Origin of the sequence: Brevibacterium sp. GP-SGM9 (assembly GCF_047300845.1) — a bacterium.
In the GTDB taxonomy this organism is placed as follows: Bacteria; Actinomycetota; Actinomycetes; order Actinomycetales; family Brevibacteriaceae; genus Brevibacterium.
In genome coordinates this window covers 3,518,145-3,979,517 of the sequence record NZ_CP178563.1, presented here as the reverse complement: position 1 = coordinate 3,979,517, position 461,373 = coordinate 3,518,145, and the positions used below count along the sequence as shown (strand labels likewise).

The 461,373-nt window shown below is 65.3% G+C and carries 405 protein-coding genes, 6 tRNA genes, 1 other RNA gene, 2 pseudogenes and 1 other annotated feature (2 of these 415 running past the window's edge); of the genes and pseudogenes, 153 read left to right on the top strand and 261 right to left on the bottom strand.

What is annotated here, in order from left to right; all coding sequences use genetic code 11:
• The 5 genes from ACH82I_RS17805 to ACH82I_RS17785 form a co-directional block, all read right to left on the bottom strand.
• Positions 1–1,390, bottom strand: partial view of an N-acyl-D-amino-acid deacylase family protein gene (locus ACH82I_RS17805; protein WP_413334551.1) — the 5' portion only. It extends 230 nt beyond the left edge of the window; the window shows 1,390 of its 1,620 coding nt (coding positions 1–1,390); the start codon lies at positions 1,388–1,390; the stop codon falls past the left edge of the window.
• Between the two features lie 3 nt (positions 1,391–1,393).
• Positions 1,394–2,839: a Na+/H+ antiporter NhaC family protein gene (locus ACH82I_RS17800; protein ID WP_413334550.1), complete on the bottom strand. Its 1,446-nt coding sequence runs from the start codon at positions 2,837–2,839 to the stop codon at positions 1,394–1,396.
• A gap of 47 nt (positions 2,840–2,886) precedes the next feature.
• A complete protein-coding gene (locus tag ACH82I_RS17795; RefSeq protein ID WP_413334548.1) occupies positions 2,887–4,257 on the bottom strand; it encodes a diaminopimelate decarboxylase in 1,371 nt (456 codons plus the stop codon).
• A 45-nt stretch (positions 4,258–4,302) separates the two neighbouring features.
• Complete coding sequence (locus ACH82I_RS17790; RefSeq protein WP_413334546.1) at positions 4,303–4,755, bottom strand: IS3 family transposase; 453 nt, start codon at positions 4,753–4,755, stop codon at positions 4,303–4,305.
• Positions 4,753–4,881, bottom strand: a sequence feature (AL1L pseudoknot). Its footprint overlaps the gene before it by 3 nt.
• Positions 4,842–5,147, bottom strand: coding sequence for a transposase (locus ACH82I_RS17785; protein WP_413334544.1), 306 nt, complete (start codon positions 5,145–5,147; stop codon positions 4,842–4,844). It overlaps the preceding feature by 40 nt.
• On the opposite strand from ACH82I_RS17785, the gene ACH82I_RS17780 reads away from it, so the two are divergent.
• Positions 5,097–5,543 (top strand): putative glycolipid-binding domain-containing protein, encoded by a 447-nt coding sequence (locus ACH82I_RS17780; protein ID WP_413334542.1) that lies wholly within the window; start codon positions 5,097–5,099, stop codon positions 5,541–5,543. The genes ACH82I_RS17785 and ACH82I_RS17780 overlap by 51 nt on opposite strands.
• Before the next feature lie 49 nt (positions 5,544–5,592).
• On the opposite strand, the gene ACH82I_RS17775 is transcribed toward ACH82I_RS17780, so the two are convergent.
• Both ACH82I_RS17775 and ACH82I_RS17770 read right to left on the bottom strand, forming a co-directional pair.
• Positions 5,593–6,222: a LysE family translocator gene (locus ACH82I_RS17775; protein ID WP_413334540.1), complete on the bottom strand. Its 630-nt coding sequence runs from the start codon at positions 6,220–6,222 to the stop codon at positions 5,593–5,595.
• Positions 6,223–6,227: 5 nt separating this feature from the next.
• The gene (locus ACH82I_RS17770; RefSeq protein WP_413334538.1) at positions 6,228–6,800 is read right to left on the bottom strand and encodes a CGNR zinc finger domain-containing protein; all 573 of its coding nucleotides are present in this window, start codon (positions 6,798–6,800) and stop codon (positions 6,228–6,230) included.
• A 212-nt stretch (positions 6,801–7,012) separates the two neighbouring features.
• Here ACH82I_RS17770 and ACH82I_RS17765 point away from each other — a divergent pair, with 212 nt between their 5' ends.
• Positions 7,013–7,501, top strand: a complete 489-nt coding sequence (locus tag ACH82I_RS17765; protein ID WP_413334536.1) for an alpha/beta fold hydrolase — start codon at positions 7,013–7,015, stop codon at positions 7,499–7,501.
• Positions 7,502–7,591: 90 nt separating this feature from the next.
• A complete protein-coding gene (locus ACH82I_RS17760; protein ID WP_413334535.1) occupies positions 7,592–7,924 on the top strand; it encodes a hypothetical protein in 333 nt (110 codons plus the stop codon).
• 655 nt (positions 7,925–8,579) lie between these two features.
• Here the strand turns inward: ACH82I_RS17760 and ACH82I_RS17755 are convergent.
• From ACH82I_RS17755 to ACH82I_RS17735, 5 genes are all read right to left on the bottom strand, one after another.
• Positions 8,580–11,759 (bottom strand): type I restriction endonuclease subunit R, encoded by a 3,180-nt coding sequence (locus tag ACH82I_RS17755; protein WP_413334533.1) that lies wholly within the window; start codon positions 11,757–11,759, stop codon positions 8,580–8,582.
• Positions 11,760–11,764: 5 nt separating this feature from the next.
• Positions 11,765–12,790, bottom strand: coding sequence for a restriction endonuclease subunit S (locus ACH82I_RS17750; RefSeq protein ID WP_413334531.1), 1,026 nt, complete (start codon positions 12,788–12,790; stop codon positions 11,765–11,767).
• Between the two features lie 215 nt (positions 12,791–13,005).
• Positions 13,006–15,009, bottom strand: a complete 2,004-nt coding sequence (locus ACH82I_RS17745) for a type I restriction-modification system subunit M (protein ID WP_413336782.1) — start codon at positions 15,007–15,009, stop codon at positions 13,006–13,008.
• A gap of 197 nt (positions 15,010–15,206) precedes the next feature.
• The gene (gene nhaC / locus ACH82I_RS17740; protein ID WP_413334529.1) at positions 15,207–16,634 is read right to left on the bottom strand and encodes a Na+/H+ antiporter NhaC; all 1,428 of its coding nucleotides are present in this window, start codon (positions 16,632–16,634) and stop codon (positions 15,207–15,209) included.
• Between the two features lie 54 nt (positions 16,635–16,688).
• A complete protein-coding gene (locus ACH82I_RS17735) occupies positions 16,689–17,711 on the bottom strand; it encodes an MBL fold metallo-hydrolase (RefSeq protein ID WP_413334527.1) in 1,023 nt (340 codons plus the stop codon).
• A gap of 110 nt (positions 17,712–17,821) precedes the next feature.
• On the opposite strand from ACH82I_RS17735, the gene ACH82I_RS17730 reads away from it, so the two are divergent.
• Both ACH82I_RS17730 and ACH82I_RS17725 read left to right on the top strand, forming a co-directional pair.
• Complete coding sequence (locus ACH82I_RS17730) at positions 17,822–18,745, top strand: LysR family transcriptional regulator (RefSeq protein WP_413334525.1); 924 nt, start codon at positions 17,822–17,824, stop codon at positions 18,743–18,745.
• Between the two features lie 493 nt (positions 18,746–19,238).
• A complete protein-coding gene (locus ACH82I_RS17725; protein WP_413334523.1) occupies positions 19,239–19,712 on the top strand; it encodes a helicase associated domain-containing protein in 474 nt (157 codons plus the stop codon).
• Between the two features lie 109 nt (positions 19,713–19,821).
• Here the strand turns inward: ACH82I_RS17725 and ACH82I_RS17720 are convergent, their stop codons facing one another.
• Genes ACH82I_RS17720 through ACH82I_RS17705 form a run of 4 tightly spaced genes read right to left on the bottom strand, consistent with a single transcriptional unit; the run spans position 19,822 to position 23,926 of the window.
• Positions 19,822–21,126 carry an MFS transporter gene (locus ACH82I_RS17720; protein ID WP_413334521.1) on the bottom strand — a complete coding sequence of 435 codons (1,305 nt, stop codon included), beginning with the start codon at positions 21,124–21,126 and terminating at the stop codon, positions 19,822–19,824.
• 10 nt (positions 21,127–21,136) lie between these two features.
• Positions 21,137–22,309, bottom strand: a complete 1,173-nt coding sequence (gene dgoD, locus ACH82I_RS17715; RefSeq protein ID WP_413336781.1) for a galactonate dehydratase — start codon at positions 22,307–22,309, stop codon at positions 21,137–21,139.
• 29 nt (positions 22,310–22,338) lie between these two features.
• Positions 22,339–22,953, bottom strand: a complete 615-nt coding sequence (locus ACH82I_RS17710) for a 2-dehydro-3-deoxy-6-phosphogalactonate aldolase (RefSeq protein WP_413334519.1) — start codon at positions 22,951–22,953, stop codon at positions 22,339–22,341.
• Entirely contained in the window at positions 22,946–23,926 is a 981-nt protein-coding gene (locus ACH82I_RS17705; protein WP_413334517.1) for a 2-dehydro-3-deoxygalactonokinase, read from the bottom strand. Before ACH82I_RS17705 ends, ACH82I_RS17710 begins: the two co-directional genes overlap by 8 nt.
• Before the next feature lie 76 nt (positions 23,927–24,002).
• On the opposite strand from ACH82I_RS17705, the gene ACH82I_RS17700 reads away from it, so the two are divergent.
• Positions 24,003–24,779 (top strand): IclR family transcriptional regulator, encoded by a 777-nt coding sequence (locus ACH82I_RS17700; RefSeq protein ID WP_413334516.1) that lies wholly within the window; start codon positions 24,003–24,005, stop codon positions 24,777–24,779.
• 245 nt (positions 24,780–25,024) lie between these two features.
• Positions 25,025–27,460: a DUF262 domain-containing protein gene (locus ACH82I_RS17695; RefSeq protein ID WP_413334514.1), complete on the top strand. Its 2,436-nt coding sequence runs from the start codon at positions 25,025–25,027 to the stop codon at positions 27,458–27,460.
• Positions 27,461–27,637: 177 nt separating this feature from the next.
• On the opposite strand, the gene ACH82I_RS17690 is transcribed toward ACH82I_RS17695, so the two are convergent.
• Both ACH82I_RS17690 and ACH82I_RS17685 read right to left on the bottom strand, forming a co-directional pair.
• Entirely contained in the window at positions 27,638–29,980 is a 2,343-nt protein-coding gene (locus tag ACH82I_RS17690; protein ID WP_413334512.1) for a hypothetical protein, read from the bottom strand.
• 129 nt (positions 29,981–30,109) lie between these two features.
• Positions 30,110–30,601, bottom strand: a complete 492-nt coding sequence (locus ACH82I_RS17685; protein ID WP_413334510.1) for a DUF6363 domain-containing protein — start codon at positions 30,599–30,601, stop codon at positions 30,110–30,112.
• Between the two features lie 549 nt (positions 30,602–31,150).
• Between ACH82I_RS17685 and ACH82I_RS17680 the strand changes: the two genes are divergently transcribed.
• Positions 31,151–36,598, top strand: a complete 5,448-nt coding sequence (locus ACH82I_RS17680) for a DUF3320 domain-containing protein (protein ID WP_413334508.1) — start codon at positions 31,151–31,153, stop codon at positions 36,596–36,598.
• Positions 36,599–36,894: 296 nt separating this feature from the next.
• Here the strand turns inward: ACH82I_RS17680 and ACH82I_RS17675 are convergent, their stop codons facing one another.
• Positions 36,895–37,509, bottom strand: a complete 615-nt coding sequence (locus ACH82I_RS17675; protein ID WP_413334506.1) for a hypothetical protein — start codon at positions 37,507–37,509, stop codon at positions 36,895–36,897.
• A gap of 889 nt (positions 37,510–38,398) precedes the next feature.
• Between ACH82I_RS17675 and ACH82I_RS17670 the strand changes: the two genes are divergently transcribed.
• On the top strand, positions 38,399–38,632 hold the full coding sequence (locus ACH82I_RS17670) for a DUF6994 family protein (protein WP_413336780.1): 234 nt from the start codon (positions 38,399–38,401) through the stop codon (positions 38,630–38,632).
• A gap of 261 nt (positions 38,633–38,893) precedes the next feature.
• Here ACH82I_RS17670 and ACH82I_RS17665 read toward each other — a convergent pair whose 3' ends face one another.
• The gene (locus ACH82I_RS17665) at positions 38,894–39,805 is read right to left on the bottom strand and encodes a patatin-like phospholipase family protein (RefSeq protein WP_413334504.1); all 912 of its coding nucleotides are present in this window, start codon (positions 39,803–39,805) and stop codon (positions 38,894–38,896) included.
• A 162-nt stretch (positions 39,806–39,967) separates the two neighbouring features.
• Between ACH82I_RS17665 and ACH82I_RS17660 the strand changes: the two genes are divergently transcribed.
• Positions 39,968–40,837, top strand: coding sequence for a hypothetical protein (locus ACH82I_RS17660; RefSeq protein WP_413334502.1), 870 nt, complete (start codon positions 39,968–39,970; stop codon positions 40,835–40,837).
• Between the two features lie 29 nt (positions 40,838–40,866).
• Here the strand turns inward: ACH82I_RS17660 and ACH82I_RS17655 are convergent, their stop codons facing one another.
• Positions 40,867–42,882 carry an ABC1 kinase family protein gene (locus ACH82I_RS17655; protein ID WP_413334500.1) on the bottom strand — a complete coding sequence of 672 codons (2,016 nt, stop codon included), beginning with the start codon at positions 42,880–42,882 and terminating at the stop codon, positions 40,867–40,869.
• A gap of 1,877 nt (positions 42,883–44,759) precedes the next feature.
• On the opposite strand from ACH82I_RS17655, the gene ACH82I_RS17650 reads away from it, so the two are divergent.
• Positions 44,760–46,607, top strand: a complete 1,848-nt coding sequence (locus ACH82I_RS17650) for a P-loop NTPase fold protein (RefSeq protein WP_413334498.1) — start codon at positions 44,760–44,762, stop codon at positions 46,605–46,607.
• A gap of 70 nt (positions 46,608–46,677) precedes the next feature.
• Here ACH82I_RS17650 and dctP read toward each other — a convergent pair whose 3' ends face one another.
• Together dctP and ACH82I_RS17640 are read right to left on the bottom strand one after the other, a co-directional pair.
• The gene (gene dctP / locus ACH82I_RS17645) at positions 46,678–47,958 is read right to left on the bottom strand and encodes a TRAP transporter substrate-binding protein DctP (RefSeq protein ID WP_413334496.1); all 1,281 of its coding nucleotides are present in this window, start codon (positions 47,956–47,958) and stop codon (positions 46,678–46,680) included.
• 140 nt (positions 47,959–48,098) lie between these two features.
• Positions 48,099–48,566: a DUF6194 family protein gene (locus ACH82I_RS17640; RefSeq protein ID WP_413334494.1), complete on the bottom strand. Its 468-nt coding sequence runs from the start codon at positions 48,564–48,566 to the stop codon at positions 48,099–48,101.
• Between the two features lie 43 nt (positions 48,567–48,609).
• On the opposite strand from ACH82I_RS17640, the gene ACH82I_RS17635 reads away from it, so the two are divergent.
• Positions 48,610–49,368 (top strand): MerR family transcriptional regulator, encoded by a 759-nt coding sequence (locus tag ACH82I_RS17635; RefSeq protein ID WP_413336779.1) that lies wholly within the window; start codon positions 48,610–48,612, stop codon positions 49,366–49,368.
• A gap of 6 nt (positions 49,369–49,374) precedes the next feature.
• Here ACH82I_RS17635 and ACH82I_RS17630 read toward each other — a convergent pair whose 3' ends face one another.
• From ACH82I_RS17630 to ACH82I_RS17620, 3 genes are read right to left on the bottom strand one after another with little or no spacing between them, the layout of a single operon-like run.
• The gene (locus ACH82I_RS17630; RefSeq protein ID WP_413334492.1) at positions 49,375–50,907 is read right to left on the bottom strand and encodes a TRAP transporter large permease; all 1,533 of its coding nucleotides are present in this window, start codon (positions 50,905–50,907) and stop codon (positions 49,375–49,377) included.
• A 20-nt stretch (positions 50,908–50,927) separates the two neighbouring features.
• Entirely contained in the window at positions 50,928–51,464 is a 537-nt protein-coding gene (locus ACH82I_RS17625) for a TRAP transporter small permease (protein ID WP_413334490.1), read from the bottom strand.
• A gap of 14 nt (positions 51,465–51,478) precedes the next feature.
• Complete coding sequence (locus ACH82I_RS17620) at positions 51,479–52,486, bottom strand: LysR family transcriptional regulator (protein WP_413334488.1); 1,008 nt, start codon at positions 52,484–52,486, stop codon at positions 51,479–51,481.
• 102 nt (positions 52,487–52,588) lie between these two features.
• On the opposite strand from ACH82I_RS17620, the gene ACH82I_RS17615 reads away from it, so the two are divergent.
• Entirely contained in the window at positions 52,589–53,299 is a 711-nt protein-coding gene (locus tag ACH82I_RS17615; protein ID WP_413334486.1) for an aspartate/glutamate racemase family protein, read from the top strand.
• A gap of 212 nt (positions 53,300–53,511) precedes the next feature.
• Here the strand turns inward: ACH82I_RS17615 and ACH82I_RS17610 are convergent, their stop codons facing one another.
• The 4 genes from ACH82I_RS17610 to pheS all read right to left on the bottom strand — a co-directional run bounded on the left by ACH82I_RS17610 (position 53,512) and on the right by pheS (position 59,605).
• Complete coding sequence (locus tag ACH82I_RS17610; RefSeq protein WP_413334484.1) at positions 53,512–54,486, bottom strand: hypothetical protein; 975 nt, start codon at positions 54,484–54,486, stop codon at positions 53,512–53,514.
• Between the two features lie 573 nt (positions 54,487–55,059).
• Positions 55,060–55,941 carry an SDR family NAD(P)-dependent oxidoreductase gene (locus tag ACH82I_RS17605; RefSeq protein WP_413334482.1) on the bottom strand — a complete coding sequence of 294 codons (882 nt, stop codon included), beginning with the start codon at positions 55,939–55,941 and terminating at the stop codon, positions 55,060–55,062.
• A 42-nt stretch (positions 55,942–55,983) separates the two neighbouring features.
• Positions 55,984–58,560, bottom strand: coding sequence for a phenylalanine--tRNA ligase subunit beta (pheT, locus tag ACH82I_RS17600; RefSeq protein ID WP_413334480.1), 2,577 nt, complete (start codon positions 58,558–58,560; stop codon positions 55,984–55,986).
• Between the two features lies 1 nt (position 58,561).
• Positions 58,562–59,605, bottom strand: a complete 1,044-nt coding sequence (gene pheS, locus ACH82I_RS17595) for a phenylalanine--tRNA ligase subunit alpha (protein ID WP_413334478.1) — start codon at positions 59,603–59,605, stop codon at positions 58,562–58,564.
• A gap of 209 nt (positions 59,606–59,814) precedes the next feature.
• Here pheS and ACH82I_RS17590 point away from each other — a divergent pair, with 209 nt between their 5' ends.
• On the top strand, positions 59,815–61,446 hold the full coding sequence (locus tag ACH82I_RS17590) for an acetolactate synthase large subunit (protein WP_413334476.1): 1,632 nt from the start codon (positions 59,815–59,817) through the stop codon (positions 61,444–61,446).
• A 24-nt stretch (positions 61,447–61,470) separates the two neighbouring features.
• Here ACH82I_RS17590 and ACH82I_RS17585 read toward each other — a convergent pair whose 3' ends face one another.
• Positions 61,471–62,196 (bottom strand): DUF429 domain-containing protein, encoded by a 726-nt coding sequence (locus ACH82I_RS17585; RefSeq protein WP_413334475.1) that lies wholly within the window; start codon positions 62,194–62,196, stop codon positions 61,471–61,473.
• A gap of 44 nt (positions 62,197–62,240) precedes the next feature.
• A complete protein-coding gene (locus tag ACH82I_RS17580; RefSeq protein WP_413334473.1) occupies positions 62,241–62,900 on the bottom strand; it encodes a pentapeptide repeat-containing protein in 660 nt (219 codons plus the stop codon).
• 161 nt (positions 62,901–63,061) lie between these two features.
• Between ACH82I_RS17580 and ACH82I_RS17575 the strand changes: the two genes are divergently transcribed.
• Entirely contained in the window at positions 63,062–63,478 is a 417-nt protein-coding gene (locus ACH82I_RS17575; protein WP_413334471.1) for a VOC family protein, read from the top strand.
• Between the two features lie 15 nt (positions 63,479–63,493).
• Here ACH82I_RS17575 and ACH82I_RS17570 read toward each other — a convergent pair whose 3' ends face one another.
• The 5 genes from ACH82I_RS17570 to infC form a co-directional block, all read right to left on the bottom strand.
• Complete coding sequence (locus ACH82I_RS17570; protein WP_413334469.1) at positions 63,494–63,760, bottom strand: hypothetical protein; 267 nt, start codon at positions 63,758–63,760, stop codon at positions 63,494–63,496.
• Between the two features lie 203 nt (positions 63,761–63,963).
• On the bottom strand, positions 63,964–64,785 hold the full coding sequence (locus ACH82I_RS17565; protein ID WP_413334467.1) for a TrmH family RNA methyltransferase: 822 nt from the start codon (positions 64,783–64,785) through the stop codon (positions 63,964–63,966).
• Positions 64,786–64,900: 115 nt separating this feature from the next.
• A complete protein-coding gene (gene rplT, locus ACH82I_RS17560; RefSeq protein WP_230745153.1) occupies positions 64,901–65,290 on the bottom strand; it encodes a 50S ribosomal protein L20 in 390 nt (129 codons plus the stop codon).
• Positions 65,291–65,399: 109 nt separating this feature from the next.
• Positions 65,400–65,606: a 50S ribosomal protein L35 gene (rpmI, locus tag ACH82I_RS17555; protein WP_230745152.1), complete on the bottom strand. Its 207-nt coding sequence runs from the start codon at positions 65,604–65,606 to the stop codon at positions 65,400–65,402.
• Between the two features lie 96 nt (positions 65,607–65,702).
• Positions 65,703–66,395: a translation initiation factor IF-3 gene (gene infC / locus ACH82I_RS17550; RefSeq protein ID WP_230745151.1), complete on the bottom strand. Its 693-nt coding sequence runs from the start codon at positions 66,393–66,395 to the stop codon at positions 65,703–65,705.
• Between the two features lie 254 nt (positions 66,396–66,649).
• Between infC and ACH82I_RS17545 the strand changes: the two genes are divergently transcribed.
• The gene (locus ACH82I_RS17545; RefSeq protein WP_413334465.1) at positions 66,650–67,021 is read left to right on the top strand and encodes a DUF1844 domain-containing protein; all 372 of its coding nucleotides are present in this window, start codon (positions 66,650–66,652) and stop codon (positions 67,019–67,021) included.
• Positions 67,022–67,121: 100 nt separating this feature from the next.
• On the opposite strand, the gene ACH82I_RS17540 is transcribed toward ACH82I_RS17545, so the two are convergent.
• Complete coding sequence (locus ACH82I_RS17540; protein ID WP_413334463.1) at positions 67,122–67,796, bottom strand: TetR/AcrR family transcriptional regulator; 675 nt, start codon at positions 67,794–67,796, stop codon at positions 67,122–67,124.
• 171 nt (positions 67,797–67,967) lie between these two features.
• Here ACH82I_RS17540 and ACH82I_RS17535 point away from each other — a divergent pair, with 171 nt between their 5' ends.
• Positions 67,968–68,918 carry an NAD-dependent epimerase/dehydratase family protein gene (locus ACH82I_RS17535; RefSeq protein WP_413334461.1) on the top strand — a complete coding sequence of 317 codons (951 nt, stop codon included), beginning with the start codon at positions 67,968–67,970 and terminating at the stop codon, positions 68,916–68,918.
• Between the two features lie 114 nt (positions 68,919–69,032).
• Here the strand turns inward: ACH82I_RS17535 and ACH82I_RS17530 are convergent, their stop codons facing one another.
• The 9 genes from ACH82I_RS17530 to ACH82I_RS17490 all read right to left on the bottom strand — a co-directional run bounded on the left by ACH82I_RS17530 (position 69,033) and on the right by ACH82I_RS17490 (position 77,275).
• Positions 69,033–70,667, bottom strand: coding sequence for an AbgT family transporter (locus ACH82I_RS17530; RefSeq protein WP_413334459.1), 1,635 nt, complete (start codon positions 70,665–70,667; stop codon positions 69,033–69,035).
• A 116-nt stretch (positions 70,668–70,783) separates the two neighbouring features.
• A complete protein-coding gene (locus ACH82I_RS17525) occupies positions 70,784–72,154 on the bottom strand; it encodes an amidohydrolase (protein ID WP_413334457.1) in 1,371 nt (456 codons plus the stop codon).
• Positions 72,155–72,207: 53 nt separating this feature from the next.
• Positions 72,208–73,005: an SseB family protein gene (locus ACH82I_RS17520; RefSeq protein ID WP_413334456.1), complete on the bottom strand. Its 798-nt coding sequence runs from the start codon at positions 73,003–73,005 to the stop codon at positions 72,208–72,210.
• A gap of 4 nt (positions 73,006–73,009) precedes the next feature.
• Positions 73,010–73,747, bottom strand: coding sequence for a bifunctional 1-(5-phosphoribosyl)-5-((5-phosphoribosylamino)methylideneamino)imidazole-4-carboxamide isomerase/phosphoribosylanthranilate isomerase PriA (gene priA / locus ACH82I_RS17515; protein ID WP_413334454.1), 738 nt, complete (start codon positions 73,745–73,747; stop codon positions 73,010–73,012).
• Positions 73,748–73,758: 11 nt separating this feature from the next.
• Positions 73,759–74,385 carry an imidazole glycerol phosphate synthase subunit HisH gene (gene hisH, locus ACH82I_RS17510; protein ID WP_413334452.1) on the bottom strand — a complete coding sequence of 209 codons (627 nt, stop codon included), beginning with the start codon at positions 74,383–74,385 and terminating at the stop codon, positions 73,759–73,761.
• On the bottom strand, positions 74,382–74,984 hold the full coding sequence (locus ACH82I_RS17505; RefSeq protein WP_413334450.1) for a hypothetical protein: 603 nt from the start codon (positions 74,982–74,984) through the stop codon (positions 74,382–74,384). Before ACH82I_RS17505 ends, hisH begins: the two co-directional genes overlap by 4 nt.
• Entirely contained in the window at positions 74,981–75,577 is a 597-nt protein-coding gene (hisB, locus tag ACH82I_RS17500; RefSeq protein WP_413334448.1) for an imidazoleglycerol-phosphate dehydratase HisB, read from the bottom strand. The genes ACH82I_RS17505 and hisB overlap by 4 nt, the downstream gene beginning before the upstream one ends.
• Positions 75,578–75,630: 53 nt before the next feature.
• Complete coding sequence (locus ACH82I_RS17495; protein WP_413334446.1) at positions 75,631–76,785, bottom strand: histidinol-phosphate transaminase; 1,155 nt, start codon at positions 76,783–76,785, stop codon at positions 75,631–75,633.
• Between the two features lie 151 nt (positions 76,786–76,936).
• On the bottom strand, positions 76,937–77,275 hold the full coding sequence (locus tag ACH82I_RS17490) for a LysM peptidoglycan-binding domain-containing protein (RefSeq protein WP_413334444.1): 339 nt from the start codon (positions 77,273–77,275) through the stop codon (positions 76,937–76,939).
• Between the two features lie 234 nt (positions 77,276–77,509).
• Here ACH82I_RS17490 and lexA point away from each other — a divergent pair, with 234 nt between their 5' ends.
• Positions 77,510–78,265, top strand: a complete 756-nt coding sequence (lexA, locus tag ACH82I_RS17485; RefSeq protein WP_230745138.1) for a transcriptional repressor LexA — start codon at positions 77,510–77,512, stop codon at positions 78,263–78,265.
• 61 nt (positions 78,266–78,326) lie between these two features.
• On the opposite strand, the gene ACH82I_RS17480 is transcribed toward lexA, so the two are convergent.
• Together ACH82I_RS17480 and hflX are read right to left on the bottom strand one after the other, a co-directional pair.
• The gene (locus tag ACH82I_RS17480; RefSeq protein WP_413334442.1) at positions 78,327–80,291 is read right to left on the bottom strand and encodes an ATP-dependent DNA helicase; all 1,965 of its coding nucleotides are present in this window, start codon (positions 80,289–80,291) and stop codon (positions 78,327–78,329) included.
• On the bottom strand, positions 80,288–81,763 hold the full coding sequence (gene hflX / locus ACH82I_RS17475) for a GTPase HflX (RefSeq protein ID WP_413334440.1): 1,476 nt from the start codon (positions 81,761–81,763) through the stop codon (positions 80,288–80,290). The genes ACH82I_RS17480 and hflX overlap by 4 nt, the downstream gene beginning before the upstream one ends.
• Before the next feature lie 108 nt (positions 81,764–81,871).
• Here hflX and ACH82I_RS17470 point away from each other — a divergent pair, with 108 nt between their 5' ends.
• On the top strand, positions 81,872–82,486 hold the full coding sequence (locus ACH82I_RS17470; RefSeq protein ID WP_413334438.1) for a class I SAM-dependent methyltransferase: 615 nt from the start codon (positions 81,872–81,874) through the stop codon (positions 82,484–82,486).
• 10 nt (positions 82,487–82,496) lie between these two features.
• Here the strand turns inward: ACH82I_RS17470 and dapF are convergent, their stop codons facing one another.
• The 15 genes from dapF to ACH82I_RS17395 all read right to left on the bottom strand — a co-directional run bounded on the left by dapF (position 82,497) and on the right by ACH82I_RS17395 (position 96,783).
• On the bottom strand, positions 82,497–83,486 hold the full coding sequence (gene dapF / locus ACH82I_RS17465; protein WP_413334436.1) for a diaminopimelate epimerase: 990 nt from the start codon (positions 83,484–83,486) through the stop codon (positions 82,497–82,499).
• Positions 83,487–83,580: 94 nt separating this feature from the next.
• Positions 83,581–84,546, bottom strand: a complete 966-nt coding sequence (gene miaA / locus ACH82I_RS17460) for a tRNA (adenosine(37)-N6)-dimethylallyltransferase MiaA (protein ID WP_413336778.1) — start codon at positions 84,544–84,546, stop codon at positions 83,581–83,583.
• A 46-nt stretch (positions 84,547–84,592) separates the two neighbouring features.
• Positions 84,593–85,237, bottom strand: coding sequence for a hypothetical protein (locus ACH82I_RS17455; protein WP_413334435.1), 645 nt, complete (start codon positions 85,235–85,237; stop codon positions 84,593–84,595).
• A 1-nt stretch (position 85,238) separates the two neighbouring features.
• A complete protein-coding gene (gene miaB, locus ACH82I_RS17450) occupies positions 85,239–86,735 on the bottom strand; it encodes a tRNA (N6-isopentenyl adenosine(37)-C2)-methylthiotransferase MiaB (protein WP_413334433.1) in 1,497 nt (498 codons plus the stop codon).
• 38 nt (positions 86,736–86,773) lie between these two features.
• Complete coding sequence (locus ACH82I_RS17445; protein WP_413334431.1) at positions 86,774–87,658, bottom strand: regulatory protein RecX; 885 nt, start codon at positions 87,656–87,658, stop codon at positions 86,774–86,776.
• A gap of 55 nt (positions 87,659–87,713) precedes the next feature.
• A complete protein-coding gene (gene recA, locus ACH82I_RS17440) occupies positions 87,714–88,811 on the bottom strand; it encodes a recombinase RecA (RefSeq protein ID WP_413334429.1) in 1,098 nt (365 codons plus the stop codon).
• Between the two features lie 228 nt (positions 88,812–89,039).
• Positions 89,040–89,447, bottom strand: a complete 408-nt coding sequence (locus ACH82I_RS17435; RefSeq protein WP_413334428.1) for a VOC family protein — start codon at positions 89,445–89,447, stop codon at positions 89,040–89,042.
• Positions 89,448–89,540: 93 nt separating this feature from the next.
• Entirely contained in the window at positions 89,541–89,768 is a 228-nt protein-coding gene (locus ACH82I_RS17430; RefSeq protein WP_413334426.1) for a DUF3046 domain-containing protein, read from the bottom strand.
• Entirely contained in the window at positions 89,768–90,094 is a 327-nt protein-coding gene (locus ACH82I_RS17425; protein ID WP_230745126.1) for a helix-turn-helix domain-containing protein, read from the bottom strand. The genes ACH82I_RS17430 and ACH82I_RS17425 overlap by 1 nt, the downstream gene beginning before the upstream one ends.
• 177 nt (positions 90,095–90,271) lie before the next feature.
• Positions 90,272–90,793, bottom strand: a complete 522-nt coding sequence (locus ACH82I_RS17420; protein ID WP_413334424.1) for a CinA family protein — start codon at positions 90,791–90,793, stop codon at positions 90,272–90,274.
• Complete coding sequence (gene pgsA / locus ACH82I_RS17415; protein WP_230745124.1) at positions 90,786–91,439, bottom strand: CDP-diacylglycerol--glycerol-3-phosphate 3-phosphatidyltransferase; 654 nt, start codon at positions 91,437–91,439, stop codon at positions 90,786–90,788. Before pgsA ends, ACH82I_RS17420 begins: the two co-directional genes overlap by 8 nt.
• Positions 91,440–91,560: 121 nt before the next feature.
• Positions 91,561–94,332 (bottom strand): DNA translocase FtsK, encoded by a 2,772-nt coding sequence (locus tag ACH82I_RS17410; protein ID WP_413334423.1) that lies wholly within the window; start codon positions 94,330–94,332, stop codon positions 91,561–91,563.
• A 393-nt stretch (positions 94,333–94,725) separates the two neighbouring features.
• Positions 94,726–95,523 carry a class I SAM-dependent methyltransferase gene (locus ACH82I_RS17405; protein WP_413334421.1) on the bottom strand — a complete coding sequence of 266 codons (798 nt, stop codon included), beginning with the start codon at positions 95,521–95,523 and terminating at the stop codon, positions 94,726–94,728.
• Entirely contained in the window at positions 95,465–96,100 is a 636-nt protein-coding gene (locus ACH82I_RS17400) for a hypothetical protein (protein WP_413334419.1), read from the bottom strand. Before ACH82I_RS17400 ends, ACH82I_RS17405 begins: the two co-directional genes overlap by 59 nt.
• Positions 96,097–96,783, bottom strand: coding sequence for an ArsR/SmtB family transcription factor (locus ACH82I_RS17395; RefSeq protein WP_413334417.1), 687 nt, complete (start codon positions 96,781–96,783; stop codon positions 96,097–96,099). Before ACH82I_RS17395 ends, ACH82I_RS17400 begins: the two co-directional genes overlap by 4 nt.
• A 165-nt stretch (positions 96,784–96,948) precedes the next feature.
• Between ACH82I_RS17395 and ACH82I_RS17390 the strand changes: the two genes are divergently transcribed.
• On the top strand, positions 96,949–98,292 hold the full coding sequence (locus tag ACH82I_RS17390; protein WP_413334415.1) for an MFS transporter: 1,344 nt from the start codon (positions 96,949–96,951) through the stop codon (positions 98,290–98,292).
• A gap of 11 nt (positions 98,293–98,303) precedes the next feature.
• Here ACH82I_RS17390 and ACH82I_RS17385 read toward each other — a convergent pair whose 3' ends face one another.
• Both ACH82I_RS17385 and ACH82I_RS17380 read right to left on the bottom strand, forming a co-directional pair.
• On the bottom strand, positions 98,304–98,966 hold the full coding sequence (locus tag ACH82I_RS17385; protein ID WP_413334414.1) for a response regulator: 663 nt from the start codon (positions 98,964–98,966) through the stop codon (positions 98,304–98,306).
• The gene (locus tag ACH82I_RS17380) at positions 98,963–100,816 is read right to left on the bottom strand and encodes an ATP-binding protein (RefSeq protein ID WP_413334412.1); all 1,854 of its coding nucleotides are present in this window, start codon (positions 100,814–100,816) and stop codon (positions 98,963–98,965) included. Before ACH82I_RS17380 ends, ACH82I_RS17385 begins: the two co-directional genes overlap by 4 nt.
• A 152-nt stretch (positions 100,817–100,968) precedes the next feature.
• On the opposite strand from ACH82I_RS17380, the gene ACH82I_RS17375 reads away from it, so the two are divergent.
• Both ACH82I_RS17375 and ACH82I_RS17370 read left to right on the top strand, forming a co-directional pair.
• Entirely contained in the window at positions 100,969–102,471 is a 1,503-nt protein-coding gene (locus ACH82I_RS17375) for a CitMHS family transporter (protein ID WP_413334410.1), read from the top strand.
• 49 nt (positions 102,472–102,520) lie between these two features.
• On the top strand, positions 102,521–102,982 hold the full coding sequence (locus ACH82I_RS17370; protein WP_413334408.1) for a universal stress protein: 462 nt from the start codon (positions 102,521–102,523) through the stop codon (positions 102,980–102,982).
• 103 nt (positions 102,983–103,085) lie between these two features.
• On the opposite strand, the gene ACH82I_RS17365 is transcribed toward ACH82I_RS17370, so the two are convergent.
• Both ACH82I_RS17365 and aceB read right to left on the bottom strand, forming a co-directional pair.
• Complete coding sequence (locus ACH82I_RS17365; RefSeq protein WP_413334406.1) at positions 103,086–104,246, bottom strand: FAD-binding oxidoreductase; 1,161 nt, start codon at positions 104,244–104,246, stop codon at positions 103,086–103,088.
• Positions 104,247–104,439: 193 nt separating this feature from the next.
• The gene (aceB, locus tag ACH82I_RS17360) at positions 104,440–106,044 is read right to left on the bottom strand and encodes a malate synthase A (protein ID WP_413334404.1); all 1,605 of its coding nucleotides are present in this window, start codon (positions 106,042–106,044) and stop codon (positions 104,440–104,442) included.
• 347 nt (positions 106,045–106,391) lie between these two features.
• Between aceB and ACH82I_RS17355 the strand changes: the two genes are divergently transcribed.
• Positions 106,392–108,215: an L-lactate permease gene (locus tag ACH82I_RS17355; RefSeq protein WP_413334403.1), complete on the top strand. Its 1,824-nt coding sequence runs from the start codon at positions 106,392–106,394 to the stop codon at positions 108,213–108,215.
• Between the two features lie 286 nt (positions 108,216–108,501).
• Here ACH82I_RS17355 and ACH82I_RS17350 read toward each other — a convergent pair whose 3' ends face one another.
• On the bottom strand, positions 108,502–110,148 hold the full coding sequence (locus ACH82I_RS17350) for a ribonuclease J (RefSeq protein WP_230745195.1): 1,647 nt from the start codon (positions 110,146–110,148) through the stop codon (positions 108,502–108,504).
• 34 nt (positions 110,149–110,182) lie between these two features.
• Positions 110,183–111,106: a 4-hydroxy-tetrahydrodipicolinate synthase gene (gene dapA, locus ACH82I_RS17345; protein WP_413334401.1), complete on the bottom strand. Its 924-nt coding sequence runs from the start codon at positions 111,104–111,106 to the stop codon at positions 110,183–110,185.
• A 178-nt stretch (positions 111,107–111,284) separates the two neighbouring features.
• Here dapA and ACH82I_RS17340 point away from each other — a divergent pair, with 178 nt between their 5' ends.
• Positions 111,285–112,604 (top strand): ATP-binding protein, encoded by a 1,320-nt coding sequence (locus tag ACH82I_RS17340; protein ID WP_413334399.1) that lies wholly within the window; start codon positions 111,285–111,287, stop codon positions 112,602–112,604.
• 139 nt (positions 112,605–112,743) lie between these two features.
• Here ACH82I_RS17340 and ACH82I_RS17335 read toward each other — a convergent pair whose 3' ends face one another.
• From ACH82I_RS17335 to ACH82I_RS17315, 5 genes are all read right to left on the bottom strand, one after another.
• Positions 112,744–113,424 carry a VOC family protein gene (locus tag ACH82I_RS17335; RefSeq protein WP_413334397.1) on the bottom strand — a complete coding sequence of 227 codons (681 nt, stop codon included), beginning with the start codon at positions 113,422–113,424 and terminating at the stop codon, positions 112,744–112,746.
• Positions 113,421–114,062: a TetR/AcrR family transcriptional regulator gene (locus tag ACH82I_RS17330; protein WP_413334395.1), complete on the bottom strand. Its 642-nt coding sequence runs from the start codon at positions 114,060–114,062 to the stop codon at positions 113,421–113,423. The genes ACH82I_RS17335 and ACH82I_RS17330 overlap by 4 nt, the downstream gene beginning before the upstream one ends.
• On the bottom strand, positions 114,059–116,059 hold the full coding sequence (locus ACH82I_RS17325) for an FAD-dependent oxidoreductase (RefSeq protein WP_413334393.1): 2,001 nt from the start codon (positions 116,057–116,059) through the stop codon (positions 114,059–114,061). Before ACH82I_RS17325 ends, ACH82I_RS17330 begins: the two co-directional genes overlap by 4 nt.
• 166 nt (positions 116,060–116,225) lie before the next feature.
• A complete protein-coding gene (locus ACH82I_RS17320; protein WP_413334391.1) occupies positions 116,226–117,002 on the bottom strand; it encodes a class I SAM-dependent methyltransferase in 777 nt (258 codons plus the stop codon).
• Between the two features lie 48 nt (positions 117,003–117,050).
• Positions 117,051–117,917, bottom strand: coding sequence for a neutral zinc metallopeptidase (locus tag ACH82I_RS17315; RefSeq protein ID WP_230745107.1), 867 nt, complete (start codon positions 117,915–117,917; stop codon positions 117,051–117,053).
• A 68-nt stretch (positions 117,918–117,985) separates the two neighbouring features.
• Here ACH82I_RS17315 and ACH82I_RS17310 point away from each other — a divergent pair, with 68 nt between their 5' ends.
• Entirely contained in the window at positions 117,986–119,305 is a 1,320-nt protein-coding gene (locus ACH82I_RS17310; RefSeq protein WP_413334389.1) for a heparan-alpha-glucosaminide N-acetyltransferase domain-containing protein, read from the top strand.
• Here the strand turns inward: ACH82I_RS17310 and ACH82I_RS17305 are convergent.
• From ACH82I_RS17305 to rimP, 17 genes are all read right to left on the bottom strand, one after another.
• Positions 119,268–119,726: a tetratricopeptide repeat protein gene (locus tag ACH82I_RS17305; protein WP_230745105.1), complete on the bottom strand. Its 459-nt coding sequence runs from the start codon at positions 119,724–119,726 to the stop codon at positions 119,268–119,270. The two genes, ACH82I_RS17310 and ACH82I_RS17305, sit on opposite strands and share 38 nt — an antisense overlap.
• Positions 119,726–120,472, bottom strand: a complete 747-nt coding sequence (dapB, locus tag ACH82I_RS17300) for a 4-hydroxy-tetrahydrodipicolinate reductase (protein ID WP_413334387.1) — start codon at positions 120,470–120,472, stop codon at positions 119,726–119,728. Before dapB ends, ACH82I_RS17305 begins: the two co-directional genes overlap by 1 nt.
• A 74-nt stretch (positions 120,473–120,546) precedes the next feature.
• Positions 120,547–120,891 (bottom strand): hypothetical protein, encoded by a 345-nt coding sequence (locus ACH82I_RS17295; protein WP_413334385.1) that lies wholly within the window; start codon positions 120,889–120,891, stop codon positions 120,547–120,549.
• A 108-nt stretch (positions 120,892–120,999) separates the two neighbouring features.
• Positions 121,000–121,626 (bottom strand): superoxide dismutase, encoded by a 627-nt coding sequence (locus ACH82I_RS17290; RefSeq protein WP_230745102.1) that lies wholly within the window; start codon positions 121,624–121,626, stop codon positions 121,000–121,002.
• A 149-nt stretch (positions 121,627–121,775) separates the two neighbouring features.
• The gene (locus ACH82I_RS17285; RefSeq protein WP_413334383.1) at positions 121,776–123,083 is read right to left on the bottom strand and encodes a M16 family metallopeptidase; all 1,308 of its coding nucleotides are present in this window, start codon (positions 123,081–123,083) and stop codon (positions 121,776–121,778) included.
• Positions 123,084–123,151: 68 nt separating this feature from the next.
• Positions 123,152–125,374: a polyribonucleotide nucleotidyltransferase gene (locus tag ACH82I_RS17280; protein ID WP_413334381.1), complete on the bottom strand. Its 2,223-nt coding sequence runs from the start codon at positions 125,372–125,374 to the stop codon at positions 123,152–123,154.
• 365 nt (positions 125,375–125,739) lie between these two features.
• Positions 125,740–126,009: a 30S ribosomal protein S15 gene (gene rpsO, locus ACH82I_RS17275; RefSeq protein ID WP_230745099.1), complete on the bottom strand. Its 270-nt coding sequence runs from the start codon at positions 126,007–126,009 to the stop codon at positions 125,740–125,742.
• A gap of 92 nt (positions 126,010–126,101) precedes the next feature.
• Complete coding sequence (locus tag ACH82I_RS17270; protein ID WP_413334379.1) at positions 126,102–127,040, bottom strand: bifunctional riboflavin kinase/FAD synthetase; 939 nt, start codon at positions 127,038–127,040, stop codon at positions 126,102–126,104.
• A 70-nt stretch (positions 127,041–127,110) separates the two neighbouring features.
• Positions 127,111–127,482 carry a hypothetical protein gene (locus ACH82I_RS17265; protein WP_413334377.1) on the bottom strand — a complete coding sequence of 124 codons (372 nt, stop codon included), beginning with the start codon at positions 127,480–127,482 and terminating at the stop codon, positions 127,111–127,113.
• Between the two features lie 165 nt (positions 127,483–127,647).
• Positions 127,648–128,301 carry a hypothetical protein gene (locus ACH82I_RS17260; RefSeq protein WP_413334375.1) on the bottom strand — a complete coding sequence of 218 codons (654 nt, stop codon included), beginning with the start codon at positions 128,299–128,301 and terminating at the stop codon, positions 127,648–127,650.
• Between the two features lie 79 nt (positions 128,302–128,380).
• On the bottom strand, positions 128,381–129,385 hold the full coding sequence (gene truB, locus ACH82I_RS17255) for a tRNA pseudouridine(55) synthase TruB (RefSeq protein WP_413334374.1): 1,005 nt from the start codon (positions 129,383–129,385) through the stop codon (positions 128,381–128,383).
• A gap of 13 nt (positions 129,386–129,398) precedes the next feature.
• Positions 129,399–130,160, bottom strand: a complete 762-nt coding sequence (locus ACH82I_RS17250) for a ligand-binding protein SH3 (protein WP_230745094.1) — start codon at positions 130,158–130,160, stop codon at positions 129,399–129,401.
• A 267-nt stretch (positions 130,161–130,427) separates the two neighbouring features.
• A complete protein-coding gene (rbfA, locus tag ACH82I_RS17245) occupies positions 130,428–130,859 on the bottom strand; it encodes a 30S ribosome-binding factor RbfA (protein WP_230745093.1) in 432 nt (143 codons plus the stop codon).
• 182 nt (positions 130,860–131,041) lie between these two features.
• Positions 131,042–133,990: a translation initiation factor IF-2 gene (infB, locus tag ACH82I_RS17240; RefSeq protein ID WP_413334371.1), complete on the bottom strand. Its 2,949-nt coding sequence runs from the start codon at positions 133,988–133,990 to the stop codon at positions 131,042–131,044.
• A gap of 133 nt (positions 133,991–134,123) precedes the next feature.
• Positions 134,124–134,399, bottom strand: a complete 276-nt coding sequence (locus ACH82I_RS17235; protein WP_413334370.1) for a YlxR family protein — start codon at positions 134,397–134,399, stop codon at positions 134,124–134,126.
• Between the two features lie 82 nt (positions 134,400–134,481).
• Complete coding sequence (gene nusA / locus ACH82I_RS17230) at positions 134,482–135,444, bottom strand: transcription termination factor NusA (protein ID WP_230745091.1); 963 nt, start codon at positions 135,442–135,444, stop codon at positions 134,482–134,484.
• A 114-nt stretch (positions 135,445–135,558) separates the two neighbouring features.
• The gene (gene rimP, locus ACH82I_RS17225) at positions 135,559–136,023 is read right to left on the bottom strand and encodes a ribosome maturation factor RimP (protein WP_413334368.1); all 465 of its coding nucleotides are present in this window, start codon (positions 136,021–136,023) and stop codon (positions 135,559–135,561) included.
• A 303-nt stretch (positions 136,024–136,326) separates the two neighbouring features.
• Between rimP and ACH82I_RS17220 the strand changes: the two genes are divergently transcribed.
• A complete protein-coding gene (locus ACH82I_RS17220; protein ID WP_413334366.1) occupies positions 136,327–137,301 on the top strand; it encodes a hypothetical protein in 975 nt (324 codons plus the stop codon).
• A complete protein-coding gene (locus ACH82I_RS17215) occupies positions 137,298–138,317 on the top strand; it encodes an aminoglycoside phosphotransferase family protein (RefSeq protein WP_413334364.1) in 1,020 nt (339 codons plus the stop codon). Before ACH82I_RS17220 ends, ACH82I_RS17215 begins: the two co-directional genes overlap by 4 nt.
• A 79-nt stretch (positions 138,318–138,396) precedes the next feature.
• On the opposite strand, the gene ACH82I_RS17210 is transcribed toward ACH82I_RS17215, so the two are convergent.
• Together ACH82I_RS17210 and ACH82I_RS17205 are read right to left on the bottom strand one after the other, a co-directional pair.
• Positions 138,397–139,206: a TSUP family transporter gene (locus tag ACH82I_RS17210; protein ID WP_230745087.1), complete on the bottom strand. Its 810-nt coding sequence runs from the start codon at positions 139,204–139,206 to the stop codon at positions 138,397–138,399.
• 10 nt (positions 139,207–139,216) lie between these two features.
• Complete coding sequence (locus tag ACH82I_RS17205; protein WP_413334362.1) at positions 139,217–141,121, bottom strand: proline--tRNA ligase; 1,905 nt, start codon at positions 141,119–141,121, stop codon at positions 139,217–139,219.
• Positions 141,122–141,361: 240 nt separating this feature from the next.
• On the opposite strand from ACH82I_RS17205, the gene ACH82I_RS17200 reads away from it, so the two are divergent.
• Entirely contained in the window at positions 141,362–142,186 is an 825-nt protein-coding gene (locus ACH82I_RS17200; protein ID WP_230745085.1) for an NUDIX hydrolase, read from the top strand.
• Entirely contained in the window at positions 142,183–142,605 is a 423-nt protein-coding gene (locus tag ACH82I_RS17195; RefSeq protein ID WP_330166655.1) for an RNA-binding S4 domain-containing protein, read from the top strand. Before ACH82I_RS17200 ends, ACH82I_RS17195 begins: the two co-directional genes overlap by 4 nt.
• Before the next feature lie 233 nt (positions 142,606–142,838).
• Here ACH82I_RS17195 and ACH82I_RS17190 read toward each other — a convergent pair whose 3' ends face one another.
• Positions 142,839–143,699 (bottom strand): GNAT family N-acetyltransferase, encoded by an 861-nt coding sequence (locus ACH82I_RS17190; protein ID WP_413334359.1) that lies wholly within the window; start codon positions 143,697–143,699, stop codon positions 142,839–142,841.
• A 216-nt stretch (positions 143,700–143,915) separates the two neighbouring features.
• Between ACH82I_RS17190 and ACH82I_RS17185 the strand changes: the two genes are divergently transcribed.
• Positions 143,916–145,358 (top strand): serine hydrolase domain-containing protein, encoded by a 1,443-nt coding sequence (locus tag ACH82I_RS17185; RefSeq protein ID WP_413334357.1) that lies wholly within the window; start codon positions 143,916–143,918, stop codon positions 145,356–145,358.
• Between the two features lie 93 nt (positions 145,359–145,451).
• Here ACH82I_RS17185 and ACH82I_RS17180 read toward each other — a convergent pair whose 3' ends face one another.
• Both ACH82I_RS17180 and dxr read right to left on the bottom strand, forming a co-directional pair.
• On the bottom strand, positions 145,452–146,915 hold the full coding sequence (locus tag ACH82I_RS17180) for a M50 family metallopeptidase (RefSeq protein WP_284934617.1): 1,464 nt from the start codon (positions 146,913–146,915) through the stop codon (positions 145,452–145,454).
• Position 146,916: 1 nt separating this feature from the next.
• The gene (dxr, locus tag ACH82I_RS17175; RefSeq protein ID WP_413334355.1) at positions 146,917–148,143 is read right to left on the bottom strand and encodes a 1-deoxy-D-xylulose-5-phosphate reductoisomerase; all 1,227 of its coding nucleotides are present in this window, start codon (positions 148,141–148,143) and stop codon (positions 146,917–146,919) included.
• A gap of 105 nt (positions 148,144–148,248) precedes the next feature.
• On the opposite strand from dxr, the gene ACH82I_RS17170 reads away from it, so the two are divergent.
• Positions 148,249–149,448 (top strand): acyl-CoA dehydrogenase family protein, encoded by a 1,200-nt coding sequence (locus ACH82I_RS17170; protein WP_230745081.1) that lies wholly within the window; start codon positions 148,249–148,251, stop codon positions 149,446–149,448.
• 147 nt (positions 149,449–149,595) lie between these two features.
• On the opposite strand, the gene ACH82I_RS17165 is transcribed toward ACH82I_RS17170, so the two are convergent.
• The 9 genes from ACH82I_RS17165 to rpsB form a co-directional block, all read right to left on the bottom strand.
• Entirely contained in the window at positions 149,596–150,351 is a 756-nt protein-coding gene (locus ACH82I_RS17165) for a N5-glutamine methyltransferase family protein (RefSeq protein WP_413334352.1), read from the bottom strand.
• Positions 150,352–150,382: 31 nt separating this feature from the next.
• Entirely contained in the window at positions 150,383–151,093 is a 711-nt protein-coding gene (locus ACH82I_RS17160; protein WP_230745079.1) for a hypothetical protein, read from the bottom strand.
• Positions 151,086–151,646, bottom strand: coding sequence for a DivIVA domain-containing protein (locus ACH82I_RS17155; RefSeq protein WP_230745078.1), 561 nt, complete (start codon positions 151,644–151,646; stop codon positions 151,086–151,088). The genes ACH82I_RS17160 and ACH82I_RS17155 overlap by 8 nt, the downstream gene beginning before the upstream one ends.
• 83 nt (positions 151,647–151,729) lie before the next feature.
• Positions 151,730–153,028 (bottom strand): 23S rRNA (adenine(2503)-C(2))-methyltransferase RlmN, encoded by a 1,299-nt coding sequence (gene rlmN, locus ACH82I_RS17150; protein WP_230745191.1) that lies wholly within the window; start codon positions 153,026–153,028, stop codon positions 151,730–151,732.
• Positions 153,029–153,151: 123 nt separating this feature from the next.
• Entirely contained in the window at positions 153,152–154,171 is a 1,020-nt protein-coding gene (locus ACH82I_RS17145; protein WP_230745077.1) for a phosphatidate cytidylyltransferase, read from the bottom strand.
• Complete coding sequence (gene frr, locus ACH82I_RS17140; RefSeq protein ID WP_230745076.1) at positions 154,171–154,728, bottom strand: ribosome recycling factor; 558 nt, start codon at positions 154,726–154,728, stop codon at positions 154,171–154,173. The genes ACH82I_RS17145 and frr overlap by 1 nt, the downstream gene beginning before the upstream one ends.
• Before the next feature lie 145 nt (positions 154,729–154,873).
• Positions 154,874–155,626, bottom strand: coding sequence for a UMP kinase (gene pyrH / locus ACH82I_RS17135; protein ID WP_230745075.1), 753 nt, complete (start codon positions 155,624–155,626; stop codon positions 154,874–154,876).
• 217 nt (positions 155,627–155,843) lie between these two features.
• A complete protein-coding gene (gene tsf / locus ACH82I_RS17130; protein WP_413334349.1) occupies positions 155,844–156,671 on the bottom strand; it encodes a translation elongation factor Ts in 828 nt (275 codons plus the stop codon).
• 33 nt (positions 156,672–156,704) lie between these two features.
• Entirely contained in the window at positions 156,705–157,637 is a 933-nt protein-coding gene (rpsB, locus tag ACH82I_RS17125) for a 30S ribosomal protein S2 (RefSeq protein WP_413334347.1), read from the bottom strand.
• A gap of 845 nt (positions 157,638–158,482) precedes the next feature.
• Between rpsB and ACH82I_RS17120 the strand changes: the two genes are divergently transcribed.
• Positions 158,483–159,325 carry a D-alanyl-D-alanine carboxypeptidase family protein gene (locus tag ACH82I_RS17120; RefSeq protein WP_413334345.1) on the top strand — a complete coding sequence of 281 codons (843 nt, stop codon included), beginning with the start codon at positions 158,483–158,485 and terminating at the stop codon, positions 159,323–159,325.
• 122 nt (positions 159,326–159,447) lie between these two features.
• Here ACH82I_RS17120 and ACH82I_RS17115 read toward each other — a convergent pair whose 3' ends face one another.
• The 18 genes from ACH82I_RS17115 to smc all read right to left on the bottom strand — a co-directional run bounded on the left by ACH82I_RS17115 (position 159,448) and on the right by smc (position 178,229).
• Positions 159,448–160,473, bottom strand: coding sequence for a tyrosine recombinase XerC (locus tag ACH82I_RS17115; protein WP_413334343.1), 1,026 nt, complete (start codon positions 160,471–160,473; stop codon positions 159,448–159,450).
• A 28-nt stretch (positions 160,474–160,501) separates the two neighbouring features.
• Positions 160,502–161,857, bottom strand: coding sequence for a DNA-processing protein DprA (dprA, locus tag ACH82I_RS17110; RefSeq protein WP_413334341.1), 1,356 nt, complete (start codon positions 161,855–161,857; stop codon positions 160,502–160,504).
• A complete protein-coding gene (locus ACH82I_RS17105; protein WP_413334339.1) occupies positions 161,854–163,404 on the bottom strand; it encodes a YifB family Mg chelatase-like AAA ATPase in 1,551 nt (516 codons plus the stop codon). The genes dprA and ACH82I_RS17105 overlap by 4 nt, the downstream gene beginning before the upstream one ends.
• Positions 163,401–163,799 carry a YraN family protein gene (locus tag ACH82I_RS17100; protein WP_413334338.1) on the bottom strand — a complete coding sequence of 133 codons (399 nt, stop codon included), beginning with the start codon at positions 163,797–163,799 and terminating at the stop codon, positions 163,401–163,403. Before ACH82I_RS17100 ends, ACH82I_RS17105 begins: the two co-directional genes overlap by 4 nt.
• A gap of 211 nt (positions 163,800–164,010) precedes the next feature.
• Entirely contained in the window at positions 164,011–164,328 is a 318-nt protein-coding gene (locus ACH82I_RS17095; RefSeq protein WP_230745066.1) for a DUF2469 domain-containing protein, read from the bottom strand.
• Entirely contained in the window at positions 164,325–165,056 is a 732-nt protein-coding gene (locus tag ACH82I_RS17090; protein ID WP_413334336.1) for a ribonuclease HII, read from the bottom strand. The genes ACH82I_RS17095 and ACH82I_RS17090 overlap by 4 nt, the downstream gene beginning before the upstream one ends.
• Positions 165,056–165,760: a signal peptidase I gene (lepB, locus tag ACH82I_RS17085; protein WP_230745064.1), complete on the bottom strand. Its 705-nt coding sequence runs from the start codon at positions 165,758–165,760 to the stop codon at positions 165,056–165,058. The genes ACH82I_RS17090 and lepB (ACH82I_RS17085) overlap by 1 nt, the downstream gene beginning before the upstream one ends.
• A gap of 131 nt (positions 165,761–165,891) precedes the next feature.
• Entirely contained in the window at positions 165,892–166,515 is a 624-nt protein-coding gene (lepB, locus tag ACH82I_RS17080; protein WP_230745063.1) for a signal peptidase I, read from the bottom strand.
• A 33-nt stretch (positions 166,516–166,548) separates the two neighbouring features.
• Complete coding sequence (gene rplS, locus ACH82I_RS17075; protein ID WP_230745062.1) at positions 166,549–166,890, bottom strand: 50S ribosomal protein L19; 342 nt, start codon at positions 166,888–166,890, stop codon at positions 166,549–166,551.
• A 175-nt stretch (positions 166,891–167,065) separates the two neighbouring features.
• The gene (gene trmD / locus ACH82I_RS17070; protein ID WP_230745190.1) at positions 167,066–167,827 is read right to left on the bottom strand and encodes a tRNA (guanosine(37)-N1)-methyltransferase TrmD; all 762 of its coding nucleotides are present in this window, start codon (positions 167,825–167,827) and stop codon (positions 167,066–167,068) included.
• A gap of 77 nt (positions 167,828–167,904) precedes the next feature.
• Positions 167,905–168,405, bottom strand: coding sequence for a ribosome maturation factor RimM (gene rimM, locus ACH82I_RS17065; protein WP_230745061.1), 501 nt, complete (start codon positions 168,403–168,405; stop codon positions 167,905–167,907).
• Between the two features lie 157 nt (positions 168,406–168,562).
• Positions 168,563–168,793, bottom strand: a complete 231-nt coding sequence (locus ACH82I_RS17060) for an RNA-binding protein (protein WP_230745060.1) — start codon at positions 168,791–168,793, stop codon at positions 168,563–168,565.
• Position 168,794: 1 nt separating this feature from the next.
• Positions 168,795–169,238: a 30S ribosomal protein S16 gene (rpsP, locus tag ACH82I_RS17055; RefSeq protein ID WP_230745059.1), complete on the bottom strand. Its 444-nt coding sequence runs from the start codon at positions 169,236–169,238 to the stop codon at positions 168,795–168,797.
• A 252-nt stretch (positions 169,239–169,490) separates the two neighbouring features.
• Positions 169,491–171,098, bottom strand: coding sequence for a signal recognition particle protein (gene ffh / locus ACH82I_RS17050; protein WP_413334333.1), 1,608 nt, complete (start codon positions 171,096–171,098; stop codon positions 169,491–169,493).
• Between the two features lie 278 nt (positions 171,099–171,376).
• Positions 171,377–172,597 (bottom strand): ammonium transporter, encoded by a 1,221-nt coding sequence (locus ACH82I_RS17045; RefSeq protein WP_413334331.1) that lies wholly within the window; start codon positions 172,595–172,597, stop codon positions 171,377–171,379.
• A 185-nt stretch (positions 172,598–172,782) separates the two neighbouring features.
• Positions 172,783–173,925 (bottom strand): signal recognition particle-docking protein FtsY, encoded by a 1,143-nt coding sequence (gene ftsY, locus ACH82I_RS17040; RefSeq protein WP_413334329.1) that lies wholly within the window; start codon positions 173,923–173,925, stop codon positions 172,783–172,785.
• A 149-nt stretch (positions 173,926–174,074) separates the two neighbouring features.
• Positions 174,075–174,476, bottom strand: a complete 402-nt coding sequence (locus ACH82I_RS17035; protein ID WP_413334327.1) for a hypothetical protein — start codon at positions 174,474–174,476, stop codon at positions 174,075–174,077.
• Between the two features lie 195 nt (positions 174,477–174,671).
• The gene (gene smc, locus ACH82I_RS17030) at positions 174,672–178,229 is read right to left on the bottom strand and encodes a chromosome segregation protein SMC (RefSeq protein ID WP_413334325.1); all 3,558 of its coding nucleotides are present in this window, start codon (positions 178,227–178,229) and stop codon (positions 174,672–174,674) included.
• A gap of 134 nt (positions 178,230–178,363) precedes the next feature.
• Between smc and ACH82I_RS17025 the strand changes: the two genes are divergently transcribed.
• From ACH82I_RS17025 to ACH82I_RS17010, 4 genes and pseudogenes are all read left to right on the top strand, one after another.
• Positions 178,364–178,436 (top strand) — tRNA-Asn (locus ACH82I_RS17025).
• Between the two features lie 177 nt (positions 178,437–178,613).
• Positions 178,614–180,482, top strand: a complete 1,869-nt coding sequence (locus ACH82I_RS17020) for a BCCT family transporter (protein WP_413334323.1) — start codon at positions 178,614–178,616, stop codon at positions 180,480–180,482.
• A 116-nt stretch (positions 180,483–180,598) separates the two neighbouring features.
• Entirely contained in the window at positions 180,599–181,084 is a 486-nt protein-coding gene (locus ACH82I_RS17015; protein ID WP_413334322.1) for a hypothetical protein, read from the top strand.
• Positions 181,085–181,126: 42 nt separating this feature from the next.
• Positions 181,127–182,184 (top strand): annotated as a pseudogene (locus tag ACH82I_RS17010) (Abi family protein).
• 69 nt (positions 182,185–182,253) lie between these two features.
• Here ACH82I_RS17010 and mutM read toward each other — a convergent pair.
• The 7 genes from mutM to ACH82I_RS16975 form a co-directional block, all read right to left on the bottom strand.
• Entirely contained in the window at positions 182,254–183,219 is a 966-nt protein-coding gene (mutM, locus tag ACH82I_RS17005; RefSeq protein ID WP_413334320.1) for a bifunctional DNA-formamidopyrimidine glycosylase/DNA-(apurinic or apyrimidinic site) lyase, read from the bottom strand.
• 22 nt (positions 183,220–183,241) lie between these two features.
• Positions 183,242–183,946 (bottom strand): ribonuclease III, encoded by a 705-nt coding sequence (gene rnc / locus ACH82I_RS17000; RefSeq protein ID WP_413334318.1) that lies wholly within the window; start codon positions 183,944–183,946, stop codon positions 183,242–183,244.
• Between the two features lie 4 nt (positions 183,947–183,950).
• Positions 183,951–184,154, bottom strand: coding sequence for a 50S ribosomal protein L32 (gene rpmF, locus ACH82I_RS16995; protein WP_230745049.1), 204 nt, complete (start codon positions 184,152–184,154; stop codon positions 183,951–183,953).
• A 2-nt stretch (positions 184,155–184,156) separates the two neighbouring features.
• Positions 184,157–184,675, bottom strand: coding sequence for a YceD family protein (locus tag ACH82I_RS16990; protein ID WP_413334316.1), 519 nt, complete (start codon positions 184,673–184,675; stop codon positions 184,157–184,159).
• Positions 184,676–184,862: 187 nt separating this feature from the next.
• The gene (locus ACH82I_RS16985; RefSeq protein WP_230745047.1) at positions 184,863–186,050 is read right to left on the bottom strand and encodes an MFS transporter; all 1,188 of its coding nucleotides are present in this window, start codon (positions 186,048–186,050) and stop codon (positions 184,863–184,865) included.
• The gene (gene coaD, locus ACH82I_RS16980; RefSeq protein ID WP_230745046.1) at positions 186,047–186,535 is read right to left on the bottom strand and encodes a pantetheine-phosphate adenylyltransferase; all 489 of its coding nucleotides are present in this window, start codon (positions 186,533–186,535) and stop codon (positions 186,047–186,049) included. The genes ACH82I_RS16985 and coaD overlap by 4 nt, the downstream gene beginning before the upstream one ends.
• A complete protein-coding gene (locus ACH82I_RS16975) occupies positions 186,532–187,293 on the bottom strand; it encodes a GntR family transcriptional regulator (RefSeq protein WP_413334314.1) in 762 nt (253 codons plus the stop codon). Before ACH82I_RS16975 ends, coaD begins: the two co-directional genes overlap by 4 nt.
• A gap of 116 nt (positions 187,294–187,409) precedes the next feature.
• Between ACH82I_RS16975 and ehuB the strand changes: the two genes are divergently transcribed.
• The 4 genes from ehuB to ACH82I_RS16955 all read left to right on the top strand — a co-directional run bounded on the left by ehuB (position 187,410) and on the right by ACH82I_RS16955 (position 190,634).
• Positions 187,410–188,291, top strand: a complete 882-nt coding sequence (gene ehuB / locus ACH82I_RS16970) for an ectoine/hydroxyectoine ABC transporter substrate-binding protein EhuB (protein WP_413334312.1) — start codon at positions 187,410–187,412, stop codon at positions 188,289–188,291.
• A gap of 42 nt (positions 188,292–188,333) precedes the next feature.
• Positions 188,334–189,125: an ectoine/hydroxyectoine ABC transporter permease subunit EhuC gene (gene ehuC, locus ACH82I_RS16965; protein ID WP_413334311.1), complete on the top strand. Its 792-nt coding sequence runs from the start codon at positions 188,334–188,336 to the stop codon at positions 189,123–189,125.
• Complete coding sequence (gene ehuD / locus ACH82I_RS16960; RefSeq protein WP_413334309.1) at positions 189,122–189,781, top strand: ectoine/hydroxyectoine ABC transporter permease subunit EhuD; 660 nt, start codon at positions 189,122–189,124, stop codon at positions 189,779–189,781. The genes ehuC and ehuD overlap by 4 nt, the downstream gene beginning before the upstream one ends.
• 115 nt (positions 189,782–189,896) lie before the next feature.
• On the top strand, positions 189,897–190,634 hold the full coding sequence (locus ACH82I_RS16955) for an amino acid ABC transporter ATP-binding protein (protein WP_413336777.1): 738 nt from the start codon (positions 189,897–189,899) through the stop codon (positions 190,632–190,634).
• Positions 190,635–190,670: 36 nt separating this feature from the next.
• On the opposite strand, the gene rsmD is transcribed toward ACH82I_RS16955, so the two are convergent.
• From rsmD to thiL, 4 genes are read right to left on the bottom strand one after another with little or no spacing between them, the layout of a single operon-like run.
• Positions 190,671–191,276, bottom strand: a complete 606-nt coding sequence (gene rsmD, locus ACH82I_RS16950; protein ID WP_230745041.1) for a 16S rRNA (guanine(966)-N(2))-methyltransferase RsmD — start codon at positions 191,274–191,276, stop codon at positions 190,671–190,673.
• Positions 191,277–191,282: 6 nt separating this feature from the next.
• The gene (locus ACH82I_RS16945) at positions 191,283–193,430 is read right to left on the bottom strand and encodes an ATP-dependent DNA helicase RecG (RefSeq protein WP_413334307.1); all 2,148 of its coding nucleotides are present in this window, start codon (positions 193,428–193,430) and stop codon (positions 191,283–191,285) included.
• Complete coding sequence (locus ACH82I_RS16940) at positions 193,427–195,079, bottom strand: DAK2 domain-containing protein (RefSeq protein WP_413334305.1); 1,653 nt, start codon at positions 195,077–195,079, stop codon at positions 193,427–193,429. Before ACH82I_RS16940 ends, ACH82I_RS16945 begins: the two co-directional genes overlap by 4 nt.
• Before the next feature lies 1 nt (position 195,080).
• Positions 195,081–196,124 carry a thiamine-phosphate kinase gene (thiL, locus tag ACH82I_RS16935; RefSeq protein WP_413334303.1) on the bottom strand — a complete coding sequence of 348 codons (1,044 nt, stop codon included), beginning with the start codon at positions 196,122–196,124 and terminating at the stop codon, positions 195,081–195,083.
• A gap of 32 nt (positions 196,125–196,156) precedes the next feature.
• Between thiL and ACH82I_RS16930 the strand changes: the two genes are divergently transcribed.
• On the top strand, positions 196,157–196,666 hold the full coding sequence (locus tag ACH82I_RS16930) for a DUF3515 domain-containing protein (RefSeq protein ID WP_413334301.1): 510 nt from the start codon (positions 196,157–196,159) through the stop codon (positions 196,664–196,666).
• A gap of 60 nt (positions 196,667–196,726) precedes the next feature.
• On the opposite strand, the gene ACH82I_RS16925 is transcribed toward ACH82I_RS16930, so the two are convergent.
• Complete coding sequence (locus ACH82I_RS16925; RefSeq protein WP_413334299.1) at positions 196,727–197,719, bottom strand: helix-turn-helix transcriptional regulator; 993 nt, start codon at positions 197,717–197,719, stop codon at positions 196,727–196,729.
• Positions 197,720–197,822: 103 nt separating this feature from the next.
• Here ACH82I_RS16925 and ACH82I_RS16920 point away from each other — a divergent pair, with 103 nt between their 5' ends.
• The gene (locus tag ACH82I_RS16920; RefSeq protein ID WP_413334298.1) at positions 197,823–198,221 is read left to right on the top strand and encodes a VOC family protein; all 399 of its coding nucleotides are present in this window, start codon (positions 197,823–197,825) and stop codon (positions 198,219–198,221) included.
• Between the two features lie 85 nt (positions 198,222–198,306).
• Here the strand turns inward: ACH82I_RS16920 and ACH82I_RS16915 are convergent, their stop codons facing one another.
• The 7 genes from ACH82I_RS16915 to leuC form a co-directional block, all read right to left on the bottom strand.
• The gene (locus ACH82I_RS16915) at positions 198,307–199,422 is read right to left on the bottom strand and encodes a D-alanine--D-alanine ligase family protein (RefSeq protein WP_413334296.1); all 1,116 of its coding nucleotides are present in this window, start codon (positions 199,420–199,422) and stop codon (positions 198,307–198,309) included.
• Between the two features lie 57 nt (positions 199,423–199,479).
• Positions 199,480–200,013, bottom strand: coding sequence for a YbhB/YbcL family Raf kinase inhibitor-like protein (locus tag ACH82I_RS16910; RefSeq protein ID WP_230745033.1), 534 nt, complete (start codon positions 200,011–200,013; stop codon positions 199,480–199,482).
• A 9-nt stretch (positions 200,014–200,022) separates the two neighbouring features.
• Positions 200,023–201,036 (bottom strand): NAD(P)H-dependent glycerol-3-phosphate dehydrogenase, encoded by a 1,014-nt coding sequence (locus ACH82I_RS16905; protein ID WP_413334294.1) that lies wholly within the window; start codon positions 201,034–201,036, stop codon positions 200,023–200,025.
• A complete protein-coding gene (locus ACH82I_RS16900) occupies positions 201,033–201,824 on the bottom strand; it encodes a lysophospholipid acyltransferase family protein (protein WP_413334292.1) in 792 nt (263 codons plus the stop codon). The genes ACH82I_RS16905 and ACH82I_RS16900 overlap by 4 nt, the downstream gene beginning before the upstream one ends.
• Positions 201,821–203,137, bottom strand: a complete 1,317-nt coding sequence (gene murA, locus ACH82I_RS16895; protein WP_413334290.1) for a UDP-N-acetylglucosamine 1-carboxyvinyltransferase — start codon at positions 203,135–203,137, stop codon at positions 201,821–201,823. The genes ACH82I_RS16900 and murA overlap by 4 nt, the downstream gene beginning before the upstream one ends.
• Positions 203,138–203,346: 209 nt before the next feature.
• Positions 203,347–203,946 carry a 3-isopropylmalate dehydratase small subunit gene (leuD, locus tag ACH82I_RS16890; protein WP_413334288.1) on the bottom strand — a complete coding sequence of 200 codons (600 nt, stop codon included), beginning with the start codon at positions 203,944–203,946 and terminating at the stop codon, positions 203,347–203,349.
• 10 nt (positions 203,947–203,956) lie between these two features.
• A complete protein-coding gene (leuC, locus tag ACH82I_RS16885; protein ID WP_413334286.1) occupies positions 203,957–205,441 on the bottom strand; it encodes a 3-isopropylmalate dehydratase large subunit in 1,485 nt (494 codons plus the stop codon).
• A gap of 196 nt (positions 205,442–205,637) precedes the next feature.
• On the opposite strand from leuC, the gene ACH82I_RS16880 reads away from it, so the two are divergent.
• The 6 genes from ACH82I_RS16880 (at position 205,638) to ACH82I_RS16855 (ending at position 212,063) form a co-directional block, all read left to right on the top strand.
• A complete protein-coding gene (locus tag ACH82I_RS16880) occupies positions 205,638–206,354 on the top strand; it encodes an IclR family transcriptional regulator (RefSeq protein WP_230745027.1) in 717 nt (238 codons plus the stop codon).
• Positions 206,355–206,382: 28 nt separating this feature from the next.
• A complete protein-coding gene (locus ACH82I_RS16875) occupies positions 206,383–207,141 on the top strand; it encodes a DeoR/GlpR family DNA-binding transcription regulator (protein WP_413334284.1) in 759 nt (252 codons plus the stop codon).
• A gap of 165 nt (positions 207,142–207,306) precedes the next feature.
• Positions 207,307–208,398, top strand: a complete 1,092-nt coding sequence (locus ACH82I_RS16870) for an ABC transporter substrate-binding protein (RefSeq protein WP_413334282.1) — start codon at positions 207,307–207,309, stop codon at positions 208,396–208,398.
• 1 nt (position 208,399) lies between these two features.
• Positions 208,400–209,980 (top strand): sugar ABC transporter ATP-binding protein, encoded by a 1,581-nt coding sequence (locus tag ACH82I_RS16865; protein ID WP_413334280.1) that lies wholly within the window; start codon positions 208,400–208,402, stop codon positions 209,978–209,980.
• Positions 209,977–210,945, top strand: a complete 969-nt coding sequence (locus ACH82I_RS16860; RefSeq protein WP_413334278.1) for an ABC transporter permease — start codon at positions 209,977–209,979, stop codon at positions 210,943–210,945. The genes ACH82I_RS16865 and ACH82I_RS16860 overlap by 4 nt, the downstream gene beginning before the upstream one ends.
• Positions 210,942–212,063, top strand: coding sequence for an ABC transporter permease (locus ACH82I_RS16855; RefSeq protein ID WP_413334276.1), 1,122 nt, complete (start codon positions 210,942–210,944; stop codon positions 212,061–212,063). The genes ACH82I_RS16860 and ACH82I_RS16855 overlap by 4 nt, the downstream gene beginning before the upstream one ends.
• On the opposite strand, the gene galK is transcribed toward ACH82I_RS16855, so the two are convergent.
• Both galK and galT read right to left on the bottom strand, forming a co-directional pair.
• Positions 212,051–213,298: a galactokinase gene (gene galK, locus ACH82I_RS16850; protein WP_413334274.1), complete on the bottom strand. Its 1,248-nt coding sequence runs from the start codon at positions 213,296–213,298 to the stop codon at positions 212,051–212,053. The two genes, ACH82I_RS16855 and galK, sit on opposite strands and share 13 nt — an antisense overlap.
• Positions 213,295–214,554 carry a galactose-1-phosphate uridylyltransferase gene (gene galT, locus ACH82I_RS16845; protein WP_413334272.1) on the bottom strand — a complete coding sequence of 420 codons (1,260 nt, stop codon included), beginning with the start codon at positions 214,552–214,554 and terminating at the stop codon, positions 213,295–213,297. Before galT ends, galK begins: the two co-directional genes overlap by 4 nt.
• 118 nt (positions 214,555–214,672) lie before the next feature.
• Here galT and ACH82I_RS16840 point away from each other — a divergent pair, with 118 nt between their 5' ends.
• Both ACH82I_RS16840 and ACH82I_RS16835 read left to right on the top strand, forming a co-directional pair.
• Positions 214,673–215,707 carry an aldose 1-epimerase family protein gene (locus ACH82I_RS16840; protein WP_413334270.1) on the top strand — a complete coding sequence of 345 codons (1,035 nt, stop codon included), beginning with the start codon at positions 214,673–214,675 and terminating at the stop codon, positions 215,705–215,707.
• Between the two features lie 115 nt (positions 215,708–215,822).
• On the top strand, positions 215,823–216,572 hold the full coding sequence (locus ACH82I_RS16835; RefSeq protein WP_413334268.1) for a DUF4282 domain-containing protein: 750 nt from the start codon (positions 215,823–215,825) through the stop codon (positions 216,570–216,572).
• A 239-nt stretch (positions 216,573–216,811) separates the two neighbouring features.
• On the opposite strand, the gene ACH82I_RS16830 is transcribed toward ACH82I_RS16835, so the two are convergent.
• The 5 genes from ACH82I_RS16830 to ACH82I_RS16810 all read right to left on the bottom strand — a co-directional run bounded on the left by ACH82I_RS16830 (position 216,812) and on the right by ACH82I_RS16810 (position 220,997).
• Positions 216,812–216,884, bottom strand: a tRNA-Glu gene (locus ACH82I_RS16830).
• A 37-nt stretch (positions 216,885–216,921) separates the two neighbouring features.
• Positions 216,922–216,993, bottom strand: a tRNA-Gln gene (locus ACH82I_RS16825).
• Between the two features lie 201 nt (positions 216,994–217,194).
• A complete protein-coding gene (locus tag ACH82I_RS16820) occupies positions 217,195–218,580 on the bottom strand; it encodes an alpha/beta fold hydrolase (RefSeq protein WP_413334266.1) in 1,386 nt (461 codons plus the stop codon).
• Positions 218,577–220,043, bottom strand: a complete 1,467-nt coding sequence (gltX, locus tag ACH82I_RS16815; RefSeq protein ID WP_413334264.1) for a glutamate--tRNA ligase — start codon at positions 220,041–220,043, stop codon at positions 218,577–218,579. Before gltX ends, ACH82I_RS16820 begins: the two co-directional genes overlap by 4 nt.
• Positions 220,044–220,190: 147 nt before the next feature.
• Positions 220,191–220,997 carry a fumarylacetoacetate hydrolase family protein gene (locus ACH82I_RS16810; protein ID WP_230745016.1) on the bottom strand — a complete coding sequence of 269 codons (807 nt, stop codon included), beginning with the start codon at positions 220,995–220,997 and terminating at the stop codon, positions 220,191–220,193.
• 73 nt (positions 220,998–221,070) lie between these two features.
• On the opposite strand from ACH82I_RS16810, the gene ACH82I_RS16805 reads away from it, so the two are divergent.
• The 3 genes from ACH82I_RS16805 (at position 221,071) to ACH82I_RS16795 (ending at position 225,933) form a co-directional block, all read left to right on the top strand.
• Positions 221,071–223,869: an ATP-dependent RNA helicase gene (locus ACH82I_RS16805; RefSeq protein ID WP_413334262.1), complete on the top strand. Its 2,799-nt coding sequence runs from the start codon at positions 221,071–221,073 to the stop codon at positions 223,867–223,869.
• Entirely contained in the window at positions 223,866–224,786 is a 921-nt protein-coding gene (locus tag ACH82I_RS16800; RefSeq protein ID WP_413334260.1) for a 3-methyladenine DNA glycosylase, read from the top strand. Before ACH82I_RS16805 ends, ACH82I_RS16800 begins: the two co-directional genes overlap by 4 nt.
• Before the next feature lie 64 nt (positions 224,787–224,850).
• Positions 224,851–225,933: a zinc-binding dehydrogenase gene (locus tag ACH82I_RS16795; protein WP_413334258.1), complete on the top strand. Its 1,083-nt coding sequence runs from the start codon at positions 224,851–224,853 to the stop codon at positions 225,931–225,933.
• Positions 225,934–225,945: 12 nt separating this feature from the next.
• Here the strand turns inward: ACH82I_RS16795 and ACH82I_RS16790 are convergent, their stop codons facing one another.
• The 6 genes from ACH82I_RS16790 to ACH82I_RS16765 all read right to left on the bottom strand — a co-directional run bounded on the left by ACH82I_RS16790 (position 225,946) and on the right by ACH82I_RS16765 (position 232,084).
• Entirely contained in the window at positions 225,946–226,377 is a 432-nt protein-coding gene (locus tag ACH82I_RS16790) for an HIT family protein (RefSeq protein ID WP_413334256.1), read from the bottom strand.
• 7 nt (positions 226,378–226,384) lie between these two features.
• Entirely contained in the window at positions 226,385–226,963 is a 579-nt protein-coding gene (locus ACH82I_RS16785) for a CG0192-related protein (RefSeq protein ID WP_413334254.1), read from the bottom strand.
• A gap of 93 nt (positions 226,964–227,056) precedes the next feature.
• Entirely contained in the window at positions 227,057–227,842 is a 786-nt protein-coding gene (thyX, locus tag ACH82I_RS16780; protein WP_413334252.1) for an FAD-dependent thymidylate synthase, read from the bottom strand.
• A 41-nt stretch (positions 227,843–227,883) separates the two neighbouring features.
• Positions 227,884–228,741: a Type 1 glutamine amidotransferase-like domain-containing protein gene (locus ACH82I_RS16775; protein ID WP_413334250.1), complete on the bottom strand. Its 858-nt coding sequence runs from the start codon at positions 228,739–228,741 to the stop codon at positions 227,884–227,886.
• Positions 228,738–229,817 carry a biotin/lipoate A/B protein ligase family protein gene (locus ACH82I_RS16770; protein ID WP_413334248.1) on the bottom strand — a complete coding sequence of 360 codons (1,080 nt, stop codon included), beginning with the start codon at positions 229,815–229,817 and terminating at the stop codon, positions 228,738–228,740. Before ACH82I_RS16770 ends, ACH82I_RS16775 begins: the two co-directional genes overlap by 4 nt.
• Before the next feature lie 116 nt (positions 229,818–229,933).
• On the bottom strand, positions 229,934–232,084 hold the full coding sequence (locus ACH82I_RS16765) for a prolyl oligopeptidase family serine peptidase (protein ID WP_413334246.1): 2,151 nt from the start codon (positions 232,082–232,084) through the stop codon (positions 229,934–229,936).
• A 129-nt stretch (positions 232,085–232,213) separates the two neighbouring features.
• Between ACH82I_RS16765 and ACH82I_RS16760 the strand changes: the two genes are divergently transcribed.
• Entirely contained in the window at positions 232,214–233,011 is a 798-nt protein-coding gene (locus tag ACH82I_RS16760) for a siderophore-interacting protein (RefSeq protein ID WP_413334244.1), read from the top strand.
• Between the two features lie 67 nt (positions 233,012–233,078).
• Here ACH82I_RS16760 and ACH82I_RS16755 read toward each other — a convergent pair whose 3' ends face one another.
• From ACH82I_RS16755 to ACH82I_RS16735, 5 genes are all read right to left on the bottom strand, one after another.
• Positions 233,079–233,366: a hypothetical protein gene (locus ACH82I_RS16755; protein ID WP_413334242.1), complete on the bottom strand. Its 288-nt coding sequence runs from the start codon at positions 233,364–233,366 to the stop codon at positions 233,079–233,081.
• A 216-nt stretch (positions 233,367–233,582) separates the two neighbouring features.
• On the bottom strand, positions 233,583–235,229 hold the full coding sequence (locus tag ACH82I_RS16750; protein WP_413334240.1) for a DUF222 domain-containing protein: 1,647 nt from the start codon (positions 235,227–235,229) through the stop codon (positions 233,583–233,585).
• Between the two features lie 166 nt (positions 235,230–235,395).
• A complete protein-coding gene (locus tag ACH82I_RS16745; protein ID WP_413334238.1) occupies positions 235,396–236,883 on the bottom strand; it encodes an MFS transporter in 1,488 nt (495 codons plus the stop codon).
• A gap of 231 nt (positions 236,884–237,114) precedes the next feature.
• On the bottom strand, positions 237,115–238,206 hold the full coding sequence (locus ACH82I_RS16740) for a branched-chain amino acid aminotransferase (protein ID WP_413334237.1): 1,092 nt from the start codon (positions 238,204–238,206) through the stop codon (positions 237,115–237,117).
• Between the two features lie 273 nt (positions 238,207–238,479).
• A complete protein-coding gene (locus ACH82I_RS16735) occupies positions 238,480–239,517 on the bottom strand; it encodes a 3-isopropylmalate dehydrogenase (RefSeq protein WP_413334235.1) in 1,038 nt (345 codons plus the stop codon).
• Positions 239,518–239,807: 290 nt separating this feature from the next.
• On the opposite strand from ACH82I_RS16735, the gene ACH82I_RS16730 reads away from it, so the two are divergent.
• On the top strand, positions 239,808–240,659 hold the full coding sequence (locus ACH82I_RS16730) for an HpcH/HpaI aldolase/citrate lyase family protein (RefSeq protein WP_230745000.1): 852 nt from the start codon (positions 239,808–239,810) through the stop codon (positions 240,657–240,659).
• On the top strand, positions 240,656–241,480 hold the full coding sequence (locus tag ACH82I_RS16725) for a phosphatase PAP2 family protein (RefSeq protein ID WP_413334233.1): 825 nt from the start codon (positions 240,656–240,658) through the stop codon (positions 241,478–241,480). Before ACH82I_RS16730 ends, ACH82I_RS16725 begins: the two co-directional genes overlap by 4 nt.
• 111 nt (positions 241,481–241,591) lie before the next feature.
• Here the strand turns inward: ACH82I_RS16725 and serA are convergent, their stop codons facing one another.
• From serA to ACH82I_RS16700, 5 genes are all read right to left on the bottom strand, one after another.
• Positions 241,592–243,184: a phosphoglycerate dehydrogenase gene (gene serA, locus ACH82I_RS16720; protein WP_230744998.1), complete on the bottom strand. Its 1,593-nt coding sequence runs from the start codon at positions 243,182–243,184 to the stop codon at positions 241,592–241,594.
• A gap of 132 nt (positions 243,185–243,316) precedes the next feature.
• Positions 243,317–244,609 (bottom strand): GNAT family N-acetyltransferase, encoded by a 1,293-nt coding sequence (locus tag ACH82I_RS16715; protein ID WP_413334230.1) that lies wholly within the window; start codon positions 244,607–244,609, stop codon positions 243,317–243,319.
• 180 nt (positions 244,610–244,789) lie between these two features.
• Positions 244,790–245,821, bottom strand: coding sequence for a ketol-acid reductoisomerase (gene ilvC / locus ACH82I_RS16710; protein ID WP_413334229.1), 1,032 nt, complete (start codon positions 245,819–245,821; stop codon positions 244,790–244,792).
• Between the two features lie 149 nt (positions 245,822–245,970).
• Positions 245,971–246,483, bottom strand: a complete 513-nt coding sequence (gene ilvN, locus ACH82I_RS16705; protein ID WP_413334228.1) for an acetolactate synthase small subunit — start codon at positions 246,481–246,483, stop codon at positions 245,971–245,973.
• Positions 246,480–248,417, bottom strand: a complete 1,938-nt coding sequence (locus ACH82I_RS16700) for an acetolactate synthase large subunit (RefSeq protein ID WP_413334226.1) — start codon at positions 248,415–248,417, stop codon at positions 246,480–246,482. The genes ilvN and ACH82I_RS16700 overlap by 4 nt, the downstream gene beginning before the upstream one ends.
• Before the next feature lie 395 nt (positions 248,418–248,812).
• Here ACH82I_RS16700 and ACH82I_RS16695 point away from each other — a divergent pair, with 395 nt between their 5' ends.
• The 3 genes from ACH82I_RS16695 to ACH82I_RS16685 all read left to right on the top strand — a co-directional run bounded on the left by ACH82I_RS16695 (position 248,813) and on the right by ACH82I_RS16685 (position 253,074).
• Positions 248,813–250,711, top strand: coding sequence for an ABC transporter ATP-binding protein (locus ACH82I_RS16695; protein ID WP_413334224.1), 1,899 nt, complete (start codon positions 248,813–248,815; stop codon positions 250,709–250,711).
• Positions 250,708–252,516, top strand: coding sequence for an ABC transporter ATP-binding protein (locus ACH82I_RS16690; protein WP_413334222.1), 1,809 nt, complete (start codon positions 250,708–250,710; stop codon positions 252,514–252,516). Before ACH82I_RS16695 ends, ACH82I_RS16690 begins: the two co-directional genes overlap by 4 nt.
• A 69-nt stretch (positions 252,517–252,585) precedes the next feature.
• Positions 252,586–253,074, top strand: coding sequence for a hypothetical protein (locus ACH82I_RS16685; RefSeq protein ID WP_413334221.1), 489 nt, complete (start codon positions 252,586–252,588; stop codon positions 253,072–253,074).
• Here the strand turns inward: ACH82I_RS16685 and ACH82I_RS16680 are convergent.
• Positions 253,061–253,636 carry a protein-L-isoaspartate O-methyltransferase family protein gene (locus ACH82I_RS16680; RefSeq protein ID WP_413334219.1) on the bottom strand — a complete coding sequence of 192 codons (576 nt, stop codon included), beginning with the start codon at positions 253,634–253,636 and terminating at the stop codon, positions 253,061–253,063. The two genes, ACH82I_RS16685 and ACH82I_RS16680, sit on opposite strands and share 14 nt — an antisense overlap.
• 121 nt (positions 253,637–253,757) lie before the next feature.
• Between ACH82I_RS16680 and ACH82I_RS16675 the strand changes: the two genes are divergently transcribed.
• Both ACH82I_RS16675 and ACH82I_RS16670 read left to right on the top strand, forming a co-directional pair.
• Positions 253,758–254,276, top strand: a complete 519-nt coding sequence (locus tag ACH82I_RS16675) for an adenine phosphoribosyltransferase (RefSeq protein WP_413334218.1) — start codon at positions 253,758–253,760, stop codon at positions 254,274–254,276.
• Between the two features lie 208 nt (positions 254,277–254,484).
• Positions 254,485–255,306, top strand: a complete 822-nt coding sequence (locus tag ACH82I_RS16670; RefSeq protein ID WP_230744989.1) for an aldo/keto reductase — start codon at positions 254,485–254,487, stop codon at positions 255,304–255,306.
• A gap of 86 nt (positions 255,307–255,392) precedes the next feature.
• Here the strand turns inward: ACH82I_RS16670 and ACH82I_RS16665 are convergent, their stop codons facing one another.
• Entirely contained in the window at positions 255,393–256,334 is a 942-nt protein-coding gene (locus tag ACH82I_RS16665) for a D-2-hydroxyacid dehydrogenase family protein (RefSeq protein WP_413334217.1), read from the bottom strand.
• A 101-nt stretch (positions 256,335–256,435) separates the two neighbouring features.
• On the opposite strand from ACH82I_RS16665, the gene ACH82I_RS16660 reads away from it, so the two are divergent.
• On the top strand, positions 256,436–257,920 hold the full coding sequence (locus ACH82I_RS16660) for a hypothetical protein (protein ID WP_413334216.1): 1,485 nt from the start codon (positions 256,436–256,438) through the stop codon (positions 257,918–257,920).
• 188 nt (positions 257,921–258,108) lie between these two features.
• Here ACH82I_RS16660 and ilvD read toward each other — a convergent pair whose 3' ends face one another.
• The 7 genes from ilvD to cysK all read right to left on the bottom strand — a co-directional run bounded on the left by ilvD (position 258,109) and on the right by cysK (position 265,305).
• Entirely contained in the window at positions 258,109–259,821 is a 1,713-nt protein-coding gene (gene ilvD / locus ACH82I_RS16655) for a dihydroxy-acid dehydratase (protein WP_413334214.1), read from the bottom strand.
• A gap of 131 nt (positions 259,822–259,952) precedes the next feature.
• Positions 259,953–260,894, bottom strand: a complete 942-nt coding sequence (locus ACH82I_RS16650) for a 2-hydroxyacid dehydrogenase (protein ID WP_413334213.1) — start codon at positions 260,892–260,894, stop codon at positions 259,953–259,955.
• A 111-nt stretch (positions 260,895–261,005) separates the two neighbouring features.
• Complete coding sequence (locus tag ACH82I_RS16645; RefSeq protein ID WP_230744984.1) at positions 261,006–261,470, bottom strand: MarR family winged helix-turn-helix transcriptional regulator; 465 nt, start codon at positions 261,468–261,470, stop codon at positions 261,006–261,008.
• Positions 261,471–261,472: 2 nt separating this feature from the next.
• Positions 261,473–262,180 carry an NAD(P)H-dependent oxidoreductase gene (locus ACH82I_RS16640; protein WP_413334212.1) on the bottom strand — a complete coding sequence of 236 codons (708 nt, stop codon included), beginning with the start codon at positions 262,178–262,180 and terminating at the stop codon, positions 261,473–261,475.
• Positions 262,177–263,355, bottom strand: a complete 1,179-nt coding sequence (locus tag ACH82I_RS16635) for an LLM class flavin-dependent oxidoreductase (protein WP_413334211.1) — start codon at positions 263,353–263,355, stop codon at positions 262,177–262,179. Before ACH82I_RS16635 ends, ACH82I_RS16640 begins: the two co-directional genes overlap by 4 nt.
• A gap of 140 nt (positions 263,356–263,495) precedes the next feature.
• Positions 263,496–264,167, bottom strand: coding sequence for a serine O-acetyltransferase EpsC (gene epsC / locus ACH82I_RS16630; protein WP_413334210.1), 672 nt, complete (start codon positions 264,165–264,167; stop codon positions 263,496–263,498).
• A 211-nt stretch (positions 264,168–264,378) separates the two neighbouring features.
• Positions 264,379–265,305: a cysteine synthase A gene (cysK, locus tag ACH82I_RS16625; protein WP_230744980.1), complete on the bottom strand. Its 927-nt coding sequence runs from the start codon at positions 265,303–265,305 to the stop codon at positions 264,379–264,381.
• Between the two features lie 445 nt (positions 265,306–265,750).
• Between cysK and def the strand changes: the two genes are divergently transcribed.
• Positions 265,751–266,323, top strand: a complete 573-nt coding sequence (gene def, locus ACH82I_RS16620; RefSeq protein ID WP_413334209.1) for a peptide deformylase — start codon at positions 265,751–265,753, stop codon at positions 266,321–266,323.
• A 63-nt stretch (positions 266,324–266,386) separates the two neighbouring features.
• Here def and ACH82I_RS16615 read toward each other — a convergent pair whose 3' ends face one another.
• The 10 genes from ACH82I_RS16615 to ACH82I_RS16570 form a co-directional block, all read right to left on the bottom strand.
• Positions 266,387–267,433, bottom strand: a complete 1,047-nt coding sequence (locus tag ACH82I_RS16615) for a hypothetical protein (protein WP_413334208.1) — start codon at positions 267,431–267,433, stop codon at positions 266,387–266,389.
• A 169-nt stretch (positions 267,434–267,602) separates the two neighbouring features.
• Positions 267,603–269,084 (bottom strand): Asp-tRNA(Asn)/Glu-tRNA(Gln) amidotransferase subunit GatB, encoded by a 1,482-nt coding sequence (gatB, locus tag ACH82I_RS16610; protein ID WP_413334206.1) that lies wholly within the window; start codon positions 269,082–269,084, stop codon positions 267,603–267,605.
• The gene (gene gatA, locus ACH82I_RS16605; RefSeq protein WP_413334204.1) at positions 269,081–270,580 is read right to left on the bottom strand and encodes an Asp-tRNA(Asn)/Glu-tRNA(Gln) amidotransferase subunit GatA; all 1,500 of its coding nucleotides are present in this window, start codon (positions 270,578–270,580) and stop codon (positions 269,081–269,083) included. Before gatA ends, gatB begins: the two co-directional genes overlap by 4 nt.
• Positions 270,580–270,885, bottom strand: a complete 306-nt coding sequence (gene gatC / locus ACH82I_RS16600) for an Asp-tRNA(Asn)/Glu-tRNA(Gln) amidotransferase subunit GatC (RefSeq protein ID WP_230744975.1) — start codon at positions 270,883–270,885, stop codon at positions 270,580–270,582. Before gatC ends, gatA begins: the two co-directional genes overlap by 1 nt.
• A gap of 201 nt (positions 270,886–271,086) precedes the next feature.
• Positions 271,087–271,629 carry a hypothetical protein gene (locus ACH82I_RS16595; RefSeq protein WP_413334202.1) on the bottom strand — a complete coding sequence of 181 codons (543 nt, stop codon included), beginning with the start codon at positions 271,627–271,629 and terminating at the stop codon, positions 271,087–271,089.
• Positions 271,630–271,747: 118 nt separating this feature from the next.
• Entirely contained in the window at positions 271,748–274,009 is a 2,262-nt protein-coding gene (gene ligA, locus ACH82I_RS16590; RefSeq protein WP_413334200.1) for an NAD-dependent DNA ligase LigA, read from the bottom strand.
• Complete coding sequence (locus tag ACH82I_RS16585) at positions 274,006–275,169, bottom strand: hypothetical protein (RefSeq protein ID WP_413334198.1); 1,164 nt, start codon at positions 275,167–275,169, stop codon at positions 274,006–274,008. Before ACH82I_RS16585 ends, ligA begins: the two co-directional genes overlap by 4 nt.
• Complete coding sequence (locus tag ACH82I_RS16580) at positions 275,162–277,159, bottom strand: prolyl oligopeptidase family serine peptidase (protein WP_413334197.1); 1,998 nt, start codon at positions 277,157–277,159, stop codon at positions 275,162–275,164. The genes ACH82I_RS16585 and ACH82I_RS16580 overlap by 8 nt, the downstream gene beginning before the upstream one ends.
• A gap of 168 nt (positions 277,160–277,327) precedes the next feature.
• Positions 277,328–278,521: a tRNA 2-thiouridine(34) synthase MnmA gene (gene mnmA / locus ACH82I_RS16575; RefSeq protein ID WP_413334195.1), complete on the bottom strand. Its 1,194-nt coding sequence runs from the start codon at positions 278,519–278,521 to the stop codon at positions 277,328–277,330.
• A complete protein-coding gene (locus ACH82I_RS16570) occupies positions 278,518–279,729 on the bottom strand; it encodes a cysteine desulfurase family protein (RefSeq protein WP_230744969.1) in 1,212 nt (403 codons plus the stop codon). The genes mnmA and ACH82I_RS16570 overlap by 4 nt, the downstream gene beginning before the upstream one ends.
• 124 nt (positions 279,730–279,853) lie before the next feature.
• On the opposite strand from ACH82I_RS16570, the gene ACH82I_RS16565 reads away from it, so the two are divergent.
• A complete protein-coding gene (locus ACH82I_RS16565) occupies positions 279,854–280,204 on the top strand; it encodes a hypothetical protein (RefSeq protein ID WP_230744968.1) in 351 nt (116 codons plus the stop codon).
• 62 nt (positions 280,205–280,266) lie between these two features.
• Positions 280,267–280,659, top strand: a complete 393-nt coding sequence (locus tag ACH82I_RS16560; RefSeq protein WP_230745186.1) for a hypothetical protein — start codon at positions 280,267–280,269, stop codon at positions 280,657–280,659.
• Positions 280,660–280,740: 81 nt separating this feature from the next.
• On the opposite strand, the gene ACH82I_RS16555 is transcribed toward ACH82I_RS16560, so the two are convergent.
• From ACH82I_RS16555 to ACH82I_RS16545, 3 genes are all read right to left on the bottom strand, one after another.
• Positions 280,741–282,348: a hypothetical protein gene (locus tag ACH82I_RS16555; RefSeq protein WP_413334193.1), complete on the bottom strand. Its 1,608-nt coding sequence runs from the start codon at positions 282,346–282,348 to the stop codon at positions 280,741–280,743.
• Between the two features lie 65 nt (positions 282,349–282,413).
• Entirely contained in the window at positions 282,414–283,373 is a 960-nt protein-coding gene (locus tag ACH82I_RS16550) for a co-chaperone YbbN (RefSeq protein ID WP_413336776.1), read from the bottom strand.
• Between the two features lie 60 nt (positions 283,374–283,433).
• Positions 283,434–285,026 carry a hypothetical protein gene (locus ACH82I_RS16545; protein ID WP_269067270.1) on the bottom strand — a complete coding sequence of 531 codons (1,593 nt, stop codon included), beginning with the start codon at positions 285,024–285,026 and terminating at the stop codon, positions 283,434–283,436.
• Between the two features lie 207 nt (positions 285,027–285,233).
• Between ACH82I_RS16545 and orn the strand changes: the two genes are divergently transcribed.
• A complete protein-coding gene (gene orn / locus ACH82I_RS16540; protein WP_284934613.1) occupies positions 285,234–285,839 on the top strand; it encodes an oligoribonuclease in 606 nt (201 codons plus the stop codon).
• 13 nt (positions 285,840–285,852) lie between these two features.
• On the opposite strand, the gene ACH82I_RS16535 is transcribed toward orn, so the two are convergent.
• The gene (locus ACH82I_RS16535; RefSeq protein ID WP_230744965.1) at positions 285,853–286,773 is read right to left on the bottom strand and encodes an SCO6745 family protein; all 921 of its coding nucleotides are present in this window, start codon (positions 286,771–286,773) and stop codon (positions 285,853–285,855) included.
• Positions 286,774–286,937: 164 nt separating this feature from the next.
• Here ACH82I_RS16535 and ACH82I_RS16530 point away from each other — a divergent pair, with 164 nt between their 5' ends.
• From ACH82I_RS16530 to ACH82I_RS16505, 6 genes are all read left to right on the top strand, one after another.
• The gene (locus ACH82I_RS16530; protein ID WP_413334191.1) at positions 286,938–287,666 is read left to right on the top strand and encodes a DUF2993 domain-containing protein; all 729 of its coding nucleotides are present in this window, start codon (positions 286,938–286,940) and stop codon (positions 287,664–287,666) included.
• Positions 287,667–287,746: 80 nt separating this feature from the next.
• On the top strand, positions 287,747–289,258 hold the full coding sequence (locus ACH82I_RS16525; protein ID WP_413334190.1) for a SulP family inorganic anion transporter: 1,512 nt from the start codon (positions 287,747–287,749) through the stop codon (positions 289,256–289,258).
• An 11-nt stretch (positions 289,259–289,269) separates the two neighbouring features.
• Positions 289,270–289,419 (top strand): hypothetical protein, encoded by a 150-nt coding sequence (locus ACH82I_RS16520; RefSeq protein ID WP_413334188.1) that lies wholly within the window; start codon positions 289,270–289,272, stop codon positions 289,417–289,419.
• Between the two features lie 143 nt (positions 289,420–289,562).
• On the top strand, positions 289,563–290,810 hold the full coding sequence (gene nhaA / locus ACH82I_RS16515; RefSeq protein ID WP_413334187.1) for a Na+/H+ antiporter NhaA: 1,248 nt from the start codon (positions 289,563–289,565) through the stop codon (positions 290,808–290,810).
• Positions 290,807–292,051, top strand: coding sequence for a M20 family metallo-hydrolase (locus ACH82I_RS16510; protein WP_413334185.1), 1,245 nt, complete (start codon positions 290,807–290,809; stop codon positions 292,049–292,051). Before nhaA ends, ACH82I_RS16510 begins: the two co-directional genes overlap by 4 nt.
• Before the next feature lie 64 nt (positions 292,052–292,115).
• Positions 292,116–292,439 (top strand): antitoxin, encoded by a 324-nt coding sequence (locus ACH82I_RS16505; RefSeq protein ID WP_413334183.1) that lies wholly within the window; start codon positions 292,116–292,118, stop codon positions 292,437–292,439.
• A gap of 27 nt (positions 292,440–292,466) precedes the next feature.
• Here ACH82I_RS16505 and ACH82I_RS16500 read toward each other — a convergent pair whose 3' ends face one another.
• Both ACH82I_RS16500 and ACH82I_RS16495 read right to left on the bottom strand, forming a co-directional pair.
• Positions 292,467–293,219, bottom strand: coding sequence for a hypothetical protein (locus ACH82I_RS16500; protein WP_413334181.1), 753 nt, complete (start codon positions 293,217–293,219; stop codon positions 292,467–292,469).
• Between the two features lie 17 nt (positions 293,220–293,236).
• The gene (locus tag ACH82I_RS16495) at positions 293,237–294,082 is read right to left on the bottom strand and encodes a hypothetical protein (RefSeq protein ID WP_413334179.1); all 846 of its coding nucleotides are present in this window, start codon (positions 294,080–294,082) and stop codon (positions 293,237–293,239) included.
• 295 nt (positions 294,083–294,377) lie between these two features.
• Between ACH82I_RS16495 and ACH82I_RS16490 the strand changes: the two genes are divergently transcribed.
• Together ACH82I_RS16490 and ACH82I_RS16485 are read left to right on the top strand one after the other, a co-directional pair.
• Positions 294,378–295,709: a glutaminase gene (locus ACH82I_RS16490; RefSeq protein WP_413334177.1), complete on the top strand. Its 1,332-nt coding sequence runs from the start codon at positions 294,378–294,380 to the stop codon at positions 295,707–295,709.
• A gap of 148 nt (positions 295,710–295,857) precedes the next feature.
• Positions 295,858–296,679: a siderophore-interacting protein gene (locus ACH82I_RS16485; RefSeq protein WP_413334175.1), complete on the top strand. Its 822-nt coding sequence runs from the start codon at positions 295,858–295,860 to the stop codon at positions 296,677–296,679.
• Between the two features lie 141 nt (positions 296,680–296,820).
• Here the strand turns inward: ACH82I_RS16485 and ACH82I_RS16480 are convergent, their stop codons facing one another.
• The 3 genes from ACH82I_RS16480 to ACH82I_RS16470 all read right to left on the bottom strand — a co-directional run bounded on the left by ACH82I_RS16480 (position 296,821) and on the right by ACH82I_RS16470 (position 300,972).
• On the bottom strand, positions 296,821–298,953 hold the full coding sequence (locus ACH82I_RS16480) for a choice-of-anchor I family protein (protein WP_413334173.1): 2,133 nt from the start codon (positions 298,951–298,953) through the stop codon (positions 296,821–296,823).
• 200 nt (positions 298,954–299,153) lie between these two features.
• Positions 299,154–300,077 carry a dihydrodipicolinate synthase family protein gene (locus ACH82I_RS16475; RefSeq protein ID WP_413334172.1) on the bottom strand — a complete coding sequence of 308 codons (924 nt, stop codon included), beginning with the start codon at positions 300,075–300,077 and terminating at the stop codon, positions 299,154–299,156.
• A 55-nt stretch (positions 300,078–300,132) separates the two neighbouring features.
• Entirely contained in the window at positions 300,133–300,972 is an 840-nt protein-coding gene (locus ACH82I_RS16470) for a ribokinase (protein ID WP_230744953.1), read from the bottom strand.
• A gap of 467 nt (positions 300,973–301,439) precedes the next feature.
• On the opposite strand from ACH82I_RS16470, the gene ACH82I_RS16465 reads away from it, so the two are divergent.
• The 7 genes from ACH82I_RS16465 to ACH82I_RS16435 all read left to right on the top strand — a co-directional run bounded on the left by ACH82I_RS16465 (position 301,440) and on the right by ACH82I_RS16435 (position 305,151).
• Positions 301,440–302,549: an FUSC family protein gene (locus ACH82I_RS16465; RefSeq protein WP_413334170.1), complete on the top strand. Its 1,110-nt coding sequence runs from the start codon at positions 301,440–301,442 to the stop codon at positions 302,547–302,549.
• A 320-nt stretch (positions 302,550–302,869) separates the two neighbouring features.
• Positions 302,870–303,313, top strand: coding sequence for an acetyltransferase (locus ACH82I_RS16460; protein WP_230744951.1), 444 nt, complete (start codon positions 302,870–302,872; stop codon positions 303,311–303,313).
• Positions 303,314–303,338: 25 nt separating this feature from the next.
• Entirely contained in the window at positions 303,339–303,569 is a 231-nt protein-coding gene (locus ACH82I_RS16455) for a transposase (protein WP_413334168.1), read from the top strand.
• A 270-nt stretch (positions 303,570–303,839) separates the two neighbouring features.
• On the top strand, positions 303,840–304,073 hold the full coding sequence (locus ACH82I_RS16450; RefSeq protein ID WP_230744950.1) for an SHOCT domain-containing protein: 234 nt from the start codon (positions 303,840–303,842) through the stop codon (positions 304,071–304,073).
• A 60-nt stretch (positions 304,074–304,133) separates the two neighbouring features.
• Positions 304,134–304,340 (top strand): hypothetical protein, encoded by a 207-nt coding sequence (locus ACH82I_RS16445; RefSeq protein ID WP_230744949.1) that lies wholly within the window; start codon positions 304,134–304,136, stop codon positions 304,338–304,340.
• A gap of 149 nt (positions 304,341–304,489) precedes the next feature.
• Positions 304,490–304,843 (top strand): hypothetical protein, encoded by a 354-nt coding sequence (locus ACH82I_RS16440; RefSeq protein ID WP_230744948.1) that lies wholly within the window; start codon positions 304,490–304,492, stop codon positions 304,841–304,843.
• Positions 304,844–304,881: 38 nt separating this feature from the next.
• Positions 304,882–305,151, top strand: coding sequence for a DUF3263 domain-containing protein (locus ACH82I_RS16435; RefSeq protein ID WP_413334165.1), 270 nt, complete (start codon positions 304,882–304,884; stop codon positions 305,149–305,151).
• 932 nt (positions 305,152–306,083) lie between these two features.
• Here ACH82I_RS16435 and ACH82I_RS16430 read toward each other — a convergent pair.
• The 3 genes from ACH82I_RS16430 to ACH82I_RS16420 form a co-directional block, all read right to left on the bottom strand.
• Positions 306,084–306,473 (bottom strand): hypothetical protein, encoded by a 390-nt coding sequence (locus ACH82I_RS16430; protein WP_230744946.1) that lies wholly within the window; start codon positions 306,471–306,473, stop codon positions 306,084–306,086.
• Positions 306,474–306,691: 218 nt separating this feature from the next.
• The gene (locus ACH82I_RS16425; protein ID WP_230744945.1) at positions 306,692–307,192 is read right to left on the bottom strand and encodes a hypothetical protein; all 501 of its coding nucleotides are present in this window, start codon (positions 307,190–307,192) and stop codon (positions 306,692–306,694) included.
• Positions 307,193–308,067: 875 nt separating this feature from the next.
• Positions 308,068–308,140 (bottom strand) — tRNA-His (locus ACH82I_RS16420).
• 224 nt (positions 308,141–308,364) lie between these two features.
• On the opposite strand from ACH82I_RS16420, the gene ACH82I_RS16415 reads away from it, so the two are divergent.
• The 6 genes from ACH82I_RS16415 to ACH82I_RS16390 all read left to right on the top strand — a co-directional run bounded on the left by ACH82I_RS16415 (position 308,365) and on the right by ACH82I_RS16390 (position 313,544).
• Complete coding sequence (locus tag ACH82I_RS16415) at positions 308,365–310,047, top strand: hypothetical protein (protein WP_413334164.1); 1,683 nt, start codon at positions 308,365–308,367, stop codon at positions 310,045–310,047.
• 829 nt (positions 310,048–310,876) lie between these two features.
• Positions 310,877–311,806, top strand: coding sequence for a hypothetical protein (locus tag ACH82I_RS16410; RefSeq protein WP_413334162.1), 930 nt, complete (start codon positions 310,877–310,879; stop codon positions 311,804–311,806).
• 42 nt (positions 311,807–311,848) lie between these two features.
• Positions 311,849–312,571, top strand: coding sequence for an ASCH domain-containing protein (locus tag ACH82I_RS16405; RefSeq protein ID WP_413334160.1), 723 nt, complete (start codon positions 311,849–311,851; stop codon positions 312,569–312,571).
• Between the two features lie 95 nt (positions 312,572–312,666).
• Complete coding sequence (locus ACH82I_RS16400) at positions 312,667–312,954, top strand: DUF3618 domain-containing protein (protein WP_230744941.1); 288 nt, start codon at positions 312,667–312,669, stop codon at positions 312,952–312,954.
• Positions 312,947–313,267 carry a GroES family chaperonin gene (locus ACH82I_RS16395; RefSeq protein WP_230744940.1) on the top strand — a complete coding sequence of 107 codons (321 nt, stop codon included), beginning with the start codon at positions 312,947–312,949 and terminating at the stop codon, positions 313,265–313,267. The genes ACH82I_RS16400 and ACH82I_RS16395 overlap by 8 nt, the downstream gene beginning before the upstream one ends.
• 204 nt (positions 313,268–313,471) lie before the next feature.
• Positions 313,472–313,544: transfer RNA gene (locus ACH82I_RS16390), tRNA-Lys, on the top strand.
• A gap of 210 nt (positions 313,545–313,754) precedes the next feature.
• Here the strand turns inward: ACH82I_RS16390 and ACH82I_RS16385 are convergent.
• Entirely contained in the window at positions 313,755–314,393 is a 639-nt protein-coding gene (locus ACH82I_RS16385; protein ID WP_413334157.1) for a GntR family transcriptional regulator, read from the bottom strand.
• Positions 314,394–314,592: 199 nt separating this feature from the next.
• Here ACH82I_RS16385 and ACH82I_RS16380 point away from each other — a divergent pair, with 199 nt between their 5' ends.
• The 9 genes from ACH82I_RS16380 (at position 314,593) to ACH82I_RS16340 (ending at position 322,887) form a co-directional block, all read left to right on the top strand.
• Complete coding sequence (locus tag ACH82I_RS16380) at positions 314,593–315,873, top strand: NRAMP family divalent metal transporter (protein ID WP_413334155.1); 1,281 nt, start codon at positions 314,593–314,595, stop codon at positions 315,871–315,873.
• A gap of 2 nt (positions 315,874–315,875) precedes the next feature.
• Positions 315,876–316,661 (top strand): LamB/YcsF family protein, encoded by a 786-nt coding sequence (locus ACH82I_RS16375; protein ID WP_413334154.1) that lies wholly within the window; start codon positions 315,876–315,878, stop codon positions 316,659–316,661.
• Positions 316,658–317,500 (top strand): putative hydro-lyase, encoded by an 843-nt coding sequence (locus ACH82I_RS16370; RefSeq protein ID WP_413334152.1) that lies wholly within the window; start codon positions 316,658–316,660, stop codon positions 317,498–317,500. Before ACH82I_RS16375 ends, ACH82I_RS16370 begins: the two co-directional genes overlap by 4 nt.
• Positions 317,497–319,134, top strand: coding sequence for a carboxyltransferase domain-containing protein (locus ACH82I_RS16365; protein WP_413334150.1), 1,638 nt, complete (start codon positions 317,497–317,499; stop codon positions 319,132–319,134). Before ACH82I_RS16370 ends, ACH82I_RS16365 begins: the two co-directional genes overlap by 4 nt.
• A gap of 3 nt (positions 319,135–319,137) precedes the next feature.
• Positions 319,138–320,871, top strand: a complete 1,734-nt coding sequence (locus tag ACH82I_RS16360) for an acetyl/propionyl/methylcrotonyl-CoA carboxylase subunit alpha (RefSeq protein ID WP_413334148.1) — start codon at positions 319,138–319,140, stop codon at positions 320,869–320,871.
• Between the two features lie 89 nt (positions 320,872–320,960).
• A complete protein-coding gene (gene bcp, locus ACH82I_RS16355) occupies positions 320,961–321,434 on the top strand; it encodes a thioredoxin-dependent thiol peroxidase (protein ID WP_413334146.1) in 474 nt (157 codons plus the stop codon).
• Between the two features lie 79 nt (positions 321,435–321,513).
• A tRNA-Leu gene (locus ACH82I_RS16350) sits at positions 321,514–321,595 on the top strand.
• 110 nt (positions 321,596–321,705) lie between these two features.
• Positions 321,706–322,164, top strand: coding sequence for an N-acetyltransferase family protein (locus tag ACH82I_RS16345; protein WP_413334144.1), 459 nt, complete (start codon positions 321,706–321,708; stop codon positions 322,162–322,164).
• Between the two features lie 18 nt (positions 322,165–322,182).
• Positions 322,183–322,887 (top strand): hypothetical protein, encoded by a 705-nt coding sequence (locus ACH82I_RS16340; protein ID WP_230744931.1) that lies wholly within the window; start codon positions 322,183–322,185, stop codon positions 322,885–322,887.
• Positions 322,888–322,896: 9 nt separating this feature from the next.
• Here the strand turns inward: ACH82I_RS16340 and ACH82I_RS16335 are convergent, their stop codons facing one another.
• The 3 genes from ACH82I_RS16335 to ACH82I_RS16325 form a co-directional block, all read right to left on the bottom strand.
• Positions 322,897–323,055, bottom strand: a complete 159-nt coding sequence (locus ACH82I_RS16335; protein WP_230744930.1) for a hypothetical protein — start codon at positions 323,053–323,055, stop codon at positions 322,897–322,899.
• Between the two features lie 600 nt (positions 323,056–323,655).
• Entirely contained in the window at positions 323,656–324,291 is a 636-nt protein-coding gene (locus ACH82I_RS16330; protein WP_230744929.1) for a maleylpyruvate isomerase family mycothiol-dependent enzyme, read from the bottom strand.
• The gene (locus ACH82I_RS16325) at positions 324,284–324,958 is read right to left on the bottom strand and encodes a TetR/AcrR family transcriptional regulator (protein ID WP_413334141.1); all 675 of its coding nucleotides are present in this window, start codon (positions 324,956–324,958) and stop codon (positions 324,284–324,286) included. Before ACH82I_RS16325 ends, ACH82I_RS16330 begins: the two co-directional genes overlap by 8 nt.
• Before the next feature lie 110 nt (positions 324,959–325,068).
• Between ACH82I_RS16325 and ACH82I_RS16320 the strand changes: the two genes are divergently transcribed.
• Both ACH82I_RS16320 and ACH82I_RS16315 read left to right on the top strand, forming a co-directional pair.
• Entirely contained in the window at positions 325,069–326,715 is a 1,647-nt protein-coding gene (locus tag ACH82I_RS16320; RefSeq protein WP_413334139.1) for an amidohydrolase, read from the top strand.
• 14 nt (positions 326,716–326,729) lie between these two features.
• Positions 326,730–328,097 carry an APC family permease gene (locus ACH82I_RS16315; RefSeq protein WP_413334137.1) on the top strand — a complete coding sequence of 456 codons (1,368 nt, stop codon included), beginning with the start codon at positions 326,730–326,732 and terminating at the stop codon, positions 328,095–328,097.
• A gap of 886 nt (positions 328,098–328,983) precedes the next feature.
• Here ACH82I_RS16315 and ACH82I_RS16310 read toward each other — a convergent pair.
• Entirely contained in the window at positions 328,984–329,193 is a 210-nt protein-coding gene (locus ACH82I_RS16310) for a hypothetical protein (protein WP_413334135.1), read from the bottom strand.
• A gap of 173 nt (positions 329,194–329,366) precedes the next feature.
• On the opposite strand from ACH82I_RS16310, the gene ACH82I_RS16305 reads away from it, so the two are divergent.
• The 5 genes from ACH82I_RS16305 to ACH82I_RS16285 all read left to right on the top strand — a co-directional run bounded on the left by ACH82I_RS16305 (position 329,367) and on the right by ACH82I_RS16285 (position 335,267).
• Positions 329,367–329,714, top strand: a complete 348-nt coding sequence (locus tag ACH82I_RS16305; protein ID WP_230744923.1) for a PadR family transcriptional regulator — start codon at positions 329,367–329,369, stop codon at positions 329,712–329,714.
• The gene (locus ACH82I_RS16300) at positions 329,711–330,679 is read left to right on the top strand and encodes an HAAS signaling domain-containing protein (protein WP_413334133.1); all 969 of its coding nucleotides are present in this window, start codon (positions 329,711–329,713) and stop codon (positions 330,677–330,679) included. Before ACH82I_RS16305 ends, ACH82I_RS16300 begins: the two co-directional genes overlap by 4 nt.
• A gap of 62 nt (positions 330,680–330,741) precedes the next feature.
• On the top strand, positions 330,742–333,276 hold the full coding sequence (locus ACH82I_RS16295) for an ABC transporter (RefSeq protein ID WP_413334131.1): 2,535 nt from the start codon (positions 330,742–330,744) through the stop codon (positions 333,274–333,276).
• An 81-nt stretch (positions 333,277–333,357) separates the two neighbouring features.
• Complete coding sequence (locus ACH82I_RS16290) at positions 333,358–334,596, top strand: sensor histidine kinase (RefSeq protein WP_413334129.1); 1,239 nt, start codon at positions 333,358–333,360, stop codon at positions 334,594–334,596.
• On the top strand, positions 334,593–335,267 hold the full coding sequence (locus ACH82I_RS16285; RefSeq protein WP_413334127.1) for a response regulator: 675 nt from the start codon (positions 334,593–334,595) through the stop codon (positions 335,265–335,267). Before ACH82I_RS16290 ends, ACH82I_RS16285 begins: the two co-directional genes overlap by 4 nt.
• 13 nt (positions 335,268–335,280) lie before the next feature.
• Here ACH82I_RS16285 and ACH82I_RS16280 read toward each other — a convergent pair whose 3' ends face one another.
• Positions 335,281–336,552 carry a class I SAM-dependent methyltransferase gene (locus ACH82I_RS16280; RefSeq protein ID WP_413334125.1) on the bottom strand — a complete coding sequence of 424 codons (1,272 nt, stop codon included), beginning with the start codon at positions 336,550–336,552 and terminating at the stop codon, positions 335,281–335,283.
• Between the two features lie 81 nt (positions 336,553–336,633).
• On the bottom strand, positions 336,634–338,004 hold the full coding sequence (locus tag ACH82I_RS16275) for an MFS transporter (RefSeq protein ID WP_230744916.1): 1,371 nt from the start codon (positions 338,002–338,004) through the stop codon (positions 336,634–336,636).
• 202 nt (positions 338,005–338,206) lie between these two features.
• Here ACH82I_RS16275 and ACH82I_RS16270 point away from each other — a divergent pair, with 202 nt between their 5' ends.
• Together ACH82I_RS16270 and ACH82I_RS16265 are read left to right on the top strand one after the other, a co-directional pair.
• Positions 338,207–338,614 carry a universal stress protein gene (locus tag ACH82I_RS16270; protein WP_230744915.1) on the top strand — a complete coding sequence of 136 codons (408 nt, stop codon included), beginning with the start codon at positions 338,207–338,209 and terminating at the stop codon, positions 338,612–338,614.
• Between the two features lie 330 nt (positions 338,615–338,944).
• Complete coding sequence (locus ACH82I_RS16265) at positions 338,945–340,114, top strand: RtcB family protein (RefSeq protein ID WP_413334122.1); 1,170 nt, start codon at positions 338,945–338,947, stop codon at positions 340,112–340,114.
• 61 nt (positions 340,115–340,175) lie between these two features.
• Here the strand turns inward: ACH82I_RS16265 and ACH82I_RS16260 are convergent, their stop codons facing one another.
• The 3 genes from ACH82I_RS16260 to sucC form a co-directional block, all read right to left on the bottom strand.
• On the bottom strand, positions 340,176–341,300 hold the full coding sequence (locus tag ACH82I_RS16260; protein ID WP_413334120.1) for a threonine aldolase family protein: 1,125 nt from the start codon (positions 341,298–341,300) through the stop codon (positions 340,176–340,178).
• A gap of 230 nt (positions 341,301–341,530) precedes the next feature.
• The gene (gene sucD, locus ACH82I_RS16255) at positions 341,531–342,427 is read right to left on the bottom strand and encodes a succinate--CoA ligase subunit alpha (protein ID WP_413334118.1); all 897 of its coding nucleotides are present in this window, start codon (positions 342,425–342,427) and stop codon (positions 341,531–341,533) included.
• A gap of 18 nt (positions 342,428–342,445) precedes the next feature.
• A complete protein-coding gene (gene sucC, locus ACH82I_RS16250) occupies positions 342,446–343,615 on the bottom strand; it encodes an ADP-forming succinate--CoA ligase subunit beta (protein ID WP_413334117.1) in 1,170 nt (389 codons plus the stop codon).
• A gap of 196 nt (positions 343,616–343,811) precedes the next feature.
• Here sucC and ACH82I_RS16245 point away from each other — a divergent pair, with 196 nt between their 5' ends.
• The 4 genes from ACH82I_RS16245 (at position 343,812) to ACH82I_RS16230 (ending at position 347,249) form a co-directional block, all read left to right on the top strand.
• A complete protein-coding gene (locus ACH82I_RS16245) occupies positions 343,812–344,306 on the top strand; it encodes a MarR family winged helix-turn-helix transcriptional regulator (protein WP_413334115.1) in 495 nt (164 codons plus the stop codon).
• Positions 344,307–344,388: 82 nt separating this feature from the next.
• Positions 344,389–345,090 carry a GNAT family N-acetyltransferase gene (locus ACH82I_RS16240; protein WP_413334113.1) on the top strand — a complete coding sequence of 234 codons (702 nt, stop codon included), beginning with the start codon at positions 344,389–344,391 and terminating at the stop codon, positions 345,088–345,090.
• A gap of 223 nt (positions 345,091–345,313) precedes the next feature.
• On the top strand, positions 345,314–346,027 hold the full coding sequence (locus ACH82I_RS16235; protein ID WP_413334112.1) for a hypothetical protein: 714 nt from the start codon (positions 345,314–345,316) through the stop codon (positions 346,025–346,027).
• 73 nt (positions 346,028–346,100) lie between these two features.
• On the top strand, positions 346,101–347,249 hold the full coding sequence (locus tag ACH82I_RS16230) for an FAD-dependent monooxygenase (protein ID WP_413334110.1): 1,149 nt from the start codon (positions 346,101–346,103) through the stop codon (positions 347,247–347,249).
• 42 nt (positions 347,250–347,291) lie between these two features.
• Here the strand turns inward: ACH82I_RS16230 and ACH82I_RS16225 are convergent, their stop codons facing one another.
• The 5 genes from ACH82I_RS16225 to ACH82I_RS16205 form a co-directional block, all read right to left on the bottom strand.
• Positions 347,292–347,810, bottom strand: a complete 519-nt coding sequence (locus tag ACH82I_RS16225) for a hypothetical protein (RefSeq protein ID WP_413334108.1) — start codon at positions 347,808–347,810, stop codon at positions 347,292–347,294.
• The gene (locus ACH82I_RS16220) at positions 347,807–348,910 is read right to left on the bottom strand and encodes an adenosine deaminase (protein ID WP_230745180.1); all 1,104 of its coding nucleotides are present in this window, start codon (positions 348,908–348,910) and stop codon (positions 347,807–347,809) included. Before ACH82I_RS16220 ends, ACH82I_RS16225 begins: the two co-directional genes overlap by 4 nt.
• Positions 348,911–348,975: 65 nt before the next feature.
• Positions 348,976–350,163: a BMP family ABC transporter substrate-binding protein gene (locus tag ACH82I_RS16215; protein ID WP_413334107.1), complete on the bottom strand. Its 1,188-nt coding sequence runs from the start codon at positions 350,161–350,163 to the stop codon at positions 348,976–348,978.
• A gap of 47 nt (positions 350,164–350,210) precedes the next feature.
• Positions 350,211–351,437: an amidohydrolase gene (locus ACH82I_RS16210; RefSeq protein ID WP_413334105.1), complete on the bottom strand. Its 1,227-nt coding sequence runs from the start codon at positions 351,435–351,437 to the stop codon at positions 350,211–350,213.
• Between the two features lie 126 nt (positions 351,438–351,563).
• Positions 351,564–352,673: a mannose-1-phosphate guanylyltransferase gene (locus tag ACH82I_RS16205; RefSeq protein WP_413334103.1), complete on the bottom strand. Its 1,110-nt coding sequence runs from the start codon at positions 352,671–352,673 to the stop codon at positions 351,564–351,566.
• Between the two features lie 367 nt (positions 352,674–353,040).
• Here ACH82I_RS16205 and sdhC point away from each other — a divergent pair, with 367 nt between their 5' ends.
• The 6 genes from sdhC (at position 353,041) to ACH82I_RS16175 (ending at position 358,442) form a co-directional block, all read left to right on the top strand.
• Positions 353,041–353,418, top strand: a complete 378-nt coding sequence (gene sdhC / locus ACH82I_RS16200) for a succinate dehydrogenase, cytochrome b556 subunit (protein WP_230744905.1) — start codon at positions 353,041–353,043, stop codon at positions 353,416–353,418.
• A gap of 1 nt (position 353,419) precedes the next feature.
• Positions 353,420–353,869 (top strand): succinate dehydrogenase hydrophobic membrane anchor subunit, encoded by a 450-nt coding sequence (locus ACH82I_RS16195; RefSeq protein ID WP_230744904.1) that lies wholly within the window; start codon positions 353,420–353,422, stop codon positions 353,867–353,869.
• Positions 353,870–353,879: 10 nt separating this feature from the next.
• Entirely contained in the window at positions 353,880–355,640 is a 1,761-nt protein-coding gene (gene sdhA / locus ACH82I_RS16190; RefSeq protein ID WP_413334100.1) for a succinate dehydrogenase flavoprotein subunit, read from the top strand.
• Positions 355,640–356,431: a succinate dehydrogenase iron-sulfur subunit gene (locus ACH82I_RS16185; protein ID WP_230744902.1), complete on the top strand. Its 792-nt coding sequence runs from the start codon at positions 355,640–355,642 to the stop codon at positions 356,429–356,431. The genes sdhA and ACH82I_RS16185 overlap by 1 nt, the downstream gene beginning before the upstream one ends.
• A 183-nt stretch (positions 356,432–356,614) precedes the next feature.
• Complete coding sequence (locus tag ACH82I_RS16180; RefSeq protein WP_413334099.1) at positions 356,615–357,913, top strand: D-alanyl-D-alanine carboxypeptidase family protein; 1,299 nt, start codon at positions 356,615–356,617, stop codon at positions 357,911–357,913.
• Positions 357,914–358,274: 361 nt separating this feature from the next.
• The gene (locus ACH82I_RS16175; protein WP_230744900.1) at positions 358,275–358,442 is read left to right on the top strand and encodes a hypothetical protein; all 168 of its coding nucleotides are present in this window, start codon (positions 358,275–358,277) and stop codon (positions 358,440–358,442) included.
• Between the two features lie 266 nt (positions 358,443–358,708).
• Here the strand turns inward: ACH82I_RS16175 and ACH82I_RS16170 are convergent, their stop codons facing one another.
• The 5 genes from ACH82I_RS16170 to nrdH form a co-directional block, all read right to left on the bottom strand.
• Positions 358,709–361,063: an FdhF/YdeP family oxidoreductase gene (locus ACH82I_RS16170; protein WP_413334098.1), complete on the bottom strand. Its 2,355-nt coding sequence runs from the start codon at positions 361,061–361,063 to the stop codon at positions 358,709–358,711.
• A 250-nt stretch (positions 361,064–361,313) separates the two neighbouring features.
• Positions 361,314–362,285, bottom strand: a complete 972-nt coding sequence (nrdF, locus tag ACH82I_RS16165) for a class 1b ribonucleoside-diphosphate reductase subunit beta (RefSeq protein WP_413334096.1) — start codon at positions 362,283–362,285, stop codon at positions 361,314–361,316.
• A 138-nt stretch (positions 362,286–362,423) separates the two neighbouring features.
• Entirely contained in the window at positions 362,424–364,550 is a 2,127-nt protein-coding gene (gene nrdE / locus ACH82I_RS16160; RefSeq protein ID WP_413336775.1) for a class 1b ribonucleoside-diphosphate reductase subunit alpha, read from the bottom strand.
• A 5-nt stretch (positions 364,551–364,555) separates the two neighbouring features.
• Entirely contained in the window at positions 364,556–364,969 is a 414-nt protein-coding gene (gene nrdI / locus ACH82I_RS16155) for a class Ib ribonucleoside-diphosphate reductase assembly flavoprotein NrdI (protein WP_413334094.1), read from the bottom strand.
• Between the two features lies 1 nt (position 364,970).
• Positions 364,971–365,219, bottom strand: a complete 249-nt coding sequence (nrdH, locus tag ACH82I_RS16150; protein WP_413334093.1) for a glutaredoxin-like protein NrdH — start codon at positions 365,217–365,219, stop codon at positions 364,971–364,973.
• Between the two features lie 574 nt (positions 365,220–365,793).
• Between nrdH and ACH82I_RS16145 the strand changes: the two genes are divergently transcribed.
• The 7 genes from ACH82I_RS16145 to ACH82I_RS16115 all read left to right on the top strand — a co-directional run bounded on the left by ACH82I_RS16145 (position 365,794) and on the right by ACH82I_RS16115 (position 372,350).
• Positions 365,794–366,789 (top strand): AAA family ATPase, encoded by a 996-nt coding sequence (locus ACH82I_RS16145; RefSeq protein WP_230744880.1) that lies wholly within the window; start codon positions 365,794–365,796, stop codon positions 366,787–366,789.
• Positions 366,790–366,801: 12 nt separating this feature from the next.
• On the top strand, positions 366,802–367,686 hold the full coding sequence (locus tag ACH82I_RS16140) for a DUF58 domain-containing protein (RefSeq protein WP_413334091.1): 885 nt from the start codon (positions 366,802–366,804) through the stop codon (positions 367,684–367,686).
• Positions 367,673–368,125: a hypothetical protein gene (locus ACH82I_RS16135; RefSeq protein WP_413334089.1), complete on the top strand. Its 453-nt coding sequence runs from the start codon at positions 367,673–367,675 to the stop codon at positions 368,123–368,125. Before ACH82I_RS16140 ends, ACH82I_RS16135 begins: the two co-directional genes overlap by 14 nt.
• A complete protein-coding gene (locus ACH82I_RS16130; protein WP_413334087.1) occupies positions 368,116–369,090 on the top strand; it encodes a vWA domain-containing protein in 975 nt (324 codons plus the stop codon). Before ACH82I_RS16135 ends, ACH82I_RS16130 begins: the two co-directional genes overlap by 10 nt.
• Positions 369,087–370,352 (top strand): vWA domain-containing protein, encoded by a 1,266-nt coding sequence (locus ACH82I_RS16125; RefSeq protein WP_413334086.1) that lies wholly within the window; start codon positions 369,087–369,089, stop codon positions 370,350–370,352. The genes ACH82I_RS16130 and ACH82I_RS16125 overlap by 4 nt, the downstream gene beginning before the upstream one ends.
• Positions 370,349–371,155 carry a hypothetical protein gene (locus ACH82I_RS16120; protein ID WP_413334084.1) on the top strand — a complete coding sequence of 269 codons (807 nt, stop codon included), beginning with the start codon at positions 370,349–370,351 and terminating at the stop codon, positions 371,153–371,155. The genes ACH82I_RS16125 and ACH82I_RS16120 overlap by 4 nt, the downstream gene beginning before the upstream one ends.
• 85 nt (positions 371,156–371,240) lie before the next feature.
• The gene (locus ACH82I_RS16115) at positions 371,241–372,350 is read left to right on the top strand and encodes a histidinol-phosphate transaminase (protein ID WP_413334082.1); all 1,110 of its coding nucleotides are present in this window, start codon (positions 371,241–371,243) and stop codon (positions 372,348–372,350) included.
• Between the two features lie 6 nt (positions 372,351–372,356).
• Here ACH82I_RS16115 and ACH82I_RS16110 read toward each other — a convergent pair whose 3' ends face one another.
• Positions 372,357–373,829: a PucR family transcriptional regulator gene (locus ACH82I_RS16110; RefSeq protein ID WP_413334080.1), complete on the bottom strand. Its 1,473-nt coding sequence runs from the start codon at positions 373,827–373,829 to the stop codon at positions 372,357–372,359.
• A 175-nt stretch (positions 373,830–374,004) separates the two neighbouring features.
• Between ACH82I_RS16110 and speB the strand changes: the two genes are divergently transcribed.
• From speB to ACH82I_RS16090, 4 genes are all read left to right on the top strand, one after another.
• Complete coding sequence (gene speB / locus ACH82I_RS16105) at positions 374,005–375,015, top strand: agmatinase (RefSeq protein WP_413334078.1); 1,011 nt, start codon at positions 374,005–374,007, stop codon at positions 375,013–375,015.
• 1 nt (position 375,016) lies between these two features.
• Positions 375,017–376,717, top strand: coding sequence for a thiamine pyrophosphate-binding protein (locus ACH82I_RS16100; protein WP_413334076.1), 1,701 nt, complete (start codon positions 375,017–375,019; stop codon positions 376,715–376,717).
• Positions 376,718–376,744: 27 nt separating this feature from the next.
• Complete coding sequence (locus tag ACH82I_RS16095) at positions 376,745–378,301, top strand: sodium:solute symporter (protein WP_413334074.1); 1,557 nt, start codon at positions 376,745–376,747, stop codon at positions 378,299–378,301.
• Positions 378,302–378,480: 179 nt separating this feature from the next.
• The gene (locus ACH82I_RS16090; protein WP_413334072.1) at positions 378,481–380,157 is read left to right on the top strand and encodes a thiamine pyrophosphate-binding protein; all 1,677 of its coding nucleotides are present in this window, start codon (positions 378,481–378,483) and stop codon (positions 380,155–380,157) included.
• 143 nt (positions 380,158–380,300) lie between these two features.
• Here ACH82I_RS16090 and ssrA read toward each other — a convergent pair.
• From ssrA to prfB, 6 genes are all read right to left on the bottom strand, one after another.
• Positions 380,301–380,678: a transfer-messenger RNA gene (gene ssrA / locus ACH82I_RS16085) on the bottom strand.
• Positions 380,679–380,838: 160 nt separating this feature from the next.
• Entirely contained in the window at positions 380,839–381,309 is a 471-nt protein-coding gene (smpB, locus tag ACH82I_RS16080) for an SsrA-binding protein SmpB (RefSeq protein ID WP_413334070.1), read from the bottom strand.
• Positions 381,310–381,555: 246 nt separating this feature from the next.
• Positions 381,556–382,785 (bottom strand): peptidoglycan DD-metalloendopeptidase family protein, encoded by a 1,230-nt coding sequence (locus tag ACH82I_RS16075; protein ID WP_413334068.1) that lies wholly within the window; start codon positions 382,783–382,785, stop codon positions 381,556–381,558.
• A 1-nt stretch (position 382,786) separates the two neighbouring features.
• Positions 382,787–383,701 (bottom strand): permease-like cell division protein FtsX, encoded by a 915-nt coding sequence (gene ftsX, locus ACH82I_RS16070; protein WP_413334066.1) that lies wholly within the window; start codon positions 383,699–383,701, stop codon positions 382,787–382,789.
• Positions 383,698–384,387 carry a cell division ATP-binding protein FtsE gene (ftsE, locus tag ACH82I_RS16065; RefSeq protein WP_413334064.1) on the bottom strand — a complete coding sequence of 230 codons (690 nt, stop codon included), beginning with the start codon at positions 384,385–384,387 and terminating at the stop codon, positions 383,698–383,700. Before ftsE ends, ftsX begins: the two co-directional genes overlap by 4 nt.
• 143 nt (positions 384,388–384,530) lie before the next feature.
• Positions 384,531–385,655, bottom strand: a complete 1,125-nt coding sequence (prfB, locus tag ACH82I_RS16060) for a peptide chain release factor 2 (RefSeq protein ID WP_413334062.1) — start codon at positions 385,653–385,655, stop codon at positions 384,531–384,533.
• A gap of 244 nt (positions 385,656–385,899) precedes the next feature.
• On the opposite strand from prfB, the gene ACH82I_RS16055 reads away from it, so the two are divergent.
• The 8 genes from ACH82I_RS16055 (at position 385,900) to ACH82I_RS16020 (ending at position 394,647) form a co-directional block, all read left to right on the top strand.
• Positions 385,900–387,123: a CpaF family protein gene (locus ACH82I_RS16055; RefSeq protein ID WP_413336774.1), complete on the top strand. Its 1,224-nt coding sequence runs from the start codon at positions 385,900–385,902 to the stop codon at positions 387,121–387,123.
• 13 nt (positions 387,124–387,136) lie between these two features.
• On the top strand, positions 387,137–388,099 hold the full coding sequence (locus ACH82I_RS16050; protein ID WP_413334060.1) for a type II secretion system F family protein: 963 nt from the start codon (positions 387,137–387,139) through the stop codon (positions 388,097–388,099).
• On the top strand, positions 388,096–389,034 hold the full coding sequence (locus tag ACH82I_RS16045; RefSeq protein ID WP_413334058.1) for a type II secretion system F family protein: 939 nt from the start codon (positions 388,096–388,098) through the stop codon (positions 389,032–389,034). The genes ACH82I_RS16050 and ACH82I_RS16045 overlap by 4 nt, the downstream gene beginning before the upstream one ends.
• Before the next feature lie 91 nt (positions 389,035–389,125).
• Positions 389,126–389,365: a hypothetical protein gene (locus ACH82I_RS16040; protein WP_413334057.1), complete on the top strand. Its 240-nt coding sequence runs from the start codon at positions 389,126–389,128 to the stop codon at positions 389,363–389,365.
• Positions 389,362–389,784, top strand: a complete 423-nt coding sequence (locus ACH82I_RS16035; protein WP_413334055.1) for a TadE/TadG family type IV pilus assembly protein — start codon at positions 389,362–389,364, stop codon at positions 389,782–389,784. The genes ACH82I_RS16040 and ACH82I_RS16035 overlap by 4 nt, the downstream gene beginning before the upstream one ends.
• Positions 389,777–390,289 carry a hypothetical protein gene (locus tag ACH82I_RS16030; protein WP_413334053.1) on the top strand — a complete coding sequence of 171 codons (513 nt, stop codon included), beginning with the start codon at positions 389,777–389,779 and terminating at the stop codon, positions 390,287–390,289. The genes ACH82I_RS16035 and ACH82I_RS16030 overlap by 8 nt, the downstream gene beginning before the upstream one ends.
• A gap of 34 nt (positions 390,290–390,323) precedes the next feature.
• Positions 390,324–390,788, top strand: a complete 465-nt coding sequence (locus ACH82I_RS16025) for a pilus assembly protein TadG-related protein (RefSeq protein ID WP_413334052.1) — start codon at positions 390,324–390,326, stop codon at positions 390,786–390,788.
• A gap of 211 nt (positions 390,789–390,999) precedes the next feature.
• Complete coding sequence (locus ACH82I_RS16020; protein ID WP_413334050.1) at positions 391,000–394,647, top strand: FtsK/SpoIIIE domain-containing protein; 3,648 nt, start codon at positions 391,000–391,002, stop codon at positions 394,645–394,647.
• 36 nt (positions 394,648–394,683) lie between these two features.
• Here the strand turns inward: ACH82I_RS16020 and ACH82I_RS16015 are convergent, their stop codons facing one another.
• On the bottom strand, positions 394,684–395,733 hold the full coding sequence (locus ACH82I_RS16015; RefSeq protein WP_413334049.1) for a GNAT family N-acetyltransferase: 1,050 nt from the start codon (positions 395,731–395,733) through the stop codon (positions 394,684–394,686).
• A gap of 45 nt (positions 395,734–395,778) precedes the next feature.
• Between ACH82I_RS16015 and ACH82I_RS16010 the strand changes: the two genes are divergently transcribed.
• Positions 395,779–396,588, top strand: coding sequence for a purine-nucleoside phosphorylase (locus ACH82I_RS16010; protein ID WP_413334047.1), 810 nt, complete (start codon positions 395,779–395,781; stop codon positions 396,586–396,588).
• 11 nt (positions 396,589–396,599) lie between these two features.
• Entirely contained in the window at positions 396,600–398,411 is a 1,812-nt protein-coding gene (locus ACH82I_RS16005; RefSeq protein WP_413334045.1) for a phospho-sugar mutase, read from the top strand.
• Positions 398,412–398,498: 87 nt separating this feature from the next.
• Here the strand turns inward: ACH82I_RS16005 and deoC are convergent, their stop codons facing one another.
• The 7 genes from deoC to ACH82I_RS15970 all read right to left on the bottom strand — a co-directional run bounded on the left by deoC (position 398,499) and on the right by ACH82I_RS15970 (position 406,455).
• Positions 398,499–399,152, bottom strand: a complete 654-nt coding sequence (gene deoC / locus ACH82I_RS16000; RefSeq protein WP_413334043.1) for a deoxyribose-phosphate aldolase — start codon at positions 399,150–399,152, stop codon at positions 398,499–398,501.
• Positions 399,153–399,262: 110 nt separating this feature from the next.
• Positions 399,263–400,552: a thymidine phosphorylase gene (locus tag ACH82I_RS15995; protein WP_413334041.1), complete on the bottom strand. Its 1,290-nt coding sequence runs from the start codon at positions 400,550–400,552 to the stop codon at positions 399,263–399,265.
• Between the two features lie 92 nt (positions 400,553–400,644).
• Positions 400,645–401,106: a cytidine deaminase gene (locus ACH82I_RS15990; RefSeq protein WP_413336773.1), complete on the bottom strand. Its 462-nt coding sequence runs from the start codon at positions 401,104–401,106 to the stop codon at positions 400,645–400,647.
• Positions 401,107–401,164: 58 nt separating this feature from the next.
• Positions 401,165–402,448 (bottom strand): ABC transporter permease, encoded by a 1,284-nt coding sequence (locus ACH82I_RS15985; protein WP_413334040.1) that lies wholly within the window; start codon positions 402,446–402,448, stop codon positions 401,165–401,167.
• Position 402,449: 1 nt separating this feature from the next.
• Entirely contained in the window at positions 402,450–403,682 is a 1,233-nt protein-coding gene (locus ACH82I_RS15980; protein WP_413334038.1) for an ABC transporter permease, read from the bottom strand.
• Complete coding sequence (locus tag ACH82I_RS15975; RefSeq protein WP_413334036.1) at positions 403,679–405,313, bottom strand: ABC transporter ATP-binding protein; 1,635 nt, start codon at positions 405,311–405,313, stop codon at positions 403,679–403,681. Before ACH82I_RS15975 ends, ACH82I_RS15980 begins: the two co-directional genes overlap by 4 nt.
• 74 nt (positions 405,314–405,387) lie before the next feature.
• Positions 405,388–406,455 carry a BMP family lipoprotein gene (locus tag ACH82I_RS15970; protein WP_230744845.1) on the bottom strand — a complete coding sequence of 356 codons (1,068 nt, stop codon included), beginning with the start codon at positions 406,453–406,455 and terminating at the stop codon, positions 405,388–405,390.
• Between the two features lie 331 nt (positions 406,456–406,786).
• Between ACH82I_RS15970 and ACH82I_RS15965 the strand changes: the two genes are divergently transcribed.
• The 4 genes from ACH82I_RS15965 to ACH82I_RS15950 all read left to right on the top strand — a co-directional run bounded on the left by ACH82I_RS15965 (position 406,787) and on the right by ACH82I_RS15950 (position 411,390).
• Entirely contained in the window at positions 406,787–408,661 is a 1,875-nt protein-coding gene (locus ACH82I_RS15965) for an ABC-F family ATP-binding cassette domain-containing protein (RefSeq protein WP_413334034.1), read from the top strand.
• The gene (locus ACH82I_RS15960; protein ID WP_413334032.1) at positions 408,661–409,005 is read left to right on the top strand and encodes a TraR/DksA family transcriptional regulator; all 345 of its coding nucleotides are present in this window, start codon (positions 408,661–408,663) and stop codon (positions 409,003–409,005) included. The genes ACH82I_RS15965 and ACH82I_RS15960 overlap by 1 nt, the downstream gene beginning before the upstream one ends.
• Before the next feature lie 165 nt (positions 409,006–409,170).
• A complete protein-coding gene (locus ACH82I_RS15955; protein ID WP_413334030.1) occupies positions 409,171–410,229 on the top strand; it encodes an acyltransferase family protein in 1,059 nt (352 codons plus the stop codon).
• Positions 410,230–410,340: 111 nt separating this feature from the next.
• Positions 410,341–411,390, top strand: coding sequence for a homocysteine S-methyltransferase family protein (locus ACH82I_RS15950; RefSeq protein WP_413334028.1), 1,050 nt, complete (start codon positions 410,341–410,343; stop codon positions 411,388–411,390).
• A 114-nt stretch (positions 411,391–411,504) separates the two neighbouring features.
• Here the strand turns inward: ACH82I_RS15950 and ACH82I_RS15945 are convergent, their stop codons facing one another.
• Together ACH82I_RS15945 and gndA are read right to left on the bottom strand one after the other, a co-directional pair.
• The gene (locus tag ACH82I_RS15945) at positions 411,505–412,647 is read right to left on the bottom strand and encodes an alanine--glyoxylate aminotransferase family protein (protein ID WP_413334026.1); all 1,143 of its coding nucleotides are present in this window, start codon (positions 412,645–412,647) and stop codon (positions 411,505–411,507) included.
• An 89-nt stretch (positions 412,648–412,736) separates the two neighbouring features.
• Positions 412,737–414,293, bottom strand: a complete 1,557-nt coding sequence (gene gndA, locus ACH82I_RS15940) for an NADP-dependent phosphogluconate dehydrogenase (RefSeq protein WP_413334024.1) — start codon at positions 414,291–414,293, stop codon at positions 412,737–412,739.
• Between the two features lie 125 nt (positions 414,294–414,418).
• Between gndA and ACH82I_RS15935 the strand changes: the two genes are divergently transcribed.
• Together ACH82I_RS15935 and ACH82I_RS15930 are read left to right on the top strand one after the other, a co-directional pair.
• Positions 414,419–414,934, top strand: coding sequence for a gluconokinase (locus ACH82I_RS15935; RefSeq protein WP_230744838.1), 516 nt, complete (start codon positions 414,419–414,421; stop codon positions 414,932–414,934).
• An 18-nt stretch (positions 414,935–414,952) separates the two neighbouring features.
• Positions 414,953–416,356, top strand: coding sequence for a GntP family permease (locus ACH82I_RS15930; RefSeq protein ID WP_230744837.1), 1,404 nt, complete (start codon positions 414,953–414,955; stop codon positions 416,354–416,356).
• 25 nt (positions 416,357–416,381) lie between these two features.
• Here ACH82I_RS15930 and ACH82I_RS15925 read toward each other — a convergent pair whose 3' ends face one another.
• From ACH82I_RS15925 to rsmA, 3 genes are read right to left on the bottom strand one after another with little or no spacing between them, the layout of a single operon-like run.
• The gene (locus ACH82I_RS15925) at positions 416,382–417,104 is read right to left on the bottom strand and encodes a FadR/GntR family transcriptional regulator (protein WP_230744836.1); all 723 of its coding nucleotides are present in this window, start codon (positions 417,102–417,104) and stop codon (positions 416,382–416,384) included.
• Positions 417,101–418,051, bottom strand: coding sequence for a 4-(cytidine 5'-diphospho)-2-C-methyl-D-erythritol kinase (locus ACH82I_RS15920; protein ID WP_230744835.1), 951 nt, complete (start codon positions 418,049–418,051; stop codon positions 417,101–417,103). Before ACH82I_RS15920 ends, ACH82I_RS15925 begins: the two co-directional genes overlap by 4 nt.
• Positions 418,048–419,004 carry a 16S rRNA (adenine(1518)-N(6)/adenine(1519)-N(6))-dimethyltransferase RsmA gene (gene rsmA, locus ACH82I_RS15915; protein ID WP_230744834.1) on the bottom strand — a complete coding sequence of 319 codons (957 nt, stop codon included), beginning with the start codon at positions 419,002–419,004 and terminating at the stop codon, positions 418,048–418,050. Before rsmA ends, ACH82I_RS15920 begins: the two co-directional genes overlap by 4 nt.
• Here rsmA and ACH82I_RS15910 point away from each other — a divergent pair.
• The 3 genes and pseudogenes from ACH82I_RS15910 to ACH82I_RS15900 form a co-directional block, all read left to right on the top strand.
• Positions 418,916–419,569: pseudogene (locus ACH82I_RS15910) on the top strand (class I SAM-dependent methyltransferase); the annotation flags it as partial. The gene rsmA and the pseudogene ACH82I_RS15910 sit on opposite strands and share 89 nt — an antisense overlap.
• Before the next feature lie 504 nt (positions 419,570–420,073).
• Positions 420,074–420,298, top strand: a complete 225-nt coding sequence (locus ACH82I_RS15905; RefSeq protein ID WP_413336772.1) for a THUMP-like domain-containing protein — start codon at positions 420,074–420,076, stop codon at positions 420,296–420,298.
• An 89-nt stretch (positions 420,299–420,387) separates the two neighbouring features.
• The gene (locus tag ACH82I_RS15900; protein ID WP_413334022.1) at positions 420,388–421,221 is read left to right on the top strand and encodes a sulfurtransferase; all 834 of its coding nucleotides are present in this window, start codon (positions 420,388–420,390) and stop codon (positions 421,219–421,221) included.
• 153 nt (positions 421,222–421,374) lie between these two features.
• Here the strand turns inward: ACH82I_RS15900 and ACH82I_RS15895 are convergent, their stop codons facing one another.
• The 5 genes from ACH82I_RS15895 to ACH82I_RS15875 all read right to left on the bottom strand — a co-directional run bounded on the left by ACH82I_RS15895 (position 421,375) and on the right by ACH82I_RS15875 (position 427,946).
• Positions 421,375–423,003 carry a glycoside hydrolase family 3 N-terminal domain-containing protein gene (locus ACH82I_RS15895; RefSeq protein WP_413334020.1) on the bottom strand — a complete coding sequence of 543 codons (1,629 nt, stop codon included), beginning with the start codon at positions 423,001–423,003 and terminating at the stop codon, positions 421,375–421,377.
• A 68-nt stretch (positions 423,004–423,071) separates the two neighbouring features.
• The gene (locus ACH82I_RS15890) at positions 423,072–424,604 is read right to left on the bottom strand and encodes a mannitol dehydrogenase family protein (protein WP_413334018.1); all 1,533 of its coding nucleotides are present in this window, start codon (positions 424,602–424,604) and stop codon (positions 423,072–423,074) included.
• Positions 424,601–425,536 (bottom strand): carbohydrate ABC transporter permease, encoded by a 936-nt coding sequence (locus ACH82I_RS15885; RefSeq protein ID WP_413334016.1) that lies wholly within the window; start codon positions 425,534–425,536, stop codon positions 424,601–424,603. The genes ACH82I_RS15890 and ACH82I_RS15885 overlap by 4 nt, the downstream gene beginning before the upstream one ends.
• Positions 425,533–426,483 (bottom strand): carbohydrate ABC transporter permease, encoded by a 951-nt coding sequence (locus tag ACH82I_RS15880; RefSeq protein ID WP_413334014.1) that lies wholly within the window; start codon positions 426,481–426,483, stop codon positions 425,533–425,535. The genes ACH82I_RS15885 and ACH82I_RS15880 overlap by 4 nt, the downstream gene beginning before the upstream one ends.
• A 104-nt stretch (positions 426,484–426,587) precedes the next feature.
• Positions 426,588–427,946 carry an ABC transporter substrate-binding protein gene (locus ACH82I_RS15875; RefSeq protein ID WP_230744827.1) on the bottom strand — a complete coding sequence of 453 codons (1,359 nt, stop codon included), beginning with the start codon at positions 427,944–427,946 and terminating at the stop codon, positions 426,588–426,590.
• 120 nt (positions 427,947–428,066) lie between these two features.
• Between ACH82I_RS15875 and ACH82I_RS15870 the strand changes: the two genes are divergently transcribed.
• Genes ACH82I_RS15870 through ACH82I_RS15855 form a run of 4 tightly spaced genes read left to right on the top strand, consistent with a single transcriptional unit; the run spans position 428,067 to position 433,025 of the window.
• Positions 428,067–429,125, top strand: coding sequence for a sugar-binding transcriptional regulator (locus ACH82I_RS15870; RefSeq protein ID WP_413334012.1), 1,059 nt, complete (start codon positions 428,067–428,069; stop codon positions 429,123–429,125).
• Positions 429,122–430,747: a xylulokinase gene (locus tag ACH82I_RS15865; RefSeq protein ID WP_413334010.1), complete on the top strand. Its 1,626-nt coding sequence runs from the start codon at positions 429,122–429,124 to the stop codon at positions 430,745–430,747. Before ACH82I_RS15870 ends, ACH82I_RS15865 begins: the two co-directional genes overlap by 4 nt.
• A gap of 8 nt (positions 430,748–430,755) precedes the next feature.
• Positions 430,756–431,853, top strand: coding sequence for an ABC transporter ATP-binding protein (locus ACH82I_RS15860; protein ID WP_413334008.1), 1,098 nt, complete (start codon positions 430,756–430,758; stop codon positions 431,851–431,853).
• Between the two features lie 44 nt (positions 431,854–431,897).
• Entirely contained in the window at positions 431,898–433,025 is a 1,128-nt protein-coding gene (locus ACH82I_RS15855; RefSeq protein WP_413334006.1) for a glutamate--cysteine ligase, read from the top strand.
• A gap of 94 nt (positions 433,026–433,119) precedes the next feature.
• Here the strand turns inward: ACH82I_RS15855 and ACH82I_RS15850 are convergent, their stop codons facing one another.
• The 9 genes from ACH82I_RS15850 to ACH82I_RS15810 all read right to left on the bottom strand — a co-directional run bounded on the left by ACH82I_RS15850 (position 433,120) and on the right by ACH82I_RS15810 (position 443,550).
• Entirely contained in the window at positions 433,120–433,674 is a 555-nt protein-coding gene (locus tag ACH82I_RS15850; protein WP_230744822.1) for an NUDIX domain-containing protein, read from the bottom strand.
• Positions 433,661–434,740 (bottom strand): tRNA (adenosine(37)-N6)-threonylcarbamoyltransferase complex transferase subunit TsaD, encoded by a 1,080-nt coding sequence (gene tsaD / locus ACH82I_RS15845; RefSeq protein ID WP_413334004.1) that lies wholly within the window; start codon positions 434,738–434,740, stop codon positions 433,661–433,663. Before tsaD ends, ACH82I_RS15850 begins: the two co-directional genes overlap by 14 nt.
• Complete coding sequence (locus ACH82I_RS15840) at positions 434,737–435,336, bottom strand: hypothetical protein (RefSeq protein ID WP_413334002.1); 600 nt, start codon at positions 435,334–435,336, stop codon at positions 434,737–434,739. Before ACH82I_RS15840 ends, tsaD begins: the two co-directional genes overlap by 4 nt.
• Complete coding sequence (locus tag ACH82I_RS15835) at positions 435,333–436,283, bottom strand: aldo/keto reductase (protein ID WP_230744819.1); 951 nt, start codon at positions 436,281–436,283, stop codon at positions 435,333–435,335. The genes ACH82I_RS15840 and ACH82I_RS15835 overlap by 4 nt, the downstream gene beginning before the upstream one ends.
• Before the next feature lie 97 nt (positions 436,284–436,380).
• A complete protein-coding gene (locus tag ACH82I_RS15830; protein WP_413334000.1) occupies positions 436,381–438,690 on the bottom strand; it encodes a hypothetical protein in 2,310 nt (769 codons plus the stop codon).
• Between the two features lie 47 nt (positions 438,691–438,737).
• Positions 438,738–440,249 carry a hypothetical protein gene (locus ACH82I_RS15825; protein ID WP_413333999.1) on the bottom strand — a complete coding sequence of 504 codons (1,512 nt, stop codon included), beginning with the start codon at positions 440,247–440,249 and terminating at the stop codon, positions 438,738–438,740.
• A 3-nt stretch (positions 440,250–440,252) separates the two neighbouring features.
• Positions 440,253–441,098, bottom strand: a complete 846-nt coding sequence (locus ACH82I_RS15820) for a heme ABC transporter ATP-binding protein (RefSeq protein WP_413333998.1) — start codon at positions 441,096–441,098, stop codon at positions 440,253–440,255.
• Positions 441,095–442,291 carry a FecCD family ABC transporter permease gene (locus ACH82I_RS15815; RefSeq protein WP_413333996.1) on the bottom strand — a complete coding sequence of 399 codons (1,197 nt, stop codon included), beginning with the start codon at positions 442,289–442,291 and terminating at the stop codon, positions 441,095–441,097. Before ACH82I_RS15815 ends, ACH82I_RS15820 begins: the two co-directional genes overlap by 4 nt.
• Complete coding sequence (locus ACH82I_RS15810; protein ID WP_413333994.1) at positions 442,288–443,550, bottom strand: heme/hemin ABC transporter substrate-binding protein; 1,263 nt, start codon at positions 443,548–443,550, stop codon at positions 442,288–442,290. The genes ACH82I_RS15815 and ACH82I_RS15810 overlap by 4 nt, the downstream gene beginning before the upstream one ends.
• A 211-nt stretch (positions 443,551–443,761) precedes the next feature.
• On the opposite strand from ACH82I_RS15810, the gene ACH82I_RS15805 reads away from it, so the two are divergent.
• Complete coding sequence (locus tag ACH82I_RS15805; protein ID WP_413333992.1) at positions 443,762–446,185, top strand: LPXTG cell wall anchor domain-containing protein; 2,424 nt, start codon at positions 443,762–443,764, stop codon at positions 446,183–446,185.
• Positions 446,186–446,324: 139 nt separating this feature from the next.
• The gene (locus ACH82I_RS15800) at positions 446,325–446,963 is read left to right on the top strand and encodes a heme oxygenase (biliverdin-producing) (RefSeq protein ID WP_413333991.1); all 639 of its coding nucleotides are present in this window, start codon (positions 446,325–446,327) and stop codon (positions 446,961–446,963) included.
• Positions 446,964–447,154: 191 nt separating this feature from the next.
• Here the strand turns inward: ACH82I_RS15800 and ACH82I_RS15795 are convergent, their stop codons facing one another.
• From ACH82I_RS15795 to glmS, 8 genes are all read right to left on the bottom strand, one after another.
• Complete coding sequence (locus ACH82I_RS15795) at positions 447,155–447,625, bottom strand: GNAT family N-acetyltransferase (RefSeq protein WP_413333989.1); 471 nt, start codon at positions 447,623–447,625, stop codon at positions 447,155–447,157.
• 13 nt (positions 447,626–447,638) lie between these two features.
• On the bottom strand, positions 447,639–448,367 hold the full coding sequence (tsaB, locus tag ACH82I_RS15790; RefSeq protein ID WP_413333987.1) for a tRNA (adenosine(37)-N6)-threonylcarbamoyltransferase complex dimerization subunit type 1 TsaB: 729 nt from the start codon (positions 448,365–448,367) through the stop codon (positions 447,639–447,641).
• Positions 448,364–449,023 carry a tRNA (adenosine(37)-N6)-threonylcarbamoyltransferase complex ATPase subunit type 1 TsaE gene (tsaE, locus tag ACH82I_RS15785; protein WP_413333985.1) on the bottom strand — a complete coding sequence of 220 codons (660 nt, stop codon included), beginning with the start codon at positions 449,021–449,023 and terminating at the stop codon, positions 448,364–448,366. Before tsaE ends, tsaB begins: the two co-directional genes overlap by 4 nt.
• Entirely contained in the window at positions 449,020–450,237 is a 1,218-nt protein-coding gene (gene alr / locus ACH82I_RS15780) for an alanine racemase (RefSeq protein WP_413333983.1), read from the bottom strand. The genes tsaE and alr overlap by 4 nt, the downstream gene beginning before the upstream one ends.
• Positions 450,234–451,877 carry a bifunctional ADP-dependent NAD(P)H-hydrate dehydratase/NAD(P)H-hydrate epimerase gene (locus ACH82I_RS15775; RefSeq protein WP_413333981.1) on the bottom strand — a complete coding sequence of 548 codons (1,644 nt, stop codon included), beginning with the start codon at positions 451,875–451,877 and terminating at the stop codon, positions 450,234–450,236. Before ACH82I_RS15775 ends, alr begins: the two co-directional genes overlap by 4 nt.
• Positions 451,878–451,928: 51 nt before the next feature.
• Positions 451,929–453,200 (bottom strand): M20 metallopeptidase family protein, encoded by a 1,272-nt coding sequence (locus ACH82I_RS15770; RefSeq protein WP_413333979.1) that lies wholly within the window; start codon positions 453,198–453,200, stop codon positions 451,929–451,931.
• A gap of 82 nt (positions 453,201–453,282) precedes the next feature.
• Entirely contained in the window at positions 453,283–453,723 is a 441-nt protein-coding gene (locus ACH82I_RS15765) for a holo-ACP synthase (protein ID WP_413333977.1), read from the bottom strand.
• An 8-nt stretch (positions 453,724–453,731) separates the two neighbouring features.
• Positions 453,732–455,606, bottom strand: a complete 1,875-nt coding sequence (glmS, locus tag ACH82I_RS15760; protein WP_413333975.1) for a glutamine--fructose-6-phosphate transaminase (isomerizing) — start codon at positions 455,604–455,606, stop codon at positions 453,732–453,734.
• A gap of 276 nt (positions 455,607–455,882) precedes the next feature.
• Here glmS and coaA point away from each other — a divergent pair, with 276 nt between their 5' ends.
• A complete protein-coding gene (gene coaA / locus ACH82I_RS15755) occupies positions 455,883–456,920 on the top strand; it encodes a type I pantothenate kinase (RefSeq protein WP_413333973.1) in 1,038 nt (345 codons plus the stop codon).
• Between the two features lie 8 nt (positions 456,921–456,928).
• Positions 456,929–458,260, top strand: coding sequence for an acyltransferase family protein (locus tag ACH82I_RS15750; protein ID WP_413333972.1), 1,332 nt, complete (start codon positions 456,929–456,931; stop codon positions 458,258–458,260).
• Between the two features lie 307 nt (positions 458,261–458,567).
• Here ACH82I_RS15750 and ACH82I_RS15745 read toward each other — a convergent pair whose 3' ends face one another.
• Positions 458,568–460,430: an ABC transporter ATP-binding protein gene (locus ACH82I_RS15745; RefSeq protein WP_413333970.1), complete on the bottom strand. Its 1,863-nt coding sequence runs from the start codon at positions 460,428–460,430 to the stop codon at positions 458,568–458,570.
• A 211-nt stretch (positions 460,431–460,641) separates the two neighbouring features.
• On the bottom strand, positions 460,642–461,373 hold the 3' portion of the coding sequence (locus ACH82I_RS15740) for a hypothetical protein (protein WP_413333968.1). It continues 12 nt past the right edge of the window; the window shows 732 of its 744 coding nt (coding positions 13–744); its start codon lies off the right edge, out of view; the stop codon is at positions 460,642–460,644.

Below are 461,373 nucleotides of genomic sequence, written 5' to 3'. Positions count from 1 at the left end.
TCATCTTTCGTACTGCTTCCTCGAGCGGAATAAGCCCGTCTTCGCGGACATACTTGCCCAGTACACGGACGAAGGTTCCAAACGACCTTGGGTGCGGCATTCCCTCGCCTTCGGGCCGTAGTATCCAGCCGTCGCTCGCGACAGAGACGAGTGGATGGGAAAGCACCCTCGCGACGTCCTCAGGATCCATCGCGTGGTTAACGATTCCAACGGAAGCTCCGTGCGCCGAGAGGACTCGCATCGCGGCTTCCTCAGCAGAGCAGCCTACTTTTCGCCCAATCTGGGCAATCGACTCTCCAATTGCCCACGTGTAGTCGTCCTCAGTATCACCCGCACCGAGAGCGGCGATCACGACGCCTTCCGGGTCGATATCTTTGCCGAACCTGGCTGCCATGTCTTTAGCAATCTTCGGACGCTGACCTGGATCGGCGAGTCGCGCAAGCAGCGCGTCCTGACCACCGTCCATGGCGTAACCCGGAAGTCTCGATGTCAGCCTTGTGCTCGATGCCGTGTAGGGGTAAACATCAGCTTTGACGTCGAGTCCACCCTCCCGCGCTTTTTCAATCCGTTCCAATGCAAGAGCCGGGGACCCATAGTTCTCTGGCCCCATCGCCTTGAGATGAGAGATCTCCAACCTGGCTCCGGCGACAGTGGCCGCGTCGATAGCCTCGTCCACTGCGGCGAGAAGACTATGAGATTCATTCCGCATATGAGTTGAGTAGAGCAAGTCGTTCTCTGCAGCTTCTGCTACCAGCGCCGCTACTTCGTCCGGCTGTGAATACATCCCCGGCGCGTAGATGAGTCCACTGGAGAAACCGTAGACTCCGGCTTCGGCAGCCGCAGCAACTTGGCTCCTCATCGCGTCTAGTTGTCGGGAGTCTGCTGCTGCATCAATGGGGCCCATGACATAAGAGCGAATGCTCGATAGCCCTACTTGAAGGGCGATATTGATACCCGGTGCGGCATCCTCCACCGCCTCGGAGAATCCACGTGCGCCAGTCCATTCGCCAGTGAACTCTGCGTCGAGGTGAGCGTTGTCTCGCTGTATCTGAGCAACTGACTTAGCTGGGAACGGCGAGGATCCACAGTTTCCGACGAGCGCGGTGGTCACGCCTTGGAGTAACTGTGTCTGAGCGGCTGGGTCCGCCATGACTGAGAAGTCGGCGTGGGAATGCAGATCGATGAAACCGGGAGCCAGTACCTGACCATGAGCATCAATCGTTAGACGGGCCCTGTCATCGTGTGCAGCATCCGCGTCGCGATTTGAGGCCGCTTCGAGGGTTTGGGAGATATGTGCGATGCGGCCGTCCCGGACCCCGACCTCGCCGTGGAAGCCGGGACTTCCTGTGCCGTCGATAATTTGAGCGTTGGTGATGAGGAGATCGAACACTGTTTACCTCGTTTCGAAGAAGAGGAAGAGGAAATACATGATGCAGGCGGGTACTAGGAGCATCCAACCAGTGATCAGCATGTTGCGCAGATTCGTTGACCGGGCTAGGCCCATGACGCCGATCATGTTTCCGTTGGGGAACGGCCCGTAGGTGTCAGCTTTAGAAGCAAAGAGAAGCACGATGACCCACGACCCGGCGCTCACACCAAGGGTAGCCCCGAGATCGCCGAAGACCTTATCAAGAAGTACGACTTGTGCTGCTGTCGCTCCGGGAACACCGACCCAGCCGAGGAGCGCGATGATGATGGTGAAGACCAATGGAGACGCGGATTCGAGCTGCGTGCCGAACAAGTCCATGACCACGTCGAATGGGGCCAACTTGTCGATGAGGATGAAGAGCGCCGCGAGCAGCCAGAAGAGGATGAAGATGCTGATGACTTGGGAGCAACCACGGTAGATCGTTGAAACGATGTCTTGAACGCGCATTCGGCTAGCTATAGCGGTCGCAACACCTAGTACCGGCAGGGCGAGCAACGGGAAGGTCGTTCCAGCAGAGGTGACGGCTGCGAAGACGACTGACACAGCCAGCAGTCCGAGGAATACGAAGGTAGGAACACGTGACCCAGTTGTCTCAGCAGATCTCGCATCGCCTACTTCTTCGGTGGAATAGAAGTCATCCTTTTTGCTGGTCCACCGCTGCATAAGCGCCACCACCGGTACGCCGACAACGAGGGAAAGTAGCGCGATGGGCCCTCCACCATAAAGCACGTACTGCGCATAGTTGACCTCAGCCGCTTCCATGATCGCGACGTTGGAGCCGGCAAAGGGAGCGAGCGCGAGCCCGGCGCAGCCACCGATGAACAGCATCGACGCTGTGGCTGATTTCGTATATCCGAGACGAGCAGTGATCGGAAGCAGGATCGGGGCGGCGATGGCAATGGCACCGGCCAGGGTGCCCAGTGCTGCAACGAGGATCAGGCAAGAGACCATCACTCCGAAGACCATCATGTTCTTGCCGCTTCGCCCGAAAACGTGCATGACGGTCGAGACAATGCTCTGGGCGACGCCAGTGACTTTGAGAATTTCGCCGACGCCTGCGCCGAGCATGATGATCAGACCAATGATCGTAATCTGGTCTGCCAACGATTCACCGAGCATCTCACCGATCTCGATGGCTCCCATTTTGGCGATGATGATTCCTGAGACCACCGCGACGACGGTGGCCACGACGATGTCCATTCCGAGGATCGCCAGCACCGCGTAGAGGACGATAGGGAGCAGGCCCCATAGAGTCGGGCCCTCCGATATGAACGCAGCAATAACGGCCAGAACGACGCCGGCGGTGGCGAGGATCCATATCAACCGTGATCGGCCAGGTGTCAGCGCAGTTTCATAGGCGTTGGCGGACTTCTCTTGGACTGGGGTTTCTGGAGCGGCTTCGTTGCTCACTGCATTCTCCTTGTTCAAATGTTCTGGGTCGGGTCCGTCGGAGAGCCTCAGGCCGAGGCTTCGGCCAGGACCTCATCCGTTGTCTGCCCTCGTCTGATTTGCACGTAGCACTGTTCATCGTCACCGAAGTACCCGTAGATAGGAGTTCGAGGAAGGAGGTTGTACGAGAAATGGTTGCTGAAGTAGTAGGCACCTGTCTCGGGCACAGCCACGATGTCTCCAGACTTCAGCAGCGGCAGCATCCTGTCTCGGGCCAATAGGTCGCCCGCGAAGCAGGCCGGGCCGGCAATATCGTGTGCGGCAGAGTCTCCTTGTAGCTTGGGCCGGCCTTCACTGTCGAAAGGCAAAATCCGCAAGGGCCAATCATCGGGCGCATAGGCGGTTCGCGTCGCAACTTGAACACCAGCATGTGTGACCGCGATCTTGCGATCGCCTGCAGTCTTCACGTACTCGACGCGAGTCACAATCGTCCCGGCCTTGGCGAGAAGAGCCCGACCGAATTCAGTCACAAGGTCGAAGTTGAAGAGCTCTGGGACCAAGGCTTCCAGCTCTTGACGGTAGTCAGCGAAAGAGGGGGTGATCGCGTCACCAGAGAAGTTGACAGCGAGCCCTCCACCAATATCGATGCGCGTGATCTGTTTGACCGTGCCCCGTTGGCGCGAGGATCGGTCATTGATCTCCTGAGCGAGTGCGACGACTTGAGATATCCCGTCTGCTGCGTGGCGGAGGGTCAGGCCCTGAGAACCTGAGTGCACGTGGATCTGCGACAACCACGGACGGTCCAGGTAGGCCTGAATAATCGCCGCCCTACTTCCTGGATCAGCGAGCCCAAACCCGAACTTCGAGGTTCTCGAGGCCGTGCTCAGAGCCTCGATTTCCCCGGAGCCAGTCTGCGGATTGATCCTCAGGCCGATTACCGACGTGCTTTTACGGCTCCCGGGGTCATCCAGGTCAGAGAGAATCTGGTCGACGCGGTCGAGTTCTTCGACATTGTCGATGTTCATCGATACACCGAGCTCAAGCGTTCGTTTCAACTCAGCGCGAGTCTTCGCGGGTGAGTCAAAGACGATTCTGGCCGGAGAGAACCCCGAGGTCAGGGCCAATTCGAGCTCGCCCTTGCTGGCAACTTCACAACCGGCCCCCATAGAGGCGTAGCGCTGGAGCAACGATTTGATCGGCGCTGCCTTGCAAGCGACCGCATGGAGAGTCATGCCGGATACATCGAACCCTGTATTGAGTTCAAGGAAGAGACGATCAAGAAGGTCGAGATCGATCAGGCCGATCAGCGGAACTTCGTCGTTCAGTTCAGGGAGGCCAGATCGAGTATCGTGCTGTGCAAGCGAGGCGATTGCCCGGTTCCGGCTGGATACGTGGTTGAGAGATTGCGCGGGAGCCGTTTCGATGTCAGTTGAGACCATAACCGCCATGCTACGTAAATCGCGCTTTGCAGAAGCCACAATGGTTCACAATGAATAGCGGCCTTCATTATGAGAATCACACACCAATGACTTCATTGACGCACCCACATCGAGGATGAATGTCGTGTACACCCAACCGGCAGTCGTCGATACATACGTGATGTCCGCGACCCACAAACAGTTCGGGCCACCAGCCTTGAACTCACGTTCAACGAGATCCTCCGGACATTCCTCAGCTCTTGCCGAGGCCGTCTTCGGACGCTTCCGCTTCCGGCGAACCCCGTCGATACCCAACTGGCACATCAACCGCTCCACCGTGCATCGGGCGATATTCCCGAACTGTTCGGCGTACTCACCGTTGATCGCCTTCCACATCTTACGCACTCCGTAACAGGAATAGTTCGCCTCATACACATCCTTGATCACGGCCATCAGTGCCTGGTCCCGACGGGCCCTAGCCGATGGTTTGCGCTTCTTAAACGCGTAATACGAGCTCACAGCAATTCGCGCGGCAGTCCCTGATAGGGCGCGCACGATTGGCTCGACTCCGAACTCGTGACGATTGTTGTCGATGAAGTCGACGACTACTTGGATGGGCGGTCGAGCTCCGCCGCGAAGAAAGCCGAGGCCTTCTTCAGAATCTCGTTGGCACGCCGGGCTTCAGCAAGCTCGGTCCTCAGCCGGCGGTTCTCAGCCTCGAGATCAACTGATTCGACAGGAGTAGCTCGGCCAGTGGCCTTGTGCTTGCGCACCCACACCCGCAATGTTTCCTTACTCAGCCCAAGCTGATTGGCGACGCGACTGATTGCTCCGTTCGCGGTCTCCGGGTCGGCTTGGGCATGGATGACGAGTTCAACGGCACGAGCCTTGAGCTCGTCGGTGTATTTCACTGGCAAGAGAGAATCTCCTTCTTCCAATCTCCCTGCCTCTATTATCCCCGGGGCGATTCAGACCTCCCGGCGCCGGGGGTAGCCGCGGATGCCGATCTTGGCGGGGCTGTCGATTGCGACCTCGGTCGGTGCCCACTGACGAACGTCATGCCCATTCGCCGCCTCGGGCTCCTGCGAAAAGAGGTACCGGACCCTCCTTTGGTCATGGCCTGGATCGACGTGCCCTCGCTTCGAGTGATCCGCAGCGACCAGGTCTACGGGTCGAGCCCGACTGCCGGGAAGGTGCGCTACACCAGTTACAGCAGAGACTTCAGCGCAGAGATCACGGTTGACTCCCACGGAATCGTCATCGACTATCCGGAACTGGCACTACGCTCCGACTTTAACTCGAATTGATCTGCTGATCCGCAGGCTTTGGTTTGAATCAATGGCAGAGTTAGCACTCTCATTGCACGAAGAGATCCACAACCACGAGTGTTGCCAGTGCGAAATAGACTCCGGCCGAAATGTAGTGCAGCACTCTCCCGCCCTTCGCACTGTCAGCAAACCGTGATTGGAACGAACCAGCGAACAGCCCGACGGCACCATAAAGAACGAATTCGATGAAGATGTCGATCACGCTTAACAGTGTCAACTGCAGAGTCGGGCTCGACGCTTCTCCGATGAACTGTGGTAACAGGGCGATGAAGAAGAGAAGCAGTTTCGGGTTTGTCAGGCTAACCAGCAGACCCCGAAGGTACCAACGATCAGGAGCTAGATTGCGCTGATTCCTGGTCGCGGTTCGCGCGGAGCGGAGTGCTCCGATGCCCAGCCAGACCAGATAGCCCGCGCCGAATATTTTGATGACCGTCAGGGCGAGGGCGCTCGAGGCGATTACGGTGCCCAATCCTGCTATGACGATGACCGCGTAGATTCCCATCCCCGAACAGATGCCCGCGATGGCTGACAGCGCTGCCCGTCGACCCCCTCCGAGGCCAACTGCGACCATGTAGGCCAGGTCTGGTCCGGGAGCGATGAGGATAAGTACGACGGCAATAACGAACCCTGGCACTACCGAGAGATCAAACGTCGTCATCACACTCAGCGCCGGGCCAATCCCGCGGCACTCATCCTGCGATGACGGTGACGGTCGACGCGGGCTCGATTGCCGCAGCCAGGACTGCACCACATTTGGTTCGGCCGGGCACGATGAAAGAGCTGACCGCATGATGGAGCTGGGCAGAGGGCGAGGTTGGCGAGATCCTCTCGCGCGAGGAGATCGACCACTGCGGCAGCAAGACGTCCGGCCAGTGCGTCGAACCCGCTCTCCGACGCGGACTGTAGGCGAGAGGTTCCAGCTGTCGGCCCAAGTAACCGGAGGGTGCCGCCGATTTCGATTGCCTCGTTGATGGTGGCAATGTCAGCCTGCGGAAACGTCCTGTCGTCGCAAGCGGCGTGCAAGAGCCGAAGGGCGCAATCGCGGAGGCTGCGCAGTTCCCGAAGGCCCTCTGATGTCAGGACAACGGTGGGCAAGTCAGCAGGTTCCGCTTCGTGCCAGTCGTGAAATTCTTCGACGGAACCAATGAGTTCGATAGTGCTGTTATCGACTACCTTGATCGTGTTGGCGAAATCGACGGCGAGATGGTCGCCCAGCCATGCCCAGGTCGTCTTCATACCCACAGACTGAAGGGTAATGCTATAGTTTGTCAAAAACCATTACATAAAGCTGTCGCGCCTTCGCCCTCACAGTGGCTACTGCTTGTTTCCGATGCGGTCAGATGTACCGCTCAATGCCGAATGGATTTGGAAGGCTTCTTGCAACAGGCGTGGCCGGTTGATCGGGGAATCGCACCTCTTCTCGCAAGCAATACTTTCGCCTCTTTCGCATGTACAACAGCGCTCGAGCAGGCTGGAGCGCTCATACTGGTGAGATGTTCGACAATTTCATCGACGAGATCGTTGTAATTAAGAAATGTGCGCTACGAGTTCGCCGCGCAGGTGAGGGCCCCGTAGCGTTGTTGCTCCATGGGCACCCACGTACGGGATCGACCTGGCATCGAGTCGCGCCCGAACTAGTCGCGGCTGGCTTCACGGTCGTTGTTCCGGACTTACCGGGTTATGGGCGCTCGATTGGCCCTACACCGACGAGAGATCACTCCGCCCACTCAAAACGAGAGATCGCTGGAATATTGGCAACGCTGATGCTCGAACTCGGGTACAAGCAGTACTCAGTTGTCGGACATGACCGCGGCAGCTACGTTGGACTGCGACTCGCTTTGGACTACGCGGATCAGGTCTCGAAGCTGGTGCTGATGGATTGCATCCCCATCAGCGAGCATTTGCTACGCGCGGATGCTCGATTCGCAACTCGGTAGTGGCACTGGTTCTTCTTCGCTCAACCCGAAACGCCCGAACGGGTCATCAATGCGGACCCAGAGGCTTGGTACACCGGCAATCCGGAGACTATGGGATATGAGAACCACGCTGAATGGCGCTTAGCGATGCGCGATCCAAATGTTGTGCGTGCCATGCTTGAAGACTACCGAGCGGGCATCACCATTGATCATGCCCATGAAGAGGCCGATAGAAGAGCTGGCCGTCGCTTGACGATGCCTTTGCTTCTTCTGTGGTCACTACGCGATGACCTGGAAGACCTTTACGGTGATCCGTTACTCATATGGAAGTCATGGGCCGAGGACGTCCGCGGATTCGGGATCGACTCGGGCCACCATATTGCAGAAGAGGCACCAAACGCGCTCGTCAACGCTCTCCTCCCATTCTTCACGGGCAGTCGATGATAGACACCGGGCGAATCGCAGTGGGCCACTGAAACCGACCGGCTTCTAAATCAAGCAATGGGCAATCCGGTTTTGCCTTTTCAAGCGATCTCCTAAGGTCCTCAATGTGGCTACGAGAACAACGCAATGTTCTCATTGACTGTTCCGGCAGGTGGGGCCAATTCAAACCGTCGTGGTGGGGCCGAATTAGGTTGACATAGCCAGCACAGCGTATATGGGTGCTAAGCATCCAGATCGACAAGAACCAGACTCGCTTGATCAGATCAACACGCTCCGCGAGAACTTGCTCATCCTGCGGTTCTGGATCGGTTTGCAGATCGGTGCGAAGCCCAAGTCGCTCACGGAAGCTCTCCCCCGGGACCCTCTTGCAACCGAGTTCGTGCTCTTGGACTGAGATCACACGCCGACTGCAGTCGGCAGATGTCGCGACCGTTCAACAATCGGGCCTCGTGCCGAACGTCGGACGCGAGGACCAGATCAGTGCGCAGACGAACTTGAACCGTTCACAAAACGGGACTGATGCTAGAACAGGTGACAATCGGGGTGTGGACGCCTGCGTTCCTTGATACGAACTCTCACGGCTTCTTACAAGACCGAGACGTGCCCCAGAGCCATACCGTAATGCTCGGCCGTATCAATCGGCCCGATCATGGCACTAGTCGTCATCCATTCGCAACCTGCGCGACTGGTAGAGGTACTGCCCAATCAGTCGAATGAACTCATCAGCGCGGTCACTCTCGCCGGTAAGCGCACCGGTGAGCTTGCCGAACGCTCCTTCGTTGAGGACCGCGGCGTCTGTAAGCGTCTCGCGCAGCTCGGGCGACGCCATGAACTGGTCGAGCGCGTTGTAGTCGATCTGATCAGCGATGCGCGGGTCTTCCTCGGCCATGCCGGCCGCGGCCCGGACGAAGCCTTCGATCTGGGGATCGGCGAACTCCGACCCGAACAACTCGTTGATCTTCGAGACTACCTCCGACAACAGCGCCTGCTGCGGATCCTGCCGCGACACGTGCGATCCGAGACCCGTGATTCCCTGAAGTCCGGGCGTCTTCTGATCACCGGATAGCGCGATGTCGGCGCTGCCCTGATCAATCTGTCTCACCCGACGCATCTCCAAGCCCGACACGTCCACGTCCGGCTCTTCCCCGTCGATCGTCAACAGGCGCATCAGCTGACGTAGGAATTCGGCGAGCTTCTCCAAGTCGCTCGTGCCATAGTCCACGACCTGCGACATGAAGTCATACAGCCTGACGTACGAGCCGCAGTCCTTCCGGAACGTGCGCAGTTCGTCGAGCGCTTCACTGTCTTCGTCGGCCTTCGCCTCGTTCCAGCGGGCGAAGAACTCGTCGCGCGCCGGAGTCACGGCTGCTGCCAGTGCGGCATGCGACTGCTTTCGCGCCCACCATGCTTCCGCGTAGCGCTCGACGTCGTTCGGCGTGTAGATCCGAGCCTGCGCGAGCTTGGTGGCTAGCTGATGTACGAGGTTCGGGTCGGTCTCCTTCTCCACGTGCGCCTCGAGGTAGTACGTCAGAAACGCCTCGAGGATGTCCTCGGGATCGTTGACGAAGTCGAGCACGAACGTACGGTCCTTCAACTCCCCCGACGGCGCACGATACGTGCGGTTCAGACGCGAAAGCGTCTGCACAGCATGCACGTCCGGCAACTTCTTGTCCACGTACATCGCACACAGCAACGGCTGATCGAAGCCGGTCTGGAACTTGTCGGCGACGATCATGAGCCGGTACTCAGGACGACCGAACTCACGGGCGAGGTCGGACCCGACACCAGGGTTCATCGACGCCTCGGTCGCGTCCTCGATGCCGTAGTCCTCGTCGCTCAATTTGCCGCTGAACGCGACGATCGACTGATATGCATACCCTTGCTGCTTGAGGTACTTGTCCGTCTCGAGCTTGTACCGCAGTGCGGCTTGGCGGGAGTCGGTGACGACCATCGCCTTCGCGTGCCCCTCCAGCAGATGCGCGACGTTGGCACGGAAGTGCTCGACGATGATCTCGACCTTCTGGCCGATGTTCGTCGGATGCAGTTTCGCGAACCGCATGATCTTCCGCGTCGCGGTCTTCGGATCCACGAGTGTGTCACCGTCTGGGCCGATCCCCGTTGCGATGCCGGCCTTGCCGTGCTGCTCGATCTCGAACGCCGTTTTGTACGTCTGGTAGCCGCGCAGGACGTCGAGGATGAAGTCCTCCTCGATCGCCTGCCGCATCGGGTACACGTCGAACGAGACCGGCAAGCCATCATCGCCCGCACGACCGAAGAGCTGCTTCGTCTTCGCCTTCGGCGTTGCTGTGAACGCCAACAAGGACACGTTCCTCGCCCGGGCGCGCGCAGCCGTCTCCGAAGCGATCTGAAGTTCACGGACCGCGTCAGCTTCGGCGAGCTGGTTGAGCACGTCCTGGCCATCGAGCTCGCCCTCATCATCAGCGACCTCACCGCCCTCGGTGAGCACCTTCTTCAGCTCCGCCGCAGTCTTGCCCGTTTGGGAGGTATGCGCCTCATCGACGATCACCGCGAAGTTCTTCGAACCGAGCTTCGTTTCCAACAGGTCCTTAACGAACGGGAACGTCTGAAGCGTGACGACGATGATCAGCGACGACCCGGTCAGCGCGTCAAGCAATGCCCGAGACTTCGAGCCACCGGACCGGCGCACGGCAGCCGAGTCGATCACCGCGACACTACCGCCAGTGTCGTCGACCTGCTCCACCGCCTGCTGCAGCTGCGCATCCAGCACTCGGCGGTCCGAGACGATGATGACCTTGTCGAACACCTTCTCATTCGACCGGTCATGCAGGCGCGCCAACTTATGCGCCGTCCATGCGATCGTGTTCGTCTTTCCTGACCCGGCCGAGTGCTCGATGAGGTATCGGCGGCCCGGACCTTCGTCGCTGATCGTGTCGACGAGCTTCCTCACCGCACGCCACTGGTGGTAGCGCGGGAACATCAGTGCTGTCGAGCGCGTGATCTTCCCTGTCGCCGGGTCCTCGTCCACATCAGACTTGAGGAACATCTGTGAGCCAAGGACGGAAAGGAAGTTTTCACGTTTCAGCACCTCCTCCCAGAGGTACGACGTGGCCGGCCCTGAAGGGTTGGCTGGGTTCCCCGCGGCACCGGTGTCGTCATGGCCACGGTTGAACGGCAGGAAGTACGTCTTCTCCCCCGCCAGCTTCGTCGTCATGTGCACCTGGTCGTCATCGACCGCAAAGTGCACCAGTGCGCGGGTACCGAACCCGAGCAGCGGCTGGCCGGCCGGGTCTCGGTCCTTGCGATACTGCGTGACTGCAGTGCGCCACTGCTGCTTGAAGAACGACTTCAATTCGCAGGTCGCCACCGGCAAGCCGTTGACGAAGAAGACGAGGTCGATCGACCTCTTGTCCTCGCGCTTGGGCGAGAAATACACCTGCCGGGCGACACGCAGACGCACCTTCTCATATTTCTCGGTCACGGTCTTGTTCAACGTCGTCGCCGGTTTGAACTGGCACATCCGGAAATGCGCTGTTGCCCCGCGCGTGTGCGAGAACTTCCGGCGCAGCACGTTGAGCGTGCCGCCTCCCGAACTCATCGGGGTATCCAGACGAGTGACGAGCGTCGACAGCAGTGCCTCGCGGTCATCCTGCTCGGCCCCCGTGCCGGCGCGTACGACCTTCGTGTACTCGTCGAGCTGGGTCTCGCTCAGCCACCAGAGCACGTCCTCGGGCCAGATCGCCCGCTCCGCGTCATAGCCCTCGTCGTTCGGGCTGTAGAGCCAGCCATGTTTACCAAGGTATTCGGCGATTTCGACCTCGAGCGCTTCCTCGCGAGTTGCGTCAGATATTGACATCGCCGTCATCCAGCCTTTCGTGCGGTACGGACATCGAACTGCCCAGTGACGGCAGCAGTGATCAGAGCCGAGCGGCGCTCCTTCGCAAGAGCGATGTGCTCCTCTGCCTTTGCGATGAGGATGTCGATGCGGGCGGTCTGTTCGTCGAGGTGAGCAGCGATCCGTATTTGCTCATCGAACCGAGGCACAGGAACCGGAAGCGAACGTATCGCCGAGACATTAATTCGTCTGAAGGTAGCGCCGATCATTGCTCCTTCGATTGCGTGCTCCACCTCTGCGCTCGTCAGTGCGTAACGCAGGAAGGTTGGGTCTATGTTCGCTTTGCGGCGAAGGAGGACGGTCTCCTGCCCAACCGCGAATTCGCGAGTTCCAGGCGCGACTTCCGCCACAAGACCAACAGACACATTCCGAATGAACAGGAGGTCACCGACACGGGGAGCTCGACCAGAGGTGCGGAGATGACTGTAGAACTTCTCAGTCGTGTGCTTGCAATTCGAGAGGTCGACGGTTGCTCCTTGGCACTCGCGGATGCTTGCAACCGGATACTGCTCGTCCTCGTCCACGAAGTCCGCAGTGACGTGGGCACAATCGATAGCGTCAACCACGCGTCGTAGTGGTATGCGCTCTGTCGTAGCGTGCGTCACCTGATGCGTCACCAACGAGGAGCGCCTCTCCCGCAACAGCCCGATTAATTCCTCCTGCTTCGTCACGAGCGCGTCGATCTGGGCTGTCTCTTGGTCCAGGTAGTCGGCAATGGCGCGCTGGTCTTCAAGCGGAGGAGTCGGAACTCCAACCTGCGAAATATCTCGGGCACTAAGATTCGAAAGCCCAGTCGTCGTCGTGGAAAGATAGACGAACTGATTCCTGACGAGCTCCAGATTCATCAGATACCAAAGGAAGCGAGGGAGCATTCGTGATCCGACCCGAAGCCTCTGCATGAAATTGCCAAAGCAAGCCTCAGTCGCTGCAATCTCTGTGTTCACAAGCGTAGTCTTACCAATGTGGGCAGAGCTACCACTTGTCTTCGTCACAAGGAGGTCATCCACAGCGAGTCTTGCTGCGGTCCGTTCATTAAAATTGAGCCCACGCACCGCTGGTGCCGACAATATCCACTGGCCGTCCACGGTCTGATCAGTTGATCGTAGGACAATCGAGTCATTTTCTCCGGTCGGTTCTCTCCCCCAAACGCCGCCGTCGTTTCGGCTTAACAAGAATCGAAGACGGACGATCGGGAACGCCACGGATTTCAAGCTTCTACCTCCCGCAGCAACCCCATAATCTCGCCGACAACGCGCTCGAGGTCGGCGTCGATCTCTTCGATCGCACGAGGGGGCACATACTCGTAGAAGTGGCGAGTGAATGGGATCTCGTATCCGGTCTTCGTCTTCTCCCAATTGATCCACGCATCAGCGACGTGCGGCTTCACTTCGGCGTCGAAGTACGCCTGCACGGTCTCCTCGCAAGCCTCGTGCGTCTTCGGGTGGTGTCCCCAGCCGAACGGGACACTTTCAGTATCGCGCAGGTCAGGATCCGGCTCGAGGTCGCCCTCGTTCTTCCCAGACGGCACGCGGCAGTAGTCAGCAGTATCGTCGTGGACGCCGATCGTTTGCCACAGCTTCTTGCGCTGCGCCGGCGTCAGTCGAACGCCGTGGTCGCCTAAGTGGAGGCCGAGCGCCTTGTCGAACTTCTCCCGGTTCAGGTACACCTCGTCGCCGAACGTTTCGAGCGCCGCGGTGAGGCCCTCGACCTTGGCCAGGGTCTTCTGCTCCGCCACGGCGCTGATCGCCTCTGGCGTGCACTGGAACCGCAGCTGCAACGGGCGCTCGACCGTGACAGTCCAGTACGCGAAGTCGCGCTTGTGGAACGTCTTCACCGGGACCTCGACGTCGTCCTCGCTCAAGGTGCCGGCGAAGGCACGAACGACGGCGTCGCGGTGCGCGTCAGGGATCTCCATCCTCTTCGACCCGATCGACTTGCGCAGCTTCGTGCCGAGCTTCGTCGCATCGATGAGCTGCACCGTGTCCCTGCGATCCTCCGGCTTCGCGTTCGAGAGGATCCACAGGTAGGTCGCGATGCCGGTGTTGTAGAACATGTCGTTCGGCAACGCCACGATCGCTTCGACGAGGTCATTCTCGAGCATGTAGCCGCGAATCTCGGAAGGACCTGAGCCTGCTCCGCCGTTGAACAGCGGCGAACCGTTCAAGACGATGCCGGCCTTACCGCCGCGCCCCGTCTCGTCGACGTCGCGCATCTTCGAGGCGACATGCAGGAGGAAGAGCATCGCCGCATCGCCCACGGCAGGAAGCCCTGGAGCGAAGCGTCCCTGTCCCCCGCGGGCATGCTCGGCCTTCACCTGCGACTCGACGGCCTTCCAGTCGGTGCCGAAAGGCGGGTTCGACAGGACGTAATCGAACTGGCGGTCCTCGAAGCGGTCGACGGTGAGCGTGTCGCCCTGACGCACGTTGGTCGGGTCCTGGCCGGTGATAAGCAGGTCGGCCTTGCAGATCGCGTAGGTGCGCTTGTTAATCTCCTGCCCGTACAGTGCCGTCGACGCGTCCGGGCTGAAGCTGCGCAGGTGCTCGTCGGCGACACTGAGCATGCCGCCGGTGCCGACAGTCGGGTCATAGATCGACCGGACAGTGCCGCGACCACGGAGCGCATCGGCGTCGTCGGCATAGAGGAGATCAACCAGGAGGCGGACGACGTCACGAGGCGTGTAGAACTGACCCGCGCCTTCGTTGGCCGACTCGGCAAAGCGGTAGATGAGGTTTTCGAACAGATCGCCCATATCGGCGTTGGATACCGCGCCCGGCGACAGGTCGATTCCCTCAAAGTGCCGGGTCACCTGCGACAGTCGTTCGCGGTTATCGAGCGTGCGGATGATGTTCTCGAAGTCGAAAGACTTGAACACATCGAGGTTCGCCGAGAACCCGCCGACGTAGTCGATCAGGTTCTCCGCGAGGTTGTCGGGATCTTCGAGAGCCTTCTTCAGCGTAAAGTCGCTTGTCGTCCAGAACGACAGACCCGGATTGTCAGCCGTCCGAGTCTTCAGCTTCAGATGCGTGCGTCGCTGCTGCTCACCCTCGTAGCGGGCAACGACCTCCGCCATCACCTCCCGATGCGGATCCATGACACACTCCAAGCGTCGCAGCACTGTGAAGGGAAGAATGACAGAGCCGTACTCGGACTCGGAGTACGGGCCGCGCAGAGTGTCTGCAACACTCCAGACGAAGCCTGACAGAGCTGACACGATCGAAATTTCTCCTGGTAGACGAGGCAAATTCGTGAGTTGGCTCAATACTACCGGCGAGGTAAGACACAACGACGGATTAGCTCAGCGATGGCCCTGCGGCAGGCTTCCGTTACCATCTCGACCATCTCGACACGGATGGGACTGTGAGGCTATGTCCAAGGACCAAGGCAACACTCACGACACGACGGCCGTTGTCATTCAGCCAGTTTCGACTCGTCGCTTTTCTGAGCGTGTTCTGTTGGATCCAGCCGTTTGATGCTGAACCCGGTGTAGCCGTAGATGATGTTGAGTAGCGGGACGATGAACGCGAACAAGATCCACGGAATGAAATCAGTAGGTGCAAGGCCGAACACTCCAGCGGCGAAAACCGCCGGGACACCCCACGGGACGAGATTGATTCCGACTGTACCTGCAGCCTCGACAGCTCGGGACAAGTTCAAAGGCGACAGGCCCATTCTCCTGTACGAATCTACGAAGCCTCGAGCCGGCAATATGATCGCAAGGAACTGCGCACCGCTGGAAAAGCCGACGAGGAATGTCGCCAGAATCGTTGATGCGATGAGCGACCCTGTTCGTTTGATACGACGAATGAGCGGGTTGATCAGAGCGGAGAAAATGCCCGTCCTATCGAGGATTCCACCCAACGCTGTTGCCACGATGACGAGACCCACAGTCTCGAGCATCGAGGTGATCCCACCGTTGCTCAGCAGGCTATCGATTGCCTCCTGCCCCGAGTCGGAGACGTAACCGGCGGTCGCTGCTTGCAAGGTCTCCCCGATAGCCCTTCCCTGGACTGTCACTGCTGCGATGGCCCCCATGAAAGCAATCAGCAGCAATGCAGGAACCGCGGGTACGCGCATGGCGATGAGCACCAGCGCCAACACCACAACGATGAGCAGCAATGGATGGATCGTGAACTGCTCCTGCAGACCGGACAATATGGCACTCGAGCCGCGGGCAGTTCCTTGTGTCGCTCCTCCGACGATGTTGAGACCGATGACCCAGTAGAGAACCGCACTGATCAGTAAGGCAGGAATCGTATCCCAAAGCATGTGACGGATGTGGTCGAACAGACTTTCCCCGACCATCGCCGGAGCCACATTCGTCGTATCCGACAACGGTGAGAGTTTGTCGCCGAAGAAGGCCCCTGAAATCACAGCACCTGCCACGATCGGCAGAGGCATGTTCATTCCCTCCCCAATCGCCATAAAGGCGAGTCCGATAGTGGCGATAGAGGTAAACGAGCTTCCCAGGATCAAAGAGACGAAGGCCGTGATGAGACAGACCAACGGAAGGAAGAGATTCGGATCGATGATGCTCAGACCGTAGAAGACCAGCGTGGGGATGATTCCTCCGCTGATCCACGTACCAATGATCATCCCGATGAGGATCAGAATGAATACGGCTGGCAGCGCTTTGCTGACGCCGTCAGCCAGCGACTGTTCAAGATCACGCCAGCTGTAGCCCAACATTTTGCCGATAATGGCAGCTACCGCGATACCCACGATGATCGGCACGAGCATGCCGATACCCCAGTACACGGTGGACATGAAGGCCATAAAGATCAGCGACAGCAGAGGGATGGTTGCGATGATGAAATTGGGTTTCTTAGGCGTGTACATCGTTGTCACTCCAGGAGGTAAGAGGTCTGGGGCAAGAGCCTGGTTTTCACGGGTTCATGCGCTCGGGCCAAGTGGAAGCACTTCGAGATCGTCCGGAACCAAGGGGGACAGCTGTGTCACCGAGTCCAATTGGCTTTTCAGCGAAGGCCCCGACGTGCCAGGAACGAGATGATGCAACGCCAGTTGTCTGACCTCGGCCGCCTCAGCGATCGCGACCGCGTCTGCGATCGAGGTGTGGGAACGTTCATGATGGCTCCGAATAGCTCGAGCGCGAGGACTCGTCGGATCAGGAAACTTCGCAGTCAACCATTCCAAGTCAATAGCCTCATGCAAGAGCAGGTCAGCACCCTGAGCAAGCGTGATCATATTCGTCGTAAAGGCCGTATCACCTGAAATCACCGCTGAACCTTCATCAGTGTCGAACCGATAGCCGAAAGCAGGTGCCATGGGCGGGTGTTCTACCAGAATCGCCGACACGCGAACTCTGCTGTCCTCATAGACGACAAATGGAGACATCTTGGGCGCAGGATTCGTGTTCGGCTCGAAACCCAGGCCCTCAGGCAAGACGATGTCCTCTGCTTGGAACATATCCAGGGGAGAAGGTCGAAGGCTATCGAGGATGCGCTCATTGAGGTCTGTGGCATTCGCTTCGACCAGCCGGGTCAGCGTTTCGGCCGTCCCGGGAGTCGGCGACTGCTCAGATATCGGACGCGGCGCGACTCTTGCATGCGGTGAGACCGTTGGCAAAACACCACGGTCTCCCGGCCCAATGAGGACGATCGGGTCTCGCTCGCTCTCGGTGATTTCGAATGTGCTGAACATGGCAATCGCCGCCAGGTCTGCAATATGGTCCGAATGCAGGTGGGTCAGGAAGATCCCCACGACGTTGTCGAGGCTGTATCCAGCTTCGACAAGTTGGCGGCCGGCTCCATAACCACAATCAATCAAGTACACAGCGTCGCCGATAACGAAAGCAGTCGAGATTCCCGCGCGTACACCCTGTCCTTGATAACGCCACCAACGTGGCCCGCCTGCGGTTCCCAACGTGATGATCTGCGGATTGTTTGCCTTAGTCATGGGTCGCCGTTGCTCCTCAAGCGTTTCGATAGGACATCTGGTTCCCAGTGTGGTGCACACCACCATTTTTGTAGAATCAATACTTATGAAGCAGTACATAGGCGGATTTGATGGGTGAGCTCACGCTGCGTCAACTCGAATATTTCATCGCGGTCGTCGACGCCGGATCGGTGACGGCAGCCTCGAAGAAGGTCAGCGTCACCCAGGCAACGGTGTCGATGGCGATCGCGCAGCTGGAAAGTCGTCTTGGCACGGATCTGCTCATCCGGCAACAGTCCAAAGGGGTTGTACCGACCCGCGCCGGAAGAGAGTTGTCAGCGCGTGCACGACATGTGCTTGCGATGACAGCCGAGATCACACAAGTGGCCGCAACCGGAACTTCAGAGATCTCGGGGGTGATCGAAATCGGGTGTGTGTCTTCCCTTTCCCCTCAAGTCGTGCCGCCACTAGCTGCGCACTTCGAAAGACACTACCCGCAAGTGACCTTCAATTATCGAGAAGGCTCCGCCGGAGACCTCCAGCAGGCGCTCATCGACGGCGCTCTCGACATGGCCTTCGTGTTCTCCCGGCAGACTCTCGAATCAGTCCGTTCCCACGACATCGCTGAAGCCATCTTAAAGATCATGCTTCCGGCCGGGCACCCTCTATGCGGTAGACAATCGATCTCATTCAGCGAAGTGGCGCAGGAGTCCGCAATTCTGATCGATCTGCCTCCCAGCCGTGACCGATCGATCGAGTTCATGCGAAATGCGGGAGTGGAACCCCGCGTCAGATGGACTAGCGAGAATCTGGCAACGGTGATGGCTCTGGTCGCGAACGGACTGGGATATTCTCTCCGCTACGCACTCCCCGGTGAGACCAGCGTGCCGGGTCCCGGTGTCATTGAGATTCCGGTCGCGGATACGGTACCGCGCAACGCGATTAGTGCTGTGGTACCGAGAGGAATCCACACACCGCGGCGCGTCGACGAAGCAATTCGATTCTTGAGCATCCACTTTTCTGAGGCTGCACAAGCAGACACTGATAGACACTGAGCATCAGACAGGCTTCCTTGGCGCTCATCGTGGCCGAACACAGGCGACCATACCTCAAAGCCAATGGCCACATCGTTCATCTCCGTCAGCCTCGCCGGCACCATCCTTCTAGCACGTTGCCTTTTCAGTTGAACAACTCCACTCGCCCCACGGTTATCCACCGTTTTCAACGGAACCCCACGGAAACTAGCGGCAACTAGACGAACTCTAGGAAGGCTGAGTTCCCTGGATTTTAGGGGCAGAAGCCACCCCACGGAAACTCACGAAAAGTATGACTCCACATCGATTCAGTGTGGGTTCGGGTCCGACGGAGAAGCTGTGCGTTTGCCACTCAGGTCAACGGAATCGCGATAGCAGCCGTTCACTAGCTTGCGTTTTCGGGTGTCCACCCACGACCAGAACGGTAGTGTAAGCCGCCATGGCTGAGAGACAGAACAAACCCCTACGAATAAATACAGATGTCGGATATCATCCGAGGATGGGTAGAGGACGAGTGGACTTCGAGCGGGGCATCACCCGGTTGGCGTCATACGCTCGCTATCACGGTCACGCCAACCCCAAGGCGGCCGAAATCTGGCTGGGGTGGAGAATCGGACTTTGGGTTTCGAACTTGCGAGTTAAGTATCGCTCCGGCCGGCTCACTGATGCCCAGATTGCTGCAGCCGAAGAAATTGGCGTGAGATTTACGCCGCCGTATCGCGATCCAAAGACGAAGCCTCTGACAAGGGCCGAAAAGCAAGAAGATAACTATCTCGAGCGATTGAGCTGGTTGAAAGACTACTATCTCCGGTATGGGCACATCAATGTCCCTCAACTTGAAGGAACAGACGATTGGCCAACTGCTGGGCGTTGGATTACTCGCCTACGCGGCTCCTACCGTCGCGGGACTTTGCCCCAGGCAGTCGTGCACGAAGCCGAACAAATGAGCATCCGCTGGAATCCGGGGCCTGGAAGGCGCAGCCAGTGATGTTCGCATAACCGGCTGGCCGGCCCCTTCCCCCGTCGCCATAGTTCCAAAGCCTCCGAACGACTCATATTTGATAGAACACGTTCAACTGTATGACTGGCGCTTGTCTTCACTCCTGCACACGTTCAACCTTGCCAACAAGGAACACATACGACAGCACGCCGACGATGGTGATCGCAGCCATGTAGACGAACGCCGGGGCGAAGTCGATGTCGGTGACAAGGAAGCCGATGACGATCGGGGTGGCGATCGAGGACAGGTTGCCGATGAAGTTGAACATACCGCCGGTCAGGCCCAGCAACCGCTCGGGTGCCAACGCCGACACGAGCGACCAGGTGATTGAGGCGAAGCCGTTGCCGAAGAAGGCGATCGACATGAACGTGATGACCAGCGCAGTCGAATCTGTGTAGTTGGCTCCGAGCATGAACACGGTCATCGCTAGGCCGATGATGATCGGGAGCTTCCGCGCGGTGCCCAGCGACAGGCCCTTCTTCACCATAAGGTCCGAGACCCATCCGGAGAGCAGCACACCGACGAGCGCGGCAATGAACGGCAGCGAGGCCATGAAGCCTGACTCGATGTAATCCATTCCGCGGTAGTCGACGAGGTAGGTCGGGAACCAGGTGAGGAAGAACCACAGGGTAGAAGTCAGGCAGAACTGGCCGAGGTAGATTCCCCACAGCTTCCGCCGGGTGAGTACGACCTTGATGTCGGACCACTTTAGCTTCGGCGTGGCCTCCTTCTTCATGCCCGTCTCGACATCGACCAGTCCCCCGCCTGAAGCAATGAGGTCGATCTCTGCCTGGTTGACACCCGCTTTGTCGCGCGGCTCGCGGTAGACGAACCACCAGATCGCGGCCCAGATGATTCCGACGACACCGGTGAGGATGAATACCCAGTGCCAGGTGAGGACCGTCTGCAGCCACGAAAGCACAGGGGTGAGCAGTGCGAGGCCGATGAACTGTCCCGAGGTGTAGAAGGCGATGACCCGTCCACGCTCACGCTCAGGGAACCAGGCCGTGGCCACCTTGTTGTTGATCGGGTACGCCGGTGCTTCGAATCCACCGACCATGAGCCGGAGGATGATGAGCGCGACGAACCCGCCGGACATTCCCATGAACAGAGTGGCCAGAGACCACAGGACGAGGCAGGAGGCGTAGAGCACTCGCGGCCGCACTCGGTCGACCAGCCATCCGCCAGGCAGCTGCATTGCGGCATAGGTCCAACCGAAGGCCGAAAGCAGAAGTCCCTGTTGCCCGGTGGTGAGATCGAATTCCTGGGACAGTGCTGGCATCGCGATGGACAGGTTGGCCCGGTCCATGTAGTTGATGACAACGGTAATGAAGAGCAGAACCGCGATGATGTAGCGGATTCGTGTGGGGCGTGTGGTGACTGCAGTGTCGAGTTTCGTCATTGATCTCTCCTCACCATTCCGCAAACGAGCCATCGGCATGACGCCAGATGGGATTGCGCCACCGGTGTCCTTCCGCCGCTCGTTCGATGACGTAGTCTTCGTTGACCTCGATGCCGAGCCCGGGTCCGGAAGGGATGTCGATCATGCCGTCGTCGTAGTTGAACACGGAAGGATCGGTGACGTAGTCGAGCAGATCGTTGCTCGTGTTGTAGTGAATGCCCAGGCTTTGTTCCTGGATGAAGGCGTTGTAGCTGCCGGCATCGACCTGCAGGCAGGAGGCGAGCGCGATCGGCCCCAAGGGGCAGTGCAGGGCGAGCGCCACATCGTAGGCTTCGGCCATCATCGCGATCTTCCGGGTCTCCGTGATTCCACCGGAGTGGGAGACATCGGGCTGGATGATGTCGACGGCACCGGAGGCGATCACTTCGCGGAAGTCCCACCGAGAGAACAGCCGCTCCCCCAGTGCGATCGGCGTCGGCGTGTTCGCCATGACCTCACGCAGAGAGCCGAAGTGTTCGGAGAGCACCGGTTCTTCTATGAAGAGCAGACGGTAAGGCTCAAGCTCTTTGATGAGCACCTTGGCCATCGGTTTGTGCACGCGACCGTGGAAGTCGACGCCGATGCCGAAGTCATCCCCAGTAGCTTCCCTGATCGCCTGCACGTTCTCGATGACCTGGTCGACCTTGGTGTACGAGTCGATGAACTGCAGTTCCTCGGTGGCGTTCATCTTCACCGCGGTGAATCCGCGGTTCTTCGTCTCCAGAGCGGCCGCTGCAGTGTCGCCGGGACGGTCGCCGCCGATCCACGAATACGTGCGGATTCGGTCCCGAACCTTCCCACCCAACAGCTGGTGCACCGGCTGGCCGAGCGCTTTGCCCTTGATGTCCCAGAGTGCCTGATCGATGCCGGAGATCGCGCTCATAAGGATCGGTCCACCGCGGTAGAAGCCGCCGCGGTACATGATCGTCCACAGGTCCTCGATGTTCGCGGGGTCCTTGCCGATGAGCAGGTCGGAGAGTTCGTCGACGGCTGCTGCCACCGTGGCGGCTTTGCCCTCGATGATCGGCTCACCCCATCCCACGATCCCTTCATCGGTTTCGATCTTGAGGAACAGCCACCGAGGCGGCACGGTGTACGTCGTCATCGACGTGATCTTCATTGGTCTGGCCTTTCGTTCGGTTATCGTCAGTGCCTTGGTGTTGCTGGGTTCAGTCAGTGGGCCTTGGCCCACGCCGAGGCGATCGCTTCGGCTCGGTCGTGCACGTCGTCGGGGCGGTCGCCTCGGCGATAGAGGGAGGAGCCGAGTCCCAAGCCGGCGGCTCCAGCTTGACGCCACTCGGCGGCATTGTCGGCACCCACTCCCCCGACGGGGAAGAGCTCAGTGCCAGTGGGCAGGACTTCACTCCACGCCTTGAGCCCACTGATGCCGACCGCGGTCGAGGGGAAGAGTTTGACCTTGGTGGCGCCGGCTTTGATCGCGGCGAAGGCCTCGGTCGGCGTTGCCGCGCCCGGGTACGGGGTGAGCCCCAGCTCGAGAGCGGTGGAGATGACGTCCCGGTCGGTATCGGGGGCGACGATGATGCGCGCACCGACCTGCTGGCACTCTCGGACCTGGTCGGCGGTGAGCACCGTACCGGCGCCGATCTGCACCTGGTCGCCGTATCGCTTCACGAGTGCCGTGATCGAGTCCAAGGGGTCCGGTGAGTTGAGTGGAACTTCGATGGCGGAGAATCCGGCTGCGACGATTCCTTCGGCGATGTCGAGGACTTCGTCGGAGCGGACTCCGCGGAGGATGGCGATGAGTCCGGTGGGGACATTGTCAGTCATGGGGGTTCTCCTTGGTCGGCACGAGGCCGGATTGTTCGGCGATGCGGTAGAGGCCGGTGGCAGCGGCGCACGGATCGGCTTGGACCGTCTGCTGACCCTGCTGGCGGAGGGCGCGTGTGTATCGCATCGTCAGATCTGGGGTTCCGCAGACGATGACCGGCGCAGCAGTCTCCGCGGTTGTCGCGAGCTGGCTGGCCACCTCGGCGCCGATTATCATTCCCGAGAGATAGTCATTGATGGCTGGCGCAGGCAGGCGCCCGTCGAGGGCCCAGGTACGTGCGGTGAAGATGGAGGAGGTGAGAGCGGCGGGGTCATCGGTTCCGACGTCCAATCCCCAGTCGAAGGCATCGGTGTGGAATTCGTCGGTGGGCGCGGCCAGTCGGCTGAGGATCGAGGACCTGGTCAGCAGGCCGAAGATCTCCCCGCTCATCGACGTGGAGAAATCGGTGACGCGTTGGCCGCTGCAGCTCACCCATTTGGTGTGGGTGCCGGGCAGGATCACGGTGGTCGGTTCGTTCTGCTCGGCGGTGAGGAGACCGAGCAGTTGGGTCTCTTCGCCGCGGATGACATCGGGGGCGGTCGCGTCTGTCGGTGGCTTCTGCAGTCCGGGGACGATGTGCAGATCGCCGATGTCCAGGGGAACCGTCGTCAGGTGCCCGCCCATGGTGCTGAGTTCGGTGGGCAGGTCGAGGTACCCCGCCTCGGCGACGCCTTGGGTCGAACCGATCATTCCGCAGGCGAGGATCGGGAGGGGGCCGTGGGCCATGAGCCAGTCGCCGATGGCGGCCTGGGCGATCCGGGAGAAGTCACCCCGGAGGTCGTCGGTGTCGGGGCCGACGGCCATGATTCCGTCGGAGCCGTTGCGGTCGGCGAGGATCGCGCCGTCGCTGCCAATGAGGAAGGCTCGAAGCGAGCTCGTCCCCCAGTCGAGGCCGATCATCTGCGGGGCCTCGGGTGTTGCTTGTTCAACCATAAGAGCCACTATGGGCAGGCATTCCACCATGCGCCACCATTGTCCCTATATGTGGGATTGATGCCATACTGGTGCGATGATCGACGACACCGAGGCTGCAACGCAGGACGCTGTCCCACAGGGCACTCAGACCCTGGCACGAGGTCTGCAGATCGTCAGCGCCGTCGCGCATGGCTCGACCTCGCTCAAGACCATTGTCGAGTCCACGGGCATCGGCCGTTCGAGTGCGCACAGAATGATCCAACTGCTCGTACAGATGGGGTATCTGCGTCACGGCTCACCGGGCGAGTTCCGTCTGGGGCCGACGCTCATTGAGTTTGGTTTCACCGCACTCAATCAGGATCCGCTGCCGGTGGTCGCCAGGGAGAGTCTCGAGGCGCTTGCCGAGCGGACTCAGGACACCATCCATCTTTCGGTCGAGGATGGCGAATCTGTGCTCTACCTGCACAAGATTCCCGGGACCCGCGGGGCTGAGATGCGCTCGCGCATCGGCCACCGCATGCCGATGTCACGTACCGGTGTCGGCAAGGCGCTGCTGCTGGGTCAGGACGACCGCTGGGAGCGTCTGTTCGTCGCGGAGAACCCCGGCGCTGATTCTGCTGCCTCGGAAGCATTCATCAAGCGGATGCAGGGGTATACACGTGAGGGGGCCTCGCTCGATCTCGAGGAGAATGAGCCGGGCATCCGATGTGTGGCCGCTCCGATCCGGGACGGCAGCGGGCAGATCGTCGCCGGCATCTCGCTCTCGGCCACGCGTCCCTATATGCCGAAGGATCGGATGCAGGCTCTGGTGCCGGTGATGAAGGCTGCGGCGAAGGAGATTTCGGTGAAGTTGGGATATCGGCAGGGGTAGAGCCGAACTAGACACTGTAGTTTTCCCTGGTAGAGGGGAAAGCGAGATAGTGAACAGAATGGGAATTTCGAGACCGGTAAAAGCAGAACATCGTTGGCGCTGAGAGCACCGATGGCGGCGAAGACATCGCGAATGACAACGGCAGTCTCGCAGGTGTCGACCTGAACGCGACATAAGGCGCAATTAGGCACGCATCCTATACGGTAGAGAAACTACCGATGACACATTCTGCGCCAAGGAGATCCGTGAAGGGCCAGCCCACTGAGATCTGGAAGATCTACAACAAGTCCAACTCGACTCTGGAAATACCGGTCTATCAACGCAACTACGACTGGGGAACCCAGCAGTGTGCTCGCCTTTTCGACGATCTGGAAAAATTGTCTTTGGCGGATCCCGTTCGCCATCCCAAACACTTCTTTGGCGCCGTGGTCGGCAAGTCCGAGGGCTCGTGGAAGTGGGTGGTCATCGACGGCCAACAGCGCCTCACTACGATCAGCCTGCTCATGCTTGCTCTCACCCATGCTGCCGCCGCCGAAGAGATCAATCCTGGTGACGACCCCGAACTGACTCGGAGACTCGTTGACGATTTCCTCCTCGTCGACGCCGACCCCAGAAATCTCAAGTTCAAGCTCAAACCAGTCAAGAATGACGCCGCAGCCTACAAGGCACTCTTCGGACAGAGCGACGACTTCATCGAGGCGTCGAACGTCACCGCCAACTACCGATACTTTCGCCGACGTCTAGGCGATACCCGTCTAGATGCGCAACAGATCTGGGACGCGATCTGCAGGCTGGAGGTCATGCACCTCGACCTCGAACCCCATGACGATCCACAGCGGATCTTCGAATCGCTGAATTCCACCGGACTCGATCTCAGTGAGGCCGACAAGATCCGCAATTTCGTTCTGATGAACCAGACGCTCGCAGAGCAGGAACGCCTGTACGAGGACCGTTGGAACCCAATCGAAGAGAACGTCGACTACAGAACTGACTGGTTCATCCGCTGGTATCTCACAGCCAAGACCAGCAAGACTCCTCGCGAATCCGATGTCTTCGAAGCGTTCAAACGCTTCACCGAACGAAGCAGAGAGAGCGTTCCGCAGATACTCGACGACATGCACGACTATTCACGGAACAGCCGAGCAATTACCCATGCCGCAACGGGATTCGCCGCGGTCGACCGTCGCCTGCGGCGAGCGAACCTCATCATCGGTGATGTCGTACACCCGTTCCTCATGCCGGTGATTGCCGATGCCAGGAAGGGAATCATCGACGACGAGGACCTCTGTTCAATTGTTCAGATCATCGAGTCCTATCTGTTCCGCCGGATCACCTGCGGTGTCGCAGCCAACGCTGTCAACAAAATCATGGCCACTGCCTACGCCGAGATTCGTAGGCTGCACAGCGACGGACGGTCATACTCTTCGCTGCTAACCTACGTTCTTCGCCGTCGCGACGGCGGGTCCGGCCGGTTCCCTGCCGATTCCGAGTTCCAGGAGTCCTTCGCCGCTCGAGATTCCTATCATCTTCGTCCGAGTTATCGACGCTACCTCTTCGACGTCCTGGAGAACGGCGACTCCATGGACACCCGAGACATCGCCCGCGGGCTCGAGTCCGGGGAGTTGTCCGTCGAACACGTCATGCCGCAGACCCTGACGCCGGCATGGGAGGACGAACTCGGTCCAGAGGCTGAGGCCGTCCATGATGTGTGGAAGAACCGGATCGGGAACCTCACCGTCACCGGGTACAACTCCGCATACTCCAACTCACCGTTCTCAAGGAAGAAAGAGATCGAGCACGGGTTCGACTCTTCCCCTTATCGACTCAACACCGATATGAAGTCCACCGATCGTTGGAATGAAGCTGCGATGCGCGTGAGATCGCAGCGTCTCGCCGAAGTAGCAATGAGCTACTGGGCGTTCGTCGAAACAGACTTCGTTCCGCCCGAGGTTGTCCGCCCGACGGAACCCATGGGCGAGGACACATCGTTTCGCGGCCGCGATGTGACTGCGTACGAATACGGTGATGCCAGCGAGACGGTCACGGATTGGGCGAACCTGACTCCCAAACTCCTCGCCGTCCTGCTTCAACTCCACCGTTCCGAACTGCTGGAGTTTGCGGCCGATGAGTCAATGCTGACGACGAGTCCAGCCGCCTTTGATTCCGTCCGCGGACTCCGAATCGTCGATCCCAGTCTCGGCGTGTGGGTGAGCAACAGTACCGACACGAAGATCGGCCTGTTCCGCCGCATCTTCGACCATCTCGATCTTGACACCGAGGACCTCATATTCACTCTCAGGCCGGACAGAACGCCTCATAGCAATGCCACCGTCGAGGTGGAGAAATCTGGACCCTATGCCTCGCTGACGAAATTTAAAGATGCCATCGATGAGGCAGCCGCGCTACAGGCAGACGAAAGCGATACCGTTGCCCTGCGCGAGGAGTTCGCCTCGGAGTTCGCTCCGTTCAGACGGGAAGCGTGGACGCACGATATCGGCAATCTGCCACTGCCTGCCTTTATCGCGACCCATCCGGCCGACACATTGAAGTCGGAGGAGGTGCTCGCGGTCATCACCGGACTGTTCGCTGCCGAACAGATGTTCGGACCAGGCGCGATCCACCGAGCAATCATAGATGGAACGCTGCAGTCGTGTCTCCGTCGTCTCAGTCAAACGACGTGACCGGACGGGCGAAGTAGCGCAGACCGCGGAACCGCTCGTCAGCGGCGAACTCGACGAACCACCGTCGGGCCCACGCGCGTCCCCGACAGATAGTTCACCGTGTTCGACGTTTAAAGGCCATCTAGCAGGACAGCCGTCCAGGAACCAGCCACACCTCACGAGCGCACTTTCTCCACCTCAGCTGAAGTGTCGCCCGGCCTCGTAGACCTTGACACTGCCGTCCGGGGTGCCTCTGAGCAGAAGGTAGATGTAATAGTCATCGCCATCGCCCATGTCCGGAGTCGTCACACCGCAGACCGTGTCTCCGGCCTCGATGTCGTCCTGCGCATACAGACCGGGCATCGACTTGCCGTTGACGAAGTAGTACTCCCCACCTCCGTAATCGGCATCCTCATAGGGCTGGACGAGCTCGCAGGTATCGACCTTCACCCCTTTGGCAAACTGCACGGACCGGACCGTCGGCGGGTTCGACGTCTGACCGTCGCCCAGGATGTCATCGAGCGACGACATCATCTCCGGCGTCGCCGAACGACCAGCCTCGGCGTCGTTTCCGGCAGCGACCGCCTCGGCGAATTCCTGCACCTGCGCCAACGACGGTGTTCGGACATCACCGGCGGGCACGTGAAACACGGTGTCTTGATGCGCGAAGGACTTCCCGTCCCAGCGGTAGAGGACATCAGCATTCGCGGACTTCTCACACGCCGTGCACCCGTCGTCACCGTAGACGCCGATGCCGCCGAGGTTGATCCCCAGATACTGCCCCATCGGACTCACCGAGTTGAAGTAGGGCTTGGGAACGTAACCGGAGATGTCTCTCGAGTTGCCGCGGTCCGCGGCCGAATACCAGAACTCGATCGAGTCGAGCAGGTTGAGATCCTCATCGTAGATTCCGATCGACGGATAGATATAGGTGCCGCCGCCATTGCAGCTGAATTCGACGGCGGTCACCGCCTTCTCCCCCATCCGAGACGTCGTGAACTTCTCCATGGCGATACCGGAATAGTGCCCGTCATCGGCGCTGGCCTCGCCGTCGGAGAATTCCACCTCGTGCTCGGGTTTGGGGTCCAAAGGACTGTCACCGAGGAAGTAGTCGTCGTAGGCGAGACCGAACTCCACGCATCCCGGTGGCGTCGAGAGCTTCGCGTTCTTGAACGCATCGGCACCCGGGAACTGTGCGATCGCCTCGCCACCGGTGCCGCCGTTGTAGCCGGGATCGGCCTTCACAGTGTCGACATCGCTGGAATCGGTGAAGTCGAAGACCTCGAGGACGCCGTCGGACATGCTCATGAGATGCGTCCCCGAGACGGTGAAACTGTCGAGATCGGCATCGACGCGCCACAGCTCCTGACCTGAGTCGATTGCCAGACCATGTACGCCCGCATCATCGGCGATGACGAGCACCTCGTCTTCGATCGTCCAGTTCGGACGCAGGCGAGGCTCGCCGAGGCTGGTCGACGTCGCCGCATTCTCGCCGAGTTCGGACTTCCACAGCACCGAGTCGGAGTCGACGGCGATGACCGCTGTGCCGTCGGAGACCACCCAGGGGCCGTCCTCACCCGCACCGACCATTCGCACCGTTGCCTCGGGATCGACGCTCACGTCCGGGTACGACTTACCGGATGACGAGCTCAGGGAACCGTCGTCGTTGACGGTGACCGGAACAGCCTCCGTTGCCGGATCGGTCACCTCGGCGGTGCTCGTGTCATCGGACGACTCGTCCGACTCCTTCGAATCCGAGTCGTCGCCCGGGCTGAGGGTGACTTCGCCGTCTTTCAATCCGATCGAGCGGTCTCCGCAGACCACGGAGTCGGTCGATCGCTCGCAGTCGATCGGGGTGCCATCAAGCTTCGGGCCGGAGCCCTCAGGGTCATCGCCGGCGGGATCGTCTGCGGTCGGCGCTTTCACGTCGGCGTGTGGGATCGGCGCCATCCAGGTCGGTTCCAACGTCTTCTCGTGGAGGGCCATGATCACCGACTGTCGGGGACCGACGACGCGGACGAGCTGCTGGTCGTCGTCTCCATCGGAACGCGTCGGCAGTTGAGTCAGCTGAGCGTTGCGGCCGACGTCAGCGAGGTCGACTGCCACTTTCTGGCTCGGGGCCTTGTCATAGTTTGAGCCGGCAAGGAAGCGTGCTGCGAAGAATCCGCCGCTGATCGCGAGGACGAGAACGAGGCCTGCGCCGATGCCCAGCATCCACTTTTTCTTGGTCTGGCTCCGGTTCTGTTGCGGCGCCGAGGAGCCCGCGGGCCCAGCCAGTGTATGGTGCTGGACCGAATTCTGTGCTGTGTTCTGATACCACCCGGAGTTCCAGCCTCGTCGTGCGAGCGCGTCCTGGACGGCTGGATGCTCATTGGTGGCCAGCCAGGCGAGCAGCTCCGGATCGGTGTTCGGATGGGCGGCGATGCCGGAGAGCAGGTCCGGTCTGGTTCCCGCGATCCTCCGCAGATCAGATGCGGTGGCATCGGCTGAACGAATGACGTCGATGTCGGGGTCCTTCCCAGGACCGAGATTCTCACCCATACAACAGATGTTATCAGCGAGTTTAAGAAGGAATTCCGGCTTTGTCGCACTTCTTCATCGACGGAATGGCGCCCTGAGGGCGAGGCTCAGTCGGGCCGACCCATCTGCCGACGCGAATGCCTTTCGCTTCTAGTTCTCGCTGACAAACTCTCGGATCTTCGGCAGCTCACGGCGGGACTGGGAGAGCCCCAGACGATGCGCCGCTGCGAGCCGGGAGAGGTTGCGGGTGCCGTTGTCGACCGGCATGCGTTCCGGGGCGAAGACGTGCGCCTTTCCTTCTGCTTCGAGGGCGAAGATACGCTCACGTGTCTCGTTGTAGCGCTTCCACCTCGTCAGCAGCGCCTCCCCCAGGGCCGGGTACCGGCGGAAGATGTTGCGGTAGACCGTGGGGAACCGTTGCGGCATCTTCTTACAGGAGCGCTCCTGAGTGAGGATGATGACGAATTTCTCAAAACCTTCGCGTTGCGCCTGGCTGAGCGCAATTCCTCCGTCCTCGCCCATCGCGCCGTCGACGTACACGTGCCCGTCGAGATGGATTCGAATACGGACTACAACTGTCCCCCGACCACGACCAGGAGTATCACCGGTCTTGTCACGGATCGGAGTGAGATCGGTGATCACGGCGACACACCTTTCGCCACGTCTCGGTTGCCGCCATACAGCTTCGTCGACGTCCATATCGGCCACGTAGTCGGATCGGGCAGGGCCGTCAATAGGCCCCGTTGGCCCTCAGTTAGAATCTTGTGGCCCTCAATTCGAATCTTGCCATTGGCGGCGTGATGCTTTCAGGCGCCAGTGGCTAGCCCGGCTCGTGAGATCTTCGCTCGGGCCAGTTCGACTGGCGTAGAACGATTTCCGTGTAGCGACGTGCACCAGGTTCTGCACCCTCACCTGTGAAGAGTTCGAAATCCCACCCGCATCAGCTCGCGCGCAACCTCACGATCAGCAGCGTTTACATCAACCAGTCACTCAATTTCAATGCGATTTATGGCTGTTGCATCAGACTCGCCAGTTGTCGTTCTGGATGAGTCGTCCCGGTTCAAGCAAGCAATTCAATGTATTGCACACTTGCAGGTATCTTGTACCTGGACGGCAGTGTTCAATGTGACAGCTGCTTTGAGCAATCAATAATGCCGAATCAGTTCGACACCGAAAGAAGCGACCGAAGATATGCAGAATGCAGATGCTGGCAACGCTCAGGCAGCGTTGAAAGTTTGGCGAGAAGGACTGGTCGGATTGACCGGCGGCAGTGCACTGGTGAAGTTCAAAGCGCCGAAATCGTCGTCTGTCCGCTTCACCGGGCCTGAGTCGGACAAAATCTTACAGCTGCTGAAATCCGGCTCCCAATTGACCATTGCTGGCATTGCAGACAACGAAGACGAAGTCGGAGCAGAAACCGACCCTCACGCAGATGTTGAACTGTCTTCTGCCGACCTGACCGTGCCACGACCACACAACGAAGTGCATTCCGTTGCCCGTAATCTCATGCGAAAGGCATCCGCCACCTTTCTGGACCGCGGACTCACCATCCTCTATGTGTCATTCGGCCTGCTCAAGTGGAGAGAATCCGATGGAGCTGAGATGACTTCGCCGCTGCTCCTGGTTCCAGTTGAGCTCAACGCGCACGGCCCAAAGAGCACCCCCCGCCTTTCCGGAAGCGAAGATGATTCGGTAATCAACCCAGCGCTCACGTTGAGGCTGGCCGAATTCGGAATCGCACTACCAACAGCAGAAGACCTCGAAGACAGCTCCGTCACGAAGGTCTTCGACTCAGTGCGCGACATTCTCGGCAAGTACAAAGACAGCCGCGAGTGGACCATCAGCGACGAAACGTACCTGGCAACGTATTCATTTCAGAAAGAAGCAATGTACAAAGACCTCAAGGACCATGAAGACATGGTCCTTGGACACCCCATCGTCACTGCGCTCGCCACGTCCGATCCGAGGCGCCAGACGACGGAGTTTCAGTTCGACCCCATCAGCCCTGACGACGACATCGACTCAAAGGTACCGCCAGAGGAGATTCCACTCGTGCTGGACGCGGACTCTTCCCAACGCGTAGCAATTGCAGCTGCGCTGAATGGGGAGTCCTTCGTCATGGATGGGCCACCTGGAACGGGCAAATCTCAGACCATCTCCAACATGATCGGGGCTCTACTTCATGCAAAGAAGAAGGTCCTCTTCGTTTCGGAGAAAATAGCAGCTCTCGAAGTTGTGCGGAACCGCCTCTCTGGAGCTGGACTTGGAGCCTACTTATTCGAGCTGCATTCGCATAACACTGCACGAAAAGAAGTTGCTCATGAATTGCTTTCGGCTCTAGACAATGTCGCCGTCCCACCCACTGCAATGCCCAGCATCACTCGGGCCAAGGCAAAAGACCGTCGAGAGAAACTGAACAACTACGCTTCAGCGATGAATGAGGTGAGAAGCCCTCTCAACATGACGCTCCATCACGTACTTGGCCTCTACTCGGACCTTCCAGCTTCAACATCAGCGCCTATCCCGGACCGAGACCTTCTCGATCTGACGGAACAACAGTATTCGGGCATCCAGGATTCAATTGCCCGTCTCCGGAGGTTTTGGCGTCCCGCGGCGGAAGGATCTACGTTCCTGTGGACAGATGTCATAGAAGACCGTTCACTCGACGTTCGTTTGCAACGAGCATTAGATGCGCTAAAGGAAATCGTCGCTCGTCGAGAGCCGAGTTCTCGCCTCTCGGTCGCGTTTTCAGCCGTAGCGTTATCGGACACTCCTCGACTGATTACGATTCTCAATCACATTCAGGAGCTACCTTCGACAACAGTTCACTACGACTGGCTGTCTGCGGCAGACCTCCAAAAAGTTGAGCAGACGAAGAACGAACTCGCTCAGCAACTCGCTGAGCTGCGCAGAGATGCGCAGAAAGTCCACGAACTGACTGGAGTCAGTTGGAGATCTCTACCTGCCCCAAATCAGTTGCCACCGAAGAGCACAGTTCCCGACAGTCTCGAAGCGCCCATCGAAGTCGGGCAGCTGTCGGCTGCGGACCTGTCGGGAACAGCCGCTCGATTCGCTCAACAGGTTAAGACCCTGGATCAGGCACGAAATGCGATGAATGCGTTGGCGCACACACTTGGATGGCGCAAGGTCGAAATGTTCTCCGATGTCGATACTCTCGAGCAACTCGTCCGACTGCGTGCACAAAACAGCGCACCTGCGCCACACTGGTTTTCGTCCGAAGCGCTGTCTGAGGCGAGAGCTACAGCCGATTCTTTGCGAAAAGACGTATTACACCTCAACGAAACTGAAGACAATGCACGAACTCTCTTCAAAGCCGAAGCGCTAACCGCACCATTGGACGAATTGCATGATCGTTTCACCAATCTGCATCAAGGATTGAGAAAGCTGTTTAAACAGTACCGTGTGGATAAGCGAACGGTGGCGGGCCTCCTCAATGACGCCTCATATCTGAAGGAGGGGATTCAGAATCTGTCCACCGCCCTCGATTGGAGCCGGCGGGTCGCTGAGTTCGATACCCATGCAGCCCTCCGGCAGCAGGTCCTAGGCAAACACTATGCAGGGCGAGATACAGATTTTAAAGAATTAGACAAAGCCCTCGACGTTGTTGAGGCTGCATTGAGCCTCTCTGTCGAACCGTTACCGCGATCAGTAATCCTCTACCTCACAGATCGTGGAGACAATTCGTCGCATCAGCTAATAGTTGAGGCAGCACAAGCCGAAATTGGCCAGTGGAGACAGCAGCTGGCACCGCCCCCTGCGCTCTCAGGTCGTTTGAGCCACCAAATCGGGCGGATTCAGGATGCAATCGACTGGCTGTCCGCCCATGTCGCCCCAATGCAGTGTGCCTCCGAGCGCATCAATGCCGTATTCGCAAAAACAGAACATGTGGAGCTGACGTCCGACCAAGCAGAGCAGATCATTGACCTGATTGGCTCGGTCTCTGACAGGAGTCAGAAGATTCTCGACCATTCGGAAACGTACCGGTCGGTCCTCGGAGATCTCTTCACTGGAGAATCCACGGACCTGAATGTATTAGAATCAGTGATCACGTGGACGAGCAAAATGCGCGACCTCACCGGGGCTCGATTGAACCAGTCCCAGATTGACGCAATCGCCGAACCAGTACCCGAGTCCGGGATAGAGGAAGCTTTCAACCAATGGATAGAGGCTCGTGACGACATCGTCAACGCGTTCGCTCCCCCACGCCGAAAAGAACTAACTGAAGAGCTCAATGAAGCTGTGTCTGCTGACCAATTGTTGCACGACTTCGTCTCCGATTCAGTTGGGCAACAGGAATGGTTTGGTTACAGACGCGCGTATGAGGAACTTTCTGAATATGGCCTAGCACCCGCGGTCGACTACTGCATTAAACATAGAGTCGGACGCGACCAAGCAGGAAACGTCATCAATCGATCGTTACTGAGGGGATGGTCTGACGCTGTCATTAATAGCGACGACCGGCTGCAGCCTCTCCTTGCCGATGAGCGTCAGGCTTTAGTCACGGAGTACCGCGAACTCGATCGCCAATTTTTCTCCGCAGCTATTTCAGAGATAATTGTGTCTGCCAACTCGCAACGGCCAACGAATACCGCCGTAGGAGAATCGTCGCTTATTCGCCGAGAAGGGAGCAAACAACGACGGCATCGTCCGGTCCGCGATTTGATCTCCGAGACGAGAAGCGTCACGCCGCGCATCAAACCAGTCTTCATGATGTCTCCGCTTGCGGTTTCTCAGTATCTACCACCAGAAGCTCTCTTCGACGTCGTCATCTTCGACGAAGCATCGCAAGTTACACCTGCCGACGCCATCAATTGCATCTATCGAGGCAAATCACTCATCCTTGCTGGCGACGACAAACAGCTTCCACCGACCTCGTTCTTTGAGCGGAACGTCGAAGAGGTTGATGACGGAGGAACCGATGTCAAGGACTTCCAGTCCGTATTGGAACTTGCAAAGGCCTCGGGCGCGTTCAACAACCTTGGGCTGTCTTGGCACTATCGATCACGCCATGAGGACCTCATTGCATTTTCGAACTACAAGTTCTACGACGGAAAGCTCGTTACGTTTCCCTCTGCCCAACAGAGCGGCAACCATGTCGGCGTTGAGCTCTTCAAAATCGACGGCCTCTACCGACGTGGCGGCGGGTCTGACAACCCGCTTGAAGCTACTGCAGTTGCCGAACGGGTCATTGAGCACTTCAGGAAGCGGCCGGACCTGTCATTGGGCGTAGTGACCTTTTCTGTCACTCAAGCAGATGCGGTCCAACGAGCAATCGACGAGATTCGCACGGCGAATCGCGATCTTGACCAGTACTTCGACGTTGATGATCGACTAGATGGCTTCTTCATCCGAGCTCTGGAACAAGTTCAGGGAGATGAACGCGATGTAATCATCTTCTCCATCGGATACGGCCCTGACGAAGCGGGTAAGGTCTCTACAAACTTCGGGGCTCTAAACAGGGATAAGGGATGGCGTCGGCTCAATGTTGGAATCACACGTGCGAGACAACGAGTAGAAATCGTCTCTTCCATATATGCCGGACAGATTCCACCCTCGACGAATGAGAACGTTGAGTACTTCCGCGCGTACTTAGAGTACGCGGAGAAGGGTCAGAAGACCCTGGCAATTCCGTATTCATCCACAGGGTTAAACCCGGAATCTCCTTTTGAGGAGTCCGTCCTTAAGACGATCCAGGGTTGGGGATATACTGTCGAACCACAGGTAGGGGCCGCAGGCTATCGGATTGACCTGGGCGTTCGGCATCCACAGTTTCCTGGGAGCTTTGCCCTAGCGGTCGAGTGCGACGGATATCAGTATCACTCTGCACCATCTGCGAGAGACCGTGATCGCTTACGCGACCAGATTCTGAGTGGCCTGGGCTGGACTATGCATCGGATTTGGGGAACTGCGTGGTACCGCGATCGGGCAGTTGAGGAAAGGCGACTGCGTCAGGCAATCGAAGCAGCCATCGAGCGCCCTGTCAACGGTGCTCGTATGCCACGCCCTTCGATAGACCGACCGGAAATCACCACCCAATACGTCCCCCTCAACCAAACCCCGCTTTGGGCAAAGGAATATGCAGTAGCGGTCAACCCCAAACTCAAACCATACTGGGCTGACCCTGGAGATCGAGACAGCCTCTACTACATGATCGACGACATCCACGAGCTCGCCAAGACCGAAGGACCGGTCCACCGCGAAATCGCCTTCGAACGGCTTCGAGACTGGTGGGGAGTCGGACGGATCGGTGCCAAGATCCGACGGAACATCGAAATGAGTGTAGAACTGTCAGACGTACGAGTTGACGGAGAATTTCTCATGCCACCCGAGAATTCGGGTATAGACGTGCGAACACCTGGCAATGGCGTCATCCGAAAAGTTGAGCAGATTCACCTTGATGAAATAGCGGTAGCTGTTCGCAGAATGCTTGATGATGCAGGGGCCCTCACTCGCGAGGAAGTATCGCTCGCTGTGTCCCGTCTATTCGGATGGACAAGAAGAGGCTCAAACGTGGAAGGAAGGATCTACGAAGCAGTTGAGCTGTTGGTCGCCTGTGAAAGCATTGCTGACTCAGGCAGAAAGTTGCATGCATTAGGAAACAATAGATCTCTTTCTTAAGACGTTGAGATCATTCACGATTCGCACCTCAATTACTTTACCAGATTTCATCGACACCAAAAGAACGAAAACCCACCACATCAGTCAAAGCAAATCTACAATAGAGCGAACTCTATCGCAATCGACCGCGACTAACCTAGAGTAATCTATATCGAATAGATCCATTTACTATATCGTATTTAGTAAATTATCCAGCTAATGGTATCGTTGCTCGGCGGCTGAAAATCGAATATGCCTGGAGACCTCTCGAACGCCATCAGTTTGGTGTGCGCCGCACAGTTGATCGCTCTCCATATTTACAAGATATCCAACAATTCAGCTTCCTTTAGCCTACTTTCAATCTTTTCCAGCCTAATGCTAGCGTACTCGATTTGTAAACTGGACTCGTAGTTCTCACCGAACAAGGACAACATTATTCTGGTTTCGCCCGAGTACCAAGTTGCATACATCGACAGATGCCCCTGCTGTACCGCCTTGCCCCAGTCATCGTACTCATCTTTCCAGAGTTCGTTGTTCCAGAACTCGTTTTCACTCTCGGGCCGACCGTATTTCTTAGAGAGCAGCTCACTCATTGCGTTATATTCCATGATAAACCTATTTTCATTAACCCATTCTTCGTTGATAATATATTTCGCTCTTACCAGAGAAGCATTGGCATAGATATAAACAATTTCGCAAGACAAGCCTCCCAGTCGGCCTCCTGTCCAATATAGGATTGTCTCGAGCTCCTCAGACGGAGGCGAATCCTCCCTGCGCTTCGCGACTTCAGGGCTCGTACCCCACTTGACTCCACGAAACCCATCTTCTCCACCACCAGTGTTGCGATCTTCCGAAAATCTCCATGTGCCAGCTTCGGATAGTTCGACGACCTGACCGTCTTCACGGATTGCCTTCATGGTGTTCTCCTCCATTGTGTTTTCTTACATCACGCCTAGAAAGGCGGTTCATCACATACATAGACTACCGAAAGTCAACCAGTCCTGGAAATGGCCGCTTCAAGCGGTCGGCACAGTATCACTTTGAAATATTGTAGCGGCATCTGCAGATAGAGTATACGTTCCACAGGTAGTCACTAATAGTCAACCAATCTGGTCGTCCCTGATTTTCTATTGCGCGTACCTCAGTAGTCGTTTCGTGATACCGATCCATAACCCGACAATACTCTGCAACGCACATGAGGGAAAACTTTCCCGACGGCGGTGAGAATTTGACTTGTCAGTGAGTGTATCGGCTGACCCCCTGGCTATGCCGTTACTTTTCCGCTGGCGCACCCTGGTGCTCATAATCCCTGTTTGAATGACTGAGCTAAGAATATGGGGCCCGGGCAAGGTCGTGCCAAACCCTACAAGGGTCTTGGAATCGAGCTGGAAGTCTTGATCCACGCTAGTAGGCATCAATTTCCATCTTGGGATGCCGTAGTGCGTTCAGTTGGGGGAGGCAGCCGTCTCGACGGCGATAGGTTCTGAGGCAGGCTCTGTTCGCGAGTACCTTGAGTGAGTTCTATGACTATGCGGATTAAGATTTCCTAGGCGTTCCAGAGTTCAGCCTACGCACGGAGGGATCCCGATTCCTTCAGCCTGTCTTCAAGCGTGTAGCAACGAGACTTCTGGAGTAGGAGGATGCTCGCTTGCCAGGATTTCATTTCATTTCCTCCGCGACGACTTACCATCGCCGTGACCAGGCCACGGGTTATTCGCTCCCTCTATCAACACAATTGCCGTCCGGCTCAACCTCCGAGTTAAGTCGGGAATCGCAAGTTCCAGCAGAGTCTGTTCCGCTTTACCTTAGTTATATTATCGGATAATCAATCTTTCTTCTAGGCAATCAAATAGCAGAGCCGCAACCAGCCGCAATGTGCGAGATGTTCACTATCGAATAGCCAGTCGCATCGACTTGCCGCTCGAATGCGTTCGCCGTCACCACCGAGGTGAAACCAACCTACTGGCTTCCGCACCCCAGAATTGCGCGATCCTCTCTACGTTCTCGGATCCCTTTTCTAACTACGTAGAACTCTTCCAACTCCATAGTCTGTGAGTTGACCGCAAAGCCATAATCTAGACCTTCCATCATTTTGACGACTATGCAACCTCCCAGATCTGAATACGGCTATTGATCTCCTCGCCTACTTACTAACAAACAACAAGTTGATCCAATCCAGGAATCATCGAATCCGCCAAAGCCCTGATCGGTGCAGTGCCAACTAACGATGTCAGTACGTCGGTCGACGACACAAATTGGGTGTTCTTCGTCGTCTCAAGACTCTTGATTGCGCGCTAAGTCGCACTTCGATCCCAATCACACCCCCAAAAACTCCCGGATCTTCGGCAGCTCACGACGGGACTGGGAGAGCCCCAAACGATGCGCAGCTGCCAGCCGCGAGAGATTGCGGGTGCCGTTGTCGACCGACATGCGTTCCGGGGCGAAGACGTGTGCCTTACCTTCTGCTTCGAGGGCGAAGATTCGTTCACGTGTCTCGTTGTAGCGCTTCCACCTCGTCAGCAGAGCCTCCCCCAGGGCCGGGTAACGGCGGAAGATGTTGCGGTAGACCGTGGGAAACCGCTGCGGCAGCTTCTTATTTGAGCGTTCCTGAGTAAGAACGATGACGAACTTCTCGAAGCCTTCGCGCTGCGCCTGGCTGAGCGCAATTCCCCCGTCCTCGCCCATTGCCCCGTCGACATAGACATGGCCGTCGAGATGGACCGGCGGCATGAGGCCCGGCATTGTCGACGATGCGCGGACGCGAACCATGAGGTCATCGATGTGCGGTGTGTCTGTGCGTGACCAGACAACCTCGTCGCCGGATTCTGCGTCGAAGGCGATGATCCGCATGTCCCCGGTACTCGATTGGAACGCCTCCCAATCGAACGGCAGCGCCTCCTCGGGGCCGCCCGCCTTCTGGTAGATGTACTCGGCATTGAACATGCCCTGCCCACGGGCAAAATAGCGCCATCCGCCGAACTGCTCATCGGCGGCGAAGTCGACGAATGACCGTCGGGCCCGACGCGCGTCCCCGGACAGATAGTTCACGGTGTTCGACGCCCCTGCACTGATGCCGGCCACCCAGTCGAAGTCCAGTCCGGCGCCGAGCAGCGTGACGACCATTCCGCTCGTCAGCGACGCGCGCATGCCGCCGCCTTCGAAGATCAGTGCGGTGTCGCTGATCCTTGTCGTCGCGGTTGTGCTCGTCGCCGGGTCTGGATCTGTCATGCTCGGCATCTTAGCGAGTGATCATCAACTTGGAGACAACGCGTGCTCCCCGATTGGGCTTCAGTCGAGTGGTGAAGGCGTGACTTGGGAGTGGCCGTGAGGAGGGTCGGACAGTGACCCTACCGGCAGGGCATCTTGCGAGGATTTTGTACACTGGCGGGGATGACTGATCACCTCTCCCGGTTCCGAGACGCCACGACCTACTCGGGTCGCGCGCTCGGGCACGACTATCAGGTCACCGTCCGTCATGCACCGTGGAGGACGAAGATCCTGGCACTGTCGATCGATGACGTCGAGCATATTCCGGCTCCGGCTGATTCGGATACTGCGTCAGCGCCCGTCGAAGCCGATGCCGACGGCTCTGGCGGAACTGAGACCGATGCCGGTGAGGAGAAGCCCGTCGAAGTGGGCGTGAGCGGATGGCTCGCGGTTCGCATCACCGTCAAGCGACCGAATGACGAGGGAGAGTTGGACGACAAAGAGGTCATCCATGTGAGCACCGCGGCCCTCGGCGGGGCCGGTGAGGTGGAGGTCCGCTCCGGGCTCACTATCGCACCGCTCCTCCCGGAACCTGGGAGTCGTTCAGAGGCTCGCGATCTCAAACGCTCGGCGAAGCCGAACACGTTCGCGATGATTGCAGGATTGACGACAGCGGCGCGGCTCATCGTTCCGCTACTTGGCCTTGGGGCTCTGTTCGCCTTCATCACCGAACCGATCAAGAAGTGGCTCTCACGGCTTCTCTCACCGATCCTCGACCCGTTCTTCGCCTGGCTGGGCCAGCTGCTGGAGCCGGTCGGTCGATTCCTGATGGTGATCGTCCGGTTCATCGGCCGGGTCATCGACTTTCTGTTCGGGTGGTTGCCGAGTCTCCATCTGCCCTTCGATGTCCCGGACTGGGTGTGGACCTCGGCGAGGATCGCACTGCTTGCCTTCGTCGCCTACTCGGTCAGCCGATCGAACCTCAAGCGCCGGCAGAAGCGGCTGGAAGAGGCACGGGCGGGGTCAGACAAGAAGAGCGAATCCTCGAGCTAGCGAGGCAGCCCCAGGAACGGCAGTTTCGATTACCCCAAACTGTCCCAGGTCATCCGCTGTCTCAACGCCGGTGCCAAGACAAGGGCGGCGATGACGCTACCGACGAGCAGCACCCAAGCACCGAAATAAGTGAAGAGTTTGAGCTCGGGCGCGAGAGGTGGACCGAAGTCCGCGGCCATGAGAATGACACCGCCGAGGATGAGCGCCGTGGACACGATCACCTGAATGAACTGCTCGACCGTAGAGACGAGCAGGTTCTTGATCATCGAAATGTTCAGCCCGCTGGTACCGACATCGAGCGTGCCGTCCTGAAGATGCCCCGCGATCCGAGAGAGCTGCCCTGGCAGCTCGGCGAGCTGCGGTGCCACCGCGGCGGCGTAGAGTGCCACTTCCTGCCGATTGACGCCCAGTCCCCCGACCTCGCGCAGCAAGTCACGTCCGTTCGAGGTCACCAGCGACAGCAGGTTCATCTCCGGATCGAGGCGCATGATCGAGCCCTCGAGTGTGCTGATTGCCCGGAAAGCCGTCGCTACCGAGGCCGGCATCGGGAAGCCGAAGTCGACGACGAAGTCGATGAGCTCGCCGAACAGTGCCGCCGAGGTCGATCCCGGCAGACCGTCGCCGTACTTGAGCATGATCTGCCCGATCTCACGTTGCAGCTCACGCAGGTTGACCTCACTTGGTGTGCCGAGGAGCTCGAGGATCGCGGCCGTCGCTGCCTGCGAGTTCTGCGAGTCGAAGGCCATGAGCAGCAGAGCGATCGCGCGGCGGTCGCGTTTGTCGATGCGGCCCACCGCGCCGAAGTCGACGAGACCGGCGCGACCCGCCTTCGAGATGACGATGTTGCCAGGGTGAAGGTCGGCGTGGAAGATTCCTTTGCCGAGCACCTGGCGGACGACCATGAGGAACAGGTCCTGGGCGATCTCCCCGCGAGCAATATCCGAGAGGTGTTCGACCACCTCGGCGGCGTGGGACAATGGGACGCCTTCGACGAGGTCCATGACGAGGACGAACTCGCCGGAGAGGCTCTTGTGCACGTGCGGAATATGGACGGTGGAGTCGGTCTTCGTCGTCGACCTGCCGGTCTCATCGGCGAGCCTGAGTGCTTCGATATGGGCGAGCTCACCGCGGTAGTCGAGTTCTCCCTGGAGGGAGTCGACAAAGCTGTGAGCGAGTTTGCCGATGCCGATCTTCTTCGCCCAGTCAGTGGTACGTTCGAGTCGCTCGGCGAGGGTGAGGACGATGTCGCAGTCGGCGCGGACCTGTTTGCGGATCTTCGGTCGCTGCACCTTCACCGCTACGACCTGACCTTCCCAGGTCACGGCACGGTGGACCTGGGCGACGGAGGCACCGGCGAAGGGAATTTCGTCGAACTCGGCGAACACCTCGGCGACGGGCTTGCCCCATTCGGACTCGAGCTGGTCCTTAACCTCAGCGAACGGGACCGGCTTCACCCCGGCTTGGAGGGTGGAGAACTCTTCGACGAACTCGTGCGGGATCATGTCACCGCGGGTGGCGATGAACTGGCCGAGCTTGATGAACGTGACTCCCGAGGCGGCCAGGGCGTCGCGGGTGGTCGCGGCGATCTCGCGCAGGGACACTCGCAGGGTCGGAATCCTCGGCTTGAGGTAGCGGGCGAGGCCGAATTTGATGAGGATCTTCTGGATCTGTGCGAGTCGATTGAGGCGGCGGTACCAGGTGGGGATCTTCGGCGCGTTGCGGATGAGCGAGCTGAGCGTCCCCGAGGGCATGATGAGTTCGATCGCGAGGAGGACGAACATCTGGATGACGATGAACCAGGCGAAGAGGAGTAGGAAGACCATGATCGCCGGGAAACTCATCGACAGGTTCGGGTATTGGTCGGACTCTGAGATGCCGAGCAGTTTGTAGGCCTGGAGGGTGATCGGCCAGATCGAGAGGCCCATGATCAGGGAGACGATGGTGTTGCGGGCGGCTCCGGTGCCGGTGAGCATCATCCGCCGAACGAGGAATCCGACGATGAGCGCGCTCAGGACGCCCAGCCCGATGGTGTAGAGGATCGTCACCCGTCAGCCCTTCTCTCGTTGACTAGATGCGCGCCTTCGTGACGCGTGTTCGGTACCGAATTCGGCGCCGTCACCAGCCTAGTAGATGCCCGGCAGGTCGGAGGTGGCTGTGAGTTGGGTGTTTGCGGTGCATTGAACAAGCAGGTTTCAATCTACGACTTCCGCCTGCCATCGTGCCGTCGATAACTAGTGGAAGCATGATGGAAGAAATTCTGATTCACATATTGCCGGAGGCACCAGAGCCCTATTGCACCGACGAGCAATCGAGCACAGCACCAGCATTGAGATTGAGGCCACGGCTGCCCTCGCTACAGGGATGGCGTCTGAATCCTCGTCTCTCCTCGACCTCATCTCGATAGAACCCAATGTTGCAGACGAGTTCGAGCCTGAGCGCCTAGGCGTGAACGCACGCACTGCCGCGTTCTGATTCAACAACTCCGCACCAAAGTCATATCTGCCCATATTCGGCCAGATCGACGAACACGCAATGAGTGAGACGCTGTTGTTGTGAACGACACGCCTGGTAGGTAGAACAATGGTCACATCATGACGACACTGTCCCCGCCCATAACAGGTCGAGACCGGTGGGGTTGGCTTCTGATCATCTTCGGCGCTTGGTTCGCAGCTTTCGCAGCTTTCGCCATCCTACGGCTGACGGCTTCCAGCACCGTCGTCGGAAACCCCTGCCAAGTCGCGCGCTTCGGCCGCTTTCCCGCGGAGAGACCAAGAATCGAGTTCCTCGGATACCTCATCGGAATACCCTCAACGATCGCCTGGTCGTCTTCGGCCGAATTGTGACAGCGCTCGTCGGCAGGACAAAGAACCTGAACCGGTGGTGGAGAGGAATATTGTCGTTGGGAATCTGCCTCCTCGTATAATCGATGATCGTCACGATAGTCATTCAGCTTCGCTAGGCCTTCGTGATGTCTGAATCGTTGAAGCCGTAGCCGGCAACGGATCGTCATGTACTCGACGCGACCCCATTTACGCTCATCCGCGTTCCATAAAACCGAGCGGAAAAGCCGTGTGGAGTTACCCCATCAAATGGTGTATCAGTTGGTTCAGCAGGGGGGGCGCAACTCCAGCTCGGCTGAAATGACCGAGTCTTTGCTCGCCTACTGCACACGAAGACACCAATAGAAGGACCAGTTGAATTCCTACGCTCCCCTCACCGCCAACTGCGCCGTACTGAGGTCCGGACCATCGGCCACACGCGACACGATTGTAGCCATTGAAACTAGATCCACAATTGTGTCTCTGTACACAGAGATCACCCCTAGGTCACCCCAACGAATACTCTCCCAAGCATGCCCATTTCATTCGTCACCTGGCGCAACCAGTGCCCAGATTCCGACCGATGATCGGCGCCCAAACCTGTGGGAACCTCGGCGCCCGCTTCAATCCGAATGATCTCATGGTCGACTGTACCGAGCTCTAGCAAACCCGAGTGCGATGGCGAATAACACCAACGCAGGTCGCCGCCCATTTGAGCAAGGCGGGACTCAGTCCCCACCTGTGTATCGTCCATCGAGCTGATCCTAGTCGACCTGCCTGCGCCTTCTATCGAGCCCGTCAGCCAGTGACGAGAAGGAGGAATTCAGTCCGGAATAGCGCAGATGCCCCGAGCATCAGTCGGCACGAGCAGGTACACCGGACGCTCTCAACCGGATACTGATGTAGCTGTACGGTTCGGCCTCTGGGTGCCGCGACCTCCCTCAAACGATCGGTCAAAGCACGTTCAAGCAAAAGAACTGGACGCAACTTTCTTACGATCCAATGCGTAGAGACATCGAGAGGCAGTACCGACTCTTCCCATTAGCCCAAATCATAATAGTGTGATACCCCCGTAGTCCCGATTTAACGGCTACACTTCTTCTATGCAGCCAAAACAGTCCTCTGGAAAAATATTCAACGGGCCGTACGGATACGTCGATTTGCCAGTCGATCCTCCGCACGAAGCAGATCGGCTCAATGTCAGCGCGTACTACGATGGCCTGACGGCTTTCATCGCAGGATGCCAGACTCCCATGACGATAGCGGTACAGGGAGACTGGGGCAGCGGGAAATCCACAACACTGAACTTCGTCAGCTCGTTGTTGCCGAATACCGTGCGTGTAATCGAATTCAATACTTGGCTATACTCTCAATTTGAGCTTGGAGACTCACTAGTCTTTTCGATGGCACACGAAATCCTTCGACCACTCTCGGCATCCTCGGACTCTGCCAAGAAACTGATGCGATTCGTATCCACGATGGGGGCGGGTCTCCTGAAAGGCGGGGCGGATCTGCTCGGATCCGCGACCGGAACCACCGCACTCACATCGGCGGTCGTCGAGTCCCTTAAAAATGCCACCTATTCCGACGACGCTCCCAACGTAATTGCGAAGCTGAAACAGATGCGGGATGATTTTGAAACGTCAATTGAGGAATACTGTAACGCAAATCATCTCGAAAGAGTAGTGATCCTGATAGACGATCTTGACCGGGTTGAACCGACTCGGGCGATTGAGATTCTAGAAAGCCTAAAACTGTTCTTCGAAGTCCCCAGATGCGTCTTTATTCTAGCGCTAGATTTTGATGTCGTCGTACGGGGAGTCGGTGAGCGCTATGGAAACGAGTTTAAGAAAAAGAAGGCCCGTCAGTATTTTGACAAAATTATACAGGTCCCCTTCTCAATGCCGGTCGCAGCATTCAAGATAAAAGAAATGCTCAATGAAGCATTGGCAAAATCAGGAATTGTCGATGACGACCCAACAGTTTTTGACCAGTATTTGACAATTGTGCACGAATCAGTCGGAACCAACCCTCGTTCCCTGAAACGGCTACTGAATTCATTCGAACTACTGCAACTGATACTCAGCTCCCAAGGCACTCCACTACTCAGCGCAGAAAGGCAATTGCCTCAGATAGTTTTCGCTCTGCTTTGTGCACAGGCCGCTTACCCTGAACTTCACCGCCAACTCATAGAAGGCCGAAGCAAAGAAGATCTGTTGGACGAGATATTGTCTAGCCATGGAGACGATAGCGAAGATGAGGCATTAGCACGAGATTTTGAGTTAGAGGATGTTGAACTACGCGCATTCCGCGATTTTCGGGAACGATTGGGCATCCTATCCAGTAATCAAGAAGGCCATCTGGATGTGACTCTCCTGCGCAGGGGTATCGAGCTCTCGCAAGTAACAGCATCAGGACCATCCAAGAGCGACGATACTCGGGATGATGCTAAGTCAATAGGAGCCCCTGAAGTCTTAGATACCGTTCGCGAAAAGAGCACTGAGAAGACGGCCGAGCTGATGAGTGCTGTTGCTAATGGAATGAATGCAAGGCTAAGAGGTCGCGAATTAAGCATGTTTGCACAAGAGGCCTCGAAAACTATTACATTGTACACGTCTAGCAACGCTGAAGAGATATCGAATTTAGGTCCTCGACTTCGACCGCGGTTCGCATCCATAGGATATAGCAGAAAAGGCTTGACTATCACCTTTGGACGCTCAGTCGGAGACCGGGAGGCGTCTTCTCGCCCATTTGGCTTGGAGTGGTCGGATTTGGTCAAAAATTTGGAGAAGAAATTCCCCAATTCAGGGGGTCCGTCTGGCGCGGTATTTCACGTTCGCGAATCCAGCTATCCGTTGTTTCTTTCTGACATATCTGAGGCCGACGGGATTGAAGAGATTTGCGATGTTCTGATCAAAGTGTACGACATAGTCAAATCGTATCGAGAATAAACTATTGCCCAACTTCTCACCAGACAAATTGGATTGAGCCATTAGATTAAAATAGGATGCTCTTGTCTCGTCACTCCGGCCGATGTTCAGCCATCACCTTTGCGAACAGCTCATCGCCAAGCTCGTCATACGACGTATCCTCCGGGTACCACTCGTCGAGTTCGGCGAAGTCGCCCTTGTCGTCATAGCCGAGTTCGGACACGGACTTCTGCCAATCGGTCCCGTCAGTGCTCAGCGTCGACGGAGCATCGGGCACTCCGGCCTTCTCCGCCGTTTCATCCGACAATGACTTCGCATATGTCGCCATCTGCTTCTGGACATCGTCGGCGAAGGGCTTAACCGAACCGTCGTTATCCTTCGCTTGCTCGACCGCCTGCGCCTTAGCACCGATGACGACCTCCATCATCGTGCTGAAGGTCGTGGACATCGAATCAAAGACGACCTGCTGATAGGCCAAAGGCAGCTCAGAGTACTTCTTGCCGGCCGTGATCGCTCCGGCGGAGCGCGCGATCCCCGCATCCGAGGCAACTCCGATATGAGGAGCAACCTCGAAGGTCCCGGCCTCGACGTTCGGCGCGAGCTGACCGAGATCGCAGTCGACGGTCTTACGCTGCAGAGCCTCATAGGTCTCCGGGAACGACAGCGACACCGGAGTCGCACCCAGATCGGTCACCTGCTTACCGGCGGCCGCTGAACCGACACGAACCTGCTTGCCCTTCCAATCCTCGAGCGAAGTCACCGGTTCGGAACACATCGTCGAATATCCACCGGCCGCGAGCATCGGGATCAGCGGGACGAGGTTCTTATCCTCGAACTCCGCAAGCACCTCGGGCGTCTCCCAGGCGGCCTGGACACCGGCCGCATTCGCCGCGAGATCGCTGGCCACCGGCGACGACGGCAGCGTCGACATCGACGTGCCGAGAGCGTCGAAGGCCGGGTACTCGGCCGGGGTGTACGACGGCAGAGTGAAGGCAAGATCGACGCGACCATCGGCCAACGCGTCGTCGACGTCGGCGTAGCTGGCGATCGCCTGACCCCAGACGATGTCGACGGTGATCTTCCCGCCCGACCGCTCCTCGATCGCCTTCTTCACATCGAGCCCGTTCGGGGCGAGGATCGACTTCTCCGACATCGCCGAGGGCTGGAACTTCAGTGTGACCGGGTCGAGGTCGGCCAGCGCCGCGTCGATGTCCTCCTGCGAGGCATCGTAGGCGAACCCGTCGCCGGAGGAGTCCTCTGACTGGGAGTCACTGCCGCCGACCGAACCGGCGCATCCGGCGAGCACAGCCAGAGACGCAACCATTGCCGTGACCGTGGCGGGGCGGACCGCCGCCGAGCGAATGCGTTGCATGGGACTCCTTTGAACGTCTGCTGTGAGCTTCCTTAGATCATAGATCCGAATTAGGTCACCCTCACCATGACTCCGATCACACCGCCCGTATCCCGCACGCGAACTGCTTCGGGACTGGGCTGATCGCCAGCGCGGCCGAGCTAGCCACCGCTGTGTCGGCGTTCGACCCGACGGCGGTCGGCCAGGTGCGCACCGCGGAGAGTCTCAAGTGCCTGGTCGAGAGTCCTAGCTCCGGGGTTGACGACACACACCCACCCGTACGCCCCGTAGAGCGGATGCGGATTGAACACGTCCTCCGCACCGAAGTCCACATCGGAGTCATCGACCTCCGCGGGATCGTGCCCGGTGAGCTCGGTGAGAACAGTCGGTCCGACATGGATGTTCAGACGCCACCGATCGGTACCGTCCAGACGGGAAGCCGTGTCATCCGGGTAGTCCTTGGTGACGATCGTTGCGTAGGGCTGACGGCGCGGCACCTGGCCGTCGGGCGCATAGTAGAAGAAATGATCGCCCCACGCGATCTCCGGATAGTCACTCCCCGGCTGCGGAGCCACCTCGAGGATCCCGTCAAAGGTTCGGACTTCTGAGAGAATCTGTTGAAGAGTCATGGTTCAAGTGTGACCTTGAAGTGCTTATGGAGAGTTGAGAGCAGTGACGAACGCCGATGAGCCTAACTCCCCGCACTACTCGACCAGTCGCCTCGCCGCCATCACCGGATACTCCGTGCAACAGGTCCGCGACCTCGAACACCTCGGCGTCCTCCCACCCGCAGCACGACAGCCCAACGGCTATCGCCAGTTCAACACTGTGCACGTGACTGCCCTGCGCGCGTACCGCCGACTCGCTGCCGCGGTCGGCCCTGTCATCGCCCGGGCGACCATGAGCGAGATGCCCGCCCTGCCGCACGACGAGGCGATCGCGAGAATCGTCGGGCTTCACACAGATCTCGTCCATGCCCGCAACCAGACCCTCGCGGCACTCCGTGCCCTGGAGAGCATCGTCGACGAAAGCGCCACCGAGGCGGCACCCGCACCCGAGGATTCGATGTCGATCACCGAACTGTCTGCCGCGCTCGGGGTACGCTCGTCCACCCTCCGCTTCTGGGAACAGGAAGGACTGGTCACACCCGAGCGTCCACACGGACTCACTGCGCGACGCTACCCACCCCGCGCCATCACGGAAGCTCGCATCGTCGTCGCCCTCCGCGCCGGGGGCTACCGCATCCCGGCGGTACGCACCGTCATGGAAACGCTGCAGACGATGCCTGGCACAAAGGACGCCCACGAGATCCTCAGGGGCCGCCTCGGCGCTATTGCCAAGCAATCCGAGGCACTGCTCCTGGCTGGGACCGATCTCGTCGAACTCCTCCGTCAATCGACGACCGAGAACACTCAGCCCGACACCGGCTAAGGCCCCTCAACCCCCGCCAGCGGAGCTGAGCAGATTCGGCAGCCACTCGGTCATCTCGGGCACGGCGATCATGAGGACGAGGAAGATCACGGCCACGGGCAGGAACCACAGCAGCGAGATGAAGATGTCGCGCAGGGTGACATGCACGCCGAGGTTGACGTCCTTGTCTTTGACGATGCTGTTGATGATGTAGGGGATGATGCCGACCGGCGGGGTAACCATGCTCAGTTCGCCGAGGAGGACGACGAAGACACCGAACCACAGGGCGCTCACGCCCATCGTCTCCAGCGTCGGCAGGAGGATCGGGATCGTCAGGAGCATCATCGACATGGTGTCGAAGAACATGCCCATGATGAGGTAGAGGACGATGAGCACGAGCAGGAACCCCACCGTGGACAGCCCCAGGTCGGTGATGATGCCGGTGAGCATCGGGGCCAGTCCGGTGATCGCCAGGAGGCTGGTGAGCATCTTCGCGCCGATCATGATGAAGAAGATCGCCGAGGTGGCCGACACCGTGGCCAGCGCCGAGTCCGCGACCTTGCGCCACGGTTGGTCCCCGCGCTTCTCCCATAGGCACAGCAGGACCGAGCACAGGGCGGCTGCGGCTCCCGCCTCGGTGGGGGTGAAGATTCCGGAGAACATGCCGCCGAAGAGGACGACGAGGATGATCGGGAAGCCCCAGATGTCAGCCAGCGATGACCACCGTTGCCCCCACGCGGGGGTGATTCGCTCTCCCCCGTCGACGCCGCGGCCGACGAGCTTCGGCACGAGGATGCCTAGTGCGAGCATGAAGATTGCGAAGCAGATGGCCAGGAGGATGCCGGGCACGGCTCCGGCCATGAGGGCGGGTCCCACGGGCACGGAGGCAATGCCGGCGTAGATGACCATGAGGATCGATGGTGGGATGAGGTTGCCGGTGAGGCCTGCGACCATCATCGTCCCGACGGCCATGCGTTTGTCGTAGCCGGCCTTGAGCATCTCGGGGATCCCGGCGCGGCCGAGGGCGTAGGTCATACCGATGGTCGATCCGGTCACGGCCGAGAGTCCGGCGCCGGCGAAGTTCGTGCCGATCCCGATGCCGCCGGGCAGCCAGGAGAACCAGTGGTCGGCGACCCGGTAGACCTTCGTCGAGAGTCCGGACCCAGTGAGCAGCATGCCCATGAAGATGAACATCGGCAGCACGCTGAACGTCCAGTCCGAGACGGCGCTGAAGGGTGCGGTCGAGAGGATGTTCATCATCGCCGGGATGCCGCTGACCGCGTAGACACCGATGATCGAGGGCACGGACAGGGCGATGGCCACGGGCACGGAGAGGAAGAGCAGCACGAGCATCATTCCGATGCACCAGGCTCCCCCGATAGCCGCACTCGGGCTGGTGAAGAGGCCGATGAGGCAGAGGGCGACGAGCCCGAAGCCGATACTCAGCCCGAGGTAGCCCGGTCGCTTCCGTCGGGATCCGGAGGGAAGCAGGGAGGGTGCTGCGCTGGTGTTGGCTTCCGGTGGCAGTCCGGCCGCGGTGGTGTCGGTATTCTCGTTCACTGGTTTTGTCCGCCGGCGGCTCAGTAGCTGCGTTCTTCGAGGTCGTGTTCGGCGGGCCGGCCGGTCACGAGGTCGAGATCAGATCTGCCGGTGCGGACGATGACGAAGGCGTCGAGGACGTAGAGCGCGGCCAGGAGGATGAAGATGATGGGCACGAGGAAGTAGACCGGCCAGGTGATGATGTCGGAGACGTCGGCGGTCTGTCCGATGGCCGCATACTCCAGGGCTTTGACGAGACCGAACCAGGCGAATCCGATGGAGACGAGCGCGCCCAGGAGGCAGGCGAAGACCGTGAACACCGAGGCGGTGGTGGAACGCATCCGTTCGGTGGCCATGGTGACCGTGATGTGTTCCTTCTGCAGCTGTGCGGCGGGGATGCCGAGCAGGGCCACGACGGGTAGGTACCAGTATTCGACGATCTCGTTGGTGCCGTAGATCGGGGCGTCGAAGAGGGAGCGCATGAGCGCGTGAGCGACGTTGTGGAGCATCATGATGATGATCGCTGCCGCGGTCGTGATCGTCAGGCACTTGCTGAGCACCTTGTTGAACGTCAGCACTGGGACCCTCATTGTCAGCGGGATTGGATTCTCTCATCGTCCACGGTACCGCCGCTTTGCCCGCTTGCCGGGGCGACGTCTGTGACTTCCACGACACGCAGGGCGTCGAGCAGGTCGGTGACCTCCGAGGTGGACATCAGACCTTCGGGGATCATCGCGGTGACTCTGCGCGCTCCGGCCTCATCGAGGATGATCGGGTCGATGCCGGCCACCTGTGAGTAGCGGCGAGCGCTGCGGGGCAGCAGTGCGACGCCGAGTCCGTTGGAAACCAAAGACTGGATGGCGCCGGGGTTGTCGGTGATGTGTCGGGTGCGGGGTTCGAAGCCGGTGCGCCGGCAGAGGCGTTCGGCCGTGGAGCGGCATCGCACGCAGCCCATGATCCAGGGGAGGTCGGCAACGTCGTTGAGCTGTCGAATCTGCCCAGCGCGGTTCCAGCGTTCCGGGACGAGCAGGTCGAGGTGGTCGGCGCCGAGGTCGACGGTGTCGTGGCCGGGCAGGCGCGGAGCCTCTTCGTCTTCGTGGTGGAAGAGAAAGGCCACGTCGATATCGCCGACCTCGAGCAGGGCCAGAGCTTCGGGCGGTTCGGCTTCGGTGACTTCATAGGAGTGGTGGTGGACGGTGTCGGCGCCCGGGGCCCCGGACGTGGATTCGAGGGTGCCGAGTGCCGCGGCGAGCGGTCCGACGACGAAGCTGGGGAATCCGGCGATGCGGACGTTGCGTCCGCCGAGTCCGAAGGCTTTGGCGAGGTCACCGCGCAGACCCGTCACCGAGGTGGCGATGTCGTTGGCGCGGATGCGGGTGAGTTGGCCGGCGGTGGTGAGGACGATGCCGCGTGGTGTGCGGTCGAAGAGGGTGACGCCGAGGTCTTTCTCGAGGGCGTTCATGTGTTGGGAGAGCGCCGGTTGTGACCAGCCGAGTACGCGTGCTGCTCCCCCGATGCTGCCGGCTTCCGCGATCGCGCCGAAGATAAGGAGGCGTTTCGGATCACCGGCGTCGAGAGCCTGTTCGAAGACGTTGGACATAAGTCCAGCTTATGCCAGAGCAGAGGGAACTGGGTCTACCGGGCGCTGTTGATTCGGACGAGACTGGAGACAGGATAAGGATACGCACTACCGAGGAGATGGATGATGCGCAGGATCGGCCTGTTGGGTGGAATGAGCTGGCACTCGAGCATTGAGTACTACACGAAGATCAACACCGCGGTGGCCGAGCGTCTCGGCGGGCATCATTCCGCGCAGATCCTTCTCGATTCCACGGACTTCTCGGACATTCGTGATTTCCAGCTCGTCGAGGATTGGGCTGGTGCCGATGCCTCGTTGGCTGCGACCGCGCAGCGTCTGCGTGATGGCGGCGCCGAGGCGGTCGCGATTGCCACGAACCTCATGCACAAGTGTGCCCCCGCGATTGAAGCCGAGGTTGACGTTCCGCTCATCCACATCGTCGATTCGATCGCGACGATGGCCAAGGATCGCGGGTATTCGACCTTGGCTGTCCTCGGCACGAAGTGGACGATGCTCGACGGCTTCTACACCGAGCGTCTTGAGGCGCAGGGCATCGCGACTCTGGTTCCCGATGAGGAGACGTGCCTCGAGGTCGACCAAATCATCTTCGATGAGCTCACCCAGGGCGTCTTCACCGATGCGTCTCGTGCCAGGTACGTGGAGATCATGAATGACCTCAAGTCTCGCGGCGCCGACGCCGTCGCACTGTCGTGCACGGAGATCGGGCTCCTTGTACCTCCGGAGACCGCTCCCCTGCCGGCCATCGACTCCGTTGATGCGCATGTCGCGGCGATCGTGGAGTGGATGATGGCAGAGGAACTCGCCTCCGTTTGACGCTCAGGTCGTCCGACCGATCTCCCTGGTCGCAGGCAAGGTCCCCACTGGAAGTATCGCGCGCTGAAGGTATGCACCGGGCTGTTCCGCTCGGTTGCCGTCATGGAATTTCCACGCCTTACCTGATCGTCACCGTGGTCTGGCGCGCCACCTCGCGCAGCAATCGGTCAACTGGCGGGTCACTGCGTCTCTCGGTTCTCCTATTCCCCGAGTCACTGTCGTATGAAGAGCAACTGCCTGAGGTCGCTTGCCGGTGCGGAACCGTTGTCGAGCGCTCTCGGTCGAACCAGCGGTGTCGCTTCGACTAAGCAATCCATGAGATCCCAGATGAGTTCGTGAGCGAAGATCAGAAGGGACTCGCCCGGATGAGTCCCGACGATTCGTTCACTGAGTGCTTTGCTTCGCGGATCGCAGAGTATTGCTTCTGCCAGTCGTTCGGCGATCAGCTTGCCGTGACGATGTAATTCGTCTGAGTCGTCTGAATGGATTACGGGGAGCACACCGTCAGCATTATGCGTTAATCTGCCAACGGCGCTCTCAGTCAAGAAGGAGCGCAACTCGAAGGCAATGCGAGCCGACCAGACCGAGACTAAAGTTCCCTCCGACCAGGGATGTTCGTTCACTCCAGCGGCATCGTCTCGACGAGGGTGGATTGCCCAGAAAGCCCCGTTCCAGAATGGACGCTCGAGACTCAACTTTGTGCTGGGTAGCTGATCGCGCAGCTGCTCCCAGACCAGACCATCGACCGCGTGACCAAATACGACCGCATAACCGTGGTGAGCATGGCCACGACGTGCCAGTTCAGCACACATTTCCTCTGAGTCGCGTCGAATGCTTTGGGTGACGTCGGCGGAGATCGCCCTGATGTCCCTCCGCAATTCGCCCATTACCTGTGGCCCGACCACGGGAAAGCTCGTGGTCAGACGGCCATCTTCCACCGTGAGCAGGCGATACGCTTTCATCAGCGCGAGTTGGCTCTCGTTCGGCTTCAACCCCAGCTCCATAAGCCGGTCCATGTCGATACCGCCCACAGCGTAGTAGAGGATCCGGCCATTATCGTCCATCGCCACGACCGGGTGAGGGCTGCTTCGTGCCCCAAGACAGAAGGCATGCAACGCCCATTCAGAGAGATCAGGAGGGGGTGCCGACACGGCATCTTCCTCGATGGTTCTGCCTTCCACATTCATAGCCCGACAGTACTTGAGTTGACTGATCTAGTCCTGACCCATCGTTCTGATGATTTCTCGCGATGATGCTCTGAATAGGCAATGCGCCTCTGACTCGGGAAAATAGTAGCGACGAAGGCACTTTATCCACGCGCAAGAGGGGCACCTCGCAAGTGAATGCGTCTCGTACCCTTAAACCTCTCTCCGACGAACCCAACCTTGGGTGCGTCGCCGGTCTGGCACCAGTGCTCGACTGGACCGACCAAGCCGGGTCGAGCCAGTCGCGATCCCCCGATGGGCGAGACGCAGCCGGAGGATGGGAATCTGTGGCTGGGCAATCGCCTCCGCACAAATGCCGAAACCGGCCTGCTTCTCCGCCGTGCCGGACCCCGGGGCGATGACGACACTGTCGCACGCTGACATTGAACTTCGCCCAATCATTGGGCACGAACGTCGGCGCACAGCCGTTCACCTCGGCGAAGAGATGGAAGAGGTTGAGCGTGAACGAATCCGCATTGTCGATGAGCCGGGTGCGAATCACACTGGCTTCCTCGTCAGCAGCGATGAACATGCGGGTGACCCCGCACCGGGAACTCAGCCCAGAACGAGCCGACGGGTCGAGTCCGACAGACCGGAAGCCGCCTCCACGAGCAGCGACGATTCCGAATCCTTACCGGCACGGACGTAGCGCCCGGTGTACGCATCGAGCGTGCCCGAGGCCAAGGCCAACGCCAGGTCGGTGACCTGCTCTGGACTTGTCCAATCGTTACCGGTGCGGAAGTCGTGGACCGGCATGGACTTCGTCATCGCGGTCTCGACGACGCCGGGAGCCATCTCGAAGATGCGCAGCCCTTTGTCATGCCCGAAGTGGACGACCGAGTCCGCGAGGCGGAACAGCGAGGCCTTCGACGCCGAGTACACGGCATAGGCGGGTGTCCCCTGCGCCCCCGACCCCGAGTTGAGGTCGATGATGCGGCTGGGACGACCGGTCGCCGAGGCTGCGGCGATGAGCACCGGGGCGAAGACGTTGAGCATAAGGACGACACCGAGGACATTGGCCCCGACGACCCCGGCCACGCTCTCCGGCTCGGCCTCCCACAGCGGGCCCTCGGTGGACTCGATGCGACCGGCATTGTTGATCAGCACCTGCAGACGACGACCGGTCTCGGACCCGAGCGCACTCACCGCCTCACTGAACGTCTTCACCGAGTCGACGTCATCGGTGCGCAGACCGAACCCGGTGACCGCTCCCCCGGTGGCGTCGTTGATCTCCGCGGCCGCAACCTCCGCCTTGTCCGCCGAGGTGGCGGTGACGACCACGTGATAGCCAGCCCGGGCGAACGCCTCGGAGAGATGCCGGCCGATGCCGCGAGCACCGCCGGTGATGACGGCGATCGTCTCGGCAGGGTTCGCATCGGCCTGCGTCTCCCCCGCGCCCGTGGGCAGGTGAGTTCCGTACGGCAGTTTCTCGGACATATCGTCCTCCTCAGAAGTTCGTCGGTTCGGCTGAGCGAGGTGTCAGCTGCGGACTTCGGCTCCATGACGCTCGGCGGCCAAAGCGGTCGCGGCCTCACGCATCGCCGAAGCCTCATCGGCCTTGAGCGTACGGTCCGGGGCACGGAACGTCAGGCGGAACGCCAGCGACTTCTTGCCCTCGGGCAGCTGGTCACCGGTGTAGAGGTCGAAGGTCTCGAGCAGTTCGAGCTCCTCGCCCGCACCCTCGCGCAGGGTCGCCGCGAGCGTCTGCGTGGGCAGCTCCGCATCGACGATGAGCGCGACGTCCTGGCGGGAGACTGGGTAGGTCGACAGTGCCCCGTCCCACGACCGCAGATCCGCCTGCGCGAGCAGGGCGTCGAGGTCGATCTCGAAGGCGACGGTGCGTGTCGGCAGGCCGAGGTTCTCGCACACCTTCGGGTGCAGCTCACCGGCATGACCGAGGATCTGACCGTCGGCGAGGACGAACTTCGCGGCCCGGCCGGGATGCCACGGGGCGATCTGATCGGCTTCGACGGTGACCTCAAGGCCATTGACGGTGGCGATTCGGCGGACCGTGTCGATGACGTCGGTGGCCTCGGCCTTGCGGCCCTTGCCCCAGACGCCGGTGAGTTCGGCATTGCCGGCGATGATGCCCGCGTAGCGGTACGTCTGAGCCGGCACCGAGGCGTAGATCGCCTCGAGCTCGGCATCACTCGGGTGGTAGCCGGGCAGATGCCGCGGACCGGGGCCTTCGGGCAGTCCCGCCGAGGTGGAGACGAGTCCCGCCTCGAACAGTGCGACATCTTTCGCCCCGCGGCCAAGGTTGCGCGCCACCAGGTCGACGAGGGTCGAGAGCAGGTTGGTGCGCATGAGCGGCAGGTCTTCGGACATCGGGTTGGCCAGGCGAATATGCGCACGGCGCACATCGTCGGCTTCGAGGCGCAGCTGATCGTCACGCTTATCAGAGGTGAACGGGTAGGACAGGACTTCGGTGAATCCGTCGGCGGCGAGCAGGTTCGAGACCCGGCGACGGGTCTTCTGCGCCACGGTCAGTCCCTTACCGGCACGGGCCGCGGGCTGGATCGACGGGATCCGGTCGTAGCCGCCGGTGCGGGCGACTTCCTCGATGAGATCGACGTCGTCGGTGATGTCCGTGCGCCAGCTGGGCACGGTCACGGACAGGGTCTCGTCGTAGACATTATCGACGGTGGCGCCGATGCCTTCGAGAAGCTCACGCACCTCGGCGGCGGAGTAGTCGACGCCGACGAGGGCACCGACACGGGAGACCTCGAGCTCGATGACCGTGGGCTCGGGAGCCTGACCGGTCTGTGTGGTCGCCGGGCTGAGGGTTCCACCGGCGAGTTCGACGAGCAGGTCGGCGCAGCGACGGGCGGCCACAGGTCCGAGCTTCGGATCGACGCCGCGTTCGAAACGACGGGACGCCTCGGAGGATAACTTGTGGCGACGCGAGGTCCGGGCGATCGAGATCGGATCGAAGTGAGCGGCCTCGATGACCACCTCGGTGGTCCCGGCATGCACCTCGACGGCGGCTCCGCCCATGACGCCGGCGAGACCAATGATCTTCCCGCCGCTCTCGCCACCGCGGTCGGTGATGAGGAGGTCTTCGGGACTGAGCTTGCGCTCGACGTCATCGAGGGTCGTGAACTTCTCCCCCACCTCGGCGCGACGAACGACGATCTCCGATCCGAGCAGAGCTGTGTCGTACGCGTGGAGGGGCTGGCCGAGTTCGAGCATGACGTAGTTGGTCACGTCGACGGTCAGGCTGATCGGGCGCATGCCGGCCTGCTGCAGTCGGCGCTGCATCCAGAACGGGGTGCTCGCGGTCGGGTCGATGCCGGTGACCTGAAGGGCGGTGAACTGATCACAGCCGACGACCCCGTCGATGGGGTTGGCGTCGTCGAAGACGACAGGGAACCCGTCATCGGTGGGGGCGTTCACCTCGGCGACGGCGGTCGATCCGATGTCGGTGAAGGACTGGTCCTTCATCTGTGCGTACTCGCGAGCGATGCCGCGCATGGACAGCTGGTAGCCGCGGTCGGGGGTGACGTTGACGTCGAGGGTGACCTGGTCGAGTCCGAGCAGGGCGATCGCATCGTCACCGGGTTCACCGCTCAGCCCGAGGTCGGTCAGCACGATGATGCCGTCGTGGTCCTCGCCGAGGCCGAGCTCCTTGGCCGAGCAGATCATGCCGTCGGACTTATGCCCGTAGGTCTTCCGCGCAGCGATCGCGAAGTCGCCGGGCAGGACGGCTCCGGGCAGGCAGGCGACGATGAGGTCGCCGGGTACGAAGTTGTGCGCTCCGCAGATGATGCCGCGGCTGGGCACCTCGGGACCGGGCTGCGGGTCTTTCGGGTCGTCGAGGTCCTCGTTGTGTTCGGGGCCGACGTCGACGCGGCACCAGTTGACGGTCTTGCCGTTCGAGTGCTCTTCCTTGACCAGTTCGAGCACGTGTCCGACGACGAGGGGCCCGGTGATCTCGGGACCGAAGAAGTCCTCTTCCTCGAGTCCGATCGCCGCGAATTCCGCGGCCAGGGCATGGGGATCCGTTGTGGCTGGGAGATCGACGTAGTCGGCCAGCCAGTTCAGTGGGACGCGCATATCAAGCCTTCATTCCGAAACGGGCCGAGAAGCGCACATCGCCTTCAACCATGTCATGCATATCGTTGATTCCCTCGCGCAGCATCAGGGTGCGCTCGATGCCCATACCGAAGGCGAAGCCTTGGTAGACATCGGGATCGATGCCGGCGGCGCGCAGCACATTGGGGTGGACCATGCCGCAGCCGCCCCATTCGATCCAGCCGGGACCGCCGACCTTGTTGGGGAACCAGAAGTCCATTTCCGCGCTCGGTTCGGTGAACGGGAAGTAGCTGGGGCGCAGGCGGGTCTTCGACTCGGGGCCGAACATTTCGCGGGCGAAGCCGTCGAGGGTGCCCTGCAGGTGGGCCATGTTCAGGCCCTTGTCGATGGCGATGCCTTCGATCTGGTGGAAGACCGGGGTGTGGGTGGCGTCGAGTTCGTCGGTGCGGAAGGTCTTGCCCGGGCACACGACGTAGAGCGGCACGCCTCGTTCGAGCAGTGAGCGTGACTGCACCGGTGAGGTGTGGGTGCGCAGGACGAGGCCGGCCTCCGGCGGGTCGACGAAGAAGGTGTCCTGCATCTGCCGGGCAGGATGGTCCGGGCCGAAGTTGAGCGCATCGAAGTTCAGCCACTCGGATTCGATCTCGGGGCCTTCAGCGACTTCCCAGCCGAGGCCGATGAAGTAGTCCGCAGCCTGTTCCTGGATGAGGCTCAGAGGATGGCGGGCACCGAGCTGGCGACGACCGGTGGGCAGTGTGACGTCGATGGACTCTTCGATGAGGACCGCGGCGTCGCGTTCGGCTTCCAACTCGCCGAGGCGGTCGTCGTGGGCCTTCTTGACCTGTCCCCTGGATTTGCCGACGATCTTGCCGGCGGCGGCCTTGTCGGCCTTGTCGAGTCCGCCGATGGCTCGGTTCGCCAGCGCCAGCGGCGACTTGTCACCGGTGTGGTCGATCTTCGCCTGCTTGAGGTCGTCGAGGGTGGTGGCGTCCGCGAAGGCTGTCAGGGCCGCGTCAACGGCCGCCTTCACGGCCGACTCGTCCAGAGGGTCGAGCTGGTCTGTCATCAATGTCCTTTGTGCGTGTCGTTCGGACTGATCGTCTTCTTAGTGTCAGTCTATCGTCTCCGCATTGTCGTTCTGCCGTGTGTCCGGTTGGCGATCCGGGTGCTTGGAGTCACCCGGAATCTGCGCCTACAACCGGGTCGATCGGCGGTCACCACGCTGGTGTGCGCTGGGTCATAGGGCACAGTTCTCAGGAGGAGTAGGGTCGAAGGATGACGACTCTCAAGGCTTCCGATGTCATGGTCCGGGCTCTCGAGAACGAGGGGGTCGAACGCATCTTCGGCATCCCCGGCGAGGAGAATCTCGATTTCATCGATTCGCTGCGCCAGTCCTCCATCGAACTCATCCTCACCCGTCACGAACAGGCCGCCGCGTTCATGGCCGCGACCTACGGGCGCCTGACGGGTAAGCCGGGCGTCGTGCTGACGACCCTCGGCCCCGGCGCCCTCAACCTGGCGACCGGGGCCGCATATGCGCATCTCGGCGGGATGCCGATGGTGATGATCACCGGGCAGAAGGGCATCCGCACCGCCGAGCAGGCCAGGTTCCAGATCGTCAACACAGTGGCCACGATGGGCCCTCTGACGAAGTCCACGCATCAGATCAGCTCGGCTGGCATGATCCCGACCTTGGTCAGGGAGGCGTTTCGTACCGCTGTGGATGAACGACCGGGTCCGGTCCACCTCGAATTGCCAGAGGACATCGCCAGCACCGAGGTGGAGGATTACAGCCTGATCTCCCCACATTCGACCAGACCGGCGATCGCCGCTGGCTCGGCCCTCGGTGCCGCTGCCGAGCTGATCCGCAATGCCGAACGCCCTCTACTCATGCTCGGCGCCGATGCCTCGCGATCCGACGCCGGCCAGCCGCTGGCCGACTTCGTTCCTCGCGTCGGCATTCCCTATGTCAACACTCAGATGGGCAAGGGCACCGTATCTGGGTCCATCGAACTCTATATGGGCACCGCGGCACTGACTCACCATGACTATGTACATGATGCGATCGAGAAGGCCGATGTCATCGTCACGATCGGCCACGATACGACCGAGAAGCCTCCGTTCACCATGGATGCCCACGGTCCCACCGTTGTTCACCTCGGCTACCGCGCGCCAGTGGTCGAGCAGGTCTACTTCCCGCAGGTCGAAGTGATCGGAGATCTCGGTCCGTCACTGAAGACTCTCGCTGACATGCTCGAGGGCCAGGTCCCCCACGCAGAGGCGCTGCTGCCGATGAGGCAAGGGATACTTGAGAAGCTCGACGAACGATCGACCGAGGATCGGTTCATCCCCCAACGCATTGTCCACGACGTGCGCAGCGTGATGCCGGTCGATGGGATCGTTGCCTTGGACAACGGCATGTACAAGATCTGGTTCGCTCGCAATTACCGGACGACACGAGCGAATACGCTGCTTCTGGACAATGCGTTGGCCACCATGGGTGCCGGGCTTCCATCGGCGATGGCGGCTCAGCTGACTCATCCCGACTCGCGGGTGATGGCCGTCGTCGGCGATGGCGGGTTCATGATGAACAGTCAGGAGCTCGAGACGGCCGTGCGGCTGGGCCTCGACCTCGTTGTGCTCATCCTCGAAGACAACGCCTACGGCATGATCCGGTGGAAGCAGGAATCCGATGGCATGGCCGACTTCGGGATGACCTTCACCAATCCGGACTTCGTAACCTACGCCCAGGCGTATGGGGCGACCGGGCGCAGAGTCGAGGATGTCGGGGATCTGCGCCCGACCTTGGAGGCCGCATTCGCCGCCGGTGGCGTGCAGATCGTTGTCGCACCGATCGACTACTCGGAGAACAAGCGTGTGCTCATTGACGAGTTGGGGCGGCGGTGAACTGTCGTCGTTCCTCTCGCCGGGTCACGTCTGCGGAATCCAAATCCATCCTTCGTGCCCGACTACTGAGCTCAGATCGTCCGGCGGCGGTACACAGCGACCGCAGAAGGCTTCATAAGCGATAAGTGCTGCGAGAACTGCATCGAGAGCGTTGTCGTCGTCGATGCAGTGGTCAGCGTGGCCATTCCACTCAAGCTTCGGAAACCTCATAGACAACGAGTCAACTAGCAGTGACCGGGCGTCCGCGTTCTTCGCGCCCTTATACCCACGATGTTGCAGGGCCCAGCATCGGAGAGCCGCTGCAGGATAGACCTCGACCAATGCCGCTGATCCATCACGAGGGACGGACCAACCTTTCGCGCGCAGATTTGCCTCGATTCCAGCCCAAAGGATGGCCGCATAAGCGATCCTCTCCGTGGCGACGCTCAATGGCCAGACTCCAGTTCGCTCATGGACGGCGATATCCGTCGCCCGCATCGTCAGGCTTCGTCGCCACTTCCTATCAGTCGTTTCAGGTGCCGCGAGAGTGTGTACAGCGTGGGTAGCAATCAGCTTGATGAAGAGCTCCGGCCAACCGAGAGGGACGTCGATGCCGATCTTTTCAGCGTCCACGAATGCACGGGTGATGACATCGTCATCGGCACCGACGTCAACGGGCTCGACGACGCATCTTCCTGCGGACTCTGAGATGAATGCGAGCCCGGTCCGATCAGCCTCCGCGGCCAGATCAATGCCGACAAACTTCCTCATGGCGTTCCTCTTGTTGTCCCTCGTGGCCAGGTACTTTCATCTGCTCACTCCACACTGATCCCGAGTTCTCGGGCGAAGAGTTCGGCGAAGAGCATCAGCTGCGTCTCGTCGATGGTGGCTCCGCGCAGCGAGTGCACTCCAGAGATCTTGTGCGGCTGGAGCCCGCGGATATCGACGTTGCCGAGCGTGGCCCCTTCGCATTGGAAGACGCCGACGGTGCTGCCGGGGAACGACACCCGGCTGACCTTCGCCCGGTCAAGGTCGATCTCGTCGATGACGCAGTCCCGGAACTCGACATCGGCGAGTTTGGCACCGCGGAGGTTGAGGTAGGAGATGCGACAGTTGTTGATGACCACCTTCTCCCACACGCTGTCGTGGACGACTCCAGCACCGATCCGCGTTCCGCTGATCTCGCTATGCAGGAGGTTACCTCGCGGCATCGTCCACGTGTCGGCCCGTGAGTCAGCGATCGTGGTTCCTGAGAACCGTGTGCCGGTGAGGTTGACCGGCGCTTCGGCCTCACCGAAGTTCACTCTGATCAGGGACGAGTCGAGGAACGTCGCCAAGGAGGAATCCACCTCGGTGAGATCGAGATCGGCGAACTCCATGCCCTCAATGAACTCCTCCGAACCGATATCGCCGAGGTAGCCGGGAGTCAGAGTTCCATTGTCGATCTTCGGCGGGCGGGGAGCTTCAGTCGTCATAATCGCAGAGTATCGGTTCGATCTGACATGCGGAGTTTCCACGTCCGCTCAACGTTCACAAGTGCGGCGTCTCACGCCCCACAGCCAGTCGATGGATTCGATGATGACAACGAATCTGGAGGCCCCTCCCCTAGACGAGTTTCCCCAACTAGACTGCACGCATGAAGCCCCTGACGTTGATCATGTCATTGCCGGTTGCCGACCCTGATCGCACGGCCGAGTTCTACCGCGATGGCCTCGGCCTTCAGACAGACGGAGTCGAGGAAGGCATCGTCGCCTTCGAACTGCCGAATCTGTCCATCTTCTTCATCGCGGCAGACGAGTACGGCGAGTACCTCGCGCTATCAGGACAAGAAGGTTCGAAGGACCCTGTCCCCGGCGCCAGCATCATCTCCTGTGCGTTCGCCACCCGGGCTGAAATCGACGACGTCATTGATCGTGCGGTTGCCGCCGGTGGTTCGGCGGAACCAGCTCAGGACGTCGACGGATCGTACATGGGCTACTTCGCCGACCAAGACGGTTACATCTGGGAACTCGTCGCCAATGAACGCACGGCTCAGGCCGCTGAGACCGACTAGCCTCTCAACACGCCCTCACACCGGTTGCCGAGCCGGCGGCTGACGCGCGAAGTCGATCTTTCTCATTGCCAATCGGTAGCGAATGTAGTCGCCGAACACGTAGACCGGCAACGTCACAGTCACGAGGAGATGCGGGACGGAAGGTGAAGCTTCGGTCCCGAAACCGGTGGCCCAGAATAGTGCGGCGACGACGATGCACACCACCGCAGATTTCAGCATGTCGCCGAGGCATTGTGCCCGCAGTCCCGAGAACGTCAGCGGCTGGGTTTTCGCGGCAGTCACTGACTCACTCCGTCCTGCGGCTCACTTCGTCACGAACAGGTTCCTTGTTCTCACGATAACGGAAGTCAGGTCGAGACGGAACTGTCACGTCAAGCGCCGACAGCACGACGCTCGGTCAATGCTCCGTCGGAAAAAGTCGTCACCAGTGACGATGAAAACGAAATAAGTGATGATCGAGGCGACTCAGACCGACCCCGCGCCCCTCACATCCGCTGGTTGCGTGCGCTCTCGTAGATGCACACGCCGGCAGCAGTGCCGAGGTTGAGGCTCTCCGCTGATCCGTAGATCGGCACGGCCACGGACGAATCGCAGAGCGAGAGATCGCTGGCGCTCATCCCCCACGCCTCATTGCCGAACACCCACGCGGTCCGGGCAGACAGATCCAGCCCGGTATCCCACGGATGGTGGAGATCGTGAGCGTCATCGTTCGCATCGGCGGCGAGCACCTGCAGGCCACGGGCACGGGCAAGCTCGGCCACCTCGGCGAGGCCGACACCCGTGACCACGGGAATGTGGAACAGGGACCCTGCCGTCGAACGCACGGTCTTGTCGTTGTAGACATCCACCGACGATGAGGTCAGCACCACCGCATCGGCACCAGCGGCATCGGCCAGGCGGATGATCGTGCCGGCATTGCCCGGATCGCGGACCTGGGAGAGCACGACGATGAGCTGGGCTTCCTTGTCGATCACAGAGGTCAGCTCCACGTCGAGGGCCTTGCACACGGCCACCACGCCCTGGGAGTTCACGGTCGTCGCCAACTCGGTGAGCACCTCGGCGGTGACGATGTTCCACTGGATCCGTGCATCCTTCACCGCCGAGACGAACTCAGGATGCACCTCGGCGGACTCCTCGGTGATGAAGAGCTCGACGACCGACCCCGACGACGCCAGAGCCTCGCGCACGGCCTGCGGCCCCTCGACGAGGAACTGACCGGTGAGCTGGCGATCACGGCGCTTGAGCAGCTTCGCGGCATTCTTGATCCGCTTGGATTGGGGCGAGGAGATGACGTCTGGAAGCTTCATGGAGGTAGATGTCCCGTGTTCTCGAGGTGGTCCGGACAGACTCAACGGCCCCGAACCGGAAAGTTCGGGGCCGTTGATGATCACGTCAGTGATCGGCAGTCTGTGGTGACGCTGCTCAGGCGGCGTCGGTCTTCGCTGCGTTGACGTCGGACGGCAGAGCGTCCTTGGCAACCTTGACCAGGTGGGCGAAGGTGGCCGAATCGTTGACGGCGAGCTCGGCGAGCATGCGACGGTCAACCTCGACTCCGGCGGCCTTGAGGCCCTGGATGAAACGGTTGTAGGTCATGCCGTTGGCGCGGGCGCCGGCGTTGATGCGCTGGATCCAGAGGCGACGGAAGTCACCCTTGCGGGCGCGACGGTCACGGTAGCTGTAGACCAGCGAGTGGATGACCTGCTCTTTGGCCTTGCGGTACAGACGCGAACGCTGTCCCCGGTAGCCGCTTGCCCGGTCGAGGATGACCCGGCGCTTCTTGTGGGCGTTGACGGCCCTCTTCACACGTGCCACGTGTTACTCCTTTGAAAATATCGTTCAGCCGGCAGTGCCGGTGTCTGGTTCAAGCTGAGGTGGATGATCCTGGTCCGTTCCGCCGCAGTGAGGCGGAGCGGAGCGGGGATCACCTTCCCTTGAGCTTGCCCAGAAGCTTGCGGGCCACCTTGCGATCTCCGCCGGTGATTTCCTGATCAGTGGATACGCGACGCTTACGAGCCGAGTTCTTGCCCTCGAACTTGTGCTGGTTGTTCACGCCTTCGCGCATGATCTTGCCACTGCCAGTCACGCGCATGCGCTTCTTGGCACTGCTGTTCGTCTTCTGCTTCGGCATCGTGCCGTTCTCCTTTGCAATTCGTCACCCGCGGCGCACCGCTGGCAACTACTTCACACGACTCGGACCACGCAGGTCCGTGACGTCACTTACTTCTCACGCGTCCTGGTCTGCTGCGTTCTTCTCTGCGGCGACCCGATCGCGTCGGGACTTCACCTCGGCGTTTTGGCCCTTGGAACCCGAAGATGCCTTGCGAGCCTCCGCCTTGGCGTCGGATTTTGATTTGAGAGGGGCGATGACCATCACCATGTTGCGTCCGTCGACCCGTGGTGAGGATTCGACAGTGCCGAGGTCCGACACATCTTCGGCCAAGCGGTTGAGCAGCTTGATGCCCATCTCGGGGCGAGACTGCTCACGGCCGCGGAACATGATCATGACCTTGACCTTGTCTCCACCGTCGAGGAAGCGAGTCACATGCCCCTTCTTCGTCTCATAATCGTGTTCGTCGATCTTGAGACGGAAGCGAATCTCCTTCAGTGCCGTGTTCGCCTGGTTCTTCCGGGCTTCCCTGGCCTTCTGAGCAGATTCGTACTTGAATTTTCCGTAGTCCATGAGTTTGGCCACGGGAGGCTTCGCCTGCGGTGCAACCTCGACGAGGTCGAGATCTGCCTCACGGGCGAGATCGAGTGCCTTGCGAATGGCAACGATACCGACCTGTTCACCATTGGGTCCGACCAACCGGACCTCGGGAACCCGAATCCGGTCATTGATGCGCGTCTCGCTGATGTGTTCACTCCTTTTTAGCTCAAATGGGTCGTGGCAATGAAAAAGGCTCCCATTGACACGCATGCCAAGGGAGCCTGCACACACCACAGCAACGGAATTGGGAACCGTTGGAGCTTCAGTGAATACACCTCGACCTGAAATCGCACCGAGTTCGCACTCGCTGGACCTGCAGATCATCGGACCCGATCGCTCTTCGCGATCAAGGTGGGAGTCAGACTCCGCTTCGCACCAGAATCCAGTGTACTACGCATCATGACACTTCGCACATCGGGGCCGAACGTGCCAATCGCGCGCGGATTCTGTGCCAAGCTTATGCCATGAGTTCTGAAGAATCCGTTCCCGCTGAGGCGGTTGCCGAGGTCACCCGCGACATCGCCGAGGTGCCCGCCGTCGAGGTCATCACCTCCGCCGCCGTCCATCTCATGTCCGCCGCCGCCGTCAAGTGCGGCCTGGCCGAGGACTCCCCCGAGCAGCTCGCCGCCGAGCTCCAGGACCTCGACGAGGCCCGCAAACTCATCACCGCTCTGGCAGGCCTGGTCACCGGTGCCGCCACGGTCATCGGCGACCATCACGCCCGCCCGCTGCGCGATGGCCTGCGCAGCCTGCAGCTGGCCTTCCGCGAAGCCTCGGACATCCCCGATAAACCCGGTCAGGGTCCCGGAGAGAAGTTCACCGGCCCCGTCCGCTGATCCACCCGCTGTTGACTGCGGCCCTCGACCATCGGTCGGGGGCCGTTTTCACATGCCCTCGCCGAGGCGGTGCCGCGGTCCGGGCGATTGCGCGGCGTCCTTACGCGCCGAGGTCGGCGATGAGCGCCCTCATGAGATCGTCCTCGACATCGTCGAAGCCGGGGCCGAACTGCCCGAAGCGCAGACCGTTGATCGCCCCGATGATGGCCACCCATACCGTCAGGGTCCGCATGATCACGGCATCATCGGCATCGATCCCGAGCTCAACGAGGCCCTCCCGCAGCGGCCCGAGGACCTGCGCGGTCCGCGACGGCTCGGCTGAGCCCGGCGCAGGGGTTGCCTTTGGGGGCGTCGGAGCCTCCGCGATCAGCTGCGTCAGCGCCACTATGACCCTGGTTCCCGGCACGACGGTCTCCTGCCTCGGCGCCTCATAGTCGGGCACCGGCGTCCCGTAGATGAGCGCCCAACGATTCGGGTAGCGCCTGGACCAGTCGAGCATGCTCAGCGCCAGGCTCGGCACGCTCCGGTCTTCGGCCAGGGCCGCATCCACCTCATCAGCGATCTGGGTGAAGGCATCGCGGATGAGGATCGTCAACAGCTCATCCCGACTCTTGACGTAGCGGTAGACCGCGCTGGAAACGACTCCGAGCTCCCGGGCGATCGCCCGCAGGGACAGTCCGTCGATGCCGTCCTCGTCGACCATCCGGTTGCCGATGCGGGTGATCTGAGCTTCGGTCTCCAACCGGGCACGCTGGCGGGGCGTCGTATTCTCCATGCCCTCCACCCTATGATCCGAGAGCAAAGATAACAATAGTGAGCACTGCTCTTGTTTTGCGTCGCTGGCTGCTCTACGCTGAATTTCAGAGAGCATCGCTCTCGTTTTGATCGACCATCACTGGCACTTCACCCACCCCCACTCGCATCGACACAGCAGAGGAGACGGATCATGACCACAGCACTCATCATCGGACACGGACAGATCGGCGCAGAGATCGCCGCCCAACTGGGCGAGGCCGGGATCGAGACAAGAATCGCGACCCGCTCAGCAAAGGCTGCGCTGGTGGACGCTTCGCCCGTGGAGACGGGGACCGTAGAAGGGCCTCCTACTCCCCTCCATGTGCGTGCCGACGCCACTGATCGCGATCAGCTGCGTCGCGCCGCCGAAGGCGCCGACGTCATCTTCGCTTGCGCCCACGCGGCCTATGACAGCCGGGTCTGGGAGCGGATCCTGCCCGCACTCGACGCCGCTGTCCTCGACACCGCAGCAGAACTCGGCATCCCTGTCGTCTTCCCCGAATCCGTCTACGGCTTCGCCGGACTCGAAGGACCGGTGACCGAGTCCTCTCCCTTCGCCCCGAGCGAGGACAAGGGCCGTATCCGGCAGCGCCTCATCGAAGCCCGCCGGTCGCACCCGGCCAGGGCCGCCAGCGTCATCGCCGGGGACCTCATCGGCACCACGGCCGAACCGAATTCCTCGGTGGTGCGCCTGTGCATCACCGAACGGGTGAAGAACCAACGACTCCCCTTCGCCCCGGCACGGACGAACGTCCCTCATGGCATCACGGTCATCGCCGATCTCGCCGCGGCGATGATCCGCACCGGCGAACTCCTGCACAACGACGCGGAGGGCACACACCGGCTGGTCATCGCGCCAACGTCGAATCCGACGCTCGACGAGATCGCCGCCTTCACTGCTTCGGAGGTCGGGACGAAGCCCCGTAAGATCCTCGCACTCCCCCACTGGGTCACCCGCGCCTCGGGACTGTTCGACCGGTCGATGTACGAACTCGCCGCCCTCCGCGAGCTCTGGTACCGACCCAACATCGTCGAACCCGGTGAGATCGCCGAGGAGCTCGGCACCACGCCGTGGCAGCAGGGCGTTCGACAGATGCTGTGAACCCGGCGCGGCGACCCGCCGGTCGCGTACGGCTGGTCGGGTCGCGTACGGCCTTGTGGCGCCGCGTACGAACCGTCGGGTCTCGTACGATCCGGTGGACCGCCTCGGCGGGGGTCAGTCGAGGAAGATTCCGTTGCCGGGTCCGAGGGGCAGGTCGAGGAAGAACCAGATCGCCAGCAGCGCCGCCCAGGCCAGCCAGAACGGGATGACGAACGGGAACATTCGGGAGATCACCGTGCCCAGACCGGCGTTGGGTTCGTAGCGGCGGACGAGTCCGAGGAGGACGATCATGTACGGGTTGAGCGGGGTGATGACCTGGGTCGCCGAGTCGCCGACGCGGAACCCGGCCTGGATGAACGCCGGTTCGTAGCCGAGGAGGGCGAAGAGCGGGACGAACACTGCGGCCATGAGCGTCCACATCGACGAGCCGGAGACGATGAACAGGTTGAGCACGCTGGCCAGGAGCATGAACCCGATGACCGCGGCAAACCCGGTCAGACCGATGCTCTCGAGCCCGTCGGCGCCGGCCACGGCGATCCACGAACCGATGCCCGTCCAATTGAACAGGGCGATGAACTGGCCGAGGATGAAGGCGAGGATGAGGAAGGACATCATGTCGACGATCGAGTCACTCATCATCCGCACCACATCGTTCATCGAGCGCACACTGCGCACCACGAAGCCGTAGACGACGCCCATGAGCATGAAGTACGCGAAGACGATGAACACGATCGAGGACAGCAGCGGCGACTCGGGCAGGAATCCGCCGTCCTCGTTCCGCCACGGCGAGTTCGGGACGAGGAACGCCACGAGCAGGACCGCGGTGAGGATCAGCGCGGACACGAGCGCCCAGATCAGCCCCTTCTTCTCTTCAGGTTCGAGCTCCGCTTTGACCTCCGGGGCGTCCTCCTCGTGCTGCGCGGCGACCTCGGTGTCACTGTAGGGGCTGTCCTTGGCCTGGAATTCCTTGGCCAGGCCCTTCTTGCCCGTCGCGGCGTATTCGCGCGGAACGCCCTTGCGGATCATGTTCGGTTCGATGAGTTTGTCGATGATGAACCCGGCGATGACCGCCAAGACGATCGAGGCGGCGATGTTGAAGTAGTAGTTCGACACGGGGTTGACGGCCGAATATTCGGTGCCGGGCAGGGTATCCATCACCGAGGTGGTGATCCCGGCGAACAGGGCGTCGAGGCTGGTCGGCACGATCGAGGTCGAATAGCCGGCACCGGTGGCGGCGAAACCGCCGATGAGACCGGCCATCGGGTGGCGACCGGCGGCCTTGAACACGAGGGCGGCCAATGGCGGAATGATGATGAACGCGGAGTCGGCCATGATCGAGCCGACCACGCCGACGAAGCCCACAGCATAGGGCAGCAGCCACCTCGGGCTCGACCCGAAGGCCACACGCACGGCGGCTGCGAGCATCCCCGACTTCTCGGCCACGCCCACGGCGAGCAGGATCGGCAGCACTGTGGCCAGCGGCGGGAAGCCGATGTAGTTGTCGCCCATCGTCGTCGTCAGCCACGACAGTCCTTCACCGGTGAAGAGGCCTTTGATCGCGACGGTCTCGTCGCCGCCGGGAATGGACACTGAGACATCGGCGAGTGCCATGGCCGTCGACACCGCTCCGGTGAGGAGGAAGAGGCCGAGGAAGAGAGTGAACGGTTCGGGCAGTTTGTTGCCTACCCGTTCGATGCCGTCGAGCATGCGCTGGCCGAAGCCGACCTTGCCCTGGGTCGTCGTTGACATGGTGGTACCTCGTGATCGTTGTGTGAGCGGTCAATGGGGTCAGCGTTTAATGGGGTCAGCGGTCGGTGGTGGTCGGGCCGGTCAGGTTCGGACGGCCGGCCCCGAGGCGGGTGGTCTCAGTCGAAGAAGTGGGGGACGTCGATGGCACCCCCTGCCGCTTCGAACTCGGCGACCACCTCGGCGGCCAGGGCGTCATCGGCCAGGAAGTCGAGTGCGGTGCAGGCGAGACCGTAGGCACCGTCGCGGGCGGCTTCCTCGGCGGCCGGGGAGATCGCGGCGGCCGCGAACTCCCGGGTGTGCAGGGCGATCTCCGAGTCTGCGGTCTTGAGCAGCGGGTGGATGCCGGGGATCCGGTAGGAGACATTGCCGAAGTCTGTGGAGGCCGCGATCGATTCGTCGAGGACACGGGCGGGCAGCGGGCTGCGGCCGCGGTCGGTCTCGTGGAGGGCCCACCGTCTGGCCAGGGCGTCGTTGCCGCGCACCGGCAGGGACGGGGCATGTTCGTCCCAGGCGATGTCGACGCCGGTCCCGGTCATCAGCGCAGCGCCCTTGGCGACGTCTTCGACCCGGGCGGAGAGCTCCTTGAGCGTCTCGGGGTATTTCGAGCGCACATAGCACTTGACCTGGGCGTCTTCGGTGATGATCGAGGGGCGGGTGCCGCCGGAGGAGATGACGGAGTGGAGGCGGGAGATCGGCGGCATCTGCTGACGCAGCAGTCCCAGCCCCTGGTAGAAGAGGTTCGCCGCGTCGAGGGCGTTCCTGCCCATGAAGGGCTGCGCCGAGGCGTGCGCCGGCACTCCGGAGAAGGTGACGTCGAGGAGGCGTCTGCCCAACCACACCTGTTCGGCGCAGTCGTATCCGTAGCCGTGGACCATGATCGCGGCGTCGATGTCCTCGAAGGCTCCGGCGCGGGCCATGAGCTCTTTGCCGGAGTGGCCCTCTTCGGCGGGGGTGCCGAGGAGGACGACTCTGCCGGGGACCGCGTCCGGATTCTGTTCGCAGAGGGCGGCGATCGCGAGGAAGGCACCGACCGCGCAGGTGGCGATGAGGTTGTGGCCGCAGCCGTGGCCGATGTCCGGCAGGGCGTCGTATTCGGCGAGGATCGCGATCGTCCGGCCCGTGCCGGATCCGGAGGCGGTGACGGTGGCGGAACCCGTGGTGGCTCTGAACGCGGTGTCGAGGCCGAACACCCCGGTCTCGACCTCGATGCCGTGCGAGCGGAGGAGTTCGGCGATGGCCGCAGCCGATTCGTGTTCCTCGAAGGCCGTCTCCGCCAGGCCGTGGATTCTCCGCAGCAGTCCGGTCAGGTCGGTCGAGAGCTCATCGATGGTCTCGGCGATCGCGGTCGTGGAGGCTGCTGGGGCACCGGTGAAGGCCGATTCCCAGGCCGGTGCCGCCTCCGCCCGATCCTGCGTCTCGTGCTCCATGTGCGCGAGGTAGGACTCGTCCGGGGTCTGCGGTCGGGAGAGGTCTCGGATTTCGCTCATGGGTCGAGCCTATTGTCCCCGGTCCGGGATATCAGCACCGACCGGGCAGGATTTCAGACTGTGGTCAGACGGATGGCCAGGGAGTCGATCTTCGCGACGAGTTCCTCATCGCCGGCGACGGCCTCTTGGAACCGCTGCACCTCGGCCTGCGGAACCTCGGATTCGACGCCGAGGCGGATCCCCAACTCCGGTCCCCCGAGGTTGACCGTGTGGCTGCCGGGGCTGATGCCCAGCCGTGCCAACCAGCCGAACGACTCGGCGATGGAGGCGAGACGTCGCCCCACCTCGGCGTCGGCCCAGGACGGGGTCCAGTCCTCGCCCTTGACGAAGGCGAACATCGCGGGCCGGCGGAGCAGGAACGAGGAGTCGGCCCCGGGGTCGAGGACGACGAGTTGGGAGTCGGCTTCGATGGCGCCGAGGACGAGACGTTCGGCTTCGATCGGCACCGGCCTGGCCTCGGCGTGCCAGGCCGTCAGCGGTGGGATCGCGCTGAAGCCGGGAGTGCATTCGCGGCCGTCCTCGGCCTGCAGGCGGACCATCGCCATCTCCGAGGAGTTGTCGACCATCAACCCCTGCTCATTGACCTCGTGATCGAGGGCCATCGGGACGATCGGCGCATAGAGGCGGGCCCCGGACAGGGCGGCGAGCACGGCTCGGTGGGCGGCAGGATCCAGGGGTTCGGCGCGCACACGTTCGAGGGCGGCGAGGAGACCGGGATCGGCCTCCCCGGTGTCACCGGAGAACGGGTTGGGCTTGAGGTCCCGCCCGGACCAGGACTGCCCGGCCGAATCGGAGTGCTCACCGGGATGGCGCTCGGCGGAGTTCGCCTGACCGTCGGAATCGGAGGTCACCGCATCACCGCCCTGCGACGTCGAGCGCTTCTTCCAGGGTGAACTTGCCGGCGTAGAGGGCCTTGCCCACGATCGCGGAGTCCACACCGAAGGGCACGAGCTCGCGGAGGCTGCGCAGGTCATCGAGGCTCGAGACTCCGCCCGAGGCGACGATCGGCTTCTCGGTCTTCTCGGCCAGGGACTTCAGCAGCTCGACATTGGGCCCCTGCAGTGTGCCGTCCTTGCGGACGTCGGTGACCACGTAGCGGGCACAGCCGGCGGCTTCGAGGGTGGCGAGGACTTCGTAGAGATCTCCGCCGTCCTTGGTCCAACCGCGGGCGGCCAGGGTGGTGCCGCGGACGTCGAGGCCGATGGCGACCTGATCGCCGAAGCGGGAGATCATCTCCGCCGTCCACTCCGGGTTCTCCAGTGCAGCGGTGCCGATGTTGACGCGCTCGGCACCGGTGTCCAAGGCCCGCTCAAGGCTCTCGGTGTCCCGAATTCCACCGGAGAGTTCGACCTTGATCCCGACAGCCTTGACGACCTGGTTGAGCAGGTCGGAGTTCGAACCGCGGCCGAAGGCCGCATCGAGATCGACGAGGTGGATCCACTCCGCTCCCCGGTTCTCGAAGTCCTGGGCCGCGTCGATCGGCGAACCGTAGTCGGTTTCGGTGCCGGCTTCGCCCTGCACGAGACGGACGGCCTTGCCGTCGGCGACGTCGACCGCGGGAAGGAGAACGAGCTTGTTCGAAGTGTCAGTCATTGTGACCTTTCTCAGGGGGTGACGGGGTTGTCAGTGAAGGAGTTGAGCCAGTTGCGCAGCAGCCGGGCACCCGCCTCGGCGGATTTCTCGGGGTGGAACTGGGCGGCCCACGTGGTGCCGTCCTCGACGGCGGCGATGAAGTCCTGGCCGTGGGTGGCGGTGGTGACCAGCGCTCCGGCCGGGGCCTGCGTGGCGGCATAGGAGTGGACGAAGTAGAAGCGTTCGGACTCGATGCCGGAGAACATCCGCGATCCCTGCGGCGGGCCGACCTGAGACCAGCCCATATGCGGGACGACGGGCGCTTCGAGGCCGGTAACGGCTCCTGGCCATAGTCCGATGCCCTCGGTCTGCACACCGTGTTCGACGCCGCGGGCGAAGAACACCTGCAGACCCACGCAGATGCCCAGGAGGGGGCGACCGGCCGCATGGCGGGCGCGGATGAGGTCGATGGCGTCGACGTTCGCCAGCCCGGCCATCACCGCGGAGAACGCTCCGACGCCGGGGACGAGGAGTCCATCGGCACGGTCGATGATGTCGTGGTCGGCGGTGAGTGTGACCTCGGCGCCGGCGGCTTCGGCCGCACGCACAGCGGAGCGGACGTTTCCTGCCCCGTAGTCGAGGACCGCGACCGTCGTCATGATTTCACTCCCTTGGTCAGCACACGGCTGATCCGCCACAGGGAGAGCACGAGGACGATCGCGCCGAAGACCGCGACGACCCACGCCATCGTGTTTCCGCCGAGGCCGACGGTGACGCCGAAGGCGGTGATGAGGCCGGCGAGGACCGCGACGACGATCCAGATCAGCGCGGTCCGGGCCACCGCGGCCCGTCCCGGGGTCATCGTGGCGGCACTGGCCTGCAGCTTCGTCATCGAGGAGGTGGGGATGTTCCCTTCAACCTCCTCGGCGGGCACGATCTCGAGGAGCAGCTGCTCGAGCACGTCGGGCAGGTTCTTCAGGGCCAGCCCGGCGGGCACATCGGATTCGCGGGTGCCGTGGCGGTAGTGTCCGGCGTCGATCTGCTCTTCGCTGCGCACGAGGAGGAGGACCTCGTGTTTGCTGGCGAGTTTCGAGATCGCGGCGGCCGCCTCGTTGCCGGCCTGCACATCGGTGTCGGCCAGGACGATGCCGGTGAAGTCGCCGATGGGCACGATCGTGCCCTGGATGTTCGAGAGCACGCAGGCCGCGGCGAGCTGCTGGGCCTTCCCGAACGGGGTGACAACGACGGTCGTGCTCACAGGACTCCCTTGGTGCTGGGGACAGAGGTGTTGCGCTCATCGGGTTCGACGGCCTCACGCAGGGCGCGGGCGAAGGCCTTGAACTGGGCCTCGACGATATGGTGCGGGTCGCGGCCACGCAGCAGGTCGAGGTGGACGGTGAGTCCGGCGTGGAAGGCGATCGATTCGAGCGAGTGCGAAGTCATCGAACCGGTGAAGTGACCGCCGATGAGGTGGTACTGCTGGCCCTCGGGCTCGCCCTCGTGGACGAAGTAGGGGCGCCCGGAGACGTCGACGACGCACCGGGCCAGGGATTCGTCCAACGGGACCGCCGCCAGACCGTAGCGGCGGATTCCGGTCTTGTCACCGAGCGCCTCGGCCAGGGTCTGTCCGAGCACGATCGAGGTGTCCTCGACGGTGTGATGGACGTCGATGTGCGTATCGCCCTCGGACTTGATCGTCAGATCGATGAGCGAGTGCTTCGACAGCGCGGTGAGCATGTGGTCGAAGAAGGGCACACTCGTCGAGATCTCCGAGGTGCCGGTGCCGTCGAGGTCGACGGACACGGACACGGAGGATTCCGAGGTGGTGCGGGTGCGCTGGGCCTGCCTCATGAAATGCCTTTCGTCGGGGCGGCTGTGATCGGGGTTGGCGGTGGAGCGTGGACCTATTGTCTCTCAGCGGCGACCGCGGGCTCCGCGGCGAGGATGCCAGGTGACTCGACGAGGATCTCGTCGATCGCAGTGAAGAATGCGTCCGTCTCCTCCTCGGTGCCGGCGTTGACGCGGACGTGCCCGGCGATGCCGATGTCGCGGATGAGGACGCCGCGGTCGAGCAGCTTCTGCCACAGCTCCTGCGGTGAGGAGATGTTGCCGAAGAGCACGAAGTTCGAATCGCTCGGGTGCACGTCGAAGCCGACCTCGGCGAGGTGTGCCGACATCCGATTACGGGAGTCGATGAGTCGGTCGACGTTGCCCAGCAGCACCTCGGCGTGCTCGAGTGCTGTGCACGCGAGGACCTGGGTGATCTCGGAGAGGTGGTAAGGCAGGCGGACGAGTCGGAGGACGTCGATGAGTTCGGGCGCGGCGATCGCATAGCCCAGGCGAAGACCCGCGCAGGCGAAGGCCTTGCTCATGGTGCGTGAGACGACGAGGCGGGGCCGACCTTCCAGCAGAGTCATCGCCGAGAGCTTCGCCGGACGGGAGAACTCCGCATAGGCCTCATCGACGATGACGATGCCCGAGCAGTTCTCGTAGGCGGCCTCGATGACCTCGAGGCCGATCGAGGTGCCGGTCGGGTTGTTCGGGGTGCAGAGGAAGACGATGTCCGGGTCGACGCGTGCCACCTCGGCCGCGACCGTCTCGGCATCGAGGGTGAAGTCATCCTTGCGTTCGAAGCTCTGCCAAGCTGCTCCCGTGCCGGTGGTGATGAGCGGGTGCATCGAGTAGCTCGGGGTGAAGCCGAGCACGGTCCGCCCCGGTCCCCCGAAGGCTTGGACGATGTGGGAGAGAACCTCGTTGGAGCCGTTGCCGGCCCAGATCATCGACGGGTCGAGCTCGACCGAGCTGCCGGCCCGGGCGTTGACGCCGTCGAGGTAGGTGACGAGGTGGCGGCGGAGTTCGTCGAACTCGCGGTCCGGATAGCGGTTGAGTCCGGCGAAGTGCGCGTCCACGGCTGCGCGCATGCTCTCGACGACCTCACCCGGGAGCGGATAGGCGTTCTCATTGACGTTGAGCTGCACCGGCACGTCGAGGTGCGGAGCACCGTAGGGCTTGAGGCCGACGAGGTCCGAACGCACGGGCAGAGATTCGATGTTTCCCACGCGCTCAGCTTACCGCTCGCCCTCGGGACGTGCCGAGGCGGGGCCGCTCTGGGGCCGGCGTTCGATTCCTCAGCCGGACCGCTTGCGGACGCCCTGTCCGTCCATGGGCGGGACCGTCCGCAGTGCCCCTGCCGGACGGTCCCGCCCGGGCTCACTCGACGGGGACGTCGAGAGTCTGGCCGGGGTGGACCGTCGGGGTCGACAGGTGGTTGATGTCGACGATGTCGGAGACGACATCCCGGGTATCGCGGTCGATGCCGAGGTTCGCGGCCACGGTCCACAGGGACTCGCCTTCGCCGACGACGACTGCGTCGGCTTCGATGCCGACGCCCTCGGATCCGGGCTCGGCCACGGCCGCCGCGGAGAATGACTGGGTGGCGAGGAGGACGGCTCCGCCGATGATGACGGCAGCGACGATCAGCGTCCTCAGCAGGCGCACCGCCTGGCGTCCACGAGTGGTCAGGCGCAGTTCTTGGTTCTGTGCAGACATCGCATTACCTCTTTCTTCCGTACGATTCCACCGGTAATAGGTAGAACGTCTGTTCTATTCAACATGCCAATCGAACAAATGTCCAGTCCAACTCGAACATTTATGCGACAATGAGAGAGAACCAGCGTTGTTGATTGATCTGTCAGAACCATCTCAGTCGGCACTGACACGAGACTTCCCAACCCGGGAATGACGGGGTCGAACGGCAGGGAATAGAACGAAGGGGAACGAGCAATGGTTCAGAACAAGAGGGGCAGAGGCAGGCCCCGCAATGAGGACGTTGCCAGCGAGATCGCGGCCGCTCGCATCGACGAAGAGGACATTCCGATTCCCGAGGGCTCGACCGGAGAGGGCGATTTCCGCCTGACCCCACGCCAGCGGCTCGTGCTCGAGACGATCGAACGCGCGGTCGTCGCCAACGGCTACCCGCCGAGCATGCGCGAGATCGGCAAGGCCGCCGGACTCGCCTCACTCTCGAGCGTGGCCCACCAGCTCTCCCAGCTCGAACGCCTCGGCTATGTCCGTCGTGACCCGAAGCGCCCGCGGGCCATCGAAGTGGTCAATCCCTTCGAAGAGGAAGAGGCCGAGCGCGCGAAGTACGAGGAGTTGGCGAACAACACCGTCCAGGTTCCCGTCGTCGGCAGGATCGCCGCGGGCGGTCCGATCCTCGCCGAGCAGGAGGTCGACGATGTCTTCTCCCTGCCGACCCAGGTCGTCGGCTCCGGAGAGATGTTCCTGCTCAAGGTCGTCGGCGACTCGATGATCGAAGCCGCCATCTGCCACGACGACTGGGTGGTGGTGCGCAAGCAGCACACCGCCGACAACGGGCAGATCGTCGCGGCCCTGCTTGACGGTGAGGCCACGGTGAAGACCCTCAAGCGCAAGGCCGGACATCAGTGGCTGCTGCCACAGAACAAGGATTACGAACCGATCGACGGCACCTACGCCCAGATCATGGGCCTCGTCGTTGCGGTGGTCCGCCGCCTCTGACCGAGGCTCGACACCGATGCGAACGCCCCCGACCAGTGACCGGTCGGGGGCGTTCGTGCATTCACTCCGCAGGCTTCGCCAGACGGCCCAGACTCTTCCGGACCAGGGCGGCATCCGTCGTCGGCCACATCCGCGGCATCGAGTTGACGAGGAATCCCCCGTAGCGGGCCGAGCGCAGACGGGAGTCGAGGACCGCGACGACTCCCTGGTCCTTCGTCGATCGGATGAGTCGGCCGGCCCCCTGTGCCAGGCGCAGGGCCGCATGGGTGGCGCTGACGGCCATGAACCCGTTGACTCCGCGATTGTCGGCATCGCGGGCGCGTGCCTGCATGAGCGGATCGTCGGGTCGGGGGAAGGGCAGCCGGTCGATGACGACGAGTCGGTTCGTCCGCCCCGGCACGTCCACGCCTTGCCACAGTGACATGGTTCCGAACAGGCACGACCGGTCGTCGGCGGTGAACTGGGAGACCAGAGAGGGCAGACCGTCATCGCCTTGGAGGAGGATCGGGAAATCGAACTTCTCCCGCAGATGCTCGGCGGCCACCGAGGCCGCGGCCTTCGAGGAGAAGAGCCCGAGCGCTCCCCCGTTCGAGGCCCTGACCAGCTTCTCGAGCTCGTCCAGAGCCTGTTCGCTCAGTCCCGAACGCCCGGGACGGGGCAGATGGGCGGCGACGTAGAGGATCCCCTGCTTGCCGTAGTCGAAGGGCGACCCCACGTCGAGTCCGTCCCACTTCGGCGCATCCGGGCCGAACAGTCCGAGAGAGGCCGCGACGGCATCGAAATTGCCTCCGAGGGCCAAGGTCGCCGAGGTGGCCACCACCGTCGCCTCCTCGAAGATGCCCGAACGCATGGTCCCGGCCACGCTCAGGGGTGCGACGACGAGGTTCGTCGTCTCCTTCTCCCGGAAGGTGCTGCGTGAGAGCCAGATAACGTCGTTCTTGCCCGGATCGCAGAAGCGTTCGGCCAGTTCGAAGATCTCCTGGCAACGGGCCTTGGCCATCTGCCGTCCCGCATCAGCTTCCTCGGTCTTGCCGCCGATGTCGTTGATGATCTGCCTGGCCGAATCGCGGATCTGCATGAGCGCCAGCGACATGGCCTCACTGAGGTTGAGGATGAGGCCTTCGCTCTGCCCGGATTGGGCGCGTTCAAGGGCCGCAGCCGCAGAGTCGAGCAGTGCCACGACGCCGTCCTGAACGGTGGTGTGCTTGCGCACCGCGCTCGTGGCCGCCGAGAGCATGCTGAGGTTGATCTGCCCGGACAGGGCGCTGGTCACCCGGTCCTTGAGCTCGTGGGCCTCGTCGATGATGATGACATCGTGTTCGGGCAGCACGGTGTTGTCCCCGAAGGCGTCGATGGCCAGCAGCGCATGGTTGGTCACGACGATGTCGGACTCGGCGGCTTTGTTGCGGGCGATCTCGGCGAAGCATTCGGTGTAGAGCGGACAGTTCGAGCCGAGGCAGTCGAAGGCGTTGACCGAGACCTGTGACCAGGCGCGGTCGCTGACTCCGGGCAGCAGATCGTCCCGATCACCGGACTCAGTGGTCTTCTCCCAGGTGCGGATCCGTTGGATCTCCTCACCCAGCCCGGAGCGGTCGGCGGGTTTGCGACCCGCCTCGGCGTCGGCACCGAGGTCGAAGAGCATGCCGTCGCCCTCGTCCGGGTAGCCCCCGGCGAGCTTGTGCTTGCACACATAGTTCCGGCGGCCCTTGAGCAGGGCGGCCCGGGGCAGCGGATCGAGGTCCTTCTTCACGGCCTTGAACAGGCGCGGCAGATCGCGATGGATGATTTGCGTCTGCAGGGCCAGGGTCGCCGTGGAGACGATGACCCGCCCTCCCGTGCGGCTCGCGTACTCGGCGGCCGGAACGAGGTAGGCCAGGGATTTTCCGGTGCCGGTGCCTGCCTGCACGAGCAGATGGATGCCCTTGTCCACCGCCGAGGCGACCGCCCGGGCCATCTCTTCCTGACCTTCCCTGGGCGAACCGCCGATGGCCCCGACGGCGGACTCGAGGAGTGCGTCGACGGTCACTGATCGATGACCAGGTCCGGACGTCGGAATTCTTCGAGTTCGGCCGCGAGCTCGGCGGGCACCTTGGCCTGCATGCCGGTTCCGGCGGATCCGTGCTCCTCGTGTTCGACCATGCCGAGGGCATAGATCTTCGAGACGAGATCCCCACGGTCGTAGGGAATGAGCACGGTGACGTCGATGCTCGGGGCCGGCAAGGACCGTTCGATGGTGTCGACGAGTTCGGGAATGCCGATCTCGGTCACCGCGGAGACGAACTGTGCCTCGGGATATTCGGCGCGCAGCCCGGTGACCACGGCCTCATCGGCGATGTCGGTCTTGTTGAACACGAGGAGTTCGGGGATGTCCCCGGTCTCGACGTCCTTGAGCACCTCCCGCACCGCATGGATCTGCTTGTGCGGATCGGGGTGGGAGGCGTCGACGACATGGAGGAGCAGATCGGACCCGGCGGCCTCTTCCAGCGTCGAGCGGAAGGCTTCGACGAGCTGGTGGGGCAGGCTGCTGACGAACCCGACGGTGTCCGTGTAGGTGAAGGTGATGCCCTCCGAGGTCCGGGACTGTCTCACGGTCGGATCAAGGGTCGCGAACAGGGCGTTCTGCACCATCACCTCGGCGTCGGTGAGGCGATTGAGCAGGGAGGACTTCCCCGCGTTCGTGTAGCCCACGATCGCCACGGACGGGATGTGGTTGCGGGCACGGTTCTTCCGCTTCGTCGACCGGGACGGGGCCATCGCCTGGATCTCGCGACGCAGTTTGGACATGCGGGTGCGGATGCGGCGACGATCGAGCTCGATCTTCGTCTCACCCGGACCACGGGAGCCGATTCCGGCACCGCCGGCGACACGACCACCGGCCTGCCGGGACAGGGATTCACCCCAACCACGCAGACGCGGCAGCAGGTATTCGAGCTGGGCGAGCTCGACCTGGGCCTTGCCCTCCCGGGACTTCGCATGCTGGGCGAAGATGTCGAGGATGAGGGCGACGCGGTCGACGACCTTGACCTTGATGACATCCTCGAGACCGCGCCTCTGGCTCGGGGCCAGCTCGGAGTCGATGATGACCGTATCGGCGCCGACGGCGGCGACGATCTCGGCGAGCTCGGCGGCCTTGCCCTTGCCCAGGTAGGTGCCCGGGTCGGGTTTGTCGCGGCGCTGGACGAGGGCGTCGAGCACCTCGGAACCGGCGGTCTCGGCCAGCGCCGCGAGCTCCCGGATGGAGTTCTCAGCATCGGCCAGGGTCGTGTTCCACAGGCCGGCGAGCACAACGCGCTCGAGCCTGACCTGGCGGTACTCGACCTCGGTGACATCTTCGAGTTCGGTCGAGAGTCCGGCGACGCGTTTGAGGGCGGCGCGTTCGGCGAGGTCGTACTGGGAGGCCTCGTCGGCAGTTGCTTCCGTGCCGCCGAGAGCCTGAGCTCCTCGTCCGAGCACGCGGTCGAGCATCGCGTCTCGACGCTCTTTGTCAGTGGACGTCATTCATTCCTTTGTTCGCTGCCGCCCGGTCGGGCCTGCTGCCTGCGGGCGGGTGTTCTCTCACACCGTCATGGTGTCCATCAATTCTCCCACAGCCTCTAGACTGATGTGGTGGCAGAGCACTATTTCACCGAATCGCCGAGCAGTGAGGCCAAGACCCGCGAACTCAGGCTCGATCTGGCCGGCCGTGAGATCACCGTCGAAACCGTGTCGGGCACGTTCTCACCGACCCGCCTCGATCTGGGTACCGCAGTGCTGCTGCGGCATCTGCCGACACCGCCGGCCGGTGATCTCCTCGATCTCGGCTGCGGGTGGGGACCGATCACCCTCGATGCCGCACTGAGCGCCAAGGACGCCGAGGTGGACCTGCGTGTGTGGGCCCTCGACGTGAATTCCCGGTCCCTGGAGACCACGGCGGCCAACGCCGCCCGCCTGGGCCTGGATTCGATCCGCACCGTCACGGCCGCCGAAGTCCCCGAAGATTTGCAGTTCTCTGCGATCCGGTCCAATCCTCCGATCCGCATCGGCAAGGACGCCCTGCACGAGTTGCTCTCGACGTGGCTGCCGCGGCTGGCTCCCGGCGGTCGGGCTGATCTCGTGGTGTCGAAGAACCTCGGCGCGGATTCGCTGCAGAAGTGGATCGTGGAGATGCTCGGAGAGGGCTTCAGCGTCGTGCGCACCGGATCCTCGAAGGGCTTCCGTGTGCTGACGATCGAACGGGACTGACCGAGCCCACTCAGCCGATGGTGCCGCCGGCGACGAGCACGGCGGGTCCGGCGAGAGTCACCCGACCTGCGGTTCCGTTCTGGTTCGGGTCGATGCCGATGCGCAGCTGACCGCCGGGCACGTCGACGCGCCACTGCAGCGGCGAGTTCGGACCGGCCCAGTGGTGGGCGGCGATGGCGGCCGCGCAGGCTCCGGTTCCGCAGGAGCGGGTTTCGCCGACTCCGCGTTCGAACACGCGCATCCGCAGGGCGCCCTCTCCCCCGGCGACATCGCTGCGGGCCGGTTCCATGACGATGTATTCGACGTTGGATCCCTGCGGCGGCACCGGGTCGAGGACGGGAGCGTCACGGAGATCGGCGCCTTCGAGTTCGACCGCCTCGGCGAGGGCGACGACCGTGTGCGGGTTGCCGGTTTCGACGCTCAGCCCCGGTCGGGCGACCTCGATGCCTCCGGTGGTCACGAGCACCGAGGAGTTCTCATCGAGTGACCACTCGCCCATGTCGATCGTGTACCAGGCGTCATCGGCCGATCCGGGGGCGTTCGGCGTGGTCGTCTGCAGTCCGTCCCCGGTCTGAACGCCGAGGGCGGGGTTGAGGGTGGTGCGCACGGTCTTGATGCCGTCGCGGGTGCCGACCAGGATGTCCTTGGTGTCGGCGGGCACACGGCCTGTGGTCACAAGAGTGTGGGCGAAGACGCGGACGCCGTTGCCGCACATCTCGGACAGGCTGCCGTCGTGGTTGTAGTAGTCCATGAACCATTCGGCTCCGGCTTCGGCCTGTTCGGCGGCTCCGGGGATGCCGCTCTTGGCCGAGCGCACGATGCGGATGATGCCGTCGGCGCCGAGTCCGGCGCGACGGTCGGCGAGCAGGGCGATGGTCTCTGGATGCATCTCGAGTTCGCTGTCGTCATCGGAGAGGAGGACGAAGTCGTTCTGGGTGCCGTGTCCCTTGAGGAACGGGGTGTCGGCGAGTGCGGCGAACGGCGATTCCGAGGTGCTCATGAGTCCATCCTATCGGGGCACCGGGGCCGGTGGATACAGCGCCTATTCGGCTCTGCGAAGGTCCACGTCGGCGGAGGCTCAGCTCGATGGAAGCTCAGCTCTGTGGAGGTTCGTCGCTTTCGGGTTTCGCCCTGTTGTCGGTGAGGATCGCCAGCGCACCCGCGAGGTTGTTCGCCGGGTCGGCCGCGCTGCCGTCGATCCAGTGGATCCGCGGGTCGCGGCGGAACCAGGTGTCCTGGCGGCGGGCGAACTGCCGGGTCCGCACGATCGTGTCGTCGATGGCCTCCTCGCGGCTGATCTCACCGGTCAAGAAGCGTTGGATCTGGGCGTAGCCGATGGCCCGTGAGGCGGTCTTGCCCGCGGCGAGGCCGGCATTGAGGAGTGAGCGGACCTCTTCGACCCACCCGGCCTCCCACATGGCGTGCACGCGGGCTGCGATCCGGGTGTGCAGGACCTCCCGATCCATGCTCAGCCCGATGTGGAGTGTCGGTTCGATCTCCCGGTAGTCCGGGAGCTGGGCGCTGAAGGGTCTGCCGGTGAGTTCGATGACTTCGAGGGCGCGGACGATGCGGCGCTGGTCGTTGACCGTGATCTTCGCTGCCGCCGCGGGATCGGTCTCCTCGAGTCGGCGGTGCATGGCCCACCGGTCGGCGGCGACTTCGGCTTCGAGCCTGGCACGGATGTTCGGGTCGGTGCCGGGGAATTCCATGTGGTCGACGGCGGCTCGCACGTAGAGTCCCGAGCCGCCGACGAGGATCGGGCGCTTCCCACGTGCCCGCAGTTCGGCGATGGCGGTGCGGGCTCGGGCTTGGAAATCTTGGACGTTCGCCTCTTCGGAGACGTCGAGGAAGTCGAGGAGGTGGTGTGGGATCCCCCGGCGTTCGGCTGCGGGAAGTTTGGCCGTCCCGATGTCCATTCCCCGGTAGAACTGCATCGAATCCGTGTTGATGATCTCCCCGCCGAGGTTCTCGGCCAGATCGAGGGCAAGATCCGACTTTCCGCTGGCCGTCGCCCCGATGACCGTGATGATGGGGGCGGCGGGGCTGTCAGAGGGAGCCATGCCGCCGGGTGCCATGTCGCCGGGTGTCGTGTCGGAGCCTGCCATGTCAGCGGCTGCCTCGACCGCACAGGGAGCGAACTTCGTGCACGGTTTCGTCGAAGGCCGTCTCGAACTCCCACGAGCCCGTCCCGAGGTGCGGCAGCGCCGACTCGAGCAGGGCGAGGTCGGCGTGGACGTTCGGTGCCTTCGCTGCGGCTCGGCTCAGTGTCGTCGCGTCGCCGACTTTGAGCGCATGGGCCACCGATTCGTCGAATTCGCGTGCACCGTCGACCGGTGCCAGTGGCGCATCCTCGCTGGCGGCAGCCGAGAGATCGATGGGGATGAGCAGATGCTCACTGGTCCCAACCGGCCCGATGCGCACGGCCGTTGCATGTGCGTGGAGCAGGACGACGCCGATCGCCGGATGCGCGGTCTCGCAGGACCCGCGTTCCTCTTCGGTCAGTGCGTCGACGGCGTGTACCCATGCCTCACCGGTGAGGAGTTGACCGGTGCGGGTGTCGATCCCGCGGTCGATTCCCCAGCCGCCGAGTCCCGCGAGCACGGGCAACTCGTCGAGAGGCAGCGCCCACTGCTCGTGGGAGCTCAGGACGGTCTCGATGTCGTTGCGCAGACCCGCGATTCTCTCGGTTTCGAGTTCGTCGATGCCGGGCAGGAGCACGGGTGCGGCCGGAACGACCGCGAACGAGGCCATCTCAGCTGCGGGTGCGGATAGTCGGCATACCGAGGTTCGTCGATCCGCCGGCGCTCGTGCCTGGGGCGGGTGCCCCGCAGCTGTCGGCTTGGGCGCGGTCATGGGCGTCGCCGGCGTGGGAGGGCCGCACGGAGTATCCGGAGTCGGCGAGCAGGAAGTACGGCTTCGCCTCGGTGACGGTGGCGGTGACGAAGTCCCCGGGGCGCGGAAGCTCGGCGCCGGTGGGGATGCCGACGTGTACGAGGCGGTTGTCGGCGGCACGGCCGCTCAGCCTCGGCGAATCTCCGTGGGGCAGTTTGGTCACGAGCACTTCGACCTCACGGCCGATCTGCTTCTTGTTCTCATCCCAGGCAATCTCGTCTTGGAGGGCGGTGAGTCGTTCGAAGCGCTCCTGCACGACCTCCTTGGGCACCTGGTTCTCCATGGTCGCCGCGGGGGTGCCGGGGCGGATCGAGTACTGGAAGGTGAAGGCTTGGGAGAAGCGGGCGCGACAGACGATGTCCATGGTGCCTTGGAAGTCCTCTTCCGTCTCCCCGGGGAAGCCGACGATGATGTCGGTGGTGATCGCGGCGTGCGGGATGCGTTCGCGCACGGAGTCGAGGATGCGCATGAACCGGGTGGTGCGGTAGGACCGGCGCATGGATTTGAGGATCGTGTCGGAACCGGACTGCAGCGGCATGTGCAGCTGCGGCATCACGGTCGGGGTTTCGGCCATGGCTTCGATGACGTCGTCGGAGAACGCGGCCGGGTGGGGGCTGGTGAAGCGGACCCGTTCGATGCCGTTGACATTGCCGACCGCGCGCAGCAGTTTGGCGAAGGCACCCTTGTCGCGGAATTCGGCACCGTAGGAGTTGACGTTCTGCCCGAGCAGGGTGACTTCGACGACGCCGTCGGCGACGAGAGCTTCGACCTCGGCGAGGATGTCGCCGGGACGGCGGTCCTTCTCCTTGCCGCGGAGGCTGGGCACGATGCAGAACGTGCAGCTGTTGTTGCAGCCGACGGAAATCGACACCCATCCGGCGTGCTGGGATTCTCGCTTGCTGGGCAAGGTGGAGGGGAAGACGTCGAGACTTTCGAGGATCTCGACCTGCGCCTCGTGGTTGTGGCGGGCCCGGTCGAGCAGCGCCGGCAGCGCGCCCATGTTGTGGGTGCCGAAGACCACGTCGACCCAGGGGGCCTTCTTGACGATGGTGTCGCGGTCCTTCTGGGCCATGCATCCGCCCACGGCGATCTGCAGGCCCGGGTGGCTCTCCTTGACCTTGGCGAGCTGGCCGAGGTTGCCGTAGAGACGGTTGTCGGCGTTCTCACGCACGGCGCAGGTGTTGAAGACGACGACATCGGCCTGATCGTCGGTGTCAGCTTGAACGTAGCCTGCGTCGTCGAGGAGGCCGGAGAGTCGCTCGGAATCGTGCACGTTCATCTGGCAGCCGTAGGTCTTGACCTCGTAGCTGCGGGTCGAGTGCTCGGTTGTCGCCGGGGAGTCAATCAGTTCAGTCATGGCGCCACCATTCTAGCCGTTTCGCGGAGCACGAATGCTCAGTCTTCGGCGAGGACTTCGCGGGTGACCTTGATGCAGATCGAGGAGGAGAATCCGCGTCGGGCGAGCATGCCGAGGATCCGTCGCTCGCGCACCTCGTAGGCGAGTCTGCTTGTCGAGGCGGCTTTCTTCGCGGCGACTTCCCGGGCGAGGTCCTCTTCCCCGTCGACCTCGTCGACGGCCTCGGAGATGATCTCGGGCGGAATGCCCTTCTTGTTCAGTTCCCGCCTCAGCACCGATTGGGAGAGTTTGCGCCTCTCGCGATGGGCACGGACGTAGCGGTGGGCGAATTCCTCGTCGTTGAGCAGTTTGGATTTCTGGAGTTTCGCGATGAGTTCGTCGACGGCGTCGGGCAGGAAGTCGCGTTTGAGCAGCTTTTCCCGCAGCTCCTGGCTCGCGTGGTCGCGCATGGCGAGCATGTTCATCGCCGTATTCTTCGCCTTCGCATAGGACTCCTCGAAGTCCGGTTCCTCGGAATCTGAATCATCCGAATCAAAGTCGAGGCCGGCCGAGCTGAGACCGACGGAATCGAAGCCCTCGGAGCCGAGACTCTCGCTGCCGAATACTTCGGAGTCGTCATCGCCGTCGCTGCTGTCGGAATCGTCGAGGGCGAAGGGCGGCGGCTCACCGGTGTCGAAGGCCGTCCAGCCTCCTCCCCCGCCGGACTCGCGTTGGGGCGCTTTCGCGCTTGTCCGCCCCGCCGAACTCGACCGTGCAGACTCAGCCTTCGACCGCGCAGGCTTGTCGCTCGATGCCGACCGCCCCTCGCTCCGCCCCGACAGGGGCGCGAAGAATTCCGATTCCCCTTCCGCATGGCGCTCGTCGATCTCGGACACGGCGGCACGCAGCTGATCGAGGGTCGCCGCCTGCGCAGACGAGCTCACCGGATCGGCACTCTCAGGTGCTGATCCGATGAGCTCGTCGTCAGTGCGACCGGGTTCAGACCTCGGCGTCATCCGTCTGCGGGGTCTCTGCGGCACCCTCGGCCGCCTCGGCGTCGTCTTCGGGTTCGACCTTGATCAGGCCCATCTTGTGCTTGATCTTCAGTTCGATCTCCTCGGCCAGGCCCGGGTTGTCGCGGAGGAAGTTGCGCACGTTCTCCTTGCCCTGGCCCAGCTGATCGCCATCATAGGTGAACCAGGATCCGGACTTGCGGATGATTCCGTTGTCGACGCCCATATCGATGAGGCTGCCTTCGCGGGAGATTCCGTGACCGTAGATGATGTCGAACTCGGCCTGCTTGAACGGCGGCGCGATCTTATTCTTGACGATCTTCGCCCTCGTCCTGTTGCCGACCGCGTCCTGACCTTCCTTGAGGGTCTCGATGCGGCGCACGTCGATGCGCACGGAGGCGTAGAACTTCAGCGCCTTACCGCCCGAGGTGGTCTCCGGGGAGCCGAAGAACACGCCGACCTTCTCGCGCAGCTGGTTGATGAAGATCGCGGTGGTCTTCGACTGAGCCAGCGCACCGGTGATCTTACGCAGAGCCTGCGACATCAGACGTGCCTGGAGACCGACGTGGCTGTCGCCCATCTCGCCTTCGATTTCGGCCTTGGGCACGAGAGCGGCGACGGAGTCGATGACGATGACGTCGAGGGCTCCCGAGCGGATGAGCATATCGGCGATCTCGAGTGCCTGCTCACCGGTATCGGGCTGGGAGACGAGAAGCTGATCGGTGTCGACACCGAGCTTCTTCGCGTATTCGGGATCGAGGGCGTGCTCGGCGTCGATGAATCCTGCGATCCCGCCTGCCTTCTGAGCATTCGCCACCGCGTGGAGGGCGACGGTGGTCTTACCCGATGATTCCGGGCCGTAGATCTCCACGACGCGGCCACGCGGCAGGCCGCCGATGCCCAGCGCGATGTCAAGGGCGATCGAGCCGGTGGGGATGCAGGCGATCGGCTCGCGGACTCCATCGCCGAGGCGCATGATCGCGCCCTTGCCGTAGTTGCGGTCGATCTGTCCCAGCGCCGCGTCGAGTGCCTTCGACTTGTCGTTGCCGGTGGGGATCTGAAGGTTCTTGGGTGTGCGTGCCATGACGTCTCCTCATCGTTGCTTTTTCCGTTGAGACCAAGGCTAGAAGATGGCACTGACATAACGACAGAGGATGATTCTCCCCCGTGGATAACCAGCCACTCGTGGTCACAGGTCCCGTGATTCACCACCAGCATAACCGACATCCGAACAGGTGTTCTAAATATCGGGGCGTGTCGCGTGTCTCCAAGAACGATTCAGGAGGCGAACCATTTGCTGCCCGAGGCTCCTCTACTCTGCTGCCAGGCCGAGCTGCCAGGTGAGGCCGAAACGGTCGCCCACCCAACCGAATGGTCCGAAGCCATAGTCATCGAGCGGCATGAACACGGTGCCCTGCGCGCTCAGTGCGGTGAAGATGCGTTGCAGCTCTTCGGCCGACTCGCAATCGACCATGAGCGACACTGCGGGAGTGATGTCCCATTCGTGGTCGACGAAGCTGTCGCTCAATCGCAGTCGCTGGCCGGCGATCTCGATCTCCGCCATGATGACCGTGCCCTCGGCACCGGGTCCCTCGGGACCGTACCGGTTGTCGGAGACCACTCGCCCATCGGCGAAGACCTCGAGGTAGGTCCCCATCGCCTCGGCGGCATTCTGGCCGCGACCGGGCTGGAAGGTGATAAACGGGACTGCCTGATTCATGCGGCCAGTCTACACTCGAGCGTCAGCGCACATCCGCTGCAGAGCTGGCCTCAGAACGGACGTGAGCGAGTCTCAGCACAGGCGCGAACGAAGTCAGAACGGACGCGAACGCGGCTTCTCTTTGCCCAGGCGGCGGGACTCGGGGACGCTCATGGAGTCGCACACGGCGATCCAGATGTCGCGGGGTTCGACTCCGGCTTCGAAAGCCTGTTGGGCGGTCCGCGAACCGAGGCTGCTCAGCGTGAGGTCGGTGTGCAGGGAGGCAGCACGCGCCTCACCGAACTCCTCGTTCATGAGGATCCAGTAGAGGGTGTGGCGCATCAGGGTTTAGCGGCCAACCGCGGCACCGGGTATCCCGGGTGGCCCAGGATCTTGTCCGAGAGCTCCTGCGGAATGGTGTCGGGGATCTCGACTCCCTCTTCGAGGGCGAAGCGATCGGAGACCGAGGACAGCAGCGCCGAGAGCGGCAGGTCGAGTGCCTCGCAGATGGCCGACAGCAACTCCGAGGAGGCTTCCTTCTGACCGCGCTCGATCTCGCTGAGGTAGCCCAGCGAGACGCTGGCTCCTGTGGAGACATCGCGGAGGGTGCGTCCCTGGCGGCGACGGGCCGAACGCAGTGCGTCGCCGATTTCAACTCTCAGTAACATAACGCGTCCCTCCCTTTGTCAGCGCGATCCGTCCTCATTGTGCCTTCAACTTTACAGCCCGCTCGCGATCCTGCGCCAACCTGGACCAGTGCGCGGACGGTATTGCCAGTCCATTCGAAGAATGTGGTGAATGTTCGTCCAATCGTCATCACCTGGCCAACCTCGTCCGGGTGGAACTTATTCCGCGCCGTTCCCGGCCTCGGGTCCGTAGGCGATGTGGGCGACGAATTCCTCGAGGTTGACCGACATGGCGCGGACCGTCTGTTCGCGGATCTCGTTGCGGTCGCCGGTGAAGTCGTGTTCGAAGACCTTGGCCTTGCCGCCGAAGGCGATGGCCGTGTAGACGAGGCCGACGCCCTTGCCGTCCTGCGGGTCGGGTCCGGCCACACCGGTGCAGGAGATGCCGATGTCGGCCACGCACTTCGTGGCCGCACCGACGGCCATCTGTGCGGCCACGACCGGATCGACCGGGCCGGTCTCCTCGAGATGGTCGGCATCGACTCCGGCAAGAGCGGCTTTGAGGTCGGTGGCGTAGGTGACCAGTCCCCCGCGCACCACGGCCGAGGCGCCCGGAACGTCGACGAGAGCCGCGACGAAGCGGCCGCCGGTCAGCGATTCCGCCGAGGCGAGCGAGAGCCCCATCTGTGTGCAGGTGGCGATGAGGCGCTGGTTGAGTGCGAACAGCTCGGCCTCAGGCATCGTCTTTTCCGGCATCGCCGGCGTGGGCGTCCTTGGCGAGCTTCGCCGCCTGGATGCAGTAGTCGATGCCTGTGACCACGGTGACGACGATGGCCGCGGACATGATGATCCACGCCAGCAGCACGAGCACGAAGGTCACGCCTTCGGGGACGAGATGAGCCAGCGGGTAGAGCAGCAGGAACAGTCCGATCGCGACAGTCTGGAGCACGGTCTTAAGCTTGCCGCCCTTCGACGCCGGCATGACCGCGATGCGGATCATGAAGAACCGCAGCACCGTGATGCCCAGCTCCCGGACGAGGATGACGACGGGCACCCACCAGGGCAGCTCGCTGACCAAAGCCAGCCCGATGAGCGCGGCGGCCATGAGTGATTTGTCGGCGATCGGGTCGGCGATCTTGCCGAAGTTCGTGATGAGGTTGTATTTCCTCGCCAGGTCACCGTCGATCTTGTCGGTGAGCATGGCCAGCAGGAAGACGACGAGTGCCCACCAGCGGGTAGTCAGGTCGTGTCCGCCGTCGGCGAGCAGCAGGATGAGGAAGACGGGCACCAGGAGGATGCGCAGCACCGTCAGCGCGTTGGGGACGTTCCACGGGCTCGGCTCTGCGGCCGGCTGGTTGGAGGCTCCTGCCTCGGCTCGTTCGTTCACCCCTCCACCCTATCGAAGTGAGCTGGGTACGGCATGGAGGACGAAACGCGCCGAGGTGGGTGTCCGTTGATCGGGACACCCACCTCGGCGGGTGGTGCGGTTGACTGCTCCGGGCCTGGCCTCAGCGGCCGGTCAGCTGCCAGGCGTCCTCGCCGCTGGCCTCGACGACCTCGAGTCCCGTATCCGGGTCGATGTCGCCGACGTGCAGGTCCTCGGCATGGCCGACGCCGTGGGCATAGCGGTCGGAACTGCCGCCCGAGCCGGATCCTCCGTATGAGCCGGAACCCTCGGATGAATTCGAGGCACCGAAGTCCTCGAACTCCTCGTCGTAGTCTCCGGCCGCCGAGGCGGTCGTCCCGCCGGTCGCGCGCGGTTCCTCAGCGGCGGCGCCGCCCGTGTCGGGCGGGGTGTCGCCCTTGATGATGGCCAGAGTGCCGGGCAGATCGTCGGGGCGGACGAGGACGTCGCGGGCCTTCGATCCTTCGGAGGGTCCGACGATGCCGCGGGACTCCATGAGGTCCATGAGGCGACCGGCCTTCGCGAAGCCGACGCGCAGCTTGCGCTGGAGCATCGACGTCGAGCCGAACTGGGTGGTGACGACCTGTTCGATGGCCTGGAGCAGGAGTTCGAGATCGTCGCCGATCTCCTCGTCGATCTGCTTCTTCGGCGCTTCGACGGCGACGTCTTCGCGGTAGTTCGGTGTGAGCTGACCTTTGACGTGTTCGACGACCTTCTCGATCTCGGACTCGTTGACCCAGGCGCCCTGGACGCGCATCGGCTTGGCCGCGCCCATCGGCAGGAACAGGGCGTCACCCTGGCCGATGAGCTTCTCCGCACCGGGCTGGTCGAGGACGACGCGGGAGTCGGCCAGCGAGGAGGTCGCGAAGGCCAGACGCGAAGGCACGTTGGCCTTGATCAGGCCGGTGACGACGTCGACGCTGGGTCGCTGGGTGGCGAGCACCAGGTGGATGCCGGCGGCACGAGCCAGCTGGGTGATGCGCTGGATCGAGGCCTCGACGTCGCGCGGGGCGACCATCATGAGGTCGGCGAGCTCGTCGACGACGACCAGGAGGTACGGGTAGGGCTGGAGCACGCGTTCGGATCCGGCCGCTGGCTGGATGCGACCCTCGCGGACGGCCTTGTTGAATTCCTTGACGTGCTTGAATCCGTAGTTCGCGAGGTCGTCGTAGCGGGCGTCCATCTCCCGCACGACCCATTCGAGCGCCTCGGCGGCCTTCTTCGGGTTCGTGATGATCGGGGTGATGAGGTGCGGAATGCCCTCGTAGATCGTCAGCTCCACGCGCTTGGGGTCGACGAGGATCATGCGGACCTCGTCGGGAGTCGCGCGCATCATGATCGAGGTGATCATGGAGTTCACGAAGCTCGACTTACCGGCACCGGTGGCACCGGCGACGAGGAGGTGGGGCATCTTGGAGAGGTCGGCGACGACGAATCCGCCTTCGACGTCCTTGCCCACGCCCATGACCATCGGGTGTTCGGTCTTCCGGGCTGCCTTCGAGCGGAGCACATCGCCGAGGGAGACGTTCTCACGGTCGGAGTTCGGGATCTCGATGCCGATGGCCTTCTTGCCGGGAATCGGCGAGAGGATGCGGACATCGGCGCTGGCCACGGCGTAGGCGATGTTCTTCGACAGCGCCGTGACCTTCTCGACCTTCGTGCCCGCGCCGAGTTCGACCTCGTAGCGAGTGACTGTCGGGCCGCGGGAGAAGCCGGTGACCTCGGCGTCGATCTTGAACTGGGTCATCACGTCGCGCAGGGCTTCGACGACCCGGTCGTTGGCTTCAGAGCGCTCCTTGGCGGGCGGTCCGGGCACGAGGTAGTCGGAGTTCGGCAGGGTGTAGGTGACATCGCCGGCCAGGGTCAGCTGTTCGACGCGTTCGGGCAGCTGTTCGGTCGGCGGAGCCGGCGGGTTGTTCGTTGTGGGCACCGGCGCCGAGGCGGCGGCGGGCTTGGCATCGGCTCCGGACTTGTGCGCGACCGTGGCGGCGTCCTCGTCCATGCCGATGGTCTTCTTCAGCGCGGCGGCTTCGCGTTCGGCCTTGGTCGGGCGGCGCTGGCCGGGCTTGAGTTTGGGTTCGGTGTCGATGACCGCGGTGTCGGTCTCGTCCTCGGAGATCTCGTTCTCGTTGATGTAGGCCTTGTCGTAGGCCTTCGTGACCGTTTCGTCGTCGGTCTCGCCGTCGAGTTCGGGGATCTCGGTCTTCTTCTTCCGGCTGCGGCGCTTGGCGCCCATGACGGGTTTGAGGCTCGAGGTCCGGGCGTTGTCGGCGACGAGGTCGGTCTGGGTCTCTCCGTTCGCCTCGGCGTCGGATTCGGGTCGGGCACCGCCGGTCAGACGCAGGTAGAGGTCGGTCAGGCGCTTCGGGATCGAGCGCACGGGTGTGGCCGTGATGACGAGGAGAGAGAAGAGTCCGAGCAGGATGAGCAGCGGCACTGCCACATAGTTGGTTGTGGCGGTGACCAGGGGCGAGGAGACGACGAAGCCGAGCGCCCCTCCCCCGTTGGTCATGGCCTCACGGGTGTTGACGAAGCTCGGGTTGCCGGCGGCGATGTGGGCAAGTCCGGCCGCGGCGAGCAGCAGGAAGATGCCGCCGATGAGGATCCGGTTGTTGCCGCGGTTGTCGTCTCCGCGCAGGAACAGGCGGATCGCGTAGCAGGTGAAGATCACCGGCAGGGCGAGGGCGACGCGGCCGAAGGTGCCTTCGACCACGGAGCGGACCACGTCGCTGATCGCGCCGGGGATGTTCCACCATTCGAAGGCGGCGATGACGATTGAGAGACCGATGAGGAAGAAGGCGGTGCCGTCTCTCTTCGTCGGTGACTGATCGGTCGGTTCGTCGCTGAGGATCTTTCGCGCACGGTTTCCGGCCATGTGGGCCACTCCCCTCCACGCACCGGTGACAACGTTTGCCCCGGGGTCTTCTGTCCCCGCTTGACCGGACCGACCAGCGTTTTTGGGTGCTGTGCGTCTCCCGGAACCAGAAGCGGGGGAAGTCGTTCTGGTCGCCATGTCTCTTATCTTAGGGTGATTCTGCGCTCCTGCCCAGTAAATCCGCAGGCTTCGGCGTGGCATATCCCGCCCTGCGGCTCCGAAAAACGGGTCAAGCGTCAAAGCACGCATGTGCCCTGACGATTTTCGACACGCAACCCGGTTTTAGACGGCCGGCCGCTCCCCCAAGCGCTGGTTTAGACCCTCATGTCGGTTGGGTGTCCTCCGGCGGCAGGTCCTCGCGGGTGGCCGGTCAATCCGTGCGGGCCACAAAGACTAGCTCGCGGCCGGGCCGGTCCGGTCCGGTGCATCGCGAACCTCGTCGACAGTGAAGCCTGCTTCCTCCAGCGAGCGGGTCAGAGCCTCACGGCTGCGGAAGCGCAGCGTCGAGGTCTCGTCGACTCGCTCACCGTCACGGCCGAAGATCGTGACGCCGACGAAGCTGACAAACTCGCCGTCGACGGAGGTCAGCTGCACCCAGGATTCGACCTGCCCCTCACCGTCGACCTCAACGGTCTGATGTGTCCGTTCCTTTGTCCACCCTTCCCACGCTCGACGCTGAGGGTTCCGCGATTCGAAGACCAGCCGCCCGCCTGGCCGAAGGACTCTACGTATTGCGTCGAGGGTCTCAGCCCATTGTTCATCAGTGAGAAACTCCTGCGCGACGTTCGCCGTCATAAATGCCAGCTCAGCCTCTGCCCGGGGAAGGTCCGGAGCGGTACCGAGGATCCAATGCACCGCCCCGGCAAACGGTTTTACTCGGGCAACGCCCAAAGCCGCCGACGATGGGTCGACCGCGACAACATCGATGCCCGTGCCGACGAGCATCGTGGCGAGTGTTCCGGTTCCGCAGCCCACGTCTACGAGCTTGCTTGAAACTCTTCGAGCATCGCCGCATACACATCGAGGTCGTTTCGCTCGGTGCCTTCGAACACATCGGCTACAGCCGCGCAGCGGGGGTCCGAGTAGGCGTCGACTGTCTTCCCCGCTTTGTCGCGTGGTTCGGGCATAGTGCTCATTCTTCGATTTCGCTTCGCCCTTCCTCAACGGGACAGTGCAACGTACTGGCTTCATAGCGAGCGGTGATACCGGGGACATCGTTCGTCTTCAAGTATCGATCTACTGATTTTGCAAGGCTGTAGAGAGTACTGGGTGGAAGGTATGCGGAAACACCCGAATCGATGAGTCGACTGACTGGACCCGAATAGCTGACTCCGCTCTCCTCGTCGTTGATCTCGGTGACGACTGTCCGCGCCAAGGGAAAACGCGCTCGAAGCTGAGCGAGCAGCGTGAGGCTGATCGGGTGAGTAAGGAGCACATCGGCGTCCTCTGGAGCATCGTTGAGGTCTAGAACGAGATAGTCCGTTCCAAAGGTCGCTGCCAGCTTGGCCCTCGCAGATTTCGACAGAGCCATTGCCGTGGCGACAACGGTGACGCCATCGGGCACGTCTACCTTGGGTTGTCCCAGTCGAGACTTCGGAATCACTTCGCCCTCGAGAACCGTCGCCCGAAATGACAACAGCCCTAATTCTTCCCCCTCCTGGCGCACTACCACTTCTCCCCCGTTGATCGCGGACTCGATGGCGGTTCGTGCTTCCTCCGGAAGCTGATCGAGGTGGATTTCGGTGCGCTTGCCGCTCCATAAACTCATGATGACGGAGTGTCCTCTCCTGATTCGTCCTCGCGGGTGGGGCTCTGGCTGGGGTGCATGGCGATGAAGAGGCCCCACTGCCGGGCGTTCGGCTTCGTGCGGCGGGACCGGAACTCATCGAAGAGTTCGTCGATGCGGGTGCGGAACTCCTCCACCTCGTCCTCGGTGAGCATGGCGGCCATCCGGCCCATCGTCCGCTGCTCGTAGGGGGCGACGGTGAACTCGGCGACGAAGGCCTCGATCATCGGGTTCGTCATGTCCCCGGCATTGAGATACCAGCTCTTACCCGTCGCCAAATAGGGAATCTCACGCGCCCCGCGCCTCCCCCGCCGGGCCTCCTGCGCCTCGAGGAAGCCGGTGTCGGCGAGCATCCGCACATGATGAAGGGCGGTCGCAGGATTGAGACCGGTCGCCGCGGCGATCTCGCGATTGCTCAGGGCCTCGTCGAGGCAGAGCCGCAGGATGCGGACACGGATACTCGAAGCCAGAGCCTTCGCCTCGGCGTCGGTGGCGTCGCGGCGCTCGACTGCCCTGGCCACGGCACCTGCCCTCACCGCCGCGAAATCACCCGCCTCCGCAGTCGCTCCGGAGGCGGCGGCCCGGATCAGCCCGCGCGCAGCCCCGGAATCATCAGAATCCGGACCGCTCACGGGGTCGCCCGCCCCGGCGTTCTCTTCATTCATGTGTTCAACGCTAACCTCCGATTGGGAGAAGTCAATCATTCGACCGCAAGTGATTGACTTCTGTCAATCAGTGGTGCAAGACTTCCGATTGAAAGATCCCAATCACTGGACCCGGCGCGGCACCGTCGCCGCCACCACCGCCCCAGCCGACTCGAGGACGAGCATATGGCGCGAACCCATCCCACATCGCCGAGACGATCACCCCTGTGGCGCCACCACAACTTCATGCAGCTGTGGATGGGCGACACCGTCTCAGTGTTCGGTGCAGAACTCGTGCTCTTCGCACTCCCCCTCATCGCCGTCCAGGTCCTCCACGCCGGTGCCTTCGAAATGGGAGTGCTCGGCGCACTCGAGAACGCCGCTTTCCTCCTCATCAGCCTCCCGGCTGGGGCATGGGTCGACCGGATGCGGAAGAAGACCGTCATCGTCGCCGGAGACATCATTCGCGCAATCGTACTGCTGTCGATTCCGATCGCCTGGGCTCTCGACTTGCTCACGATGGTCCAGCTCTTCGTCGTCGCGGCGAGCGTCGGCGTCGTCACCGTCTTCTTCGACATCGCCAACCAGTCCTATCTGCCCGAACTCGTCGAACCCGACTCAATCGGCGACGGCAACGGCAAGCTGCAGGCGAGCCAACAGACGGCGAGAGTCGCCGGCCCGACACTGGCTTCCGGTCTTGTCAGCCTCGTCGGAGCTCCCCTGACCGTGGGACTCACCAGCATCTGCATGGGACTCTCGAGCATCTTCGTCGGCCGGATCGGCCACCGCGAGGAGCCACATCCTGCGGAGAGACGCCGCGGCATGCTCGCCGAAATCCGTGAAGGACTCCGCTTCGTCCTCGGCCATCGGCTTCTCCGCCGCATCACCGCCTGCACCGGACTAACGAACTTCGCCTCGTCGGCGATCTTCGCGCTCTTCACCCTCTACGCCCTGCGCATCCTCGAAATCTCCCAAGTCCAGCTCGGCGTGATCATGTCCGTCGGCGCCGCCGGCGGGATCCTCGGTGCGCTGAGCGCAGCATGGGTGCAGCGAGTCATCGGCGAAGGTACGAGCATCGCTGCATCCGCGATCGCCGGCGGGGCGAGCTTCTTCGCAGTCCCGCTGGCCCACCTTCTGCCGACGATGCCCACTCTCATCATCGGCTGGCTCCTCGTCACCTGGTCCGTCGTCGTCTACAACATCGCCCAGGTCAGCTTCCGGCAGCGCCTGTGCCCCAAACCGCTGCTCGGTCGGATGAATGCCTCGATCCGATTCCTCGTCTGGGGACCGATGCCGATCGGCGCCCTGGCCGGAGGGATCCTCGGCGATCAGTTCGGAGTGGCGGCGACGATGTGGATCTCCGCCGCGTGGGCGACCCTGGCCTCTCTGCCCGTGGTGATCTCACCGCTGCTGAGGATGCGCACGCTCCCGCGCGAGCTCGACCTGCTCAGCGGGAATGGTCCGGCAGAGAGCGCCGGCGACAAGCCGCACGACGGAACCACCCCGCCGGTCACGGACCCTCGCACCTGAACAGCCCACACTCACTTCGTGGCGTAGAGATGCTCCGGCCGACCCGTGCTCCCATACTGCAGCGACACCGTGATCGTCCGCGCCTCGGCGAGCTTCGCCAGATGCCGCTGCGCGGTCGCCCGTGACGCCCCGACCGCCTCGGCGACCTCGAGCGCCGTCATCGGCCCACCCGCAGACTCGAGCGCATCGAGGATCCGCGCCGTCGTCGACGAACCCGCCGTGCTCGCCGCTCCCGATCCGCCCACCGCCGAGGCATCGTGGAGGCTGCGCAGCTGCCGGGCGAGGTCGCTGTGACCGACCTTCTCCCGATCCCAATAACGCAGCAGACGCGCATACCGGCGAAGGAAACCCTGCAGCACCTCGGCGGCGAAGGGTTTGACGATGTAGGTCATGGCCCCGGCACGCAGCGCGGACCGCACCACCTGCGGGTCGGTCACCGCGGAGAGGACAATGGCATCGACCTCGGTCTCGCGGATGAGATCGACCCCGTTGCCCTCCGGCAGGACATAGTCGGCCAGGAGCAGGTCGACGTCCTGCTCGGCGATGACCTTCCGCGCGGTCGCGAGATCCCGGATGGGCTCAAGGGCGTGGAAGCCGGGGACTTCGTCGACGTACTTGCAGTGGATCTGGCCGACGAAGAAGTCATCGTCGAGCACGAGAACATTGATCATCATGACTCCTCGTCAGTGCTGTCGGTGTGATTCGTGCCGGTGTCCGTGGCGCCGGTACTCGTGGGACCGGCCTCGGTAACGGCGGTGTCCGCGGGGCCGGTCTCGCCGGGGTCGTCCTGGTCAAGTGCCTCGGGCAGGAGCATTCCGAAGCTCGCACCCCCGAGCTCGGGATCGTGGCCGTCGATGAGCCACACCCGGCCGCCGTGTCGGTGCGCGACGCGACGGGAGAGCGCGAGACCGATCCCGTGGCCGTGCTCGGCGCCGGCTTCGTGGTCGAACTCGCCCGGACGCACGTGCTCCGGGTCCGATCCCCTCCCCGAGGCGGTGCTGAAGCCCTCGTCGAAGATCCGCTCCTCGTCGTCTGCGTCGACGCCGCTGCCGGTGTCGGTGACCACGGCGTGCAGCTCCGGCCCGGAGCTCAGCAGCTCGACAGTGACTCTCCCTTCGTCCGGCGCCGCCGCGCGCACGGCCGCACGCACAGCGTTGTCGATGAGGTTGCCGAGGATGAGCGTCACCGCTTCGGGGTCTCTGACCTGGCCCAGCGCGAGGGAATCGGGGGTGACGAGCAGGGCCACACCCACCTCGGCGGCGGTGGTGGCTTTGGCCTCGATGAGGGCACGCAGATACGGATCGGAGACGAGATCGATGTCTTCGACCGGGGTCGTGATCGGTCCGGCGCCGAGGATCTTCGAGAGATAGCTGCGGGCCTCGTCGGTCGCGCCGGTGTCGACGAGTCCGAGCACGGTGTGGAGGCTGTTGGCGAACTCGTGGCGCTGGGTGCGCAGGGCCTGGGCCATCGCGGTCACGGATTCGAGCTGCCGCGCCATGGTGAGCATCTGCGTCTCATCGCGCAGGGTCACGACCCCGCCGACGGCGACCCCGCCGCGCTGGACCCGCACGGCGGTGGCGAGGAGGATCCGATCACCGAGGGTGATGCGTCGGCGCAGCGCGCCCTGTTCGGGGGCCTCGGCCATCATCGTCTCGATCTCAGCGGGCACGGCCACCGACGACGTCGCCTCGGCGGTCACGGCCGGAGTCGCCTCGGCGGACGGTGTCGCCTCGGCGGACGGGACTGCGCCGGCCAGCAGCTCATCGGCCATCGCATTGCTCAGGGTCAGCTCGCCGGTGGAGCTGAACGCGAGGATCCCGTCGTCGAGTCCGCGCAGCACGGCACCCTGGTCACGGGCCATCTCCGCGAGCTCCTCGGGTCCGATTCCCAGGGTCTCCCGGCGCAGCCGACGCCCGAGCATGAGCGAGGCGACGACGCCGATCGCCAGAGCCAGCACCGCGACGGAGCCGAGGATGAGCAGCTCCCGGCGCAGGTCGGCGTCGAGGACCGAGGCGTAGATGCCCACGGAGACCTGACCGACGACGGTCTTCTCGTCCTCGCTCGAATAGATCGGGACCTTCGCGCGCACCGTCTCGCCCAGGGTCCCGCGTTCGTGGCTGATGTTCTCCCGGCCGGCCAGAGCCTCATCCGGTGAGGTCGAGACGTGCTTGCCGATGTTCGACCGGTCCGGGTGGGTCAGGCGGATCCCGCGATCGTCGGTGATCACGACGAAGTCGATGCCGGACCGGTCCCGGAGGTCATCGGTGATGGAGACCATCGCGGCGACGACCTCGGGATCGAGCGGATCCTCGTGCGTGGCCGAGACCTCGGTGGCCGCGGCCCGCACATCCGGGTCGATCGCGAGCGTCCGCGCGGTCGCCAGCGCCTTCGTCTCGGTCACCTCGGTGACGGTCTGCGCCCCCACCCAGGAGAACGCCGCGGTCACCAGCGCCAAGGTGATGATGATGACCGCGAGCTGGCTGAGCAGCACACGGCGGGAGAACGGACGGCGGGGACGGGTCACGCGCACACCCTATCCGCGAATGAGCGCAATGCACAAAAGGTGGTCAACGATCAGAACGTCATCAGTGCACACAAACGCGCGGCCGAGGTGATGGGGACCCTAGGGTGTTTCGAGCATCACACTCGACAACCTCGCCTTCGAAGGAGAAGTTCGTGCTCGTCATTCTCGGCTTCGCCATGATCATCGTCTTCATGACTCTGATCATGACCAAGCGTCTCTCGCCCATCCTGGCGCTCATCATCGTCCCCACCATCTTCGGCCTCTTCACCGGTGCCGGTCTGGGGATCGGCGAGATGGTCATGGACTCAATCGCCTCGATGTCCTCGACGGCGGCGCTGCTACTCTTCGCCATCATCTACTTCGGGATCATGATCGACGTCGGGCTCTTCGACAAGCTCGTCGAGTTCATCCTCAAGGTCGCCGGCCACGACCCGGTCAAGGTCGTCATGGGCACGGCCCTGCTCACCGGCGCCGTCTCCCTCGACGGTGACGGTTCGACGACGTTCATCGTCGTCACCGCGGCCATGCTACCGATCTACCAGCGCCTGGAGATGTCGCCGGTGGTGCTCACCTGCGTGGCCGGTCTCATCAACGGCACGCTCAACATCGTCCCCTGGGGCGGACCCACGGCGCGGGCCTCCTCGGCCCTGCAGATCGATGCCAACGAGATCTTCGCGCCGATGGTCCCGGCCCTGGCCGCCGGTCTGGTGCTGTGCTTCGTCTTCGCCTACTTCCTCGGCATCTCCGAACGCCGCCGCCTGGCGAAGAACGGTGTGACCTGGATCGATGACAAGGGCGTCAACCGCCGCACCGAGCTCGTCGGTGCCGTCGCCGGTGCCCGTTCAGCGGGTCACGGATCGTCGCACGGTCCGGCCGGTCACGGTTCGACTCACGGTGACGCGGACGGATCCGCCGGCAACGGCGGCGGAACGGGAACGCTCGATTCCGATGGCTCGGAAGCGGCCGCCTCGGCGACGGACTCGGGCCAGGGCTCAGCCCTGACCGACACCGCACTCGACCCCAACCGGAAGACCCTGCGGCCGAAGCTGTTCTGGTTCAACCTCGCCCTGACCGTGGCCGTTATGGTCATGCTCGTCATCGACATCCTGCCGCTGCCCTACCTGTTCATGATCGCCATGGTCATCGCACTCATGGTCAACTTCCCCAAGATCAAGGATCAGCAGGAGGAGCTGGCCTCGCACGCCTCGGCGATCATCTCCGTCGTCGCCATGGTCATGGCCGCCGGTGTGCTCACCGGCATCATGTCCGGCACCGGCATGGTCGATGCGATGGCCGCGTGGCTCGTCGACGTCATCCCGGACTCGATGGGACCGTTCATGGCCGTGATCACCGGTCTGCTCTCGATCCCGATGACCTTCTTCATGAGCAACGACGCCTTCTACTTCGGCATCCTGCCCGTGCTCACCGAGACCGCCGCGCACTTCGGGATCTCGCCTGCCGACATGGCTCGCGCCTCGATCACCGGCCAGCCCGTGCACATGCAGTCACCACTGGTGCCGGCGATCCTGCTGCTCGTCTCCCTCTCGGGCGTCGAACTCGGCGATCACCACAAGAAGGTGCTGTGGCGGGCCCTGTGTGTCTCCCTCGTGATGCTCACGGTCGGCGTCCTCGTCGGCGTCATCGCCATCGGTTGACGAGCCCGGAAGTCCCCCTGACCCGCACAAGAACAGGAGAAATGCAGCTATGACCGATTTCTACTCGACCCCGCGCAAGCGGTTCCCGGTTCCGAGCCTGCGGGTCAGCGCTTCGGAGGGGATAGACGATGCCGCACGCACCGTCGTCCTCGCCTACCGTGAGGACTCCTCCCCTGCCGTGCTCGAGCAGGCCGTGGCCGCCGCCCGCCGTGAGAATGCCGGGCTGCGCGCCATCGTCTTCGGCACCGACACGACCACGGGCCCGGTGACCAGCGCGGCCTCGGCGTGCACCCGCCTGGCCGAGGAGCTCGCCGAGACGGGCCTCGACTACGAGGTGCAGCGGGCCGGCGATGACCTCGCCGACCAGATCATCGACCTCGCCGAGGATCATTCCGCCGAACTCATCGTCATGGCCACCCGCCGCCGCTCCCCCGTGGTCAAACTGCTCGTGGGCTCGACGGCTCAGCGGGTCCTCCTCGAGGCCGAGTGCCCCGTGCTCATCGTGAAATAGGATTCCACCCGCCGAGGTGGGGGTGTCCGGGCCTGCTGGCCCGGCGCTCCCGCCGCTTGCGTTTCAGTTCCCGGCGCCTGGTTTCAAGTCCCGGCGCTTGGTTTCAGATCCCGCCGAGGCCGCGGCCGGGGGCGAGCAGATGCTTCGTGTCTAGCCGGTCCTTGATGGACGCTCGCAGCGAGATTCCCGGCAGCGGTCCCCAGGCGTCGACCTCGTCCCAAACCGAGGCGGGGGCACACAGCAGCCGAGCGCCGAGGTTGTGCAGCCCCCAGGTTCGCAGGTGCTCAAGCACCACCCGGGTGGCGATCGCCGACTCTGTGTCGGGTGCACCCACACCGAGGTCGACGACGCCGGCGGCACTCCCCCGCAGCTGCAGCGGATAGCCGATCGTGTCCTCGAGTCGGGCGAGCAGTCGGATGAGGGTGGGAACGAAATCCGGTGAGGCCGAGACCCGCACGATCACCGGCACCTGCGCGCGGCGTGCCCACCAGGCAGGACGGGCGCACACCGTTGCACCTGCATAGTGTTCGGTGATCCAGTTCAGCCCGTCCTCGACATGCGCCTCCTCGCCTTCGATGAGTGCGACGGTGGCCGCGAGCGAACCCGGCGGACGTTCGAGTTCGATCGCGGCTGGGGCGAGCCGGGACACGCGGAGTTCGGCGGCCGCCTCGGCGCCGGGTATCCACACATAACCGGACGCCTCGGGGCGTGGCGAGAGGCGGATCTCGGCCGCGGCGATGATGCCCAGCGTCCCCCACGACCCGATCAGCAGGGAGCTGAGATCCCAGCCGGACAGGCTTTCGTCGAGGGCGTGGGTCGACCGGGTGGTGGTCCCGTCGGCGAGCACCGCCCGGATACCGAGAACCGCATCGCGCAGACCCGCCCGTCCACCGCTGCGCGGGCCCCTGGCGGCGGTGGCGATGGCCCCGCCGAGGCTGGATCCGGCTTCGGTCCGATCCGCGGGAAGGTCGGGGGTGAGTTCCTGGCCGGCCTGCGCGACGAGCGCGTCGAGATCGGCGATCTTCGCTCCGGCCCCGGCGATGAGGGTTCCGCCCTCCGGGTCGTGTTCGACCACCTCGGCGAGGCCGGACAGGTCGATGAGCAGACCGGGAGTCGCAGCGGGTCGGTGATCGTCGAAGGCGGTGCCGGTACCGAACACGGCGACGGTGCGGTTCTGGGAGTGAGCGCGGGCCATGAGTTCGGAGAGTTCGGCGATGCTGCCGGGACTGGCGAGCCTGGGCAGGGGTGCCTCGGTCCGACTCATCCTCGCCTCCTCCTGCGCCGACGGCTCACCGCTGAGTGCCCGTTGCGCGATCACCTGTGTCCTGACGAGCTTAACGAAGAACGCCCCCGAAATTTGTGCTGGTCGGCACAAATTTCGGAGGCGTTCGGTGAGGTCAGACCCCGCGCTCTTGGCTCAGGCGCGGCAGCTCTCACTCAAGTACAGCACCCTTCTCTCAGGGCATGCGCGCGTAGGCGGGCAGGGTGAGGAAGTCGACGTAGTCGGGAGCCACGGCGACCGAGACGAACGTGTCGGTGGCGTCCTTCCAGTCGGCGGGCTCACCGGGAAGCTTGGCGACCTCCTCGGCGACGATCTTCTCCACAAGGTCCTTCGTCACCGTCTCACCGGTGTCGAGTTCGACTCCGGCGTCGAGCCACTGCCAGACCTGGGAGCGGGAGATCTCAGCGGTCGCGGCGTCCTCCATGAGGCCGTGGATGGCCACGGCGCCGTTGCCCTCGAGCCAGGCGCGCAGGTACTGGATGCCGACGTTGACGTTGGTCCGCAGACCCTTCTCCGTGATCGCTCCGGGGGTGGAGCGGACGTCGAGGAGTTCGGCGGCGGTGACGTTGACGTCTTCACGCTTGTTCTCGATCTGGTTCGGCTTGTCGCCGAGGGTCTCGGTGAAGACCTCCTTGCACAGGGCGACCATGCCGGGGTGGGCGACCCAGGAGCCGTCGAAGCCCTTGGAGGCCTCACGGGACTTGTCCTCACGGACCTTGTCGAAGGCGGCCTCGTTCTCGGCCGGATCCTTCGAGGGTACGAATGCGGACATGCCGCCGATGGCGTGGGCGCCGCGCTTGTGGCAGGTGCGCACGAGCAGCTCGGTGTAGGCGCGCATGAACGGCACGGTCATGGTGACGTCCTGGCGGTCGGGCAGCAGGTAGTCCGAGCCGCGGGACCGGAAGTTCTTGATCACGGAGAAGATGTAGTCCCAGCGACCGGCGTTGAGGCCCGAGGAGTGCTCGCGCAGTTCGTAGAGGATCTCCTCCATCTCGAACGCGGCCGGGTAGGTCTCGATGAGCACTGTGGCGCGTATGGTGCCGCGGGACAGGTCGAAGGCGTCCTCGGCGTGCTCGAAGACCTGGTTCCACAGTCGTGCCTCGAGGTGCGATTCCATCTTCGGCAGGTAGAAGTAGGGGCCTTTGCCCTTCTCGATCTGGATCTGCCCGGCGGTGGCGAAGTAGAGGGCGAAGTCCACGAGCGAACCGGAGGTCTCCTCACCGTCGACGAGGATGTGCTTCTCCGGCATGTGCCAGCCGCGGGGACGCACGACGATCGTCGGGAGCTCCTCATCGGGGGCGAGCTTGTATTCCTTGCCCTCGGGCGAGGTGAAGTCGATCTCGCGGGTCAGGGAGTCGAGCAGGTTGATCTGGCCGCCGATGACGGAATCCCACTGCGGGGTGTTCGCGTCCTCCTGGTCGGCCAGCCACACCTTCGCACCCGAGTTGAGCGCGTTGATCGTCATCTTCTTGTACGTCGGGCCGGTGACCTCGACGCGACGGTCTTCGAGACCGGGTGCCGGGGGCGCGACCTGCCAGGTCGGATCGTTGCGGATCTCCGCGGTCTCGGGGAGGAAGTCGAGGTCGGTGCCGGCGGCGATCTCCGCCTGGCGGACCTTGCGCGCTTCGAGACGCTCGAGGCGATCTCCGTTGAACTTCCGGTTGAGCTCGACGATGAGTTCGAGGGCCTTCGGGGTGAGCACCTTCTCTGCACCGTCCGGCAGCTCGCCGGTGATCTCCATGCCTGCCGGGATGTCCAGATTCTCAATATGAGCAGTCATCGGTGGTTCTCCTTAGTCAGCACCGTAGCGGTGCGTCTGTCGGCACCGGGGTGGTGCCTCGCGTTCGCTGGGCAACGGGGTTTGGCCTGCGAACTTTCACATCGTGAAAATTAATGTTCACACACCGAAAGAATAAGAGGTGATGCACATCTCGTCAAACCCTATCCTCCCACTGAGATCAGCGACACCGACGGGGGTGGGCATTGACTCGAACAGCACCCCCGGCGAGGATGTTGGAAGGAACCTCTCTCGCCGAATCCGACCTGGAGGCCGTGGCCTCCGCCGACGAAGATGCGCACCGAGGCTCAACGACCACGCGGCAAGGAAGCCGCAGATCGGATACGACGATGGACAACCTCGCCGTCGCGGCACTGCTCGCACTCTCACCCATTCTGCTGGCCGGAATCCTCCTCATCGGATTCCGCTGGCCCGCCAAATACGCCATGCCCATCGGACTCGTCGCCGCCGCGCTCGTCGCGAACTTCGCCTGGCAGATCGAGTGGGTGACGATCGGTGCCTCCGTCGTCCAGGGTCTGCTCGTGGCCATCGGCCTGCTCTGGATCGTCTTCGGCGCACTTCTGCTGCTCGCCACGATCACCCGCTCGGGTGCGATCGAGACGATCCGTGCGGGTTTCGTCTCGATCTCCCCCGACCGGCGGGTCCAGGTCATCATCGTCGCCTGGCTCTTCGGCTCCTTCATCGAGGGTGCCGCCGGGTTCGGCACGCCCGCCGCCGTGGTCGCCCCGCTCATGCTCGCGCTTGGCTTTCCTGCGATCGCCGCGGTGCTTGCCGGGCTGATCATCCAGTCGACGCCGGTGAGCTTCGGTGCGGTCGGCACGCCGATGGTCGTCGGCATCGGGACCGGCCTGGCCCAGGAAGACGGCAGCATGTCCGCCGATGTCGCCGCTCGGGCCGGACAGCTCGGACTCGGGCAGTCTGAATTCATCGCCCACACGGCCACACAGGTCGCGCTCATCCACGCGATCTGCGGCATTCTCATCCCGCTCCTGCTCTCGTGCATGATGACCGGCTTCTTCGGTGCCAACCGCCGCTTCGCCGACGGGCTCGCGGTGGCGCCCTTCGCGATCTATTCGGCGCTGGCCATGATCGTGCCCTACCTCCTCGTCGCGAACCTGCTCGGCCCAGAATTCCCCTCGCTGCTCGGCGGGCTCATCGGCTTGGCCATCGTGGTGACGACGAGCAAGTTCGGCTTCCTCATGCCGAAGAAGACTTGGGACTTCGCCCCGCGGGAGAACTGGCCGAGCTTCTGGATGGGCACCGTCGACCCGAACCAGGAGAAGGCTCAGCTGACGAGGAAGATGTCGCTCGTCCGCGCATGGTCTCCCTACCTCATCGTCGTCGCGCTGCTGCTGATCACCCGCAACGTGCCGCCGATCAAGGAGTTCCTCAACGGACCGGCGGTGATCAAGATCGAGGGCATCTTCGGCACCCCGATCAACCAGAACATGGATCTGCTGTGGTCGCCCGGAGCGATCTTCGTCCTCGCCTGCGGAATCACCTACCTCATCCACCGGATGACGAGGGAGCAGATCGGAGGGTCCTGGAAGATCGCGGGCTCGCAGATCGCCGGGGCCGCCGTCGCCCTCCTCTGCTCGCTCCCCTTGGTCCGCGTGTTCATCAACTCGGGCGCGGACTACAACAGCGCGGGCCTCGATTCGATGCCCGTCACCCTCGCCGAGGCGGCAGCGAGCACCGTGGGCGACGCCTGGCCGCTCCTCGCCCCGTTCGTCGGCGCCCTCGGCGCGTTCATCGCAGGATCGAACACCGTGTCGAACACGATGTTCTCCCAATTCCAGTTCTCCACCGGCACCGCGATCGGAGCCGCCAGCCCGGAGACCGTTGTCGCGGCGCAAGCCGTCGGCGGCGCGGCAGGCAATATGGTCGCCGTGCACAATGTCGTCGCAGCCTCAGCGACGGTCGGACTCGTCGGCCGGGAGGGCGAGCTGATCCGCCGCACCTCGATCCCGATGCTCGTGTATTCGCTGGCTGCGGGAGCCCTCGCGTTCGTCGGACTCAACGGCCTGGGCTTCAACGCCGGGACCATCATCCTCACGGCCATCATCGTCGGTCTCGCCGTGGGCGTGATTCTCATTCGGAGGTCTCCGGGCAAACCACTCATGGCCGAGCCGGAGCGCACCGCGACCGCCTGAGCCACACCTCAATGCACCGACAGCGAAGGGCCCGCCGAACGCATGAATCCACGCGTAGCGCGGGAACTCTGCGGAGCACGGGACCCTCCGGGTGGCGGGGACGGAGTCTCCACCCCTCAAACGCGCATTGCTCGGCCACTTCCGAGCAGAATCGGGTCTGATTCTGCTCGGAAGTGGCCGAGCAATGGCGGTACTGGGTGCCGACGCGCGATCCCCAGGCACTTTCGGGTGCCGGCGCGCGACACTCCGGCGCGCAGCACCCGAGGCGCGCGGCACCCAACGAACCTCAGACGATGACGACCATGGGGACGATCATCGGCTTGCGGCGCAGCTTCGAGGACACCCAGCGGCCGACGGTGCGGCGGACGACCTGCTGCAGCTGGTACTGATCGGTGTTGCCGTCCTTGAGGGCATCCTCGACGGCCTTCGTCACCTTCGGCACGATGGAGTCGAAGACGTCGTCGGACTCGGCCACACCGCGGGCGTGGATCTCGGGCCCGGCGATGAGCTGCTTCGACTGCGAGTTCACGGCCATGAAGATCGTCACGAAGCCTTCGCCGGAGAGCACGAGGCGGTCCTTGAGGTCGGCCTCGGTGATCTCGCCGACCGAGGAGCCGTCGACGAAGACGTAGTTGCAGTCCACGGCCCCGACCACCTCGGCGCGGCCGTCCTTGAGGTCGACGACCCAGCCGTCGTCGGCCAGCACGATGTTGTCGGGGTCGACTCCGGTCGCCTCGGCGTGCCGGGCATTGGCGAGCATGTGGCGCCATTCGCCGTGCACGGGGAGGACACCGCGGGGCTTGACGATGTTGTAGCAGTAGAGCAGCTCGCCGCCGGAGGCGTGGCCGGACACGTGGATCTTGGCATCGGCCTTCGAGATCACGCGGGCGCCGAGCTTCATCAGGCCGTTGATGACCTTGAACACGGAGTTCTCGTTGCCCGGGATGAGCGAGGAGGCGAGGATGACGGTGTCCCCGTCGCCGACCTCGACGCGGTGGGACCGATTGGCCATGCGGGACAGGGCCGCCATCGGCTCGCCCTGCGAACCGGTGCACATGAGCACGACCTGGTCGTCGGGCAGCTTCTCGACTTCCTTGATGTCGATGAGCGCACCCTTGGGAACCTCGAGGTAGCCGAGATCGGCGGCGATCTTCATGTTGCGCACCATCGACCGGCCGACCAGGGCGACCTTGCGGCCGTGCGCGTCGGCGGCATTGAGCACCTGCTGGACGCGGTGGATGTGCGAGGAGAAGGAGGCGACGATGATCCGACGCTCGGCGGAACCGAAGAGGTTCTCGAGCACCGGCCCGATGTCCTTCTCCAGGGCGGTGAACCCGGGGACTTCGGCGTTCGTCGAGTCCGTCATGAACAGGTCGACACCTTCCTCGCCGAGGCGGGCGAAGGCGCGCAGGTCCGTGATCCGGCCGTCGAGCGGCAGCTGGTCCATCTTGAAGTCACCGGTGTGGAGGATGTTTCCGGCACCGGTGCGGATGAAGACGGCCAGAGCGTCGGGGATCGAGTGGTTAACGGCGACGAACTCGAGGTCGAAGGGACCGAGCTGGTCGAGGTCGTCTTCCTTGACCACGCGGGTGATCGGCTTGATCCGGTGTTCCTTGAGCTTGGCCTCGATGAGCGCGATCGTCAGCTTCGAGCCGAGGATCGGGATGTCGCCCTTGCGGCGCAGCAGGTAGGGAACGGCGCCGATGTGGTCCTCGTGGCCGTGGGTGAGCACAAGGCCGACGATGTCGTCGAGGCGATCGTCGAGGTAGGAGAAGTCGGGGAGGATGAGGTCGACGCCGGGCTGGTCCTCTTCGGGGAAGAGTACGCCGCAGTCGACGATGAGGAGCTTGCCGTGGTATTCGAACACGGTCATGTTGCGTCCGACTTCGCCGAGGCCGCCGAGGGCGACGATGCGGACGGCCTCCGGATCCATCTTCGGGGGAAGCTTGAGCTCTTGAGTCAATGCATTATTCACTGAGGTAACCACTCCTGGTCAATTGGGCGGTGACGAGTGCCATCTGCTCATCATCTGCTGGGAGCAGCGGCATTCGCACATCGCGGTTGTCGAGTATTCCTTGGGCCTGCAATGCGGCCTTGGCCGAGAGCACTCCCGGCATGTGGTTCATGAGCGCGTCGACCATGTCGTTCGTGGCGAAGCTGATCGCGCGGGCGGTTCTCAGGTCATCGGCGGCTGCGGCGGCGACCATCTTCGCGAAGTCGGCGGAGCAGACGTGTCCGGCTACGGAGACGACGCCGAGTGCCCCGACGGCCAGCAGCGGCAGGTTGAGCGCATCCTCACCCGAGTAGTAGACGAGGGAGGACTGCCTGATCACCTGGGAGGTGGCGAAGAGGTCGCCCTTGGCGTCCTTGACGGCGAGGATGTTCGGGTGTCCGGCCAGGGACAGCAGGGTCTCCGTGCTGATCGGCACTCCGGCGCGGCCGGGAATGTCGTAGAGCATCACCGGCAGGTCGGTGGAGTCGGCGGCGGCGCGCATGTGCGCGGCGATCGCCGGCTGGGTCGGCTTCGAGTAATAGGGGGTGACGACGAGGATGCCGTCGGCCCCGGCCGCCGCCGAACGCTGCGACAGCTCGATGGTGTGGGCGGTGACGTTGTTGCCGGTGCCGGCGATGATCTTCGCCCGGTCGCCGATGACGCCGCGCACGACGTGGAGGAGTTCGATCTTCTCGTCGTCGGTCGTCGTCGGTGATTCTCCGGTGGTCCCGGAGACGACGAGCATGTTGTTTCCGATGTCGACGAGGTGGTTCGCCACCTTCTCGACGGCCGCATAGTCGATGCTGCCATCGCCCTTGAACGGGGTCACCATTGCGGTGCCGACGGTACCGAACGCCTCAATCGCAGCCGTTGCTGCACTGTCACCGAGAATCGCCATGGTTCAAGGATAGCGCCCACACCCCACGACGAAGGCAGTGGGCCGGGGCGCGCCCCGGGGCATTGTCCGTTCATCCCCCGCCGAGGCGGTCGCGGCGTCTCGCAGTTGAGAGACAGATCACAGACGGCCGGGGTGATCGCATAGTCTTGAATCCTGCCCGCCACCGAAGGAGCTTTCGATGTCTCGCACCCGTATCCGTGATTTCCACGACGACGACCTCGACGGGATCATCCGTCTCTGGGAGTCCACCATGATCGATCCCGCCGAGGCGGACGCCGTCCCCCTGTATCCCCTCCCCGAGGTCGTCGCCGCCTGCCAGCGCAACCAGGCGGTCGTCGCGGTCCGTGATGAGGAGATCGTCGGTGCCGCCGTCGGTCGCGCCGCGCACGGTCAGGGGTGGATCGTCTTCTTCCATGTCCTCGAATCGGTCCGCGAGGAGGCCGATCGCCGGTCCCCCATCGAGGCGAGTCTGCTCGACGCCCTCGAACGTCGTCTCATGCCTTTGGAGTTGGGGACGCTGTCGATGCTCGTCCCCGAGGTCTCGCCGACCTTCGCGGGTCTGTTGGAGAACGGCTTCGAGGCGAAGCCGCATCTGCGCTATCTGGAGCGGCAGATGCCCGTGCGCCGGCGTGAGCTCGACCGTCTCAAGACAGTGGGCGGGCGGGTTCTGCCGCGTCATCTGTGGGATGCCGTCAGCGGGATGCAGCAGGAGAAGGACATGCTCGAGGACCGCCTCGTCGTGCCTTTGGCCGAACCGGATCTCGCCGATCATTTCGGGGTCGTACCGCCCCGCGCAGTGATGCTCTTCGGTCCCCCGGGGACGGGGAAGACGACGTTTGCGAAGGCCGTGGCCTCGCGCCTCGACTGGCCCTTCGTCGAGGTGTTTCCCTCCCGGCTCTCGAGTGAGCCCGGCGGGGTGGCTGCCGGGCTGCGTGCGACCTTCGAGCAGATCGGCGAACTCGAACATGCCGTCGTCTTCATCGACGAGGTCGAGGAGATCGCCTCGAAGCGCGGCGGTGAACCGCCCTCACCGACCCAGGGAGTGACGAATGAGCTGCTCAAACAGGTGGCCGAGTTCCGGGATCGGGACGGTCGGCTGCTCATCTGCGCCACGAACTTCGTCCGCGCTCTCGATGCGGCCTTCCTCCGGCATGGTCGCTTCGACTATGTCATTCCCATCGGCCTGCCCGATGCCACCGCCCGGGAGGCCATCTGGGCCCGCTACATTCCCGAGCACACGATCGGCGGGGTCGACCTCGCGGTCCTCGTCGATGCCAGTGCCGGCCTGACCCCGGCCGATATCGAATACGCGGCCAGGCGGGCCTCCCAGGAAGCTCTGGCCTCGGCCCTGCGCAAACAGCAGGTCGACATCGCTTCCCGGACCGATGTGCTCACCACCGAGGACTATTTGGAGGCGCTGCGGGCGACCCGCGCCACGGTCTCGGAAGAGACGGCCCGCGAGTTCGGTGAGGACGTGGAGTCGATCGCCCGGCTGTGAGCCTTCGCCTCGGCGCCCTCTCACAGGCGAGCGGGCGCCGGTGAGCGGTCGCGGTGAGCGGTCGCGGTGAGCGGTCGCGGTGAGCGGTCGCGGTGAGCGGTCGCGGTGAGCGGTCGCGGTGAGCGGTCGCGGTGAGGCATCACTCGACCACTGGGGCGCAGATGCAGGCCCGATTGCCCTCCGCATCCTCAAGTACCCAATAGGAGGGTGCTGCGGCATCACTGACCAGACGACCCCCGGCAGCCAGAGCATCCGCGATCCGCTTATCAACCTCGTCATGAGCGACCCAGATGTCGAGGTGCCAGCTCTGCTCGACGGAGGTCTCCGGGAGCGGAAACCGACTGTCGTTGCGGGGTTCCTGCCACCACAGGAGAGTGTTGAACTGGCCGGTGGGATCAACGAGATCGCCCTTCGTGTGGACTCCGGCAGGTTCTCCGCCGAGGAGTGCCGCATAGAAGGGTGCGATCTGCTCTCCCGACAACGTATCCAGAGCAAGTTCCGCCTGAATGAGACCCGAGGTGTCTGCCGCGAGTCCCTTCTCTGCGGCGATGCCGCTGATGGTGTGAGCCAGAGCGATGGCACGATCGCTCACGCGACCTCGACGACCGCCGAGTGTGATGATCACGTCTGTGGCCGTCAACGTGACTTCGGGCTCGACCCCCGATTCCGCGAAGGCCGATCCGACGTCGCTGACGAAGGCCGTTGACTGGGCGAAATCGGAGGTGAGGAAGCGTGCCCTGATCGGTCCCGCAAGCTGCCGCCAATCGTCGAGTCCGGCCTCGGCGATCTGAGCACTGGTGAGCACTTCGTGGTGATTCATACTGCGACCAATCTGTCGGCGGTATCGGTGAGGATTCGGGTCATCGTCTCCGGGCTCGGTGCGTGACCGGCCACGGCGGCGAGGTCGAAGCCGTCGATGATGGCGATGATCGTGTCGACGACCTCTCGGGCACTGAGTCCGGCGAGTTCGAATTCGCCCCGTTCCACGCCTTCGTCGATGATCGTTCTGAAGTGTCGTCGCCAACCGGCGAAGACCGCATCGACGCAGCTCCGCAGACCCTCGTCGTTCCGGGCGGCGGTGACGAGTTCGACCCAGATCCGTGACCTCTGGTCGTGGCTGCCGACTCCCGGCACCGCGGCGAAGCTCTCGTGCAGACGGTGCCGGGCCGAGGAGCTGTGCCGGGTCGTGGAACCGTGGGCCCCGTCGCGCGCCTGCGACATCTCCTCGATGCCCGTGAGCACCGTCGCGGTGTGGACGGATAGCGCCTGGGTGAGCAGGCCCTCCCGGGACCCGAAGTAGTACTGCACGGTCCCGACGGACATGCCCACCGCGGTGGCGACATCACTGAGCCGGACCGCCTCGGGGCCGCGGGCGACGATCGCGTCGAGGGTTCCTCGGATGATCGCGTGCCTCTTCGCCTCGGTCTGCTCGGGCGACTGCGCCGGCCGCGGGCTCATCCGGTGACCTCCAGCTCCGCAACCGCCAGCTCGCTCGCCGCGGTCAGTCCCTCGTAGACGGCCTCCTCCACGGTCCGGGGCGCCAGAGCATCCCCGATCACCCGCACCGAGGCGGCTCGTAAGTCGAGATCGGGCACGACCGACCGTGGTGCTGCGGACACGATGGTGGCGGCCACCTCGTCGACCTCGTGGACGATTTCGCACAGCGTCGACTGCAGGTAGCCGGTGTCGGCATCGACGCCGACGAGTCGAGCGTCGCTCAGAAAGCTGATTCGTCCGGTCCGCAGCGCCTGGGAGACGAGCAGGGTGCGCGTGTACTGCTGGATCGCGGCCCCGGCGAAGTTCGCGGCCGTCGCCAGCGTCACCGGTGTGCCCGCCTCGGCCAAGCGGAGGGCGATCCCGAGGCCGATCCAGTCGCCCTTCCAATCGGTGACGAGGACCCGGCCAGCGGGCAGCTGCGGGTTCTGCTCGAGGTAGTCGCGGGCCCCGATGACAAAGGCGTCGTCGGCGATCTCGAGGTCCGGCATCCGCTGCCGGGCGCCGGTGGCGATGATGACGTGGTCGGGGTCGAGTTCGTCGACGATCTGCTGGGTCACCGGCGTCGAGGTGCGGATGTCGACGCCCGCCCGGACCGCCTCGGCGGACAGGTTCGTCGCCGCTCCCCCGAATTCGGCCCGGTAGGGCAGCTCCTGGGCCAGCAGCACCGCCCCGCCGAGGTGGGGCCCGGCTTCGCAGAGGATGACCTCGTCGCCCTGCTCCGCACTCACCGCGGCAGCCTTGAGTCCGGCCGGTCCCCCGCCGACGACGAGGATCCGGCGGCGGATGCGGACCTGTGGACGGGGCAGGAACGTCAGCTCGCGGCCGGATTCGGGGTATTGGATGCACGAGATCGGGACGCCGAGTTGGAAATGGCCGATGCAGGCCTGGTTGCAGCCGATGCAGGCGCGGATCTCCTCGACGGCGTCGCGGCGCGCCTTGCCGGCCATGGCCGGGTCGCAGATCATCGCGCGGGTCATGATCGCCATGTCCGTCCGCCCTTCAGCGATGGCGGCTTCCGCCTCGTGGGGTTGGTTGATGCGGCCGGCGACCATAACGGGCTTGTCGGTGATCTTCTTGACCTGCTCGGACAGGTTCGCCGCATAGGCGGGGTCGACCTGCATCGACGGCACGATGTGCACGGCTCCCTGCAGGGTCGAGGAGTCCCCGGCGGTGATCGAGAAGTAGTCGAGGCAGTCGGTGCCCTCATGCTCCAGCTCGTCGAGGTGGCCGATGAGTTCGAGGATCTCGGCGGCGACGAGTCCCTCTTCGGTCTTCTCCTCCCCGGAGATCCGCAGGCCCACCACGACGTCCGGGCCGACGGCCGCACGGACGGCGGCGACCACCTCGGCGAGGAATCTGCGGCGGTTGGCCGGCGTCCCTCCGTACTCGTCGGTGCGGGTGTTGATGCGGGGGTTGAAGAACTGGATGGGCAGGTAGCCGTGGCTGGCGACGATCTCGACGCCGTCGATGCCGGAGCTCGCGATGCGCTTCGCGGCACTCGCATAGCCGGCGACGATGTCTTTGACCGCGGCGGTGCTCAGCGCTTCGGGAACGACCTTGAACCGTTCCTGGGGTGCGTCGCTGGGAGCCACGGCCCTCGGTGCCATGCCGCGCTGTCCGTCCATGACCTCGCGGCCGGGGTGGAAGAGCTGGGCGATGATCGTCGCCCCGTGACGGTGGACCGCCTCGGCGACGGCTCGGTAGCCGGGCACCGAGGAGTCGTCGGTGGCCATGAGGACGTGGTTCGTGTAGCGCGCGGTCTCGTGGACGCCGGAGACCTGGAGGACGATGAGTCCGGCGCCGCCAGCCGCACGGGCCTCGTGGTAAGCGACGAGGTCCTCACCGATCTGCCCGTGGTCGTCGAGGACAGTGTCATGTCCGGAGGAGACGATGCGATTGCGGATCGTGTGGGAGCCCAGCGTGATGGGTTCGAAGAGATGCGGGAACAGCTGCGACATGATCGTCCTTGATGCATGCTGGCGGGTGGCTGACCCTATTATTCATATCACCGTATGGATAACCGGAGCAAGGGTTCGGGTCGCGGAGTCGGCGGGTGACGACGGCCGATGGCCGGGGCTGTGCGGTCCGGTCCGGTCGGCCGATCAGGGTCGGGCGGACGGACGATCACGGTCGGGCGGTGATCAGGACGAGCGAGCCCTCGAAGTGTGCTCGGTCCCGCAGCGCCCCGTATGTCCGATCCCATTCTCCGCTGGCCAGATCTCCCTCCAGCCGCGCGACGAATCGCTGCACCGCCGCCTCGTCGAGGAAGCTCCACGCCGAGTTCGCCTTCCGCGCCCCCGGGTCGAGGAGCATCTCCGGGCGGCCGAAATAGGCCTCGGAGAACCCGTCCGTGCAGTGCAGCGGGATCGGCAGCGGCCTCACCTCGACGTCACCGGCCAGGCAGTCCCTGATTCGGTCGATACGCGGATAGCGGCGTGCTTCGGTCGCGATCATCTCGGGAGCGTATTCGGCGAGCCAGGACCTGTCGAGGAGGGTGGGATCGCAGGTCATGATGACTACGGGACCGCGGCTGACCCGGCGCATCTCGGCCAGTCCTGCCTCGAGGTCGCCCCACTGGTGCACGGAGAAGGTCGTCATCGCGGCGTCGAAGCTGCCATCGTCGAAGGGCAGCGATTCCGCCGAGGCGGCGATGGCGCTGTTCAGGTGTGCAGGCCTCTGGGACCGCATCGTCGCCGAGGGTTCGACGGCCGTGACCTCGCGGTCGGTGGGTTCGTAGGAACCGGCTCCGGCGCCGAGGTTGAGCACGGACTTCGCGTCACCGAGGGCCCGTCGGATCGCTGATTCGAATTCCGGTTCCGGACGTCGGTAGTCGCGGTAGCCGGCTCCGATCCGACCGTAGTTCGCATCGCCCGCCGATCCGTCGCAGCGCTCCTCGCTCATACCTGTTCTACTGCCATCGGCCGCCTCAGCTCCTCGGTCATCGCCGCCTCAGCCTGCGAAGGTGTCGCAGCTTCCGAGTCCGTTCTCGTAGCCGGCGGAGAACCACTTCTGACGCTCCTTGCTCGAACCGTGGGTGAACGACTCCGGATTGACCGACCCGGACTGTGATTGGATGTGGTCGTCGCCGACGACGAAGGCCGCATTGAGTGCGTCTTTGAGCTGCTCATCGGTGGGGGTCTCGAGATACGGGGTGCCGTTGTCGTCGGTCAGGGTCGTGACATCGCCGAGCCAGGCCCCGGCATAGCAGTCTGCCTGGAGTTCGGTGCGCACACCGTTGCTGTCCTCACCGGTGCCGTTGTTCGGGTGCTCGGCCATCACGCCGGTGATGTTCTGGATGTGATGGCCCCATTCGTGTCCGACGATATAGAGCTGGGCGAGCTCCCCCGCCGAAGCGCCGAACTGCTGGCGCATGAGATCGAAGAACGTCGGATCGATGTAGACGCCCTGATCGGAGGGGCAGTAGAAGGGCCCGACCGCGTTCGATGCGGTCCCGCAGGCAGACGAAGTCTGCCCGTCGACGATCGTCAGTGTGGGTTCGACATATCCGTCGATGTGCTGAGACCAGTAGTCGTCGAGGACGACCTGGGAACCGGCCATGCGGCAGTCGACGGACTCGTTGGCATCCTGGCCGGTGTCACATTCGTCGAGGCTGCGCCGCTGGGAGCTGTCCGAACCCTGATCGCCTTCGAATCCCCCGCCGCCGAGCAGCCCGCTGACATCGACGCCGAAGAGCGGACCGACGAGCAGCACCAGGACGAGACCGCCGATGCCGATTCCACCGCCGGCGATCGCGGTGTTCCGACCCCGTCGACTGGTCTTATTTCCGCTGATGTCGGCGTTCCGGTTGAAGGTCATGGCATAAAGATACCGCGATCACCCCTTTGCGATCGCGGATCACGGCGAACCCATGTGAGAATCATGGCATGACCTCTCACCCGGCCATCGGAGACGAACCGACGACCGCCTCGGCGCGCATCCTGTCGCGGCTCAGCCCGCCCGGACGCCTCGTCGGACTCGATGTCGCTCGCGGGATCGCCCTGCTGGCGATGATGGTCACGCATATCTTCTCTCTGGCCGACCCCGTCGGGTTCCCCACCTGGGCCGCGGTCTTCGCCGGTCGCGCCTCGGCGCTGTTCGCGGTCTTGGCGGGCTGTTCGCTCGTGCTCTCGACACGCTCCCGGATGGCCGAGTCGAATCGGCTCCGCGATGCCGCGCCGAGCGTGCTCATCCGGGCGGCGGCCATCGTGCTCATCGGCCTGTGCCTGGGATCGGTGTCGACGCTGCTGGCGGTCATCCTCGTCAACTACGGGATCATGTTCGCCCTGGCCATGTTCTTCCTCCGCCTGCGGGCGTGGGCGCTGTTCGTCCTCGCCGGGGCGTGGATGATCATCTCTCCCCTGGTGTCGATGCTCCTGCGCACCGAGTTCTCGCTCGAGCCGGAGTATCTGCCGATGGCCTGGTGGGACCTGGCGACACCGGTGACGATGGTCCAGGACCTGTTCCTCACCGGCTACTACCCGATCCTGCAGTGGCTGTCCTACATTCTGCTCGGCATGGCCGTGGCGAAGCTCGACGTGTCCCGGCATCTCATGGGCCTGTTCCTGGCCGGTCTCGGAGCGCTGCTCATCGGTCGCGGAGGATCCTGGCTGCTGCTGGGCCCCGGCGGCGGGGAGACCGCGCTGATGCAGATCTCCCAGCAGTCGGGGATCGACCTCCTCGCCGCCCTGCACACCGGCAGCTACGGGGTCACGCCGACGGGCTCCTGGTGGTGGCAGGCGATCGCCGGCCCCCATTCGGGCACCCCGTTCGACATGGTCTCCACGGCGGGCACGGCGGTGATGACGATCGCGGTCTGCCAGTCCGCGGTGGTGCTCCTGGGCAGACGCTCCTGGCTGCTCTCGCCGCTGTCGGCACCGGGGTCGATGCCGTTGAGCGTGTACTCGGCGCATGTGGTGCTGCTCGAGATCACCCGTCCGAGGTTCGTCGGAGATCCGTTCTCGGGTGCGGGCACGACCGGGGAACAGACGAGCGAGTATCTCTTCCACGCTCTCGTCTTCGTGGTCTCCGCACTGATGTGGAAGCTGTTCGTGTCCCCGCGGGGACCGCTCGAGGCGGGGATCGCCGGACTCATCCGTGCGGTGTCACCCGGGCCCACGAGGCCTGCCGGGCCTGCGAACTCTGCTGGGCCTGGGAACCCGGCCGGACCTACGAGGCCTGCTTCTCCCCCGTACGGAACAGACTGATCGCCTTGCGCATCGTGGCGCGGGCGCGTTTGCGGTCTCCGCTGGCATCGTAGGCGCAGGAGAGACGGAACCAGGATCGCCAGTCGTCGGGCGCGGCCTCGGCTTCGGCCTGGTACTTCACGAATTCCTCGTCGGCGGCTTCGCGGATGATCTTCCCACCCGGAGTCCTGGGCAGATCGTCGACGGGCAGTCCGCCCTCGTCACCGAGGATGCGGGCGAGCTTCTCCGTCCTGGCGCCGAAGATGAGTTCGACGATGAGCGTCCACGCGCCGATGATCGGCAGCACGAACAGGGCGATGCCCATGATGCGCGGAATGAGGTCGGGTTCGCGGACGAGGATCCAGGCCCGCTGTCCCATCAGGACGAAGTAGAAGACGAGGACGACGGAGACGATGATCGCCCCGACCTTGGCCTTCGACATCAGAGGTCAAGCATGTTCTCGAGGCCGTGGAGCAGCCCCGTGTAGTCGGCGATGTTCTTCACCGCGGTGACGATTCCCGGCATGAACGCCGAGGTGGAGTGCGAGTCCGTGCGGATGGTCAGGGCTTCGCCGTCGGAGCCGAAGTGGATCTCCTCGTGGGCGTTCATGCCCTGCTGGCGGATGGCGTGGACATGGATGCCGTCGATGACCGCACCCCGGGCACCGAGCGGATCGGATTCCGTGGAGTCGGGGACGGCCGGGAGTCCGGCGGCGCTGCGGGCGGCGGCGATGCGCTGGGCGGTGTGGTTCGCGGTGCCCGAGGGGGCGTCGAGCTTGCGGGTGTGGTGTGTCTCGACGACCTCGGCGGAATCGAAGTAGGGGGCGGCGAGTTCGGCGAAGCGCATCGCCAGGACCGCGCCGATCGAGAAGTTCGGGGCGATGAGGACCGCGGTCTGCGGGTGGTTCTTGAGTGTGGCCTCGAGACGGGCCAGTCGGTCGTTGTCCCACCCGGTGGTGCCGACGACGGTGTCGATGTCGTGTTCGACGAGGAAGGTGACGTTGTCCTCGGTGGACTTCGGCACGGTGAGTTCGACGGCGACGTCGATGTTCTGGTCCAGCAGGGTCTCGAGCGAATCGCTGCTGCCGAGGGCGGCTGCGAGTTCGAGGCCGTCCGCCTCATTGATGGCATCGACGGCGTGGGATCCCATGCGTCCCTTGGCTCCGATGACGGCGACCCGAATGCTCATGTGCTCTGACTCCTTGCTCAACGATCCTCGTGGTCTCGGCCTTCGACGCGTCTCCACGATCTTCGCAGGCCAGTCTATCGACAACCCGTGGCATCATCGTCATCCGGTGACGTGAGAGACAGCCGGCGGCCGGCGGCACGTGGATCTCCGGCCAGCCTCGCGGCCGTCTCCGTGTCGAAGCGCACGCCGTCGTAGAGCAGCTTCTCGCGTGCGCGGCCTTCGACGCTGCGCTCGACGATCGCGAAGGCACGAGTCATCTGACCCGCCTCGGCGCCGGTGATGGATTCGATCCAGCTGCGCGCACCGTTGAGACTGCGGTCGTCGGGGATGTTGCTCAGCAGCGCCGGGTCGGCGGTGGAGTAGATCTCGGCAAGCACGGCGGCGTCGTCGCGTTGCCAGCGCCTCAACTCAAAACTCATCGTCCACTCCGGTCATTCCTTCTTCAACACCTCCCCAACTACCTGACGGCGGCCCAGCAACTTCGCGCGAAGTTGCTGGGCCGCCGTCAGGTAGTTCTGGGGGAAGGGTCAGCCGAGGAGGAGGCCCTTGGTCTGAGCCACGGCACGGTCGAAGCGTGCACCGGCGTCTGCCCAGTTGACGATGTTCCACCAGGCCTTGACGTAGTCAGGCTTGACGTTCTGGTAGTCGAGGTAGAAGGCGTGCTCCCACATGTCGAGCTGCAGGACGGGGGTACCGCCGAGCTGGACGTCGGACTGCTGGTCCTTGAGCTGTTCGATGAAGAGGTTTCCACCGAGCTGATCGTAGACGAGCACGGCCCAGCCGGAGCCCTGGATCGTGGTGGCTGCGGTGGTGAAGTGCTCACGGAACTTGTCGAAGGAACCGAACTGGTCATCGATGGCCGCTGCGAGTTCACCGACCGGCTTGTCGCCGCCGTCCGGGGACAGGTTGTTCCAGAAGATCGAGTGGTTGACGTGTCCGCCGAGGTTGAACGCGAGATCGCGGGTCAGCTTCGGGACGTTCGCCAGGTTGCCGGACTCGCGGGCCTCGGCCAGCTGCTCGACGGCGGTGTTGGCGCCCTTGACGTAGGTGGCGTGGTGCTTGTCGTGGTGCAGCTCCATGATGCGAGCCGAGATGTGCGGCTCAAGAGCGGAGTAGTCGTAGGGCAGTTCCGGAAGGGTGTACTGCTCAGCCATGAGATTCCTCCTGATGAGAATTGATGTCCGCCAGGTCGGCGGCTTCGTTTCGACCCTATATCAGGGTCTCATCTCGGACAACAAGGCATGTACCGGGCCTATTCCAGGTTACGCAAAGTGACGATGGAAAAGCCCGGCACAGACCTGCCTCAGGGAAGGTCGACGCGAGCGTCCGGGCCGACCAGGGACAGTGCCCGGGGACGGGAGAACAGTTCGCCGGCCATGGTGCTCACCTGTTCGGCGGTCACCGAGCGGACGCGTTCGATGAGGTCGAAGGGATCCTCGAGCGGGAGGCCGAAGATCTCGGACCTGGCGAGCCGGTTCATCCGCGCCGCCGAGGATTCGAGGCCGAGGACCATCGATCCCGAGAGCTGAGAGACGATCTCGTCGAGTTCGGCCCGGCTCGGCGCGGTCTGCGCCAGCCGCTCCCATTCGGTCAGTGCGAGATCGACGACGGCCTGGGCGTTCTCGGCCGTGCAGCCGGCATAGATGCCGAAGGTGCCGAAATCCGTGAACTGACTGGCCACGCAGTTGACCGCGTAGGCCAGCCCCCGCTCCTCGCGCACGCTCTGGAACAGCCTCGAGGACATCCCACCGCCGAGCATCGTCAGCAGCACCGAGTAGACGAACCGGTCGGGATGTCCCTCCTCAAGGCCTTCGCAGCCGAGCAGGACGCCCAGCTGTTCGGTGTCCTTGATCGTGTGGGACCTGCCGGCAGTGAAGCTCGGCGCTTCCCGCTTCGCCCCGGCCAGGTGCGCCCCGGCGTGGGAGCCGTGGACCTTCTCATCGGACGGCCGCAGCAGCGCGGCGTCACCCTCGACCGAACCCAGCCGGCTGGGCGACCAGACCTCGGAGCGGGACCCGAGCCCCGCCTCGGCGAGGGCATCGTCGACCATGCTCAGCACCTCGGCATGACTGGCACCACCAGCGGCGGCGATGACCAGCCGCGGCGGGACATAGGTGTTCTCGTAGTGCTCGAGCAGCGTGTGGTGGCCGAGGACCCGGATCTGGTCCTTCGTCGCTCCCACCGGCCGAGCCAGAGGATGCTCGCCGAAGACGAGCTTGTCGAAGTCATCGAAGAGCACGTCGCCGGGATCATCGGACGACATCGCGAGCTCCTCGATGATCACTCCGCGCTCGCGCTCGAACTCATCGATGTCGAGGCTGGAGTTCGAGACCATGTCGAGCAGCAGCGCCGTGATCCCGGGTAGGTCAGTGACGAGGCAGCGCGAGTAGTAGCAGGTGAGCTCCTTGGCCGTGATGGCATTCGAGTCACCGCCCGTGCGATCGAAGGCCGCGGCGATCGACTTCGCGTCCTTGGTCCGCGTGCCCTTGAACAGCATGTGCTCGAGGAAGTGCGTCGACCCTGCGGTCTCCGCGGACTCGTCACGCGAGCCCGCCGCCACCCAGATGCCAATCGTCTCCGAGGCCAGCCCGGGCATGTGTTCGGTGGTCACTGTCAAACCACCGGGGAGGACAGACCGATCGATTCGGCTGCCCTCCCCGGTGTGAGAATCGCTGAGAATCAGTTGTCTGAGTCCTCTTCGGTCTCGGCATCATCATCGTCGGTCACGGGAGCCAGCGAGAGCTTGCCGCGGTCGTCGATCTTGGTGATCTCGACCTGGACCTTCTGGCCCACACCGACGACGTCTTCGACGTCCTCGACGCGCTTGCCATCGTTGAGCTTGCGCAGCTCGGAGATGTGCAGCAGTCCGTCCTTGCCCGGGGTCAGGGAGACGAATGCGCCGAAGCTCATCGTCTTGACCACGGTGCCGAGGTAGCGTTCGCCGACCTCGGGGACCTGCGGGTTCGCGATCGCATTGATCATCGAGCGGGCGGCCTCGGCGGCCGGTCCGTCGGTGGCGCCGATGAGCACGGTGCCGTCGTCCTCGATGCTGATGTCGGCCCCGGTGTCCTCCTGGATCTGGTTGATCATCTTGCCCTTGGGCCCGATGACCTCACCGATCTTGTCGACGGGGATGTTCACGGAGATGATCCGCGGTGCCGTCGGTGCCATCTCGGCGGGAGCGTCGATGGCCTCGGCGATGACGTCGAGGATGACCATGCGGGCCTCACGGGCCTGCTTCAGTGCGGCACCGAGCACCGAGGCGGGAAGGCCGTCGAGCTTGGTGTCGAGCTGGATCGCGGTGATGAAGTCACGCGTACCGGCGACCTTGAAGTCCATGTCGCCGAAGGCGTCTTCGGCGCCGAGGATGTCGGTCAGAGCCGCGTATGCGGTCTGTTCGCCCTGGTCGGTGGAGATGACGTCGGAGACGAGTCCCATGGCGATGCCGGCCACGGGGGCCTGCAGCGGCACACCGGCGGAGAGCATGGCCAGCGTCGAGGCGCAGACCGAACCCATCGAGGTCGAACCGTTGGACCCGAGGGCCTCGGAGACCTCACGGATCGCGTAGGGGAAGTCCTCGCGCTTGGGCAGGACGGGCACGAGGGCGCGTTCTGCCAGCGCACCGTGGCCGATCTCGCGGCGCTTCGGGCTGCCCACGCGACCGGTCTCACCGACCGAGTAGGGCGGGAAGTTGTAGTGGTGCATGTAGCGCTTGGACGTCACCGGTGAGAGCGAGTCGATCTGCTGCTCGAGCTTGAGCATGTTGAGCGTGGTGATACCCAGGATCTGGGTCTCTCCGCGCTCGAAGATCGCCGAACCGTGGACACGCGGGATGACATTGGTCTCCGCGGTCAGCGGACGGATGTCCTTGAGCCCGCGGCCGTCGATGCGGATCTGCTCGGTGAGGATGCGCTTGCGCACGACCTGCTTGGTCAGAGCGTTGAGCGCACCGGCGATCTCCTTCTCACGGCCGGCGAAGCGTTCGCCGAGCTTGTCGAAGAGTTCGTTGAGGAGTTCGCTGCCGGCGGCCTCGCGCTCCTGCTTGTCAGCGATCTGGAAGTTCTCAGTCTGCTTGGCCTCGGCGAGTTCCTTCACGGCCTCGTAGACATCGTCCTCGTAGTCCTTGAAGACGGGGAATTCGACGGTGGGCTTCGCGGCCCGGTCGGCCAGCTCCTGCTGCGCGCGGCAGAGTTCGCTGATGAACGGCTTGGCGGCCTCGAGTCCCTCGGCGACGATCTCTTCGGTCGGAGCGGGGGCACCGGTCTTGATCCGGTCGATGGCGTTGTCGGTGGCTTCGGCCTCGACCATCATGATGGCGACGTCGTCACCGACGACTCGACCGGCGACGACCATGTTGAACACGGCGTCGTCGAGCTGCGAGTGGTTCGGGAAGGCGACCCACTGGCCGTCGATGAGGGCGATGCGCACGCCGCCGATCGGGCCGGAGAACGGCAGACCGGAGAGCTGGGTCGACATCGATGCGGCGTTGATGGCCAGTGCGTCGTAGATGTGGTCGGGGTGGACCGACATCACGGTGACGACGACCTGGACCTCGTTGCGCAGTCCCTTGACGAACGAGGGGCGCAGCGGACGGTCGATGAGGCGGCAGGTCAGCACCGCGTCGGTCGAGGGGCGTGCTTCGCGGCGGAAGAACGATCCGGGGATGCGTCCGGCAGCGTACATGCGCTCCTCGACGTCCACGGTCAGGGGGAAGAAGTCGAATCCTTCGCGAGGGCTCTTGCCTGCCGAGGTGGCAGAGAAGAGCATGGTCTCGTCGTCGAGGTAGGCGACGGCCGAACCGGCGGCCTGCTGGGCCAGACGGCCCGTTTCGAAGCGGATGGTGTGTGAACCGTAGCTGCCATTGTCAATGTGCGCTGCGGTGGATTCAGGGTTGAGTCCCACGTATTCTCCTAGTCTGTGCCGGCGCGCGGACGTCCTCGAGACATGAGGCACGCCCCCGTCGTGCGAGGGCTGTCGTCCTGTGCGATCCGGCGGGATATCGGCATGGACAATCCATGGATCCAAGCCGGTCATCGATCGGGGCCCACGGAACCGGCGATCGAACTCGCGCAATCCTCCGGAGGCCACTACCGAAGACCGAAACGTCCATGTCCTGATTGTCCACCTCGAAGTCTACCGCAGATGCACGAAAGCGCCCCACCCGCAGGTGGGACGCTTCGTTTCGACTGCGGTGCAGCGCAGATCGGGTCAGCCGATCAGTTCTGCGAGTCTCCGTTCGGTCGGGCGGACCCGGGCCGAAGGAAGAATCAGCGGCGCAGGCCGAGGCGCTTGATCAGCGCACGGTAGCGCTCGATGTCGACGCGCTGCAGGTACTTGAGCATCCGGCGACGCTGGCCGACGAGGAGCAGCAGGCCACGACGCGAGTGGTGGTCGTGCTTGTGATCCTTGAAGTGCTCGGTGAGCTCGGTGATCCGGCGGGTGAGCAACGCAACCTGGACCTCGGGAGAACCGGTGTCGCCCTCGTGAGTTGCATATTCCTTGATGACTTCCTGCTTTTCGGCAGTGCTGAGAGCCATGGACTTCTCCTTGTGATCGTTGCGCGGCGCGCAGACCTGTCAGTCTGGGCACTATGGAACCGCGGCCGGTGAAAACGGCAGAGTTCAGTTTATCAGGTGTGCAGGACCTCGCGCACATCGGCGATGTCCTCGTGCATCTGCACGATGAGGTCGTCCATCCCGGTGAAGGCCACTTGGCCGCGGATGCGGGTGACGAACTCGATGCTCATATGGCGATCGTAGACGTCGAACTCCCCGAACTCCTTGTCGAGCACATAGGCCTCGACGCGGCGGCTGCACCCCTGGAAGGTCGGGTTGGTGCCCACGGAGATCGCGGCCGGGTAGGGCTGGTCCTCTCCGGAGAAGCTGGCCCAGCCCGCGTAGACCCCGTCGGAGGGCACGAGCCCCTCGGCGTCCTCGGACAGGTTGGCCGTGGGGAACCCGAGGTCACGTCCGCGCGCATCGCCGTGGACGACAGTGCCTTCGACACGGTGGTAGCGGCCCAGCTGATCGGCCGCCTCGGCGACGTCGCCGGAGACGATCTGCTCACGGATCCGTGACGAGGAGTAGCGGCCCCCGCGTCCGACCTCTTCGATCGTCTCGGTCCGGAAGCCGTATTTCTCGCCGAGGCTGCGCAGCGTGTCGATGGTGCCTTCGTTGTCCTTGCCGAAGCGGACGTCCTCACCGACGACGACGATCCGCGAATGCAGGGCTTCGACGAAGTAGCTGCGCACGAAGTCCTCTGCCGACTGTGCGGCGAAGTCGAGGTCGTAGGGCTGGACGAGCAGTGCGTCGATGCCGGTGACCGCGATGAGTTCGGCCTTCTGGCTCGTGCTCGTGATCATCAGCGTCGGATCGCTCGGGCGGTGGACGGTGCGCGGATGCGGGTCGAAGGTCATCGCCACCGAGCGCAGGTCCTCTTCACGGGCGATCGCCGCGACGGCCTGCAGAACCATCTGGTGGCCACGGTGGACGCCGTCGAAGTTGCCGAGTGTGACGACGGTGCCGACATCGTCGGTCCCGACCTCACTCAGTCCGTGATAAACCTTCACCCCAGGCTCGCTCCTTCCGTGCACCGAATCAGATTAACGCAGAGGAGAACGTGGGTGCTAACCGGACGATTCATACGACGATCGCCCAGCCGATGACCCCGGCCAGAGCGGCGATGGCGATCGAGACGAAGGTGCCGATGATGAACCGTTCACCGGCCGCCGACGAGGACTTGATCTCGGCGAACCGGCCGAGACCTTTGATCGCGACGACGACGGCCATGAGCTCCGGACGACCGAGCACGATGGCTCCGGCGATGAGGGCGCGCTCGACGATGCCGATCCACATGCCCCCGCGGAGCACCTCGATGTCCTCACTGCCGGTCACACTCGGCTTGGTGCCGGGACCGCCATGGGTCATCCGCAGGAACAGCGGGACCATCGGCCAGCCGATCAGCGCGGCGACGAGGGCGGCGAAAACCGCCACGATCACCTCAGTCCACATTCCTCATCCTCCGTCCGTTCTCTCCCCGTGCACCGTCGTCAACCATGGGTGAGGGCCTCACCCATGGCGGAGGCTCTCACTCATGATTGAGTCCCTCACTCGTGATTGGGCCTGCACCCACGGTGAGGACCTCACTCGCGATCGGGCCATTCATCGTTGTGCCCCTCAGCCATTATTGTGCCCCGCACCACTGACACGAGCCGCGAGTCCGAGATGATGGGCCGAGAGTGCGCGGGCACCGGCGACGATCTCGGCGCTGCCCTGGGACAGGACTCGGGAAACGGCCTGCTGGGAGACGGCGAAGTGCTTGGCGATATCGGCTTGCGTGGCCTCGGGGTGGTCGAGTCGGTACGCGACATAGCCGCGGGACTGCTCCCGCAGATCATCGAGGGTCCGCGCGAGCAGCCGGAGGGCCGCCTCGGCGAATCCAAGGTGTTCACCGGTCTCCTCAACCGTCCCCTCGGCCCCTGCCGACCCCTCACCCCCGGATGCGACGACGAGGTGGGCGGGTGCGCTCTTGGCAGCTTCGACGGCGCGCCTGGCGGCATAGAAGGCCTCTCCCCTGGCCTCGGCGGTCGAATCGGGCAGCGGTTCCTCGACCTCTCCGATGCCGATGCCGATGTGCCAGCCGGTCAGGACCGCGATCAGTCGGACCGCCTCGGCGACCTGTCCTGGGTCATCGAGGACTCCCTGGACCTCATCGCCGATGGTGCGCTGGAAGCCGCGCACGGTGTCGATCCGAGCCAGCGCCGCCAGCAGCTCCGGCACAGAATCGTCGCCTGCGCGCGATCCGCGTTGGTCGATCGTCATGACGAACATGGGTCAATTAGAGCAGAGTTCCAGCCAATATACAATGCTTTTCGTTGTATTTGATAAAAACAACGCGAAACCTTGTGACCTAGGCGCGGTCGATGGCAAAGGCGGTGAGCGATTTGAGCGAACGACGATCCCTCAGGTTCGCGATCGAGATGAGTTCGCCTCCGCAGATCACGGCGACCTCCTCTTCGCTCGGAGCTTCACCTGGTTCGGCGGCAACACTGCCGACCCCACGGGCATCACCCTGATCTGCGGCAGTGTCACCGGCCCCACATGCCTGGGCAACAGCCTCGGCGAGGGTGACGATCTTGCCCTGCATCAGGGCCTTGGCGGCCTCGGCGTCGACTTCGACGGTCGGCAGCAGGGTGGCGGCGACCTCGGCGAGGGTGAGCAGTCGCGGCGTGGGTGAATCGAGGTCGTCGGGAATCGTCGCGGCATCCTCGATGTCGAAGGCACCGACCCGGGTGCGTCGCAGCGCGGTGAGATGACCATGGACGCCGAGGTGCTCGCCGACATCGCGTGCCAGCGCCCGGACGTAGGTGCCCGAGGAGCAGTCGACCTCGACATCGACATCGATGTGGCCCTCGGTCGCGGCGAAGCGGATGTCGAGGATCTCGAACGAGGAGATCTCGACGCGGCGGGCCTTGAGTTCGACGTCCTCCCCGGCACGCACCCGCGCGTAGGAGCGCTTGCCGTCGACCTTGATCGCCGAGACCGCACTCGGCACCTGGTCGATGGGGCCGCGGAGGGTGGCGATAGCTGCGTCGATGTCTGTGGACGTGAGCGCAGTCAGCACAGCGGGATCGGCGAAGCGATCGGGTTCGGAATCGGCGTCATCGGTGGGCGTGGCCGCACCGAGGCGGATCGTCGCGAGATAGGTCTTCGACACACCCGTGATGTAGCCAAGCAGCTTGGTCCCGCGGCCGAGGCCGAGGACGAGCACGCCGGTGGCCATCGGATCGAGAGTGCCGGCATGACCGACCTTGCGGGTGCCGTACCAGCGGCGGATGCGTGAGACGACACCGTGGGAGCTCAGTCCCTGCGGCTTGTCGCAGACGAGGACGCCCTGTGGGGAAGGATCGCTCACGGGAGGGTGACGATCAGTTGAAGGAGGCGTGCACGTGGTCGAAGTGGTTGGCGGTGGTCGAACCGCGGTCCGACATGCCCTTCCAGCCGCTGCCCGGCATCCAGATGCGCTGCTTCCAGATCACGTACTTGACGTTGAGGCTCTTGTGATTCTTGATCAGGTAGTCGGAGATGCGGTCACCCGTGCTGCCGGTGATCATGATGTCGACGGCTTCGCCGGTGTTGTGATCGGAACCGGTGCCGGGACGACGTCCGCCGAAGGTCTTGACCTCGGGGAACTTCGCGCACACGGCACGGTAGCCGTTGACCGCGTTGGGCAGGAGACCGGACTCGATCGAGGACGAGACCTTGCACGGCGGCGCCGAGGTGTCACCGGAGGCTCCGCCCTCGGAGGATGAGTCGTCGTCGGACTTGCCGCCGTCGGCCTTCTTGCTCGTGGCGGACTCGGTGGTCGGCTCCGGCTTCGGGGTCTTGACCTCGAGCTTGGTCTTGCTCGATGACTTGTTCTTGTACTTCGGGTCGTCCTTGACGTCCTTGAGGTACTCTTCGCCGGCCTTCTCGCGCTGGGCGTCGATCTCATCCTGGCTCACGGCCGAGGGGCTCGCCTGCTCCTGCGCGGTGTTCGCTGCCTCGGTGGTGACGTTGCCCGTGTCCGGGGGTCCCATGACCACGGTCGAACCGACGACGGCGGCGGTTGCGGCGGCCGGGACGGCGATCGCGGCAACGACGGGACGCTGCTTGACGGTGGCCAGAACGGAGGTCGCCGTCGATGGCACATCAGCGGAGTGCCGACCAGACGAGCGCTTGCTGGGAGTCAGATCCCGAACGAGCTGCTTCGCGAAGGAAGGCTGTGGCGAAGAGTGCTTACCCAATGCAGAAATCCCTTAACAGAGTCGTAATCATTTCGTTACCAGAAGAAGTCTACGACACCGGGCAAAGATAACAAAACTGTTACGAGAACTTTTTTTGCTCACGTGATGAAGATCGCGCGCACTCCCCCACAGCGGGGTGGTGTGTCACTCCCCCGCCGTGTGTCGCCGCGATCACTCTTCGTCGGCAGCGGGCTTCCGGTAGGGATCCTCGTCGCCGGCGGGCGCTGCGTCCTTGGCCAAGCTCGCGATGCGAGCGTCGTCGGCCGCGGCCTTGGCCAGGAGTCCGTCGAGGTGGGCGGCGGCTTCCGGCACGGCGTCGGCGATGAATTCGAGGCTCGGGGTCAACCGGATCGTCAGACCCTTGCCGACCTCGGAGCGGATGAATCCCTTGGCGGAGTTGAGTGCCTTGCCGGTGGCTTCGAGGTCCTGATCGTCACCGTAGACGGTGTAGAAGATCGAGGCGTGCTGCAGGTCGCCGGTGACGCGGACATCGGTGACCGTGACGAAACCGAGACGTGGGTCCTTCAGGCGTCGTTCGATGGTGCTGGCGACGATGACCTTGATCTGGTCGGCGATCTTGCGTGCCCTGGTGGGGTCTGCCATGGTGTGTCCTTCGTAATGTGTGGCGGCACGCGCAGTTGTCGTGCCGGGCCTGATGGTGCCGGAGAGCTCCGGCCATTCTCTCTCATATTCCCGGAGTCGAAGAACCGGGCCCCACTCGGGGGCCCGGTTCTCGTCATGATCGGTCCCAGCGGGATCGATCATCTGGGATCAGCCTGCAACTCTCAGTCGCGCGGCTTCTCCTGCATCTCGAAGGTCTCGATGATGTCACCCTCGCGCAGATCGTTGAAGGAGCCGAGTCCGATACCGCACTCGTAGCCGTCGCGGACCTCGGTGGCATCATCCTTGAACCGGCGCAGCGATTCGATCTTGAGGTTGTCGCCGATGACGACACCGTCGCGGGTGACGCGGGCGCCGGAGTTCCTCGTGATCGTTCCGCTGCGGACGATCGAACCGGCGATGTTGCCGAACTTCGAGGACCGGAAGACCTCGCGGATCTCCGCGGTGCCCGTCTGGACCTCTTCGAATTCGGGCTTGAGCATGCCCTTGAGCGAGCTCTCGATATCGTCGATCGCCTGGTAGATGACCGAGTAGTACCGAACATCGACGCCTTCGCGGTCGGCCAGGTCGCGAGCCTTCGCTTCCGGACGGACGTTGAAGCCGAGCACGATCGCGTTGTCGACCGTCGCCAGGTTGATGTCGTTCTCGGTGATCGCACCGACGCCGCGGTGGATGATGCGCAGGTCGACGTCGTCGCCCACATCGATCTTGAGCAGCGAGTCCTCGAGTGCTTCGACAGCACCGGACACGTCGCCCTTGAGGATGAGGTTGAGCATGTCGACCTTGCCCTCGGCCAGCGCCTTGGTGAAGTCCTCGAGGCTGATGCGCTTGCGACCGCGAGCCTGAGCGGCGTTGCGCTCGATGGCGTCACGCTTCTCAGCGATCTGACGGGCCGTGCGATCGTCATCGGTGGAGATGAACGAATCACCGGCGCGCGGAACCGAGGACAGACCCAGCACCTGGACGGGACGGGACGGACCCGCCTCGTCGACGATGTTGCCATTCTCGTCGAACATCGCACGCACACGTCCGTAGGCGGTGCCGCAGACGATGGCATCGCCCTGACGCAGGGTGCCGGACTCGACGAGCACGGTCGCAACCGCACCGCGTCCCTTGTCCAGCTTGGCCTCGATCGCAATACCGCGAGCGGACTTGTCGGGGTTGGCCCGCAGGTCCAGAGCGGCATCGGTGGTCAGCAGCACGGACTCGAGCAGTTCGTCGATGCCTTCGCGCTTGAGCGCGGAGATCGGGACGAACATGGTCTCGCCGCCGTATTCCTCGGCCACGAGGTTGTACTCGGTCAGCTGCTGCATGACCTTCGCCGGGTTGGCGCCTTCCTTATCGACCTTGTTCACAGCCACGACGATCGGCACATCGGCCGCCTGAGCGTGGTTGAGAGCTTCAACCGTCTGGGGCATGACACCGTCGTCGGCGGCGACCACGAGGATCGCGAGGTCGGTCGACTTCGCACCACGGGCACGCATGGCGGTGAACGCCTCGTGACCCGGGGTGTCGAGGAAGGTGATCTTGCGATCCTGGCCCTCGTGTTCGACTTCGGCCTGGTAGGCGCCGATGTGCTGGGTGATGCCGCCGGCCTCACGAGAGGCGACGTTGGCCGAGCGGATCGCGTCGAGCAGCTTGGTCTTACCGTGGTCGACGTGACCCATGACGGTGACGACCGGTGGGCGGGCCGCGAGATCCTCGTCGTCCTCGTCCGCGGCTTCCGCGTCGAGGTCGATGTCGAAGGTCTCGAGCAGCTCACGGTCTTCGTCCTCGGGTGAGACGATCTCGATCTTGTAGCCGAGCTCCTCGCCGAGGACCTCGAAGGTGCCTTCGTCGAGGGACTGGGTGATCGTCGCCATCTCGCCGAGGTGGAAGAGCACCGTGACGAGGTTCGTCGGATCGGTGTTGATCTTCTCAGCGAAGTCGGCCAGCGAGGAGCCGCGACGCAGGCGCAGCGGGGTGTCGCCGTTGCCGCGCGGAACAGTCACACCGCCGACGGACGGCGCCTGCATCTGCTCGAGCTCGGCGCGCTTGGCCCGCTTCGACTTGCGTCCCTTCTGACGGGGACCGCCGCCGCGGCCGAATGCACCCTGGGTGCTGCCGCGACCGCGACCGGAGCCACGACCGCCGGGACCGCCGCCGGGGCCACGACGACCTGCCGGCTGGGCGCCCGGAGCACCTGGTGTTCCGCCGCCGGGGCCGCCGGCCGGGGCATTGCCGCGACCGCCGCCGCGACCGCGTCCTGGGGCCGGCTTATTCAGGGCCGAGTTCTTCATCATCGACGGGTTCGGGCGCGGAGCACCTGGACGCGGCGCCGGACGCGGACCTGCCGAGGCTTCCTCACCGGTGCCGCGGGGCTTCTGACCCGGCTTGGGCATGCCCTGCGAGTTCGCGAACGGGTTGTTGCCGGGGCGTGCGCCCTGGCCGCCCTGTCCACCCTGACCGCCTTGACCACCCTGGCGTCCGCCGGGCTTCGGTCCGCGACCGGGCTTCGGCATCCCCTGGGAGGGGGCGAAGGGGTTGTTGCCGGGGCGAGCGGCCGAACGGCCACCCGGCTTGGGTGCGTTGCCGGGTTTCGGCGCGGCACCCGGCTTCGGGGCGGCACCGGGCTTCGGGGCAGCAGCACGGTTCGGCTTCGACTCGGCGGGAGCCTCCGTCGGAGCCTCGGCCTGAGCCGGGGCTTCTGCAGCCTCGGCGGGAGCCTGTTCGGGCGCTTCGGCGGCGGGAGCCTGTTCGGCCGGCTTCGGTGCGGGCTTCGCACCGGGCTTGGGCGCGGACGAGGACTCGGATCCGGTCGCCTCGGCGGGCGTGGACTTTGCTGCACCGGGCTTGGCGCCCGGCTTGGCGGCGGGCTTCGCTCCGGGCTTGGGGGCACCGGGTTTGGCAGCCGACTTGGCGGCGGGCTTCTTGGCCGATGCGGAGCCGCCGGACTTCTCACCCGCTGCAGGGGCGGAGTCGGCGAAGGCTTCCTTCACCCGTCGGACGACGGGTGCTTCGAGTGTCGAGGATGCCGAGCGAACGAATTCGCCCATGTCCTGGAGCTTCTCGAGGACGATTTTACTGGTTGTGCCGAGCTCTTTCGCGAGCTCATGGACACGGGGCTTTGCCACAGTTCTCCTGTCCGGGTTCTTTCCCGGTCAGGAAAGAACCTCATCAATGAAGAGCAGTTCTCATTTCACTGCTCTCTCGAATTCCGTTTGGGTGTCATCGTGCGACACTCACAAGTTGTCAACCATTCTTAGCTCACCCGTTCTCGTTGGGTTCGTCGTCCAACCTCGGCAGATCCGAGGCGGTGACCTTCGTTCGAAAGGCTCGAGCGAAGGAAGCGGTGGTCAGTGCCTTGATCAGGCACGTCTCATCGGGATGCGCCCACGCTCCCCGTCCCGGCAGTGTCGCTGACACATCGTGGACGATGGCGGGGTGCTGACCAGGGCGGATCACGAATCGTGTGAGTTCGTCCCGGTCGGCCTTGCGTCTGCAGGCGATGCACGTCCGTTGGGGTGCACTTCCGACATTCACAATGAATGATTCTACAGCACTCGCCGATGGGCTCTTGCCAGGGGGCGGGTGTCGAGAATCACGCCGGGGGCAGCGGTATGCGCTACTGTCCGGCGATGATGTCGATCTTCCAGCCGGTGAGCTTCGCGGCCAGACGTGCGTTCTGGCCCTCCTTGCCGATGGCCAGGGACAGCTGGTCCCTCGGCACCATCACGCGCGACTCCTGCGCCGCTGCGTCGAGGATCTCGACCTTGCCGGCCTTGGCCGGGGAGAGCGCGTGGGCGATGAACTTCGCCGGGTCATCGGAGTAGTCGACGATGTCGATCTTCTCCTGGCCGAGTTCGTTCATCACCGCTCGCACCCGCGAGCCGAGTTCGCCGATGCACGAGCCCTTCGCGTTGACGCCGGGCTTCGTCGCGCGCACCGCGAGCTTCGTGCGATGACCGGCTTCGCGGGCCAGGGACACGATCTCGACGGTGCCGTCGGCGATCTCCGGAGCCTCATGGGCGAAGAGCCGGCGGACGAGGTTCGGGTGGGTGCGCGAGACCGTGACCGAGGTGCCTTTGGCACCTTTGTGCACATCGGCGATGTAGACGCGCAGCCGGGTGCCGTGCTTGTACTCTTCGCCGGGAACCTGCTCGTGCGGGGGCAGCACCGCCTCCACATCGCCGAGGTCGACCTGGACCATCTGCGGATCGCGACCCTGCTGGATGGTGCCGGAGACGATCTCGCCCTCACGGCCTTTGAAGCTGCCGAGCACGGACTCGTCCTCGACGTCGCGCAGACGCTGGTGGATGACCTGCCGGGCGGTCTGGGCGGCGATGCGCCCGAAGCCGGTGGGGGTGTCGTCGAATTCGCCGATCGGATTGTCGTCGTTGTCGAACTCGACGGCCAGGATGCGCACCTCGCCGCTGGACTGGTCCAGCTCGGCGCGGGCATCGGGCCAGGCGCCTTCGGTCTTCTGGTAGGCCAGGTAGAGTGCCTGTTCGATGAGCTCGATCAGTGTGTCGAACGGAATCTCCCGCTCACGCTCGATGACTCGCAGAACATTGAGATCGATATCCATGGGCCCCTATCCTCTCCGGCTCCCTCGAGCATTGAATTGTCTGTCTTCGATTATGCAGGCGTCACAGTCTAACCCAGATTACGCCTGCACTCGCTCAGCCGACCCTCAGTCGGATCAGCGGAACTTCAGCTCCACCTGCGCCTTGGAGATGTCGTCGAGGGAGACCGTGCGCTCCTCCTTGAGAGCGGGATCTGTGCCCGTGATCGACCTCTCCCCCACCTCGGCGAGGTCGAGTTTGAAGGTGTCCTTCTTCGTCGTGATCTCCAGTCGACGGCCGATCACGCGTTTGAAGTGACGGGGGATCTCGAGCTTCCGGGTCGCTCCCGGGCTGGTGACTTCGAGCTGGTAGGGCTTGTCACGGAAGATCTCGACCTCGTCGAGGGCGGCACCGACGATCTTCGAGGACTCGGCGATCCGCTCCATCGACATCGCCTCGGTGCTCGACTCATCGAGGTCGACGATGACCGTGAGCGTGCGGCGTGGTCCGGCGGCGACGGCCTTGACGGATTCGAGGTGGTAGCCGGCCTCCTCGAGGGGGCCGCGCAGCAGCTCCTTGATCCGGTCGACGTCCTCGTCCATGTGTCCTCCTTCTCGTGTGCCGCGGGTGCGAGCCCGGCGGTGGTCAGCGGTGGGATGCCGGGCCGACCCGGTCGGCGGCGCCAGCGGGTGCTGCAGCGATCTGCTTTGTCCCCACCCTAAGGGACGGCCCCGTCCGAAGGTAGGCATCCTGACGTTCCGGGGTGTGGTCGCAGCGGCTTCCGCGGTCTCGGGTACGCGGCTTTCGGGATGTCGAGTACGTGGCTCCGGTGGTGTCGGGTGCGCGGCTTCCGCGGTCTCGGCTGCGGCCCGATCAGGGGTCGGCGAATCCGCTACGATTGGCCTATGCGTTCTCCCCTCAGCCGCCGTAGCCTTCTCCTGTTCGGCGCCAGCGGAGTGAGTCTGGGTCTGCTCTCGGGATGCGGTCTGCGACTCGATTCCGAGCCTGAGGTTCCCACGCTCGACGCCACCGAGCAGCTGCGCAATCGCATCGCCCGCATCCTCGCCGCCACCACTCCCGGCGACGGCGATCCCGAGACCGCCGGTGAGGATCTGCAGAAGTTCCGGGACGCCATCGGAGCAGAATGGGCGCCGCCGAGCGAACTGGCCACCGAACCGCCCCCGACAGAGGATGCGCGCAGCTTCATCGAGGCCGCCGAGGTGGTCTCCCAGTCCGTGTTCGAGGCATCCTCCCAGCTCGACTCGGCCCTGATCCCCGTGCTTTCCGATGTCGCCACGGGCCTGAGCCTGACGGCCGGGACGAAGAAGCCCGAACTCATCGGCACCGCCGAAGAACTCATCCGCCAAGGCCGCAAGGACGCCGACGACGGAGACGCGCAGACCGAGAGCACCGAATCCGCCGCCGACGGAGCCGACGCCGCCGGAGATGACGAAGACACGGACGGCCAGGATGCCTACAACGCGATCCTCAATCAGGCCCGGGCAGCCGCCTACGGATATGAGCGCCTGGCTGTGCACTTCGAGACGAAATCGGCCGAACGCAGGGGCGCGATCGACCGGCTCGATTCCCTCGGCTCCCTGTCCGGGGAGATGCTCGAGAACCTCGGCGAGAAGAACGCCGATCCCAACGCCTCGGCGTGGAAGCTCGACCCCAGCCCCACCGATGCCGCCAGCGCCAGAGAACTCGCTCTCAATCTCGAGGACGCCCTCGCCGCGGCCATCCTGCCGTGGCTGCGGACCGGGACGGCAGGGATCCTGCGGCTGTGGGAATCGGCCCGGGCTCGCACGATCTTCGCCGACCCGCAGCCGCTGCGCTATGACTATTCCGGCGACTCCGGCGAGGCGGAGGCCCACCAGTGAAGGTGCCGCCAGTCCTCTACCGCTCGACCCGCGACATCATCGGCGAGTTCCGCACCAGCTCATGGATCGCCGCGCTCGACTTCATGGCCAACGAACTCCTCGACCGGTGGAAGCTGCGCTTCGACGAAGTGCCCGGATCGCCCTGGGCCGGCTGCGAGAGCCTCGTCATCCCCGTCCTCACTCAGGAGAACTATCAGGGTGTGCTGCGGTTCGCGGCTCCCACCTCGGCGCATACCGCCGCCCATGCCCAGGCGCTGCGGGCGCTGAAGATGTGGAACGGCCACGGTGCCGTCCGCGTCATCCGTGACGACCACAGCTTCCGGGTGACCCTGCAGGAACGGCTGCGGACGAAGGACAATCTCTCCGTTCTGCCCCTGGCCGATGTGCCGCCGGTGTGGGGTGCGCTGCAGCGTTCGCTCGAGATTCCCGCGGATGCGGAGTTCATGCGGGTCCAGGACCTCGTCGCCGGGTGGTTGACCACCTTCGATCAGGACGCGAGCCTGCTCACCGGCTGGTCGGAGACCGGGCAGGGTGATGCGCTGCTGCTGTCCTTCGCCCGGAACTGGATGCAGACCCTGGCGACCTCGGACGAGAACTGGCTCATCCACGCCGATCTCCACTACTACAACATCCTCGCCGGCAACCCCGACGCCGCCGGGATCTCGACCTGGAAGGCCATCGACCCGCAGCCGCTGGCCGGACCGACCGCCTACACGCTGGCACCGGTGCTGTGGAACCGCCTCGCCGAGATCCCCTCCGATCATCCGCAGGCGCAGGCGGCCTGGCTGCGCGGCTTCGCCACGGACCTGGCCCTGTGCGCGGGCATCGACCCGCAGTACGGGATGGGTGCGGCGGTGGCCAGGGAGATCACGAACATGTTCTGGTACCTGCGCGCGGCCAGCGGCGGATCGACGTCCTCCCTGGCCGATGCGGCGCGTTCGCTGTGGGTGGCCCGCGCACTCTCGGGTGCCGATATCGCCGGTGTCAACGCCCACGCTCTCAAACCCATCGGCTGACCACCCTCCCCACAACTACCTGGCGGGGGCCCAGCAACGTGGCGCCACGTTGCTGGGCCGCCGCCAGGTAGTTGTGGGGCTAGTGGATGAGGCCGGAGATCATGTCAAAGCCGAGTTTGAGGATGAGCGCGGAGACCACGACGACGAAGACGACGCGGACGAAGCCCGATCCCCGCTTCAGCGCGGTCCGGGCCCCGAAGATCCCGCCGAGCACATTGCCTGCGGCCACGACGAGGCCGAGCAGCCACACCACCTGCCCGTCGGGGATGAAGTAGACCAGCGCCCCGAAGTTCGTCGCCCAGTTGATCACCTTCGCCGTGGCCGAGGCCTGCAGGAACGAGAAGCCGATGATCGAGACGAAGGCGATGACGAGGAACGATCCCGTGCCCGGGCCGAGCACCCCGTCGTAGACGCCGATCGTGAAGCCGATCAGCCAAGACAGTCCGTGATGACGTTTCGAGGTCTCCCCGAAGCGCAGGGTGACATCCGCGCCGAGGCTGGGGTTGAGGACCGTGAACAGCCCCACCCCGATGAGCGCTAAGAGGATGATCGGGGTGAACAGCTCACCGGGAATGTAGGTGGCGAGCTTCGCCCCGAGCATCGCGCCGATGAATGCGGTGGCCGCGGCCGGGATCGTCGCCGACCTGTCCGGGGTGATCTTGCGCAGATAGGTCACCGCCGAGGCGGTCGTGCCCGCGATCGAGCCCACCTTGTTCGTCGCCACCGCCTGCACCGGGCTCATCCCCGGCACGAGCAGCAGTGCGGGCAGCTGGATCAGTCCCCCACCGCCGACGACGGCATCGATCCACCCGGCCAGCACCCCTGCGGCGAGCAGCCACAGGAGCATGGTGAGGGTGACATCGATGCCGCCGGCGAGTGTCTCGAACACCTCGGGTGACTCAGTCGGCGGGAGTCTCGACCGCGCCGTCGGCAGCCGTACCGGCAGCAGCCTCGGCGGCTGCGGCAGCGTCGGCGGCGACCGCGGCGTCCGCGGCGGCACCGGCCTGTGCGTAGGCCTGACGGACCCGTTCCACGGTGGTCGGGACCACCTCGGCGAGGGGAAGCTCCTGCTTCTCATCGGCCAGGCGATTGCGGACCTCGAGCACACCGTCGGCGACTCCGCGGCCGACGACGATGACCGTGGGGATGCCGATGAGCTCGGCATCGGCGAACTTGAAGCCGGGCGAGACCTTGTTGCGGTCGTCGAGGAGGACGCTCACGCCCTCGGCCTCGAGCTCGGCGGTGAGCTTCTCACCGGCCGCCGCGATCTCCTCGCCCTTGCCGGCGACGATGACGTGGACGTCGGCCGGGGCCAGGTGCTGGGGCCAGAGCAGCCCGTCGTTGCTGTGGAATTCCTCGGCGATGCAGGCCATGACGCGGGTGACGCCGAGGCCGTAGGAGCCCATGGTCACGGTCGTGGCCTTGCCGTTCTGGTCGAGGACCTTGAGATCGAGGGCTTCGGCGTACTTGCGGCCGAGCTTGAAGATCTGACCGATCTCCACACCGCGGGCCAGCTCCAGCGGGCCGGAGCCGTCGGGTGCGGGATCGCCGAGGACCACCTCGGCGGCTTCGATGGTGCCGTCGGCGGTGAAATCGCGGCCGGCGACGAGGTCGAAGACGTGGCGGCCGGGTTCGTTGGCTCCGGTGATCCAGCGGGTGCCGTCGACGACGCGCGGGTCGAGGAGGTAGCGGATCTTCGAGGGCGCCTCGAGTCCGAGCACCGGGTGCTCGAGGTCGTTGCCGGGCCCGATGTAGCCCTTGACGAGCTCCGGGTGGGCGGCGAGGTCCTCGGCAGTGGCGGCCTCGAGGTCGACTTCCCCGGCGCCGAGCATGCCGGTTCCGGCGGCGCGGTCGAGGTCGACTGCGCGGTCGCCGGGCAGTCCGATGACGATGATCTCGCGGGTACCGTCGGGGTGGGTGACGGCGCAGACCACGTTCTTCAGCGTGTCCGCCGCGGTCCAGGCACGGTCCTCCCGCGGGTGGTTCGCGTTCGCGGCGGCCACGAGGGTCTCGATCGTCGGGGTGTCCGGGGTGTCCTCGACGTGGGCAGCTGGGGAGTTCTCGTACGGGATCGCCTCGGGGACGATCGAGGTCACGGCCTCGACGTTGGCGGCGTATCCGCCCGGCGAGCGCACGAAGGTGTCCTCGCCGACCTCGGAGGGGTAGATGAACTCCTCGGTGCCGGAGCCGCCCATCGCGCCCGGGGTCGCCTTGACAGGCAGGCAGGGCAGGCCGAGGCGGGCGAAGGCGCGCAGATAGGCCACGCGCATCGCCTCGTAGGAGGCATCGAGCCCCGCGTCGTCGATATCGAAGGAATACGCGTCCTTCATGATGAACTCGCGGCCGCGCAGCAGCCCGGCCCGCGGGCGGGCCTCATCGCGGTACTTCGTCTGGATCTGGTAGATCGAGAGCGGCAGATCCTTGTACGAGGAGTAGAGGTCCTTGACCAGGAGGGTGAAGACCTCTTCGTGGGTGGGGGCGAGGATGTAGTCGTTCTCGCGGCGGTCCTTGAGGTGGAACAGGTCGGGGCCGAAGGCCTCCCAGCGACCGGAGGTCTTGTACGGATCGGCGGGCAGCAGTCCGGGGAAGTGGACCTCCTGCGAACCGGCGCGGGCCATCTCGTCACGGACGATGGTCTCGATCTTGCCGAGCACGGCCAAGCCCAGCGGCAGCCATGTGTAGATCCCCGGTGCCGACCTGCGGATGTAGCCGGCGCGGTGCAGCAGCTTGTGGCTGGCCACCTCGGCGCCGACCGGGTCCTCCTTCTGGGTTCGCACGAACAGGGACGACATGCGCAGGGCCATGGGTGTTTCTCCTCAACTCGTCAGGACTCAGATCGAACACTATCTCACGCGGGCGCGCCCGCGGTAACCCGCGGGAGGGGTGCTGTCGGTGCTGCGGCACGCGTGCTCTCGTCACCGCGGATTCGTCACCTCGGGCAAGAGAATTAGACTGGAGCCAGCACCACCCCGAAGCAGCGCCAGATGCACCACCCGATACACCGTCCAGTTCCGCACACCGACACGACGACCAACACGAAGAGCATGCCTGAATCCAACCAACTCACGCAGTTCCCGCGGCCCTCGGTCGCGGTCGACACCGCGGTCCTCTGCCCCGTTCCCGAACGCGGCCTGCATGTTCTCCTCACCCACCCAGGCGACGGTGTATGGCAGCTGCCCGGGTCGATCCTCCGCCCGCAGGAGCGCCTCGCCGAGGCGGTCGCCCGGTGCCTGCGCGAGAAGGCCCGGCTGATCGACCGGGCCCCCGTGCAGCTGCACGTCTTCGACCAGCCGGACCGTGATGATCGCGGGTGGGTGATCTCCGTGGCCCACCTCGATGTGCTCTCGACGAACGACGTCGGCCTCGCCGATGTGGGCACCCAGGATTCCGCGGGGGCGACCGTCGGTGCCTCGGGGCCAGACGGCGCGTCAGCGTCGGCCAATTCCACCGACGCCGAGGCGGTCCGGCGGAAGCTCGTGCCCGTGCACTCGGTCCAGGAGCTCAGCTGGGAGCATCAGGAGATCGTCCGCGTCGCCGTGCACCGCCTGCGTTCCCTACATGAGCGCACCCCGGACCCTTTCGGCCTGCTCGAGTCGGAGTTCTCGCTGCGCCAGCTGCGCGAACTCCATGAGATCGTCGCCGGCGAACACCTACAAGCCGATACCTTCCGCCGCACCATGCTGCCGCTGCTCGAACCGACCGGCCAGGCCGTGAGCCAGGGACGCGGACGCCCGGCCCAGACCTTCAGCCGCCGCTCCGAGCTCGCGCTGCGCAGCACCGACTTCACCAGCACCGACTTCACCGGCGGCGGGGGCACCGCCGCTGCCGGCGCAGAGACCACCCGCACCGGAACCGAAGGTCCGCAGTGACCGAGGAGATCGACCGGTCGCCGAACCGGCACATGCGCATCGACGTGTGGCTGTGGACGACCCGCATGTTCAAGACCCGCAATCTCGCCACCCAGGCCTGCCGGGGCGGGCATGTGCAGGTCGACGGGCAGCGGATCAAGGCCGCCCAGAAGATCACGATCGGTCAGGAGGTCCGAGTCCGCAAGGCCGGCTCCGAGTTCATCTGGAAGATCACCGGCTTCATCCCAACGCGCAGGCAGGCCTCGATCGCGGTGCAGTGCTATGAGGATCTCACTCCCCCGCCGGATCCGGCTCTGCGCGGGTTCGTCCCTCGTCGGGACAAAGGGCTGGGGCGGCCGACGAAGAAGGACCGCCGCGAGATGGAGAAGTTCCTCGGCGATCTGGCCAAGCCGACGAACCGCGACCGCAAGCGCCCCTGACCCGAGGCGCCACCAGCGCATCAACGCCTCAGAAGTCCCTGCCAGCCCGCGACCGCTTGCCAGAAGTCCCTGCCTGCCCGCGACCGCTTGCCAGAAGTCCCTGCCTGCCCGCGACCGCTTGCCAGAAGTCCCTGCGTAGCGGACTAGTCCGCTGCAAGGGGACTTCTGGCGCGCGGTTGCGCCGCACAGGACAGCACTGCGCCGCACAGGCCCGCACAAGGGCCGGTTCAGGCTCAGTACATCACGGTCGCGAAGGTGCCGACCTGTTCGAAGCCGACGCGGGAGTACATGCGCAGGGCCGCCTCGTTGTAGTCGTTGGCGTAGAGGCTCACGGTCGTGTGCCCCTTGTCGCGAGTCCGCTTGACCACTGCGGCCATCCCAGCGGCCCCGAGCCCCTGCATCCTGACCTCGGGGTGGACCCAGACTCCCTGCACCTGGACGATGCGGCGAGCGCGGATGCCGATGTCGGCCTTGAACAGAACCTGCTCATCCCGGTCGGTCGCCGGCCAGCGGGGCACCGGACCGCCCTGAGGCAGGGTGTCGGAGATCCTGGCGTAGCAGTTCTTGCAGCGGATAATGCCGCGCACCCGGGCGAGGAAGTTCGACTCGCCATCCTCGATCGGGGAGAACCCGACCTCCTTGGTGAACATGTCGATGCTGGCGGGATAGATCGTGTGCAGATCATCAAGAGTCGCCCGCACCACCGCCTCGTCAGGTTCGACCACGGGGTCGGAGCTGAGTGCGAGCAGCGGCTGACGTTCCCGCACACCCCGGGCGCGACCCCAATTCAGCCGGCTCTGCAGGTCGAGGATGATCGTCCGGTCCCCGATCAGTGAGCACGAATAGCGACCATCGGCATTGAGCATTTCGGCGAGCACCTGGTTGGTTCCCGGGCTCGCGGTGACCGGGATGATGTTTCCGCCGACCCAGTAGGCGGCGACGGGTCGGTCCCCGTCGAAGACTCCGTAGAGGGTTCCCGCCGGCGAGTTCAGCTGCGCGGTGCCGGTGACCTCGAGCAGCGAGATGAGGTACACGTTCTCACAGGGGTTGAGTGCGAGCTGACTCTTCAGCCACGTCGTGTGTTGGTGACCCATCCGGCCCAGCCTCAGCACCCTTGTTCCCTCATTTCTCCTGCTGACCAGCCATCTACGCTGACCGTCGACCGTATTGCGCAGGCCACTCATATTGTAGGACTTCCGACCACCTCCTCGGTGCTGGGACCCCGGCCCAATTTCTGCACGAAGGCCCGGCCCAAGTCCCAATGCCGGGTAATGTGAAGGTGTCCTGTCACCGGCCCGAAGGAGACTTCAGTGAGCGATACGACGTCCACGCCGTTCGTCCAGCCCGATATCGACGCGATGACCGCGGTCCTCGACCGTCAGGCGCAGGCGCTCATCGATCAGGGCGGGTCCCTGGCCTGGGGAGTCTTCCGCCGAGGCGAAGCCGCGCGAGCCGTGAACGCTGACGTTCCGTACCGCATCGCCTCGATGACGAAGTCGTTCACAGCGACGGCCATCGGCTTCCTCGCCGCGAACGGCCTCGACCTCGACATGCCCTTCGCGCGGCTCGTCCCTGATCTTGCTGGCACCGAGGTGGCCGATCGCACCTGCCGTCAGGCCCTGACCATGGGCACCGGTTTCGCGAAGGACGACCCGTGGGCCGACCGGGTGGAGGCGATGACTCCGGCCGAGCTCATCGCCCATCTGCATCGCGGCGCCATCCCCATCGCCCCGGCCGACACCGGCTACGAGTACTCGAACCTCGGCTATGCCCTGCTCGGCGTCGTCGCCGAGGCGGTCACCGGGCGCTCGTTCATTGAGATCGTCACCACCGAGGTGCTCACTCCCCTCGGCCTCAATCGCACCGGCTTCGACCCTGCCGACTTCCCCGATCTCATCCCCGGCTTCCGTATCGACGCTCAGGGGTCGCTGCACCCGGCCGAGGTCACCGGCCCAGGAGTCTTCTCCCCCATCGGCGGGGTGATCTCGACGGTGCGCGACCTCGGGGCATGGATGAACGCCCATCTCGATGCTCTCGAGAACATCGACGACTATGCGCCGGGGTCGTGGTCACGGATCCTCGCCGACGATCAGCAGGCCCACCGGCTCGTCGAACTCCAGAGAAGCGAGCATCACACGGAGTCCCTGCACTACGGGTACGGCCTCGAGAACCGACTCGATTCCCGGTTCGGTCGGGTCATCTGCCACTCCGGCGGCTACCCCGGCTTCGGCTCTCACATGCGCTGGTTCCCGGAACTGGGACTGAGCATCGTCGTCCTCGGCAACACCACCTACTATCCGGCCCAGCGCGTCGTCGCCGATGCCATCGACGCCGGTTGGGCCAGTGCCATCGGTTCTCCTGAGCTGCAGCTGAGCCGGACGACCACCTCGGTGCCGGCCCCGCGATACCCCGCCGGCCCGGCCCAGGCCGAGACGGTCCGGCGGGCGGCGAACCTTGTGGTCAACTTCGACGAGGCGGTCGCCGATGAGCTGTTCACCGTGAACGTGGACCTCGACGAACCCCGCACCGAACGGCGTGCCCGCTTCACCGCCTGGGCCGCGGAGAAGGGCCTCGATCGGGAGTTCACTTCCGCCGAGATCACCATGGTCACCGCCCTCAAGGGAACGGTCACGGTGCCCGGCAGTGACGGACACGGCAACGACCGACGGGGTGAGGGACCCGGAGCACCGGCGACGATCACTGTCAGCCTCGACCACCTCGGCGCGGTGATGACGATCGGGCTCAGCGCCTGAACGACTGAGAACCTGAGCGACTGAGCCACGGACCGGCCCCGCCCGTGGCTCAGCCCCACGGACTCAGCGCCTGACTGACCCGGCGGCCCGGGCCTACCCGCCGGAGTTGAAGATCGCGTCGAGGGTGATCGGTTTGACGAGGTCGACGTAGACGAGCAGCGCGGTCATGCACAGCATCAGCCCGATGACGACGTAGGTCAGCGGCAGCAGCTTCGCTGTGTCGAAGGGGCCGATCTTTCCGCGGCCTCGCCACTTGTTGATCTGGCGGCGGGCCCCCTCGTAGAGGCCGACGGCGATGTGGCCGCCGTCGAGGGGCAGCAGCGGGATCATGTTGAACGCGAACAGGAAGATATTCAGCGAGCCGAGCATGCCAAGCCCGAGCTGCGCCTTCTCGACGATCTCGAGATGGTCGGTCGAGACGATCTCGCCGGCGATCCGCCCCACCCCGACCATTCCGACGAGGCCTTCGGAGTCGCGTTCCTTCTCCCCGGTGGCCACCTGGGCGATGTCGACGAGTTTGACCGGCAGGGTGATGATCGCGTGGAAGACCCCGGTGACCTGATCCCAGACGGCTCCGGGGAACTGGTCGAGCGGCAGCGACTGATGTTCTTGGACGGGGCCGACGCCGAAGAATCCCTCGGTCACGGTCTGCGGGGAGCCGTCGGGATTGGTCATCAGCTGTCCCTGATCGTCGACGCGGGGACGTTCGGAGGCGATGATCGGCACGGTCACGGACTGGGCCTGGCCGTCGCGGACGAAGTCGACCTCGACCCGCTGCCCGGCGTGCTCCTTGATCACTCCGGACAGTTCGTCCCAGTCCTCCGTCTCCACCCCGGCGACCGAAGTGATCTCGTCGCCCGGCTTGATCCCGGCCTCCCAAGCGGGAGTGAGCGGATCGTCGTCCTGGCAGGTGTTCTTGGCATCGGCGGGCCTCTGCGCGGCCTCCGAGGCGGGCACGGCGCATTCGACGACGGTCTCGACGGTCGTCGTCGGGGTGAGCACGCCGATGCCCAGCAGCGAGATCGCCATAATGATGATCCCGAGCACGAGATTGACCAGAGGGCCGGAGAACATGACGACGAGGCGTTTGGGAATGCTCAGCGCATAGAAGGTCCGATGCTCCTCCCCCGGCTCGATCTCCTGGTTCGAGAACTCGCGGGCATCGGCCATCGTGTTCTCGAACAGCCGCCCCTTCCGCTGCCGGCGTTCCCGCCTCGGCGCGTCCGCGGTGATGTCTGCGGGGTCGGCGGGGGCGCAGTCCTCGCCTGCGGCCGTCCCTGCGCGTCCTGCTGGAACGAGGGACTGCTTCGTCGCCTCGATCGGCGGGTACATGCCCGGCATGGCGATGAATCCGCCGAGCGGGAGTGCCTTGATGCCGTATTCGGTCTCGCCGCGGCGGAAGGAGAAGAGGGTCGGACCGAAGCCGACCATGTAGTGGGTGACCTTGACCCCGAAGCGCTTCGCCGGGGTCAGGTGGCCGAGTTCGTGAAGGGCGATCGAGATCGAGATGCCGATGAGGAACAGGATGATCCCGATGATGTAGAGCAGAACCGTCATCTCAGACCCCCGCCGCCTGCGGTGCGTGGGAGGTCGCATATTCGCGGGCGAACTCACGCGCCCACGCATCGGCGGCGAGCACCGTGTCCACGGTGTGCTCATCCGCAGGCGTGTGGGCGGCGAGAGCTTGGGCCAGTCCGTCGTCGATTCCGGTGAAAGACAGCTCTCCACTGACGAAGGCCTCGACGAGGACCTCGTTGGCGGCGTTGAACACGGCAGGAAAGCTCCGGCCACGGCGGCCCGCCTCGATGGCCAGGCCGAGTGCCGGGAAGGCCATATGGTTGACCGGTTCGAAGGACCAGTGCATGGGCTGACCCCAGTTGTTGGCCACCGCGCCCGAGGCCAGCCGGCGAGTCGAACCGTCGGACTGGGTACCCAGGGCATAGGAGATCGGCAGTCGCATGTCCGGGGGCGCGATCTGGGCCAGTGTCGAGGAATCGCTGAACTCGACCATCGACTGGACGTGGGACTGCGGGTGGACGACGACCTCGATGTGGTCGAAGTCGGTGCCGAAGAGCAGGTGCGCCTCGATGACTTCGAGGCCCTTATTCACCAGGGTCGCGGAGTTGATGGTGATCATCGAGCCCATCGACCAGGTCGGATGTTTGAGCGCCTGGGCCGGGGTGACTCGGCGCAGGGCGTCACGGGTCATCCCGCGGAAGGGCCCGCCGGAGGCGGTGATGATGAGCTTGCTGACTTCGCCGTGGGTCCCGGAGCGCAGAGCCTGGGCGATGGCCGAATGCTCCCCGTCGACGGGCACGAGTCGGGCGCCGCTGCGGGCGGCGGCGTCGAGGACGATGGAGCCGCCGATGATGAGGGATTCCTTGTTCGCCAGGGCCACGTCGGAGCCTCGCTCGAGGGCGGCCAAGGTCGCACCGAGACCGACGGCCCCGGTCACCGCGTTGAGGACCATGTCGCAGTCGTTCCCAGCGACCGCCTCGGCGGCATTGTCCCCGAGTCGGATCTCTTCGACGGGATCGGCGATGCCCCGCTGGGCCGCCAGCTCACTCAGCCGCTGCCGGATCTCGGCCTCTCCCCCGGCCGGCGCGGTGGTCAGTCCGATGACGGGCACCGCGAAGTCGAGGGCCTGGGTCAGGAGCAGGTCGAGCTGGGTGCCGGCGGCGAGACCGACGATCTCGTAGGTCTCTCGGTGTTCGGAGAGGACGTCGAGGGCCTGCGTGCCGACCGATCCGGTTGAGCCGACTACAATGATTCTACGTTTGCTCACGCCTACCGATGATGCCAAAGTTCTCTGGGAAATGACTCGACAGTCCTCCTGCTGAACAGCGATACGGTGGGCGTGAAATCCGATTCGACGGCGAGAGAGGTTTTTATGAGTAAGGCGCTGAGCCCCGATGACATCCTGGGACTGGATTCGGTCTTCGAACCCGACGACCTCGAGTTCGCATCGATCGTGAAGAAGTGGCTGGACGAGAACGTCCGTGAGAAGATCGGCGACTACTTCCTCGAATCGACCATCCCCGCCCGCGAACTCGCCGAAGGACTCGGCGAACTCGGCCTCCTCGGCATGCACCTCGAGGGCTACGGCTGCGGCGGCTCCACCGCCACCCAGTACGGACTGGCCTGCCGTGAGCTCGAAGCCATCGACTCCGGTCTGCGCTCCCTCGTCTCCGTCCAGGGCTCCCTGGCGATGTTCGCCATCCACCACTTCGGTTCCGAAGCCCAGAAAGAGGAATGGCTGCCGAAGATGGCCGCCGGCAAAGCCATCGGCTGCTTCGGTCTGACCGAACCCGATGTCGGCTCCGACCCCTCCGGGATGAAGACCACGGCGAAGAAGGACGGGACCGACTGGATCCTCAACGGATCGAAGATGTGGATCACGAACTCCCCGGTCTCCGACGTCATAGTCGTCTGGGCCAAGATCGAGGAGACCGATGACAAGGGCAAGCAGATCGTGCGCGGCTTCGTCGTGCCCAGCGATACGCCCGGCGTGCAGACCCCGGAGATCCACCGCAAGATCTCCCTGCGGGCCTCGATCACCGGTGAGATCGTCCTCGACAACGTCCGCCTGCCCGAAGATGCGATGCTGCCCGAGGCCAAGGGACTCAAGGGGCCGCTGTCCTGCCTGTCCGAGGCCCGCTACGGCATCGTCTTCGGCGTCACCGGTGCCGCCCGCGACGCTCTGCTCTCGGCCCTCGAGTACACCGGCACCCGAATCCAGTTCGACCGTCCGCTGTCCTCATTCCAGATCAGCCAGCAGAAGCTCGCGAAAGCCTTCGGCCAGTACTCGCAGATCACCCTGCTCGCCGCTCACTTGGGCAAGCTCAAGGACTCGGAGAAGGGTGTGCGTCCCGAGCAGATCAGCCTCGGCAAGATGGTCAACGTCGACACCGCGATGAATGTCTGCCGTGACCTGCGCGCCCTGTTCGGCGGTTCAGGCATCACGAGTGAGTACCCGCCGCTGCGTCACGCGGTCAACCTCGAGACCGTGCTCACCTACGAGGGCACCCACGAGGTCCACCAGCTCACCCTCGGCCGCTCCCTGACCGGAATCAACGCCTTCGCGAACTGAGCCGCCAGCGGCCAGCCAGCGGAGTTGGCCCGTTGGCGCTTGCAACCGCTGGCCAGAAGACCCCATGCATCGGACTAGTCCATAGCAGTCGGTCTTCTGGCCAGCGGTTGTCTGTATCTGCCGCGCACCGCGCCGACGTACTTGCCGTCAGCGCCGGAGTTCCAGCACCGCCGTCTGCTCGTCCTCGCCGAGGTGGCTGTGCGTCGTGTACCCGAGTTCCCGGGCATAAGCGGCGGCTGTTTCAGTCTGCCCGTGACCGACTTCGATGAGTACGGTCCCATCCGGGCGCAGCCAGTCAAGCGATTCTGCGATGAGGCGTCTGACCAGGTCGAGCCCGTCTGCCCCGCCGAACAAGGCGTTCGGTGACTCATGGTCCGTGGCCTCCCGCGGGAGGAATTCCCGCGCCGATTCGGGCACGTAGGGAGGCACCGCGCAGATGACAGCGACGCGGCCGGCCAATTCGGACGGCAGGCCCGACAGGCAATCGAGCAGGTGGATACCCGCTCCGGTCCCGACGTTCGCACGGGCACAGTCGAGTGCCCTCTGATCTCGATCGCCGAGGTGGATGGTCGTTCCCGGAAGAACACGGGCGACCGTGCTCGCAACCGGACCGATCCCGCAGAAGGCTTCGACGAGCACCGCGGCGTCTTCGGCCATGCGGAGTACGCGGGTGGTGTGCTCGGCCAGCAGGGTCGTCCGCTGCCGGGGAACGAACACTCCCGGGACGACGGTGAGCCTGTGGCCTGCGAATTCGACCCAGCCTACGATCTGCTCGAGGGGTTCACCCGCGCCTCGGCGGGCGAGCATCCCATCCAGCGTGGCCGGCGCGGAAGTGGCGGCCACGAGCAGAATGGCCGCCTCTTCCTCGGCGAAGACGCAGCCTGCGGCCCTGAGCTCACTCACAAGCGCCGCGACTGAATCAGCCTCCGACGGCTCAGGCTTCAGGGAGAACCTCGGCGCGCAGCCAGTCGTGGCTCGCACGGGCGTCGAGCACACCGGCCGAAGTGAGGACCAGCGGTCGCTCGGGTGTGAGCGGGACAACTTCGGCGGATTCGACGCGGGAGTCGCGCATCGCCTGGTCGAGGTTGGCCGTCTGCTCACCCAAGGTGGCGCCGACACCTTCGAAACGTGAGCGGGTGACCTTGACCGAGGCGCGCCCCGGTTCGACGGGCTGGGTCTCGATCGCGTGAATGCGAACCACGGGACCATCACCGGCCTCGGCGGGCTCCTCCCCCACGACTCCGTCGGCTTGGCGTCCGTTTTCCTGGCGCGCATCGACGATGACGCCGATCCGCGCGGCAGCCAGGATGCTCAGCGCCCGCGCCGTCGGCGGAACATCCTCGGCGATGGTCAGTCGGATTCCGGACTCCGGGTCGATTCCCATCGTCCGCAGCACTCCGGCGAGTTTCGCGCTCCGGTCGAGCACCTCGGCGCGGTCGAGCTCGATCGGCTTCGACAGCGCCTTGACCAAGCGCGGGTCGCTGACCTCACGTCCGTCGACGAGCGGCCGCTCCGGGGCCGGACCCGTCAGCACGATGTCATCGGCGCCGCCCATGACGATCGGGAAGTCGAGGAGTTCGTAGACCGGATTGAGCGTGCCGGGCGAGGTGCTCGTCGGTGCAGAGAAGAAGTGGAACTCAGTCAACGGAGGCCATCACCTCGACGACGCGGTCGATGAACGCATCGACCTGGTCCTCGTCGTAGGCCTTGTTGCCCTTCGCGGTCTTGAACAGCACGCGACGGACCTGGTCGACGCTCATCGCCACGCCCTGCGTGAAGTAGGCGTTGACCTTGTCGCACATGTCGTCGACCTGGACGATGTCGTAGCCGATGACGCCGGGTGCCGGATTGTCGAAGCGTTCGCCGGATTCGCGGACCAGGCGTCCTCGCAGGGACGCGGCGACGCGGGTGAGCTCGGAGACCCAGGCGTCCTGTCCGGATTGGGCGATGAGCCGGTCGCGGGCCTGCTTGGCGAAGGCGTCCTCGAGGCGGTCGAGGGCGGCGTCGACGACGGCGACGTGGTAGCCCTTGCGGACGAGGTCGAAGCCGACGGTGCGCACGGCACGGGAGTCGAGGTCACCGGGCTGGGGGGTCGGGCGCTCGAAGGATTCACGAGCACGCTTGAAGAAGCTGTCGACCTGTTTCGGGTCGTACCCGTTCTTCCACCCGGACATTCGAGGGAAAGTCGTGTCCGCCATGTCTCCTCCAGAAGCGAATCGTGCGAATGTGTCGTTTCCACCATGATAAATGGATGGCGGGGAATTTGCGTGCCCGGGGCTGCTCAGTCGGCGGCGGCGAGCTGTCCGCAGGCACCGTCGATGTCGGAGCCGCGGGTGTCGCGGATCGTCGTCGGGATGCCTTGGTCGATGAGTCGGCGGACGAATTCGTTCGCGACTTCCGGCTCGGACGCCGTCCACACCGAGCCTGGGGTCGGGTTGAGCGGGATCGGGTTGACGTGGACCCAGCCGCGGCCGCGGGCGTTGAGCTTCTTCGCCAGCAGCTCCGCACGCCATGCGTGGTCGTTCATGTCCTTGATCAGCGCATATTCGATGCTCACGCGACGACCGGTGACCTGGTAGTAGTTGAACGCGGCGTCGATGGCCTCGTCGGCTTTCCACCGGGTGTTGACCGGGATCATCTCGTCGCGCAGCTCATCGTCGGGGGCGTGGAGGCTGAGCGCGAAGGTCACGGGGATGTCCTCGGCGGCGAGTTTGTTGATGCCGGGCACCAGGCCGACCGTGGACACGGTGATCCGGCGGGCAGACATGCCCAGGCCGCCGGGTGCGGGTTCGACGAACCGGCGCACCGCGTTCATCACGCGCTTGTAGTTGGCCAGGGGTTCGCCCATGCCCATGAACACGATGTTCGAGACCCGTTCGGGTCCCGTCGCCGAGGTGGCCGGCCCGGATCCGGTCGAAGCGCCGGCGGACGCTGACGCTCCGTCCTCGCCCCAGCTCGGCTCCTCGCCCTGTTCCTCATCGGCTTCGGCGCCCAGAGCGGTCTCTCCGGCACCCGGCATGTCCGAGGACGGAGCCGCGGCGAGCTCACCGGCGGCGATGACCTGGTTGGCGCGAACCACCTGCTCGACGATCTCCGCGGTCGACATATTGCGGGTCAGGCCCTGCTGTCCGGTGGCGCAGAACGGGCAGTTCATGCCGCAGCCGCACTGGCTCGATACGCACAGAGTGACGCGGTTGCGGTAGCGCATGAGCACGGATTCGACGAGCGCGCCGTCGAAGAGGCGCCACAGGAACTTGATGGTGTCGCCGTTCTCGGTGCGCAGGCGGCGGACCTCGGTGAGCAGATGTGGGAAAAAGCGCTCCTGCACCTGGGCCCGCAGGTCCTTGGGCAGGTCCGTCATCGACTCGGCGTCGGTCTGGAAGTGGGTGAAGTAGTGGGTGGAGATCTGCTTGGCGCGGAAGGCGGGCAGGCCCATCTCCTTGACGGCGTCGATGCGCTCGTCCATGCTCATGTCCGCCAGATGCTGCTGCGGCTGGCTGACCCGCGGGGACTTGAAATTGAGAAGGGGGCGGCCGTCACGCGTCGGTGTCGTCGACGTGGTGCCGTCGGGATGCTCCACGACGGGACGGGTCTGCCTTCTGCCTGCTTGAGAACTCACACACCCATTGTCTCATGATGCGGCCGTCGCTGTGGTGTGCGGACCGCCACGCCGCGAGCGGTGAGCCTCAGCGGCAGCCGGGCCTCAGAGGTAGCCGGGCAGGACCGAGAACATCACAAGGGCCACGGGCGCGGTCGGCAGGATCGAGTCGAGTCGGTCCATCACACCACCGTGGCCCGGCAGCAGGGTGCCCATGTCCTTGAGGTCGAGGTCGCGTTTGATCATCGATTCGCTGAAGTCGCCGAGGGTGGCGAACGCCGGCATCACCGCACCGAAGACGAGCCCGGTCCAGATCGGCGCATCGAAGAGGGTGACGGCCAGGATCGTCGCCACGGCGGCGGCGAACACCACCGACCCGAGGTAGCCTTCCCACGATTTCTTCGGTGAGATCGTCGGGGCGATGGGGTGCTTGCCCCAGAGGACGCCGAAGATGTAGCCGCCGACATCCGAGGCGACGACGGCGGCGAGGAACAGGATGACGTAGAAGTTGCCGTTCGGCTGGGTGATCAGGTAGACGACGAAGCAGGCCATGAGGCCGACATAGGTGAGCGCGAACAGGGACAGGGACACGTCCTTGACCGCGTTCTTGCGCCTCTCGACCATCGTGAAGAGCATGACGGCTCCGGCGCTGGCGGCAAAGGTCACCCAGAGGGCCTCGCGGCCGCCGACGTAGGTCGCCACGACCATACAGGCCGCAGAGATCATCGTCGGCACTCGGGACACCAGCGAGCCGGACCGTGAGAGCGCGTTCGCCAGCTCCCACATCGCCGCGACGATGGCCACGAGGATGATGAAGATGAAGGAGATGGGCAGGAAGATCAACGAGGCGAGGACGATCCCGCCGATGAGGAGACCGATGCCGATGGCGGCGGGAAGATTGCGACCGGCTTTGCCGTAGTCCTTGGCGGCCACCTCGGCGGGTTCTGTCACCGATTCCGGGATCGGCGCGAACTCCGGATCATCCGGGGAATAGGTCTTGTCGGAATTGCGGAGGTCCCGACGTCGGGGGTACGGGTTCTCCGCCGCCGACGCACGCGGCTCCTCCGGCTCCCCGAGGGGAGCCGGATCGGAGGAGAGGCTGTCGGACCCGGTCACAGCGATCATCAGACCTCGAGAAGCTCAGCTTCCTTCTGGGAAAGCAGCTGATCGACGTTCTCGACCTTCTTCTTCGTCAGATCATCGAGCTCGGAGATGCCGCGGGTGACTTCGTCCTCCCCGGCCTCGCCGTCCTTCTTGATGCGCTCAAGGGTCTCCTTGGCGTGGCGGCGGATGTTGCGGATCGAGACCTTGCCGTCTTCGGCCTTGCCCTTGACGATCTTGACGTATTCCTTGCGGCGCTCCTCGGTCAGCTCCGGGAGCACGACGCGAATGACGTTGCCGTCGTTGGCCGGGTTCGCTCCGATGTCCGAGTTGCGCAGTGCGTTCTCGATGTCGTTCAGCGTGCCCTTGTCATAGGGGGTAACGAGGATCGTTCGAGCCTCGGGAGTCTGGAAAGAGGCCAGCTGCTGCAGCGGGGTCGGGGCACCGTAGTACTCGATCTCGATCTCGGCGAACAGGGCCGGGTTGGCGCGTCCGGTGCGGATCGACGCGAAGTCGTCCTGCGTGAACTCGACGGCTTTGTCCATCTTCTCTCTGGCTTCGGCCAGTGTCTCTTCAATCACGACTCACTCTTTTCGTATCTGGGAGCTTTGGATTCATTCTATGGGCCATAGGTCACAATTTCCTCACCGAACCGGTATCGGAGTGTTCTGACCTGCACGTATGCTGCCCGGCTGTCTCAGTGGATGATGGCCTCAGTGGACAATCTCAGTGGACGACGGTGCCGATCTTCTCGCCGACGATGGCTTTCCGGAGGTTGCCCTCGCCCTCCATCCCGAAGACGTGCATCGGGAGCTTGTTGTCCATGCACAGGGAGAACGCGGTGGCGTCGACGACCTTGAGGCCCTTCTGCAGCGCCTCCTGGTAGGTGATCTCCTTGATCTTCTCCGCACTCGGGTCGATCTTCGGGTCCGCGGTGTATACGCCGTCGACACCGTTCTTCGCGATGAGGACCTCATCGGCGTGGATCTCGAGTGCGCGCTGGGCGGCGACGGTGTCGGTGGAGAAATAGGGCAGTCCGGCTCCGGCGCCGAAGATGACGACCCGGTTCTTCTCCATGTGGCGCATGGCGCGACGGGGAATATAGGACTCGGCGACCTGCGACATGGGGATCGCGGTCTGCACCCGGGTGTCAACCCCGGTCTGTTCGAGGAAGTCCTGGAGAGCCAGGCAGTTCATCACGGTTCCGAGCATGCCCATGTAATCGGCACGCGTGCGGTCCATGCCGCGCTGGGAGAGTTCGGCACCGCGGAAGAAGTTGCCGCCGCCGACGACGATGCTGACTTCGACCTCTTCTGCGGTGGGGGCGACCTCACGGGCGACCGCGGCGACGACATCGGGATCGACACCGATCTTGCCTCCGCCGAAGACCTCGCCCGAGAGCTTGAGGAGCACTCGGCGCCGATGGGTGCGAACGGGTCTGCTGGCAAGGCTGGATTCGTGAACCGGAGTACTTGTCATTAAGTCCTTCTTCCGTGCGGGCAGATGGGAGCCCGGATGGTCATCGGGGCAAGTCTAGCGAAAACGGGGCCGGACCGATTGGTCCGACCCCGTCTCATGCCGGTGAGGTTTCACTCATGAGTGAGCTTCCGCTCTCCGGCCGCCCACTCACAGGTGAACCTGTTCAGGGGCGTGGACTGCGCGGCGGGCGGTGACCCGCCGGGCGGTCAGTGGTGCTTCAGGCTCCGACGCGGAAGCGCACGAAGCCGGTGGCCTTGACCCCGGCGGCTTCGAGGATCTTCGCCACGGACTGCTTGGGCTCCTTGGCGAAGCCCTGGTCGAGCAGGCAGTTTTCCTTGAAGAAGCCGTTGACGCGACCTTCGATGATCTTCGGGATGGCCTGTTCGGGCTTTCCCTCGTTCTTCGCGGTGTCTTCGGCGATGCGGCGCTCGTTCTCCACGAGTTCGGCAGGAACCTCGTCGCGGGAGAAGTACTTCGGGCTCAGCGCGGCGATGTGCACGGCGACATCGTGAGCGACGGAGGAGTCGTCACCCTCGTAGGCCAGCAGAACGCCGACCTGCGGAGGCAGGTCCTTGTTCGTGCGGTGGAGGTAGGACTCGACGTTCCCACCTTCGAGGCGAGCCACGCGACGCAGGGCGACCTTCTCGCCGAGGGTCGCACCGCTCTCGGTGATGAACTGCGAGACTGGCTTGCCGTCGGTCTCGGCCCCGAGCAGCGCCTCGGCCGAGTCGGCCTTGTTCGCCACGGCGAGTTCGAGGACCTGGTCGGCCAGAGCGATGAACGGGTCGGACTTCGCCACGAAGTCGGTCTCCGAGTTCAGCTCGATGATGGTTCCGACTCCGCCGTCCACGTGGGTGGCGACGAGTCCGTCGGAGGTGGAGCGGCCCTCACGCTTGGTGGCGCCCTTGAGGCCCTTCACGCGGAGCAGCTCGATTGCCTTCGCCTGGTCGCCGTCAGCCTCATCGAGGGCCTTCTTGACGTCCATCATTCCGGCGCCGGTCTTCTCGCGCAGTGCCTTGATGTCAGCGGCAGTGTAGTTTGCCATTCGTTCTCCTAAGGGTGGTGGAGTGGGCGGAAATCAGGACTCGGTCGACTCTGCGGACTCCGCAGCAGCCTCGGCGGGCTCTTCGCTCGCTTCGGCGGCGGGGGCAGCCTCAGCCTCGGCGGGAGCAGCGGCTTCGGCCGGAGCGGCCTCAGCGGGAGCAGCCTCGGTGGCGGTCTCCTCCGAGGTGGAGGCGTTGCCTTCGAGGAGCTCGCGCTCCCATTCGGGCATCGGCTCGACGGCGGAGACGTTCTTCTCTCCACCTGCGTCGTCCGAGGAGTGGCGGGCGATGAGGCCCTCGGCCACGGCGTCGGCGATCACGCGGGTGAGCAGCGAGACCGAGCGGATGGCGTCGTCGTTGCCCGGGATCGGGTAGGTGACGTCATCGGGGTCGCAGTTGGTGTCGAGGATGCCGATGACCGGGATGCCCAGCTTCTTGGCTTCGTCGACGGCGAGGTGTTCCTTCTTGGTGTCGACGATCCAGACGGCCGACGGGGTCCGCTGCATGTCGCGGATACCGCCGAGGGTCTTCTCGAGCTTGTCCTTCTCACGACGGAGAATGAGCAGTTCCTTCTTGGTGTGCGAGGAACCGGCAACGTCGTCGAAGTCGATCTCTTCGAGTTCCTTGAGGCGACGCAGACGCAGGGAGATGGTCTGGAAGTTCGTGAGCATACCGCCGAGCCAACGCTGGTTGACGAAGGGCTGACCCACGCGCTTGGCCTGCTCGGCGATGGATTCCTGGGCCTGCTTCTTGGTGCCGACGAACAGGATCGAACCACCGTGCGAGACGGTTTCCTTGACGAATTCGAAGGCGTTGTCGATGTAGCCCAGCGACTTCTGGAGGTCGATGATGTAGATGCCGTTGCGCTCGGTGAAGATGAAGCGCTTCATCTTCGGGTTCCAACGACGGGTCTGGTGTCCAAAGTGAACGCCGCTGTCGAGCAGCTGGCGGATGGTGACGACGGCCATGCCGACGCCCTCCTTTCTCTCGCGCCGCGAAGGCGCTTTTACGTCACAGCCGGTCATCGATTCTGCTGACGGCGACTGTGACATTTTCGGTTGATTCCTGGTATCCGGTTCGTCCGCCCCACAAGTGAGCCCAGACGGGTTCCCTTGCACCATGGGATGGAGAAGAATTCGGATACGCGTAGTCAGAAGACACGCTTCTGCTGAGGCCAGTCTAGCCCGGTTGGGCAAGCCATTTCCAATCGGGGTCGGAAGGCTCGCGGGGCTCACTGACACCGACTTGCGGAAGCTGCGCGGGTGTCACCGACACCGACTTGCGTGCTGTGATCTGTGGATAGATAACGTCGCCCGCCGAGGTTGTCCTGGGCCGACTCGGTCGCGTTCGTTCGGTGGGACGACGTCCACCTCTGTGACCGTGCATCGGGTGCCCGGACTCAAGTGCGACGAGCTGTGGATTGCGCATCCACTTGCGCGTCATCTGCCTGTGGACGATGAACAGCCTTCCACAGGTGAAGTCGGCGGTGCTGACACGCAACCTGTCGGGAGGTTTCCATGGCCTTATGAACCCCTTCTCTCTCGATCCGCCGCGGTCACTGCATCCCCTGTCCGGTCGCCGCCTGCACTCGGCGCAGGCTCGTCGCGCACGGTTCATCATCACCGCGCTCTTCCTCTCGTTCGTGCTGGCCCTTGCCGCCCCAGCGGGTGACGGCGCGGTACAGGCAGATACGCGTGGGTCCAGTGGGCATGGTGGGTCAGGCAAGGTCAGTGGGCCCGTTGGAGCCAGTAACGCTGGTGGGTCCAGCGGAACTGGCGCGTCCGAGACGACGTGGGTTTCCCCCGTCCCGGCGATGGAGATCATCGAGGCCTTCGACCCGCCGGACAAACCCTGGCTCAGAGGCCACCGCGGAATCGACGTGCTCGCCGTCGACGGTGAGCCGCTGCGCGCACCGACTGGCGGCAGCATCCGCTTCCGCGGGTCCGTGGCGGGAACACCGACCGTGAGCATCGAAACCGACTCCGGCCATGTGGTGTCGTTCCAGCCCGCGAGCACAGAGAGGAAGAAGGGCGATGAGTTCGCCGCAGGTGAGGAGATCGGAGTCGTCGCCGAGGGTACCCACTGCGAGAAGTCCTGTCTGCACATCGGTGTGTGGACGGCGGAAAGCAACAAGGACTACATCGATCCGGCACAGTTCTTCGGCCACGAGCAGTCGATTCTGCTTCCTTTGAAACGCAAACCCGCCGAAGAGCCCGCCGGCGGCAGTGACAGCACCACCTCGGGAGCGGGAGCCTGGGGCGGACACAGCAACGGCCGGATCCCCGCCTCGGCGATGTGCCCGCTAACGACCGCGCCCGGGCACATGCTGCGCTGTGACGCGCAGAAGGCCTTCGATCGCCTCTCCCACGCCTTCGAAGCTCGCTTCAAAGTGCCGATCTCGGTGACGGATTCCTATCGCGACTACGCGACCCAGGTCATCCTCAAGAAGCGCAAGGGGCGGATGGCGGCAACCCCGGGAACCTCGAATCACGGGTGGGCGCTGGCGGTCGACCTCGGTGGCGGAATCAATTCCTTCGGCAGCGCCCAGCACCAGTGGATGCGGGCGAACGCACCGAAGTTCGGGTGGATCCATCCCGGGTGGGCTCGGCAGACCGGGTCGCTGCCGGAGCCCTGGCACTGGGAGTTCCGGAAGTGAAGTGAGGCTTCCGTGGGTCGAGGTGGCGAACTCCCGACGGACTGCTCTAGGGCGATGATCAGAGCCGTTCGTGAGCAATAGTCCGGGCCCTTCTTGAGCTATGACTCGGCCCGGCAGCGAGATCAGGCCCGGGGGTGGGCCTGCCGGTAGGTCTCCTGGAGTCGCTGCATGGAGACGTGCGTATAGATCTGAGTGCTGGACATGGTCGAGTGTCCGAGCAGCTCCTGGATCTGGCGGAGGTCGGCTCCGCGATCGAGCATGTGCGTGGCCGCCGAGTGGCGGAGTCCGTGCGGGCCGATGTCCGGGGCGCTGGGGTCGTTCGCCCCGTAGTGATGGACGAGCTCTCTGACCTGACGGGCCCCGATTCGCCCACCACGTAAGCCGAGGAACAGGGCGTCACCGCTGTTCGCCGAGGCGAAGGTCTCGCGCACACTCAACCAGGCGCTGAGCGCCTGCCGGGCCGGGATGCCGAAGGGCACCCGCCGTTCCTTGTTGCCCTTGCCGAGCACGGTGATCATCGACGCGCGCTGATCGATGTCCGCACGGTCGAGTCCGGTCAGCTCCGAGACACGCACCGCCGTGGCATAGAGCAGTTCGAGGATCGCTGCGTCGCGGAGACCTTTGGCGATCTCGACAGGATCGGGTTCGCCGGCTGGTCCCGAGTCGCCGTCGACCGCGTCGGAATTGTCTTGACCGCGAGCGCCGTCATTCGCGGAATCGGAGGATCGCGCGGAGCCGCCGGTTCCGGCCCGTGCGCGAGAGCCGGCGGTGATGAGGTCGGCCGCCTGCTGGGGCTTGAGCACGGTCGGCAGGCGAGAGTCCTTCTTGGGTGTACGCAGACGGGCGGCCGGATTGCTCTTCAGACCGAGCTGGTCGACCCCGTAGGAGAAGAAGGATTTGATGGCGGCGATCTTGCGGGCCACCGTCGACTTCGCTGCTCCGGCATCGTCGAGGGCGATGAGCCAGGAGCGCAGATCATTCAGCCCGATGGAGCTGACATCGATTTCGGTCTTCGCCGAGGTGGTGTGGTCGAAGAAGTCGGAGACATCGGAGACATAGGCCCGCGAGGTGTGTTCGGACACGCCACGCGCCCGGAGGTGGTCGGCATAGCCGGACACCACTTCGGCGACGGTCGACGATGTGCTCATTCCCCCAGGTTACGCGCTCTCCCTCGCCTCATGTCCGAGGTCGCAGCTTCACCCACCCGGTGTCGCGACGGGTCGCGAGTCCGAGCAGTTCGAGGGCGGCGAGCGCCGAGAGGACCCCCGGCACCGTCAGCCCTGCTCTGGCCGCGACGGTGCCCACGTCCAGGGATTTCGTCGTCGACAGGACGTTGAGGCAGATCTTCTCCCCCTCACCGAGGTCATCGAGCGGGCCGCTGACAGCACCCGTTCCGGCGTGTTCCGCGTCCACCCCGCCCGCGGCCGCTGAGCCGAAGAATGACGAGGTGTCGAACAGAGCCGGGGCTCCGTCGTCGAGGAGGGCGATGACGTCGTCGCTGCTGGTCACGAGTTCGGCTTCGTGGTTCCGGATGAGGCGGTGGGTCCCGGTCGAGGATGCGGAGTAGACGGAGCCGGGAAAGGCGGCGACCTCGCGTGAGAGCTCGAGCGCATGCCGGGCCGTGTTGAGCGCTCCGCTGCGCCATCCTGCTTCGACGATGACCGTGGCCTGCGCAGAGGCGGCGATGAGGCGATTGCGCAGCAGAAACCGGTGACGCATCGGAGTCATGCCGGGTGCGGTCTCGGACACGATGGCTCCGGTCTCGAGGATCTGCTGGAACAGTTCAGTGTTCGCCGCCGGGTAGAACCGGTCGACTCCCCCAGCCATGAAAGCGATCGTCGGCGCTTCGCGGGCGATCGCGGCCCGGTGAGCGGCCGCGTCGATGCCGAAGGCGCCCCCGGAGACCACGGTGATGGCTCTCGCGGCGAGGTCCCATGCCAGGTCAGAAGCACATTTGGTGCCGTAGTTGCTCGCCGCACGGGCTCCGACGATGGCGATGGCCCGGGTGAGAGCCCGATCCAATCGCGCCGTCCCCCGCACCCACAGTCCCAGGGGCGCCGCCGGTCCGAGTTCCGACAGCGCTGCCGGCCACTCCTCGTCACCGGGGATGACGAGCCGACCGCCGAGGAGGTCGATGGCCTCGAGATCACGTGATCCGGCCCCATCGGCACCGCGAACGGCCCAGCGGTCGATCGCCTCGCTCAGCTGTCCGCCGCCGGACACCTCATCGACGAGTGTCCTCAGGCCGCCCACCGCCTCGGCGGATGAGGTTGCCCCTGCCGCCACGGCGAGGACGATCTCAAGGACCGCCACCGGCCCGATCGCCTCGACGAATCCTTTCAGGAGGCCGTCGCCGGGTTCCCCGATCCGCAGCAGCGCCGCCACCGCGGCACGCATCTCGTCGCTTCCTGCCCCGGCCCCGTCGTCCGGGTGCGCACCGTCATTCGGGTGCGCCTTGTCGTCCGGGTGCGCCCCGCCGTCCGGGTGCGCTCCGCCGCCCGGGTGCACCTCATCGTGCGCGTGTTCGTTCATGTCTCCTGCGTCCTCAATGCCAGTGCCATCCTGATCTTGTCCGGGCTCGGCCCCTCGCCCCCGTCGAGGTCGGACAGTGTGGTCGCGACCCTCAGCACCCGGTCGTAGCCGCGCATGGTGATCCGTCCGGTGTCCAGGGCCCGGTCGAGATCGGCCAGAGCACTCGGTCGCATCGCGAAGTGCTCGCGCAGCCATGCCCCGGGTGCACCGGAGTTGAGTGTCCATGCACAGTCGACGTAGCGGTCGGCCTGCCGTCTGCGGGCGATCGTGACCCTGGCGGCCACGGTGACACTGTCCTCCTGCTCCCCGCCGAGGCGGAGGTCCGCCGGGGAGACCGGAAAGAGCTCGAGCTGCAGGTCGACCCGGTCGAGCAGCGGTCCGGAGAGTCGGTTGCGGTAGCGCCGTTTATCCATCGGCGTGCAGCGGCAGGTGACCTGAGTCCCCGGCATTCCCGCCCCGCACGGGCAGGGGTTCGCGGCCATGACCAGCTGAAACGAGGACGGCAGCACCATCGAACCCCAGGCCCGGTGGATGTGCACCTGCCGCGCCTCCATGGGCTGGCGCAGGGCCTCGAGGACGTCCCGGGAGAACTCGGGCGCCTCGTCCATGAACAGCACCCCGCGATGGGCCTTGGACAGGATCCCCACGGTCCCGGGCTTGCGACCCCCGATCAGAGCCGAGGCGGTGCTGCGATGGTGGGGTGCCTCGAACGGTGGCCGGTGGTCGAGTCCCTGACTGCCGTCGAGCTCTCCCCGCAGGGATCGCACCGCGGCCACCTCGACGGCCTCGGCATCATCGAGCGGCGGCAGGATCCCCGGCAGGCACTGCGCCAACAGAGTCTTGCCGGCGCCCGGGGTGCCGCGCATGAGGAGGTTGTGCCCGCCCGCGGCGGCGACTTCGAGGCCGAAGCGAGCCTCGGCTTGGCCCTGCACCTCGGCGAGGTCATGGAGTTCGGGCGGATTGGCCACGGGCCTGTCGACCTCGACCACCGGCGGCAGCGACGGCACCTCGAGGTCGCCGCCGTAGAGGTTGACCAGTTCGGCCAGCGAGGCCACGGCTTGGATCCGCGCACCTGCGAGCAGGGCGGCCTCCGGGGCGTTTCCGATGGGGACGACGAAGTGGTCGAAGCCCGAGTGAAGACCGGCATGCAGGCTCGGCAGGACTCCGCTGACCGGGCGGATCCGCCCGTCGAGTCCGAGCTCACCGCAATGGATGACGCCCTCGGTGCTCTCATTCGTGATGACCCGTTGGGCTTTGAGCACGGCCACGGCAATGCCCAGATCGAAGCCGGTGCCGATCTTCGGCACGGTTCCGGGGGTGAGGTTGATCGTCAGATGCTGGGTGGCGACGGGAACTCCCAGATAGGCCAGAGCCGCACGCAGCCGTTTGCGCGACTCGCTGACCGAGGCGTCGGGCAGGCCGACGATGTCGATGCCGGGCAGACCCGCGCTCATGCAGGCTTCGATGGATACGATCTTTCCCGTCAGACCCCACAGCGCCACCGCCGAGGCACGTCCGATGACATTGAGGACCGGCTCCTCGCTCATGAGTCGACCTGGATGTTCGGGCAATGGTCATAGATGGGTGCGGGTTCCATCACGATGCCGAGCGCATCGATGCGAGTAGATCGGTAGTACGCCGGCTGCTGGCTCAGCCAGATCCCGGAGAGCCTGCGCAGACGAACGACCTTGTCCCGGGTCACGGCCTCCAGAGGTGAGCCGAGTGCCGCTGTGCGGCGGGTCTTGACCTCGACGAAGACGATCGTCTCTCCGTCACGGGCGATGATGTCGATCTCTCCCTGTGGGCAGCGGAAATTCCGCGTGACGACGACCATTCCCGCCCGCTCGAGATAGTCGGCGGCGAGGTCCTCACCGATTCGCCCGAGTGCTTGCTTGCGCATCCCGCGTTCGGTGCGGCCGCGGCCCGACACTGTTCGTCCCATACCGCCAAGGTCAGCATGGTCATTGAAAGCCGGACAAGAGCGGGGAATCGGCCTGTGGACAGTGCTTCTGCCTCCACAGGCCGATCACGCGCAAGTCGGATGGGTCTCCACAGGTACCCGGTGTGCGAGTGGGTCGACAGTCGAAACGATCGCGTGAATGTACCCGCTCTATCGACGGAGCACCGCGGACCTATCCCTGGTCCGCACCCGTTCAGCCCCGGATCGACGAGGGAGGTTCGAGGTCGCTCTTGGCGATCTCCTCGATGTTGACGTCCTTGAAGCTGAGCACGTGCACGGTCTTGATGAACCGCGCGGACCGGTAGCTGTCCCACACCCAGGCGTCACGCAGGGTGAGCTCGAAGTACACGTCACCGGCATCGTTGTGGGCCTTGAGGTCGACGTGATTGGCCAGGTAGAAGCGTCGCTCCGTCTCGACGACATAGGCGAACAGGCCCACCACGTCGCGGTACTCCTTGTAGAGCTGGAGTTCCAGCTGAGCTTCGTAGTCATCGAGATCATCGGTGCTCATGACGACTCCTCCTTCGCTTCTTCGACCGCCTGCAGGCGGAAACTTCTCCGGTGGTGGATGCTGGGGCCGAACTCGGCGATGCCGGCCCGGTGCGCTTTGGTCCCGTATCCCACATTCGACTCCCAACCATAGTGGGGGTGCGCCTCGGCGAGGGCGATCATCTCCTCATCTCGGTCCACCTTCGCCACGATACTCGCCGCGGCGATGACGGGGACAGAACCGTCACCTTTGATCACGGTGCGCACTTTCGGCAGTTCGAGCTCGGCGCAAGGGCCGAATATCCCCAGGCAATCGAGCGTAAGTGGGGCCGAGAGCCAGTCGTGTTTTCCGTCGAGGAGGACGAGTGTCCCCTCGGGATAGACTTCGCCCACGCCCAGTTCCGCGAGCATCGTCAGCAGCGCCCGACGCCCGGCGAGGTTGAGCGCCATCGTCATGCCCAGCTGGTCGATCTCGCTCGGGCTCGTCGAACCCACGGTCGCCGCCTGCGCCCAGGAACGCACCCGATTCGTCGCGGCCCGACGTGAGAGTGCACTCAGCTGCTTCGAATCATGGATCCCCGCAGGCACCTCGGCGCCGGTGACACTGCCTAGGTCGAAGTAGGCGACGCCGACGCTGACGGGTCCGGCCAGCGCACCCCTGCCGACCTCATCGACGCCGATGACGCCGGTGAAGCCCTCGGCGAGGAGACTGCGTTCGAGACCGAGGTCGGTGAGTCCGCGTGCACTCATCAGTCGCCGGTGATTCCCTCGGGTTCGGGGACGCCGGCGAAGACGTCCTCGGGGTTGGACACCCAGCCGAAGTGCTTGAACGGCCAGTTGATGAGGAAGACGGTGCCGACGAGGTCGTCTTCTGAGACGAAGGGGTCGGTGTCTTCGTGGTAGCGGGAGTCGGCCGAGTTGCTCCGATTGTCGCCCATCACCCAGTAGTGGCCTTCAGGCACGGTGACGGAGAACTCCATCTCCGAGGGGGCCATTCCCTCATCGAGGTAGGTCTCGTCGATCGGTTTGCCGTTGACCATCAGGCGGCCTTCGGCATCACAGCATTCGACCTTGTCCCCGCCGACGCCGATGACGCGTTTGATCAGCTGATTGCCGGCGTCGGAGGGTGCCAGTCCGATGAACTCGAGAAAGGGGTTGGGCTGGTATTCGGAGGTTTCGGCGGCCGAGAGCCAGTTGTCGGGGTCATCGAAGACGATGATGTCACCGCGGTTGGCCGGTCCGAAGCGCGGGGCGAGCTGGTTGACGAGCACGCGGTCGTCGATCTGCAGGGTGGTCTCCATCGAGCCCGAGGGAATGTAGAACGACCGGACCACCCAGGTCTTCAGCGCCGTCGAGATGAGGATGGCGATGACGATGATCGCGAGAGTCTCGAGCAGACCGCGGAAGAACTTCTTCGAGGCGGGTGGCGGGGAAGCTTCGGTTTCGGCTGACATTCGTTCGCTTTCGCATCGGACCATGGGTACCGCAGTGGGACTGAAATGAGCGTACCAGCACCCGTTCCGGGCCGCGCTCAGGCGCCGATCATCGCTCCCGCCGAGGCGGGAGCGCCGACCCGGCGCCGAGCTCAGTCGACGGAGGACCCGTGTCCGATCACGGGGCCGACCACTCGGTCGAGGGGGATGAACCCGCCGCCGGGGCGCCCGAGGAGGGCGCGGGAGTCGGTGGAGTCGTTGCGGTTGTCGCCCATCACCCACATGGTGTCGGCGGGAACCTCGATGGCGAATTCGACCTTCGAGGCCGGCACCGGGGCGTAGTCCTCGCTCAGGGGTTCGCCGTTGAGGAGCAGGTGCCCCTCGGCATCGCAGCACTGCAGGGTGTCACCGCCGAGCGCGATGACCCGTTTGACGTAGTAGACGTCGCGCGGGCCGAGCCCGACCCACGATCCCATCTTCTGCAGCGGGGTCGGCAGGGCGTCGTCGACGAAGGATCCGCGACCGTCGAAGACGACGATGTCTCCGCGGTCGATCTTCTGCCCCAGCGCATCGGGACGCCACACGGTGATCGAATCGCCGACCTTCAGGGTCGGCTGCATCGAGGCGCTCGGAATGGTGAAGCGCTGGATGACGAAGCCGCGGACGGAGCCTCCGAGGATGACGATGACCACGGCGATGATGCCGATCGTCTTCCAGAACCGGGCCGAGTACAGAAAACGCGACCCGAAGGTCGCGTTCTCATGTCTGTCCGGCACAGTGTGATCATCGCCCACAGTGCCTGGCAAGTATCAGGCCTTTTCGCGGATGCGAGCAGCCTTGCCGCGCAGTTCGCGCAGGTAGTAGAGCTTCGCACGGCGGACATCGCCGCGAGAGAGGACCTCGATCTTCTCGACGATGGGCGAGTGCACCGGGAAGGTGCGCTCGACTCCGACGCCGAAGCTGATCTTACGGGCGGTGAAGGTCTCGCGGACTCCGTCGCCCTGGCGGCGGATGACGATTCCCTTGAACACCTGGATACGCGAGCGGCTGCCCTCGATCACGCGGACGTGAACGTTGAGGGTGTCTCCGGCGCGGAATTCGGGGACGTCGGTCTTCAGCGAGGCTGCATCGACAACATCGAGCTTCTGCATTGTGGTTTCTCCTGTGGCCCCTGCTTCAGGTCGAGGACACGCATATCGGACCGGTCGAACCGGTGACTGGATCGTCTGTCGGGATTGCTCCCCGGAACCCGCCGACACAGACATCGGCGAATCGCTGTGGGCACCCATCCCCCTGAAGCAGGTGGATGCCAACAAACGCGACGGTCTATTCTGGCACGGCGGGGCCCTCGGATTCAAACCGCTCGAGGACCGTCAGGTCGTGCTTGTCGAGGTCCGAGAGCTTCGCCAGCAGATCGGGCCTGACCTCGGCGGTGCGTTCGAGACGTCGGTCACGTCGCCATCGGGCGATCGCCCCATGATTGCCGCCGAGGAGGATCTCCGGCACATCACGACCGCGCCAGGAGGCGGGTTTGGTATAGATCGGGTATTCGAGGAGGCCGTCCTCGTGACTCTCCTCGGTCAGCGATTCGGGGTTGCCGATGACCCCGGGGATGAGGCGGCTGATAGCCTCGATCATCACCATCGAGGCGACCTCTCCCCCGTTGAGGACGTAGTCGCCGATGCTCATCGGGCGCAGGTCGAAGTGCTCCCCGGCCCAGTCGATGACCCGCTGGTCGATGCCTTCGTAGCGTCCGCAGGCGAAGACCAGGTGATCGGCCTGGGCGAGGTCCTCGGCGATGCGCTGGTCGAACACCGGTCCCGCGGGGCTGGGCACGATGAGGATCGGTTTGGTGCCCTCCGCGCTGTCGCCGAGGATGTGCTCGAGCGCGAGAGCCCAGGGTTCGGCCTTCATCACCATTCCGGCGCCGCCGCCGTAGGGCGAGTCGTCGACGGTGTTGTGGCGGTCGAAGGTGAAGTCGCGCAGGTCGTGGACGTTGAGTCCGAGCAGTCCCTGGTCGACGGCCTTGCCGATGAGGGAGAGCCTGAGGCCCGAGAGGTACTCCGGGAAGATCGAGACGACGTCGATGGCCGTCCTCGGCGAGGTCGGGAGCACCGGCTCGTCCGAGCGACTCGGCGCGGCTTCGTTCACGCTGCCGTCCTCACTCATTCGGCGTCGAGGAGTCCGGCCGGAGGGGTGATGGTGATCCGTCCGCCCTCGATATCGACCTCGGGCACGATGGCCGTGACGAAGGGGATGAGCACCTCGTGACCTTGGACATGCTTGAGGTGAAGGAGGTCCTGGGCGACGCCGTTGGTGACGTCGACGATCTCGCCGACCTTCTCTTCATCCGCGAAGACGCTCAGCCCGATGAGGTCGTCGAGGTACCACGCGTCCTCGTCGTCTTCCTCGGTCTCCTGCTCGGCGAGGATGAGCGTATTGCGGATCTCCTCGGCACGGTTGCGATCGGGCACCTCGGCGAAGGCCAGAAGCAGTCGATCACGATGCCACCGCGCCGACTTCAGTGTCAGCGTCCCGATGTCCGGGTCTGTGGCGAAGGTGCTGCCGGGGGTGAGCCGTTCATCGGGCCGATCGGTGCGCACCTCGACGGTGAACTCACCTTTGATTCCGTGCGGCTTGCCCAGCCTGGCGAGAACCGTGTCCATTCTGCTCCTTTTCACCCGATTTCGTTCATCCCTCAGTCTAATCGCAGTCGTCGCCGCCTCTGTCCGCGAGAGCTCGGAGGAGCGAGCACTCCTGGAGGTGAATATGAGAGAGGGGGCGCGGCGTTCGTACGCCGCGCCCCCTCTCGCAATAAAGGTGTTACGCCTCGATGAGGTCCACTCGCACCGACTCGCGTCCGGCCAGTGAGTTCATCACGGTGCGCAGGGCCTTGGCGGTCCTGCCAGCACGACCGATGACACGACCGAGGTCGTCGGGATGAACCCGCACCTCGAGAGTCGTCCCGCGCTGTGACGAGCGGGAGCGAACGCCGACATCGTCGGGATGATCGACGATGCCGCGGACCAGGTGTTCGAGCGAATCAGCCAACATGTCAGGCTTCAGCACTCTCTTCGGCGGCGGCCTCGGGAGCAGCCTCCTCGGCGGGAGCCTCAGCAGCAGGAGCCTCGGCCTTGTCGCCGCCCTTCTTGGTGATCGCTTCCTTGATCACGGAACCGGCGCTGGGAGCCACGTAGGCTTCCTTCTCCGGCTGCGGCTTCACGGTGTTGACCGCTTCACCAACACCCGTGAACTTCTGCCAGTCACCGGTGAGCTTGAGCAGGGCACGCACCTGATCGCTGGGCTGAGCACCGACGGAGAGCCAGTACTGAGCGCGCTCGGAATCGATCTCGATGACCGAGGGGTTGCGAGTCGGGTGGTAGATGCCGATCTGCTCGATGGCCTTGCCATCGCGACGGGTGCGCGAATCAGCGACGACGACGCGGTAGAAGGGTGCACGGATCTTGCCCATGCGGGTCAGACGAATTTTGACTGCCACTTTAGTGGTGTCTCCTTTGGTAATTTCTTTGCACAGTGGTTCCAACAGAATCGTGGGGTTGACCTGCCGGAGGCTGTGACTCGGACAATCACAATCGGCGCGGATGAGAGGGCCCGGACCGGTTGCAAAAGTACAAGAGCCAATTGTGCCAGACGGCTCTGCATCTCGCCAATTGCCAGGCGAATCAACTCCGAATCAACGCCGAACCGACGCCAGGACGACGTCGGCCCGAACGCCCGAGCCCGCCCGGTCCTACTTCTTGCCGCCGGGGAACATTCCGCCGAAGCCCTTCGGCAGGTTCGTCGGATCGAATTCCTCGTCCTTGCCCAGATCGACCCCGCCGAAGGCCGAGCCGACCGGGTCCTTGGTCTTGCCGTCCTTCTTGTCCTGAAGGGCCTGAGCCTCCTGTGCGCGCTTGGCCGGATTGCCGGACTTGCCGCCCTTGCGACCCTTCTTCGCCCCGGCCTTCTTCTTCCGGTTGGCGCCACCGCCGGGCATGCCGCCCATTCCCGGCATGGCAGGCATCCCGCCGCCACCGCCCATCCCGGGCATGCCGCCGCCGCGGGTCATTCCGCGCATCATCTTCTGGGCCTGGGTGAAGCGCTCCATGAGCTGGTTGACGGCCGTGACCGTGGTGCCGGCACCCTTGGCGATGCGCGCACGCCGGGAGCCGTTGAGGATCTTCGGGTTCGTCCGCTCGGCGGGCGTCATCGATCTCACGATCGCCTCGACCCGGTCGACCTCGCGTTCGTCGAAGTTCTCCAGCTGGTCCTTGTACTGACTCATGCCGGGCATCATGCCCAGCATCTTCTTCATCGAGCCCATCTTCTTCAGGCCCGACATCTGCGTCAGGAAGTCATTGAGATCGAAGTCCTCACCGGCTTCGACCTTCTTCTGGAGCTTCGCCGTCTCCTTCTCGTCGAAGTTCTTCTCGGCCTGCTCGATGAGGGTGAGGATGTCACCCATGTCGAGGATCCGGTCGGCCATCCGGTCGGGATGGAACTGCTCGAAGTCCTTCATCGACTCACCGGTCGAGGCGAACATGATCGGCTTGCCGGTCACCTCGGCGACGGAGAGCGCGGCACCGCCGCGAGAATCACCATCGAGCTTGGAGAGCACGACACCGGTGAAGTCGACGCCTTCGAGGAAGGCCTCCGCGGTCTTCACCGCGTCCTGACCGATCATCGCATCGATGACGAACAGTACCTCGTCCGGGTTGACAGCCGTTCGGATGTCCGCAGCCTGCTGCATGAGCTCTTCGTCGATGCCGAGGCGACCGGCGGTGTCGACGATGACGACATCGTGGAGCTTCGACTTCGCGACCTCGAGCGATTCGGTGGCGACCTGCACGGGGTTGCCCACACCGTTGCCCGGCTCCGGTGCGTAGACGAAGGCGCCGGCACGTTCGCCGACGATCTGGAGCTGGTTGACCGCGTTCGGTCGCTGGAGGTCGGCGGCAACGAGCATCGGCCGGTGACCCTCGGACTTGAGCCAGTGGGCGAGCTTGCCGGCCAGGGTGGTCTTACCGGCACCCTGCAGGCCGGCGAGCATGATCACCGTCGGGGGACGCTTGGCGAAGGTCAGACGCCGGGTCTGCCCGCCGAGGATGCCGACGAGTTCGTCATTGACGATCTTGACGACCTGCTGGCCGGGGTTGAGCGCACCGGAGACCTCTTCGGACAGCGCGCGTTCGCGGATGCGGCCGGTGAAGGCGCGGACCACAGGCAGCGCGACGTCGGCGTCGAGGAGGGCGCGCCGGATCTCGCGGATGGTGGCATCCACATCGGCTTCGGACAGCCGGCCCTTGCCGCGCAGGTTCTTGAAGGTCGCGGTGAGCCTGTCGGAGAGAGAGTTGAACACGTACAAGCCTTCTTCACGATGAATTGGTCGACTCTCTAGACTAGCAACCCATCCGGGCTCGGCCGAAACCGAAGCGGCTGGGAATCCCCGGACATGACCGATCGCCTCGGCGGGGTGTCTGCTTCACCCGCACCGAGGCGATCGATGAGTACGCTCACGCACTCCCCCACACCGAGGCGGCCGGCGAGACCGACCGGCCCCCTAGTGGGAGTTCCGGGGCCGGGGCCGCCCCGGTGCCGGGTCCGCGAGGACCGAGCGAACCGGGAGCGGCCGCGGCGTCAGTTGAACGAATAGGCCTGCTCGGCGTGTTCGATGTTGTCGATCCCGTCGAGTTCGTCCCGGTGGTCGATGCGCAGACCCATCGTCTTGCGCAGCGCCAGGGCGATGACAAGTGTCACGAGTCCCGCGAACACGAGGGCCACGAGGCAGGCGAGGATCTGCGCGATGAGCAGCTCGAACCCGCCGCCGTAGAAGAGACCGGCCGGGCTCTCCTCGTTCGGGAAGGCGAAGAACCCGATCATCACGGTGCCGATGACACCGGCGACGAGGTGGACGGCGACGACATCGAGGGCATCGTCATAGCGCAGGCGGTTCTTCGCCTCGACGGCGAAGAGCGCTCCGGCTCCGGCGGCGATGCCGATGAGGATCGCCGCATAGGGGTCGACGCTGGCGCAGGCCGGGGTGATCGCGACCAGGCCGGCGATGAGGCCCGAGACGCTGCCGATGCTGCTCGGTCGTGAGGAGCGGATCCGCTCGATCATGATCCAGGTGATCATGCCGGCGGCCGGGGCGACGAGGGTGTTGATCCAGATCAGCCCGCCCTGTTCGATCGTGGACGCGGCACCGCCGTTGAATCCGAACCAGCCGAACCACAGCAGCGCGGCACCGAGCACCGTGATGGGAATGTTGTGGGGCTTGTGCGGTGTCGAGAAACGCGCCCGGCGTCCCATCACGACGACGAGGACGAGCGCGGAGACTCCGGCGTTGATGTGGACCACGGTGCCGCCCGCGAAGTCGATGGCCGGGCCGAACAGGCTGCCGATCGCACCGTCGGCGGTGAGGATGCCGTCGCCCCAGACCATGAAGGCCAGCGGGCAGTAGACCAGCGTCACCCACAGGGCCGAGAAGACCAGCCAGGTGGAGAACTTCGCACGGTCGGCCACGGCGCCGGCGATGAGGGCGATGGCGATCATGGCAAAGGTCGAACCGTATCCGATGGAGATGAGGGAGTCGGGTTCGTTCGCCACCGCGCCGGTCAGACCCAGCTGCTCCAGCGGGTTGCCGACGATTCCGCCGATCGACTCACCCGAGCTCAGTCCGTAGCCGTAGAGGACCCAGACGAGTCCGCCGACGGCCATCGCCGAGAAGACCATCATCATCATGTTGATGCTCGAAGTGATTCGAGTCATCCCACCGTAGAAGAAGGCGACACCGGGGGTCATGAGCAGCACCAGACCCGCGGCGACCATCATCCATACATTCACTGCATCGAGTTCCATGTCGTCTCTTTCGTGTCTCTGGCGATTCCATGTCGAATCGCACAGAGACAGTGTCCATGACGGATGTCACAGCAGTGAGTCGCCCATGTTTCAGGAATGTGTCGCGGCTCTCACACGAGCCCGAAGTCCGGCGCCGAGGCGGTGCGGAGTCCCCCGCCGAGGCTGCGCACCAGCCCCCGGAAGGTTCAGTCCAGCAGGGCGTCGACGAAGCCTTCGGCCGTGAAGGGCGCGAGGTCGTCCGCGCCTTCGCCGAGTCCGATGAGCTTGACCGGGACGCCGAGCTCACGCTGCACGGCGATGACGATTCCGCCCTTCGCGGTGCCGTCGAGCTTGGTCAGGACGATGCCGGTGATGTTGACCGCCTCGGCGAAGACCTTGGCCTGCTGCATCCCGTTCTGACCGGTCGTGGCATCGAGGACGAGGAGCACCTCGTCGATCTCGTGGCCTTCGCCCAGCGGTCGGGTGGCCACGCGCTTGACCTTGCCGAGCTCGTCCATCAGGCCGATCTTGTTCTGCAGGCGACCGGCGGTGTCGATGAGGACGATATCGGTGCCGGCGTCCTTGCCCTCTTCGACGGCCGAATACGCCACCGAGGCGGGATCGGCGCCCTCTTCGCGACGCACGGTCTCGACGCCGACGCGGGAGCCCCAGGTGGCCAGCTGCTCGGCGGCGGCGGCGCGGAAGGTGTCGGCGGCGCCGAGGAGGACGGTCTTGTCCTCGGCGACGAGCACACGGGCGATCTTGCCCACGGTCGTGGTCTTGCCGGATCCGTTGACACCGACCACGAGGATGACGGCCGGATCACCGGACACGTGGGAGGTGGCCAGGTCCCGGTCCATGGTGGGATCGACGAGGTTGATCAGCTCTTCCCGCAGCAGCCCGCGGACGTCCTCGGGATCGCGGGTGCCGAGGACCTTGACGCGGTCGCGCAGCTTGTCGACGAGTTCGGTGGTCGGGTCGACGCCGACATCGGCGAGGATGAGGGTGTCCTCGATCTCCTCCCACGTCGATTCGTCGAGGTTGTCGCGGGAGAGCAGGTTGAGCAGTCCCCTGCCCAGCCCGGAGTTCGACTTCGCAAGGCGTTCGCGCAGGCGGACGAGCCGGTTGCCCGGTGCGGTGGGCACCTCGGAGCCGCGGGCTTCGGCCTTCTCCTTCTCGACCGCCACGGAGATCTCATCGATCTTGAGCTCACCGGTGACATCGGCGTCGATCCCCCGGTCGTGCCCGAGTCCCTTCTTCCTCGCGTTGACGCGGAGGCTGATGCCCAGCGCCACGACGAGAATGAAGACGATGGCTGCGACGATGAGCAAGATGATCGGCTGATCCATTGGACTGCGTCCTCCTTTGAGTTCCTGTGGGTCGCTCGCGCATCGTGGTGCGCGTCGGCCCCGGGTGGCGGTGGGCCCGCCGAATCCGCCTCAGCGGTCGGGCCCTCGCCGGTGCGCCCCACACGTGTCGGGGCGAATGTTGTCTGAGCTCACGAACCTCGGCTGCCGAAGAGCAGGCCCGCGGTGGTCCTCCACCCCGTGCCCGACTCTGGGATCTTCCAGTGACGGGTGCGCGGTCGCACGGTCATCAGCGAAGGCGCGGCGTGGCGCCGAGGTTGGGGTCGGAGCACATAGGAATGATCGCGGATCGCGGTGACGGCCGCCTGTTCCCGCGTGGCCAGGTGGGAGGTGCCGTCGTCGTGGCCGAAGAATTCGTAGACCTCGTCGTCGTATCCGGTCCACTCCCCCGGCAGGCGGAACCGCTGCACATCGGAGGAGTACTTCAGACGGCCTTCGGCCCGCAGCCCGGGCAGGGCGACGAGGAGGACGACGACGAGGGCGAGCGCGAAGGAGATGGCGAGTCCGACGATGACGACGAGTACTGCATTCACGCCCGCAAGCCACCTCGTGGTTCAGCAGCCTCGGTCATGGACGTCCCGCTCCTCACACTTGTCGACAACACTTCTTTCGCCCCAAGTCTATAGTCACCGTCGACGACATGTGTGTTCCGGGTCCGCATGGCAGTTTCAGAATTCCCTGGGACTCCCCTGGGCGTCGCCGGGAAATCTCGCCGAGGCGGCCCCACCTCACGGGATGCGCTGAGAGATCACCTTCGACACTCCGTCACCGTGCATCGTCACCCCGTAGAGTGCGTCGGCGATCTCCATCGTCCGCTTCTGGTGGGTGATGACGATGAGCTGGGAGGAGTCCTGCAGCTCCTGGAAGACCGTGAGCAGGCGGGACAGGTTGAGGTCGTCGAGGGCGGCCTCGACCTCGTCCATGACGTAGAACGGGCTGGGCCGGGCCTTGAAGATCGCGACGAGCATCGCCACGGCCACCAGGGAGCGTTCTCCGCCGGAGAGCAGGGACAGTCGTTTGACCTTCTTGCCCGCGGGCCGGGCATGCACGTCGACGCCGGTGGTGAGCATGTCATCAGGGTCGGTCAGGCTCAGCGAGCCCTCGCCGCCGGGGAAGAGGCGGGAGAAGATGTCCTCGAACTCACGTGCGGTGTCCGCATAGGCCTCGGCGAAGACGCGTTCGACGTGCCGGTCGACCTCCTCGACGAGTTTCATCAGGTCCCTTCGGGAGTCCTCGATGTCGGCGATCTGCTTCTCGAGGAACTGGTGCCGCTCCTTGAGCGCCTCGTACTCCTCGAGGGCGAGCGGGTTGACCGTGCCGATGCGCCCCAGCGCGGCCGCGGCCTGCTTGTGCCGCTTCTCCACCTCGGCGCGGACGTAGGGCCGCTCCTCCTCGTCCTCGGTGAAGGCGGGCACCGGCATGTGCGGACCGTACTGGTCGATGAGGCGTTCGAGTCCGAGCCCGGTCTCCTCCTGGGCTCGATGCTCGATCTCCTCGAGCTTGAGCCGGAAGCGCTCCTTGGCCAGCTCCGCCTCGGCGGCGGCGTCCTTGAGTCGCTGCAGTTCCGTGCGCGCGGTTCCCACCTCCTCGCCGAGGCGGTTCTTCTCCTCCCGCAGCCCGCCGCGTTCGTCGACGAGGACCTGGATGGCCTCACCGAGTTCGGTGACCGTGGCCCCGGCGAGCTCCGCGGCTTCCTGGGCGGTTTCGGCGATCAGTGTCGCCGAGGCGGCCGCGCGCTTCTTCTTCGCGATCGTCCGCTGCGTCTGCTCCCGCGCGGTCTCCTCGGCAGCGGCGGCACGGAGCAGGGAGTCGACGCGGTCGCTGAGGAAGCGGGCGCGATCGGTGGCCGACTTGTGGTTGATGCGGGCCTCGATGAGGTCCTCGGAGGATTGGGAGACCTGTCTGCTGAGTTCGTCGCGGGTGGAGGTGTCCACGACTTCATCGACGTCGGCGGCCCCGGCCAGTGCTGACTCGGCGGCCGCTGACTCGCGTCGGGCGGCTTCGAGTCGGGAGTCGAGTTCGGCGGCATTGTCCCGGGCGCGCTGCAGCCGCGTCTGCGCCACGCTGATCTCGCCGGTGATCCGGGAGACCTCCTCGGCGGCGGCCATGATCGCGGCATCCGAGGAGTGCAGCGATTCCAGGGCCTGCGCGCTGGCGGTCTTCGCTTCGGTCAGCGCCGGCTCGACCCGGGCGATCTCGGCGTCGAATCCGGCCGCAGCGGTTTCGAGTTCGGCGATCTGGGTTCGCGTGTCCTCAAGCGCGGTCTGAGAGGCCAGACGGGTGCCCGAGGCGGTGCGGGCCCGGCTGATCCGCGTCGCTGTGAGCACCTCCCCGTGGATGGTCACGGCCGTGAGATCCGGGCGTGCGGCGATGACGGCGAGTCCGGTCGCCGCGTCCTGCGTGCACACGACCGTGTCGAGGCTGGCGGTCACGAGGTCCTCGAGTGCCGGGGTGTCGCTGGAGACGAGGTCGGCCAGCCAGCGCAGGTCCCCCGACTCGAGGCCGGCGATCTCGGGCAGCTCCCGGGTGGCAGCGCCGCCTTTGCCCGCCCCCGCCGGGGTGGTCGGTTCCTTCGTCTCGGCGGGGATGGTCAGGGACACATTCGTGTCCTCGCCGAGGTGGTCGAGCACCGAGAGCGCGACATCACCGGAGTCGACGATGACTCCGGAGACCGTGCTCGACAGGGCAGCGGCCGCCGCCATCTCGTAGCCGTTGGCGACACTCAGCCTCTCGGTCACCGCCGTTCCGACTCCCGGCAGGTCCGCCTCGACGATCGCTTCGAGGTCGGCCTCGAGAGCGGTGCCCAGGTCCAAGGCCTCGGCCCTGGCCTGCGCGGATGCCAGATCCGAGGAAGTTCGCGCCTTCTCGGCCTGCAGGGTCTCGAGTTCGGTCTCTAGCTTCTCCTGGGCGGCTCTGGCGCTCTCGTAGGCGGTGTCGAGTTCGCTCTCCCCGGCTTCGACGTCCTCGACGGAGGATTCGGCGGTCTCGAGTTCAGTGGTCGATTCGGCCAGGCGCTTCTCGATGGTCTCGATCTCGGCCCGGTTGGCTTCGATGCGGGTGCCGAGGTCAGCGATGCGTTCGGCGGCCTGGTGCTGCTTCGACTGCAGTGCCGAGCGGTTCTTCACGGCCTCGGTGATGGCGACCTGGGCGGCCTTGACCTCCTGTTCGGCCCGGCGCAGCTCCTCGCTCAGCTTCTCCTTGCGGGCCTGGCTGGCCTCCAGGGTCGCCGTCGACTCCGCGACGGCGGCCTCGGCGCCGCTGAGCTCCTCCTTGAAATGGCCAGCTTGGGCACGCAGCTCATCGGGCGACTTCGATTCCCGCCGCCCCAGGCTCGTGACCTCCGAGAGCAGGTGGGAACGCTTGTCTTCGGCGCGCTGGGCCAGTCCGCGGGCCCGCACGATCTGCGTCTGGGTCAGTGATTCCGCGCCGCGCTGGGTCTCCAGTTCGGCATCGAGGCCGCCGAGGCGCGTCTCGATCTCGGCCAGGCGTGCTTCGCTGCCTCGGCTGCGGTGTTCGAGATCGGCGATGCGATCCGTGTGGCTCTCCCCGTCGGCGGCCGAGGACAGGGAGGACTGCAGTCGCACCGCGTCGTCGGCGAGCAGTCTGGCAGTGGCATCGCGCAGGGTCGCCTGCACGGTCGCGGCCTTCGCGGCGGCCTCGGCCTGCCGACCGAGCGGGCCGAGCTGCCGGTTGAGTTCGGTGCGCAGGTCGGCCAGGCGGTCGAGGTTCGTTTGCAGGCCGGTGAGCTTGCGCACGGCCTTGTCCTTGCGGCGGCGGTGCTTGAGCACGCCGGCGGCCTCTTCGATGAAGCTGCGGCGTTCGACGGGGTCCGCGTGGAGGATGGCGTCGAGACGACCCTGACCGACGATGACGTGCATCTCCTTGCCAAGACCGGAGTCGTTGAGCAGCTCCTGGATGTCGAGCAGCCGGGCCGGTGCCCCGTTGACGGCGTACTCGCTGCCCCCGGTGCGGAACAGCGTCCGCGAGATCGTCACCTCGGTGTAGTCGACGGGGATGGCTCCGTCGGAGTTGTCGATGGTCAGGGTCACCTCGGCGCGGCCGAGGGCCTGTCGTTTCGAGGTGCCGGCGAAGATGACGTCATCCATCTTCCCGCCGCGCAGATTCTTCGCCCCCTGTTCGCCCATCACCCAGGACAGGGCGTCGACGACATTGGACTTCCCGGAGCCGTTGGGACCGACGACGCAGGTGATGCCCGGCTCGAACTTGAGTGTCGTCGCCGAGGCAAAGGATTTGAATCCGCGCAGGGTCAGGCTCTTGAGATGCATGGTGTCACTCAGCATATCCGCCACGGCCTCAGATCAGGCGTTTCCGCCCTGCCGAGGGACCGATTCTGGCACTCGACCTGCAATTTCCTGATTCTTTGCTAAGATATCTCCTTGTGCGCAGGCACCTGCGCCGTTCCTCCGTAGCTCAGTTGGCAGAGCATTCGACTGTTAATCGAAGGGTCGCTGGTTCGAGCCCAGCCGGGGGAGCTCACCATATGGCTCCGTCGTCGTCCGACGGAGCCATCGCCGTTCAATGGGCACATGCGAAGTATTTGCATTCTTCAAGTCTGTGCCTACGTCCGATGTCGTCGAACAGCAAGGAAGGAGAGTCGAGCCGGATCGACCCTGGAGATCAGGGAGCCGACCGATTCGACCATCGTCCACATGAGCAGTGAACACAGTAAGACTCAGGAGCTCATCGAGCTCCTGAAGAATCCGACCACCGCCTTGCGGCCGTTCAAACGCGAGGGACTCGATAGGGTCGTGTTCTTCTCCGCCGGCATCCTCGCCGTCGCCTTCGTCGTCTGGGGCTTCGTCTCCCCCGACAGCCTCGGTGCCGTCGCCGGCACTCTGCTGACCGGCGTCATGGACAACTTCGGCTGGCTCTTCGTCATCGCCGCCACGATCTTCACCATCTTCGTCATCGTCATCGCCGTCAGCCGCTTCGGTCGGATCCCGCTGGGCCGCGACGATGAGAAGCCGGAGTTCAAGACCTCCTCGTGGATCGCCATGATGTTCGCTACCGGCATGGGCATCGGGCTCGTGTTCTCAGCGGTCGGCGAACCCCTCTTCTTCTACATGTCGCCTCCCCCGAACACCGTCGACGGCTCCACCTCCGAGGCGATGGGCACCTCGATGGGCACGACGCTCTTCCACTGGACCCTCTACCCGTGGGCCATGTACGCCATCGTCGGGCTCGGCGTGGCCTACGGATCGTTCCGCCTCGGCCGCTCGCAGCTCTTCTCGTCGATGTTCACCTCGCTGTTCGGCGAACGCGCTGTCAACGGCATCGGCGGCAAGGTCATCAACATCCTCGCGATCCTCGCGACTCTCTTCGGCTCGGCCTGCTCCCTGGGTCTCGGAGCGATTCAGATCGGCGGCGGCATCGAATCGGCGGGCATCATGTCCGAGGTCACCTCACCGGTGCTCGTGATCATCATCGCGATCCTCACCGCAGCCTTCGTCGCTTCGGCGGTCTCCGGTGTCGAGAAGGGCATCCAGTGGCTCTCGAACATCAACATGGTCCTCGCCGTCATCGTCGCCCTCATCGTCTTCATCGGCGGACCGACGCTGTTCATACTCAACGTCATTCCCTCCTCGGTGGGTGCCTTCATCCAGGATCTGCCGCAGCTGGCCTCGCGGACCGCGGCCGATGGTCAGGGCGTCAACGAATGGCTGTCCTCGTGGACGGTCTTCTACTGGGCCTGGTGGGTCTCATGGTCGCCGTTCGTCGGTCTCTTCATCGCCCGCATCTCCCGCGGTCGCACCGTTCGTCAGTTCGTCACCGGCGTGCTCATCGTCCCCTCCGTGGTCTCGACCATCTGGTTCGCGGTCTTCGGCGGCGGCGCCATCGGCATCCAGGAACGCGCCGAGCGCGGTGAAGGCACCGTCAAGGCCCTCGCCTCGGTCGTCGACGGTGAGCCGGATATCAATATGGACACGATCCTCTTCGATCTGCTGGCGGCTCTGCCCCTGCCGAACCTCATTGCGATCATCCTCATGATCGTCACGGTCATCCTCATCGCGATCTTCTTCGTCACCGGTGCGGACTCGGCCTCGATCGTCATGGGCACACTCTCGGCGAACGGCATGCTCGAACCCGGCCGCGCGCTCGTGATCTTCTGGGGTACGGCCACCGGTGCCGTTGCCGCCGTGATGCTCCTGGCAGGAGGATCGGATCCCGCCGAGGCGCTCGACGGGCTGAAGAACATCACGATCGTCTCCGCGCTGCCGTTCGTCATCGTCATGCTTCTGCTCTGTGTGGCGCTGTGGAAGGACCTGTCCAAGGATCCGCTGATCATCCAGGGACAGCTGGCCAGCCACGTGCTCGAGCAGTCGGTGGCCACCGCCGTCGATGAGTACGACGGTTCGGTCTTCAGCCTCGAGACCTCCGAGCTTCCGGTCGAGGAGGAGGACGAAACTGTGTCCGCGGCGCCGACCGGGGGCAAGGGCGACGACGCTTCGTCGGCCGGTGCCGCTTCGCCGGCCGATGCCTCTGAGTCCGAGGGCTCGACGTCGACCGATAAGGCCTGATTCGCCAGGTCACAGGCACGCGCTGCCCTGCTCCCCTTCGGTGGGGGCAGGGCCGCGGTCGTATCCGCTACGCTCAATACCGAAGAATGTCCAACCCGCGAGGAGCAGTCGAAGGCATGAACACGATCATCAGGCGTGACGGAAACATCTCGACGTTCGTCGCCTGGATGCTCGCGTGCATGGGCGTGCTCGCGATCATCGTCCTCGTCATCCTGGCGATATTCGCCGATCCCATGCTGCTCATCTTCCTCTTCGGACCCGTCCTGCTGTTCATCGGCGCCTGGGTCAACTACCACCTGGGGTCACGGTCCCGACTGGAGATCACTCCGGAGCGTTTCATCTGGTGCGGCTCCATCGGACGCCCGCGCTCGATCGAATGGCAGCACGTCGACAGGATCCTCATCCCACCGCGCGGGGCACGCCCTCGTCTGGCCGCGGTCGCACGGCTGCGGAACGGGCAGCACGTGGAGATCGACGCCCTGTGGCTCTCACCCACCTCACCGGCGAACCTCCTCACCACGCCCGACCATCGAGGGGCCCAGCATGCGCTCATCGAGGGACACAAGGCCTTCCTGGCCCGCGCAGCGGGGTATCGGCGGTAGTGCTCGGTATCGGCGGTAGGGCGGCCCCGCAGTCCGAGTTCGATGCTATTCTCGGAGCATCATGATCAGCCCGTTGCCGTAAGGCGCGGGCTGATTTTCTTTCCGGGGAGGACCATGGCGGAGTATGCGAAACCGTGGCTGTCCGTCGACGAGCAGATCGATCGTCTGGCGAGACACGGAGTTGAGATCGAAGATCACGGCCGAGCCGTGACGATGCTGCAGGCGGTTGGCTATTACCGCCTCACCGGCTACCTCTACCCATTCCGTGAGTCCGAGCCGTACGTCGACGACGAAAACCGCGCAGGGATTCGCGTGCTCAGCAGTTACAGACAGGGCACGACGCTGCAGCACGCCGATGACATCATCGACTTCGACCGGCGGCTGCGCATGCTGGTCATGGACGGCGTCGAGCGCATCGAGGTCGCAGTCCGAATGCGAATCGGCTATGTACTCGGCAGAAGGTCACCCTTCGCCTACGAGGACTCGGCGAGCTTCACCGAGAGCTTCATCGCTGAGAACACCGACGCCCGGGATCCCGCACCAAGCAGGCACGTGCAGTGGCTCCGACGTGTCAAGGAGAGAAAGAAGAACTCTGATGAGCAATTCGTCGAGCACTTCCGCCAGACTACGACGACCGGATGCCGGTTTGGGCTCTGACCGAGATTCTTGAGCTGGGCCATCTGTCCGTCCTCTATCGGGGCATGAACCAGCAGGACGCTGAGGAGATCGCCCTGGCGTTCGGAGTCCCAACTAAGAGGATCATGACCAGTTGGCTGGCCAGCCTGAACTACGTACGCAACGTCGCGGCCCATCACGCTCGACTGTTCAATAGGAAGCTCCAGTACGCACCGGCCCGACCGAAGGCAGGACAGATCTCAGTCCTTGACCACCTGCGCGAAGAACCAGCGGCGAAAGGAGGCTTCGGCACCTACAAGGCCCTCGCCGTCATCGCGTATCTCCTGCCGTCCATTGACCCGGGTACCGACTGGTCGCAGCAACTGGCTGCGCTCTTGCGAGAATTCCCAGCATCGCAGGCCCTGAGGGTCGAGTCTATGGGTGCGCCCCTCGACTGGGCGTCGCTCGACCTTTGGCGCAGTTGAACTCGCGCCCGTGCCGACCACACCTCATCGCCGTCGCCGACGGAGGTCGGTGTCAGCGACAGCGTAATTTCACCGATACCGGGGAGGCTTCTGACACTGCGGGCAGAAGTGGCTGCCGCGGCCGCCGATCGTCATCTTCGCAATCGCCGTCCCGCAACGCACACATTCCTGTCCCCCGCGACCGTAGACGAGCAGCGCCCGGTCGAAGTAGCCGGATTCCCCGTTGACGTTGACATAGAGCGCATCGAAGCTCGTTCCGCCCACGGCCAGGGCATCGCTCATCACTTGTGCCGCGGATTCGAGCACGGCCACCAGACGCGATCTGCGGGTCCGGGCAGGAATGGCCAGCGGGTGGATGCCGGCCCGGAACAGAGCCTCATCGGCGTAGATGTTGCCGATTCCGCTGACCAGGGTCTGATCGAGCAGCGCGGCCTTGATCGCCGTGCGCTTCTTCCCCAGCTCCCCCACCACCAGGTCGAGGTCGAAGGCATCCTCGAGCGGATCGGCAGCGATGTGGATCGCCGAGGCGGGCACGAGCCGGCCGTAGCCGTGCACAAGAGGTTGGACGCCGAGGTGACCGAAGATCCGCTGATCGACGAACCGCAGTTCGCGCGGCTGCCCGTCACCGTCAACGGTGCTTGATCCAGCTCCGCCACCGTCACCCAGCCGCAGGATCGCTCGGGTGTGCTTGTGGACCGGGTCGGCGGCCGAGTGGATGCGCAGCTGTCCGCTCATCCCGAGATGGACGAGCAGGCTGAACTCGGGTGCGGCGACAGATGCGACCGATGTCCCTGAACTGAGCGCAGGCCCCTCCCCTAGGCTCAGCCACATGAACTTCCCCCGCCGTTCGGCGCCGATGATCCGGCGCTCGGCAACCGCTGAGACAAAACCCGAGACAGCCGAGGCATCGATGCGTCGCTGGGAGGTCGTGCCAAGGATTCGGGCGTCGATCACCTCGGCGTCGGTGATGGTCGTTCCCGCGGTCCATTCATGGACGCCGCGGCGGACGCTCTCAACCTCGGGAAGCTCGGGCATCAGCGGTTCGGCTCGGAAGCGCTCAGCGCTGGTAGTCCGGGTAGATCGTGCGAATGGCTTTGACGGCAACCTCTGCTGCGGCCGCCTCGGCGGCCTTCTTCGAGGAACCGTCGCCGCTGCCCCAGGCGTTCTGACCGAGCATCGCCGCCGCGGTGAAGACCATCGCATGGTCGGGTCCCGAGGAGGTGATCTCGTAGCTCACGGCGCCGAGTTCGAGGTCGGCCGCGGCTTCCTGCAGCGTCGTCTTGTAATCCATTCCGGCGCCGAGGTTGACCGCGTCGTCGAGCATCGAGTCGATGAGGCGGTGAACGAAGGCGAAGGCGGCTTCGCGACCGTTCGAGACGAAGGTGGCGCCGATGAGGGCCTCGACGGTGTCGGCGAGGATCGAGTCCTTGTCCCGGCCGCCGGTCAGCTCTTCGCCCTTGCCGAGCAGGATATGTTCCCCGATCCCGTGCCTGCGGGCGATCTGCGCAAGGGCACGGGTGTTGACCACGGCGGAGCGCATCTTCGCCAGCGACCCCTCGGCCAGATCCGGGTTGTCGTAGTAGAGCGATTCGGTGGCGACGAGGCCCAGCACGGAGTCGCCGAGGAACTCGAGGCGCTCGTTGGTGGGGATGCCGCCGGCTTCGAAGGCGAAGGAGCGGTGTGTCAGTGCCAGACGAAAAGTCTCGGGATCGATGTCGATCCCGAGACTCTCCTTCAGTGCTGCTGTGGTGTCAGTGTCCACAGTGTCAGACGTCAGCGACCTTGCGTCCCTTGTATTCAAGGAACAGCGGGGTGCCTGCTGCGTCTTCGACGACCTTGGCCTGGTGAGGGCGCGAGTACACAACGCGACCGTTCTCCACAGTCTTGACCAGGTTCGGAGCCTTGGCCTTCCACTGCGAACGACGGTGGCGGGTGTTGCTGCGCGACAATTTACGCTTCGGAACAGCCACGTCTAGCTCTCTTTCTTCTCATCCAACAAACTCTGCAATGATGCGAACGGCGATTCGGATTCGTCGTCGTCGACCTCGAGGTCTTCACCCACGGTGTAGCTGAACTCTTCGCTCCGGTCCTCGGAAGGACTGAAGGGCAGAGCCATCACGACGGCGTCTCTGATCGCGGGCTCGAGGTCGAGCTGATCCCGGTTGACGACGTAGGAGTCCTCGTCGCCCTCGGCCTGCTCATAGACGTACATCTCGTTGATGTCGACATCTATAGGCAGCTCGATAGCTTCGAGCGTCCTCACGTCCTCGCCGCGGGCCACGGCCGAGACAGTTCCCGACACGTAGATTCCCTCCGACACACTCTCGAACATCAGCTCGAGTGTCATCGGTGAACCCTCAGCGACCCCGATCACTTCGATCTTGAGATCCGCTGGAGCGGACAGGGTGGTGTTCACCCGTTCCCACTCACCCGGATGATCGAGCAATCCCATTGACCTGATGTCAAAGACGTATTCAGATCGGTTCTTCATGCCAGACCTCCTTAGTGTGTGAGGATGTCGCTCCTGCGTTCACACGCGACTCACCATTCTAGTCATCCCCGGCGATCATTGCCAATCGGGGCCTTCGCGCCCAGGCGGTGTTCCTCATCACTGCACCCGCCGAGGTGGTGCCGGCCACCCGCCGAGGTGGCCGCGCGGGTGCCGCAGCGGTCCGCCGTCACCATTTCTCGTGGTGGTTGCGCCAGGTCACTCCCCCGGCGAGGACGAGGAGGGCACCGGAGATCGTGAACACGATACCGGAGCCGGCGACGAGGGTGAGCACCGAGGCGGCCGAGGGGATCGCGACCTGGCTCAGCCGGTTGCCGGCCAGTCGGATCGAGAGCACCGCGGCCCGGTTCGAGGCGTCGGCGAGGGTGGAGACCCAGGTCATCGTCAGCGGCTGGGTCAGGCCGAAGCAGAACCCGGCGATGATGAGCAGGATCGCAAGGGTCCACGGTGCGCTGAACACGGGGATGAGCACGACGCACAGCCCCGCCGTCGCCGAGGCGGTCCACAGCAGGGAGAGATTCTTCCACCGCCTGGTCAGGGTGCCGATGAAGAGCCGGGAGATCACCGAGGCCAGGGTCCGCAGCGCCAGCAGCCAGGTCACGAGGGTGACCGAGAGTCCGTTCTCCTCGCCGATGAGCGGCAGGTAGGCCGTCATCAGGTCGACGGCGGCGAGCGTGGCCATCGAGGCGAAGATCGCCGGTTTCATCCCCCTCGTCGCCAGAAGCGTCCACGGGGTGAGGACTCCCTTGGCCGCCTCGGCGCGGGAGACGTGCGGGGTGCGCCCCCGGAGCATGACGATGACGGCGGCGATCAGGGTCAGGGCGGAGACCCCGGTCATGAACCACAGGGCGTTGGTGATGTGCGCCTGGCCGGCCGTGGCATCGGCGACCATGCCGGCCAGCGGCAGGCCGATCGTCTGCCCGATCGAGACACCGAGGGTCAGATGCCCGAACTTCGCGGTCAGCTGGGAGGCCGAGAAGCTCTGCGGGATGAGCGCCTGGGAGGCGACCGTGGTGAGCAGCTGACCGAAGCCCAGGCTCATCGTGGCGATGAGGAGCACGCCGAGGTTGGGCGCCAGGGCCGCGAGTCCGACAGGGATGATCGAGAGCACGGTTCCCGTCCACAGGACGACCGTGGCGTAGCCCCGATCGACGAGGCGGCCGACGAACAGCGCGGTGAGTAAGGGAACGAGGGAGTAGCAGGCGGTCATCAGACCGAGGACGACTCCGGTGCCCCCGAGTTCGAGGGTGCGATAGGAGATGAGGACGCGCACGCCGTTGTAGGTGGCGTGGGCGATGACGGTGTGGAGGACGAGGCCTGTGAACCAGGCCCGGTTCGGGGAAGCCGTTGGGTTCATGCCTCGGTGTTCAGTGCCTGAAGGACGCAGGCCGGCACGAGGCCGCTGATGTCTCCGCCGTTCGCGTGAACCTCTTTGATCAGGGAGGAGGAGACGTGTTCGAACTCGGGGTTGCCGGGGACGAAGATCGTCTCGAGTTCGCTCAGGTGCTTGTTCATCAGCGCCATCGGCAGCTCGTAGGCGAAATCCGTGCCCGAGCGCAGCCCTTTGACCACGGCAGGTGCACCGATGCGGCTGCAGTAGTCGACGAGGAGGCCGCCGGCAACGGTGTCGATCGTGATGTTATCTGCCGTCTTCGTCCGCTCGTCCTCGGTGAGGGAGGCGCGGATGAGGTCGGTCCGGACCTCGGGGTCGAAACGCCCCGACTTCGCGGGATTGTGGACGACCGCGACGACCACCTCGTCGAAGAGCCTGGTGCTGCGGGCGATGACGTCGAGATGACCCATGGTGATCGGGTCGTAGGAACCGGGACAGACAACCTTCATGGCTTCATCGTATCCCGCAGGCGCGACCACTGATCGTCGGCGGGCGCATCGTGGTCACCGGCCCGCACGGTCACCGCTCCCGACCCGAGGCCGGGGTCGTGCAGGCGTGCGGCGGCCTCGGCCATGATCCGGGCGACGAGGCCCAGGGAAGCGGACTCATCTCCGGCGGCGACCGCATCGGCGAGTTGCCGGTGGGACTCGATGAGGTCGCAGCGGACCTCATAGCCGCGGCGATCGGACAGGGACAGCAGCCGGGTGTGGACCATCGAGACCTTCATCAGGTCGCTCAGCCTCGCCGAGCCCGAACAGGCGACGATCGCGTGATGGAAGTCGAGGTCGGCATCACCGATGACGCGGGCGGTGTTGCCTGCGATCGCCGCCTCGAGGTCGGTCAGAGCCTGCGAGATGCGTGCGGTCGGCTTCGCTGAGCGGATGACGATCTTCACGGCCTGCGCCTCGATCGCCTCACGCACGGCGTAGATGTCATCGATATCCTCCGGCGTCATGAGCTTGACCCACGCTCCCCGGCCGGGAGCGTGACTCATGATGCCCTCGCTGACCAGGCGCTGCAGCGCCTCCCGCAGCGAAGGTCTGGAGACCGCGAGCATCTGCGCCGTGCGCACCTCATTGATCGACTGCCCCGGCTCCAGCGAATCGCTGTAGATGGCATTGCGGATCTGGTCGGCGATGAGGTCGATCGTCGATGATCGGATGACCTTGCGCAGGACCGGGAGCTCCGAAGTCGGTGGATTCGTCACGATCACGATCATATAACGTTGTCAGACAGTGTGACATCCGGACAACATCAGTATTGAATACTGTCCATGAGACGCACGTCACGATGGTGTGTCGACGTTTAACGAAAGGGACAGCTATGAAATCCGTCAAGGGACTGGCCGCCGCCACCTCGATCCTCGCTCTCACGCTCACTTTGGGCGCCTGCGGCGGAAGCGACTCCGACAAGAGCACCCTGCAGAAGGCCATCGACGACGGCAAGATCACCGTGGGCTTCGCCGGTGAGGCCCCTTACAGCTTCGAAGACGGCGGAGAGCTGCAGGGAGCATCCGTGGCACTGGCCAAAGAGGTCTTCAAGAACCTCGGCGTCGATGACGTGGAAGGTGTCAACACCGAGTTCGGCTCCCTCATCCCCGGTGTCAATGCCGAACGCTTCGACGCGATCTCCGCCGGAATGTCGATTCTGCCCGAACGCTGCGAACAGGCCGCCTTCGGCGACCCCGAGTTCATGTACACCACCGCCCTGATGACCAAGGAGGGAAAGCAGGACGGGATGAAGAACCTCGACGACGTCAAGGAGAAGGACCTCAAGCTCGCCACCATGACCGGAGCCATCGAATCCGACTACGCCGAGACTCTCGGTATCAAGGCGCAGCAGGTCGGCACCCCGCAGGACGGCATGGACGCCGTGACCACCGGTCGCGCCGACGTCTTCGCACTCACCGGCATCTCGCTCAACTGGATGGCTCAGAACAACGAGGACGCAGGCGTCGAGGTCAGCGAATCCTTCGTCCAGGAGCTCGACGGCGTCCCGCAGATCGGCGCCGGCGCCACCGTGTTCCGTTCGGATGACACGGAGCTGCGCGACAAGTGGAACGAGGAACTCGACAAGATCGTCTCCGACGAGGACTCCTACCTGGGCATCGTCGGCGACTACGGCTTCACGGCCGAAGAGCGTCCCGACGGTGAGATTACGACCGATCAGCTGTGTGCGGGTGACCTTCCCGGTGCTGATTCCTGATCTCCGCCGCGGCCCCATCCCCAACGGAGACCGCGCTCAGTCATGACCGATAACTTCACATCGTTGCTGAGCTTCCTCCCACAGCTGTGGGAGGGAGTTCAGACGACGCTCATCCTCACGATCGTCGGCAGCATCGGCGCCGTGATCATCGCGCTCATTCTCGGACTCGCGATGACGTCCGAGCACGGCTGGGTCCGCATCCCGGCCCGGATCGTCGTCGAATTCTTCCGCGGCACCTCGCTGCTGGTCCAGCTCTTCTGGCTCTTCTACGTCTTCCCGCTCCTCGGCGTCGATCTCGAGCCGATGGCCTGCGGCATCGGTGCCCTGGCGCTCAACTACGGCGCCTACTCCGCCGAGGTGGTCCGGTCCTCGATCAAGACCGTGGCACCTGGCCAGTGGGAAGCTGCCATCGCGCTCAGCCTTTCACCGAGCCGACGCATGATCCGGGTGATCTTCCCCCAGGCGTGGGCACTGATGATCCCCTCACTGGCGACCCTGCTCATCCAGCTCCTCAAAGGAACCGCGGTCGTCTCATTTATCACGCTCAGCGACCTCACCGACAAGATCACCCAATTGCGCCAGTCGACCAATGACACCTACTTCGCGTTCACGGTCGGTCTCATCATCTACTTCGTGATCGCGTGGCTGATCCAGGAACTCATGAACTTCCTCGAACGCAGAGCCACCGCGGCACTGGGACGCAGTCGGCCGAACTCGCGGACCGACCGGCGCCAGGCTCGCCGCGACGCCCGGATGAGCAAGTCCACCGACCCAGGCTCCACATCCATCGCCGGCCCGAACTCCGGCAATATCGGATATGGAGGCCCCCTGTGATCTGGAACTGGGAATTCGCCGCCGAGGCGCTGCCGCTTCTCCTCCGCGGTTTCGTCAACACCCTCATCGCCACCGTCGTCGGCACGATCATCGCCGCGATCCTCGGCCTCATCATCGCCGTCGCCATTCGCGGCCTGCCGCGATGGATTAACTGGCTGGTGCGCCTGATCGTCGCGTTCATCCGCAACACGCCTTTGGTCGTGCAGCTGATCTTCGTCTACTACATCTTCGCGGGAATCCCCGGGTTGGTCGACGTACCGGCGCTGGTCATCGGCTTCATCGTCATCGGCATCCACTACTCGACCTACATGTCCGAGAGCTACCGAGCCGGCATCGACTCGGTGCCTCCCGGACAGCACGAGGCAGCCACCGCCCTGTCGCTGCCACCTGTGCGCACCTTCACCGCCGTCGTGCTTCCGCAGGCGCTGCGCGCCACGATCCCGTCGTTGGGAAACTACGCGGTCGCGATGTTCAAGGACACCCCGTTCCTGTTCGCAATCTCCGTTGTTGAGCTCGTCACCTCGGCGCAGCAGTTCGGTGCCGCGAAGTTCGCGTACACGGAAGCCTTCACCCTGGCCGGCATCATCTTCCTCGTCGCCAGCTACCCGACCTCATTGCTCATCCAGAGATTGGACCGACGCCTTGCCACCTACTGAGAACACCCCGACCAATCCGTCCCCGGACGAGACCGCGGGCACCACCGCACCTTCGACCGCCTCGGCGTCGGTGGCCCCGTCGTCCTCCGCACCGCCGGCCATCGAGTTCAAAGACGTGGAGAAGAGCTTCGGGTCGACCACCGTGCTCAAGAACCTCAACTTCACGGTCGCTCCCGGCGAGCGTGTGACGCTCATCGGCCCCAGCGGTTCAGGAAAGACGACGATCCTGCGTCTGGTCATGACTCTCGAAGAGCTGACCGGCGGCTACATCTTCGTCGACGGCAAACCGCTGACCTTCGAAGAGCGCGACGGCAAGCGGGTCGAGCTGCCGAAGAAGCAGACGCGCGCCATGACCACCCGCATCGGCATGGTCTTCCAGCAATTCAACCTATTCCCCAATATGACGGTGCTCGATAACATCATCGAGGCCCCGATCCACGTGCTCGGCAAGTCCAAGGACGAGGCGGTCAAGGAGGCGAAGGCGCTGCTGGAGAAGGTGGGACTCGGCGAAAAAGCCGATGCGCACCCGACCCGGCTCTCCGGCGGTCAGCAGCAGCGTGTGGCGATCGCCCGGGCGTTGGCGATGAGTCCCGAGATCCTTCTCCTCGATGAGGTCACCTCAGCGCTCGACCCGGAGCTCGTCGGCGATGTGCTCGCGGTGCTGCGCGACATCGCGGAGACCACGGACATCACGATGCTGCTGGTCACCCACGAGATGCAGTTCGCTCGCGATGTCTCCCACCGGGTGATGATGTTCGACGGCGGTCAGGTGCTCGAGGAGGGCCCGCCGGACCAGATCTTCAACAACCCGAGCCACGAGCGCACCCGTTCGTTCCTCTCCAGCGTGCTCTGAGGCTGAGGCGCTCTCCGCGCCCGCGGTAGGAGCCGCTCAGGCACCGCCCGCACCGTCCTCGGCGTCCGGCTCGCCCTCGAGTTGGATGAAGTGGATGGCGGTCTCCCCGAAGCTCTTCGAGCGGAACACCTCGAGGCCGGCGGGCATCGTCGGCTCCGGCGAGCGCGCGGCGCGTTCGAGGACGACGATGGACTCCATGTCCAGGTGAGGCGCGAGTCGCCCAAGCACCTGCGACACCGCGTCCTCCCCCAGCGGGTAGGGCGGGTCCATGAACACGAGATCGAAGATCCGCGACTCGGGATCCTCGGGACCGGTGAGGTTGCCGAGGTACTGGAGCACGTCCCCGACGTGGACCGAGGCCGAATGGTCGATGCCGAGCTTGTCGATATTTGACTCGAGCGAACGGACCGAGGCCAGGGACGAATCGACGAAGTCGACCTGTGCGGCGCCCCGCGACATCGCCTCGAAGCCGAGTCCGCCGGAGCCGGCGAAGAGGTCGAGCACATTCGCCGCCGGCAGCACGCCGTAGCCGTCGAGCATCGAGAACAGTGATTCCTTCACCCGGTCGGACGTCGGTCTGGTGTTCGACCCTCCGGGCGAGGCCAGGCGCGAGCCTTTGTACGTTCCTGCAATGATCCTCATGACCCCTCAGCTCGCCTCGATGAAATGGCCGACGTCGTCGGGCAGCACCCGTTTGATGAAAGCGTAGAGCGCCGGCACGGACTCCAACTCCGGATCGACCTCGACGATCTGCTCGGCGACTTTCTTCGCCTCGGCGACGATCTCCGAATCCCGCAGGATCGACAGATGCCGCAGCGAGGAGCCGCCCCACTGGGAGGCACCGAGCACGTCGCCTTCGCCGCGGCTCTCGAGATCGTAGTCGGCGAGTTCGAAGCCGTCGAGTGTGCCGGCCACGGCCCGCAGCCGCTCGAAGGACTCATCGGCCTCGCCGGCCTCGGTGAGCAGGAAGCAGGTGCCGTGGCTGCCGTCACGACCCACGCGTCCGCGCAGCTGGTGGAGCTGCGCGACCCCGAAGTTCTCGGCCTCGATGACGACCATCATCGTCGCCCTGGGCACGTCGACGCCGACCTCGATGACCGTGGTCGAGACGAGGATGTCGATGTCGCCGGACACGAAATCGGCCATCACCCGGTCCTTCTCCTTCGTCGTCATCTTCCCGTACAGCAGCGCGAAGCGCCGTCCGGCCAGCTCGGCCGAACCCTCGAGCTTGTCGCGGATGTCCTCGATGCCCTGCCTGTGATCGATCACCTCACCGGATTCGGGATCCTCGATGTCGATGGGTTCGACGCGGGGGAAGACGACGAAGACCCCGCGTCCGGCGTCGACTGTCGAGTTCATCAGCTCGCGCACCCGCGAGAACCAGGCGGGGTGCTCCCCCACCGACACCGCATGGGTGGTGATGTCCTTGGGTCCGTTCGGCATCTCGGTCAGGGTCGAGACGTCGAGATCGGCGAAGACCGTCATGGCCACGGTCCGCGGGATCGGGGTCGCCGACATCACGAGGGTGTGCGGGGCGGTCAGCCCGCCCTTGGCGCGCATCGCCTCCCGCTGCTCGACGCCGAAGCGGTGCTGCTCGTCGACGACGAGGAGGCCGAGGTTCTCGAAGATCGTCGAATCCGAGAGCAGCGCATGCGTGCCGATGACGATGTCGATCTGACCGGTCGCCAGATCGAGGGAGAGCATCCGCCGCTCCTTGGCCGACATCGACCCGGTCATCAGCGCCACCCGCACCTGATCGTCATCGGAGAGCAGCGGTGAGAGCGCCATCTGCTCGCCGAGGAGCTTCTCGACCGAGTTGAAATGCTGAGTCGCGAGCACTTCGGTGGGGGCGAGCATCGCCGCCTGCACCCCCGAGTCGGCCGCGATGAGCATCGCCCGCAGCGCCACCAGGGTCTTGCCGGAGCCGACGTCGCCGTGGAGCAGTCGGTGCATCGGCCGGCTCTGCCCCAGGTCGGCCGCGATCTCCTCACCGGTCCTGACCTGGGAGGGTGTGAGCTGAAAGGGCAGGGACTCGTCGAAGCGTCGGCTCTTCGCCCCCACCTCGAGCAGCGGGTTGGCCTGGACCGTCGCATAGGCGGCCTTGCGGGTCGCGAAGTCGGTCTGCAGGGCCAGGGCCTCCTCCCACTTCCAGCGCAGTTTGGCCCGTTCGACGTCCTCGATGCGGCGGGGCTTGTGCATGTCCTCGAATGCCGTGCGCAGGTCCGGAATGTCGAACTTCTCGCGCATCCCCTTCGGCAGCGGATCCTCGAACTGTTCGGAGCCGGCCACCCGCATCAGCGTCTTGATCGCATTCCACAGCCGCGACTGCGCGATCTGCTTGACCTTCGGATAGATCGGGAACGGCGAGTTGAGGTCGTCAGGGGTCCATTCGTGATCGTCCTCTGTCCGGTTGAGCCAAACCGGTGAGCCCAGGGTCAACTGCCCCCGATAGGACTCGACTTTCCCGCTGAAGACGACGGTGAGTCCCGGCTTGAGGTGGGCGCCCAGCCAGTGTTGGTTGAAGAAGGCGATCGTCATCGACGTCTCACCGTCATGGACGACGACATCGGTGATCGTTCCCCTGCGCCGTTGCATCCGACGGGTGTCGACGGAGACGACCTCGGCCTGGATGATCGCGTTCTCACCCAGGGGCAGATCGCCGAGGTGGGTGTGCTCCCCGGGGACGAGGTACCGACGAGGGAAGAACCGGAACAGGTCGGCCACCGAGTGCACTCCCCGTGCGGCCAAGGCGTTGCGGTCGCGCTTGCTGAAGTTGTCCTCGAGGCGGGTGTTCATTCGACCCCCATAATCAGCAGGGTCCCCGGGTCCCTCGCATCGATGTCCTGGAAGCGCACCTGCGAGTGCGATTTGGTGATCCATGTCCGCAGATGCCTGAGCACCTCAGGGGCGCAGCCGGGCCCGTGGACGACGGTGAGCAGCTCTCCGCCGGCGCCGAGGAGTCGGTCGGCGAGCTTCTCGACCAAGGTCGTGAGCTCCGTGCTCTGCGTCTTCGCCTTGCCGTCGATGTAGATCCGGTAGAACTGCGTTCCCGGCCCGGCCAGTGCGTCCTCGGCCGACGCTCCCTCCTCGATGATCGGCAGCGCGCCGGTGGGCGGGTTGAGTGCGAGCTGTTCGGCGGAGACGATGGTGCCCACCCGGGTGCCGGCCGCGGCCTCGGTCATGTCCGCGAGGATCTCTCCCGCGGGGGCGAAGGGGTCGTAGACGGCGAGCGCCGAGAGCAGGGTCGCGACGTTGCGTGAGCGCACGATCTGTCTCCCGCGCAGCCCGGACAGGGCCCGCAGCGCCGAGGTGGAGCTGGGGACGACGATGACCGTGCGGTCCTCACCGGCGATGAGTTCCTCGACGATCGTGGCGATGTCCTCGCCCTTGGCCTCGGCGCCCTTTCGCACAGCCGCCGGTGCCGACGCCGAGCCTCCCAGTGCCGCCGGGGTGATCGCGGTGGCGCCGTTGAGCGCGCAGTGCATGAGTAGCCCGGTGCCCTGGACGAGGGCGATCAGCCGCGTCTCCCCCTCCTCCTCGTGGAGTCGGAGGTCTTCCATGTCCAGGCGGGCGATGCCGTAGTCGCCGAGGTGGTCGAGCACTTTCGTCGCCGTGGTTTCGTCGACGACGTGGACGTGGACCTTCGGTCCGTTGATGACGATCGAGGTCCCGCCGAGGCGGTCGAGCGCCTCGGCGAGGTCCCGGTCGGGGGTGCGGGCGAGGATCGCTACGATCTCGAGTTCCTCGGCCGTGGCCTCGTGGAGGACCTTCGGGGCGCGGGCCACCTCGGTGAGCATCGAGTCCTGCGGGGTCCGTCCGGTCACGGTCGCGTAGAGGAGGTCGAAGAGTTCGACGATGCCGGTCGACCCGGCGTCGACGACCTCGGCCTCGCGGAGCACGGGAAGCTGACCGGTCGTCTCCCGCAGGGCCTCCCGGGAGCGCAGCCGCACCGCGGAGATGAGGTCGATGAGATCGGCCCCGGACTCGGCCTTCTCCCTGGCCTCGGTGGCCATGGCGTCGAGCACGGTGAGCATGGTTCCGTCAACGGGCCGGGCTACGGCCTCCCGGGCCCGGGCGGAGGCGAGCTCAAGGGCTGCGGCCATGGCGTCGGGGGTGGCGACCGTGACCTGGTGCAGGGCGTCGGCGACTCCCTGCAGGGCCACGGCGAGGATGAGACCGGAGTTGCCGCGCGCTCCCCTGCCCGCCCCGGCGGCGAGGGCGGCGACGACCTGGGGCAGGGTGACGGGGCCGGTGAGCTCTTCGACGGCGAGGTAGGCGCTGCGCAGGGTGTGGTACATGTTCGTGCCGGTGTCCCCATCAGGAACGGGGAAGACATTGAGTTCGTCGATCTCGCCGCGCTCCTTGCGCAGACGGTCGACGGCCCGGCGGGCCCATCTGGCGGCCAGGCGGCCGTTGAGGCCGATGGCGTGATTGGCGGTGGTCATGTCACTTCCCGAAATGGCTGAAGCCGCTGGTCGGCACCGGGGTTCCGTCGAGGCTGACCCCGTCTCCGGCTCTCATCTCTCCGATTCTTCGCCAGCCTACTCCAGGCTCTGACCGCTCGGCGGACGACGCGGCGAAGCCGTGGTCCTCTCCTCCGCCGAGCACCCATGTCAGGGCGAGTTCGGTCGGTGCCGAAGGCTGCAGGATCCGTGCGGCCGGCAGCAGCGGGTCGATGAGTTCGTCGAGGGCCGCGCGGTCGATGTCCGCGGCGACCCCCGACGCCGAGGCGATGCGTCCGAGATCCGTGCTCAGTCCGTCCGAGATGTCGATCATCGCAGTGAAGGGCCGCTGCCTGTCCGCCGAGGCGGTCCCGTCTCTCCGCGTATCGCCCCCCGACGCCGTGGCCTCCCGCAGGGCCGCGTAGTCCGGGCGCGGGGCGAGTTGGGTCTCGATGAGTTCGGCAAGTTCCGGGGCGGCGGACTCCAGCCGGTGTCCGGCGAAGAGCAGGTCGAGGCCCGCCGCGGCACGGCCGATGGTGCCGGCCAGGTGGATCGCATCTCCGGCTCGAGCACCGGCGCGGGTGATCGCCGCACGTCCGGGTTCCAGAGTGCCCAGAGCGGTGATCGCGATGACGATGAGGCCCGCCGAGGACAGGTCGCCGCCGATGATCGGGATCTGAGTGTCGAGAGCTGCTCCCGCCCGTTCCGCCTCGGCGCGGATGCCGGAGTAGAGGACCTCGAGATCGGCGATGTCGGTGGAGTTCGGCACGGCCAGGGACACGAGGAGGCCGTGCGGCTTCGCCCCCATCACGCAGACGTCGGCGAGGTTCTGTGCGGCGGCCTTCCGGCCCAGCCGGTGCCAGTCGAGCCAGTCCCGGGTGAAGTCCTCGCCCTCGACGAGCATGTCCGCCGTCGACACGAGGTCGCCGGTGACCCGGGTGACCGCGGCATCGTCCCCGGGTCCGACGATCACCTGCGCGCCGCCGCCGTTGCCGGTCAGGATGCGGTCGAGAACGTGTGATTCGCCAAGTTCGGACAGTCGGGTCATTCCCCAAGGTTATCGGGAGATACGGTAGTTGTATGAGAACTCAGAGTCACCGCCCGTCGCGCCGCCTCACCCGCACTTCTGCGACGGCGGCAGTGGCCACGGTGTTGGTCGGGCTGAGCCTGGCCGGGTGTGCGCGCACGGTGATCGTCGATCCCGCGCAGGATGCCGCCGACCCGAAGTGCGCGGACATCATGCTCCGGCTGCCCGATCAGATCTCCGGAGAGCAGGAGCGCAAGACCTCCTCGCAGGGCACGAAGGCCTGGGGCGACCCGAACATCGCCGTGATGCGCTGCGGTGTCACTCCCCCGGGGCCCACGACCGATCAGTGCGTGAGCGTGAGCGGGGTCGACTGGATCTCGAAGGCCGCCGATGACGACGATGACACCTGGGTGTTCACGAGCTACGGCCGCACGCCCGCCGTCGAAGTCCTCGTCAACCGCAAGGCCGAGTCCGGCAATGATGTGCTCGCCGCCGTCTCCCCCTCGCTGAGCGCGATCAAGCCCGAGGCCGAATGCGTCGGCGCCGAGGACCTCGAGGGCTGACTTCCGACCGCGGGCTGCAGCGACGCGAAGTGGCGGCGACGCGAAGCTGCGCGGCCGGTCTCAGAGCTCATCATCGTGATTCGGCGGCGTATCCTCGGCGATCCCAGCCAGTCGCCGGGCGGCGGCCCGGACGAGGGAGCGAAGCTCCTCCGGCTCCTCGATGACGACCTCGCTGCCCAGGTCAAGGATCACCGCAGGCAGCCACTCAAGGCTCTTTGCCTTGATCGTCACCCGCTGCCATGCGGAATGGTGCCCGACCTCGGCAAGGGGCTCCACCGTCGCCACACTCTCAGGCAGGCGCGTGCGAATCAGCTCGCTGACCGCGTGGACACGGAGGACCACTCGCCACGGGTAGTCGGCAGTCGCGAAGCGGAGTCCCAGGTCGGCATCATCGCGAGAATCGTTGGGCGGATCGAAGGTCCCCGGCAGAAGTCGTGCTGAGCGGACGCTGTCGGCCCGGAAGACCCTCTCCTCGTTCTTGCCGGCATCGATCCCGCGGATGTACCACCGACCCGCATGCTGCGCGAGCTCTGCAGGATGGATGAGGCGGCGGGACGGCACGTCCTCGGCGTCGACGTAGCGGATCTCCAGGGGGTGCCGGGTCCTGATCGCCTCCGCCGCTGCGAGGATGGCTCGGGCGGCGGCACCGGCGGACGGCTCTCGGCCGGCCGGCGTCAAGGCGTGTTCGAGGGCGTCGACCCGGGCGGCAACGTGCTCCGGCAGCGCCCGGCGCAGCTTCGCCAGGGCGGTCCTGACCGTGGCGGTCTCGACTCCGGACTCCCCGGAGGACCGGACCAGTCCGAGCACCACGGCGGCGGCTTCCTCGTCGCTGAGCATCAGCGGATGTGTGCGGAATCCCGCTGCGAGCCGGTAGCCGCCGTAGCGCCCGCGCACGGATTCGACTGGGACGCCGAACTCCGTGAGCTGTGCGGCATAGCGTCGCACCGTGCGCTCATCGACATCGAGTCTCTCGGCGAGTTCGGCGACGCTGCGGACGTCAGCCGACTGGAGCAGTTCGAGAAGCCGCAGCACCCGCTGAGTCGATCCGGTCATGAAGCCATTCTCCATAGATACCGGACAGGTATCGACCGGTATTGCACGTAGCGTGGTTGACGCGTCAGAACCGGCGCACTTGCGCTCAACGAAGGAGACCACAATGGAATTCGCGGCAACCAGGATCATCACCGACGATGTCGACCGACTGGTCGGCTTCTACGAACGGCTCACCGGCCACGAGGCGGTGCGGGCACACACGCTGTTCGCCGAGGTCCGCACCTCGCGCGGCACGCTGGCCATCGCCAGTTCGCAGACGGTCCCGCTCCTCGGCGAGAATGCCGCAGAGGCGGGAGCCAACCGCTCCGTCATCCTCGACCTGCTCGTCGCTGATGTCGATGAGCTCTATCCCAGGCTGCAGGAGTGGATCGGCACGTTCGTCAACGAACCGACCGACATGCCGTGGGGCAATCGCTCACTGCTGCTGCGCGATCCCGACGGCAATCTCATCAACGTATTCACCCCGCAGAGCGCGGAAGCCGGCGAGCGGGCCGCGAGCTGAGATTCGCCGACCGCACAAGGTGGCGTCGAGAGCACGCATCACACGCTGATACAGCGACGCGAACGTGTGCGGTCGGCGAGGGATCTCAGCTCGTGCGGGCGTGGTCGACCAGGGCGATGCCGATGAGTTCGGAGATCAGCTCCGAGTAGTCGAGCCCGGAGTTCGCCCACATGAACGGGTACGCCGAGGTGGGGGTGAAGCCCGGAAGAGTGTTGAGTTCGTTGATGAGCACCTCGCCGGTGTCCGTGACGAAGGTGTCGACGCGGGCCAGCCCGGTGCAGTCGAAGAGACGGAAGACCTGGGCGGCGAGTTCCTGGATCCGGGCCGTGGTCGCCTCGTCCACGCGGGCCGGGCAGGTCACCTCGGCGTCGGCGAGGTCGAGGTATTTGGCGTTGAAGTCGTAGAAGGCATGATCCCCGGTCACAGCGATCTCTCCGGGATGCGAGGTCCGCAGCTGCGAGTCGTGGATCGAGCCGAGGACCGCGCATTCGACCTCACGGCCGACCACCTGGGGTTCGACGATGACCTTCGTGTCGTGGACGAAGGCCTCGAGCAGAGCCGCCTCCAGCCCTTCGGCCGAGGTCACCCGGCTGACCCCCATCGACGATCCCGCGCGGGCGGGTTTGACGAACACGGGCAGGCCGAGTCCGGCGACCCGGGACTCGGCCTCGGCCCGGTCTGCGGTCCACTTGGTCTCGGTGACGAGCTCCCACGGGCAGGTCGGGATCCCGGCATGGGCCATCAGCGACTTCGTATAGTGCTTGTCCATGCTCGCCGCCGAAGAGAACACCCCGGAGCCGACGAACGCGGTGTCGCTGAGCTCGAACAGACCCTGCAGAGTCCCATCCTCCCCGAACCGGCCATGGAGCAGCGGGAAGTAGACGTCGACGGAGCCGAGTTCGCTGAGGACTCCCTCGGCATCCCGGTGCAGCAGGGACGAACCCTGTGCGGAGATCGGCGGGATAACCTCGGTGCCGTCGTCGATCACCTCCGGCATGTTCGCCGGGTCGAAGCGCATGGCCTCCCAGTCCTCGACGATGCGCCACACACCGGTCTTCGTGATGCCGATCGGCAGCACGCGGTAAGCCTCGGAATCGATGGCCTTGATCACTCCGGCCGCGGTCACGCAACTGACGGAATGTTCGCTCGATCGTCCGCCGAAGAGGACGGCGACGAGGGGGCGGTGATCGGTGTCTGGCATAGGTTTCCTTGCTCGTTTCGGCGCCTGCGAGAGTCACACAGCCGGAAGAACTCTAGCTCACTTGAGTTCGAACGTGCACTCCAGCCACGCCCGTGCGATGCCTTTGAAGAACATGTTGAAACCGGCGAAGGCCGGCGAAGCCGATTCGTCGATGCCCAGCGGCTCGGACAGGGCGGTGACGATGAAGTAGTAGCGGTGGGGTCCGTGTCCGGCCGGTGGGGCGGCACCGACGAAGCGGGGTTCACCGGCATCGTTGCGCAGGGTCACGGCTCCGGCGGGAAGACCGTCGGACTCCGGGTTGCCGGCATCCGTGGGCAGAGAGGTCACCGAGGCATCCAGGTCGGTGACGACCCAGTGCCAGAAACCGGAACCGGTGGGCGCATCGGGATCGAAGCAGGTCACGGCGAAGGCCTTGGTCTCGTCCGGGAAGCCGGACCAGGACAGCTGCGGGGACTGATCCTGCCCGCCGTCGATGCCCATCGCGCCGGAGAGCTGCGGCCCGGACAGTTCCGTGCCGTTCTCGATATCCGTGCTGGTCAGCGTGAAGGTGGGAAGATCGGACAGGTTGTAGAACGGTGAATTGACGCTCATGGTGCCTCCTCAGGCGGGCGGTCCTTCGTGCTTACGTTTCCGAGACAACAGCAATCCGGAGAGTTCGTCAACCCGCAGCTTGCCCGCGAGCACCGCACATACCGCCTCGGTGATCGGCAGGTCGACCCCGTACCGGCGTCCGAGGGCGAGGACGGCCGGAGACGACTTCACCCCTTCCGCGGTCTGCGAGGTGTGGGCGATGGTCTCCTCGAGGCTCATCCCCTCGCCGAGGTGGCGACCGAAGGTCCGATTGCGCGAGAGCGGGGAGGCACAGGTGGCGACGAGATCGCCGAGTCCGGCGAGTCCGGAGAGCGTGTGCGCCTCGGCGCCCATGGCCGCGGCCAGACGTGAGGTCTCGGCAAGCCCGCGGGTGATGATCGAGGCCTTCGAGTTGTCCCCGAGCTTCTGCCCGTCGGCGATGCCGACCGCCAGGGCGATGACGTTCTTCACCGCTCCGCCCATCTCCACGCCGATGACGTCGGTGTTCGTATAGGGCCGGAAGTAGGAGTTCGCGCTGATCTCGGCGACCAACTCGGCGGTCTCGATGCTCTCCGCTGCGACCACGGTGGCGGTGGGCTGCTGGTCGGCGATCTCCCGGGCGAGGTTCGGACCGGAGACGACGGCGATCTGCGCGGGATCGACCTCGGCGACCTCGGCGATGACCTCGGACATGCGTTTGCCGGTCTCGACCTCAATGCCCTTCATCAGGCTGACCAGGCGGACCTCGGGGCTCAGATGAGCCTTCCACCGGCCGAGGTTCTCCCGCAGGGTCTGCGCGGGCACGGCGAGGACGATGACCTCGGCGTCGGTGACGGCGGCGATGTCATCGTCGGTGGCGACCAGCAGCTCCGGCAGGACCCGCTTACCGAGGTAGCGCTCATTGGTGTGTGTAGTGTTGATCTCCTCGGCGACCTCGGGCCGACGGGCCCACAGGGTGACGGGGAATCCGGCATCGGCGATGACCGCCGCATAGGTCGTACCCCATGAACCGGCTCCGAGGACCGCAATCCTGTCCACGCTCATTCGTCCGTCTCCTTCTCTGCGAATCGGGTCGGAAGCTCACGGCGGGAGAGGTCGGCGACCATGGCCGCAATCGTGTTCTTCAGCCGGCGGGACAGCTCCCCCATGGTCGACTTCTCATCCCGGTGGGCCCAGATGTCCGAATAGTCGACGGCGGGCCCGAACTCCACGATCGACTCGTGGCTGAAGGGCTTGAACCGCAGACGCTTCCTGCCCCCGCGCGGGTAGATCGTGTCCAGTCCCCAGTGGGCCAGCGGGATGATCGGGGCTCCGGTCTCCAGGGCCAGGCGGGCGGTGCCGGTCTTGAAGTGCTGAGGCCAGAAATCGGGGTCCTTCGTCAGCGTGCCTTCGGGGTAGATGACGACGGTCTGCCCGTTGGCCAGGGCGTCCTTCGCGTATTCGAGGGAATCACCCGCCGAGGCGGACGCCCGCAGCACGGGGATCTGGCCGATCGACTTGAGGATCGCGCCGAGGGCACCGGAGAACAGTGTCGACTTCGCGAGGAAGTGCGGCATCCGGCCGTTGCGTTTGAGTGCGAGGCCCACGAGGATCGGGTCGAGGTGATTCGCGTGATAGGCGGCGATGATGATGCCGGTGCCTTTCGGCGGGAGGTGCTCGAGCCCGCGCACGCTCATCCGGGTGGCGGTGCGCATCAGCCCGTAGGCCGTCGTCGCGGCGAGGGTGCCGGCCCGGTTCTGCTTGCGCACCGAGGCGGGATCGAAGGAGACGAGGACCTTCTCCTCCTCGGGAGGCATATCGGCCGCGGAGGGTTTCTCGGCCTTCGCGCTCATGCAGCCACCTCGGCGCCGAGGCCGATGAGCTTGTCAAGGAAGTTCTCGTATCCGCGGTTGATCAGTTCGATGCCGTGGACTTCGCTGGTCCCCTGCGCGGCCAGTGCCGCGATGAGGTGGCTGAAGCCGCCGCGCAGATCGGGCACGTCGATGCGGGTGCCCGTCAGCTCAGTGGGACCGGAGACCACGGCCGAGTGCTGGTAGTTCCGGCGGCCGAACCGGCAGGGGGTGCCGCCGAGGCATTCGCGGTAGAGCTGGATCTTCGCACCCATGTCTCGCAGCGCCTCGGTGAAGCCGAAGCGGTTCTCATACACGGTCTCGTGGATGATCGACAGACCCTCTGCCTGGGTCATCGCGACGACGAGCGGCTGCTGCCAGTCGGTCATGAAGCCCGGGTGGACGTCGGTCTCGAGGGCGAAGGAGGTGAGCCTGCCGCCGGGGTGGCGGAAGCGGATGCCGGACTCCTCGACCTCGAACTCCCCGCCGATCTTGCGGAAGATGTTGAGGAAGGTGATGAGTTCGGGCTGGGAGGCGCCAGCGACGAAGATGTCACCGCCGGTGGCCAGGGCCGCCGAGGCCCAGGAGGCGGTCTCATTGCGGTCGGGCAGGGCCCGGTGGATGAACCCGCGCAGGGATTCGACGCCTTCGATGCGCACCACTCTGTCGGTGTCGACGGTGATGATCGCGCCCATCTTCTGCAGCAGCGCGATGAGGTCCATGATCTCGGGCTCGATCGCGGCATTGCGCAGTTCGGTCACCCCTTCGGCGCGGACAGCGGTGAGCAGCACCTGCTCGGTGGCGCCGACCGAGGGGTAGGGCAGTTCGACCTTCGTGCCCTGCAGCCGGCTCTTGGCCTGGAGCATGATCCCGCCGGGGGTCTTGTCGACCTCGGCGCCGAATTTGCGGAGCACGTCGAGGTGGAAGTTGATCGGCCGGTCGCCGATGTGGCAGCCGCCGAGGTCGGGGATGAAGGCCTGTCCGAGGCTGTGCAGGAGAGGTCCGCAGAAGAGGATCGGGATCCGCGATGATCCGGCGTGGGCGTCGATGTCGACGATCGATCCCTGCGCGACATCGGCAGGATCGAGGTGGAGTTCGCCGTCGGGCAGATCGCCGTCGGGGGCGGGGTTGACACGCACGCCGTGGAGTTCGAGCAGTCCGGTGACGATCTCGACGTCGCGGATTTGGGGCACACCTCGGAGCACGGATGGGGTCTCTCCCAGCAGTGAGGCGACCATCGCCTTGGGGACCAGGTTCTTCGCTCCCCTGACATGGACGGTGCCATCGAGCGGATTTCCCCCGCGTACTTCGAGCATGTTCCTCCCTGCGTCGTGCTCTGCGTCCCAGCCCGATTCGGTGCTGCCGACCAGCTTGTCACCGCTCGGTCGACCGGTGAGTCGGCGGCGGTGAGGACGGTGCCCGAGACCTGCTCGGGCACCGTCCTAGACTAACGCAGACGCACCTCGGCGCTGGAATTCCGACACCACCCAGGCCGCGGGAATCGCAGACCTCGCCGGCCAGGCGCTCAGACCTTTGCGGGCAGGGTCTTCGGCTTGAATGCGAACCGGCTGGACTCGTAGGCGACGATGTCGTCCTCCTTGGCCAGGGTCAGCGAGATGTCATCGTGGCCTTCGAGCAGACGCCATCGGGTGTAGTCGTCGATCTGGAAGGTCACGGTGATCGAGTCGCAGGTCACGGTCTTCTCATTGAGGTCGACCGAGATCGGGGTGCCCGGATGGTTCTCGAGAATCTTCCAGATCAGCTCGATGTCGTCCTGCTCGAGCTGAGCGGCCAGCAGACCCTCCTTGCCGGAGTTGCCGCGGAAGATGTCGCCGAAGCGCGAGGACAGCACGACCCGGAAGCCGTAGTCCTTGAGCGCCCAGACGGCGTGTTCGCGCGAGGATCCGGTGCCGAAGTCGGGCCCGGCCACGAGCACGGAGCCGGCCGAGAAATCGGGGTCGTTGAGCACGAAGTCGTCATTGGTCCGCCACCGGTAGAACAGGGCGTCTTCGAATCCGGTCCGGGTGACCCGCTTGAGGAACTTCGCGGGGATGATCTGGTCGGTGTCGATATTGGATCGGCGCAGGGGCACGCCGATGCCGGTGTGGGTGCTGAACGCTTCCATCGTGGGCTCCTTAGGCGCTCGCCGAGGTGGGTGTCAAGGTCAGGCTGAGCCGATCGTCGGCCCAGTCGACGGGTTCGGCGTCGCGGGGCAGATCCTTGACGTCGCCCGGTGAGGACAGGGTTCCGCGCACCGCGGTGGCCGCGGCGACCAGCGGGGACACGAGGTGGGTGCGTCCGCCCTTGCCCTGACGGCCCTCGAAGTTGCGGTTCGAGGTCGAGGCGCAGCGTTCGCCCTCGGCCAGCTGGTCGGGGTTCATGCCCAGGCACATCGAACAGCCGGCGAAGCGCCATTCCCCGCCGAAGTCCTTGAAGATCCGGTCGAGTCCTTCGGATTCGGCCTGCAGGCGGACCTTCGCGGAACCGGGGACGACCATGAAGCGGACGTTCTCGGCCTTCTTACGTCCGCGCACGATCTCGGCGGCGGCCCGCAGGTCCTCGATGCGCGAGTTCGTGCAGGAGCCGAGGAACACGGTGTCGACCTCGATCTCGCGCAGCGGAGTGCCCGGGGTCAGACCCATATAGGCCAGGGCGTTGGCCGCGGCGGCCTTGTCGTTCTCGTCGGTGAAGTCATCGGGGCTGGGCACCGAGGCCGAGAGCGGCAGGCCCTGGCCGGGGTTGGTTCCCCAGGTGACGAAGGGCTCGATGTCTTCGGCCCCCAGCACCACCTCGCGGTCGAATTCCGCGCCCTCATCGGTGTAGAGGGTCTTCCAGTACTCGACGGCGGCGTCCCAGTCCTCGCCCTCCGGGGCGTGGGGGCGGCCTTTGACGTACTCGAAGGTGGTCTCGTCGGGGGCGACCATTCCGGCGCGGGCACCGGCCTCGATGGACATGTTGCAGATGGTCATCCGCGCTTCCATCGACAGCTTCCGGATCGCCTCGCCGCGGTATTCGAGGACGTAGCCCTGTCCCCCGCCGGTGCCGATCTTCGCGATGATCGCGAGGATGATGTCCTTCGCGCTCGAGCCTTCGGGCAGCTCGCCGTCGACGGTGATCGACATGGTCTTGAAGGCCTTGAGGCTCAGCGTCTGAGTGGCCAGCACGTGTTCGACCTCGGAAGTGCCGATGCCCAGGGCCAGTGCCCCGAAGGCCCCGTGGGTCGAGGTGTGCGAGTCGCCGCAGACGACCGTGGTGCCCGGCTGGGTCAGCCCGAGCTGGGGACCGACGACGTGGACGATCCCCTGATCGGCATCGCCGAGGCTGTGCAGGCGGATCCCGAACTCTTGCGCGTTCTTGCGCAGGGTATCGATCTGCGTGCGCGAGGTGGGTTCGGCGATCGGCTTGTCGATGTCCCAGGTCGGGGTGTTGTGGTCCTCAGTGGCGATCGTGAGGTCGGGGCGGCGCACGGGGCGCCCGGCAAGTCGGAGTCCATCGAAGGCCTGCGGGCTCGTGACCTCGTGAACGAGGTGGAGGTCGATGTAGATGAGGTCGGGGGCACCGTCCTCGCCGCGCGCGACGACGTGATCGGCCCAGACCTTCTCGGCCAAGGTGCGTGGCATGATTCCTCCTGCCGGTACAGGGATTGCCTGTACGCGCTTGCTGCTGACGCCCGATGTGCGGTGCGTCGCGTGACTTTCGGTGTGTCCACCGCCTGGCTTCCGGACGGCGGCGAAGCGGTGTGTAGAAGAGAATCTACTCGTCCGTATCGCATTTCGAACTTGCATCTCGCCCACTGAGACGCGCACAATGGTGTCTATGACAAGCAATGGTAGCGGCGTCGGAGTCATCGACAAGGCCGCAATGGTTCTCTCCGCCCTTGAGGCCGGACCCGCTTCACTGGCCGAACTGGTCTCACTGACCGGACTGGCCAGGCCCACCGCTCACCGCCTGGCCGTGGCGCTCGAATTCCACCGCATCGTCGGCCGGGATCTGCAGGGCCGCTTCGTGCTCGGCCCGCGCCTGGCCGAGCTGTCCTCGGCCGCCGGCGAGGATCGCCTGCTGGCCGCGGCCGGACCGGTGCTCGGGGCGCTGCGCGATCAGACCGGGGAGTCGGCCCAGCTGTTCCGCCGCCAGGGCGATCTGCGCCTGTGCGTGGCCGCCGCCGAACGTCCCGTGGGCCTGCGCGACTCGGTGCCGATCGGGGCGACCCTGTCGATGCGCGCAGGATCGGCCGCCCAGGTGCTCCTGGCCTGGGAGGAGCCCGACCGCCTGCACACCGGCCTGCGCGGGGCCCGGTTCTCCGCGACCATGCTCTCGGGAGTCCGCCGCCGAGGCTGGGCCCAGTCGATCGCCGAACGTGAGCGCGGCGTCGCCTCGGTCTCGGCACCCGTGCGGGGACCGAGCAATCGCGTCGTCGCCGCCGTCTCGATCTCCGGGCCCGTGGACCGCCTCACCCGGCAGCCGGGTCGCCTACACGCGAAGTCCGTCATCGATGCCGCCCGGACCCTGACCGAGGCGCTCATCCGCGGCTGAGCCTCGCCACCGTGAGTAAGATGACTCCATGATCGCCGCCCAGAGACGCAACGTCATCATCGAGACGATCGAGCGAGACGGCGCCGTCTCCATCTCCGCACTGTCGGAGAAGCTCACCACCTCGGCGGTGACGATCCGCCGCGACCTCGACCAACTCGCCGAGGAAGGCCGCCTGACCCGCACCCACGGCGGCGCGGTGGCCTTCTCCAGTTCCCGCGAATCGACCTATGCGGAGAAGCTCGAGCAGGCCTTGGCCGAGAAGACCGCGATCGCCCGCGCCGCGGCCAAGCACGTGCGCAACGGCGACGTCGTGGCCTTGGGCCCCGGCACCACCACCGAACTGCTTGCCAAGGAGCTCAGCTCTCACTCGGGCCTGCGTGTGGTCACGAACTCCCTCCTCGTCGCCGAGGCGCTGGTCGCCTCCCCTGACAACGAAGTCATCGTCGTCGGCGGGATCCTCCGTCATTCGATCCGCGCCTTCGTCGGCGGGGGCACGGTCTCCCAGCTGCTCGAGCTGCGCGCCGACACGGTCTTCCTCTCCGGCAACGGTCTGGCCGCGGACTTCGGCCTCTCGACCCCGGCCTTCCCCGTGGCCGACACGGATCGGGCGATGGCCCGCGGGGCCGGACGGGTCACCGCGCTCGTCGATCACACGAAAGTCGGCCTGCGCTCCTCGGTGCTCACCGTCCCCACCGAGGCGATCAACCACCTCATCACGGACGCCAAGAGCGAGACCGGGGAGCTCGACGCCCTGCGCACCGCCGGCGTCGAGGTCGAAGTCGTCTGACACGACTCGATTCGCCTCGACCCGCCTGACTCGACTCGCCTAGGGCGGGGCGTGAATCATCTCGATTCGACACCATCCGGGTGTCGCTTCTTGATTGTTTTGTTGTGATTCTGATAACTTTTGATCCATCACGGCGATGGGGCCGTGTCGGACAGAAGAGGGATCATGACATCCACAGTTTCGCGTACGTTCCTCCAGACCACCGCCGTCCGCGTCTGCGCGGCCGCAGCCGCGGGAGCACTGCTGCTCTCTGGCTGCACCAACGAAGGCACGAGCAAGGAGTCCTCCGGCAGCGGCGGTGAGGCAGCGCAGGCCGCCGACAGTGCGGGCTCCTCGGGACCGACCTGCACGATGGAGGACTACGGGGCCGAGAAGGTCGAGATCGACGGAGCGAAGGTCGGCTTCTCCCAATCCGAACCGGACTCTGCGAGCTTCCGCGCCGCGGAGACCCAGTCGCTCAAGGACGCCGCAGCCGATGCCGGAGCCGATCTCGTCGTCACCAACGCCAACAACGAACTGCCCAAGCAGATCAGCGACATCGAGAATCTGCTCAGTCAGGACATCGACATCCTCGTCATCGCCCCGGTCAACTCCGACGGCCTCGACTCGGCCCTGAGCGCGGCCAAGGAGAAGAAGGTCCCCGTCGTGACCATCGACAGGAAGGTCACGAACGACTCCTGCGACGACTACCTCACCTTCATCGGCTCGGACTTCGTCAAACAGGGCGAACGCGCCGCGGACGCCCTGGCGAATGCCACGGACTCGAAGGCGAAGGTCGCAGTGCTGCTGGGCCCCTCGGGCAACAACGTCACCGACGGTCGGCAGAAGGGGTTCAAGGACAAGGTCAAGGCCGACTACCCCGATATCGAGATCGTCGCCGAGCAGACCGCCAACGCCTCTCGCTCCGAAGGCCAGGAGGTCACCGCTCAGCTGCTCCAGTCGAACCCCGACATCGACGCCGTCTACGCCTTCAACGACGAGGAGGGCCTCGGCGCCATGGCCGCGATCCAAGAGGCCGGGAAGGAACCGGGCAGCGACGTCAAGATCGTGTCCATCGACGGCACCAAGAACGCCGTCGAGGCCATCGTGGCCGGCAACTACAATGCCGTCATCGAATCCAATCCGCGCTTCGGCCCGCTCGTCTTCGACACCCTGAGCAAGTTCTACGGCGGTGAGGAGATCCCCGAGGACATCATCATCAAGGACGGCGAGTACACCCCCGACAATGCCGAAGAGCAGGTCGGTCAGGCGTTCTGAGGTGACTGCCACCGCCCCGGCACTGGCCGCCCGAGGACTGCACAAATCGTTCTCGGGCGTGCCCGTGCTCCGCGACGTCGACTTCGTGCTCCGGCCCGGAACCATCCACACGATCGTCGGTGAGAACGGTGCCGGGAAGTCGACGCTGATCAAGGCCCTGACCGGGGTCTACCAAGCCGAGTCGGGAACCATCGAACTCGCCGGCGAGCGCGTCTCGTTCGACCACCCCTCCCAGGCCCAGGACGCCGGAATCTCCACGGTCTACCAGGAGGTCAATCTCGTCCCCCTGCTCTCGGTGGCCCGCAACATCTTCCTCGGTCGCGAGCCCCGGACGCGGTTCGGTCTCATCGACCTGGGGACCCTGAATTCCCGGGCCGCCGAGGTGGTCGCCGAACTCGGCATCGACGTCGACGTGGCCACGGAGCTCGGTGCCCTCGGCATCGGCGTCCAGCAGATGATCGCCCTGGCCAGGGCCGTGACCACCGAGGCGACGGTGGTGATCATGGACGAGCCCACCTCCTCGCTCGAACGTCGCGAGGTCGACGTCCTCTTCGGCGTCGCCCGTCGGCTGCGCGATCAGGGTGCGGGCATCGTCTTCGTCTCCCACCGTCTCGACGAACTGTGGGAGCTCTGCGATGAGGTCACCATCCTCCGCGACGGTGCCGTCGTCCGCACCGGAGCCATGGCCGAGCTCGACCGGCGTTCGCTGATCTCGGCGATGCTCGGTCGCGACATCGCCGAACACGGTGCCACCTCCTTCAGCGAGGCGCCGGAGAGTGAGTCCACGACCGCCGAGGTGGTGCTCGAGGCCACGGGCCTGCGCGCTCCCGGACGTCTCCACGATGTCGGGATCACCGTCCATGCCGGGGAGATCCTCGGCCTTGCCGGGCTGCTCGGCTCGGGGCGCAGCGAAACCGTCAAGGCCGTCTACGGAGCCTTGGACACCTCGGCCGGGCAGATCACGGTCAGGGGCTCGCGGATCCGGCGGCAGTCGGTGCCCGCGGCCCTCGGGGCCGGTGTGGCGCTGCTGTCCGAGGACCGCAAATCCGAAGGCATCGTGCCCGAGCTCTCCGTGCGCGACAACATCGTCCTCGCCGTCCTCTCCCGCGTCTCCCGGGGCGGCGTGCTCTCCCGCCGCAGAGTCGACGCCCTCGTCGATCGCTACATCGACCGGCTGGGCATCAAGCTCTCCTCCCCCACCCAACTGGTCTCCGAACTCTCCGGGGGCAATCAGCAGAAGGTGCTCATCGCCCGCTGGCTGGCCACCGAACCCTCGGTGTTCCTCCTCGACGAACCCACCCGCGGCATCGACGTCGGGGCGAAGCAGGAGGTCCAGGCGCTCATCGACGAGCTCGCGGAGAAGGGCCTGGCCGTCGTCCTCATCTCCTCGGAGACCGAGGAGCTCGTCGCCGGTTCGGCACGGATCGTCGTCCTCCGCGACGGGGAGATCAGCGAGACCCTGACCGGCGACGAGGTCGAGAACTCCCGGCTGCTGGCCGCCCTCGTCGACGGCGGCGCTGCTTCGGACGCCCCTTCCGCGGAGGGCGCCCCCTCCCCCGACGACGCTGGAGACCGCGCATGAAGGCCACCGCCGCAACCGCCTCGGCGCCGCTGAAACGATCGACCTCGCTGAGGAAGTGGATCGCCGACTACGGCGTCTACGTCGCCCTGGCCCTGCTCGTCCTCGTCAACATCGTCATCACCCCGCACTTCCTCACTGTCACGAACCTGCGTCTTCAGCTCATCCAGACCGCCCCCGTGCTCATCGTCGCCCTGGGCATGGCCATGGTCATCGGCACCAAAGGCATCGATCTCTCCGTGGGCAGCGTGATGGCCCTGTCGGCGGCGATCATGCCGCTCTACATCGGGTACGGCACGCTGCCGGCGATCCTCGTCGGCATCGTCGCCGGGGCCTTGAGCGGGCTGATGATCGGTGTGCTCGTGTCCTCCTTCGGCCTCCAACCCATCGTCGCGACCCTGGCCGTGCTCATCGGCGGGCGCGGGCTGGCCAATGTCATCGGCGGGGAGATCAAGAACCTCTCGGATCCGGGTCTCGTCAGCCTCGGCACCGGATCCGTGCTCGGTGTGCCCTATTCGGTGCTCAGCGCGGTCCTCCTCGTCATCGTCGTCGCCTTCCTCATGCGCCGGACCACCTTCGGGGTGATGGTCGAGGCGATCGGCGGGAACCAGCGCGCGGCGGAGCTCGCCGGCATCCGCATCAGGTCGGTGCTTGTCACCGTCTATGTGCTCTCCGGTGTGCTCGCCGCCTATGCCGGAGTGCTCGTGGCCGCCCGCTCCCAGGCCAGCGACCCGCGGACGCTGGGCCTGCTCATGGAGCTCTCCGCGATCGCGGCCGTGGTCATCGGCGGCACCTCGCTCTCAGGTGGGCGGGTGCGCGTGCTCGGCACCGTCGGCGGTGCCCTGCTCATGCAGCTCATCGTGTCCACGCTCGTGTCCCACAACGTCGCCGATTCGATCTCACAGATGGTTCAGGCCGTGGTCATCGTCGTCGCGGTCGCGCTCCAGGTGGGCAGGAGGAAGTCATGACCGATCGCACCGAGGTCGAGGTCGTCGCCATCGCCGGCACCTCCCGTTCCCGCGTCGAGCAGCTGGCCAGGCTGACTCAGCGCAACGGGGCGCTGGTCATCCTGCTCGCCCTCATCGCGGTTTCGTCGATCGCCTACCCGTCGTTCGCCTCGGCGGGCAATCTGAGCCAGATCGCACTGCAGGCCGCGTTCCTCGCTCCGCTGGCGCTCGGGCTGACCTTCGTGATCTTCACCGGCGGGATCGACCTGTCCGTCGGGTCGGTCTTCGCCCTCGGCGGGGTGCTCGCGGCCTGGGCCTCGCAGTACGGGTTCCTCGCGGCGCTGCTCGTCCCGCTCATCGTGTGCACGCTCGTCGGCCTGATCCAGGGGGCGATCATCGCCGGCACCTCGATCCCGGCGTTCATCGTCACCCTCGCCGGGCTCCTCTTCGCCAGGGGGCTGCTGCTCGCCCTGACCCAGGAGGGGTCCGAGACCTACAAAGTCCCCGCCGAGGCGGCCTTCCTCCAGCTCTCCCGGCGCTCGTTCCTGGGGTTGGGTGTGCCCGTGTGGATCGTTCTCATCCTCTTCGCCGTCGGCGTCGTGGTCCTCCACCGCACCTCCTACGGGTCGACGCTGCTGGCGATCGGCGGGCAGCCCGATGCGGCGAGGCTGATGGGTCTGCCGGTGCTGCGCTCGACCCTCATCGTCTACTCCGTGTCCGGGACGATGGCCGGGCTGGCCGGGGCGCTGACCGCGTCCTACACGGCGTCAGGGGTGACGACCCTGGGCGTGGGCCTCGAGCTCACGGCCATCGCCTCGGTGGTGTTGGGAGGCACCCTGCTCACCGGTGGTGCCGGCACGGTCGTCGGTTCGCTCGTCGGCGTGGTGCTGCTGCAGGTGGTGGCGAACCTCATCAACAGGCTCGGGCTGACGAACTCGAATTGGCAGGCCGTGGTCAACGGTGCCGTGCTCCTCGTCGTCGCTGTCGCCCAGGTGCTGCTCTCACGGGTTCAGGCCAGGGAGCGCGAACGTCGGCGGGGCGGTGAGTCTGCCGAGGCCGATGGGGCTGGTAGGGCTGCTAAAGGTGATGGGGCCGGCGAGGTTGACGAGGTCGGCGGGGCCGGGGCTCAGTCCTCGTAGCGTCCCGCGCCGGCTGCGGCGGTGACGATGAAGATGTGCGGCTCGCGGTGGCCGGCTGCGGCGAAGGCGCGTGTCACCGCCGCGCTCACGATGTCGATCCGGTCCTCGGCGACCATTGCGATCGCCGACCCGCCGAATCCTCCACCGGTCATCCGCGCGCCGAGTGCACCTGCATCCATGGCGGTCGCGACCGCGAGGTCGAGCTCGGGGCAGGAGACTTCGTAGTCGTGGGCAAGTGATTCGTGCGAGGCCAGCAGGAGCTCGCCGATGCCGTCGAGGTCTCCGGCCTCGAGGGCTGCGACGGTCGCATGGACGCGGGCGTTCTCGGTGATCACGTGCCTGACGCGCTTGAGCTGTTCGGGCGTGAGGAGAGCCTGGTTGTCGGTCGGGATCGACTCGCGCAGGCTGGTTACGCCGAGGGCGTGGGCCGCGGCTTCGCAGCTGCGCCGTCGGTCGCCGTAGCCGCTCTCGCTGTGGGAGTGGGAGACCCGGGTGTCGATGACCATGAGGCGCAGGCCGTGCGCGGTGAGGTCGAAGGGGATCTGACTGTGGCTCAGGTCCTGGCAGTCGAGGAACAGGGCGTGGCCGGCGTGGGACATGATCGAGGCCGCCTGGTCGACGATGCCCGTAGGTGCCCCGACGAAGTCGTTCTCCGCGCGCTGGGTCAGCAGCGCCTTCTCCTTCTCGCCGAGTCCGAGTTCGAAGACCTCGTCGAGGGCGATGAGCACGGCGACCTCGAGGGCGTGGGAGGAGGAGAGTCCTGCGCCGACGGGGACAGTGGAGTCGATGAAGAGGTCGATTCCGCTGACGTTGGTGCCGGTCGTGCGCGCGATTTCGAAGACCACCCCAGCCGCGTGGCTGAGCCAGCCCTGCATCCGGCCGGGAACGAGCTCCTCGGCCGTGAGCTGACCCTCGAGGCGCCGGCCGTTCTCGTCGCGGTGATTCGAGACGATCCGGATGCTCGAGTCCTGCTCCGGCGGCGCTGCAGTGCCTGTGGCTGTGGTGGCGCTGTTGGAGACAGCTTCGCTGCCCCCGGCAGGACCTCGCCTGCCGATGGCGACGTGCACGGCCCTGTCAATGGCGATCGGGAGGACGAACCCGTTGTTGTAGTCCGTGTGCTCGCCGATGAGGTTGACGCGTCCCGGAGCCCGGAAGCAGCCGAGCGGTGTGTATCCGAAGAGCGCCGCGAAATCGGCGCTCAGTCCTGCCGCAGAGACGTCTCCCGCGCCGCTCATCGGCCGGCTCCCGTACGGTCGGGCACTGTTCCGGCTACCGGACTCACAGCCGGTTCTTCTCCCGGCTCCGAGTTCCAGTCGGCGGCTCCCGCCGAGCGCAGGCGACGGGCGGTCTCCTCAGCGGAGACATCGCTGACGAAAGCACCCATGGCCGATTCGGATCCGGCGAGGAACTTCAGCTTGTTCTCCGCCCGCCTGGGGCTGGTGATCTCGAGACGCAGCCACTGTGCGTCCGGATTCTCGCTGTTGACCGGCGCCTGGTGCCAAGCAGCGATATACGGCGTGGGGGTCGTGTACAGGGCGTCGATGCGCCGGAGGATCTCCGGATAGATGCGGGCGAGGTCATCGCGCTCGGCGGCATCGAGGTCGGCGAGATTGAGCACCTGACGATGAGGGACGAGATGGACTTCGATCGGCCAGCGGGCGGCGAAGGGCACGAAGGCCGAGAAGTGCTCAGATTCGATCACGATCCGCTCTCCGCTGCCGCGTTCGAAGGCGAGGATGTCACCCATCAGGGCCCGACCGGTCTCCTGCTGATACCGGTCCGCCCGAACACTGGCGCGCGCGGTGTGCGGGGTCGTATAGGGATAGGCGTAGATCTGGCCGTGGGGATGGTTCATCGTCACGCCGATCTCCTCTCCCCTGTTCTCGAAGACGAAGACCTCCGCAATGCCGGGCAGGGCCGAGAGCTCCGCGGTCCGATGCGCCCAGGCTTCGATGACGGTGCGCACGCGGGTGGTCTCGAGTCCGGCGAAGGACCCGTTGTGGTCGGAGCTGAAGACGACGACCTCACAGCGACCGGACCCCGGTGCCGAGAGTCCTGCCTCGACCGTGCGGGCGGGTGCGAAGGTCTCTGCCGCCTGGCTGAAGCCCGGTTCCGCGCTGAGGGCGGGGGCCGCCTCGGCGAGGACCTGCCCGGGATCGGGGATCACCTCGCCGAGCCCTGGGCCCAGTGATGGGAAGCGATTCTCGAACACGACGACATCGTAGTCGGCCGCGGGCACCTCGGTGGGGCGTCCCGGCTGTGAGGGGCACAGTGGGCATTCGGCGGCGGCGGGCAGATGCGTCCGCGACTGCCGGTGCGTGGCCACGGCCACCCATTCGCCGGTGAGCAGGTCGAAGCGGAGATGGCCGCTGTCCGGCCGTGGCTCCACGGGGCGCTGATCGATATCGATCGGTGCTCGCGGCTCCTCGGAGTCCTGAAAGAAGACGGCCTCCCGGCCGTCGGCGAGCCGCGTCCGACGATGCACGATCATCACCCTCCCAAAAGTGATCATTTTCGATCATAATGCTAACACCTTGCGGACGTTCCCTGCGGATTGAGCGTAGAATTCACACACCGAATCCTTTACCCACCGACCTTCCCGGAGCCGCATGACCGCCAGCATCGAACTCGCCCTCGACGAGGACACTGCGGTCATCTCCCCCATCGGTGCGAGCCTGCGCGGCTATACGGCTGCCGGTCGCCCTGTGGTCGTGCCCATGGGTGCTTTCGACGGGGCCGTTCTCGCGCCCTGGCCCAACCGCATCGCCGATGGCCGCTATCGCTTCGCCGGAGAGGACCGACGGCTGCCGATCACGGAACCGGAGCGCGGCACTGCCCTCCACGGCCTCGTCGCCGGGATCGAATGGGAGATCGCCGAACGCACGGCCACCTCGGCGAAGTTGGACACGGTGCTTGCGGAGTCAGAAGGATACCCGCATACCTTGGCTCTGTCGGTGCGGTACGAGCTCACCGCCGGCGGGCTTGCCATCCGTGCCGCGGCACGGAATCTGGGGACGGGCCCCGCTCCTTTCGGCTTCGGCTTCCATCCGTGGTTCCACCCGGGAGGCGACCGCGTCGACGATGCCGCGCTGCTCGTCCCCGCGGGGACCTGGTACGCGACTGATGAGCGGCTCATCCCCACGCAGCTCCGCCCCTTCGACGACGGTTCGCTCATTCCCGCCGATCATGTGCGCGACGATTCGGCCTGCATCGTCTGCAAGGACTTCCGGGCCCTGCGCGCGCTCGACGGCACGGTCCTCGATGACGCCTTCGGCTCGCCGAGTCGCAGCGCAGGCGATCGGGCCAGGCTCGGCGGCGATGAGCGATCGCGGGCCGAAGCCGATCGCGAGCCGACTAGGGACGAGGATCGCCCGGGGGCAGGCGACGAAGCTGGGGCCCTAGGCGGCTGGTGCTACGCGCGGCTGCGGGGAGCGGACGACCGTGAGATCGTCATCGGCATGGATGAGAGCTTCCGTGCCTGGCAGGCGTGCACCGGCGACGGTTTGGACCCCGACCATGCGCGGCGGGCGATCGCGATCGAGCCGATGACCTGCGCGCCGAACGCCTTCGGTGCCGGCGAAGGCTACGACGTCATCGCTCCGGGCGCCGAGTTCGCCGTGGAGTGGAGCATCGCCCTGGTGTGACGTCTTCACGTGCGACGGCGCCGAGTGTGACGGTACCGAGACGCTTTCCCACGCCAATGACAGCCCACCCTGATATGTTGCGAAGACAGCCAGTCAACTCGTGAGAGGGAAGAGGATGTCGACACCGCAGCACCCGAACGACGCAGAGAACAACCAGAACCCGAACGACGGTCAAACGGTCGCCAATCCTCAGGGCGGTCACGATGGCCAGACCGCTCATGGTGCACAGAGCAGTCATGATGCCCAGAGCAGTGGCGAAGCCCAGGCCGGCCATGATGGCCAGGCCCAGCCGGGATACTCCGGATCGCAGAACCAGCAGGGCGGCACCTACCAGCAGAACGCCGGCTACTCGCAGCCGGACCACGCATATCAGCAGACCGGTGGGATGTACCCGCAGCGGGCTGACCCGTATCAGCCGGGCGCCTACCAGCAGGCCGACGCGTACCAGCAGCAGAGCGCCTACCAACAGCAGGGCGTGGCCTATCCGCAGACCGGTGGCTACCCACAGCGCTCCGGCTCCGGAGAGAAGGGCTTCTTCAAGTCACTCTTCGACATCCGCTTCGACAACTTCATCTCCGTGAAGTGGTCCGGATTCATCTACATCATCGCGATCGTCGTCGCCGCACTGTCCTACCTGGGAACCATCATCGGCGCGATCGTCACGAGCACCGCAGCTTCGAGCGTCGCGAGCTACTATTCCAGCGGCCCGAGCTTCAGCATCCTGCCGATCATCCTTGCGATCATCTTCGGCTGGATCATTCCTGCGCTGTGGGTGATCTTCGTGCGACTCTGCCTCGAGCTCATCGTCGCGAACATCAAGACCGCGGAGAACACGAAGAAGATCGCCGACTCGGTCGGTCGCTGAGAGCACGACGGCTGCCTGCGCGCGGGGCCATACTCGCCAGCAGCTGGTCACAGAACCGAGGAGAACGGCGTTCCGGCCTCGGTTCTGTGACCGATTCGTTCGGGTAGTCGGGAGCTCTGGACTCTGCATGGACGGGGTGCGACCCCGTAGGGGTTCAGGCGGCAGGACGCTCGCCGTGACAACTTCCCTGTGAATTAGAGCGAGCCCCGCACCGATTGATTCGATGCCGGGCTCTGCCGTACCCCCGAGCAGATTCGAACTGCCGTTACCGCCTTGAGAGGGCGGCGTCCTAGGCCACTAGACGACGGGGGCGTAAGACTCATCAGGATTTCATTCCCGATGCTGTCCGCTGGGGTACCAGGACTTGAACCTAGACTAAATGTACCAGAAACACTCGTGCTGCCAATTACACCATACCCCAATGTTTTTCAAGGCTTTCCCGGAGGGATTTCCCTGAGCAACGAGATATAACTCTACACAAGCCGACCGCCCGGGGACAAATCTGCGGGGCTCATTTTCCTGTGACGTTCTTAACATCGCAGGGCGCATCCCAGGTCCCCTGCCGGTTCCCCGCGCAGCCCCCACCGCACTTCTCGTCGCGGCAGAGGCTCCGCGCCCCGCCTCAGTCCCGTGCCAGGGAGATGAGGCGGTCGAGAACTCGGTAGCCGTCGGCGCGCAGGCCGTTGTGCTCGTATTCGTTCGTCACCCAGGCCTTGACCCCGCCGAGGTGCTCGGCGGTGGCCAGCGAATGCTCGACCGGCACATACGCGTCCTCGAAGTACACCGCGGCCGCACCACGGACCGGGGAGGCCTGTAGCGCAGAGACGTCGTAGAGCCTCGGCCACTGCCGCCCGGCGACGAGCTCGGCCACCTCGGCGAAGGGTGTGAGTTCCGGATCCTCGTGCAGGGATTCCGGCCCCGCGTGCTCGCCGGCCAGCAGGGTCGGATCGGCACGCACCTCGGCGGGCATGGCACGCCTGGCTGCCCAGTTCGTCACCGTGCCGTCGGCCCAACAGGCTTCGTGGACCACGGCATAGAGCGGGTTCCGCCCGGAGAACGGCAGCGCCGCAGCCAGGTCATGACGGAAAGCCGCCGAGGCGGGGTCGAGGTCGAGCAGATAGTGCAGCTTCTCGGGCCCGTCGGAGGCACCGAGGAAGTGCCCGAGGAGACGCAGCCGTTCCCGGCTCGCGCGTGCCCCGCCCGGCAGGGCGAGTCCGCCCTCGGTCTCGGCGAGATCGACGAGGCGGGACAGCTTCTCCCGGTCACCCGGGAAGTCCCGATAGAACTGCTCGGACTTCCGCTGCATGCCCGCCCAGGTCCGCGCGTAGATCTCTGCCGGGTCGACGCCGATCGCGGGCAGTCCCCCGGTGAAGTACACCTCGTCCAGCGACTCCGAATGGGCTGAGACGTAGCGCAGTGCGGTGAAGCCGCCGAACGACTGTCCGAGCAGCGACCAGGAATCGATCTCGAGAGCCGCGCGCAGGACCTCGGCGTCTTCGACGATCGAATCGGCACGGTAGCGTCCGAGCGCCTCGGCGATGTCGGCAGGCTCTTCGCCCGCCCAGTCGAGGCCGGTGATTCGACCCTCGAGGCAACCGATCGGACTCGACTTCCCGGTCCCCCGCTGGTCGAACATGACGACCTGGAAGTCCTCGAGTGCCCGCGCCAGCCACGAGCCCTTGCCGACCGGAGTGGTCGGCCGGGGTGCCTCGACCCCGGGACCGCCCTGGAGGTAGACGAGGTAGGGCTTGGTGCTCTCGGCCTCAGAAGCGACGATCCGGGCGAAGAGCTCGATGGTCCCCGGCCCGACGGTCGAGGAGGCACCGACCGGTTTCGCCGAGACCGGCGCCGCCAGAGAGGCGGCCGCAGACCGCGCCCCGCCCCTGCCGAAATGGTCGAAGGGAACGTCGACTCTCACGTCCCGCAGGTGCAGTCCCCCACGGGTCCAGGTCTCCTGGGTCAGATTCGTCCCCTGCTTCCCACTCCGTGTCGGGTCGGGTCCGGTCACAGCTGCGCGGCCAGTGCCCGCAGGCGCGTCAGAGAGGAGTCCTTGCCCAGGATCTCCATCGACTCGAACAGCGGCGGGGAGACCTTGCGTCCGGAGACGGCCACCCGCAGCGGCCCGAAGGCCAGGCGCGGTTTGATCTCCATCTCGTCGACGAGCTTCGCCTGCAGCGTCGAGTGCAGGGTGTCGGTCGTCCAGTCCTCGAGCCCGTCGAGCACCTCGAGGGACGCGGCCAGCACCTCGGGTGCGGAGTCCTTGAGCGTCTTCAGCCCATCCTCGGCCATCGTCAGCTCCGCGTCGGGAGTGAAGAAAAACGCGAGCAGGTTCGGAGCCTCGGCGAGGAGGTTCATCCTCGTCTGCACGAGCGGCGCAGCCTGGTCGAGGATCGCCAGCTGCTTGTCCGTCGGAGACTCAGGCAGCACCTCGGCGGCCTGGAGATAGGGAACCAGGCGGTCACGGAAGTCATCGGCGTCGAGGAGGCGGATGTGGTCGGCGTTGATGGCCGTGGCCTTCTTCACGTCGAAGCGGGCCGGGTTGGGCAGGACGTCGTGGATGTCGAAGGCCTCGACGAACTCCTTGACGCTGAACACGTCCCGGTCCCGCGCGATGGACCAGCCGAGCAGGCCGAGGTAGTTGATCATGCCCTCGGGGATGAAGCCGTTGTCGCGGTGGAGGAACAGGTTCGACTCCGGGTCGCGCTTGGACAGCTTCTTGTTGCCCTCGCCCATGACGTAGGGCAGGTGGCCGAACTCGGGGGTCGCCGCGGCGATTCCGATGGCCTTGAGCGCCTCGTAGAGCGCGATCTGACGCGGAGTCGAGGACAGCAGATCCTCGCCGCGCAGCACGTGTGTGATGCCCATCAGCGCATCGTCGACGGGGTTGACCAGGGTGTACAGGGGCTGCCCGTTGGCCCGGACGACGACGAAGTCGGGGATCGTACCCGCGCGGAAGGTGATCTCCCCGCGGACGAGGTCGGTGAAGGTGATGTCCTCGGCGGGCATGCGCACGCGCCACACAGGTTCGCGGCCTTCGGCTCGGAAGCCGGCGATCTGTTCCTCGGTGAGGTCGCGGTCGTAGCCGTCGTAGCCGAGCTTGGGGTCGCGTCCGGCGGCCTTGTGCCGGGCTTCGACCTCCTCGTTGGTCGAGTAGGACTCGTAGATGTGACCGCCGGCCTTGAGCTTCTCGATGACGTCGGCGTAGATCTCACCGCGCTGGGACTGGCGGTAGGGGCCGTCGGGGCCGCCGACGTCGATGCCTTCGTCCCAGTCGAGGCCGAGCCACTTCATCGCCTCGAGGACCTGTCCGAAGCTCTCCTCGGAGTCGCGGGCGGCGTCGGTGTCCTCGATGCGGAAGACGAACTTGCCGCCGGTGTGCTTGGCATAGGCCCAGTTGAACAGGGCGGTGCGGACCATGCCGACGTGCGGGGTGCCTGTCGGTGATGGGCAGAAACGAACTTTGACGCTCACGATTGTCCTTCTGTGTTCGGGTGGTGCGAGTCGGTGGCAGTGGTGTGAGTCAGTGGCAGTGGTGCGAGGCGGTGGCGGTGATGGAAGACGGTGGCTGTGGTGCCGATGCCGGGCGGGCCCGGAGCCGGCGGTTCCGCGGGGGTCTCCTCAGGCGTCCATGACGGGATTGGAGAGCACGCCGAGGCCTTCGATGGCGATGTCGACGCGGTTGCCTGCCACGATCTGACCGACCCCTGCCGGGGTGCCGGTGAGGATGACGTCGCCGGGCAGCAGTGTGATCGTCTCGGACAGGTGCTCGATGAGCGTGGGAATGTCGAAGATGAAGTCCGCAGTGGTGCCGTCCTGCTTGAGTTCGCCGTCGACCCAGGAGCGGATTCCGAGGTCGTCGACCTCGAGCGAGGTCTCGATCCACGGACCCAGCGGGCTCGAGGTGTCGAAGCCCTTGGCCCGGGTCCACTGCTTGTCCGAGCGCTGAATGTCGCGCAGAGTCACATCGTTGCTCGCGGTGTAGCCGAGGACATGGTCGAAGGCGTTCTCGGCCTTCACTCCCTTGGCGACGCGGCCGATGATGACGGCGAGTTCGGCCTCGTAGGAGACGTATTCGCTGATCGCGGGCAGGCGGATGGGATCGCCGGGGCCGATCACCGAGGTGTTCGGTTTGAAGAATGAGAGCGGGGACACCGGCACCTCGTTGCCGAGTTCGGCCGCGTGGTCGGCGAAGTTGCGTCCCACGCCGATGATCTTCGACCGCGGGAGGATCGGTGAGACCAGGCGGACGTCGTCGAACTTCAGCCTCTCACCCGTCGATTGGGCTGGAGTGAAGAAGGGGTCCGAGTCGAGGACGGCGATTTCGAGACCCGTTGTGTCCCAGTCTCCGTTCTCGATCGCAGGGACTTCGCCTTCGACGACGCCGTATTTGGGTTCGTCCTGGTGCACAAATCTGGCAATACGCATGTGCCCCAGTCTAGTCAGTGCTCCCCGGTGTCCGCGCGCGGGGATTTCCGACTCGAGCTGAGAGACTGGATGCATGTCCCATCCGCCATCCGCACCAGGCCCGCGATCCTTCGATCTCGAGAGCATCGGATCCGGTCTGCCGGCCGCCGCGCTCATCGAAGAGATGAGAATCGCCGAGGTGGGCCGCTTCCCCCGCATGGTCGTCGAGGCCCCACCCGGTTCAGGCAAGACGACCCTGGTGCCGCCGCTCGTGGCTGAGCAGCGCCCCGGTCGCGTCGTCGTCACCCAGCCGCGGCGGATGGCCGCCCGCGCCGCGGCCAGGCGGCTGGCGGGACTGACGGGGACCCGCCTCGGCGAGGACATCGGGTTCACGGTTCGCGGCGAATCGCGGACTTCGGCGCGCACACGCATCGAATTCGTCACCACCGGCGTGCTGCTGGCCCGCCTGCTCCGCGATCCCGAGCTGTCCGGTGTCGGTGCCGTCATCCTCGATGAGGTGCACGAACGGCAGCTCGACACCGACCTCACCTTCGCGATGTGTCGGGAGCTGATCGATCTGCGCGAGGACCTCAGCCTCGTGGTGATGTCGGCGACCCTCGACGCCGCCTTGTGGGCGCGGCGTCTGGGCACTCCGGAATCGCCTGCGACCCATCTGTCGGTGACTGCCGAAGTCCACCCCTTGGAGGTGCGCTGGGCACCTCCGCAGCGGCGAGGTCTCGATGCCCGCGGGGTGACCAGGGATTTCCTCGACTATGTGGCCTCGACGACGGTCGACGCCGTGGGCGCGCACCCCGAGGGCGATGTCCTCGTCTTCGCCCCCGGCGCCCGGGAGGTCGAGGAGATCGCGTCCCGAGTCCGCTCGCGGATGTCCGGTTCGTCGGGCGGGCCAGGCGGCGGGCTTGGCGGGTCAGACGGGTCGCACAGCGGGTCGGACGAACCTGTCGTCCACACCCTCACCGGACGCACCCCGGCCAAGGAGCAGGACGCGATCCTCCGACCCCACGCCGAGGCGGCCGGTCGTCGCGTGATCGTCTCGACCTCGGTCGCGGAGTCCGCGCTGACCGTGCCCGGCGTGAGCATCGTCGTCGATTCCGGGCTTTCCCGCGGCCCCCGACTGGACACGCGGCGGAGAATGTCCGGCCTGGTCACGCAGCGGGAGTCCAAGGCTTCGGGGACGCAGCGGGCCGGGCGCGCCGCACGTCTGGGCCCGGGCATCGCCTACCGGTGCCTCTCGGAAGCGGACTGGGCGAGTCTGCCCGAGCACACTCCGCCGGAGATCGCGACGAGCGATCTCACCGCGGCGGTGCTCGCGATCACCGTGTGGGGCGGAGATCCGAACCTGCTGCCGGATCCGATGCCCGTGGCACCGTACCGGCTGGCGGTGGAGAATCTGCGCGCGCTCGGCGCGGTCGAGCCCGAGGCTGCAGGGTTTGGGACGGCCGAGCCCGAGGCTGCCGGGTTTGCGACTCCCGAGCCTGAGGCCGGCGAGCGCCTGACCCCCACCGAACTCGGGCGTGCCATCGCGCGGATCCCGGCTTCCGTGTGGTCGGCTCGGGGACTCCTCGACGGAGCGGCGATGCTGTCCGCGCATGAAGCCGCCGAGGCGATCGCGGTGATGGAATCCGAACAGCGCGCTCCCGGGGCCGACCTCCTCGCTCTGCTCAGGTCTCTGCGGCGCAGCAGAGACCCGCGCTTCGCCCAGGACGTCAAGCGGTTCGCGGGACTCGCCGCCGAGTTCGGGGATTCTAACTCGGGGCGCACGACCGCGGAGCACCGGTCTCTGCGCGCCGACGATCTCGGCCTCGTCACCGCGCTGTCCTTCCCGCTGCAGATCGCCAGGCTGCGCAGCTCCTCTGCGTCGGAGTACCTGCTCGCCTCGGGAACCGCGGCCACGCTGCCCCGCGACTCTTCACTGCAGGGCAGCGAGTGGCTGGCGATCTCCGAGGTCGGACTAGCCGGCGACCGAGCCGTGATCAGGGCGGCCGCGGTCATCGACCAGGACACCGCCGAACTCGCCGGTGCCGGACTGCTCGTCACCGAGGAGTCGGCAAGTTTCGCCAAGGGGAAGGTGCGAGCGGTCCGCCGCAGCCGCCTCGGCGGGATCGAACTCACGGCCACCCCGATCACGCCCACACCGGAGCTCGCCCGGGAGGCCATCGCCGCCTCGGTCGCCGAACGCGGTGCCCGGGAAGTGCTGCGACCGTCCGAAGCCTTCGAATCGCTGCGCGCCCGGATGGGTCTCCTCCATGCCGTCTACGGTGATCCGTGGCCGGATGTGCGGTGGACGCATCTCTCGCGGACGCTGACCGACTGGTGCCAGGCGGCACTCGACCGGATCGCGAAAGGGTCTGACCCGGCCAAGGTTGATCTCGTCTCCGCGCTGCGGACCCTGCTGCCTTGGCCCGAGGCTGCCCGGCTCGACGAGCTCGCCCCGTCCGAGATCGCGGTGCCCACCGGGTCGCGGATCCGCCTCGACTACCCGGATCCCGATCAGGCCGTGACCAATGGCAGCGCCGGCGGAAACGACACCGATAGCGGTGGCGACCCCGCCGATGACGACACCGAGGACGGGTACCCTGCCGACGTCACCACTCCGGAGAGCCCGGTGCTCGCGGTCAAACTCCAGGAGTGCTTCGGCTGGCAGGCCACGCCGAGCGTGTGCGAAGGCCGGGTGCCGGTCATCCTCCACCTCCTCTCCCCCGCACGCCGACCTCTGGCGGTGACCAGTGACCTCGCTTCCTTCTGGGCCAATGCGTACGCCCAGGTCAGGGCCGAGAACCGCGGACGCTATCCGAAGCACCCGTGGCCGGAGGATCCGCTGACCGCGCCCGCCATGCGCGGGACCAAACGGTCTGGGACAATGAAGCGGTGACTTCCGCACCTGTCCTCGACCGCCTCGGCGCCGGTTCTGTGCTGCCCGCTTCTGAGTGGCGAAGCCTGCGCGATGACCACGAGGCCGAAGTCAGCGCGCGCACGGAGGCGCACATCGCCCGACGCATGAACGGGCAGAAACACCCGGTCGAGGATTTCCTCTTCACCTACTATCCGTTCAAGGTCGGGCAGCTGGCGAAGTGGAATCCCGGCGTCGGGGTCCGCCTCGAACTCGAGACCGAGGATGACCGCGCCGCTTTCGACCGCCGCTGGTACCGGACCGGCCCGACAGGCGATTTCGCCGAGGTGGACCTCGAGTCCTGGCGCACCGACCGGGGCGATGGGGCGAAGTTCATCGCCTCGCTGCTGGCCTCGACCCTGCACCGGGAGGCGAACTTCGGCTGCTTCGGCATCCACGAATGGGCGATGGTCTACCGGCTGAGCGAAGAGGAACGTCGGCATCAGCAGGTGCCGCTGCGACTGAGTCCCGCCGAGACCGACGCCGTGGTCGAGGGCCATCGCATCCAGTGCTCGCACCACGATGCCTTCCGCTTCTTCACCGAACCGGCCCGACCGCTCAACACCCTGCAGCCGAGCAGACAGGGCATGGTCGCCAACGAACAGCCAGGCTGCCTGCACGCCGGAATGGACCTCTACAAGTGGGCGATGAAGATCGGACCGATCGCCCCGTCGGCCCTCGTCATCGACTGCTTCGATCTGGCACTCGACATCCGCACCCTCGACATGGAGGCCTCCCCCTACGACCTGCGCGGCTGGGGCTACGGCGTCGTCGCCGTCGAGACCGCGGCGGGCAAGGCCGAATACATGACCCGGCAGCGCGAATTCTCCGTACGGGCCCAGGCACTGCGGCAGCGTCTGCTCGATGCGCTCGCGGGAGCCGGAGTGCACCCGCGCTGAGGCGGCTCAACCACGTCGTGGACGCGCTCGCCGTCTCCGGGTGAGCATGTCTACGATCGTCGCTATGCGTGCCATCGTCTTCGAAGAGTTCTCCGTCCGTCCCGAGCTCCGGGAGATCGCCTCCCCCACGGCTCCCGATTCCGGCGTCATCATCGACGTCGAAGCCACCGGAGTCTGCCGCAGCGATCATCATGCCTGGTCAGGTCATGATTCGACGATCGCCCTGCCCCATGTTCCCGGGCATGAGCTGGTCGGTCGGATCGCCTCGGCGGGATCGTCCGTCAGCGATTTCCACGTCGGTCAGCGGGTGACCGTGCCCTTCGTCTGCGGCTGCGGGGCATGCCAATGGTGTGAGTCCGGGAATGCGCAGGTGTGCCCGAACCAGACCCAGCCGGGGTTCACTCATTTCGGGTCCTGGGCCGATCAGGTCGTCATCCACCACGCCGACGTCAACCTCGTCGCGGTGCCCGAAGATCTGCCCGCTGCGAGCGTCGTCGGGTTGGGATGCCGGTTCGCCACCGCCTTCCACGGGCTCCGGGTGCGCGCCGAGCTCAAAGCGGGTGAGACTGTCGCGGTGTTCGGCTGCGGCGGGGTCGGACTCTCGGCGATCATGATCGCGCGGGCGATCGGCGCCGAGGTGGTGGCCGTCGACGTCAATGATGCCGCCCTCGACCGGGCTCGCCGGCTCGGGGCGAGCAGGACCGTGAACGCATCGGACCTGAGCCCGGAGGAGCTGTCCGCCGAGGTGGTCGCCCAGTTCTCCGATGACTGTCCCGACGGTGTGGCGGTGACGGTCGATGCGCTGGGTCGGGAGGACACGATCCGGGCGGCCATCGGGTCCCTGGCGCCTTTGGGCAAGCACGTCCAGATCGGTCTGCTGGCCGGCCCTCCGGTGTTCGACATGCCGCGGGTGATCGGGCTCGAACTCAGCGTCCTCGGTTCACATGGGATGGCTGCGGCTGAGTATCCGGAGCTCCTCGAGCTCGTCATGGCCGGCAGCCTGTGTCCTCAGGATCTGGTCACGAACATCATCGGCCTCGATGAGGCGCCCGCCGCGATGGAGGCGATGGGCCACAATGCCGGCCCCGCGGCCGGACCGCTGGCGGGTCCGGCGGCCGGGATGACGATCATCGACCTCGGTCGGTGATGGTCGTCGCGGTCACGTCTCCAGCGCGGGTCGCAGCGAGGCCGCCAGCGCCCTGATGGTTTCGTGGTCACCGGGCACACCGGGTTCGAAGGGCAGGCGCAGCCTGTCCTTCGTCTGATCCCGGTAGCGCGGGATGACGTGCATGTGGAAGTGGAACACCGACTGCCACGCATCGGCCCCGCAGCAGTTGAGCAGATTGACCCCGTCGGCACCCCAGATTTCGACGACGGATCGGGCGATCCGCTGGGACTCGAGGGCCACCTCGGCGAGATCCTGGGCCGGGATGTCGAGCAGATCCGTGCTGTGGGCCTTCGGGATGACGAGCAGATGCCCGTCGGAGGCAGGCTGGATGTCCATGAACGCGAAGGTCGTCTCGGTCTCGGCGATCGGCGCGCTCGGTGCCTCACCTGCGACGACCTGGCAGAAGATGCAGTTCTCGGCCATCCGGGCCTCAGACCATCACGGCGAGGACGACCGAATGCGGCTGGCCCTCCCAGCGGCCCAGCAGGAGTCCTGCCTCGGTGGCTTCGAGCGGAGAGTCGAGGGTGAGTTCGTGGAGCAGGTCGACGTCGCCGGCTCCGGGCAGGGGGCCTGTGCCGAAGGCGTGGGCCACCTCGGTGATCTCTTCGAGCTTGTTGCCCTCGGCGTCGACCCGGTACTGCTTCGCCGAGGTCTCGGCGGTGGCGATCGCGTGGTCGAGACGCTGCCGGAAGAGCGGGTCGCCCATTCCCGCGTAGACCCAGCGCGTGCCGAGGATCGAGTGCTCCATGGTCGTGATGAGGTGCTCTTCGGCGCCCTCGAGCGGGGCTTCGCGATAGCTCAACGGCACTTGGAGCGTCCGGTCGCCGCTGCGCACGATATGGACCTCGAGGCCGACCTTGCCTGCCGGGTCGTCGAACCGATAGGCGCTGACCTTCTCCAGCGGTGCGGCGTCGAGATCGAGCCCAGCGGCCCAGTCCTGCTCGGCCACCCATTCGGTGATGATCTCGAGCTTTCCCGGGTTGAGCTCTGCCGTGTGGATGTCAGCCATGACGTGATCCTTCTCAGTATTTGCTTTGTTCGGGGCTTGCGGGTGGAGTTGAAGCCCTTGCGGGTCGGGCTCGACCCCCTGCTGGTGCCGGGCTCAGGCCTTGCGGGTGCCGGGGATCCATTCCCCGTCGACGACTTCGTAGTCGTCAAAGATCGCCGGGGCCTCTTCGAGCATGGCCTCACCGATCTTGTTGAAGACGAGCCGGATCTCCTCCTCGGCGCCCTTCGCGGTGCGCATCTCGATGACGTGGCGCAGGGAGCGGAGGTTCGCGGTGTAGACGATGCCGGTGGCCAGGCCCTCGGGGGCGAAGCGGCGCATGAAGGAGGTCATGTGCTTCTTGTGGGAGAACTTGGTGCCCTCCTCGTCGAGTTCGAAGTGCTCGGCCATCCACTTCTGGTGCTCCTCGAGGGTGTCGAGGACCTTGAGGCTGCGCTCCATCAGCTCGGAGTCTTCGCGGGCCCATTCGGGGAACCAGAACGGAATGTCGGCCAGACGCACATAGCGCAGGGACTCCTGCGAGAACGCGGATCCCGCGCGGTGGCGGATGAGCTCATGCGTGAGGACACGGGAGACGTTGTGGAGGACGAAGGTGAAGTTCGCGTGCTCGAGGACGGAACCGTGCTGCGAGGCGATGACATTACCCAGGTACTGGGCGGAATCGGTGCGCACACGGGACACGTTCGGGTTGAGTCCGGGCTCCCAGGACCGGTAGCACATGCGTCCGGAGAACTCGAGGAGATCCTCGGCGTCGGGGGAATCGGCTCCTTCGACTCGATCCGCCCAGGACGTTCCGCCCACCTCGTCGAGGTATGTCCTCATCGACTCCCAGTCGATGCTGGGCTTCGCGAGCAGTTCTACGGACGGTTCGACCTGGCGCATGGTTCTCCTCGTGCAGGGGACGACGTGGTTGACTCCCAATCCTACAGTTCAGGGCTCCGCTCGCCGAGGTGATTCCGCAGTTCCGGGTCAATCGTTTCGTCCGGTCCGGTGATGCGGTCGGAGGCAGCCGTCTGGTCCGACCCTGGTGGCTGGCCCAGCACTGTCGGCTTACCGGGCCCCGGCGGCTGGCCCGGACTCGTGATCCAGTGCGCCTGCGCGTCCGGGGACTCCGTGATCACCGAGGTGGCCACCCCATCGTCAAGGACTACGGCGGCACCATCGTCGATGCCGAGGCCGGGGCCAGGCAGTGCCTGTTCTGCGATCCAGGTGCGGAAGCTCTCCGCCCGTCCGACTTCACCGTGGAAATGCGGGCAGACGCTGCCGGGCAGGAATCCCAGTCCGTCTGTGAGCGGGGCAAGAGGCCCGAAGGAATCGGTGGAGGAGCTTTCGAACCAACAGTTGGCTCCGGCGCTGATGCCCGAGAGAATCGTGCCCGAGGCGGCGGCCTCGCGCATGATCTCGACGACGCCGTGACGGCGCCAGAGTGCCAGCAGGTTCACCGTCGAGCCGCCGCCGACGTAGACGAGGTCCATGTCGAGCAGCATCCGCGGGTCTTGGTAATCCCAGTAGCTCTGCCCGAACAGTGAGAGCACATGGGTTTCGGCACGATCGGCGAAGGCGGCTTCGAAGCGGCGGATGTAATCGGGGCTGTCGCCCGAGGCGGTGGGCACGAAGCAGACGCGGGGCAAAGGCCTGTTTGCCGCCGCCAGCAGCCAATCATCGATCGCCGATTCCCCGGTCACCGACATCGAGAACCCACCTCCGCCGAGGGCGACGATCCTGCCGCGGAACCCTGAGCCGGAGGTCACGACCGCCTCGGCGGGGTGGGGTCGACTCACGGGACCCTGTGCGTCCACTTCTCGGTGCCGAACTTCTCGGCCACGAGGGTGCGCGCCTTCTCCAGCTCCGCCTCGGTGTAGGTGTCGTAGTGCGCCCCGTAGCGGTCGGCGAAGGTGGCGGCCATGACGTCGATGATGTCCTTGCGGGCCTCACCGGTCTGGCTGCGCAGGGGGTCGACGCGCTTCTTCGCGCTCGAGACGCCCTTGTCGGAGATCTTCGCTTCCCCGATGCGCAGGACTTCGACCATCTTGTCGGCATCGATGTCATAGCTCATCGTCGCGTGGTGGAGCAGGGTCCCGTCGCGCAGCCGCTTCTGGGCGGCGCCGCCGATCTTGCCCCCGGTCGACGAGATGTCGTTGATGGGTTTGTAGAAGGCTTCGACGCCGAGGCTCTTCAGCGCCGCGAGCACCCACTGGTCGAGGAAGACATAGGACTCCTCGTAGTCGAGCCCGGCGACAAGGGCGGGTGGGACAAACATCGAATAGGTGATGCAGTTGCCGCCCTCCATGAACATGGCTCCGCCGCCGGAGATGCGGCGCACGACCTGCACTCCGTGCTTCTCCACGCCTTCGGGGCGCAGTTCGTTGACGTAGGACTGGAAGGCGCCGATGACGGTGGCGGTATCTTCCCATTCCCAGAAGCGCAGGGTCGGCTTGCGTCGGCCGGCGGCCACCTCTTCGAGGAGCACTTGGTCGAGGGCGACGTTGAGCTGGGTGGGCAGGACCTCACCGCGGATGACCTGCCAGTCGAAGTCGGTGAAGTTCGCCGCCGAGCCGAGCGCACGACGGACGACCGTGGCGATGTCGGAGGTGGAGAATCCGTGCATGGCCAGCTCGGATCCATAGCCGGCCAGCGCGGCGTCGAGACGCTGTCGCAGAGCCGCGTTGTCCGCGGTGACGCTGGCCCCCACGAGTGCCGGGGCCAGATCGAAGTAGGCCTCCTCGGGTTCGAGGAAGAAATCGCCGGAGATCTTCACCCCGGTGATGACCGTGCCGTCGGTCTCCACATCGGCGACCACGAGTTTGCCGCCGATGACCTTGTACTCGCCGTGAAAGCGCTGATTCTCGTTCGTCATGATGCCAACGCTACGCTCGGGCGGCGCCCGGAGGCTGTGAAATCGCTCACTCGTGCCGTCACAGTCATGCTCACTCTCCGCTCACGCCCTGACCATTCCTCCCGGCACTCCCCTGCTCACTCGCCTGTCAGCGTGTTCCACAGGAAGCGATAGCTCAATGCTCGCGTGAACGCGGTCTGCTCATTGTCCGAGGCCGCCGCGTGCCCACCTTGGGTGTCTTCGTAGAACCACACGTCTGCGACTCCCTTCGACTGCATCCGGGCGGCCATCTTCCGCGCCTGCACGGGTCCGACTCGGTCGTCCGAGGTGGCCGTCCAGAACAGCACGGGCGGGTAGTCGGTGTCGTCTGCGAGCAGGTGATAGGGCGAAAAGGCGCGGATGAATTCCCAGTCCTCGGCCACGTCCGGATCCCCGTATTCGGCCTTCCACGAGTAGCCGGCGCTGAGCTTCGTGTAGCGGCGCATGTCGAGCAGCGGAACTCCGCAGGAGATTGCGCCGAAGAGCTGCGGATATTGGGTGAGCATGTTGCCCACCAGCAGTCCCCCGTTCGATCCGCCGGCGCAGGCCAGGCTCGTCGGACTCGTCACGCCCCGGTCGATGAGGTCGCGGGCGACTGCCGCGTAGTCCTCGTAGCAGCGCATCCGGTTCTCCCGCATCGCCGAGGTGTGCCATGCCGGCCCGTATTCCCCACCGCCGCGGATGTTGGCGAGCACGTAGACGCCGCGTCGACCCGCCGAGGTGGTTCGACCGAGCCATCCGATGCCGACGACGGGCGAGTAAGCGGGGGTTCTGCTGAGTTCGAAGCCGCCGTAACCGTCGAGGAGGGTGGGATTGGCACCGTCGAGTTCGAGGCCTTCGGCCCCGATCTGGAAATAGGGCACCTTCGTGCCGTCGGCGCTGGTGGCGAAGTGCTGTTCGACGCTGAGGCCCTCGGCCGGGAACAGCGCCGGGGCGGACTTGATCACCTCGGCGTCGAAGCCGTCCTCGCCGAGGCGGCCGTGAGACAGTGTCGACGGTGTGAGGAATCCGGTACTGATCATCCAGAAGTCGTTGGCGGTCGACTCGTCGTGTCGGTCCACGGCACCGAGCCCGACCATGTGGTTGGCGGGGACTCCGGACAGGGGGCGGGCGGAGAAATCGTCGTTCGGGTCGAGGACGACCAGCTCCGACTGCACATCGGAGAGCAGTTCGAGGACGAGGAAGCCCCTGGTCCAGGTGAAGGACTGCAGCGCGGTGTGGGCATCGGGTGCGAAGATCACGCGCGGGGCGATGGTGCCTGCGCGCACCTCGGCGATGTCGGCGATCGCGAGTCCTCCGGCGGGCACCGTGACGGTCTCACTGTTCCACTCCGACTGGGGGCGGAAGAGCACGAAGTCGCGTTCGACACCGACTTCTACGTTGCTGGGCACGTCGACGGTGGTCAGCGCCTTCTCCCATGCGGATGGCTCCTGGGAGAGCGCCCCGTCCATTCCTCTGACCTCGTCGATGTCGAGGACGCTCGTTGAAGTATTGAAGAAGTCGATGGCGTCGATGATGACCGCTCGGTCGGTGTGCTCCGCTTCGGGGCTGATATCGCTGCCGAGGAAGATGGCAACGTGATCGCGGGGCACCTCGGCGACGATCTGCGCTTCGCTCACGTCCTGTCCGCGTTTGAGTACGCGGGCCTGGCGCGGGTAGGAGGAGGTGGTCAATGAGTCTTCGTCGGTCTCGGTGGCGACGAGGAGAGTGTCGTCGTCGAGCCAGGCCAGACGCGTCTTGGCGGAAGGGATGTTGAACCCGCCGTCGACGAAGGTCTTCGACTGAAGATCGAACTCGCGCACCCGGTGGGCGTCCCCGCCGTCGGGTGAGAGAAGGACGAGCGCCCTGCGGCGGTCGCTGCGTCGGACCATGGCACCGGCCCACACCCACGGCGTCTCTTCGACGCGGCCGAGCTCGTCGAGATCGAGCAGGATCTCCCAGTCGGGTGACTCGGTGAGGTAGCTCTCCCACGTGGTGCGACGCCACACGCCCTTGGGGTTGGTCTTGTCGCGCCAGAAGTTGAAGTAGTGGTCGCCGAGTTTGGCGACCATCGGGATCCGGTCATCGGAGTCCAAAGCCGTGCGGAGGTCACCGGCGAGCGAGTCGAACAATCCGTCGCGGAAGCGGTCGAGCGTCTTCGCATTCTGCTCTTTGACCCATGCGAGCTGCTTCTCGCCGTGGATGTCTTCGAGCCAGAGGTTCTCATCCTCGGGTTCTGGGCTGAGGTCCTGTGCTCCATCGTTGCGCATGGGGCCATGCTATCGGTTGATCGTCGGACCTGTTGACTTCTCAAACCGGCTTTGTCTACTGTCCATGAGGTAAGCCTCACCTATTCATCTCTGCCGTCGGACCTTCTGCGGCAGCGAAGGGAACCGATCATGCCCACAATCTCCGTCTCCCATTCCGATTCGGGGCTCATCCTCGCCGAGGTGAAACGGACGGATCGTGTGAGTCCGCATATCATCCGTGTGACTCTGGCCGGTGGAGATCTGGGCAGCTTTGCGTACAGAGGCTTCGACCAGTGGTTCCGTCTGGCTCTCCCGGTCCGGACGAATGACAGACTCGACAATCTGCCGCAGCGATTCGGATTCGGCGGTCTGCTGAAGTTCCTGACTCTGCCCAAGGGCACCCGCCCGGTCATTCGCAATTACACCGTCCGTCAATTCCACGAAGGCACCGGCGAGCTCGATATCGACTTCGTCGTCCACGGCACGGAGGGCGTGGCGGGGCCGTGGGCGTCCACTGCCCAACCCGGCTCACCGGTCGCCCTGATCGATCAGGGCTGCGGCTGGTCCCCCGTGCCGGCCGAGAAGTCGCTCATCGTCGCCGATGAGAGCGGTATGCCGGCGGCCTTGGGAATTCTGCGGGACATGCCTCGCGAGGCCGTCGGCGACGCCATCATCGAGATCTTCGACGAACGTGACAAGCAGGACGTCGAGGCACCCGACGGGATGGACGTCCGATGGGTGATTCGCGATCCGGACGCGCCCCCCGGTTCGCAGGCCCTGCCCACGCTGCGTGGGCTTCCTCTTGCCGAGAGCCTCTATGCCTTCGCCGTCGGGGAGTCTGCTCTGGCCACCGGCACACGGCGGCACCTGGTCAACGACCTTGGCATCCCGAAGTCGAACATCACCTTCTGCGGGTACTGGCGCGTAGGCAAAGCCTCACCGAGCTGAGCAGGTGCCGGGTCCGCGTTCGGCGTTCAGCGTTCAGCGTTCAGCATTCAGCATTCAAGAGCACGATTCAGAGTACAGGCGGACGGAACATCACGAGCCCCGGCTGTCCGTTCGGTGCCTGCGGTCCGTGTCCGAGTTCGACGAACCCGAGGCTGCTGTAGATTCGCCGAGCGGGCGAATCGATGTCGTCGGTCTGCAGCCAGCAGGCGTATCCGCTGACACCCCCGAGCCATCCTTCCAGGGTGCGCCGTCCGATCCCGGTCGACTTCCAGTCGGGATCGCGCGCCAGCAGGTTGAGCGCATAGGTCCATTCGAGGTGAGGGGCGGCATCGCCCAGGCTCTCGTTCAATTTCATAGGCCCATGAGTAGTTCTGTTCCTGCCAGGACCAGAAATGTCCGTAGGCGAACGATCTCAGGTGGCCGTTCGACCGTGTGAGAGCGGCGAGGACTTGACCGTCGCGGACACATCGTTCATAGCTCCCACACTAGCCATGTCCAAGAGCAGTTGATTGAACTCGAGGTGACATTCCGTCACATCCCGTTGCCCTGGTCTCCCTCGCCGCTGACCTGATCACTCTCGGTGTCCGGCTTCCTGCAATCGCCTGGTGAGGAGTCGCTCGGCCGGACTCGGTCCTCCGTCGGGGCGAGGACGCAATTCCTCCCTGAACCACATATCTACGCCGATGGTCCGACCGAAGATTTCGACGGTCGAGCTCTGCTTCCTGCCGAACCGGGGAATCGCCAGCCACCTGGGGATGACCTCCGAATCGAACCGGTCTGGCACATTCGAATTCTTCGGCCCGGCGGATTCTGGTCCCGGTGGCCCGTGCGCTTCCGTCCCCGGTGGGCCAAGTGGTTCCGACTCCGGTGCGCCGGCCGCACCCGGCTCCGGCGGTCCGGTCGATCCCGGTCCCGGCGGTCCGGTCGAACTCTCGACGACGAACTCATCGACTACCTCGCCTTCGACGTATTTGGGATCCGGCGGTGCGATCGCATGGGTCCCGGCCCCATATTTGTGTCCGGTGGGTGTGGTGACCACCAACCTGTCGGCAGTTGCCTCGTGGCGCCAGCCGGTGAGTTCCTTCGCGTAGTTGCAGGCTGCGCACAGACCTGACGCGTTGTCCCACCCGGTCGCTCCCCCACCGGCGAAGGAATCGACATGATCGGCGTGCTTGATCTGCGCCTCACACCAGGGTGATCTGCAGACATCGTCGCGGATGATGACCATACGTCGAAGCAGTCCGGTGAACTCGCGGCGCCTCGAGTCCATGCGGACGAGCTGTCCGTCAGTGGGCCTCGTGTAGAGCCTGCGGAGAAACACCTCTGCTTCGTTCGCGGCCACGAAGTTCCTGGCCGACTCTGCGGGTATCGGCCCGAACCCGGGGAACCAGGCAGGGTCCTCACCCGCTGCAAAGAGGCTGCTCTCGTTCATCACGACATGCACCTCGGTCGGAATCGCCTCGGCGCCCTCTTGCCCTGTCAAACGCTGAACGAGCAGATCTGCCATGAGCTGGGACTGCGAGTTGCCCTCGGCCTGGCCGGTCCCGATCAGGGATTGCGCCGACCTGCTCAGGTTCGCATAGGCCGCAACCGCCTGCGGCATGGGCAGAAGCGCGGTCAGGTAGGCCATGTTCCCCGGTGCCGGACGCACGGTCACAGTACGCTCTTCGGTGCGTCGTTCGAGATGATCGACCGCCGCCTTCTGATCGAGCTTCTGCGCCAGCGCACGGACTTCGTTGCCGAGACGACGGATACCCACTTCGGCGAGGCGCTCGCTCATCCGCTCGTCGACTTCCTGTCGCTTCTCGCGGGGCAGCCAGGTGGTCTCCTTGACCACGATGCGCGCCTTCTCCTCCGAGATGGTCCCGCTCTTCAGCGCCGCGAAGGTGTTGGGCATATCCATGATCAGAGTGCGGGAGAAGCCGAGCAGGGCGCTGCCTCGTGCCCGTGAGACCCGGCGGGCCAGGGCGACCTCGGCCCCAAGCCCACGCCCTTGCTTCTTACTAGGCACCCCGTCAACGGATTCGCGATTTCTGCGCAGCATGTCGAGGGTGAGTGCTTCTCGTGCTTGGATGGCGGCGCTTGTCGAGTTCAGTTCCTCGATTGCGGTGATCCGGTCGATGGCCTCGGCCTCGGTCGCCGCTGGCGGCAGAGAGGACAGTTCTTCACGCCACCGATGTATCTCGGCGACTGTATCTGAAACCGTCTCTGCTTCCATGCCCACCACACTAGACCTCGGCACTGACATGACTTTTCTGGCGAGCATCGCCCGAGGTCAGAGGCCGAAGGTGGGGACAACCGGTCAGCGCGGACGAGCGCGGAGAGTCCCGTTCCGACGGGGCGCCGCCGGCCCTCCCATTCCGAACGAGCGAAGCCGGAGAGCCCTAGCTCAGCCGCTCCCCCGTGGTCTCACGCGCAAGCAGTCCCATGAGGACGACCGCGACTACGACGAGCAGTCCGGTGAGGACGAATGTCAGCGTCAGTCCGAGCACCGGCCACATGAAGGCGCCGAATACGAGCGGAGCGATGCCCGTCGCCACTCGCGACGCGGCGGAGGCCCAGCCGAAGCCGGAACCGCGCAGCCGCGTCGGATAGAGCTCGGAGACGTAGGTGTAGAGCGTCGGAATCGCGATCTGCACGACGAAGCCGAAGCCGATGATGGCTGCCCTCGCGCTCCACGTGAGCTCGGCACCGGAGGCCTCGATGAACACCGCCGAGACGACGAGCAGCACGGCCGCGATGATCGACGTCACACCCAGTACCCACTTGCGTCCGAAGCGCTCGACGATGAGCGCAGAGACCACGACGCCGAGGATGCCGACTGCAGTCATCGAACCAGTCACCAGGAACGCCGCCTGATCCGCCAGCCCCTGCTTCTTGAGGATCCCGGGAAGCCATGTCAGTGCCGCGTAGTAGACAAGGAGGACGGACACGAAGAGTGCCCACGAGACGAGAGTCGTCTTGGCCGAGTGCTGCCAGAGTTGGACCAACTGCCCGGTGGCGGCTCGGAGATGCCTGCTGACCGGGGCGGCAGACGGAGATTGACCGGCGCCCGCAGCACTCGCGGTACCAGCGGCGCCGACAGCACCAGCAGCTCCGCCGGCGCCCGCAGCACCGGCACCAGCAGAACCGATGCCACCAGCGACACCGGGCGCGTCATGGGTCCACTCGCTCACCTCGGCGCCGGTGCGCTTCACCAGGCGGGCGATGACGGCGTCGGCCTCGGCATAACGGCCGACCGAGGCCAGATAGAGAGGTGATTCTGGGATTCCGAAGCGCACCGCGACGGTGAGCAGGGCAGGCACGATCATAACGAGCATGATCAGCCTCCAGTCGCCGAAGCCGAGCAGCCACGCGGAGACGAAGGCGCACAGCGAGGCACCGATCGGCCACCAGCCGTCCATCGCGGTCAGCACCCGCCCACGGTGACGGCTGGGCGTGAACTCGCCGACGAGGGCGTAGTCGACGGGGATGCATCCGCCGAGCCCGAAACCGGCGAGGAAGCGGAAGAGGATGAACCATCCGAAGGCCGGAGAGAACGCGCCGGCGATGGTGAAGATCGAGAAGACGAGGAGGGTGAGGGTGAAGGCCTTCTTCCGGCCGATGACGTCGGCGATGCCTCCCCAGATGAAGGCGCCCAAGGCCATGCCGATGAGATTGGCTGTGGCGATCCATGCGGCCTGGCCGACGCTGAGGTCCCAATGATCGCTGAGCAGCGGAATGAGGAATCCGTTGAGCGCGACGTCCCAGGCGTCGAACATGAATCCCAGACCGCCGATGAGGAAGATGGCACCTTGGGTGCGCCATTTCCACGGCAGGTGGGCGATGACTTCGGAGGCGGTCGGCACAGACGCCGAGGTGGTGGTGGACACGACCACACAGTACCCCATTTAACGCAGAATTGAGTAAATGGGAGGCCGGTCGAGACCGCCCGAGATCACGGAGCGGGTGCAGTGGCCAGAATGTGACGAAGGCGGGCACCGCGATCAATGTCGCAATGCCCGCCCCGTCAGCGGCATCTGCCCAGTCAGCGGTGCCCGCCCCGCCAGCGGTGCCCGCCAGAACTCTGCTCCGAACTCAGCTCAGCGCGCGAAGCCCGAGCCTCAGGCCAGGCGCACCAGCCAGTTGTTCGTGTCCTCGGCGCGACCGTACTGGATATCGAGCAGCGTCTTGCGCAGCTCCATGGTCTTCTCGCCGGCGGTCTCACCATGGTCGATGGTGAAGTCCTCGCTGACGAGCTTGCTGATCGGAGTGATCACGGCGGCGGTGCCGCAGGCGAAGGCCTCGACGATCTCGCCGCTGGCCGCTCCTTCACGCCATTCCTCGACCTCGATCTTCCGCTCCACCGGCTCCAGGCCGAGCTGCGGTGCCAGATCGAGCAGCGAACGACGGGTCACGCCGTCGAGGATTGTGTCGCTCAGACCCGGGGTGAGCAGCTTCCCGTCCTTCGTCACGAGCATGAGGTTCATGCCGCCGAGCTCGTCGATGTACTTGTTCTCCTCGGCGTCGGTGAAGAGCACCTGCTGGCAGCCCTTGACCGCGGCCTCATTGGTCGGCACCAGCGAGGAGGCGTAGTTGCCGCCGCACTTGGCGAAGCCGGTACCGCCGGCGCCGGCCCGGTTGAGCGTGGTCGAGAGCCAGATCGACAGCGGCTTGATGCCGCCGGCGAAGTACGGTCCCGCCGGGGAGGCGATGACGTAGTAGTCGACCTCGTGGCTGGCCCGCACGCCGAGGAATCGCTCCGTGGCGATCATGAACGGACGCAGGTACAGGCTCGACTCATCGGCTTCCGACTCCGGCGTCGGCACCCATGCCTGATCGAGCGAGACCAGCGCCTTGAGCGAGTTGATGAAGTCCTCTTCGCTCAGCTGCGGCAGCGCGAGGCGCTCGGCCGAGCGATTGATGCGCGCGGCGTTGCGTTCGGGACGGAAGGTCCACACCGAGCCGTCGGCGTGCCGGTAGGCCTTGAGGCCTTCGAAGATCTCCTGCGCGTAGTGGAAGACCGCGGCCGCGGGGTCGAGCACGAGTGGACCGTAGGGCTTGACCTCGTGAGCCTGCCAACCATCGTCGATCGTGTAACGGATGTGAGCCATGTGATCGGTGAAGTACTTCCCGAATCCGGGGTCCTTCTTGATGTTCTCGCGCACCAGCTCGGGTTGCGGCTGGAGATTCTTAAGAACGGCAAATTCAGTCATCGGAACTCTTTTCTCATGTGTGATGAGTGACACTGCCAGGGTAGTCCATCACCCCGGTGCACGTCGCACCGGGGTGATGGCCCCTGACCGTTCGGTCGGGTGTGTTCGTTCGCCGAGGCGGCCCCTCGTTCCGTCGTCCCCGACAGAGAGGCTCGGCCCCGGTTCTCAACCGGGCTCGGCTCACGTGAGCTCGGCCTGGGTGAGCGTGGTCCGGGTGAGCTCGGTCCACGTTCTCAAGTGAGCTCGGCCCGAGTGGGCTCAGCTGAGGTGACCTCAGCCCAAGCGGGCGGCGATCGCGTCGCCCACCTCGGTGGTGGATCGCTTGGTGCCGTCGCGGTCCGCGAGGTCGGCTTCCACTGCGGCCTCGATCGACTTCGAGACCACGTCGAGGCCGAGGTGAGAGGCCATGAGCGAGGCCGAGAGGATCGAGGCTGTGGGATCGGCGATCTGCTTGCCGGCGATGTCGGGAGCTGAGCCGTGGATGGGCTCGAACAGGCTCGGCGCGGTGCCTTCGACATTGAGGTTGCCGGAGGCGGCCAGGCCGATGCCGCCGGTGACCGCTGCCGCGAGGTCGGTGAGGATGTCGCCGAACAGGTTGTCGGTGACGATGACGTCGTAGCGGGTGGGGTCGGTGACCATGTAGATCGTGCAGGCGTCGGTGTGCTCGTAGTTGACGGCGACCTCGGGGTACTCCGCGCCGACCTTCTCGACGACGCGGCGCCACAGGTGTCCGGCGTGGACCATGACATTGTGCTTGTGCACATAGGTCAGCTTCTTGTTCCGCGACTGCGCGCGCTCAAAGGCGTCGCGCACTGCCCGCTCGACGCCGTACCAGGTGTTGACCGAGACTTCGGTGGCCACCTCGTTGGGAGTGTCCGTCCGCACCGACCCGCCCATTCCGGTGTACGAGCCCTCGGTGCCTTCGCGGACGACGACGAAGTCGATCGCGCCGGGGTTCGCCAGGGGGCTGGTCACACCGGAGAAGAGCTTCGAGGGACGCAGGTTGACCGCGTGGCCGAGGCCGAAGCGCATCTTCAGGATGACTCCGCGCTCGAGCACTCCCGACGGTACGCTCGGGTCACCGCAGGCGCCGAAGAAGATGGCGTCGTGGCCCCGCAGGGATTCGAGCTCCTCGTCGGTGAGCGTCTCACCGGTCTCGTGCCAGCGCTTGGCGCCGACGGTGTAGTCGGTGAGTTCGAGCTCCACGGGGTCGCCGGAGACCTCGATGGCACGCTGGAGGACCTTGAGACCTTCGGGGACGACTTCGTTGCCGATTCCATCACCGGGCATGACTGCGATTGAGAACTTCATGGTCACAGACTAGAACTCATCTCACGATACAACTAGCACGTCCTACTATTCGGACACCACCGACGGGCGGCACCCGGCCGCGGCCGAACGGCCGCCGGCAAGAGGATCTGCGATGGGAACGGTGCGGCGCGGTGGGTGCACGGTTCACGCACAGTGAGAACATGAACAATTTCACGCCGCAAACCCGGCTCCGGACTACACAATCGTCGCAGAAGAGTCGAAGATGGAGATAGCACCCCGACAAACCCCGCAGGGGCGGCAAATCCAGTCTCCCGAGAGAAAGTCGATCATTGACAGACACCATCCGCAACGCACGAGCCGCAGCCCTTCCCGCCAAACTCTCTCGCTCCTGGCTGCTCGTCAATGCGGCGAAGGAGGAGCTGTTCACCCCTGCACAGACCTCCGAAGCGGATTCAGTCATCTTCGATCTCGAAGCCTCCGTGGCCGATGACAAGAAGCTCGAAGCCCGCGACAACGTCGTCCGTGCCCTCGAGAACGGCATGTCCGCGTGGGTGCGCATCAACAAGATGGGTTCGGAGTTCTGGGACGACGATCTCGCTGCGGTCGCCATGCTGCCCGGCCTGCGCGGAGTCATGCTGCCCGAGACCGAGCGTCCGGAGCAGGTCTCATACACCGCCATGCGCGCCAAGGCAGGCCTGCCCGTCATCGCCCTCCTCGAATCCGCGCACGGAGTCGAGAACGCGACCAAGATCGCCGAGGCCCCCGGCACCTTCCGCATCGCCTTCGGCACGAATGACTTCCGCAAGGACACCGGTTTCTCCGGTGACCCGATGGCCCTGGCCTACGCCCGTTCGCGGCTGACCATCGCCTCCCGCATGGGCGGGCTGCCCGGTGCCATCGACGGTCCTTCGGCCGCCGATGCCGATGACGAGCAGGTCCGCAAGGACGCCGAGGTGACCCACATGATGGGCATGACCGGCAAGCTCGTCCTCACCGTCGACCAGGTCAACACCCTCAACGATTCGATGAGCCCGAGCGAGGACGAACGCCACTGGGCCCGCCAGATGCTCGCGGCCGCCGAGGGCGGCTCGGAGATCACCGACGGCTCGTACCTGCCGCGTCTGGCCCGTGCGAAGAAGATCGCCTCCCTGGCCGACACCTACGGCCTCTGGAACGCTTGAGTCCGGAAGGTTCGTCCGGCTCGAACGAGCCGGGCGAACCAGGCGAACAGGTCGAACCGCCCGAACCGCTCGGACCGGACGAGCCGGGCGGACCAGCACACGGGCCACAGCAGACGATCCGACAGCCCACGTGGCTGCTCCTGTCCACACTGCCCGCGATCCTGCTCGTCGCTGCCTTCGGACTCTGGCTGCACCTCGACGTCGTCGGCCCGACACTGGTCGACCGGGCGTGGCTGGATATCGTCGGCCTCACTCCGGGCACTGCCCCCTACCATCTGGCGGTGATCCTCGCCGTGGTGGGCGGGGGCACCGGGGTTGTGATCTGCACCGGTCTGCTGATCGCCGTCTTCGTCCTGTTCCGACGTTTCAGAACAGCGGGATTCCTCGCCTCGGCGATGCTCATCGGCATCGTACTCTCGGAGCTGCTCAAAGCGGTCGTCACCCGGATCAGACCCACCGATCAGCTCTACGACTCCCTCGGCTGGTCCTACCCCTCGGGGCATTCGATGGGCGCAGCAGCACTGGCGGTGAGCCTTGCGATCATCGTCGCACGCTCGCGCATGCTCACACTCGTCTCGCACGATGAGCCAGGCGACGGCGCGCTGCCGCGCCTGCGCTTCCACTGGTCGATGCTTCTGGCGCTGGCCTGGGTGCTTGTCATGATGTGGTCGCGCACCGCACTGCAGGTCCATTGGCTCTCGGACACGATCGCGGGCGCCCTCATCGGGATCTCGGCGGCCGTGCTCGCCGATGAGCTCTGGACGTGGATGACGACGAAGTCACAGAACGCGAAGACCCGGCCATCTCCGCGGCAGAGATGACTCTGCAGAGATGACCGGGCCTTGACGATCGAAGCTTGACGACCGGGCGTTGTCGATCAAGCCTCCGGTCGGGCCGTGAGCCGAGACCGGCCCGACCGGGTTCGACCGAGGTCAGTCCTCGGTCAGTGACACCGCGCTGAACGCGGAGGCGTTGACCGCACCGGCGACGGCCTTGACGACTTCCTCGGAGACCGCCGAGTCGACCGCGAGCACCGACAGCGCCTGGCTGCCCTCGGACGACGGCGAGACCTGCATGCCAGCGATGTTGATCTCATTGGCGCCGAGCGCCAATCCCAGCTGACCGATGATGCCCGGACGATCCTCGTAGAGGAAGATGAGCAGATTGTCGGTGAGCTCGATCTCGAGATCGTAGCCGTTGACCTCGGTGAGCTTCTGCACGAGCTTCGGCCCGGTCACGGTGCCGGACACCGAGATCCGCTGCCCGGAGCTCGTGGTCGCGGTCAGACGGGTGATGTTGCGGAAGGACTCGCAGTACGGATCGGTGCTCAGTTCGACGCCGATCCCCCGCTCCTCGGCCAGCAGCGGGGCGTTGACGTAGGAGACCTGGTCGGACACGACGTCCTTGAACAGGCCTTTGAGCGCCGAGAGCTTGAGGACGGAGACGTCCTTGTCGGCGATCTCGCCGTTGACCTCGACCTTGAAGTGGGTGACCGAGGAGTCGGCGAGGGAGTTGACGACCCGACCCAGACGCTCGGCCAGGGGGATGCCCGGGCGCACGTCCTCGTGGATGGCGCCGCCGGCGACGTTGACCGCATCGGGGACGAGTTCCCCGGCCAGGGCCTTGCGCACGGACTTCGCGACGGCCACGCCGGCCTTCTCCTGGGCCTCTTCGGTGGAGGCGCCGAGGTGGGGCGTGACGTTGACGGCGTCGAGTTCCATGAGTGCCGAGTGCTCCGGGGGTTCGGTGCTCCACACGTCGATGCCGGCGCCGCCGACCTCGCCGTTCGCGACCGCCTCGGCGAGGGCCGCCTCATCGATGATGCCGCCGCGGGCGACGTTAATGAACCGGGCACCCGGCTTGGCCGTCTTGAACTCCTCGGCACCGATCATGCCGATGGTCTCCGGGGTCTTGGGCATGTGGACGGTGACGAAGTCGGACACCGCGAGCAGTCCCGGCAGGTCCATGACCTCGACGCCCATCTGCGCGGCGCGCGACTGGGTGATGTAGGGGTCGTAGCCGACCAGGCGCATGCCGAAGGCCTTTGCACGTTCGGCGACGAGGCCGCCGATCCGGCCGAGTCCGACGATGCCCAGAGTCTTCTCGTAGAGTTCGACGCCGGTGTACTTCTTCCGGTTCCACTCCCCCGCCTTGAGCGAGGTGTTGCCGGCACCGAAGTAGCGTGCGGAGCCGAGGATGTGGGCCATCGTCAGCTCGGCCGCGGAGACGATGTTCGAGGTCGGTGCGTTGACGACCATGACACCCGCCGAGGTGGCTGCCGGGACGTCGACATTGTCGAGTCCGACTCCGGCGCGGGCGATGACCTTGAGGCTCTTGGCCGCCCCGATCGCCTCGGCGTCGACCTGAGTGGCCGAGCGGACGAGGATCGCATCGGCGTCGACGATGGCCTCGAGCAGCTGGGAGCGGTCAGCACCTTCGGTGTGGCGGATCTCGAAGTCTCCTCCGAGGGCATCGATCGTGGCCGGTGACAGTTCTTCGGCGATGAGCACGATGGGCTTGGGCACTGAATTCCTCCTGTTGCGTCCGGGACGCGTCCATCTTATGAGACCTTGTGAATGCTTTCACAAAGTCTCAGAATCTGGGAACCCGCCGCGACAGCAGACGGGCCCGACCGGGACTCAGATGCGAACCCCGCCTCAGAACCCGTTGGGCGAGTAGGGCATCCGCCCGAGGCTGAACAGGGCACTGGCCCGCACGGCCGCACCGGGGACGTTCTCGTCGATTCGACCGGCCCGGACGAGGATCACCGGGTCGGCTCCCCCGAGGTAGAGGGAAGCGAGCTCGGCGATGCCCAGTGACAGGTCGGCCTGAGCCGAGTCCGGGGCCTTCTCGACCACGGCGTTCTCACCGTCGGAGGTGATCGTGTAGCGGCCGCCGGCGAGGTCGAGCGAGTCGTCGATCTCAAGCGTCAGCGTCCCCGGCACGTACCAGGGCCGGGCCTCGAGGGCGGCCTTGACGTCGAGGATGCGGATCCAGATGTTGTCCTCGGTGGACACGGTCTTGACCCGGCGGGAGTCGGTGAGCAGCCACGGCAGCGGCGAGTCCTCGGCCGATTCGCCGAAGGTCACCTTCGTCGAGAGGTCGATGGCGGCGAGGAACGACCACAGTGAGGAATAGGCGGCGTCGGTGACGGCGACGAAGTCGATGAGGTCGATCGTCGGCGGGTTCTTCGACCAGCCGGCGAACTTATAGGACACGTAGCCGTCGGGTTCACCGGACTCGTCGAAGTGCAGGGCGGCGCGCACGCCGCGGTCCTCCTCACCGGTATCGGTGTTGAGCGCCCCGGTGGCGCGTTCGACGTAGGTCTGCTGTCGTTCCATCGCCCCGGGTGAGGTGCGCATGAACTCGCCGTAGATCTTCGGCGCGAGTTCCCGCAGCTCGCTCGGCAGGCACATCTCGACGCGCCGGTCGGGTTCGTGGACCATCTTGAAGCCCGGGGAGGTGTCGACCTCGATCGAGTGCGCCCAGGTCGCGACCCCGAAGCCGAACCGGGAGTAGATTCCGCCCTCGGTCGCGGTCAGCGCGGCGAACGGGTAGCCCTCGGCCTTCGCCTCGGCGAGGTCGGTCGTCATCAGCGACCGCAGCAGGCCGCGCCGGCGATGGGTGGGACGGACCGTCACCCAGGTGATGAGGTGACCGGGGACGAGCCTGCCGCCGCCGACGTTGACGAGCTTCTCGAACCACGCGAAGGTCGCGACCGGAATCGAGGAGTCGAGGGCGTGGTCGTATTCCTGATCGGCGTAGACCGCGGTGAGGTTGCGACCGTCGGCGATGGCGCGTTCGACACGGTTCTTCAGCGCGGGATCGGTCGACCGAACATCGTGGAAGCCCACGCTCGTCGAGGCGAAATAGCCCTTCGTGCGCTCATCGGGTTCCCCGGTGGTCTTGTCGAAAGCTGGCTGGAAGTTCTCGAATCTGTAATTCGTCACCCCTCAACAGTAATCCACTTCAACCCCTGCGAATAGTTCACATCACAGAGTTCGGCGCCTGAGCGGCACCGACCGGCCGGTCGGCCATGGCCGTGACAGGGCAAAGCGGGACCCCGGGAATCGTGTGACTCCCGGGGTCTCGGTGCGATCGGTGCTCCGCGTACGCAAACTCCCGACTGATCAGCGAGCGGCAGTGCCCTCGGTGTAGTCGTCCTCGGAGTCCTTGAGCCAGGCGAACATCTTGCGCAGTTCGCGGCCGGTCGACTCGATCGGGTGCTTCTCTTCCTTGGCGCGCAGCTCGTTGAACTCTGCCGCACCGTTCTTCTGGTCGTTCATGAAGCGCTCGGCGAACTTGCCGTTCTGGATGTCGTCGAGGACGCCCTTCATGTTCTCCTTCACCTCGGGGGTGATAACCCGCGGGCCGGAGACGTAGTCGCCGTACTCGGCGGTGTCGGAGCAGGACCAACGCTGCTTGGCGATGCCGCCCTCGACCATCAGGTCGACGATGAGCTTGAGCTCGTGGAGGACCTCGAAGTAGGCGATCTCGGGCTGGTAGCCGGCTTCGGTCAGGGTCTCGAAGCCGTACTGCACGAGGTGGGAGACGCCGCCGCAGAGGACGGTCTGCTCACCGAACAGGTCGGTTTCGGTCTCCTCGGTGAAGGTGGTCTTGATGCCGCCGGCGCGCAGGCCGCCGATGCCCTTCGCGTAGGAGAGCACGGTGTCCCAGGCCTTGCCGGAGGCGTCGACCTCGACGGCGACGAGCACGGGCACGCCGCGTCCGTCGACATATTCGCGGCGGACGACGTGGCCGGGTCCCTTCGGGGCGACCATGATGACGTCGACGCCCTCGGGTGCCTGGATGTAGTCGAAGCGGATGTTGAAGCCGTGGATGAAGACGAGGGTCTTGCCCGGTGCCAGCTGATCCTTGATCTCGTTGTTGTAGATCTCGGCCTGAACCTGGTCGGGAGCGGCGATGGTGATGACATCGGCCCATGCGGCCACCTCGGCGGGGGTGCCGACCTCAAGGCCTTCGGCAGCGGCCTTGTCGCGGCTCGAGGAACCTTCCTTGAGGCCGATGCGAACCTCGACGCCCGAGTCGCGCAAGCTCAGCGAGTGCGCGTGGCCCTGGCTGCCGTAGCCGATGACGGCGACCTTCTTGCCCTGGATGACGGACAGGTCGGCATCGTCGTCGTAATAGCGTTCTGCTGCCATGGTTTCTTAGCTCCTTCAAGAGTTCGGGGGTACTCCCCCATTGTTTCACAGTTCGGTACTGCAGTTCATCTATTGAGATTCTTGCCGTTCCACGAAATGGAACGCGGATCGCGGACCGTCACCCCCGCCTCGGCGGGGCTCCTATCGGCTCAGCCCCGCAGGGCACGATCGGTGATCGACTTCGAACCGCGGCCGATGGCCACCATGCCCGACTGGACGATCTCCTTGATCCCGAAGGGCTCGAGGACGTCGCGGAGAGCGTCGACCTTGCCCTGCTCACCGGTGACCTCGACGCTGACCGAGTCGGTCGAGACATCGACGATCTTCGCCCGGAACATGTCCACAGCGGACGCCACCTGGGGTCGGGTCGAAGCGTTGGCCTTGACCTTGTAGATGACGTGGGCCCGGCGTACCGAGCTCTCGGCCTCGAGTTCGACGATCTTGATGACGTTGACGAGCTTGTTCAGCTGCTTCGTCACCTGCTCGAGGGGCACATCCTCGACGTCGACGACGACGGTGATGCGTGAGAGTGCCTCGTGTTCGGTCACACCCACGGCGAGGCTGTGGATGTTGAATCCGCGACGGGCGATGAGTCCGGTCAGGCGGGCCAGCACGCCCGGTTTGTTCTCGACCAGGACCGAGAGTGTGTGTCGGCTGTTCATTCCAGGCCTCCTTCGATCTGAGCCACGGAGCGAACCGTGCCGTCTTCTTCTGCGCCGGCTTCGGCGATGATCTGCTCCTCGGCCTGCTCATCGCCCTCGCCGTCGAACTCGGGGCGGACGCCGCGGGCGTATTCGATCTCGTCGTTCGAGACTCCGGCGGCGACCATCGGCCAGACCATCGCATCCGGCGGAACCGTGAAGTCGAGGACGACCGGGCGGTCGTTGATCGACAGCGCCTTCTCGATCGCCGAGTCGACGTCCTCATTGCGATCGACGCGCAGCGACTCGCAGCCATACGCCTCGGCGAGCTTGACGAAGTCGGGGATCCGGATCGTCTCGTGCCCAGTGTTGAGGTCGGTGTTGGAGTACCGGCCGTCGTAGAACAGGGTCTGCCACTGGCGGACCATGCCGAGGGAGGAGTTGTTGATGATCGCGACCTTGATCGGGATGTTGTTGAGCGCGCAGGTCGCCAGTTCCTGGTTCGTCATCTGGAAGCAGCCGTCGCCGTCGATCGCCCACACGACCCGGTCGGGCTCGGCGACCTTGGCGCCCATGGCCGCGGGTACGGAGTAGCCCATGGTGCCCAGCCCTCCGGAGTTCAGCCACGATTTCGGACGTTCGAACTCGACGAACTGCGCGGCCCACATCTGGTGCTGGCCGACGCCTGCGGCATAGACCGCCTCGGGTCCGGTGAGTGCGGAGATCCGGGAGATCACGTACTGCGGATCGCACAGCTCACCATGCGAGGAGTAGCCCAGCGGGTAGGTGGTCTTGAGCCGGTCGATGAAGCGCCACCAGGGCTCGCGCTCCCGCTCGAGGGCCTTGGGGAACTTGCCCTTGAGCTCGACGAGCATCTCGGAGAGCACTTCGCGGGCGTCACCGACGATGGCGACCTCGACCTCACGGTTCTTCCCGATCTCGGCCGGGTCGATGTCGGCGTGGATGACCTTCGCATTCGGCGCGAAGGAATCGAGGTTGCCGGTCACCCGGTCATCGAAGCGTGCGCCGATGGCGATGAGCAGATCCGACTTCTGGAACGAGGTCACGGCGGGCACACTGCCGTGCATGCCGGGCATGCCCAGGTGCTGGGGGTGCGAATCGGGGAACGCACCTCGGGCCATCAGGGTCGTGGCCACGGGGATCTTCGTCGCCTCGGCGAGTTTGAGCAGCTCCTTCTCCGCCTGCGAGCGGATGACGCCGCCGCCGATGTAGAACACCGGGCGCTGAGCTTCCGAGATCAGGCGCACGGCCTCCCGGATCTGCTTCGCGTGGGGTTTGAGCACGGGCCGGTAGCCGGGCAGCTGCGGCTCCTCGGGCCAGACGAACGGCGCCGTCCCGGTCTGCGCATCCTTGGTGATGTCGACGAGAACGGGGCCAGGGCGCCCGGTGGTGGCGATGTGATGGGCATTGATGATGGCTTCGGGAATGTCCTCGGCCCGGGTGACGAGGAAGCTGTGCTTGGTCACCGGCATCGTCATGCCGACGATGTCAGCCTCCTGGAAGGCGTCGGTGCCGAGCAGCTTCGAGCTCTGCTGGCCGGTGATCGCGAGCACCGGGACCGAGTCCATGTGCGCATCGGCCAGGGCCGTGATGAGGTTGGTCGCACCAGGACCGGAGGTGGCGATGCATACGCCGAGCTTGCCCGAGGCGGCCGCGTATCCTTCGGCCGCATGGCCGGCGCCCTGTTCGTGGCGGACGAGGATGTGGCGGATCTTGTCGGTCTCGAAGAGGGGATCGTAGGTCGGGAGGATGGTGCCGCCGGGCAGTCCGAAGACCGTGTCGACCTCGAGCTTCTCAAGGCTGCGGACGATTGCCTGCGCGCCTGTGAGGACCTCCGGCGTCGTCGTGCGCCGAATGCTGGACGGTGTGGCGGTGACCGGGGTGGCTCCGGGCGAAGTTCCGGATGCCGCCTTGGCCGAGGGCGTGGCTGCCATCGTTTCCTATCCTTCCTGGTTTTCCTTCTCGTCTCCGCATGAAAAAAGCCCCTCCGGTTTCGGTAGGGGCGCGCGGAACGTGTCGTGTCGACAGGCTACGGATGATCCGCGCGCTGGGTAATGACGACGACAAGAAGGTTGTTCATGGCTCAATAGTTCACCGCGCGTGTTCGGGGTGTCAAACCTCGCAATCGATCGTCTCGAATATCGGGATGATGGTTGCTTGATCGGTGAGACCGGCGCCGAGGCGGGGGTTCGTCGGCGAGCGCGAGCGACCGGTTCGGGACCCGTCGGCCTGACGGTCAGTGGCCAGGCGATTCAGCGGTCAGAGAAAAGGGAAGCCCGATTGTGCGATCCGTAGACTCCGACACGCCGTCGCACTAGGCTCTTGTCTCGTGCGCCCCCTCCTCCGCTTCTGGCCCGATCTCCGTTCTCGCATCGGGGTGTACGCTTTCGTGCTCGTGCTCACCCTGCTGGCCAACGGGATCCAGCTGGTCGTGCCGATGATCACCGGATACATCATCGACGGACCGATCGCCGAGCGTGACTTCTCCGCACTGTGGTGGCCGGTGCTCGGCGTGCTCGCCATCGGCATCGCCGAGGCGGTGGGCATGTGGGCCAGACGGATGATCGTCGCGCCCGTGGTCTCGACCTGGGAGATCACCTGGCGGGCACGTCTGTTCGACCGGCTGCAGTACACCTCGGTGGCCATCCACGACTCCTGGGAGTCCGGACAGCTGCTCTCGCGCGCAACCAACGATCTCTCGCAGCTGCGCCGCTTCTTCGCCTTCGGCCTGCCCTTCCTCGCTTCGACCCCGATCGTCATCCTCGTCGGCACGATCATGCTCACCTCCCTGCAGCCGGTCTTCGGCTTCATCATGATCGTCATGGCGGTGCCGACCATCGTGTCGGTGTCGATCTTCGAGAAGAAGTATCGGGATGCCTCTCGACGGTCACAGGACACGATCGGCGAGATCACCACCGAGGTCGAGGAGTCGATCCAGGGCATCCGCATCCTCAAGTCCTTCGGCCGCTCCCCCTGGGCGGCTGCACGCTTCGGCCTCGTCTCGACGAAGTTCAAAGACCTGGAGGTCCGCAAGGCCAAGCTCGACTCGTGGTTCTGGTCCGTCCTCATCTTCCTGCCGACCCTGGCCCAGGCCGCGATCGTGGCGATCGGCACCTGGGGCGTCGTCGCCGGGTGGACGACAGTGGGCACCGTGGTGGCCGGAGTGACGATCTCGATGGTGCTGCGAATGCCCATCGAGATGCTCGGCTTCCTCCTCGCCGATGCGCTCATGTCGCTCACGGCCGCGGCCCGCTATTGGGAGGTCATCGACATCAGGCGCGACATCACTGATGCCGATGGTCGGTTCGTCGACGATCCCGATGTCGGGAAGTACCGCGGCGAGCTCGTCTTCGACGATGTCGACTTCCATTTCTCGGACACCGAGCGTGAGACCCTGTCTGGTCTCGACCTGCGCATCGAGCCCGGGCAGACCATGGCCGTCGTCGGGGCGACCGGGTCGGGGAAGACCACTCTGGCCTCTCTCGTACCGCGCCTGCAGGACGTCACCGGAGGTGTGGTGCGCATCGACGGCGTCGACATCCGGAACCTGCCGGTCAACGAACTGCGCCATCTCGTCTCGGTGTCCTTCGAAGATCCGATCCTGTTCTCCGCCTCGGTGGCCGAGAACGTGGAGATGGGTGCCCCGGGCTCCGACGACAAGGCGATCTGGCAGGCCCTCGAGATCGCCGCTGCGAAGGACTTCGTCTCCCACCTGCCCGAAGGCCTGGATACTCAGGTCGGAGAACAGGGGCTCTCGCTCTCCGGCGGTCAGCGGCAGCGACTGGCCCTGGCACGCGCGGTCATCGGCAAGCCGCGGATCCTCGTCCTCGACGACCCGCTCTCGGCCGTGGACGTCGACACCGAGGACCGGGTGCAGCTGGCCTTGCGTGAGATCCTGCCCGATTCGACGACGCTCATCATCGCCCACCGTCCCTCGACCGCGGCTCTTGCCGACGTCGTCGCGGTCCTCGACGGCGGGCGGATCGCAGCACAGGGCACGCATGAGGAGCTGCTCCTCTCCTCTCCGCTCTATCGCGAGCTGATGGGGGCGAGCGCCGTCGCCTCCGCAGCTGAAGAGCCGGGCTCGCACGAGGAGTCGGGCTGGGCCACCTCGGCGAGCGCATCCGCCACGGCCAACCGGGTCGAGGTGATCCGGGAAGCCGGGGACGGCGGGTCCCGCGATCTCAGCATGACGGAAGCCCACACGAGGGACGGAGGAGACGAATGAGCACGCCGCGTCTGGATCGCGACGACGAGGTCGAACAGCTGCCTCCGGACATCGCTGTCAAGGCCCGGGCGCTGCTGAAGTCGATGGTCCGCCCGCACCTGGGAATGGCGATCTTCCTCGCCGTCATCGTCGTCCTCACCGCCCTGGCCATGGTCATCGGTCCGGTGTTCATCGCCGCTGCCCTCGATGAGGGCGTTCCCCGCGCCGTAGACGGTGACACGGGACCGCTCATCGGGGCGATCGCCGCATTCATCGCCTCGGCGGTGGCATCGGCGATTCTGGCGTTCACCTCGACGCGCCTGGTCGGGATCACGGCGCAGAAGATCCTCTTCACGCTCCGTGCTCGGGTGTTCACACATGTGCAGCGTCTCGACTTGGGCTATCACGAGAAGTCGACGTCGGGACGTCTGGTCTCGCGGCAGACCTCGGACATGGAGTCGGTCCAGCAGTTCCTCTCCTATTCCCTGTTCGAGACGGCACTGGCGCTGCTGCAGATGGTCTTCATCGCGGTCACCCTCGTCGTCCTGGATGTCCCTTTGGCGATCGTCGTCTTCGTCGGGTTCATCCCGCTGTTCTTCATCACGAAGGCCGCGCATTCGACGCAGCGCAACGCCTATCGGCGGACGAGGACGTCGATCGCGCGGGTCATCGTCCACTTCGTCGAGACGATGGGCGGGATCCGCGCGGTGCAGGCCTACCGCCGTCAGCCCGATCGCCGCGGCACCCTGCGTCGGCAGGATTCGCAGTATCGTGATGCGAACACCGATGCGCTGCGCGGCGTCGCCTGGTTCGCCGGGTGGACCCGGTTGGTCGGCAATGTCACCCAGACGGTGATCATCGTCGTCGGCGCGTGGCTCGTCATCGAGGGCTGGACCCAGGTCGGGGTGCTCGCCGCGTTCATCCTCTACCTGCGCCGCTTCTACGGACCGCTCGATGAACTGGTGCAGGCGTTCAACCTCTATCAGTCCGCCTCGGCGGCCCTGGAGAAGATCGCAGCGGTCCTCGACACCGACCCCGAGGTGGTTCCTCCCACCCAGCCCACGCACCTTCCTGTCCGGGAGCAGAGCGCCGGCCGCTCGGTCGATCTCACCCATGTCCGCTTCTCATACGGCGACGGCGAAGACGTGCTCCCCCGCTTCGACCTGCGGATTCCCGCCGGGCAGATCGTTGCGCTGGTCGGTGCCACCGGTGCCGGCAAATCGACCCTCGTCAAGCTCGTCACTCGGTTCTACGATCCTTCGGAGGGCAGGATCACCATCGACGAGGTGGACCTGCGGGATCTCGACGACGCCGAACTGCGGGCCAACGTCGTCATGGTTACGCAGGAGTCCTTCCTGTTCGCCGGCACGATCGCGGACAACATCCGGATCGGCAACCCGGACGCCGATGACGAGGCCGTGGTCGCCGCGGCCACGGCGGTGGGTCTCGACGCCTATATCCGCAATCTGCCGAACGGCTATGACACCGATGTGAAGAAGCGCGGCGGGCGGCTGAGCTCCGGGCAGCGGCAGCTCGTGTCATTCGCTCGCGTGTTCCTGGCCGATCCTGCCGTAGTCGTCCTCGACGAGGCGACCGCGCACCTCGACATCCCGTCCGAGAGGCTGGTCCAGAATGCTCTGGCCACCGTGCTCGAGGGGCGGACCGCGATCATCATCGCCCACCGCCTCTCGACTGTGGAGATCGCGGACCGAGTCCTTGTCATGGATGCCGGTCGGATCATCGAGGACGGCACACCGAATGAGCTCATCTCCGGCACCGGCCGCTTCGCCCAGCTCCACCGGGCGTGGAAGGACTCGTTGGTCTGATCGACTCGCGCTTCCCAGCAATGTATGTTGTTGTTCAGCGGAGGAATCGAGGCCATGAGGAGGTCACACGTGGATACCGAGTCCGACAATGATGTCGAACACGAAATCGAGGAACGTCGGATCATCGAGGCCGCGATGGCCCGCGGATATACGGCGACTAGATGGATGGCCTTCGCCCTCGCACTGCTATTCATCGCCTCTGGGCTGTGGTGGGCGGGACTCCTGGTGGTGGTCTTGACCTCGTTCGAGATTCCCCGCTTCGTGACTCAGCGCTATGCACGGAAGCGAGGCGTCGAATTGAGGGTTCCGTCTGCCCAGACCACAGAGAAGACCTCGCTGTCGGGGCTGGTGCTCGCCGCTGTCTTCATTCCAGCTGTCTGCGGACTCGTCGTGGCCGAAGCGACTCTCGGACACCCGTTGCTGCCGTGGTCATGGAAGACGAAGCAGTGGGAGGTATCAGGTCTCTACATGGTCATTCCGATCGCCTTTGTCGCGCTGGTCTCGACGATCACCTGGTTCGTCCGACGGCAGAGGGCATCTCGAATCAGTCGCGAATGAGCGGAACGAAGCGATATCTGCCGTGCTTCGTAGATGCGTACTCATCGCCGCGGGTTCCGGTGCGCACGATTCGCAGCATCTCACCGGCGACAGGGATGACCATGACTCCCCCGACCCTCAGCTGCTCGATCAGTTCGGTCGGCAGCGTCTCGGCGCCGGCGGAGACGAGGATGCGATCGAAGGGACCCGACTCCGGCAGCCCCAATCGTCCGGGAGTCGCCGCCTCGATCCTCGCATTCGCAACCCCGTGATCGGTCAGAGCCTCCCGCGAGCGTCGTATCAGCTCTTCATGCCGCTCAACACCGATCACGTTCCCGTGCTCTCCGACACGGCTACCCAGCAGCGCCGTCGTCCAGCCGGAGCCTGACCCCAGATCGAGAATCCGCTCTCCGGGCTGCGGATCCAGCAGCTCGAGCATGTCGGCAACGGTGCTCGGCTGTGAGTTCGTCTGACCCAGCCCGATGGGCAGCGGCACATCGTCACCGGCATGGCTGCGTTCGCCGGCCGGCAGGAACAGCGCTCTGGGTATGCGTGACAGTGCTTCGACCAACGTGGTCTCCACGATCGCGCCCTCCATTCTCGATCCGGTCGCGTTGAGTTCCCTGTACGACAGCGTGCGCGTCTGCGCCGCTGATATCAAGACCGACCGCGAACCCACCCACACCACCGGGTATCGTTGGCCCGTGACGAAAACCGAACTGGACCGCGCGCAGACCCTCATCACCTCGATTCCTGATTATCCTCAGCCGGGAGTGAACTTCCGCGACATCTCACCGCTGCTCGCCGACGGTCCCGCGCTCCGTGCCGTCAGCGAGGCCCTCATCGCGCCCTTCGCAGGCAAGTTCGACATCGTCGGCGGCCTCGAAGCACGCGGGTTCCTCTTCGCCGGAACGATCGCCGCGATGACCGGTGTGGGCATCCTGCCCATCCGCAAGGCCGGCAAGCTGCCGAAGCCCGCAGCAGCGGTGTCCTACTCGCTCGAATACGGCACGGCCACGATCGAAGGCCCCGATGTGCTCAAGAAGGGCGAACGTGTCCTCCTCGTCGACGACATCCTCGCCACCGGCGGCACCCTCACCGCCGCCCAGTCACTGGTGGCCGACCTCGGCGCCGAGGTCGTCGGATCGGCCGTCGTCCTCGAACTCACCGACCTCGGCGGTCGAGAGCTCACCGGCGACGTCCACGCCCTCTTCACCGACTGAACGGTTCACGCAGCTCAGCCGCAGGTCTCGTACTTCGCTCACAGGTCCCGATGAGCAGGGACGGTACTCGTCCCAGCGCTCGGGAATACGGAGTCACCATCTCGGCGTTATATTCTCGTTCAGGCGTCCGATTCGGCGCCTGGCTCACCAGCGGCGTCCATATCGGACGCCGACCGGACCAGAACAATCGTGACGAAAGGCGTACACCTTGACGGTTCCCACACTCACACTCAATGACGGCAAGACGATCCCCCAGCTGGGCTTCGGCGTCTTCAAGGTCGATCCCGAGGAGACCGAGCGCATCGTCACCGACGCCCTCGAGGTCGGCTACCGCCACATCGACACGGCCGCCGTCTACGGCAACGAAGAGGGCGTGGGCCGCGCGATCGCGAAGTCCGGCATCGCCCGCGATGAGCTCTTCGTGACCACGAAGCTCTGGAACGACCGCCACGGTGCCGAGGAGTCGAAGCGAGCTCTGGGCGAGAGCCTCGAGAAGCTGGGCCTCGATCACGTCGACCTCTACCTCATCCACTGGCCGACCCCGGAGAACAAGAACTCTGTTGAGACCTGGGAAGCCTTCCCTGGCTACCGCGATGAGGGCCTGACGACCTCGATCGGCGTGTCGAACTTCGACCACCGCTTCCTGCCCGAGATTCTGAACACCGGGATCATCCCTGCCGTCGATCAGATCGAGGTCCACCCGCAGTTCCAGCAGGTCGATACCCGCCCGCTGCTGGCCGAACACGACATCAAGATCGAAGCCTGGGGTCCGCTGGGCCAGGGCAAGGTCGACTACGCGGACACCGTCATCGGTGAGATCGCCTCCGCCCACGGCAAGTCCTGGGCGCAGGCCATCATCCGCTGGCACCTGCAGAAGGGCCATGTCGTCTTCCCCAAGTCGAACAGCCGCGAGCGCATGGCCCAGAACTTCGACGTCTTCGACTTCGAACTCACCGACGCCGAGGTGAACGCCATCGATGGTCTCGAGAACGGCGGACGTGTGTCGGCCGACCCCGCTGAGGTGAACTGAACCACCGAAGTGACCTGAGCCTCGGTCTCAAACCACAGCGAAGCCGTCGGAGAGCAGAGTCTCTCCGGCGGCTTCGTCGTCTCTGATCAGCCCAGCACCCGGACCGGCTCCCCCGCCGCCCAGGCGGCGATGTCCTCGATCGCCTGGGTGAAGAAGATGCAGTACGTCTCCGCGGTGACGTAGCCGAGGTGCGGGGTGAGCACCGTGCGGGGTGCCGAGCGCAGCGGGTGGTCGACCGGCAGCGGCTCCTCGTCGTAGACGTCGATGCCGGCTCCGCGGATCTGCCCGGTCTCCAGAGCGCCGACGAGCGCATCGGTGTCCACGAGTCCGGCCCGCGAGGTGTTGACGAAGATGCTCGTCGGCTTCATGGCTGAGAATTCGGCACTCGAGACGAGGCTGCGGCTGCGTTCGCTGAGCTTGTAGTGCACGGTGACGACATCGGAGGTGGCGAAGAGCTCCTCTTTGCTCACCGCATGTGCCCCGACGTCGGCGGCCCGTTCCTGCTCGAGGTTCTGACTCCAAGCCACGACGTCCATCCCGAATGCCGCCCCGACCCTGGCCACCTGCGTTCCCAGACGACCGAGACCGACCACGCCGAGGCGGTGCCCGAAGAGGTCCCCACCGACCGTGGACTGCCACCCTCCGGTGCGCATCGCGGCATCCTCTAGAGGAATGCTGCGCAGCACGGAGAGGATGAGCCCCCAGGTCAGCTCCGGGGTCGCGGTGATCGTCGACTCGGTTCCGCAGACGACGACCCCCTGGGATCTGGCCGCGTCGAGGTCGATCGAGGCGTTGACCCGTCCGGTGGTCACGAGCAGTCGCAGATCGGGAAGGCGGGCGAGCCGGGCGGCGGTGAACGCCGTCCTCTCACGCATGGCCACGACTACCTCGGCGCCGGATAGGGTCCGTACGAGGTCATCGTCATCGACCATCGGGCGGGAGACGAATTCGACCTCGGCGTCGAGCTGCGACCAGTCGGCGAAGCCGCCGGCCACCTGCTGATAGTCATCGAGAACGACGATGCGCATGTCACTCCTCTTCTCGGGTGCTCTCGGGTTCACTCCAGCGTAGAGCCGTTAGGGTGAGAGTGTGCGACCACCGACCACTCTGAGACGCGGCCGCGGCTGAGATGCGGTACTTCGCCCCGAACTACGTCGCCCGCTCCTTCACCGCGGCACTCTCGTCCTTCATCTCCTTCTCCGCGGCCTTCTTCGTCCTGCTCGTCACCCGCGCGCACTACGGTACGGACTTCGCGATCACGATCGGCGCGGTGGGGTCGGTGTTCGGGCTCATCTCGGTCGCCTCGGCGGGATTCACCGTGCACACGCTCATGAGCAGCGCGAAGCCCTTCGGGGCGCTGCGGGCCACGAGGGAGTCGGCTGGATCGGACGGGTCGGCTGGATCGGCTGAGTCGGTGCAGGCGAGCGTGGATGTTTCGGAGCCGTCAGAAGTGGACTCCGACCGAGCCGAACTCCGTTCACTCGTCGTTGCGGAATTCCGGCCGGCACTGACGATGACGGCCATCGTCGCCGTGGCCGCCCTGGCCCTGAGCCTGTGGGGACCACACATCTTCGGCGTCTCCCCCGAGTATTTCTATCCCTACTGGTGGCCCTACCTCGTCGTTCTCCTCCTCGGTCCGCTGACCGCGGTCATCGCCGGACTCACCCAGTCGGCTGCACAGGATGGGTTCGGACTGTGGGTCTCGGTGCTGAGCACGGGACTCACGGTCGCCTCGGCGATCGTCGGCATCGTCATCGGACTCGACGCCCACATCGCGCTTGCCCTCATCGGCGTCACGAGCGTGGCAGTCCGACTGCTCACGGTCGCCATGCGACTGAGTCGACTGCGCGAATTCCGCATCGGCATCGTGGCCGGCCTGTGGCAGGCGGCCCGGCCCGGCCGCGCTCGGGGCTGGAGGGCCTTCTCCCCGTTCCCTGCCTTCCTCACGACCATCGACGGCTTCGTCTTCCTGCTCACCTACACCGTTGCGATCTCCGTGGCCTCCCACCACTCCCCCGCCGACGGGGCGATGGTCGCCCTCATCGTCTCCCTCATGCGCGCGCTCATCGTCCCGATCAAACAACTCGGGATCGTGGGCGGCAGAATGAGCCGGCAGAGCCGACTCTCCCCCGCCGAAGCTGCCGGGACGGCCGAGATCAGCGCGGTCGGCGAGGTCATTGGGGCCGCCGAGGCGACCGGGAGCCTCGTACGACGCACCGACCTGCGGGTGGTCACGTTCTCCTCCTCGGTGGTGACCACCTCGGCAGGGGTGCTCGCCCTCATCCTCATGCTCACCGGGGCCATCCACATCTCCCCGCTGCCGCTCATGCTCCTCGTCACGGCGCAGGTGCTGTGCGAACCGTGGGCGGGGATCCTGTTCTCGTTCCTCAAGGTCGCCTCCGGCCCGAAGCTGGGACTGTCTGCGCTGGTCGTCTCCTATCTCGGGCTCGGGGTGCTCGGCCTCCTCGTCATCGGCCTGGCCGGGCATGGCGAGGCCGTCACCGTCTGGGCGTGGATGGTCGTGATCCGACTCGTCTTCATGGGGTTCATGGTCCGTCCGACCCGGCGGTGGATCCGAGACGGCTCGGCCGCGGCGCCGGTCAGGGCCGGCTGAGTCCGCCGGTCCTGACCGATCCCTAGGCTTCGGCCGATCACTCGGCCTCGGACGATCTACCGGTCGGCACACGGGCACAGAAACGCCGAGGTGGTGCAGTCAGTTCGACTGCACCACCTCGGCGGGGATCCTCAACCGGAATCAGCCGGTCATACCGGTTTCATCGGGCCGTACGGGGCCGGTTGGACTCAGAAGCAGACCGCTCCGGTCGAAGCTGACTGCACGAGCTTCGCGTACTTGCCGAGCACGCCGGTCAGGCGGTGGTTCTCCGGGATCGTCCAGGTCGTCCGGCGCTCGGCCAGCACCTCCTCGTCGACATGGAGTTCGATCGAGCGGGCGGCGATGTCGACGGTGATCTTGTCCCCGTCCTCGACGAACGCGATCGGCCCGCCGTCGACGGCCTCGGGGGCGATGTGTCCGATGCATAGACCGGTCGAGCCGCCGGAGAAGCGACCGTCTGTGAGCAGCAGAACGTCCTTGCCGATTCCCGCACCCTTGATGGCACCGGTGATCGCGAGCATCTCACGCATGCCGGGACCGCCTTTGGGGCCTTCATAGCGGATGACGACGACGTCGCCCTTCTTCAGCTCTCCGTTCAGTACGGCGTCCATGGCCGGCTGCTCCTGGTCGAAGACCCGGGCGGTGCCCTCGAAGACGTCGGCGTCGAAGCCGGCCGACTTCACGACCGCACCTTCGGGGGCGAGCGATCCGCGCAGCACGGTGAGACCACCGGTGGCGTGGATCGGGTTGTTCAGCGCCCGGAGGATCTTGCCGTCGGGGTCCGGCGGGTTGATCGACTCGAGGTTCTCGGCCACTGTCTTTCCGGTCACGGTCAGGCAGTCGCCGTTGAGCAGACCCGCGTCGAGGAGGGCCTTCATGATCACCGGCACGCCGCCGATCTTGAACACGTCGTTCATCACGTACTGACCGAAGGGCTTGACGTTGCCCAAGTGCGGGACTTTGTCGCCGATCCGGTTGAAGTCATCGAGCTGCAGCTCGACGCCGGCTTCGTGAGCGATCGCGAGCAGATGGAGCACTGCGTTGGTCGATCCGCCGAAGGCCATGACCACGGCGATCGCATTGTGCAGCGATTCGCGCGTGATGATGTCCTTGGTGGTGATGCCCTGACGGAGCAGGTTGACCACGGCTTCGCCGGACTTCCGGGCGAACATCGTGCGGTTACGGTGGATGGCCGGCGGGGCGGCCGAGCCGGGCAGAGACATGCCCATCGCCTCGGCGGCCGATGCCATGGTGTTCGCCGTGTACATGCCGCCGCAGGCACCCTCACCGGGGCAGACAGCACGTTCGATGGCGTCGACGTCGCTCTGGGACATGGTGCCGGCGCGGCAGGCGCCGACGGCTTCGAAGGCGTCGATGAGGGTGACTTCCTTCTCCGTGCCGTCGGAGAGCTTCGCCGTGCCGGGCATGATCGAGCCGTTGTAGAGGAACACGCTGGAGAGGCCGAGGCGGGCGGAGGCCATGAGCATGCCCGGGATCGACTTGTCGCAGCCGGCCATGAGGACCGATCCGTCGAGGCGCTCAGCGCTCATCACGGTCTCGACGGAGTCGGTGATGACCTCACGTGAGACCAGGGAGTAGTGCATGCCCTCGTGGCCCATCGAGATGCCGTCGGAGACGGAGATGGTGCCGAACTCGAGCGGGAACCCTCCCGCCTCGTGGACTCCCTCTTTGGAGGCCTGGCCGAGACGCTGCAGGGACATGTTGCAGGGGGTGATCTCGTTCCACGAGGTGGCGATCGCGATCTGGGGCTTCACCCAGTCATCGTCGCCCATGCCCACGGCACGCAGCATGCCACGGGCAGCGGTGGCCTCGAGGCCGTCGGTGACGTCGCGAGAACGGGGTTTGATGTCTGGTGTGGCGGTGTCTGTATCGATGCTCATGCAGGAACTCTACGCCCGCTGTCAGCATTCGCATGCCAAACTCTCGCATGGTGGAACCCCAGCTGAGAGCAGTCGCGGGACCGGCCGCCGAGACGACGACGGCCGACCGCATTAGGTGATCCGCGTGTGACCTATTTGACGAGGTTGACCGGCTGCTCCCCGTCGTTGAGACGGCGGACCTGCTCGGCGAGGATCTGCACGACCCGTGGTTCGAACGCCGAGGTGTCGCCTCCCACGTGCGGGGTGATCAGCGTGTTCGGGGTGCCCCACAGCGGATGACTCTCCGGCAGCGGTTCGGGGTCCATGACATCGAGCGCGGCGTGGAGTCGACCGGTGCTCAGCTCGGCCACCAGCGCATCGGTATCGACGACCTTGCCGCGGGCGACGTTGACGATGAGGGCGTTGTCGGGGAGCCGGCCGAGGAAGTCGGCGTCGACGAGGTGGTGCGTCCCTTCGGTCAGCGGCGTGATGAGCACGACCACCTCGGTGTGGGGAAGGAGCTGCGGCAGTTCGTCGATGCCGTGCACCTGGCCGCGCTCGTCCTCGCGGGCGGTGGTGGCGACCCGGGTCAGCTCGACCTCGAAAGGCGCGAAGCGGTCGGCGATCGCCCCGCCGATCTCGCCGGCGCCTATGACCATCACGCGTCGGTCCTGCAGGGAACGGTGGCGGCGATGGTCCCAGGTGCGCGAGACCTGCGAGCGCACCGCATCGTCGATGCCGCGCAGGCTGGTCAGGGTCAGGGCGAGAGCGAGCTCCGCGGTGCCTCCGGTGTGCACTCCCGAGGCGGTCGCGATCTCGATGCCCTTCTCGGGCAGATGCGCCACGGGATCGTAGCCGGTGGTCTGGGTGATGACGAGCTTGAGGTTGGGCAGCTCGTCGAGGATCTCGATCGATTTCGCCGAACCCATATAGGGCAGGATGACGACATCGACGTCATCCTTGCTCAGTTTCGCCGACTTCTCGGTGTCCGAGTAGACGACCAGGTCGACATTGGCGCGCTGATGTGCCGGAATCCGGGCGATGACGCGATTGCGGAGTTCGGAATTGGGAAAGGCAATGGTCTTGATCGACATGATCACATTGTGTCATGAGTCTCAGGCCGTGTTCGAGGCTCATGACACTGTGAGACGAATGGATCGCATTCGCGGCCCGGGCGGCAGACGCCTCCGCGTCCTACTCCACTCCTACTCCGGAAGCGCCTTGCCGATTCGCGCGAACACCCGCCCGATCACCTCGAGTTCCTCGTCGCTGACATGGGAGAGGAAGACCTCGTCGATGGTCTGCCGATGCCGCCGGCCGGCGGTGAGGAAGGCCTCGGCACCGCTGTCAGTGAGCGCGATATCGTGGGCGCGCCTGTCGTCTGGACACTCGGTCTTCGTCACCAGCCCGGCGTCCTCGAGCACCTTGATCCGGTAGTTGAGCCGAGACGGTGAGAACACGAGCCGCTTGGCCAGGGCACTCATCGTCAGCGTCCGCTCGGGGGCTTCCCACAGCAGGAGCAGCGTGTTGTAGTCGCTGACGGCCAGCCCGCTGTCCTCCTTGAGCTCGGTCTCGAGGTTCTGGCGGATGCGCTGGGAAGTCTCGAAGTACGTTCGCCAGGCCTGCTGCGCCAGGGCGTCACGGCCGAAGCCGAGTCTGATCTCGGTCATGATCAGCCCTCGAGCAGCTGGGCAAAGGGGGTGATGCGCTCGGGGTCGAACTCCTCGTCGATGCTGGGAGCACGGCGCCCGGTCGCTCGCCCGAACTCGCCGGTCGAGGTCGACGCGGCATCGGCGCGAGCTGGGCCCGAGGCGCCGGCGATCCCGCTCAGGTCGCCGGCAAGGCCGATGAGCTCCTCGCCGGCCTGCCGGACTCGAGCGGTGAGGCTGCGCCCGCCCTCGATGCTGCCCCAGTCGTCCGTGGCCGCGAAGACCGTGGTCGGGACGACGATGCCCTTGAGGTAGGACAGCATCGGTCGCAGCGCGGTCTCGCCGGCCTGGGAGTGACGCGGGGTGCCACCGGTGGAGGCGATGAGCACGGCCTTGCCGACGAGGGACTTCTCGTCGATGAGCTGCCAGAACAGCGTGTGCAGACCGACCGGAGCCACCTTGTACACGGGTGTGACGGTGACGATCGCATCCGCCGCGGCGACCCGGGAGTAGGCCTCATCGAGCGCCTCGGATCGGAACCCGGTCAGCGCCATGTCGGTGAGCGCCGAGGCGAGACTGCGGATATTGATGGTCTCGGTCCTCACGGTGACGCCGGTCGACTCCCCCGCCGAGACCGCCTCGGCGAGGATCCGATCCGAGAGCTTCAGCGTGCTCGAGTCCTCGCTCAGCGAGGTGGTCACGGCGAGGACGGTGATGGTGCGTGTGCTCATGCTCGTTCTGCTCCTGTTTCCTGGGCCTTCGCGGCACGGGTCTGCCGATCAGCGAATGCGCGCGATCCCTCTCCGCCTCCGGGGATGGGGTCCCTGCCCTCACGGTGGCGGAGGACGAGTGACTCGTGGGTCGGGGCGTCGGGCACCTCGGCGGGGCGATTCTTGGCGAATTCTTCGCGCAGCACCGGAATGACCTCTTCGCCGAGCAGGTCGAGCTGCTCGAGCACGGTCTTCTGCGGCAGCCCGGCGTGGTCGATGAGGAAGAGCTGACGCTGATAGTCACCCGCCCAGTCCCGGAAGCCCAGGGTGCGCTCGATGACCTGCTGGGGCGAGCCGACGGTCAGCGGAGTCTGCGTCGAGAAGTCCTCGAGGCTGGGTCCGTGGCCGTAGACCGGGGCGTTGTCGAAGTAGGGACGGAACTCCTTGACCGCATCCTGCGAGTTCTTGCGCATGAAGACCTGACCGCCGAGTCCGACGATGGCCTGGCTGGCAGTGCCGTGGCCGTAGTATTCGTAGCGCTGGCGGTAGAGCTGGACCATGCGCGCGGTGTGCGAGGTCGGCCAGAAGATGTTGTTGTGGAAGAAGCCGTCTCCGTAGTACGCGGCCTGTTCGGCGATCTCAGGGCTGCGAATCGACCCGTGCCAGACGAAGGGAGGGACCTCATCGAGCGGCGTCGGCGTGACCGTGAAGCCGTTGAGAGGTGTGCGGAACTTGCCCTCCCAGTCGAGGTTCTTCTCGCGCCAAAGGCGGTAGAGGAGGTTGTAGTTCTCGACGGCCAGCGGAATGCCCGAACGGATGTCTTTGCCGAACCAGGGGTAGACCGGCCCGGTGTTGCCGCGGCCCATGATCAGGCTGATACGGCCCTCCGAGAGGTGCTGGGCGTAGGAGTAGTCCTCGGCGATGCGCACGGGATCGGTGGTGGTGATGAGCGTGGTCGCCGTCGAGAGCCTCAGCTTCTCCGTCTGCGCGGCGATGTTCGCGAGCAGAACCGGCGGGTTGGCGGGGGCGACGAAGGGCGGGTTGTGATGCTGACCGGTGGCGAAGACATCGAGGCCGACCTCTTCGGCCTTCTTCGCGATCTCGACCGTGTTCTTGATCCGCTGATGCTCCGACACGGTGGTGCCGTCGGTGGGGTCCGTGGTGACATCCCCGATGGTGAAGATTCCGAATTCCATGGCTGCTCCTTCTGCTCCGAGCCCGTTGCGAGCGAGCTCCCTTCGAACCAATGCTTCAGTTTTGAAGTAATTAGTTGAAAGTTTAACAGACACGGCGGTGAAAGTATTCCCGGCGGCCTGCGCCGGGCCTCAGAAGGTGCTCAGATCCAGATCGCGGGATCGATGAGCTCGAAATCCGCCTCGGGCGATGCGGTCTTCTTCTCGTCCACGCTGGCCGGGGCGTCCGACTTCTTCTCGCGGACCTTGGCGGGGATGCCCACCGCGCTCGAATCGCTGGGCACGTCCTTGACGACGACCGCGTTGGCTCCGACGGAGGAGTTGTCGCCGACGACGACAGGGCCGAGGATTTTCGCGCCCGCCCCGACGAGCACGTGATTGCCCAGTGTCGGGTGGCGCTTGGTCTTCTCCATCGAGGTCCCACCCAGGGTGACCTGGTGGTAGAGCATGACGTCGTCGCCGATCTCCGAGGTCTCGCCGATGACGACTCCATTGGCGTGGTCGATGAAGAAGCGGCGTCCAATCTGCGCGCCCGGGTGGATCTCGACACCGGTGAGCGTACGCACCGCTTGGGACATCAGCCGCGCGGGCACTTTGCCTGCGTCATGCTGCCAGAGTCGGTGGAGACCGCGGTGAGCCCAGATCGCATGCATGCCGGGGTAGGAGAGGATGGAGACGAAGTCGTTCGATGCCGCGGGATCGCGCCGCTGAACGGTGTCGAGGTCCTCGCGCAGCGCCGCCCGGAAGTCCTTTCGGCTCAGCCCGTAGGCTGCCGCTCCCACTGCCGCTGCCGCCACGGTCCACAGTGCCTTCATCTGTTCAGTCCTCGCTCATTCGGTTCGTTGCGGTATTCGTCTCGTCGGCTCGCCGGGCCAGCCCGGCCCGACCCAACCCGGCCAGGCTCAGCCCGACCGATCCCGGCGCCGGTGTCGGCCTCGTCAACAGCGTGAGGGCGTCAAACACAAGTTTGACGCCCTCACCCACACGTCGGTCAACCTCGCAGGCGACCGACCGGTGCTGCTGTGATCAGTCGAGGTATTCGGAGAACAGCGGAGTCGACAGGTAGCGCTCGCCATAGCTCGGGATGATGACAACGATTCGCTTGCCGGCGTTCTCCGGACGCGCTCCGACCTTCTCAGCAGCGAAAAGGGCGGCACCCGAGGAGATTCCGACCAACAGGCCCTCTTCCTTGGCAACTTCGCGGGCGCGCTCGATGGCCACCTCGTTGTCGACATCGACGACCTCATCGTAGATTTCGGTGTCGAGGATGCCAGGGATGAAGTTCGCGCCGAGACCCTGGATCATGTGCGGGCCCGCTTTGCCCTCGGTCAATAGCGGCGATGCGGCGGGCTCGACGGCGACGATCTTGATATCGGGGTTGGCCTCACGCAGGGCCGCGCCGGCGCCGGAGATGGTGCCGCCCGTCCCGATTCCCGCAACAAAGATGTCGACCTTGCCGTCGGTGTCGGCGAGGATCTCGGGGCCGGTGGTGGCCTTGTGGATGGCGACATTGGCCTGGTTCTCGAACTGGCGCACGAGCACGGCGCCTTCGGCGGCGACCTCTTCGGCCTTCTCCACAGCGCCCTTCATCCCGGCAGCCTTGTCCGTGAGGACGAGTTCGGCACCGAAGGCACGCAGGAGGGCCCGGCGCTCCTTCGACATCGACTCGGGCATGGTGAGGACGACCTTGTAACCGCGCGAGGTGCCGACCATCGCCAGCGCGATGCCGGTGTTGCCGGAGGTGGCCTCGACGATCGTTCCACCGGGCTTGAGCTCACCAGACTGCTCTGCTGCGTCGATCATGGCCACGCCGATGCGGTCCTTGACCGAGTTGCCGGGGTTGGACGATTCGAGCTTGGCTACGATCTCGGCGCCCGAGCGCTCGCTGGCCTTGTTGACGCGGACCAGCGGTGTACGGCCGACCAGTTCGGAGACATTGTTGAAGATGGTCAAGATATGTCCTTTCACGCTTCTGTGCTCGCCCGCCGCAGCAGGCTGTGACGCAACCGTCACCCAAACACCAGCTGGAGGGTTCAACAGCTGATCTCATCTCGTGAAACGAGACGCTTCGCACCCATCATAACCACCCGAGCCCCGAGCATGTTCCTCAGGCGGTTGCTCAACAATCACTGTTCGCTGGGGGCGAAATATCCGGTCATATGAGGTCATATGCTGACAGGGCGTCGGTTGGGCCTCGGTGCTGGGACCCGAATCGACGCTCAACCGCTGAGCAATATGACTCGGTCGCGATTCAGCCCGCACGAGAACCGGGTGCCGGCTCCCACCTCGGCGCCGGTGACGGTGACTTCGGATCTGAGACGCCGAGGCGGGTCTCCGCCGGTCTCTGACCACCGGGGACGCTCCTGCCGCGGGTGCGGAGAACGATACGATTGTCCGCATGACCATTCATCCCATCGTCATCTGCGGCGAACCCGTCCTCCACCGGCGAGCTGAGAAGATCACCGACTTCGACGAGGAGCTCGCCGCCCTCGTCGCCGATATGCACGAGACCCTCGATGCGAGCAATGGAGTCGGCCTCGCCGCCCCGCAGATCGGGGTCGGGAAAGCCATTTTCGTCTTCAACGCCGAGGACGATTCGGGAGTGCGCCGGCGCGGCACGTTCGTCAATCCGGTGCTCATCGCCTCGAAGATCCCGGACACTCGCCCGGACCCGGATGAGGAGACCGAGGGGTGCCTGTCGGTGCCGAGCCTCGACTTCCCGCTCAAGCGGGCCGATCGCGTCACGGTCAACGGAGTCGATGAGACCGGCGCACCGGTGACGCTGAGCGCCGAGGGGTGGTTCGCCCGCATCATGCAGCACGAATACGACCACCTGCAGGGAACGCTGTATGTCGACCGGCTCGACAAGCGCTGGTCGAAGAAGTGGAAGAAGGCGCAGGCGGAGAACGGGTACAACGAACCGGGACGGTCGTGGATGCCCGGAGTCGACCCGGATCCCTTCGGTCACTGACACCCGACTTCGGACACAGACACCCTGCGTCCGTATCAGATGGTCATCCGCCTCAGACGGTGATCACTCGATGGACTTCTGAGCGCTTTCGATGGATTGCTGGGCTGCGGCCAGGCGGGTGTCGAAGTCCTCGAAGTCATCGGCGGTCTGATCGAGTTCGGCGACCAGACCGGAGATGATCGACGACTGCGATTCGGCGTCGATGCGCAGTTCTCTGAACTGCCAGTCGGCCGAGTCGTCGGCCGCTGTCCGTGAGAGCACGTCGAGCACGCGATCGCCGAGTTCACGGGAGCGCTCCGAATTGTGCAGCAGCATGAGCTGCTGGTCGAGTTCGGTCAGCCGCTCGTAGTACTCGTGCATCGAACGCACCCGATTGGCCATCGAGGTGAAGGCCACCGCGAGCTTGGACAGGTAGGTTTCGACGGACTTCGCTGTGCCCGCATCGCGGATGCTCTCGATTTCCTCGCGCAGGCGCACCAGCTCCTGCAGGCGCATGCCGATCGACGCCACCGCGTGGTCGAGGTCGACGCGGGAGACATGCTCTGTCAGGATCGGATGGGTCCAGGCCCGTGTCCGCACGATCTTGCGGGCGATCGTCACGGCGAGGTGGAAGAGACGCTGCTCATCGGTGTCGCGGCCCTCTTTGCGACCAGGTTGGAAGCCGAGGCTTGCGGGGGTGATCCACTTCGCCTGTGAGACCTTCGAACGGTTCTTCCGGCTCAGCCGTTTCGGATCGCGCAGGTACTTCGGGGCCGTGACCGCAGCGAAGACTCCCGTGCCCACTGCGGCGGTTCCGCCGAGTGCGCCGAAGGTCAGTGCGGCATCGGCGAAGCCCGACAGCAGGGCGAGACCACTGGGGGCGGCGAAGCCCGCGGTCACCGCGGTGCCGGCGGCCGTCCCGCCCTTGAACATCAAGCTCGAGCGGAAGAAGTTCCGGCTCATGCCGCCGGTGAGCATGATCGCGCTCGGCGATCCGGCCGTGTACCGGTAGCCGCGGGCGTTCCAGGCTCGCATGATGCCCTCGTTGACGCTCTCGGGCACGAGGACGCGATAGATCGGGACTGATTTCCCGCACTCGCTCTTCCACAGTGACTTCCACGACTGAGCCACGGCTCTCACCTCCACGCGTGTGGTGCACGCTCACCTCGAGGCTGCCGACCTCGACGCCGATTCTCGGGAAGAATGCGAACAGCCACACCCTCCCGCTGTACCTGAGACTCGAATGATTCTCTTGGTGGCACAGTCTAGAGGGTGTGGCTGGATCAATCCTGAGTCGTCCTCAGCCGCCCAGCTTCGCGAGGATGAGGTCCTTGGCCTTTCCGGCGTCGGCCTGACCGCGGGTGGCCTTCATGATCGGACCCATGAGCGCGCCGATGGCCTGCATCTTCCCGCCCTTGATCTTCTCGACCACGTCCGGGTTCGCTGCGATCGCCTCGTCGACGGCGGCTTCCAGGGCACCGGTGTCCTCGACGATCTCGAGACCGCGGGCACTCATCACCTCGGCGGGCTCGCCTTCGCCTGCGACGACGCCGGTGAGCACGTCCTTGGCGAGCTTGTCGTTGAGTTTGCCCTCATCGATGAGTCCCGTCAGGCCCGCGATCTGGGCCGGGGTGACGAGCTCGGTGGGGTGCTTGTCCTCCTGGTTGGCCAGGCGGGCGACCTCACCGGTCCACCATTTGCGGGCCGCGGCCGGCTTGGCTCCGGCGCTGACGGTGTCCTCGATGGCTTCGAGCAGACCGGCGTTGACGATATCGCGCATCTCGAGGTCGCTGAAGCTCCATTCCGCAATGAGGCGGCGGCGCTTCTGCGCGGGCAGCTCGGGCAGACTCGTCCGCAGCTCCTCGACCCATTCGCGGCTGGGCGTCAGCGGCACGAGGTCCGGCTCCGGGAAGTACCGGTAGTCATCGGCATCGGACTTCGGACGCCCCGAGGTGGTCTCCCCGGTGTCCTCGTGGAAGTGCCGGGTCTCCTGGACGATCGATTCGCCGGCCTCGAGGCGGGTCGCCTGGCGGGCGATCTCGAAGCGGACGGCACGTTCGATCGACCGGAAGGAGTTGACGTTCTTCGTCTCCGTGCGGGTGCCCAGAGGTGCTTCGGGGCTCTCCCGCAGGGACACGTTGACGTCGGCACGGACATTGCCCTGCTCCATGCGAGCCTCGGAGACGCCGAGGGCACGGAAGATGTCACGCAGTGTGCGGACGTAGGCGGCGGCCACCTCGGGGGCCCGCTCCCCTGTCCCGGTGATCGGGTGGGTCACGATCTCGACGAGGGGAACCCCGGCCCGGTTGTAGTCGACCAGGGAGTGGTCGGCACCGTGGATGCGTCCGGTCGCACCGCCGATGTGGGTGTTCTTCCCGGCGTCTTCCTCCATATGGGCGCGCTCGACGGGAACCGTGACGAGGGTTCCGTCCTCGAGTTCGACCTCGACCTGTCCCTCGGCGGCGATGGGCTCATCGGACTGGCTGGTCTGGAAGTCCTTGGGCACGTCCGGGTAGAAGTAGTTCTTCCGGGCGAAGCGGCAGGTCTCGGCGATCTCGCAGCCCATGGCCAGGCCGATCTTGATCGCATACTCCACGCCCTTCTCGTTGACCACGGGAAGGGAACCCGGCAGGCCGAGGGATGTGGGGGTGATGTTCGAGTTCGGTCCGCCGCCGAAGGTGTTGGGGGCGGCGTCGAACATCTTGGTCGCGGTGCCGAGCTCGACGTGGACCTCGATGCCGATGACCGGATCGTACTTCTTGATCGCCTCTTCGTATTTCACTTCCGCAGTCCTTCCGCGAGGGTGTCGAGCACTCGTCCGCCGGCCGATTCCAGTGCCGCCTCGAGCGGTCCGGCCACCTCGTAGAGCTTCACGTCTTCACGGGCCGGAGCGACGATCTGGAATCCGACGGGCAGGCCGTCGGCCAGACCGGCGGGCAGGGACAGCCCCGGGATGCCGGCGAGGTTCGCCGGGATGGTGGCGACGTCCCCGAGGTAGAGGGCCATGGGATCGGCGTCCGCCTCGGCGCCGAACTTCAGTGCGGTCGTCGGTGCCGTCGGGGACACGAGGACGTCGCACGATTCGAAGGCCTTGGCGAAGTCGTTCTGGACCAATGTGCGGATCTTCTGCGCCGAACCGTAGTAGGCGTCGTAGTAGCCGGCCGAGAGGGCGTAGGTGCCGAGGATGATGCGGCGTTTGACCTCGGAGCCGAAGCCGGCGGCACGAGTGGCGGCCATGACGGTCTCAGCGGTGACGGGACCGGACTCGGGTTCGACGCGTAGGCCGTAGCGCATGCCGTCGTAGCGGGCCAGGTTCGAGGACACCTCGGAGGGCATGATCAGGTAGTAGGCGTCGAGGGCGTAGGAGATCGCCGGGCAGTCGACCTCGACGATCTCGGCACCTGCGGCCGCGGCGGTCTCGAGGGCCGCGGAGAACGCATCGCGAACCCCGTCCTGGTAGCCCTCGCCTCGCAGCTGCTTGATCACACCGAGCTTCTTGCCAGTGAGATCAGAAGTCTGGGCGGCGCTCAGGAAGCCTGCCACCTCGTCGGGCAGCGAGGTCGAGTCGAGCGGATCGTGGCCGGCCAGCAGTTCGTGCAGGGCCGCGGCATCGGCGACAGATCGGCCCATCGGGCCGACCTGGTCGAGGCTCGAGGCCATCGCGATGATGCCGAAGCGGGAGATCGAACCGTAGGTCGGTTTGACGCCGACGGTACCGGTGAAGGCGGCGGGCTGGCGGACGGAGCCGCCCGTGTCGGTGCCCACCGACAGCGGTGCCTGGAAGCCGGCGAGGGCCGCGGCGGCACCGCCGGAGGAACCGCCGGGCACGTGCTCGAGGTTCCACGGGTTGCGGGTGTCGCCGAAGGCCGAGTGCTCGGTGGTCGACCCCATCGCGAACTCGTCGAGGTTGGTCTTGCCCAGCACCGGCAGGCCGGCTGCCTTGACCTTCTTATGCACGGTGGATTCGTAGGGCGGCACCCAGTTCTCGAGCATCTTCGAGCCTGCGGTCGTGCGCACTCCCTCGGTGACGACGAGGTCCTTGAGTGCCACGGGCACTCCGGCCAGGGCGTGGACCTCGGCACCGGCGGCACGCTGGGCGTCGACGGCCTGCGCGGTCTCGAGCGCGAGCTCATCGGTGACGGTGATGAAGGAGTGGAAGTCCTCCTCGGTGGCGTGGATGCGGTCGAGGTGGGCCCGGGTGACGTCGACGGAGGAGAACTCGCCGGATTTCAGTCCTGCGGCGAGTTCGAGGGCGCTCTTGGAGGTCAGTTCGCTCATCATTCCTCCCCGAGGATCTGGGGGACGAGGAACTTGTCGTCGGCCGCTGCCGGAGCCGAGGCCAGGGCCTGTTCGCTGGTCAGCGTCTCACCGACGACATCGGGGCGCAGCACGTTCGTCAGTGCGATCGGGTGGCTCGTTGCGGGCACATCATCGCCGGCCACTTCGTTGACCCTGGCGACGTTCTTAAGAATTGTGGTCAGATCACCGGCGAGCGCGTTCAGCTCGTCCTCGCCCATGGCGATCCGAGACAGCGAAGCCAAATGCTCGACCTGCTCGGGGGTGATTGCGGAGGACTCCGTCATTCCCTGCCTTTCATCGTCTCTGTTTGCTCGCCCCCAGTCTAGTCCGTCCCGCGGCCAGGTTCGGGGCGGTCGGATGTGAGCTGCGCCGAGGCGGTGCTGGGGCACTGTGACAGGGCCGGGGTACGGGCGGACGGGCGGCAGGGCGTCAAGGTGGGCAGAGCGCGGGCAGGCGTTCGCCGAGGTGGTGCTGCGGCTAGGGAGTCAGGCGACGGTGCGCTCCGGCCAGGTGCGTTCGCCGCGGATGTAGCTCGAGAGGTCGCCGAGGACACGGTCGGCGTCGGCCTGGGAGAATTCCCCGGCTGCGACTCCGGCCTGCAGGTCGCCGGCGAGTTCACTGACCCGGGAGTCGGCGTCGGCGGCGGTGAGCGCGACGAGTCCGGCGGCGTGTGCCGAGGAGGCGACAGGTGCAAGGGGAGCGCCGGAAGCGGCAGAATCGTCGGTGGCGCCGGTAGCGGCGGTGTGCTCGGTGGCTGCGGTCGGCTCAGCCGAAGAGTCGCGATCGGAGACGATCGTGAACGTGCCAGATCCGCCCTCGGTGTCCTCATCGGCGTCGTCATCACGGTGTCGGCTCAGCACCGTCGGGGCGGTCGAAGCCCCGGGCAGTGCCGACGGCGCCGCACGTTTGGCGGGCTGCTGGCCCGGATTGAGGACGAGGTCGGCGATGCCCGCGGTCACGGGTGCGGCGGTGAGGACGGCGGCGAGAACCACGGCTGTTCCGGCGATCAGCCGGGGAATCGACTTCATGTCCCCCACTCTCCCACCGCAAACTGTCCCCCGACTTGATTCCGGCTGTGACACAGCTTGATGTTCGGTGACGGATCGGTGCGAAGCGTGAGATCGGTCACCGACCGGACCCGCCGCTTCAGCCGAGGCTGCCGGTCTCCAACAGGGTCCGGAACTCGTCCTCATCGAGGACCGGCACGCCCAGGGACTCGGCCTTCTCGAGCTTCGATCCCGCGTTCTCACCGGCGACGACATAGTCGGTCTTCTTCGACACCGAACTCGCTGCCTTGCCTCCGGCGCCGAGGATCGCCTCCTTGATGCCGTCGCGGGTGAAGGTGGACAGCGACCCCGTGGCGACGATCGTCAGTCCCTCGAGGGTCTGCGCCCCGGCTTCCTGCTCCTCGTCCTCCATCCGGACCCCGGCGGCGGCCCAGGCTTCGATGATCTCGATATGCCAATCGACGTCGAACCAGTCGCGCAGGCTCGCGGCGATCGTCGAGCCGATCCCGTCGACGGCAGAGAGCTCCTCGAGGTCGGCCGCGCGGATCGCCTCGAGAGTGCGGAAGCGTGCGGCCAGGGTCCGCGCGGCCGTCGGCCCGACGTGCCGGATCGACAGGGCCACGAGAACCCGCCACAGGTCCTGATCACGCGCCTTCTCCAGCTCCTCGAAGAGCTTCTTCGTGTTCGCGCTCGGTGCGCTCGGCTTCTTCGCGGTCCCGCGCGTGTAGAAGTAGGGAACAAGTTCCCGCTCCCCCGTTTCGACTCCCTTGACCTTTTTGTTCCGCCAGATCTTGACCTCGGCGAGGTCGTCGGCAGTGAGATCGAACAGGTAGGCCTCCGAGGTCAGCGGCGGCTGCTCGGGTTCGGCCGGCGCAGTCAGCGCCAGTGCCGCCTCCTCACCGAGCGCTTCGATGTCGAAGGCGGCCCGGGAGGCGAGGTAGAAGATGCGGTTGGCCAACTGTGCAGGGCACGACCGCGAGTTCGGGCAGCGCAGATCCTTGTCGCCCTCCTTCTGCTCACCGAGCTTCGTTCCGCACGAGGGACAGTCAGTGGGCATGACGAATTCGTGCTCGCTGCCGTCGCGCTGGGCCACCACCGGTCCGAGCACCTCGGGAATGACGTCACCGGCCTTGCGCAGGGTGACGGTATCGCCGATGAGCACGCCCTTGCGTTTGACCTCGTATCCGTTGTGCAGGGTCGCCCTCTCCACGGTCGAACCGGCCACGGTCACCGGCTCCATCACCGCGAACGGAGTCACCCGCCCGGTGCGACCGACCTGAACCTGGATGTCGAGCAGCTTCGTAGTGACCTCCTCGGGCGGGTATTTGTAGGCGGTCGCCCACCTCGGCGCCCGGGAGGTATACCCGAGGGTCTCCTGGACGGCGATGTCATCGACCTTGATGACGATGCCGTCGATCTCGTGGGTCACGTCGTGGCGGTGCTCGCCGTAGTAGGCGACGAAATCCTCGATCTCGTCGACGGTCTCGAACACCTTGTAGTACTCGCTGATCGGCAGGCCCCAGTCGCGGAAGGCCTCGTAGACCTCCGACTGGTGGGCCGGCTCCGGATGCGAATCATCGGCTGGGGTCCATACGGCGATGCCGTGGACGAGCATGTGCAGCGGCCGCCTGGCAGTGACCGCCGGGTCTTTCTGGCGCAGGGATCCTGCCGCGGAGTTGCGGGGGTTCGCGAAGGGGGCCTTGCCCTCGGCGACGAGGGAGGCGTTGAGTTCGGTGAACTTCTCCAGCGGGAAGAACACCTCTCCGCGGATCTCGACCTCGGCCGGAGGGTAGTCCGTGTCGAGCCGGGTCGGGATGTCGGCGATGGTGCGGACGTTGGCGGTGATGTCCTCACCGATGCGGCCATCCCCGCGAGTGGCCGCGCGGACGAGTTCGCCGTCGCGGTAGAGAAGGTTGACGGCCAGTCCGTCGATCTTGAGTTCGCAGAGGAACTTCGATCGTGCCGAGACCGCCGACCGCGTCCGCTCGTACCAGGCCCGCAGCTCCTCGAAGTCGAAGACGTTGTCCAGACTGTACATCCGTCCGATGTGCTCGACGGGGTCGAAGGTCGAGGTGTCGACGACTCCGCCGACTGTCTGCGTCGGTGAGGAGTCGGTGACGAGCTCGGGATAGGCCTGTTCGAGGTCTTCGAGGCGGTGGACGAGGTCATCGTATTCGGCGTCGGCGACGAGCAGGGAATCCTGATAGTACGCTTCGCGGTACTTCTCGATCTGCTCGACGAGCCCGGCGTGGGCCTGGGCACGTGCGGTGGCATCGGAGAGGTCTGTGTCGGAGAAGTCCGCGCCGGAGAAATCCGCTGCAGAGAGATCCTTGTCCGGCCCATCCGCATCGGCGACGGCCTCGGCGGCTGACTGTTCCGAGTCCTCAGGTTTCGTGGTCATTCGGTCTCCTCAAGGGCACGCCGCACTCCAGCGGCGATCATCATCGTGGCCTGGCTGCTGTCGCTCGTGGTCGGTGCGTGCTCGTCCAGCAGCGGCGGGTGGCCCAGCGGCAGCTCCGGACCGGAGACCATCCCGAAATCGCGCAGGGTGGCGGCCCCCATGCCGATGCGCGTCCACGGCTGGGTGATGCGCTGCGTCCAGTGCTTCACCTCCTGCGGTCTCGATCCGGCTCCGACGGGCAGGTGCAGCCAGGTCCCGAGCCCCGCCTCGGCGATCATGGCCAGCTGCTCCCATCCATGTGCTTTCAGGGTAGCCAACGGCACTGACACGGCGTTCGCACCGGTGGATCGGACCACCTCGGCGGCGGGGATCTCCTTGCCTCGCAGGTGCACGGACCGCAGGTCGGGCAGGGCCAGCACGGTCGACGGCAGGTGGCGCAGGGTCGATTGGAGGGCGGCGTAGACCTGAGATTCGGCGACGGCCGGCAAGGTGCGCCATCCGGAGACGGTGGGCCAGGTGCCGGTGAGCACGGGGTGGAGCCGCGACTCGACGAGACGGACGGTCGGCTGGACTCCCAGTCGGCGCAGCTTCTCGGCGAAGCCCGAGATGCCGTACGCGTAGGCCTGAATGACGTCGCGGCGCGCCCCGTGGTCGGCGAGCACCGCGGAACCCGAGCTGAGATTGAGTGCGGTCACGAGCGTCCACGGCCCGGGCAGAGAGAGTTGGATCTGACCGGTGAAGCCTTCGGCGTATTCGGCGATCGCGTCGAAGGCCTCGCCGAGGGCCGAGTCCTCGAGACGTTCGTCCTTGCCCGCCGAGGCGGTCAGACGCCAGCCGAAGGAGGTCCGGTCGACGTGGAGTTCGCTGAGCAGACTCACGGCACGACCGATCGCATCGGCGCCCCAGCGGCCCTCGGCGCGGTGGGCACTCAGGGGCACGGGCGGGAGCTGTTCGCCGAGGATGTCGAATGCGGTTGCGGCCGCCTGCCTGACCGGGCTGGTGGCGTGGTCGTAGCCGGGATTGGTCGTGGTCTGGCCGGGGATCCAGATGCCGGTCGTCGTCGCCGCGGGGAGCACTCGGGACGGCGTCTGCGGGTCGGAGACGCTCGCGTCCGCCTCGCCAAGCTGCGAACCGGCAGATCCGCGGAGCGCCTCAGACATGACGGCGGCTGCGCGGGATTCCGAAGACGTCGACATAGAATCCGAACTCGCTTTCCAGGGAATCGATGATGGTCTCGGCCCGGACGAAGCCATGGGATTCGCCCTTGTACAGACGGTAAATGTACTCCACTCCGGCGTAGTCGAGGGCATCGACGAAGTCCTTGGCCTGAGTGGGCGGGACGATCGGGTCGCGGTCGCCCTGCATGACGGCCACTGGGACGCTGATCTCGGTGACCCGTCTGACCGGAGAGCGTGTGATGTATTCGTCGTGGGCGTCGGGCCAGCGGCCCACGAGGCCGTCGATGTAGTGGGCCTCGAAGTCGTGAGTGTCCACGACGAAGCGCATGAGGTCGGTGACTCCGAAGTACGAGGTGCCGCAGGCGAAGACATCGGTCGAGGCCAGTGCCGAGAGCACCGTCCATCCGCCGGAGGAGGCTCCGGTGATCGCGATCCGCTTCGGATCGGCCAGACCCGCCTCCACGAGGCCGGCGACGGCGGCGACGGTGTCATCGACGTCGACGATGCCCCACTGTCCTTCCAGGCGCTCACGCCAGCGCCGTCCGAAGCCGGTCGAACCGCCGTAGTTGACCTCGAGCACACCGATTCCCCGGGAGGTGAAGTAGCTGGTGCGCGCCGCCATCTCCGGGGTGGCCTGGCCGGTGGGACCGCCATGGATAGAGACGAGGAAGGGCGGGAGTTCACGGTCGAGGGCGGCGAAGCGCGGATTGTGCGGCGGGTTGATCACCACGGGCACCCCGCCGAGTTCGGTCGCGTAGGGGTGTGTGTAGTAGTCGTGGTGGGCGTCGAGACGCTCCCGCGCGATCTCCGAGTAGAGTCCTGTGGCCCGGTCGACGGCGTAGAGCACCCCGGTGCGGTCGCTCGATTTCGCCGTCAGCAGCAGATGCGTGCGACCGAGGTCATGGAGTTCGAGGCTGCCGAAGGTCTCCCCGGTCGAGTTGACCTCTTCGAATCCGCCGGATCCCTTCGCGGAGGCGGGTGTGCGCACCAGCGTCGCCGTCGCGGATTGTGAGTGGACCCAGATCTCCTCTGCATCCCTGAGATACCACCGGGCGCCGAGCTGCCACAGTGCCCCGCCGATCTCGGCACCGGTGTCGAGGACGGGCCGCAGGTCGGAGATCCCGAGTTCGGGGTACAGCGGCTGGACTCCTGGCTCGCGAACCGCCTCGGTGTCGGCGACCGGAGAGAAGTCGAGGGAGTAGAGAGCCCAGCGGCCGTCGTGGTCGGAGCCGAGGATGAGCGAGGAGTCGGAGGAAAACTCGGGCTGTTGCAGGGAGAGTCTCTGACCGGCGTGCTCCTCTTCGCCGGAGAGCTTCGCGCGGATGGGCGTGGCCGGGGTGCGGACGTCAATGAGCCACAGCGTGGTCGCATCCCAGGGCATGTTCGGGTGCTCCCAGCCGATGAAGGCCAGGGTGCTGCCGTCCGGGCTCAGCCTCGGCCAGGCCATGAAGTGAGCCCTGCGGGAGAGCACATTCGTCGTCCCGTGCCGGGTGATGAGGACGATCGCCCGCTCCCGCTGAGTGGACCGGCAGTCTTCGCGCACACACAGCAGACCCCACGGAGTCATGTGCAGATCTCCGTAGCGGATCCGCCCCGAGGTGTCCGGAGTCAGCGCATGAGGTGAGCGTCCCGGAATGATCTGCCAGATCCGCTGATCCGGGGCGTTGACGAAGTAGATGACCTCACTTCGGGGGTCGAGGGCCCACGCCCCTCCCCCGTATTCGTGGACGGCCGAGCGGATGTTGAACTCCGCCGGCAGCACCTGTTCCGAAAGCCCCGGGTGCGACAGCGAGGTCCGCATCAGTCCGGTCCGCGAGTTCTCGGCCGGGACCTTCGTCGAGTAGAAGATCTCGTCCCCGCGGAAGGCGGCATCGAAGATGGGCGCGGCACCCGCGGCCACCTCGGCGGCACTCAACGGTGACGACCAGGTCCCGTACGGCGCCGTGACGACATCCTGGGGAGATTCCTTCATACTCCCAGACTATCGCGCCCCGATACCGCGGGCCCGAACGCGCAACCGGGCGTCGAGCGAAGGGCCAAGCCTCGAGCGCAGAGCCGGGCGTCGAGCGCAGACTGCACAACGTCGGCTCTCGATGCTCCGCCCTGCGCTCGCCGGGCGGCTCTCGATCGGAGACGCTGCTCAGACGCCGAGGCGGTCCTTGGCGGTGCGGTCGATCGTGGCCTGACCGAGGACTCGGCTGCCCCGGTAGATGACCATGGTCTGGCCGGGGGCGACGCCGGAGAGCTCTTCGTCGACGTCGATGTGCATGAGCTGGCCGGCGGGGCGGGCCGCCGGCACCTCGACCTCATCAACGATGGGGATGACTTCGTGCTCGGGTGCCTCGGCGACGAAGTCCCCGAGCCAGGCGCGGGCCGGGACCGGGTCACTGTGGGCCCGGATCTGGACCTCGCAGTCGATCGCGGTGCCCGGTTCGGCGCCGATGTCGGCCGGGGCCGGACCGCACCAGGAGGTGCGGATGCCGGTGAGATGGGAGACCGAGAGGTCGGCCCGCGAACCCACGGTCACGGTGTTCGAGGCGGGGTCGAGGCCGGTGACGAATCGCGGCTTGCCGTCGGCGGCCGGCTTCTGGATGCCCAGGCCCTTGCGCTGCCCGATCGTGTAGGTCATCGCACCGTCGTGCTGCCCGAGGACCTCGCCCTCGGCGTCCTTGATCAGGCCGGGGCGCATCGGGATCTTGTCGGCCAACCAGGCCTTCGTGTCTCCGTCGGGAATGAAGCAGATGTCATAGGAGTCCGGCTTGTTGGCCACGGAGAATCCGCGTTCGGCCGCCTCGGCGCGGACTTCGGCTTTCGAAGCGGTGGCACCGATCGGGAAGTAGCAGTGTTCGAGCTGCTCACCGGTGAGCACACCGAGGACATAGGACTGGTCCTTGGCCAGGTCCTCGCCGCGGTGGAGTTCGGGGTTGCCCTCGGAATCGCGGATCACCTCGGCATAGTGGCCGGTGGCGATGGCGTCGAAGCCCAGAGCCAGGGCACGGTCGAGGAGAGCGGCGAACTTGATCCGCTCATTGCAGCGCATGCACGGATTGGGGGTGCGGCCGGCGGCGTATTCGGCAATGAAGTCATCGACGATGTCCTCCTTGAACCGCTCGGAGAAGTCCCACACGTAGAAGGGGATGCCAAGCATGCCCGCCACCCGGTGGGCGTCGCGGGAGTCCTCGATCGTGCAGCAGCCCCGCGAACCCGTGCGCAGGGTTCCGGGCATGCGGGACAGCGCCAGATGGACGCCGACGACCTCGTGTCCGGCATCGACGGCGCGGGCGGCGGCGACCGAGGAGTCGACCCCGCCGGACATGGCGACGAGAATTCTCATGATGCTCCTTGCATCCAACGTGGGGTGGCCGAGACCATTCCGGCCCGGCGAGCCTGATCGACGACGGCCGGCAGCACTTCGAGGAGGGCGTCGACCTCGGCTTCGATGGTGTCATGGCCGAGGCTGAAGCGCTGAGCTGAGCGGGCCGTGTCCTCATCCATGCCGCAGGCCAGCAGCACGTGGGAGGGCCGGGAGACTCCGGCAGAGCAGGCCGATCCCGTCGAGGTGGCCAGGCCTCTGGCATCGAGTCCGAAGAGCAGCGAATCTCCCTCACACCCGGTGAAGGTGAAGTGCGCGTTCGCGGGAAGCCGGCCCCTGCCTCGGCGACCGGAGAGACGGGCACCGTCGATCGTCGATTCGATTCCGTCGATGAGACGATCACGCAGTGCTGTGAATCCCGCGGCCCGGTGCTCGAGATCTCCGGTGGACAGTTCAACGGCCTTGGCGAAGGCCACGGCCCCCGCGACGTCGAGGGTGCCCGACCGGACGCCGCGCTCCTGCCCTCCGCCGTGGAGGATCGGGGCCGGCGCTGCGGCCCGGTCGAGGAGGAGGGCGCCGATGCCCACGGGTCCGCCGATCTTGTGGGCGGTGATGGTCATCGCGGTGGCGCCGAGTGCGGCGAAGTCCAACGGGATCTGCCCGAGAGCCTGGACGGCGTCGATGTGGAAGGGCACCCCGAGCTCCTTGGCCGCAGCTCCGATCTCGGCGATCGGCTGGATGGTGCCGATCTCGTTGTTCGCGGCCATGATGCTGATCACGGCGGTGCGCTCGGGCTCGCGGCGCAGTTCGGCCAGGGCGGCATCGAGATCGAGCCTGCCCTCGGCGTCGACATCGAGCGAGACGACCTCGGCGCCTTGGGTCTCGAGCCATTCCACGGAGTCGAGGATCGCGTGGTGTTCGATCGTCGAGGTGAGCACGCGGGGCCGGGCGGGGGCGTCGAAGCTGCCGCCGTTGCGGGCCAGGTAGAGGCCTTTGAGTGCGAAGTTGTCGGCCTCGGTGCCTCCGGAGGTGAAGATGACCTCCGAGGAGGTGGCGGCGCCGACCGCGTCGGCGATGTCCTCACGAGCCTGTTCGATGCGCATCCGAGCGGCCTGTCCGACGGCGTGCAGGGCCGAGGGGTTGGCGCGCCTGGCCAGTTCCGCGGTGTACACGTCGAGCACCTCGGCGGGCATCGGCGAGGTGGCGGCATGATCGAGATAGATGGGCACCCTTTCGATTTTAGGCCGTGTGGCCGACTTCGGCCAGGAGCAGTGCCGCATCTCACCCGGTTCCCGCCGGTCACGACGGTGCCCGGATCCCCCACGGCGGTGCGGGCGGACTAAACTGGGCCGGGTGTTCACCGTTTTCACCTTCGTGCTCTATGCCGTCTCAGCCGTGCTCAGCGTGTGGTCGATCGTCGAAACCATCCGCAACCGTCCGGCCGGCAGACTGCTCCTCGGTGTCACCGCGCTGCTCCTGCTGCTGCTCATCGCGCAGCTGATCGTCTCGATTGCCGCATTCGGGTCGTCTGAGAATGTCGACCCCCTGCTGTTCTTCGGCTATGTCCTCACCGCGATCCTCGTGGTCGGACTCGCCGGCTTCTGGGCGTTCGCAGAACTCAGCCGCTGGGGTCCGGGAGTGCTCGCCGCGGGTGGACTGACGGTGATCGTGATGATCGAGAGAATGGACCAGATTTGGCAGTGAACGGACGCTCACGGGCGAAGAAGAAGGATGCGGCGATCGGGACCCGCTCCCCCTATTCCGCGATGCACACCGGGCCGGGCCGCGCCCTGACCGCGGTCTATGCGATCTTCGCGCTCTCGGCCACGGCTCGTGCCGGCTATCAGGTGATCCGCGAGTTCGACGTCGCCCCGATCGCGTACTCGCTCTCGGTCATCGCCGCCGTCATCTACATTCTCGCGACGATCTGCTTGGTCATCGGCAACCGGACCTCGCACCGGATCGCGATCGCCTCCTGCGTGATCGAGTTCGTCGGCGTCATCGTCGTCGGCATCCTCAGCTTCACCCATCCGGAGGACTTCGCGAAGCCGTCCGTGTGGTCGAGCTTCGGAATCGGCTACGGGTTCATTCCGCTGATCCTGCCGCTCATCGGCCTGTGGTGGCTCGCTCGCGTCGACAAGCGGGTCCGCCGAGGCTGAGCAGGTCACCGAGGCTGAGCCTCGGGTCCCGGCCCCGGCCCCGAGGCTGAGCCGCGGGACCGAACACCCTGACGCCGCGCGTCACTCGATGCGCGAGGTCAGCACATTCCAGTCGGTGGCGACCGCGCTGAGTTTGTCGTCGGTCTTCAGCAGCACATAGGGATGCGCGGTCTCGACCTTGACGGTGTCGCCGTCCTTGTCGTTCGTCTTCACCGCTTCGACGGTGTCGCCGAGGTCGAGTGAGTAGTCGTCGGGGACTTTGATCGTCAGGGTGCAGCGCACCTCGCCCATGCCGATCGCACCGTGCTCGGTCGACAGCGCCATCGTCGCGAAGTCGAGGTCCTCATACGGTTTGCACTCGACATCGACCTTGTCGAAGCCGGAGTCCTTGTCCCGCAGGTCGCCCAAATAGTCGCGGAATCCCTTGAAACCACCCTCGCCGAGTCCTTCGGCGTCCTTGCCTTCATCCTTGCCGTCGACGAGGTAGGACGAGACCTGGTCCGCCGTGGTCGAGAGCTCCTCGTCGAATGACTCGGGTGCGGTCTCCACTGCGCCCTTGCCGTCGGCCATGAGCGTGGGCATCTGGTCACTGGGGATATAGGAGGCGCTGCGCACGATCGGTTCGGCCGAAGCCGATTCACGGGTCACTAGCTGCACCTGCGTCATCTGCTCATCACCCTCGGTGGAGTCCTCCGCGGCGGTGCCGAAGGCGTAGAACCACATCGGGTACGCCTCGAAGCTCGGGCTGCCGGCGACGACCTCGGTGAAGTCGGGTGCCCGCAGCTTCTGCTTGGCCTTGTCCGCGATCTGGATCTGCGCCCGGGTCCGGTCGATCAGGGGCGCGCCCTGGATCTTGTCGAGATCCGTACCGCCGTCGCCGAGGATCTTGTCCAGCGACTCGGTGTATCCGGTCATGAACTTCCCGGCCTCACCCGGGCGCATCGCCGTGCGCTCGTAGGGCGTGTTCTCCGGGGTGTGCGGCTGCGCGACCGGCAGAGCCGAACAGCCGCTCAGCGCCAGACCGGAGCCCAGTGTCGCGGCCGTGGCGATGCGCATCGACCGTGCCTTTCGCTCGTCCCTGCGCCGAGGCGGTTCCGGAGACTTCTCGTCACCGTGGTAGGCGTCCTTCTTCCGCGGTCGGATGCGCCCGCTCCACCAGCGGAGGAAGAAGAACACGGCGAAGCCGGCGAGGATCACGCCGAGGGCGATGCCGAGCAGGCTGAGTCCGAAGACACCGGCCACGCGCATCTTCAGCGCCACGGTGGTGCCGTCGAGGTTGTCATCGGCATTCGCGGGAGCGATCACGAGCACCTGCGGATCGGCGTCGAGATCGAAGGTCTTCGTCACCTTCTCGCCGGTGTCCTGGCTGATCCACCAGTCGCGGTCGCCGATGTCGGTCTCGGGCTTCGGGTCCCCGGGGATGAACCGGTGGACGACCTCATTGGGAAACGACACGTCGCTGATCTGCTCCTGGGCGACACCGTCGAGATAGCTGTCGGCGTCGACGCCGTTCGCCGTCCCGACGAAGAGTTCCTTGCCTTCGGTGTTCTCGGCCTCGACCGTCACATTCGTCCCCGAGTAGGGGACGATGGCCTCATCGAGGACGACCGCATAGGAGCCGTCCTTGACCTTGAAGGCCTCGGTCTCGGTCACCTCGTCGGTGCCGACGACGGACAGGGCCGAGCCCACCAGAACGCCGATCGCGATGGCCGCGACCGCGAACAGGATGGCTGTTGTGAGACGGACTATCTGGATCAGAACAATGCCCTCATCAGTGCGGTGCGTGCCTTGGCCACGGCCGGATCATCGGCGCCGAGGACCTCGAAGAGTTCGAGGACCCGCAGGCGCAGCGATTCCTTCTCGTCTCCGGCGCAGGTGCGGATCAGCGCGATCAGTCGGGTGAAGGCATGCGCGGGATCACCGCCGACGACCTCGGCATCGGCCGCGGCCTTCGCCGCTTCGATGTCCCGCGGGTTCGCATCGGCGGCGGCGATGAGCTGTGCGGGGTCCTGGTCGATGAGGCGACGGCCGAGGCCGGCGCGTGCGAGGCCGAACTTCGCTTCGTCATCGGCCGGCGATGCGGCCAGTGCCGCCTTGAACAGGGACTCGGCGGTGTCGAAGTCGCCCTTGCTCAGGGCCTCTTCGGCCTCCGGGTGGGCGGGGCCCGCGGGTTCGGGTTCGGCGCCGGCGACCACGGCATGCCCGGTCACGCCGTTCTCTCCGGCGAGTTTGAGCAGCTCGTCGAGATAGGCCTTGACCTGCGGTTCGGGCAGCGCACTCTGGAACAGCGGCACCGGCTGGCCCTTGACGATCGCGACGACGTTCGGAATCGACTGCACTCCGAAGGCCTGCTGCAGACGCGGGTTGGCGTCGACATCGACCTTGGCCAGGATCAGTCGACCGCCGTAGGAGGAGACGAGGCGTTCGATGATCGGGGACAGCTGCTTGCACGGCTCGCACCATTCGGCCCACAGGTCGATGACGACCGGCACTCTGTCGGAGATCGCGACGACGTCGTTGAAGCTGGCCTCATCGACGTCGAAGACGAGGGCGGGCACGTTCACGGCGTTCGGGTCCTGACCCGCACCGCCGGGCTGTCCGGCCGGACCGCCCGTCTGTCCGTCGGGCTGCTGTTCGGTCGGCAGGTTCTTACTCCGCACCGCAGACAGGTCAAGACCCTGATTCTGCTGCGAGTTCTCCTGCGAGGGATCCATTGACACGTGGTCTCCTTTGCTGCGCGATGTCGCTTCGATGCCGTGTGTGCAGTGCTCGGATCAGCCGAGTTCGGCTCCGGCCAGGGTCTCGGTTCCGCCGATCAGCCTGACCTTTCCGTCCTTGGGCACGATGAATGTGAGCACCTGGGTGGTCTTCGTCGTCACGGCCTTCTGGGTGCTGTCCTCACCGGTCAGCTCCTTCTGCGGGGTCGAGAGCGTCAGGGTTCCGGTCCGTCCGCCGGTCGACTCGGGGGTGATCGTCGATTCGGCTTCGATGACCCCGGTGACGACGGCTTCGTCCCCGGCGGTGCCCTGGGCGACGATCTCCTTTCCGGGGGTGTACTTGTACTTCACCTCGGCCTTGCCGTCCTCGGCGCTCTCCTTCTGCTTCTTCTGGTTGTCCCAGATCGACTTCGAGAAGCTGTCCGATTCGAAGCCCTTGGCCTCTTTGCTGTCCGCCCCGGATCCGAGCGCCTTGGCGTAGTTCGCCACGGCCTTCTCCGGGGTGGCGACGAAACCGTCGGCACCGGGGTCGAGCAGCTGGGAGCCCTGCCTGGCGTCGGGGATCTCGGGCAGTTCGGTGCCGGGGACCAGCTGAGTCTGCGACCACAGCTTGTAGTCCGCGCGCGGTTCCTCCTGCGTGAGCACGAGGAGTTGGGTCTGGTCGCCCGCCGAGGTGATCAGGCTGGTCATCCGCGGCCAGGTGTCGGTGGCGGCGGTGTAGTTGACGACGATGTCGTCGCTGGCCACGGCCGGCGGCAGCTTCTGCTTCTCGACCTTCTCCTTGACCTTGTAGGCGTCTTCGCGCTGTTTGAGGGCGGGGCCCGTGGCACGTTCCTCGAGCTTCTTCTTGTCCGTCTTGTCATCGGCGGCCTTGACGTCCTCGGCCACGGAGTCGAGGATCCTCTTGACCTGGCCCTCGCTGACTCCGGCGGCCGCTGAGCTCGGGGCCTCCGACGGCTCGGGTGTCGGCAGCTCTTCGGGCCCGCAGGCGCTGAGCGCGAGCACGGGGACGATCGCGAAGGCGGTGCCGAATTCGGCGAGCTTGCGACGACGCTCCTGGCGGGCCTTGCGCCGGTTGGCTTCCTTCTTCGCGCTGCTGCGGCCGAAGATGAGGAGGACCATGCCGCCGAGGAAGACGGCGCCGCCGATGATCATCAGCGGGATCGCCCATGGGGTCTCGGCATGGTTCGGCCAGGACAGAGTCACGGTCTTGACCTGTCCTGCTTCGCCGTCTCCGGCGATGAGGAATCCGGTGCGGTTGGCGTCATCGGACCAGTCGAGGGTGACGGCATCGGTGCCGGTGACCTCGGACTCCCACAGGTCGGCGCCTGCGGGGTTGGGTACGGTGTTCTCGCCGTCCTTGGATTTGGTCGTCAGCTCCCCGCCCTCGGCCAGGCCGGTGACCCGGTCGACTGCGGATTCGCCCGTCCAGGCGTCGATGTTCTCGATCGGGGCCTGAGCGATCGTGAGATCTCCTGAGCCTTCGACCTTGAGGGTCGCGGGGGTTTCGTAGAGATTGAGCATTCCGGGGTCGACGACGACGGCCGGAGAATCCGCGTCGATCTGCGCAGTGGCGGTGATCGTGTCGTCGGGTGCCCACACAGTCTTCTGCAGGATGCCGAGGCCTCCGACAACGACACCCACCACCATGAGAATCACAGCAAGTGTGTAGCGCACGTACGAACCCTTTCCTCGACAACGCAAAACGGCACCCCGAACGACGGGGACTCTCCAAGTTTAGGTCACTGCCTCGACATTGCCTCTGTGCGCACACTCAGCGTGTGTCGAGAACCACAGAACCGCCTCGGCGATCAGGGCAGATGTCCTCGTGTCAGGCACCTGCCCTAAGCTGGGCGGGTGAGCAACGACAGAATTGTATGGATCGACTGTGAAATGACCGGCCTCGACGAGGTCAGGGACGAACTCATCGAGGTGGCGGCCATCGTCACCGACTTCGAGCTCAACCCTCTCGACGACGGCATCGACATCGTCATCAGGCCCTCCGCCGAGGCGCTGGAGAACATGAACGAGTTCGTCACCAAGATGCACACGAACTCGGGGCTGATCACCGAGCTCGATGCCGGCACCACCGTCGCCGAGGCGCAGACGCAGGTGCTCGAGTACGTGAAGAAGCATGTTCCCGAGTCCGGGAAGGCCCCGCTGGGCGGCAATTCCGTGGGCACCGACAAGGTGTTCCTGTCCAAGCAGATGCCCGAACTCGTCAACCATCTGCACTACCGCATCATCGACGTCTCCTCGATCAAGGAACTGTCCAAGCAGTGGTTCCCCCGCGCCTACTTCCAGTCCCCGGAGAAGCACGGCAACCACCGCGCCCTCGGCGACATCCTCGACTCGATTGTCGAACTCAACTACTACCGGAAGGCCGTGTTCTCGGCCGAGGGCCCCAGTTCCGATGAGGCGAAGTCCATCGCCGCCGAGGTGGCCGCCAGCATTCCGCGCTGACCCGAGCTTTCCCTTAGCCCGCCTTCTTCTCGGGGTGGGCGAAGATCGTCGATGGGAAGGCTCCCGCTTGGGCGAGCACTTTGATCAGGCTCCGGCTCGGGGTCAGCATCGACTCGATCTGCTCATCGCTGAGGACCGACCAGGCGTGCGCGACGGTGCCGTCGGTGAGGACTTCGACCTGCTCCTTGAGCTCGCGTCCCGCCTCGGTGATGGCCGGCAGATCGTGACCGCGCTCGTCCTGGCCGATGGTGATCAGACCGGCCTCGGCCAGCCGTGACTGCGCTGCGGCCCATTCCTCATCGGTGTAGCCGCGGGTCTTCTGGGCGGCCCGAGGCCTGAACGAGGCGCCGGTGGCGACGTCGAGCAGAAGCGCATCGATGCCGGGCACTCCTGTCGTGACCAGGGATGCCACATGGCCGTCCCCGCGGAATTCGCGGGCCACTGTCGCAGTGTCCCAGAGTCGCTCGAAAGGTGTGCGCGGTTCGTGTCCGGCGATCGCATCGGCCGTCGCCGACGCCAGCGCCCGGCCCGTGAAGTCCATGTTCTCAAGCACCGGGGCCAGGTCCGTCGACAGCTGCGTGGCCGCCTCGGTGAGGAGGGCGATGTCATCGCGGGTCGAATAGATCTCGTCCATGAACGCGGCGACCGCTTCGAAGCGGGTGGTGACCATGTCGTCCGGGGAGACGATGTCCCACAGCCTCGGGATCAGCGTGGCCACGAACGCCGGCGAGTAGTTGTAGTAGGCGGCGCTGACGACACCAGCGTTGACCCGTCCCAGAGGTGCCGACCGGGCCGCCATGTTTCCCTCGACACCGGGTTCGAGCCCGCGTGCAGCGTAGGCGCGACCGACCGTGTCGGAGAAGTAGATCGCCGCGTGGAACGAGTTGAGGCGGGCGGAGACGGTCCTGATGCTGCTCGTGCGGTGAGAGTCCATGACGCAATCCTAGGGTCAGGCGCCGACTGCGTCCACGCTCTCGCATCATCGGATCAGACTCGCAGCCTTGTGCAGGCGCAGATCGCTGCGGCGTGTGGGGCCCGGTCGCTGATGCGAGTGGGGCGGTTGAGCATCGACGGCCGTGATCAGCGACAATGGTGTCCATGACGACCGCGCGCACCCTGGAGTACCCACACGAACCTCGGCGCCGCACCTCGCGGCGGACGAAGCTCATCATCTCCGCGATCATCACCGTCCTCACTCTCCTCATCGGCGCGATCGCAGCCGACCGAATCGTCGACTTCGCGACCGAACGACGGATCGAGCAGAGCCTCACGGACTACGGCGAAGCCGATGTCTCCGTCGAGGGCTTCCCCGTGCTCACGCAGATGGCCGGAGGGAAACTCGACTCCGTTCACGTCACTGCAGCGAAGGCCCGCTATGAGAACGTCGACTTCACGAACGTCGACGCCCGACTCTACGACGTCCCCGTCGACACCTCCCGACCGGTCGGCACGGTGGAGGCGAGTGCCGTACTCCCCCTGACCACCCTCGATTCGCTCGCCGCCGAGCATGCCTCCCTGCCGGAGGGAATGGGCTTCACCACGGACGGCGGCCAGCTGTACCTCAAGGGTTCCCTGCTGGGTCAGGATCTGCTCATCGGCATCGACCCGCAGGCCGATTCCCGGCAGGCCGTGGTCAATGCGACGACGATCCGCCTCGGTTCCGCCGAGGTCGACGTCGCCTCGCTGCCGGGGTTCCTCACCTCGGCGATCTCCGATATCGTCATCGACCTCGACTTCCTGCCCGCCGGCCTCGAACTCACGGACATCGAGGCCATCGATGCCGGACTCAAGGTCAGCCTGCACGGGACCGGGGTCTCACTGTCCTGACCCGGGTGGATTCGGATCGGCCCTGAGATACGTGCAGGCGGCCCTGAGATACGCGCAGGCGATGGGGTAATGTTCCGCGGGTGACGACACCCATTCCAGCCGTGGCCGACGATTCGAGCCGTTACCGACCCGAGCCCTCCGTTCTCACGGCACTGAGGTCGCCGAGGCTGCTCACCCGTGAGGTCCTCGCCGGCCTCGTCGTCGGATTGGCTCTCATTCCCGAGGCGATCGCCTTCTCGATCATCGCCGGGGTCGACCCGAAGGTGGGGCTGTTCTCGGCCTTCATCATGGCCGTCTCGATCGCCTTCCTCGGCGGTCGGCCGGCGATGATCTCGGCGGCCACGGGAGCCGTCGCCCTCGTCATCGCCCCGGTCGCCCGCGAGCACGGGATGGACATGTTCATCGCCACGGTGATGCTCGCCGGAGTGTTCCAGATCCTGCTTGCCGTCTGCGGGGTCGCGAAGCTCATGCGCTTCATCCCCCGCAGCGTCATGGTCGGTTTCGTCAATGCGCTGTCGATCCTCGTCTTCGCCGCCCAGCTGCCCCATGTCATCGGTGTGCCGTGGATGGTCTACCCGCTGCTGGGGCTGGGCATCCTCGTCCTCGTGGTCATGCCGAGGCTGACGAAGATCGTGCCAGCACCCCTGATCACGATCGCTCTGATCACCGGCATCGCCGTCGTCTTCGCCATCGACGTGCCCACTGTCAGCGATCAGGGCGAACTGCCGCGCAGTCTGCCCGAGCTCTTCATCCCGCACGTGCCGCTGAACTGGGAGACCCTGCGCACGATCGCCCCGTACTCCCTGGCGATGGCGCTTGTGGGTCTGATGGAGTCGCTGATGACAGCGAAACTCGTCGACGAGATCACCGACACCCACTCGAACAAGACCCGCGAATCCTGGGGTCAGGGTGCTGCGAACATGCTCTCGGGCCTCTTCGGCGGGATGGGCGGCTGCGCGATGATCGGGCAGACGATGATCAACGTCCGCGCCTCGGCAGCGCGGACTCGGATCTCGACGTTCATGGCCGGAGCCTTCCTGCTGCTCTTCGTCGTCGTCCTCGGCGACATCGTCGGCATGATCCCGATGGTCGCGCTCGCGGCGATCATGATGATGGTCTGCGTCGACACCTTCGACTGGCATTCGATCCGCCCGGCGACGCTGAAGATGCTGCCGAAGTCGGAGACCGCTGTCATGGTCATCACCGTCACCGCCGTCGTCCTCACCGAGAATCTGGCGATCGGCGTGGTCATCGGAGTCTTCGTCGCCAGCGTCCTCTTCGTCCGCCGTGTGGCTCACTTCGTCACCGTCGAACGTACGGTCTCCCCCGGTGGCGAGGACGTCCACTACTCGGTCACCGGTGAGCTGTTCTTCGCCTCTTCGAATGACCTGACCACACAGTTCCACTATTCGCACGACCCCGATCACATCATCATCGATATGAGCCGCTCCCATGTGTGGGATGCCTCGACGGTCGCAGCCCTCGACGCGATCGTGACGAAATATGAGGCCCGAGGCGCCCTGGTGGAGCTGCGCGGGATGAACGAATACACCGAAGCCATCCACGCCCGACTCTCGGGCGGGCTGGGTTAGACTTGTCAGCGATGTCACGCCCAGCCCCTGCCGCCGTCTTCGCACCCAAGGTGTGGGTCCTGCCGCACCCGGGCACCAACGGCTACATCACCTCATGGGGCGAGATGCTGTCTGGCACCGCACCATTTTCGGCCGGAGCTCCACTCCGGCCCGCCCTCTGAGCACGCCCAGGCACCCCTGGACGCTCAGGCACCTCTGCACGCATTTCGGGTCGGAATCCACCGTCGACCGACTACGAAATGGGTTTTCTGTGACCTCTGCATCTTCTGCACCCCACTCCTCCCGCCTTCTTAACGTCCTGCGCATGGACACCGTCGGCGGCGCCCTCCTGCTCGCCGCCACAGTGGCGGCCCTGATCTGGGCCAATTCCCCGGCTTCCAGTTCGTACTTCTCGATCCGGGACTTCGAGCTCGGGTTCGAACCCTGGCATCTCAAGCTCAGCCTCGGGCAGTGGGCAGCCGACGGGCTGCTCGCGATCTTCTTCTTCCTCGTCGGCCTCGAACTCAAGGTCGAGTTCACCAAAGGCAGCCTGCGCAGCTTCTCGACCGCCATCGTCCCGATCTCGGCGGCGGCCGGCGGGGTGCTGATCCCCGCCGTCATCTACGCCGGCCTCCTCGTCGCGAGTCCGGAGCTGCTGGGCGGGTGGGCGATTCCGACCGCCACGGATATCGCCTTCGCCGTGGCCGTGCTCGCCCTCGTCGGCTCACACTTGCCCGGAGCGCTGCGGGTCTTCCTTCTCACCCTTGCCGCGGTCGACGATCTGTTGGCGATCACCATCATCGCGGTCTTCTACACCGAAGAGATCAGTCTGCTCGCTCTGGCAGCCGCCCTGGCTGCGGCTCTTGTCTTCGGTGCCCTGACTTGGAGGTTCACGGACTTCTTCCGCCGACACGGCTGGGCGGCGTGGCTGATCCTGCTGCCGCTGGGCGTGGTCGCCTGGGGGTTCATGCATGCCTCAGGGGTGCACGCGACGATCGCCGGAGTCATCCTCGGCTTCGCGGTCCCAGCACTCGCCCGGAAGCCGAGACGGGCCGTCCCGCTCGCCTCGGTCGGGGGAAATTCGGGAATCGCCGCCGAGGCGACACCGGGTCTCGCCGAGATCCTCGAACATCGCCTGCGTCCGCTCTCAAGCGGATTCGCCGTCCCCGTGTTCGCGTTCTTCGCCGCCGGGGTGGCCGTGGGAGGTCGCTCGGGTCTGATCGAGGCCTTCTCCCAACCGCTGACCTTCGCCATCATCGCCGCTCTCGTTCTCGGCAAACCGCTGGGCATCCTCTCCTCCACGTGGCTGATCAGCAAGTTCACTCGCGCATCCCTCGATCCCAGCCTCAAGTGGATCGATCTGATGGGCATCGGTCTGCTCGCCGGCATCGGATTCACCGTGTCCCTGCTCGTCGCCGAGCTCAGCTTCGCCTCCGGCTCGGCCGAGCACGACCATGCGAAGGTCGCTATCCTCACCGCCTCGCTCCTCGCGGCGGTGCTCGCTACGCTCGTACTGACCATCCGGAATCGGCACTACCGCCGACAGTCCTTGAAACGAGAGGCTCACCGATGAGCACGATCAGCCCGGTCCGCGAACGCTTCGACGCCGAACTCACCCACCTGGCCACCCTCACCGATTCGACACGGCCGGGATGGACCCGTCGGGCGCTGAGCGAGGAGGACATCGCCGGTCGTGACTTCGCTCGCTCACTGATGAGACAGGCGGGACTGACCACCCGCGTCGACGGTGCCGGCAACGTCATCGGCGTGCTGCCCGGGCGTCTCGGCGGTCGGCAGATCATGCTCGGCTCCCACACCGACACCGTCGACGGCGGCGGCCGCTTCGACGGGATCACCGGCGTGCTCGGCGCCATCGAGGTCGTCCGACTGCTGCGCGAGAACGACATCCGACTCGACCATGACCTCGTCATCGTCGTGTTCTTCAATGAAGAGCCCAATGACTTCGGATTCTTCTGCTTGGGCTCTCGGGCGATGACGGGTCTGGTCGACCGTTCCACCCTGGCGGCCACGGACTCCACCGGTCGCACTCTCGCCCAGGCTCTGCCGGACTCCGGGATCGACCCCGAGGAGTTTCTGACCTCCGGCTTCGATTTCACGAATGTCACCGCGTTCCTCGAACTCCATATCGAGCAGGGTCCCGAACTCGAACGTGGCGGAGCCCAGATCGGAGTCGTCGAGACGATCACCGGGATCAACCATTTCCGGGCTCTGTTCACCGGCCGTCAAGACCATGCGGGAACGACGAGCATGAGTGTCCGCGCCGATGCCGGATGTGCTGCCGCCGGAACCGTCCTCGCCGTGGAGTCGATCGCCGAATCGGGAACGAACACCCGCGGCACTTCCGGGCAGATCAGGTTCACCCCCGAAGCCGTCAACGTCGTCAGTGAGAACGCTGTCGTCGAGGGAGAATTCCGCGGCCCCGACGGTTCCTGGCTGCACGAAGCGGCGCGACGGCTCACCGAGGCCGCCGGGCAGGAGGCCGATAGGCGCGGGGTCACGATGGAGATCGAATGGACCACTGATGACGCTCCCGTACCCCTAAACCAGCCGATCACCGCGACCATCACCGAGGCGGCAGCCGAGCTCGGTCTGTCCCGGTCCAGAATGTTCTCGGGCGCCGGACACGATGCCGGCATCATCGCCGCGAAGACTCAGGTCGGCATGATCTTCGTTCCCTCCGTCGACGGGCGCAGCCACTGTCCCGAGGAGTTCACCGCACTCGATGACGTCCTGCCGGGGATCTCGGTGCTGCTGGAGACGGTGCTGCGCCTGGACGGTTCACTGAGGCACTGACAGCCCGGTCACAGCCTCGGCGATTAGGCTTCGACTCGACAGATCCCACGAAGAAGGAGCCGACATGGCATTCGACAAATTCCTCGACAAGGCGAAGAACCTCGCCAACGACCCGAAGATCAAGGACAAGCTCAACTCCGAGAAGGCCGAGAAGGTCACCGACTCGATCCTCGACAAGGCCGCGGGCGCTGCCGAATCGCTCACGGGCGGCAAACACACGGAGAAGATCCAGAAAGCCCGCGACGCCGCTGACAAGGCGATCGGATCGGACAGGAACGATTCTCCGAATCAGACCGACGCAGAGAACAGGAACGACTCGACCACCAGGAACGACAACCCCGAGCAGGGCAATTCCACGAACGATTCGGATCGCCCCGAAAACCGCTGAGCATCGGGCGTCTCGCGTCTGCGGACGTCAGTACTCCGTATCGATCACCGGTTCGACCAGGTCATCGGGATCCGCATCGACCGTGATCCGCACGGCCTCGACATCGGTGCGATCGGAGGCCCTGAGTTCATCCTTGGAGAACGTCCAGACGTCTCCCTCCTGGCCCCCGCAGGTTCTGCCCTGCGGGGGCCAGTCCTCGCAGTGGGCCGCCAGAATCGGGGCCTCCGACTTCACAATGAGGTCGCCGCTGACCAGGGGACGGAAGTATACGTCGACGTGTTTACCGGCCGGCACCGCGGCGCCGGTGACTCGGTAGTCGACCGTTCCTTCGGTCTTCCCCTTCGGCAGTTTGCCCAAGGCCGAGATATCGACGGCGTGGATCTCCTTCTCAACGGCCACCTCGGCGGGTTGACCGGCGATGACGATCGACGGATCAGAGTACTCGGCACGCAGATAGGGCGGCAGCAGTGCCTCGGTGTCGGGAAGCCGGAAGCCGTCGTGGATCTCCCCGCCGAAGGGATAGCCGCTCTCGAGGGCCATATCGATGACCTGCACCGTCTCGACGTCATAGGTCCCATCCGCGGCGATGGTCACGAGATGGGTCGCTATCTTGCCCCGGTACGGATTGGGTGCGGCGTCGGCGCTCTGAGCGTTCATCCCCTCGCCGATCACGAGTCCGCCGAGGATCATGAGAGTGATGAACAGCGCCGCGACGATCGACACCCTGCGGCGCCTCGTCGCGGCATCAGCCCGGGTCTTCGGTTGAGAAGTGTGAGACATGTGAGTCGTGTGAGGCATCAGCTGACCTTCTCTTGTGCTGGGATCGGAGCGGTCTGCATTCCCTCGGGCGGGGCGAAGCCGATCGCCTTGATCCTCACTCCGTTTTCCTGCCGCCAGGTCAGTTCTCGGCCGTCCTGTCCACTTCTGCGGTCATCGAGGCCGGCGCAGTCGGCGTCGGGTTCGAAGGTGCCATTCGACGGCAGGCAGCGGATCTCTCCGCCGTCGGTGAGGGTGACGCTGCGGACACCTCGGGACTGAGAGGACTCCCCGGGAAAGCCCAGCGGCAGCACAAACAGTGCCTGACCGCCGATGTCGAGGTACACCTCGTCGAGGGTGTAGCTGAAGTCGATGACGTGCCGTCCGGCCTCCCAGACGGTCGCACTTCCACCGTCGACGTCCGGACGGGTGAAGATGTATCTCGTCGAGGGAAAACGGTCGTGGGCCTTCGAATCGTCGAGGTCGACCGTGAGTTCGACCTCGACGGCGGGATTCTCCTGCGTCGAATCGGCCGCCGTGCTCAGCTCCAAGGCGGCGATATCGACGATCCGGGGTTTGAGCACATAGCGCGGCCGATCCGGCTCATCGCGCCACCCGAGCTGGTCTTCGCCGACCCACCAGCTCAGATCCGCGACGCCGGTGGGCGGTGCCTCGAAGATCAGCCGTTGGCGCACCTGCAGGGTGCCATCGGAATGCGGGGTCACCTCGGCGGTGATCTCCTCAGGCGTCAGCGCCTCCTCCGACAGGCGTTCGCTGGTACCGGAGGGCGGCTCGACGGCATCTCTGACCATGATGGCCACGACGACTGCGATCACCAAGGCGGCCGCGATCGTGCCGAGGAGGATGAGTCTGGTCTTGGGCTGCATCGCCTCAGACTATTTCCGCGCCCGGTCCGGCGATCGTCCCTGCCGTGCCAGTTCGGCAACATGCGTGACGGGTTCGGCGCGGGCCCACGCACACCCACCGGCCTGACCTCGGCGGTCGTCTGTGTGAGAATGGCACTCTGAGCTTTTCGAGCTCACTGGCTGCAACCGAGCGGCAGGAGCTGGGACCTGCGGATTCCGCGGCTCCCCGACACCGCCGACAGCCGACCCGAACGATCAGCGCGAGACCAGAGCTCGACGCGAGCCCACAGATCCACTCGAAACATCAGGAGGTGCAATGCGATCCCCCATCCCGGATTTCCTCGACGAAACCCTCAACCGGCATCGGTCCGACCGTTCCGGGGAGAATGCGGACTACATCCCGGACCTGGCGGCCGCCGATCCGGAGAAGCTAGGCATCTGCATCTCCACGCTCGACGGGGTCGAGTACACCTCCGGGGACTCGGAGTTCGAGTTCTCCATCCAATCGATGTCGAAGCCCTTCATCTACGGGCTCGCGCTCGAACAGGCGGGACTGCCGGCCGTCCTCGACATGGTCGGAGTCGAACCCAGCGGTGAGAAGTTCAACGAGCTCTCGCTCGACAAGAAGTCCGGAAAACCGCTCAACCCCATGATCAACGCCGGGGCGCTGGCCATCCACTCCCTCCTCGGCGAGGACGGATCGAGTCTCGCCGAGCGCACCGAGATCGCCCGCTCCGGACTCTCCCGCTTCGCCGGCCGGGAGCTGCGGGTCGACGAATCCACCGCCGCAGGCGAGTGGGAGGCCGCGTACCGCAATATCGCCATCGCCAATATGCTGCGCTCCTACGACGTCTTCCTCGACGACCCGGACGACGTGGTGCAGGGATACATCGCCCAATGCTCGGTTCTCGTCACGGTCAAAGACCTTGCGATCATGGCGGCGACCCTGGCCGGCGGCGGCCTCAACCCGATCACCGGTGAGCAGGTGCTCTCACCCCGGGTCAACCGGCAGGTGCTTGCGGTGATGATGACCTGCGGAATGTACGATGCGGCCGGTGACTGGATGACGGAGATCGGGATCCCCGCCAAGAGCGGCGTCTCCGGCGGCGTATTCGGGGTCATGCCCGGTCAGGTCGGCATCGCCACCTTCTCGCCGAGGTTGGACCGACACGGGACGAGCGTGCGTGGGGCGAAGATCTTCCGCGATCTGTCGAACCGGCTGAGCCTGCACATCATGGACGCTCCCGAACCGGCCCGGTCGATCATCCGCCGCGACCGCCGCTTCGTCGGCAACAACGGTGAGATGGTGCGCATCTGCAGCCTCCAGGGACTCATCCAGTGGAGCGGTTCGGAGAACGTCATCCGCGCCATGGACGATCCCGCGACCAGTACGAACGTGTTCATCCTCGACCTGCGCCGAGTCAACGAGATCAACGGAGTTGCGCGCAAGATGCTCACCGAGGCGCTGTCGCGGCTCAAGGAGGACGGCATCCGAGTCGTGCTCATGGATCCCGAGGACATGATGAAGTGCAAGGGCCCGGACTCGGCGCTGCCCGACGTCAAGATCCTCGATTCCCTCAAGTCCGTCAAAGGCCTCAAGCGGGTCCGCAACGACCGCCGGCGGGAGATGGCCGACCGCTCCGTGTGAGCGCCTCACCGTGTGAGCGCCGGGTCATGCCTGCCCGGGCCCTCGCCAACCCGTTGCCTTCCTTTGATAAGGTGAGCCTTACAATCCCTTCAGCGCCGAGGTGGTCCTCCGACCGCCTCGGCGTGGGCTTTTCCACGGAAGGAACCCCATGACGGCATCCGCCACTCCTGACCAGCGTCCCGCTCGTCCCCCGAAACCCCAGGCCATCCTCAGCGTCCAGGCGGTCGAGGAGATCACTCCGAACCTCATCCGCATCACCGCCGGCGGCGAGGGCTTCGATGCGATCTCGAACAACGACGCGACCGATAAGTACGTCAAGATCATGTTCGCCGATCCGCAGCACGGGCTGACCCCGCCCTACGATCTGGCCGATCTGCGGGAGAACGCTCCCGAGAAGCTGCCGCGCAACCGCACCTACACGGTGCGCGAGATCAACGAGGCCGAGAAGTGGGTGAAGATCGACTTCGTCGTCCACGGCGATGAGGGCATCGCCGGCCCTTGGGCGAAGAGCACCCAGGTCGGCGATCAGGTCGTCCTCGTCGGAGCCGGCGGCAAGTACGCCCCCGAGGCCGATGCCTCCTGGCATCTGCTCATCGCCGACCACACGGCGATCCCGGCCGTCAGTTCCGCGCTCGAGGCGATGCCCGCCGAGGCGACCGGTGTCCTCCTCGCCAATGTCGAGCACGCCGAGGATCGGCTGCTGCCCGAACTGCCGGCCGGGTTCGACGTCACCTGGGTGGATTCTGACGAGGCGCTCATCGCCGCGGTGCGCGAACTCGACTGGCCGGAGGCCACTCCGCAGGTCTTCGCCCACGGCGAGCGCGAGACGATCAAGACGATCCGCAAGGTCCTCAAGGACCACGAGGTGCCCCGCGAGGCACTGTCGATCTCGGCCTATTGGGCCCACGGCCGCGCTGAGGACCAGTTCCAGGCCGAGAAGCGCGAACCCATCGGCAAGATCGAGGACTGACAGCCGGCCAGTCGCGGCGGAATCAGCGGCATCATCCGCGAGAGCCGACCGCAGCGTCGAGAGCAGAGTTCAGGAAGTCTGCTCTCCACGCGGCGGTCGGCTCTCGTCGCTCGTGTCTGCTCTCGAAGTGAGCCCGCCGGCTCAGCGGCGACGACGGGTGAGGAGGAAGGCGACGACGCCGATAATGATCAGCCCGAGCGCGATCCCGCCGAGGATGAGGTACTGACCGAGGTCGGCACCCGTGCGCGGCAGGGGACCCGCATTGTCGTCGTCGGAGGAGTCGCTGCCGTTCTGTGAGCCCTCGGCCCCTTCTGACGCTTTCGAGCCTTCCGAGTCGGCTGACTGGTCTGCGTCCTGCGTGCCACTGGCGGAATCGGCGTCGGCCGCGTCGTCGCTGCCTGCTTCTGCATCCTCGGCGGCTCCGCTGTCGGCTTCCGCGCCGGCAGCCTCATCCGCGCCGCCTTCATCGTCCGCGGTACCTTCGCTATCCGCGCCGGCTTCCTCATCGCCATTCGCCTCGGACGAGGCCTCGGCGCCCTCGTCCCCATCATCGTCATCGGCGAGGTTCGCCACCGAGTACAGGCTCGTCGTGCCCGACACCTCATTGCCGACGACGAGCGCGGCCTCACCCGAAGGCGATTCATCGGCGGAGAGGAACGTGATTCCCTCCGGCCCGAGGTCCCCGGCGCTCGAGAGCAGTGTCTTCGGGTCCGAAGCATCCTCGATCTCGTCCTCGACCGAGACGGAGAAGTCACGGTTGTTGAAGTAGGTGACGAACTCGGGCGAAGCCGGGTCGCTGAGATCGAAGGCGGCGATTCCGCCGACCCGTTCGAAGCCGACGAAGGCGTAGGTCTTCTCCCCCACTTCCCCGATGGTCAGCGCCTCGGGCTCGGGTCCCTTGTCATCGCTGCGTCCCTCGAGGTTCGACTCGGAGTGGTTGGAGTTGAAGAAGTCGGGGATCGCCTCGGCGGTCATCTGCTCGAAGCTGTCACCGGAGTCGGCGACGAGCTTCCCGTCGGTCGTCCACACGGAGAATGAGCGGGTGCCGAAGGCATAGAGCTCCTCGTAGCAGTCACCGTCCTCGCTCAGGCCCTTATCGGTGATGACGTTGAGCCGGCCCAGATCCTCATCGCCGAGTTTGTCAGCCAACGGCGAGTTCTCGCACACGGGTGCCAGGTCGTCCTCGCCGAGGTCTTTGAACCTGGCCGCGTCGATGAAGTCGCCCCATTCTCGGGAGTCGCCTTCGTTCGCGGTGACCAGATAGTCGGTGCCGCCGGCGGAGAACGTCGAGATCGTATCGGGCATGTACGCGCCCTTGAGCCCCTCGTATTCGGTGATGTTGACCTCCGGGGCGTCCTCGGGATCCCGGTCGGAGGCGTCGAGTCCGTTGCCGGCCCGCCCGTGGTCCTTGAACCCGAGTGGGAGGATCTCGGTCACCTCGGCCGAGGCGACATCGACGACGGCGATCGCGTTGGCCTCCTGCAAGGTGGCATACGCTTTGTCCCCGGCCACCGTGATGTATTCGGGTTCGAGGTTGCGCGAGACCGACAGGTCACCCTCGGGATTCGGTCCGAAGATCCGCACGTCTTCGGGCAGGGTCTTCGCCCCGCCCTCCTCGAAGCCGTGGAAGTCAGCGGTGTGCACGCCCGAGGTCTCCGGCGCGGCCACCTCGGAGGGCAGGTCGATCACGGACACCGAGCCCTCCGGGTCGGCGGAGAAGTCATCGGCGGGCTCCCCTTCGTTGGCGACGAGCGCGTGTTCGCCGTCCGGGGTGACGGTGACCATGTCCGGCAGGGAGCCGACGGGCACGGTTCCCAGCACCGGCGCCGAGGTGTCGGTGGCGTCGAAGAACATCAGCGATCCCGGCTTCGTCTTGTCCTCGTCTTCGAGGGCGACGACGCCGAGCCCGTCCTCGCGGATCGCCACGGAGTTCGCCACGCCGGAGCCCGTGATCTCGCCGACCTTCTCGGGGCTCTTCGGGTCGGAGGCGTCGATGATGTCGACGGTGGCGGACTGCGCGTTGACGGTGAAGACGGTGTCGCCGTGGACGGCGGTGATCTCGGCGGCGGCCTCGTCGAACTGACCCGTTTCGTGGGAGCCGAGGAACCCGAGTTCGAGCGCGGCGTCCGGTGCGGAGTGGCTGATCGGATCGCTGACCTCGGCGGCGTGGGCTGCACCTCCGAGAGCGATCGTCTGGCCGATGGTGAGGCCGGCGGCCAAGGTCAGTGCGGCCAGTGAGGCAGTGATCGTCGTCGCGGCGGCGGGGTGCGTCATCGAGTCTCCGGAGTAGAAATGGGCGCGGGCCGAGCGTGCCCACAATCATCCATTCATAGGCAGTCAGTCTGGCCCCGCCCCGAACTGGAGATGGACGCCGGGTGAACTCGGCACCCCCGCCGAGGCGGGAGTCCGGTGGCGGTGCCCAGCCCGCCGAGGTGGTGGTCCGCTCGCGATGCCCCGCGCGCCGAGGTGGGGGCTCAGTCGAGTTCGAGGCGGTCGACCACCTCGGCGACCTTCGCCTTCTCCTCGTCGTCGAGTCCGAGGATGGGCAGCGGCAGACTTCCGGGGCCGACGAGCCCGAGGTGTTCGGCGATCGCCGCACTCACGCGCAGGCTGCCGCCGAATTCGGTGAACAGATCCCACAGGGGTTGGAGTTCGGCGGAGAGTTCGAGTGCGTGGTCGGCGCTGCCGAACTGTGCGGCACGGGTGATGTCGAGCATCGGGCCGGGCAGGGTGCCGCCGACGGCGGTGTACCAGGCGTCGCAGCCGGCGGTCAGTCCCGCGGCGCCGAAGACATCTCCGGAGATGCCGATCGTGACCTCGGCGCCGATTGCGGCGCGGATCTCGGCGATGTGATCGCACCAGCCGGACGGGGAGAGCGGGATGCCGGGGATCTTGATCGAGGCGACTGTGGGCAGTGCGGCCAGGCGGGAGTAGAGCTCGGTGGTGAAGGTGAAGTGGGTGGTGCCCGGGTTGTCGTAGACGACGATGGGCAGATCGGTAGCTTCGGAGACGGTGCGGAAGAGTTCGAACACATCGGTCTCCCGCAGTGCCTGGTAGCTCACGGGGGCGAGCAGGAGGCCCTGGGCACCGGCCGCTTCAGCGGAACGGACGTTGGCGAGAACATCGCGGGTGCGCAGGGCCCCGATGCCGACGAAGACCGGGATGTCGAGGGCGTTCTCGACGGTCAGCTCGGCCACGCGGGCGCGTTCTGCGGTATCGAGATAGGCATAGGATCCGGTCGATCCCAGCGCCGTGATGGAGTCGACGCCGGCGAGGACGAGGCGTTCGATGAGTCCGGTGTAGGCGTCCTCGTCGATGCGCTCATCGTTGAGCGGCGTCAGCGGGAAGGCGCTAAGCCCGGTGAACAGTGAGCGGTCGTAGTTGGGTGCGCTCGTCATGTCTCCTCCTCGATTGGTCGGCGGTTGGTGCTGGCCTCGGGGCCAGTCTGGCATGTCAGTCGAGTCCGGCGAGGACAGTCTCAAGTGTGTCGAAGTGTGGTTGCGCGGCGGCATCCATCACCGCAGCTGCGCCGACGGCGTTGGCCGCGCGCAGGGATCGTGTGGGACTCAGTCCGGAGCGCAGGGCGATGGTCAGCGCCGCACAGAAGGCGTCACCGGCACCGACGGTGCTCACCGGGGTCCGCGGCAGAGCCTCGACGAAGGCGATCTGCTGTCCGTGCTCGAGCAGAGCCGAGCCTTTGGGTCCGTAGGTGACGGCCACGCATCTCGCATCCCGCAGCTGCGGGAGCAACGAGTATTCGGTCTCGTTGACGATGATGAGATCGGCCCGCTGGACCACCTCGGCGGGCAGTTCGATGGCGGGTGCGGCGTTGATGACGAGGTAACCGGGGACTCGACGGGCGAGTTCGCTGATGAGGTCGAGGGAGATCTCGAGCTGCGTGAGCACGGCTTCGTCCTCGCCGAAGTCGATGCCGTCGAGTCTGACCTGGGCGTTCGCTCCTTCGCACACGGCGATCTGGTTCTCCCCGTGCGCATCGACCATGACCAGAGCAGTTCCCGTCGCCACATCCACCTCGGCGATCGCGCGGCGGTCGACCCCGGCGCGATCGAGTGCCTGCAACATCGCCTCCCCCGAAGCGTCGTGTCCCACCGCCCCTATCATCCGGGTGCGGGCGCCGAGGCGGGCCGCTGCGGTGGCCTGATTCGCACCCTTCCCACCGGGCGAGTGGAGCAGCCGACCTCCGCCGACGGTCTCGCCCGCGGCCGGCAGGCGGCGGGTGGTCGCGGTGATGTCGACGTTGATGCTGCCGACGACGGCAAGATCGATGCTCATGGGACAAGGCTAGCGCGGCCGCTCGGGTGCGGGCCCGGGGAGAAGACGCGACGTAGGGGCTCAGCGAAGAGGGGCCTGCGCTGTCACCTATCGAGAAGGGGCGGAATGTGGCGGAGACAGATGGCGAGCTTCACGGCCGACGCCGAATACACAGAAAGCCCCGAGTTCCGCTTGTTCCACCGCTTCCCGAGGCTTCTCAATCGGGGTGAGTAACGGGACTTGAACCTGTGCATAAGTGCTGGTCGGGGCCATGATCGACGGATTCTCGGGCCTCCTGACACCCCGCGATGCCCCGGTATTTTCGCCCGGTAACGGTGGGATGTGGGTAAGAAGTGGACGCATCGTCATGTTCTTGACGGCCCGTATGGACGTCTGTCTCGACCAACACGAATTCTCACCTTCGAGCCATCTGAGCTTACGGTGTAGTCAGTACACTTCTGCCACTTAACACGGAGAAGACCCTGCCAATGGCAACTAAGAAGATCATCGAAACCCTGCAACGCCCAGAATTCACCACCGACACCCTTCAGATCGTGAAGACAGTCATCGCTGCCACGGCGGCATGGTGGCTGTCGATCACGATCCTCGACTCGGCCATGCCATTCCTCGCACCATGGACCGCTCTCCTCACCGTTCACGCGACGGTCTACCGGTCGCTCTCTCGAGGCGCGCAGTCGACGGTGGCCTCCGCGATCGGCGTTGGCCTGTCGTTCCTAATCGGCAGCTTCCTCGGAGTCAGCCTGTGGACGTTTGCTCTTGCACTGTTTGTCGGACTCATCGGAGCTCGCGTGACGTGGATCCGCGATGAGGGAATCGCCATTGCCACCACAGCGATATTCGTCCTTGGGAGTGGCTTCGACAGTCAGCAGCCCCTGCTCGTGGAGCGCATCGTCGAGATCGCGCTCGGCGTCGCGGTCGGTCTCGCTGTCAACCTCATCATCATCCCGCCGATTCGGGACCGGCAAGCTTCCCGCTACGTCGACAGCATCAACCGGCGCATGGGCGACGTCCTCATCAACATGTCAGACGAATTCAGCGACTCCTGGGACACCGACCGGGCGGAGGACTGGTTCCGCGAAACAGAATCGATGACCGACGAACTCAATACCGCTTGGCAGTCCGTGCGCTTCGCGCGAGAGAGCAGAAAGGCGAACCCGAGAGGAGACCTGCGAAAGACGCTCAAGAACCAGCGAGCGAACAGAGAGCACCATGAGGCAGGGGAAGAGGACTACTCGAACATTCTCTCTCGCGTCGATGAAGGGATCTCACACCTGCGGAATTTAGCTCGCACGCTCAGAGACGCCTCGTATGCCGAGGGGGAATGGGACACACGGTTCCGTCGCAAGTGGGCTGAGATCGTCAAGGACACCGGTCACTCCATCAGTGACCCTGACGCCGATGTCGAACCGGTCTATGATCGTCTGGACACGCTGGCAAAGAACCTCTCAGGCGATGGAAAGCTCCCCGAAACCTCCTGGCCGCTCTATGGAGCTTTGATCACAAGTCTGCGACACATCGTCGTTGTCGTCGACGACGTCGCTTCCGCTCGGGAGGCACGGGAACCGAACGACGCATAGGAGGGCATCGCTTCGAGACTACTTGGCCTCGCCGAAGTTCGCCCCGTCGAACCCGAGCCGCGCGGCCGTCCCGTCGACCCACACATCACCGACGTAGTCCAACACGAGGCGAGCGCGAACCGGAGCTGAGTGCGATCAGGGCTGCCTCGGGCGGGTAGTGTGTCTAGGACTGCCTGCCGCTTGAGTGCGCTTCCGGAGAGATGAACGCGACCATCTGACTTGGCCCAGGTGTGGAACCACGGTGGCGACCCAGGCAGAACGAATTGCTAAAGTGCGCGAGCAGTTCACGTGCACGACTGACTCTCTGCCACAATGAAGATATGAGTGAAATCAGTGTCCGGCCGTCCCAAGGTCCAACGGACTATCCACCGCTCGTAGAAATCTGGCGGAGCGCGGTCGAAGCCACCCACGACTTCCTTTCCGATGAGGACAGGAATGCGATCGAATCCAAGCTAGTGAGCGACTACTTTCCTGCCGTTTCGCTCACTATCGCCGAGATAGATGGCCAACCAGCGGGATTCTCGGGAGTGCTCGACGGGAACTTGGAAATGCTGTTCGTCGACGCCGAGCACCGCGGTAGTGGTATCGGTACCAGACTTCTGAGTCACGCAATCAATGAACACGGTGTCAATAAGGTTGATGTCAACGAGCAGAATGTCCAAGCGGTTGGGTTCTATATACATCGAGACTTCCAGCAAATTGGCCGCAGTGAATACGACGAGGCCGGGCGACCATACCCGTTGCTGCATCTGCAATTGAGCTAGGGCATGTCCCCTCTGTTCGGAGCCCATGGCTCGACACGGTGAGAAAGTGGCTACACAGCAACGACATCAGGTCTTCACCGATGATCGGTGGGCACGGATCGAACCTTTACTACCCTCGAATGTCGGTAAGAGAGCCCGGCCGTTTGAGAACGATCGCCGGATCGTCGAGGAAGTCGTCTGCCGATATCGGGCTGGCATCGCCTGGCGCGACCCTGTCCGTGACCGCCTGGGACCTTGGCAGACGGCAGGGAGCTGATCGTGCTTACGGGTCCAGAGCCGATCGTGAGTACTTGCGTTCGCGATCACCTATCGGGCGGCGGTCGTGATCAGCGCGATCCTGACATGGCTACGCCAGTAAAGGAGACATGGCCTAATCGGATCGCGCCGATAGGCTCGGTCTTCAGTGTCCAGCTTCGTCGAAGATATACGAGAATACGGACTCAAGTAACCGCGTTTATGCTGTAAGCTGGCTTGGCTTCACCGTGGACGCGCACGAGCCGCCCACACTCTTTCCGGAAGGCCCGCAATGGGATTCGCGCTGCCACACGTCACGATCATCTTCCTCGTCGGCCTTGCCATCGTCGCCGTCCTTTCGGCAGTGATCGCTCTGATCGCCAGCGCAGCTCTCAGGAAACGACGGCCGAGCAGGCCCACTCGCCCATACCTCTCCGAAATCGAAACACTCGCGGATCTCCGCGACCGCGGGGTCATTGAACAGGCGGAGTTCGACACGATCACCGGGCGGATCGCCAAACCGTGATCCGTTGAGCTACGCGAGCGTGCCATTCGACAGCAAGCGACATTCGGTTATCCTTAATCCATGCCGAACGCCAAGCAACCTTCCTCGACAGCCGTTTGGTATTTCGTCACCATGGCCTTCCTGTGCGCAGGTGCAGTCTTCGCCTTGACCCTCGGCGGTCAGTTGCTTGTCATGAGCACACTGCTCGCGCTCGGCGCCCTCGCGGGAATCTCGGGTGCGGTGGTCGCCATCAGGGAGTCAAGGGACCGGAAGCCGTCTCAGAGGTGAACGACCCGTTAGATGCCGCGAGTTCATAAGACCACGCGAGCAATGGTGATTCGCCCCGGGAATAATGGTGACAGTGAAGCCATGGAAGGGACTTCCCCGTCATGCCCCAGAGGAAATACCCGCTCGAGCTTCGTGAGAGAGCGGTCCGCATGGTCCTCGACGCACTCGAAACCGACCCCGGTGCCCGCCGCGACATGCTCCGCCGTATCGGTGACCAGCTCGGCGTGAACCCGGAAACACTGCGGCCCGGCACCACCACCGCTGATGCCCAGCGGATCAAGGACCTCGAGAAAGAGAACCGGGAGCTGCGCCGGGCCAACCATATCGTGAAGTCGGCCTCGGTTTGTCTCCCAACCCGGGACTTGAAAATGTGCACGTCCTTTCTCGATGTACGGCGACCATATGCGGCGACGTGGCTTCTCCGCCTCCCACGAAAGTATGGAATTGCGCGAAAACTTAACGATCAATCTGGCGATCGCAACTGGTGTCGAGGGCGTTGGTGAACGATTGCTATTCATCCGTCTATGCCACACTGGCCCCTATGGTCCCTGGCACCGCGAACGAGCTGTCCGCGCATGACCGGATGATCCTCGACTTGGAGAAGACCGCGCACACTGAGATTGCCCGTGACTCCTTGTGCCGGCGGATCGATCTCCCGGCCGAGAAGTATTCGATCGTGCTTGAGGGGCTGGTGGATACGGATGCGGCGTACAGTTACGCTCCGGACGTTGTGGAGCGTGTTAGGCGGTTGAGGGCGGAACGGTTCGCTTTCGAACGAAGGCAAGGCCGGTGGAAGACGTTCATGCAGTAGGCCAGCGTCGCGACGCTGGATGTAGTTCTCCGGAATAGGATGCTGAGAACCTTTGAACAATGGAGTGACGCATGTACAACTTTGATCCCAGCATCCCGATCACGGAGTTCGAGCAGCGCTCAACTGGGCAATCGCCGAGTACAACGGCGATGAGTCTGCCTCCGCAATTGCGGTCTGCACTCACCGGCGCTCGAACAAGTCGAATAACCCGATCATCGCGCGTTTCATTGACTCACATCGCGAAGTCAATCATGTGATCGGTCGAGGTGTCCGCGGAAGAGTCGAGAATGATCCCCTGGTCATCGCCTGAGACGACCCAGAGGACATCGCTGCGGCGGTGGCCGCAGTTGGGCTCAGGTCTCCTCGATCGAAGTTATCGAGTGGGTGACCGAGAACATCTACCCCTGGGTGAAGTATTCGAAAGCTGAGCCCCTTGGCGATCCTTCGATCTGGGACGAACAGAAAGCCGAAATAGATCCTGCGATCATCCGGGGCCCGGAGGGAATAACCAGCCTCTTCAACCACAACACCACTATTTCGGGCGCGGAATTCGAGAAGGACCACACTGTGGGGCCGTTGTCATGCTTCAGGATGCCGGTTATGCGATGGATCCCAGAGCCATCAAGGGCTGGGCGGCGGCGAATGGATGGAGGGCAGACAACGTAGAGCATCTTGGGGATGATGTCGATCAGATCAACCGTGGCGGTCGCCCTCGGTTCCGTACGGGTTCCACACGGAAGGACTACGTCAAATTCCCAGAAAGTGAAGTCGACGGCTCGCCTAGCTAGTCGGAGAACGTCACCAGTCTCGGCCCCGGTTCCCCGACAATCTTCCACCCGTACTCCCGTCCTGCGTCGGGGTCGCTGGTCTCCATGCACAGGCCGGTCGTCAGCAGCCATTGTCGGTGCCCCCCGGTCACGCCTGCGACTCATCTACAGGCCTTCGGCGCTGTCAGGTGGCGTAAAGTAGCGTCTCCTCAACAGGAAGAGAACGAACCAGACTATGACTGCCACGACGATTGCTGTGAACACCAGATCGAACATGTCGGCACCACGAGCAAAAAACCCGGGGAGCACGAACGCGAGCACATAGGCGCACAGCAGTGCGGCTCCCTGGCGCACGCTGCCAATGAAGCTCTTCACTTCGGGGCGGGTACTTTTCGAACGGTAAGACAACCAGACCCCTACGGCGATGAGTGCCGAGACGCCGAGTAACCCCCAGACGACTCCTCCCACGGGTTCGTGTCGAAGGAAAGCTTTGACGACTTCCGCAAGAGAACCCCACGCGCAGAGCGCGGAGACGCCAAGCAGCAACGTGTACATCTTTGAAGTCATTCGTTTGCAGGCCCTTCGAGTCAGCGGCCCCCATGGTAGCTCGTCCATGGGGGCCGCATAGAGTCAACGGTCTCTCAAAGAGCTTCGCCGATCTCCCTGATTGATTCGTCAGTCTCCCTTGTTGAGCTTCTCGATGATCTTCTTCACGTGAGGCTTCAGCGCCTTCTTGATCGGAGTGGTCATCGCCTTCTTAGCGGCTGCTCCGATTAATCCACGGGGACTGCGCCGAACACGCAGTCGACGCCGATGCCGATCGCAATATCTGTGGCTTCGTCGACGCCGCCGTTCTTCGAGGCGTTCTTGACCTGGGTCTTACCCTCGCCAGTCGCCACTGATGCAGCACATCCGACGATGGCCGCAGCGGCCCAGACCGGTAGAGCCTGTGTTCCCACTCCGTCTTCTTCGGATTCGGAGAGCAGGTTGGAGCGCAGGCTCTTTGCTTCTGCAGAGGTGATCGACCCGTCCTTTTCGGCCGCGTCGATGGCTTTGGCAACGTCTGATTCTAGGTTCGCAGCGTCGTCTTTGGTGAGACCGACTTCTTTCAGCTCTTCTTCGGACAGTTCTAGGTTCTTCGATTGTGAGCTTTGGGTGGAGCTCTGAACTTGAACTGTTTCGCTTGGAGAGGCGGTTGCTGGTGTGATGCCGACGGCCGCGATAGTGAGGCCGGTGATGGTAGTCGCTGCGAGGGCGGACTTGAGGATTCTCATCGGTCTTCCAATTCTCTGTGGGGTGTGACGGAATTCACCTCAAGCAGGGGTCTTCGGGAAGGTCAACCTTCGCGTTGATCCGATTCTCAGTCGAGCGTCCACGTCAGCTTTCCCTGCCATTCCGCGGAACGTTGCTTCGTCAGGACGCCCTCGGTGCTGAATCCTCCGCACGTTCTTTGAGAAATCTTTGATTCTCTCGTCAGTGCACTTTGAGGTGCGGTCAACTGAGTGTTCGGACAGTCGCCTCTCTCACCGATATTGGTGCTCTCGAGGCGCTGGTTGGTATTCAGGCAACGGTCCACGGATGAACTGTGTGAGTCTCACGCCGGGTGGCTGACTGGTCGTGGTGGACTGGTCGGTCACTGCCTCTCCCACTTCCTGGCTCCTTCGGCTACAGTCCTGGACACGGTCGACGTGGAGGTCACCTTGTGTGGGTAGTCGTCGGGATATTGCTCAGCATCACCCTCATACGCTGGCTGGGAGCAGAGCTGTTCTCGCCGTCTCCATCTCCCCCGAAAAGGTCTGCTGGCTCTGAGCCGCGGCCCCCCGCCCTGCCTTCGAATACAGTAATGCAAGCGAAAAACGGCTGTCGAAAGAGGAGGCTGATTCCGAACTGGTCCGCGACGAGAGCGGACTAAACGCGTTCTCAGTCAAGCTTCGAGATGGTGAACTCCGATGTGTGAGTGCGGTGTCAAGCCCCGGGTTCTGTGGAGAGCCTGCGTGGAACTGAAATGGTCAGGCCACGCCAGCGGCCGTCTCGGAAGCAAAGTATTCGGTCTTAGTGTGTGCCCAAACGGTGCTCAAACACTGGTGGTGAATATGAAAGAAGCCCCGAGTTCCGCTCGTTCCAGCAGTTCTCGGGGCTTCCTCGTCAGGGTGAGTAACGGGACTTGAACCCGCGACATCCGCGACCACAACGCGGCGCTCTACCAGCTGAGCTATACCCACCACAATGCCTGCAACCAGGTTCAGGCAGCAAGATACATCTTAACCTCAGGACCTCGGCCGGGCAAACCAGAACCGCCCATGGTGCACAATGAGACACAGATCTCCTGACGTGCAACGATTCAGTAGCGATGTATAACGGTTTCGGAAAAGCGGTAGGAGCACTCCATCATATTCAATAGGATTGTCACGGCCCTGCCCCCGAAACCGCCCAAGGAACCCTGTACATGACTCGAGCGCTGATCTCCGTCTCCCAGGACGGGTTCACCTACCTCTCCCTCAACGGGGCGACGAGTCGCTACTCCGACACCGGGCAGGCCATGACGTATCTCGGCGACTACGCCCGAGAGACCGCGACACCGGTGTCCGTGACGATCGACAACGGCAATCAGGGCGTCGACGTCCTCATCGATGAGACCGGGAAGGTCGGCGCGGCACCCTCAGGTCCGCCGGCGAGCACGGATTCGACGGATTCCTCGACCCAACCTTCCCCCGACTCGTCAGCCGACACCGAACTCGGCACTGGTTCTGCGGTTGCACCCGAGATCGATGGCGGGACCACCTCGGCGAGTGGAGAGGACGTCTCCGGAACGAACTCCCCCGCCTCCACAGCTGACGACGGCGCCGAGGCGGCCAACGGTGAGGAATATCCGCTCGGTACCCCGTTCTCCGGACCGGCCACCCCGGCGGCACCGAAGGTGAAGAAGACCCGGGTGCGCAAGCACGCTCCCCGAAACCGGCCGCAGCGGCTGAAGAAGATCACGGTGCCCGGACTCGTGCTCATCGGGATCGCGATCCTCATGATCGGGGCCTTCGTGATCCCCAACATCGTCCCCTCCGGATCGCCCGACTCACCGCAGACGATCGGTTCCGAGCAGCAGGTCAACCCCGCCTCTGAGCTCTCGGTCGACTCGACCGACGACGTCGTTCCCAGCTTCAGCAACTCTCCGAAGTGGGAGACGAAGGTCCCCAAGGACGCCTCCGTGACCGCCTCGGACCGCGGCGTGCTCGTGGTGAACAAGGGCAAGCTGCAAGTCCTCGACGCCACCACCGGCGAGGAACGCTATTCCGGCGAGGTCGACGAGGCCCCGACCTTCGCCGTGGACACGATCATCGACGGCAAGCCGGCACTGCTGTGGCAGGCGGGCGACACCGCCGAGGCGCTCTTCGACGGTGAGAGCGAACCGATGCGGTATCAGCTGCCGCAGAAGGCGCGCATCACCTCGGCGGGCACGAGCGTGCTCATCAAGTCCGGCAACAAACTCTCGACCTTCGGCGCCGATGGCCTGGTCAACGTCCCCACCCCGGAACCCGGATCGACGCCGATGGCGATCGAGAACGACGAACTCTTCAGCTCCGACTGGAACGGACCCGTCAAGGCCGAGAACATCAAGTCCGGTGACGAACGCAGCATCGATCTCGAACCTCCCGCCGATGATCTGCAGATCATCGACTGGATCTCCGCTGGACACGGCAAAGCGATCACCCTGTGGGGCGAACAGGGTGCCTCGACGAACTCGGGGCACCGGATCCAACTCGTCGTCCACTCACTCGAGGACGGCTCGATCCTCTCGACTGTGACGACAACGACCGATATCGTCGGCGAAATGTCCTGGGTCCGCGGCCAAGGCGGCCAACGCGCCTACATCGGCCCCTACCTCTTCAACCTCGAGAACGGTCTGCTGCTCATGGACACCTCGAGCAAGGACATCAATCTCTCCGAACCGCGCGGAACGATCGTGCCCTGCACCATCGACAACGAAGCATCATGCCTGCTGGCAGGGCAACACGCCTACCGTACGGACACGCGACTGCTCGCCATGACCGATGGCGGCAACACTGTCATCGTCGACGGCGAGGATTCGACCATCCGCGCCTATGACAAGAAGTCAGAGACTCAAGAACAGTGAAGCGCGGCTTTTTCACGTCTGGCCTAGCCATTATGATGGTGATCGACGTACCCATGCGCCATGTTCCCTTGAGTAAATGATGTCGGAATCCCCACCGCGAAGGAACCCAGTGCCAGCCACCCGCGAGTTCAGCCGCCGAGCGGCCGCCCTCGGCACTGCCCTTGCCCTGCTGATGCTGCCCTTCTCCGACACTCTGACCTCCACTGCCGCATATGCCCAGCCCAGTCCCGCCGCCGAGGTGGACTCCGCCGATTCTGCGAACGCGGACTCCGATTCCGGTTCGCCTGGTTCCTCGGCGGCTGATGGTGCCGATTCCGGAGGTTCCGATTCCGCTTCCGCTGCGGAGGCCGGGGCCGGTTACGATACCTCTGCTGCCTCCGAGGGCGGCGCCGACGGATCCGGATCAGAGGCCGAGAGTGAGGGAGCCGATTCCGCCGACGGTTCGTCTTCCGAGGCTGAGGGCGATGACCAGGGCGGCACTGGCAATGATGATGCTGCGTGTGCGGACCCGTCGGACGGCGCGAAAAGCGAGCCGTGCGAAATCGATGGCAAGTTGACGGCAACTTTTGACGGGCAGACCAAGACTCTTACGCTCCCGGAGCCAAATGGCCAGCAGGGGCACATGCCAAGAAACTGGAAGGATAAACCATTCTCCGGCCCTAAGAACCGCCTTCGCATACCCCTGCAGGACTCAGCGGCTACCAATTCAGAGTCTGACACCGACGACAGCGGGAACGCTGTTCCTTCCGCGGCAGACCAGGAAGATGTACCAACAGATTTCTTCCTCAATAAGAACGGCGAAGTCGTTGCGAAGGGCGAAACCGAGGCAATGGTCTTCAAACACTTCACCGAGGATCCCAAATGGCGCTTCGAGGTCGAAGATGGACGGATCACCGTCGACGGTAGGGAGTACGAGGAGCCCGACGAGGGCGGGGCTTCGGCATCGTCCGGGGCCGACTCCAACGCTTCGCAAGACGGGTCCAGCGAGGACTCCAACGGCAGCTCAGACAAGGCTGCCGGGAACGACGACGCAGCCGACGGTTTCGACTCCGACAGCGGCAGCCAAGCCGACGGCGATGAGTCCGGTGCCACGTCGAGCTCGGACTCCGATAAGGCTTCAAACGGCAACGACAGCGGGTCCAACAGCGGCTCCTCCGCGAACAGCAATGACCGCGACCGCGCCTCGGCCATTGCAGACGCAGATTCGGCGGACGCCGATCGCAATGGGCGAGACTCCGATTCGAGCTCCTCTCGCAATTCCGATTCATCGAGCAGCTCGGAGGGCCTGAGCAGCTCAGACGGCTCTGACTCCGGGAACTCCGACGATGAGGGTTCCGAGGACGAGGACTCCGATGACAAGAACGGTTCGGGGACGGCCACGGGCCCCGACGGACGCGAAGGTGACGACAACACGCCGGATCCCTCGACCGGCAACGGCTCGCAGGACGAACGCGATGAGATCCCCGGCGACACCGGCGACGACTGGCTGCCTGGCAACGACGAATCAGCACCTCCCCCGGACTATTCCGACCCGGTGCCGCGGAATCCGGATTCTCCGGCCCCCGATGATGACACCGACCTCATCACCGGCGGCGATCAGCCCTCACCGCGCGGCAACAGTCAGCCCTCGACCTCGTTCGGCGAATCCATCGTCTCAACGATCGTGAGCTCCTGGCCGGTCTTCGTCCTTGCCGCCTCCGGCATGGCCGCCGTCGGATTCATCATCTACATCATGGGACGACGCAACAAGCAGGAGTAAGTTCGGCCTCTGCCTTCCGTCCCCTGGCATAGACTCGCAGGCATGGAACTCTTCGACGCAGAACTGCGCGTCATCGAAGCCGCCGCCGCGCTGGCCGATTCCCTGGGCATAGACTCGAACCACACCGTCGCCGCTGCGGCCATGGACACGAACAGCCGCATCCACACCGGCGTCAACGTCTTCCACTTCACCGGTGGGCCCTGCGCGGAACTCGTCGCCATCGGCACTGCCGCTGCCGCCGGAGCCGGCCCACTGGTCACGATTGCGGCCGTCGGCGATCACGGTCGAGGTGTGCTCCCGCCCTGCGGCCGATGCCGGCAGGTCATCCGCGACCTGCATCCGGACGCTCTCATCGTCCTTCCCGGAACGGAGGGGGCCGCGCCGGACATCTCCCCGGTCTCCGCCTTCCTCCCCCATTCCTACCGCCACCCGGACGCCGCACCCGTACGCCTCCTGAGATTCCACGCCCGCTACTTCGAGGCGGTCACCTCGGCGAGGAAGACACTGACCGTCCGCTGGAACGAAGCCCATCAGACCGGCCCGGCCCTCGCCTACTTCGAGAGCACCGCACACGGGACAACGCCGGTCGAGGTCACCTCGGTGACGTCGCGCCGCCTCGGCGAGCTGACCGCCGCCGATCTGCACCTGTCGCAGAACTCGGACGTGACCTCCTATATTGCGAATCTGCACGAGCACTACCCGACGATGCCCGATGAGGCGGTCGTGGAGATCGTGACTTTCCGGATCACCCCGGGCAATATCTGACACCGAGAGATTTCAGCGGTTAAGCTTGACAGCGAACCACTGCGGCACCCCCGTCGCAGGCACCGATGTATTCTCGACCCGGAGGACGCGACCCGATGACTGACAACGTCTACACCTCAGATGTGACCGTCGATAAGGCAACACCCGCACAGCTCGCGGAATCGATCCGCCTGCGCGAGGAGCGGATCGCGGACAACATCGACGAGCTCGTCGGCCGCATCCGCCCGAAGGTCATCGCGACCCGCGCGGTCAACAAGGCCAAGTCCGGCGTCGTCGAGGAAGACGGATCCCCCAAGACCGAAGCTGTGGCCCTCGGCGCCGGCCTCGTCCTCGGTGTGGCAGCTCTCGTCGTCGGACTGTCCGGCCGGAACAAGCGTGGCTGATTCCGCTCTGCCCATCCGCATGCTCCACGACCGGATCCTGCTCGATCCGGGCGAGGAGGCCGGGGAACGCAAGTCTTCGGCCGGGATCGTCATTCCGGCGACCGCAAGCATGGGCAAGCGGCTCGTGTGGGGCAAGGTCGTTGCGGCCGGCCCACACGTGCGGCAGGCCAACCTCGGCGACACCGTCCTCTACGACCCGGAGGACCTCGCCGAGGTCGAGCTCGAAGGCACAGCGTATGTGCTCCTGCGAGAGCGCGACGTGCACGCGATCTCCGAACCGGCCGAGCAGTCGAGTTCGGGAATGTATCTGTAACGTCGGGATCGGTTGCACCTCCCCGAAACCCGCCAGTTCAGACTCGTCATCAGTGGGTTCCGGATCGCAAAGAGCGGGCGATGGACGACCGCGACCTGCAGGTATGCGACATCGGTCACAAATACCCAGATGGTTCGCTCTCGGTTTGCATGGAGGCTGGGAACCTGAGTAATATTAATTCTCGTTGCGCGACGTGCGCAGCACGCACCTCTAGCTCAATTGGCAGAGCAACTGACTCTTAATCAGTGGGTTCCGGGTTCAAGTCCCGGGGGGTGCACAGCAGCAGCAGCAGAACCGCCGTTCGGATCATCCGGACGGCGGTTTTCTGCATTCATCCACATTCGCTGCAGACCGCATCGCGAAGTCTGAATAAGTCGTCACTGGTGACGACATATTCAGGCTTCGCGTTGATCGAGCCCAGCTGGATCGAGTTTCGCGTTGATCGAGCCGAAATTGGCGCGGATTGGGCGTTGACCGCCGAAACGCCTCAGGCCTGGCCGGCGCGAGCGTAAGCTCCGAGCACTTGGCGCTCCGAATCGCCGAGGTAGCGCTCGAGCAGCCTCGCTGCCTCCGCGGGGCTCTCCCCCAGGTAGGCATCGAGGACTCCCTGGTTGCGATCGACGAACGGGGCGTGGAGGAAGTCGAGGACTTCGACCTTGAGGAACGCCAGACGCAGTTCGGCGAGGACATTGCCGAACGAGCGCATCAGGCGCACACTGTCTGACATGGACACGAGGGCGTTGTGAAAGCTCATGTTCGCGGTTCCCACGAGCAGCCAATCCTCGGCAGCGGCTGCCGCCTTCGCCTGTTCGACGGCCTCGGCCATATGCACGGCATGGGGGTGATTGCGCGGAGCACGTTCGAGCACCGAGCACTCGATCGCCCGGCGCACCCGATAGATGTCGACGACATCGGCCGTATTCGGCGAAGCCACGGACACCCCGCGATGTGGAATGTGCTGGAGCAGACCCTGCTCACCCAGAACGCGAAAGGCCTCACGCAGGGTATTGCGGGAGACATCGAAACGCTCGACGAGCGAGGCCTCAGAAAGTTTCTCCCCGGGCCGCAGCTCTCCGGCAGTGAGAAGCTCGGTGAGCCGATTGACCAGGGACGATTCGTGAGTCATGAGCCCCAGTCTAGTGACCGGGACCATATTCTGCTGACGGAAGCAGGCGGGAAATGTGAAGTGGATCTAGTTTTGTAGAACAATCGATGCTAGATTGTTCACTACAAATTCGCCACGGCGGTGAGCTGAGACACAGCGGTCGCCCCCGACCGCCGGAAGCGAAACGAACACCCCGACATCATCCACAGTGGGAGACGCCATGTCAGAATCGCCCAACGAGACGCAGGAGACCTCGACGAGTTCCGGCTTTGCAGAGAAGACCGCCGGAAAGGTCAGCCGCAGCGCCGTCGTCGGTGCCATCTTCCTCATGGCCACCTCGGCGATCGGGCCGGGATTCATCACCCAGACGGCCACCTTCACGGCGCAGATGGGGGCGGCCTTCGCCTTCGCCATCCTCATCTCGATCCTCATCGATATCGCCATTCAGCTCAATATCTGGCGCATGATCACCTCCTCGGGCAAACGCGCCGCACAGCTGGCCTCCTCTGCGGTCCCGGGATCGGGGATCCTCCTCTCCGTCCTCATCGTCTTAGGCGGACTCGCCTTCAACATCGGCAACATCGCCGGCGGCGGCCTCGGCCTCAATGCCCTACTCGGCATCGATCCGAAGCTCGGCGGCATCGTCACCGGCGTCCTGGCCATCGCGATCTTCCTCTTCAAACGCGCCGGCAAGGTCGTCGACGCCGTCGTCATGGTCCTCGGCGTGGGAATGATCGTCCTCACCGTCTTCGTCGCCATCGCCTCCTCCCCTCCGGTGGGTGAGGCGATCAAGCAGTCATTCCTGCCCGACACCATCAACTTCGCCACGATCACGACGATCGTCGGCGGAACCGTCGGCGGCTACATCACCTACTCGGGTGCCCACCGCTACCTCGACTCCGGACACAGCGGACCCGAACACGCCGCCGGTGTCATGCGCTCGGCACTGACCGGCATCATCGTCACCGGCATCATGCGCTACGTGCTCTTCCTCGCCATCCTCGGCGTCGTCGCCTCCGGAGTGGCGCTGGACCTCCAGAGCCAGGTCGCCAACCCCGCCGGCCAGGCCTTCGCCGCCGTCCTCGGCGACGCCGGCATCCGCATCTTCGGCGCGATCTTCTGGGCCGCGGCCCTGAGCTCGGTGATCGGCGCGGCCTACACCTCGGCGACCTTCCTCTCCGCATTCTCCAAACGCCTCGACGGAGGTTGGCCGCTCCAGCTGGCCACGGTCACCTTCATCGCCGTCTCGCTCATCGTCTACGTCATCCTCGGCACGGCACCGGCGACCCTGCTCGTCTTCGTCGGCGGCTTCAACGGCCTCATCCTGCCCATCGGCCTGTCGATCTTCATGTACATCGGCTGGTTCAGACCACGACTGCTGCGGTTAACGTCGTACCCGAAATGGCTGCTGGTCATCGGCACGGCCGCCACCCTCGTGACCTTCTACACCGCGATCCAGTCCATCGGACCCATCTTCGCCATGATCGGAATAGGAGCTTGACAATGAACGACACCACCTCAGCACGCATCGACCTCAACTCCGACCTCGGGGAGAACATCCCCGACCGCATCGTCAGCGACGACGAAGCCATGCTCGGCCTCGTGACCAGTGCCAACGTCTCCTGCGGCTTCCATGCGGGCAGTCCCGAAGGCATCCGCGCCACCGTCGACGCCGCCACCCGCGGCGGAGTCGTCATCGGCGCTCACCCCGGCTACGACGACTACGAGGGCTTCGGCCGCCGGACCCTCGACGTGCCTCCCGCCACCCTGCAGGCTCAGGTCGAATACCAGATCGGCGCCCTGCTCGGCCTGACGGCCGCGGTCGGCGGCAGGGTCGCCTACGTCAAACCCCACGGCGGTCTCTACAACGCGATCGTCCACGACGAAGCGCAGGCCAAGGTCGTCGTCGACGCGATCACAGCCATCGACGATTCGCTCGTCTTCCTCGGACTCGCGGGCAGCGTGGCCAACCGCGTCGCCGCCGACGCAGGACTGGCCGTGGCAGCCGAGGCCTTTGCCGACCGGTCCTACAACCCGGACGGATCCCTGGTCTCCCGTACCGAGCCCAATGCGGTCCTCCACGACCCCGAGGCGGTCGCCGCCCGCGTCCTGCGACTCGTCGAGACCGGGCAAGTTGAAGCGATCGACGGCAGCCTCGTCGACGTCGATGCCCAGTCGATCTGCTTCCACGGCGACTCCCAGGGCTCGATCGATATGGCCCGCGCCGCCCGCGAACTCCTCGAATCCTCGGGTGTGCGCATCGCCGCCTTCGCCGGGTCGGACCGATGAGTGCGACGACCGACGCCGAGGCGGGGGCTGGGGCCGGAACCGACGCCGGGTTCGGCGGCGCCGACGCAGGGGCCGGAGCCGCGGCGCGCGCCCGCATCCGCGCCGGATTCGATGGCCCCACCTCGGGGCTGGCACCCGGACTCGTCCAGGCGAACCTCATCGCCGTGCCCGCGGACTGGGCCTTCGACGTTCTCCTCTTCGCACAGCGCAATCCGAAACCGTGCCCGGTCATCGACGTCCTCGAACCCGGGCAGGTCGAATCCGCACTCGCCGCGGGCAGCGACATACGCACCGACATCCCCGGCTACCGGATCTGGGAGAACGGGGCCCTCGTCGATGAGGTCGCCGATGCCACCGAGGCCTGGGCCGACCATCCCGACCTCGTGTCCTTCCTCATCGGCTGCAGCTTCACCTTCGAATCGGGCCTGACCGCGGCGGGCATCCCGATCCGCCACCAGGAGGCCGGTCGGAACGTGCCGATGTATCGGACGACCACCGCCTGCTTCCCGGCCGGTCGCGTCCGCGGGGACATGGTCGTCTCCATGCGCCCGATTCCCGCCCACCAGGTCGCCGAGGCGGTGCGGATCACCGATCGATTCCCCGCCGTCCACGGTGCCCCCGTCCACATCGGCGACCCTGAGCAGATCGGCATCACCGACCTCGACCACCCCGACTTCGGGGACGCCCCCTCTATCCAGCCCGGCGACGTCCCCGTCTTCTGGGCCTGCGGCGTCACCCCGCAGGTCGCGATCGCCGAGTCCGCTCCCCCGTTCGCCATCACCCACTCACCGGGGAAGATGTTCGTCACCGACACTGAAGAAGGGGCCTTTCGCCGATGACCGCTGACCTCGTCTTCCACACCGCCTCCCGGCGCCACCTCCTCGTCGAATGCCCCGACCTCGGCGCCACCATGCGCCTGCACCACGCGCTCGAGGCCGCCGATCCGACCGGCGTCGACGAACTCATCCCCGCCGCCCGCACCGTGCTCATCCGCTTCGACCCCGCCTATACCAGCGCCGCGGCCCTCGAAGAGCAGATCAGAGGCCTCGACCGGACCGAGGCCGATTCCGGTCAGGCCCGACATGTCACCATCGACGTCCGCTACGACGGGGAGGACCTCGCCGAGGTGGCCGAACTGCTCTCCCTCTCCCCCGCCGAGGTGGTCGCCCGGCACCAGCAGGCCAGCTGGGAGGTCGCGTTCGCCGGTTTCGCCCCCGGGTTCGGCTATCTGGCCGGCGACGATCCGATCTTCGACGTCCCGCGCCGGCCCTCGCCGCGGACTCGTGTGCCGGTGGGCGCGGTCGCTCTGGCCGGGGAGTTCACCGGGGTCTACCCCCGTTCCTCCCCCGGCGGCTGGCAGCTCATCGGCAGCACCGATGCCACCCTGTGGGATCTCGACAGGGATCCCCCGGCCCTGTTCGTTCCCGGCACGATCGTGACCTTCCAGGAGGCCGAACGTGAGACGGTGAGTGTCGGCAGCGTCGCAGCGACGGACGCTCCGTCGGCTGGCTCGGCTAGCGAGGAGACCCCAGCCTCCGCCCACCGCTTCGAGGTCCTCCGGCCCGGTCTGCAACTGCTCGTCGAGGATCTCGGACGACCCGGTTTCGCCGGTATGGGCGTCTCGAGCGCTGGTGCCGCGGACCGTTCGGCGCTGCGCCTCGCCCACCGCCTCGTCGGCAATGACGAGACCGCGGCCGGGCTGGAGAGCTTCGGCGGCGGAGCCCTCCTGCGCATCACCGGAACCGGAGTCGCCGCGGTCACCGGCGCCAAGGGACCGATCACCGTGACCGCCGTCGACGGCACCACACATCACCCCCGCCTCGGCGAGCCCTTCGGCCTCGAGGACGGCGACGAACTCGAACTCGGCTCCCCCGAACGGGGCATCCGCCGGTACCTCGCCTTCCGCGGCGGCATCGACACCGCTCCCGCCCTGGGCAGTCGGTCTGCCGACACGCTGGCCCACCTCGGCCCGGCCGCCCTCGAGTCCAGGGACATCGTTGCGTTCGGCGACCCGAAAACGGCACCCCACCCCGTCGATCCGGGAGCGCCGAGAAGCACTGAACGCGATCTGCCGCAGGCCGGGGAGCCCGTGACGCTGAGCATCACCCTGGGGCCACGGGACGACTGGTTCACCTCGGCTGGCATCGAGACCCTGCTGGGGCAGGAGTGGACGGTGACCCAGGAATCCGACCGAGTGGGCCTGCGCCTGGCCGGCGAGACTCCCCTCGAACGCTCCCGCACCGGGGAGCTGCCGAGCGAGGGGGCGGTGACCGGAGCGCTGCAGGTCCCGCCCGATGGGCAGCCCGTCCTCTTCGGGCCCGATCACCCGCTGACCGGCGGCTATCCGATCATCGCCAGCGTCGACGACATCGACCTCGCCGGGCAGCTGGCACCCGGTGTGAAGCTGCGATTCACCACCGGCCCCACCGCCGCCCCATCAGAGACCACCCGCTCATCGAACGACGGAAGCTGAATCATGTCGAGAATCCTCATCGCCAACCGCGGCGAAATCGCCGTCCGAGTCATCCGCGCCTGCGCCCACCACGGGCACACCTCCATCGCCGTCTACGCCGACCAGGACGCCGAGGCCATGCACGCCCAGCTCGCTGACGAAGCCTACGGACTGCCGGGCACCAGCGCCGCGGAGACCTACCTCAACATCGATGCCATCATCGCCGCGGCGAAGGAATCCGGCGCCGAGGCGGTCCATCCCGGGTACGGGTTCCTGTCCGAGAACGCGGACTTCGCCGCCGCGGTCGAGGGCGCCGGAATGATCTGGATCGGGCCCACGGCCCAGACGATCACCGCCCTCGGCGACAAGGTCACGGCCCGTCAGCTGGCGCAGAAAGTCGGGGCGCCGCTGGCGCCGGGAATCGACCGCCCGCTCGAGAGCGCGAGCGAGGTCGAGGACTTCGCCGAGCAGCACGGACTGCCGATCATCATCAAGGCCGCCCACGGCGGCGGCGGCCGCGGAATGAAGATCGTGCGGAACCTCGGCGAGATCGCCGGGGCCTTCGAATCCGCGACCCGTGAGGCCACGGAGGCCTTCGGTCGCGGCGAATGCTTCGTCGAGCACTATCTCGAACGCCCCCGCCACGTCGAGGTCCAGGTCGTCGGCGACGGACAGGGCAGAGTCGTGGCCGTCGGTGACCGGGACTGTTCCGCCCAGCGCCGGAACCAGAAGCTCATCGAGGAGGCCCCTGCCCCGGGGGTAAGCGTCGAGCAGCGCGAACGCCTGCACCGGTCGGCCGAGGCGATCTGCGCCGAGGTGGACTACCGGGGAGCCGGGACCGTCGAGTTCCTTCTCGCCGCCGACGGAACCATGACGTTCCTCGAGGTCAACACCCGCCTGCAGGTCGAACACCCCGTGACCGAGGTGACCTCGGGCGTCGATCTCGTCGGCGAACAGTTCGCCATCGCCTTCGGTGAGGGCCTGTCCCTGTCGGCCACACCCGAACCGGTCGGGCATGCCATCGAACTGCGCATCAATGCCGAAGATCCCGGCCGCGGCTTCCTGCCCACCCCGGGACGCATCGACGCGCTGGCCGTTCCCGGCGGTCCGGGAGTGCGCTGGGATGCCGGAGTCCGGGCAGGTGACACCGTGCAGCCGGACTTCGATTCGCTCTTCGCCAAACTCATCGTCCACGGACCGGATCGGCCGACCGCGATCGCGCGGACTGTGACCGCGGCGAAGGAGCTGAGGGTTGAGGGACCGGCCACCGTGCTGCCGTGTTCACTGGAGATCCTGACCGACCCCGCCTTCACCGCCGAGGACCTGGGCATCCACACCCAGTGGATCGAGGCGGAGCTCCTCCCCCGCTTCGAAGCTCAGGACCGGCCCGCTCCGGTGGAGGACTCGAGCCTGGAGCGCATGAACATCGAGATCGGCGGGAAGCTGACCACGATCGGTCTGCCGAGCCGGCTGATCGCCGCACTCGGATCGGTTGGTGGCGGGAGTGCAGCCTCTGGTGATAGCGGTTCGGGCAGCGAGGCGGCCGACGCCGGTGCCGTGACGGCTCCTGTTCCCGGCAGCCTCGTCGACTATCTCGTCGATGACGGCGCCGAGGTGGCCGCGGGTGACGATATCGCCGTGCTCTCGGCGATGAAGATGGAGACCCGGGTGCAGGCGAGCGCCTCGGGGACACTCAAGCACGTGGCGAAGGTCGGCGACGCCATCGCCGTCGGTGAGGTCGTGGCTCGGGTCGGGTGAGGCCGTGCCTCGGACCGATGAGATCGTGTCCGGCACTCGCATTAGAGTGGACGGTGACGAGATACATCAGCTCGAGAAGAGGAGAACACATGCCACGCCTTTCGGTCGGCGACACCGCCCCTGACTTCACCCTGGTCAACCAGGACGGGAAGTCCGTCACGCTCAGCGAGTTCAAGGGCCAGCGCGTCGTCGTCTACTTCTACCCCGCCGCGATGACTCCCGGCTGCACCACCGAGGCCTGCGACTTCCGCGATTCGCTTTCGGCCTTGGGGGCCGCCGGTCTCGTCGTCCTCGGCATCTCCCCGGACAAGCCGGAGAAGCTGAAGAAGTTCGCGGAGAAGGAGGGTCTCAACTTCGACCTGCTCTCCGACGAGGACAAGACCATGATGGAAGAGTGGGGCGCCTTCGGCGAGAAGAAGAGCTACGGCAAGGTCGTCCAGGGCGTCATCCGCTCGACGGTCGTCGTCGACGCCGAGGGTGCGGTCGAACTGGCTCAGTACAACGTCAAGGCCACCGGACACGTCGCCCGAGTCCGCAAGGCACTGGGCATCGACGCAGCCTGAGAGCCTCCTTTGCACCGGGAGACGCGGCATCCGCGTTTTCAGCATCGCGTGCCCGCCCTGCTAATCTTGAGGGCGTCGCGCGCGAGTGGCGGAATTGGTAGACGCGCTGGATTTAGGTTCCAGTGTCTGCGGACGTGGGGGTTCAAGTCCCCCCTCGCGTACACAGCGAAATCGGCCTCCGGCCGGGAATCATCTTCCCGGTCGGGGGCCTTTTCGCGTAGTGTTGCCCTGCACGTCGCCGTGCTTCGACCCGAGGAAGGACCCCACCGCAATGGCATCCGATCTGCCGCTGACCATCCGTCCCGTCGTCCCTGCCGACGAAGCCCGGTGGCGTGAGCTCTTCCGTGGTTACCGCGAGTTCTATCATCTTCCCGAATCCGAAGACGTCGTCTCCCGGGTGTGGGGGTGGCTCACGGACAGCGAACATGAGTGCAACGGCCTCGTCGCCGAGGCGGATGGCCGTATCGTAGCGATCGCCGACTACCGCCGCTTCTCACGTCCTTCGACCGGCACTGTCGGCATCTGGCTCGACGACCTCTTCACCGACCCCGAGGCACGTGGAAGCGGGGCCGGCCGCGCCCTCATCGCCCGACTCCAGGAGATCGCCGCGGACGAGGGCCGCTCGGTGGTCCGCTGGATCACGGCCGCAGACAATGCGCAGGCGCAGGTGCTCTACGATCAGGTGGCGACGAAGACGAACTGGGTCACCTACGATGCGCCACCGGAGTGATCGCCTGACCCCTCGACCATGATCGAAAGCGAAATCCTCCGATTCCTCGGCGCCGGAGCCAGTCTCGCCGGTCTCGGGGTGGTGATGGGGATCAGCCCCACTCTCGTCGCCGAGACCCTGCGTGTGCTCACCGGCGTCACCCGCGCCTATCGCGCGATTGCGTTCATGCTGCTGGGCCTGACCATCGGTGCCACCCTCATCCTGCTTCTTCTCCAGGTCGTTGATCCGCGGACCTTCGAAGCGTTGCTCAGAGGCGATGTCGAGCGACTCCTCGTCCACCGCAGCGTCGACCTCGCAGCCGGTGCCGTCTTCGTCATCGCGGCGATCATCATGGGACTGCGTCTGCGACGGTCACCCACGCCGAGACGGCCCCGCAGTCGACCCAGCGGCAGAGCCTGGGAGATGACGCTCATCGGTGCCACGAACACCCTCCTCGGCTTCAGCGGATTCGCCACGATGTACCTCGCGGCACGGGTGATGCGAGCGGTCAGCGAGGATGATGCCCTCCGGGTGTTCTCCTACGCTGTGTTCGTCCTCGCGATGCTCGCGCCCTATGTGCTCCTCGCATGGGCATGGAGACGGTTCCCGTCCGTCTCGACGAGAATCACGAGATTCTTCTCCCGTCTCGCAGGGGTCGATACCCGCCCGTGGTCGACCGGGCTGACGCTGATGGTCGGACTGGTGTTCCTTGCCGTGGGAGTCTGGGGCGAACCGAAGCTCTGAGCCCGCAGGTCACGTTTCCGGACCCAGGGCCCCCGCATGGTGCTGCTGGGCCAGCAGGACGAGGGCATCGAGATCGGTGCGCGCCACGGCATCCGTCGCCTCGGCGTACTCATCGATGCGAGCGAGGATGAACTCGAGCTGTTCCTTCTCCAGCTCACCGATCCGCACGCACGGCAATCGCGTAGGCCGGAGAATTCTTCGCGCTGGCCCAACCTCGCTCGGCGACGATGCGGGCGAGGAGTGCCACCGCCTTCCCCGGGGAATTCGCCTTCGCCCGACTCTCCCACCAGCGTGTCCGGAACCACCGCCATCGCGTCGAGGACGGATGATCCTCGGTCGACAGTATCGATGACCAGGCGGACCTTGGCCAGGGGAAGTCCCGCGACGGTCGCCGAGGCTGGGATGAGGCGAAGTCGCTCGAGGTGATCGGTGTCGCAGACCACCTGGTTTGCGCTCGTCCGCCTGCCCGGCTGCAGCAGGCCCTCCCGCAGGCCGTGCTTGATCGTCGGCTGCGCAGAGTTCGGGACCGCTGCGCTCGTCCATCCGGTCAACCGCAGGCTCCATCCTCACGATCAGCTCACCTTCGAGAGGGGCCTGCTCAGAACATTCGGCAGGGTGATGCCGATCGGCATGACGGTGGCGACGATCCTCGGCATCATCGTCAGTGGCTCGGCTCTGCCCGCACCTCATCTGCACCGACGGCGAACGCCAGCGGACAGGACCCTGCCGGCTGCCGGGACTCGGCCAGCGGCCGGGCCGCCAGAGCCTTCAAGTTCCGGCAATGCGGCGCCGGAGTTCCTCGCTGCCTGCACCGGTGAGGTCGGCTGCGAAACTCGGCCGTCCGGCCATCGCCATGACGAGGGCAAGGACACTGCTGGTCACCTGCGGCCCATCACCTGCGGAGAAGTCGGCATCGTCAGCCTCAAGGGTCAGTCCTTTGATGAGAGTTCTGCTGTTGACGGCGAAGTCTTTGCTGGCGAAGTAGCGCGCCACCTCCACCAACGCCTCACGACTTGGCATCAGCTTCAGCCCGAGTGGTCGCGCGATGTCCTGGCCGTGGACGATGACCTCGCCGAGAAAGGCGGGATAGTCCTTTGTCGGGGCGATGGTCGCGGTGATCGATACGCGGAAGGTCGCGAGTGTCTCGTACGGACTGCGGCCCCGGTAGCGAGAGAGCAGGCGAGCATTGTGTTTGGCCGGATCGAACCCGGCGGCGAGGATGCTGCGAATCCACGCCCAGCGACCGGTGTTCGCCGCAGCACTCAGGTGCGCCACCACCTCCTCGACACTCCAGTCGGCACACAGCGTCGGGGCATGCCACTGTTCGGCATCGAGCCGGTCGAGCAGTTCCGCAAGTCGCGCGCGCTCAGTATGGATCAGCGTCCAGTGCTCGGCATCACCCATCGGATCCACCTGTGCGATCACTTGGATTAGCCGCCTCCAACCGCAGCCGCAGACCGTCGATGAGCGCGGTCAGTCCGAGTTCGAAGGCGGCGGTGGCTCCGTAAGCGGTGGCATTGCGCGGGTCGAGTGCGCTGCGCACATAGCTGAAGTGCGGGTCGACGGAGGTCTGGTCGAGCATGTCACCGGGAGCGACGATGTCGAGCGCGGAACCGAGCACATGCGCCTCGACGGTTCTGATCACCGCGATCACCTGGCCCTCCGGCCATCCTCCGCGCTCGAGACCGGCGACGATCGAGTCGTACATCGCATAGGTCGATCGATCCCGAATCGATGTCGTTGCGAGCAGTCGGATGAGATTCGGATGCGCGGCGAAGGCACGCAGGTAGGACCGCGCCCACCTCTCGAGGGCGATATCCCAGGAGCTCGCCTCTCCCCCGTCAGTGCCCCCGTCGGCGTCGGCGTCGGCGAACGGAACGATGTCGATGCCCTCGACGATCCGAGCACGCATGGCCTCGATGAGCTCTCCTCTGCCGGCAACATGGTTGTACAGCGACGACACCTGCCGATCGACCCGGGCGGCGAGCATGCGCATCGACAGCGCCTCGGCGCCCTCCTCATCGACGAGGTCGAACGCGGCCGCCACCAGTCGTTCACGATTGAGCCTCATGAAATCTCATCACCTCTTCCCGCAGACCCCACCTGGAGTGTATCGTGCTGTAGGTCACAACACGAACACTGTTCGTACACATCGCCGACCTCAGCCCTGGAGGACAAGACGTGCCCACCACCCTTTTCGACAACGGCACCATCTGGCTCGGCGCCGAGGCGGAGCCGAGCGAAGCTCTCCTCGTCCGCGAGGGTGTCATCGCGGCCGTCGGACAGGCGGACTGCGAGTCAGCTCTCGCCGAGATGGCCGAGTCGGATCGGACCTCCGTCGAACACGTGGATCTCTCCGGCGGATTCCTCATGCCGTCCTTCGCCGACGGACATGCCCACCCGATCTTCGGCGGCCTCGAGGCCGAAGGCCCGCAGGTGCGCTCGTGCGCGAGCGTCGAGGAGATCGTCGCCGAGGTGCGCCGCTTCGCCGAGGACAACCCAGAGGTCGAGTGGATCACCGGCGCCTCCTACGACGGCAGCCTCGTCGAAGGCGGGCTCTTCGACGCCCGCTGGCTCGATGAGGCCGTCCCCGACCGCCCCGTCGTGTTGCGCGCCTGGGACTATCACACAGTGTGGTGCAACTCCCGGGCCCTCGAACTCGCCGGCATCACCGCCGAGACTCCGGAACCGGAACTCGGCGAGATCCCCCGCCGCGCCGACGGCTCCCCGCTTGGAACACTGCGGGAGTGGGGTGCCGTCGACTTCGTCGACGCGGTCCGTCCGCCGCAGGACGAATCGGTGCGCCTGCGTTCCCTCGAACGGGCGAGTGCCTACTACCTGCAACGCGGGGTCACCTGGGTCCAGGACGCCTGGGTCGAACCGGCCGACGTCGACACCTACGTCACGGCATCGCAGCAGGGACGACTCTCCACCCGCTTCAACCTCGCCCTCTATGCCGATCCACGGCATTTCGCCCAGCGGCTGCCGGCGATGATCGCCGCCCGGGAGCGCGTGCGGGCCCTGGCCGATCCGATGCTCACCGCCCACACCGTGAAGTTCTTCGCCGACGGCGTCGTCGAGAACGAGACCGGTGCCCTGCTCGAACCCTATTGCTCATCCCTGCACAACCACGGCCTGCGGGTTTGGGAGGGCGAAACCCTTGCCGAGGCGGTGCGCGCGGTCGACGCCGCCGGCTTCCAGGTCCACATCCATGCGATCGGCGACGCCGCGGTGCGACAGGCCCTCGATGCGATCGAGTCGGCCATCGGCGCCAACGGTCCGCGCGATCGTCGCCCCGTCATCGCTCACGCCCAACTCGTCGACACCGCAGACCTCTCCCGCTTCGCGGAACTCGGCGTGATCGCGAACATGCAGCCCCTGTGGGCACAGCTCGACGATCTCATGACCGTTCTCACGGTGCCCCGCCTCGGCGAGGATCGGGCCGCGCAGCAGTACCGGATGCACAGCATCCTCGCTGACGGAGGCAGACTGGCCTTCGGTTCGGACTGGCCATGCACCTCGGGCACGCCGGTCGAAGGCCTGGCGATCGCGATCAGCCGACAGACCGAGGACGGCGACCCCGCCGACGGGTGGACCCCTGCCGAGATCCTCGACATCGCAGACGCCCTCGACGCCTATTCCACGGCCGTGGCCCACCAGGGCTTCGCGGACGCCTCCCCCGCGCCGTGGGGTCGGATCACGGTCGGAGCAAGCGCGGACCTCGTCGTCTTCGCGCACGATCCGCGCACCCTCAGTCCCCGCGAACTCGCGGCGGCCCCTGTTCTCAGCACCTACCTCGGCGGCGTCGCCGTGTCTGCATCGGCCTGATCGGAAGGACCATCATGCCCCGTTCCCACCCCACCACTGATCCCGACCCCGATTCCGCAGGTCAGGGACAGCTGCGACGAGCCCTCGGCGTGCCGTCCCTGGTCTGCTTCGGGCTCGTCTACATGGTGCCGCTGACGGTCTTCACGACCTACGGCATCGTCACCGAGATCACGGGCGGACGGGTGCCGCTGGCCTATGTCATCACGCTGCTCGCGATGGTCTTCACCGCACGCTCCTACGCGAAGATGGCCGGCGAGATGCCCTTCGCGGGATCGGCGTACACGTACACGCAGAAGAGCTTCGGTGCGGGGATCGGCTTCGTCGCCGGGTGGGCGCTGCTGCTGGACTACCTGTTCCTGCCGATGATCAACTACCTCGTCATCGGCATCTACCTCTCCGCGGCATTCCCCGCGATTTCCAGCTGGGTCTTCGTCCTCACCGCGATCATCCTCGTCACCGTGCTCAACATCATCGGCATCGTGTCCGTGGCGCGGGCGAACATCGTCATCATCGCCGCCCAGGCGATCTTCATCCTCACCTTCGCCGCCCTCGGGATCTCCGCGATGGCCGGGACCGGCACCGTCGACCTCGCCGCCCCGTTCACCGGCGACGGAACCGCCGATGGCTTCGGCAATGTGATGGCCGGAGCCGCCGTGCTGTGCCTGTCGTTCCTCGGCTTCGATGCCGTGTCGACCCTGTCCGAGGAAGCGAAGGACCCGAAGGCCTCCGTGCCGCGGGCGATCGTCATCGCCACCATCACCGGCGGGCTGATCTACATTCTCCTCTCCTTCCTCGCCCAGCTCGTCTACCCCTCGAACGACTTCGCCGACGTCGATTCCGGTGCCCTCGATGTCATGGCCGCCGCGGGCGGACAGTTCCTCACGATCTTCTTCACCGCCGCCTATGTCGCCGGCGCCTGCGGCTCCGCGCTGACCTCCCAGGCCTCGGTCTCGCGCATCCTCTTCGCCATGGGTCGCGACGGCGTGCTCCCGAGGGGCTTCTTCGGTCGCCTCTCACCGCGCTTCCATACCCCGGTGCTCGCCACTCTCTCGGTCGGGGTGGTCTCCCTCCTCGCGCTGGCCGTCGACCTCGGGTTCATCTCGGAGATGGTCAGCTTCGGTGCGCTCATCGCGTTCTCCGCGGTCAACCTCTCGGTCATCAAGCACTTCATCATCGACAAAGGACGGCGTGGGACCGCTGCCGTCCTCAGCTTCGTCGTACTGCCGGGAATCGGCTTCTGCCTCACCCTGTGGCTGTGGACGAGTCTGTCCCCGCGGACGCTGCTGCTCGGCCTGATCTGGCTGATCCTCGGCACCGGCTACCTCGCGTTCGTCACCCGCGGCTTCCGCCGTCCGACTCCTTCACTCGACCTGGCGGAGTAGGCGCGACCGCACGGCGATGGTTGCGGAGACAGGACCAGGAGCGTCGCCGACGGTAAACAAATGAGTCTATGTACTCTTGTTGGGAGATGACCGGAATTGGCGCACTCCGACCCATAGCTCTTGGGGCGAGCATGCCGCCAAGTGACCGAAAGCACTGAAGTGATCAAAGCATTGGGGCGGCAAGCGGCGAGATGGAAACGACTGTTCTCCCCGTGGCCTCTGGCTGGAGTCGGACTCGCGTTCGTCGTCTGTTCGTACGTCGCTGGATACCTACAGACTCACATTCTGAATGGGATTGCAGGAGGGCGGGGCTGCGCAACGCCTCCACCGGGAACCGAAGTCGCCTCATATGGAGTCACGATGAATCCGTTTCCCCCAGCAGCCGCTTGCCATCAAATGGTGAGTAGTGCAACCGCCACTTTCGACCAAGTCGAAACCCACTGGATCGCCCCCGCTCTCTTCCTGTTCATTCTCGCGGGCGGGTTCCTCATTGCCTCGTTGCTCGTCGCTATCTGTCGTTTGCTTCGTTTCTTCAAGTAGTTCCGCCAAGTTCTCGATCAGTTGTGGAAGTCAGGTGAACACCATGCCCGCGAACCACAATCCAGTGGTCCGGACGACGAGCAAACTACTCGATAGTGTCGCCTTCAGAGGAACCGGTCGGCATCCTCAGGTAGACATCAACTGGTAAAGCGACCATTCGCCACCCAATCATGGAGAATGCGGCCGGCGCTCGGCAGGCCGTGATGGGACTGGACCGAACCATGGATCCCGGTTGAATCACCGTAGTCGCTGCACCACAACCGAGACGTCACACAAGGCCGCTGAGAACCTGATGCACGGACCGCCCTTTCAGACGGCAGGTTCCACCATCAGACCTGCTCGACCATCAGAACTGAGTTCCAGAATCTCGCCGCCCCCGAGATCGGGCCAGGATCAAACCTGCCCCGAACGCCACAGCAATACCGAATATCACCCAAGTGACCCAGACCCGGCCGGATGAAGCATGCTCGAACAAGCCCGGAAGCAGCAGGATGAAGATTCCCGCAAACACAGCAAGACCAAGCACGAGTCCGGCAAGGGCATAGGGCTTGGACATATCGACCTCACTCTGAGCCGAAGCCGCCAACCACGACCGTCGGCGCTGCACACATGAACACGTTCAGCACCAACCGATCGCCGTCCGGGCACTCACCCAAGCCGGAGCACCTTCCGAATCAATCTATACCCCGCCTCTTGTAATAGTGTGCGTCACACACTATCGTGTGACGTATGAACGAGGACGAAGAGCAGGCACTGGCGACCCACGAACAGGAGCTGCGGCGAGGCACCGTCGTCTTTGCCAGCCTCGTCGCCTGTCGTCGTCCGCAGTACGGGTATTCGCTGCTGACCACGCTGACCGAGGCGGGGATCGCCACCGAGGCCAACACCCTCTACCCCCTCCTGCGCAGGCTCGAGAAGCAGGGCCTGCTCACAGCCGAATGGAACACCGAGCAGGCACGCCCCCGCAAGTACTACACGGTCACCGACAGCGGCGCCGAAGTCGCCGCCGCACTCCATGCCAGGTGGTTGGACCTGAACACGAGCATCACGGAACTCTGGAAGGACGGCACCCCATGAGTGCACTCACCGAAACCTACGTCGACAACGTCATCGCCCACCTGCCCGAGAAGTCCCGCGACGACATCGCCGCCGAGATCACGGCTACGATCACCGACATGGTCGAGGACCGCCTCGGCGAGGCAGACCCCTCCAGCGACGACCGGGCCGCAACCGTCGAACGGGAAGTCCTCGAAGAACTCGGCGATCCGGTCCTTCTATCCCGGGAATACAGCAACGCCCCGCAGTTCCTCATCGGACCGAAGTCCTATCCGATCTTCATTTGGTCGCTGCGTTGGGTGCTGCCGGCGGTGGCGGTGCTGACGATCCTCGCCAACGTCGTCGTCCACATCGCCACCACTCCCGAGGTCCACCTCGGCGCGCTGCTGGGCCAGACCATCGGCAACACGGTCACCGCCCTCCTCACCGCCTTCGCCGTGATCACCATCCTCATCGGACTCGGCGAGCGCAACATGGACGGCGGCGCCACCGAGAAGCTGCCCGGAGGACGATCAGCTACATGGACCGTCGCCGATCTGCACCGCAGGGACGCCGCAGCCTCCCAGACCCGCGCCGAGGCGGTCCTCAACCTGATCTTCATGGTCCTGCTTGCACTCATCCCCCTCATCCCGACCTCCTTGGTCTACATCGGCCACCTCAACGGCGGTGAGACGTTCGTCAATCCGGATCTCGGCACCGGGTGGCTGTTGGGCTACTGGGGCCTTCTCGCCCTCATGGCCGTGATCGAAGTGATCAAGCTGGTCCGCGCCGCGGCGGGAACCGGACTGCTCATCACCGGCAGCGTCCTCGACGTGGCGATGGCGATCTTCCTCACCGTCGCTCTGCTCACGCAGCAGGTCCTCCACCCGGACCTGACGAACCCCGCCGGCGCCGAGGTGCAGCAGATCATCACCGTGATCGCGATCTGGGCCATCGTCATCTGGGATCAGATCAGCACGTGGCGGGCCCACCGCAGACGCCCCTGAGGCCGGTACCCTGGTCCGGGTGCGTCCCACCGCCGCACCCGGACCACAGGAAGGGGTCAGGCATGACCGAGCAGATCGACATCGTCGGTGCCCATGAGCACAATCTGACCGGCTTCTCGGTCTCCCTCCCCCACCGGCAGCTCATCGGCATCTGCGGAGTGTCCGGCTCGGGAAAGTCGTCGCTGGCCTTCGACACCATCTACGCCGAGGCGCAGCGCCGCTACCTCGAATCCGTCTCCCCCTTCACCCGCCACCTGCTCGGCGCGGTAGCCGCCCCACAGGTCGACCGGATCACCGGCCTGCCGGCGGCGATCGCGGTCAAACAGCTGGTGACGACCCCACCGGAGAACTCGAGCGTCGGCACCCTCTCCCAGGTCTCGGACCTGCTGCGAGTGCTCTTCTCCCGCTTCGGCGACTACCCCGAAGGCCAGGGACGACTGCTCGCCTCGGCGTTCTCCCCGAACACCGTGGAAGGGGCATGTTCGACCTGCGCAGCCAAAGGCAGCATCCACGACATCGACCTCGCCGCGGCGGTGCCCGACGGCTCACTGAGCATCCGCGAAGGCGCGATCGCCGCCTGGCCGGGAGGATGGCTGGGCCGGAACTTCCGACACCTCGTCGAAGCCATGGGCATCGACGTCGACATCCCTTTCGACCGCCTGCCCGAAGAGACCCGAACCTGGCTGCTGACCACCGAGGACACGCCCTCGGTGACGGTCAAGCCCGAAGACATCGCCGACCACGTCGCCCGCGAATACACGGGCAAGTTCCGCAGCGCCCGCCGCTACCTCCTCGACACCATGGTCACCACCGGCAGTGCGACGGTGCGCGAACGCACCGAGGAATTCCTCAGCAACGAGACCTGCCCCGACTGCCACGGCAGCCGCATCAACCCCGCGGCTCTGGCGGTGACCATCGACGGCGCGAACATCGCCGAGGTGGCCGCGCGCAGCCTCACCGATCTGGCCCGGACGGTCCACCACTCGATCACCGCCGATCTCGCGGCCGGGCCCAGCGATGCGAAACGATTCACCGGCGCCGCCGATGAGGCCGCCCAGGTCCTCCTCGACGAACTCGACAAGCGCACGGACGTCATCGAGCGCCTCGGCGTCGGCTACCTGCCGCCCAGCCGCTCGGCGGCGACCCTGTCCCCCGGGGAGCTCCAGCGTCTGCGCCTGGCCGCCCACCTGCACAGCGGCCTGCACGGCATGGTCTACGTCTTCGACGAGCTCTCGACCGGTCTCCACCCCCAGGACACCGATCACCTCTTCACTCACATCGAAGCCCTGCGCGATGCGGGCAACACCGTCATCCTCGTCGAACACGACATGGAGATCGTCCGCCGCTGCGACTGGGTGATCGAACTCGGTCCCGGCGGCGGGGCACAGGGCGGGCAGCTGATGTTCTCCGGTCCCGTCGCGAAGGCACTGGAGGGTGAGAGCTCGACGGCGGTGCGGCTGCGCAATGCCGCCCCGACCGATCCGTGGCGCCCGCCGCAGGACTTCGAGACCTGGGTGCGCTGCGAGGGCCTCTCCGCGAACACCCTCGACGATCTGAACGTGGCCTTCCCCGTCGGCGCGCTGACGACGCTGACCGGAGTCTCCGGGGCCGGAAAGAGTTCGATCCTGCGCTCGGTCGCCGCGCTGGCGCGCCGGTCCGGGGCGGCCCCGCTCGACGGCGACGAAGACGGGCAGGCCGAAGCCCACGCCGAGGACCGCCACGGTCTGGCCGGAGCGGGCGCGAGCGGTCTGACCGGGGCGAGCGCGAGCGGTCTGACCGGGGCGAGCGCGAGCGGGCTCGAGGCCTTCGACCGGGTGGTCAGCTTCGACCAGTCGACGATCGGCCGTTCACCCCGGTCGGTCATCGGCACGTATCTGGGCATCTTCGACAAGATCCGCAGCCTCTTCGCCAAGACCGACCTCGCCCGGACTCGCGGCTTCACCTCCTCCCAGTTCTCCTTCAACACGGCGCGCGGTCGCTGCCCGCGCTGCGAGGGACTGGGGATCATCACCATCGACCTCGTCCACCTGCCCGCGGCCAGCGGCACCTGCCCGGAGTGCGAAGGTCAGCGCTTCACCCCGGAGACCCTCGAGGTGAGAGTCGATGACCTGACGATCGCAGATGTGCTCGGTCTCTCCATCGACGCAGCCGCCTCCGTGTTCGCCGATCGGCTGGGCCTGGAGGCGCATTTCGAGATCCTGCGGAGGGTCGGCCTCGGCGGGCTCCTCCTCGGCCAGACCTCGGCGACACTGTCCGGCGGTGAGGCCCAGCGCCTGCGCCTGGCCGCCGTGATGCGGGCACGGAAGACACGCGAGTCGACACTATTCATCCTCGACGAACCGGCCAACGGTCTCCATCCCGACGATGCTCGGGTGCTCGGGCAGCTGTTCCGTCAGATCGTCGACGAGGGCGATACGATCCTCATCGCCGATCACAACATGGAGCTCGCCGCCGGGTCCGACCGGCTCATCGACATCGGCCCCGGCCCGGGTCCCGAGGGCGGTCGGATCGTCGCCGCCGGCACCCCACGCGAAGTGGCCGCGGCCGGGATCGGTGCGACGGCCGAGGTGCTCAAGGCGCGATTCGACCCGGCCTGAGACTGCGGCTACGTCGAGAAGCGACATCGCCATCCGCCTCGGGGCCTGCCCAAGCCGGTCTCCGATCCCTAAGCTGGTGGGATGGCACCGCGGAGAACCGACATCATCCTGGGCGTGGCAGTCGCGGTCGCGCTCAGCCTCATCATCGCCCTCGCCCAGACCGATGCGGACGCCGCGATCCGACCGCTGTCCTTTGTCTTCGCCGCCGGTTTCGGCGCGATTCTGCTGCTGCGAGGCAGCATGCCCCGAACCGTGGCCGTGCTCAGCGTGCTCGGCACCTTCGCCTACTACAGTCTCGATCTCACCCCCATCGGGGTGGCCCTGCCCGTGGTCGCCGCCCTGTATTCCCTCGCCGAGGTGGGGCTGACCCGGTTTGCTATCATCTCGGGCACCATCGTCGTCGTTGTGGCCACCGCCTTCCGGATCCGCGATGACTCTCTGCCGCTGGGCAGGCTGCTCGGGGCCGAATCGCTGTCGACGATCGCCCTCCTCGCCGCCGCCGTCGCTCTCGGCTATGCCGTGGCCACGCACCGCCGATTCGTCGCCGGGCAGACCGAGGTGCTCCGACTCCAGGACGAGCGGCTGACCCATCAGGCCGATGTCCGCCGGCAGCGCGAACGTGCGGAGATCTCGCGGGACCTCCACGACACCATCGGCCACCGTCTGTCCGTGATCTCCCTCCATGCCAATGTCGGCATCGAGGCGCTCGAGAGCGGCGGCGACGCCGATGCGACTCGCGCAGCGCTTGCCGACGAGGTGCGCCAGAAGAATGCGGCCGAGGCGCTTGAGCGGGTTCGCACCGAGGCCGCCGCCTCGCTGACCGAACTGCGGTCGATAGTCAGGCTGCTGCGCACCGAGGGTGAGGACACCACCATGGCGCTCGACCTCGGCGGCATCGACGTCCTCCTTCAACGCGCTCGCACCGCGGGTCTCCAGGTCGACTCCCGCATCGACGTGAAGACCGGTGAGGTCCCCGCTCCGGTCGAAACCGTCATCGTCCGCATCATTCAGGAGGGCGTCACGAACGTGCTCAGACACGCGAACGCAGAGACGGTCGACGTTGCCGTCAGCGTCAACGGGAACGACGTGCTCGTCACCGTCGTCGACGACGGCGACGGTGACGGTGACGGTGACGGTGACGGTGACGGCAGGGTTGGTGACGGCGGGAATGGTGACTGCCGGGAACCCCAATCCCGCGGATACGGTCTGCCGGGCATGCGCGAGAGGGTCAGGCTGATGGGCGGGCGACTGACCACCTCGGCGCGGCCGGGCCAGGGATTCAGACTCGAAGCCCGAGTGCCGAGGAGGCTGCCGGAATGATCGGGATCATCCTCGTCGACGATCAGGAGCTCGTGCGCACGGGCCTGCGTCAGCTGGCCGTCCACGACGGCGATATCGACGTCCTCGCCGAGGCGGCCGACGGCAGAGCCGGGCTCAGCCACATCCGCCAGCACCGTCCCGACGTCGTGCTCATGGACATTCGCATGACGGTCATGGACGGGATCACCGCGACCAGGGAGATCACGGCGGACCCGGCTCTGTCCGGGGTCAGGGTCATCGTGCTCACTACCTTCGACGATGATGAGGACATCGTCTCGGCGATTGCCGCCGGAGCCAGCGGCTACCTGCTCAAGGACATCTCGCCGACCGAGCTGCGCCGGGCGATCCGCACCGTCGCCGCCGGAGATTCGATGCTCTCACCAGCGGTGACGAACACCGTTCTGAAACGGCTGAGTCAGATGCAGGAACATACCCTGCGCCCCGAGCTCCTCGAGACTCTCACACAGCGCGAACGGGAGGTCCTCACCCGGGTCGGGTGTGGGGAGTCGAATCAGGAGATCGGCGCCCACCTGTTCATCAGCCCGGAGACTGCGCGGACCTACGTGAGCCGACTGCTCGTCAAGCTCGCTGCCCGTGACCGCTCGCAGCTGGTCGTCCTCGCCTACGAATCGGGGCTGGTCGTGCCGGGGGCTGCCGAACCGGAGGTGTGAGACGGGCCTGCGGCTATCCCCGCCGGCTGGCGATGACCGTGAACTTCGAATTCCGGGCCAGCTGCTCGCTGGGGCCGATGAGAGTGTCGAGGCGGTCCCTGTAGCGCAGGTGGGTGTTGAACACGGTGAGCACGCGTCCGCCCTCGGCCAGGTGGGCGGCCGCGGTGCGCATGAGGTCTTCGGCGGTGTCCGTCTCGATCGTCGTTCCCTGGTGGAAGGGCGGGTTGAGGAGGATGAGGTCGAAGGGACCCAGACCGGTCACGGCCGGATCGGAGTCGCCCGCGGCGTCCCCGAGGACGATATCAACGGTGTTCGGCTCCGCCGCGGCAGCGACCTCTGCGGTCGCCTGCGGCTCCACAGCACCGTTGGCTTCCGCTGTCGCCCGCGCCGAGGCGACCGCCGCCCTGGACACATCCACCCCGACTCCCGTGTCCGCCCCGGTGACCTGCAGGGCCGCACTGAGCAGCCAGCCGTTGCCGCAGCCGAGATCGAGCACCGAGTCGGGGGTCAACCCGCCGGCGGCCACCTCGGCGGCCAGGGCCTCGAGCAGCAGCGCCGAACCCTCGTCGTTCTTCACCCCGGAGAAGCAGGCACCATGGGCGCACACCTCGAGCGGCCCGGTGGCCGGGTGGTCGATGCGCCCGGCCTTGGGGAAACGGGACAGGCTCGGTGAGGACAGAGGCCGGCTGCCGATGATCATCCGATGCTTGCCGACTCCGGGTGAGACGTCGACCCGGGCGAAGCCGCGCGCAAGTTCCTTGTTGATCGCTCTGCTCATCGTCTCGCTGCGGCCGATGACGATGAGCGTGGACACGTGCGGTTGGAGGGCGGCGAGGGTCTCGGCCAGGGAGTTCATCGCCTTCGGAGCGTTGACGACCGCCCAGGTCTCGCGGTCTGTCGGTGCAGCCGCGGTCACTCGCGCACCGAGGTCCGAGAGTCGCTCGACCCCCTCGGCGTTGGGGGCGACCTCGGCGACCCTGCGCGCTTCATCGATGCGGTCGTTGTACGTCCTCACCTCGACGAATTCGCTCAGCAGCGCCGACTGCAGGCCCTGGGCGTCATCGACGACGAGGATTTCGTGCGGAACCTCGGCGGCCGCCTCGGCGTCGATGAACATCCCTTCCGTGTCCCGACCCGAGACATCGAGGTCACCGCTGCGGCGGCCGAGCACGTATTCGGCCAGCAGCCGCGCTTGCGGCAGGCCGGGACGGTCGGTAAGATCTGCCGCCAGCTCGCGGCTGCTTTCGGCGGCGGGGGAACCAGGAGGCAGCAGAGAGGCAGGCATCCGAACAGTCTAATCGGACTGGCCGGATGCCTGCCTCCACAGTGCCGATGTCATCGTTCGGCGCGTTCGGATCTCCCCGGTTCAGCCCTTGATGCGCTGGTAGGCCGAGGAGCCGGCGTTGTCGATCGTCGAGTGTTTGCGGTTGTCATGCATGTAGAGCACGGCGACGAAGCTGCCGATCGCGATGATGACGACGTAGAAGGCGAACCAGGGGCCGATGCCGGCGTTGCGGAACCACAGGGCGACGTACTCGGCCGATCCGCCGAAGAGGGAGTTGCCGATCGCATAGGTGAAGCCGACGCCGATGCCGCGGATGTGGGCGGGGAACATCTCGGCCTTGACGATGCCGGAGATCGAGGTGTACATGCTGATGAACGCCATCGCGACGACGATGAGGATGCCGGCGGTGACGATGGACTCGGCCTTGCCGATCATGTTCAGCAGCGGGATCGGCAGGGCGATCATGCCGATGACGAAGATGAGCATGTTGTTCTTGCGCCCGATCTTGTCCGAGATCTTACCGGCGATGGGCTGCATGACGATGAAGATGAGCAGGCAGATGGTCATCAGGTCGGCGATCGAGCCCTTGTTGAAGATCTCTTCGCCGGGGGTGCCTTCGTTCTGCAGCAGCAGGTACTTCTGCATGTAGGTGGTGAAGACGTAGAAGACGAGCGAGCCGACGCAGGTGATGCCGAGGACGACGAAGAACGCCCGCGGGTGGCGCAGCACCTCGCGGAAGCTGCCCGAGTTCTCGTTCTTCCGGGTGTCCGCCGAGGTGGTCTCCGCGAGTCCGCGGCGCAGCCAGAGTGAGACGACGGCGGCAGCGGCGCCGATGACGAACGGCAGTCGCCACCAGCCGGCCTCGATGTCCTCGGTGCCCAGCGTGTGGGTCATGATGACAGCGAGCAGGCTGGCCAGCAGCTGTCCGCCGATGAGGGTGACGTACTGGAAGGAGGAGTAGAAACCGCGCTTTCCTTCGGTGGCGACCTCGGACATGTAGGTGGCGGTGGCACCGTATTCGCCGCCGACGGCCAGGCCCTGGATCATGCGGACGATGAGGAGCAGGATGGCCGCGAACGAACCGACCTGGTCGCTCGTCGGGAGGATCGCCATGCACAGGGATCCGGCGCACATGAGCAGAATCGAGATGAGCATGGAGTTCTTGCGCCCGAGGCGGTCCGCGGCACGGCCGAAGACGTAACCGCCGATGGGGCGCATGAGGAAGCCGACGAAGAAGACACCGGCCGCCTGCATGAGGGAGAGCGCCTGGTTGTCGGCGACGAAGAACTGGTCGGCGAAGTAGACGCTGAAGAAGGCGTAGATGTAGAAGTCGAACCACTCGACGAGGTTGCCCGAGGAGGCCGCGATGATCGACTTCACCGTCTGCCATTCGGACTTCGGAGCCCCCGTGGAGCCGGTTCCGGCGCCGGATGTCTGTCTGTTCTCAGCCACGCGCTGTTCTTCTTTCCCTACGACAAGTTGAGTTTGTGCCGGAGGTAACCATACTCCTTCTCAGCCAGTGCCGACCAATCGTTCAGTAAGCGGTCAGTGACGCGCGGATCCTTCGTCTCGGAGGTGCACCGATGCCACCTGCGACCCGGGTGATGTGCTACTAATTGAGAGTGCTTCGTCCGATGTCGTACCAGGAGAGATCATGACAATTCTCGTCGGTTATTCCCCCTCGCCCGAAGGCAAGGCCGCAGTCGCGTTCGGCATCGAACAGGCTCGCGCCTTCGATGACACCGTGATCGTGCTCAATGCCGGAATCGGCGAGACCCCTGACGAACGCGGTGTGGCGACGAACAAGGACATCGACGAGCTCAAGTCGACCCTGCAGGCCTCCGAGGTCTCCCACGAGATCCTCCAGTTCCTCCGCGGAAATGATCCCGTCGAAGAGCTTCTGGCCCTCGCCGAGGCGGCCGACGACACCCGTATGATCGTCATCGGATCGCGTCGCCGCTCCCCCGTCGGCAAACTCATCATGGGTTCGACCGCTCAGCGCATCATCCTCGACTCCGAAGTCCCCGTCGTCTCGGTCAAGGCCGACCGGAAGAAGAAGTAGGGCCCGCAGAAGCTGCGTCCACGCGGGCGCAGTTGGTGTATAGTCGAGACTTCCGCGTCAACTGACGCGGAGGCTGCGCCGCCTCGGTGCAGTGAATAGACACGAAGGAATCAACCGATGGACGTTTTCGCCGCAGTGCGCGAACTTCGCGGATCGAAGCAATTCGAATCCGCTCATCAGTCGACCCTTCGGTGGCGCGACATCTGACCCTGCGCAAGTCAGCTGCCCCGCACCGCTCATAGGTCCGGGGCTTTCTCTTACTCGCTGCCATGGCTTTCCAGTTCTGTGCGATGAGGCATTCGGACCCGTACAGAATGTAAGGAAAGGACAATGGAGAAACTGGACTCACGCCTGATCTCTTGGGCCACCCTTCTCGACGAGAAGACCCTGGAGCAGGCGCACACGACGGCACGGATGCCGTTCATCTACCCGCACCTCGCGCTCATGCCCGATGCCCACCTGGGCAAGGGCGCGACCGTCGGGTCGGTGATTCCGACGCTCGGGGCGATCATCCCCGCGGCCGTCGGTGTCGACATCGGCTGCGGCATGATCGCGGTCCGCACGCAGTTCACGAAGTCTCAGCTGGTCGACCGTGACCTCGCCGGGCTGCGTGAGGCGATCGAGCGGGCGGTGCCGACCTCGGCCGGTGCCGACAATCGGAAGATCGTCGGCACCGCGGCCCCGCGCATCGCCGAACTCGAGGAGCTGGCGGACAAGGCCGGCTTCGACCCGGCGGGCTATGCCGGACGCTGGAGACACCAGCTCGGTTCCCTCGGGTCAGGCAATCACTTCATCGAGGTCTCCGTCGACGAGGGCGACCGGGTGTGGATGTTCCTCCACTCGGGTTCGCGCGGCATCGGCAACAAGATCGCCACGCACCACATCAAGGTCGCGACAAGACTGTGCAAGCAGTGGTGGATCGATCTGCCCGATCGGGATCTCGCCTACCTCGTCGAGGGCACCCCGGAGTTCACCGCCTACATCAGAGCGCTGAAGTGGGCGCAGCGCTTCGCCCTGCTCAACCGCGAGGAGATGATGGATCGGGTGGCCAGGCAGCTGTCAGAGACGATGGGCGAGGCTGTCGTCGAAGCCGAGCGCATCAACTGCCACCACAACTTCACCCAGTCGGAGACCCACTTCGGCAAGCGTGTGTGGGTGTCACGGAAGGGTGCGATCGAGGCCGAGAAGGGCAGGCTCGGGCTCATCCCCGGGTCGATGGGCACCGCGTCCTATGTTGTGGCCGGCAAGGGCGATCCCGTGTCGCTGAACTCCTCACCGCACGGTGCGGGTCGGCAGTATTCTAGGACGGCGGCCCGGAAGACGTTCACGATCGAGCAGCTGCGCACGGCGATGGACGGCATCGAGTACAGGGACACCGATGCCTTCATCGATGAGATCCCGCAGGCGTACAAGCCGATCGATCAGGTGATGGCAGATGCGGCGCCGCTGGTCGAGATCAGACACACGCTGCGGCAGCTCGTCAACGTCAAGGGAGACTGACCGTTCCCAAGCCGCCGGCTGGCGCTCGGGCCCGTCCTGAAGCTGGGACCAGGACCGAGCGTCAGTCGCCGGCGATCGCGGCAACGAGGGCATCGACGTCCTCGGCAGTCGTGTCGAAGGCGCACATGAGGCGCACGATGCCGCGTTCCATGGGCCAGTCCGCGAAGGCGAATCGCTGCCGCGCCCGCGCCGCCACCTCGGCGGGCATACGGACGAAGACGACGTTCGACTCGATCTTCTGCACCACCGACAGTCCGGGGATACGGCCGGCGGCCTCCACCTCGGCGAGGGATTCGGCCAGTCTCTGAGCCATGGCGTTGGCGTGGTTCGCCGAGGTCCGCCACAAGTCACCATCGTAGAGGGCGCCCAGCTGGGCGGAGAGGAAGCGCATCTTCGAGGCCAGCTGCAGGTTCATCTTCCGCAGGAAGCGCATGCCCTGGCCGATCTGGGGATTGAGGACGACGATCGCCTCGGCGCCGAGGAGTCCGTTCTTCGTCCCGCCGAGGCTGATGATGTCGACGCCGGTCGCGGTGGTCAGCGATCCGAGCTCCGTATCGAGGTAGGCGGCGGCATTGCCCAGCCGAGAGCCGTCGACGTGGACGATCATGCCTTGGTCGTGGGCGAAGTCGGCGATCTGACTGATCTCCGCCGGCGTGTAGGTCGTGCCCCATTCGGTCGATTCTGAGATGCTCACGGCCAGCGGCTGAGCGTTGTGCTCGTTGCCGCGGCCGAGGACGGCGCCCTCGATGATCTCGGGTGTGAGCTTCCCGTCGGGGGTGGACGCACCGATGATCTTGAGTCCCCCGACCTTCTCCGGGGCTCCGGTCTCGTCGTAATTGATGTGCGCGGATTCGGCGGTGATGACGGCCGCCCACCTGGGCAGCGCCGACTGCAGGGCCAGCACATTGGCGCCGGTGCCGTTGAAGACGGGGAAGGAGTCTGCATCGGGGCCGAAGTGCCCCCTCATCACCTCGTGGAACCGTGCCGTCCAAGGGTCGCCGCCGTAGCCGGGGGTGTGACCGACATTGGCCTCGGCGATCGCGGCGATGACTTCGGGGTGGGCGCCGGCCCAGTTGTCCGAGCCGAAGTTGCGGGGGTGCGCCTCCGGGGTCGGGTCGACGGCCGGTGTCGTGGTCTTGGGTTCGCCGCCGCTGGGCTGCGCTGTTGTCTGTGTGTCCTCATTCACAGCTTCAGCGTAGCGCCACTTCGCCGATCGCCGGTCACCACGGTCAAAGACCGGTCAGTTTCACCCTGATCCGTTCCCGCACCTCGGCGGGGTCGAAGCCTGCGGACATACAAACGCGCGGTCAAAGTGCAATTGTCCAGAAAGAGTCCTGCACATTGTCACTTTGACCGCGCGGTTACTGCGAACGTTCAGCTGTCGCCGAGCGCGCCGCTATGCGGTGAGGGCTGACCTCAGGCGAGGAGTTCGCGCATGAGCTCGGCGGTCTCGGTCGGGGTCTTGCCGACCTTGACGCCGGCAGCTTCGAGCGCTTCCTTCTTCGCCGCTGCGGTTCCCGAGGAGCCGGAGACGATGGCGCCGGCGTGGCCCATGGTCTTGCCTTCGGGAGCGGTGAAGCCTGCGACGTAGCCGACGACGGGCTTCGACACATTGTCCTTGATGTAGGCGGCGGCACGCTCTTCGGCGTCTCCGCCGATCTCGCCGATCATCACGATGGCTTCGGTCTCGGGATCGTTCTCGAAGGCCTCGAGGGCATCGATGTGCGTGGTGCCGATGACCGGGTCGCCGCCGATGCCGATGGCGGTGGAGAAGCCGAGGTCACGCAGCTCGTACATCATCTGGTAGGTCAGCGTGCCGGACTTGGAGACCAGTCCGAGCTTGCCCTTCTTCGTGATGTTGGCGGGGATGATGCCGGCCAGCGAAGCCTCGGGTGAGATGATGCCCGGGCAGTTGGGTCCGATGATGCGGGTCGCATTGTCTGCGGCCTGCGCACGGGCCCACACCTCGGCGGCGTCCTGGACCGGAATGCCCTCGGTGATGATGACGAGCAGACCGATCTTGGCGTCGATGGCTTCGATGGCCGCATCCTTGGAGAAGGCCGGCGGCACGAAGGCCACGGACACATCGGCGCCGGTGGCTTCCATCGCTTCGGAGACCGAACCGAAGACAGGCAGCTCAACCTCGTTGCCGTCCTTGTCAGTGTGCGTCACGGTGGTGCCGGCCTTGCGAGCGTTGACACCGCCGACGACGTTCGAGCCGGCTGCGAGCATGCGCGCAGTGTGCTTGGTGCCCTCGCCGCCGGTGATGCCCTGGACGATGATCTTCGAATCGGAATTCAGGAAGATAGACATTGGTGTAAAGACCTTTCCTTACTTGGCAGCAGCCAGTTCGGCGGCCTTGTCGGCTCCACCGTCCATGGTGTCGGTCAGGGTGACGAGCGGGTGAGCGGCCTTCTCGAGGATGGCCCGACCTTCTTCGACGTTGTTGCCGTCGAGGCGGACGACGAGCGGCTTCGTGGCCTGATCACCGAGGATCTCGAGGGCCTTGACGATGCCGTCGGCCACTGCGTCACACGCGGTGATGCCGCCGAAGACGTTGACGAAGACGGACTTCACTTGGTCATCACCGAGGATGACGTCGAGTCCGTTGGCCATGACCTCGGCAGAGGCGCCGCCGCCGATGTCGAGGAAGTTCGCGGGCTTGACGTTGTCGTGGTTCTCACCGGCATAGGCGACGACGTCGAGGGTCGACATGACGAGTCCTGCACCGTTGCCGATGATTCCGACCTCACCGTCGAGCTTGACGTAGTTGAGGTCGAGCTTCTTGGCCTTGAGCTCGAGGGGGTTCTCCGCGCTGATGTCGCGCAGCTCCTCGTGCTCGGGGTGTCGGAAGTCGGCGTTCTCATCGAGAGAGACCTTTCCGTCTAGGGCGAGGATGTCACCGGCACCGGTCTTGACCAGCGGGTTGACCTCGACGAGGGTGGCGTCCTCGGACTCGAAGACGGTCCACAGGCTCGACAGAACGGGAGCGACCTTCGCAGCGGTGTCGGCATCGAAGCCGGCGGCCTCGGCGATCTCTTCGGCCTTCACGGCGTCGATTCCATCGATGGCTGAGACTGGGATCTTGGCGAGCGCTTCCGGGCGTTCCACGGCGAGCTGCTCGATCTCCATTCCGCCTTCCTTGGAGCACATGGCCAGGTAGGTGCGGTTGGAACGGTCGAGCAGGACGGAGAAGTAGTACTCTTCGGCGATGTCCGCACCTTCGGCGATCATCACCTTCTCGGTGATGTGGCCCTTGATGTCGAGGCCGAGGATGTCCTTGGCGCGGGCTTCTGCCTCATCGGGGTTCTTCGCGACCTTGACGCCGCCGGCCTTGCCGCGGCCGCCGATCTTGACCTGAGACTTGACGACGACGACTCCGCCGCCAAGTTCTTCGGCTGCCTTCTTCGCTTCTTCTGGTGTCGTCGCGACCTGGGCCTTGAGCACGGGCACTCCGTGCTTCTCGAACAGGTCACGTGCTTGATACTCGAAAAGATCCACGTGTATTCCTTCGTTTCTGCTGCCGGGTCTTTTGGCCCCGCAGGTTCGTTGACGGATGCAACAACCACGCACCACCTTATTCCCAAAGGCACCCGAGCTTCCAAATGTGCTGATCAAATCCTGGAAGGAGTAAGGAATCTCTCGTCAATAAGTATCTTTGGCGTCAAGATTCTTGATCTGGACGTAAAATCGGATCATGGACGAGGTCGATCGAATAGTCGCAGCGTGGCGTCACGAGCGCCCCGATCTCGATGTCTCACCGATGGAGATCCTCTCCCGGGTCTCGCGTCTGTCCCGGCAGCTGGATCTGGCCCGGAAGACGAGCTTCACCGATTACGGCATCGAGGGGTGGGCCTTCGATGTGCTCTCCGCTCTCCGTCGCTCCGGGGAGCCCTACCAGCTCTCGCCGTCGACGCTGCTCCAGGAGACCCTCGTGACCAGCGGCACCATGACCAACCGCATCGACCGACTCGTCACTCGCGACTGGGTCGAACGTCTGCCCGATCCAGGGGATCGCCGAGGCGTGCTCGTCCGGCTGACCGCATCGGGTCGCGCCACGGTCGACTCGGCTCTGGCCGATCTGCTCGTCAAGGAGCGCGAAATCCTCGACGGTCTGACCCCGGCCGGTCGACGCAAGCTCGCGTCCCTGCTGCGCGAGCTCTCCACCGGCTTCGACAGCGACGAGGGCTGACGGCACGAGCGGCTGCCGTGGCAGCGGGGCACCGGTTCCGCACCACGGACGAAAGACGGCACCTTCGACGAAAGGACGGACGATGACCGACACCAGCAAGGACGGCGAGCTCGGCACCTGGACCGGGGTTAAGCCACCTCGGCGCGAGACGATCCACGGTCGCTATGTCGACCTCGAACCTCTCGATGAGGCCCAACACGGCGACGCCCTCTTCGCCGCGACCTCCGCCGAAGGCGTCGAGGACCGATTCCGCTACCTGCCCGAAGAACCGCAGGCGCGGCGTGAGGATTTCGATCCCTGGATCGCCGAGGCGGCCGCCTCCCCCGATCCCCTGTTCTTCGCCGTCGTCGACCGTGCCACCGGACGCGCCGAGGGACGCCAGGCGCTCATGCGCATCGACGCGGTCAACGGGGTCATCGAGATCGGCAACATCCTGTGGGGTCCGGCCCTGTCGCGGACCCGCGCGGCCACCGAGGCCCTGTTCCTCTCCGCCGATCTCGCCTTCTCCACCGGCTATCGCCGCTTCGAATGGAAGTGCAACGATGAGAACGTCCCCTCGAAACGGGCCGCCGAACGCTTCGGCTTCACCTTCGAAGGACTCTTCCGCCGGCACATGATCGTCAAAGGCCGCAACCGGGACACCGCATGGTTCTCGATCATCGACTCCGAATGGCCGGCCCTGCGCGCCGCCTACCTTGAGTGGCTCGACGAGGCGAACTTCGACGAGGCCGGAGTACAGAAGGCGGGCCTGCGCGAACTCATCGCCGCGCACCGCGACTCCTGAACCGCCTCGGTCCCGCCCACGCATCGGTCGGGCCGGTCCAGCGCGTCGGATCCGCCCACGCCACTGGCCGTTCCGGACTCAGCGCGTCCGATCGCTGTGGTCCAAGCGCGTCGGATCAGCCCTGTCTCAGCGCGTCCGCCGAGGCCCGAGGGCTCGCGACCTTTAGTCTGAGAAGAGGATCCGCGGATCCCGGTCACCGCCCCCGACGATCACTCGAGGAACCATGCGACTTCGCCCCTTTGCCCTTCTGTCCGCCGCCGCGCTGCTGGCCACGACGACGGCCTGTGTGTCGACCGGCGAGGACACCCGCCCCCAGCCGCGTCCGTCCGTGAGCGAGGAGGAGGTCACCCCGATCGCCACTCCGGACGACGCCCCCGAAGTCTCCGTCGTCGACTCCTCCCCCGGCGGTGCGAAGGAGACCGATCCGCTGTGGCAGGGCCTCGCCGAGGCGGCCGAGAAGAAGACCGAGGCCTACCTCAAGGTCTACGTCCACTCGGGCAACCCCGAGGTTCCCGACTTCGGTCAGATGACCGTGACCGCGGACTCCCCGGACAGCGTCAGCGTCACCGTCGATGCCGAGAACGTCGATGCCGACAAGTCCCCGTTCCTGCTCATCCACGGCACCTTCGAGGTCGAGGAGATCGGCGGCTCGGCATACACACTGACCACCGTCGACGACGAGGACATTCCCGAACTCGACCCGAAGAGCCCCGATGACGAGGCGCGGTGCACGGCCGACGACGCCCAGGACCGGATCTCACTGGCCGCCGACGACCTCGCCGATGATCCCGATAAGCGCGAAGACTTCCGGGCACAGTGGGGCGGATCACCCCAGGTCTGGTGGGGCATCCAGATGACGGCGATCAGCCTCGGCGAAGAGGGCGAAGTCGCCGGCGACTTCCTCACCGAGGCCTGCGGAGAATACCTGCAGCAGTAGCTCTGGCATCGCCTGCGAGCAGGCGACATGGCGCAGTCGCGGACCGAGACACCACAGCACCGGAGGTGAGGGCATGAGGATCGGCATCGTCGGAGCCGGCATCGGAGGTCTCTCCGCGGCCGTCGGACTCCACCGCGCCGGCGCCGAGGTGAGAGTGTTCGAACGCGCCAAGGCGGTCCGTGCAGGAGGCTCGGGACTCTCGATCTTCGCCAACGGACTGACCGCCCTCGACGCCCTGGGACTGCGCGAGGAGTTCGAGACGGTCACCGACAAAAAAGTCGAATCCCTCACGGCGGGACAGAGAAAAACCGATGGCAGCTGGATTGCGCGTCTGCCGAGTGGTTCCGTGGGCGAACTGCGCATCGTCGACCGCGCCGATCTCCACAGGATCCTTCTCGACAACCTCCCCGCTGGCACGGTGCGCACTTCGGCGGAGGTCACCTCGGCGAGTCCCGAGGGAACGCTCACCTTCCGGTACGGACCCGACGAGACCTTCGACCTCACCATCGGCGCCGACGGACTCCACAGTCGGATCCGCGAAGTAGTCGTCGGGCAGGTGCCGATCCGCTACTCGGGGTATTCCGCGTGGCGGGGCATCACCTCGGTGCCGGTGGATCTTGAAGGCGCGGCCGGGGAATCCGTCGGACGCGGTCGCCGCTTCGGGATCGCACCGCTGGCCGATGGCCGTGTGTACTGGTTCGCGGTGGCGAATATGCCCGAGCGCGCCGTGTTCGCCGATGAGAAGGCCACGGTCGAGCAGATGTTCGCCGGCTGGCACTCCCCCATCGCGGACCTCATCGCGGCGACACCCGCCGAGGCGATCGGCCGGACCCCGATCTCCGACCTCGGGGCGCACCTGCCGCGCTTCCACACCGGTCGCATCGTCCTCCTCGGCGATGCCGCCCATGCGATGACGCCGAACCTCGGGCAGGGTGGCGGTCAGGCGCTCGAAGATGCGGCGACTCTCGCGCGGCTGTTGGCCGCCCAGGCTGAATCGGAGCTCGCGGACGAGGACCTTGCCGAGGTGCTATCGCGCTATGACAGGCTGCGCCGGCGTCGGACGCAGTCCATCGCGGCGAAGTCACGACTCCTGGGCACGCTCTTCCAGCTCGAATCCGCACCGCTGATCGCTCTGCGCAACACGCTCATCGGCCTCGCCCCACCGAGGCTCATGGCCGCTGAAGCCGAGCGCGCCCAGCGCTGGGATCCGCCGGAGAGCTGATCCCCTGCGTGCTGATCCTCAGCGTCCCTGCGTCGCGGAAAGTCAGTCGGCCAGGGCCCGGTTGTAGGCGTCGACGACCGGGGGCAGGAAGTAGCCGATGATCACGGCGATCGCGGTGAGCAGGCAACCGAGGCCCAACCACAGGGAGCCGCCGATAACGCTGAGTCCGAAGACGATGACGAGGAGTTCGAAGGCGATCGCCGCGGGCCGCGCCCAACGATGCAGCCGCCATGATCCGCGTGCGGCGGCGGCCACACCGGCCGCGAAGATGAGGAACATGACGGCCAGGCCCAGCAGCGACCCCGCCAGGGAGCCGGTGCCGAAGGCCGTGATGACAAAGGTCACGGCCGAGCCGAGGAGCACGAGGACCTGCACACCGAGGACCGTGACGACGAGCAGCATGGCCCGCGGCGCGGGAACGCCGTGATCATCGGGACCGGCTGAACCGGCTCCCCCTCGACCGGCTCCCCCGGCGCGGCCCGGTCCACCGGTGCCACCGGGGTCCCCAGAGCCACCGGTTCCCCCAGCGCGATCGGCCGAGCCGTTGCCCTTCTGCGTCAAATGTTCACCCGTGCGAATCCGGGGATGAGGATCTCATCGAGCATCCGCTCGCGCACATCGAGCGGCAGGAACGCCGCAGTGATCGCGTTGACGGTGGCCCACTCGAGGTCGGTCTGCGTCCATCCGGCCTCGTCGACGAGGAGGCGCATCTCGCGGGTCACCGAGGTGCCCGACATCAGCCGGTTGTCCGGGTTGATGGTCACGGCGAAGCCGAGGTCTTTCAGGCCGGTAATCGGGTGGGTGGCGATAGTGCCGCCGATGTCGGTCTGCAGGTTTGAGCTCGGGCACAGTTCGAGCGGGATCTGCTGGTCGAGGACCCAGGCCGCCAGGCTGCCCAGCTGTCCTTCGCCTTCGACGATGTCCATGTCCTCGACGATCCTGGCCCCGTGGCCGATGCGCTGGGCATGGCAGATGGTGATCGCCTCGTGAATGGATTCCTTGCCGTCGGCTTCGCCGGCGTGGATCGTCACCGGCACATAGGCCTGGTGCAGGGCGTTGAAGGCCGAGAGGTGTGCCGAGGGCGGGAAGCCCTTCTCCGGGCCGGCGATGTCGAAGCCGACGACGCCGGATTCGGCGCCCTTCTCGCGGTGGCGGATGGCGAGTTCGGCGATCGCCATGGCATTGTCGGCCTGGCGCATGGCCGTGATGATCTGGCCGACGCGGATGAACTTGCCGTCTGCGGACGCCTCGATGACTCCGGCTTCGAGTCCCTCCTGGACGGCATCGACGGCCGCATCGAGGTCGAGTCCGCCTTCGAGGTGCTGTTCAGGTGCCCACCGGGCCTCGGCGTAGAACACGCCGTCGGCCACCTGGTCGAGGACCCATTCCTTGGCCACCCGGGCCAGGCCCTCGCGGGTCTGCATGAGTGCGACCGTGTGGGAGAAGGTCTCAAGGTAGCGGACGAGGTCACCGGAGTTCGCCGATTCGGAGAACCAGCGTCCCAGCGACTCGGCATCACCGGCGGGCAGTTCATGGCCGATCTGCTCGGCCAGTTCGATCATCGTCGCCGGGCGCAGACCGCCGTCGAGGTGATCATGTAGGGAGACTTTGGGCAGCTGCAGGATCGGGTCGTCCGATGCGACGCCGGCGGGAGTATTCATCACCGCCCCAGCTTATCGGATCGCCGGGACATGACAGCGCTGACTTCCCCGCGCCCATGCAATCCTCAGGACTTCTCCGGGTCGATGTCTCCGCTCTTGATCCGCTCGCGCAGATCGGTGATGCTGCGACCGGCGTCGGAGACTCTGCTGAGGAATCCGTCCTCGGCCGCGATCCGGATCCCGCCGTTGTCGATCGTGCCCTCGTAGTGGCGGTCGGCGACGAGGAATCCGCCCAGATCTTCGGGAGTCTGCTTCGAGGCCTCAGCCACCTCGTCGGGGTTCTTGCTCTGCGGCCATTCGGGGAACATGCTGCGCAGGCCGCGCCGGACGTTGGGCTCGATCGTCGCGATGATCGTCTTGCTGAACGCACCCGGAGTGCCGTACCAGATGATCTTCGGCAGGATCGGGTCCGCGTCTTCGCCCTCGTCCTCGTCCGGCTCGGCCGTCGTCTGCTCGAGGCGGGTCTCGGTCGCGGAGTTCACCACGCCCATGGCCGCCGCCGAACCGAACGGCACGAGCACGTCGACCTCGTCATCGTGGGCGGCGTCGAAGAAGTCCCGCCCAGCTCCTTCGGTATCGTCGACCGTCCTGTCGAAGGTCGAGGAGGTACGGTAGGACTTCACCTCCTCAACGTCGTCCTCGGACTCCTTGTTGTAGAGCTCGACCCCGGCATCGAAGGCGGCGAGGATCTTCTCGGCCTGCGGGAATCCGCGGGAGACGACGGCACCGACCTCCCCGGATTCGCTGGCCGTGGCCGCAATGTATCCGGCGATGTAGGCCGGCGGGACGAGGTCGAAGTCGATGCTGAGCACATTGTCCGGGAAGTCCTCATGCCCGCTGGCGACACCGAGGAACACGGAATCGGGGTGGGCCTTGGCATGGGCGCCGAGCTCATCGGCGCCGCCGGGTCCGATGACCGTGGTCAGCGCGCAGTCCTGCCCGTTCATCCGTTTGAGGGCCGCCGAGGTGGCCGAAGAGTTCGAGACGCGCTGACTCGAGGTTGCGGAGAACAGTCCGGCCGAGCGGGCCAGTTCGGTCTCCTCGAGGAGGAGTGCTCCGGCCGAGTGATCGTCGAATCCTGCCGGTGCCGAGATCATGCAGCCGGTGGTCGTCTCCTCGACGGGTTCGGGGGCGGCCACCGAACAGCCGGCCAGGGCCAGCAGGCTCAGCACACTGAGACCTGCACCGAGGCCTGTACCGAGGCCCGCGCCGAGCTTGGCGCCGAGCACCGGCGACGTGACCTTCCTTCTCATGCGTCCAAGATTATCGGCTCAGCCTGAGTGGGCGGTGCGGGGGTGCCTCACGAGCGGTCGAGGACCTTGAGGGCGGTGGCGGTGAAGATGCGGGCCGCGATCTCGACGCTTCTCTCGTCGATGAGCAGATCGCCCTGATGGATGTCGTAGGTGTGGCCGCCGGGAGTGCGGGTGCCCATCCGCACGAGCGCGCCGGGACAGTGAGTGAGGTACCAGGCGAAGTCCTCCCCGCCCATGGACTGCGGAGTCAGCTGGACCGAGTTCTCGCCCAGCTCCTCGCGCACTGCGGTCTCGATGAGCGCCACCTGGTCCTCGGTGTTGACCACCGGTGGCACGCCGCGGCGGTGTTCGAGGTCGACCTCGACGCCGTACGGGCCGGCGATGCGCTCGACCAGCTCGGGCAGCACCTCGGCGACCTGATTCCAGCCGTCCACGTCGAGACAGCGCAGAGTGCCCCGCAGGATCCCCTCGCTGGGCACGACGTTCGCGGCGTGTCCGGCGCTGATCTCACCCCAGACCAGGGAGATCGCATGCCGGGGGTCGATGAGACGCCCCAGGGTCGAGGGCAGATCGGTGGCGAGTTTGCCCAGGGCGTAGACGAGGTCTTCGGTCAGGTGCGGCCGGGAGGTGTGTCCGCCGTGACCAGAGAGGCGGATGATGACGGTGTCTCCGGCTGCGGTGATGGCGCCGATGCGCGAACCGATCCTGCCGACGTCGACGTTCGGATCGCAGTGGACGGCGTAGACCTCGGGGACTTCGTCGAGGACGCCTTGGGAGATCACGCGCAGGGCGCCTCCCGGGGTGACTTCCTCGCCGGGCTGGAAGATCAAACGCACCCGGCCGCCGAGGCCGCCGGGGGTGGTCTCGTGGATCTGCTGCAGCGCGATGCCGGCGCCGACGAGCCCGGTCAGGTGCACATCATGGCCGCAGGCGTGGGCGACCCCGGGCACGGTCGACCGGAACTCCTCGTCGATGAGGTCATCAATGGGCAGGGCGTCGATGTCGGCGCGCAATCCCACCGCGACGGGGCCTTCGCCGACCTCGCAGACGACTCCGGTGCCCTCGAGGCGCTGCGGGTTCAGCCCCGCGGCTTCGAGGCGGGCGACGATCTTGTCGGTCGTCTCGTACTCCTGGAAGGACAGTTCCGGGTGAGCATGGATGTCGCGGCGGAAATCGATGAGCTCGGCACCGATCTCAGCAATTCTCGAGCTGATCACGTCTTGTCCTTCGGTGAGCGCAACGCCGTCGGGGCGAGGGTCGGTCTTCTCAAACATTGGTAGCCATGCTAGGCACTCACCGTCATATTTGGGCGCAATGCGACCAAATTCGACACACAGACGCCGCGTCCCACCTCAGACCTCACTTCAGGCCCCGCAGCAGATCCCGCCGCAGGCTCCGCCTCAGAGGAGGTCGTCGAGTCCGCGCTCACCGGCCAGAGACACGGCCTTCTTCACGTCCTGCGCGTGCGAGCGGGAGGTGATGAGTAGGACGTCCTCGGTGTCGACGACGACGAGGTCATCGAGTCCGACGATGGCCACGGTGCGCGGCTGTTCGGAGAAGACGACTCCGGAGGAGTCGACCTCGAGGAGGTCGCAGTTGCCGCCGATGGAGATGACCCCGCGGGGTTCGCCGGGCACCGGCTGGCGCAGGCGGGCCACGGAGTCGAAGTCGCCGACGTCGTCCCAGCCGAAGTCGCCGGGGATGACGATGACGCGGCCTGCTGCGGCAGCGGGTTCGGCCACGACGTAGTCGATGGCTCGCTTCTCCAGGCCGGGCCACACCTCGGCGAGGGTGTCCTCATGGGCCTCGGTGCCCCAGGCCCGGGCGATCCGACTCAGCCCGGCGAACAGGGTGGGGTCTTCGGTGGCGAGCACGTCGAGGAGAGCCGAGGCCTTGGCGATGAACATGCCGGCGTTCCACCGGTAGCGGCCGGAGTTGACGTACTTGCGGGCGGTGCTCGCGGCGGGTTTCTCGGCGAAGGCCCTGGCCCGCCTGGCCGTCGGCGCACCGTCGAGGCCGAGCAGCTCACCGGTCTCGATGTAGCCGTAGGCAGTGGCTGGATTGCGGGGCATGATGCCCACGGTGACGATGTCGCCGGTCTCGGCGGCAACGCAGGCCTGGTCGATGACGAGGCGGAATTCGTCGACGTTCGTGATCGAGTGATCGGCGGAGAACGAACCGACGATCGCCTCGGGGTCCTCCTGCGCGATGAGCATGGTGGCCAGGCCGATCGCTGCCGCGGAGTCCTTGGGTGAGGGTTCGGCGAGGATCTTCGCCGGCGAGATCTCCGGCAGCTGTTCGGCGACCTGCTCGAGGTGGCTCTGTCCGGTCACGACCCAGACGTTCTCGTCACCGACGATGGGGGCCACGCGGTCCCAGGTGGACTGGATCAGGGAGCGTCCGGTGCCGAGCACATCGTGGAGGAACTTCGGGGATGCCTTGCGCGAGAGCGGCCAGAGCCGAGTTCCGGATCCGCCGGCAGGGATGATGGCGTGGAAGTGGGTGTTCACGAAATCAGTGTCTCAGAGTTCGGGCAGGGGTTCAGCGATGTTGTCCGCCGTGTCGGGGTGAGGAGAACCGGAACCCCCGTGCCGGGGATCCGGACTCGGCATCACCCTCGGCGATGCCGAACACCTGCCAATCCCCCGCCTCGGCGGGCGTTTCGACCTCCCAGGTCACACACGTGAACCCCGGAATTAGCGAATACGACTGTGACCTAAATGAAATTCCATGAGACCGCAAATCCCAATTTTGAGGGAACTGCCAGGGTTGTGGTGTGATCCGCGGCTCTCGGCGGTGTCTCGACTGGCACCGAGGCGGTGTTGAGCGTAGCTTCTAGACGTACACAGTCGAATTACCCAAGATGGAGGATGCTCCGTGGCCAAAGCGTCTACGGGCACTCTGTACCGAGGAAACGAAGGAATGTGGTCCTGGGTCGCGCATCGCGTCACAGGCGTCGGAATCTTCTTCTTCCTTCTGGTCCACGTGCTCGATACTGCACTCGTCCGCGTCTCGCCCGAGGCCTACAACGCCGTGATCGGCACCTATAAGACACCGGTCATGGCATTCGGCGAGATCGCCCTCGTCGCCGCGATCGCATTCCACGCGTTCAACGGTCTGCGCGTCATTCTTGTCGATTTCTCGAAGAGTGGCCCGAAGAACCAGAAGAAGCTGTTCTGGGGAGTCATGATCATCTGGCTCATCATCATGCTCGCGTTCATCCCCCGCCAGATGATGCACACGTTCGGAGGCTGACATGAGCACAACATCCATTCCGGCTCCGCGCACCGGATATTCGCGGCACAAGTCGACCCGGTCGAAGTTCGAGATGTTCGCCTGGCTGTTCATGCGCATCTCCGGCATCGTCCTCGTCATCCTCATCTTCGGCCACCTCTTCGTCAACCTGTGGGCCGGCGAAGGCGTTCAGGCCATCGACTTCGGATTCGTCGCCGGCAAGTGGGCCAGCCCGTTCTGGCAGATCTGGGATCTGCTCATGCTGTGGCTGGCGATGCTGCACGGCACCAACGGCCTGCGCACCATCATCATGGACTACGCCGAGAAGCCCGGCACCCGCATGAGCCTTCAGGTGATCCTCTACATCGCCTCGATCGTCGTCATCGTGCTCGGCACGCTCGTCATCTTCACTTTCGATCCCTGCCCGGCCGGAGCCGACCCCGCACTGCTGGCGTCGTTCTGCCAGGCCTAAAAGGAGAAACATGCAGGTACATCATTACGACGTGGTCATCGTCGGTGCCGGCGGCGCCGGGATGCGCGCGGCGATCGAATCGGGCCAGCGCGCCCGCACCGCTGTGCTGACCAAGCTCTACCCCACCCGTTCCCACACAGGCGCCGCTCAGGGCGGCATGTGCGCCGCACTGGCGAACGTGGAAGAGGACAACTGGGAATGGCACACCTTCGACACCGTCAAGGGCGGTGACTACCTCGTCGACCAGGATGCCGCCGAGGTGATGGCGAAGGAAGCCATCGACGCCGTCCTCGATCTCGAGAAGATGGGGCTGCCCTTCAACCGCACCCCCGAGGGCAAGATCGACCAGCGTCGCTTCGGTGGTCACACCCGCGACCACGGCAAGTCACCGGTCCGCCGCTCCTGCTACGCGGCCGACCGCACCGGACACATGATCCTCCAGACGCTCTACCAGAACTGCGTCAAGCACGGCGTCGAGTTCTACAACGAGTTCTACGTCCTCGACCTCGTCATGACCGAGGTCGACGGGGTCAAGCGTCCCGCGGGCGTCGTCTCCTACGAACTCGCCACCGGTGAGATCCACGTCTTCAAGGCCAAGTCGATCGTCTTCGCCACCGGCGGCGTCGGCAAGGTCTTCAAGACCACCTCGAACGCACATACCCTGACCGGTGACGGCATGGCCGTGACCTACAACCGGGGCATCCCGCTCGAGGACATGGAGTTCTTCCAGTTCCACCCGACGGGTCTGGCCGGACTGGGCATCCTCCTGTCCGAGGCGGCCCGCGGTGAGGGCGGCATCCTCCGCAACTCCGACGGTGAGCGCTTCATGGAGCGCTACGCCCCGACGATCAAGGACCTCGCTCCGCGTGACATCGTCGCGCGTTCGATGGCCAACGAGGTGCGCGAAGGCCGCGGCTGCGGTCCGAACAAGGACTACGTCCTCCTCGACCTCACCCACCTCGAGCCCGCGCACATCGATGAGAAGCTGCCGGACATCACCGAGTTCGCCCGCACCTACCTCGGCGTGGAGCCCTACACGGAACCGGTGCCCGTCTTCCCGACCGCGCACTATGCGATGGGCGGAATCCCGACGAACATCGGCGCCGAGGTGCTTAGCGACAACGACACCGTCATCCCCGGCCTCTACGCCGCCGGTGAGTGCGCCTGCGTGTCCGTGCACGGTTCGAACCGTCTGGGCACGAACTCGCTGCTCGACATCAACGTCTTCGGCAAGCGCGCCGGCATCGCCGCCGCGGAATACGCGAAGACCGCCGATGAGGTGGAGCTGCCGGAGGACTCCGAGTCCGACGTCGTCGCCCTGCTCGAGAAGATGCGGACCTCCGACGGCACCGAGCGCATCGGCGCCATCCGCAAGGACCTGCAGGACATCATGGACGCCAACGTGCAGGTGTTCCGCACCGACGAGACCCTCCGGGAAGCCCTGGACGAGATCGCCAAGCTGCGCGAACGCTACAACAACGTCGGCATCCAGGACCGCGGCAAGCGCTACAACCTCGACCTGCTCGAGGCTGTCGAGCTCGGCTTCCTGCTCGAACTCGCCGAGGTCATCTCCGTCGCAGCCATCCACCGCAAGGAATCCCGCGGCGGACACTTCCGGGAGGACTACCCGAACCGCGACGACGAGGGATTCATGCACCACACGATGACCTACCTCGATCCCGAATCGGAGACCGACGGCATCAAGGGCATGCGCCTGGAGACGAAGCCCGTCATCGTCACCCGTTACCAGCCGATGGAGCGTAAGTACTGATGAGCACCACTGCAGAAACAGCCGAACCCGCATCGAAGATCGACCTGCCCGACCACGTGGCCGGCGACAGCGGCTCGATCCCCTCCTTCGACTGCACCTTCCGGATCGCACGCTTCGACCCCGAACAGGACTCGGAGCCGCACTGGGAGGAGTACAACGTCACGATGTACGGCACCGACCGTGTGCTCGATGCCCTGCACAAGATCAAGTGGGAGATCGACGGCTCGCTGTCCTTCCGCCGTTCCTGTGCCCACGGCGTGTGCGGCTCGGATGCCATGCGCATCAACGGTCGCAACCGTCTGGCGTGCAAGACCCTGCTCAAGGATCTCGACACGAAGAAGCCGATCACCGTCGAGGCGATCAAGGGCCTTCCGCTCGAGAAGGACATGATCGTCGACATGGAGCCCTTCTTCCAGTCGTACCGCGAGATCATGCCCTTCCTCATCACCTCGGGCCACGAGCCCACGCGTGAGCGCCTCCAGTCCGCCGAGCAGCGCGCGGCCTTCGACGACACCACCAAGTGCATCCTCTGCGCTTCGTGCACCTCGTCGTGCCCCGTGTTCTGGACCGACGGCCAGTACTTCGGTCCGGCCGCGATCGTCAACGCGCACCGTTTCATCTTCGATTCGCGTGACGAGGGCGGGGACATGCGCCTCGAGATCCTCAACGACAAGGAAGGCGTGTGGCGCTGCCGCACCACCTTCAACTGCACCGAGGCCTGCCCTCGCGGCATCGAGATCACCAAGGCGATCTCCGAGGTCAAGCAGGCGGTCCTGCAGCGCGCGTTCTGATCCGAACGGTGTGAGTCGCGCGGTGTGATCCGCGCGGTGTGATTCGCGCGGCTTTCAGCCGGCACCAGCGCCGAGGCGGTCGTGCACTTTCGAGTGCACGGCCGCCTTTCGCATTCCCTGCGAGCCGGCCTACGGAGCATTTCCTGAGGATTCCGAGCCGGACACGAAAGTAGACTGGGGCGCATGCGTTCTTCCGACATCACTGCTTCCTGCCCCGCAGGTGCGACGACGACTGCGACAGCGACCGCTGACATCCCTGTGCCGGGTGCAGGGCGGTCGAGGCTCATGCTGGCCCTCGCCGCGTTGGTCACGCTCTTGTTCGTCGGGGCCCAGCTCGCCCTCGCCCCCACCGCGTCCTGGGCCGATACCCAGCAGGCGGAGAAGACGGCGAAGGCGTACGTGACGCCGGACGACCTCGGCGATGGGGCGAAGTCACCGGTCCCGGTGGGAACGTCGTGGCTGGTCGGGGACCTCGATACGGGTGAGCTGCACGCGGCGAAGAACGTGGAGAAGAAGCACGCGCCGGCCTCGACGATCAAGCTGCTCACCGCTCTGGCTCTCGTCGATGTCCTCGACGATCGGAAGCAGAAGGTCGAGGCGGAGTTCGAGGACATGCAGATCGACGGCACGAAGGTCGGTCTCATGCAGAAGAACAAGTACACCGTCGATCTGCTCTTCCACGCGATGCTGATGTCGAGTGCCAACGATGCGGCCAATGCGCTGGGTCGGGCGGCCGGCGGGCAGGACAAGGCCGTGGCGCTGATGAACGAGAAGGCCGCCGAGCTGGGAATGAATCACACCCACGCTGCGAACACCTCGGGACTCGACGAGAAGGACCAGTACACGACGGCCGCGGACATGATGAAGCTCGCCTCGGCGGTGTGCGATGACGACTATCTGATGAAGGTCATCGGCACGGAGACTTATCAATTCCCGGGCGGGAAGAACCCCGATACCAAGGAGAAGTTCAACGGCTACGAGATTCAGAACCACACGAAGATCGTCGGTCAGGTCGACGGCGGGCTGGGTCTGAAGAACGGCTACACCTCCACCGCGAAGGGCTCCTACATTGCGGTGGCCGAACGCGACGGTCACCGTGTGGTGGCGACGATGCTCGGCATCGACAACAATTCCCGGCAGGCCGCAGTCGACCTCCTCGAGTGGGACTTCGCGCAGAAGGATCCCGTATCCCTGCAGACCGTGCCCGTCGGTGAGAAGGTCACCCCGAGTGCCGACCCCAGCGCCTCGGAGACGACGAGCGACGCCGGGAGCGCCGCGGATGCCGACGGCTCGCCGGGTGCCGACGCCGACGGATCTGCGAGCGGTGCCGCCGACGACTCTGCGGCCCGGTCGTCGTCGGGAGTCTTCGGGCTCCCGGACGGTGCACTTCTTCCGCTCGGCCTGCTTGCCGGTGGAATCGTGCTCCTCATCGGATCGGTCCTGGTGTGGCTGCGAATGCACCGTCGCACACGGCAGTCGTGAGGCTCACCACCTCGCTTTGACTTCTCGTTCTCCGGGACGTTAAGCTGGTGTCTTGCATTCGGAGAGGTCCGGCTTCATCGAACCACTCAACGATCGAATTCGACGACATGATGACCGTGTCGACGATCGACTACCAGGTTCGTCGTGCAGATGAGATGCCACGGACAGTGTCTCCTCCGAATGCAGATTCCCCACCGGTACGGATCAACTCGTGCCCCGGTGACATTCTGAGCAGGTCAGCCGCCGAAACGATCGGCAGGCGACGTGCGATGACCGGCGATCACCCCATCGCCGACTCAACACGAAACGGATGACGTGCGTTGCTGCATGCCGTCCACCGACGAAATGAAAGGAGGGAACGATGACTCAGTTCCCACTGTGGGTCCAGCGTGCCGTCGAGCATGCCGGACTGATCGAACCGAAGATCAGCACCCGCGCGGATGGAGAGATCGCGATCAGCGACTCCACCGGCCGCACCGTGCTGTTCACCGGCTCCGCGCTGCGTGAGATCACGCCGCTGGCAGCCTGAACGTGTGACGGTGCCGTCGCCTTCGGCGTGAGCACCGTCTGACGTCGGCGGCCCGAGTGCCGCCGCCTGTCCGGTCTCCCATCCTGCTGCTGGGTTTCAAGCAGCAGATGAACCGAGACAGATGAACTTCTGCCCGACATTCCGCAGGTCGCTCCTGCTGGGATGTCGGGCTTTGTCATGTCCAGACGGTGTCATAGTCGGTCGAAGTCAATGCCGGTCGGCTCTGACCGGCCATCCCCTGTCGTAGCCCAGTCGGAAATACGCGACTAGACGAACGCGTCGACTTCGCTGACCACCTCGGCGGGTTCTTCGTCATCCGTTCGAGGTTCGAAACGGACCATGACGGCCTTGAACCCGGGAGTGTTCGACTCGCGGGCGACGAGATCACGGTGGACCAGAGCGTTCGCTTCCGGATAGTAGGCAGCCACACAGCCCCTGGCCGTCGGGTAGGCGACCATGCGGAACTTCTCGGCCCGCCGCTCTTCGCCGTTGAACACGGAGACGACGTCGACGAGTTCACCGTCCTCGACACCAGCCGGGGCAAGATCATCGGGGTTGATGAGGATCACCCGGCGACCGCCGGAGATGCCGCGGTAACGGTCGTCGAGTCCGTAGAACGTCGTATTGTACTGATCGTGCGAGCGCATCGTTTGCAACACCAGATGACCCTCGGGCGGGTGCAGGTATTCCAGCGGCCTGGTGGAGAACTGTGCCCGCCCCTCGGCGGTGGCGAAGGACCGGTGATCGCGAGGCGGATTCGGCAGGACGAAGCCGTACTTGTCGCGCACCCGCGTATTGAAGTCCTCGGTGCCGGGAATGACTCGGGAGGCGTGGTCGCGGATGACGTCATAGTCCTCAGCCATGGCCTTCCAGTCGACAGGGTGATCGGGACCGAGCACCGCCTCGGCGATGCGCGCCAGCAGCACGGGTTCGGCGAGCAGGTGCTCCGAGACCGGTTCGAGTCGTCCCTGCGTACGGCTGACCACCGACATGGAGTTTTCGACGCTGAGGAACTGGGCTCCGCCCGGATGCTTGTCGTCGCGGTCGGTCCGGCCGAGCGTCGGCAGGATGATCGAGGTCTTCCCGTGGACGACGTGGGAGCGGTTGGGCTTCGTCGAGATATGCACCGTGAGGCCGGTCTTCTTCAGCCCCTCTTCCATGGTGGCGGTGTCGGAGTTCGCCATCGCGAGGTTCCCGCCGAGGGAGACGAACACGTCGACCTCGCCACGGGCCATGGCATGCATCGCCTCGGTTGAGTCGTAGCCGTGTTCGCGCGGTGCGCCGATGCCGAATTCTGTGTCGAGTCGCTGCATGAAGTCTTCCTTCGGCTTCTCCCAGATCCCGAAGGTCCGGTCGCCCTGGACATTGGAATGTCCGCGCACGGGGCAGGCTCCGGCCCCGGGTTTGCCGAAGTTGCCCTGCAGGAGGAGCAGGTTGACGATCTCCTTGATCGTGTCGACGGAGTGGGGCTGCTGGGTGATGCCGAGGGCCCAGCAGAAGATGGTCGCCTTCGACGCCGCAAGCAGCTCGGCGATGTGTTCGATCTCTGTTCGTTCGAGGCCGGTGGCGAGTTCGATCTCGGCCCAGTTGAGGTCCTTGCGAGCGTCCGCGTAGTCGGCGAAGCCATCGGTGGAGGATTCGATGAACTCGCGGTCGACGATGGTTCCGGGAGCTTCTGCTTCCTTTTTCAGAAGCAGGTGGCCGAGGGCTTGGAACAGTGCTTGATCTCCGCCCACGCGGATCTGCAGGAATTCGTCGCTGGTGCGCTCCCCGTCGGCGAGCAGGCCTTTGGGAGTCTGCGGATCCTTGAACCGGAGCAGGCCGGCTTCGGGAAGCGGATTGACCGCGACCACTTTGCCGCCGTTGCGACGACATTCGGCGAGGGTGCCGAGCATGCGCGGGTGGTTCGTTCCCGGGTTCTGACCGACCACGAAGATGAGCTCGGCCTTCTCGAGGTCTTCGAGTGAGACGGTGCCTTTGCCGATGCCGATCGTCGGCGACAGTGCGGTGCCGGAGGATTCGTGGCACATGTTCGAGCAGTCGGGAAGGTTGTTCGTGCCGATGCTGCGCGCGAGAAGCTGGTACAGAAACGCCGTCTCGTTCGGAGTCCTGCCAGAGGTGTAGAAGACCGATCGGTTCGGGTCGGTGACCCGAATGTGCTCGCCGATGATGTCGAAGGCCTCGGACCACGCGATAGGCGAATAGTGGGTGTCACCGTCGCGGATGATCATCGGATGGGTGATCCGGCCCGATTGGCCGAGCCAGTACTCGGTCTTCTGCTCGAGTTCGGCGATGGGATGCTGTTCCCACCAGCCTGGGGTGGCCACGCGGGTGGTGTTCTCCTCGGCGAGAGCCTTGGCACCGTTCTCGCAGAATTCGATCTTCTTCCGGTCCCCTGTCATCGATTCCGGCCAGGCGCAGCCGGGGCAGTCGACTCCGTCCGGCTGGTTGACGCGGAACATCGAGCGCACGGTGCGGCTGGCTCCGCCCTGTTTGAGGCCGCGTTCGAAGGCGACTTCAACGGCTTTGAGACCCGCTGCCGCGGTCTTCGGTTTGCTGACGACGAGATCATCCTCGTCGATGTCGTCGAATTCGACCTTGCGGCCGCGCACCTGTGCCATTGCCAATCACCTCTGACCGGAGAACCGAGCTGTTGAACAATCCTATCCGAATTCGGCGGTGGCGGAAATGACGAATCCGGTGTGCGGTCACCGTCTCATCTGCGGGGATGGCGGTGAGTGCGACGGCTAGGACGGGCAACTAGGCTGTGTCGAACGTTCCGCACGCTCGGGGCCGGCCGCGTGAGACAAAGAGCCCGCGTAAACTCTGATGTTCACGCGGGCTCACTATGTTGTCACTTGGGAGGATGCTTCAGAAGTCCCAGTCCTCGTCTTCGGTGTTCTCGGCCTTGCCGATGACGTAGCTCGATCCACTGCCACTGAAGAAGTCGTGGTTTTCGTCGCTGTTGGGCGAGAGCGCCGCGAGGATCGCCGGATTGACGTCCGTGACCTCCTTGGGGAACATCGCTTCGTAACCGAGGTTCATCAGCGCCTTGTTGGCGTTGTAGTGGAGGAACTTCTTGCAGTCCTCGGCCAGCCCAACCGAGTCGTAGAGCTCGTGGGTGTAGGAGACCTCGTTCTCGTAGAGCTCGAACATGAGGTTCATCGTGTAGTCCTTGAGCTCCTGCTTGCGCTCCTCGGACTGCGACTCGAGGCCCTTCTGGTACTTGTAGCCGATGTAGTAGCCGTGCACGGCCTCATCGCGGATGATGAGGCGGATGAGGTCGGCGGTGTTCGTCAGCTTCGCATGCGAGGACCAGTACATCGGCAGGTAGAAGCCGGAGTAGAACAGGAATGATTCGAGCAGCGTCGAGGCGACCTTGCGCTTGAGCGGGTCATCTCCTCGGTAGTAGCTGAGGATGATGTCGGCCTTCGACTGCAGGAAGGTGTTCTCCCGCGACCAGCGGAACGCCTCGTCGATCTCCTTCGTCGAGCACAGCGTCGAGAAGATCGAAGAATAGGACTTCGCGTGCACGCTCTCCATGAACGCGATGTTTGTCATTACCGCCTCCTCGTGCGGGGTGACCGCATCGGGGATGAGCGAGATCGCACCGACGGTGCCCTGGATGGTGTCGAGGAGGGTGAGCCCGGTGAACACGCGCATCGTCAGCGTCTTCTCCTCATCGGTCAGCGTCGCCCATGAGGGAACGTCGTTGCTCAGCGGCACCTTCTCCGGCAGCCAGAAATTTCCGGTCAGACGGTCCCACACGTCATCGTCGACCGGATCGACGACACGGTTCCAGTTGATGGCGTCGACATGCGAGGCCAGGGTCAGATTCTCCACGGCTATCTCTCTTCCCAATTGCAAGTGCTGTGGTCTGCGGAGCAGACGAAGGTTCAGGTGGGCCGGGCCCGGATGCGACGGGGCCCGGCTCAGACGTTCAGCGGACCGGTTCTCACAGGTCCGCTGAAAACTCATCGATCAGAGCATGCAGGAGACGCAGCCATCGACCTCGGTGCCCTGCAGCGCGAGCTGCCGCAGCCGAATGTAGTAGATGGTCTTGATGCCCTTGCGCCAGGCGTAGATCTGCGCCTTGTTGATGTCACGCGTGGTCGCCGTGTCCATGAAGAACAGCGTCAGCGACAGCCCCTGGTCCACGTGCTTCGTGGCCTCGGCATAGGTGTCGATGATCTTCTCGTAGCCGATCTCGTACGCGTCCTGGTAGTACTCGAGGTTGTCGTTGTCCATGAAGGGAGCCGGGTAGTACACGCGCCCGATCTTGCCTTCCTTGCGGATCTCGATCTTCGAGGCCACCGGGTGGATCGACGAGGTCGAGTTGTTGATGTAGGAGATCGACCCGGTCGGCGGAACCGCCTGCAGGTTCTGGTTGTAGATCCCATGCTCGGCAACGGCGGCCTTGAGCTCGCGCCAATCGTCCTGGGTCGGGATGTGCACACCCGCCTCGGCGAACAGATCGGTCACGCGCTGGGTGCGCGGAAGCCATTCCGTATCCGTGTACTTATCGAAGTACTCGCCGCTGGCGTACTTCGAGCGCTCGAACCCGGCGAAGGCGGTTCCGCGTTCCTTCGCGATCTCCATCGACGCCCGCACACAGTGGTAGGCGACGGTGTAGAAGTACATGTTCGTGAAGTCGAGGCCTTCGTCCGAACCGTAGTAGACGTGTTCGCGAGCGAGGTAGCCGTGCAGGTTCATCTGTCCGAGGCCGATCGCATGGGACATGTCGTTGCCGCGGGCGATCGAGGGCACCGACTGGATGTCGGAGGTCTCGGCAACCGCCGTCAGTCCGCGGATCGCGGTCTCGATGGTCCGGCCGAAGTCAGCGGAGTCCATCGTCAGGGCGATGTTGAGCGAACCGAGGTTGCAGGAGATGTCCTTGCCGATCTCGTCGTAGCCGAGATCGGAGTCGTACTTGCTCGGCTCGGAGACCTGGAGGATCTCGGAGCACAGGTTCGACATGATGATCTTGCCGTCGATCGGATTGGCCTTGTTGACCGTGTCCTCGAACATCACGTACGGGTAGCCGGATTCGAACTGGATCTCCGCGAGGGTCTGGAAGAATTCGCGGGCGTTGATCTTCTTCTTCTTGATCGAGGCGTTGTCGACCATCTCCTCGTACTTCTCCGTGACGTTGACGTCGGAGAAGGGCATGCCGTAGACGCGTTCGACGTCATAGGGGCTGAAGAGGTACATATCTTCGTTGCGCTTGGCCAGTTCGAAGGTGATGTCCGGGATGACGACGCCCAGGGACAGGGTCTTGATCCGGATCTTCTCATCGGCGTTCTCGCGCTTGGTGTCGAGGAAGCTGTAGATATCGGGATGGTGGGCGTGGAGGTAGACGGCTCCGGCACCCTGACGCGCACCCAGCTGGTTGGCGTAGGAGAAGGAGTCCTCGAGCAGCTTCATCACCGGGATGACACCGGAGGACTGGTTCTCGATCTTCTTGATCGGGGCACCGGACTCGCGGATGTTGGTCAGGGCGAAGGCCACGCCACCGCCGCGCTTGGACAGCTGCAGTGCGGAGTTGATCGAGCGGCCGATCGACTCCATGTTGTCCTCGATGCGCAGCAGGAAGCAGGAGACGAGCTCGCCGCGCTGCTTCTTTCCGGCATTGAGGAAGGTCGGGGTGGCCGGCTGGAAGCGGCCGGTGATGATCTCGTCGACGAGCTGGGTCGCCAGCGTCTCATCGCCGCGGGCGAGGAACAGGGCGACCATGACGACACGGTCCTCGAAGCGTTCGAGGTAGCGCTTCCCGTCGAAGGTCTTCAGGGTGTAGGAGGTGTAGAACTTGAAGGCACCGAGGAAGGTCTGGAAGCGGAACTTCTGAGCGTAGGCGCGCTTCGAGAGCTCCTCGACGAAGTCGAAGGAGTACTGCTCGAGGACCTCGGGCTCGTAGTAGTCCTTGTCGACGAGGTAGTCGAGCTTCTCCTTGAGATCGTGGAAGAAGACCGTGTTGTTGTTCACGTGCTGCAGGAAGTACTGCCTGGCAGCCTGCTTGTCTCGTTCGAACTGAATCCGACCATCATTGTCATAGAGGTTCAGCATGGCGTTGAGCGCATGGTAGTCGAGGTCCGTCTCTTCGCGGATGATGTCCTCTACATTGCGGTCTTCAGCGAGCTCGCGCACAGTTTGTCCAATCCTAAATTCACTGCTTCGACGTCCTCCGGGGTTCCCAGAAGTTCGACGCGGTACATGAGGGGTACATTGCATTTGGCGGCGATCTTACGAGCCGCCCGACAGTATTCTTGGCCGAAATTCGTGTTTCCGGCACCGATGACGCCGATGAGCTGGCGCCGGTTCTCTTCTTGGTTGAGGAACTTGACCACTTGTTTGGGGACGGCCCCCCGGTTGGGGCCGGCCCCGTAGGTGGGAGTCACGAGAACGAATGGTTCGTCGATCCTCAGCGTCTCCTGCTTCGTCAGCAGCGGTATCCGGCGAGCCGGGTGGTGCAGTTTGCCGACGAAGCGATGGGTGTATTCGGAGCTGCTGGAGTAGTAGACCAGAAGCATCTCACGCCACGACGGACGCCGCCGTCTGCTCTCCGGACAGGGTGGCGATCTTGTCCGGCCGGAATCCCGACCAGTGATCGTTGTCGGTGACGACGACGGGGGCCTGCATGTAGCCCATGGCCTTGACGACGTCGAGAGCGTTCTCGTCGAGGCTGAGATCAACCGACTTGTACTTCAGGCCCTTGGCGTCGAGCGCACGGTAGGTGGCGTTGCACTGGACACAAGCTGGCTTGGTGTACACGGTGATCATGACGACTCCTCGATTCTGCCTTTCGGCTCTCCGCTGCGGTTGTTCGGCCACACCTGGATCCGTGTCGACCATGACTGAAATCACGGCAATTCGGTCCGAGGGTGACCACTAGATGTTGTGTTCGGGTACGACCTTACCCCTATATCCAGTGTTACACCAGTGTCATTTCGACCGTCCACACCCTGTGTTCTCTCCGTCCACATTCGTCCACAGGCTGTGAACGACAGTGATGTAGTTCCATCACCTGCGAGGACACTGGCGACTCCGGCCGGAGAGGCGAAAACGGAGCAGTTTTCGTCGCTGGTTTTCCACCGCTGTCCACAGGAAAATTTTTGCTCTGTGGGTGTGTCGTCCTCAGCATGTCCCCACCTCCTTTCGCGTCTCTCTTCCACCGCTGTCGCCCACGCTATCGCTCGGCACTGACATGGCCCGATCGGCAGGTCTCCTGTAGTGGGAGGGCACGACAACCTCGGCGACGGGATGTGTCAGCACTGACACGTCGTCGCCCAGACTCATGCCAGCCTCTGCCCATATGCTTGTAAGAACAGCACGCACGGACTCGAGAGGCCCCACAATGACGGCAACCGCACCCGCCAACACTCAGGAGATCGCCCACGCGCAGACCATCCTCAAGGGCCTCGAATCCTATCTCGACCGCTTCGTCGTCGGACAGCAGCGTCTGCGCGAGTCCCTGCTCATCGGTCTCCTCTCCAGCGGCCACCTCCTCCTCGAGAGCGTTCCCGGTCTGGCGAAGACCACCGCGGCGGCGGCCCTGGCCAATGCCGTGGACGGGAAGTTCTCCCGCATCCAGTGCACCCCCGACCTGCTGCCGGCCGACATCATCGGCTCGCAGATCTACAACGCACACGAAGGCTCCTTCAATACAGTGCTCGGCCCGGTGCATGCCAACATCGTCCTCCTCGACGAGATCAACCGCTCCTCGGCGAAGACGCAGTCGGCGATGCTCGAGGCGATGCAGGAGAAGCAGACGACGATCGGCGGTCAGCGCTTCGAACTCCCCCGTCCCTTCCTCGTCATGGCCACCCAGAACCCGATCGAGCAGGAGGGCACATACCAGCTGCCCGAGGCTCAGCTCGACCGCTTCATGATCAAGGACCTGCTCACCCACCCGAACCCGGGCGAGGAGGTCGAGATCCTCTCCCGTCTCGATTCGGGAGTCTTCGACAAGGACTCGGTGCCCGAGCCCTCGTGCACCCTCGAGGACGTCGTGACGATGCAGCGCTATGCCCGCACCATCTACATCGATCCCTCCATCACCCGCTACCTCGTCGAACTCGTCCACGGCACGCGCGAGACCGGCAAGTACCTCGGCCGGCTCGCTCCCTATATCGAGTACGGCGCCAGCCCCCGCGCCTCGATCGCCTTCACGAATGCCGGACGCGCCCTGGCGATGATCCGCGGACGCAACTACGTCATCCCCGAGGACATCAAGGACCTCGCCCACCGAGTCCTTGCCCACCGCATCCAGCTCAATTTCGAAGCCGCCGCAGAGAACATCACGAGTGCCCAGGTCGTCGATGCCCTCCTCATGGCCGTGCCCACCCCCTGATCGGCTGCGGCGATGACTGCTCTGCTCAATCGGATCAAGGCGCGGATGACCATCCACGCCCACCGTCGGACCCGCAGGCTCCTCGACGGTGACTACTCCTCGGTCTTCCACGGCCACAGCCTCGACTTCGACGACCTGCGCGACTACATTCCCGGCGACGAGATCCGCGACATCGACTGGAAGGCCACGGCCCGCCATTCCGAGCCACTTGTCAAACGCTATGTCGCCCATCGCCGTCACATCCTCGCCCTCGTCGTCGACACCTCGCGGAACTTCGACGCGGTGTCCTCGGCCGGAGTCGACAAACGCCAGCTGGCGATCCTCATGGCCGGAATGACCGGCTACCTCGCAGTCCGCCACGGCGATGACGTCATGCTCGTCCACGGCAACGCCGAACACACGACGGCCTCACCGCGCAAAGGCAGCGAGGCCCACCTCGAACATCTCCTCCAGCAGATCCTCGCCGAGTCCGGAACCGCCGCGGACGGCTCCATCAACGAGCAGCTGCAGTGGATCGCCGGTCATATCAGCCATCGGATGCTCGTCGTCGTCATCTCCGATCAGGCTCCCTTGGGTCCGGTCGAAGAGGCGACGATCAAACGACTGCGCGCGCAGCACGAGATGCTGTGGCTGACGATCACCGATGCGGATCTCGCCGGACTGCAGGCCGCTTCGGCGCCCTATGACGTCGCCCGCCCGCAGGTCGGCCTGCCGACCTCGGTGATGACCAAGCCGGCCGTGCACGAGGAGTTCGCCCGCGCCGAGGCGGCCCGCCGTCAGCAGCGCATCGACCTGCTCGCGAAGCTCGGGATCTCCCACACGGAGATTTCCCACCCCGATGAGGCGCTCGGTCGTCTCCACACACTCCTGCTGAGGCATCGCCGTGGGCCCCGCTGAACTCGTCGGGCCCCTGGAGCTCTCACCCTGGTGGTATCTCGCCGCCGGTCTGATCCTCCTTGCCGCGGTCCTCAACCTCTTCGCCCCGCTGATCCGCGTCGCCGCCGGCTCCACGGTGAAATCGCGCCCCCGGATCCCCATCCCCGTGCGCAGCACCTATATGTCTCGAATCGCCGAGGTGGAGACGCAGCTGTCGACGGGTGAGGCCGATGTGCGGGATTCGGCTCGGGATCTCGCGAAGATCGTTCGCGAGTTCGCCGGTGACGCCTGGGGCGTCAAGGCGGAGCATCTGACCTACCGCGATGCCGCGGTGGCCGGGCTCGACGATCTCGCCGATTCCCTCTCCGGGCTCTACGAAGCCGAATTCGCCGAGGTGGAGACCGGAGATCTGCGCGAACAGATCGCCGGAGCCAGGAAGTTGGTGACCCGATGGTCCTGATGTTCTGGTGGGTGGCGCTCATCCTCCTCGTCCTCGCAGCGCTCGCCGTCTTTTTCTTCCGCCGCCCGAAGGCCACGGAGTCCTCGCTGGCGGTCGCCCACAGCGGCCGGATGACGAGTCTGCCCAGCTTCCGTCGCGCCATGCGCACACGGCTGATCATGACCGTGGCGTTCCTCGGTGTCATCATGCTCACCGGCGTCTCCGCCCTGGTCGGCGTCGCGCGGCCCGCGTGGATCGAGACGGTGAATCCGGAGAAGAAGCTGCGCGATGTCATGCTCTGCCTCGATGTCTCCGGTTCCATGCTCGGCTATGACGCGGACCTGCTGCAGGCCTATCAGGAACTCGTCGACCGCTTCGACGGAGAACGCATCGGCATGACCGTGTTCAATGCCACCGCGGTGTCGGCCTTCCCGCTCACCGATGACTACGACATGGTGGAGAACTACCTCGAGGAGGCCGAGGAGGGCTTCCGCTCCTGGGGTTCGGAGGGCACGGACTATTCCTGGTCGACCTCACCGCCGCACATCGGCGGCTCTTCGCTCATCGGCGACGGACTCGTGTCCTGCATCGACAACTTCGACCGCCAGGACGAGGATCGGTCCCGCTCGATCGTCTTCGCCACCGACAACATGCTCGCCGGCGAGCCTCTGTTCGAACTCGACGAGGCGGCGCAGATCGCCGTGGATTCGAAGGTCAGGGTCTACAGTCTGTCCCCGCCCTCGGTGCTCACGAACACTCAGACCAAGGAGCTCAAGTCGGTGTCCGACCGGACCGGAGGCAAACAGTTCGACATGGGTTCGGCCTCGACGATCGATCGCATCGTCGCCGAGATCCAGAGCCAGGAGGCGGAGAACACTCCCGGCCGTTCGTACACGATCGTCCATGACATGCCCGCGGTTCCCCTCGGTCTCGCGGTCTTCGGTCTGGCCGGGATCTTCGTGCTGGCGTGGAGGACGAAATCATGACCTTCGACCCCGTCTTCACCTGGTTCGGCTGGGGATTCCTCGTCCTCGCCCTGCTGACCATCTGCATCATCCCGGCCGTTCGGGGCGACGGACCCCGGTGGAAGTGGTTCGTGCGCATAGGCGTCGTCGCCGTGCTGGCTCTGGCCTTGGCCAGGCCCGGTGTGCCCATCAAGTCCTCGACCGAGGAGTACGAAGGCAATGCCGATGTCTACTTCGTCGTCGACACGACGACATCGATGGCGGCCGAGAACTACGACGGCGATTCAACCCGGCTCGAAGGCGTGAAGAAGGACATGCTCGATCTCGCGAAGCAGTTCCCCGGCACTCGTCTGAGCATCATCACCTTCGCCTCGACCGCGTCGACGGCGATGCCTCTGACCACTGATCATGCTGCCTTCTCCTCGGCCGTGGACGTCCTCAGCCCGGAGATGTCGGCAAATTCCAACGGCTCCTCCATCACCGAGGCGGGCCAGGAGATCGATGAGCGGATGCGGGCCAATCAGGAGGATCGTCCCGACAACAAGAGCCTGGTGTTCTACTTCGGCGACGGTGAGCAGACCGTTGCCGAGGATCCCGACTCCTGGGCGTCTTTCGCCTCCCGCATCGACAGCGGTGCCGTGTTCGGCTACGGCACGAAACAGGGTGGGAAGATGCGGGAGACCCAGCCCTTCGGCTACGGCGGCGGTGGCGGGATCGGCGACGAGCCGGGTCTCGGCGATCCCGGGGACACCGGAGACACCGGCGGCGACCAGGGTGATTTTATCCGCGACCGTGACGGCAATCCCGGGATCTCGACGATCGACGAGGGCAACCTCAAGAGTATCGCCTCTGACCTGCAGGTCGACTACCACCACCGGGACGGAAAGACCTCGATGGACAGCGTCTACTCCGCCCCGGAGTACGACCAGACACTGGTGAAGAAAGACGGCCGAGTCACAGTCGACGAATACTTCTGGATCCCGCTCATCCTCGTCTTCGTCTGGATCGCCGTGGAGATGGTCTTCGGCGTCCGCGAGTACCTGCGACTGCGCGCCATCGCCCCGCGCCGGCCCCGGACAGCCATGGGCCGAGGCGGCCCCCGCGGACCCGGTGGGCCCGGAGCGTCAGGGTGGCCCGGTGGACCGGGTGGGCCCGGCGGACCCGGCGGACCGGGATGGCCAGGCCGACCGGGCGGGCCCGGCACCGGCGGACAGCCCAGCGTGCCGACGAGCGGGCCACCGCCGGGAGGCAGTGAACACATGTCACAGGGAGGTCGGAGATGAATCGCATCGCCCGCGTGTGGGCGACGATGCGTCTGCTCACGAAGGTCAATCTCATCGTCGGCACCGTGCTCCTGCTCGCCTTCTCATATGTCGCGGTGACCGTGTACTTCGGCGCCGCCTCGCAGGTCCGCTACGCCTCCAACGACTTCCCCGGTGCGAAGAAGGCCGCGAGCGCCTTCCTCACACTCAGTCCCATCCAACGCCACATCGGTTACTACAACCGAGGGACCGCGGAGGCCGCTGTCGGTGACTTCGACCCGGCCCAGACCGACCTCGAATCCGCCCTGGAGATCACCCCTCCCGCGCACGAATGCGCCGTGCGCATCAACCTCTCATATGTCTATGAGAAGCAGGCCGACCAGGTCGCCGATCAGGACCCGGACCAGTCGAAGGAACTCTACGACCGTTCGCTCAAGACCCTCGAGGATGCTCCCGAGGAGTGCCAGCCGGAGAAGAGCGAGGAACAGCAGAAGTCCGACGAGGCGAAGGAACGCGTCGAGGACAAGAAGCAGGGCCAGCAGGCCAAAGAGGACGGCACCGAGGAGGACGACTCCGAGGGCGATGACTCCCAGGACGGCGACCAGTCCTCCGAAGGGTCGGAGGGCGACTCCGACTCCGGTGAGGACGAGCAGGGTGAGGAATCGGGCGAGGATGAGAAGCCCGACGACTCGGATGAGGGCAAATCCGAATCCGAGAAGAAGCGCGATGAGCTCAAGGAGCGCGGCGAGAACTCCGAGAAGAACCAACAGCAGCAGGGTCCGGGAGGCGATGGCGGCCGGTCGACCCCCGAGAAGCCCTGGTGACCCGGACAGCGTCCCGGCGATGCCGCCTCCCGCTCCCGGGCACCCGGACGGGTCCGTGCCGGCGGCTCTGTGAGAGCATGAGTCCATGATTTCTCCGGACCCCGCCGATCTCCCCGTCTCCACCCCGCGTCTGCGGCCGGCGCTGGAGACGTTTCCGCCCTACATTCCAGGGAAGCCGCCTCGGCGAGTCGAGGGACTCAAACCGTTCAAACTCTCGTCCAATGAGAACCACCTGACCCCGCTGCCCGCCGTGCTCGAGACCATGACCGCGCATGCGAAGGATCCGGCGCTCTACCCCGACGACGCGGCCCTGGCGCTGCGCACGGAACTCTCCGAGCGCCTCGGCGTGGACAGAGACGAACTCATCGTCACCACGGGGGCGAGCGAACTGCTCGTCGCACTCACACAGATCACCTCGGACGCGGGCACCGAGGCGATCTACCCGTGGCCGTCGTTCGAGATGTACCCGCAGATCACCGGCCTCGCCGGCGCCGCGCGCTGCGAGGTGCCGCTGACCGCAGACGGTCGCCACGATCTCGCTGCCATGGCCGCGGCCATCACCGATCGCACCAGCCTGATCATCCTCTGCTCCCCGAACAATCCCACCGGTCCGGCTCTGCGCGATGACGAGGTGCGCAGCTTCCTCGCCAGGGTTCCCAAGCATGTGCTCGTCGCCGTCGATGAGGCCTACTGGGAGTTCGCGACCGCAGAAGGCGTCGTCGATGGTCTCGGGCTTGTCGCCGACTTCCCGAACGTCGTCCTGCTGCGCACATTCTCCAAGGCCCACGGCCTGGCCGGTCTGCGGGTCGGCTACGCCGTCGCTCGGAGACCCGTGATCGAGGGACTGCTCAAGGCGGTCATCCCCTTCGGTGTGACCGATATGAGTCAGGCCGCCGCGTTGGAGTCCCTGCGCCACTGGGACGAGATCCTCGATCGTGCCGCACAGATCGCAGCGGTCCGCGATGAGTTCGCCGAGGCGCTGCGCGACCAGGGCTGGGACGTGCCCGAGACGCAGGCGAACTTCGTGTGGCTGCCGTTGGGCGAGCTGTCCCAGGCCTTCGAAGACGCCTGCGTCGACCGCGCGGTCGCGGTGCGCAACCTCGGCGCCGGAGTGCGCATCAGCATCGGCGCACCGGAGGGACTCGACCGAGTCCTCAAGATCGCCGCGGAGTTCCGGGCCGAGCACTTCGGATGAGTCTCCTCAATGCTCGGCGAGTTCGAGCGCGATCGCCACCGCCTGCGCTTCCTCGGCGCGGGAGAGATCCCGACCGAGCAGGGCCTCGATCTTGGTCATGCGCGCCCGCACCGTGTGCCGGTGGATCCCGAGCTCGGCGGCCACCGCATCCCGGACTCCCCCGGCGGAGACGAAGGCCCGCAGGGTCTCCAGCAGCATCGGCGCATCCTTGGCGCCCAGAAGACCGCCGAGGACCCGGTCGGCGAAACGCCTGGCCGCGGCCTCGTCGATCGCCGAGAGCAGCGCCCGAACATCCGAGTCGGGGGCCTCATGCTGAGTCCGCCACAGCGACCACGCGTGATGGATCTGAGTGAGCGGAAGAGTCTTCTCCGCCAGCTCCTTGACCCCGGTGATCTTGGCAACACGATCGATCAGCTCCTCATCACTGTCCGCACCGGTGCCGATCACCGCGAGCATCGACCCTGCCCGAGCAGGCAGCACCCCGGGCGAGAGATCGGACATGAGGGTCTCCGCGAGTTCGCCGCGGACCGCGGAGAAGATGCGCAGATGCGCTCGACTCACAGGCGCCAGCCCCGTCCGGACCACCCATTCGGCGCGAGCTTCGGCGACGCTCATCGGAGTGGTGAACAGTGCGGACTCCTCCCGCTGCGGCGCCTGCTCGGAGAAGCTCAGTCCCAGCAGCGAGGCCGCGGTCGAGAGCAGAAGGGACCGGGTGCGAGAGCTGCCGCTGCCCTCGGCGGGGGTGAGGATCCACCCGCGGACCTCCTCATCGCCGACGGGCACCGCTTCGACGATGTCCGTGCGCTCGGCGGCCGCGGTGCGGATCAGCCGCGGCGCCGTCGAGGCCTTGAGCGACTCGGCGATGAGTTCTCGACGCACCTGTGCCCGGGCGACGCCGGTCAGCCAATCGCCGGCAGCACCGGCCGCACCGTCTCCGCCGGTCAGTGACCTGCCGGTCGGTGAGACGAACAGCACCGGTGCTCCGAGGGTCTCGGCCAGATCGTCGACGAGCGCGGACGGCCCCTGCCGTGTCAGCGTGGTTGCGAATCGCCGGCCGGCGGTGCTGGCCCGATGCAGCTCCCGGTTCGTCTCCTCCTCACGCATCCGGGTGAAGGCGTCGACGACGGCGACGAAGGGCACCGGCTCGGGCACGCCGAAGAGTCCGATCCCGACAGCCTCGGCGTGGGCGATCAGGGACTCAGGGATCTCCTGCCAGGGCAGGTCCGACCCCAGGCCGACGCCCAAGGCGTGGACTCCGACCCGCTTGAGCCGGGCGAGATAGTCCGCCACGGTGTCCGCACCGAGGTCGCGTCCGACCCCGATCGTCAGCAGCACCTCTCCCCCGGCGAGCCACTCGTCGACCTCGGGCAGTTCGGAGGAGTGGACGATCGTCACGTTCCGGTCCCCGGCCGACGGAGAGTCGACGACGAGGTCGAGGGCGAGTTCGGTCCGGGCGAGCAGCTGATTGAGGGTGACCATGAACCAATCCTATCCATGATGGCACCCGCTGATTTCAATTCATCCACTGTGGATATCGGTGTTGCCTGGGCCACGTTCTAGGCTGATGTCATTCTCAGCAAGGATCCGCATCACCGGGGCCGCCGCCGCACGGGAGCACGGCCTCACCGGATGCCGCATCGAATGAAGGAGCGTCATGACTCAGGAACCCCTCGGCCCCGCCGACTACAGCAAGACTCCGCGCTACGCCGGGCCGCCGACCTTCGGCCTGCTGCCGCGCATCGACGAGGTGCAGGCGCAGCGTCCGGGCGAGAAGATCGACGTCAAGGTCGTCGGCATCCCCTTCGACGCAGGTGTCAGCTACCGCCCCGGCGCCCGCTTCGGTCCGGCCCACATCCGCCAGTCCTCGAAGCTGCTGCGCCCCTACAACCAGGCGACGAACGTCCACCCCTTCACCTGGCAGCAGGTGGCCGACTGCGGTGACCTCGGGGTCAACCCCTTCGACATCGAAGAGGCCATCTCCACCGTCGAAGCCAACGCCGACGAGCTGCGCGCCGACGGAGCGAAGCTGCTCACTCTCGGCGGCGACCACACCCTGGCCCTGCCGAACCTGCGATCCCTGCACAAGACGCACGGCAAGATCGCGGTCCTCCACTTCGACGCCCACCTCGACACCTGGGACACCTACTTCGGCGCGCCCTACACCCACGGCACGCCGTTCCGCCGGGCCAGCGAAGAGGGACTGCTCGATCTCGAATCGTGCATGCACGTGGGCATCCGCGGTCCGCTCTACGGCAAGAAGGACCTCGAGGACGATGCCGTGCTCGGATTCCAGATCATCCGCAGCGACGACTACCAGTTCAGCTCCGTCCAGGACGTCGTCGCCCGGATGCGGGCGCGCCTCGGCGATGCCCCGGTCTACCTGTCCATCGACATCGACGTCCTCGATCCGGCCGCCGCACCTGGCACCGGCACCCCCGAGGCCGGCGGCATGACCAGCCGGGAGCTGCTCAACTCGATCCGCGGGTTGCAGGGACTCAACGTCGTCGGCGGTGAGATCGTCGAGGTCGCGCCCGCCTATGACCACGCCGAGGTGACCGGCCTGGCCGCCGCCCACGTCGGTTACGAGATCCTGTCCCTATGGGCCGCCGAGGCGGGCGGTGCCACCGGCCCGACGGGTCCCGCCGGCGATGCCCTCGGAGTCTGAGATGAGTACACCTTCCCAACCGGCGACCACACCATCCCAGGCGCCGGAGTCCTTCCGCAACGGCGGTCGCGCCGTCGTCGAGACCTTAGCCGCCCACGGTGTCGATACGATCTTCGGGATCCCCGGCACGCATAATCTCGAGTTCTATCGACACCTGCCCGACTTCGGGATCCGGGCGATCACGCCCCGCCACGAACAAGGCGCCGGCTACGGTGCGGACGGCTACTGCATCGTCTCCGGCAAGCCGGGCGTCGTCATCACGACCTCGGGGCCGGGCCTGACGAATGTCGTCACCGCCGCGGCCACGGCCTATGCCGAGTCACGCCCGATGCTCATCCTCTCCCCCGGTGTGCCCACCGGACTCGAGCGCGCCGATGTCGGCATGCTCCACGAGACCAAGGACTCCTCCGGGGCACTGACCCATCTGCTCGTGTCCTCCCAGCGCACGCGCACCGCCGAAGGTGCGGGCCAAGCCGTCGCCGAGGCGTTCGCGATGTTCGCTTCGGCCCGGCCGGGTCCCGTCCACATCGAGGTGCCCCTCGATGTGCTCGAGGGTGCGTGGAACGGGAGCGTGCCGAAGCCCATCCCGGGACGTGCACCGGGCCTCGATGCCCGGGTCGTCTCCCGCGCCGCCGAGGCTGTGGCAGGTGCCGCACGCCCGTTCATCGTCGCCGGCGGCGGGGCCAGGAAGGCAAGTCAGGCGGTGCGCGAGCTCGCCGAGCGCATCGACGCTCCGGTGGCCACGACCGCCAACGGCAAGGGCATCCTGCCCGAGGACCACCCCCTGTCGTTGGGGTCGAACGTCCGGTTCCCAAGCGTCCAAGCCGAATCGGCGGCCGCCGATGTGCTCATCGTGCTCGGTTCCGAACTCGCCGACTCCGATCTGTGGGGCGGGCTCATCGGCGCTCAGACCTCGGTGGGAGTCAGGGACGCCGCAGCGGATCAGCTCGTCATCCGCTGCGATATCGACCCCGATCAGCTGGGCAAGAACCTGCCCGGCGACATCCTCGCCTGCGCGGATGCGAGCGAATTCCTCTCCGCCCTGATGGCCGAGCTGGACGAGCGGAACCCGGCGGCCACCTCGGCGCGGGGAACCACCTCGGCGCGGGAGTCCGGGGGCGAGCGCGCCCGGGCCGTCCGGGAGAGCTGGGGACGGGATTTCGACGTCGATTCGATCGGCGCTCGGGTCACCCGGCTCGTCGAACAGGGTGCGGGCGGCAACGTCGTCGTCGCCGGGGACTCCTCCCAGGTCACCTATGACGGGACCGTGCACGCGCTGCACGCGAGCACGCCCGACCAGCTGCTCTACATGCCCGGCTTCGCCACCTTGGGCTATGGGATTCCCGCGGCCATCGGAGCCAAACTCGCCGATGACGCGCGTCCGGTGGCGTGCATCCTCGGCGACGGGGCGGCCATGTTCTCCATCCAGGAGCTGATGACCGCGGCCGAGCTGGGTCTCGGGCTCCCCTTCGTCATCGTCGACAACGGCGGCTACGCGGAGATCGAAGCGCAGATGGTCGACCGGTCGATGGCACCGTTCGCGGTCCGGTTGGCCCGTCCCGACTTCGCGAAGCTCGGCGAATCCATGGGCGGCATCGGCGTGCGCATCGACGCCGCCGATATCGACGAGCAGCTGCCCGAAGCAGTCGCCGTGGCGCTGCAGGCCGGCGTCCCCACCACCATTCACATCACCAACGGCTGAGACACAGCCGCACAGGAAAGGGTCGACGTGGACTCACTAGTCGTTATCATCTATCTCGCCGCCATGGTGGGATTCGGCATCTGGGGCCGATTCAAGGCGAAGAATCAGGACGATTTCCTCGTCGCTGGCCGCCGCCTCGGCGGCTGGCTGTACACGGGCACGATGTCCGCGGTCGTCCTCGGCGGGGCTTCGACGATCGGCGGGGTCGGGCTCGGCTACACCTCGGGGCTCTCGGGCATGTGGCTGGTCTTCAGCATCGGCCTGGGCATCATCGCGCTCTCGCTGCTGTTCGCCCCGAAGATCCAGAAGCTCGAGATCTACACGGTCTCGCAGATGCTCGAACTCCGGTACGGGAGGGGTTCACGGCTGGTGTCGGGAACGATCATGACCGCCTACGGCCTGATGATCTCGACGACCTCGACGGTCGCCTACGCCACGGTCTTCCACGCCCTGTTCGACCTCGACAAGATCTGGTCGGTCCTCATCGGCGGCGGCATCGTCATCCTCTACTCGATGCTCGGCGGCATGTGGTCGATCACGTTGACCGACTTCGTGCAGTTCATCATCCAGACCATCGGCATCTTCCTCATCATGCTCCCGATCGTGCTGACGAAGTCCGGAGGCGTGGGCGAGCTGTTCGCCTCCTTGCCGGAGTCGCACACCTCGCCGGTGGGCATCGGCTGGCAGGCGATCCTCGGCTACATCCTCATCTACACTCTCGGCCTCCTCATCGGCCAAGACATCTGGCAGCGCGTGTTCACCGCCCGCTCACCGGGTGTGGCCCGCTGGGGCGGGTTCTCCGCAGGCGTGTACTGCCTGCTCTACGCGGTGGCCGGTGCGCTCATCGGCATGGCGGCCACGAAGATCGTGCCCGGCATCGAGATCCAGGACGATGTCTTCGTCGCCGTCGTCGATGCGGCCATGTCGCCGCTGTTGGCAGGACTCGTGCTCGCCGCGGCGCTGGCGGCGATGATGTCGACGGCGTCGGGGTCGCTCATGGCGGCCTCGACTGTGTGCCGACAGGACATCGTCGAACCGGTGCTGGCACGCAAGGATGTCACTCCGGTCACGAACGCAGCCGACTCCGTCGAAGGCGGGAGTGCTGGCGACGCCGCCGGCAACGGCGCTGGTGACGGCGCCGGCAACGGCGCTGGTGACGGCGCCGGCAACGTCGGCGCTCAGTCGACGCTGATGAGGTCCCTGGTCCGGGAGACCGGTGACGAAATCAGGGATTCCCGCATCTACCTCATCGTGCTCGGCGTCATCACCCTCATCCTCGCGATGATCATGCCCAGCGTCGTCGAGGCGCTGACCGTGGCCTACAACCTGCTGGTGGCGGGACTGTTCATCCCCATCCTCGGCGGGCTGGTGTTCAGGCGCGGCACCATCGTCGGTGTGATGGCCGGCATGCTCCTCGGTGCCCTGACGACGATCGTCATCATGATCACGATGGGCATCTATGCGAATGAGGCGATCTACCTCGGACTCATCGCCTCGCTGCTCGGCTATGTCATCGGCTCTCTCGTCTCGAAGCCGACCTCGCCGGAGGTCATGGCCGAGTGGAAGGAGCGCCTGAGCCGGTAGGGGGCTGACTGGCGCAGGCGGCACGCGTCACCTATATTCGAAGGGTCAGGCCGGTGTCAGTGACGCAACCGGTTGCTGAGGACAAGCCGGCGCCCGAAAAAGGGGCGCGAAGCCGCGGAGACCGCGTGTGAGACATATATGGATCATCTCTTCCATATCTCACCGTTGAAAGGTCTGCCATGCCGCACACGTCCGCCCACGTCGCCCACACCCTCGCTCATCACATCGATGAAGTCTTCGGCCTCATGGGCAACGGCAACGCCTATTTCCTCGACGCCCTGCTGACCTCCACCTCGGCGAACTACACCGCGGTCCGCCACGAGGCCGGGGCCGTCGTCGCCGCTGATGCGCATTTCCGCACCTCGGGTCGCATCGCCGCCGCCACCACGACCTATGGTGCCGGGTTCACGAATACGCTCACGGCCCTCGCCGAGGCGGCCCAGGCGAAGGTTCCCCTCGTCCTCGTCGTCGGCGATGAACCGACATCGGGGCCCAGGCCGTGGGATGTCGACCAGATCGCCATGGCCTCGGCGGTCGGGGTGCGCACCTACACCGTGGGGCGGGTGGATGCGGCCGCGGCGACCGTGACCGCCATCGAACATGCCCTGACCTACCGGGTGCCCGTCGTGCTCGCGATACCCTACGATGTCGCGACTCTCGACATCGGTGAAATCCCGCAGGTGCCGGGCCCGGGTAGGCCCACTCCCCTGGCCCCGTCGAGCGAGTTCGCGCAGACGGCCCTTGATCGTCTGGCCGCTGAACTCGCCGAGGCGCAGCGCCCGTTCCTCCTCGCCGGTCGCGGGGCGTGGTTGGCGGGGGCCTCGGAGGAACTTGGGCGTCTCGCCAAGGCGACCGGGGCGTTGACAGCGACGACCGCACTGGGACGCAATGTGTTCCCCGACGCCGAGTACGACCTCGGCGTGGCCGGCGGGTTCGGGGCACCGGGTGCGATGGAGCGGATCCGGGAGGCCGATGTGGCCGTGGTCATCGGGGCTTCGCTCAATCAGTTCACGATGCGCTTCGGTGAGCTCTTCGCGCCGACGACCTCGGTGTGGCAGATCGATGTCGACGACCGGGCGACGAACGCCCGTGTGAGCGGTTTCGTCCGTGCCGATGCCCGGGTGGCGGCAGGTGAGTTGGCGGCACGGGTGGCTGTGCGGGTGGAGGCGTGCGGCTCAGGTTCCGGTCGGGCCGCCTCGGCGTGGCGGGAGAGCGTCGATACCGTCGCTGACCGCGCCTACGAGGTCGGCACGGAGTTCGCCGAGGATGGACGACTGGACCCGCGTGCAGCTGCGGCCCGCCTCGGCGAGCTTCTGCCCGAGGATCGTGTGGTCGTCTCCGACGGTGGACACTTCATCGCGTGGGCGAACATGTTCTGGGAGCCCGCCGCACCGGATCGTCTGGCCATGGTCGGCACGGCGTTCCAATCGATCGGCTTGGGCTGGCACAGTGTGGCCGGTGCCGCCCGGGCGAACCCCGATTCGACTGTCGTGCTCACCACCGGCGACGGAGGCGGAGCCATGGCCCTATCCGACCTGGACACGGCGATCCGCTCGGCCGGCGGGCGCGGCATCGCGGTCGTGTTCAACGACGCCGCCTATGGGGCCGAGGTCAACCTCTACGGTCTCAAGGGGCTGGACAAGTCACCCATGCTCATCGATGAGATCGACTTCGCGGCCTTGGGGACCGCGGCCGGTGGGCACGGAGTCGCGGTGCGGACGCTTGCGGACCTCGACGTCGTCGAGGAGTGGAAGGCGGCCCCGGTCGACGAGCGGAAGTTCCTCGTGCTCGACCTGCGGATCTCCGGCGCGGTCATCGCGCCCTATCAGGAGGAAGTCATCCGCGTGAACTCGTGAGCTTGGGAGTCGGCTGATCCGGTTGAGATCGACCGGCAGCCCCTCGAGATCAAGGTTGGGCAATTCTAGGGCAGATGCGGTTCCTCGGCATGAGAAAAGCCCCGCCTGCCCATATATTTACTGGGCAAGCGGGGCCTGATTGAACGTGGAGATGGCGGGAATCGAACCCGCGTCCGTCGGCAGATTGTCAGGACTTCTCCGGGCGCAGTTCGTGAACTAGTTTCTTAGGTTCTGGTCATCGCACGAACACGTAGACCAACGAACGGAGTTGAGTAAGAGTCCCTCAGATACCCCCAACATGTATCTGAAGCAGTGGCTCCCTAAGCGACGCCAGTATCTAGAGCGGAAGCAACTCTAGGCTGACGGATTCGCAGCTCGCGCTCTATCAGGCAGCGAGGGCGAAATCGGTGCGGTTGTTAGACTTAGCACCTATTGGTTTGCAGAGGACATTAACGAGATGACTCTGCATTCTCGGCCCGCTTCTCCCGACGCAGTGTCCAACGTCGAAACCGATCATCCCCATATTCTGTTACCAATCCTGTCCTGCTCTGGCCCCCGCGTTTCCGCGGGCTTCTCGGCTGGACAGGAACACCAGCATACTCGTAGAACGCGGGCTGGGCCAATCGTATTCCCGGCCCCGTTTGCGCGGCAGTGCGGCGACCGCAGAGTCCTCCTGAAGTCCTACAGGAACTGCTTGGACTTCATTGCGCGTTCGGCCTCGCGCTTGTCCTGCGCTTCGCGCAGAGCCTGACGCTTGTCCCACTCACGCTTACCGCGGGCCAAGGCGATCTCGACCTTGACCCGGGACCCGTCGAAGTAGAGCTCGAGCGGCACGAGTGTGCGCCCGGACTCCTTGACCTTCTGCGAGATCTTGAGGATCTCCTCGCGGTGGAGCAGCAGCTTCCGACGCCGGCGGGCGGTATGGTTCGTCCAGGTTCCCTGCATGTATTCGGGAATGTAGACGTTCTCCAACCAGGCCTCGTTCTGGAAGATGAGAGCGAACCCGTCGGTCAGCGAAGCCCTGCCCTCACGCAGCGACTTCACCTCGGTTCCGGTGAGCACGAGGCCGGCCTCCCACGTGTCTTCGATGTGATAGTCGTGGCGCGCCTTGCGGTTGCGTGCAATGATCTTCTTGCCAGTGTCCTTCGGCATATCCGGCCTCCTCTCTGCTCGTCATTCGGCCATCCTCCGCGTCCACGATCCGGCCCTCAGAGAACCAGAGACCGCGCGAACGCACAGACCCACAAGTTTAACGCACCCCGGCCATCCACGAAAGACGACAGCCGTGCACCCGCTCCCCCGCCTCGGCGAGCTCATCCCTCAGCTCCGCCCCTCACTGCTACCTGGCGGGGTTCCAGCAACGTGGCGCCAGGTTGCTGGGACCCCGCCAGGTAGTCGTCAGGAGATGTAGGGCATGGGGTTGACGTAGCCGCCGTTCTTCATGATCTCGAAGTGGAGGTGGCAGCCGGTCGAGGCGCCCGTGGTTCCGGAGACCGAGATGACGTCGCCCTTCTTCACCTTCTGACCGGCGTGGACCTTGACCTTCGTGTTGTGGTTGTATGTCGAGGCGATCGAGTCGCCCTTGATCTTGCCGTGGGAGATGACCACGCGGTTGCCGTAGCCTCCGGTCCAGCCGGCCCCGACGACGACCCCGTCGCCGGCGGCATGGATCGGGGTTCCGCAGGGCACACCGAAGTCGGTGCCGGAGTGCAGCTTCCTGGCCCCCGTGATCGGGTGGACGCGGTAGCCGAAGGGCGAGGTGATGGGGTAGCCCTTGGCCGGATTGGCCAGGACGCCGTCGCCGTAGGTGAAGTTGCCCTTCTTCTCCTGCTCCTTCTCCCATTCGCGGACCTTCTTGGCCAGGGCGTCCTGCTCGTCCTTCTCCTTGGCCAGCTGCTCCTCGGTCGAGGCCTTGTTGTCCGAGATCGTCTTCTCGGCCTCGTCCTTCGCCGAGATCAGGTTGTTGAGGTCGTCGGCCTTCTTCTTCGCATCGACCTGCGCGGCCTCCTTGGCCAGCACCGCCTCGGCGGCTTCGTCCTTGAGATCGGAGATCTCCTCGGTCACGCCCGAGAGCCGCTCCTCGTTGTTCTCGTTGACCGCGCGCTGATCCGAGAGCGTGTCGATCGTGCGCTGCTGGGACCGCACGGCCGAGTCGACCCGGCCGATTCCGCCGTCGGCGCTCGTGCCCTCGGCCATCTGCAGCAGCATCGCCAGGTCCGAGGTGATCCCGGAGTTCTGGTAGGCCTGCCGACCGATTCGGGCCGCTGAGGCCTTGTGCTTCTCGATCTCCTCGGCGCCTTCCTTGATCGAGTCCTTGAGGCTCGACTGGGCGTTCTCCGCCGAGGTCAGACGGGCGGCCATGTCGTCGTCCTTCTGGATCGCCTCGGACAGGGCGTCGTCGGCGGCCTTCGACTCCGCCTCGGCGTCGGGCAGCTTGTCCTGCGCCTCGTCGCGTTCGGCGATGACCCGGGCGAGCTCCTCGTCCAGTCCTTCAAACTCCTGCTGGAGCTCCTTGACGCGTTCGTCGACCTTGCCCTTGTCATCGCGAGGATCAGCCACCGCCGAGGTGACCGGCAGAACCAGCGCCAGCGCGGCCGCGGTGATGATCAGTCCCAGTCTGCGCTTCATCTCAGACCTTCGTGTACTTGTTCAGGGTGATCAGGGAGGAGGCACCGGCCATGATCACGCCGATGACGATGAGGATCGGGGCGACGATTAGCACATCGGCACCGGAGATGAGACTGAACCCGGTCGCCTGGCTCTGCAGCCACCCGCTGACGCCGAAGTGGACGAGGAGTCCCAGCGCCCCGGCCGACAGGGTCGCGCCGACGGCCGCGGCGATCACGCCTTCAAGCAGGAACGGGAGTTGGATGAAGGCGTTCGACGCTCCCACCAGGCGCATGATGCCGGTCTCCCGGCGTCTGGAGAACGCGGAGAGGCGGATCGTCGTGGCGATGAGCAACATCGCGCAGATGAGCATGATTCCGGCGATGGCGACGGCCACGACGGTGGCGATGTTGAGCACCCCGAAGAGCCGGTCGAGCAGCTGATTCTGGTCGACGACCTCCTCGACGCCCTGGGTGGAGGAGAAGGACTCCTTGATGATGTCGTACTTCTCGGCGTCCTTGAGCTTGACCCGGAAGGACTCGTTCATCTCGTCCTCGGGGACGGTGCCTTCGAGGCTCGTGCCCTTGAACTGGTCCTGGAAGTGCTCGTAGGCTTCGGCCTTGTCCTCGAAGTAGACCTCGTCGACATAGGGCGCGAGGTCGGAGCTTTCGAGCTCGGCCTTGATGTTCGCCTTCTGATCCTCGCTGGCCTCACCTTCGACGCAGTTCGTCGCCTCGGAGTCCGGCGGGCACAGGAACACGGAGACCTGCACGCGGTCGTACCAGTAATCCTTCATCTGCCCGACCTGCATCTGAAGCAAGATCGCGGCACCGACGAAGAGCAGTGACACGAAGGTCACGAGGATGACGGAGAGAACCATGGAGAAGTTCTTCTTACACCCCGAGAGGACCTCCGAGAGGACGAATCCGGCCCTCATGAGGCGACTCCGTAGGTGCCCTGTTCGACGTCGCGGACGATTGTTCCCTCGCGCAGTTCGATGACGCGTCTGCGCATCCGGTTGACGATCTCTCCGTCGTGGGTGGCCATGAGCACCGTGGTTCCGTTGCGGTTGATCTTCTCGAGCACGTTCATGATGTCCGCGCTGGTGGTGGGGTCGAGGTTGCCGGTGGGCTCATCGGCGAGCAGGATCCCCGGCTTGTTGACCACGGCGCGGGCGATCGCCACGCGCTGCTGCTCGCCGCCGGAGAGTTCGTTGGGGTACCGCTTCTCCTTGCCGGCCAGGCCGACGGTCTCGAGGACGTCGGGGACCAGGGTCGACATGGCCGCCCGTGACTTGCCGATGACCTGGAGGGCGAAGGCGACGTTGGCGAAGACGGTCTTGTTCGGCAGCAGCCGGAAGTCCTGGAACACCGTCCCGATGCCGCGCCGCAGGTAGGGGACCTTCCAGCTGGGCATCTTCACGACCGATTTCCCGGCGATGTGGATCCGTCCGGTCGTGGGCACCTCTTCACGCAGGATGAGGCGGATGACCGTGGACTTACCCGAGCCCGAGGCGCCGACGAGGAACACGAACTCCCCGCGATCAGCCTCGAACGTGATGTCGTCGAGTGCCTTGCGGGAGCGTGTGTCGTAGGACTTCGAAACGGAGTCGAATTTGATCAAGAGGGTCTTCAATCATGTCGCGGATGGCTCGGCCGCTTCCACTGTACGTAACAGTTCCGTGATGTTCGGGGAGGCGGCGTGGCGTGTGTTGCGATCTGATGAAGTTCACAGTCGCCGAGGTGGGGCTGAGGTTCGCGGCTGGGTCAGCCGGCGGCCTCTTCTTCGGCGTTCTCCTGCTGCTTGCGCCAGCGGATGCCGGCTTCGATGAGTCCGTCGAGGTCGCCGTCGAAGACCGCCGAGGGGTTGTTGACTTCGTAGCCGGTGCGCAGGTCCTTGACCATCTGGTAGGGGTGCGTGACGTAGGAGCGCATCTGATCGCCCCAGCTGGCCTTGATGTCGCCGGCCAGCTCCTTCTTCTGCGCGGCTTCCTCTTTGCGCTTGAGGTCGAGCAGGCGTGACTGGAGGACGCGCATCGCGGCCTCACGGTTCTGGATCTGCGACTTCTCGTTCTGCATGCTCACGACCACTCCGGTCGGAATGTGGGTGATGCGCACGGCCGAGTCGGTGGTGTTCACCGACTGTCCGCCCGGGCCCGAGGAGCGGTAGACGTCTATGCGCAGATCGTTCTCGTCGACCTCGACATGGTCGGTCGATTCGATGAGCGGGACGACCTCGACGGCGGCGAAGGAGGTCTGTCGGCGCCCCTGGTTGTCGAAGGGGCTGATCCGCACGAGGCGGTGAGTGCCGGCTTCGACGGACAGGGTTCCGTAGGCGTAGGGGGCGTTGACCTGGATCGTCGCGGACTTGATGCCCGCGCCTTCGGCGTAGGAGGTGTCGAGTTCCTGGACCTTGTAGCCACGGTTCTCCGCCCAGCGGACGTACATGCGCGTGAGCATCTGCGCCCAGTCCGTGGCGTCGTCGCCGCCGGCTCCGGAGCGCACGGTCACGACGGCGGAGCGCTCATCGTATTCGTGGTTGAGCAGGGTCGAGATCTCGAGTTCGGCGAGCTGTTCGCGCAGCTTCGCGATATCCCGCTCGGCCTCGGCCAGGGCGTCGGAGTCGCCTTCATCCTCGGACATCTCGATGAGGAGTTCGGAATCGTCAATGCGTTGGCCGAACTTCTCGAGCTTCTCCAGCGTTCCCTGTTTGTGCGAGAGCGTGGCCGAGGTCTTCTGCGCCGAATCCGGGTCGTCCCAGAATGTCGGTGAGGACGCTTCCTCCGTGAGCTCGGCGACCTCGTCACGCAGATTGTCCAGATCGGACACGTCGAGGATCGCTTTGTACGTCTGGCGGAGGTTGGCGATTTCAGCGGAGTAATCAGCGGCCATAATGATCCCAGCCTAGTGCATCCTCGGCAACGGCAACGACGATGGGCGCCGAGGCGGAGCAGTCCGCACGCCGAAAATGCAATCCGTAAAACCCGCAAACTACATCCATGTCAGTTGTTTTTATCAATTGAAAGTTATCCACAAATCACCGAAAACTGTAGAAAAATGAACCGACTACAGCTAGATTAAACGCAAATCACGCTGTCAGAACCGAATGTCGCTGTCTGTACTCCAGGGGTTCAATGTGGAAGCCGTCGAGGTGATCAAGACCGAGGTTCACAAGAGGATCAGAGACCTCGACGTGGACCCGCGCACCGATGTGCAGCGCTCCCGTGAGCTCATCCGCACGGTCATCGCCGAATACGACGACCGCAGCCTTGTCGCCGATCTTCCGCCTCTGGAGGACAAGGAGGCGACATTCCGTACGATCGACAATCAGCTCTCCGGGTTCGGGGCTCTGCAGGACTATTTCGACGATCCCCGAGTCGAGGAGATCTGGGTCAACAGTCCCAGTGAGGTCTTCATCGCCCTCGACGGCGTCCACCAGCTGACGACGACGAAGCTGACCGCCGGCGAACTCGATGACCTCATCGAACGGATGCTGCGCACCTCCGGCCGCCGGGTCGATCTCTCCCAACCCTTCGTCGACGCGATCCTGCCCGACGGTTCGCGTCTGCACGTGGTCCTTCCCGACATCACCCGAGCCCACCCTGCGGTGAATATCCGCAAGTTCATCCAGCGTCCGCGCAAACTGGCGAACCTCGTCGACCAAGGCTCGCTGACCCCAGCCGCCGCGGAGTTCCTCGACGCGGCCGTGGCCAGCGGTGCGAACATCCTCATCTCCGGAGCCACACAGGCAGGCAAGACCACGATGCTCAACGCCCTGGCCGGATCCATTCCCGCCCGGGAACGCATCATCTCCTGTGAAGAGGTCTTCGAACTCAACCTCCCCAGCCGGGACTGGGTGCCCATGCAATGCCGTCAACCCTCCCTCGAGGGCACCGGCGAGGTCAGCCTGCGCGCCCTGGTCAAGGAGGCGCTGCGGATGCGACCGACGCGCATCATCGTCGGCGAGGTCCGTGAGGCCGAGAGCCTCGACCTGCTCGTGGCCTTGAATTCGGGACTGCCGGGGATGGGCACCCTGCATGCGAACTCGGCACGGGCGGCGATCACGAAGATCTGCACCCTGCCGCTGCTCGCCGGGGCGAACATCTCCTCCTCATTCGTCGTGCCGACCGTCGCCGTCAGCCTCGACCTCGTCGTCCACCTGCGGCGCGAATCCTCCGGTGTCCGACGCGTCTCCGAGATCTGCGCGGTCCCCGGCGGAGTCGAAGGCGATGTCGTCGAACTCGACACGATCTTCCATTCGCCGCACGGACAGCTGGTGCGCGGTCAGGGCTTCGGCCACCTCGGCGAGCGCTTCTCTGCCATCGGTCGAGATCTGCACACGATTCTGGAAGCGGCATGAGCAGGGACCCGGCATGAGCTATTCGCAGTCGAGCCTGCTCATCGCCGCCTGCTTCGGTGCGGGGCTGTTCCTCATCTGGATGTCGCTGTGGCAGCGCCGACCTGGGACCCGGGTGCAGGGGCGGTGGGTTCGCGAACTCGACGATATGCTCACCGGTGCCGGGTTCCCGCGGATGCACCCCGGCCATCTCATTGTCCTCTCGACCGTGGTCTTCGCCCTCGTCGCCGTCGTCGGAACCGTCCTCACCGGCTCCTGGGCGATCGGTCTGTGCTTCGGCCTCTTCGGCTCCTGGCTGCCTCACCGCTACCTTCAGCATCGGGCCCGCAGCAAGCAGGTGATGAGACGCGAACTCTGGCCCGAGACCCTCGATCATCTCAACTCCGGGGTGCGGGCGGGGCTCTCTCTGCCCGAGGCCCTGGGGTCCTTGGCTCACCGCGGTCCCGAACCGCTGCGTCCGCTCTTCGAGGTCTTCGCCGAGGAGTACCGGGCCAGTGGTTCCTTCGCCCTCGCCCTCGAACGGTTCCGGCAGGTCAGCGCCGACCCCGTGGCCGACCGCATCGTCGTGGCGCTGAGCGTGACCCGGCAGGTCGGCGGCAGCGATCTGGGCACGATGCTGCGGGCGCTGGCTCAGTTCGTCCGCGACGACGCCCGGACCCGCAATGAGCTCTCGGCTCGCCAGCAGTGGACCGTCAACGGCGCCCGGCTGGCGGTCGCGGCCCCCTGGGTGGTGCTCGCCTTCCTCTCCACCCGCCCGGAGACGGCCGTCGCCTACAACTCGCAGACCGGACTGATCCTCTTGGCTGCGGGCTTCATCGTCTCCCTCGTCGCGTACCAGGCGATGAAGAGGATCGGGAGGCTGCCGAGCGAACCTCGTGTCATCGAGGGATCCTCGCTGGTCTCCATCCACCACCGGGCCGAGGAGAATCGGGGCTTCGGCCTCGACGGGAGTGCGGGGCACGGGGCCGAGGCCGCATGAGTGTGCTGACCGATCCGCTCACCATCATCCTGCTGGGACTCTTCAACGGCTTCGCCCTCTGCGTGCTCGTCCTCTCCCTGCCTCCGCTGCGCAGACCGAGTCTGTCCTCGCGGATCGCCCCCTACCTGCGGGATCAGGAATCCCTCATCGACATCTATGCGCCTCCGACCCCACGCTCGGAAGGGGCGTGGGGTCTGCTCAGGTCGATGGCGGTATCTGCGGCACTGTGGGTGACCTCCCGCATCACCACGGATGCCACATTGAGCCTGCGGATCAACCGCCTCGGCGGGAATGCTTCGATCGAACGCTTCCGGATCAACCAGGTGCTGAGCATCCTCGTCGGGATGATCGCCGCCGGACTCGTGGCCGGACTGCTCTCGGCACAGCGCGGCTTCTCCCCCATCGTCACGGGCATCCTCATCGTCTCCGGCGGCATCGCCGGCCACATCATCAACGACTGGCGGCTGAGCCAGGCCATCAACCGCCACGAATCACGCGTGCTGGCCGAATTCCCGACAGTCGCGGAACTCCTTGCACTCTCGATCACCGCTGGTGAGGGGATCGTCGAAGCCCTCGAACGTGTGTGCCGAACCTGCTCGGGCGACCTCGTCGACGAACTCCGCACGGCGCTGGCGGCGACCCGCACCGGAACACCGCTCGTCGAGGCTCTCGATGGCATGGCGACCCGCATCGCCATCCCCGAGATCGTCCAATTCGTCGACGGCCTGGCCGTGTCGATGACCCGCGGCACTCCCCTGGCCGAAGTCCTCCGTGCCCAGGCCGCTGATGTTCGTGAACAGTCACGCCGGCGCCTGCTCGAGCTCTCCGGGAAGAAAGAGATCGGCATGTTGATTCCGGTCGTCGTCTTCGTCCTACCTGTGACCGTCATCTTCGCCGTCTTCCCGTCCCTGACCGTGCTCGACCTCGGACCGTGATGATCATCTTCGTTCGAGCCGAGCCAGCCCGGGACTCACCGAGAACCGCCCATCGGATGCGGCGACCGCCGCCATCCCAGAAGGAGACACCATGTTGACCGATCTCTACGCCCGCCTCATGGCGTTCATCGCCGGTGTCGGCGCCGCCGACCCGAAACGCCGAGGCGATGGCCCCGATGACACGGACGTACCCGACCGCGGGGACGTCCCCGGGTGGGTGCTCATTACGCTGATGACGGCCGGGTTGGTCGTCGCCCTGTGGGCACTGGCCGGCGAGGCCTTCACCTCGATGTTCCAGGACGCTATGAACAAGGTCAGGGGCGCCGGGTGAGTCGACGCCGGTGGCAGTCCTCCCGTCCAGAGACGGAGGACGCGGATTCGGGATCCGCGATCGCCGAATTCGCACTCATCGCCTCCCTGCTCGCGCTCGTCCTCGCCGGAGCGCTGCAGATCGGCCTGGTCATCCACGTGCGCAACACCGTCATCGACTCCGCCATCGCCGGTGCCCGGCAGGCCAGTCTGGCCGATCAGAGTCCCCGCGACGGACAGCGACTGGCCTCCGATCTCATCCGGGTCTCCGTGGGCGAGCGCTATGCCGATAAGGTGACCGTGACGATGTCACGGCGAGGGCAGGTCGAGATCGTCGAGGTGCGGGTGACCACCCCGCTGCCCGTGATCGGACTGTGGGGCCCCGCCGAGGTGTGGGAGCTGCGCGGTCGGTCGATCGTCGAGGACATCGACCGTGACTGAGCGTTCCGAAAAAGCAGGGCGCTCGGAGGAAGGCGCGCGTTCGGAGGTGGACGCGAGCGCCGCTGAGCCTGCGGCAGCGGCTGAGGAAGACGCGCCCGATTCGGGGACCGCCGTCATCGAGTTCATCTTCGCCTCCATCGTGCTCCTCATCCCCGTCGTCTACCTCATGCTCGCCATCTCCCAGCTGCAGGCGGCCAGCTACGCCACGACTTCGACGGCCATCTCGGCGTCCCGCATCGCCGCCCGAGATGCCGATCCCTCAGAACGTCGTGCCCATGAAGTCGCGACGATGCATTTCAGCGACTTCGGGCTCAAGGATGTGCCCATCAGCATCGCCTACTCATGTGCCGGACCCTGTGAACGCGCCGGATCCCTGGTCACCGCACGGGTGGAGACGAAGGTGTCTCTGCCCGGCTTCCCGCTGCTCTTCGGAGCCAATCGCTCCCCGCACATCACCCTCCGTGCCAGCCACTCCGATGTCGTCGCCACCACCGGAGAAGGCTGATATGGCAGGCGAGACTGCGGCTGACATGACAGGAGTGGCTGAGGCAGCGCGCGAGACAACAGCTCCGGCCCAACCGAGCGGGGGCGCAGACGGCGGCTCGATCACTCCGCTGGCGATCGGGTTCGTCGTCATCGCCCTGCTGCTCGCGTTCCTCATCGCCGCGCTCACGGACCTGCACATGGCCAGGCGGGAACTCCAGAGCGTCGCCGATTCCGCGGCCCTGGCCGCCTCCGATTCCTTCGAACCGGCGCCCGGGGACGAACCCGGACTCGTGTTCTCACCGCCTGCTGCCAAACGTGCCGCCGGCCGCTATGTGGCCGCGGTGCCCACCCCTCGCGGCATGCAGGATCTGCGACTGAGTGCCGATGCCGACGGTGAGCATTCTGTCGTCATCCGACTCCGCGCCGGCTACTCGCCACCGCTGCTCTCGGCCTTCGTACCCGAGCTCATCGGCCTCAACGCCACCGCCTACGCCAGAGGATCCCTCCGCATCTCCTGACCGGACGGGACATCTGCAGGACAGGCCTCCGGTCGGCCGAACCGCCTGCCGGGCAGATCCAGCCTCCTTGACCGACTGCTCCGACTCCAACGTCGTTTCCTGTGGAAGACTCTGCCACTCGCCCATTGCAGGCTTGTGGATACAGATGCGGTTTCCACAGGCCCGAACCCGGGCCTTGCGACACCGCCGAGTCCCCAGCACCCTGGGGATCATGAAGACTCTCGGGCTCGTCCATCGCATCGATGCGAACGCGAACATCCGCAGCGCCGTGCTCGAGGCCGACTCCGAACAACGCGTGCTCGATGTGCTCCGTGCCGTCTTCGGCCCCGTCCTCACTGCCTCCGACCTCCTCGACGGCAACCGGTTCCCGGCCGACGGCCCGTCCCCGGAGACGATCGCGCTCACCATCAGCTGGGGACGCTGGCACTCGCTCAACCCCGTCACGACGGTGGGCGCCCGCTTCCTCCACCGCGGCCGCTCCTCGACCTCGGTGTCCGTGCTGGCCGGGCCCGATGCCGGATTCACCCTCAACGTCGACCCGCGGTCGACCTCACTGAGCCGTGTCGCCCATCCGTCGAGTCTGACCATCCTCGACCCGTGCATCCCGCGGAGGCCGAGCCGGCTCGAACTCGATCCCTCCCATGGCAGCGCCTTCGCGAGAATGGGAGCGACGATCCTCGCGCCGGCCTCCGACACCATGGCACCCCTTCGCACTTCACGGACAGCCGCCTCGGTGATCCGTGCCCCTCCCCACCGCACCACGGATTCGGACCACATGGCGCCCGATGCGGTGGACGATCCGCATCCGGCCCGACCGCCGCAGTGGTGGACCTTCCTCATCCCCATAGGCATCGGCATCGCCCTCGCCGTGCTCACGGGAATGTGGTGGTTCCTCCTCTTCAGCGCCTCCGCCCCGCTGTCGGGCTACGTCGCCTACGCGATGGAGAAGAAGCGCTTCGCCCGCGAATCGCGCCAGTGCGAGATCGACCGAGCTGCTGCCCTCGAACGCGCGCGAAACCGACTGACGGCGGTCATCGCCGATCACACGCGCACGGTGCGCTCCGGGACCGGTCTCTGTCTGGGATTCGGATCGGTCCTCTCCGACATCACCATCAGCGAGGAGCTTCGCCCGTACGCCGATCACCGGGACGGGACCGTCATCCTCGATCAGGTGCCGATTCGCATCGACCCGCTGACCACCTCGGTGGCGGTGACCGGTGAGTCCGAACAGCTGCGGCACATGGCACTGGCCTGGCTGAGCGAGCCCGGCGTCGATTGGGACCCGTCGGCCGCCCTGCTCACACTCCCCGAACTGCAGGGGACACGTTTTGTGAGCTCGGCAGCGGAGGACTCAGCAACTGCTTTCCTTGGTTCGGCGGCCGAACAACGGGTGCGCCTGCGCCTGTGCGACGGCGAAGGTCGGGAGACGGATCTCTCCGCCCGACCCGACGACCGGGTGAGCCTGCAGCTCGAGGCACCCGCGGCCGACTCGGCGATCTCCCTGCGTCTGGGTGGCCTCGCCCAGGCCCGCACCACCGCGTCCTCGGCACCGAACGGACCGGTCCCCGGTGAGGCACTCGTGGCCACTCTCATGCCGCCGGGCAGATTCATCACCCTCGAGCACGGGCACGCGAGCCAGACCGAGGAACGGTGGCCCAGCCACGGCCTCGGCGATCTCTGCGATCACTCGCCGGAGGCCATCGCGGCACGGTGGCGCCAGACGCACACGGGGCCGGTGATGATCGGCCGTGGGGAGACAGGGACCGTCGGCATCGATCTGTTCGGCGACGGACCCCATGCCCTCGTCGCGGGCACGACGGGCAGCGGCAAATCCCTGCTGCTCCAGACCTGGCTGTTGGCGATGGCTCTGGCACACCCGCCTCGGCGATTGCGGTTCGTGCTCATCGATTTCAAGGGCGGGGCGACCTTCTCCCCTTTGGAGGATCTGCCGCACACCGACAGCGTCCTCAACGATTTCGACTCTGCGGCGGCGTTCCGCGCCCTGGTCTCGGTGCGCGCCGAGATCACCCGGCGGGAGCGTCTCCTCGCCGATCACGGCTGCTCCGATGTGCTCGAATCGACCGATCCACCGCCGCGGCTGGTCGTCGTCATCGACGAGTTCCATGCCCTCATGGCCACTCATCCCAAGGCCGCTGAGCTGCTGGAGCATCTCACCGCACTCGGACGCTCCCTCGGGGTCCACCTCATCCTCGCCACGCAGCGCCCCCTGGGGGTCGTGACCGGACATATGAAGGCGAACATCAACATTCGCGTGTGCCTGCGGGTGCGGGATGAAACCGATTCCTATGACGTGATCGGCGTCGCCGCCGCGGCTCATCTGCCGCCGGACACTCCCGGGGCGGCCTGCCTCGACTCGGGGTCGGAGGTCTGCAGGTTCCGGGTCGCCGTGCCGATCGCCGATGCCTCCGCCGCCGAGGTGGTCCACCGTCCCCGGCTGCGACCCTGGGTTCCCGGGCAGGGTCTTCCCGCGGGCAGCGGGGTCAACGGGATCCGCTCCGAGGACATCATCACCGCCGCCCGGGCAGAGTCGACGACGTCCCCTGCACGGACGGTGGTGCTGCCGAGCCTGCCGCGGCTGGCCGATCTCGAACGCGGGGTCAGAACCGAAGACGATCCCGACATCCGCACTACCGCAACCGGGATCATCGACATCCCTTCCCGCCAGCGTCAGAGCGTGTGGACCTATACCCCGGAGATCGACGGATCGACCATCGTCATCGGCCACGCAACCGAGCATGTGTCGTCCGTCCTGGTCAGACTTGCCGAGGCTGCTGCGAGGACGCATCGGATCGTCGCACTGGGACGCATCGCCTCGGCGCTCGAGTGGGCGGAGGTCCGATCCGGGATGGAGACCGGGTGGCGGCTGCAGACCGTGCTCGACCACCTGGGACGCACACGTGTTCCCACGGTCGTGGTATGCGGCAACTGGGGTGAGTTCGTCGATTCTCTCGACCACCACTGGGCTGATCAGGCCGAACGCCTGCTCAAGCACTCCTCGAGCCTGGGGCTGACTTTCCTAGTGGCCGGGTGTCGAACCTCCGCAGCCACGTCCGCAGGCTTTTCCACGCAGCTGATCTTCCCGCCGAGTGCCGGCGGCGACGGACTCAGCGTCGGACTCTCCAGGCAGCGCTTCGTCGGAGACTGGCCGGACTGGCGGGCCGTGATCGTCGGGCCGAGCAGCAGCCTCGCCGGCCGCGACGGTGCCGATGTCCAGCTGCTTCCCGCCGAGTTCGACGAGACGGGAGGACCGGCACACGGACAGGACCAGCGGCGGGGGTTCGAACCGCGGTGGCGCGGATTCGATCGTCCGCCGGAGAGGGTGGACGAGTCGGTGCCGCGTGGGACGGGGATCCCGCTCGGGGTCGATGCCTTCGGGGAGATCGTCTGCTGGGATCCGGTCCGGGAAGGACCCGTGCTCACCGTCCGCGGTTCGCCGCAGAGCGGGAAGAGCACGCTCACCCGCAGGCTCGAAGACGCAGGCCTGCCCGTCCTCGTCCATGATGATGCGCATCTGGAGTCGAGCCCGGAGGAGTTCGACCTGCTCGACGGCGGGACCCACGTCGTGACGATGCCCGTGCGCTTCACACCCGGCTACGCATCATCCTTGGCGAAAGCCCAGAACATGGGCCCGCTGCTCCTCCTCGGCTCCCACAGTCGGCAGGACCTCACCGCCTTGGGGATCCTCCGCCTGGCTCCCCTCGAGGGGCAGCCCGGCCGCGGGTGGCTCGTCATGGAGCAGCGGGCTCGTGTGGTGCGGCTGTTTCCTACCGACACCGAGCCTGTTCTGCCCGGCGGACGCCGCGGGGAGGCCGCCCCGCCGCTCAGCTCACGGTCCTGAACCGGGCGCTCCAGCACCCGGCCTTGGACCCGCCGCTCAGCTCACATCCGCAGGAGGTCCCGCCAGTGTCTCGTAGCGATACATCTCGCTGGCCTGTCCGTTCTCGAGAAGTCGGTCCGCCAAGGCCGAGACGACGGGCATGCCGCTCGTGACCTCGAGGACGACATCGGCATCGACGGAGAGTCTGGCCAGGAGCAGTTCGGCATCGGCGACGGCGGCCGCGAACTCTTCGTCCGTGGCATCGTCGCGGTCCTCGCGGGTCTCGAACATCGACCCGAGGATGAGTTCGGTGGGCGGTTCCTCATCGACCTGGTCGACGACCGCAGTCCCGGAACCGGACTGACCGGCACCCTGTTCGCCGCCGGCCTGCCCGGCAATCGCCGCCATTCCCGCGGTCTCATCGGCCTCACGCGCATAGGACACGGCGAAAGCGCTGAGCCCACCCGCCTCGGCGGTCCCGGCCTCTCCGTTCAACAGGGCGGCCCCGTGGGCGCCCGCGGCTTCGGAGAGGAACGCACTGCTCACCTGCCCGATCGTCAGCGGACCGGCCGCATCGTCCCGGTTCACGGCCTGGTACCAGGCGAGGAACGCCTTCGTCAGCTTGACCGATCCGGTGGCGACGATCTCGAGATCTTCGGCACGGCCCCCACCGGAGGGCGGCAGCGCACCGGCAGCGACCTTGATCACCCGGGTCGTCGTCAGCGGGGAGAAGCCGAGCGCCTCGGCGAAACCCGCACCGGAGCTGCCGGCCTGGACGCGGGCTCGCAGGTCAAGGCCTTCGAGGGCGGTGCCCTGCGTTTCGGCACACACGGCGTCGAAGAGCTCCCGGCCCTGACCGCGGCCCTGCTCTTCGGCGGCGACCTCGACGTGGACCCACGCCCGGTAGGGGTGGAGCGGGGATTCGGCGATCGCGGCGGCTCCGACGGGAACTCCGGGAACCACCTCGGCGATCACGGAGCGCAGCAGCGGGGCGTCCGAGGACGGATGGAAGAGGGAACGGGCCATGTGCGCGGCGGGAGTGTCGGCGTCGGCGAACACCTCGTTCAAGCGCAGATCGTCGCCATCGCTCAGCTCTCGAATCGGCATGGGTTTCGCTCCTTGGAGGGGTCGGAACTTGATAATCTTGGCGTCATGACTGACTTAAGCGATCCTACCGCCGCCGCGAGCGCCGCGGCCACGACCATCAACCAGGCGGCCGGAATCGATGCGCATGACATTGCTCTCGTCCTCGGTTCGGGATGGGGCGGAGCGGCCGACCTCCTCGGCGAGACGATCAGCGAAGTCCCGGCCTCCGAAGTTCCCGGCTTCCACGCCCCAGCCGTCGCAGGCCACGGGGCGACGCTGCGCACGATCCGGATCGAAGCCAACGGCAAGCACGCCCTGGTGCTCGGCTCGCGCACCCACTACTACGAAGGCAAGGGCGTGCGCGCCGTCGCCCACGGTGTGCGCACCGCCGCTGCCGCCGGCTGCTCGAGCCTCGTGCTCACCAACGGCTGCGGCGGCCTCAACCGCAATTGGGCGGCCGGCACACCGGTGCTCATCTCCGACCACATCAACCTCACCGGCACCTCCCCCATCGAGGGCGCGAACTTCGTCGACCTCACCGACCTCTACTCGCCGCGGATGCGGGCGATTGCCAAGGAGATCGACCCGACTCTCGACGAAGGCGTCTACGCGCAGTTCCGCGGACCCCACTACGAAACCCCCGCCGAGGTCCGTATGGCGGGCATCCTCGGCGCGGATCTCGTGGGAATGTCGACGACGCTCGAGGCGATCGCGGCCCGTCAGGCAGGCATGGAACTTATGGGCATCTCCCTGGTCACGAACCTTGCCGCCGGCATCCAGGAGACCCCGCTCTCCCACGCCGAGGTCATCGAGGCCGGGGTCGCTGCGGCCCCACGAATCTCGCAGCTGCTCGCCGACATCATCGCGAAGCTCTGAAGGAGGCAGCCATGACCCGTGTAGCCGATCGCTTCACCGCAGGATTCGACGCCGAGGTGGTGCGCGCCTGGATCGCCGATGACCCCGACGAACAGACCGCCACGACCCTGGAGAACATCCTCGCCGCAGCCGAATCTGGGGACGAGGCGGCCATCGCCGATCTCGAGGATCGGTTCGCAGGCCCCCTCGTCTTCGGCACCGCCGGCCTGCGCGGGGAGATCGCGGCCGGGCCGAACCGGATGAACCGCGCCGTGGTCATCCGCGCCGCGGCCGGTCTTTCGGCGTTCCTGTCCGAGACCGTCGGGCCCGGCTTCACCGTCGTCATCGGCTGCGATGCCCGGTACAAGTCCTCCGAGTTCGCGCGCGATACGGCCGCGGTCGTCACCGCCGCCGGCGGCACAGCGATCCAGCTGCCCGACCAGCTGCCCACTCCACTGCTCGCCTTCGCCCTGTCCAACCTCGGCGCCGATGCCGGGGTGATGGTCACCGCCAGCCACAACCCGCCGGCCGACAACGGCTACAAGGTCTACCTCGGTCAGCGTCCGCTGCAGGCCATCGAATCCGATCCCGACGCCGCCCTCGCCGGTGCCGGAGCGCAGATCGTAGCCCCCGCCGATGCGCTCATCGCCGAGCAGATCGCCGCGGTCAAGTCCGTGGCCTCGGTGCCGCGTGCCGAAGACGGGTGGGAGCACCTCGATGGCTCGATCGTCGAGGAGTATCTCTCCCGCATCGATTCCCTGGGAGTTCAGGCGAGTGCGGACCTGCCAATCGTGCTCACGTCTCTGCACGGCGTGGGTGCGGGCGTCGCCGAGGCGGCCCTGAAGCGGACCGGTTTCACGAACCTCCATCCGGTGGCCTCCCAGCAGGCCGCTGACCCGGATTTCCCGACCGTGACCTTCCCGAACCCCGAGGAGGCCGGCGCACTCGACGAGTCCTATGCCCTCGCCCGGGAGGTCGGTGCCGAACTCATCATCGCCAACGACCCGGATGCGGACCGGTTCTCCGCAGCGATCCCCGATGAGACCGCGGCCACCGGGTTCCGGCAGCTGTCCGGCGACGAGGTGGGGCTCCTCCTCGGCGAGGACATCGCCGCGCGATTAGCTGAAAGCGGGCCGAACGGAGCAGTGTTCGCGAACTCGATCGTGTCCTCTCGCGGGCTGGGTGCCGCGGCCGCCGCCCATGGCTTCGACTTCCGCAATACGCTCACGGGCTTCAAGTGGATCTCCCGTGTGCCCGGACTCGTCTTCGGCTACGAAGAGGCCCTCGGGTACTGCGTCGATCCGGGTGCGGTGCGCGACAAGGACGGGATCTCTGCGGCGGTGACCTTTGCCGCCTTGGCCTCGCGGCTCAAGGAATCGGGATCGAGCATCGATGCCGAGCTCGACCGGATCCGCACCCGTGACGGGTACTACGCGACCGCGCCTCTGAGCTTCCGCCTCGAGGACGTCTCGCTCATTGCGGCGGCGATGACGAAGCTGCGGGAGAATCCTCCGCGCACATTGGCCGGCTCCCCCGTCATCGAGGTCCATGACCTCTCGGCCGGGTATGACGGGCTGCCCGCCACCGACGGGATCCTACTGCTTTCCGAGGCGAATTCGCGGGTGATCGTGCGCCCCTCGGGAACCGAGCCGAAGCTCAAGTGCTACCTTGAGGTCGTCACCGACCCCGAGGGACTCGCGGCCGCTGCCGAAGCCGACAGCCGCGCGGTCCGCGCGGCGGGACTGCGGGTCACCACAGCCTCGGCGAGCGCCTCACTCAAACCCGCCCTGGGCGAACGCCTCAACTCGATCAGCACAGAACTCAAGACCTTTTTCGGCCTCTGACACCCCACTACTACCTGACGGGGGCCCAGCTACCTTGCGCAAGGTTGCTGGGCCCCCGTCAGGTAGCAGTGGAGGGGCGGGGTGGGGTCAGGCGTCGAGGGCGCCGAGGATCGCTGCGGAGCCGGAGAGACCCAGTCGGGAGGCGCCGGCGGCGATCATCTCTTCGGCGGCCTCGAGGGTGCGGATTCCGCCGGAGGCCTTGACGCCGAGGCGGTCCCCGACGGTTTCCCGCATGAGGGAGACCGCGTGGGCGCTGGCACCGCCGGCGGGGTGGAACCCGGTGGAAGTCTTGACGAATCCGGCGCCGGCGGTCTCGGCGCGACGGCAGACCTCGACGATCTGCTCATCGCTGAGTGCGGCCGACTCGATGATGACTTTGACCAGGGCGTCCCCGCTGGCCTCGACGACGCCGCGGATGTCGGCCTCGACGGCGTCGAAGTCACCGGCGATGGCCTGCCCGATGTTGATGACCATGTCGACCTCGGCGGTGCCGTCGGCAACGGCGCGCTGTGCCTCGGCGGCCTTGATCTCGGGCTTGACCTGACCGCTCGGGAACCCGACGACGGTGGCCACGACGAGCTCGCCCGGATCGGTGATCGGCAGCATCGACGGCGACACACAGATCGCCAGCACCCCGAGTTCCTTAGCCTCCGCCACGAGGGCGTCGACGTCGGCCAGCGTGGCCTCGGGCTTGAGCAGGGTGTGGTCGATGATGGCGGCGACGTCGGATCGGCTGGTCATGGTGTCCTCCGGTGTGGGTGGTGCTGCGATTGGTGCTGTCGTGACTGGTGGTTGTGTCGTGACGAGTGGTGCTGTGGTTGTCTGCGAGAGTTGTCTGCGAATTCAGTGTCTCAGGTGATCTTCTCGAACACGATCGACTCGGGCACTCCGCTGGCGTCTCCGCCGATCACGACCGCGCCCTCGAGGGATTCGAGTGCCCTGGGGAAGCGTTCGGGTGTCGCGGTGTGCAGGGTCATGAGCGGCTGCCCCGCGGTGACGGTGTCTCCCGGCTTGGCATGGAGTTCGATCCCGGCCACGTCCTGCACCGGGTCTTCTTTGCGCGCTCGACCGGCACCGAGCCGCCACGAGGCGACCCCGACGGACAGGGCCTCGAGCTTCGTGACGACCCCGGATTCGGCGGCCGTGACGACCTCGGTGTGCTCGGCCACCGGCAGGGCGGCATCGGGATCGCCGTGCTGGGCGCGGATCATACGCTTCCACACGTCCATGGCACGTCCGTCGCTCAGCGCCGCACGGACGTCGACGTCGGTCCTGCCCGCCAAACGCAGCATCTCCTCGGCGAGTGCCACCGTAAGATCGACGACGTCGGAGGGCCCGCCGCCGGCGAGGACCTCGACGGATTCCCGGACCTCGAGGGCGTTGCCGACGGTCAGACCCAGCGGCGTGGACATATCGGTGAGCAGGGCCGAGGTCTTGACCCCGGCGGCCTTACCGAGGTCGACCATGGTCCGGGCCAGCTGCTGGGCCTTGGGCAGGTCCTTCATGAACGCCCCGGATCCGACCTTGACGTCGAGGACGAGCCCTTCGGTGCCTTCGGCGATCTTCTTCGACATGATCGAGGAGGCGATGAGCGGAATGCAGTCAACCGTCGAGGTGGTGTCGCGCAGCGCGTAGAGCTTCTTGTCCGCCGGGGCCAGTCCGGATCCGGCGGCGCAGATGACCGCACCGAGGTCGTCGAGCTGACCGAGGATCGCCTCGTTGCTCAGTCCCGCCTGCCAGCCCGAGATGGATTCGAGCTTGTCGAGCGTGCCTCCCGTATGACCGAGCCCCCGACCGGAGAGCTGGGGCACGGCAACATCGAAGACCGCGACGAGAGGCGCCAGCGGCAGGGTGATCTTGTCCCCGACTCCCCCGGTCGAATGCTTGTCCGAGGTCGGCCGGGACAGAGAGGAGAAGTCCATGCGCTCACCCGAGGCGATCATCGCCTGCGTCCAGTCAGCGATCTCGGCCGGTTCCATGTCATTGATGAAGATCGCCATGGCCAGGGCGGCCATCTGCTCATCGGCGACGACACCGCGGGTGTAGGCGTCGATCACCCAATCGATCTGATCCTTGCTCAGTGCACGTCCGTCGCGTTTGGTCGCGATGACGTCCACGGCGTCGAATGCCTCTACGGTCACGGTGTCAGTCCTTCGTTCTCGATCTCGGCCCGGAACCTGCCGCGGGACTGCAGGTCCACCTCGGCGATCCTCGGTTCAATGCGATCCTCGGTTCAGTGCTTCCCAGCGTGCTGGTCCTGCGCATGGGCGCGCAGGTGGTCAGGTCCGAAGGCCTCGGGCAGCACGACGGAGAGCGGAGAGCGGCCGCTGGGCATGTTGAGCACCAGGTCGTTGCCGCCGTGTTCGAACAGCAGCTGCCGGCAGCGTCCGCAGGGGACGAGGGTGCTGCCGTTGCCGTCGACGCAGTCGAAGGCGACGAGGCGGCCGCCGCCGGACATGAACAAGTCCGTGACCAGAGAGCACTCGGCGCAGAGGGTGACCCCGAAGGAGGCATTCTCGATATTGCAGCCGCTGACGATACGTCCGTCATCGACGAGGGCCGCTGCGCCAACCGGATACGAGGAATAGGGCACGTAGGCCCTCGTCATGACTAGCGCTGCTTCATCTCGCAGCAACGCCCACGTGCCCTCGCTCAACTCATCGACCGAGACGGGGGCGGGCTCTTCGCTCCACACTTGTTCGGAGGCTTCGACATCTGCAGAAGTCACGAGGGTACCTCTCTGTGTTCGTGAACTATTTGACGTAGGGGACGCCTTCGGCCGCGGGCGGACGGACACGTCCGACGAACCCGGCGACGGCGAAGACCGTCACGATGTAGGGCAGCATCAGCAGCAGCTCGTTGGCCACCGGGGTGCCGATGGACTGGAGCGTGTTGCCGAGGCTCTTGGAGAACCCGAACAGCAGTGCCGCGAGCAGCGCGCCCTTCGGGTTCCACTTGCCGAGGATCATCGCGGCTAGGGCGATATAGCCCTGCCCGGCCGACATCTCCTTGCCGAAGGCCAGCCCCGATCCGACGGTGAAGAACGCACCGCCGAGTCCGGCGATGGCTCCGGCCATGAGCGTGTTGCGCACGCGGGTGAAGTTGACCTTGATGCCCACGGTGTCCGCGGCCTTCGGGTGTTCGCCGACGGCCCGCATCCGCAGTCCCCACTTCGACCGGAAGACGAAGATCTGCAGGGCGATGACGACGACGTACATGATGTAGACGAGAATGTTCTGGTCGAAGAGCACCCGGCCGAGGATGGGGATGTCTGAGAGCAGCGGAATCGGCAGATTCGGCAGCTTCTGACGGGCGTTCCACAGCTCGGGGTTCTCGGTCAGCACCGTCGAGTAGAGGAAGCTCGTGAGGCCGACGACGAGGACGTTGAGGACGACGCCGATGATGATCTGGTTGACCCAGTACTTCACCGCGAAGAAGGTGAGCACCACGGCCACGAGGGCACCGGCGATCGGGGCGGCGAGAAGTCCCGCATAGGGATTCTTGACCACCGAGGCGACCACCGCGGCGAGGAAGGCCCCGGCGAGCAGCTGGCCTTCGATGGCGATGTTGATGATGCCCGAGCGTTCGCCGACGAGCCCGCACATGGCACCGAAGATCAGCGGCACGGACAGCGCCAGGGCACCGGCGAGCAGCGTCGTCAGCGGGATCACGCCGCCGCTCCCGCCGCCGGCCCAGGCGAGGAAGGAGACGACGAAGACGATGCCGAAGAGCATCGGGAACCACGAGCCGATGCTCCGGCGATTGACCGCCAGGTAGATCGAGAACGCCGCCATGGCGACGAGGATGATCGAGAGCACGAGGCCGGCGGCCTGGGCGGGCACGACGATCTCGGGGATGGCGAAGAAGTCGCCGCTGGTCGCGATCCGGAAGGTCGTCTCCCCCTCGCGGCCGATGATGCCGAAGAAGATGAGGGAGACGAGGCCTAGTATCGTATAGACGATCGGGAACTTCCACGCGATCGGGGTCAGCGACTTCGCCTGCGCAGCAGGTGTTGCTTCAACGGTCTGAGCGGTCATCTCAGGCCTCCTTCCGCTTGAGCACCGGCGTGGGCAACCGGAAGATCGACCTCACCAGGGGCGGGGCCGCGATAAGCAGCACGATGACGGACTGGACGACGAGGACGATGTCGATCGGCGTGCCGGTCTGCGACTGCATGAGGTAGCCGCCGGCCTTGAAGGCGCCGAAGAGCAGACCGGCGAGGAAGGTGCCCAGAGGCTTCGACCGCCCCAGCAGGGCCACGGTGATCGCATCGAAGCCGATGGACCCGCTGATCCCACCGGTGAGTTTGTATTCGGTGCCGAGCACCTGGGCGGCTCCGCCGAGTCCGGCGAGTGCTCCGGCGACGACCATTACGAGGATGGTCACCTTGGACACCGAGATGCCGGCGGTGCGTGCCGCGTGCGGGTTTGCACCGACGGCCTTGAACTCGAAGCCGACAGTCGAGCGCTCCAGCAGCCACCACACGAAGATCGTGGCGAGGATCGCGATGATGAACCCGAAGTGGAGGCGGAAGGGCGCGGGCAGGAGCAGGAACATCTGCGCGGAGTCGTCGACGGTCCGCGATTGCGGATTCGCCGAGGCGGTGTGCGTGAACCAGCTCTGCTTGAGCAGGTAGCCGAGCAGGTAGCCGGCGATCGAGTTGAGCATGATCGTCACGATCACCTCGTTGGCACCGGTCCGAGCCTTGAGCACACCGGCGATTCCCGCCCAGATCGCGCCGCCGATGATGCCGCCGAGCGCAGCCACGAGCATGTGGACGAAGGGAGGCAGCGGCAGCGCGTAGCCGAGGAATCCGGCGATCGTCGCGCCGAGGATGACCTGGCCCTGACCGCCGATGTTGAACAGTCCCGAACGGAAGGCCAGGGCGATGCCGAGGCCGGCGAGGATGAGCGGTGTGCCGTTGACCATCGACTCCGTCAGGGGCCGGATCGAGCGCTCGGCGGTGCGGGCGTCCCAGTCGAAGATCGCGCCGCGGAAGAGTGCGGAGTAGGCCTCACCGATGGTGGTGAAGAGGGTGGAGAAGAAGGAGCCTGGGGCTGCGAAGAGGTTCTTCGCCGCCTCGACGACTTCGGCGTTCGATACGGCGATGAGGACGCCGCCGAGCAGGAGGGCGACGATGATCGCGAGTACGGACACCAGCCAGGATCCGGACAGGATCTCCTGGAGCAGGTTCTGTTCCTTGCCGGGCTCCGCCTCGGCGGTCGGTGGTGGTGCCGGCGATGGGGCCGCCGGGGAGATATCGGTCGTCATTTGGTCTCCTCCGCCGAGGTGGTGGCTGAGTTCTCATTCGCACCGGCGGCGTGGTTCGCCGAGGTGGTGGTCGGCTCGACAGCGTCGGTCGCTGCGGCCGGGGCCTCGCTCGCGGTGGCGGCGAGTGCCTCTTCGGCCGGAACTCCTGCCATCATCAGGCCCAGCGCCTCACGCGAGGTGTCGGCACCGACGATGCCGACGATGCGTCCCGAATACATCACCGCGATCCGGTCGGCGAGGCCGTAGACCTCGTCGAGTTCGGTCGAGACGATGATGCACGGGGTGCCGGAGTCACGCTCGGCGATGACGCGCTTGTGCACGAATTCGATCGAGCCCACGTCGAGTCCGCGGGTCGGTTGGCTGGCGATGAAGAGGCGCAGCTGCCGGCCGAGCTCGCGGGAGAGCACGACCTTCTGCTGGTTGCCGCCGGAGAGCGTGGCGATCGGGTCGACGACGCTGCCGAGGCGGATGTCGAATTCCTCGACCTTCTTCTTCGCCTCCTCGGTGATGACCGAGGACTTGAGGTTGAGTCCCTTGGCGTAGGGTGCACGGTCGTAGACGTCGAGGATCATGTTCTCGCGGATCGCGAACTCGGCGATGATGCCGTCGGTCGACCGATCCTCGGGGACGAAGCCGATTCCCGCGCCGAGGCGGTCCTTGACGGATTCTCCGACGAGGTTCTTCCCGTCCAGGCTGATAGTGCCCAGGCGCGGTTCGGTCAGTCCGATGATGGTCTCGGCCAATTCGGTCTGCCCGTTGCCCTGCACACCGGCGATGGCGAGGATCTCACCGCGGCGCACATCGAACGACACGTCGTCGACGACGATGTTCTCGGCTTTGTCGACCACGGTGAGGTTCCTGACCTGGAAGGTCGCGTCACCGGGATCGGCATCGTCCTTCTCGGTCGTCAGCGACACGGCACGGCCGACCATCTGACTGGCCAGCTCCGCCTCGGTGGAATCCGGGGAGGCCTCGCCGACGATCTTGCCGCGGCGGATGACCGTGATCGAGTCCGCGATCGCACGGACCTCGCGGAGTTTGTGGGTGATGAAGACGATCGAGGTGCCCTGCTCCTTGAGTTGGCGCATGATCGAGATCAGCTCATCGGTCTCCTGCGGGGTGAGCACGGCGGTGGGTTCGTCGAGAATGAGGATCTTGGCGTCGCGGGAGAGCGCCTTGATGATCTCCACGCGCTGCTGGGCACCGACGGGCAGGTCCTCGATGAGGGCATCGGGGTCGATGTTGAAGTTGAATCGGGAGGAGATCTCGGTGACCTTCTTCCGCGCCTCGGCGAGGTCGATGAGTCCGAGGTTCTTCGTCGGCTCGTAGCCCAGCGCCACGGATTCGGCGACGGTGAAGACGGGCACGAGCATGAAGTGCTGGTGGACCATGCCGATGCCCGCGGCCACCGCATCACCGGGTCCGGAGAACTTCACCGGCTCGTCGTCGATGAGGATCTCTCCCCCGTCGGCGTCGTAGAGTCCGTAGAGGACGTTCATCATGGTGGACTTGCCGGCGCCGTTCTCACCCAACAGGGCGTGGATCTCGCCCGGTTCGACGGTGAGATCGATGTGGTCGTTGGCCACGAACGATCCGAACACCTTGGTCATCCCGCGAAGCTCGAGTTTCACTGCTCCCGGTACTCCTCACAAATTCGAAAACTGCAGGGCCGAATCGTCTCGGCCCTGCAGTTTAACCTATCCGCTTATTTCGGCGTGCTCTCGGATTCCACGGTCAGGCTGCCGTCGATGATCTGCTGCTTGAGATCCTCGACCTTCTTCTTCACGTCTTCGGGAACCTCGTCCTCGAAGTCGTGGTACGGAGCCAGTCCGACGCCTTCGTTCTCGAGGGTGCCGACGTAGGGCTCGGCGGTGAAGTTGTCGTCCATACCCTCCTTGATGGTGTCCTCAACCGCGTTCGCGATCTCCTTGACCACCGAGGTGAGGATGATGTCTCCGTATTCCGTTGACTCATAGCCGTCGGAGTCGACCCACACGAGCTTGACGTCATCGGCTTCCTTCGCAGCCGCGGCGGCACCGAGGCCGACCGGGCCGGCGACGGGCATGATGACGTCGGCACCCTGGGAGATGAGCTGCTTGGTCAGCTCCTGCCCCTGGCCCTGGTTCTCGAAGTCGCCGGAGAAGGATCCGTCCTGCTTGTCCTTGTCCCAGCCGAGGAGTTTGACGTCCTTCTTGTTGTCTTCGTTGAACTTCTTCACGCCGTCGGCGAAGCCGTCCATGAAGATCGTCACCGAGGGAATCTGGATGCCGCCGAAGGTGCCGACCTTGCCCGATTCGGAGGAGGCCGCTGCGACATAGCCGGCGAGGTACGCGGCCTCGGCGGTGTTGAACACGACGGGCTTGGCGTTGTCGACGGTCACCGGATTGCCGTCGGCGTCGGAGAAAGTCGAGTCGATGAGCGCGAAGTTGAGGTCGGTGTTCGCCTCGGCGGCTTCCTGGATCGTGTCCTCGAGGAGGAAGCCGACGCCGAAGGTGAGGTTGCAGCCGGCCTGAACCATGTTGTCGACGTTCGGCTTGAAGTCCGCATCGCCCTGCGATTCCGCGTCCTTCTCCTCGATGCCGAGGTTCTTCTTCGCGTTCTCCAGGCCTTCCTTGCCGGACTGGTTGAACGACTGGTCGTCCCAGCCGCCGGAGTCCGAGACCATGCAGGCCAGGTAGTCCTCAGCGGAGTCTCCGCCGCCGCCTGAACCGCAGGCCGAAAGAACAAGGGCGGATGCGGCGATCATCGACACCGCGGATGCGAGCTTCTTCACGTTGACTCTTCTCTCATTGCTGGCAATGGCACCGGTGGAGGCCACGTCTGCCTCTGCCGAGTTTGTGAAACCACTGGGTGAACTGTCATATTTTGGTGAGTTTCCCGACAGTCTAATGCACTCCGAGCACGCGTCACGCGCGCCTAGCACCCGAATCCGGAACACCGATATGAAACCGCAATAATCTGTCATGGACACCTGCCGAGGCGACCGCGCGATCCCGCGCGATGATCGACGGTGGCGACCACCTCGGCGCGGGTGCGAACGATGACGACTGCGGGTGCGAACGATGACCGCCGCGGCACGCTCGTGCTCTAGGCTAGAGGGCGTTATGGCACATCTTCTCGGGGCCGAAGCCCTGCACCTCGCATATCCCACCCGCGTCGTCTTCGACTCCGTGACCATCGGCGTCGACACCGGGGACATGATCGGCATCGTCGGGCGCAACGGCGACGGCAAGTCGAGCCTGCTGGGCATGCTCGCCGGCACCATCGATCCCGATGCCGGGAGGGTGACCTACCGTGGCGGTCTGCGGCTGGGCATGCTCGGCCAGAGCGACGACCTCGACCCCGAGGCGAGCGTCGGCTTCTCCGTCGTCGGTGACATGGCCGACTACGAATGGGCGGCCGATCCCAAGGCACGCGACATCATTGCCGGACTCATCGCCGATCTCGACTGGGATGCCCCGGTCTCCAGCCTCTCCGGCGGACAGCGACGCCGGGTGGCCCTGGCCGCCCTGCTGATCGGCGACTGGGACCTGCTCATCCTTGATGAGCCGACGAACCACCTCGACGTCGACGGCATCGCCTGGTTGGCGGTGCATGTGAAGAACCGGTGGCCGAAGAACTCCGGGGCACTGCTGCTCGTCACCCACGACCGGTGGTTCCTCGACGAAGTGTGCACGAAGACCTGGGAGGTCCACGACCGGATCGTCGAACCCTTCGAGGGCGGATACGCGGCCTACGTCCTCCAGCGCGTCGAACGCGATCGGATCGCGGCAGCGACCGAGCAGAAGCGTCAGAATCTCATGCGCAAGGAGCTGGCCTGGCTGCGCCGAGGTGCTCCGGCCCGGACCTCGAAGCCGAAGTTCCGCATCGAGGCCGCCAACCAGCTCATCGCCGACGTTCCCGAGGTGCGCAACCCCATCGAGCTGAAGAAGATGGCGACCGCCCGACTGGGCAAGGACGTCGTCGATCTGCTCGATGTGTCCAAGAGCTATGACGGTCGCGCGATCCTCCACGATGTCACCTGGCGGATCGGCCCCGGCGAGCGCACGGGGATCCTCGGGCCGAACGGGGCGGGCAAGTCGACCCTGCTCGGGCTCATCGCCGGCGAGGTCGAGGCCGATGAGGGACGCGTCAAGCGCGGCAAGACCGTGCAGATCGGCGTTCTCGATCAGCAGTTCAAGGACCTGACGGGACTGCGTGGACGCAAGGTCCGCGAAGTCCTGGCCGACTCGAAGACGAGCTTCACGATCGAGGGCAAGGACTACACTCCCGCCCAGCTGCTCGAGAGGCTCGGCTTCGCCAAAGAGCACCTCTCGGCTCGGGTGGGCGATCTCTCGGGCGGCCAGAAGCGCCGGCTGCAGCTGCTGCTTCTGCTCATATCCGAACCCAATGTCATCATCCTCGACGAGCCGACCAACGACGTCGACTCGGACATGCTCGCGGCCATGGAGGATCTGCTCGATTCCTGGCCGGGCACCCTCATCGTCGTCTCCCACGACCGCTATCTGCTCGAACGCGTGACGGATCAGCAGTACGCGATCCTCGACCACGGCCTGCGCCACGTGCCCGGCGGAGTCGATGAGTACCTCAAGCTGCGGGCAGAGGCGGCCCGGGCCTCGGGCACGAGCGGCTCCGGTGGGACCACCTCGGCGAGTGGTGCCGCATCCGGGGCCTCCGGTACGGACGCTGGGACTGCCTCCGGACAGGACGGCACCGGGCAGGCTGGCTCCGGGCAGGCTGGCGGGACCAGACTCTCCGGCGCCGAAGCGCGCGCGGCGAAGAAGGAGGTCTCCTCGATCGAGCGCCGCATGGACAAGCTCAACCAGCGAATCTCCCGCGCCCATGAGGAGATGGCCGAGCACGATCAGACCGACTTCGAAGGACTCGCCGAACTCACGGCCTCCCTGCGGACGCTCCGGGATGAGATGGACGAACTTGAGGAGCGGTGGCTCGAAGCCAACGAAGCGCTGGAAGCCTGATGGTCGACGCGGAGCGGATGCGCGAACTCCTGGATGCGGAGGACCGCGACACCCAGAGCCTCATAGCCTCGCTGTCCTCGAGCATCGAGGACCTCGCCGCCGCCCGCGAGGGTGACAATAGCGACGACGAACATGACCCGGAAGGCTCGACGCTGGCCTTCGAACGCTCCCAGTCCGAGACCCTGCTGCGCGAGTCCCGGCAGCGACTGACCGAGATTGCCGCGGCGCTCGAGCGTCTCGACGAGGGCACCTTCGGCCTCTGTGTCGTCTGCGGCGAACCCATCCCCGAGGTTCGCCTCGAAGCCCGCCCCTATGCCGCGACCTGCGTGGCCTGCGCAAGCTGAGCGACGGCGCAAGCCAAGCGACGACGCAAGCTGAGCGACGACGGCAGCTGCGGCAGTCCTCATCGGCGATCTCTGGGGTTCGAGAACCTGACAGCCATCTGAACCGCACCTCAAAGCGTTATCAAATCTTTATCATTCGCGCGGTGATTCAGCTATCGTGTCCGGGTGCCCACTCGTGACTATCGCCTTGACCGCGCCAAAGGCATCCTCATCTTCACCGTCGTCCTCGGCCATCTGCTGGCGAGGACCTCGCCGTGGGGCGACGATGCGCTCAGCGCACCGATGTACCTCATCTACTCCTTCCACATGCCGGCCTTCGTCTTCCTCGCCGGCATCACGGCGAAGTCGAACCGACTGCCCGAGAGGATCCTGAACTTCCTCGTCCTCCTCGCCGCGGTGCTGCCTCTGATGTGGGCGTGGATGTCGATGTTCGGCCTCGATCCCGACTACAGCCTGCTCACTCCGTTCTGGTACTCCTGGTTCCTGCTGTCGATGGCGTGGTGGATGGTCACCGTGCCGTTCATCGAACGATTCCCGCGGGCCGTCCTGGTCACCTCGGTGACCGTCGGCCTCTTCGGCGGCGTCCTGCCGATCCTCGACACGGAGCTCTCGGCCGCTCGGACGATGGTGTTCTGGCCCTTCTTCGTCATCGGCAAACTCTACGGAAAGCAGATCCTCGACTGGGCAGGCAACCTCGCGATCTGGCAGAAGCTCGGGCTCAGCGCGGCCGCCCTCGCCGCCATCACCGCCTTCTACCTCGACGATGTCGACAACGACTGGCTCTTCGGCAGCCTCAACTTCGCCCACTTCCACGTCGGCATCCCCGAAGGCGTGGGCATCCGACTGATCCTCGACATCGGAGCCCTGCTGATGACGCTGACGCTGCTCGCGTGGGTGGGCGAGAAGCAGAATGTGCTCGCCACGATCGGCCGCCACAGTCTCTCCGTCTACGTCCTCCACGGATTCGTCGTCCGCGGCCTCCAGCCGGCACTCGACGACAGCCTCGAGGTCATCGGGCCCATCGCCGTCTTCGGCATCTGCCTGGGCATCGCCGTGCTGGTCACCTGGATACTGTCGTGGGAGCCCTTCGATCGAGCCCTGCGCTGGTACGCCACGACGGTGTCCGGCCTCCTCCTCCGGCCCTTCGCCCGACTGCGCTCCACACCGGGCCGACACTCCGCCGCTGCCGTGGAACGGAAGGCTCCGGCCACCTCGGCGAATTGAAATATGTCATTGTGACGCACGCAACACAGCTCGTCGTGCTTTCATATCGAGGTTCGGGTCTCCACCCGAGCGACACCTGCCCCTCCTCACACATCACTACGGAGAGCACCCATGACCGAGACCAATCCACTCACCGCCCGGCTCGATGCCGGCCCCGTGATCTGCGCCGAAGGCTTCCTGTTCGAGCTCGAGAAGCGCGGCTACCTGTCCGCCGGTGAATTCGTGCCCGAGGTGGCGCTCGAGTTCCCGGACGCCCTGCGGTCCCTGCACGTCGACTTCCAGCGCGCCGGCTCCGACATCGTCGAGGCCTTCACCTACAACGGCCACCGCGAGAAGATGCGGGTCATCGGCAAGGAGGACCTGCTCGAGCCGCTCAACCGCTCGGCCCTGCAGATCGCCCGCAGCGTTGCGGACGCCAAGTCCGGGAACTTCATGGCCGGCAACATCTCGAACTCGAACATCTGGGATCCCGACAACGTCGAGAAGCAGAACGAGGTCCGCGCCATGTTCATCGAGATGGTCGGCTGGGCCGTCGACGAAGGCGCCGATCTCATCATCGGTGAGACCTTCTACTTCGCCGAGGAGGCCATCGCCGCCGCGGAGATCGCCAAGGCCAGCGGTTTGCCCGTCGTGCTCACGCTCGCGCCCATGGCCTTCCAGGAGATGGCCGACGGGATCGGCATCGTCGAAACCGCGCAGCGCCTCGAACAGCTCGGTGTCGACGTCGTCGGCCTCAACTGCTTCCGCGGGCCGGCGACGATGCTGCCGTGGCTGCGCCAGATCCGCGAGGCCGTGTCCTGTCACGTCGGTGCCCTGCCGATTCCCTACCGGACCACGGAGAAGGAACCGACGTTCTTCAACCTCTCGGATCCGACCGCCGAGGTGGCTTCACCGCACGGTCGCACCTTCCCCACCGCGTTGGATCCGCTGCAGACCAATCGGTATGAGATCGGTGCCTTCGCGAAGGAGGCCTATGAGCTGGGCGTCAACTACATCGGCGTGTGCTGCGGGGCGACCCCGATGCACATCCGTGAGGTCGCCGAGGCGGTCGGGCTGACCACCGAGGCGAGCCGCTTCTCGGAGAACATGCGCAACCACTTCATGTACGGCGACAACGAGCGCCTTGCGGAGAACGTGGTCGCCCTCGGGCCTACCGCCTGAGGTGCGGCCCTGCGTCACTTCGCAATATGCACCGAGAATGACACAACCACCCGTTGCTTCGGGTGGTTGTGTCATTTTGTGTAGGACGTATGCACGAAAGGCCGTCGCGCTGCGTCAGGCTTCGGCCGTCACACCGATCGAGTCGAGTGCTGCCTCGAGGCGGGCGACCGTGCCGTCGATGTCGCCGAGCTTGTCGAGCCCGAACAGGCCGATGCGGAAGGACGAGAAGTCCTCGGGTTCATCGCACTGCAGCGGCACGCCGGCGGCGATCTGCACGCCGGCCTCCTTGAAGTCGGCGCCGGTGGCCAGCTTCGGGTTGTCGGTGTGGACGACGACCACGCTCGGTGAGGCGAACTCGTCCGAAGCCACCGAAGGCAGACCGCGATCGGCGAAGACCCGACGCACCCGCTCACCGAGCTCACGCTGAGCCGATTCGAGCTTGTCGAAGCCGCGCTCCTCGGTCTCGCGCATGAGTTCGACATTGTGCGTGAGCGCATCGGTCGGCATCGTCGCGTGATACGGGGTCCGACCCTCCTCGTAGTCATCGGCGATCGACAGCCACTTCTTCAGATCCATCGCGAAGCTCGTCGACGTCGAGGCCTCGACCGCGGCCCGACCGGCCGAACTGAGCATGACGTAGCCGGCGCACGGCGATCCGCTCCAGCCCTTCTGCGGGGCGGAGATGAGCACATCGACGCCGAGGTCGGCCATCGAGGCCCACATCGCACCCGAGGCGATGCAGTCGAGGACGAACAGGCCACCGACCGAATGCGCGGCCTCGGACACGGCCCGGACGTAGTCATCGGGCAGCAGCATCCCCGAGGCGGTCTCGACGTGGGGAGCGAACACGACATCGGGCTTCTCGCGCTCGATGGCGGCGACCACCTCGGCGACGGGTGCCGGTGACCATGCCGACTGGTGCTCGGGACTGTCCGCCGAGGCCTTGAGCACGGTCGTCTCGGAGGCGATGGCTCCGGCGTCGAGGATCTGCGACCAGCGGAAGGAGAACAGACCGTTGCGCACGATGAGCGCCTTCTTGCCGGTGGCGAGCTGGCGGGCCACCGATTCCATCGCGTAGCTGCCGCCGCCTGGGAGGATGGCCGCCGACTCGGCGTCGTAGGCCGAGCGCAGGATCCGGTTGATGTCCTGCATCACGGACACGAACCGCTTCGACATGTGGTTGAGCGAGCGGTCGGTGAAGACCACTGAGTATTCGAGCAGGCCGTCTGGGTCAACATCTTCGTGTGGCAAAGTCATGGTCCTAACATAGCCACTCATCCGGCACTCCGGCCACCGGCGTCGTGCTGTGAGACCGGCAGCGCGGTGCCTTCAGCGTGAGTGGAGAATCAGATCTCGGTCTCGCCCCGGTCACCGGACCACCGGGTGTGGAATGTGCCTGCACGATCGATGCGTGCATACGTGTGGGAGCCGAAGCGGTCCCGCTGCGCCTGGATGAGCGCCGCACTGCCGGCTTCGGTGCGCAGCCCGTCGTAGTAGGCCAGGGTCGAGGCAAGGCCGGGCACCGCGATGCCGCGGCTGATCGCACGGATCACGGTGGAGCGCAGAGCATCCTGACATCGCCCGGCGACGTCGCGGACATAGCCGTCCGCGAGCAGGGTCCCAGTCGCGGTCTCGGCGCTGTAGGCGTCGACGATCCGGTCGAGCAGGCGCGCCCGGATGATGCATCCGGCCTGCCAGATGGAGGCGAGCTCGCCGAGGTCGATCTCCCACCCGTACTCGCCTGCACCGGCGGAGATCTCGTGGAATCCCTGCACATAGGCCATCACCTTGCCCAACAGCAGACCCCGTCCGATCTCGTCGACGAGCGCCGCGCGCTCGTCACCGTCGGGAACAGCCGTCACGTCAGCGGTGTCGCCGACATCGAAGCCGGGGACGGCGCCCGCGTGGGAGAGCGGCCCATCGAGCCGTCTGCCCTCGACCCGCAGCTCCGCCGCGGATGACAGAGATCGGGAGAAGACCGCCTCGGCGATGGTGGGCACGGGCACCCCGAGGTCGAGTCCCGTCTGCGCCGTCCAGGCACCGGTGCCCTTGGCCTGCGCCGCATCGGCGACGATGTCGACGAACGGACTGCCCGTGGCGGCGTCGACATGGGCCAGCACATCGGCAGTGATCTCGATGAGGTAGGACCCGAGCTCGCTGTCGTTCCACCGTTCGAAGACCTCGGCGATCTCGGCCGGGACCATGCCGAGACCGTCACGCAGGAGGGTGAACGTTTCGGCGATGAGCTGCATATCGGCATATTCGATGCCGTTGTGAACCATCTTGACGAAGTGGCCGGCCCCGTCGGCGCCGATATGAGCGACGCAGGCCGAACCGGAGTCGGCGGACGATCCGGTATCGGCGGGCGAGCCGGAATCCGCCACCGACCCGGAGCCGGCGTCCGAGCCGTCTCCTGCTCTGGCCGCAATGGGTTCGAGAAGCGGACGCAGACGGTCCCACGCTGCGCTCGATCCGCCGACCATGAGCGAGGGGCCGAGCAGTGCACCGACCTCTCCCCCGGAGATGCCGACACCAGCGAACTCGATGCCGGTGTCCTCCAGCTGCCGACCGCGTGCGATGGTGTCCCGGAAATGCGAATTGCCGCCGTCGACGATGATGTCACCAGGGGCGAACACCTCCGTGAGGTCGGCGATCGCCGAATCTGTCGCTCGTCCGGCATTGACCATGAGGATGGCCACGCGCGGGCCGGTGAGCTTCTCGGCAAGGTCGGCCGGACTCGAGGCGACAATGAACTCTGCCTCGGGGAAGTCCGCTGCAACCGTCTGCGCACGGGAGAGGTCTCGGTCGTAGATCGCCACCCTGTGCCCGGTCTGACGAGCGAGGTTGCGGGCCAGATTCGACCCCATCACGCCGGTTCCGATCACCGCGACATCGGCCTTCATCAGCATTCCCCTTTCCTGGGAGCGCTGGTATTGACAGTCTCTCGCCACCAGCACTACGGTGCAATAAATCTGTTTTATTAGCTGATTATAGGTTTTTCCTCATATTTTATCGAGAGGTTTCCGACATGGGCCACAGCCCTTCCCTTTCACCGCTCGTCATCATGGGTGTCTCGGGAACCGGCAAGACCGTCCTCGGCGCGCAGGTGGCGCAGGCCCTCGACCGTCGCTTCGTCGATGCCGACGATCTCCACTCCACGGCGAACAAGGCGAAGATGGCCTCGGGCACACCGCTCGACGACGATGACCGCGCCCCGTGGCTGGAGTCCGTGGCCGCCGAAGCCGCACGTGCTCCGGCGCCGGTCATCGCCTGCTCGGCCCTCAAGCGCTCCTACCGCGATCTGCTGCGCACGGCCGCGCCCGACCTCCTCTTCATCCACCTCGACGGTCCCCGCGAGGTCATCGCCCGACACCTGGCCCGCCGCGACCACGAGTTCATGTCCCCTGATCTGCTCGACTCCCAGCTGGCCACGCTCGAACCTCTCGCACCCGAGGAAGCCCACGCCGTCGTCGACGTCGACCAGCCGATCCCGGAAGTCCTCGACGCCATCCTCGACTGCCTATCCGCCCACCCGTCCACCTGACCTCAAGGAAGAGGAACAATGACCGATCTCGACTTAGCCTGGACCCTGTCCTCGCCGGCACTCCTCGGACTCGCCGCCTTGGCCATCGCCCTCCTGCTCCTGCTCATCATCAAGGCTCGGCTGCATGCCTTCATCGCCCTCGTCATCGTCAGCGTGCTCACCGCCCTGGCCTCGGGCATCCGTCCCGGAGATCTCATCGACGTTCTCTACGACGGCTTCGGCTCCACTCTGGCCAGCGTCGCCCTGCTCGTCGGACTCGGCGCGATGCTCGGGCGCATGCTCGAGCTCTCCGGCGGCGCCGAGGTGCTCACCGACGCCCTCATCCGAGTATTCGGAGAGAAGCGGGCACCGCTGGCGCTCGGCGTGACTTCCCTGCTCTTCGGGTTCCCGATCTTCTTCGACGCCGGCCTCGTCGTCATGCTGCCGATCATCTTCACCATCGCGCGCCGGCTCGGCGGATCCCTTCTCCTCTACGCAATGCCCGCGGCCATGGCGTTCTCCGCGATGCACATCTTCGTGCCCCCGCACCCCGGTCCCGTGGCCGCCTCCGGTCTGCTGGGAGCGAATATCGGACTCGTACTCATCTGCGGGCTCATCATCGCGATCCCCTCCTGGTACCTCACCGGCTATCTCTTCGGACTCATCATCGGCAGACGCATCGACGTCACTGTTCCCGACGTCCTCTCAGGCGGGAAGAACGACGCCTTCGCCGAGTTCTCCTCCAAACCGAGGCTCGGCCAGGTCGTCTTCCTCCTCGTCCTTCCCCTTGTGCTCATCTTCCTCAACACCGGGCTCAACTTCGCTGGAGAGGCCGGCTGGGTCGACACCGAATCCACGCTCATTGCGTCCCTGCGGCTGCTCGGCGAGACCCCGATCGCGCTGCTCATCACCGTTGTCTTCGCCATGTGGCTGCTCGGGTGGCGGCAGAACAAGGGCCGCAGTCTCGTCGAGACAGTCGCCGACTCAGCGCTCGGCCCGGTCTGCTCGATCATCCTCATCACCGGCGCCGGCGGCATGTTCGGCGGTGTTCTGCGTGCCAGCGGCATCGGCGACTCCCTCGCCGATTCGCTCGCAGCTCTCGGACTCCCCGTCATCGTCGCCGGCTTCGTCATCGCAGCGATCGTACGAATCGCGCAGGGTTCGGCCACAGTGGCGCTGACCACGGCGGCCGCGCTCGTGCAGCCGATCGTCGTGGGCAATCCGGACTTCTCGAGCCTGCAGGTCGTGGCCATCGTGCTCTCGCTGGCTGCCGGATCGGTGTTCGCCAGCCATGTCAATGACTCCGGCTTCTGGCTGGTCTCCCGATTCTTCGGCATGGACACGAAAACGACGCTGAAGACATGGACGGTCGCGGAAACGCTGCTGGGCACCGTCGGCTTCGCGTTCAGCCTCGCCCTCTACGGTATCGTCAGCCTGTTCTGAAGCGCGGGCGCCGGACCCGACGCCCTCAGCGGCGCGGGCGCCGAGGTTCGTCGGCCCAGACGCTGCCCATCTCGTCATCGGCCTTCGCCACGATCTTCGCCATCGCCTCTCTGGCCTTCTCCGGGTCCTGCCGTCCGATGGAGTCGGCCACATCGAAGTGCCACTGCAGGGCGTCGGGGTGTGGGAACTGCGGCATGAGTCCGGCTCCGGTGCGTCCGGCGAGAATCTCACCGATGACTGTGTCGAAAGCGGCGAAGAGCTCATTGCCCCCTGCCCCGAGGACCGCCCGGTGGAAGGCCACATCGACGTCGAGGAACGCTGCGACGTCCCCCTGCCGACCGCTCGAGCGCATCCGGGCGGCCAGGGTCATGATCTCCTCGGCGGCCTCGGCCGGGGCGTACTGAGCCGCCAGCGCCGCCGCCTCGGGTTCGATGGCCACGCGCAGCTCGGTCAGCGAGCGCAGCTGTCCCGCCGGAGCCTCGGTCATTCTCCACCGGATGACAAGCGGATCGAGCAGTGTCCATTCGGACATCGCAAGAATGACGAGCCCGAGCCGCTTCACGGGCCGCAGCATGCCGAGTGATTCGAGGACGCGCACGACTTCGCGCACGACCGACAGCGACACGTCGTAGCGTGCCCGCAGATCCTCGGCCCTGATGATCGTCCCGGCGACCAGCCGACCGGCGACGATGTCCTGGCCGATCTGATCCCGCAGATGTTCATGGAGATTGAGACGATTCGACGTCACGGATTCTCCACCACGTGCGCGCCTGGGGCGGGACCGATCGTCCGCAGCGCCTCCTTGACTCCGCGGGTGGCCTGCAGCAGAACCGCGAGGTCGAGGGCGTGGCGGGCATCGCGGGCGAGGAAGCCGATCGTCGGCCCGGATCCGCTGAGCAGCGGGAGCAGGGCACCGGCGTCGTGGCCGGCGTCGATCACTTCGGCGAGTTCCGGCATGACGGCGACGGCGGCCTCGGTGAGGTCGTTCGCGGCGGCCGTGGCCAGTGCGTCCGGGTCGCCGGCGGCGAGCCCGGTGAGCACCTCTGCGGGCACCTCGACGGCTTCGGGTTCGGGGTTGAGCTCGTCGAAGCGCGCGTAGATCTGCGGTCTCGGCAGCTGCCGCGCCGAGGTGGCCATCACCCAGTGGAACGATCCGCGGGTGAGGACGGGGCTGAGGCTCTCCCCGCGGCCGTGTCCGATGGCCGTGCCCCCGCGCAGCAGGAAGGCGACATCGGCCCCGAGCTCGACGGCGCAGTCGCGGAGCAGTCCGTCCGGGACTCCCCCGACGAGGTGCGCGGCACCGCAGAGTGCGGCGGCCGCATCGGCGGAACCGCTGCCCATGCCGCCGCCGACGGGCACCTGTTTGTCGATGACGATGTCGAGGTCGCGGAGGACGTCGACGTCGCGTTCGTCCTCGAGCGCGGTGATGAGCGTGCCGACGGCCCGGCGCGCCAGGTTCGCTTCGCCCCCGGGCACCTCGTCGTCGCCGTAGCGTCCGGTGACGACGATCGAGGAGGTTCCGCCGGGGATGAGCGTGAGGGTCTCGCCGAGGTTGAGCGCCTGGACCACCGTGGCCAGTTCGTGGTCTCCGTCGTCATCGACCGGACCCACGCCGAGGTGGACGTTGATCTTCCCCGGAGCTCGCACTTTCACCGGTGCCAGGGTTCCCGAGCGCGGGCGCAGCTGGGTGCTCATGTCCGGCCGTTCTCCGGGGCTGGCCGGTCCGCGCCGGGCCGGTCCGCGCCCGGCTGGTCCGCAGCGGCCGAGTCCCCGGCAGGCTGGTCCGAGCCGGTGTCTCCAGCGGGCCGGTCCGCAGCCACCTGGGCGAGCCGCTCGAAGTCGGCGACGCCGAGGGCCTCACCGCGGGTCTTCGGATCGATGCCCGCGGCGATGAGGAGTTCTTCTGCTCGCGCCGCACTGCCGGCCCAACCGGCCAGCGCGGCGCGCAGGGTCTTGCGGCGTTGGGCGAAGGCCGCGTCGACGACGCCGAACAGGCGTCTGCGCTGCTCGGGGTCACGGTCGGTGCGGCTGACGTCGATGTGGACGAGCCCGGAGTCGATGTTCGGAGCCGGCCAGAACACGTTCTTGCCGATCCGACCGGCGAGGCCGACCTTGCCGTACCACTGGGCCTTGACGCTCGGCACCCCGTAGGTGCGCGAGCCCGGGTCTGCCGCGAGGCGTTCGGCGACTTCGAGCTGGACCATGACAAGCACCGAGGACAGGCTCGGGAAGATCTCGAGGAAGTGCAGGAGGACGGGCACGGCGACGTTGTAGGGCAGGTTCGCGACCAGGGTGTCGGGGGCCTCGGGCAGCACGGTGACCTTGAGGGCATCGGCGTTGACGAGGTCAAAGTTCGCGGTGGCCTCCGAATCCCCGTACTTCTCGATCGTGTCCGGCAGCCGCGCGGCGAGGACCTCGTCGATCTCGACGGCGGTGACGCGGTGCCCGGCCTCGAGCAGTCCGAGGGTCAGCGAACCGAGCCCTGGACCGATCTCGACGACGCTGCTGGCCGGTTCGAGGCGGGCGGCGGTGACGATCGAGCGCACGGTATTGGGGTCGATGACGAAGTTCTGGCCCTTCTGCTTGGTCGGGCGCAGACCGATGTCGGCAGCGATTTCGCGGATGTCGCGAGCGGTCAATAACGTCACAGCAAACAACTTACATCACTGGTTCTCAGGCACAATCACCGAACACACGGCACAGTCCCCGCCAGGCGATAGGGTGAGCGATATGGATCCGCAGACACTAACCGAACTCCTCGACGTCTCCGTCCTCGATCGGCTCGACCGCATCGACGAGCTGCCCGCCGAGGAGCTCGCCCGCTCGAAGGCGCTGCGGAAGGAAGGCTATTCCGCCGAGGTGACCGCGGGCCTGCTCACGCAGGCGCAGCTGCGCACGGAGGCGGCAACGAAGCTCGGCCCCTTCGCCGAGGACATGCTCTTCACCCGTGACGGCCTGGCCCAGGCCACCCGCCTGCCGGTGGCCGCGCACCATGCCCGCCGCCTCCTCGGCGAGTCGGCAGAGGGCTCACGCATCGCCGACCTCGGCTGCGGGATCGGCGCCGACTCCATCGCCTTCGCCGGGATGGGAGCCAAGGTCACCGCCGTGGACTCCGACGAGGTCACCGCCGCCATCGCCGCCTTCAACCTCCGGCATCTCCCCGACGTCTCCGTCGAACACGCCCGCGCCGAGGACATCGACACCGCAGGCTTCGACGCCCTGTGGTTCGACCCGGCCCGGCGCACGATAGGCAAGGCCGACAAGCGCGGATCGACCTCTCGGATCACCGATCCCGAAGACTTCTCCCCGTCTCTGTCCTGGGTCGTCGACAAGGCCATCGCTGCGAAGGCCGCGGGCGTCAAGCTCGGGCCCGCTCTCGAACACGAACTCATCCCCGACGAGGCCGAAGCGCAGTGGGTCTCCCACGCCGGCGAGGTCGTCGAGGTCTGCCTCTACTTCGGCGAGGCCCGGCAGCGCACCGGCCGCAGCGCGCTGGTCATGGCTGAGCGCACCCTGCTCGTGCACGAGGATGATCTGCCGGACGATGATGAGGACGGGATCGGCGAACTCGGAAGCTATCTGCTCGAACCCGATGGGGCGATCGTCCGCGCCGGCCTCGTCACCGCTCTGTGCCGGCCGCTGCAGGCGCGCCGACTCCACCCGACGATCGCGTACCTGACCACAGATGTCGAACCGTCCGGTCCCGCCGCCGCAGGGGTGCGCGCCTTCGAGATCATCGACACGCTGCCGGCGAAGATCCCGAGTCTGCGCAAGGAGCTGATCGAGCGCGGAATCGGCTCGGTCGTGATCAAGAAGCGCGGGGCCGACATCGTCCCCGACCAGGTCAGACGCCAACTCAAGCTGCCCAAGGGCGAGAAGGCCACCCTCATCTTCACCCGACTGGGCGGAAAGCACGTCGTGCTCCTGACCAACCCGGTCTGACCGGTCCACTCTGACCGGCCCCAACCGTCACCACCGCCAACCACGTCACCACCCCGATCACGCCACCACTTCAATCAAGGAGAACCGAGATGACCCGCTCCGAGGTCCTCATCACCGCCGATGAACTGCTCCCGCTCCTGGCCTCCGAATCCGCGCCGAGGCTGCTCGACGTGCGGTGGACCCTGCCCAAGCCGGATGGCCGGGACGACTTCGCCGCCGGGCACATCCCCGGTGCGATCTACGTCGACCTCGACACCGAGCTCGCCGATCATTCGAACACCGATCCCACTGCCGGGCGCCACCCGCTGCCGAGGCCCGCGGACTTCGAAGCCAGCGTGCGGTCCTGGGGCATCGACTCCGACACCGAGGTCGTGGTCTACGACGACAATTCCGGGCTCGGCGCCGCCCGCGCCTGGTGGCTGCTGCGCTGGGCGGGACTGTCCGGCCGGGTCCTCGACGGTGGTCTCGCGGCCTACCGTGCCGCCGGAGGCGAGGTCGAGACCGGGCCGGGCGCGAGCGTGGAACCCAGCGAGGTGACCATCACGCCCGACTCTCTGCCCGTCATCGACGCCGATGACGCGGCCGCTTGGACCGGGGTCCTCCTCGATGCGCGGGCCGGCGAACGCTTCCGCGGTGAGACCGAGCCCCTCGATGCGCAGGCCGGTCACATCCCCGGAGCGAAGAACGCCCCGGCCACGGGCAACGCCCCGGACGGTCAATTCCTCGCCGAGGCGGAGCTGCGTAAGAGGTTCGCCGAACTCGGTGCCTTCGAGCAGCCGGTCGGCGTCTACTGCGGTTCCGGGGTCACGGCCTGCCACAATGCACTGGCCCTGGCGAGCCTCGGCGTCGAAGCGAGCCTCTACCCTGCCAGCTGGTCCGGCTGGTCATCGGACCCTGAACGCCCCGTCGAGACCGGGGCCTGAGCCCTCCTCGACCTGCTCCCCGCCCACTGCCTGAGCTCAGCGGCCTGCGCGCCGAGCTCCCCAGCCACTCCCCGAGGAGTTCAGGACGATCCGTGTCGAAAGATCCCGACATTCCCGACACAGATCGTCCTCAACTCGACAGATGAATCGACCTCACCCGCAGTCGGGAGCCTTGTCCCTGCCCTCGTAGTCCACGGGCAGCTGACCCGAGGCCTCGAGATCGCCCTTGAGCCACTTGGCCACGGCGCCCAGCGCATAGGGGTTGGAGTCATAAGCGGTGACCGCGGACTTCGCCGAGGTGCTGCGCATCGTCCACGGGGCAGCGGTGCCCACGGCCACCTCGGCGGAGGTGCCCGGGCTCAGACTCACGCTCGTGCCACCGGAACCGACCTCCAGCCCAGCCTTCTTCGCGGCCTCGGTCAGCGCGGCCTTCTCCTTCTCGCTGCCGCCGACGATGGAGATCGCATCCGTGCCGACGAACGAGCACTTGCCCTTGAGCACGGTCAGGGACTTCTCGGCCACCTCGGTGAGCACCTTCTCCGGATCCTCCGATCCGTCCGCCTCCGCCTCGGACCCCGAGTCCCCGACTGACTTCTGGACCTCGGCGGTGGCCAACTGCATCGCAACGACGCGTTCGGCCTTGGCCACCAGATCGTCCTTCTTCAAAGTCCCGTCGCCCAGGGCGCTGACCACGGCCTTCTGCGCGGCCGCGGAGTCCGGAGGCATGAGTGCGAGGTCAGCCCCGGCGGCGAGCGCCTTGACGGTCTCTCCCCCGGACAGGTTCTGGTCCACGGCCTCCATGTTCAGGGCATCGGTGACGATGACGCCGTCGAAGTCGAGCTTGTCCCGCAGCGCCGCGTAGGCCTTCTTGTTCAGGGTTGCCGGGGTGGTCTTCGCATCGGGCAGCCCGATGTGGCCCATCATGACCATTGGGATGCCCGCGTCGACGGCGGATTCGAAAGGCAGCAGGTCCGTGTCCGCGAGCTCGTCGATGCTCTTCTTCGACACCGGCAGGCTCTTGTGCGAGTCCACGTCCAGGCGACCGTGGCCCGGGAAGTGCTTCGCCGAGGCCGCAACCCCTCCGAGGCGATACCCGGTCGTCGCATCGCCGACCACCTCGGCGGCCTGCTTGTGGTCATCGCCGGCGGAGCGGACGTTGATCGCCACGTCCTTCTCCCCCGTGGTGACGTCGGCATCGGGGGCGAAGTCGATGGTGAAGCCGAGGTCGGTGAGGTTCTGACCCTGGACCTTCGTCGCGGTCTGCGTGAGCTCCGAGTCGTCGGCCGCGCCGAAGGCCATGAGCGGCGGGAACGGCAGTGCCGCGGTGCTCAGCCGGGAGACGGGACCGCCCTCCTGATCGACGCCGATCGACACCGGCTGGTCTTTCGTCCGCGCTCCGCTGATCGCTTCGGTCACGCCTGTGACCTGGTCGGAGGTGGGATTCTCGGGCAGGTTGTCGGCCATCACGATGACCCCGCCGAGGTGGCTGCCCTCGACCATGTTCACCGCGGTCTGGGTGTCGGTGCCCGACCAGGTGCCGATGATAAGCGATCCGGCGAGCTCCTCGTCCGAGAAGTCCGCGACGATGTCCTTCGCTTCATCCGCGAAGTCCGCGGGTTCGACCTCGCTGGGCTCCGGGCTCGGAGTGCTCTCAGCCTGAGCCTGACCCGACTGCGCCTCGCCGCCGGATTCTGCACCGGGATCCCTCTCCGCAGATCCGCCGGAGCAGCCGGCCAGGGCGAGCGCGGTGGTCAGAGCGATGATGCCGAGTCTGGGTCGCATGCCACCATGCTAAACGCCGAAGCTGAACCCACGGCGTCGCGGGTGACTCACAGCTCCGCGCAAGTGCCTCAGAGCTCCTCGTGGGCGGCGAGCAGGCGGAGGGTCTCGGCCGCTCCGCGTTCGTGCAGCGAGCGCAGTGCCGTCAGGTAGGGCTCGGTGAAGCGCGGCGCCTCGGCCAGCGTGCCGAAGAACTGCTCCTGGCGGAGGAAGGCGAGCGGATCCTCATCCTGCGTTCCGGCGATCTCCCGAAGCCGGTCGGCATAGCGGTCGACGATCGTGAACGCCTCGCCGTGTTCGCCGGTGCCTTCGGCGTAGCGGGCCCAGGAGGCACAGATCGCGGCCGCCACCTCGACCGGGTCCCCGGAGGCGAGGTTGTCGTTGATGACAGGGACGAGCCATTTCGGGATGCGGTCGGAGGATTCCGCGCCGAGGCGGGCCAGGGTGTCGCGGACCTCGGGGTTGGAGAAGCGTTCGATGAGCGTGGTTTTGTAGGCCTCGAGGTCGATTCCCGGCAGAGGTTCGAGGCTCGGTGTGCCCTCTTCGTCCATGTAGCGCCGCAGGTAGGCGGTCATGTTCGGATCGTTCATGGCCTCGTGAGCATAGGTGTGTCCGGCGAGGATTCCGAAGTAGGCCAGGCCTTGGTGTCCGGAGTTGAGCAGGCGCAGCTTCATGTGCTCGTAGGGTCGGACATCGTCGACGACCTGGACTTCGACCCGTTCGTAGTCGGGTCGACCGTCGGTGAAGGAGTCCTCGAGCACCCATTGGAAGAAGGGTTCGGCGACGACGGGCCAGGCGTCGATGATGCCGGTCTCATCCTCCAGCTCCGTCCGGTCGGCATCGGCCGTGGCCGGGGTGATGCGGTCGACCATCGAGTTGGGGAAGTCGACATAGGTCTCGATCCACTCGGCGAGCTCCGCATCAAGGAGTCGGGCGAAGGCCCCGAACATCCTCTTGGCCACGTGTCCGTTCTCAGAGATGTTGTCACAGGACTGGACCGTGAACGGGGTGGTTCCGGCTTCGCGCCTGAGCCGCAGCGCTGCGATGACAAAGCCGAACACGGTCGCCGGTGTCCGACCGGCGCTCAGAGCCTCGACATCGGCGACGACGTCCGGATCGTCGGCGATGAACTCACCGGTGACCGGGTTGACGTTGTAGCCGCCCTCGGTGACGGTGAGAGAGACGATGCGGATGGCCGGATCGGCGAGCAGGGCGAGCAGCCCCTGCGGGTCATCGGGAGCGAAGCGGTAGTCGATGATCGACCCGATCACGCGGCGCTCCCTGGTGCCGTCGGCGTGTTTGAGGGTGAGCGTGTAGAGGTGGTCCTGGGAGGCCAGTGCATCACGCATTCCCACATCGTGTGGGAGGACCCCGGCGCCGATGATGCCCCAGTCCATCGCCTCCCCTGCGTTCATCAGGTCGTCGAGGACCATCGCCATATGGGCGCGGTGGAAGCCGCCGACCCCGAAGTGGACGATTCCCGGCCTCACCGCCGCCCGGTCGTAGGCGGGAACGGCCACATCGTTCGCGGCGATGGCCTCGAGGTTCGAGGTGCGCAGCGGCAGGGTCGCACCGCCTCGGCGCGGGTGTGCTTCGGTGCTCATTTCACGGCTCCCATCGACAGACCCTGGACGAGTTTGTCCTGCGCCGCGATGCCGGCGACGAGCACGGGCACGGAGATGATCAGCGAGGCCGCGCACACCTGGGACAGGAACAGGCCCTGGGAGGTGACGAAGCTGGTCAGGAAGACCGGTGCCGTGGATGCCGCCGTCGAGGTCAGCACGGTGGCGAAGAGGAGTTCGTTCCAGGAGAAGATGAAGCAGATCAGGGCCGTCGCCGCCAGTCCGGGTGCGGTCAGCGGCAGCAGGATCTGGACGAACACGCGCGGCAGGCGGGCCCCGTCGAGTTCGGCGGCTTCGAGCACCTCGAGGGGCACCTCAGCGAGGAAGGAGCGCATCATCCACACCGCGATCGGCATGTTCATCGCCGTGTAGATGATGATGAGCAGCAGCCACGTGTCGAGGATTCCGAAGGACTTCGCGACGAGGTAGACGGGCAGCAGGCCCGCGACCATCGGCAGCATCTTCGTCGAGAGCAGGAAGAAGAGGACGTCGGACCAGCGTTGGATCCGCCGGATCGCCAGCGAATAGGCGGCCATGGTCGAGAGCACGAGGACGATGAGCGTCGACACGATCGCCGCGAATGCCGAGTTGATGAGGAAGGGCCAGGGGTTCGCGCCGTTGCCGCCGCCGAAGAAGTTGATGTAGGAGTCAAGGGTCAGCGGGGCGAAGTAGCTCGGCGGGTTCGTCGAGGCGTCGGTCTCCGCGTGGAGGCTGGTCAGCAGCATCCACAGCAGCGGGGAGACGAAGATGAGGGCGATGGCCCAAGCGAGCAGTCCGAGCAGGATCTTACCCGTCCGGCCCTGCCCGGGACGCCGCTGGGCCTTCGCCTTCGGGGTGGGCTCGTGGGCCTTCGCCGAGGTGGCGGTGCCGGCTGAAGCGATGTCCGCCGAGGCGGTGCTGTGCTGGGTGCTCATGAGTTCTCCTCCTTGAGCAGGGTCGAGGCCGTCCGGAGGGCGAAGGTGGCGATGATGAGCGAGGCGATGACGACGATGACGCCGACCGCCGAGGCGACTCCGTAGTCCTGGGCGACGAAGAACTCCTGGTAGATGACGTAGGGCAGGGTCGCTGTGCCCAGCCCGCCGGAAGTCATGGTGAAGACCATGTCGAAGTTCTGGACGATGTAGATGGTGCCCAGCAGTGCCGCGAGTTCGATGTAGCGGCGTAGGTGGGGCAGGGTGATGAAGCGGAAGGTCTGCCAGGGTCCGGCACCGTCGACCAGGGCCGCTTCGTAGACGTCCATCGGCCGCGACTGCAGTCCGGCGAGCATGATGAGCATCATGAACGGAGTCCACTGCCAGACGAGGACGATGCCGATGCCGAGCAGCGGAGAGGAGCTCATCAGATCCGGCTGCGGTGCGCCCTCACCGAAGACGGTGGTGAGCAGGCCGTTGAGGAAACCGTACGAGGGGTTGAAGATCGCGTGCTTGAACAGCAGCGCCGCAGCCACCGGCACGACGAGGAAGGGGGTGATCATCAGAGTCCGGACGATGCCGCGGCCGATGAACTTCCGGTCGAGGAGGAGCGCGATGAGCAGCCCGAGCAGGGCCGAGACGAGGACGACCCCGACGGTCAGACCCACGGTGACGAACACGGCCCGGAGCAGGTTCGCATCGGTGAAGACAGCGATGTAGTTGCTCAGGGTGCCGAAGGCGATGTCGTCCGGATAGGCGGCGTTCCAGCTCATGAACGAGATGATGATGGTGATCGCGAACGGGATCTGGGTGACGACGATGACGAAGAGCAGAGCCGGCAGCATCGGGGCGCGTTTCGACCACCGCTCCCGGGCACTGGGTTTGGCGGCGGGCGTCACCCGAGGCGGGCGATCTGCGGCCGGCGCTGACTGCGCGGCTGGAGCTGACATTTCACAACCTCCGAGGCTGGGGTGAGAGCGGGGACGGACGTCCGGACGCGAGGGGTCCGGGACCCGGGCGGAGGCGACTCGCGCCTCCGCCCGGACCGGCGGGATCACTTCTGGTACTTGTCCGCGACCTTCTCCGCTTCCTTCTGGCCCTTCTCCAGGGCCGCATCGGACGTGGTGCGACCGGCGATGGCCGAGCTGACATCCTCGGAGATCCCCGTCGCCAGATCCGCGAATTCGGGAATCGTCACGAACTGCACGCCGAGCGTCGGCCGCGGCTGCACGCCCGGACTCTTCGGATCGGCCGAATTGATGGCGTCCTCGGTCTGCTGATAGAACGGCTCGGCGGCCTTCTGGTACTCGGGGTTCTCGTAGGTCGAGGTGCGCTTGCCGGCGGGCACATGCTGCCAGCCGAGCTCCTCGGCGACGGTCTCCTCATAGTCCTTCGAGGACGCCCAGGCCACGAACTGCTTGGCCGCGTCCTGGTTCTTCCCGGCATCCTGGATGCCCCAGGCCCAGGTGTAGAGCCAGGAGCTCGAGTCGGTGTCCTTGACGGGGGCGGCGACATAGCCGATCTTGTCCTTGACCGGGGAGTCATCGGCTTCGAGCGTGCCGGTGGCGGCCGTCGAGTCGTACCACATCGAGACCTTGCCCTGCTGCAGGTTGGTCAGGCATTCGGTGTAGCCGGCCTGCGGGGCGCCGGACTCGCCGTGCTCCTTGATGAGGTCGACGTAGAAGTTCGTCGCCTCCTTGAACTCGGGCGAATCGACCTGCGCATTCCAGTCCTCGTCGAACCAGGTGCCGCCGAAGGTGTTGACCACGGTCGTCAGCGGGGCGAACATCTCGCCCCAGCCCGGCAGTCCGCGCAGGCAGATGCCCTTCGTGCCCTTCTCGACGCCGTCGACCTTCGCCGCGAGATCGGCGACCTCGTCCCAGGTCGGCTTGTCCGGCATGGTCACGCCGGCCTTCTCGAAGATGTCCTTGCGGTACATGAGGAACGAGCCCTCCCCGTAGAAGGGTTCGCCGTAGATCTGGTCCTCGAAGGTCAGCGATTCGGCCATCGGGGCGAGGATGTCGTCCTGCTCGAAGCCCTCGGCATCGGCAACGCCCTCGTCGAGCGGGGTCAGCCAGCCGTTCTTCGCATAGGTGGGGATCTCGTAGTTCGACATCGAGGCGACATCGTAGTTGCCGGCCTGGGCGGAGAACTCCTGTCCGATCTTCGCGCGGACTTCGTTCTCCGGCAAGACCGTGTAGTTGACCTTGATGCCGGTGTCTTCGGTGAAGTGGTCGGCGGTGAGCTTCTGCAGGTCCTGCATCTGCGGGTTGTTGACCATGAGGACGTTGACCTCCTCATTGCTCCCGCCGCTCGAGCTGCCTCCCGCGCCGCCGCAGCCGGCGAGTGTGAGTGCTCCGACCACGCCGATGGCCACCGCCGCGGCGCCTCGCCCGGTGATTGAGTGCTTCATCGTGTTTGCCTTCCCTCTTCATTGCGGGATCGCGAATTCGCTTCCGAGTAACATATGAGCATATGCGCTCACATGTGCAATACTGTGTCATGGTTTAATCAGATGTGCAACAGATCACAGATGAGCGATAACGAGGTCGCCGTCGATCCCGAAGGGAGGGCCATGGACACAGTCCCCACCGCCAGACACCGCCGGTTCCTGGCTCAGCTGGCCCGAGACCACTACGTCCTGGGCAGGTCGAAGGTCGACATCGGCAAAACCCATGGCCTCAGCCGGTTTCAGGTCGCCCGACTTCTCCAAGAGGCCGTGGACAGCGGGGTCGTGACCATCTCGATCGAGGCCGAACCCGCCGCCGATGACGGTCTGGCCGAGCAGTTCGCCGCCGCCCTCGGGCTCGACTCCGCAGTGATCGTCGACATCGCCGAAGGTGAGGACCCGTCCCAACGGATGGGGCGGGCGGCCCTGGCCTATGTCGCCCGGCAGGCGCGGACCGGCATGCGCATCGGCCTCGCGTGGTCGCGGACCCTCGATGCCGCCGCGGATTTCGCTCCTGCCCTCCCCCGGTGCACGATCGTCCAGGTCGCCGGGGCGCTGCAACTCGGCACGGCCCGCCCGGGAGGCGGAATCTTCGCCCGGCTCGGCCAGGACCCGGCCGTGACCATGGTCCGCCTGCCCGCTCCCCTGCTCGTCACCGAGGCGGACACCGCCGCGGATCTGCGTGCCCTGCCCGAGATCTCGAGTGCCCTCGCCGCCGCCGATGACCTCGACCTCGCTGTGGTCTCGGTGGCGCCGTGGGCCGCGGAGCAGTCCTCGGTGTGGGAGAAGTGCAGTCCCGCGCAGCGTCGTGCGGGTGTGGCCGATGGTGCCGCCGCCGAGGTGTCCGGGCGTCTCTTCGACTCCGCCGGCACCGATGTCGACACGATCGACGATCGGGTCATCGCCATCACCCTCGACCAGCTGCGCGCGGCCGCGAAGACCGTCGGGGTCGCCCGGGGCATCGAGCGCGCCGACGCCGTCCGGGCCGCCTGCGCCGCCGGTATCCTCGACGTCGCCATCGTCGACGAGGAGCTGGCAAGGGCCGTGCTCGCCGAGGTGGGGGCAGAGTCCGAAGAAGAAACGGCCCGACTGGCGGAACGACGAGTCGACGGATCCCGCGACCACGCCGAGGAACAGCGATGAGTGCCCCTCGCACCCTGGTCGCCGGAGTCGACTCCTCGACGCAGAGCTGCAAGCTCGTCATCGCCGACCCCGAGACGGGGAAGATCCTGCGCAGCGGCACCGCCGCGCATCCGCCGGGTACAGAGGTCGATCCCGAGGAGTGGTGGGCGGCGCTGCAGGCGGCGATCGAGGCAGCCGGCGGGCTCGACGATGTCGCGGCGCTGAGTATCAGCGGCCAGCAGCACGGCCTCATCGCCCTCGATGCCCAAGGCCGGGTGATCCGGGATGCGCTGCTGTGGAACGATCTGCGCAGCGGAGCCGCCGCCCGCGAGCTCATCGCCGAGCTCGGCGTCGACGCCTTCGTCGACCGCGTCGGGATCGTGCCCGTCGCCTCCTTCACCGGGGCGAAGCTGCGCTGGCTGCGTGATCACGAACCCGAGAACGCCGCCCGGGTGGCCGCGGTCGCGCTGCCCCATGACTGGCTGACCTGGCGACTGCTCGGCTATGGCCCCGGCGACCGTGGCCGGCTGGATCCTGACCTCGACGCACTCGTCACCGACGCCTCCGATGCCAGCGGCACCGCCTATTTCTCCGCGGTGACCGGCCGCTACGACCTCCCGCTCTTCCACGCGATCCTCGGACGACCCGCCCGCGAGGCCGTCCCCACCTCGGCGACACCTGGCACCGACCCCACCCCCACCTCGGCGGGCGAGGCCCCGATCATTCTTCCCCGCGTGCTCGGACCGCACGAGAGCGCCGGGACCACCCCTGAGGGCATTCTGCTCGGGCCCGGGGCCGGGGACAATGCGGCCGCGGCACTCGGACTCGGCGCGGCCGCCGGCGATGTCGTCGTCTCGATCGGCACCTCGGGCACCGTGTTCAGCCCCACCGGACTCGAGATCAGCGATCCCACCGGGACGGTCGCCGGCTTCGCCTCCGCCGACGGCGGACGCCTGCCGCTGGTCGCCACCCTCAACGCCGCCCGGGTCCTCGATTCGGCCACCGAGATGCTGCGCGCCAGCCACGAAGAGGTCGCGGCCCTGGCCCTGTCCTCGACCTCGGGGGCGGGCGGGCTGACTCTCGTGCCCTACTTCGAGGGCGAGCGCACCCCCAATCTTCCCGACGCCACGGCCCGGCTGGAGGGGATGACCCTGGCGAACTCCCGGGCAGGCAATGTCGCCCGCGCCTTCGTCGAAGGCATGCTCTGCGGACTCGCCGACGGACTCGACGCCGTGCTGGCCCAGGGGGTGGACGCCGAACGCCTGCTGCTCATCGGCGGCGCCGCCCGCAATCCGGCCGTCAGGGAGGTCGCCAGGGACGTCTTCACCGTCCCCATCGACGTCCCCGAACAGGCCGAATACGTGGCCATCGGCGCCGCCCGCCAGGCCGCATGGACGCTGACCGGAACCCCGCCGAGGTGGCCGGTCGAACTCGTCGCAACCCTCCACCCGCGCCCGTCCGGGGTCAGGGATCAGTACCACTCATACGCCCGCGCCGGTTCCCGGGTCGGCACACCAACCTCACCGAGCAACCCGAACATGCCGAGTACTCCGACCAGACCGAACAGTCCCACCACACCGAGCAGTCCCACCGAGAATGATCACCGCGGATCCTCGGGTGCACAGCCACCCGTGAAAGGTTGAGATTCACCATGGCAACAGTCAGCTTCGATAAGGCAATGCGCCAGTACCCAGAGGCGCTCACTCCCTCCGTCGACGAGATCAGCCTGGATATCGCCGATGGCGAATTCCTCGTCCTCGTCGGCCCCTCCGGGTGTGGGAAGTCCACCACCCTGCGGATGCTCGCGGGCCTCGAACCCGTCGACGGCGGGCACATCAGGATCGGTGAGGACGACGTCACGGGTCTGTCTCCGCGGGAGAGGGACATCGCGATGGTGTTCCAGAACTATGCCCTCTACCCGCATATGACCGTCGGGGAGAACATGGCGTTTGCGCTGAAGATCGCCGGCGTGTCCAAGTCCGACCGGGAGGAGCGGGTGCGGGAGGCCGCGCGTCTGCTCGACCTCGAACCCTATCTCGACCGGAAGCCGAAGGCCCTCTCCGGCGGTCAGCGGCAGCGCGTGGCCATGGGGCGGGCGATCGTACGGTCCCCGCAGGTGTTCCTCATGGACGAGCCGCTGTCGAACCTCGATGCCAAGCTGCGGGTCCAGACCCGTGCGCAGATCGCCTCCCTGACCCGCCGCCTCGGCGTCACCACCGTCTACGTCACCCACGATCAGGTCGAGGCGATGACCATGGGCGACCGGGTCGCCGTGCTCGCCGACGGTCGACTGCAGCAGGTCGACACCCCGCGGGCGCTCTACGATCACCCGGCCAATCTCTTCGTCGCCGGGTTCATGGGTTCCCCGGCGATGAACCTCATCGAACTGCCCGTGACTGACGGGACGATCCGCCTCGGCGAGACTTCGATCCGCCTCACGGACACTCAACGATCCGAGCTGACCGGTGAGAGCGTCACCCTCGGGGTGCGCCCCGAGGACTTCCGCATCGAGGACTCCGGCGGGCTCGAGGTGCGGGTGGATCTCGTCGAGGAGCTCGGCGCCGATGCCTATGTGCACGGGACGGCGAGCGAACCGGGCATCGATTCGGCCATCGTCTCCCGGGTCGGCGGCCGCACGCAGGTCTCACGGAACGACACGGTGCGGGTGGTGCCGGAGATCTCCCGCATCCACCTCTTCGACTCGCAGTCCGGGGCTCGGCTCAGCGACGCGGTCGACGCGGCAGCGTGACGGCGCAGTCGGGCAAACGGCCTGCGCACCATTAAGATCGACCCATGGTCGATTTCGCACGTTCACCCCGCTCCACCCTCGGCGTCGAGTGGGAACTGGCTCTCCTGGATGGTGAGAGCCTTGATCTGACCCCTGCCGCTGAGACGCTGCTGGCCGATGTCGCCGAACACGCGCCGGCGTTCGAGAAGCAGATCGTCGGCGAGATGCTGACGAACACCATCGAACTCGTCACCGGAGTCCACACCCAGGTCGCCGGAATCGCCGAGGACTTGGCCGGTTCCATGGGCGCCCTGCGCACCCTCACCGAGGCCCGCGGGGTCGAGCTCATGTCCGCCGGCACCCACCCCTTCGCGCAGTGGCAGTCGCAGGAGGTCAGGGCCAAAGACCGTTACCTCGAGCTCGTCGATCGCACCCAGTGGTGGGGTCGGAACATGCTCATCTTCGGTGTCCACGTCCATGTCGGCATCGACTCACGCGACAAAGTGCTGCCGATCATCGGCGCCCTCCTCGCCTACGTCCCCCACCTGCAGGCGCTCTCCGCGTCCTCCCCGTTCTGGGGCGGCACGGACACCGGCTACGCCTCGAACCGGGCGATGATGTTCCAGCAGCTGCCGACCGCCGGACTGCCGTTCCAGTTCGAGGAGTGGGCCGACTACGAGAAGTACGTCGACGACATGCTCACCACCGGCATCATCGACCACATCAACGAGATCCGCTGGGACATCCGCCCCGCACCGCACTGGGGCACCGTCGAGGTCAGGGTCTGCGACGGACTGCCGACCCTCGAGGAGATCGTGGCGATCACGGCGCTCATCCAGTGCCTCGTCGACGATCTCTCGGAGCGCCTCGACGCCGGGGAGACCCTGCCGCGGATGCCCGACTGGTTCCACGACGAGAACAAATGGCGCGCCGCCCGCTACGGCATGGACGCGATCATCATCGAGAACGCCGCGGCCGATGAGCGCCTCGTCACCGAATGCCTCGCCGACGAGGTCGAACGGCTGACCCCAGTGGCCGAACGCCTCGGCTGCCTCGAGGAGTTGGGCTCGATCACGACGATCGTCGAGCGCGGGGTGGCCTATCAGCGCCTGCAGAAGGTGTTCGCCTCGACCGGTTCCCTCACCGAGGTGACCCGTTCCCTGATCAGGGAGCTGCGGACCTCGTACACCTAGAGCCCGTTCGTCGAGACACAGGCTGCACGTCCAGTCACGGCGGTGCACACGCGTGTTTGGACACGCAGCCCGTTCGTCGGCGGACCGACTCACCTCACAGGTGCGGGCGCAGCATCTCCAGCAGCCGCGGCAGCGCCGAGGCGACCCCCGAGTGCAGCTCGTAGTCGTCGAGGCTCTCGATCGGCACCCAGGAGAGCTGGATGCTCTCCGGATCGTTGATGACCGGGTCGAAGTGCCGCAGGGTGCGGGCGATGACCGTGGTGTAGGACCAGTCGCCGAGGTCGAGGACATGGGTCTCGAGGATCTCGATCCCCTCCCCGTCCGGATCCGGGACCCCGGCTTCCTCCCAGGACTCGCGGATCGCCGCATCGATCGCGGATTCGCCGAGGTCGCGGGCGCCGCCGGGGAAGCCCCAGGTGCCGCCTTCGACCGACCACAGGGCGCGGTGCTGCATGAGGATTCCCTGCTCGGGGTCGAGGAGCATGAGGCCGGCGGCGCCGTTGAGTCCCCAGTGCTTCCGCCCGTCGGAGCCCCACGTCCATCCGTCACCCGATCGCCGAGGCGGTCGCCCCGCAGGCAGTCGCGTCGAGTTCGCCGCCTGTGCGTTCTGCTCCGCGGCCTCGCGGTCCGGGCTCTCAGACGAGGACATGGTCCACATCCAGAGAGGAGACGGCAGCGAAGGAGAGGTCGCTGGGTCCGATGCCGCGGGAGACGAGTTCGGCGCCGAGCGCGGCGACCATCGCGCCATTGTCGGTGCATAGCTTGAGCGGCGGCACGCGCAGACGCACGCCCGCCTCGGCGCATCTGTCCGCGAGCACCTCACGCAGGTGTGTGTTCGCCGCGACTCCCCCGCCGAGCACGATGTGGTCGATGCCGGTGTCTGCCGCGGCCAGCAGCGTCTTGGTCACGAGCACGTCGACGACGGCGTCTTCGAACCCGGCGGCGATGTCGGCCACCCGCAGGTCCGCACCCAGCGTCTCGGCCTTCGTGACTTCCCGCAGAGCCGCGGTCTTCAGCCCGGAGAAAGAAAAATTGTACCGACGCTCGGGGTCCCTGAGGTCCTGCTTCTTCGCGAGCCCGCGGGGGAACCGCACCAGGGAGCGATCCCCGGGGGCCCCGGTGCCGTCGAGCAGTCCGAGGGCGGCCTTCGAGATGTTCGGTCCGCCCGGATAGTTCAGCCCGAGCAGTCGGGCGGTCTTGTCGAAGCCCTCTCCGGCGGCATCGTCGATGGTGGCGCCGAGGAGTTCGATGTCCTCGACGACATCGCCGATGCGCAGGATCTCCGTGTGCCCGCCGGAGACCAGGAGGGCGATCGTCGGCGTGGTCAGTCCGTCGATGTCCTCGGCGACGAGGTCGACGGCCACGTGCGCGGCGAGGTGGTTGACGCCGTAGAGCGGCAGGTTCAGCGCCGCGGCGAGTCCCTTGGCCGCACCGGCCCCGACCATCAGGGCGCCGCTGAGTCCAGGGCCCGCGGTGACCGCGATCGCGTCAAGGTCGCCGAGGTCTACACCGGCTTCATCACACGCCGAGGCGATGGCGGGGCCGATCGCCTGCACATGGGCCCTGGAGGCGACCTCGGGGACGACCCCGCCGAAGCGGACGTGTTCGTCCATCGAGGAGGAGACCGTGTTCGTCAGCAGCGTCCGCCCACGGACGATCCCGACTCCGGTCTCGTCACACGAGGATTCGATGCCGAGAACGAGCGGTTCGCTCATTCGGCGTCCCTGCCGTCCTCGAGTTCGAGGTCGGCGTAGCGTTCGAGCAGCTCGGGTTCGCTCGCCTCGGTCACCTCGAGGCCGAAGCTGCGGGCAAAGAGGCGCAGATGGGTGTCCCACATCGGACCGAAGTCGGCGGCCTTGAGCCGGGCGCTCTCGACATCGGGAGCCGACTGGGTGAAGACGAGGAGGGTCGCGGCACCGTCGGTGAGTTCGAGGGGCAGAAGCTGGAAGCCGAGCACGCCGAAGTCGTCGAGCTCGACGAGCACGTGGTCCTCGACCTCGCTGCTGAGGATGACGCCTTCCAGCTGCGCCTCCCCCAGGTCGAAGATGATGCGCGGGTTCGCGTCACCCGCGGAATCCGCGTCTCCAGTGGGATCCGTGTCTCCGGTGGGATCCGTGTCGCTCTCCGTTTCGGAGTCCTCGTCCGGTTCGCCGTCGGGGCTCTCGACACGGAAGGGGGCGAACCAGGTGCCGGCCTCTTCCCTGTCGGTCAGCTTCGCCCAGACCGCTGCGGGTTCGACGTCGAGCGGCAGCTCGATGACGAGGTCGGTGCCGTTCTCCCAGGTGACCAGGCGCGGGCTTGTGGTGGTCATGATTCCTCCGCCCAGGCGCTGCCGAGCGCCGAGATCTCGTCGTGGCTGAGTTCCAGTTCGGTTCCGACCAGCAGTTCGGTGAGCTGTTCGGGCACCCTCGCAGAGGCGATCGTCGAGGGGATGAAATCGTGGCTGAGCTGCCAGGCGATGGCGGTTGCAGTCAGGCTCGCATTGTGGGCAGCGGCCACATCGTCGAGGATCTCCAGGGTGCGCAGCGCCTCCTGGTTCTCGAGGAAATCGGCCACCCGTTCGCCGCGCACGCTGCCCGTGGCGTCGCCTCCGGTGTGCTTGCCGGTGAGGAAGCCGGAGGCCAGGGAGTGGAAGGGCAGTTCGGCGATGCCTTCGCTGCGCAGATACGCCTGCTTCTGCTCATCGACGGCTCCACGGGAGACGAGGTTGTAGCGGTCCTGGACGACCCGATAGCAGGCGAGCGAATACTTCGCGCTGACCCGCCTAGCCGACTGCAGGCGTTCGAGGCTGAAGTTCGATGCTCCGAGGTAGCTGACCTTGCCGGATCGCACGAGGGCGTCGAAGGTCTCCGCGACGGCGACCTGGTCGACGTCCTCATCATCGAGGTGCGCGTAGTAGAGGTCGATGCGGTCGGTGCCCAGACGGCGCAGCGAGGAGTCGATGCAGTCGCGGATATTGGCCGGGTCGAGTCCCTTGTGCTTCGGATGCATGCCGACCTTGGTGGCGATGACCATCTCGTCGCGGTTGCCGCGGGCCTTCATCCATTCGCCGATGATGGTCTCGGATTCTCCGCCCGAGTTGCCTTCGACCCAGACGGAATAGGCATCGGCCGTGTCGATGAAGTTTCCGCCCGCTTCGGCATAGGCGTCGAGGACTGCGAAGCTCTGTTCCCGATCCGCTCCCCAGCCGAAGGGATTGCCACCCAGCTGAAGAGGATGGACCATAAGATCGGTGTCTGCCAATTGCACTCGTGTCATGTCTCCAGCCTACCCTTTGGTCTGCACGTCGATGGGCTCGGATCACGGTGCGAACAACCGTGATCCGAGCCCATCTCCGCCGTTGCTGAGAGTCCGCTCAGCTCAAGTCGGTGGGGTCGAGTCCGATGCTGCGGCGGATTCCCGAACGGATTCCGAACCCGGCGACGACGGCCACTGCGAGACCGGTGCCCATGGCGATCCAGGCGCGCACGGGAACCTCGGATGCCGCGCGTGCTTCTTCGGCTTCCTGGGCGAAGACAGTCTCGTCATCGACTTCCGAATCCTTCTTCGCATCGGCCTTGTCAGCAGATCTCCCGGACCCGCCGCTGGAGCCGCCGGCTCCGGTTCCACTTCCCTGGCCGGCTCCGGACTGGCCTCCACCGGAACCGCCGGCACCTTGCCCAGGCGTTCCGCTGCCGGCCGCCGCCTTGTAGTCTCCGGCTCCCGGTTCGTAGTCTCCGAGCGAGATGGTCATCGGTTCGGCCGGCTTGTAGGGGTCACGCACTCCACCCGAGGTGAACCAGTACGAGTACTGGCCGGTCTTGTGCTGGAAGTCGACGAAGCTCTGCGGGAACGCACCCCAGATGTCGGCGTTCTCACCGTTCTTCTCCGCCTGCGCCGAGGCGTTCTCATCGGCACCGCCGACCGAACTGCCCGACGATCCTTCCTTGCCCTTGTTGTCGTACTTCACGCCGAGGTAGTCGGGCGTGGCCGTGATGTGCCCGGCATCGAGGAGGGCGTCGATGTCGATGTTCTTGAAGTTCGCCATCGTGATCGATTCGGGTTCGAGCGTGATCCACTTCGAGGAGTCGAACATGTCGGCTCCGTAGCCGCTGAGATCGGCGACGAGAGTGCTCTTGCCATTCGAGTCGACCTCGAGCTTGGGGTCGGTGGCCGACCAGTAGGTCATGCCGCCGTAGAAGGCGACGGTGAAGCTGCCCTTCCACTGCACGGTGACCCCGGAGTCGGTCTCACTGACTTCGCCGTCCTTGATGGCCACCCGGGACTGCGTCCACGAACCCTTGCGGGAGGTCGAGACTGTTTCGCCCGTCGCGTCGAGGCACCTGGAGTCCCAGGAGGCTTCCTTGAAGGTCGACCCTTCGGGCTTCTGGATCGTCACGTTGCCGGAATTCGACTTGTAGAATCCGCCGCCCCCGGAAGGCCAGACGCGTGCGCTGCCCGAGTTCTTCGACTTGCCGGCCGAGAGGAAGTTGCACCCCCCGTAGAAGGCACCGCCGTTGGCTTCCTGGTTGAGCGACCAGTACAGAGTCGCAGTTCCATCGCCGCCGGCATTCTTCTTGTCGTCGTCCTTGCCGTCGTCATCTCCCGGATCATCGGGTTCCTTCGGGGCGGGTCCGGGCGGCTCCGTGTGGTCGCCGTCGTCGGGCTTGTCGACTGGTTCGGCGTACGTGACAGTGAGCTCATTGGCCGTCTTCCGGGGCTGGATCGAGGTCTTCGCACCGGCCGTGGTGTACCAATAGGAGTCCTGACCGGTCCTGACGTTGAAGTCGATCCAGTCCTGAGGCATGGCGCCCCACCAGGATTCGTTCTCTGCGGTCTTCTTGTCCTGAGGATTGCGGCCAGCTGTGTCGGTTGCGACACCGAGATAGTCGGGGAGGAATGTGAAGCCCTTCTCGGTGACGTTGACCGATCCCTTCTGGATCTCGACAATGTTGCCGTCGACGGGTTTGAGCGCCTCCCATTTGCTCATATCGTCCATGTCCGTGCCGTAGCCGGAATAGGTGCCGGTGATGACGCCCTTGCCGTCCTTGACCTCTAGCTTCGGATTGGTGATGGTCCAGTAGGTCATTCCGCCGTAGTAGGCGAAGGTCCACGAACCCTCCCACTGGATCGTTACGGAATTCGTCTCTGGGTCGACCTTTCCTGCACCGTTGTCGATCCGAACGTGGTCACCGGTGTGGTTGTTCGCCGTCTCGGCGTTGGTCTTGTTGTTCACCGAATTGCCGTCCGCTGTGGCGCAGCGAGTGGCGAAAGTCGAGTACTGGTCATTCTCCTTAACGATCGAGACATTTCCCTCGGTGAAGTTTCCGGACTCGTCTGTCTTGAACTGCTTTCCCGCGTCGTCCTTCGTCCAGATCCGAGCCATTCCCGTGTCCCCGGCCTCACCGGCGGCAAGGAAGTTGCAGCCGCCGAAGTAGGAGCCGCCGGTCGACTCGTCGTTGACCGACCATTCGAAGACGGCATCGTCGATGTCGCGGGAACCGCTGGCATCCTCGCCCGGATCATCGGCGGGGTCTGTCGTCGTAGTGTTCTGCGGCGTCGAATACGGCGCGGTCATCGCCTGCACGGGGGCAGTGAGGCCGAAGCCGAGCAGCCCGAGCGCCGCCACTCCGGCGGCCGAGCGCACGAGGGACCTCCGCACAAGGGAGGAGAGTACAGTGTTCATCGTCGATCGTGATCCGTTCTCGTCCCGCGGGACGGTCCGTGGCCGTGTCATGGTTTCGTCGTCGGGAAGCTCGTCGTCAGCGGGTCGTCCGAGGGCGCAGCGGCATCAGAGCGCTCGGCACTGTCCGCGGGCACACGGGTGAGCACGCGAGTGTCTTTCCGCTGCTCGGGATCCGGACCGCCGCCAGACCTGCCGCCTTGGGCCGATCCGCCGTTGTCCGCTGCCGACCCGCCGGTGAACACTCTCGGCGTCGGCGGATAGTCCGCCTCGCGCCGGCCGACTTCCACGTTGCGCTGGTCGACATCCGCATTGCGCTGGGCCGAGCTCGAACCCTGCCCCGGCGCCCTGTTCTCGTCCTCGAAGAAAGCGATGACCTGCGGCGGCAGTTTGCCGTTGCCGGCATCCGCGCCCTGGTGGCTGGTCTGTGCCACGGCCTTCTCGGAGCTGCGTTCGAGCTTGGCCAGCTGCAGCTGCTTCCGCCGCTGCATCTTGATCCGGCGCTTCTGCAGCTTGTGCTTGGTTCTGATCCGCTTCTTCTCCCGCCGGTCGCGTTCCTTCTCCATCGCGGCCGGACTGACTCCGAGCAGCAGACTTTTGGCAGCAAGATAGCAGCCGATGCCGAAGCCCAGCCCGATGGCGATGATCGACCCAAGCACGAGGACACCAGCGAGGACGGCGAAGAAGATCAGCCACGAATCGCTGATCGGCGGTTCGCTGGCCACCGGCGCAACGGCCGGAGCGGCCCCGGTGTTCTCGGTCTGCGCACCCCCCGATCCGCCGCTCGAGGCCGCAGGAGCCGCCTCGGCGTCGGTGTCGTCCTCGGTCGCGGCTTCGTCCTTCTTCTCGTCATCCCCCGCGGACTTCTCCTCCTTCTCGGCGTCTCCGCCCGAGGCGGCACCTGAGTTCGAGAAGTCGACGGGGGTGAAGGATTCGTTGTTGGCGTTGACCACGCCGTGGGCGCCGATCGTGATGATCCCGCACTGCACCTCGGCGCAGTCGACCTCGGTCTCGTTCTGGGCACGGTCGTAGGTCGTGAACTTCTCACCGGGGACTTTGATCGTTCCGCTCCAGGTGCCGTTCGACGCGATCTCGCCGCCGTTGGCCGCATATGCCGTCGACGATCCAGGGAAGGTGACGAAGAGCTGATATCCCGCCGGCTTGGTCTCGTCGTCGTAGACGTAGCGGTAGTTCGTGCCGGTCGCCCCGCCCTTGCTCGGACGCCAACCGCCGGAGGTGTCGTCGACCCAGCCGAAGAGGACGTAGATCCCGCCGAATCCGCCCTCGACGGACTGGAATCCCGAGCCCGAGAGGTCGAGGGATGACTCCCCGTCGGCCTTGGCGGTGCCGGACACGGACACCTTGGGGGCCGCCTCGGCGGGGGCCGGGTTGAGCATCGTCGTGGTCAGCCCGAGGACCGCGGCGATCAGTCCGGTGATCGTGATGAGCGCGAGGATCCGCTTCACCGGCGCCGAGGTGGTCGTCGGGATGGGTGCGGTGCTGCGCTTGGGTGCGCTGCTGCGTGTGATTGCGGTGCTGCGTCTGAGCACAGTGTTGAGCATGGGTCAGCTGTCCTTTCGACCGGCTCGCACGGGCACGACCAGCGGTGCTCCGGTGTTCGGGTCGGCAACGATTGTCACGGGGTAGTCGTAGACCTCGCTGATGAGGTCGGCGGTGAGCACCTCGGTGGGTGGGCCCTGGGCGATGATCGATCCTTGGGAGACCATGGCGATCCGGTCGGCGTAGGCTCCGGCGAGGTCGAGGTTGTGGACGATGATGACCACCGCTCCGCCGGTCGCGGCGTAGTCGCGGGCCTGCTGGAGGACGAGCTCCTGATGGCGGATGTCCATCGGCGCTGTCGGTTCGTCGAGCAGCAGCGCCGGGGTCGCCTGAGCAAGCACACGGGCCAGAGCCACGCGGGCCTTCTCACCGCCGGACAGAGAGGTGAACTTCCGGGCCGCGAACTGCACCGTCTCGGTGCGGGACATGGCTCCGGAGACGATGAGGTCATCGTGCTGGGATTCGCGCATGCCCGCCCACGGGGAGCGGCCCATCTCGACGACCTCGAGGACGGTGAAGGGGAAGGCCAGTCCGATGTCCTGGAGCAGGACGGCCCGACGCATCGCCAGCTCCCGAGTCGACCAGGAGTACTCCACCTCGTCGTCGATGAAGACCTTGCCCGCATCGAGTTCGACATCGGCGGTGACGACGTTGACCAGAGTCGATTTGCCGGCGCCGTTGGGACCGACGACGGCGAGGACCTCACCGCAGTTGATGTCGAGGTCGATTCCCTTGAGGATCTGCCTGTCACCGAAGCTGACCGCGGCTCCGCGCACGGAGATGATGGCCTGGCCCGGAACGGGATAGTTCGGTCGGCGGGCCTGTGAACGGGTGAGAGAGATGACGCTCATGCCCAACCTCCGGATTCTTTGCGGCTGCGTCTGATCAGGTAGAAGAAGAACGGCCCGCCCACCAGGGAGGTGAGCATGCCGATGGGCAGGTCGGCGAATTCGACGAGGGTCCTTGCCGCGAGGTCCGCGATCGCCAGCAGCACCGCACCGCCGAGCACGCTGGCGGGCAGCAGGAGTCGGTGGCCCGGGCCGATGATCATGCGGATGATGTGCGGGACGACGAGACCGACGAAGGCGATGATCCCGCAGAACGCGACCGCGGCGGAGACTAGCAGGGCGACGACGGCCATGACGATGATCCGCAGCCGTTCGACGTTGATGCCGACGTGACGGGCGCTCTTCTCACCGAGGGAGAGGATGTCGAGGCCCGGGGCCAGGGTCTGGGCGATGATGATGCCGAAGACGATGAGCGGCAGGATGAGTCCGACCTGGGACCACAGGCTGCCGTTGAAGCTGCCCATCTGCCAGAACACGATCTGCTCCCGCGCCGAGGTGGGGGCGGCGAAGGTGATGTAGGCGATCGCCGCTCCGGCGATGGCATTGACGGCGACACCGGTGAGCACGAGGGTGATCACCTCGGTGCGCCCCTGCGAACGAGAGACCGTGTAGACGATGAACGTCGTAATCAGACCGCTGGCGAAGGCGAAGGCCGGGGTGGTGAAGGCGCCGAGGAAGGACCAGCCGAAGAGGATCGAGGCGCTGGCACCGACTGCGGCGCCGGAGGAGACTCCGACGACGCCGGGCTCGGCCAGGGGGTTGCCGAAGACGCCCTGCATCATCGACCCGGCCACCGCCAGAGCGGCCCCGACGAGGATGGTCATGATCACTCGGGGGAAGCGGACCTGCCAGAGAGCCTCTTCGCCGAAGTCATGACTCGGACCGGGCAGCCAGTCGATGCCGACCTTGTTCAGGAGGGAGCCGATCACCTCCTGCGGAGGGATGAAGAGCTGGCCGATCGCCGCCGAGAGCACGCAGGCCGCGATGAGTGCGATGAACAGGACGAGGAACAGGGTTCCCGCCCGTGCGGTGCGTCGGCCTCGGATCTGCCCGAGGTCGAGGTCGCGGGCATCCGGTGCGGCATCGAGCTGCGCTGTCGGGTCTGCCGGGGAACGTCGGTCGCCGCCCGAAGTCTGGTCGAGGTGTCGCCCGGAGCGGCGCAGAGGCAGGTCCCGGGTTTCGGTGGACTCACTCATGCCTCGTCCTCTTCCAGTTCTTCATTGATCTCTTTCAGACGCTTGTCGATGGATGCCGGAGGATGGTCCGGATGGTAAGCGAGCTCGGGTGCGTAGATCGCGGTGCCCAGTGCCGCGAGCACCTGGGCCGAACGGGGTCCGAAGCTCATCACTTCGTAGTCGCTCATGTCGACGAGCCGTCGGTTCTTGCCCGCCGGAGTCTGTTTGATGCCGGGCAGTTCGAGGGCCTTGTCGATTCCGCCCACCGAGGCGAGTCCGAGCGTCATCACGATGATGACGTCGGGTGCGGCCTTGATCAGGGCTTCGGAGTTCGTCGGGGACATGCCTTCGAATCCGACTTCGGCGGCGACGTCGCGGCCGGAGACGGATTGGATGAGCGAGTCAGCTCCCGAGCCGACGCCGAACCAGTAGTAGATGCTGCCCCGCAGGTAGAGGAACACAGTGCGCGGTCGGTCCGACGGGTCCTCCGGGGCCAGCTTCTCCACGGCCTTCTTCGTCTCATCGATCTCCATCACGGTGCGCTCGGCGAGCTTGTTGCCGAGATCGGGGACGCCGAGGGCATCGCCGACCTCTCGGATCTGCGGGCCGGCCGAGCGGACTCCCTCGGAATAGGACGAAGAGATGAAGATCACGGGGATTCCGGCATTGCGCAGCTGCAGCTGAGCGTCGTAGGGGCCGATCGTCGTGTCGGTGAGGATCACATCGGGCGAGAGCGCAAGCACCGCCTCGGCGTTGATCTCATGACCGCCCTGTGTGACCAGCGGAAGCTGTTCGGCGCCGGGGACGAGCTGGGTGAAGTCGGTGGCGATGTCGCGGCCGACGAGGTTGCAGCCGAGGCCGAGGCCGACCACAGCGGCGGCGATTCCGCCGTTCTGGTTCATCGCGAGGATGCGGTCGGTCTTCTCCACGGTCTGCTCGGGCCCGTCGTTGCTCTTGACGGTGACCGGCAGATTCGCTTCGTGCGCCGCGGTGTCGGAGACCGACGGAATCTCTCCGGCCGGGGTGTAGGCCGTGGTCTGCCCCTTGATCTCGGTCGGATCCTGTAATTTCGATGAATCGACGTCGGGGACGTCGGGCATATTCGGCGTCGACCGCGCAGGCGGCTGTTGGCAGTCGGCCTCACCTTGGGCGTTGATCGATCCGATGTTGTGGATCCCGTTGTTCCACAGCAGGACCGCCAGTACCAGACCGCCTGAGATCCAGGCGGTTCTGCGGAAGGAACGGCTGCGCACCGTCTTCCGCATCTTCCACTTCGGCATGAGTTACTCGAGAATCTTAGAAAGTCATTTGTTTAAGGCAAGGCTACCCATTCATAACTGAGGCTTGCCTTGGCTTTTTAGGTTATGCCTGTGTAGTCTATTTACTGTTCAGCGAATCCACAACTTCTGCTGATGACGAATCCAGGATCGATTCCGACGCCTGGGCACACGCGCTCATGGCCGTGTAACACGCAAAAAATGAGGAGAATCTATGACGCACAGGAGTGCGCGCGCGAGTGCTTCCCGAGCACGGCGCTTCACATCGCCGCTGGCGGCTGGGGCCGCTGTTGCGGCAACCACCGGTCTGCTGGCGATGGGCATGACGGCCCCGGCATTCGGCGCAGTCGACAAGACCGTCGACGACGCTGTGTTCAGCTGGTCGGTCAACGACGAATCCACCGGCGGTGCCTACTTCGGTGGGTGCAACTTCCTCGTCGCCGGTGATGCCGGAGACACGGGCATGGCACGCATCTGGACTGCGAACGATGCGGGCAGCGTGTACCAGGTCGATGACGACAAGAACTTCGCCGTCGGCAACACCACGGTCAAGAAGTCCAGCGGCAAGCTGTCGAACTTCGACGACCGGTGCAAGACCGGCGACGGCACTCTGGTCAACAACAAGACCAACGCCGAGGCTGAGAACAACCACACCGGCGACCACGTCGAGATCGCCAACGGCACCGGCACGATCGATGCCGACAGCGACAATGCCTCGATCCAGTGGGAAGGTTCGTGGAGCTTCGCCTACTACGGCGGCATGACCTACTGGACGATCTCCGATCCGAAGCTCGAGGTCAAGGACGGCAAGGGCACCATCACCGGCACCTACTCCGGCTACGGCACGGACATGGACGACCTGAGCAAGTGGAACAAGCTCGATCCGGTCGACGGTGAAATCGTTCAGATCCAGCAGGGATCGGTCGACGTCACCGACGAAGGATTCGAGTTCACTCCCGACTTCCTCGGCGTGGAGACCGACACCGCAGGCCGCAACCCACAGGCTCCGAAGACCGACGAGAACCAGTCGTGGTGGGGCGCCATGCCTCAGGACTGGATCGACTTCAACGTCGCCACCGGTCAGGACTCGTACTGGTACACGACCGCGGGTGCGAGCACCTCGATCCAGCCGCGGAAGAAGGCCAACCCGGTCACCGTCGGCTACACCGCGCAGGCTCCCGAGCCGAACGTCTCCACCACTCATTCGGTGAAGTCCGCCTCTGCCGAGGACGGTCTGACCGTCAATGTCACCGGAGACGGATACAATAACCTGCCAAACTCCAGCCTCGGATCCCCGGCCGCCGGCGCCTATGCGGCGATCGTCGATAGTGATCTGGAGAGCAAGGATGTCACCGCAGGCAATGCGGCAGCCGCCCAGTACGTCAAGACCGCCGACATCCAGGACGGCAAGCTCAACGTCGACGTGAACGCGAAGACCGCCGACCTCGCCGAGGACAAGGAATACGACGTCCTCACCTGGGTCGCCCATGGTTTCGCCACGGGAGACGCCGAGCTCTACCGCGAGAGCATCGAGCTCACGGACGAGCAGAAGGAAGCGCTCTTCCCGAGCGACGAGGACGAAGCTGAGGCCGAGGCTGAGGCCGACGGCGCAGCCGATGCCGCCGAAGGTGAAGCTGACGACAAGGGCGCAGCTGACGCCGCTGAAGGCGAAGCCGATGGCGCCGAAGCTGACGAAACCGGTGCAGCCGATGCCAGCGAAGGTGAAGCCGACAACAAGGGCGCGACCGACGCTGCTGAAGGCGAAGCTGACGACAAGGGCGCGGCGGATGCTGCCGAGGCCGACGACAAGGGCGCAGCCGACGCCGCCGAAGGCGAAGCTGATGACAAGGGCGCGGCGGATGCCGCCGAGGCCGACGACAAGGGCGCTGCCGACGGCGGCGAGTCCGACTCCGAAGGCGCAGCCGACGGTGACGACCCCGACGGTTCGTCCGATGGTGACGAGGAGCGGCCCGCCGCTCCTGAGGTCGCTGACCAGACCGTCGGCGCGGACCGCCTCGTCAAGGGCAAGGCCACCCCGAACTCCGAGGTGAATCTGGCCTGGACTCCGGTCGTCGAGAATGAAACCGACGAAAACGCCGGTACTCAGCTCAGCACGTTCGCAGCCTCGGCTGAGGCTGATGACAGTGTCCCGGCTGAGGACAATGTCACGGTGACCGCCGATGATGAGGGCAACTTCTCGACCAAGGCTCCGAGCGCCAAGGGCACCTACGCCTACTCGGCCATTGCCACGGTCGAGGGGGTTCCTTCGGACCCCGCCGAGTTCACCGTCACGGTGAACGAGGATGAGGCCGCCGATGACGACGCCAACGGCTCGTCCGACGGTGCAGAAGGCGGCTCTGACTCCGCCGGTGCAACTGACGGATCCGAGGACGGCGCCGAGGCTGATGCTTCAGGATCCGACAACGGCGCCGAGGCTGACGCCTCCGGTTCCGACAACGGTGCCGGTTCGGGCGCCGAGGCCTCATCCTCGAGCGGCTCCGGCGGTTCGTCCAGCGGCGGCTCCGGCGGCGGGAACCTCCCCCGCACCGGAACCGACCTGATCACCCTGCCGATCGCAGCGGGTCTGATCTTGCTGGGTGCAGCGTCGGTCATGTTCGCCCGGATGCGCAAGCGCTAAACTGGACTCGCAACGAGTAATGTAGTGAGTCAGGGTCCGTCCCGGTGCGGTGCCTCGGCACCGCACCGGGACGGACCCACATCAGCCATCATTTCGCGAACCGAGATTCGGATCGCCGATCCCTCAACGAGGAAACATCATGACTGAACCATTCTCCGCTCGCCTCAAGAGCAGCACCGCCACGATCCACGACGAGGTTGAGCACACCAATTTCATGGTCGACCTCATGGAAGGTCGGCTGAATGCTGACGCCTATGCGCTTCTGCTCAAGCAGTACGAGGTCATCTACGACGCTCTCGAGCAGAAGTCGCGCGAATTCGCTACCGATCCGATCTTCGTGCCCTTCCACAATGCGGGCCTGTGCCGTTACGACCGCATTCTCGCCGATCTGCGCGAGCTCGGCGGCGGCGCCCTGCCCGTGACCCGCAGCGCCGAGGCCTATGCGGCGCATTTGTCCGGCCTCACACGGCCCGAACAGGTCATCGCCCACCATTACACCCGCTACCTCGGGGATCTCTCCGGCGGTCAGGCCATCGGTGCCCTCATGGGTCGCCACTACGGTCTGCCCGCTTCGGCCCTGACCATCTGGGACTTCACCGAGATCGGCAAGACCAAGCCGTACAAGGACGACTACCGTCTCCGACTCAATGAGATCGCCGGCACCGGCGGTGACGAGCAGATCGTCATCGACGAGACGATGACCGCGTTCAAGCTCAACGGCGAACTCCTCGCCGAGCTGACCGCGACCACGGAACGGCCAACGGCAACCGTCGCCTGACTGGCTCCGTCGCTCAGCCGTCCCTGACGCCTGATCCGCAGCGACCTCTGACCCTCGGCGCAGCCCGACCCGCAGCGCCGGCGAAGAGAACTTCAGCGGCCGAGATGCTTCATGCATCTCGGCCGCTTCGCTGTCTTCCGCTTCTCTGTCTTCCGTTCCTGCGTCTTCGTCTGTGTGCGCGCGATCCTCGGCTACAGCCGCGCCCTCATGAGCACGGCATCGGCACCCGGATAGTAGTCGGGACGTCTCCCCCACTCTTCGAAACCGTGCGAGGTGTAGAGCGCCCTGGCGGATGCGTTGCGTTCGTCGACCTCGAGGTGGACCACCTCGGCGCCCTGGATCCTCGCCCAGTCGAGGCCGGTGTCCAGGAGGGCGCGGCCGATGCCCTGCCCCCGCGCTGCCTCGGTGGTGGCGATCGTCATCAGGTCGGCCTCTCCCCCGGCGCACGACATCACGACCCACCCGGCCAGGGCCACATCTGCCGTCGAGCCTGAACCCGCCGAGGTGGTTCCGGCCTTGAACATGGCCGTTCCGTTCTGCGCCATGACCGCCCAGTAATAGCCGAGGGTCCAGGCGGTGGGGCCGAAGATCCGTGCGTCGTGCTCGGCGATCTCCGTCAGATCCCACCAGTGGAGTTCGTCGATCGTCATGGTCGTGTTCATGAGCGCTTCCGGTTCATCTCAGCGAGCTCTGCCGGGTCGGGCTCGCCTTCGCATCGGGCTCACGCAGGTATTCGGGGACCGGGTCGGGCAGTTCACGCCCGGCCGCGAGCTCTCGGGCAGCCGCGAAGGCGAGATGTTCGGCTCGGGGGTCGAGAATCGCCTGCTCAGTTCCGGTGCCGAGCTCGTCCGGATAGAGCAGAATGCCCCGCCCGAAGCGATCGGTGATGGTGGTCGGTGAGTATCCGTGGTCGGCGAGCACCGCGGCGACCTCGGCGGGTTTGGCGACGAAGGGGCCCGCGACCAGGGATGCATCGGAGACCTCGTAGACACTGAAGTAGACCTCTTTGCGCCTGGCGTCGGAGGCGATGAGCACCGGTCGTGCCGGGGCCGCGTTCCGGACTGCGACGCTCTGATCGGCGGCTTCCGCGGTCTCCCTCCGCCGCAACTCCTCGGCGATCGCGGCCTGAGAGAGGAGACCGGACACCGGGATCCGGCGAGCCTGCCCGACAGCGATGCCCGCGGCGATGCCGACGCGCAGGCCGGTGAAGGGGCCGGGACCGATTCCGGTGACGACGAGTTCGGGACTCGGGCCTGCGGAGAGCACGGATGCCAATGCAGGACCGATGAACTCGAGGTGTCGGCGCTGATCATCGGCGTGCTCGGCGGCGAGCACATCACCCGATGCGGAGTCTACGAGGGCCACTGAAGCCGACTGCGAAGTATCGATGCCGAGGATGATCATGCTCTGTCCTTGTCAGTGTCTGGGCCAGTGTCGGTGCCGCCGGTCCGGTCGGCGTTCGCCTCGAGCTCGAAGAGCTCCGCGAGACTCGCACCCAGTCGGGCCAGTCTTTCGTCCCAACCGGAGCCGTGACCGAGGATGTCGATGCTCCGCCGTTCGTCGTCAAGTTCCGGATCGTCCGCGAGGTCTGCATCGCCATCGAGGTCTGCATCGTCCTCAAGTTCCCGATCGTCCACGTGATTCGAGGCATCAGCGAAGTCCACCGCGCCCTCCGCCCAGGCCGGAGTGATCGTCAGCTGCAGATAGTCCGTGCTCAGCTGTTCGGCGAGACCGGCACCCCATTCGACGACGGTGATCGACTCCTCGAGCTCCGAATCGAGATCGAGATCGCCGAGCTCCTCCGCATCGGAGAGCCGGTAGGCGTCGACATGGACGAGCGCCGGTCCACCGCTGAGAGAGGGATGCTCCCGGGCGATGATGAATGTCGGCGAGGTGATCCGCCCGGCGACGCCCAATGCCCGACCCAACGACTGGGTGAACGTCGTCTTCCCGGCACCGAGGTTGCCGGTGAGGATGAGCAGGTCACCGGCCTGCAGATGCCCGGCGAGCGCCTCGGCGAAGGTGCGCATCTGTCGCAGGGATCCGACGTGGAGTCTCATCGGCCGACCTCGTCCCCGACGCGACCGACCTCGACTTGTCCAGCTTCGACCCGGTCGACCCGAGCGCTGATGCGAGTGACGATCTCGTAGTTGATGGTGTCCGCCCACGCGCCCCATTCGGCGGCGCTGGGACCGTCGGGGCCGAAGATCACGACTTCATCGCCGATCGCCGCCTCGGCGCCTCCGATGTCGACGATCATCTGGTCCATGGCCACCCGACCGACGACGGGATGCCTGCGGCCGCGGATGGCCACCTCGGCGCGGTTCGAGGCCGAACGGGGAATGCCGTCACCGTATCCCCCGGGCACGAGCGCGAACCGGGTGTCCGCCTCGGCGGTGAACGTCAGCCCGTAAGAGGCCCCGTGACCTGGAGGGATGTCTTTGAGATTGATGACGGAGGAGACCAGCCGCATGACCGGCCGGAGACCGAGCGCCTCAGCATCCCCATCGTCGAGAGGCGAGAGACCGTACAGCGAGAGCCCCACCCTGGCCGAAGTCCCGGGGCAGGGCCCCAAGGTCAGGGCCGCCGGTGAGTTCGCGATGTGCACATCGAGCCCAGAAGACGCCCCGAGGCGACCCTCCGCACCGTCGAGAACGGCGGTGAGCTCCCGGTGGGCGGTGTCGAAGACCGCAGTCTGGGCGGCGGTCTCCGGGCGTTCGGGTTCATCGGCGACGGCGAAATGGCTCATGATGCCCACGACGGTCAGGGGCGGCGGGTTCACGTCCCTGGTCTCGTCCGCCAGCGCCTGCAAGCGGGTGAGAGCGAGAGCGAAATCGGTGGGAATGAGGCCGTTGCGCCCCAGTCCGGTGTCGATCTTGAAGTGGATGCGGGCCGTGGTGCCGGTGCGTTCGGCCGCGGCCTGCAGCCGGTCGAGGGCGTCGATCGTCGAGACGCCCAGCTCGATACCGGCCAGCAGAGCCGCGTCGAGGGCGGTGGTGGGCCCGTAGAGCCAAGCGAGGATGGTCGCCTCGGCCCCGAGGATCTCCCGCAGCTCGAGGGCTTCGGCGATGGTGGCCACGCAGAACTCGCGGTGGCCGGCGGCGAAGAGCGCGGGGGCGATGATGTCGACGCCGTGTCCGTAGGCGTTGGCTTTGACCACGCATTTGAGGCGGGCCGGCGCGAGACGTTCGGCAAGCAGTGCGGCATTGGCCTGCAGCGCGACCACGTCGATCTCGGCACGGACGAGCGCCGCGGGTGTCTGGGTAGATGTCACCGGTCCAGAATACCGTCCGCGGGTCCCGGCCGGTCGCGCCGGTCACCTCCGTGGATGAGCTCGGCGACCACCTCGGCGACGGCATCGGCGAGCTGCCCGGCGTTGATCGCCCGGCGTCCAGCGGAGTTGTGGATGAGCACGCCGAGTCCCGCGATGTGCGCCCAGTCCCTGGCCGAGAGGACCTGTTCGTCGGCGGACTGCCGTCCCTGCGCACCGATGACGGCCGCGAGTCCCCCAAGGATGCCGGCGAGCACATCCCCGGACCCGGCGGTGGCGAGGCTCGCCGGACCAGGTGCGGGGAGGACGCAGTAGCCGTCGGGGGCGGCGATGACCGTACGGTGGCCCTTGAGGAGCACGATCATTCCGGTCACCCGAGCCGCCTCGCGTGCCCAGCCGACAGGATCGGCGGTGATTCGGGTCGAGGTGATGATCTCGCCGAGGAGGCGGCTGAGCAGTCTGGCCAGCTCGCCGGCGTGCGGGGTGAGGAGGACCGGGCGCCCCGCCAGCCAGGTGCCCTGCATGGATTCGACGCGGGCGATCATGTCGAGGGCTCCGGCGTCGAGGACGACCGGGATCGTCGTCTCCGCCAGGGCATCGACGGCGGCTTGGACGTATTCGGATTCCGGGTCGCCCGGTCCCATGACGATCGAGTCGACCCGACCCGAGGCGTTGACCACCTCGGCGTGGATGCCGATGATCGGCTCCGCGACCAGTTCGGAACCGAGGTATCGGACCATCCCGACCCCGCAATTCACCGCCGAGGTGGTCGTGAGCACCCCCGCCCCGGGGTAGTCCTCGGAGCCGGCGAGGACCCCGGCGACACCGCGGGAGTATTTGTATCCGTCCTGCTCAGGGCGGGGATATTCGGCCCGGAGATCAGCGACGTCGAGCAACTCCGCGGCGGCGAGGTCCGGGTCGAGGTCGAGGCCGATGTCGATGACATGGATCGAACCGGTGAACTCGGCGACCCGCGGATCGATGAGTTCGGCCTTGAGGCCGCCGAAGGTCACGGTGTGATCGGCGTGGATTCGCCGGTCCGCTCCTTCGGGTTCCGGGTCGAGATCGGAGGGGGTGTCGACGGAGATGACGAGGGGCCGGGATTCGGCCCGGGTCTGGGCACCGGTCTCGGCCTCCGACCCGGTGTCGGCCCCGGGCTGGGACGCCGACTCTGTCTCGGCCTCACGCCATTCGCGGATCAGCTCGGCGAGGTCGTCGGGCAGTCCGCGCCGACCTCCGGTGCCCAGAATCCCGTCGAGGACGAGATCGGCACGAGCCAGTTCGCGGAGGATCTCGGCACTGGCGGAAGGGGTATCCGCGGTGTGGTCGATCACCTCGGCGCCGGCTCGGCGTGCCGCGGCCAGCCCGTCGACGTGGGTGCGGTCGAACAGGGTGATGACGGTGACCCGCACCCCGCGTCGACGCAGCGCGGCGGCCGCGAAGAGAGCGTCCCCGGCGTTGTTGCCGGGACCGGCGAGCACGCACACCCTGGCCCCGGCGATGAGCCCGCGCCTGTCGCGAAGCTGCTCGAGACAGACGTTCGCGAGCGCTCGAGCCGCGCGGGCCATGAGCGGGATGCCCTGCTCCAGGAGGGGGCCTTCGGCATCACGGATGATGGCGCTGGGGTAGGCGAATACTGTCATCGGCTGGTCCTTCTCACTGCTCGTCACTCACACCGGCTCAACCCTGCCGGCCTACTGTTCGGCCAGCTGTGCGAGCTTGCGTCCGGCCAGGTGAGCGAGGAACAGGGCGTGGTCGGCCAGGCCTTCGTCGCTGTGGCGGGCGCGCGGGGAATGGTTGGCTTCGCGTTCTTCGACGGGCAGATTGGGCAGGGCCACACCGAAGTGGCCGTAGGCGCCTGGCACCTCGTTAAGGACGCGGGAGAAGTCTTCGGAACCGGGCAGCGGGTTGGGTCGCACCTGTGCACGTTCGGGACCGAAGAGCTCGGCGAAGGTGTCGAGGAAGAAGTCCGCCTCGGCGTCGTCGTTGATCGTCGGCGGCAGGATGGCCTCATAGTCGACCTCGGCGTCGAGCCCGTGCGCGGCGACGAGTTCGGTGACCAGCTGCGGCAGTTCCGCCTCGGCGCGGGCGGTGACGGTCTCGGAGAAGGTGCGGACCGAGACGACCAGCTCGGCGAAGTCGGGGATGACGTTCGGGGCGGTGCCGCCGTTGAATTGGCCGACGGTGATGACCAGCGGGTCGAAGATGTCGAAGCGCCTGGTCACGTACTCCTGCAGCTGCCCGACGAGCATGGCACCGACCTGGATCGGGTCCCGTCCGGTGGCCGGGCGGGAGGCGTGAGTGCCCTTGCCGCGGACGCTGATGGTCATCTTGGCGAAGGCGGCCATATAGGAGCCCCGGCGGCTGGTGGCCACGCCGAGGTCCTGGTCGGCGGAGACGTGGAGGCCGTAGGCGGCCTTGACCCGGGGTCCGGCGGCGTCGAGGACGCCCTCGGCGATCATCTTCCCGGCCCCGTCGTAGCCTTCTTCGCCGGGCTGGAACATGAACACGACGTCCCCGGGCAGGGAGTCCCGGTCACGGTGGAGGAGCTTGAGCGCTCCGACCAGACCGGCCGTGTGCAGGTCGTGGCCGCAGGCGTGCATCCGCCCAGAGGTGGCCGCGAAGTCGAAGCCGGTCGCCTCGGTGACGGGCAGTCCGTCCATGTCCCCGCGCAGCAGCACGGCGGGCACGACTCCGGTCGAATCCAGTGTCCGAGCGCCCCCGCGGAGGACGACGGTGAGAGAGGAGAGTCCGTTGCCCTTCGTCACTTCGATGTCCAGGCCTTCGATCGCATCATACACGAGCTTCTGCGTGGCCGGCAGGTCGAGGCCGACCTCGACGTTCTCATGCAGGCCCCGGCGCAGGGTGACCAGTCCGGGGGCGATGTCCGCGGCGTCCTCGGCGGTGGGCAGGTGGATGTCCGGCGATGTGGCGGTGGTCGTGTCGGTGGTGGAAAGAGAGCTCATGGTCCGAGTCTAAGACCGACCTCGCCGAGGTGGGGCCCGGGTCCGGACACCGGGACCTCCCGCGGTGCCCTGAGTTCGGCTCTCACCTCGGGTAGAGCGTGTGCCCGAAGTGCTCCGTATCGCCCTCGACGCTGGGGCTCAGCGACGGACCTTCGCCTTCGACGATGACGAAGGTCATCGTCAGGTTCGCATCGTGGGTGATCGAGAGGTGGATGTTCGTCGCCCCGATGCGGTGGAAGTGCTCGAGCACGAGCCCGCGCAGCCGGAAGCTCGGCGCACCGGATCGGGCGGGAACCACCTCGGCGGACTGCCAGGGCAGCCAGCCGGGGAAGTCGATCGCCTTCTTCAGCGCCTCCTTCGCGGAGAACCGCGCCGCCAAGGAGGCATCCGTACGGCGCTTCCCGTTGCGTTTGAGCTGCTCGGCAGGGGTGAGCAGACGGTCGAGGAGTTCCGGCACCCGCTCGATGTGCTCGGCGAAACGCGGCACATCGGCGATGTCGGTGCCGATCCCCAGAATGGCCATCGCGACCCCTACTCGACGGTGACGGACTTCGCGAGATTGCGCGGCTGGTCGACGTCGAGGCCTTTGGCCGTGGCGAGTTCCATGGCGAAGATCTGCAGCGGAACCGTCGTCAGCAGCGGCGCCATGAGCGTCGTGGTCTCGGGAACGTAGATGACCTCCGAGGCGAACTCGCGGACTTCCTCATCCCCCTCCTCGGCGATGACCACGGTGTTCGCACCGCGGGCCCGGACCTCCTGGATGTTGGAGATGACCTTGGCGTGTAGGGAATCGCGGCCGCGCTTGGAGGGCACGACGATGATGACGAGCTGACCGTCGTCGATGAGCGCGATCGGACCGTGCTTGAGCTCACCGGCGGCGAAGCCCTCGGCGTGGATGTAGGCGAGCTCCTTGAGCTTGAGGGCACCCTCCATCGCCACCGGGTAGCCGACGTGGCGGCCGAGGAACAGCACCGAGTCGACGTCCTGGCTGCGGCGGGCCAGAGCCAGGACCTGCTCCTTGCCCTCGTCGAGGACGCGCTGGACCTTCTCCGGAATCGACTGGAGCTCGGAGAGGATCACGCCGATCTCGTCACGGAACTTGTTCCCGCGCAGCTGCGCGAGGTAGAGCCCGAGGAGATAGCAGGCGACGACCTGGGACAGGAACGCCTTGGTCGAGGCCACGGCGATCTCCGGACCGGCGTGGGTGTAGAGGGCGGCATCGGATTCGCGGGGAATCGTCGAGCCGAAGGTGTTGCAGATGGCGATGACCTTCGCCCCCTGCTGGCGGGCGTGACGCACGGCCATGATCGTGTCCATGGTCTCCCCCGACTGGGAGATCGCGACGACGAGGGTCTTCTCGGTCACGACCGGGTCGCGGTAGCGGAATTCGTGGGCGAGTTCGACCTCGGTGGGGATCCGGCACCAGTGCTCGATCGCGTACTTCGCGACCTGACCGGCGTAGGCGGCGGTGCCGCAGGCGATGACGACGATCTTGTCGATGGACTTGAGCACGGCCTCGTCGATGTGCATCTCGTCCAGTGTCAGTCGGCCCTCGGTGTCGAGGCGGCCGAGCAGGGTGTCGGCGACGGCCTGCGGCTGGTCGTGGATCTCCTTGTCCATGAAGGAGGCGAAGCCGCCCTTCTCCGCGGCGGCGGTGTCCCAGTCGACCTCGAACCTCTCGCCCTCGACCTCAGTGCCCTCGAGATCCGTGATGACCACGGAATCGGGGGTGATGGTGACGACTTCGTCCTGACCGATCTCGACAGCGGTGCGGGTGTAGTCGATGAAGGCGGCGACGTCGGAGCCGAGGAAGTTCTCGCCCTCGCCGAGGCCGATGACCAGCGGGGAGTTGCGGCGTGCGGCCACCACCTGCCCGGGAGCGTCGGCGTGGACAGCGAGCAGGGTGAAGGCGCCTTCGAGCTGAGCGGCGGTGGCGCGCATCGCCGCGGTCAGGTCACCGGTGGCGCGGTAGTTCTTGGCCAGCTGGGCGGCGGCAACCTCGGTGTCGGTTTCGGAGAGGAATTCGACGCCCTCGGCGACGAGGTCCTTCTTCAGGTGCGCGAAGTTCTCGATGATGCCGTTGTGGATCAGCGCCAGCTTGCCGCCATCGGCCAGGTGTGGGTGCGCATTGACGTCGGTGGGTCCGCCGTGGGTGGCCCACCGGGTGTGGCCGATGCCGGTCTGCGCGGCGGGCAGCGGGTTCGCCTCGATCTCCTCGGTCAGGGCCGAGAACTTTCCGGCCTTCTTCGCCGAGGCGAGTTCACCGTCATCGGTGACGAGCGCGACCCCGGCCGAGTCATAGCCGCGATATTCGAGCCTCTTGAGCCCGCCGAGCACGACGTCGAGCGCCGTGTGATCGGCACCGGAGACGGGTGCCTTGGATACATAGCCAACGATTCCACACATGAGTCGAATTCTACGCAATCGAGTCAATTCCGACCGCATCGCCACGACCGCGGTAGTCCCACCGTGACCGAAGCCACGCGCGAGCGCGCGCCCGCGGGCCCACCCGTACGCGCCCGGGGCACCACCTCGGCGGGTCGAGAGGACCTCGGCGGTTTGCCTTGGCCCGTCCCGGTGAGACGTCGATGCCACCTCGACGGGTCGCCGACTCGACATCCGTGCACTGCCCGGCCCCACCTCGGCGAATCCGAGACCATGACGCATGACACAATTGAGCCCATGAGTCATGTCGACCCCCAACTTGATCGTGCGCGACGCCTCGCCGGGCTCAACACCGGACGTCGCAGCGAGTCCGAACCGACCTCCCCGTTCTGGGAGTTCGATCGCGAGGTCTGGGGGACGCTCGCCCAGGCCACTCCCCTGCCGCTGAAGCAGCGCGACATCGAGCGTCTGCGCGGTCTCGGTGACCGGATCAACCTCGACGAGGTGGCCCAGGTGTACCTGCCCCTGTCCCGCCTGCTCAACCTCTACGTCTCCGCCCGCCGGGCCAAGCACGACCTGACCCGGGAGTTCTTCTCCCCCCTCCACGAACGCGGGCTCGAACCGCAGGAGGCCAAGCGCACGCCCTTCGTCATCGGTGTGGCCGGGTCCGTGGCCGTGGGCAAATCGACGACCGCGCGCGTGCTCCGCGAGCTCCTCGCCCGCTGGCCCGACACCCCGCGAGTCGAGCTGATCACCACCGACGGCTTCCTCTACCCCAATGCCGAACTCGAACGGCGCCGCCTCGTCGGGCGGAAGGGATTCCCCGAATCCTACGACCGGCGGAAGCTGCTGAAGTTCATCTCCGCGATCAAGGCCGGCGCCCCCGAGGTGCGCGCCCCCGTGTACTCCCACCACACCTATGACATCGTCCCCGGCGCCGAGGTGGTCGTCCGGTCCCCCGATGTCCTCATCGTCGAAGGGCTCAACGTCCTCCAGCCCGCCCGACCGCGCAGCGATGGCACCCTGGGGCTGTCGATCAGCGACTACTTCGACTTCTCCGTCTATGTCGATGCGAGGTCGAAGGACATCCGCGAGTGGTACATCTCCCGGTTCCTCAAACTCAAGGAAGGGGCCTTCCAGGACCCCGACTCCTACTTCCACCGGTATTCGAAGCTCAGCGACGAGGAGGCGGTGACCCTGTCCACGGAGATCTGGGACTCGATCAACTTCCCGAACCTGCGGGAGAACGTCCAGCCCAGCCGCGGCCGTGCGGACCTCGTGCTCCACAAGTCCGCGGATCACACGATCCGCAAGGTCCAGCTGCGGAAGCTGTGAGCCTGCCGATGCCCCAGTCCTTCCTCGCCCAGGCCCGCAAGGTCGATGAGGCCACACCCGAATCCCGCAGCCGTGAGGTCGACTTCCTCCGAGCCGCCGCGATCACCGTCGTCGTGCTCGGACATTGGACGATCATCGCCGTCAGCGCCGCCGGCGGCATCGAACCGCACGGGCTCCTCGATGAGGCCCGGTGGACGCACCCGCTGACCTGGGTGTTCCAGGTGATGCCGATCTTCTTCCTCGTCGGCGGCTACTCCAACGCCCTGTCGTGGCGCTCGGCCAGGCGCAAGCAGCTCGGCTATGCTCAGTGGCTGCGCACGCGTCTGCGTCGGCTGGGTCTGCCGCTCATCCCGCTGCTTCTGACCTGGCTGGTCACCTGCGTCATCGCCCTGGCCGCCGGTGCCGCGCCGTCCGCGGTGCAGCTCGCCACGCAGATGGCCCTGGTCCCGACCTGGTTCCTCGCCGCCTATCTGCTCGTCGTCATCGTCGCTCCCGGCTGCCTGGTGCTGTGGGAGAAGTGGGGCTGGTGGTCGATCGTGGTCGGCATCGGAGTGGCCGGTGCCATCGATGCTCTGAGCATTCTCACCGAGAGTCCGCTTTTGGGCTATCCGAACTACCTGCTCGTGTGGGCGAGCTTCCACCAGTTCGGCTATGCCTGGCTCGACGGACGCCTGACGAGTCTGCGACGCTGCCTGCTGCTCTTCGCCATCGGGGCGCTCGGGCTGGGGCTGCTCGTCGGCTTCGGACCCTATCCGGTGTCGATGATCACCGCGGGCACGGATGCGATCTCGAACTCGAGTCCGACCCGGGTGACCATGGCGTTCCTCGGGATGGCGCAGGCCGGCATCGTGCTCATGCTGCAGCGGCCGCTCGCCCGGCTGCTGCGATGGCCCGCCCTGTGGCTGCTCACCGTCATGGTCAACCAGCGGATCATGACCTGGTTCCTCTGGCATCTCACCGCCCTGACCCTGCTCGCCCATGTGCTCATCGGTCTCGGAGCCGATGCGCTCCTGCCGACTCCGCTGAGCGGAGTGTGGTGGCTGACCCGGCCGCTGTGGGCGCTCGTGCTGCTGGCGATCACCGGGGTGCTCGTGCTCATCTTCGGGCGGTTCGAGTCCCCCGCTGCCGATGACCGAGCGGCACCGCCGGTGTGGATGCCGATCGCGGCCTCGGCGACGATCTGCGCGGGCCTGGCCGTGATGGCCGATGTCGGCATGGTCGGCGCGAACGGCGTCACCTGGATCTGGCCCCTGCTGCCCCTGATCGGAATGCTCGTCTTCGGAGTAGTCCGACCGCCTCGGCGCAAGGCGGCTTCCGGGTCTGGTTCGGCGATGAGCTGAGCTGAGCTCGGCGATGGGCTGAGCTCCATCAACTCCGCGCTCCATCAACTCCGCGCTCGAAACAGTCGTCACTGGTGACGACTGTTTCGAGCTTCGCGTTGCATGACGGCCGAGGGAAGTCGCCGCGGCGTTGATGTTCCGCTTTCGCGTTGATCGAGCATCCTCGGGGCAGCGCCGCGGCGAGATCACCGACGCCGTTCAGCCCTGCCCGACCCGACTCGGAGCAGCCCTGCCCGGAGCGAGCCGACCCAGCCCGAACCTGAACGGCCGTGAGCTGCCGGGCCGCCTCGCACGTGAGCCCCGGGCCTCAGCTCGCTGAGAACTGGGTGGCGTAGAGCTCGGCGTAGCGTCCGCCCCGTGCGACGAGCTCCTCATGGGTGCCCGATTCGACGATGCGGCCGGCCTCGACGACGAGGATCGCATCGGCCTGCCGGATCGTCGAGAGTCGGTGCGCGATGACCAGGGCCGTGCGCCCGCTCATCGCCTGCGCCAGTGCCTGTTGGATGGCGGCTTCGTTCGTCGAGTCCAGCGCCGAGGTGGCCTCGTCGAGTACCACGATCTCCGGGGCGGCCAACAGCATCCTGGCGATCGTCAGTCGCTGGCGCTCTCCCCCGGAGAGGCGGTAGCCGCGCTCCCCGACGACCGTGTCGAGTCCATCGGGAAGGCCTGCGATGACATCATGCAGCCGGGCCCGCTCGAGCGCATCGATCATCTGCGCATCGGTGGCCTCAGGCTTCGCCAGCGCCAGGTTCGCGCGGATGGACTCGTGGAAGACGTGCCCGTCCTGAGTGACTACTCCGACGTTCTTCCGGAGAGTCTCGAAGCTGAGGTCCCTGACGTCGACTCCGCCGATCGTGATCGACCCCGAGCTGACGTCATAGAGTCTGGGCAGCAGCGAGGCGATCGTCGATTTGCCGGCTCCGGATGACCCGACGAGGGCGACCGTCTGCCCGGCGGGAATCGTGAAGTCGAGCGAATGCAGGACCTCGTCCCCTCCCCTCGAATCGAGGACCGAGACGTCCTCGAGGCTCGCGAGGCTGACCTGCTCGGCGCTCGGGTACGCGAAGTCGACACTTGTGAACTTCACGTCGAGTCCGCCTCGGGGCAGGGCCTTCGGCGTCTTCGGCTCCTTGATCAGGGGCACGAGGTCGAGAATCTCGAACACGCGTTGGAAGCTGACGACGGCGCTCATGATGTCCAGGCGCGCATTGGCCAGCATCGTCAGCGGGGTGTAGAGACGGGTGAGCAGCAGAGCCAGGGTGACGACCTGGCCGGCGTTGAGGTGGCCGAGCACCGCTTGGGCACCGCCAATGCCGTAGACCAGCGCGAGGGCCAGGGCCGACACCAGTGTCAGTGAGGAGACGAAGGTCGACTGCAGCATCGCAACCTTGACGCCGATGTCGCGGACCTGGGCCGCCCGATCCGAGAACTCATCGTTCTCCGTCTTCGGGTTGCCGAAGAGTTTGACCAGCGTCGCGCCTCCTGCGGAGAACCTCTCCGTCATCCGCGTCGACATGTTTGCACTGTTGTCGGCGGCTTGGAACTGGAGGGAGGCGAGCTTGCCGCTGAGCATCTTCGTGGGGATGATGAACAGCGGCAGCAGCAGGATCGACATGACGGTGACCTGCCAGGAGATGGTGACCATCACTCCTACGGTCAGGACCAGGGAGACGAAGTTCGACACGATGCCCGAGAGCGTGTTGGAGAAGGCCCGCTGGGCGCCGATAACATCCGTGTTGAGACGAGAGACCAGCGCACCGGTGCGGGTTCGGTTGAAGAAGGCGATCGGCATCGACTGCACGTGGTCGTAGACCGCGGTGCGCAGGTCGAAGATGAGTCCCTCCCCGATCTGAGAGGACAGGTACCGGTTGGAGATGCTGATCCCGGCATCGGCGATCGCCAGCGCCCCGATCGCCACGGCCAGCCACACGACGGTGGCGACAGGTCCGCCGCCGGTGATGGCGTTGACCACGTCACCGGCGAGCACCGGGTTGAGCACACCGATTCCGGCCGAGCCGACCGAGAGGGTGAGGAAGACAGCGAGCTTCTTCTTGTGTCTGGATGCGTATGAGGCGATCCGGCGGTAGGTTCCCGGCTGGATCGCTGTCTGTGGAGTCTTCTGACTGGTCACCGAGGTGCGCATCACTCTATGGGCTGCTTGCAGACTCATGGTCGGCCTCTTTCTGCTGCCCGGTCCACCTCTGCCGCGCAGGGATCACTGTTGCGGGGTGCCGGGCGAAGGCGCATCGCCTCCTGTGGGAGATTCAAACTGTGCACTCAGTGCAACTGTTTGGCTGGCGTTTCTATTTCCTCCGCCTCGGTGACGGTGATGACGTTCGTGCGAGCTCGTGTTCCTGCGTGCCGGCGATCTGCGCTCAGACTCACCGCTTCGCCCGTTGCGCGACAGCTGCCCTGATGCGCAGAAAGAGATCGGCCCGAAAAAGGTCCGCCCAGGTGAGGCGGAAGACCATATAGCCCAGATTGCGGAGAAGGTATTCGCGCTTCCGTTCGAGCTCGAACGCGTCCTTCGGATCGGTTCCCTCCAGATAGTACTTTCCTGCGCCGTCGAATTCCGCGATCACCCGAGCTCCCTCATTCGCGAAATCGGTCCGTGCGACGAAGTTGCCGTTCTCGTCACGTATCTCGACCTGCGGTTCGAATCCTGGAACGGAGTACTCGAGGAAGCACACGGCGCTGATCGACTCGGCCACGGATTCGCGCCGCCCGTCGACAGTATCGAGCACTCTTCGAACCCGTGCGCCGCGTGTCCTGATCGCACGACCGGAACAGAACTCCTCCAATTCGTCTACCGTTATGAGAGATCGACGAATCGCCGTGTCCACGACGGCAACGGCGAATGCCAGCGGACTGTCGAGCGCGAGGTCGAAGAGAGTCCTCAGCAGCGAGGTGACGCGGATGCTCTCGACCTCGGTCACTTCGTCGTCACCAAGCGACCTCTTTCTGATGTGGATGGCTCGCCGTCGCACGCCACATCCCGGATGCATCACCTCGACGCGAAGGGCTTCGCCGTTCTCGAAGTAGGGAATCGGCAGACCGTGGACGATCAGCGCACTGCGGTGGGAGAACGTAGCGCCGGGCGGCAGATCGCCGAC

What these genes read in the sequence shown, in the direction of transcription:
- ACH82I_RS16185 (WP_230744902.1), top strand. Translation starts at nt 355,640, where the DNA reads ATGAGCACCACTGCAGAAACAGCCGAACCCGCATCGAAGATCGACCTG.
- ACH82I_RS17170 (WP_230745081.1), top strand. Translation starts at nt 148,249, where the DNA reads ATGAGTAAGGCGCTGAGCCCCGATGACATCCTGGGACTGGATTCGGTC.
- ACH82I_RS15810 (WP_413333994.1), bottom strand. Translation starts at nt 443,550, where the DNA reads ATGCCGAAGTGGAAGATGCGGAAGACGGTGCGCAGCCGTTCCTTCCGC.
- mutM (WP_413334320.1), bottom strand. Translation starts at nt 183,219, where the DNA reads ATGCCCGAGCTTCCCGAGGTTGAGAGCGTCCGCCGCGGCGTCCATGAA.
- ACH82I_RS16880 (WP_230745027.1), top strand. Translation starts at nt 205,638, where the DNA reads ATGACAAGCAATGGTAGCGGCGTCGGAGTCATCGACAAGGCCGCAATG.
- nrdH (WP_413334093.1), bottom strand. Translation starts at nt 365,219, where the DNA reads ATGATCACCGTGTACACCAAGCCAGCTTGTGTCCAGTGCAACGCCACC.
- ACH82I_RS15820 (WP_413333998.1), bottom strand. Translation starts at nt 441,098, where the DNA reads ATGAGCGTCATCTCTCTCACCCGTTCACAGGCCCGCCGACCGAACTAT.
- ACH82I_RS17535 (WP_413334461.1), top strand. Translation starts at nt 67,968, where the DNA reads ATGACCACAGCACTCATCATCGGACACGGACAGATCGGCGCAGAGATC.
- ACH82I_RS17045 (WP_413334331.1), bottom strand. Translation starts at nt 172,597, where the DNA reads ATGGAACTCGATGCAGTGAATGTATGGATGATGGTCGCCGCGGGTCTG.
- ACH82I_RS15885 (WP_413334016.1), bottom strand. Translation starts at nt 425,536, where the DNA reads ATGAGCACCCAGCACAGCACCGCCTCGGCGGACATCGCTTCAGCCGGC.
- ACH82I_RS16445 (WP_230744949.1), top strand. Translation starts at nt 304,134, where the DNA reads ATGCCGAACGCCAAGCAACCTTCCTCGACAGCCGTTTGGTATTTCGTC.
- ACH82I_RS16930 (WP_413334301.1), top strand. Translation starts at nt 196,157, where the DNA reads ATGAGAACTCAGAGTCACCGCCCGTCGCGCCGCCTCACCCGCACTTCT.
- ACH82I_RS16005 (WP_413334045.1), top strand. Translation starts at nt 396,600, where the DNA reads ATGACCCGTGTAGCCGATCGCTTCACCGCAGGATTCGACGCCGAGGTG.
- ACH82I_RS17755 (WP_413334533.1), bottom strand. Translation starts at nt 11,759, where the DNA reads ATGTCAATATCTGACGCAACTCGCGAGGAAGCGCTCGAGGTCGAAATC.
- rpmI (WP_230745152.1), bottom strand. Translation starts at nt 65,606, where the DNA reads ATGCCGAAGCAGAAGACGAACAGCAGTGCCAAGAAGCGCATGCGCGTG.
- ACH82I_RS16340 (WP_230744931.1), top strand. Translation starts at nt 322,183, where the DNA reads ATGATCGAAAGCGAAATCCTCCGATTCCTCGGCGCCGGAGCCAGTCTC.
- ACH82I_RS17325 (WP_413334393.1), bottom strand. Translation starts at nt 116,059, where the DNA reads ATGTCGCAGCTGTTCCCGCATCTCTTCGAACCCATCACGCTGGGCTCC.
- ACH82I_RS15855 (WP_413334006.1), top strand. Translation starts at nt 431,898, where the DNA reads ATGGTCGATTTCGCACGTTCACCCCGCTCCACCCTCGGCGTCGAGTGG.
- rimM (WP_230745061.1), bottom strand. Translation starts at nt 168,405, where the DNA reads ATGGACACGGTTCTCGCCAGGCTGGGCAAGCCGCACGGAATCAAAGGT.
- ACH82I_RS17395 (WP_413334417.1), bottom strand. Translation starts at nt 96,783, where the DNA reads ATGAATGAAGAGAACGCCGGGGCGGGCGACCCCGTGAGCGGTCCGGAT.
- ACH82I_RS17605 (WP_413334482.1), bottom strand. Translation starts at nt 55,941, where the DNA reads ATGTCCGAGAAACTGCCGTACGGAACTCACCTGCCCACGGGCGCGGGG.
- ACH82I_RS17435 (WP_413334428.1), bottom strand. Translation starts at nt 89,447, where the DNA reads ATGAATCAGGCAGTCCCGTTTATCACCTTCCAGCCCGGTCGCGGCCAG.
- ACH82I_RS17780 (WP_413334542.1), top strand. Translation starts at nt 5,097, where the DNA reads ATGGATGACGAGTTCAACGGCACGAGCCTTGAGCTCGTCGGTGTATTT.
- ACH82I_RS17340 (WP_413334399.1), top strand. Translation starts at nt 111,285, where the DNA reads ATGTCTCGCACCCGTATCCGTGATTTCCACGACGACGACCTCGACGGG.
- ACH82I_RS17770 (WP_413334538.1), bottom strand. Translation starts at nt 6,800, where the DNA reads ATGAAGACGACCTGGGCATGGCTGGGCGACCATCTCGCCGTCGATTTC.
- ACH82I_RS16690 (WP_413334222.1), top strand. Translation starts at nt 250,708, where the DNA reads ATGAGCACGCCGCGTCTGGATCGCGACGACGAGGTCGAACAGCTGCCT.
- ligA (WP_413334200.1), bottom strand. Translation starts at nt 274,009, where the DNA reads ATGACCACGAAACCTGAGGACTCGGAACAGTCAGCCGCCGAGGCCGTC.
- ACH82I_RS16940 (WP_413334305.1), bottom strand. Translation starts at nt 195,079, where the DNA reads ATGACCACCGCCAATCACGCCATCGGCCTCAACGGCCGCCTGGCCGCC.
- ACH82I_RS16235 (WP_413334112.1), top strand. Translation starts at nt 345,314, where the DNA reads ATGCGACTTCGCCCCTTTGCCCTTCTGTCCGCCGCCGCGCTGCTGGCC.
- ACH82I_RS17370 (WP_413334408.1), top strand. Translation starts at nt 102,521, where the DNA reads ATGACCGATTTCTACTCGACCCCGCGCAAGCGGTTCCCGGTTCCGAGC.
- ACH82I_RS16945 (WP_413334307.1), bottom strand. Translation starts at nt 193,430, where the DNA reads ATGAACACCCGCCTCGAGGACAACTTCAGCAAGCGCGACCGCAACGCC.
- ilvD (WP_413334214.1), bottom strand. Translation starts at nt 259,821, where the DNA reads ATGAGCATCGATACAGACACCGCCACACCAGACATCAAACCCCGTTCT.
- ACH82I_RS16375 (WP_413334154.1), top strand. Translation starts at nt 315,876, where the DNA reads ATGAACGACACCACCTCAGCACGCATCGACCTCAACTCCGACCTCGGG.
- ACH82I_RS16270 (WP_230744915.1), top strand. Translation starts at nt 338,207, where the DNA reads ATGACAATTCTCGTCGGTTATTCCCCCTCGCCCGAAGGCAAGGCCGCA.
- ACH82I_RS16560 (WP_230745186.1), top strand. Translation starts at nt 280,267, where the DNA reads ATGCACACCGGGCCGGGCCGCGCCCTGACCGCGGTCTATGCGATCTTC.
- ACH82I_RS16665 (WP_413334217.1), bottom strand. Translation starts at nt 256,334, where the DNA reads ATGCGCATCGTCGTTCTCGATGACTATCAGCAGGTGGCCGGCGGCTTC.
- ACH82I_RS17120 (WP_413334345.1), top strand. Translation starts at nt 158,483, where the DNA reads ATGGAGATCATCGAGGCCTTCGACCCGCCGGACAAACCCTGGCTCAGA.
- ACH82I_RS16470 (WP_230744953.1), bottom strand. Translation starts at nt 300,972, where the DNA reads ATGAGCATCGATCTTGCCGTCGTCGGCAGCATCAACGTCGACATCACC.
- ehuC (WP_413334311.1), top strand. Translation starts at nt 188,334, where the DNA reads ATGACCGATAACTTCACATCGTTGCTGAGCTTCCTCCCACAGCTGTGG.
- ACH82I_RS17405 (WP_413334421.1), bottom strand. Translation starts at nt 95,523, where the DNA reads ATGAAGCCAGTACGTTGCACTGTCCCGTTGAGGAAGGGCGAAGCGAAA.
- ACH82I_RS15950 (WP_413334028.1), top strand. Translation starts at nt 410,341, where the DNA reads ATGACCGAGACCAATCCACTCACCGCCCGGCTCGATGCCGGCCCCGTG.
- ACH82I_RS15930 (WP_230744837.1), top strand. Translation starts at nt 414,953, where the DNA reads ATGACCGATCTCGACTTAGCCTGGACCCTGTCCTCGCCGGCACTCCTC.
- miaA (WP_413336778.1), bottom strand. Translation starts at nt 84,546, where the DNA reads ATGGCTCCCTCTGACAGCCCCGCCGCCCCCATCATCACGGTCATCGGG.
- ACH82I_RS16475 (WP_413334172.1), bottom strand. Translation starts at nt 300,077, where the DNA reads ATGACGAGCGCACCCAACTACGACCGCTCACTGTTCACCGGGCTTAGC.
- ACH82I_RS16585 (WP_413334198.1), bottom strand. Translation starts at nt 275,169, where the DNA reads ATGTCTGAGGCGCTCCGCGGATCTGCCGGTTCGCAGCTTGGCGAGGCG.
- ACH82I_RS16440 (WP_230744948.1), top strand. Translation starts at nt 304,490, where the DNA reads ATGGTCCTCGACGCACTCGAAACCGACCCCGGTGCCCGCCGCGACATG.
- ACH82I_RS16325 (WP_413334141.1), bottom strand. Translation starts at nt 324,958, where the DNA reads ATGAGGCTCAATCGTGAACGACTGGTGGCGGCCGCGTTCGACCTCGTC.
- ACH82I_RS16535 (WP_230744965.1), bottom strand. Translation starts at nt 286,773, where the DNA reads ATGGACTCTCACCGCACGAGCAGCATCAGGACCGTCTCCGCCCGCCTC.
- ACH82I_RS16550 (WP_413336776.1), bottom strand. Translation starts at nt 283,373, where the DNA reads ATGGATCCCTCGCAGGAGAACTCGCAGCAGAATCAGGGTCTTGACCTG.
- hisH (WP_413334452.1), bottom strand. Translation starts at nt 74,385, where the DNA reads ATGACGACGGTCGCGGTCCTCGACTACGGGGCAGGAAACGTCCGCTCC.
- ACH82I_RS16580 (WP_413334197.1), bottom strand. Translation starts at nt 277,159, where the DNA reads ATGAAGGAATCTCCCCAGGATGTCGTCACGGCGCCGTACGGGACCTGG.
- ACH82I_RS15745 (WP_413333970.1), bottom strand. Translation starts at nt 460,430, where the DNA reads ATGAGTCTGCAAGCAGCCCATAGAGTGATGCGCACCTCGGTGACCAGT.
- rpsB (WP_413334347.1), bottom strand. Translation starts at nt 157,637, where the DNA reads ATGGCCGTCGTCACCATCCGCCAGCTGCTCGACAGCGGCGTTCACTTT.
- ACH82I_RS16790 (WP_413334256.1), bottom strand. Translation starts at nt 226,377, where the DNA reads ATGGCCGAGAACTGCATCTTCTGCCAGGTCGTCGCAGGTGAGGCACCG.
- ACH82I_RS15920 (WP_230744835.1), bottom strand. Translation starts at nt 418,051, where the DNA reads ATGAGCACCCAGCTGCGCCCGCGCTCGGGAACCCTGGCACCGGTGAAA.
- ftsY (WP_413334329.1), bottom strand. Translation starts at nt 173,925, where the DNA reads ATGGATCAGCCGATCATCTTGCTCATCGTCGCAGCCATCGTCTTCATT.
- ACH82I_RS16410 (WP_413334162.1), top strand. Translation starts at nt 310,877, where the DNA reads ATGGTCTTCAAACACTTCACCGAGGATCCCAAATGGCGCTTCGAGGTC.
- ACH82I_RS16220 (WP_230745180.1), bottom strand. Translation starts at nt 348,910, where the DNA reads ATGAATACTCCCGCCGGCGTCGCATCGGACGACCCGATCCTGCAGCTG.
- ACH82I_RS16075 (WP_413334068.1), bottom strand. Translation starts at nt 382,785, where the DNA reads ATGAAGCGCAGACTGGGACTGATCATCACCGCGGCCGCGCTGGCGCTG.
- ACH82I_RS17735 (WP_413334527.1), bottom strand. Translation starts at nt 17,711, where the DNA reads ATGACTAAGGCAAACAATCCGCAGATCATCACGTTGGGAACCGCAGGC.
- ACH82I_RS17675 (WP_413334506.1), bottom strand. Translation starts at nt 37,509, where the DNA reads ATGGAGGAGAACACCATGAAGGCAATCCGTGAAGACGGTCAGGTCGTC.
- ACH82I_RS16125 (WP_413334086.1), top strand. Translation starts at nt 369,087, where the DNA reads ATGACCTTCGACCCCGTCTTCACCTGGTTCGGCTGGGGATTCCTCGTC.
- ACH82I_RS16345 (WP_413334144.1), top strand. Translation starts at nt 321,706, where the DNA reads ATGGCATCCGATCTGCCGCTGACCATCCGTCCCGTCGTCCCTGCCGAC.
- ACH82I_RS16045 (WP_413334058.1), top strand. Translation starts at nt 388,096, where the DNA reads ATGAGTGTGCTGACCGATCCGCTCACCATCATCCTGCTGGGACTCTTC.
- ACH82I_RS16740 (WP_413334237.1), bottom strand. Translation starts at nt 238,206, where the DNA reads ATGACTGAATTTGCCGTTCTTAAGAATCTCCAGCCGCAACCCGAGCTG.
- gndA (WP_413334024.1), bottom strand. Translation starts at nt 414,293, where the DNA reads ATGAAGGCCGATGTCGCGGTGATCGGAACCGGCGTGATGGGGTCGAAT.
- ACH82I_RS15880 (WP_413334014.1), bottom strand. Translation starts at nt 426,483, where the DNA reads ATGTCAGCTCCAGCCGCGCAGTCAGCGCCGGCCGCAGATCGCCCGCCT.
- smc (WP_413334325.1), bottom strand. Translation starts at nt 178,229, where the DNA reads ATGCATCTCAAGAGCCTGACCCTGCGCGGATTCAAATCCTTTGCCTCG.
- ACH82I_RS17145 (WP_230745077.1), bottom strand. Translation starts at nt 154,171, where the DNA reads ATGATCGCTGTGACCGGGTCCGACAGCCTCTCCTCCGATCCGGCTCCC.
- ACH82I_RS16100 (WP_413334076.1), top strand. Translation starts at nt 375,017, where the DNA reads ATGAGTACACCTTCCCAACCGGCGACCACACCATCCCAGGCGCCGGAG.
- ACH82I_RS17420 (WP_413334424.1), bottom strand. Translation starts at nt 90,793, where the DNA reads ATGCCTGAGGCCGAGCTGTTCGCACTCAACCAGCGCCTCATCGCCACC.
- gatC (WP_230744975.1), bottom strand. Translation starts at nt 270,885, where the DNA reads ATGACGGAGTCCTCCGCAATCACCCCCGAGCAGGTCGAGCATTTGGCT.
- ACH82I_RS17355 (WP_413334403.1), top strand. Translation starts at nt 106,392, where the DNA reads ATGGACAACCTCGCCGTCGCGGCACTGCTCGCACTCTCACCCATTCTG.
- ACH82I_RS15965 (WP_413334034.1), top strand. Translation starts at nt 406,787, where the DNA reads ATGGCACATCTTCTCGGGGCCGAAGCCCTGCACCTCGCATATCCCACC.
- ACH82I_RS16925 (WP_413334299.1), bottom strand. Translation starts at nt 197,719, where the DNA reads ATGACCGGATCGACTCAGCGGGTGCTGCGGCTTCTCGAACTGCTCCAG.
- ACH82I_RS16900 (WP_413334292.1), bottom strand. Translation starts at nt 201,824, where the DNA reads ATGAGCGCGAAGGCCGAGAAACCCTCCGCGGCCGATATGCCTCCCGAG.
- tsf (WP_413334349.1), bottom strand. Translation starts at nt 156,671, where the DNA reads ATGGCAAACTACACTGCCGCTGACATCAAGGCACTGCGCGAGAAGACC.
- ACH82I_RS16505 (WP_413334183.1), top strand. Translation starts at nt 292,116, where the DNA reads ATGGCATTCGACAAATTCCTCGACAAGGCGAAGAACCTCGCCAACGAC.
- ACH82I_RS17060 (WP_230745060.1), bottom strand. Translation starts at nt 168,793, where the DNA reads ATGTTGGCTGATTCGCTCGAACACCTGGTCCGCGGCATCGTCGATCAT.
- nhaC (WP_413334529.1), bottom strand. Translation starts at nt 16,634, where the DNA reads ATGTACACGCCTAAGAAACCCAATTTCATCATCGCAACCATCCCTCTG.
- ACH82I_RS17640 (WP_413334494.1), bottom strand. Translation starts at nt 48,566, where the DNA reads ATGACTCTTCAACAGATTCTCTCAGAAGTCCGAACCTTTGACGGGATC.
- aceB (WP_413334404.1), bottom strand. Translation starts at nt 106,044, where the DNA reads ATGACTGCTCATATTGAGAATCTGGACATCCCGGCAGGCATGGAGATC.
- ACH82I_RS17700 (WP_413334516.1), top strand. Translation starts at nt 24,003, where the DNA reads ATGATCGACGACACCGAGGCTGCAACGCAGGACGCTGTCCCACAGGGC.
- ACH82I_RS16510 (WP_413334185.1), top strand. Translation starts at nt 290,807, where the DNA reads ATGAGCACGATCAGCCCGGTCCGCGAACGCTTCGACGCCGAACTCACC.
- ACH82I_RS16140 (WP_413334091.1), top strand. Translation starts at nt 366,802, where the DNA reads ATGACTGCTCTGCTCAATCGGATCAAGGCGCGGATGACCATCCACGCC.
- dapB (WP_413334387.1), bottom strand. Translation starts at nt 120,472, where the DNA reads ATGAGCATTCGGGTCGCCGTCATCGGAGCCAAGGGACGCATGGGATCC.
- lexA (WP_230745138.1), top strand. Translation starts at nt 77,510, where the DNA reads ATGGTTCAGAACAAGAGGGGCAGAGGCAGGCCCCGCAATGAGGACGTT.
- ACH82I_RS16530 (WP_413334191.1), top strand. Translation starts at nt 286,938, where the DNA reads ATGACGACCGCGCGCACCCTGGAGTACCCACACGAACCTCGGCGCCGC.
- ACH82I_RS16360 (WP_413334148.1), top strand. Translation starts at nt 319,138, where the DNA reads ATGTCGAGAATCCTCATCGCCAACCGCGGCGAAATCGCCGTCCGAGTC.
- thyX (WP_413334252.1), bottom strand. Translation starts at nt 227,842, where the DNA reads ATGCGCCAGGTCGAACCGTCCGTAGAACTGCTCGCGAAGCCCAGCATC.
- tsaB (WP_413333987.1), bottom strand. Translation starts at nt 448,367, where the DNA reads ATGATCATCCTCGGCATCGATACTTCGCAGTCGGCTTCAGTGGCCCTC.
- ACH82I_RS16910 (WP_230745033.1), bottom strand. Translation starts at nt 200,013, where the DNA reads ATGAGCGTCAATTCACCGTTCTACAACCTGTCCGATCTTCCCACCTTC.
- ACH82I_RS16210 (WP_413334105.1), bottom strand. Translation starts at nt 351,437, where the DNA reads ATGTTTGAGAAGACCGACCCTCGCCCCGACGGCGTTGCGCTCACCGAA.
- coaD (WP_230745046.1), bottom strand. Translation starts at nt 186,535, where the DNA reads ATGAAGGTTGTCTGTCCCGGTTCCTACGACCCGATCACCATGGGTCAT.
- ACH82I_RS17580 (WP_413334473.1), bottom strand. Translation starts at nt 62,900, where the DNA reads ATGACGACTGAAGCTCCCCGCCCGCCGAAGATCGACAATGGAACTCTG.
- ACH82I_RS16415 (WP_413334164.1), top strand. Translation starts at nt 308,365, where the DNA reads ATGACTCGAGCGCTGATCTCCGTCTCCCAGGACGGGTTCACCTACCTC.
- ACH82I_RS16145 (WP_230744880.1), top strand. Translation starts at nt 365,794, where the DNA reads ATGACGGCAACCGCACCCGCCAACACTCAGGAGATCGCCCACGCGCAG.
- ACH82I_RS15860 (WP_413334008.1), top strand. Translation starts at nt 430,756, where the DNA reads ATGGCAACAGTCAGCTTCGATAAGGCAATGCGCCAGTACCCAGAGGCG.
- ftsX (WP_413334066.1), bottom strand. Translation starts at nt 383,701, where the DNA reads ATGAGGGCCGGATTCGTCCTCTCGGAGGTCCTCTCGGGGTGTAAGAAG.
- ACH82I_RS17105 (WP_413334339.1), bottom strand. Translation starts at nt 163,404, where the DNA reads ATGAGCGAGGAGCCGGTCCTCAATGTCATCGGACGTGCCTCGGCGGTG.
- ACH82I_RS16840 (WP_413334270.1), top strand. Translation starts at nt 214,673, where the DNA reads ATGACCGCCAGCATCGAACTCGCCCTCGACGAGGACACTGCGGTCATC.
- ACH82I_RS16370 (WP_413334152.1), top strand. Translation starts at nt 316,658, where the DNA reads ATGAGTGCGACGACCGACGCCGAGGCGGGGGCTGGGGCCGGAACCGAC.
- ACH82I_RS15875 (WP_230744827.1), bottom strand. Translation starts at nt 427,946, where the DNA reads ATGAAGCACTCAATCACCGGGCGAGGCGCCGCGGCGGTGGCCATCGGC.
- coaA (WP_413333973.1), top strand. Translation starts at nt 455,883, where the DNA reads ATGAGTCATGTCGACCCCCAACTTGATCGTGCGCGACGCCTCGCCGGG.
- rpsO (WP_230745099.1), bottom strand. Translation starts at nt 126,009, where the DNA reads ATGGCTCTCAGCACTGCCGAAAAGCAGGAAGTCATCAAGGAATATGCA.
- ACH82I_RS17455 (WP_413334435.1), bottom strand. Translation starts at nt 85,237, where the DNA reads ATGGCCTCGTTCGCGGTCGTTCCGGCCGCACCCGTGCTCCTGCCCGGC.
- ACH82I_RS17545 (WP_413334465.1), top strand. Translation starts at nt 66,650, where the DNA reads ATGAGTTCTGAAGAATCCGTTCCCGCTGAGGCGGTTGCCGAGGTCACC.
- ACH82I_RS17680 (WP_413334508.1), top strand. Translation starts at nt 31,151, where the DNA reads ATGCAGAATGCAGATGCTGGCAACGCTCAGGCAGCGTTGAAAGTTTGG.
- ACH82I_RS17385 (WP_413334414.1), bottom strand. Translation starts at nt 98,966, where the DNA reads ATGATGATCAATGTTCTCGTGCTCGACGATGACTTCTTCGTCGGCCAG.
- ACH82I_RS16295 (WP_413334131.1), top strand. Translation starts at nt 330,742, where the DNA reads ATGACCGAGCAGATCGACATCGTCGGTGCCCATGAGCACAATCTGACC.
- ACH82I_RS16050 (WP_413334060.1), top strand. Translation starts at nt 387,137, where the DNA reads ATGAGCTATTCGCAGTCGAGCCTGCTCATCGCCGCCTGCTTCGGTGCG.
- ACH82I_RS16175 (WP_230744900.1), top strand. Translation starts at nt 358,275, where the DNA reads ATGACTCAGTTCCCACTGTGGGTCCAGCGTGCCGTCGAGCATGCCGGA.
- ACH82I_RS16330 (WP_230744929.1), bottom strand. Translation starts at nt 324,291, where the DNA reads ATGGGTGATGCCGAGCACTGGACGCTGATCCATACTGAGCGCGCGCGA.
- ACH82I_RS16480 (WP_413334173.1), bottom strand. Translation starts at nt 298,953, where the DNA reads ATGACGCACCCCGCCGCCGCGACGACGATCACTGCCTCACTGGCCGCA.
- tsaD (WP_413334004.1), bottom strand. Translation starts at nt 434,740, where the DNA reads ATGAGCGAACCGCTCGTTCTCGGCATCGAATCCTCGTGTGACGAGACC.
- ACH82I_RS17765 (WP_413334536.1), top strand. Translation starts at nt 7,013, where the DNA reads ATGTACAACAGCGCTCGAGCAGGCTGGAGCGCTCATACTGGTGAGATG.
- ACH82I_RS16015 (WP_413334049.1), bottom strand. Translation starts at nt 395,733, where the DNA reads ATGCCGATTCGAGAGCTGAGCGATGGCGACGATCTGCGCTTGAACGAG.
- murA (WP_413334290.1), bottom strand. Translation starts at nt 203,137, where the DNA reads ATGCTCGAAGTACGCGGGGGAAATCCGCTCGATGGCACCGTCCATGTC.
- infC (WP_230745151.1), bottom strand. Translation starts at nt 66,395, where the DNA reads ATGCGTGTCAATGGGAGCCTTTTTCATTGCCACGACCCATTTGAGCTA.
- ACH82I_RS15830 (WP_413334000.1), bottom strand. Translation starts at nt 438,690, where the DNA reads ATGAACACTGTACTCTCCTCCCTTGTGCGGAGGTCCCTCGTGCGCTCG.
- lepB (WP_230745064.1), bottom strand. Translation starts at nt 165,760, where the DNA reads ATGTCAGCCGAAACCGAAGCTTCCCCGCCACCCGCCTCGAAGAAGTTC.
- dapA (WP_413334401.1), bottom strand. Translation starts at nt 111,106, where the DNA reads ATGGCGATTCTCGGTGACAGTGCAGCAACGGCTGCGATTGAGGCGTTC.
- ACH82I_RS15890 (WP_413334018.1), bottom strand. Translation starts at nt 424,604, where the DNA reads ATGAGCACCGAAGCACACCCGCGCCGAGGCGGTGCGACCCTGCCGCTG.
- ACH82I_RS17100 (WP_413334338.1), bottom strand. Translation starts at nt 163,799, where the DNA reads ATGGGACGAACAGTGTCGGGCCGCGGCCGCACCGAACGCGGGATGCGC.
- tsaE (WP_413333985.1), bottom strand. Translation starts at nt 449,023, where the DNA reads ATGAGACTCCACGTCGGATCCCTGCGACAGATGCGCACCTTCGCCGAG.
- ACH82I_RS17730 (WP_413334525.1), top strand. Translation starts at nt 17,822, where the DNA reads ATGGGTGAGCTCACGCTGCGTCAACTCGAATATTTCATCGCGGTCGTC.
- ACH82I_RS17015 (WP_413334322.1), top strand. Translation starts at nt 180,599, where the DNA reads ATGAACACGATCATCAGGCGTGACGGAAACATCTCGACGTTCGTCGCC.
- ACH82I_RS17315 (WP_230745107.1), bottom strand. Translation starts at nt 117,917, where the DNA reads ATGACCTTCAACCGGAACGCCGACATCAGCGGAAATAAGACCAGTCGA.
- sdhA (WP_413334100.1), top strand. Translation starts at nt 353,880, where the DNA reads ATGCAGGTACATCATTACGACGTGGTCATCGTCGGTGCCGGCGGCGCC.
- ACH82I_RS16520 (WP_413334188.1), top strand. Translation starts at nt 289,270, where the DNA reads ATGTCACGCCCAGCCCCTGCCGCCGTCTTCGCACCCAAGGTGTGGGTC.
- ACH82I_RS16735 (WP_413334235.1), bottom strand. Translation starts at nt 239,517, where the DNA reads ATGAAGTTCTCAATCGCAGTCATGCCCGGTGATGGAATCGGCAACGAA.
- ACH82I_RS17020 (WP_413334323.1), top strand. Translation starts at nt 178,614, where the DNA reads ATGAGCAGTGAACACAGTAAGACTCAGGAGCTCATCGAGCTCCTGAAG.
- ACH82I_RS17400 (WP_413334419.1), bottom strand. Translation starts at nt 96,100, where the DNA reads ATGAGTTTATGGAGCGGCAAGCGCACCGAAATCCACCTCGATCAGCTT.
- ACH82I_RS15850 (WP_230744822.1), bottom strand. Translation starts at nt 433,674, where the DNA reads ATGTCCTCGTCTGAGAGCCCGGACCGCGAGGCCGCGGAGCAGAACGCA.
- ACH82I_RS17615 (WP_413334486.1), top strand. Translation starts at nt 52,589, where the DNA reads ATGATGCGCAGGATCGGCCTGTTGGGTGGAATGAGCTGGCACTCGAGC.
- ACH82I_RS16660 (WP_413334216.1), top strand. Translation starts at nt 256,436, where the DNA reads ATGCGGTACTTCGCCCCGAACTACGTCGCCCGCTCCTTCACCGCGGCA.
- ACH82I_RS16435 (WP_413334165.1), top strand. Translation starts at nt 304,882, where the DNA reads ATGGTCCCTGGCACCGCGAACGAGCTGTCCGCGCATGACCGGATGATC.
- ACH82I_RS16460 (WP_230744951.1), top strand. Translation starts at nt 302,870, where the DNA reads ATGAGTGAAATCAGTGTCCGGCCGTCCCAAGGTCCAACGGACTATCCA.
- ACH82I_RS16405 (WP_413334160.1), top strand. Translation starts at nt 311,849, where the DNA reads ATGGAACTCTTCGACGCAGAACTGCGCGTCATCGAAGCCGCCGCCGCG.
- ACH82I_RS17795 (WP_413334548.1), bottom strand. Translation starts at nt 4,257, where the DNA reads ATGGTCTCAACTGACATCGAAACGGCTCCCGCGCAATCTCTCAACCAC.
- ACH82I_RS16765 (WP_413334246.1), bottom strand. Translation starts at nt 232,084, where the DNA reads ATGCGCAACGATGGAGCACAGGACCTCAGCCCAGAACCCGAGGATGAG.
- ACH82I_RS17660 (WP_413334502.1), top strand. Translation starts at nt 39,968, where the DNA reads ATGACTGATCACCTCTCCCGGTTCCGAGACGCCACGACCTACTCGGGT.
- galK (WP_413334274.1), bottom strand. Translation starts at nt 213,298, where the DNA reads ATGAGCGGCGCGGGAGACGTCTCTGCGGCAGGACTGAGCGCCGATTTC.
- ACH82I_RS16805 (WP_413334262.1), top strand. Translation starts at nt 221,071, where the DNA reads ATGTCCCATCCGCCATCCGCACCAGGCCCGCGATCCTTCGATCTCGAG.
- speB (WP_413334078.1), top strand. Translation starts at nt 374,005, where the DNA reads ATGACTCAGGAACCCCTCGGCCCCGCCGACTACAGCAAGACTCCGCGC.
- rplS (WP_230745062.1), bottom strand. Translation starts at nt 166,890, where the DNA reads ATGCAGAAGCTCGATGTTGTCGATGCAGCCTCGCTGAAGACCGACGTC.
- ACH82I_RS16285 (WP_413334127.1), top strand. Translation starts at nt 334,593, where the DNA reads ATGATCGGGATCATCCTCGTCGACGATCAGGAGCTCGTGCGCACGGGC.
- hisB (WP_413334448.1), bottom strand. Translation starts at nt 75,577, where the DNA reads ATGAGGCAGGCCCAGCGCACCCGCACCACCTCGGAATCCTCCGTGTCC.
- ACH82I_RS16385 (WP_413334157.1), bottom strand. Translation starts at nt 314,393, where the DNA reads ATGACTCACGAATCGTCCCTGGTCAATCGGCTCACCGAGCTTCTCACT.
- ACH82I_RS16860 (WP_413334278.1), top strand. Translation starts at nt 209,977, where the DNA reads ATGAAGGCCACCGCCGCAACCGCCTCGGCGCCGCTGAAACGATCGACC.
- ACH82I_RS17720 (WP_413334521.1), bottom strand. Translation starts at nt 21,126, where the DNA reads ATGACGAAACTCGACACTGCAGTCACCACACGCCCCACACGAATCCGC.
- leuC (WP_413334286.1), bottom strand. Translation starts at nt 205,441, where the DNA reads ATGCCACGCACCTTGGCCGAGAAGGTCTGGGCCGATCACGTCGTCGCG.
- ACH82I_RS17115 (WP_413334343.1), bottom strand. Translation starts at nt 160,473, where the DNA reads ATGAGCACATCGTCGACCGTCGCCGAAGTGGTGTCCGGCTATGCCGAC.
- ilvC (WP_413334229.1), bottom strand. Translation starts at nt 245,821, where the DNA reads ATGGCAGCAGAACGCTATTACGACGACGATGCCGACCTGTCCGTCATC.
- ACH82I_RS17090 (WP_413334336.1), bottom strand. Translation starts at nt 165,056, where the DNA reads ATGAGTGCACGCGGACTCACCGACCTCGGTCTCGAACGCAGTCTCCTC.
- ACH82I_RS16430 (WP_230744946.1), bottom strand. Translation starts at nt 306,473, where the DNA reads ATGTACACGTTGCTGCTTGGCGTCTCCGCGCTCTGCGCGTGGGGTTCT.
- ACH82I_RS17190 (WP_413334359.1), bottom strand. Translation starts at nt 143,699, where the DNA reads ATGGGTCACCAACACACGACGTGGCTGAAGAGTCAGCTCGCACTCAAC.
- ACH82I_RS17665 (WP_413334504.1), bottom strand. Translation starts at nt 39,805, where the DNA reads ATGACAGATCCAGACCCGGCGACGAGCACAACCGCGACGACAAGGATC.
- ACH82I_RS16115 (WP_413334082.1), top strand. Translation starts at nt 371,241, where the DNA reads ATGATTTCTCCGGACCCCGCCGATCTCCCCGTCTCCACCCCGCGTCTG.
- ACH82I_RS16215 (WP_413334107.1), bottom strand. Translation starts at nt 350,163, where the DNA reads ATGAGAAGGAAGGTCACGTCGCCGGTGCTCGGCGCCAAGCTCGGCGCG.
- ACH82I_RS17320 (WP_413334391.1), bottom strand. Translation starts at nt 117,002, where the DNA reads ATGAGCGAGGAGCGCTGCGACGGATCGGCGGGCGATGCGAACTACGGT.
- ACH82I_RS16090 (WP_413334072.1), top strand. Translation starts at nt 378,481, where the DNA reads ATGCCGCACACGTCCGCCCACGTCGCCCACACCCTCGCTCATCACATC.
- ACH82I_RS16640 (WP_413334212.1), bottom strand. Translation starts at nt 262,180, where the DNA reads ATGAGCACACGCACCATCACCGTCCTCGCCGTGACCACCTCGCTGAGC.
- ACH82I_RS16595 (WP_413334202.1), bottom strand. Translation starts at nt 271,629, where the DNA reads ATGAAGTCGATTCCCCGGCTGATCGCCGGAACAGCCGTGGTTCTCGCC.
- ACH82I_RS15895 (WP_413334020.1), bottom strand. Translation starts at nt 423,003, where the DNA reads ATGCGACCCAGACTCGGCATCATCGCTCTGACCACCGCGCTCGCCCTG.
- ACH82I_RS17425 (WP_230745126.1), bottom strand. Translation starts at nt 90,094, where the DNA reads ATGTTACTGAGAGTTGAAATCGGCGACGCACTGCGTTCGGCCCGTCGC.
- ACH82I_RS16450 (WP_230744950.1), top strand. Translation starts at nt 303,840, where the DNA reads ATGGGATTCGCGCTGCCACACGTCACGATCATCTTCCTCGTCGGCCTT.
- smpB (WP_413334070.1), bottom strand. Translation starts at nt 381,309, where the DNA reads ATGCCGAAGGACACTGGCAAGAAGATCATTGCACGCAACCGCAAGGCG.
- ACH82I_RS15805 (WP_413333992.1), top strand. Translation starts at nt 443,762, where the DNA reads ATGACGCACAGGAGTGCGCGCGCGAGTGCTTCCCGAGCACGGCGCTTC.
- ACH82I_RS17335 (WP_413334397.1), bottom strand. Translation starts at nt 113,424, where the DNA reads ATGAATCACCACGAAGTGCTCACCAGTGCTCAGATCGCCGAGGCCGGA.
- ACH82I_RS17620 (WP_413334488.1), bottom strand. Translation starts at nt 52,486, where the DNA reads ATGTCCAACGTCTTCGAACAGGCTCTCGACGCCGGTGATCCGAAACGC.
- ACH82I_RS16760 (WP_413334244.1), top strand. Translation starts at nt 232,214, where the DNA reads ATGCCCACAATCTCCGTCTCCCATTCCGATTCGGGGCTCATCCTCGCC.
- ACH82I_RS16650 (WP_413334213.1), bottom strand. Translation starts at nt 260,894, where the DNA reads ATGTCGATCAAGACCATTGCCTTTCCCAATTCCGAACTCCGCAATCGC.
- pheS (WP_413334478.1), bottom strand. Translation starts at nt 59,605, where the DNA reads ATGACAGACCAGCTCGACCCTCTGGACGAGTCGGCCGTGAAGGCGGCC.
- nusA (WP_230745091.1), bottom strand. Translation starts at nt 135,444, where the DNA reads ATGGATATCGATCTCAATGTTCTGCGAGTCATCGAGCGTGAGCGGGAG.
- ACH82I_RS16315 (WP_413334137.1), top strand. Translation starts at nt 326,730, where the DNA reads ATGCCCCGTTCCCACCCCACCACTGATCCCGACCCCGATTCCGCAGGT.
- ACH82I_RS16265 (WP_413334122.1), top strand. Translation starts at nt 338,945, where the DNA reads ATGGAGAAACTGGACTCACGCCTGATCTCTTGGGCCACCCTTCTCGAC.
- ACH82I_RS17540 (WP_413334463.1), bottom strand. Translation starts at nt 67,796, where the DNA reads ATGGAGAATACGACGCCCCGCCAGCGTGCCCGGTTGGAGACCGAAGCT.
- dapF (WP_413334436.1), bottom strand. Translation starts at nt 83,486, where the DNA reads ATGAGCACCTCGGAATCGCCGTTCGCCGCACTCGCCGACACCCCGTTC.
- leuD (WP_413334288.1), bottom strand. Translation starts at nt 203,946, where the DNA reads ATGGAAGCGTTCAGCACCCACACCGGCATCGGCGTGCCCCTGCGCCGA.
- ACH82I_RS16010 (WP_413334047.1), top strand. Translation starts at nt 395,779, where the DNA reads ATGACTGACTTAAGCGATCCTACCGCCGCCGCGAGCGCCGCGGCCACG.
- ACH82I_RS16755 (WP_413334242.1), bottom strand. Translation starts at nt 233,366, where the DNA reads ATGAAATTGAACGAGAGCCTGGGCGATGCCGCCCCTCACCTCGAATGG.
- ACH82I_RS15770 (WP_413333979.1), bottom strand. Translation starts at nt 453,200, where the DNA reads ATGAGCTCTCTTTCCACCACCGACACGACCACCGCCACATCGCCGGAC.
- pyrH (WP_230745075.1), bottom strand. Translation starts at nt 155,626, where the DNA reads ATGACAAGTACTCCGGTTCACGAATCCAGCCTTGCCAGCAGACCCGTT.
- ACH82I_RS16380 (WP_413334155.1), top strand. Translation starts at nt 314,593, where the DNA reads ATGTCAGAATCGCCCAACGAGACGCAGGAGACCTCGACGAGTTCCGGC.
- ACH82I_RS15835 (WP_230744819.1), bottom strand. Translation starts at nt 436,283, where the DNA reads ATGACACGAGTGCAATTGGCAGACACCGATCTTATGGTCCATCCTCTT.
- ACH82I_RS17305 (WP_230745105.1), bottom strand. Translation starts at nt 119,726, where the DNA reads ATGTCGAAGGCCAAGGTCGGGGCGATCATCGTCTCCGTCGTCCTCGTC.
- ACH82I_RS17310 (WP_413334389.1), top strand. Translation starts at nt 117,986, where the DNA reads ATGACCTCTCACCCGGCCATCGGAGACGAACCGACGACCGCCTCGGCG.
- ACH82I_RS16500 (WP_413334181.1), bottom strand. Translation starts at nt 293,219, where the DNA reads ATGTCTCACACTTCTCAACCGAAGACCCGGGCTGATGCCGCGACGAGG.
- ACH82I_RS15960 (WP_413334032.1), top strand. Translation starts at nt 408,661, where the DNA reads ATGGTCGACGCGGAGCGGATGCGCGAACTCCTGGATGCGGAGGACCGC.
- ACH82I_RS16545 (WP_269067270.1), bottom strand. Translation starts at nt 285,026, where the DNA reads ATGGTGGTGGGTGTCGTTGTCGGAGGCCTCGGCATCCTGCAGAAGACT.
- ACH82I_RS15900 (WP_413334022.1), top strand. Translation starts at nt 420,388, where the DNA reads ATGACCCGCTCCGAGGTCCTCATCACCGCCGATGAACTGCTCCCGCTC.
- prfB (WP_413334062.1), bottom strand. Translation starts at nt 385,655, where the DNA reads ATGGCCGCTGATTACTCCGCTGAAATCGCCAACCTCCGCCAGACGTAC.
- recA (WP_413334429.1), bottom strand. Translation starts at nt 88,811, where the DNA reads ATGGCACGCACACCCAAGAACCTTCAGATCCCCACCGGCAACGACAAG.
- ACH82I_RS16310 (WP_413334135.1), bottom strand. Translation starts at nt 329,193, where the DNA reads ATGTCCAAGCCCTATGCCCTTGCCGGACTCGTGCTTGGTCTTGCTGTG.
- ACH82I_RS17530 (WP_413334459.1), bottom strand. Translation starts at nt 70,667, where the DNA reads ATGTCAACGACGACCCAGGGCAAGGTCGGCTTCGGCCAGCGCATGCTC.
- ACH82I_RS17390 (WP_413334415.1), top strand. Translation starts at nt 96,949, where the DNA reads ATGGCGCGAACCCATCCCACATCGCCGAGACGATCACCCCTGTGGCGC.
- ACH82I_RS15765 (WP_413333977.1), bottom strand. Translation starts at nt 453,723, where the DNA reads ATGGCCATTCTGGGGATCGGCACCGACATCGCCGATGTGCCGCGTTTC.
- ACH82I_RS16785 (WP_413334254.1), bottom strand. Translation starts at nt 226,963, where the DNA reads ATGGCTGACATCCACACGGCAGAGCTCAACCCGGGAAAGCTCGAGATC.
- ACH82I_RS16700 (WP_413334226.1), bottom strand. Translation starts at nt 248,417, where the DNA reads ATGGCAGCCACGCCCTCGGCCAAGGCGGCATCCGGAACTTCGCCCGGA.
- ACH82I_RS17585 (WP_413334475.1), bottom strand. Translation starts at nt 62,196, where the DNA reads ATGAGGAAGTTTGTCGGCATTGATCTGGCCGCGGAGGCTGATCGGACC.
- ACH82I_RS16245 (WP_413334115.1), top strand. Translation starts at nt 343,812, where the DNA reads ATGGACGAGGTCGATCGAATAGTCGCAGCGTGGCGTCACGAGCGCCCC.
- miaB (WP_413334433.1), bottom strand. Translation starts at nt 86,735, where the DNA reads ATGACTGAACTGATTGACTCCCCGGCGACAACCGAGCACTCGACCCGC.
- ACH82I_RS16810 (WP_230745016.1), bottom strand. Translation starts at nt 220,997, where the DNA reads ATGCGTATTGCCAGATTTGTGCACCAGGACGAACCCAAATACGGCGTC.
- bcp (WP_413334146.1), top strand. Translation starts at nt 320,961, where the DNA reads ATGCCACGCCTTTCGGTCGGCGACACCGCCCCTGACTTCACCCTGGTC.
- ACH82I_RS16300 (WP_413334133.1), top strand. Translation starts at nt 329,711, where the DNA reads ATGAGTGCACTCACCGAAACCTACGTCGACAACGTCATCGCCCACCTG.
- ACH82I_RS16835 (WP_413334268.1), top strand. Translation starts at nt 215,823, where the DNA reads ATGTCGACACCGCAGCACCCGAACGACGCAGAGAACAACCAGAACCCG.
- sucD (WP_413334118.1), bottom strand. Translation starts at nt 342,427, where the DNA reads ATGTCTATCTTCCTGAATTCCGATTCGAAGATCATCGTCCAGGGCATC.
- nrdI (WP_413334094.1), bottom strand. Translation starts at nt 364,969, where the DNA reads ATGCTTCTGGTCTACTACTCCAGCAGCTCCGAATACACCCATCGCTTC.
- ACH82I_RS16020 (WP_413334050.1), top strand. Translation starts at nt 391,000, where the DNA reads ATGAAGACTCTCGGGCTCGTCCATCGCATCGATGCGAACGCGAACATC.
- ACH82I_RS16240 (WP_413334113.1), top strand. Translation starts at nt 344,389, where the DNA reads ATGACCGACACCAGCAAGGACGGCGAGCTCGGCACCTGGACCGGGGTT.
- ACH82I_RS16040 (WP_413334057.1), top strand. Translation starts at nt 389,126, where the DNA reads ATGTTGACCGATCTCTACGCCCGCCTCATGGCGTTCATCGCCGGTGTC.
- ACH82I_RS17365 (WP_413334406.1), bottom strand. Translation starts at nt 104,246, where the DNA reads ATGAGTCGGACCGAGGCACCCCTGCCCAGGCTCGCCAGTCCCGGCAGC.
- ACH82I_RS17590 (WP_413334476.1), top strand. Translation starts at nt 59,815, where the DNA reads ATGACGACTCTCAAGGCTTCCGATGTCATGGTCCGGGCTCTCGAGAAC.
- ACH82I_RS17295 (WP_413334385.1), bottom strand. Translation starts at nt 120,891, where the DNA reads ATGAGTTTTGAGTTGAGGCGCTGGCAACGCGACGACGCCGCCGTGCTT.
- ACH82I_RS15775 (WP_413333981.1), bottom strand. Translation starts at nt 451,877, where the DNA reads ATGACAGTATTCGCCTACCCCAGCGCCATCATCCGTGATGCCGAAGGC.
- ACH82I_RS16795 (WP_413334258.1), top strand. Translation starts at nt 224,851, where the DNA reads ATGCGTGCCATCGTCTTCGAAGAGTTCTCCGTCCGTCCCGAGCTCCGG.
- ACH82I_RS16400 (WP_230744941.1), top strand. Translation starts at nt 312,667, where the DNA reads ATGACTGACAACGTCTACACCTCAGATGTGACCGTCGATAAGGCAACA.
- galT (WP_413334272.1), bottom strand. Translation starts at nt 214,554, where the DNA reads ATGATCGTGCATCGTCGGACGCGGCTCGCCGACGGCCGGGAGGCCGTC.
- def (WP_413334209.1), top strand. Translation starts at nt 265,751, where the DNA reads ATGACCATTCATCCCATCGTCATCTGCGGCGAACCCGTCCTCCACCGG.
- ACH82I_RS16990 (WP_413334316.1), bottom strand. Translation starts at nt 184,675, where the DNA reads ATGAAGAACCGATCTGAATACGTCTTTGACATCAGGTCAATGGGATTG.
- glmS (WP_413333975.1), bottom strand. Translation starts at nt 455,606, where the DNA reads ATGTGTGGAATCGTTGGCTATGTATCCAAGGCACCCGTCTCCGGTGCC.
- ACH82I_RS17525 (WP_413334457.1), bottom strand. Translation starts at nt 72,154, where the DNA reads ATGAGCGAAATCCGAGACCTCTCCCGACCGCAGACCCCGGACGAGTCC.
- ACH82I_RS16870 (WP_413334282.1), top strand. Translation starts at nt 207,307, where the DNA reads ATGACATCCACAGTTTCGCGTACGTTCCTCCAGACCACCGCCGTCCGC.
- epsC (WP_413334210.1), bottom strand. Translation starts at nt 264,167, where the DNA reads ATGAAGGCACTGTGGACCGTGGCGGCAGCGGCAGTGGGAGCGGCAGCC.
- ACH82I_RS15750 (WP_413333972.1), top strand. Translation starts at nt 456,929, where the DNA reads ATGCCCCAGTCCTTCCTCGCCCAGGCCCGCAAGGTCGATGAGGCCACA.
- ACH82I_RS15935 (WP_230744838.1), top strand. Translation starts at nt 414,419, where the DNA reads ATGGGCCACAGCCCTTCCCTTTCACCGCTCGTCATCATGGGTGTCTCG.
- ACH82I_RS17690 (WP_413334512.1), bottom strand. Translation starts at nt 29,980, where the DNA reads ATGGGTGAGAATCTCGGTCCTGGGAAGGACCCCGACATCGACGTCATT.
- ACH82I_RS16290 (WP_413334129.1), top strand. Translation starts at nt 333,358, where the DNA reads ATGGCACCGCGGAGAACCGACATCATCCTGGGCGTGGCAGTCGCGGTC.
- ACH82I_RS16905 (WP_413334294.1), bottom strand. Translation starts at nt 201,036, where the DNA reads ATGAGCGTGGACAGGATTGCGGTCCTCGGAGCCGGTTCATGGGGTACG.
- ACH82I_RS17705 (WP_413334517.1), bottom strand. Translation starts at nt 23,926, where the DNA reads ATGGTTGAACAAGCAACACCCGAGGCCCCGCAGATGATCGGCCTCGAC.
- thiL (WP_413334303.1), bottom strand. Translation starts at nt 196,124, where the DNA reads ATGACCCGACTGTCCGAACTTGGCGAATCACACGTTCTCGACCGCATC.
- ACH82I_RS16170 (WP_413334098.1), bottom strand. Translation starts at nt 361,063, where the DNA reads ATGGCACAGGTGCGCGGCCGCAAGGTCGAATTCGACGACATCGACGAG.
- ACH82I_RS16635 (WP_413334211.1), bottom strand. Translation starts at nt 263,355, where the DNA reads ATGGAATTCGGAATCTTCACCATCGGGGATGTCACCACGGACCCCACC.
- ACH82I_RS16920 (WP_413334298.1), top strand. Translation starts at nt 197,823, where the DNA reads ATGGAATTCGCGGCAACCAGGATCATCACCGACGATGTCGACCGACTG.
- ACH82I_RS15865 (WP_413334010.1), top strand. Translation starts at nt 429,122, where the DNA reads ATGAGTGCCCCTCGCACCCTGGTCGCCGGAGTCGACTCCTCGACGCAG.
- ACH82I_RS15815 (WP_413333996.1), bottom strand. Translation starts at nt 442,291, where the DNA reads ATGAGTGAGTCCACCGAAACCCGGGACCTGCCTCTGCGCCGCTCCGGG.
- ACH82I_RS17095 (WP_230745066.1), bottom strand. Translation starts at nt 164,328, where the DNA reads ATGAGCACCGATGATCTCGATGACTACGAAGCTCAGCTGGAACTCCAG.
- ACH82I_RS16495 (WP_413334179.1), bottom strand. Translation starts at nt 294,082, where the DNA reads ATGCAGCCCAAGACCAGACTCATCCTCCTCGGCACGATCGCGGCCGCC.
- ACH82I_RS17205 (WP_413334362.1), bottom strand. Translation starts at nt 141,121, where the DNA reads ATGGCCCTGCGCATGTCGTCCCTGTTCGTGCGAACCCAGAAGGAGGAC.
- ACH82I_RS17710 (WP_413334519.1), bottom strand. Translation starts at nt 22,953, where the DNA reads ATGACTGACAATGTCCCCACCGGACTCATCGCCATCCTCCGCGGAGTC.
- ACH82I_RS16485 (WP_413334175.1), top strand. Translation starts at nt 295,858, where the DNA reads ATGACGGCATCCGCCACTCCTGACCAGCGTCCCGCTCGTCCCCCGAAA.
- ACH82I_RS15980 (WP_413334038.1), bottom strand. Translation starts at nt 403,682, where the DNA reads ATGACGACCGATATCTCCCCGGCGGCCCCATCGCCGGCACCACCACCG.
- pheT (WP_413334480.1), bottom strand. Translation starts at nt 58,560, where the DNA reads ATGCGCGTCCCACTGAACTGGCTGGCCGACTACGTCGATCTCCCAGCC.
- ACH82I_RS17350 (WP_230745195.1), bottom strand. Translation starts at nt 110,148, where the DNA reads ATGGATCCGGAGGCCGTCCGCATCGTCGCCCTCGGCGGCCTCGGCGAA.
- ilvN (WP_413334228.1), bottom strand. Translation starts at nt 246,483, where the DNA reads ATGAACAGCCGACACACACTCTCGGTCCTGGTCGAGAACAAACCGGGC.
- ACH82I_RS17760 (WP_413334535.1), top strand. Translation starts at nt 7,592, where the DNA reads ATGGGATATGAGAACCACGCTGAATGGCGCTTAGCGATGCGCGATCCA.
- ACH82I_RS17575 (WP_413334471.1), top strand. Translation starts at nt 63,062, where the DNA reads ATGAAGCCCCTGACGTTGATCATGTCATTGCCGGTTGCCGACCCTGAT.
- hflX (WP_413334440.1), bottom strand. Translation starts at nt 81,763, where the DNA reads ATGACGTCCACTGACAAAGAGCGTCGAGACGCGATGCTCGACCGCGTG.
- priA (WP_413334454.1), bottom strand. Translation starts at nt 73,747, where the DNA reads ATGACTGACACTTCGAACAAGCTCGTTCTCCTTCCCGCGGTCGACGTC.
- ACH82I_RS17155 (WP_230745078.1), bottom strand. Translation starts at nt 151,646, where the DNA reads ATGGCGGACACGACTTTCCCTCGAATGTCCGGGTGGAAGAACGGGTAC.
- ACH82I_RS16305 (WP_230744923.1), top strand. Translation starts at nt 329,367, where the DNA reads ATGAACGAGGACGAAGAGCAGGCACTGGCGACCCACGAACAGGAGCTG.
- ACH82I_RS16855 (WP_413334276.1), top strand. Translation starts at nt 210,942, where the DNA reads ATGACCGATCGCACCGAGGTCGAGGTCGTCGCCATCGCCGGCACCTCC.
- rsmD (WP_230745041.1), bottom strand. Translation starts at nt 191,276, where the DNA reads ATGAGGATCATTGCAGGAACGTACAAAGGCTCGCGCCTGGCCTCGCCC.
- ACH82I_RS16985 (WP_230745047.1), bottom strand. Translation starts at nt 186,050, where the DNA reads ATGAACCCAACGGCTTCCCCGAACCGGGCCTGGTTCACAGGCCTCGTC.
- ACH82I_RS17650 (WP_413334498.1), top strand. Translation starts at nt 44,760, where the DNA reads ATGCAGCCAAAACAGTCCTCTGGAAAAATATTCAACGGGCCGTACGGA.
- ACH82I_RS15795 (WP_413333989.1), bottom strand. Translation starts at nt 447,625, where the DNA reads ATGAACACGACCATGACGATCGACGAACTCCACTGGTGGGATCTGACG.
- ACH82I_RS17410 (WP_413334423.1), bottom strand. Translation starts at nt 94,332, where the DNA reads ATGGCCGGAAACCGTGCGCGAAAGATCCTCAGCGACGAACCGACCGAT.
- gatA (WP_413334204.1), bottom strand. Translation starts at nt 270,580, where the DNA reads ATGAGCGAACTGACCTCCAAGAGCGCCCTCGAACTCGCCGCAGGACTG.
- ACH82I_RS17430 (WP_413334426.1), bottom strand. Translation starts at nt 89,768, where the DNA reads ATGCGCCACACCCTCTACTGGATCCTCATGAACGAGGAGTTCGGTGAG.
- ACH82I_RS17290 (WP_230745102.1), bottom strand. Translation starts at nt 121,626, where the DNA reads ATGGCTGAGCAGTACACCCTTCCGGAACTGCCCTACGACTACTCCGCT.
- ACH82I_RS16130 (WP_413334087.1), top strand. Translation starts at nt 368,116, where the DNA reads ATGGTCCTGATGTTCTGGTGGGTGGCGCTCATCCTCCTCGTCCTCGCA.
- ACH82I_RS16230 (WP_413334110.1), top strand. Translation starts at nt 346,101, where the DNA reads ATGAGGATCGGCATCGTCGGAGCCGGCATCGGAGGTCTCTCCGCGGCC.
- ACH82I_RS17610 (WP_413334484.1), bottom strand. Translation starts at nt 54,486, where the DNA reads ATGAATGTGGAAGGCAGAACCATCGAGGAAGATGCCGTGTCGGCACCC.
- deoC (WP_413334043.1), bottom strand. Translation starts at nt 399,152, where the DNA reads ATGACCAGCCGATCCGACGTCGCCGCCATCATCGACCACACCCTGCTC.
- ehuB (WP_413334312.1), top strand. Translation starts at nt 187,410, where the DNA reads ATGAAATCCGTCAAGGGACTGGCCGCCGCCACCTCGATCCTCGCTCTC.
- ACH82I_RS17565 (WP_413334467.1), bottom strand. Translation starts at nt 64,785, where the DNA reads ATGAAGCTTCCAGACGTCATCTCCTCGCCCCAATCCAAGCGGATCAAG.
- ACH82I_RS16280 (WP_413334125.1), bottom strand. Translation starts at nt 336,552, where the DNA reads ATGCCTGCCTCTCTGCTGCCTCCTGGTTCCCCCGCCGCCGAAAGCAGC.
- ACH82I_RS17220 (WP_413334366.1), top strand. Translation starts at nt 136,327, where the DNA reads ATGCGTTCTCCCCTCAGCCGCCGTAGCCTTCTCCTGTTCGGCGCCAGC.
- ACH82I_RS17260 (WP_413334375.1), bottom strand. Translation starts at nt 128,301, where the DNA reads ATGTTCGTCATGACGATCGACCAACGCGGATCGCGCGCAGGCGACGAT.
- ACH82I_RS16180 (WP_413334099.1), top strand. Translation starts at nt 356,615, where the DNA reads ATGCGTTCTTCCGACATCACTGCTTCCTGCCCCGCAGGTGCGACGACG.
- ACH82I_RS16455 (WP_413334168.1), top strand. Translation starts at nt 303,339, where the DNA reads ATGGCTCGACACGGTGAGAAAGTGGCTACACAGCAACGACATCAGGTC.
- mnmA (WP_413334195.1), bottom strand. Translation starts at nt 278,521, where the DNA reads ATGAGAATTCTCGTCGCCATGTCCGGCGGGGTCGACTCCTCGGTCGCC.
- ACH82I_RS16750 (WP_413334240.1), bottom strand. Translation starts at nt 235,229, where the DNA reads ATGGAAGCAGAGACGGTTTCAGATACAGTCGCCGAGATACATCGGTGG.
- ACH82I_RS17490 (WP_413334444.1), bottom strand. Translation starts at nt 77,275, where the DNA reads ATGTCTGCACAGAACCAAGAACTGCGCCTGACCACTCGTGGACGCCAG.
- ACH82I_RS16645 (WP_230744984.1), bottom strand. Translation starts at nt 261,470, where the DNA reads ATGACCGAGATCAGACTCGGCTTCGGCCGTGACGCCCTGGCGCAGCAG.
- ACH82I_RS16425 (WP_230744945.1), bottom strand. Translation starts at nt 307,192, where the DNA reads ATGAGAATCCTCAAGTCCGCCCTCGCAGCGACTACCATCACCGGCCTC.
- ACH82I_RS17265 (WP_413334377.1), bottom strand. Translation starts at nt 127,482, where the DNA reads ATGTGGACTGAGGTGATCGTGGCGGTTTTCGCCGCCCTCGTCGCCGCG.
- ACH82I_RS16120 (WP_413334084.1), top strand. Translation starts at nt 370,349, where the DNA reads ATGAATCGCATCGCCCGCGTGTGGGCGACGATGCGTCTGCTCACGAAG.
- ACH82I_RS16110 (WP_413334080.1), bottom strand. Translation starts at nt 373,829, where the DNA reads ATGGTCACCCTCAATCAGCTGCTCGCCCGGACCGAACTCGCCCTCGAC.
- ACH82I_RS16465 (WP_413334170.1), top strand. Translation starts at nt 301,440, where the DNA reads ATGGCAACTAAGAAGATCATCGAAACCCTGCAACGCCCAGAATTCACC.
- ACH82I_RS15840 (WP_413334002.1), bottom strand. Translation starts at nt 435,336, where the DNA reads ATGACCACCACAAGCCCGCGCCTGGTCACCTGGGAGAACGGCACCGAC.
- ACH82I_RS15945 (WP_413334026.1), bottom strand. Translation starts at nt 412,647, where the DNA reads ATGACTTTGCCACACGAAGATGTTGACCCAGACGGCCTGCTCGAATAC.
- dctP (WP_413334496.1), bottom strand. Translation starts at nt 47,958, where the DNA reads ATGCAACGCATTCGCTCGGCGGCGGTCCGCCCCGCCACGGTCACGGCA.
- nhaA (WP_413334187.1), top strand. Translation starts at nt 289,563, where the DNA reads ATGGACACCGTCGGCGGCGCCCTCCTGCTCGCCGCCACAGTGGCGGCC.
- dprA (WP_413334341.1), bottom strand. Translation starts at nt 161,857, where the DNA reads ATGAACGAACACGCGCACGATGAGGTGCACCCGGGCGGCGGAGCGCAC.
- ACH82I_RS16915 (WP_413334296.1), bottom strand. Translation starts at nt 199,422, where the DNA reads ATGCCAGACACCGATCACCGCCCCCTCGTCGCCGTCCTCTTCGGCGGA.
- ACH82I_RS15800 (WP_413333991.1), top strand. Translation starts at nt 446,325, where the DNA reads ATGACTGAACCATTCTCCGCTCGCCTCAAGAGCAGCACCGCCACGATC.
- ACH82I_RS15870 (WP_413334012.1), top strand. Translation starts at nt 428,067, where the DNA reads ATGAGCGATAACGAGGTCGCCGTCGATCCCGAAGGGAGGGCCATGGAC.
- ACH82I_RS16195 (WP_230744904.1), top strand. Translation starts at nt 353,420, where the DNA reads ATGAGCACAACATCCATTCCGGCTCCGCGCACCGGATATTCGCGGCAC.
- ACH82I_RS15825 (WP_413333999.1), bottom strand. Translation starts at nt 440,249, where the DNA reads ATGCTCAACACTGTGCTCAGACGCAGCACCGCAATCACACGCAGCAGC.
- ACH82I_RS17180 (WP_284934617.1), bottom strand. Translation starts at nt 146,915, where the DNA reads ATGACGGTTCTGCTCTACATCATCGGGATCATCCTGTTCCTCATCGGC.
- ACH82I_RS17330 (WP_413334395.1), bottom strand. Translation starts at nt 114,062, where the DNA reads ATGAGCCCGCGGCCGGCGCAGTCGCCCGAGCAGACCGAGGCGAAGAGG.
- ACH82I_RS15985 (WP_413334040.1), bottom strand. Translation starts at nt 402,448, where the DNA reads ATGACCGCTCAGACCGTTGAAGCAACACCTGCTGCGCAGGCGAAGTCG.
- ACH82I_RS16365 (WP_413334150.1), top strand. Translation starts at nt 317,497, where the DNA reads ATGACCGCTGACCTCGTCTTCCACACCGCCTCCCGGCGCCACCTCCTC.
- ACH82I_RS16875 (WP_413334284.1), top strand. Translation starts at nt 206,383, where the DNA reads ATGATCGCCGCCCAGAGACGCAACGTCATCATCGAGACGATCGAGCGA.
- ACH82I_RS16490 (WP_413334177.1), top strand. Translation starts at nt 294,378, where the DNA reads ATGCGATCCCCCATCCCGGATTTCCTCGACGAAACCCTCAACCGGCAT.
- ACH82I_RS16770 (WP_413334248.1), bottom strand. Translation starts at nt 229,817, where the DNA reads ATGACGAACGAGAATCAGCGCTTTCACGGCGAGTACAAGGTCATCGGC.
- ACH82I_RS17200 (WP_230745085.1), top strand. Translation starts at nt 141,362, where the DNA reads ATGCCTGAATCCAACCAACTCACGCAGTTCCCGCGGCCCTCGGTCGCG.
- rbfA (WP_230745093.1), bottom strand. Translation starts at nt 130,859, where the DNA reads ATGGCAGACCCCACCAGGGCACGCAAGATCGCCGACCAGATCAAGGTC.
- rimP (WP_413334368.1), bottom strand. Translation starts at nt 136,023, where the DNA reads ATGGACGAGGACGTCGACCGGATCAAGGAGCTGCTGCGCGGCCCCCTC.
- ACH82I_RS17775 (WP_413334540.1), bottom strand. Translation starts at nt 6,222, where the DNA reads ATGACGACGTTTGATCTCTCGGTAGTGCCAGGGTTCGTTATTGCCGTC.